Source organism: Pseudomonas sp. S2_C03, assembly GCF_054668405.1.
The window spans coordinates 5,001-466,373 of the sequence record NZ_CP162766.1 but is presented as its reverse complement, the minus strand read 5'-3'; the positions used below and the strand labels follow the sequence as shown (position 1 = coordinate 466,373).

The window sequence follows — 461,373 nt, the reverse complement described above, 5'->3', positions numbered from 1 at the left end:
GGCGGCAGCGATGTTCCAGTCACGACCGGCACGGTTCGGGTCCATGTAGGTGGTGATCTTTTTCAGCTCGGTGAACGCCTTGGTCATGTCGGCGCTGGCGAGGGTTTTCTGGTCGAGGTCCACCAGGGCTTTTTTGTAACCGTCGGCGCCCATGACCGAGAGCACCACGTCTTCGAACACGGTGCTGTCTTGCCATGGCTGGCCACCGTGGGCGAGCGCGATGAAACCGGCGGCCTTGAGTTTGTCACCGGCGGCGTAGAATTCTTCGAGGGTGGTCGGAGCTTTGTCGATCCCGGCTTTCTTGAAGACTTCGGGGTTGATCCACAGCCAGTTGACGCGATGGATGTTCACCGGCACGGCCACGTAATCGCCTTCGTATTTGACGGTGTCGGAGACCTTCTTCGACAGCAGGCCATCCCAGTTTTCCGCCTTGGCGACGTCTTTCAGGGTGTCGGTGGCCAGCAGACCGGTGCTGCCCCATTCCTGGATGTCCGGGCCTTTGATCTGGGCGACGCCCGGCGGGTTACCGGCCACGGCGCGGCTTTTCAGAACGGTCATGGCCGTAGAACCGCCACCACCGGCAACAGCGCCGTCCTTCCAGGTGAAACCGTCTTTTTCGACTTGGGCCTTGAGCACATCCACCGCTGCCTTTTCACCGCCGGACGTCCACCAGTGAACGACTTCCACAGAACCTTTGGAAGCGTCGGCAAGTGCACTTAACGGGAACAGGGAGGCGATAGAAATGACAGTAGCGAGGCGAGAAATCGCATTCATCTAGAAGTACCTTTCTTGTTGTTATGCATTGCAAGTCTGGTGCTTGCGCTGCATGGGATTTTAAACAGGGGCAAACCCTTCGCAGGTAACGAAGGGACGCGTGAATGTCACCGTATGGTTACATGGAAATGCTCTGGGACAACCCTGTCAGAGCAGTCGCCATGCTCGGCGCCAGAGGCAGACGCGGGATCAGCACGGCTTGCCAGGCGTGGTAGAGATCAGGTTTGCCGCCCCAGATATCGGCACTCGGGCGGTTCAGCGGATCGAGTTCGTGGTGCCAGCTGCCATCACAACGATCAATGAAATGCTGCTCACAAAATTCCCAGAACCGGCGGTACCACGTCTCGTATTGCCCCTCGCCCGTGCGTTTAAGCAGCGCGCTGGCGGCGGCACTTGCTTCGCAATGGGTCCAGTGCAGGCGATGGCGAACCACCGCGCGATTGTCCCAGTCGAGCGTGTAGACGATCCCCGGCAGGCCGTCGACGTCCCAGCCGTGCTGGCAGTTTTTTTCGAAAAGTTTTTGCGCGTCGGTCAACAGCCAGCCCGGCGTCAGCATGCCGGCCTGCACCCGGGCCGCTTCCAGGTGCAGCACCAACCGCGCCCATTCAAAACCGTGTCCGGGCGTGGTGCCATAAGGTCGAAAACCATCGGCGGGATTGTCGTGGTTGTAGTCGCGCAACGGCTGCCAGTCACGATCGAAATGTTCGATCACCCGATAATCGTTGGCCGCAGCATGACCATGAATCAGCCGCTCGACGATGCGTTGCGCGCGGTTCAACCAGCGGTTGTCGCCGGTGACATCGGCCAGGGCGAGGAAGGCTTCGGTGGCGTGCATGTTGCTGTTCGCACCGCGATACGCTTCCTCCTCCTGCCAGTCGCGACTGAAGGATTCGCGCATGGCACCCTCCCCTTCGCTCCAGAAATGGCGGTCGATGACGGCGATCGCGTCGTCGAGCAAAGCCTGGGCGCCAGGGCGTTGTGCGACCACGGCCGAACTGGCGGCCAGCGCCACAAAAGCATGCAGGTAAGCGGCCTTGCCGGTGTTGCCATCCATGTGATGGGTACTGGCGAACCAGCCACCGTGCTCGGCGTCTTTCAGCGGGCCGCACAGGGCCTGCACGCCGTGGTCCACCAGCTCGGCAAATCCTGGCAGCCCCTGGATGTGTGCCATGGCGAAGCTGTGGGTCATGCGCGCGGTGTTCATGGTTTCAGCGTGGGCGTCGGCCGGCAACTGGCCTTTTTCATCCAGGTTGCCGAAACCGTCGGGAAGCTTTGATGCCTTGGCGAAGGCCAGCAGGCGCAGCCCTTCGGCGGCGAGCCATTGCTGGTGGGCCGCAGCATTCAGCCAGCTACCGGCGACAGAGTGGGAAGAGTCCATGGGCAGCCTTTTTTGTTGTTTTGATTGCGGGCAGTCTAAACAACGGGCGCGGGCGGGCTTGTAACGAAGGGGGTGGGGAATGTCACCGTTCCGTGACATTGGCTGTTGAAGGATGTATTGAATGGGCTGACGTCTTCGCGAGCAAGCCCGCTCCCACATTAGATCGCATTCCCCTGAACAACTCGGTCAACTGTGGGAGCGGGCTTGCTCCGGGCGGCGATCCGACGATGAACGATAACGCGGTCTATCTAGTCAGCACTGCGGGGCAACTGCAACGTCACCCGCAACCCACCCTCACGCAAATTCTGCAAACTGACCTCACCGCCATGGCTATGGGCAATGTTGCGGGCGATGCCCAGCCCCAATCCATAACCCTGTTGCTGCCCGGCCAAGCGGAAGTGCGGCTCGAAAACTTGCTCCAGCCGCTGCTCAGGCACACCCGGCCCTTCGTCATCGACGTGCAGCACAAAGGCGTTCTCGTCGTCGTCGATCTGCAGGTGCGCGTTCTGGCCGTACTTCAAGGCGTTGTCGATCAAGTTACCGATGCAGCGCTTGAGCGCCAGCGGTTTACCGGGATATGCCGCCAAGGCCCGGCCATCCTGGGTGACGCGCCCGTTACCCTGCGGCGCGAGGTAAGGCTCTACCAAGCAGTCGAGCACATGGTTGAGATCGACCGGCTCGATGTTTTCGTGGATGTCGGTGTCTTTCACGCATTGCAGCGCGCCTTTGACCAGCAGCTCCAGTTCATCGAGGTCGCGGCCGAACTTGGCTTGCAGCTTCTCGTCTTCGAGCAGTTCCACACGCAGGCGCAAGCGCGTGATCGGCGTGCGCAGGTCGTGGGAAATCGCGCTGAACAACTGGGCGCGTTCGGTCAGGTAACGGCTGATCCGTTCGCGCATGGCATTGAACGCACGCCCCACTTCCACCACTTCGCTGCCGCCGCCCTGCGCCACCGGCTCGACGTCCGCCCCCAGCGACATTTCCCTGGCCGCCCGCGCCAGGCGTTTGAGCGGCCTGCTTTGCCAGTGCACCAGCAGGCCGATGAACAGCAGCAGGAAACCACTGGTGAGGAGGATGAACCACACCTGCTGCGCCGGCAGGCCCTGTTCTTCCAGGCTGGTGTAAGGCTCGGGTAACAGCGAGGCGATGTACAGCCATTCACCCGGCGCCATCTGGATCTGCGTCACCAGCACGGGGGGGTTCACCGGCTCCAGGGTCAGCGCGTAATGCGCCCAGGAGCGGGGCAGTTCGTCGAGCTTGAGGCCGCCGTTGAAAATCCGCAGGTCCTGAGGACTGACAAACGACACCGAAATGTCCGTGTCCTGACCGAGGGATTGGCGCAACACCTCGTCCACGGCTTTCATCACCGCCAGCTTGCGCGGAGTGGTTGGCAACACTTCCATGCCCAGGGGTTTGTCATTGAGCGTCACGACAAATCGCGTACCGCCCATGCTGCGCAACTGGTCGAGCACCAGCGGACGATAAGCCACCGGTAGTGAGCGCAGGTAACTGACACTGGCCGTCATCGAATGCGCCAGGCTGCGGGCACTGGTGACCAGGCCTTCAAGTTGCGTGGCCCGCAATTGCGAGACCCAGATCACGCTCGACAACGCCTGGGCGAACAACACCGCCAGCAATGTCAGCAGCAGCATGCGCCCAAGCAGTGAGCGCGGCACCGGCACCCGGCTTGCGAGCCTGCGAAAAAACTCAGTGGCCATTGCTGGCAACCACATTGGCCGCCAACTGGTAGCCGCTGCCGCGCACGGTGCGGATCAGTCGAGGCGGCTTTTCGGTATCGCGCAGGCGCTGGCGCAAACGGCTGACCGCCATGTCGACGATGCGATCCAGCGGCATCAGGTCGCGGCCACGGGTGGCGTTGCCGATGGTGTCGCGATCGAGGATTTCCTGGGGGTGATCGAGGAACAGTTTCAGCAAGGCGAAATCGGCACCGGAAAGGATCACTTCCTCGCCATCGGTGTGGAACAGTCGATGGCTGACCATGTCCAGCCGCCAGTCATCAAAGGCCAGTACTTCGCCGCCGGAACGCTCCTGGCCGAACTGCGCGCGACGCAGCAACGCCTTGATGCGCGCCTGCAACTCGCGAGGGCTGAAGGGTTTTCCCAAGTAGTCATCGGCACCCAGTTCCAGGCCAATGACCCGGTCGGCCTCGTCGGAACTGGCGGTGAGCATGATGATGGGCACCTGAGCCTGACGTGGGTGCTGGCGAATCCAGCGACACAGGCTGAAACCGTCCTCGTCAGGCAGCATCACATCGAGGATCACCAGATCACTCGGCGCGTCGTTCAGGGCCTGGCGAAAACCGGCACCGTCGGGCGTGGTCCGCACCTGGAAACCCGCGCGGGTCAGGTAGGTGTCCAGCAACTCGCGTATCTCTTGGTCGTCATCGACCAACAATATCGACCGGGCTGAGCTCACGGGGCGGCGTCCTTGTTGTTTGAATTGGGGCGGATTATGCCTTAAGCGCTGACCTTGCAAACACTGCACAACACATGACCACACAACACGACTCCACCCTGTAGGAGCGAGCTTGCTCGCGATGGCGGTGTGCCAGATAAACAGATGGCGACTGACATACCGCCATCGCGAGCAAGCTCGCTCCTACAGGGTGGGGGGATCTGATCAGGCTTGTTCGAGGGCCACGCCCGCACCCACCAACCCCGAATACGGCGCCGTCACCAGCCACACCGGGATGCCCTTGAAGTAATCGCTCATGCAACCCTTGTCTGCAAAGCACCGGGCGAAACCGCTTTCAAGAAAGAAATCGGCAAAGCGCGGTATCACGCCACCCACGATGTACACCCCACCGCGTCCGCCGCAGGTGAGTACGTTGTTGCCAGCCACGCGGCCGAGCCAGCAGCAGAACTGCTCCAGCACTTCTAGGGCAATCGGGTCGCCGGCCAGGCCCGCCGCCGTGATGGCTTCCGGGGTTTCGAGGACCGGCTCGTGCCCATCCACCGCGCAGATTGCCCGGTAAACACGCGGCAAACCGCCGCCGCTCAACGCCGTTTCCGCGCTGACGTGACCGATCTCGTTGAAGATGTGCTGCCACAGTTGGGTTTCCCGTGGGCTGCTCAAGGGCAGATCGACATGACCGCCCTCCCCCGGCAACGCGGCAAAACGCCCCGCCCCCAGATCCAGCAAGGTGCCAACCCCCAGACCGGTACCTGGGCCGATCACCACCGCCGGGCGCAAGGGCTCGGGGGCCCCCTCGCAGACCACGCGGAATTCGCCCGGCTGCAAGCGGGTCATGCCCAGGGCCATCGCCGAAAAGTCATTGACCAGCAACAGCTGGTCCACTTGCAAGGCCTTGCAGAACGCCTTGCGACTCAGGCGCCAGTGGTTGTTGGTGAACTTGAACTCGTCACCACTCACCGGCCCCGCCACCGACAGACACACCGAACCAATCGAGCCCAATGCCAGCCCGAGCCCGCTCAGGTAGAGGGCGATGGCCTCTTCCGGGCTGGCATGATCGGCCGTCGCCAGGACCTGGACCGATTCGAGTTGCTGATTTTTCCACAACGCGAAACGTGCGTTGGTCCCACCGATGTCACCGACCAAAGCCAGTTTCAATTAAGCGTCTCCAGGGCAGCAGTAAAGGCGCTGGCGCCCTGCTCTGCGGAGCTGAACGCCATGCGCATGAAACCAAACAACTCGCGACCGGTGCCGATGTTGTTGCCCAGCAACCCCTTGGCCGGTGTGCGCGCTGCGAATTCTTCGGCGTCTACCTTAAGCTCCAGAGTGCCCTTGACGCCATCGACGCGGATGATATCGCCCTCCTGCACGCGCGCCAAAGCACCACCTACGTAGGCTTCGGGGCTGACATGAATGGCCGCCGGAATTTTCCCCGAGGCGCCGGACATGCGCCCATCGGTGACCAACGCAACCTTGAAGCCACGGTCCTGCAGCACGCCGAGGAACGGCGTCATCTTGTGCAGTTCCGGCATGCCGTTGGAACGCGGCCCCTGAAAGCGCATGACCGCAACGAAATCCTTCTCCAGCAAACCGGCCTTGAAGGCGTCGGCCAGATCCTGTTGATCCTGGAACACCATGGCCGGCGCTTCGACGATCTGGTTTTCCAGCGCCACGGCGGAGACTTTCATGACCCCGCGACCGAGGTTGCCTTCCATCACGCGCAAGCCGCCTTCGGCGGAGAACGCACGGGCCACCGGGCGCAGGATGGTTTCATCAAGACTTTCGATGACACCTTCGCGCCAGACCAGCTCGCCGTTATCCAGGAAAGGCTCCTGGGTGTAGCGGCTCAGGCCATGGCCCAGCACAGTGTTGACGTTCTCGTGCAGCAGGCCGGCTTCCAGCAGTTCACGGATCAGGAACGACATGCCACCCGCCGCCTGGAAGTGGTTGATGTCCGCTTTGCCGTTCGGGTAGACGTGGCTCAGGGTCGGCACGACTTCGGAGAGGTCGGCCATGTCCTGCCAGGTCAGTTGAATGCCTGCAGCCATGGCGATGGCCGGCATGTGCAGGGTGTGGTTGGTCGAACCGCCGGTAGCGTGCAAGGCCACGATGGAGTTGACCAGCGAGCGCTCGTCGACGATTTCGCCAATCGGCATGAAGCTGCCGTTCTGTTTGGTGAGGCGCGTAACCTGGTGCGCCGCCTCGCGAGTCAGGGCGTCGCGCAGCGGTGTGTTCGGGTTGACGAACGAGGCGCCCGGCAAGTGCAGGCCCATGACTTCCATCAGCAACTGGTTGGTGTTGGCGGTGCCGTAGAAGGTGCAAGTGCCGGGGCTGTGGTAGGAGTTCATTTCCGATTCCAGCAACTCTTCCCGCGTGGCCTTGCCTTCGGCGTAACGCTGGCGCACATCGGCTTTCTGCTTGTTGGAAATCCCCGAAACCATCGGCCCGCCCGGCACAAAGATCATCGGCAGGTGACCGAAGCGCAGCGCGCCCATCATCAGGCCCGGGACGATCTTGTCGCAGATGCCGAGCATCAGCGCGCCGTCAAACATGTTGTGCGACAGCGCCACGGCGGTCGACAGCGCGATCACCTCACGGCTCGGCAGGCTCAGTTCCATGCCCGGCTCGCCCTGGGTCACGCCATCGCACATGGCCGGGGTACCACCGGCGAACTGGCCGACCGAGCCGATTTCGCGCAGCGCCTTCTTGATCAGTTCCGGAAACACTTCGTACGGCTGGTGCGCCGACAGCATGTCGTTATATGACGAAACAATTGCGATGTTGGCGGAGTTCATCATCCGCAGGCTGTGCTTGTCCTCGCTGCCGCAACCCGCCACGCCGTGGGCGAAGTTGGCGCATTGCAGCTTGCCGCGCATCGGACCGTCGCTGGCGGCACCGCGAATGAGCGCAAGGTAAGCCTCACGGGTGGCACGACTGCGAGCGATAAGCCGTTCGGTGACCTCAAGGACGCGGGGATGCATGTGTAGAACTCCAGGCTAACGGATGTGGCGACCTGATTGTCTATGCTGACCAAGTAGCTGACCAAGTCCCCGGGCAGATGGGATGACGGACGGCGTTGTTGATCATTCGGACCAGTTGATTCAGGTCACTCGTTGTAGATTGAATAAAATATTGCCACTAAAAAGGCTTGTTTTCTATTTTTTTGCGAATAATCTTGTAATTCCAACAACAAATCGACGGCGGCCCAGTTAATGACTCTTCGAATCGCAATCAATGGTTTTGGCCGTATCGGCCGCAATGTACTGCGTGCACTGTATACCCAGGGCTACCGTCAGGATTTGCAGATCGTCGCCATCAACGATCTGGGCGACAGCGCAATCAACGCTCATCTGCTCAAATACGACACGGTTCACGGCACGTTCGACGCCGATGTCGAGCACGATCAGGAAAGCCTTACCGTCAACGGTGACCGTATTGCGGTCAGCGCTATCCGCAACCCGGCCGACCTGCCCTGGGCGGCGGAAAAAATCGACGTGGTGTTCGAATGCACCGGTCTGTTCACCGATCGGGCCAAGGCTGCCGCGCATATCACTGCCGGGGCGCGCAAGGTGATCATCTCTGCGCCGGCCAAGGGCGCCGATGCCACCGTCGTCTACGGGGTCAACCACGACATCCTGCGCCAGTCGCATCAGGTCATTTCCAACGCTTCGTGCACCACCAACTGCCTGGCCCCGGTGGCCCAGGTGCTGCACCGCGAGCTGGGCATCGAAAGTGGCCTGATGACCACGATCCACGCCTACACCAACGACCAGAACCTGACCGACGTCTACCACACCGACCCTTACCGTGCGCGTTCGGCCACCCAGAACATGATCCCGAGCAAGACCGGCGCCGCCGAAGCGGTCGGCCTGGTGCTGCCGGAACTGGCGGGCAAGCTGACCGGGATGGCCGTGCGTGTACCGGTGATCAACGTGTCACTGGTGGACCTGACCGTGCAACTGAAAAAAGAAGCCACGGCCGAGGAAGTCAACGAACTGCTCAAGCACGCCAGCCAGCACTCGAAGATCCTGGGCTACAACACCTTGCCGCTGGTCTCCAGCGACTTCAACCACAACCCGCTGTCGTCGATCTTCGACGCCAACCACACCAAGGCCAACGGCAAACTGCTCAAGGTACTGGCCTGGTACGACAACGAGTGGGGCTTCTCCAACCGCATGCTCGATAACTGCCTGGCGCTGTGTAACGCCGAGTAAAAAACCAGCCCACCCCCCCCCCTGTAGGAGCGAGCATGTCGAGGCGTCGAACCGTCGCGATGGAGGCGCAGACACCGCGGGGTGTCAGGCTGCCAACGTCATCGTTGACGACCATCGCGACGGTTCGACAAGCTCGCTCCTACATTGTTTATACAAATCCCCACTTGACCGATTCAGCGGATGATAAGCATTATCATTTGATTGAAAAGGATCAGGTCTTCCCGTGAGTCAATCGCGCTTCAATCACGTCTTCATGGCCCAGCGGGTATCGCTGCTGCGCACATTGGAGCGAATGGTCAACAACCACAGCACCGCCGAAGACCTGTTGCAGGAGACCTACCTGCGCGTGACACGGGCACTCAGCGAGCGCCCCATCGACCATCTGGAACCCTTTGTGTTCCAGACCGCCCGCAACCTCGCACTGGACCACCTGCGCGCGCGACGCATCCAGTCGCGCACGATGCTCGATGATGTGCCACCGCAGGTAGTCGAAAGCGTCGCCGCGCCGATCAGCAGTGCCGAGGACGCCGCCCATGCCAAACAATTGCTGGAGCGTTTGAACGTGAGCCTCAGTCAACTCAGCAGCCGTCAGCAACAGATCTTCATCCTCAGCCGCCTGCATGGGCACAGTTACCTGGAAATTGCCGAGAAGCTCGACGTGTCGCTGAGCACCGTGCAGAAGGAGCTGAAGCTGATCATGGCCATCTGTGTGGATGTAGCGCAGAGGCAGCGGTAGGTTTCAAGCTTCAAGCTTCAAGCTTCAAGCTTCAAGCTTCAAGCTCAAATCTACAGCTCGACTCGCCTCTGCTTGCAGCTTGCAGCTTGCAGCTTGCAGCTTGCAGCTGGAAACTGCTCTTCTGAGCCCCTACGAGAAAACACCGTGACGGACATCCACCACACTTCTGCGCCACCTCCCGCGCAGGACCCCGCAAGCGCGATGGACCAGGCCCTGGACTGGTTGATCGTGATGGAGCGTCCGAGCGCGCAACAAAGCGAGCAGTTCAGCCAATGGCTGGCCGCCTCGCCCCTGCACGCCGAGGCCTACGCCAAAGCCCAGACGGTGTGGAACGGCCCGCAAGTGGTGGAATGTGCGCAGACCCTCGCAACAAGGCCACCGAAGGTCAGCGTGCTGGCGCGCCTGCGCCCGCACTGGAAACCCCTGGCGACAGCCGCCGTGCTGATCCTCGGCCTGTTCAGCTTCAGCAACTTGCCGATGCGCCTGCAGGCCGATCACCTGACCGTGGTCGGTGAGCGCCAGCGTGTGCAGCTGGAGGACGGTTCTAACGTCCTGCTCAATACCAATTCGGCGTTCTCCAGCACCATCAACGAGCACCAGCGCGTGGCTCGCCTGTATCAGGGCGAGGCGTTTTTCGAGGTGCCGCCGCATCTCGGCCAGCCGCTGGAAATCGACGCGGGCCCTGTGAAAGCCAGCGTCCACGACACCGCGTTCGCCGTGCGCTACCTCGATGGCGTGGCGCAGGTCCGAGTGCAGCGCGGTGACGTGGATTTGCGCGCTACCCGCGATGACGCGCGGATTCGCCTGTCCGCCGGCGAAAGCATCCGCATCGGCCCCAATGGCTTCGACCGCCCGGCCAAGCTCGACGCCGCCACCGAGCTGGCCTGGGTCCAGGGTCGCCTGGTGTTCGAGAACTGCCCGCTCAGCGAGGTGCTGGCGGAACTGCGTCGCTACTATCCGGGCTGGATCATCAACACCAACGAGCAACTGGCCGACGTTTCGGTCACCGGCAACTACCGCCTCGACCAGCCGCTGGACGTGGTTCGATCGCTGGCGCATATCACCTCGGCGCGGCTAAAGGAATTCCCGGCGCTGGTCATCCTGAACTGAATGAGAATTATTTTTACTCGATAGCTGAGCTCCGTTCGTCTCGTTATAGCCAATGCAATTGATTCGCATCCTCGGATGCCTTTCTGCACCTATAACAACTCGTGCGACACGGAGCACCCTCGATGTCCTCTCGCCTTACTTGCGCCTCACCCTCCCGCGTGCTTTCACTGTTGACCGTCGCCATGCTGATGGCCGGCAGCGCCCCCCTGCTGGCAGCCACCGCCGAACAGCCCGCACGCAGCATGGGCGACTACAGCTTCGCCATCGCGCAACAGCCACTGGTCTCGGCACTCAATGCCTTCACCAGCGTGACCGGCTGGCAAGTCGGCTTTTCCGCTGAACTGGCGCAAGGCGTAGCGTCGCCGGGCGTACGCGGCTCCCTGCCGCCGGAGAAAGCCCTGGAGCAATTGTTGTTGGGGACTAACCTGAGCTACCGCAAACTGGGCAGCAACAACATCGTGCTCGAACGCCGCAACAACAGCGGCGCCTTGAACCTGCAACAGGTGACCATCAGCGCCACGCGTAACGAGCAGAGCGTCAACAGTGTGCCGAGCACCGTCTCGGTCCACACCCGCGAAGAGCTGGACCGCAACAACGTCAACACCATCAAGGACCTGGTGCGTTACGAACCGGGCGTCTCGGTGGGCGGCACCGGCACCCGTGGCGGCATCAGCGGCTATAACATTCGCGGGATCGACGGTAACCGGATCCTGACCCAGGTCGACGGCGTGGAAATTCCCAACGGCTTTTTCAACGGCCCCTACGCCAAGAGCCAGCGCAACTACGTCGACCCCGAAATCGTCAAACGCGTCGAAATTCTCCGTGGCCCGGCCTCGGTGCTGTACGGCAGCAACGCCATCGGCGGCGCCGTCAGCTATTTCACCCTCGACCCGGACGACATCATCAAGCCCGGCCAGGACGTTGGTGCTCGCCTGAAGACAGGCTACAGCTCGGCCGATGATAGCTGGCTCAAGTCCGCCACCGTCGCCGGCCGCGCCGAGCAGTTCGACGGCCTGCTGCATTACAGCCAGCGCGACGGCCATGAAACCGAATCCTACGGCAGCAACAACAGCAATGGCCTGAGCCGTACCGAAGCCAACCCGGAAGATGCGCGCACCTATAACGTGCTGGCCAAGCTTGGCTGGAACTACAACGAAGATTCGCGCCTGGGCCTGGTCTACGAAAAGTACAAGGATGATCGCGACACCGATCTGAAAAGTGCTTATGGCGGCCCGTACAATGCCGGCGCACCGACCATCCCGAACAGTGTATTGCCCGGTGGTATGTACCAGTGGCGCACCGGCAACGACACCGTTACCCGCGAGCGTTTCGGCATCGAGCACAACTTCGCCCTCGACAGCCTGCTGGCGGATAACATCAAGTGGAGCCTCAATCACCAGATCGCCAAGACCGATCAGAGCACGGCGGAGTTCTACTTCCCGATCACCCGCCGTGTGATCCGCACCCGCGAGACGCTGTATGAAGAAAAGCAGTGGGTCTTCGACCTGCAACTGGACAAGGCTTTCAGCATCGCCGATACCGAGCACCTGCTGACCTACGGCACCACCCTCAAGCAGCAGAAGGTCACCGGTTCGCGCAGCGGCACCGGCACTTGCCTCGCGGCAGGACTGCGCTGCGCCGGCCCGGGCGCCCCGAGCCAGGACGGTCTGGTGAAGTCCAGCGACTTCCCGGACCCGACCATCAACACCTACAGCCTGTTCGCCCAGGATCAGATCAGTTGGGACAATTGGACCTTCGTGCCGGGCGTGCGCTACGACTACACCGAACTCAAGCCGGACGTCACCCAGGAGTTCCTCAACACTGTGGCCGCCGATGGCCGTGGCACCGTCAGCGAAGACAAGAAGACGTGGAACCGCGTCTCGCCGAAATTCGGTCTGACTTAGGCTTTCAATGACAATTACACCTGGTTCGGCCAGTACTCGGAAGGCTTCCGCACCCCAACCGCCAAAGCACTGTACGGCCGTTATGAAAACACCGCCGCCGGTTACAGCGTGCAACCCAACCCGGACCTCGAGCCGGAAACCAGCAAAGGTGTGGAAACCGGGTTGCGTGGCAATTTTGAATCCGGTTCCTTCGAGATCGCGGTGTTCTACAACAAGTACAAAGACTTCATCGAAGAAGATTCGGTGACGCCTGGCTACACCGAGCTGACCTTCCAAAGTGCCAACATCAAGCGCGCCACCATCAAGGGCACGGAGCTCAAGGGGCGTCTGAACCTCGATGCATTCGGCGCCCCCCAAGGCCTCTACACCCAGGGCGCGGTGAGCTACCTCTATGGTCGCAACAATGACACCGGCGAGCCGATCAACAGCATCAACCCGCTGACCGGCGTGTTCGGCCTGGGGTACGACCAGGACAACTACGGTGGCTTGCTCAGTTGGACCCTGGTGAAGAAGAAGGATCGCGTCGACGACACCCGATTCAAATCGCCGGACGGCACCAGCAGCCAGTTCAAGACGCCGGGTTATGGCGTGCTGGATCTGACCGGCTTCTACAAGGTGACCGACGACGTGACGATCAACGCCGGCTTGTACAACCTGACCGACAAGAAATACTGGCGGTGGGATGACGTGCGCGGTTACGACAGCGTGGGCGAAGCCTCGGTGACGCAACCGGCCAACCTCGATCGCCTGACCCAGCCGGGTCGCAATTTCGCGGTCAACCTGGTCTGGGACATCTGATGCTGCCTACCTCGCTGTGCGATTTTCATCTCTGCACAGCGAGGTTTTTTTACTCTCTGGCGTCTTGTTGTTCGTCTCGTTACCAAGCGCCTCTCTTCTTCAAGGATTTTTCATGACTACCCAGGACAATCCACGCACCGCCCTGCGTTCGCAACGCTTGAATCAGATCACCCACGAACCACACAGCAAACTCGACGCCCTGGTCAAGGCCCACGCACCGTTCGAGACCCAGGCCAACTTCGCCCGTTTCGTGGTGGCGCAATATTTGTTCCAGTCGGAACTGGTGGCGCTGTACAACGATGCCGACCTGGTCGCCATCGTTCCCGACCTGCCGGCACGTTGCCGTGCCGAAGCGGCCAAGGCCGATCTGGCGGACCTCGACACCGAGGTGCCGGCACCGGTCGCGGGCGCCGTGAACAACCCGAGCAAGGCCCAAGCGCTGGGCTGGCTGTTCGTTTCCGAAGGCTCGAAACTGGGTGCCGCGTTCCTGATCAAACGCGCGGTGGGCCTGGGCCTGAGCGAAACCTTCGGCGCCCGCCACCTCGGCGAACCGGCCGGCGGTCGTGCACAGGGTTGGAAAACCTTCGTCAAGACGCTGGACGAGCTGGAACTCAGCGCGACTGAAGAAGCCGAACTGGACAAGGGCGCCATCGACGCGTTCAACCGGTTCACCGTGTTGCTGGAGCAGGCTTACGCCACTGAACTGGCCTGAACCTTGTCCCCCTGTAGGAGCGAGCTTGCTCGCGATGCGGAGTGTCAGTCACATCAATGTCTACTGATCCAACGCATCGCGAGCAAGCTCGCTCCTACAGGGACCGGGAACCGGGGACGACGAAAAAAATATGCCCATGCCTGCACACTCCAGACTCGCCCGCCTCCTCTACGGCGCCCTCGCCTACACCAGCCTCGCCATCGGCCTGGTCGCCATCGTCGTGCCGGGCCTGCCGACCACCGAGTTCATTCTGCTGGCTGCCTGGGCCGCCACGCGCAGTTCGCCGCGCCTGAGTGCCTGGCTGGAAAACCACCGGCTGTTCGGACCGATCCTGCGTAACTGGCGCAACGGCAAAATCATCGCCCGCCGCGCCAAAGTCAGCGCCACCGTCAGCATGGTGCTTTGCGCCGTCTTGATGCTGGTAATGCTTGATCATGGCTGGCCCATTTACCTGGCGATCGTGGGCATGGGCCTGGGCAATCTGTGGATCTGGTCAAGGCCCGAAAACACGCCGAAAACCTGCTGAATCCCACCGTATTTTTTCCTGTTTTCCCACGCTTTGCGGGACTTTCCCCCTCGCAAACGTTCAACCAAGACCGTTCGTCGGCAGCGGTCTCATGCCCCCTCGATGCGCGCCGATGTGCAGGCAATGGCGCTGAACGGATTTGGCGAACCGGGCCGGTCCTGGCCTTCACCTCATTCCTCATCGAGTTCGTCCCATGTTCGACTCCCTCTCCATTCGCCTGAAAATCGTTCTGCTCTCCGGTCTCTGCCTGTTGGGCGTCATCGCCTTGATCGTCAGCATGAACTTCTACCAGACCAATCAGAATGACGAGCTGGTCGGCGCTTCCAGCAGCAAAATGCTCACCGACAGCGTGCAGGAGCTGCTGCAGGCCAAGGCCGCCGAGCAGGCGGTGCGGGTGCAGAAGACCTTCGGCGAAAGCCTGCTGGTGGTGACGGCCCTCGCCGATCAGATCAAGGACATGCGCAACATGGCCGCCAAGCGTTCGCTGGAAGCCGGGGCCGTGCGGGAAGAGTTGAACCAGCGCCTGAAAACCGCGTTCGAGCGCAACACCGCAGTGCTGGGCATCTGGTTGGCGTTCGAACCCAATGGTCTGGATGGCAAGGACAGCGAGTTCGTCAATGACGCCGCCAGGCAGTCCAATGAGGTCGGACGTTTCGCCTCTTACTGGAGCCGTGCCGCCGGCGAAGGGGTCAACACGATCATGGTCGAAGACGACATGACCAAGACCACCCAGAACATCAACGGTACGCCTTACAACAGCTGGTACACCTGCCCCCGCGACAGCAAGCGTACCTGCCTGCTCGACCCGTATGCCGACACGGTCAACGGCAAGGAAATGCTGATGACCACCATTTCCCTGCCGCTGCTGGTGGACGGCCAATCCATCGGTGTCGTCGGGATCGATATCGCCCTGGACGCATTACAAGCCGCAGCGGTCGCGTCTCAGCGTGAGCTGTTCAACAACGCCGGGCACATGCTGATCGTTTCCGGCAGTGGTGTACTCGCAGCTTTTGGCGTCGACGCGAGCAAGGTCGGCAAGAACATTGGCGACACCTTGGGCGCAGAGGGCAAGGAGATCCTGCAACTGCTCGGCGCCGGCACTGCGAAAATCCTCGAACAGGGCGACCTGATCCGTGCGGTTTATCCGGTCAGCCCAATTTCCGACGCCAAGGCCTGGGCCGTGGTGATCGATCTGCCCAAGCAAGTGCTACTGGCCGACTCTGTGAAGTTGCAGGCGGTACTCGATGACGCCCAGCAAAGCGGTACGATCCAGGCGGTGCTGGTGGCCATCGCGGCAGGGTTGCTCGGCCTGTTGCTGATCTGGCTGACGGCTTCGGGCGTGACTCGGCCAATCAACGGCGTGGCGCAAATGCTCAAGGAGATTGCCAGCGGTGACGGCGACCTGACCCAGCGCCTGGATTACAGCAAGCGTGATGAACTGGGCGAACTGGTCAGTTGGTTCAACCGTTTCCTCGACAAGCTGCAGCCGACCATCGCGCAGATCAAGCAGAGCATCACCGACGCCCGGGGCACCGCCGACCAGTCTTCGGACATCGCGCGCCAGACCAGCGAAGGCATGCAGGTGCAGTTCCGCGAGATCGATCAGGTGGCCACCGCCTCGAACGAAATGAGTGCCACCGCCCACGAAGTCGCCAACAGTGCGTCGAATGCCGCCAACGCGGCCAAAGGCGCCGACCAGTCGGCTCGCGACGGCATGTCGATCATTGAGCGCAGCACCCGCGACATCAACCAACTGGCCGATGAAGTCAGCAAGGCCGTGACGGAAGTCGAGGCGCTGGCGGTCAACAGTGAACAGATCGGTTCCGTGCTGGAAGTCATCCGCAGTATCGCCGAGCAGACTAACCTCCTGGCTCTCAACGCCGCGATCGAAGCGGCACGCGCTGGCGAAAGCGGTCGCGGCTTTGCGGTGGTGGCCGATGAGGTGCGCAACCTGGCCAAGCGGACTCAGGATTCGGTGGAGGAGATCCGCCTGGTGATCGAGCGCATCCAGAGCGGCACCCGAGGCGTGGTCGCCACCATGCATTCGAGCCAGACCCAGGCCCACAGCAACGCCGGGCAGATTCAGCAGGCCGTGCAGGCCTTGGGCAAGATCAGCGACGCCGTGACGGTGATCAGTGAAATGAACCTGCAAATCGCCAGCGCGGCCGAGCAACAAAGCGCCGTGGCCGAAGAGGTCAACCGCAACGTCTCGGCAATCCGCGCCGTTACCGAGACCCTGACCGGCCAAGCCACCGAGTCGGCGCAAATCAGCAGCCAGCTCAATGCCCTGACCACCCAGCAGATGAAGTTGATGGATCAGTTCAGGGTTTGACCCCAAATCCAGGAACACCGCCCCCCTGTAGGAGCGAGCATGCTCGCGATGCGGTGGATCAGCCAGTAGAGATGGCGGCTGACACTATGCATCGCGAGCATGCTCGCTCCTACAGAGGGGATCGTGGATTTCATTCAACCGCAGTTTTTTTCAACTATGATCGACCCCTCTCCCGGAGGGCCTTCGATGACTGGTTTACTCACGTCCATTCAAGCCACGCTTGGCTTGCCCAGCACCGCGATTACGCTCACCGCCAGTGGCGCCCTGCCCTCGGCCTTTGCCGTTACCGACCTTGCCAGCGCCAGCATCGCCGCCGCTGGGCAAGCCGTCAGCGAATTGCTGCACCAGCAAACCGGACGCCTGCCCGACGTCGAAGTTGACCGACGCCTGGCTTCGTTCTGGTTCGGCACTTCACTGCGCCCCACCGGCTGGAGTGTGCCACCGCTGTGGGACCCGATTGCCGGCGACTATGCCACCCGAGACGGCTGGATTCGCCTGCACACCAACGCGCCCCATCACCGCGCGGCCGCCGAGAGCGTGCTTGGCGCCTGCGCCGATCGCACCGCGATGACGAGCAAGGTCGCCCAGTGGAATAAAACCGATCTGGAGCAGGCCGTGGTCGCTGCCGGAGGCTGTGCCGCCGAGATGCGTAGTTGGGCGCAATGGCAGGCCCACCCCCAAGGCCAGGCCGTCAACGCCGAGCCGTTGATTGCCTTCGTCGAACACCGCAGCCAAAACGCCAAACCCTGGCAGGGTTCGGTGGCGCGACCGCTGGCCGGGGTCAAGGTGCTGGATTTGACCCGCGTACTCGCAGGTCCGGTGGCCAGTCGTTTCCTCGCGGGCCTCGGTGCCGACGTCCTGCGCATCGACCCGCCAAACTGGAACGAACCGGGCGTGGTGCCGGAAGTCACCCTCGGCAAACGCAGTACGCGCTTGAACCTGCACGACAAGGCTGATCGCCTGCTGTTCGAAAGTCTGCTCAAGGACGCCGATATCCTGCTCCACGGCTACCGAACCGATGCGCTGCAACGCCTGGGTTACGGCCCGGCTGAACGCCAGGCACTTGCCCCCGGCCTGATCGACGTCTGCCTGAATGCCTACGGCTGGAGTGGCCCCTGGCAGAACCGTCGCGGCTTCGACAGCCTGGTTCAGATGAGCAGCGGCATTGCCGAGGCTGGCCAGCGCTGGAAACAAGCCGACAAACCGGTGCCGCTGCCCGTGCAGGCGCTCGATCATGCGACGGGCTATCTGATGGCCGCTGCGGCGATCACTCTGCTGACCAAGCGGTTGAGCGAGGGCCACGGCGGGTTCGCTCGGTTATCCCTGGCACGCACGGCGAAGCTGCTGGTCGAGCATGGCGCCGGCCCCGACGAGGCGTTGCGTGCCGAGGACGAAAACGATCAGGGCCTGGTGACCGAACAGACCGCGTGGGGGCCAGCGCATCGCGTGCAGGTGCCGCTGAAGATCACCGGCACGCCCTTGCAATGGACCCTCCCGGCCTGCGAATTGGGTGCCCATCGCGCACAGTGGTGGTGATCACTCGCCTCAACCAACTGTGGGAGGGTCAGCAGATTACTGGCCTCAGCCTTACAGGCTCAGCAAGCCGCTGTACAAACCGTAAGCCGCCAACCCGGCGCCGATGACCACGCCGGTGAAAATGCCTTTTTCAATGGGGGTGAACAACGGCTCGCCCTGCTCATGTTTGGCCTTGGCAAACAGGATGACCCCCGGCGCGTATAACAGCGCCGACAGGAGCAGGTATTTCACCCCGCCGGCGTACAACAGCCACACCGCGTAACCCAAGGCAATACCGCCGATCATCAAGTCCTTGGTCCGCTCCGCCGAGGCGTGCTCGTAGGTTTCGCCACGCCCGCTCAACAACACCGCATACGCTGCCGACCATAGGTATGGCACCAGGATCATCGAGGACGCAAGGTAGATCAGACTGGTGTAGGTGCCGGCAGAGAACAGCGTGACCAGCAGGAATATCTGGATCATCACGTTGGTCAGCCACAACGCATTGACCGGCACATGGTTGGCGTTTTCCTTTTTCAGGAACGCCGGCATGGTCTTGTCCTTGGCGGTGGCGAAGAGGATTTCGGCGCACAGCAGCGCCCATGACAGCAGCGCACCGAGCAGGGAAATCGCCAGCCCAATACTGATCAACAACGCTCCCCAGGGCCCGACGATGTGTTCCAGCACCGCCGCCAGGGACGGGTTTTGCAGGTTGGCCAGCTCCGGCTGCTTCATGATGCCCAGCGACAGCACATTCACCAGCACCAGCAACGCCAGCACGCCCAGAAAGCCGATCACAGTGGCCCGCCCGACGTCCGAGCGTTTTTCCGCCCGCGCCGAATACACGCTCGCGCCTTCGATGCCGATGAACACGAACACCGTGACCAGCATCATGTTGCGCACCTGCTCCATCACGCCGCCGAGATCCGGGTTGCTACGGCCCCAGATGTCACCCGTGAAAATATCGGCGTTGAAAGCGATCGCAGCGATGACGATGAACATGATCAGCGGCACGATCTTCGCTACGGTGGTGACTTGATTGATGAAGGTCGCCTCCTTGATCCCGCGCATCACCAAAAAATGCACAGCCCACAGCAACGCCGAGGCGCAGCCGATGGCAATGGGCGTATTGCCCTGGCCAAATACCGGGAAGAAGTAACCCAGCGTGCTGAACAGCAGGACGAAATAGCCGACATTGCCCAGCCAGGCGCTGATCCAGTAACCCCACGCCGATGAGAACCCCATGTAATCGCCGAAGCCGGCCTTGGCGTAGGCGTAGACCCCGGAATCCAGTTCGGGCTTGCGATTGGCCAGCGTCTGGAACACGAAGGCGAGGGTCAGCATGCCCACGGCGGTGATCGCCCAACCGATCAGGATCGCTCCGACATCGGCCCTCGCCGCCATGTTCTGCGGCAGGGAAAAAATCCCCCCACCAATCATCGACCCCACCACCAGCGCGATCAGCGCACTCAGGCGAAGCTTTTGCGTCGGTTGCGTCATGCCTGCGTCTCCATTTTTCCGACCGGACCGCGATATAACCACGCCCGTTAACCGTTACACGGTGGGTTTCAATTAATTATTACAGCGTAAGTACGTTTATTGAATAACGCCAAAGTGCCAATGTTGTTTATAGCCAATAATTCTATACGCACCTTTTCAAAGTGCGAATGCGTGTGTCTCTCCACACGAAAAGATTCCACACCAAAAACCAAGCGGAAAAATTTGCGTAACGCCGAAAACAAACTAGCGTAAAAGTTCACAGCAATAGTGCTTATTTCTATTTTATCTGACCGAGGCCTCTGGACAGGGCGTTTACGGCGATATCCTCATGCCTTGGAAGGATCCATAAATGCTTCATAAACAATGGAATGTACCCATGCACTGATCTATGTCAGCCGATTGAATTGCTAACAGAATTAGTCTGTTGTCTCTCTTCTCCTGCACTGGAGTCATGCAATGTCTGAAGCCCCCGGAAAACTAAAACTTGGTGCACTTGTTGCTTTGGTGGTTGGCTCGATGATTGGCGGCGGTATCTTTTCCCTGCCGCAGAACATGGCAGCCAGTGCCGACGTCGGCGCCGTATTGATTGGTTGGGCGATCACTGCCGTCGGGATGCTGACCCTCGCCTTCGTGTTTCAGACGCTCGCCAATCGAAAACCCGATCTGGATGGCGGGGTCTACGCCTACGCCAAGGCTGGGTTCGGCGATTACATGGGTTTCTCCTCGGCCTGGGGGTACTGGATCAGTGCCTGGCTGGGCAACGTCGGCTACTTCGTGCTGTTGTTCAGCACCCTGGGGTATTTCTTCCCGATATTCGGCGAGGGCAACACGGTCGCGGCAGTGATTGGCGCTTCCGTACTGCTGTGGGCCGTGCACTTTCTGGTCCTGCGCGGGATCAAGGAAGCGGCGTTCATCAACCTGGTGACCACCGTCGCCAAGGTTGTGCCGTTGCTGCTGTTTGTCCTGATCGCGATTTTCGCCTTCAAGCTGGACATCTTCACCGCTGACATCTGGGGCGTGAAAAATCCGGACCTGGGCAGTGTGATGAACCAGGTGCGCAACATGATGCTGGTCACCGTCTGGGTATTCATTGGCATTGAAGGCGCAAGTATTTTCTCGGCCCGCGCGGAAAAACGCAGTGACGTCGGTAAAGCCACCGTCATCGGTTTTATCACCGTGCTGCTGTTCCTGGTGCTGGTGAACGTACTGTCTCTGGGCATCATGACCCAACCGGAACTGGCCAAACTGCAAAACCCATCGATGGCGGCGGTGTTGGAGCACGTGGTCGGGCATTGGGGCGCGGTGCTGATCAGCGTCGGCCTGATCATCTCGTTGCTGGGGGCGCTGCTGTCGTGGGTGCTGTTGTGTGCGGAGATCATGTACGCAGCCGCGAAAGACCACACCATGCCGGAGTTCCTGCGCAAGGAAAACGCCAACCACGTGCCGGTAAACGCCTTGTGGCTGACCAACGCCATGGTCCAGCTGTTCCTGATCATCACCCTGTTTTCGGCCAGTACCTACCTGTCGCTGATCTACCTCGCCACCTCAATGATCCTGGTGCCTTACCTCTGGTCGGCGGCTTATGCACTGTTGCTGGCGGTGCGCGGCGAAAGCTACGAGAACGACGCTCGTGATCGTTCCAAGGACCTGTTCATCGGAGCGGTCGCGCTGCTCTATGCGGTCTGGCTGATCTATGCCGGCGGGGTCAAATACCTGCTGTTGTCAGCCCTGCTCTACGCGCCCGGCGCGATTCTGTTCGCCAAGGCGAAGCTTGAACTCAACAAACCGGTTTTCACCAACGTCGAGAAGCTGATTTTCGCTGCGGTTGTCGTGGGCGCCCTGGTGGCGGCTTACGGGCTGTATGACGGCTTCCTGACTCTGTAACGATTGTTCTGTCATCTGGAGGATCACTGAAATGACCACGGAAAAAGTTAAGTACGGCGTGCATTCCGAAGCCGGGAAACTGCGCAAAGTCATGGTTTGCTCCCCAGGCCTGGCCCACCAGCGGCTGACCCCGAACAACTGCGATGAACTGCTTTTCGATGATGTGCTGTGGGTAGCCCAAGCCAAGCGCGACCACTTCGACTTCGTTACCAAGATGCGCGAACGCGGGATAGACGTGCTGGAAATGCACAACCTGCTGACCGACATCGTCGCCATGCCCGAAGCGCTGGAGTGGATTCTGCAGCGCAAGGTGACGGCCGACTCGGTGGGCCTGGGCCTGATCAATGAAGTCAAATCGTGGTTGCAAAGCCTGGAGCCGCGCAAGGTCGCTGAATTCCTCATTGGCGGCGTGTCTGCCGATGACTTGCCGGACACCTTCGGTGGCAAGACCATCCAGATGTTCCGCGACTTCCTCGGCCACTCCAGCTTCATCCTGCCACCGCTGCCCAACACCCAGTTCACCCGCGACACCACGTGCTGGATCTACGGCGGCGTGACCCTGAACCCGATGTACTGGCCAGCGCGACGCCAGGAGACCCTGCTGACCACCGCCATCTACAAATTTCACCCGCAGTTCACCAACGCCGACTTCGAAATCTGGTACGGCGACCCGGATAAGGACCACGGCAGCTCTACCCTCGAAGGCGGCGACGTGATGCCCATTGGCAACGGCGTCGTCCTGATCGGCATGGGCGAACGCTCCTCACGCCAGGCCATTGGCCAACTGGCACTGAACCTGTTCAAAAACAAGGCCGTGGAAAAAGTCATCGTGGCCGGGCTGCCCAAGTCCCGCGCGGCGATGCACCTGGACACCGTGTTCAGCTTCTGCGACCGCGACCTGGTGACGATCTTCCCCGAAGTGGTGAAACAGATCGTCGCCTTCACCTTGCGCCCTGATGACAGCAAACCCGGCAGCATCGATATCCGTCGTGAAGAAACCAGCTTCCTCGACACGGTGGCCAAAGCCCTCAATCTCAAAGCACTTCGTGTCGTGGAAACCGGCGGCAACAGCTTCGCCGCCGAACGCGAACAGTGGGACGACGGCAACAACGTGGTCGCCGTGGAGCCCGGCGTGGTGATCGGCTACGACCGCAACACCTACACCAACACCCTGCTGCGCAAGGCCGGTGTGGAAGTCATCACCATCAGCGCCGGCGAACTGGGCCGTGGCCGTGGCGGCGGCCACTGCATGACCTGCCCAATCGTCCGTGACCCGATCGACTACTAATTTCTGGGAGACTCACCATGGCTTTCAATATCCATAACCGCAATCTGCTGAGCCTGGAACACCACACGCCTCGCGAATTGCGCTACCTGCTCGACCTGTCCCGCGACCTCAAGCGCGCCAAGTACACCGGCACCGAACAGCAGCACCTGAAGGGCAACAACATTGCGCTGATCTTCGAGAAAACCTCGACCCGCACACGTTGCGCGTTCGAAGTCGCGGCCTATGACCAGGGTGCCAACGTCACCTACATCGACCCCAACTCTTCGCAAATCGGCCACAAGGAAAGCATGAAGGACACCGCCCGCGTGCTCGGGCGCATGTATGACGCCATCGAGTACCGTGGTTTCAAGCAGGAAATCGTCGAGGAACTGGCGAAGTTCGCCGGGGTACCGGTGTTCAACGGCCTGACCGACGAATACCACCCGACGCAAATGATCGCCGACGTTCTGACCATGCGTGAGCACGCCGACAAGCCGATCCACGAGATCAGCTACGCCTACCTGGGCGACGCCCGAAACAACATGGGCAACTCGCTGCTGCTGATTGGCGCCAAACTCGGCATGGACGTGCGCATCTGCGCGCCCAAGGCCCTGTGGCCCCATGACGACCTGGTGGAGCGCTGCCACAAGTACGCCGAAGAAAGTGGTGCGCGCATCACCCTGACCGAAGACCCGAAAGCAGCGGTCAAGGGAGTGGACTTCATCCATACCGATGTCTGGGTGTCGATGGGCGAGCCCGTCGAAGCCTGGGCCGAGCGTATCCAGCAACTGCTGCCTTACCAGGTCAACGCCGACCTGATGAAAGCCACCGGCAACCCACGCACCAAGTTCATGCACTGCCTGCCGGCGTTCCACAACAGCGACACCAAGGTCGGCAAGCAGATTGCCGAGCAGTACCCGAACCTCAAAAACGGTATCGAAGTCACCGATGACGTCTTCGAGTCCCCGGCCTGCATCGCCTTCGAGCAAGCGGAAAACCGCATGCACACGATCAAGGCGATTCTGGTGTCGACCCTGGCTGACCTCTAAGGACTCACCCGGCCCCTGTAGGAGCTGGCTTGCCGGCGATGGCAGCACCTCGGTACATCTGAGGCACCGCAGCGATGCCATCGCGGGCAAGCCCGCTCCTACAAGGGGTGGGGTAGGCCGCATATTTCTTTGTTTAGAAGGACTGCATTATGCGTATCGTCGTAGCTCTGGGCGGTAACGCCCTGCTCCGCCGCGGTGAGCCCATGACCGCTGACAACCAGCGTGCCAACATCCGCATCGCCACCGAGCAGATCGCCAAGATCCACCCTGGCAATCAACTGGTCATCGCCCACGGCAACGGCCCTCAGGTCGGCCTGCTGTCGCTGCAGGCGGCCGCCTACACCTCGGTCTCACCGTATCCGCTGGACGTGCTCGGCGCCGAGACCGAAGGCATGATCGGCTACATCATCGAACAGGAACTGGGCAACCTGCTGGACTTCGAAGTGCCCTTCGCCACCTTGCTGACCCAGGTCGAAGTCGACGCCGACGACCCGGCCTTCCAGAACCCGACCAAACCCATCGGCCCGGTGTACGCCAAGGCCGAGGCAGAAAAACTAGCGGCCGAAAAAGGCTGGGCAATTGCCCCGGATGGCGACAAGTTCCGCCGTGTGGTGGCCAGCCCCAGGCCTAAGCGCATCTTTGAAATCCGCCCGATCAAGTGGCTGCTGGAAAAAGGCAGCATCGTCATCTGCGCCGGCGGCGGCGGCATCCCGACCATGTACGGCCCCAATAGCAAGCTGCAGGGCGTGGAAGCGGTGATCGACAAGGACCTGTGCTCGGCGCTGCTGGCCGAACAGCTGGAAAGTGATCTGTTGGTGATCGCCACGGATGTCAACGCGGCCTACATCGACTTCGGCAAACCCACCCAGAAATCCATCAGCTACGCTCATCCGGACGAAATGGAAAAACTGGGCTTCGCCGCCGGCTCCATGGGACCAAAGGTTCAGGCAGCCTGCGAGTTTGCGCGCCATACTGGGAAAACGGCGGTGATCGGTTCACTGGCGGACATCGAAGAAATCGTCAAGGGCACGGCCGGCACGCGCATCAGCACGGCGAAGCCCGGGATAACTTACATATAAGGGGAACCGACAATGGCGAAGTTCGAGCCGGGTCATCTGCACATCGAGCGTCATGCGCTGACGCGTGATGATGTCAGCTACAACCTGCACATTGACTATGAAGTCACGCAGCACCCGAAGGAAGGCAAGGGAATGACGTTCACTTTGCATGGCAGCATGCAGGGCAAGGACATGAAGGAATCGTTTTTTCTGCCCAAGGACCAGGCTTACAACTTTGCCAGCAACGTAACGAAAATTGCCGAGAAGTATGGAATTCCAAAGACCCACAGCAATATCGGCTCGATCCACAAGCACTACGACCAGATGTTCGAAGATGTTCGGCTGCAACTGAACATGAAATCCGGAGACCCGGTGAAACCCGAGCATCTGGAGTAACCCCTCAAAACGACTTTGGTCCCCCTGTAGGAGCGAGCATGCTCGCGATGGTCGTCAACGATGACGCTGGCTGTCATTAACCAGCGTCGTTCCTGAGTCCATCGCGAGCATGCTCGCTCCTACAGGGGGGCTCTCTCTGAAACTCGACAACATTTCACCAATCCCCCGCCCCAAGGCATACTTGCCACCCTTCGCATTGCAGAATCCAGTAGCGCCCCATGCGTATCCACGTCAGTTTCATCGACCGCGTCGGCATCACCCAGGAAGTCCTGGCTCTGCTCGGTGGGCGCAATCTCAACCTGGATGCGGTGGAAATGGTCCCACCCAACGTCTACATCGACGCCCCGACCCTGAGTCCAGAGGTGCTCGAAGAACTGCGTGACGCGCTGCTCAGCGTGCGTGGCGTGCAGGCAATGACGGTGGTCGACATCCTCCCCGGTCAGCGACGCCACTTGCAACTCGATGCCTTGCTGGCCGCGATGACCGATCCGGTGCTGGCGTTGGACAGTGCCGGCAAGGTACTGCTGGCCAACCCTGCGCTGATCGCCCTGTACGGCCGTGAGCCAGCCGGGCTAAGCGTGGCCGAGCTGTTTGCCGATCCCGCGCTGCTCGACACGCTGCTGGAGCAAGGCTTTCGCCTGCCCCTGCGCGAGATCACGCTCAACGGCCAGACGTTGTTGCTGGACGCCACGCCGATCACCGACGCCGGCGCCCTGTTGACGCTCTACCCGCCGAACCGCATCGGCGAACAGCTTTCCGCGCTGCACCACGATCATGCCGAAGGGTTCGATGCACTGATTGGCGAATCCCCGGCGATTCGCACACTCAAGGCTCGCGCCCAACGGGTGGCGGCGCTTGACGCGCCGTTGTTGATCCAGGGCGAAACCGGCACCGGCAAGGAACTGGTGGCGCGCGCCTGTCACGCGATCAGCGCCCGGTACAGTGCGCCTTTCCTCGCATTGAACTGCGCGGCATTGCCGGAGAACCTCGCCGAAAGCGAGCTGTTCGGCTATGCCCCCGGTGCCTTTACCGGCGCGCAACGCGGCGGCAAACCGGGGTTGATGGAACTGGCGAACCAGGGCACGGTGTTTCTCGATGAGATCGGCGAGATGTCGCCGTACTTGCAGGCCAAACTGCTGCGTTTTCTCAATGACGGCAGCTTCCGCCGGGTCGGTGGCGATCGCGAGGTCAAGGTCAATGTGCGCATTCTCAGCGCCACCCACCGCGACCTGGAAAAGATGGTTGCCGAAGGCACCTTCCGCGAAGACCTGTTCTACCGCCTCAATGTGCTGAATGTCGAAGTCCCGCCGTTGCGCGAGCGTGGCCAGGACATTCTGCTGCTGGCCCGTTACTTCATGCAGCAGGCTTGCGCCCAGATCCAGCGCCCGGTGTGCCGTCTGGCGCCGGGCACCTACCCCGCGCTGCTGGGTAATCGCTGGCCGGGCAATGTGCGGCAATTGCAGAACGTGATCTTCCGCGCCGCCGCGATCTGCGAAAGCAGCCTGGTGGACATCGGCGACCTCGACATCGCCGGCACATCCGTGGCCCGCCAGAGCGACAGCGACGTCGAAAGCCTGGAGCAGGCCATGGAAGAATTCGAAAAGTCCCTGCTGGAAAAACTCTACGTCAGCTACCCCTCCACCCGCCAACTCGCCAGCCGCTTGCAAACCTCCCACACGGCCATTGCGCATCGGCTGCGCAAGTATGGGATTCCCAATAAAGCTTGAAGGCATACACCGTGCACTGTAGGAGCGGGCTTGCCCGCGATTGCTGTTTGTCAGGTATAAAAAAATTGCCTGACACACCGTCTTCGCGAGCAAGCCCGCTCTCACAAAGGCCGAGTAAATCCTCAAACCCATACCAAAAACGACCTCCACTGTACTGAAAGCGCTACAGCGGAACGATATCGCTACACACCTCCCTGATCAGCGCCGTGCAAGGCTTTGATCCCCCTCGGCTTTTTTCTACACGTCTGCCTGTAGCGATTTCGCTACACCCCAACACCCCCCGTGCACCAGACCTATATGTAACTTGTTGTTTTTCATAGAAAAAACAACATTGGCCGCGTTTTTGCTAAGTATCACCCTTATTAAAAGCAGGGCTTTAGTCCGAAGCCTTTCCATCGCGTCCACCAGACGAGTCTGGCCCCTAGGAGTTTCCATGAGCGAGTTGCGTTTTACTGAAGATCACGAATGGCTGCGTGCCGAAGCGGATGGCAGCGTCACCGTCGGTATCACGGCTTTCGCCCAGAACGCCTTGGGCGACGTGGTTTTCGTTCAACTGCCCGAACTGCAGGCCTATGAAAAAGGCGCCGAAGCCGCCACCGTGGAATCGGTGAAAGCCGCCAGCGGCGTGTACATGCCACTCGACGGCGAAGTGCTGGAAGTCAACCCGGCGCTGGAAAGCAGCCCGGAACTGGTCAACGAAGATCCACTGGGCGAAGGCTGGTTCTTCCGCTTCCAGCCCGCCGACGCTGCGGCTGTCGACAAACTACTGGATCAGGACGCCTACGACCGCCTGATCAAAGCCAACGCCGAAGCCTGAGGAGCCCGCACATGACTCAAGTAAACCTCAGCACCGCCAACGAATTCATCGCCCGCCATATCGGTCCACGTTCCGGCGATGAGCAGGCCATGCTCAACAGCCTCGGTTTCGACTCGCTCGAAGCCCTGAGCGCCAGCGTGATCCCGGAAAGCATCAAAGGCACCAGCGTGCTCGGCATGGATGATGGCCTCAGCGAAGCCGACGCCCTGGCGATGATCAAGGGCATCGCCGGCAAAAACCAACTGTTCAAGACCTATATCGGCCAGGGTTACTACGGCACCCACACACCGGCGCCGATCCTGCGCAACCTGCTGGAAAACCCGGCCTGGTACACCGCCTACACCCCGTACCAGCCGGAAATTTCCCAGGGCCGTCTCGAAGCACTGCTGAACTTCCAGACCCTGATCAGCGACCTGACCGGCCTGCCGATCGCCAACGCCTCCTTGCTCGACGAAGCCACCGCCGCCGCCGAAGCCATGACCTTCTGCAAGCGCCTGAGCAAGAACAAGGGCAGCCACAAATTCTTCGCCTCTGCCCATTGCCACCCGCAAACCCTCGACGTGCTGCGCACTCGTGCCGAGCCACTGGGCATCGACGTCGTGGTGGGCGATGAGCGTGAACTGAGTGACGTGACGCCCTTCTTCGGCGCGCTGCTGCAATACCCGGCAAGCAACGGTGATGTGTTCGACTACCGCGAACTGACCGAGCGCTTCCACGCCGCCAATGCTCTGGTTGCGGTGGCGGCCGACCTGCTGGCCCTGACCGTACTGACCCCGCCGGGCGAATTCGGCGCCGACGTGGCCATCGGCAGCGCCCAGCGCTTCGGCGTACCGCTGGGCTTCGGTGGCCCGCACGCGGCGTACTTCTCCACCAAGGACGCGTTCAAGCGCGACATGCCGGGCCGTCTGGTCGGTGTTTCCGTGGACCGTTTCGGTAAGCCGGCCCTACGCCTGGCCATGCAGACCCGCGAACAACACATCCGTCGCGAGAAAGCCACCAGCAACATCTGCACCGCACAAGTGCTGCTGGCCAACATCGCCAGCATGTACGCCGTCTACCATGGCCCCAAAGGCCTGACGCAGATTGCCCGTCGCATTCACCAACTGACTGCGATTCTGGCCAAGGGCCTGAAAACCTTGGGCTTGAGCGTCGAGCAGGAACATTTCTTCGATACGCTGACCCTCAAGACCGGCGCGAACACCGCCAAGCTGCACGACAAGGCGCACGCCCAGCAGATCAACCTGCGCGTGGTCGATGCCGAACGCCTGGGCCTGTCCCTGGACGAGACCAGCACCCAGGCCGATGTTGAAGCCCTGTGGGCCCTGCTGGCCGAAGGCAAGGCGCTGCCTGACTTCGCCGCCCTCGCCGCCTCGGTCCAGGGCACTATCCCGGCGACGCTGGTTCGCCAGTCGCCGATCCTCAGCCACCCGGTGTTCAACCGTTATCACTCGGAAACCGAGCTGATGCGCTACCTGCGCAAGCTCGCCGACAAGGACCTGGCCCTGGATCGCACCATGATCCCGTTGGGTTCGTGCACCATGAAACTCAACGCCGCCAGCGAAATGATTCCGGTGACCTGGGCTGAGTTCGGCGCCCTGCACCCGTTCGCCCCGGCCGAGCAAAGCGCCGGTTATCAGCAGTTGACCGATGAGCTGGAAGCGATGCTCTGCGCCGCCACCGGCTACGACTCGATCTCGCTGCAACCCAACGCCGGTTCGCAAGGCGAATACGCCGGCCTCCTGGCGATTCGCGCCTATCATCAGAGCCGTGGCGAAGACCGCCGCGACATCTGCCTGATCCCGTCGTCCGCCCACGGCACCAACCCGGCCACCGCCCAGATGGCCGGCATGCGTGTCGTGGTCACCGCCTGCGATGCGCGCGGCAACGTCGACATCGAAGACTTGCGCGCCAAAGCCATCGAGCACCGCGAACACCTCGCCGCGCTGATGATCACTTACCCGTCGACACACGGCGTGTTCGAAGAAGGCATCCGCGAAATCTGCGGCATCATTCATGACAACGGCGGCCAGGTGTATATCGACGGCGCCAACATGAACGCCATGGTCGGCCTCTGCGCACCGGGCAAGTTCGGCGGTGACGTATCGCACCTGAACCTGCACAAGACTTTCTGCATTCCCCACGGCGGTGGCGGCCCGGGCGTCGGCCCAATTGGCGTGAAATCGCACCTGGCGCCGTTCCTGCCGGGCCACGCCCAGATGGCACGCAAGGAAGGCGCGGTCTGCGCGGCGCCGTTCGGCAGCGCGAGTATCCTGCCGATCACCTGGATGTACATTCGCATGATGGGCGGCGCCGGCCTCAAACGCGCCTCGCAGTTGGCCATCCTCAATGCCAACTACATCTCCCGTCGCCTCGAAGAGCACTACCCGGTGCTGTACACCGGCAGCAACGGCCTGGTGGCGCACGAATGCATCCTCGACCTGCGCCCGCTCAAGGACAGCAGCGGCATCAGCGTCGATGACGTGGCCAAGCGCCTGATCGACTTCGGCTTCCACGCCCCAACCATGTCGTTCCCGGTGGCGGGCACGCTGATGATCGAGCCGACCGAAAGTGAATCCAGGGAAGAACTGGACCGCTTCTGTGACGCCATGATCCGCATCCGTGAAGAAATCCGCGCGGTGGAAAACGGCACGCTGGACAAGGACGACAACCCGCTGAAAAACGCCCCGCATACCGCACAGGAGTTGGTCGGCGAGTGGTCGCATCCGTACAGCCGCGAGCAAGCGGTGTACCCGGTTGCGTCGCTGATCGAAGGCAAATACTGGCCGCCGGTCGGTCGCGTCGACAACGTCTTCGGCGATCGCAACCTGGTGTGCGCTTGCCCGTCGATCGAAAGCTACGCTTGAACAGAAGCAGCTAAGAGCTTCGAGCCCCAAGCTGCAAGCCTTAACAGCAAACTGCTGTGGCTTGCCGCTTGAAGCTCGCCGCTTCCAACTTGAAACAGCTATAAGCTTCAAGCCCCTAGCGGCAAGCCTGAAGCGACAAGTCAAAAGCAAATTGCTCTGGCTTGCCGCTTGAAGCTTGCCGCTTCCAACTGCTCCACGGGAGCCGCCCATGTCTTTAAGCGTGTTCGACCTGTTCAAGATTGGCATCGGTCCTTCCAGTTCCCACACCGTCGGCCCGATGCGTGCCGCTGCCCGCTTCGCTGAAGGCTTGCGCCGTGACGATCTGCTGGCCACCACCACCTGTGTCAAGGTCGAGCTCTACGGCTCACTCGGCGCCACGGGCAAGGGCCACGGCAGTGACAAGGCCGTGTTGCTGGGCCTGGAAGGTGAACACCCGGATACCGTGAACACCGAAACCGTTGCCGCACGCCTCCAGGAGATTCGTGGCAACGGTCGCCTGAACCTGCTCGGCGAACACTCCATCGCCTTCAACGAGAAAGAACACCTGGCGATGATCCGCAAACCATTGGCGTATCACCCCAATGGCATGATTTTTCGCGCCTTCGACGCTGCGGGCCTGCAGATCCGCAGCCGTGAGTACTACTCGGTGGGCGGCGGTTTTGTCGTCGATGAAGACGCCGCCGGCGCCGACCGTATCGTCGAAGATGCCACCGCGCTCACGTTTCCGTTCAAGAGCGCCAAGGATCTGCTGGGACATTGCACCACCTATGGACTGTCGATCAGCCAGGTGATGCTGACCAACGAGAGCGCCTGGCGCCCGGAAGCGGAAACCCGTGCCGGGCTGCTGAAAATCTGGCAGGTCATGCAGGATTGCGTTGACGCGGGTTGCCGCAACGAAGGCATCCTGCAAGGCGGATTGAAGGTCAAACGCCGGGCGGCAGCGCTGCACCGGCAACTGTGCAAGAACCCGGAGTCGTCGTTGCGCGATCCGTTGTCTGTGCTGGACTGGGTCAACCTGTACGCCCTGGCGGTCAACGAAGAAAACGCCAACGGCGGACGCGTCGTGACCGCCCCCACGAATGGTGCGGCGGGTATCGTCCCGGCGGTGCTGCATTACTACATGCGCTTCATCCCCGGTGCCAACGAAGACGGCGTCGTGCGTTTCCTGCTGACGGCGGCTGCCATCGGCATCCTCTACAAGGAAAACGCTTCGATCTCCGGCGCCGAGGTGGGCTGCCAGGGTGAAGTCGGCGTGGCCTGCTCGATGGCGGCCGGAGCGCTTTGCGAAGTGCTCGGCGGCACCGTGCAGCAAGTGGAAAACGCCGCCGAAATCGGCATGGAACACAACCTCGGCCTGACCTGCGACCCCATTGGCGGGTTGGTGCAGGTGCCCTGCATCGAGCGCAACGCCATGGGTTCGGTCAAGGCCATCAACGCGGTACGCATGGCCATGCGCGGCGACGGACAACATTTCGTCTCGCTCGACAAGGTCATCCGCACCATGCGCCAGACTGGCGCCGACATGAAAAGCAAATACAAGGAAACCGCCCGTGGCGGTTTGGCGGTCAACATTATCGAGTGCTGATGCACGCATCCGCACGACTTTCAGGAGCTGGATATGTCCACCGAACAATTGTTGAAAACCCCGTTGCACGCGCTGCACATCGAACTCGGCGCCCGCATGGTGCCGTTCGCTGGCTACGACATGCCAGTGCAGTACCCGCTGGGCGTGATGAAGGAGCATCAGCACACTCGTGATCAGGCTGGGCTGTTCGATGTTTCGCACATGGGTCAGATTCGCCTGACCGGCGCCAATGCCGCCAAGGCCCTGGAAACCCTGGTGCCGGTGGACATCATCGATTTGCCGGTAGGCATGCAGCGTTATGCCATGTTCACCAACGAAACCGGCGGCATTCTCGACGACCTGATGGTTGCCAACCTCGGTAACGACGAGCTCTTCCTGGTGGTCAACGCCGCGTGCAAGGATCAGGACCTGGCGCACCTGCGCAAACATATCGGCGAGCAATGCACCGTCGAACCGCTGTTCGAAGAGCGTGCATTGCTGGCGCTGCAGGGCCCGGCCGCCGTCACCGTGCTCGCACGCCTCGCGCCGGAAGTGGCAAACATGACGTTCATGCAATTCACCCGGGTGAAACTGCTGGGCGTGGACTGCTTTGTCAGCCGTTCGGGTTACACCGGTGAAGACGGTTTCGAAATCTCCGTGCCGGCTGCCAGCGCCGAAGCCTTGGCCCGCGCCCTGCTCGCCGAGCCGGAAGTCGAAGCCATCGGCCTTGGCGCACGCGACTCGTTACGCCTGGAAGCAGGCCTGTGCCTCTACGGCCATGACATGAACACCGACACCAGCCCGATCGAAGCGAGCCTGTTGTGGGCCATCTCCAAGCCACGTCGCGCCGATGGCGCTCGTGCCGGTGGTTTCCCGGGCGCCGATACAATATTTGCGCAACAGCAGTCCGGCGTCAGTCGCAAACGTGTAGGCCTGTTGCCACAGGAACGTACGCCCGTGCGAGAAGGCGCAGAAATCGTCAACGAAGCTGGCGACATCATCGGCCGCGTGTGCAGCGGTGGCTTCGGCCCGACCCTGGGCGCTCCCCTGGCCATGGGTTACCTCGATAGCGCCTACGTCGCCATCGACACGCCCGTCTGGGCAATCGTACGTGGGAAAAAGGTGTCTTTGCTTGTAAGCAAAATGCCATTCGTGCCACAACGCTACTATCGTGGCTGATTGACTGTTTCTATAAGTAACGCGGTTGCGTTAACAGTGCACTAATGTGTAACGCAACCGCCATAAAACAGTGCATTATTCGATTATTACCTTCGTTTATGAACGTTGCTTATAACGATCGAAAACGAGTGAACAACATGATCGAATAAGAATGCTCTAGTGGACCGACTAACGTCATCAACCCGAGCAAATACGGGCCTCTAACAAGGGCTTGTTTTTTCTCCCATAGTTGGCGTAGAGTTTGTTCACTGTGTTTGCATGGGTCGCTTGGAATCGTGACCTGGGCAGTAGCCTACAAGTTAGCTACATCCCGTTCGACGTCTTCTTACTCTCCTGCAACCAGCTCCAGTACTCTTTCATGAGAAGGAGGCTGTCATTAATTTAGCGTCAAAGGAAATAAGAAATGTCCCAACGTCAGAGCGGTACCGTCAAGTGGTTTAACGACGAGAAAGGTTTTGGTTTTATCACTCCAGAAAGCGGTCCGGATCTGTTTGTGCATTTCCGCGCTATTCAGGGCAACGGCTTCAAGAGCCTGAAAGAAGGCCAGAAAGTGACCTTCATCGCCGTGCAAGGCCAGAAAGGCATGCAGGCTGACGAAGTTCAAGCAGAAGCCTGATCTTCGTAACGAAAAAGCCCCTGATGCTGACATCAGGGGCTTTTTTGTGCGCGTAAATCCGTAAAATGGGCTTCTTTTTCTTGAGACCCCTGGCATGTCCAAACACCAGCTCAAACCACAGGGCGAGTTCCCCGCCGCGACCCTGGGTCGCCGCCTGGCAGCGATGTTCTATGACTTCCTGCTGTGCACCGCCCTGCTGATCGTGACCAGCGGCGTCTACAAGATGATCCAGATGGCGATCATCGGCGAAGACCGGATGCGCACTCTCACAGAAGCGGGCGCGCTGGATGGCGATCCACTGCTGTCGACAGTGCTGTTTTTTGTATTGTTCGGCTTCTTCGCCAAGTTCTGGACCATGACCGGCCAGACCCTGGGCATGCAGGTGTGGTGCATCCGCGTACAGAACGCCGACGGCTCGTCCATCAGCCTGTGGCAGGCGCTGCTGCGCTTTATTGTGTCGATCGCATCGTGGCTGTGCGTAGGGCTGGGATTTGTCTGGTCGCTGTTCGACAAGCAGAAGCGCAGCTGGCATGACATCTATTCAGGCACTGAGTTGGTGCGGATTCCGAAGAAGAAAAAGAGTGACCTGTAGGAGCGGGCTTGCCCGCGATGATCGCCAACGATACCGCGTGCGGCCTGGATGCCCGCGGTGTCTGGACTACCATCGCGAGTAAACTCGCTCCTACAGGGGACTGCGCTTCCCTTGCTCGCGAGGCGGTGTCAGGCGTTTCCCGCCAGCTTCATCCGGGCCGCCTGGGTGAAATCGAGCATGCGCTTGAGCGGACGAATCGCCTGGGGAATCAGCGCCGGGTCGACAAAGATCTCGTTGGTGCCTTCCTTCAGGCACTTGAGCGTGCGTTCCAGGGTGTTCATTGCCATCCACGGGCAATGCGCGCAACTGCGGCACGCGGCGCCGTTACCGGCCGTTGGTGCTTCGATAAACACCTTGTCCGGGCACAGCTGCTGCATCTTGTAGAAAATGCCACGATCCGTGGCGACGATCAGCGTCTTGTTCGGCAGGGTTTGCGCCGCTGCGATCAGTTGACTGGTCGAGCCCACGGCGTCCGCCAGCTCGATCACGGAAGTCGGTGATTCGGGGTGCACCAGAATGGCTGCGTCCGGATACAACGCCTTCATGTCTTCAAGTTGCTTGGACTTGAACTCCTCATGAACGATACAGGCACCGTCCCACAACAACATGTCCGCACCGGTCTTGCGTTGGATGTAGGTGCCCAGATGCTTGTCCGGCCCCCAGATGATCGTTTCGCCGTTATCCATCAGGCTTTCGACGATCTCCAGCGCACAGCTGGACGTCACGACCCAATCCGCCCTCGCCTTGACGGCCGCTGAGGTGTTGGCATAAACGACCACGGTGCGTTCCGGGTGCTGATCACAGAACGCCGAGAACTCATCCACCGGGCAACCCAGGTCCAGCGAGCAGGTGGCCTCCAGAGTCGGCATCAGCACGCGCTTCTCGGGGTTGAGGATCTTGGCCGTTTCGCCCATGAACTTCACCCCGGCGACCACGACGGTCTTGGCCGGATGGGCATTGCCGAAGCGCGCCATCTCCAGCGAGTCGGAAACACAGCCGCCGGTTTCTTCAGCCAAGGCCTGAATGATCGGATCACAATAGAAATGGGCCACCAGTACAGCGTCCTGAGCCTTGAGCTCGGCAGCGATGGCGGCACGGTAGTAGGCCTCTTCTTCGGTGCTCAGCGGCTTGGGCTGCTTGGCATCGAGGTGGGCTTGTACCAGAAGGCGTTCGGAAATCTGCGTCATATTCGCAAGACCTGCAGGCGCATTCGCGCGAAAGTCGAGTATACACCCGGCTCCGGACCCTAAAGGGCACCGCCGGGAAAGTGGGTATGCATCAGGCACGGTGAAGCTGGGCAAGGCTACAGAATATCCGGTCGATGCAAAAGGCCCTTCTGACCCGCGTCATGCGGCGCAGTCCCGGAGGGGCAACTCCCTGAATCGCAGGCAAAAAAAAATCCGGAAATCCTCACCTTCGTGGGCCTTCCAGACTTTTAAAACTGCTAAAAATGGTGGGTCGTGTGGGATTCGAACCTACGACCAATTGGTTAAAAGCCAACTGCTCTACCAACTGAGCTAACGACCCGCTGTGTGGTGGCGCGTATAATACTGATTTTTATAGGTTATTCAACACCTTATTTAAAAAAACTTAAAAATAGGGTGTTGGATCGCTGATTCCGGCCGCTGCGAAGCCTTCTGCACGCAGTCGGCAGCTGTCGCATTTACCGCACGCACGCCCACTGTTATCGGCTTGATAGCAGGAAACGGTCAACCCGTAATCCACGCCGAGCTTCACACCCGTCTCGACGATTTGTGCCTTGCTCATGTTCTGCAACGGTGCCTGGATGCGGAAACCATTGCCTTCGACACCGGCCTTGGTCGCCAGGTTGGCCATGCGCTCGAAAGACTCGACGAACTCCGGGCGGCAGTCCGGGTAGCCGGAGTAATCCACGGCGTTCACGCCAATGAAGATGTCACGGGCGCCGAGCACCTCGGCCCAGCCCAGGGCGAGAGACAGAAACACCGTGTTGCGCGCAGGCACGTAGGTCACGGGAATGCCCTCACCTGCCTCTTCCGGGATGTCGATGCTGGTGTCGGTCAACGCCGAGCCGCCCATGCCGTTCAGGTTCAAACCGATGACCTTGTGCTCGATCACGCCCAGGTCGCGAGCGACGCGCTCGGCGGCGTGCAGTTCCGCGTGGGAGCGTTGGCCGTAGTCGAAGCTCATGGTGTAGCACGCGTAGCCCTGTGCCCGGGCCATGGCCACGACCGTTGCCGAGTCGAGTCCGCCGGACAGCAGGATGACCGCACGTTTTTCCGCAGTATTGGTTTGTTCAGTCATCTCAGCGCCCCGGCTCGTCATTCCAAAGATATTTATGCAGCTGCAATTGCAAACGGACCGGCAGGTTGTCTGCAACCACCCAATCAGCCAGGTCCCGTGCATTCAGGTCATGGTGACTTGGCGAAAACAGCACCTCGCCAGCGCGCCGCTCCAGACCGTACTGGATCAGCTTGGACACTGCCCAGTCATAGTCTTCCCGCGAGCAAATGACAAACTTCACCTGGTCGTTGGGTGTAAGCAGTTCGATATTCTCGTAGCGATTGCGGTGTGCTTCCTTCGAATCCGGAGTCTTGAGGTCGACCACGCGACTGACACGAGGATCGACCGCCGAGATGTCCAGTGCGCCACTGGTTTCCAGTGACACCTCGTAACCGGCGTCGCACAACTGCTTGAGCAATGGGATGGCGTTCGGTTGGGCCAAAGGCTCACCACCCGTGACGCACACGTAGCGCGGGCGAAAGCCGGCGACCTGTTCGAGGATGTCGTCGAGGGTGCGCACGGTTCCGCCGGAAAACGCGTAGGCGCTGTCGCAGTACTGGCAACGCAAAGGGCAACCGGTCAGGCGCACGAAAACAGTGGGCAGCCCGGCAGTCCGCGTTTCCCCCTGCAACGAGTAGAAAACTTCGGTGATTCTCAATGTGTCTTGCATAGTCGCCACGGGCGTAACAGCTAAACAGGCTGTCCGCCTCCGTCAGGCACTTCAAGGAACCCCGCCAACGCGCAGATCCCAAAAAGCGTGTTTCATAAAAAGGGCGTGAATTCTAACGAAAAAACCCGCGACAAGCGCGGGTTTCTTCCAATCGGGTCAAGCCGCGTTACATGCGCTGCAAATCACGTTGGGCCAACTGAGCGGCGGAAGTGCCCGGGTATTGAGACACAACCTGTTGCAAAATGCCTTTGACCTTGTCGGGATGACCCAGGCGGCGTTCTACGTCAGCCAGCTTGTACAGCGAGTCAGGCACTTTGTTGTGCTTGGGATAAAGCTGGGAAACCTTGGCGAAAGCCTGACCCGCACCTTGCAGATCACCTTTGGCCAGGTTCACTTCGCCCAACCAGTACTGGGCATTGCCGGCGTACTGGCTGTTGGGGTACTTGCGCAGGAAAGCGCTGAAAGCCTGGCTGGCCTTGTCGAAATCCTTGGCTTTGATCAGGTCGAAGGCTGCATCGTAGTACAGTTTTTCCTTGGCCGGATCAGCGGGTTCGCTGCCTGCTGCCGGGGCTTGAGCGGCAGCCGCTCCCGCACCTGCGCCGGCGGCTGCACCGGTGGCGTTCAAGTCGCCACCGGCTGGAGAATTCTCGGGAGTCGCGGCTGGTGCAACGCCGTTCCCTATGCGCCGATCAAGATCCTGGTATCGCTCCAGGGATTCCTGCTTCATGCGCGAAACCTGATTTTGCAGTTCTTCAATCACGCCTTGCTGACGCGAAATCTGATCCTGCATTTGTTGCAGCTGGTTGAACAGCATGCCCTGTGCCGAGGCAGGAGCCGCAGCCCCTCCCCCGGCATAGGCGCCGTTCGTACCGTAACCGGCTGGCGGAGTACTACTCCCGCTATTGTTATAGCCGGAGTCATTATCGACCACAGGAACCGCAGCCCACACCGCAAGCGGAGCGAGGCTGAGAGCCAATACAGTTACAGCACGAAGGCACGTTCGCATATCGAATTACTTACGCAGTTCGACGCGACGGTTTTGAGCCCAGGACTGCTCGTCGTTGCCGGTAGCAACTGGACGCTCTTCGCCGTAGGAAACCAGTTCCAGCTGAGCTGGGGAAACACCTTGCAGTACCAGGTAGCGCTGAACGGCTTTCGCACGACGCTCGCCCAGTGCCATGTTGTACTCACGAGTACCACGTTCGTCGGTGTTGCCTTCCAGAACAACGCGAGCGCCGTTTGCTTTCAGGTCTTTGGCGTGAACGTCCAGGGAGCGCATGGCTTCTGGCTTCAGGTCCGAGCTGTCGTATTCGAAGTAGAAGGTGGTGATTGCGCGCAGAGCAGCTTCTTCGCTCAGGGAGCCGTCAACAGCACCAGTGTTAGCGCCGTAACCAGCGTTTGGATCAACAGCGCCTTCACCGGCGTTGTCGCCGCCTTTGGACGAGCAACCTACAGCTACAGCCATGGCCAGAGCCAGCGCAGCAAATTTACCAAACTTCAGCATTTCCATCGTGAAACTCCTAATGAACCCCAGTGTGTTAAGTAAAACGTAAAGCGCCGCGTCAGTTCAGGTAAGGGGACCAGGAAGGTTCTCTGACTTCGCCTTGTGCGGTAGGAAGCGGGAGCCTTACGCGTCCATTAATGGACACGAGCATCAAGACTCCCCGGCCCTGCTGGCGGGTGGCGTAGATTACCATGGTGCCGTTGGGCGCAACAGTAGGCGACTCGTCCAGAGTGCTATCAGTGAGGATTTTTACACTTCCTCGCTGCAAATCCTGGGCTGCCACCTTGAAATTGGTGAAACCGTCCTGGCGGTGAATCATCACCAGCGTCTTTTCATCAGCCGACAGTTTAGGGTTGGCGTTGTAGTTACCCACGAAGGTCACACGCTCCGCCCCGCCGCCACCGACGCTGGTTTTGTAGATCTGTGGCTTGCCGCCACGGTCCGAGGTGAAGTAGATGGTCGAACCATCCTTGCCCCAGAACGGTTCGGTATTGATGCCAGGACCATTGGTCACACGAGTGATCTGACGCGAACCCAGGTTCATCACGTAAATGTCCGGGTTACCGTCCTTCGACAGCACGAATGCCAGGCGATTGCCATCCGGCGACCAGGCGGGTGCACCGTTCAGGCCCTCGAAATTGGTCAGTTGCTCACGGCGACCGGTGTCGATGTTCTGCATGAAGATACGTGGACGCTTCTGCTCGAACGACACATAGGCGATACGCTTGCCATCAGGCGCGAAACGCGGCGACAGGATCGGCTCGCGCGATTGCAGCAGGGTCACGGCACGGGCACCGTCGTAGTCCGAGCGTTGCAGCGTGTAGCGGGTGTTCTTCTCGGAGAAACGTTCTGCCGTCACGTACAGCAGGCGAGTCGAGAATGCACCTTTGATACCGGTGAGTTTTTCGAACGACTGGTCGGCAATGTAGTGCGCCATGTCACGCAGTTGATCAACACCACCCGACACGCTGCCGGTCAGCACTTGCTGCTCGGTGGCGACGTTGAACAGCGCGTACTGGACCTGCAGGCGACCACCGGCCGGCGCGATGCTGCCGACCATGATGTACTGGGCACCCAGCGCCTTGAAGTCGCGGTAGATGATTTCGCTGGCCTGACTTGGCTGGCTGATCATGTTTTGCTTCGGAATCGGCGAGTAGTAACCCGAGTTACGCAGGTCGTTACCGATGATTTCAGCCATGTCGTCCGGCAGCACGCTACCGCCCTGGTTACCAAAAGGCACGACGGCAATCGGTGTTGCCCGATCACTGCCGCTGGTGACCAGAATATTTTTCTCATCCGCCATCGCCAGACCTGCCATGCAGCAGATTGCGATCAGCATTCCTCGAAGAAGGTTTCTCACAAGGCTAGATCCTCAGGTGTAAATGTCATCTTGAAGGAACGATACGGAGCGAAATCGCTCGGCTTCATTCCCTGCATTTCTGTCAAACGTCCAATATTCTTCACCGCTGCCACAGCCGATGCGTCAAACGGACCGTCACCACTGGATTTGGCCACGCTGACCGAGGTCACCGTACCGTCCGGCAACATGCCGATCTGCAACACCACCGTCATGCCCTTGCGTGCTGAAGGTGGGCGAGCCCAGCCCTCCGCTGCACGAGCGCGAATCAGGTCATCGAAGCTGCCGGCGACTTCGTCACCCTGCTCGTCCGCCAGGGCCTGCTGACGCTGCGGCGTGTCGGAAAGCAAATCAGCCAGGGCCTGAGCCTTTTTATCCTCGGCGGATTTACGTGCCGCGTCCTGCGATTTCTTCTTCGCAGCATCGGCAGCAGCTTTCTTCTTCGCTTCGTCGGCGACTTTTTTCTTCGCCTCTTCAGCTTCAGCTTTTTTCTTGGCGTCTTCAGCGGCTTTCTTTTTCGCGTCTTCGACGATCTTTTTCTTCGCTTCTTCAGCGGCCGCTTTCTTGGCCTCTTCTTCAGCAGCCTTCTTGGCTTCTTCTTCGGCTTTCTTCTTGGCTATATCAGCCAATTGTTTCTCTTCTGCCTTCTTGGCTTCGGCGGTCTTCTTCGCTTCATCGGCTTTCTTGGCTTCATCAGCCTTTTTCGCCTCTTCGGCTTTCTTCGACTCGTCGGCCTTCTTGGCTTCCTCGGCCTTTTGAGCCGCTTCTTCTTTCTTTTGTTCCGCAGCCTTTATCGCTTCCTGCTCGACCTTCTTCTGTTCCATCTGCTCGACTTCGGTCTGGCGCGCAGCCGACTTCTTCGCTTCACCCGCAATCTTCTGATTGGTCTGGGTGGTGGCCTGACTTTTCGATTTCAGCTGGTACAGGGTGGCCTGGACAATGGGCTTGGCCGGCGGCAACTCAGGCGTAAAGGCGAAACTGACGAACAGCATGCCGAACACCAGCACGTGCAAGCAGATCGCCCAGACACTGGGCCAGAAGTAGCTTTCCGAGGCTGTTGGCTCTCGCTGTTGCTGCATCAGGGCGCCTCGGTAATCAGACCAACGTTACCGACCCCGGCTTTCTGCAACCCACCCATGGCCCCCATGACGGCACCGTAATCGACGGTCTTGTCGCCACGAATGAACACCTGGGTGTGCTTGCCGCCCTCGTTGCCGGCACGAATGATCTTGGTCACCGCATCCGTCATCTGCGGCAGGGTCATGGCGCGATCCTGCTGCTTTTCGGTGTCGACTTCGCTGCCAAGGTTCCAGTAGTAGGTCTTGTCAGCCTTGATCGAAATAGTCAGGACCTGAGTGTTGTTGTCCTGCGGCAAGGCTTCGCTGGAAACCTTGGGCAGATCAACTTTCACGCCCTGATTGAGCATTGGCGCGGTCACCATGAAGATGACCAGCAGTACCAGCATCACGTCGATGTAAGGCACCACGTTCATCTCGGCAACCGGCTTGCGCTTATTGCGGGCTCGAGCGATTAAAGCCATTGGAAATTACCTGCTTAGTCTTCGCTGGTGTGCACTTTGCGGTGCAGGATCGCCTGGAATTCATCGGCGAAGGTGTAGTAGCGGCCAATCAGCGTTTCACTGCGAGCGGCGAAACGGTTGTAGGCGATAACGGCCGGGATGGCGGCGAACAGACCGATCGCGGTGGCGATCAGGGCCTCGGCAATACCCGGGGCTACGGTGGCCAGGGTTGCTTGCTGGGCAGTGGCCAAGCCACGGAAGGAGTTCATGATCCCCCACACCGTACCGAACAGACCGATGTAAGGGCTGACCGAACCGACGGTGGCCAGGAACGGGAGGCTCTGCTCGAGCTTTTCTTCTTCACGGGAGATTGCAACGCGCATGGCACGGGCCACACCTTCCATCACGGCTTCTGGATCAACGCCGGGCTGCTGGCGCAGACGGGAGAACTCCTTGAAACCGGCACGGAAAATCTGCTCGACGCCCGAATCCGGGTCAGGGTTACTGCCCGCCTGGCGGTAGAGTTTGGACAGGTCGATACCCGACCAGAAGCGCTCCTCGAAGCCCTCCAGCGCACGTCGACCGGCGCGCAGCAGGTTGCTGCGCTGAAAAATCATGATCCATGAGGTCACCGATGCGGCTACCAGGGTCAGCATTACCAGTTGCACCACGATACTGGCATTGCTGACCAGGCTCCACATGGAGGAATGGTCGACGACGTTAGCTTCCACGCTTTATCTCCTGCGTTGAGTGTGTACCCGCGCCGCTCACGTCGGCAAAGGCCGCACGTAGAGTTTCGGGAATGGCCCGGGGTTTCAAACTGTTGGTGCGCACACAGGCCACCAGGAACTGCCCTTCGCAGAGCAGCACATCATCCGTTGCCCGCCTGACCTGCTGCTTGAAACGCAGGCTGGCACGGTTCAATTCGATTACTTCAGCGCTTACCAGCAGTTCGTCGTCCAGTCGCGCCGGCGCGTGGTAGCGCGCTTCGCTGGAATGCACGACGAACAACAGGTCCTCCCCTGCCAGCTGGGATTGGGCAAAGCCCAGTTCCCGCAGCCGCTCGGTTCGAGCCCGTTCCATAAACTTGAGGTAATTGACGTAATACACGATGCCGCCGGCATCGGTGTCCTCGTAATAAACGCGACAACGATGTGCGAACGGCCCAAGCCCGTTTTGCGCGCGCATACTCTAGTGCTTACTCCTCGGGTTGCCAATTGGCTTGGCAACTGTTTTTCATGGTTCTGCGGCTTTGCCTGCGAAAGTACGGTCCTAGGACAGCACAATGCCCGAAAAATCAGCACGCAAACGTTAATTAATCATCAGCGTCATCAAGAAACTCGTCTACTACGGGCTTCTCTCCCAATCGTGACGGAATGTTTAAGCCAAAATGCAGGTAGGCATGCCGGGTCACGACCCGTCCCCTCGGGGTGCGCATGATGTAACCCTGTTGAATCAGGTAGGGCTCCAGCACGTCTTCGATGGTGTGGCGCTCCTCACTGATCGCAGCCGCCAGGCTGTCGACCCCAACCGGTCCGCCATCGAATTTCTCGATCATGGTCAGGAGCAGACGACGGTCCTGGTGATCGAAGCCACGCTCGTCAACATCCAGCAGGTTCAGCGCAAGGTCGGCAATCGGCTTGGTAATGTGCCCCTTGCCGCGTACCTCGGCAAAATCGCGCACCCGGCGCAGCAAGCGGTTGGCGATCCGCGGGGTGCCACGGGCTCGACGGGCAATTTCAAAAGCGCCATCCGGATCCAGCGGCAAGCCGAGGATGTTCGCCGAACGGCCGACGATGGTCGCAAGGTCCGCGGTGCTGTAGAACTCCAGGCGCTGAACGATACCGAAGCGGTCACGCAGCGGGTTGGTCAGCATGCCGGCGCGTGTCGTTGCTCCCACCAGCGTGAACGGCGGCAGATCGAGCTTGATCGAGCGGGCGGCCGGGCCTTCACCGATCATGATATCGAGCTGGAAATCTTCCATGGCCGGGTACAACACTTCCTCGACGATCGGCGACAACCGATGGATCTCATCGATGAACAGCACGTCGTGAGGTTCGAGGTTGGTCAACAACGCAGCGAGATCACCTGGACGCTCCAGGACCGGTCCCGAGGTGCTCTTGATCGACACGCCCATTTCCTGGGCGATGATGTTGGCCAGGGTCGTCTTGCCCAGCCCGGGCGGGCCGAAGATCAGCGTATGGTCCAGGGATTCGCTGCGCCCGCGCGCGGCCTGGATGAACAACTCCATTTGCTCGCGAACCGTCGGCTGGCCAATGTACTCCGCCAGGCTGACGGGACGAATCGCCCGGTCCTGGACCTCCTCGCGCTCGCGTGGACCAGGTGTGGCGGTTATCAGTCGATCAGCTTCAATCACTTAGATCATTCCCTTCAGGGCGCGACGAATCATGTCTTCACTGCTCAAGCCTTTCTCCTTGATCGCGGAAACGGCCTTGCTGGCTTCCTGCGGCTTGTAGCCCAGGGAAATCAGCGCGCTCACCGCGTCGGTTTCGGCGCTGGCGACCGGCGCAACGTCCGGCCCGCCCGGCTGGTTGGGAACCAGGGCAAACATCGCCGGCACGGTTTCCCAGGCCTTGAAGCGGTCCTTGAGTTCCACCAGCAGTCGCTCGGCGGTCTTCTTGCCCACCCCTGGCACCTTGGTCAGCGCCGACGTGTCCTGGGATTGCACGCAACGTACCAGCTCATCGACTTCCAGGCTCGACATCAGGGCGAGCGCCAGTTTGGGACCGACACCATTAAGACGGATCAACTCCCGAAAAAAGTCTCGCTCGCGCTTGCTGGCGAACCCATAGAGTAACTGTGCATCTTCACGCACGACCAGATGAGTGTGCAGCGTCAGGGGCTCACCGACCGACGGCAAGCGATACAGCGTGGTCATGGGGACTTCCAGCTCATAGCCCAGACCGTTTACATCCAGAATCAGGTGCGGCGGCTGTTTCTCAGCCAGGGTGCCGCGCAAGCGTCCAATCACGTTACAGATCCTTGAGCGTTGGCCAGGGTGGTTCTGGCGACCGATGGAGTGAGGGCTTCGCGCCGACGACACAGGCGTAAAACCCTCATTCCAGAAAATGGACTGCTGATGCTATCAGAGACGCAGGCGTCCGCCACGACTGCGTGCCGCACCCAGACCATGGGGCAACAGACTGGATCGGGTGTGGGCATGGCAAATGGCAATGGCCAGGGCGTCCGAGGCATCGATTTGCGGTTTACTGGTCAACTTCAACATGTGCATGACCATCATCTGCACCTGCTCCTTGTTGGCCGCACCCGTGCCCACCACCGCCTGCTTGACCTGGGTCGCGGAGTACTCGGCGATTTCCAGGCTTTCTTCAGCCCCCGCCACGATGGCCGCCCCTCGGGCCTGCCCCAGCTTCAGTGCGGAATCGGCGTTGCGCGCCATGAACACCTTTTCGATGCCCATGGTCACCGGGTGGTAGGTCTGGATGATCTCCCGCACGCCGCGATAGACGATCTGCAGGCGCTCATGCAGCTCACCCGCTCCGGTGCGGATGCAGCCCGAGGCCACGTATTCGCAGCCACGCCCGGTGTCGCGGACTACGCCGTAGCCGGTGATGCGCGAGCCGGGGTCGATGCCTAGTATTAGAGTCATAACGCCTTTGAAGTCAGTGAATCAACAATACCCAAGTACAACACAAAACAAATGTGGGAGCGGGCTTGCTCGCGAAGGCGGTGGGTCAGTCTGATCATCGACAACTGACACACCGCAATCGCGAGCAAGCCCGCTCCCACAGGGGACTGGCGGGCAACCTTAACTGAGCTGCGCAGCCACGTCTTCCGGGATGTCCACGTTGGAGTAGACGTTCTGCACATCATCGAGGTCTTCAAGCATGTCGATCAGCTTGAGGACTTTCTCGGCGCCCTCCAGGTCCAGCTCGGCACTGGTGGTCGGCAGCATGACGATTTCCGCGTCGTCACCTTTGAAACCGGCGGCTTCCAGGGCGTTACGCACGGCATAGAAACCGGCGAACGAAGTGAACACATCGATGGAACCGTCTTCGTTGGTCACCACGTCATCAGCATCGGCGTCCATCGCCGCTTCCATCAGTGCGTCTTCGTCGACACCGGCGGCGAAGGAAATCTGCCCCTTGCGCTCGAACAGGTAGGCCACGGAACCATCGGTGCCGAGGTTGCCACCGCATTTGCTGAAGGCATGGCGCACGGCCGCTGCAGTACGGTTGCGGTTGTCGGTCATGCACTCGACCATCACTGCCACACCACCGGGGCCGTAACCTTCGTAGGTCAGTTCGACCATGTCGTCGGTATCAGCCGCACCGGCACCGCGAGCAACGGCGCGATCGATGATGTCGCGACTCATGTTCGCCCCCAGCGCCTTGTCCAGGGCCAGGCGCAGACGCGGGTTGGACCCCGGATCACCACCACCCTGGCGGGCAGCGACGGTCAGTTCACGAATCCACTTGGTGAAAATCTTGCCCTTCTTGGCATCCTGACGTTCTTTGCGGTGCTTGATGTTCGCCCACTTGGAATGACCCGCCATAACTCGCTCCGAATTCTCTTTGAATCATTGCCCGCCACACCCTGGGGCGCCGGCCGGCAAATAAAAATTTCGATCTATCCATAAACAAAGGGCGCATCCGAAGATGCGCCCTTGCGGCCAGTCTTACTCGGCCTTTGGCGTTTCGCGCAGACGAATGTGCAATTCGCGCAACGCCTTGGCATCCACCACACCCGGCGCCTGCGTCATCACGTCGGCAGCACTCTGGGTTTTCGGGAAGGCGATCACTTCACGGATCGACTGGGCGCCAGTCATCAGCATGACCAGACGGTCCAGACCGAAAGCCAGGCCACCGTGCGGTGGTGCGCCGTATTTCAGGGCATCGAGCAGGAAGCCGAACTTCTCTTCCTGTTCCGCTTCGTTGATGCCCAGCAGACGGAACACCGCCTGTTGCATTTCCTTGCGGTGGATACGGATCGAACCGCCACCCAGCTCGGTGCCGTTCAGGACCATGTCGTAGGCACGCGACAGTGCGGTGGCCGGGTTGGCTTCCAGCTCTGCCGGGCTGCACTTGGGTGCAGTGAACGGGTGGTGCAAGGCGCTGAAGCTGCCGTCGTCGTTCTCTTCGAACATCGGGAAGTCGACGACCCACATCGGCGCCCACTCGCAGGTCAGCAGGTTCAGGTCGTGACCCAGCTTGATGCGCAGCGCGCCCAGGGCTTCGCTGACGATCTTGAACTTGTCTGCGCCGAAGAACACGATGTCGCCGTCAACCGCGCCAACGCGATCGAGGATCACATTGAGGTTAGCCTCAGGGATGTTCTTGACGATCGGCGATTGCAGACCTTCGACGCCCTTGGCGCGCTCGTTGACCTTGATGTACGCCAAGCCCTTGGCACCGTAGATGCCGACGAACTTGGTGTAGTCGTCGATCTGCTTGCGCGGCATGCTCGCAGCGCCTGGTACGCGCAGCGCGGTCACGCGGCATTTAGGGTCGTTGGCCGGGCCGCTGAACACCTTGAACTCAACTTCCTTGAGCTGATCGGCCACGTCCACCAGCTCCAGCGGGTTACGCAGGTCCGGCTTGTCCGAGCCGTAGCGACGCATGGCCTCTTCGAAGGTCATGTGCGGGAACTCGCCGAATTCCAGATCCAGGACTTCCTTGAACAGGTTGCGGATCATGCCTTCGGTCAGGCCCATGATGTCTTTTTCGTCGAGGAAGCTGGTCTCGATGTCGATCTGAGTGAACTCAGGCTGACGGTCGGCACGCAGGTCTTCGTCGCGGAAGCACTTGGCGATCTGGTAGTAACGGTCGAAGCCGGCCACCATCAGCAGTTGCTTGAACAGTTGCGGCGATTGCGGCAGGGCGAAGAACGAACCAGCGTGGGTGCGGCTCGGCACCAGGTAGTCGCGTGCGCCTTCCGGGGTGGCGCGGGTCAGGATCGGCGTCTCGACGTCGAGGAAGCCGTTTTCGTCCAGATAGCGACGGATGCTGGTGGTCATGCGCGAACGCAGACGCAGCTTCTCGGCCATTTCCGGGCGACGCAGGTCGAGGAAGCGATAGCGCAGGCGGGTTTCTTCACCCACATCGGAGAACTCGTTGAGCGGGAACGGTGGGGTTTCCGCTTCGTTGAGCACTTCCAGCTCGTAACCCAGCACTTCGATCATGCCCGACGCCATGTTGGCGTTGGTGGCACCGGCCGGACGCAGACGCACCTTGCCGGTGACCTTGACCACGTATTCGCTGCGCACACGGTCGGCAACGGCGAAGGTCTCGGCGCGATCCGGGTCGAAAACCACCTGGGCCAGACCGTCACGATCACGGATATCGAGGAAAATCACCCCACCGTGGTCACGGCGACGGTGAACCCAGCCGCAAAGGGTAATTTCCTGGCCGTCCAGGCTTTCGTTCAGTTGGCCGCAATAATGGCTGCGCATCATGGTCGTGGTTTCACTTCTCGTAATTCGAAATTCGGTTGCAGGCCTTGCGCACTGCAAGGGCTCGCGCGTGTCGTTCAATCGGGTTGCAGACCTTAGTCGGCTTTATCGCCACCGGCCAGATTCTTCTTGGCACCGGTCTTGAAATCGGTTTCGTACCAACCGGCACCGCTGAGGCGGAAACCCGGCATGGACAGCATCTTCTTGAGCTCTGGCGCCTGACAGGCAGGGCAGTCGACCAGCGGTGCTGCGCTGATCTTTTGAATGGCTTCCAACTGATGACCACAGGAAGCACATTGGTAGTCGTACATCGGCATGGGGTTGTCTCGGCGATCAGAATGCTACCGCACACGCTGGGTTTTGCGGCAAAGAGCGGGATTATATCCATTAAATGCGGCCTGTGCAGCCGTAAGACTGCACAGACCGACACTCGATGCATTTCGCCGTCAAGACCTACGCCAGGACGCCGCCGCGCTCTTCATTGCGACTGTGCACGACGCAGACGACCCGCACCAATCCGCTGAAATTCTTCACGCCGCCGTGCCGCAAGTGCACCTCGCGATCGACATGGGACAAGAGGGCGCTGACCGAACAACAGTTGATCTTTGCCATCTCCCCCAGAATGTCCCAGTAAACCTGCTCAAGCCGCAAACAGGTGGCAAAGCCATTCAAACGAACCGAACGGGACAATGGCTGCGCCAGCCCCATATCGAATTCACTGACAAAGGGGTCGATCCTTACATCCTTTAATGGACCCAACCTCCCCTCGTTCAATCTACCGTCATAAACCATACCGCTGACACTCCTTTGCCATTCCTGGTTTCTATCAAAGCCATGTTGCAAGGCTTATAAAAACGCAGGCGCAAAGTTATATCCAGATGACTTTATGACCATCAACGTAGGATAAGCCAACAACGCGAGGCGGACGATGGAGACGGTCCTAGTCTGATTGCTTTCCTACAGTGCAGAGCGCGAAATCCCTCAACCCCGGCGCAAAAAGCACACTGCGCAAGCCCCTTGATCCAGGTCAATCGCGCACTGCAGCCCTGTCAACTCAGCAGCGCGCGCAACATCCATGCAGTTTTCTCGTGAACCTGCATGCGCTGGGTCAGCAGGTCGGCCGTCGGCTCGTCGCTGACCTTGTCCAGCAGGGGGAAAATCCCCCGCGCCGTACGCGTGACCGCTTCCTGCCCCTCGACCAATTGCTTGATCATGTCCTCGGCACTGGGTACACCCGGTTCTTCCTTGATCGAAGAAAGGCGCGCATAAATGGAATAGGCGCCCGGAGCCGGGAAACCCAGCGCACGAATGCGTTCGGCAATCGAGTCCACCGCCAGGGCCAACTCGTTATATTGCTCCTCGAACATCAGGTGCAGGGTCCGAAACATCGGGCCGGTGACATTCCAGTGGAAATTATGGGTTTTCAAATAAAGGACGTAAGTGTCCGACAACAGGCGCGAAAGTCCGTCGACGATGGACTTGCGATCCTCTTCACTGATACCGATATCGATTGCCATGCTATTCCCCTAACGGTGATGAATTCATCCAACAGGTGAACGACCACTCTAGCAAGCCTGCTACGCAATCGCAGCCCGGATTGCTGTGACGCCTGTGACAAATCGACTCGAAACACCGCTGGACACCCTGATTTGAGTAGCTGTGAGCTTTGCTGTTAAATAGACGATGTGTCGTCAACGCCTTCTTTTCCGGGCGCTGCGCATAGGCTGATGCCCGGTGCGTGTCCAACGCCTCTCATTGTTCCGAAGCGAACCGTGCCCTATCAGCTCTTCCTTGTGATCCGCCTGAACGTGAGTTAATCAAAATGTTGAAAATCGTCCACCTCCTAATGGGCGCAGCGGCCTTGCTGCTGTCCTTCATTCCAAGCCTGCGACCCGAAGCCGTTCCTTACCTGCAACAACCCGATGCGTTGTACCTGGCCTTTTTCGGCCTGCTCAACCTCATCCTGGCTCCAGTGATTCCCAACTGGAACAAAGGCCCACGCCACCAACTGCAGAACCTGGTCAGTGCCCTCCTGGTACTGGCTGTCGTCCTGCAAACCCTGACACTGTTCGCGCCAATGCCGGTCATCGCCGGTCAACCGGCCGTTCTGTTCAGCCTGGTGGCTGCCCTGATTGCCGTCGTACTGCACCTGGCCGTCAGCTTCCATAAATCTTCACCCGCTACCGCCGCGCCAAGCTACGACATGAGCAACCGCGATACCGGCACCGTCAAGTGGTTCAACACCTCCAAGGGTTTCGGTTTTATTTCCCGCGACTCCGGCGATGACATCTTCGTGCATTTCCGCGCCATTCGAGGCGAAGGCCATCGCGTCCTGGTCGAAGGCCAGCGTGTGGAGTTCTCCGTGATGAATCGTGACAAGGGCCTGCAAGCCGAAGACGTTATCGCTGCACTGCCGCGACGCTGATTCACGGCCAAAAAAAACCGCGAACAGCTTGGCTGTTCGCGGTTTTTTTGTGCCTGTCTTCCAGCCCTTGGGGTCAGTAATGCGGCGGCGGTGCGTCTTCTTCGAAGACACTGAACTGGCCAGCCATTTCTTCCTGTCGCTTGAGCAAGGCAGCCATTTGCAGTTGCAGTCGCTCCACTGCGCGCTGCTGCGCGGTCAACACATCATTCAGGGCCTGGATAGTGTCGTCCTGAAAGGCCAACTGGGTCTCCAGGTCGGTAACGCGCTCTTCAAGGTTCATGGTTCAACCCTCCAGAAACGTGAAGTCTTCGGTCAGGATCAGGCGCAGCCGCTCGCGGATCGTCGCCACCTGCTCTGCCGAATACGGCTTGGCCGGATGTTTGCCCCACACCGGAGCAGGCCAGGCTGCGTCCCCATGCTTTCGCACGATGACATGCATGTGCAATTGGCTGACAACGTTACCCAAGGCCGCGACATTCAACTTGTCGGCATCGAACGAATCCTTGAGCAATTCAGCCAGCGTGGTCGTTTCCTGCCACAGCTGCTGCTGATCGACGACATCGAGCTGAAATATCTCGCTGATATCCTCGCGACGCGGCACCAGGATGAACCAGGGGTAGTTCGAATCATTGGACAACAGCAAGCGGCTGAGCGGGAAATCGCCAATCGGCAGGGTGTCTTGTTGAAGTCGTGGATCTAAAGCGAACACTGTGCGCACTCCCGGATGTTCATCATTTTCAGCTTAGCGCCCGCCCCCGATAGGCGCAGCGCCAAGCGACAGGACGGCAGCATACCTGCGAACGTCGCTGGCTTCACGACGAAGCGCATCCCCGCCCCGGCCTGGTCGACGAATCAAGAAGCGAGCGCCCCGGCATGAAACATTTCCCTCACATTCGCACCATTACAGAACCGCGGGCCAAATGGGAAAAGCCGAGATGCCTGGTAAACCGGGGCTTGTGCCTTTTCAGCACAGGTCTCACTGTATGAATTCAGTACAGCAAATAAAAATTTTTGCACCAAAACCGCACATCGTGTCTACGCTCAATGCGTCGGGCATCCGCCAATTACTCACTGATGGGGTGAACCGGTAACGTTTTTCGTTGTCGAGCCGCCAAACCGCAAGTCGCAACACGATGCCAGGCAAAGCGTCAAGCCCCTTCAAAAGGTGCGTGTAACCCCCGGTTTTATGAGGTTTTTAAGAAATCAGGCAGGCGTTCAGAAAAAAAACAGCGAAACCGCAATTTGTGCACGCTTGTTGCATTCACACCCACATCGCCTTCGGAGCCGCCACGGGAAGTGGATCGTCTGAAGGCAATAAAAACAGTGGCAGGGTTGCCCGATGGAGATTCAAGTGCTTCACCAAGGACTCTTTTAACCGATGCTCAAGCTCTGGAAAACAGCGCTGAAGTTGCCATTCCTATTGCATTGGGGCTGTAAATTTGCGACATCTACCCAGCCATTTGCGACAGGGTCGTAAAGAAGCTGAAAGGTTGGATGCGCAAGTATCGCCAATAGGGTCGGCGTGATATAAGTTTGCGCCGACACAAAAAGAAAGAGCCGCCCAGATAAAAAAACAGGTGGGACGGCAGTACTCTTCAAAACCAAAGGAGCAAATCACGATGCGCGTGATGAAGTGGAGCATGATCGCACTGGCAGTTGCAGCAGCCGCCAGTACTCAAGTGGCAACAGCGGCACCGTTCGTAAGTGACCAGGCAGAAGCCAAAGGTTTTGTTGAAGATGCAAAAGCAGACATCCTGCTGCGCAACTACTACTTCAACCGTAACAACAAAGACGGCGGCAACGACCAGAAAGACTGGACCCAAGGTTTCTGGGGTAACTTCAGCTCCGGTTACACCCAAGGTACTGTAGGCGTCGGCGTTGATGCGTTCGGTTACCTGGCCATCAAACTGGACGGTGGCGACGGTACCGGCGGTACCGGCAACATGCCAGTTGGCGCCAACGGCGTTCAGGACAGCCAAGGCAAGGCCGGTGGCGCTGTTAAATTCCGCGTATCGAAAACCGAGCTGAAAGTCGGCGACATGCAGCCAAGCACTGCTCCAGTGTTCGCTGTCGGCGGTTCCCGTATCCTTCCTCAAACTGCCAGCGGTTTCCAACTGCAGAGCAGTGAAGTCAAAGACCTTGACCTCGAAGCCGGTCACTTCTACTCGTCGACCAGCCAGGACCGCAACTCGCGCGATGGCGGCCTGTGGGCCAACTACGCTGGCGTTGAAGCCAACACCGTCGACTACTTCGGCGGCAAATACGGCATCACCGACGCGCTGAGCGTTTCCCTGTACGGCGCCAAGCTGGAAGACATCTGGAACCAGTACTACGCCAACGCCAACTACACCATCCCGATGGGTGGTGATCAGTCGTTGAACCTGGACGGTAACATCTACCGCACCACTGATACCGGCGACAAAGAAGCTGGCGACATCAGCAACACCACGTTCTCCCTGGCTGCTGCTTTCTCGTTCCTGAAAGCACACACCCTCACCGTGGCCTTCCAGAAGGTCAACGGCGACACGCCGTTCGACTACGTCGGTGTGGGTAAAAACAACCGTGGTGGCGACTCGATCTTCCTCGCCAACTCCATCCAATACTCTGACTTCAACGGTCCTAACGAGAAATCTGCCCAGATCCGCTACGACCTGAAAATGGCTGAGTACGGCGTTCCTGGTCTGAGCTTCATGACCCGCTACGTAAAAGGCTGGGACATCGACGGTACCGGTCTGGCTGACAACAGCGTTTACCGTAAATCCAACGGTGACCCACTGTACGGCGCTGACGGCAAACACAACGAAACCAACTTCGAAGCCAAGTACGTTGTACAGACTGGCCCGGCTAAAGATCTCTCCTTCCGCATTCGTCAAGCATGGCACCAAGCTAACGCTGACCAAGGCGAAGGCGACATCAAAGAGTTCCGTCTGATCGTCGACTACCCGCTGTCGCTGTTGTAATCGCATCCAGTTAGTTTGCGATAACAAATAAAAAGGCCCATCTTCGGATGGGCCTTTTTTTGTTACAAGCTTGTTACTTACTGCACGGCAGATTCCTGCACCACGCGAATCACTCGCTGTGGAAAGGGAATATCAATGCCCGCCGCTTTCAGGCGATCGCGGGATTGTTCATTAAACATGAACATCACATCCCAATAATCCGCTGTTTTTACCCAAACCCGCAAAGAAACGGTAATGGAACTGTCACCCAAGGTAGAAATGACAGCCTGTGGTGCCGGCTCAGCCAGGATGCGCTCATCCTTGGCAAGGTCCAGTAACACCTGGCGGGCCTTCTGCAAGTCAGCTTCATAATCCACACCCACATCGAACACCACCTTGCGGGTAGGCTGACGGTTGGTGTTGGTGATGATGCCGTTGGAGAGATTGCCGTTGGGAACGATGATGGTCTTGTTGTCACCAGTGCGCAGCACCGTGTGGAAGATCTGAATGCTGTCGACCGTACCCGCCACACCCTGGGCTTCGATCCAGTCACCAATGCGAAACGGGCGGAACAGCAAAATCAATACCCCACCCGCGAAGTTCGCCAGGCTGCCTTGCAACGCCAGACCAATGGCCAGACCGGCAGCACCGATCGCAGCAACAAAGGACGTGGTTTCCACACCGATCATCGAGGCCACGCTGACGATCAGCAGCACCTTGAGGATGATGTTCGCCAGACTGCTGATGAAACCTTGCAGCGCCAGGTCGGCATTGCGCAAGGCCAGCAGGCCGCCGAGCTTGTGCGTGACCTTATTGATCAGCCACCAGCCGATGGCCAGGGTGATGACGGCCAGTAACACACGACTGCCGTACTCCATGATCATCGGGATCCAGGCTTGGGACGCCTTGACCAGGTTGTCCACTTCAGCGTTCAAGTCCATCTAGGTTCTCCTGATTGGCGGCCATACGGCACACAAAAAAATCAGGGGCAAAAATGCCCCTTGGGTTTACACACGACTTTCCCTGTAGGAGCGAGCTTGCTCCTACACATAAAGGCATCAATCGCGGAAGTTGTTGAACTGCAGCGGCATGTCGAACGTCGCGGCGCGCAGGGCCGCGATGGCCTCCTGCAAATCGTCACGTTTCTTGCCGGTCACGCGCACCTGCTCACCCTGGATGGCCGCTTGCACCTTGAGCTTGGCATCCTTGATGTGAGCGACGATCTTCTTCGCCAGCTCCTTGTCGATGCCTTCCTTGAGGACCGCTTCCTGCTTCATCAGCTTGCCCGATGCATAGGCATCCTTGACTTCCAGGCACTGCACGTCGATTTTGCGCTTGACCAGTGCCAGCTTGAGGATCTCAATCATCGCTTCAAGCTGGAAATCGGCTTCAGCGGTCAGGTTGACGGTCAGGTCCTTTTCCTTGAACTCGAAGCTGCCTTTGCCCTTCAGGTCATAGCGACGATCGAGTTCCTTGACGGCGTTCTCGACGGCGTTGGTGACTTCGTGTTTGTCCAGTTCGGATACCACGTCGAACGACGGCATGTAATTTCTCCAATAAAGGGCGCACTCGAAAACGATGGAGCACGCCTGGCTTGCGGTTAAAATCCGCGCTGATTATAACGGGTCTTTCCGATCATTCACTGCGAGCCCGCGATGCTGGCCTCAAACAGAGCGAAAAGCTGATGTCTACACCCTGGCATGTTCTGGGCGCCGGCAGCCTTGGCACCTTGTGGGCAACGCGCCTGGCGCGGGCCGGTAAAACGGTCAGGTTGATCGTGCGCGATGAGGCCAGGCTCACGGCTTATCAGGCGGCGGGCGGCTTGACGCTGGTGGAACATGGACAAGCGCAAACCTTTAACATTCCCGGTGAAACCGCAAAAAGCGCAGCACCAATCCACCGCTTGCTGGTGGCCTGCAAGGCCTACGATGCTGAGCAGGCGGTGGCCCAACTCGCGTCGCGACTGGCCCCCGACGCCGAGTTGATCCTGCTGCAAAACGGCCTCGGCAGTCAGGACGCGGTGGCCGCGCGGGTGCCTCAGGCGCGCTGCATCAGTGCATCAAGCACCGAGGGCGCCTTCCGCGATGGCGACTGGCGCGTGGTGTTTGCCGGCCATGGCTACACCTGGCTGGGTGACGCGGGGCATCCAGTGGCGCCGATCTGGCTGGAGGATCTGGTTGACGCCGGCATCCCCCACGCCTGGAGCGCCGACATCCTGACCCGGCTGTGGCGCAAGCTGGCGCTCAACTGTGCGATCAACCCGCTGACGGTCCTGCATGATTGCCGCAACGGCGGACTGCAGGATCACCGTTGCGAAGTCGCCACCCTCTGCGGCGAACTGACCGAATTGCTGCAACGTTGCGGCCAGCCGGCCGCCGCCGAGGATCTGCAGCAGGAGGTCGAACGGGTCATCCACGCCACTGCCGCCAATTTTTCCTCGATGTACCAGGACGTCGCGCATCAGCGCCGCACCGAAATCAGCTACCTGCTGGGCTATGCCTGCAAGGTGGCTGCACGGCATCAACTGAACCTGCCACACCTCAACCAGTTGCAGCAGCGGCTGATTGCCCATCTGCACAGCCTCGGATTGCCCAGCGACTGAGCAGCGGCTACGCTGGCCACTTGTTCCTTGTGTAGCGATCACACTGATGCCATTGCGCCAGCGCCTTGAAAACCTTCCGGTCGGCCAGAAACTGCTGGCCGCCCTGCTGGTGTTGTTGACCACCGTCCTGCTGGTCGCCAACCTGACCTTCATCAGTGCCGCGTACTACATTTCCCAGGAGAGCATGGCACCCCAGGCCTTGCAGACCATCGGCCGGCTGGTGTCCAACCCGAGCCTGGTCTCCGAAGCCCTGCAATCGCCGCAAAGCGCCGAACGCCTGCTCAACGAACTCAACAGTTACTCACCGTTGCGTGCCGCCGCCTTGTATGACGGCAAGGGCGAACGCCTAGCCCAATTGCAGCATGGCGACAAACTGAAGTTGCCCGAGCGCTATCGCCACATCGAAGCCTGGCAAGCCACCGAGTTTCGCAGCAACCAACTGATCACCCTGCCCCGTCCCGGCACCGCACCCGGCCATTTGCTGCTGGTGGCCAGCAGCGAATTGCCGGTGGCTTTCTACACCGGGACCCTGACCGCCAGCCTCGGCATTTTGATCTTCAGCGTGCTGTTGTGGCTGATGATCGCCCGGCAGATCAAGCGCCTGATCACCCGGCCGATCCATCAGCTCGAAGAGTTGTCGCGCCAGGTGACCCGCGAAGAGAACTACTCCTTGCGCGCCTCGCGTGGCAACCATGACGAAATCGGCAGCCTGGCCGAGGCGTTCAACACCATGCTCTCGCGTATCGAAGCGCGGGAGCAGCAGCTCAAACGCGCGCGGGACGACTCCCAGGCCGCCTATGACCAGGCCCAGGGGCTGGCCGAGGAAACCCGCCACACCAACCGCAAGCTGGAACTGGAAGTCCAGGTGCGCAGCAAGATCGAGAAGAAACTCACCGGTTTCCAGAACTACCTCAACAGCATCATCGACTCCATGCCCTCGGCGCTGATTGCTCTCGACGAACAGCTCTACGTGACCCAGTGGAACCAGGAAGCGAGTGCGCTCTCCGGCACCCGCCTGGACGAAGCGCTGAACCAGCCCATTTTCCTTGCCTTCGAACCGCTCAAGCCGTTCCTGCCGCAGATCAAACAGACCGTCGAGCAACACACGGTGGCGAAGATCGAACGCGTGACCTGGTTCAAGGACGAGGAACCCAAGCATTACGCCCTGACTTTTTACCCGCTGATGGGCGGCGCCGGACGTGGTGTGGTGATCCGTATCGACGACATCACCCAGCGCCTGTCGCTGGAAGAAATGATGGTGCAATCGGAAAAAATGCTGTCGGTCGGTGGCCTCGCCGCCGGCATGGCCCACGAAATCAATAACCCGCTGGGGGCGATCCTGCATAACGTGCAGAACATTCGCCGGCGCCTGTCTACCGAACTGCCAAAGAACCTCGAGCAGGCCGAGCAGGTCGGTATTGAGCTCGACACCGTCAACCAGTACTTGCAAGCCCGGGAAGTACCGCAATTGCTCGACGGTATCCAACAAGCGGGGGCCCGGGCCGCGAAGATCGTCACCCACATGCTCAGCTTCAGCCGTCGCAGCACCCGGCAGATGGCGCCGTGCGACCTGCCGGCGCTGATCGACCAGGCCGTGGAAATTGCCGGCAACGACTTCGACCTGGCGATCGGTTTCGATTTCAAGGGCCAGGCGATCATCCGTCAGTTCGACCCCGCACTGGGCCCGGTTCCAGGCACCGCCAACGAACTCGAGCAGGTGCTGCTGAATCTATTGAAGAACGCCGCCCAAGCCATTCACCAGCGCGAGGATGATCGCGAGCCAGGGCGAATCATCCTGCGCACCCGGCTTAACCCGCCCTGGGCGGAAATACAGGTCGAGGACAACGGCATCGGCATGAGCGAGAACGTGCGCAAACGCACCTTCGAGCCGTTTTTCACCACCAAGGAAATCGGCCAGGGCACCGGCCTGGGCCTCTCGGTCTCGTATTTCATCATCACCAACAACCACAAGGGCCAGATGGAAGTGCAGTCGACTTTGGGCCAAGGCACCTGCTTTACCTTGCGCCTGCCGCTGACCAGCACACCGCCTGCCTCTCAAGAACTCAATCAGCTATCGAGGTAACCCATGGGTTTTCGCTTGTCGAAGATTTACACCCGCACTGGCGACAAAGGCGAAACCGGACTGGGCGACGGTCGGCGCGTCCCCAAGGACCACCCGCGCATCGAGGCGATTGGCGAGGTGGACAGCTTGAACAGCCAGTTGGGCGTGTTGCTGGCCGGGCTGGCGACCGAGCCGGCTTTGAACGAGGTGATCGAAGTGCTGGCGCCCTGTCAGCATCGCTTGTTCGACCTTGGGGGCGAACTGGCAATGCCGGAGTATCAGGCACTGAACATGGCGGAAATCGATCGCCTGGAATCGGCAATTGATCTGTGGAATGAAGAACTGGGGCCGCTGGAGAATTTCATTTTGCCGGGTGGTTCGGCGTTGATCGCCCAGGCACACGTATGCCGCAGCCTGGCGCGCACTGCTGAACGGCGCTGCCAGCAGTTGAATGCGCTGGAGCCGTTGGCTGGGGTGGGGCTGGCCTACATCAATCGGTTGTCGGATTTGCTGTTTGTGGTGGCGCGGGTGATTGCGCGGCGGCAGGGGGTGGCGGAGATTTTGTGGAAGGCGGCGGTCAAGCCTGAGGTTTAAGTGGCGTCTGTGAAGACGCCTTCGCGAGCAAGCCCGCTCCCACAGTGACCGTGTCGAACACGAAACCTGCAGGAGCGAGCTTGCTCGCGATGAGGCCAGCAGCTACACCACGGAATCAGGCCAAAATGCCCGAATCCCCGCCACACCCTGCGCCCCTGCTTCCCAGGCCTTCTGCTGCTCAGCCGGCCCGACGCCACCGAGCAGAAACACCGGCTTGCTGAAACCTGCGATCAAGCTCGACGCCTGTTCCCAGCCCAGCGGTTGGGCATCCGGATGGGTCAAGGTCGGCTGCACGGGCGACAGGGTCACGAAGTCCACGCCCATCTGTTCAGCCAACGCCAGTTCTTCGGCATTGTGGCAGGACGCCGCCAGCCAGCGCGAGGCCGGCAGCGGGCGCCCAGCCGCTGCATATTTGCGCAACTGGGCGGCGGTGATATGCCAACCGGCCGAGGGGAAATCCCCCAGCCACTCGAAAGGCCCCTTGAGCATCAACTGAGCCTTCCCGGCGCACAGCCCCGCCGCGTCGACTGCCAGATCGCGGTACTTGGGGTCGTAGCCGCTGGGTGCCCGTAGCTGGATCAGCTTGATGCCGCCGGCAATGGCTTTTTGCATGCCACGCAGCAGCGCCGGGGTCTCAAGGTCTTCAGGGGTGATCAGGTACTGTGAAGGCAACCGCGCAGCGGCCACGATCGGTTGATTGGCCGCCGGAAACTCGTAGCTCGAAAGATCACGGGGTGCCACCCATTGCAGCGGCTGGCCTTCGGCGCCGTGGGGCTCGCCGGTGAAGTCCGAGACTTCCCAGACATCCAGCAGCACGTGCTTGTCCGGGTAGTCGTGATGGATCTTGATCAACGGACGGGCCGTGACCACCACAATTCCCAACTCCTCGTGAAGCTCGCGTGCCAGGGCGCGCTCAACGGACTCATCCGCCTCGACCTTGCCACCGGGAAATTCCCACAGGCCACCCTGGTGCTGGGTGTCTGCACGGCGTGCAATCAGAATCTTGCCGCTTGGGTCACGAATGACCGCTGCGGCGACATGAACTCGCTTCACTGCCCAATCTCCTCCAGACCTGCCCGTTGCCACGCCTTGAAAGCCGGCCATTGGTAGATCGTTTCAACATAGGCCTCATCCGCCGCCGGCAACTTCACCTGATACGTGCGCAGGCGCACGGCAATCGGGGCGAAAAACGCATCGGCGAGGGTCGCACCACCAAACAGAAACGGACCGACTTCGGTCGCTGCGGCGCGACATTCGGCCCACAGCGCCAGCATGCGTTCGACATCGGCCTGTACATCAACCGGGACCGGCGACAGCGGTGCATCGCGGCTCAGGTCGAAGGGCATATTGGCACGCATCGCGAAGAAACCGGCGTGCATCTGCGCACAGGCCGAACGGGCCTGGGCGCGCGCGGCGATGTCCTTGGGCCAGAGCGCGGCATCGGGGAACTGCTCGGCCAGGTACTCGGCAATCGCCAGGGAGTCGGCGATGGTGCCGTGTTCGGTTTTCAGCAGAGGGACCTTGCCGGTTGGCGAGTGTTTGAGGATGCGTTCGCGGGTGTCCGGCTGGTTCAGCTTGATCAGCTCTTCGGTGTACGGGGCACCGGCCAGCTCGAGGGCCAGGGCGCCGCGCAGGGACCAGGAGGAATACAGTTTGTCGCCGATGATCAGGTGCAGGCTCATGGTCGGGACCTTTTGATGGGGTAAGCAGGCCAGTTACTCATTGACTGGCAAGCCGCCATCGCGAGCAAGCTCGCTCCTACAGGGCCAACGCAGATCTCTGTAGGAGCGGGCTTGCCCGCGATGGGGTCGACGCGATCTTAAGTACGGTACTCAGCGTTGATTTTCACGTACTCGTGGGACAGGTCGGTCGTCCAGATGGTTTCGCTGCAATCACCACGGCCCAGTTCGATGCGGATGGTGATTTCTTCCTGCTGCATCACCGCCGCGCCCTGGGCTTCGGTGTAGGTGGCGGCGCGGGCGCCACGGCTGGCGATGCAGACGTCGCCCAGGAACACGTCGATCTTGCTCACGTCCAGGTCCGGCACGCCGGCACGGCCAACCGCAGCGAGGATACGCCCCCAGTTCGGGTCGGAGGCGAACAGCGCCGTCTTGATCAGCGGCGAATGCGCCACGGTGTAACCGACATCCAGGCACTCCTGGTGATTGCCGCCACCGTTGACTTCGACAGTGACGAACTTGGTCGCGCCTTCGCCGTCACGAACGATGGCCTGGGCGACATCCATGCACACATCGAACACCGCTTGCTTGAGCTTGGCGAACAGCTCGCCTTCGGCGCGGGTGATTTCCGGCAAAGCGGCCTGACCGGTGGCAATCAGCATGCAGCAGTCGTTGGTCGAGGTATCACCATCGATGGTGATGCGGTTGAACGACTTGTTGGCACCGTCCAGCATCAGATTTTGCAGCACGTCACGAGCCACTTTGGCGTCGGTGGCGATATAGCCGAGCATGGTGGCCATGTTCGGGCGGATCATGCCCGCGCCCTTGCTGATGCCGGTGACGGTGATGGTCACGCCGTCGTGCTGGAACTGGCGGCTCGCACCTTTGGGCAGGGTGTCGGTGGTCATGATACCGGTGGCGGCGGCTTCCCAGTTGTTGACCGAGAGGTCGTCGAGGGCCGCTTGCAAGGCACCTTCGATCTTCTCGACCGGCAGCGGCTCACCGATCACACCCGTGGAGTACGGCAGCACCATGCTGGCGTCGACACCGGTCAGTTCAGCCAGTTTTGCGCAGGTGCGCTCGGCGGCGGCCAGGCCTGGCTCACCGGTACCGGCGTTGGCATTGCCGGTGTTGGTCAGCAAGTAACGCACCGGGCCTTGCACGCGTTGCTTGGCCAGGATCACCGGCGCCGCGCAAAAAGCGTTGAGTGTGAACACACCGGCAACCGTCGAACCTTCGGCACAGCGCATGACCACGACATCCTTGCGCCCGGGACGCTTGATGCCGGCCGAGGCAATACCGAGTTCAAAACCGGCAACCGGGTGCAACGTAGGCAAAGGACCAAGACCAACAGCCATGAATGCGCTCCTCACTAGATGATGTCTGCACCGCTCAACGAGAGCGGTGGTGTAAATGGCAAAACGCCGCGACGGCAAGAGCCGGTCGCGGCGCGGGTATTTCAGCGTATGTAACGGGTTTTACTGGATCTGCCCGTGGCAATGCTTGTATTTCTTGCCCGAACCGCAGTAGCACAGCTCGTTGCGGCCCAGCTTCTGCTCGTTGCGAACCGGTGCGGTGGCGAGGGCAACATCGACCTCTTCACCCAACTGCTCGACTTGTTCCAGGCCGGGCGCTTCGTCGTGCTGGAACTGCATGCGTGCAGCCAGTGCCTCGGCTTCCTGGCGCAGACGCGCCTCTTCCTCGGCCGGATCTTCGCGACGCACCTGAACGTGCGACAGCACGCGGATCGAGTCGCGCTTGATCGAATCCAGAAGCTCGGAGAACAGCGTGAACGACTCGCGCTTGTATTCCTGCTTCGGGTTCTTCTGTGCATAACCACGCAAGTGGATACCGTGACGCAGGTGATCCATGGTCGACAGGTGGTCTTTCCACAGGTCGTCCAGTACACGCAGAACGATTTGTTTCTCGAAAGTGCGCAGCGCTTCGGCGCCGGCCTGGTCTTCTTTCTCGTTGTACGCCGCCATCAACTCCTGCATCAGCTTCTCGCGCAGGGTTTCTTCATACAGGTGATCGTCTTCGTCGAGCCACTGCTGGATCGGCAGTGCCACACCGAAATCGCTCTGAATGGAGGCTTCCAAACCTGCGACGTCCCACTGTTCGGGCAGCGACTGCGGCGGGATGTGCGCGCTTACGGTGGCATTGAGCACGTCCTGGCGGAAATCGGCGATGGTTTCACCGATGTTGTCGGCGGCCAGCAACGTATTACGCATGTGATAGATCACTTTACGCTGTTCGTTGTTGACGTCATCGAACTCCAGCAGTTGCTTGCGGATGTCGAAGTTACGACCTTCCACCTTGCGCTGGGCTTTCTCGATGGCGTTCGTCACCATGCGGTGCTCGATCGCTTCACCAGGCTGCATGCCCAATGCCTTCATGAAGTTCTTCACCCGATCCGAGGCGAAGATACGCATCAGGCTGTCTTCCAGCGACAGGTAGAAACGGCTGGAACCGGCGTCGCCCTGACGACCGGCACGACCGCGCAGCTGGTTGTCGATACGACGCGATTCGTGACGTTCGGACGCGATCACCTGCAAGCCGCCCGACTCGAGCACTTGCTGATGACGCTTCTGCCAGTCGGCCTTGATCTGGGCAATCTGCTCAGGCGTTGGATCTTCCAGCGACGCGACTTCCACTTCCCAGTTGCCGCCCAACAGGATGTCGGTACCACGACCGGCCATGTTGGTGGCGATGGTCAGGGCGCCTGGGCGACCGGCCTGGGCGATGATCTCGGCTTCCTTTTCGTGGAATTTGGCGTTCAGAACCTTGTGTTCGATGCCTTCTTTCACGAGCAGACTGGACATGTGCTCAGACGTCTCGATGGTGGCGGTACCCACCAGCACCGGGCGACCAGCGGCCATGCTTTCCTTGATGTCATTGACGATTGCCGCGTATTTCTCCTCGGCCGTCAGGAACACCAGGTCGTTGTAGTCTTTACGGGCCAGCGGTTTGTTCGTCGGGATGACGATCACCGGCAAGCCGTAGATCTGATGGAACTCGAACGCTTCGGTGTCGGCCGTACCGGTCATGCCGGACAGCTTGTCGTAAAGACGGAAGTAGTTCTGGAACGTGGTCGAAGCCAGGGTCTGGCTCTCGGGTTGGATATTGAGGTTTTCCTTGGCTTCGATGGCCTGGTGCAGACCTTCGGACAGGCGACGCCCGGGCATGGTACGACCGGTGTGTTCGTCGACCAGCACGACCTGGCCTTCCTGCACGATGTACTCGACGTTGCGATGGAACAGCTTGTGTGCACGCAGGCCAGAGTAAACGTGGGTCAGCAGGCTCAGGTTGTGCGCCGAATACAGGCTCTCCCCTTCAGCGAGCAGGCCAAGACGGGTCAGCGCCTCCTCGACGAACTGGTGACCGGCTTCGTTGAGCTCGACCTGGCGGGTCTTCTCATCGACGGTGTAGTGGCCAGCCTTGGTGACTTCGCCTTCGACCTCCTCGACGTGCAATTCCAGCTGTGGGATCAGTTTGTTGATCTCCATGTACAGCTTGGAGCTGTCCTCGGCCTGACCGGAAATGATCAGCGGAGTACGGGCTTCGTCGATGAGGATGGAGTCGACTTCGTCGATCACGGCAAAATTGAGTTCGCGCTGGAATTTTTCTTCCATGCTGAACGCCATGTTGTCGCGCAGGTAGTCAAAACCGAATTCGTTGTTGGTGCCGTAGGTGATGTCGGCGGCGTAGGCAGCGCGCTTTTCTTCCGGTGGCTGGAACGGCGTGACAACGCCGACCGTCAGACCGAGGAATTCATAGAGCGGACGCATCCAGTTGGCGTCACGGCGAGCCAGGTAGTCGTTGACCGTGACCACGTGCACGCCCTTGCCGGACAGTGCGTTGAGGTAAACGCCCAGTGTACCCACCAGGGTCTTGCCTTCACCGGTCCGCATTTCAGCAATGCGACCTTCATGCAAGGTCATGCCGCCGATCAACTGGACGTCGAAGTGGCGCATGCCCATGACACGCTTGCCGGCTTCACGGGCAACCGCAAAGGCTTCTGGCAACAGTGCATCGAGGGTTTCCCCTTTGGCGATGCGGGCCTTGAACTCTTCAGTCTTGGCGCGCAATTGATCGTCCGAAAGGGCCACCATTTGCTCTTCGAAGGCATTGACGACTTGTACCGTCTTGAGCATGCGCTTGACTTCACGCTCGTTCTTGCTTCCAAAAAGTTTCTTTAACAAAGGCGCAAACATATCGGCAGGATCTTCCACACTAAAGGGATGGAGGGCGGCCCCGTGAGTCGCCCGTGCAGCCCTCATGGCCGCATGCGAACGAGCATTCTACCCGGAAACGATGGTGAGGATAGTGGCGTTATTCCACGATGCATGCACTGCGCTGTAACGGGGCTCACTTAAAATAAGGGCTTTTTGCTGAACTTCAACCCGCTGAGGGCAGAAGTTACCTGTTGATTTAATGAGTAAAGCGCACGCAAAGCAATGGGGCAGGTGCTTGCGGTGCTTTCTGCTACCATGGCGGCTCTGTTACTTCAGGTGTCGGATCATGGCATTTCGCCCTCTCACGGCCAGAGCACCCGCCGTTCTGCTTCGCGAAGCCAAGCCGCTCAAAGCCATTCTCGGTCACGCTCAGCGCCTGAGCCATTTACAGCGCCTGCTCGACAGCCAGTTGCAGCCTGCCGCCCGTGAGCATTGCCATGTAGCGTCCTGGCGCGAAGGCAGTTTGTTGCTGATTGTCACCGATGGTCATTGGGCGACCCGCCTGCGCTATCAGCAAAAACGCCTGCAACGCCAGCTACAGATGTTCGAGGAATTCGCCAATCTCAACCGGATCCTGTTCAAGGTGCAGCCACCCACCGTACAACGAGGCGTGATCGGTCATACGGCAGATTTGTCCACCGATGCCGCCGCAACCATTCAGGCCACCGCCGACGGCATCACCGATCCCAACCTGCGCGCCGCGCTGGAACGACTGGCGGCGCACGCCAAGCCAAAAGCCTGAAGGTTGCCGGCTAGCGGCGTTTGCTGCCGCCCAACAGCGAGCCCATCAAACCGCGCACCAACTGCCTGCCCAACTGATTGGCCGCCTGTCGCATCGCCGATTTCAGGGCCTGCCCGGCGGCGGTCCCCAGGAACTCCCCGGCCTGCTCGGTGAAGCTCGGCTCCTGCGCCTCTGGCGGTTGCGCTTCAGGTTTTGGCGCCAGGTCCTTGCGCCCCATCAGCACTTCATAGGCGGATTCGCGATCGATCGGTTTGTCATACCGCCCCTTGAACGGCGAACCGGCGATCAGCAGGGTGCGTTCGGTCTCGCTCAATGGCCCGATCCGTGATTGCGGCGGCGCGACCAGGACCCGCTGGACCATTTCCGGCGTGCCTTTGTCCTGCAAGGTGCCCACCAGTGCTTCGCCAATGCCCAACTCGGTCAACACCGACAGGGCCTCGAACGCCGGGTTCGGGCGGAAACCGTCGGCCACGGCGCGCAGGGACTTCTGCTCCTTGGCGGTGAATGCGCGCAAGCCATGCTGGACGCGCAAGCCAAGCTGCGCCAGCACGTCATCCGGCAAGTCGCCGGGCGACTGGGTAACGAAATACACCCCCACGCCTTTGGAGCGTATCAGCCGAACCACCTGTTCCAGACGCTCCTGCAACGCCTTGGGCGTATCGGTGAACAGCAAATGCGCCTCGTCGAAGAACAGCGCCAGCAAGGGTTTGTCGGCATCGCCGCGCTCTGGCAGTTGTTCGAACAACTCGGCCAACAACCAGAGCAGGAAGGTCGCGTAGACCTTCGGCGCCTCATGCACCAGGCGGCTGGCATCGAGCAGGTGAATACGACCGCGGCCATCGGCCGCCGGTTGCAGCATGTCTTCGAGTTGCAGCGCCGGTTCACCGAACAACGCGTCGGCACCCTGCTGTTCGAGCACCGCCAGGCGCCGCAGCAGTGCCTGACTCGAACCTGTGGTCATCAACGCCGCGTCGTCGCCGAGCAATTCGGGGTGATCACGCAGGTGATTGAGCAGCGCCTTCAAATCCTTCAAATCCAGCAGCAACAAACCTTCACGGTCCGCGACCTTGAAGGCGGCGTAGAGCGCCGACTGTTGGCTGTCGGTCAACTCCAGCAGCGCACCGATCAGTAACGGGCCCATTTCGCTCAGGGTGGTGCGCAAGGGGTGGCCGGTTTGACCATGAATGTCCCACAGCGCCACCGGATAAGCCTGGGGCGTGTGATTGAGCCAAGGCATGCCCGCAATTCGCTCGGCCACCTTGCCCTGCGGGTTGCCCGCCGCACCGAGACCGCACAGATCACCCTTGATATCGGTGGCAAAGACCGCCACACCGGCATCGCTGAATGCCTCGGCCAGGCGTTGCAGGGTGACGGTCTTGCCGGTTCCGGTGGCGCCTGCGACCAGCCCGTGGCGGTTCGCCAGGCGCATGGCCTGGGCAATCGGCTGTCCTGAAGGGTCGGCGCCGATAATGAGTTGCGATGAATCGTGCATTTTGCCCACCTTGGTTAAACATTGAACGATCACAGTCGATACAAGGGTCGTTGGTAATCCCCTAAGGCGAAGACGGAACCATCAACGTGACTTCACCCGTCGCCCATGCGCGTGCCTGTTATAAAAGCACGCCGTGGGTCCAAAGACCTTATCGGGACATCGATCCATGAATAAAAATATGCGCTTTGGCCATAAGATCCTGCTTGTGGCCGCCCTCATCGTCACTCTCGCCTTCACTGCCTTTACGTTCTACAACGACTATAAGCAACGAAATGCGATCCGCAATGACCTGAACGACCACCTGCATGAAATGGGCAGTGTGACGGCCAACAACATCCAGACCTGGTTGAACGGTCGCAGCCTGCTGGTGGAAAACCTCGCACAAAACATCGCACTGAACGCAGACCAGGGCAATATCAGCCGGTTGCTGGAACAGAACGCGATCACCACGGCCTTCGTCGCCGGTTTCATGGGCACCCAGGACGGGCACTTCGTCATCCGCCCGGACAACACAATGCCGGAGGGTTTCGACCCGCGTGTGCGGGATTGGTACCTGGACGCGCAGAACCGTCGCGGGCCGGTACTCACCGAACCCTACACCGATGTGTCCACCGGCAAACAGGTGATTTCCATCGTCCAGCGTGTGTCCAGGGGCGAGCGCCAGGTCGGTGTGGTCGGCGGCGACCTGAGCCTGCAAATGATCATCGACAGTCTCAATGCCCTGAACTTCAACGGCATGGGTTTCGCGTTCCTGGTCAACGCTGAGGGCAAGATCCTGGTGCACCCGGACAAGTCGCTGGTGATGAAATCCCTGTCCCTGGCCTACCCGGACGGCACGCCGCGGATCAATAACGATGTCAGTGAGCTACAGGTCGACGGCAAGACCCGCATTGTCACGTTCACCCCGATCAAAGGCCTGTCGTCGGTGAACTGGTACATCGGTCTGTCGGTGGATAAGGAACAGGCCTACTCGATGCTCAATGCCTTTCGCACCTCGGCAGTGGTGGCTACCGTCATTGCCGTGGTCTCTATCATCGCCCTGCTGGGCATGTTGATCCGCCTGCTGATCCAGCCGCTGCACATCATGACCCGCGCACTGATCGACATTGCCGACGGCGAGGGTGACCTGACCCGGCGCCTGACCATCCAGAACAACGACGAGTTCGGCCAGCTCGGTATCGCGTTCAACCGCTTCGTGGAGCGCATTCACGGGTCCATCCGTGAAGTGTGCTCGGCCACCGTGCAGGTCAATGAGGTGGCGCTGCGGGTGGTAGCGGCCTCCAACTCGTCGATGACCAACTGCGACCAGCAAGCCTCACGCACCAGCAGCGTCGTCGCCGCGATCAACCAGCTTGGCGCCACCGCTCAAGACATCGCACGCAACGCCGCCCAGGCATCGAGCCAGGCCAGCGAAGCCCGCAGCCTGGCCGAAGAAGGCCAGCAGGTGGTCGATCGCAACATCGTCTCCATGAATCAACTGTCGAGGATGCTCAGCGCCTCAAGCACCCATATCGAGTCGCTGAACGACAAAACCGTGAACATCGGGCACATTCTCGAAGTCATCAGCAGCATCTCCCAGCAAACCAACCTGCTGGCGCTCAATGCCGCCATCGAGGCCGCCCGCGCCGGTGAAGCCGGCCGCGGTTTTGCCGTGGTGGCCGATGAAGTGCGCAACCTGGCGCACCGCACGCAGGAATCGGCGGAACAGGTGCAGGGCATGATCGAGCAATTGCAGGTCGGCGCGCGCGAATCGGTCAGCACCATGAGCGACAGCCACCGCCAAAGCCAGGACAGCGTGAAGATCGCCAACCAGGCCGGCGAGCGGCTCGACCGCGTCACCGCACGCATTGGCGACATCGACGGGATGAACCAGTCGGTGGCCACGGCGACAGAGGAGCAGACGGCGGTGGTGGAGGCCATCAATGTCGACATCAACGAGATCGACACGCTGAACCAGCAAGGGGTGCAAAACCTGCAGGCGACGCTGCGGGCCTGCGCCGACCTTGAGCGGCAGGCGGCGCGGTTGCAGCAGCTGGTCGGCAGTTTCCGCATCTAGGGTGTCACTCACGGCCTCATCGTCGGAGCGCCGACCGACGATGAGGCCGGTGAAACCATCCCGAAACCCCAACCGAACATCTATTCTTCATTAAGGTCAACCAAGGGAGAGACCAGGTCGGAGGGACGCTCATCGTGCATATCGCTGACATCACCATGTTCTACGCCCCTGCCAGCGGTGGCGTTCGAACCTATCTGGATGCCAAACATCGTCGCCTGGGGATCAAGTCAGGCATTCGCCACAGCTTGCTGATTCCCGGTTCGCATCTGAGTGAAGCCGATGGTGTCTACACCGTACCGGCTCCCGCCCTGCCCTTTGGCAAGGGTTATCGATTCCCCCTTCGCCTGGCGCCCTGGCGCAATGTCCTCCAGGATCTGCAACCCGACCTGATTGAAGTCGGCGACCCCTACCTCACGGCCTGGGCCGCGCTGGATGCCCGTCGCCAGCTCGATGTACCCGTGATCGGTTTCTACCATTCGGACCTGCCATTGCTGGTCAGCAACCGAATGGGCAACTGGGTCACCAATAATGTCGAGGCCTATGTCAGCAAGCTGTACGGCAACTTCGACCGGGTACTGGCGCCGAGCCAGATCATGGCTGACAAACTCATCGGCCTGGGCGTACAGAATGTATTCGTCCAGCCCCTGGGCGTCGACTTGCACACCTTTCACCCCGACGCACGCGATCCCGACCTGCGCGCGCAGTTGGGCATCGACGAACAGACTCACTTGCTGATTTTCGCCGGGCGCGGTTCCAAGGAAAAAAATCTGCCGGTGCTGCTCGACTGCATGACGCACCTGGGGCGGCGCTATCACTTGCTGCTGGTGGGGTCGTCCATGCCGGCGGCTGTACCGGGCAACGTGACGGTGATCGATGACTTCCTTCCGGCATCCCAGGTGGCGAGGCTCATGGCCAGTGCCGATGCGCTGTTGCATGCCGGCGATCAGGAAACCTTCGGCCTGGTGACCCTCGAGGCCATGGCCTGTGGCATTGCGGTAGTGGCCGTGGCCGCCGGCGCTTTTTCGGAAATCATTACCCCTGACTGCGGCCTGTTGTGCGAACCGAACGACGCCTCGGCAATGGCCAATACGGTACGGGAGTTGTTCGCCTCGGGCAGCGTCGACCTGGGTCGGCAGGCTCGTCGCCATGTCGAGCAACATTACTGCTGGGACACCGTGGTTCAGAGTCTGTTGGGGCACTATCACGCTGTCCTGGGCAACCAATGGCCGCTGATCGCCAATGGCTGACCTCGTGAACACGCCAAGCCTGCTACTGGTGCTGCACGACGTTGCGCCGCAAACCTGGGCCGATTACCAGCCGTTTGTCGAAGCTGTCGATGCCCTGGGCGATATACCGATGACCTGGCTGGTGGTGCCGGACTTTCACCGGCACAACCCCCTGGAAGCTCATCCGGGGTTTCGTCACCTGCTCGACGATCGTGTCGCCCGAGGTGACGAACTGGCGTTGCATGGCTATTTTCATTGTGACGAAGGCCCGCCGCCCATCACACCACGAGACTGGTTCATGCGCCGCATCTATACCCATGAAGGCGAGTTCTACAGCCTGTCCCGCGATGCAGCGTTCGCCCGGTTGTGCGCGGGCATCGAGGTGTTCGATCGATACCGATGGCCGCTGCACGGATTTGTTGCTCCGGCCTGGCTGATGAGCGAAGGCACCCGCCAGGCCTTGAGCCAGTTGCCGCTGCGCTACACCAGCGACGCGCAGCACCTGTATCGCCTGCCGGACTTCGCGCGGATCCAGGCGCCGGGGTTGGTGTGGAGCGCCCGCAGCGCCTGGCGGCGCGGTGTATCCAGGCTGCTGAGCGATCAGCGCGAGCAACGCTGGCGTCAGGCACCGGTGATTCGCCTGGGCGTGCATCCGGTGGACATGCGTCATGGCTTCTCGCGGGACTACTGGCTGGTCACCCTCAGGCGTTTGCTGGACGAGGGGCGAGTGCCGTTGACCAAGGCCCATTGGCTGGAGCAGCACAGCCAAAGCCTGGGTCGCGCCGCATGAGCCGGGGCATCCTGCTGTTTGTCGCGCTGCTCGCGGCCATCCTGATTCCCCTGCTGCTCGGCGGCAACCAGACCTGGGCGCGCTTGCAGGCGTTTCCCCTGAGCGTGCTGTTGATCATGTTCACCATGATTGTGCTGTGCTGGCTCGTGAACACACAGCGCCTGCGCCTGTTGCTGGGAGATCAACGGGGCAAGGTCAGCCCGGTGAAAAGCCTGGGCGTGGTGATGGCGGCGGAATTTGCCTATTGCGCCACGCCGGGCGGCAGCGGTGGACCGTTAACGATCATGGCACTGCTGGCGCGCAACGGCGTACGGCCGGCGCGGGGCAGCGCCGTGTTTGCCATGGATCAACTGAGCGACCTGCTGTTTTTCCTCTGCGCGCTGGTGGGCATCCTGATTTATGCGTTGTTCCAGCACCTCAGCGAGCGCATGGAATGGCTGTTGATGGTCAGCGCCGTTTCGATGTTTGGCGGCTTGCTCAGTTGTGTGGTCATCGCACGCTACCACCGCCGGCTGATTCGCCTCAGTGGGCGCCTGCTGATGCGCCTCAATGTGAAAGGCGCCACTCGAATGCGTTGGGCGCGCAAACTCCTGCATTTTCTGGCGGCCTTCACCGACACACTGAAGTTGCCCTTCAACACCCTGATCACGGTATTTGCACTGACCTGCGTGCATTGGCTGCTGCGTTACAGCGTGTTGTACCTGGCGGTGCGCGGTCTCGGCGCCGACCTGCAATGGGCGTGGAGTTTCCTGATTCAGATGCTCTCGCTCAGCGCGGGGCAATTCAGCCTGTTGCCCGGCGGTGCTGGGGCTGCGGAACTGACCTCGGCTGCGCTGCTGACGCCCATGGTCGGCAAATCCACCGCTGCGGCAGCGATCCTGATCTGGCGCGCGGTGACCTATTACTTTTATCTGGTGGTGGGCGGGCCGGTGTTTTTGCTGATGCTGGGGCGGCCGTTGCTGAAAAAACTGATGCGACCCAAACACGTGTAAACCGCCATCGCGAACCGCGGCCCTTGCCTACGTGTCGTGCGCAAATCTACTGTGGGAGATTCTATGTTGCCCGACAAGCTTGAATTCTCAAGCTGACAGGTATTCGCTCTGATTTTTCATCAGGGCGAATGCCACTCGGCAGAGCTTTCGGGCCAAAGCTACCAAGGCCTGGGTTTTCGAGAAGCCTCTGACCAGATATGCCTCGTAAAACGGCTTCCATTTGGCCGAGCGACACGCCGCCATTGCCGCGTTGTAAGCCAAACGACGCACCTCCGGATCCCCTTTTTTGGTCAGGGATCGCAGCCCATTTTTCTTGCCGGAGTCATCGACCGCCAAGTCCATCCCTAGAAACGCGATGAATGCATCGCCGTTCGCAAAATCTCCCCGTATATAGGTCGCCGCCAACCCCGTTGCAGTTAGCTCTCCAACGCCTTCTATGGCTTTGCAGCGCTCGATATTTTCCTCAATTCCTGCCTCCTTACTGACCTTGCGCAGCAGTTTCTGGATAGCCTGATCTGCCTGCTTGAATGCCTTCTGTTGAGCGGTTTGTAGCTTTTTCAACAGAGGTTCACTGGTCCAACTCAACATCAGCCCAGTATGGTTCTTGATCAGCGTTGCCCGCCTGTGAAGAAGGCTCTTCAGTGTGCTGTAGGCTTTGGGCGGCGGGGTCCAGATCCGCAATTTGCTTTGTTCGCTCTCCAGGTAACGCGCCAGCAAGCGTGCATCGCAGGGATCATTCTTGGCTCTTTGACCGACTCCACGGCGGTAATGGCTCACACGATAAGCATCCACTACGTAGACCTGGTGGCCCATTTCGTGAGCCAGCTCGACCGTGTCCAAGTGGTAAATGTTGGTGGCTTCAAGTGCTATGGCACTTTGAGCTGGCAGCGTTTTAAGCCAACGTTTGAGGGCTGCTCGCTCGTTTTTAATGGATTCAAGGGTTTGCTGATCAGCGCGGTAGACAACGATCTCGGCCTTGGCGACATCGATACCGACAACCGTTTGCGAAGTAAGGATTGTCATAACAAATCCTCGGAGCTAGGGTTTAGGTGCTTGTTGGGGTCTACCGTTGCGCTGGCTTGTCTCTATCGTCGGTTAACCGATGAATTCCTTATCGGCGCTTTGGGTAGAAGGGGTGGGAGGAGAAGTCTCCCACGGTCTGTACTGGTCAGAGTCAGAATCGAGTCTGTAGTCCCACCCCACCCCTTCAAGTCTAAACATACAAGCGAGCCTGATCGCGATGATGGCTCGACCAACGCTGGGTGTCAGGCTGCCCGCGTTATCGTTAACGACCATCGCGGACAAGTCCGCTCCTGCAGGAAAACAAGGCGGTGCCAGTCAGTCGGATTTCGCCGGCACTTCGTCGGCTTCTTTGTTCAACTGCTCCCATAGCGCCTGCGCGTCCGGAAACTCAGTGCCATCGTCGGGGCTCAGGTCATCGGGGTCGTAGCGGCTCAAACACCCTTCCCCCAGTGTTGCAGGTGCGCGAGATGTCGCTTTGTCGAGCGGGTCAGCCATGATCATTTCCTCGATGCAGAAACGGCGAAGGGCCTGGAGCGATTGAACGCCCAGGCCCTTCGAATTTCAACCCTGCGAGGGTGTTATCAGAACACCACAGTCTTGTTGCCGTGTACCAGCACGCGGTCTTCCAGGTGATAACGCAGGCCACGGGCCAATACCATTTTCTCGACGTCACGGCCGAAACGCACCATGTCTTCGATGCTGTCGCTGTGGCTGACGCGCACCACGTCCTGCTCGATGATCGGACCGGCGTCCAGCTCCTCGGTCACGTAGTGGCAGGTCGCGCCGATCAATTTAACCCCACGCAGAGAGGCTTGGTGATACGGCTTGGCACCCACGAACGAGGGCAGGAAGCTGTGGTGAATGTTGATGACCTTGTGCGCATACTCGCTGCACAACGCTGGCGGCAGGATCTGCATGTAGCGGGCAAGGACCACCACTTCGGCATCATGCTGCTTGACCAGGCGCGAGACTTCGGCGAAAGCCGGCTCTTTGTCCTGTGGGTTGACCGGCACATGGTAATAAGGAATGCCGTGCCACTCGACCATGCTGCGCAAATCATCATGGTTGGAAATCACGCAGGAAATTTCGCAGTCCAGTTCATCGCTATGCCAGCGGTGCAGCAGGTCGGCCAGGCAATGGGATTCGCGGCTGGCCATCAATACCACGCGTTTTTTCTGCGCGGTATCGGTAATGCGCCAGTCCATCGCGAACTCTTCGGCAATCGGTGCGAACGCCTCGCGAAAGGCTTCGATACCAAAAGGCAGCGAATCGGCCCGAATTTCGTGACGCATGAAGAACCAGCCACTGAGATTGTCCGAGTGGTGGCTCGCTTCGGTGATCCAGCCATTATGGGACGCCAGAAAGTTACTGACTTTAGCAACGATACCGACGCGGTCCGGGCAAGAAATCACCAACCGAAAGGTGCGCATGGGGGGAAACTCCAGAACTTCGCAAAGGCCGCCATTCTAGCGGCTGTGCAGCAAAACTGCAGTATTGATGACACCTTGTGTTGCTGGCGGCATCGAGTACCGGGATGCAAAGCACCCGCTCGTGCATATCCGCCTGTCTGTGACTGCACTCTTTTGGTCCAACTATATGCATCATTATTTAACTGCGTTGCCAATTGATCGCCTATTCATCACAACTAATACAAATAAAGCCCTGCTTAATGTTTACTTGATGAAACAGCCTGACTATTATTGCCGCACTGTCCCCTGACACTCTGCGTCACAACATAAGGTAGTCCCCATGTCCTTGATCAACGAATATCGCGCCACCGAAGAAGCCATCAAAGAGCTGCAAGCCCGTTTGAAGAACCTGTCCCAAGACGACAAACTGCAAACCGAGCTGGAATTCGAAGGCAAACTGCGCGCGCTGATGGCCGAATATTCCAAGTCGCTGCGTGACATCATTGCGCTGCTGGACCCGGAATCGAAAACCAAGGCACCCCGTGGTGGCGTCGTCAAAACTACCGGTACCAAGCGTGCTCGCAAAGTTAAACAATACAAAAACCCGCACAACGGCGAAGTCATCGAAACCAAGGGTGGCAACCACAAGACCCTGAAAGAGTGGAAAGCCAAGTGGGGCGGTGACGTGGTTGAAGGCTGGTCGACCTTGCTGGGCTAAGCGCCCGCGCAATCTGCTGCACAAAAACGCCAGCAACCTGCTGGCGTTTTTTTATGCCCGCTATTTGAGGGCCGGCATTTTCATTTTCAAAGCTTCAATCGTTCGCGTAATGCCTGCACATAATTATCCCATTCGCCAAGCACCTGTTGCTGAAACGGCGTAGCGGTATTCTTCAACTGGGCTGCGGCCTCTACGAAAGTTTCAAGGGTATTGGGCGCACCCATTTCACGTTCTGACAAACGTCGCCGACAGAATATTCTCCAACGCTCCTGCTCTTCGAAACTCAAGGTATCGAAAAAGTTACGTGCTCGATATCGAAAAAGTAATTCAGGTAGACGCTCATCATCGAACATCCACGGTTCCCGAGCTAATTGTGCCGGGTCTGCCGCTCGCACTTGCTCGCAAAGACGTCGATCCCGATCACCCAAAAAACCGTCGTACAACTGCTGCTCCGGATCCTGACTCTGCGTGAAGTCTTCGCGGGCATAAATGGCCTGGACTTTATCTTGCCAAACTTGCCGTGCGTCATTTAGTCGCAACGCCCGCGCCTGATAGAGCGCCATGTCGAGCCCCAGCCGCTGCTGATCATCAGCGCGCAGCACCGACATCGGCGCCACCACCGGGCATTTGTTGATGTGGATAAGTTTGAGTGGCACCGGCAACTCGCCCTCGGCCAGATCCTCTCGGCGGGTATACAGGCGCTGACGCAGGGTCTCGGCATCCAGATCGAGCAAGCCCTGAGGGTCCAGGTGCAGGTCGCAAACGATCAAGGCGTTCTTGTTGCGCGGATGCCAGGCCAGTGGCAACACCACACCGACATAACTGCGCGCAGCCGAGAAGCGACCGGAAATGTGGACCATCGGCTGCAACAGTCGAATCTGATCCATCACCTTCTGCTTGCTGCGCAACTGGAACAGCCAGTCGTATAACTTCGGCTGTTTCTCACGGATCAACCGGGCCAGCGCGATGGTGGCGCGCACGTCGGACAGCGCTTCATGGGCATGACCATGATCGATGCCATTAGCGGCGGTGAGGCGTTCGAGCTTGAGGGTGACCCGCCCGTCTTCATCCTGGGGCCAGACCAGTCCATCGGGACGCAGGGCATACGCCGCGCGAACCACATCGATCAGATCCCAGCGACTGTTACCTCCCTGCCACTCACGCGCATAGGGGTCGAAAAAGTTACGGTACAGGCTGTAGCGGGTCATCTCATCGTCGAACCGCAAGGTGTTGTAGCCCGCGCCACAGGTGCCAGGCGCCGCCAGTTCGGCATGCACCCGGGTCATGAAGTCGGCCTCGCTTAAACCGTGCTCGTCCAATTGCCCCGGCGTGATACCGGTGATCGCGCACGCTGCCGGGTGGGGCAGGATGTCATCACTGGGCTGGCAATAGAGGTTGACCGGTTCATCTATGACATTGAGATCGAAGTCGGTACGCAGCCCTGCCACTTGCAGAGGACGGTCGCAACGGGGGTTGATGCCAGTGGTTTCATAGTCGTACCAGAAGATGGAGGTCACGGGCTGTTCCTGAACTGAAGATCAGCGAAGTCTAGGCGTTTGCATCCCGCCCCGGCCAGCGTTGTTGCAGTCAATCACGGCTGGCGTTGCTGCGTGCAATACATAGTTATGTCGTTTTCCCCCCAGAGACTGCTAGCATCGGGTGGACACAGAATCCCGACCAGGCCTCAACATCAGGTTGCCCATGCTCGAGACCGCAGCACAGCCAAGGAAAGCGACGCTGTCCCCGCCACTGGATACGCGGCATCAGGTTGAAACGCCCGAAGGCATCGACCTGCCCTTGCGCCCGGCCGGGCTGATGGTGCGCGCTCTCGCCTTTGCCATCGACCTGGGTTTGCGCGCGTTGATCGTGGGCGTGTTGTTCATGGTCCTGGCGTTCTTCGGCAAGCTCGGTGCCGGGCTCGGCGCGATCCTGATGTTCGCGGTGAACTGGTGGTACATGGTGCTGTTCGAAGTGCTCAACCAGGGAAGCTCACCGGGCAAGCACTGGATGGGCCTGCGTGTGGTTCAGGATGACGGCACACCCATTGGCTGGTCCGCCTCGCTGCTGCGCAACCTGCTGCGCTTCGTCGACCTGCTGCCGTTCGGCTACTTCCTCGGCGCCATCAGTTGCCTGCAACACCCCAACTTCAAGCGCCTGGGCGACCTGGCGGCCGGCACGCTGGTGGTCTATCGAGAACAGCCGGTCACCCGGCCACAACTGCCCGACGTCGACCCCCTGCGTGCGCCCTTTACCCTGACGCTGGTCGAACAACGCGCCGTCCTTGGTTTTGCCGAGCGCCAGGGCGAACTGTCTGCCGCACGTGTCACCGAGCTGGCCACCCTCCTCGCCCAACCCTTGCACGTGCCCGCCCCACAGGCGCTGGCACAACTCAATGGCGTCGCCCGTGGTTTGCTGGGGCCGGCATGAAGCAAAGCCTCTTCGAGAACCGCCACAAGGCCGAATGGGCGCAGTTTTCCCTGATGCTGGATCGACTGGAGCGAAACAAGGACGCCTCGCGGGTCGCCAGTTTTGCCAAGGACTATCGCAGGCTCTGCCAGCACCTGGCCCTGGCGCAGGAGCGTGGCTACAGCAGTTTCCTGGTCGATTCGTTGCAACAGCAGGTGCTGCGCGGGCATCAACAGTTGTACCGCCACCGCAGCCACCTGGGTGCCAATATCATCGCTTTCATCCTCGCGGACTTTCCGCGACTGGTGCGCGAGCAGTGGCGCTTCGTACTGGTCGCCAGCCTGATGTTCTTTGGCAGCCTGATCGGCTTTGCGCTGCTGGTTTACCTGTTCCCGGACCTGGTCTACAACCTGATTCCTTTCGAACAGGTCAGCGAAATGCAAGGCATGTACGACCCGGTTGCCGGTCACCTGGGGCGCTCGGAGGAACGGGCCGCCAGTGAAGACTGGGTGATGTTCGGGTTCTACATCATGCACAACATCGGCATCGCTTTTCAGACGTTCGCCAGCGGTTTGCTGTTCGGCCTGGGCAGCGCGTTTTTCCTTTTCTTCAATGGTTTGATGATCGGCGCGGTGGCCGGGCACCTGACGCAGATCGGTTATGGGCAGACCTTCTGGTCGTTCGTGATCGGCCACGGCGCCTTCGAACTCAGTGCCATCGCCCTGGCGGGTGCCGCCGGGTTGAAACTGGGCTGGGCACTGATCGCACCGGGACGCCTGCCCCGCGCCGAAGCGTTACGCCTGGCGGCGCGCAAAAGTGTGCTGCTGATTTGTGGGGTGATGCTGTTTCTGTTGATTGCCGCGTTTATCGAAGCCTACTGGTCGTCGATGACCGGACCTGCGCCGCGGACCAAATACATGGTCGGCGCGGCGCTCTGGGCATTGGTGGCGATGTACCTGCTGTTTGCCGGGCGGACGCGCCATGCGCCTGAGTGACGCAAGCGTGGTGATCCGCCCGCGCAGCACCTGGGAAGCCATGGACCTGGGTGTGCTGCTGAGCCAGCGACACCGCCGTCTGCTGATGAGCAGTTGGGCAATCATCACCCTCCCGGTCTTTGCCCTGCTGACCCTGTTGCTGTGGGATTCGCCAAGCCTGGCCGTGCTGATTTTCTGGTGGCTGAAACCGGCGTTCGAGCGACTGCCGCTGTACATCCTGTCCAAGGCCTTGTTCGGCGAAACGCCAACCTTGCAGCAGGCACTGCGCCAATGGCCACGGTTGCTCAGGCCACAGCTGCTGGCGAGCCTGACCTGGCGGCGCCTGAGCCTGAGTCGCAGTTTCCTGATGCCGGTGGTGCAGCTCGAAGGCCTGGCTGGGCTGGAGCGGCAACAGCGCTTGCAGGTGCTCACGCAACGCGACGGCGGCGCGGCGCGCTGGCTGACGATCATCGGGGTGCACCTGGAAACGGCGTTGTGGGTCGGGCTGATGGTGCTGTTTTACCTGCTGCTGCCGCAACAGGTTGAAATCGACTGGGGCTGGCAGACGCTGCTGTCCGCCGCCACCCAGGACTGGCGTTGGCTGGAACACCTGACCAATGCTTTCTACGTGCTGGTACTGGTGGTCTGGGAGCCGATCTACGTGGCGTGTGGTTTCAGCCTGTATTTGAACCGTCGCACGGTGCTGGAGGCCTGGGACATCGAGCTGGTGTTCCGCCGCCTGCGCCAACGCCTGAACGGCACCGCCGTGCTTCTGCTGCTGGCCGCGCTTCTTCTGGTGCAGGGAACGCCCAACGTATGGGCCGAAGAACCGGCCACCGGCCCCGACAGCCCGCGCCTGCTCAACCAACCCCTGACCAGCCAGGCTTCACGTGACAACATCCGGGCAATCCTCGACCAGCCACCGTTCAAGAACCGGGAGACCGTGACCCGCTACCGCTTCGGCGATGACAAATCGGCGGGCGAAACTCGGGACGACGGTCACTCCCCCGCTTGGTTGAAGTTGCTGCAAAAATGGCTGAACAGCGAGCATCTCGGCACGCTGGCAAGCGTGATCGAAGTGCTGCTGTGGAGCTTCGTCATCGGCGCGATCGCATGGTTGACCTGGCGTTACCGTGACTGGTTGCGGGCGTTCGTCAGCGGGCGTGCGAAGGTACGGGGCCACAAGGCGTCACGAACGTTGCCGCAACAGGCGTTCGGCCTCGATCTTGACCGCGAGACCTTGCCCGCAGACATCGCCACCAGCGCTGAAAACCTGTGGCAATCCAACCCCCGGGAGGCGCTCGGTTTGCTTTACCGCGCGCTGCTCAGCCACATGCTGCACGAATATGACCTGGCATTGACGCCCGCCGATACCGAAGGCCAGGTGCTGACGCGCATCGAACGCCTGCAACGCCCCGAGTTACTGGCCTTCAGCCAAAACCTTACCCACCATTGGCAAAACATGGCCTACGGGCATCGCGTGCCCGCCCCGTCCGTGCAACAGGCGTTGTGCGAGGGCTGGCGCCGCCTCTTTGGTGCGGGGGCACAACCTTGAATCGGCGCCTTGGGCAGGTCGCCGGCATGGTCATTGCGCTGCTGTTGGTTGCGCTGAGCGTCTACCTGTATGCCAGGGCGACGCCCTATCAGGAGGAAGTCGACCACGGCCCTTCACCCGAGGCTGCGGCCAACCCTTACCTGGCCGCCGAAGCCTTTTTGCGCAAACAGGGCTTGAGTGTCAGCCATGCCAATGGACTCGACGTCTTGCCGACCCTGGAACCGCGCGAGCAGAGCCTGCTGTTGCTCGGCGATCGCTCCAGCATGACCCCGCGCCAGATTGAGCAAGTGCTGAACTGGACCCGCGCTGGCGGGCGACTGCTCTTTATCGCCGAGTCGATCTGGGATGAAAAACTGGGTCGCAGCCACGACCCGCTGCTCGACCGCGTGCAGCTTCACCAGTTGCTCAGCGACGACCTGAAGGACGCGCCACCGCAGGCCGAGCAGGACCCCTACCCGAAACTGACCAAGCTCTATCTTGAGGACGAGGACGCCCCCGCCTACGCGAGCTTTCGCACCACTTTCCACCTCGAAGACCCGCACAACCTGGCGCAAGCCTGGGCGAACAGCGCCAAGGCCACCCACATGATGCAACTGAACCACGGGCTCGGTTCGATCACCGTCGTCACCGATGCCGACCTCTGGAAAAACAACGCCATCGAGCGATACGACAACGCGTGGCTGCTCTGGTACCTGACCGCCAATACCCGCGTGACCCTGATGTTCAACACTGATCACGACGGTCTGCTGACCCTGTTGCTGCGGTACTTCCCCCAAGCACTGGTGGCCCTCGCCGCCCTGATCGTCATGGGCCTGTGGCGCGTCGGCGTGCGCCACGGGCCCTTGATCGAGCCCGCACCACGGGCCCGCCGGCAACTTCACGAACACCTGCGCGCCAGCGCCGATTTCATGTGGCGGCGCGGCGCGCAAGCCAACCTGTTGCAAGCCTTGCAGCACGACATCCTGCGACGGGTACGCCGACGTCATCCCGGTTTTGAAAAACTGGGCGTCGCCGAACAATGGCTGGTACTGGCACGCCTGACCGGCCAGCCCACCCGCGCCATCAGCCAGGCCATGGGCCCGCGAGGCAAACAACGGCTGTCCAGCGTTGAATTCAGCCGCCAGGTCGCCCACTTGCAAACCTTGAGGAACGCCTTATGAGTGAACAGACCCAGCCCGGTACGCCGAGCCACGCCGAGCAGCAACGCCTGCGTGCCATTCAATTGGCCCAGGCAATCAGGGCGGAGCTGCAAAAAGTGGTCATCGGCCAGGACACGGTGATCGACGACGTCCTCTGCGCCCTGATCGCTGGCGGCCATGTGCTGCTCGAAGGCGTGCCCGGGCTGGGCAAGACTCTGCTGGTGCGCGCACTCGCACGCTGCTTTGGTGGCGAATTCGCGCGCATCCAGTTCACCCCGGACCTGATGCCCAGCGACGTCACCGGGCACGCGGTGTATGACTTGCAGACCGAGCAATTCAAGCTGCGCAAGGGGCCGCTGTTCACCCATTTGCTGCTGGCCGACGAGATCAACCGTGCCCCGGCGAAAACCCAGGCGGCGCTGCTCGAGGCCATGCAGGAACGCCAGGTCACCCTGGAAGGCCGCGCCCTGCCCATCGCCCAACCGTTCATGGTGCTCGCCACGCAAAACCCCATCGAACAGGAAGGCACGTACCCACTGCCGGAAGCCGAGCTGGATCGTTTCATGCTCAAGGTGCGCATGGACTACCCCGACGCCGAGCAGGAATTGCAGATGGTCCGCCAGGTCAGCCGTTCGACCCGCGCCGACATGCTCGACGTTCAGCCGCTGCGCACGGTGTTGCAGGCCAAGGACGTGCTGGCCTTGCAGCGCATCGCCAGCGATCTGCCCCTGGACGATCAGGTCCTCGATTACGCCGTGCGCCTGGCTCGCACCACTCGCCACTGGCCGGGCCTGAACCTGGGTGCCGGCCCTCGGGCCTCCATCGCCCTGGTGCGCTGCGCACGGGCGCGGGCCTTGCTGCGCGGCGGTGAATTCGTGATTCCGGATGACGTTAAAGGGTGTGCGCTGGCCGTGTTGCGCCATCGCGTGCGCATTGCCCCGGAGCTGGACATCGAAGGGTTGGAGGTCGATCAGGTGTTGCGTCAGTTGCTCGATCAAGTGCCGGCACCGCGCCTGTGAAACCTTCGCGCCTGCTGTTGGGCTGGCTGGCGCTGTTGCTCGCCATTGCCATTGTGCTGGGCGCATTGCGGGCACTGGAGGTCGGCGTTCCCGGAACGCTGCTGTCGATCAACTGGGGGTTGCTGCTGGCTTTGCTGGCCCTGGCGTTGATCGATGCATGGCGGGTCAGACGCCTGCCATCGCCGCACATCAAACGACAACTGCCCGGCAGCCTGGCGCTGGGTCGCTGGGGCGAGGTACGGCTGGAGGTCGAACATGACTTTACCCAACCGCTGACTGTCGAGCTGTTCGATCATCTGCCCGGTGGCCTGAGTTTCGAGAACCTGCCGCTGTCGGTCGAACTGCAACCGGGTCAGCATACTCAGGCGGGTTATCGCCTGCGCCCGCTCAATCGCGGGCACTTCACCTTCGAGCGCTGTGAAATCAACCTGCCGAGCCCTCTGGGCCTGTGGACCGACAAACGCTTGCCCAGCGTGCCTGGCAGCACTCGCGTCTACCCGGATTTTGCTCGCCTTTACGGCGGCCAATTGCTGGCGGTGGACAACTGGCTCAGCCAACTGGGCGTGCGTCAGCGGCAACGGCGCGGGTTGGGTTTGGAGTTTCATCAGCTGCGCGAATTTCGCGAAGGCGACAGCCTGCGCCAGATCGACTGGAAAGCCACGGCACGGCAACGCACGCCGATTGCCCGCGAGTATGAGGACGAGCGCGACCAGCAAATCGTGTTCCTGCTCGATTGCGGCCGCCGCATGCGCAGCCAGGATGGTGAGCTGACGCATTTCGATCATGCCCTCAATGCCTGCCTGTTGCTCAGCTATGTAGCCTTGCGCCAGGGCGACGCGGTGGGCCTGAGTACCTTCGCCACCGAGCAATTGCGCTACCTGGCGCCGGTCAAGGGTGCCGGGCAGCTCAATGTGCTGCTCAACACCGTCTATGACCTCGACAGCAGCCAACGCAGCGCCGACTACCAGGCGGCGGTGACGCAACTGCTGGCCCGGCAAAAACGCCGCTCGCTGGTGGTGCTCGTGACCAACCTGCGCGACGAAGACGATGACGAACTGCTCACGGCGGTGCAGCGTTTGGGAAAACAGCATCGGGTGCTGGTCACCAGCCTTCGCGAAGAGCTGCTCGACAGCCTGCGTCAGACATCGGTGCAAACCTTGTCGCAAGCGTTGACCTATTGCGGGACGGTGGACCTGCTCAATGCGCGGGCCGACGTACATGAGCGGCTAAACGCCCATGGGGTGCCAGTGCTGGATGCCACCCCCCGTGAACTGGGTGCGGCGCTGGTGACGCGGTATCTGGAATGGAAAAAGGCCGGGGTGTTCTGAAGGACGCCGATCTCTGTAGGAGCGAGCATGTCGAGGCGTCGAACCGTCGCGATGGTCGTTAATGATGACGCAGGTTGTCTGGAAGCCCGTGGTGTCTGGGCCTCCATCGCCAGCATGCTGGCTCCTACAGGACGGCGCCGATCTCTGTAGGAGCGAGCATGTCGAGGCGTCGAACCGTCGCGATGGTCGTCAACGATGACGTGGGCTGTCTGGATGCCCGCGGTGTCTGGGCCTCCATCGCCAGCATGCTGGCTCCTACAGGTACAGGGCTCAGGGGTTGTACTCTTTGTTGTCGAGCTTGAGTTGTTTGACCCGAAGCGGCGGGATCAGCACGTCGCAGGTGATCGCGGTGAGCCGTAGCCCGCCCGAGCCGCCGATGCTCGGGCCGTGCAGGGTGATGTCGAGGCTCTCGTCCTCTTGTGCCATTTTCTCCAGATGCCGCAGTGGATATTCGTTCCACTCGGCCTTCCCGGGGAGGCCGCTCAGGCCGATGATGGTTTCCAGGCCCAAGCTGGTGGTGACGACGATTCTGGACTCTTTGCCGTTGGCCACGTTTTCGTACTGACATCCCAGGCGAAATTGCACCTCCGGCCACTGGTTCAAGGTAAAACGCGGCACCATCACCTTCTGGAGTACCTGCGCGCTGGCATTGAGGTGTATGTAGTATCCATACGTCTCGTCTATGAATACACCGGCAAAGCCGACGCCATCATGTTTCCAGTCTGCCTCCCAGTTCGGTTCGAACTGGCTGGATTCCACCAGATTACGGCCCGGGATTTCTTCATCGCTCATGATGTGTTCACCTCGAATGGTCAAACGTTCCCGAGACGCCGGCGGCGTCCTCGGCATTCTGAATGAGCCGCCCCGATTTCCATCGGGCGGCAGTCATCAACCTTCAAGTTTTTCCAGCACCGCCGCTTTGTATGCCGGCCCACCCACCTTCGCGGTATAGCGCAGGTGCATGATCACGTCCGTCATGCTGTTAATGATCTTCTGTTGTTCCTGCGTATTCGAGCGCGGAAATTCCAGGCGCCATGTGCTGTCTGCACCCGTGCCTTCGAAGGCGAAGTAACGCCCGTCATCAGACATCGACATCTGATGCATACCGGCATCATCCACGCCGGTGCTGATCGCAATCTGCTGGTTATTACGCAGGTTCAACACGACGTCCGGCGGCGGCAGTTCGTGACCTTCCTCGCGATACAGATAAGGCAGACTGTCGGGATTGGGCTCCAGGGCCGTGACGCTGCGCAGTTGGGTCAGCGTCGCTTTCAAGTCGTCATAAGGACCGAGCACTACCGGCACCGACAGTGAAGCCGTGACGACCGTTCGGCAGTAATGACCCGGGTAATCCTCGTCGAAGAGCCGTTGCGGCAACTCAAAATCGACTTTTCCTGCGATGAGCGCAGCAATGACATCAGGCCATTGCGTTTCCGGCCCGAACACGCCCCGTTCGAACAACTGGCGCAGGGAGATGGTCTTGGTCAGCTCCAGCCGCCGCTCATTACGCTCCAGGTACCGCCGCTCCATACGGGCCAGATCGCCCTGCAGAATTTCCCCCGAACCCAGGCCATGCAGCTTGTCGCTCCACGCGCCCCCCTGCACGAACTGCGACTGGTAATCGCCCAGCTCGTATTGCCAAGCGGACTCCGCCATCTTGCACATCGCAAAAACATTGTCGTAGGCCTGGAAGAACAGGGTGGACATCTGCCCGAGCAAATAACGGTAGAGCTCGCGATTGGTCGAGCGGGTCTTGTAAAAGCTCAGCACCGCTTCCGCCTGGGCATGCGCCCTGCGGGTCTGCGCCAGGCTGGCCGTGGCGCCGGTGAGCGAGTGCTGCATGGCGAGGATCTGCTGGTCGAGTACTTGCATTTCGCTCCTGGCCTGTCTCGACGCGAATTTCCACTCCTGTGACCGACGCAAGTAATAAGCGCTCTTGTGCAGAGACTCGGCATCAATGGAAAACCCCGTGGAGAAAAGGCCCGCGACCGCGCCGACTGCACGGAGTGCGGCACCCAGCCTCATGCCACCACTAACCAAACCGAACATGTTCGGTACGCTGTCCGCAACGCCTTCTGCAGTTTGCGCCGCTTGCACCGCGAACAGCGTGTATTTGGCATCCAGAACCTTATCGTCCGCCTTGATTTCTGCAGCGACCAGCCTGCTTTCATCAAGGTTCTGGTAATGCTGCGCACGCTCCTCCACCACCTTCTTGCTTTCTTCCAAACCCTTCAACGACGCCTTGATCTGGTCGATCGACTGTTCCTGAATGTCGATGGCATAGGCTGACAGCTCTGCGCCATGCATCTGGATCATTTCTTCCTGTTCTGCCCGATCACCGGCCTCCATCAGCAGCCGGACTTCCCGGCCATAGCCGATCAGCATCTGCACCGCATTTTGGGCGATGGCCAGCAACGGCCGGAACCGGTAGTGCGGAATGCTCTTCCAGCCGCCGGCATTGCGTATCGCGCCCCATGAACCACCGGCCTGCGCCATCATCAACTGAGTAGGATGGGTCGGATTTTCATACAAGGCCAGATTCATTTCCTTGCCGTCGATCGTCAGGTTGTGCCGCATGTTGAACAGGCACTCTTTGATGTACTTCCAAAGGTTCAGCACCTCTGGGTTGGCAAAGGGGCGGAAGACATCCAGTTCCAGAATCGTGTAATCCGCCGTGCCTGCGATCCGCGGCGGCAGATCCCCGATGTTGACCGAGAGCGCGGCGGCATAGGTTTCCAGGGAGGAGAGACCCTGGGCCTTGGTCTCGAGAATCTCGTTGGCCGACCGTGGCACCCAATGGTCAATGGCCTTCGCGGTGGGCTCCGGGCCCATCAGTGCCAGGGCGCGCATGTATTGCAGTTTTGCCGCCGTCAGACTGTCGCGGGTCAACTGTCGATACAGCGAGTCGGCATGGGCGAGGATGCAACGCACGTAGTGGATGAAAACCGCCTTGCGGTAGTGGATACGGTCGGCGAAGGCGATGGCATCCGGGTTAACCAGGCCCTTGGATTCAAAATCCGGAAGGCCCTCTTCCAGCAAGACCCGGCACTGCCAGTATTGGGCCAGTGGTACGGTCTCGCCGGGCCGTGGGGTACGGATGTGCGGGTTGAAGATGTAGTGAAACCAGCGCTGCGACTCCAGGTATTTGCCCTCGTCGCGCAACCGGCAGGCGATGAGGAACACCATGTGAAAAAACAGCTCCCAATAGAAGGTACCGTGGGCGCTGTTGAAGTCGATGGGCACCCCTTCGGTGGGTGCACCCGGTTTGGGTTCAAGGGTGTTCTGGGTGGCCAGGGACAGGAGTTCGTCTATGGAGATGGCGGCTTTTGCCACCAGTTCCGTCCCGAACAGGGAGTTGAGGCGTACCTCTTTGACACCTTCAATTTTCAACAGCGTGAGATCGAGAAATTGAGCACCGGATGCCTCTTCCCTGATGGTGGGAGTTTTGGCAACGACCGTGGCATTGGCCACGTTGTATTGCAACGTTTCCGGCGCAGCAAAGTCCCCTTTGAGTAGTTCATTGAGCAGCACTTTTTCAGGTGTCACCGGTTTGAACAGCTTGTCGATAGCGGCATAGAAGCGTTGCGGTGTATCACCATTGCCCAATACGCTCGGGGCAAAACAGACTTGCAATGTGGGTTCAGGCTTTACCTGGGTCCCAACGAACTGCGTGACCACCAACTGCACAGGTGCGCCACGCTCGTGTTTGAACCGTCCCTGGCTAAGGGTCATCGGAACTTTCCATTCGCCACTCATGTCGCGATAGCTGACCTGTATTTTGTATGTCCACCCTCCGAGAATCCTGACAATCAGATCACCGAGAAAGTGCTCCTGATCCTCGAGCTCTTCGGCTTCGACCCACACCACCATCAGAAGAGGGCCAACCATTACAGGGCGCAAGCCGAGCATGTGCTGGGAGGTGGGAATTTTTACTTCCTTCCACTCATCCCAGGCGGCCGGCGAGAGAAAAGTACTCTGCTCATTCAATTCGACCTCGGCCTTGCGCCAGTAATAGGAGAAAGGCTGGACCCGTTTCTGGCCAATCAGGTAGTAATCCGCGTACTTGAAGTTGTTGCCCTTGCCGGGGTCGGTGCCGTTGACGCTGTCGATATACCCTGAAACCATCGCCAGGTTGCACAACTCACTGAATTTCGTCAGATGGCCAGACAATGCCTTCTGGACGAACGTTTCTTCGAGCCCACCCTGGGCCATGTTGTTTTCCAGCTCCTTGAAGGACTCGGACTTGTTCAGCCGCAACGTCGGGTCTATATAGATCTCCGGATCCTGTTTCAGCATTTCAAAACCGGCCCAGTTGGCTATGTTGCTGCGACTGATGCGCCAGGTATCCAGCTCATCCTTGCTGAAGTCATGGGTATGACCAGGTTCCATGCTGTGGTAGATCGCATTCAGATACTGTTGCACCGCCGCGATCGCTTCGGCCAGGGCCGATGATTCCGGTTGCTGGCCGATTTGCGTGTCCAGCAGCAGGTAGGCGTACAGGTCCTCGACCGAGGAAAGCTCCAGAGGCTTGGTCACCTCCATGTTCGGCGCCATCTGCCCCAGAAAGTAATCGGCGAGGGCGCAGCAACGCAGTTCCTGCAATGTACCAATGACGGTTGTGTTCACTTTGATAACCCCTGGAATGCGGTGTGCATCCGGCAGTGACTCGAGACGAACGGCAGACGCCTGGATTGACTGGCGTGGCGAAATGGCCAGATCGATCAGGCTATTTCACCCTGTGTTCATGATTGGCTTCTGGCGATAAGCGTTATCTTGTAGGCCGGATTCATCCACCCCGACACCTGCGTGTCGTTGATGTAAAACGCGCCATTGCAGTTGTATACGGCTGGTCCGAACTCTGGCTTGAACTGGATTCGCCAACGACCATCCGCATTGACCGTACCTTGCGCATAGATCGTTTTATCGTCCCCCGCCTTCACTATCCTGATCTCCACCCCAGGCATGCCCAAACCTGTAAGCCAGGATTGAACAGGAACCACACTGTTCGAGAGTGGCGACAGGACTTGCACAGGAAGGGCATAGCCAGCCACCACCGTCACCTGCACAGGCGCCGCCGAAGATTCGGTCGCATCAATGTTGCGCTGCGTCACCACGAACGTATGCGGCCCCGGTGACAGCTTCTCGGCAAACCTCACGGCCCACTTGCCATCGGCGTCCACGCTGGTCCTGGCCAATACCGCGCCGGCGCCACCGTAGATGATGATCTGCGCCGAGCGGGTGCCCGTGCCGTGCAGCAAGGGTTGAACCTCGACTTTCGGGGCACCATTGACCGGGGACAGCAGCACCGGCGCCGGCGTCCCCAGGCGGGCGTCCAGCGCCAGGTGCTGGCTGAACCGGTCGCAGGAAAAGATCAGCCTGAACGTGCCATTACGCAGGTCCCGACAGTTGATGCGCCACTGCAGGCTGGTCTGCGCGCCGATGGCGACGACGGCCCCTTCCCGTGGTTCGATGTCCATGCCCAAGGCCTTCGCCGACAGCGCCCCCTCGAACGCCAGCATGCCGAGCGCGCCATTGAGGTCCATGCCCGTGGGCATCTTGATGGTGAGGATGTAATCCCGGCCACGGATAAACTCCAGCGGTGCGCTGGCAGAGGTCTGGGCGACCACGGCCCCGGCAGGTGCTTCGACCATTTCCCATTCCCAGGCAATGGCCGGGACCACCTTGACGTTGAACGTGCGCTTTTCCGCCGCGACGGTCTTGCGATCGGCCGTCACCACGTAATCACCGGCGACCTCGCCCACAAACGCATAGGTGGATTGCCCGTCACTGCCGGTCGGGATATTGACCGGCGTCGAGGCCGGGCCGGGCCCCGTGTAACTCCACTCCACGTCACAATTGGGCACCGGCGGCGACTGGTTGTTGTTCGCCTGCCGGACCGTGACGAACAACAGGTGGGGAGTGCCCACCCCGGGAAATTCGGGCCGCGCCGATTCCCCATGGATCACCGCCGTCGGTGCGACGTCGACCTCGATCTGCTGCTCGTCCATGCTGACCTTGGCAGTGTAGGCCTGCTTACCGGCGGCCGGCGCCGCTACGGTGAACTCGGCGATGCCATCCGGGTTGGTGGTGGCCGTACCGATCGGGGTCGTACCCGCCCCGGCATACAGCTTGACCTCCACACCCGGCGCCGGCGTTTTGTCCAGGCGCACTACATGGCAGTGAAGCAGCATCGGTTGCCCGACCAGCGCGACCGAAGCCACCTCCAGGCGGGTGATCGAGGGGCTGTCGATAAAGTCGATGTTGGTGATGACCCTGGCGTCCTTGCTGGCGTAAGTGGCCACCAGGATCGCGTCGCTGATGGGCACCATACTGGTGACGAGGGTGCTGGCAATGCCCTTTTCATCGGTTGTCGTGCTGGGCGGTGTGGCGGTGAGCCCATCGCCGGTAAAGGTCACGGTGCGTCCGATACCAGGGTTCTCGTAGTGGTCCATCAGAATCACATGGACCGGGAAGCTTTCCTTGCCACCGGCAAGGAATTGTTCGTCGGGGCGAGGGTTCGGCGTGCCTCCGGGGGTGAAGCCCAAGGTCAGTTCATCGCTTGCGACAAAGATCGTCGGCCCAACAGCTTTCATATCCAGACCATAGCGGGCCGTGACCAGCACCTCGCCCTGCCATTTGGAAACCTCGGGCTGGAAGTGCACCACGGCACGTCCGTCGTTGTCGGTGGTGGACCGTTGTTGCAGCAAGCCGGGACGGTTCGCTTCCCAGGTGATGGTAATGTTCGACATGGGGTTGCCCGCCAGGTCGCGTATCCACACCTCGATCAGGGCCACCTGGCCTTTCATGTTGGCGATCAGGGTGTCGTTGATGCACCTGATTTCGTGGGTCACGCTCTGGCCGACCTCGCCGACCTCCTGGATTTGCCCCTCGAACGCGGCGCCGGACAGCACTTCCATGACACGCTCCGCGGCGGTGCGGTAAGCATCCTTGTCACTGTTGTGGGTAAGCAGGCCCAGTTGAATCAGGGCCTTGGCATCCAGCTTGGTGCGGGTGGCCAACTCGCGGATGCGCAGCAGCGTGTCGATATCGTCGGTATCGCGGATCACCAACTTGCCCAGGTAGAGAATGCACTCGATGACTTCCCGCACGCCCCAGTTCAGCACTTGCGCCAGTTGCGTCGCGGCGGAGTCGCGGATCAGCCGTTCATCCTCGGGCGTGAGGGCCAGCGGCAGGCTGTTGACCATTCTCAGGTAGTTGAGGAGTTTTTCCGCCGGCTGCCCGGTGTGCTTCACTGCCCGCTGAAACTGGGTCAGTTTGTACAGCGTTGCCAGATTGAGGTTCTGCGCATCCTGCAGGCCGAACCATTCGAAGTTCCTCGCGGTGGTCAGGGTCGCCAGCATGGCCGACGTCAACGCCAGTTTGCTCGCCACCTCGGCGCGCCGGGTCAGGTGCCCGAGCAGGTTGAGCACACGGTCGCCGAGGTTGATCCTGTCGGTGGGCAGGTTCACTTCCTCGAGGGCGCGCACGGTTTCCTTGAGCAGCACATAGACGCCGCCGGTGTCGACCCATTTGAGCAGCGGCAGCACCTGGTCCTGGGCGCACTTCAACATCGTCGCCAGGCTTTCCACGACCACGGCGATTTGCGCATCACGCGCCTGCAACACCGCCGCGACCAGGACTGTACGTACCCGCTCCTCATCGCTGGGGGAAATACCGGCCTGCTCCATCGCCGCTTCAACTTCGGCGACCACCCGTGTGTAATCACTCTCGTCGTTGGTCAGGCTCGATATCAGGCCCTTTTCATCGACCAATTGACCGAGCAAGGCCATCCATTCGGTCGTTTCGGCGTCATCGCTCAGCCCGATGCCCGCTGCGCGGAAAACGCTTTCCGACAACAGGGTTGGCTGCACTCGGGTGTACATCTCCTGGATCAGGGTGATTTCTCCATCCGTCGCGATGGGCGGCGTCACGACCTCTTTCACCTGCGCGACCAGCCAGGGCACGCTCAGGTTATTGTCCTTGAGCCACTGGGCACAGGACTGCGCCGCGTGCATCACGCTCAATACATCGCCCACGCCGCTGGTACCGCTGATCAACAGGCGCGACTCGCCAAGAATACGTTGCAGCACCTCGCTGGCCCCTCGCTCACTCAAAAGTTCGAGCAAGGCTGCCAGTTCGATCGGGTTGAGCCGGAAAAAGGAAGCGAGCAGGGCCAGGCGGTAAAACGACGACAGCACTGGCAGACTGCACGGCAGTTCGTCGGTGAAGTTGTAGCTCTTGGCGACGAAACGCGAGAGGTAGCGCCAGACCTCCAGGTTGAAGCCCAGAGGCCGGCAAATCTGATCGACTATGCGTATATCGTCGCGGGTTTTCGGTTCGATGAAGAAAAAACGCCCATCGGCCTTCAGCGGGGTATCGAACAGGCCTTCCTGGTTGAAGATCTGGTCGAACTGCGGTGGTGCGTCACCTATGCCAAAGGGAAGAATTTCGTCGATCAGCACGACGAACTGATCAATCGTGCAACGGAACAGCAACTGAAACTCGCGGAACAGGCCGAGCGCACGCAGGGTGTTGTTGGTGATTTTGATCGGCTTTTCCGCCATTGCCTTGGCCCGGGCTGCGGGGTCGACCGTTTCGCCGCGGATCTCGGCATGGTGACAGGCCCAAAGAAAGCGATCGACTTCGTAGGGCGGCAAGTCCAGCCAACGGCTCAAGCGCAGCATCCGGTTGATCCGGTCCATGCCGGTGAGCGTAATGTTGAGGAACTGACGGGTCGAACCCTCGACAGGCGCGGACAAGTCGATCGACTTGGTGTTGCCGGAGTTGATGTAGGTCGAGCCAAACTCACTGGGGGTCGGTGCTGCGACCGGAACGTTGGGGGATCGGGTCGGCGCGAAAGTTTCAATCGACAGCAACTGGGTCAACCTCAGCGCGTCGATATCGGCCTTGGCGCAGAAATACACCGAGTCGAGCAGTTTGGCCGCCGTGGAATTGAAGTTATCCAGGTAGAATTTCGCTTCGTTACCGGCGACCACGAAGCGCTCGGTCAACAATTGCTGCTGTTGCGGCCCGAGTTTGCACGACAACTGCAGCGCATTATCCGACAACGCCCCGCGCACGCCAGGCTGCTTGAAGTACGGTGCGGGAGGGTCGATGGCGCGAACGACATGGCCCAGCAATATCCGGTTCTGGTCCAGCACCCGGGTATATTGCTCCTTGTACCACTCGAACGGCATCGACCGGGGGGAAAGCGCGTCACCCGGAGCACGTCATCGACCACCTGATTGTTGTCTTCAAGCGCGGGCGCCAGGTAGGCCTCGATGATGTTTTCCAGTATTTCGTTGAACAGCTTGACCGTCGGTTTTACCTGGAAAGTGGCCTTGGCGTCGATGACCATGTTGGCCAGATCGGGGCGTCGCGTGTCCAGCGTGACCAGTCCGGCGCCACCCGCCGCCCGCGCCTCCAGGTCCCGTGCCAGCGTGATCAGATGCACGAAATAGGCAACCGCGAAGTTGTTCGCACTCATGGTGTTCGGCGGGCTGGCCCCCTCCCACTTCGGTCCGAACAGATCATTGAAATTGGGCATTTCCATCACCGCCCTGGCGCCGGAGCGGTGCAGCGGGTTTTCCGGCCCCTGCCTCACCAGCCGCTGTTCACGAAACTGCCGGGCGGCGTACAGCGCCAGGCTCGCGGCTTTGTCGCGCAGGGCCTGCACGTCATCACCGGCCACCCCGAAGGTCTCTTCCAGGCTCTGGTGATCCATCTTCAGGATGCCGAACACCGAGCCGCCCTTCTCGATGTATTCGCTGCATTTCGCGCGAGTCCTGGCGCCTCGTTTCGTGGGCACGGAGTCGAGCAGTTGCTGCAGCGATGGGTTGGTGATCGCCTTTCTCACTGTCGTTCTCCTGCCAGGGGCGGCGCCGGTAAAGGCGAAGGGTTTTGGTACGCACGACCTTTGTACGCCGGGCATTGAAAACGCCACACCTGTGAGAACTGACAGTGCCGACGGGCGGTAGGTGTTACCGGGGACAGAAAACAGGCATGAGAACGAGGGGGAAGCCCCGTGGCGCAGGGCCGGGGAACGCGTTCGATACGCGGGGGACGGCGGGCAAGAAAAAACTGTTCAGCCAGGAATTCGTCGCGTCGAACGATGAACGCGACGTCAGTCACTGCGAGAACGTCTGGGGCGGAATCAGGTCACGCAGAAGCCGACAGCGGCTGAAAACTGAAATAGCGCCTCAACGCCTGCACCAGATCCGCGAACTCCGGCGCGGCCCACTGCAAGCGGAACCCGGCGTCGTAATGCAGGGGGGTGGCGTCTTCATGGCACCATAGGCAACAGGCGCCAAGGTCAACCACCTGCAAACGACCATCAGGCAAGGGGATCTTCAAGCGCAACTCAAAATCGGCGCCAATCATCATCGGCAACTGGCTGATGAGCATCAGCCCGTCTTCAGAGACGTTGCCCAGAAATCCGATCGGCTTGTCGGTAACGCTGTTGAACACTCTGAGAAAATACGGCAGTTGATGCCGCTCGATCCGGCGGTCAGAGGACATGTTGGGTTCGCCATGCAAGGCCCCCGAGAGAGGCCGCACTATCACTTCGGAACGGGCCTGCCTTTGAAGGCATTGGCGCGCTCTCCCCGGTCACGGTGCGACAGTCGATACGGCGCTGTCGCTTACTCCTGCCGATCACAGGTGTTGCCTCGGTCCGCAAGCCACGCTTGAGAGCCGGATAATTGGACTATAGCTCACCCTTGCCGGTGAGCCAGCTTTGAATGACAAGCCCAATCAGAACCGCGTCGGACGCACCACGGCGGCACTTCGCAACGGGAAATGTCCCAGCGATTGCAAGGTATCCAGCCGCGCCTGGGCACGGTAGGCGTATTCGCTCTGCGGGTACGAAGCGATGATGAACTGGTAAGTCTGCCCCGCGTCCACGAACAGTTTTTGTCGCTCCAGACACAAACCGCGCAGCATCGACACTTCCGGCCACACGTATGACCGCGCGCGGCTGGCACGATCAACTTTGGACAATTCGAGTGTCACCTGTTCGCAATTGCCACGCTCGTAGGCGCTGTAGGCGTTATTCAAATGATGGTTCATCGACCAACGGGTGCAGCCCGTAACGCTGACTACGGCGAGGGCAAGGGCGGCTATGGGCATGAATCGCATGGGGGTTCTCCTGTCTTGAGCTCTGTATCGACCCGTCGACGGAAATCTTCAGGCTGCCGGTCATCTAATGTACCCGGTTCAATCAACAAACGAATAAGTAGTGCACATGAACAATGACTACACCCCAAGAGCATAGTAGCCTCACTCAGCGCTTGAACTCAGGAGTCTTTGCATGTCCGTCCGTCGTACCAAAATCGTCGCTACCCTTGGCCCGGCCAGTAACTCGCCGGAAGTACTGGAACAGCTGATCCTGGCTGGCCTGGACGTCGCCCGCCTGAACTTTTCCCACGGCACGCCCGACGAGCACAAGGCTCGCGCGAAGCTGGTGCGGGACCTGGCGGCCAAACACGGTCGCTTCGTCGCCCTGCTGGGTGACCTGCAAGGTCCGAAAATCCGTATCGCCAAATTCGCCAACAAGAAGATCGAGCTGAAGATCGGTGACAAGTTCACCTTCTCCACCAGCCATCCTTTGACTGAAGGCAACCAGCAGGTCGTCGGCATCGACTACCCGGACCTGGTCAAGGATTGCGGCGTGGGCGACGAGCTGCTGCTCGACGACGGCCGCGTAGTGATGCGCGTCGAAACCGCCACCGCCACCGAACTCCATTGCGTCGTGACCATTGGCGGTCCGCTGTCGGACCACAAGGGCATCAACCGTCGTGGTGGCGGCCTGACTGCCCCTGCCCTGACCGAGAAGGACAAGGCCGACATCAAGCTCGCCGCCGAGATGGAAGTCGACTACCTCGCCGTGTCCTTCCCGCGTGACGCAGCCGACATGGAATACGCCCGCCAACTGCGCGACGAAGCCGGCGGCACCGCCTGGCTGGTCGCGAAGATCGAACGCGCCGAAGCCGTGGCCGACGACGAAACCCTCGACGGCCTGATCAAGGCTTCCGACGCCGTGATGGTGGCCCGTGGTGACCTGGGCGTGGAAATCGGCGACGCCGAGCTGGTGGGCATCCAGAAAAAGATCATCCTGCACGCCCGTCGTCACAACAAGGCCGTGATCGTGGCGACCCAGATGATGGAGTCGATGATCCAGAACCCGATGCCGACGCGCGCCGAAGTGTCCGACGTAGCCAACGCCGTGCTCGACTACACCGACGCCGTGATGCTCTCGGCCGAGAGTGCCGCTGGCCAGTACCCGCTGGAAGCCGTGCAGGCCATGGCGCGCATCTGCGTCGGTGCCGAAAAGCACCCAACCGGCAAGACCTCCAGCCACCGCATCGGCAAGACCTTCGAGCGCTGCGACGAAAGCATCGCCCTGGCGACCATGTACACCGCCAACCACTTCCCGGGCGTGAAAGCGATCATCGCACTGACCGAAAGCGCCTACACCCCGCTGATCATGTCGCGTATCCGCTCCTCGGTGCCCATCTATGCGTTCACCCCGCATCGTGAAGCCCAGGCCCGTCCGGCCTTGTTCCGCGGCGTGTACACCATTCCGTTCGACCCTGCCTCCCTGCCACCAAGCCAGGTCAGCCAGGCGGCCATCGACGAGCTGCTCAAGCGCGGTGTGGTGGAGCAAGGCGACTGGGTCATCCTGACCAAGGGCGACAGCTACAACACCATTGGTGGCACCAACGGCATGAAGATCCTGCACGTTGGCGACCCGATGGTCTGAGTGACCGGTTGCTGAAAAAACAAAGCCCCGCCATGTGAATGGCGGGGCTTTTTGTTTTATGGTTCTGATGATGTGTTGGCCTCATCGCGAGCAGGCTCCCACATGAGATTTGTGAACGACGCGACTCCTGTAGGAGCGAATATGTCGAGGCGTCGAACCGTCGCGATGGAGGCACAGGCACCGAGTGGTGTCAGGCGGCCAGCGTTATCGTTGACGACCATCGCGAGTGAACTCGCTCCTACAGGAACAGGGGCCCCAGCCGACGAGGATTCAGCGCTTGTTGATAAACCCCGACAACGCCGCCACCGCCTCCGGCGAGCGCAACCGTTGAATAAAGAGCGCGCCCTCCTCTTCTATTGCCTTGCGCAGAGGCTCGCGGTCCAGCGCCTTCATCAGTTGTTTGCTGATGCGCACCGCGTCCGGCGGCAAGGACTCGAATCGCAGGGCCATCTCCCGCGCCCGGGCCAATGCTTCTTCGCCACTGCCCAGGGCTTCGGACGCGATGCCCCAAGCCGCCGCCTGCTCACCATTAAAACCTTCGCCGAGCAACAACAACTCAGCCGCCTTGGCGTGCCCAAGCAGGCGCGGCAGGATCAGGCTGGAACCGAACTCCGGGCACAAACCGAGGTTGACGAACGGCATGCGCAGTCGCGCGTCCCGGCTGACATACACCAGGTCGCAATGCAGCAACAGCGTCGTGCCGATGCCCACGGCGGCCCCGGCCACTGCCGCGACCACCGGTTTGCGGCATTCGAGCAGCGCCAGCATGAAGCGGAACACCGGGCTGTCGAGGCTGCTTGGCGGTTCCTGGAGGAAGTCGGCGATGTCGTTGCCGGCGGTGAAGCACTCACTGGAGCCGCTGATCAGAACGGCATTGATGTCCGAGTCGGCATCCGCCTGCCTCAACGCCTCGCCCAATTGGCTGTACATGGCGCGGGTCAGGGCGTTCTTTTTATCGGGCCGGTTCAGGCGCAGGGTCAGCAGGCCGCGTTCGCGTTCGATCTGGATGGCATCGGTCATGGAAGGTCTCGCGTCTGAAAGGTCAGCGCTCAACCGCGAGGCAGGAAGACGTCGGCCAGCAGTTGGTTGCGCGGCAGTCCCGCCAGATACAGGCGCCGGGCGAAGGCGTCGACGCTGTCGGGGGACCCGCAGAGTAAGGCCAGGGTTTGCCGGGAAACAAGCCGCAGTTGCGCCAAAGCCGCCGGCAACTCGGTCGACGTCCACAGCTCGACACTGAGGTTCGGGCGACTGGCGGCCATGGCCTGCAAGGGTTTGGCCAGATAATGCCCTTGCGCATCATGGGCCAGGTGAATCACGCGGATGTCGCCCTGGTGATCCTGGCGCAAGGCTTCGCGCAACACGCCGAACAACGGCCCAAGGCCGGTGCCGGCCGCCAACAACCAAAGCGGCCGAGTGTCCCAGTCGGGGTCGTAATGCAAGGCGCCACCGCGCAGCTCGCCCAGGCGCAGGCTGTCGCCGACGCTGAACTGACGTGCGGCGTCACTGAATTGGCCGCTCTGGCGGCAATCGAGGTGGAACTCCAGAAAGCGATCTTCTTGCGGCAGGCTGGCCAGCGAATAAGGGCGCGCCACCTGTCCCGCCCACAGCACCAGATGCTGGCCGGCGCTATAGCGCAAGGGCTGTTGTGGGGTCAGACGCAGGCGCAATACGTCGCGGCTCAGCCAATCGACGGCAGCGACTTCGGCCGGACGTCCGTCCTGCAGAGGATCGAAGGCGTGCACCTGCAAATCCTCGATCACCTGACATTGACACGCCAGGCGCCAGCCTTGCTGGCGTTGCTCGACGCTCAATGCATCGGGCCGGTTGTCGCTGGGCAACCCTTGGCTGCATTGCACCAGGCACGCATGGCAACTGCCGGCGCGGCAGCTGTAGGGCACGGCCACGCCGTTTTGATTCAAGGCATCGAGCAGGTTGCTGCCCGGTGCCACCGACCAACTGCGATCGCCGACCCGCAACTCAGGCATCGACATTCTCCCAGGCCGCGGCACAACGATTGCGCCCGTCGCGTTTGGCCCGATAGAGCGCCTGGTCGGCACGCTGCAAGGCGTCATCGAGGTCGTCACCCGGCTCCAGCAGGGTCATGCCGCCCGACAGGCTGAGGTTACCCACCTTCAAGCCGATCAACTGGACATCGGTAAACGCGATACGCAGTCGCTCGCAACAGGCCGTCAGGCGTTCCGGGCTGCAATCGGGCAGCAGCACCACGAACTCCTCGCCACCATAACGGGCCAGCACATCGCCATCGCGCAAGCAGGCACTGGCCACACCGGCAAAGGCTTGCAGCACCTGATCGCCCGCAGCGTGACCGTGCACGTCGTTGATGCGCTTGAAATGGTCAAGGTCAATCAGCGCCAGACCATGGGCGACACCCGGTTCCATGGTGTCGAGCTCCCGCGAAGCCAGGCGCAGGAAGTGCCGGCGGTTGAACAATCCGGTCAGTTCGTCGGTGGCGACCAGGTCTTCGAGCTGACGCATCATCCCCCGCAGGGTGTCCTGATGCGCTTGCAAGGCGAACCGGCGCTGGCGCATCCGTTGCCGCGACGCCTGGACGTACCGCGCATAGAGTTCCAGCCAGACCAGCACGATCAACAGCACGCATGCCTGCAAGGCCGCCAATGCCGGATCCGCCAGCTGGAAGTTGTAGCCTTCCCACAAGGTGATCGCGCTGAAACTGAAAAACACCAGCAGCGCACACCGGGCAAAGGCGCGGCGAGACAGGTGGAACAGGCCGAACAACAGAATCAGCACGTAGAACACCAGGAACGCGCCACGGGCTTCATCCAGATTGGCGATCAGCCAGGATTGCCAGCCCAGCCCCAGCAATACCTGGGCTTCGGTCAGGCTGGGATCGCTGAAGCGCAGGTTCCAGCCGCTGTAGAACACCGCGAACAAGGCCGCCTGGCTGATGAACGCCAGCGCACTGCCGACAGCGACGTTCGTCAGGGACTGATGGTAATGCCCGGTAAAAAACGCCAGCCACAGCAACATCAGGGCCAGGGCATAGGTGCCGGCTGCGAGGGCAAATCGTTTGAGCAACAGGCGCTGGATGGCGTTATGGGTCAATCGTTGACTCACCGTGCTAAAGGAGGCTGATCGAGTGTCCTGCTCTACAGACCGATCGCCACTTTAGTGGCGAGGCGGATAAATGACCATTCAATTTTTGGTCCACCGGCCGTCCAGCCCCACCCGCCCGTTATGCGACCAACGAATAACCCTTGGCACGTGTGCCGGCTACCTGGGCGCGGTATACTGCCGCGCCGTTTTAGCCAGAAGAGCGGCTGCAAGCTTTCAGCTTCAAGCAGCAAGCTCAGAGCAGTATGCCGACAGCTTCATCGTGCCGCTTGATGCTGAAAGCTCATAGCTGCCTTAAGAATCGAGGAACGCGACTCATGACCGTGATCAAGCAAGACGACCTGATTCAGAGCGTTGCCGACGCCCTGCAGTTCATTTCTTATTACCATCCCGTGGACTTCATCCAGGCGATGCACGAGGCCTACCTGCGCGAAGAGTCGCCGGCAGCCCGTGATTCGATGGCACAAATCCTGATCAACTCGCGCATGTGCGCCACTGGCCACCGCCCGATCTGCCAGGACACCGGCATCGTCACCGTATTCGTGCGCGTGGGCATGGATGTGCGCTGGGATGGCGCCACCATGGGCCTGGACGACATGATCAACGAAGGCGTGCGTCGCGCCTACAACCTGCCGGAAAACGTCCTGCGTGCTTCGATCCTCGCCGACCCGGCGGGCGCTCGCAAGAACACCAAGGACAACACCCCGGCGGTGATCCACTACTCCATCGTTCCGGGTAATACCGTGGAAGTGGACGTGGCGGCCAAGGGCGGCGGTTCCGAGAACAAGTCGAAGATGGCCATGCTCAACCCGTCCGACTCGATCGTCGACTGGGTACTCAAGACCGTTCCGACCATGGGCGCCGGCTGGTGCCCACCGGGCATGCTCGGCATCGGTATCGGCGGCACCGCCGAAAAAGCCGCGGTCATGGCCAAGGAAGTGTTGATGGAGTCCATCGACATTCATGAGCTCAAGGCCCGTGGCCCGCAGAACCGTATCGAAGAAATGCGCCTGGAGCTGTTCGAGAAGGTCAACCAACTGGGCATCGGCGCCCAGGGCCTGGGCGGCCTGACCACCGTGCTCGACGTGAAGATCATGGATTACCCGACCCATGCCGCGTCCCTGCCGGTGTGCATGATCCCCAACTGCGCCGCCACCCGTCACGCGCACTTCGTACTCGACGGTTCCGGCCCGGCTTCGCTGGAAGCGCCGCCGCTGGATGCTTACCCGGAAATCGTCTGGGAAGCCGGCCCGTCGGCTCGTCGTGTCAATCTCGACACCCTGACCCCGGAAGAAGTGCAGAGCTGGAAGCCGGGCGAAACCGTCCTGCTCAACGGCAAGATGCTCACCGGTCGCGACGCCGCGCACAAGCGCATGGTCGAGATGCTGAACCGAGGCGAAAGCCTGCCGGTGGACCTCAAGGGTCGTTTCATTTATTACGTCGGCCCGGTCGATCCGGTGCGCGAAGAAGTGGTTGGCCCGGCGGGCCCGACCACCGCAACGCGGATGGACAAGTTCACTCGCCAGATCCTCGAGCAGACGGGTCTGTTGGGCATGATCGGCAAATCCGAGCGCGGCCCGACCGCCATCGAGGCGATCAAGGACCACAAGGCCGTTTACCTGATGGCAGTGGGCGGTGCAGCTTACCTGGTGGCGCAAGCCATCAAGAAATCCCACGTGGTGGCCTTCGCCGAGCTGGGCATGGAAGCGATCTACGAGTTTGAGGTCAAGGACATGCCGGTCACCGTTGCTGTGGACAGCAAGGGTGAGTCGGTGCATATCACCGGTCCTGCCATCTGGCAGAAAAAGATCAGTGAGAGCCTGGCGGTGGAAGTGCAGTAAGTTGCACTGAAACGCTCGAAAACCGGCCCGCCAGCGATGACGGGCCGGTTTTTTTTCGCCTGCGCAACGGCGATTTTCCTCCTTTATGGGGCCGACCTGTCAGATGTGACAGGTCACAGCCCGCGAATCCGCTGATAAGTTGAGTGCACAGGTGCGTCCTTGTCAGGTGGAAATGCAAATGGCCACAGAAGACCCTAAAGGCACGATCAACATTGCCGTCCCCGCCCAGCCGAAAATGGGCGGCGCCATTGCCAGTTTCGGCAGCTGGTCGCCTGCGGGGCCCAACGGTTCTGCCGAGATGTCCTTGCCGCTGCCGATTTCCGCCGCCCCCAATCGAAGCCTGGTGCCGCAAATCGGCCTGAGCTACAGCAGCCAGGTGGGCAGTGGTCATTTCGGTACGGGCTGGCACGCAGACGTCAATGCCCTCACTGTGCGCACCAGCAAAGGCGTGCCGGTGTACGAAAAAAACAACGACGTGATCGTCGGCCCCGGCGGTGAAGTGCTGATGCCGGAGCTGGGGGCGGACGGCGAGATCGTCGTCAGCACCGACAAGATCGGTACCACCGCTTACCAGGTGCTGCGCTATCAAGCGCGCGATGAAGGTGCCTTCGCCAAGGTCGAGCGCTGGTTCAATGACGAGGATGTTGGCGGGTTCTTCAAGATCCAGAGTGCCGATGGCAGCACCCGTATCTATGGCAAGTCACTGAACGCGCGCCGGGCCGAGCCCCGGGACGATGGCCAGCCAACGGCAGTCGATCGCACCGGAGTGTGGATGTTCGAGGAGCAGAGGGACGTATACGGTCAGCACATTGTCTGCGAGTACAAAGCGGACACCGGTGGCCCCGAAGACAACCAGGGACGTGACTTCCGCTCCCAGCGCTACCTGCATCGGGTGCTGTACGGCAACGCCAAGGCCGAACCGGAACTGTATTCGTTGAAGCCCGAGGGCTGGGCCGATGTGCATTTCCTGTTTCACCTGCTGTTCGACTACGGCGAACGCGAACACGACCTGACGAAACAACCGGTTTATGGCCCTCCCTATTCGCAGCCGGGGGATCAATATGGCGAGTGGACAGTGCGCGCCGATCCGTTCACACACTATGACTATGGTTTTGAGTTGCACACCCGCCGTCTTTGCCGTCAGGTATTGATGTTCCACCATTTTCCAGAGGTACAGGCTCATCCGTTTCTGGTGAGACGGCTATTCCTGTCGCACCAGGAGACCGACCTCGACTACAGCCAACTGGTGGCCGCCCATTTCCAGGCGTACGACAGCTTCGGCAACGTGGAAAGCCGGCCGCCCATGGAATTTCGTTACGCCCCCTTCGAGGCCAACCCGGATCGCCAGCCCGGTTGGCAGGCTTTTCCCGAGATGCCGGGGCTCAACGACGGTCAGCGCTATCAGTTGGTCGATTTGTACAACAAGGGCATACCGGGTGTTCTGTACCGCGACGACAAGGCCTGGCATTTCAGCGAGCCCCTCCGGAAAGAAGCCGGCAGTGATGAGGTGCGGTACGGCGACTTCAAGGCGCTGCCCTCGATCCCGGTGGGAGACAGCCGTAAACCCATCAGGCAGACACTCAGCGATCTGAACGGTGATGGCAGCCTGGAGTTTGGCTATAACTCCCCGAGCATGAACGGTTTTATCTCCATGACCCCGGAGCGGGAATGGTCCCAGTTCGTGCCCTATAAATCCTTCCCTGCCGAGTTCTTCCATCCCAAGGCACAGATGGTCGACCTGGTCGGTGATGGCCGCACGCACGTGGCGATGATCGGCAACAACAGCGTGCGCCTGTACACCAACCTGGGCCAGGACAAAGGGTTTACCAGCGCCCGGGATGTGCCGCACCAGGGCGACCTTGCACTGCCGCAACCTGGCGACAACTGGGAAACGGAGGTGGTGGGGTTTGGTGATTTATTGGGCAGCGGCAAACAGCACCTGTTTCGCCTGCGGTGCAACTCGCTGCAATGCTGGCCCAACCTCGGGCATGGGCGCTTCGGCCAACCGGTTGTGCTGCAATCACCCACATTTGATTACAACGCGTTCAATGCCTCGCGTGTGCTGATCGCGGACGTGGATGGCTCAGGGGCCGCTGACCTGATCTACCTGGAATCCGGCTGCATGCGCGTGTTCATGAACCACGCCGGCAAGGGCTTTGCCACCGAGTCCGTTGATATCCCCTGGCCGGAAGGCGTCCGTTACGACCGCTTCTGCCAGGTGACTACCGCTGATTTGCTCGGGTTGGGGTGCACCAGCATCGTCCTGACCGTCCCGCACATGTCGCCACGCCACTGGCGTTATGACTTTGTCCGCGCCAAGCCGTACCTCATCAATCGCAGCAATAACAACATGGGGGCTGCCAGCACGATCCGCTATCGCAGTTCAGCGCAGGAACAACTGGACGATGAATTCGAGCAGCATCAAGTCGACCCGAAAAAAATCGTCATTTCCAAATTGCCCTTCGCCCTGCACCTGGTCAAACAACAGACCCAACTCGATGAAATCACTGGCACTCAATTGTCGCAGGTCTTGAGCTATCGCCACGGTTACTACGACCCCATCGAGCGCGAATTCCGTGGCTTTGGCCTGGTGCTACAGACCGACACCGAAGGGACCCCGGCGCAACGGGCGGCCGAAGGCTTCACCGCGCCGGTCCTGAGCAAGACCTGGTATCACACGGGCGAGTTCATCGACCCACCAAGGGACGGCTATTACTGCGGCGACGGCAAAGCCGTGGACCTCAAACCCACTCGGTTGGAGCGCTACCACACCCGCGACCGGGCGGCGGAACCCTTCGAGCCGGACGAGGAAACGGCCCGCGAAATTGCCCGCACGCTCAGCGGCTCGGTCCGACGCACGGAAGTGTTCGCGGCTGACCATCCACGGGTGCCCTATGGGGTCACGGAAAACCGTTTGCAAGTGCGCCTGCTGCGCGCAAAAGGTGAACACAATCCTTATTCAGTGGTGCAAGCGATGGGGCTGGAGTCGATCAGCTACCAGTACGAACCCGAACTGCCGGATGACCCCCGCTGTGAGCATCAACTGAATCTGGGATGGGACCCGTACGGCAACGTACTGCACGCTTGCGTGGTGTATTACGCGCGCCGCACAACCCCGGAAAATCCGCCTTTCGCCGACGAGCATGAAAACCGCTATTGGCGCGACGCTCACGATGAAGCTCAGCAGTACCATTACCTAACCGAAACCAAAGCCGAACTCATCCACGTGTATGACGAGGCGAACTGGAAATCGGGAATGCCCTATCGGCTGGCTCTGCACTTTCGCGAGCGCGTGAATGCCCTGGTACTCGAAAAGGCTGAGTTGATCCCCGAAAACATCCACCACGAGCATTTCGTCTCACAGACCGACGAAAACGGCGACTGGGCGAGGCGAGCGGAACTGGCGGGTATGTCCATGCAATTTTACGTCGACCCGGCGACCAATGAGACGCTGCCCAAGGGCGTGGCGACTGTCGAGGCGCTGCCCGGGTACGTGGAGATTGCCGAGCTGGACAGAAAAGCCCTCGGCGCCTACGACAAACTCAAGGATGAAAACGGCAACATGCCGTTCAACCTCAAGGAGAAGCTCGAATCCCGCGAAGTGGGCTACCACATCATGGACCCGTTCCTGCCCGAGGTTGACCAACCGCCGCCGGAGGACCCGAGCGACGCGAAGAACTACCTGTGGTCAATCCACCGGGGGTTCATGCATTACCTCGACAAGGGGCGTTTCCACAACGTCGACTATTTCCAGCAGACCCGGAGCCACGGCATTACCAAGGTCACGCAAGACGCTTACGACTGCGTGCACGAGTCGGTCGAGTTGCCCGACGGTTGCATCACCCGGATCAAAGACGTCGACTACTACACCTTTCTGCCCAAAACCATCATCGATCCCAATCAGAACGCCCAGCAAGCAAGCTACAACGCCTTTGGTGATGTAAAGGTCACCAGTTTTTTCGGCACCGAACTGGGTCAACCCGTGGGCTTCGATCCACTGGAAGACTATGTACCGCCAGAAGATCAAAGCCCGGCGCACGCCATCGAAAACCCCGACGAGGCCATCGGCAACTATGCCTCGGCGCTGTTCACCGATCTGTTCGCCTGGATGGGCCGTGTTCCGGAGACCCAGCCGCTGCAAGGACCATGGTTCGACTGGGCGTTGGCCGCCGGCTTCATTCTGCCCAGCGGGCACCTGTGTGATCGGGCCCGTCAGCATGTGTTGGAGCTGGAAACGCCGAGCGCCCACGAACAGTTGCTCAAGCAGTATGTCGACACTGCCACGCGCCAACCCAGGCACGGGGCAGTGTTCCTGGCCGATCGTTACCCAAAGGATCCTGACAAGCAGGTGCGCATAACGATCACCCATCACGACGGTTTTGATCGCGAACTGCAGACCAAGCAGGAAGTAGAACCCGGCAAAGCCTGGGTGGTACTCCCCGACGGCACCTTGAAACTCAAGGCCGACGGTACGCCAGAAGAGGCCGAAGCGGCCCGGCGCTTTCGGGTCAGCGCGCGCCAGGAGTTCAACAACAAGGGTTTGCCGGTGCGGATCTACCGCCCCTATTTCGCCGACAGTTCCCGCTGGGTCAAGGACGTATCGTTACGCGAGGTCCAGTATCACGACAGACAGTTCTACGACCCCCTCGGACGGCCAACGGAGACCATCCTGGCAAAAAAAATGCCCCAGGGCCCGAATGCCGAGCTCAAACCCTTGCGGCGTGAAATGTGCTATCGCACCTGGTACACCGCCGCGTTCGATGAGAACGACAACTTCGATCCACCACCGGCGGAAAAAGGAAAAACCCCTGGACGTTGCATTGATCCAGACGGGAGCGGTCTGAACGCTCGACCCGGACGATGATCAATGGCGCCCGATAGCCCGCATGCTATCTTGCGCCTCCCATCAACCGGCTCGACTCGCGTCCCATGATCCCGATTAACCGTGCCCTGCGTTTGACGCTCTATACCTTGCTGATCATCGCCGGCACCATCCTCGCCGCCACCCTCGCCATGCGCCAGGCCGAACGTGCGGCGCTGGTCGAGGACGCCGCGCGCGCCAATCAGCAGCTGGGCCTGTACGCCAACTCCCTGCACACCCTGATCGAACGCTATCGCACCCTGCCCGCAGTTTTGGCGCTCGACCCGGAACTGCGCTCGGCGCTCAGGGGGCCGGTGACGCCTCAATTGCAGGACGCGCTGAACCGTAAACTGGAGCAGATCAACGGCGCGGCGCAATCCTCGACCCTGGAACTGCTGGACCACACCGGGCTGGCCGTGGCGGCGAGCAACTGGCGCCTGCCGAGCAGTTACGTCGGCCACAACTACGGCTTTCGCCCCTATTTCATGCAGACCCGCACCCAGGGCACCGGGCGGTTTTATGCGGTGGGGGTGACCAGTGGCATTCCCGGTTATTTCCTGTCCAGTGCCGTCACCGATGACGATGGCCGGTTCCTCGGGGCGATGGTGGTCAAGCTGGAGTTTCCCGAACTGGAGCGTGAATGGCGCCAGGGCACCGACACGCTGCTGGTCAGCGACGCGCGCGGGATCGTATTCATCGCCAACCAGCCGGGCTGGCGCTATCGCCTGCTGAAGCCGCTGAGCGACAGCGACCAGGCCGAACTCAAGAGCACTCGCCAGTACGACAAGCAGCCGCTGACCCAGTTGGACTATCACACCCTGCGCCATTTCGACGACAACAGTGTGCTGGCGCAGGTGCAGGGTCCGAACGGCAAGGCCGACTACTTGTGGGAGTCCCTGCCGTTGAGCGCGGAGGGCTGGACCCTGCACCTGCTGCGGCGCCCGCAGGTGGCCTTCGAAGACACGCGCAACGCCGCGCTGGCCGCTGCCGGCCTGTGGCTGACGCTGGTATTTCTGCTGTTGTTCCTCTATCAACGCTGGCGCCTGGCCAAAATGCGCCAGCGCAGTCGCGAGGAACTCGAGCGTCTGGTGGAAGAACGCACTCGCGACCTGCGTACCGCTCAGGACGGCCTGGTGCAATCGGCCAAGCTGGCGGCGCTGGGGCAGATGTCGGCGGCGCTGGCCCATGAAATCAATCAGCCGCTGACCGCGCAACGCATGCAATTGGCGACCTTGCGCCTGCTGCTCGACCACGGCCGCGTCGATGACGCCTACAAGGCGTTAAAACCCGTGGATGACATGCTCACGCGCATGGCCGCCCTCACGGGTCATTTGAAGACCTTCGCCCGCAAAAGCCCCAGCGGCTTGCGCGAACGTCTGGACCTGGCGGCAGTGGTCGACCAGTCGCTGCACCTGCTCGACACCCGCCTGCGCGATGAACAGGTCAGCACCGTGCTGCACCTGACCCGGCCGGCATGGGTGCGCGGCGATGCGATCCGCCTGGAACAGGTGTTGATCAACCTGCTGCGCAATGCCCTGGACGCGATGCACGATACCCCCTGCAAACGCCTGGAAATCCGCCTCGAAGCCGACGAGCAGTTATGGTGCCTGAGCGTCATCGACAACGGCAGCGGCATCGCCGAGGAAAACCTGGTCAAGGTCTTCGACCCCTTCTTCACCACCAAGCCGGTGGGCGATGGCCTGGGCATCGGTCTGGCCGTATCCTTCGCTATCGTTCATGAATCGGGCGGACGCCTGAGTGCGGCCAATCACGCCAACGGCGCGGTCTTCACCGTCACCCTGCCCATCGATCCGGAGGCCCCAGGCGCATGTTGAATTCAGTGATGGTGGTCGACGACGAAGGCAGCATTCGCAGTGCCGTCGAACAATGGCTGAGCCTTTCCGGCTTCGAGGTGCAACTGTTCAGCCGCGCCGAAGATTGCCTGGCACAACTGCCGCGGCATTTTCCCGGAGTGATCCTCAGCGACGTGCGCATGCCCGGCATGAGCGGCCTGGAACTGCTGGCCGAACTCCAGCGTCGCGATGCCGACCTGCCGGTGATCCTGCTGACTGGCCACGGCGACGTGCCGATGGCGGTCGATGCCATGCGCGATGGCGCCTACGACTTCCTGGAGAAACCCTTCAGCCCGGAAACCCTGCTCGGTAGCCTGCGCCGCGCTCTGGATAAGCGCCGGCTGGTTCTGGAAAACCGTGCATTGCACGAGCAGGCGGACAACCGGGCCAAACTCGATGCAACGTTGCTGGGCGTGTCCCGTGGTTTGCAGACCCTGCGCCAGCAAGTGCTGGACCTGGCGACGCTGCCGGTGAACGTGTTGATCCGGGGTGAGACCGGTAGCGGCAAGGAACTGGTCGCCCGCTGCCTGCATGACTTCGGGCCACGCGCCGAGCGGCCGTTCGTGGCGCTCAATTGTGCGGCGATCCCCGAGCAATTGTTCGAGGCCGAGTTGTTCGGCCATGAAAGCGGCGCCTTTACCGGCGCCCAGGGCAAGCGCATCGGCAAGCTCGAATATGCCGATGGAGGCACCTTGTTCCTCGACGAAATCGAAAGCATGCCGCTGGCCCAGCAGGTGAAATTGTTGCGGGTGTTGCAGGAGCAGAAGCTCGAACGCCTGGGCTCGAACCAGAGCATTCGCGTGGACCTGCGCATCATCGCCGCCACCAAGCCCGATCTGCTGGAGGAGGCGCGAGCCGGGCGATTCCGCGAAGACCTGGCCTATCGACTGAACGTTGCCGAGTTGCGCCTGCCCCCCTTGCGTGATCGCCGTGAGGACATTCCCCTGCTGTACGAGTCCTTCGCGCGCCATGCCGCCGAGCGGCTCGGGCGCAGCGTTGCGCCCTTGAGCGGGCCGCAACTGAGCCGCCTGCTGAGCCACGACTGGCCAGGTAACGTACGCGAACTGGCGAATGTCGCCGAGCGTCAGGTGCTGGGGTTGGGCGAACCGGAGCCGGTGGGTATCGAGGCCGGCCAATCGCTGGCGGCGCAGCAGGAGGCGTTCGAGGCGCAATGCCTGCGTGCCGCGCTGACCCGGCACAAGGGCGATGTGAAAGCAGTACTGGAAGAACTGCAACTGCCGCGTCGGACCTTCAATGAAAAGATGCAGCGGCATGGATTGAGCCGGGAGATGTTTTTGTAGCGACTATAACGGCCTCATCGCGGGCAAGCCCGCGAAGAGGCCAGTACAAACAACGGCAAACCTCCAGGCATAAGCAATATTCCGCTCACCTCATCTCTCCCATAAGCGGATTTCCGCTCACTCCATTCCCGCGCCCCTTCTAAACCGGGCCTCCACCCCTTGGCACACCTCCTGCTATAGCCCTCCCAGGCTGCGTTTAAACACGCCTCTCTAAAAACAATTAAACGAAGGATCCTTCAATGGATAACTCCAACACCCTGCCCCTTGGGTCGGCTGCCGTGGCCGCTCCCAAAACGACTGCCAGCCGGATCAAATCGATCTTCAGCGGCTCGGTCGGCAACATGGTCGAGTGGTACGACTGGTACGTCTATGCCGCCTTCTCGCTGTACTTCGCCAAGACCTTCTTCCCCAAGGGCGACACCACCGCACAACTGCTCAACACCGCCGCGATCTTCGCCGTGGGCTTTTTGATGCGTCCAATCGGTGGCTGGCTGATGGGCCTCTACGCCGACCGCGCCGGACGTAAACGCGCACTGATGGCCTCGGTTTACCTGATGTGCTTCGGTTCTCTGCTGATCGCCCTGAGCCCGGGTTATGAAACCATCGGCATCGGCGCGCCGATCCTGCTGGTCTTCGCCCGTCTGTTGCAGGGCCTGTCGGTCGGTGGCGAGTACGGCACCTCCGCAACGTACCTGAGCGAAATGGCGACCAAGGAGCGTCGCGGATTCTTCTCCAGCTTCCAGTACGTGACGCTGATCTCCGGCCAGCTCATCGCTTTGGCCGTACTGATCGTGCTGCAGAACTTCCTGACCACCGAAGAGCTGTACGCCTGGGGCTGGCGTATCCCGTTCGCCATCGGCGCGCTGTGTGCCGTGGTTGCGCTGTACCTGCGTCGTGGCATGGAAGAGACCGAGTCCTTCGTCAAGAAAGACAAGGCCAAGGAAAGCGCGATGCGCACCTTGATGCGTCACCCCAAGGAACTGCTGACCGTGGTCGGCCTGACCATGGGCGGTACGCTGGCGTTCTACACCTACACCACCTACATGCAGAAATACCTGGTGAACACCGTCGGCATGAGCATTTCCGACTCCACCACCATTTCTGCCGCGACCCTGTTTCTGTTCATGTGCCTGCAACCGATCATCGGCGGCCTGTCGGACAAGATCGGTCGTCGCCCGATCCTGATCGCCTTCGGCGTACTGGGCACGATCTTCACCGTACCGATCCTGATGACCCTGCACACCATCCAGACCTGGTGGGGCGCGTTCTTCCTGATCATGGCGGCGCTGATCATCGTCAGCGGCTACACCTCGATCAACGCCGTGGTGAAGGCCGAACTGTTCCCGACCGAAATCCGCGCCCTGGGCGTCGGCCTGCCGTACGCACTGACCGTATCGATCTTCGGCGGCACCGCTGAATACGTCGCGCTGTGGTTCAAGAGCATCGGCATGGAAACCGGCTACTACTGGTACGTGACCGCGTGTATTGCCGTGTCGTTGTTGGTGTACATCACCATGAAAGACACCCGCAAGCATTCGCGGATTGTGACGGACTGATAGACCCTCCTCGCGAGCAAGCTCGCTCCTACAGTTTGATCGGCGTACCTGTAGGAGCGAGCTTGCTCGCGATAAATGGTCAGGACAACTCGGCAACCTGCTGCCGGCCATAGCGTTTTTGCGCCATCGAAGCACCCGCAATCATCACCACCAAAATCCCCGCCAATACCAGCGACGAACCGATGGTGCCGAAATCCAGGCCACCCTTTTCATGGGGCTTGGTCAGGAAATCGCCCAAGGTCGCACCAAACGGTCGGGTCAGCACGAACGCCACCCAGAACAACAGCACCGACGAAATCTTCGTGAAGTACTTGAGCAGCACCACCAGCGCAATGGTGGAGCCGATCAACAGTGCGCCACCGGCAAAACCCAGGCCCGAATCGTCAGCCAGGTAATCACCGAGCGCCGTGCCCAAGGTGTTGGAAAACAGAATCGCCATCCAGTAGAACATTTCCCCGCGAAAGGTCTGGACTTTGTTGACGTTCAGCGAATCGCCGCTCAAACGCCACGCCGCAAAAATCCCGATCAGGATCGCGATGAGAATCATCGACCCCGTGGCATAACCCAGGCCGAGGGTGCGGTCCATGAAGTCGGACATCGTGGTGCCCGCCGTGCTGGTCGACAGAATCACCATCCAGTACAGCACTGGCTTGTAGGTCTTCGACAGCAGTTGCGTGACCAGCGTGAGCACGAACACGCTGATGAGGATGAGCGAACTCATGGCATAGCCGACGTCGAGGGTCATCGACAGCAAGTCACCTGCCGTTTCACCCAGGGTAGTCGCGCAGATCTTCATCACCCAGAACGCCAGGGTGATTTGCGGAAGTTTATTCATCGGGACGGGGCTCCATGGGTCAGATCAGCCGCTGCTTGGGCTTGGTGGTGCGCAGAGTGGAGACCACAGGGTGAAAAACCGGTGAGGAGTTTATGAAAAAACTGTCACGCAGGCCGATATGGCGAATAAGTCGCCACACTGGAAATTGCCGCCCGGCCCTTGCACTATGGCCCTCCCCACCCGCAACAGCACTCAGGAACCCTCGCCATGGCTGACGACATCCACTTCTATGAACCCGCCAACGGCCACGGCCTGCCCCACGATCCGTTCAACGCCATCGTCGGCCCACGCCCCATTGGCTGGATCTCCTCGCAAGATGCCCAAGGCCGCCTGAACCTGGCGCCCTATAGTTTTTTCAACGCCTTCAACTACATCCCGCCGATCATTGGATTCTCCAGTGTCGGACGCAAAGACAGCCTGAACAACATCGAGCAGACCGGCGAGTTTGCCTGGAACCTGGCCACGCGGCCGCTGGCCGAGCAGATGAACCAGAGCTGCGCCATGGTCGGACCCGAGGTCGATGAGTTCGCGTTGTCCGGGCTGACACCCGTGGCATCGAAAGTCATCCAGGTGCCACGGGTGGCCGAAAGCCCGGTGTCGTTTGAGTGCAAGGTCACACAGATCATCCAATTGCGACGGGCTGACGGCAACGTCGTGCCGAGCTGGCTGATCCTTGGCGAAGTGGTGGCCGTGCACATTGCCAAGTGGCTGTTGAAAGAGGGGGTGTACGATACCGCCGCCGCAGAGCCGATTCTGCGCGGGGGCGGGCCGGCGGATTACTTCCAGTTGGGGCCTGAGGCTTTGTTCAAGATGTACCGCCCTGGCGCGACCAGGTAACTACCAGATCAATTCGCCTTCTTCACCTACGCCTTTAAGGCGCATCAACTCCAGGGCCGCTGCTTCGTCGGCTTCCATGGCGGTCTTGAAGCTCTGATCTTCCAGCAGTTTGTTGAAGCGCGGTGCTCCGGCGCCACCGATCTGTTTGGTGGCGATCGCCGCGTAGTAACCACCGCCTTCACGGGGGACTACGGCAGATACCGCTTCAAAGGTTTCAAAGGCTTTACGTGCCATGTCGGGGTCCTGACGGGTGGGAAGTTGCGCCATTAAACCTTCAACCCGCCATTTTGTGTACCCAGGACCGAGTTTGCCCCGATGCCTGAATGGCGGTCACGTCCTTGAAGGTATGAAAGTCCAGATTATCGACCACCAACTCCTGGACCAGTTCGGCAAAAATCTGCATGCCCGGCGTATTGAAGTAAGTCGTCATGGCTGACTGATGCGTCCAGAAACCGCAGACCAGCCACAAATCCGGATCGCACTGCGAATGCTGCAATGAAAAACTCAGGCAACCCGGCGCGCTGCGGGTCGGATGGATCAGGGCGCTGAGCCGCGCACCCAGCTCTGTCGAGCGTCCGGCGCGAGCGCGCGCCAGAACCATATGACTGACGGGATTCTGTGTGGACATGTTCAACCCTCCCAGGTACTCGGGTGGCAGCCGTGGGACGGGCTGCGACAGGATCAAAGGTTAATCGCGCACGGGCCGTCGCGTTAGTCGATTCCTGCCGGCTTTTTGCACATTCCTGCGAAGGTGTTTCCGGCACCTGTAACAATGTGTAAAAGCGTGTAGCCGGAGTGCCGCACTGTTTTCTGTAGGAGCGAGCATGCTCGCGAGGGTGGTCAACGACGACGCTGGACACCTGACACCCCGCGATGTCCGGGCCTCCATCGCGAGCATGCTCGCTCCTACAGGGGCTTCGTGTATGCCGTGACGTTGCAGGATCAGGCAAGCATTTCGCAGAATGTATCTACCGCTTCGCCTTGCACGAATCTATTCTCAGCTGACTTTCAACGCGCTGCGAGGATGCCCGGCATGACATCGTTCGATCACCTTCAAGCCCCGCTGGACGCCGACATGGAAAAACAGCGCGCGGAATTGGCCGATATCATCCGTCGCATCACCACCGATGATGGCAACTACGCGACTGCGGTCGATTCGCTGTTCATGTCCCGGTACAGCAAGTCCCACGATTTCGCCTCGGTGCTGGCGCAACCGGCGCTGTGCATCATGGCCCAAGGGCGCAAGGAGGTGCGGCTGTCGGATGAGATTTTCAACTACGACCCGCTGAATTACCTGGTGGTGTCGGTTTCGATGCCGTTGAGCGGACGGGTGGTAAACGTCACCTCGGAGGAACCGATCCTGGCCATTCGTCTGGACATCGACCCCGCCGAGATCACCGCGCTGATCGCCGACGCCGGCCCCATGGGTGTACCCACCCGCCCTACCGGCCGTGGCCTGTATGTGGAGCGGATCGACACAGCGATGCTCGACGCCGTGCTGCGCCTGGCGCGGTTGCTGGAAACGCCCAAGGACATCGCCATGCTCGCGCCGCTCATCCGCCGGGAGATCCTCTATCGTCTACTGCGCAGCCCACAGGGCCATCGGCTGTACGAAATCGCCATCGCGAACAGTCAGAGCCACCGCATCAGCCAGGCGATCAAATGGCTCAACGGCAACTACGAACAGCCTCTGCGCATCGATGACCTGGCCAGGGAAGTGAACCTGAGCGTGTCGACGCTGCATCACCGCTTCAAGGCGATGACGGCAATGAGTCCGCTGCAATATCAGAAGCAACTGCGCTTGCAGGAAGCGCGCCGGTTGATGCTGGCCGAAGGGCTTGAGGCTTCGGCGGCAGGGTATCGCGTGGGATATGAAAGCCCCTCGCAGTTCAGCCGCGAGTACAGCCGGTTGTTCGGGGCGCCGCCATTACGGGATTTGGCGCGGTTGCGGTTGTCGGTTTGATCCGGCTTTTGCATTAGGGCTGATGGCCTCATCGCGGGCAAGCCCGCTCCTACAGGAGAACGCATTCCAACTGTGGGAGCGGGCTTGCCCGCGATGAGGCCAGCAAGACCTACATCAAATCCAGTTCAAGCCCCAAGCACCCGACACGCCTCAACCGGCAACGTCACCGACACCGGATGCCCGACGCTCAAGCCAATGCCCTGGCATGGCGTGCTCAACGCCGTGAACGACACCCCGGAGCACTCCACCGTGGTCTCGATCGTCGCACCGATATCCCGCACGAACGTCACTTTGCCGAGCAAGCGGTTACCTGCCGTTGCCTGGGGCGCGGACAGTTGCAAGTCTTCAGGGCGAATCAGCATCTTGACCTTCTGCCCCACCACGATGCTGCTGCAGATCGGCACGTGCAGTGCATCGCCTCCCGGCAGGCTCACTTTGCCGTCACCCAGCGCCGTGGCCGCAAAAATGTTGCCCGAACCAATGAAGTCTGCGACGAACTCGTTGGCCGGATGGCGATAGATCTCGATGGGCGTCCCCACCTGCTGCACCCGATGCTCGCCCAGCACGACGACAATATCGGCCATGGTCATGGCCTCGCGCTGGTCGTGGGTCACCATGATGGTGGTGATGTTCAGGCGTTGTTGCAGTTGGCGGATTTCCACCTGCATGGATTCGCGCAGCTTGGCGTCCAGTGCCGACAATGGCTCATCGAGCAGGAGGATTTTGGGATGCGAGGCAATTGCCCGGGCAATCGCCACGCGCTGGCGTTGTCCGCCGGACAGTTTGGCCACCGGACGGTTGATCATCGGTTGCAGCTGGATCAGTTCCAGCAACTCCACCACCCGCGCCTGCTGTTCAGCCTTGGCGACGCCGCGCAGCTTGAGCGGGTAAGCGATGTTCTCGCCCACGGTCATGTGCGGGAACAGCGCCAGGGACTGAAAGACCATGCCGAAGTTGCGCAAGTGGGCCGGGGTGTGGCCGATGTCTTCGCCATCCAGGCGAATCTCGCCACCAGTCAGGGTTTCCAACCCGGCGATCATGCGCAGCAAGGTGGTCTTGCCGCAGCCAGAAGGGCCGAGGAAGCACACCAACTTGCCCTCGGGCAGATGCAGGTTCACATCGGTGACCGCGCAGGCCGAACCGTAGTGCTTCTCGACGTTTTGCAGAATCAGACCAGACATAAGCACTCCCTCAACAATCAAAACGAAACGCCACCTTCACCGACCAGTTTTTCGAGCGCCCAGATCAGGACAAAGTCGATCAACACGATCAGCACGGCAAACGAGAACACGGTTGGGTCCAGCGAAGACACGGTGCGGCTGTACATCCAGATGGGCACGGTCATCACGTCGATGGTGTAGAGGAAATAGGTGACGGTGAACTCGTTGAACGAGACGATGAACGCCAGCAGCATGCCCGCCAGGATCCCCGACTTCATCAGCGGCACCACCACGTCGATAATTGCCCGCAGCGGTGAGGCGCCGAGCATTTGCGCCGCCTCCTCGATTTCGCTGCCGATGGACAACATGGCGGCGGTGCAGTTTTTCACCACGAATGGCAGCGCGAGGATCACGTGGGCAATCACCAGCCGCGAGGTGGTCATGTGAAACGGCAGACTGTCGAATACCAGCAGCAACGCCAGCCCCAGCACCACCATGGGAAACACCAGCGGCAATGACATCAATTGCAGCGCCACGGCCTTGCCGCGAAACTCACAACGGGTTAGCGCGTACGCCGCCGGCACCGCGATCAGCGTGGCGAAGATCATGGTCAGGCACGAAACCAACAGGCTGGTGGCCATGGCCTGACCGAGGCTCAGCACATCGCTGGCGTCCGGCGAGACGAAGGTGCGCCAGGCTGCCTTGTACCATTGCAGGCTGTAGCTGCTGGGCGGAAAGTCGAGGTTCGACGCACCGCTGAAAGACATGACGATCATGGTCAGGATCGGCAGCACTGCCAGCAGCAGGATGAAGCCTGAGAGGATCCCGGCGAACTTGCCGGTATCGCCCGGCAACAGCGATTGACGCTTTTTGATCAGGGCACTCATTGAGATGCCTCCAGCAGGCGGCGGCGACGGCCAGTGATGAACTCGGACAGGGTCATGATCGCCAGGGTCGTGACGATCAGCACCACGCCAGCGGCGGACGCGGCAGGCCAGTTCATAAGCGGGGCGATCTGGTCATGCACCATCACGGCCAGCATCGGAACGCGCCGGCCACCGAGCAGCAACGGCACCACGAAGCTGCTCGCGTTGTAAGCGAACACCAGGGTCGCACCCGTGATGATCCCCGGCAGACTCATCGGCAACACGACCTGGCGGAACACTTGCCAGCGACTGGCGCCGAGGGTGGCGGCGGCTTCTTCGTAACTGCGGGCGACACCCCGCATGGCACTGGCAATCGGCAACACCGCCAGCGGGAACGCAGTCTGCACCAGGCCCATCAACACGCCATTCTGGTTGTACAGCAGCATGATCGGCCGCTTGATCAGGCCCAGGCCCATCAGCGTCTGGTTGAGCATCCCGCCCGGCCCCAGGATCACTAGCCAGCCATAGCTTTGCAGCAGCAGATTGACCAATAACGGCAACAGCACCGCCGCGAGGAAGATGCGCCGCACAAACGGCGAAGTCAGGCGCGACATGGTGTAGGCCACCGGGATCGCCAGCACCACGGCGATCACTGCACTGATCAGCGCCAGGCGCAGGGTCAGCAGCAGGGACTTGAGGTAATACGGCTCCAGCAATTGCGCGTAACTGGCCAGGCTGAACCCGGACCATTCGGCGCCCTTGGTGCCGACGCTCATGCGCAGCACCAAAAGGCTCGCGGCAATCAGCACACCCAGAAACAGCATCGACGGCGACAGGAAAAACCAGGCACGGGCCGTCGGCGAAACCCGCCGTTTGGTGCGCACGGGGGCAGCACTTACCGGGTGGGTCAGAGGTTGATGTTCCATAGCTAGGGTCTCGTCAATGGAAAGCAATTGGCGAACGCAGGTCCCGTGGGTACATCACCCATTCGGTGGGAGCGAGCCTGCTCGCGATAGCAATCTGCCAGGCGACATTGATGTTGAATGTCAGCCTGCAATCGCGAGCAGGCTCGCTCCCACAAGGGATCATCCACAGTGGAACCTCAGTGACTCGAGGACCTGCGTTCACCACCCGATCAGGAAGAAAAGATTTCCGTGTAACGACGAATCCATTGGTCATGCACGGAGGCCAGGAAGGCGTTGTCATGCATGATCGCCTTCTCGGCGATCTGCTCCGGCGTGAGGATGTACGGGCTCTTGCGCGCCTCGGCGGAGATGATCGCCTTGGCATTGACCGGGCCGTTGTAGATGTCTTCGGCCATCTTGCCCTGCACCAAAGGGTCGAGGGAGTGGTTGATGAAGGCGTAGGCCACGTCGGTATCGCCCGGACGATTTTTCGGCATGACCGAAAGCATCAGGTCGGTGTAGAAACCTTCCTTCATGCCGAAGGTGGCGCCCAGCCCATAGTTCGGGTCGCGGATCTGTTTGGGGAAGAACGCCGGAGCGTAGAGCCCCCCCATGTCCAGGGAGCCGGTACGGAACAGTTCGGCGATCTGGTTGGGGTTTTCGCCCAGGGTCACCACGCGGTCCTTGAGCTCGGCGAGTTTCTTGAAGCCCGGCTCGATGTTGTGCTCGTCACCACCGGCCAATTTGGCGGCGATGATGATCAGGTCCATGGCTTCGGTCCAGTTCGGCGGCGGCAGGAAAATGTTGGGCGACAACTCGGCGTCCCACAGGGCAGCGTAACTGTCCGGTGCGTCCTTGATGGTGCGAGTGCTGTAGACCAGGCTGTTGCACCACAGCAGGTAGCCGATGCCGTGGCCGTTGGCGCCGGTGCGGTATTTCTCCGGCACGTCGACCAGGTTGGGAATGCGGTTGAGGTCGGGTTTTTCCAGGAGGTCGGCAGCGGCCAGCCCCTCGGCACCGACGCCGGCCAGGGTGATGATGTCGTATTGCGGACGATCACCGCCGGCCTTGAGTTTGGCGACCATTTCCGAGGTACTGCCGGTACGGTCGGCGATGACTTTGCAGCCGTACTTGTCTTCGAAGGTCGCGGCGATGTTGCGCAGCGCGGCCAGACCAGTGTCATCGGACCAGGTCAGCAGACGCAGGGTCTTGCCCTGGAAACGGGTGTCGCTGGCGCTGGCCTTGATGAAGGGCATACTCATGGCCGCCGCCGCGACGGAGGCCACACCCACGGTTTTGATGAATTGACGTCTGTTCAGATCGTGCTCGCCCATTACGGACTCCCATTTATTGTTGTTGGAATGAGATTGGTAGCAACCGTTGCATCTGCGCCCCTGGCCCGCCTGAGCCCCTGTATTGGGGGCGATGACTGAGCCGACGGGTTCATCCTGAGGTTGTGCAAAACACCTGACTATCGATAAAAACTCATTGAAGCCATGACGCCATTGCATGCCTGAGTTCCTGTGGGAGCGGGCTTGCCCGCGATGGTCGCAAGGTCGACGCGGACTGCCTGATGCTCCGCGTGATCGTTGACGTCCATCGCTGTAGGAGCGGGCTTGCCCGCGAAGGGGCCAGGGAGCCCACCACGCAACCATGCCCCTTACACAGCGCGAATCACGTGCTTGATCTCCTGGAACGCCTGCAACCCCCACGGCCCCAGTTCGCGGCCGATACTGCTCTGCTTGTAGCCACCCCAGGCGGTCTGCGGGAAGATCACCTGCGGCGCGTTGATCCACACCAGGCCGGCCTGCAAGGCATTGGCGACACGATCCGCCGCCTCGGCATCACGGGTGACGACACTGGCGACCAAGCCGAATTGGCTGTCATTGGCAAGGGCAATCGCCTCGGCCTCGGCACTGAAGCGACGCACGCAGATCACCGGGCCAAAAATCTCCTCAGCCCACAACGCACTGTCCAGCGGCACGTCAGTGAACACCGTCGGTTGCAGGAAATAGCCACGCGACAGGTGCGCCGGTCGATTACCGCCGCAGACCAACCGCGCTCCGGCGTTCAAGCCGCGATCAATGTGCCCGAGCACCCGCTGGTACTGCGCCTGATTGACCAACGCGCCCATTTCCACGTTGGGGTCGAACGGGTCAGCCACGCGAATGGCTTCGGCACGAGCCCTCAAGCGCGCGAGGAACTCATCGAACAATGGGTCGGCGACCAGCACGCGACTGGTGGCGGAACACATTTGCCCGGCATTGAAGAAACCGCCGCCGCAGGCCACTTCTACAGCCAGTTCCAGATCGGCATCGGCCAGCACCAGCAACGAAGATTTACCACCCAGTTCCAGGCTCACGCCTTTGACGGTTTCGGCGGCGCGCTGCATGACCTGCACGCCCACCGCATTGCTGCCCGTGAAAGAGATCTTGGCGATGCGCGGGTCCGCTGTCAGCGGCGCGCCCACGGCCAGGCCGGTGCCGCAAACCACGTTGAGCACGCCCTTGGGCAGCCCGGCCTCGGCGATGATCGCAGCCAGTTCCAGTTCCGGCAGCGGCGTGACTTCGGAGGGTTTGAGTACCACACAGCAGCCGGCCGCCAAGGCGGGGGCAAGCTTCCAGGCGGTGGTGACCATCGGGAAATTCCACGGCACGATCAGTCCCACCACACCGCAGGGCTCGCGACGCAGGCGTGCGCTGAACTCGTCGGTCGGCAGTTCGACAGTGGTGTCCTGCCGGGCGTCCAGCCCTTCGGCCAGACCTGCGTAGTACTCGAAGGTGGCGATCACGTCATCGACGTCGATGGCCGCTTCGAACTGCGGCTTGCCGTTGTTGCTCGACTGCAAGTGCATCAATTGCTCACGACCGCCCGCCACGCCGGCCGCGATCCGGCGCAGGATGGCGCCGCGCTCGGCACCGGTGGTCTGCGACCAGGTTTTAAAGGCTTCGGTGGCGGCTCTCACCGCGTGGTCGACCGCCTGGGCATCACCGCCATTGACCGTGGTCAGCAGCGCCTCGGTGGCCGGGTTGATCACCCGCAGGTGTTCGTTGCCGGCGAACCATTGGCCATCGATGTACAGGCCATCGAGTGTGGTCGGGAAGCTCATTTCGACACCGCCTTCATCCACTGCGCCTGATCGATTTCAATCAGGGTCGGCCCCTGGCGATCGGCGGCGGCACGCAGGGCGATGCGCAGTTTCTCGACATCGTTGACTGCCTCGGCGGAGCATCCCAGCGCCTTGGCCACGCCGATGAAATCAGGGGTGTAGATGTCCACGCCTACCGGTTCGATGGCGCGGTTGACCATGTATTTCTTGATCTCTTCGTAGCCCTGGTTATTCCACAGCAGCACGATCACCGGGGTGCGTGCTTCCACGGCGCTGGCCAGTTCAGGCAGGGTGAATTGCAGGCCGCCGTCGCCAATCAGGCACACCACCGGTGGCCGTGCACCGCCCTCAATACGGCCACCGAGCCAGGCGCCAATCGCTGCCGGCAACGCATAACCAAGGGTGCCGTAACCGGTGGACGAGTTGAACCAGCGGCGCGGTCGCTCGGGGTTGAAGGTCAGGTTGCCGGTGTACACCGGCTGCGTGGAATCGCCGACGAACACGGCCTGCGGCAACTCATGCATCACGGTTTCCAGGAAGCGCGTCTGGGCCAGGGTCGGCGCGTCCCAGTTGGCCGCCAGCTCTTCGCGCAAACGGGCGGCGCGCACTTGACCCCAATCGTTGCGGCGCTCGGCCAGGGATTTGTGCGACAGCGCACTGAGCAAGGCCCGCGCTGCGTTCCGCGAATCGGCAACCAGGGCCAGGTGCGGCGGGTAATTGCGCACGGTTTGGTCGGGGTCAATATCGACACGCAGCAGCTTGCCGGGAATTTCGAAGCCACCGGCGAACGTCACGTCGTAATCGGTCTCGGCCAGCTCGGTGCCGATGGCCAGCACCACATCGGCTTCGGCCACCAGGGCGCGGGTCGCCACCAGACTCTGTGTCGAACCGATCAGCAACGGATGCGCGGATTCGAGCATGCCCTTGGCGTTGATCGTCAGCGCAACCGGCGCGTCCAGCAGTTCAGCCAGTTCGGTCAACTCGGCAGCGGCCTCGATGGCCCCGCCGCCGGCCAGGATCAACGGGCGTTTGGCACCGGCCAGCAGGTCGGTCATGCGGCTGATCGCGCAGGGCGACGCGCCGGCACGGTCGATGTGCACCGGCAAACTGGCGAGCAGTTCATCGGCGTCCTCGACCAGCACGTCCAGCGGGATTTCAATGTGCACCGGACGTGGCCGGCCGGCCTGGAACAGGGCGAAGGCACGGGCCAGCACCCCGGGCAATTCCGACGCCGACATCAGGGTGTGGGAGAACGCGGCGACACCGCCACACAACGCGCTTTGGTTCGGCAACTCGTGAAGCTTGCCGCGACCGCCGCCCAACTGGTTGCGCGTCTGCACGCTGGAGATCACCAGCATCGGGATCGAATCGGCGTACGCCTGGCCCATCGCGGTGGTGATGTTGGTCATGCCGGGGCCGGTGATGATGAAGCACACACCCGGCTTGCCACTGGTGCGGGCGTAGCCGTCGGCCATGAACCCGGCGCCCTGCTCATGACGCGGCGTGACATGATGGATGCTCGAACGGGCCAGCCCCCGATACAACTCGACGGTGTGCACACCAGGAATGCCGAATACCTGCTCGACCCCGTAGCCCTCGAGTAACTTGACCAATACTTCGCCGCACGTCGCCATGTCTTTGCCCTTGTTGTTCGTTTGAGACGCCGGGCCTGCGCTGTGTTTATGATGAGTGAGCAGGTCCAGGGATGGCCTCATTGGAACGGTCGACACGTTGCCGCAACAATGGATAAAAAATCATGCCAGCCATGTCCTTACGTCATACCTTGGATCCCGATGAAACGATTGCCTCCCCTGCCGGCGCTGTACACTTTTCTGATTACCGCGCAGTGCTGCAACTTCACCCGCGCCGCCGAACAGCTGTTCATCACCCAGGGCGCGGTGAGTCGGCAAATTGCCGGGCTGGAAGCGCATTTGGGTTATGAGTTGTTCATCCGCCAGGCGAGGGGCCTGGAGCTGACGAGCGAAGGCCGGGAGTGGCTGCCACGGGTACAACAGATTTTCGGCCTGATCGATGAGGCCGTGGAGCAGATCGGCGAGAAGCGTGAAACCCTGCAACTCAAGGCGCCGACCTGTGTCATGCGCTGGCTGTTGCCGCGATTGTTGCAGTGGCAAAAGGAGCGTCCGGATGTGCCCGTGGCGCTGACCACGACGGTCAAGCACGGCGTGGACTTCCAGCGCGAGCAGTTCGATGCCGCGGTGATGTATGGGGCCCGACCGGACAGCATGCTGAACGCCTGCCTGCTGTTCGACGAGCAACTGACGCCGGTCTGTTCGCCACAGACGGCACTGCAGGCGCCAGCGGATTTGCATCAGCACCTGCTGCTGCACCCGACCCGCGATGAACGCGACTGGAATGCCTGGTTACAGGCCGCCAACCTCAAGTTGAGCCATGCTCGTGGCCAGCATTTCGAAACCTTGGATCTGGCAATGTCGACGGCGTCCCAGGGCATGGGCGTGGCGATCGGCGACTGGTCGCTGATCGGGGATGACCTGAGCGCAGGGCGGCTGGTCATGCCGTTTGACTTGAAGGTGAAGACCGGATTGGCGTACTACCTGGTGTTCCCGGAGAAGACCGCGCCGTCGGCGCCTTTGCGCGAGTTGATGGCCTGGTTGGTGGAGCAGGCGCGCAGCCGCTGAAAATGCGGCCCCTGTGGGAGCGGGCTTGCCCGCGATGGTGGTCCAGACGACAAAGGGCAACCTGATTCCCCGCGTCATCGTTAACGACCATCGCGGGCAAGCCCGCTCCCACAGGGGGGAGTGTGATCACCTGCTCGCGAGCCTCTCAGCTTCTATCAATACCCGACGGTGAAACGCTGACGAGCGTGTTTCGGCGCCTCCACCTCATCGATCATCGCAATCGCATAATCGGCAAAGGTAATCCAGCTTCGACCGGCACTGCTGACCAGCAAATCATCCTTGCCGATGCGAAACGCGCCAGTGCGCTCACCCTCGACGAACTCCGCCGAAGGCGACACGAACGTCCAGTCCAGTTGCTGCTCACGGCGCAGGTCATCGAGGAACGCCGCACCGGCACTCGCCTCGGCCTTGTACTCTGCAGGAAAGCCTTCGCTGTCGATCACCCGGGTGCCACCGGGCAGCAACAGCGAACCGGCACCACCCACCACTAGCAGGCGTTTAACTCCGGCTTTTTTCACCGGTTCGATCACGGCGGCGCTGGGAACCGTGGCGAAATGTGCAGCGCTGATCACCACGTCATGCCCTGCCACTGCCGCTTGCAGTGCCTGGGTATCCAGTACGTCGACATTCTTGCTGACCACCCCGTCTCGCTCGCCGATCTTGGCCGTATTACGGGCGATGGCCGTCACGTGATGACCACGACGCAGGGCTTCTTCCAAAAGTTGGCTGCCGGCACGGCCGGTGGCACCGATGATTGCGATTTTGCTCATGACGTACTCCAGTTGGCTTGAATAGGCTCTTTGTGATCAAGGGTGGCGGGTTACCACTGCATCTCGCCCATGGCGACTTTGGCGCTCAGTTCCAGCGAGCTGTCTTCGCCCAGGTTCGGAAAGCGTTTTTTCATGGCGGCGACCAGTGCAGGGCTGTCCTTGGCCTTCACGGTCTCTTCGTCGAAAGCCCGAATGTAATCGGCCGTGAAGTGCACCGCCGCCAGGGAGCGGGCACTTTTGCCCAGGTAATGGCCCGGCACGACGGTGTTCGGCTTGAGGCTTTCGATAGCGTGCAGCGTAGCCAACCAATCAGCATGGGACTGTGCGGTTTGGGTATCGGCCATCCACACGTGGATGTTTTCGGCGACTACCACGCCACCAACCACTGCCTTGATCGAAGGGATCCAGACGAAGCTACGATCCGGCTGCGGGCCTTCAAGGCCCACCACCTGCAACTTCTGCCCTTCGAGCATCAGACTGTCGCCCTTCAGTACGCTCGGCACCAGGGTTTTGGCAGGGGCATCGGCGCCCATCTTCGGCCCCCAATAGGCCATCTTGCCCTGGACGGTCTGCTTGATGTGATCCACGGTTGGCTGCGAGGCGAGCACCCGGGCTTCGGGGAATGCGGCCGTCAGGGTGTCCAGGCCGAAGTAGTAATCAGGGTCACCGTGGCTGATGTAGATGGTGGTCAGGCGCTTGCCGCTGGCGCGGATTTTCTCCACTACCTGGGCGGCCTGCTCGCGACCGAATTGTGCGTCCACCAGGATCGCATCCTTCTCGCCGCTGACCAGCACCGAGGTCACGGGGAAGATCGCCTTCTCGCCGGGGTTGTAGACGTCCAGGGTCAAGCTGGCAGCGCTGGCGTGAGCGGCGAAGGCGAAAGCGGCGGTTGCCAGGAGGATGCGTTTGAACAACATGTGAAGCTCCGTCTGTGTGAAGGCCCCCGCCCCCCTGTAGGAGCGAGCTTGCTCGCGATGGCGGTGTATCAGCCCCCATCATTGTCGACTGACACAGCGCTATCGCGAGCAAGCTCGCTCCTACAGGGGGCAGTGTCGCCAAGAATGGAACAGAGCATAGTTGTCAAACTCAGTACAAAAAATGCGATGCTGGAACATAGTTTGTTTCTAAAATCGGGCAAATCATGGATCGTCTACAAGCAATACGGGTGTTCGTCACAGTGGTCGACCTCGGCAGCCAGTCAGCCGCCGCCGATCATCTGGAGCTGTCACGGCCAGTGGTCTCGCGCTATCTGGCAGAGTTGGAAGATTGGGTGGGCGCCCGTTTGATGCACCGCACCACGCGCAAACTGAGCCTGACCGCCGCCGGTAGCGAAATCCTGCCCCGGTGCCGGCAGATGCTTGAACTGTCCACAGACATGCAGACCATCCTCAGCGAACCCGACGAGACACCTCGAGGTCTTTTGCGCATCAGCGTCAGTACATCATTTGGACAGGCACAACTGGCCGATGCGATGGCGGCTTACGTCAAGCGTTACCCCGGTGTGCGCATCGAATTGCAGATGCTCGACCGAACGGTGAACCTGGTGGACGAGCGTATCGACCTGGCGATTCGCACCAGCAATGACCTGGATCCGAACCTTATCGCCCGGCGACTGACGGTCTGTCGCTCGGTGATCTGCGCGGCACCTGCTTACCTGCAAACACATCCCGCGCCACGGCGGGTCGAAGACCTCAGCCAGCACAACTGCCTGACCCATTCCTATTTCGGCAAGAACCTGTGGCATTTTGAGCAGGACGGCGAACCGGTGTCGATGCCGGTGCAGGGCAATATCAGCGCCAACGAGGCCAGCACCCTGTTGCGCGCGACCATTGCGGGTGCGGGGGTGGCGATGCTCCCTACTTATCAGGCCTACGTACATATCCACAGCGGCGAACTGGTGCGCCTGCTGCCCCACGCCGAACCCCGGCAGATGAACATCTACGCGGTGTACGCCTCGCGCAAGCACATGCCGGCGGCGCTGCGCAGCCTGCTGGATTTTCTGGTGGAGAGGTTTCCACAAGAGCCTGAGTGGGACAAAGGCCTGTAGTCACCACCAATCTACTGTGGGAGCGGCGGTGCCCTGAATACCGCATCACATACAAACCCGCATCACTGGCAACCCACCACCACTGACCTATGCTCAAGTTAGTACCCATGGGTATTCGTTCAGAGGTCAACGCCATGAACATCAAAACAAGAAGATACCTCGCGATTTTCCTGACCTGCGCCGCCACACTGGCGCTGTATGGCACGGCGGCCTGGCGCGTCGAGCAATTGCGGCAACTGCCCCGCGATTACGCCAGCTGCAATTTCGAGCGCTGCATACCTCACAATGCAACGCTCAACGCCCTGCGGTAAAGACGGCTCAGGACCCGTTACCCCGTTCGGCCTTCAAACGGTCGCGGAACGCCTTGGGTGAGATCCCCACCCGGCGGCGAAACAGGCGCGTGAAGTTGGTGGGATCGGAAAATCCCAACACCTCGGACATCTCATAGATGGTCATGCTGGTGTAGGTCAGCAAGCGCTTGGCCTCCAGCAACTGCCGCTCGTGCATGATCTGCAGGGCGGGTTGCCCCGCCAGTTCCCGACAGGTGCCGTTGAGGTGGGACACGGATATACCCAGGCGATGCGCCAGGTCCTCCACCTTGACGTGCTGGCGATAGGTCTCTTCCACCAGTTGGATGAACCCGTTCAGGTACTCCCGCGCGCGTTGCGGACGCTGGCTGGCGTTGCGACGCTGCAACGCCTGGCGGCCGACCCACACCAGGATCACGCTGACCAGCGAATGCATGAGCATTTCCCGGGCGGGTTGATGACCGGTGTATTCGGTTTGCAAGGCAAGGAACAGGCTATTGAGGTAGTCACTGTCCACACCCGACGGGTAACTGTCCGCCTGGCCCAGGGCATTGACCGAGTGCCCCAACTGCGCCTGCAAGTGGGCGACCAACGGCGCCGCCAGGGTCACGACAAACCCTTCGACATCCTCGGAAAAACGATAACCATGAACGGACAGCGGCGGCAGGACCAGCACGGCCGGCTCGCTCAACTGTGTTCGATTGCCTTCGATTTCGAGTTCGGCCTGACCTTTGAACACGAAGAGCAACTGGCATAAATCAGCGTGACGATGGGGTTTGATCTCCCATTGGTGTTCGCGACTGCGTTTGGAAATGGTTTCGCAATGCAGCAAGTCCGGCGTCGGCCAATCCAGGCTTTCACCGTAAAGCTTGAACACCGGTATCGAAGGCAGGTCAGGCTTGTTCATCACTTCAATCCAGGCCTCGGAGGTGGCGGGTAGTTTTACACCCATGGACGGAATGTACAGATGGCGGCCCAGTTTTCACCCTCAATCGGCAGACCCGCAAGTGAAAATTGCGTCGGCCATTCGTACGCGGCTATCGAATAGCTTGCTACCGACTTACACTGAAGGGCATTACCGACTGCCTTGCGTCTACCCCAAGCCCACTCCCCCCGCAGGTTTCCCGTGACCCACCTGAATCACCCCGACACGCCCAGGCCAGCCATTCGCAATGTGCTGATTGCGTTGATGCTGGCGATCTTTCTCGGTGCGCTGGACCAGACCATCGTTGCCGTGTCGATGCCGGCCATTTCCGCACAGTTCAAGGACGTCAGCCTGCTGGCCTGGGTGATTTCCGGCTACATGGTGGCGATGACCGTGGCCGTCCCGATCTACGGCAAATTGGGCGACTTGTACGGGCGGCGTCGGTTGATGCTGTTCGGCATGGGCTTATTCACCCTCGCCTCGCTGTTCTGTGGCATGGCCCAGAGCATGGAGCAACTGGTGCTTGCACGGATCTTCCAGGGCATCGGCGCCGGCGGGATGATTTCGGTCAGCCAGGCGATCATCGGCGACATCGTGCCGCCCCGCGAACGCGGCCGCTACCAAGGCTATTTCAGCAGCATGTACGCCGTGGCCAGCGTCGCCGGCCCGGTACTCGGCGGCTACATGACCGAATACCTGTCGTGGCGCTGGGTGTTCCTGATCAATCTGCCGCTGGGGCTCGGGGCATACTGGGTCGCCCACCGCAACCTGATGGGCCTGCCAATTCCCCAGCGCAAACCGGTCATCGACTACCTCGGCACACTGTTGATGATCATCGGCCTGACCGCCCTGCTCCTTGGCATCACCCAGATCGGGCAAGGCCACTCCTGGCGCAGCAACGAAGTGCTCGGGCTGTTCACGGCGGCGGTATTGATACTGGCCGTGTTCGTCTGGCATGAGGGCCGTGCGCGGGAGCCGCTTCTGCCCATGCACCTGTTCGCCAACCGCAATGCCCTGCTGTGCTGGTGCACGATTTTCTTCACCAGTTTCCAGGCGATTTCGTTGATCGTGCTAATGCCTTTGCGCTTCCAGAGCGTCACAGGTGCCGGGGCCGACAGCGCCGCCTTGCATTTGCTGCCACTGGCAATGGGGTTGCCGATTGGCGCCTATTTCGCAGGTCGTCGAACCTCGGTCACCGGTCGCTACAAACCGCAGATCCTGGCCGGAGCGATCCTGATGCCGATCTCGATCCTGGGCATGGCGCTCAGTGCGCCCCAGGCCTTTGTGCTCAGTAGCCTGTTCATGTTGCTCAGCGGGATCGCCGGCGGCATGCAATTTCCCACTTCGCTGGTGGGCACGCAAAACGCCGTCGACCAGCGCGACATCGGCGTCGCCACGAGCACCACCAACCTGTTCCGCTCACTGGGCGGCGCGGTGGGCGTAGCGCTGATGTCGGCCTTGCTCCTGACGTTGTTGCAGGATTCGAGCTTTTCGCAACTGGCGGGTTCGACACTGCTGGCAGAGGGGCATTCCGGTAACGTCCTGCTGGACGGACTGAATGCCGCACCGGGCGATACGCAGGATGCCTTGCGTGCAGAATTGCTGTTGACGTTCAGGCACTTGTTGATGGTCAGCGCCGCGGTGTCACTGCTGGGTCTGGCAGCAGCGGTTGCCATGCCAAACCGGTTGTTGCGCGGGCGTGAGGATAAGGTCAGGTAGACCGCGGTTGCTGTTGTGGGAGCGGGCTTGCTCGCGAAGAGGCCAGCAATATCAATATCATCGGCGACTGACACTCCGCCTTCGCGAGCAAGCCCGCAGGCCCCGGTTTCAAGGGCTGTAATACCCCACCGCCACCAGAAAATGCCCGACCTTCTTCAGGTAGGCATGCTTGTCTTCGACCTTGCCGGTGACCGGGTTTTTCCACTTATAGGCGTATTCACCGTGGTCCTGCTGTGCGATCAACGCCAGGATCGGCTCACCCACAGGTTTGCCTTCCGGGTCCTTGATCTTGCTGAAGTCGGTATTGAGCAGGCGCAGGTTGGTGCCATGGGCGACGTACCGCTGGGTGTCCAGGTCGACGACAAACACGTACAGGTCATCCTGCAAATAACCTCCCTTGAGGGAGTTGATGGCCTTGAGCGTGCCCTTTTCGTCCTTGGCCAGATCGACCGCCGCCTTGTTCAGCAGCGCCATGGCCTGTTCCGCCGACGCCCTGGGCAGGTAGTAACCCACCGCGAGGATGCGCTGGCCAATTCGCTGGTAGTACACGTGTTTACGCTCGATCTTGCCGTCGGCCCAGTTCTGCCAGCGATATTCGGCCTCCTGAATGCCATTGCCCTCCGGCACATTCAGGGCGTTCTTGAACGCTTTCTGCAAATCAGGCCCGAGCACCTCGGACACGTCACGCCCAATCAACGCCGAAGAGGGCCCACCGCTGGCCAGCATCACGCCCTTGGTGTCGACCACGAACACGTAGCGGTCCTTGTCGACGAACTCACCCTGGCGACTGAACGCCGCAAACGCCTTGTCACCATGATCGTGGTAATAGGCCAGGGCCTTTTCCAGCAGGGCAATGGCCGCCTTGCTGTCATCCTTTTGCGTCGCAGCCGCCTGCGCCTGCCCCAACAACAGCAGCAACATGCCGCCCACCAACGCCAACCTGTGCAAAAACCCCATTGCCCATCCCTCGCTCTGTCAGTGTTTCAAGAGCGTAGACGGCAATGGGGCATGTATGGATATTCAGCAAACCGCAGTAACAGCTTGATGCTTATGGCTTGGCGCGCAACTGCTGTTGCAGGTTCTGGATCTGCGCCTGAAGGGTGTTGATGTTGCGGGTGACCTGGCCACGGAACGCGTCGAACTCGGCAGTGCTGGATGCACCGGGCGCGGCGGCCGGGCGATTGTCCTGCTCGCTTTTGAGCACGATCATGTCCTGTTCCAGGCGCTCGATGGCGGCGCTTGGGTTGCCCTGTTTTTTCAGCGCGGCGATATCGGCGCCGAGGCTCTTGAGTTGGGCATCGATTTTGTCGGTGTCCGCTGGCGTGCTTTTCAGCGTGGCCAGCTCGCTGCCGAGGGCTTTGACCTGGGCCTGCAATTGCGAATTGGCAGCCTGTTGCTCGGTGTTCTGGGCAGTGGCTTGAGCCAGGCGCTTGTCCAGCTCGGCGGTTTGCGCGGTCATTTGCGCCAGCCGCTTGTCCAGGTCCGAGGCCTGGCCGGCAACGCCCTGTTGTTGCTTGCCCTGATCCTGAAGGCGGCTTTCCAACTGCTTGATCTGCAGCTTCAGCGCTTCGCTGTCCGAGGTCACGTTGGTCTGGCTGGCGACCACCTTGCCGGAAATGTCCTGCAAGCGCCCCGCCGCATCCTCACTGATGCGTGCGAAACTTTCCTGGGTCGCCACCAGTTGCTGCTCCATCAGCGAGATCTGCTGGAAACTCCACCAGGCCAGGCCCGCGAAAGCGAAGAACAGCGCGCCGACCAGGGCCCACAACGGGCCGGTGCTCGCCGCCCTGACCTTGACCACCGGCGGCGTGCGCGAGTGCACCGTGGTGCGCGCAGGCGTTGGAAAATCATCGTCGTCGAGGACATCGGCCCGCAGGCTCGGCACATCGTCGAAGTCGTCGTTGGCATCGTTACGCATGGACATTGAGTCAACCTTTGTGAAACGCGGTGATGGCATTATGGGCGTGAGTATAAACCCGTGAGCCGCATGGATTGACCCTCAATGCCCCGGCTCGGTTCACTATCGGCAACGTCTGTGTTTCAGCGAATGTCCTGGGCTTTCCACCAGTTGCAGAATTCATCCAGGGCAGTCCAGAGACTGACCTTCGGATCGTAATCCAGATAATGACGCGCGCGACTGATGTCCAGGGTGAAACTTTTGTTCATCACCTGCATGCCCAGCCGCGACAGGGTCGGCTCGGGGCGCCCTGGCCAGAGCTTGCACGCGCCTTCGTTGAGCGCCGCCACCGCGTAGGCAAGGCCGTAGGAACGGTAGCGAGTCACCTGTGGGACATCCATCTGGCGCATCACGTAATTGACCACGTCCCACAAGGGAATTGGCGCTCCGTTACTGATGTTGTAGGCCTTGCCCAGCGCCGAACCGGCGGCCAGCAAGCTGCTGAGCATTGCTTCGTTGAGGTTTTGCACGCTGGTGAAGTCGACCTTGTTCAAGCCGTTGCCGACGATGGCCAGGCGACCTTTGCGCTGCATCTTCAACAAACGCGGAAAAATGCTCATGTCTCCGGCACCGGTGACGAAACGCGGGCGAAGCGCCAGGGTTTCGAGACCGAATTCCTGTGCCCCGAACACCTTTTGCTCGGCCAGGTATTTGGTCGCGGCATAGGGATGTTTGAAGCGTTTTGGCACCTGTTCTTCGGTCAGTCCAAGGTGATCACGACCATCGAAATAGATCGAGGGCGACGACAGATGCACCAGGCGCCGCACGCGCTGCTTGAGGCAGGCTTCGACCACGTTTTCGGTAACCTGCACGTTGCCTTGATGGAAATCCTGATAACGCCCCCACACGCCGACTGCGCCCGCGCAATGCACCACGGCCTCGACATCACGACACAGCGCTCGCGCCAGTTCCGGGTCGCTCAAGTCTCCCGGGACGAACTCGGCACCACGGCGCACCAGGTGTTCGACGCTTTCGGCCCGGCGACCGTTGACCCGTACATCCAGGCCCTGCTCCAGGGCGAAACGCGCAAAGCGTCCGCCAATGAAGCCGCTTGCGCCGGTGACCAGAATCTTCATGAGGTTTCCTTCGGAAACAGCTCCAAGCTGCAAGCTTCAAGCTGATAGTTAAAACAGTTCGCAAGCGCTTCACTTGCCGCTTGCAGCTTGACGCTCATGGCTGGCCCAGAGGCACCAACCAATGCTTCGACGCACGCACCAATTGCTCCGTCAGCAACCCGAGCAACTGCCCACCATTGCGCCAATGATGCCAGTACAACGGCACATCGATGGGCTTATCTGGCAGCAGTTCGCGTAAAACTCCGCGCGCCAGCTGGTCACGAACCTGCAGTTCGGGCACCAGTCCCCAGCCGAGACCGGCCTCGGCCAGGCGCAGGAACCCCTCGGATGACGGGCATAGATGATGTTCGAATCCGCCATCGACACCCAGGGACGCGAGGTAGCGATGCTGGAGGAAATCGTCCGGGCCGAACACCAGCGCCGGCGTTTTCGCCAACCGCTCGGCACGCACGCCGTCCGGAAAATGCCGGACAATGAACTCAGGGCTGGCCATCGCCCGGTAACGCATGGCCCCCAGCAGCACGCTACGCCCGCCGGCTACCGGACGTTCACTGGCGCACAGACATGCGGCCACTTCGCCGGCCTTCATGCGTTTGAGGCCGACGGTCTGGTCTTCCACTACCAGGTCGAGCAGCAGATGCTGCTCCGCGCAAAAATCGCCGACCGCTCCCGCCCACCAGGTGGCGAGGCTGTCGGCATTGAGGGCGATGCGCAGGCGCTCCGGCAGGCCTTCTTCATCCAGCGCCGGGACCAGGCTTTGCAGGTCGCGCTCGAGCAGGCGCACCTGCTGCACATGGTTGAGCAGGCGCCGGCCGATGTCAGTGGGCGCCGGTGGCGTGGCGCGCACCAGCACCGGCTGGCCGACCCGCGCCTCGAGCAACTTGATGCGCTGCGAAATGGCCGATTGCGACAGGCCGAGCACCTGGGCGGCGCGTTCGAAACCGGCCTGTTCGATCACCGCCGCCAGGGCCGAAAGCAGTTTGTAGTCGAACATCAGTTTTCCTAATGAGCGATCAGTAAGATTGGTTTTTCTTATACAGCCTTGGGAAGGACAATAGCCAGCAAGAACTCTTGGACAAGGATCACCCCGATGGCTGGCGAAACCTCCCTGGCAACCCTGCTGCGCAGCATGAGCCCGCAGCTCAATGACGGCGAATACGTGTTCTGCACGTTGCCCGATGGTCAGTTGCCCCACGGCCTGGACATCGTCGGCAGCTTTCGCGAACAGGAAGGCCTGACCGTGATCCTGCCACGCGCCCACGCGCAGCAGGCCGGCTTGAGCTTCGACTACGTCGCGGCCTGGATCACCCTCAACGTGCACTCGGCATTGCAAGCCGTTGGCCTGACCGCCGCCTTCGCCACGGCACTGGGCCAGGCCGGCATCAGCTGCAATGTGATCGCCGGCTACTACCACGACCATTTGTTCGTCGGCCAGGCCGACGCCGAACGCGCCATGCAAGTGCTGCGCGACCTGGCAGCGAACGCGGAGTAACGACCCATGTGGCAAAGTTATGTGAACGGCCTGTTGGTGGCCGCGGGGCTGATCATGGCGATCGGCACCCAGAACGCTTTCGTCCTGGCCCAGAGCCTGCGGCGCGAACATCACCTGCCGGTAGCGGCACTGTGTGTGACCTGCGATGCGTTGCTGGTGGCCGCCGGTGTCTTCGGCCTGGCGACTGTGCTGGCGCAAAACCCGACCTTGCTGGCCATCGCCCGCTGGGGTGGTGCGGCGTTCCTGCTGTGGTACGGCAGCCTCGCGCTGCGTCGTGCCTGCTCCCGGCAGAGCCTGCAACAAGGGGAAAACCAGACGGTACGATCACTGCGTGCGGTCATGCTCAGTGCCCTGGCGGTGACGTTGCTCAACCCGCACGTCTACCTGGACACGGTGCTGCTGATCGGCTCGCTGGGCGCCCAACAGACCGAGCCCGGTGCCTATGTCGTCGGCGCGGCCAGTGCGTCGCTGCTGTGGTTCTTTACCCTGGCGTTGGGCGCCGCCTGGCTGGCCCCTTGGCTGGCACGCCCCAGCACCTGGCGAATCCTCGACTTGCTGGTGGCGGTGATGATGTTCACCGTGGCAGCGCAGTTGATCACCAGCGCCTGATTTATTCCAAAAGGCTCTGGAACCTCTATTCCACACAGTTGTTGCGTGGTTATGCCGCCACCCCGGTGCTATGATCCGGTTCGATGCGCCGCAAAGAGTACAAACTCCTCGGCGCTTTGTCTGGCCGCCCGTGATCGGCCTTGCGCCCACCGCAAACTGACCTGATTAGGAGAATGATCATGGCTTTCGAATTGCCGCCGCTGCCTTACGCCCACGATGCCCTGCAGCCGCACATTTCCAAGGAAACCCTGGAATACCACCACGACAAGCACCACAACACCTACGTCGTGAACCTGAACAATCTGGTGCCTGGCACCGAGTTCGAAGGCAAGACCCTGGAAGAAATCGTCAAGTCTTCCTCGGGCGGCATCTTCAACAACGCCGCTCAAGTCTGGAACCACACTTTCTACTGGAACTGCCTGGCGCCAAACGCCGGTGGTCAACCAACCGGCGCACTGGCTGAAGCCATCAACGCGGCCTTCGGTTCGTTCGACAAGTTCAAGGAAGAGTTCAGCAAAACCTCCATCGGCACCTTCGGTTCCGGCTGGGGCTGGCTGGTGAAAAAAGCTGACGGTTCCCTGGCCCTGGCCAGCACCATCGGCGCCGGCAACCCGCTGACCAACGGCGACACCCCGCTGCTGACCTGCGACGTCTGGGAACACGCCTACTACATCGACTACCGCAACGTTCGTCCGAAGTACGTCGAAGCGTTCTGGAACTTGGTCAACTGGAAATTCGTAGCTGAGCAATTCGAAGGCAAGACCTTCAAAGCTTAAGCTCGATGCCAGACAAAAAACCCGGCCTTGACCGGGTTTTTTTATGCCCTGGCCATCCCCCATCCCTGTAGGAGCGAGCTTGTCGAGGCGTCGAACCGTCGCGATGGTAGCCCAGGCACCGCGGGCATCCAGGCCGCCCGCGTCATCGTTGACGACCATCGCGAGTAAACTCGCTCTTACAGGGATGATGTACACCGGTAGGAATGGGTTGGCTGCATGAACACCATCGCGGGCAAGCCCGCTCCCACACGGGCAAGCATCCAGCCGCAAAAATGAAACCCACCTCACTCCCCTTGTCCCCACGCCAGACCCGTCTACCATCAACCTGAAGGAATTTTCTCCCCGCCCCCTCAAGTTGAAGGACTCGACTACCGAAACAGTACGAATAAGCGCGAATACTCCAGATAGCAGCATTTCGGCCAACCCACAGGTAAATCTTCCTGTGTTCGATTGTCCCTTTGACTGCCATCACGGGATTGCCAATACTCATGGCTACTTGATGCTACCCGCACGGAACAAGGAATGACTCTTTGAAGCTGGAACTCAAGAACAGCTTGTCGGTAAAGTTGCTCCGGGTCGTGCTGTTGTCGGCATTGATCGTTGGCGTGGTCTTGAGCTGCGCGCAGATCGTTTTCGATGCCTATAAGACGAACCAGGCCGTGGCCAGCGATGCGCAGCGCATCCTCGACATGTTTCGCGACCCCTCAACCCAGGCCGTTTACAGCCTGGACCGGGAAATGGGCATGCAGGTCATCGAAGGCCTGTTCCAGGACGATGCCGTGCGCCAGGCGTCCATCGGTCACCCCAATGAAGCGATGCTCGCGCAGAAGTCCCGCGATCTGCAGGCGTCCAACAGCCGCTGGCTGACCGACCTTATTCTCGGCAAGGAACGCACATTCACCACACAATTGGTCGGCCGTGGCCCTTACAGCGAGTATTACGGCGACCTCAGCATCACCCTCGACACGGCCACTTATGGCCAGGGTTTTATCGTCAGTTCGGTGATCATCTTCATTTCGGGGGTCCTGCGTGCCCTGGCCATGGGGCTGGTCTTGTACCTGGTCTATCACTGGCTGCTGACCAAACCACTGTCCCGCATCATCGAGCACCTGACCGAAATCAACCCGGACCGCCCCAGCGAACACAAGATCCCGCAGCTCAAGGGGCACGAAAAGAACGAATTGGGGATCTGGATCAGCACCGCCAATCAGTTGCTCGAATCCATCGAGCGCAACACCCATCTGCGCCATGAAGCGGAAAACAGCCTGCTGCGCATGGCCCAGTACGACTTTCTCACCGGCCTGCCGAACCGCCAGCAACTGCAGACGCAACTGGACAAAATCCTGGTTGACGCCGGCAAGTTGCAGCGTCGGGTCGCGGTGTTGTGTGTCGGCCTCGACGACTTCAAAGGCATCAACGAACAGTTCAGCTACCAGACCGGCGACCAGTTGCTGCTGGCCCTGGCCGACCGCCTGCGTGCCCACAGCGGTCGCCTGGGGGCTCTGGCCCGCCTGGGCGGCGACCAATTCGCCCTGGTGCAGGCCGACATCGAACAACCCTACGAGGCGGCGGAACTGGCACAGAACATTCTCGATGACCTGGAGGCGCCCTTCGCCCTCGATCACCAGGAAATTCGCCTGCGAGCCACGATCGGTATCACCCTGTTTCCCGAAGATGGCGACAGCACCGAGAAGCTGCTGCAAAAGGCCGAGCAGACCATGACGCTGGCCAAGACCCGTTCACGCAACCGTTATCAGTTCTACATCGCCAGCGTCGATACCGAGATGCGCCGTCGTCGTGAGCTGGAAAAAGACCTGCGCGATGCCCTGACCCGAGATCAGTTCTACCTGGTTTATCAACCCCAGATCAGCTACCGCGATCAGCGCGTGGTGGGCGTTGAGGCGTTGATTCGCTGGCAGCACCCCGAGCACGGGCTGGTGCCGCCGGATCTGTTCATCCCTCTGGCGGAGCAGAACGGCACCATCATCGCCATCGGCGAGTGGGTGCTGGACCATGCGTGCAAGCAACTGCGCGATTGGCATGACCAGGGTTTCACCGAACTGCGCATGGCGGTGAACCTGTCGACCGTGCAACTGCACCACGCCGAACTGCCGCGAGTGGTCAACAACCTGCTGCAGATGTACCGCCTGCCGCCGCGCAGCCTGGAGCTGGAAGTCACCGAAACCGGCCTGATGGAAGACATCAGCACCGCAGCCCAGCACTTGCTTAGCCTGCGCCGCTCCGGCGCGCTGATCGCCATCGACGACTTCGGCACCGGATATTCATCGCTGAGCTACTTGAAGAGCTTGCCGCTGGACAAGATCAAGATCGACAAGAGCTTCGTGCAGGACCTGCTCGATGACGATGACGACGCCACCATCGTTCGCGCCATCATTCAACTGGGCAAGAGCCTGGGCATGCAGGTCATCGCCGAAGGTGTGGAAACTGCCGAGCAAGAGGCCTACATCATTTCCGAAGGCTGCCATGAAGGTCAGGGCTACTTCTACAGCAAACCGCTGCCGGCGCGGGAGCTGGGCGCCTACATGAAGCAGGCTCAGCGCACCAACGCGGCAATCCTCTGATGTTGAAATCCTGTAGGAGCGAGCATGCTCGCGATGGAGGTCAACGATAACGCGGGAAGTCTGACACCCCGCGGCGTTCATCAGTCCATCGCGAGCATGCTCGCTCCTACAGGGGGTAGCGCCCCTCCCGAATAAGAAATATTTCCAACAACAACCCTTTACACATAATGCGAAAGATTTGCATTATGTGGCAGTTTTGCGCGCCGGGCGCGTCTCCACCCCCTCTCGAAGCAGGATGTTCGCCATGATTCGTATGCCTCTGGCTACCGCCAGTCTGTTGGCCATCGCTATTTCCCTCGCCGGTTGCGGCGAAGGCAAAGACAAAGAAAAAGCCGCCGCACCTGCGCCGGCCGCCAGCACCGCTGCGGCCCCGGCTGCTCCAGCCGCCGCGCCTGCCGCTGCCGGTAAAGTCGATGAAGCCGCCGCCAAGGCCGTTGTCGCTCACTACGCCGACATCGTTTACGCCGTTTACAGCGATGCCGAATCCACTGCAAAAACCCTGCAGACTGCCGTCGACGCCTTCCTCGCCAAGCCGAACGCCGAGACCCTCAAAGCTGCCAAGGCCGCCTGGGTTGCGTCCCGCGTACCTTACCTGCAGAGCGAAGCGTTCCGCTTCGGCAACACCATCATCGACGACTGGGAAGGTCAGGTGAACGCCTGGCCATTGGACGAAGGCCTGATCGACTACGTCGACAAATCCTACGAGCACGCTTTGGGTAACCCAGGCGCTACGGCCAACATCATCGCCAACACCGAGATCCAGGTTGGCGAAGACAAGATCGACGTCAAGGACATCACTCCGGAAAAACTCGCCAGCCTCAACGAGCTGGGCGGTTCCGAAGCCAACGTCGCGACCGGCTACCACGCCATCGAATTCCTGCTCTGGGGCCAGGACCTGAACGGCACCGGCCCTGGTGCCGGCAACCGTCCGGCTTCGGACTACCTCGAAGGCACCGGCGCCACCGGCGGTCACAACGACCGTCGTCGTGCTTACCTGAAAGCGGTGACCCAGTTGCTGGTCAGCGACCTGGAAGAAATGGTCGGTAACTGGAAACCAAATGTAGCCGACAACTATCGCGCCACCCTGGAAGCGGAACCGGGTGACGTCGGCCTGCGTAAAATGCTGTTCGGCATGGGCAGCCTGTCCCTGGGCGAACTGGCTGGCGAGCGCATGAAGGTTTCGCTGGAAGCCAACTCCCCTGAAGACGAACACGATTGCTTCAGCGACAACACCCACTACTCGCAGTTCTACGATGCCAAGGGCATTCGTAACGTGTACCTGGGCGAATACACTCGCGTCGACGGCACCAAGATGACCGGGGCCAGCCTGTCGTCCCTGGTGGCCAAGGCCGACGCCGCCGCGGATACCGCGCTTAAAGCTGACCTTGCCGCCACCGAAGCGAAAATGCAGGTCATCGTCGATCACGCCCTCAAGGGTGAGCACTACGACCAACTGATCGCGGCGGGCAACACCGCCGGCAACCAGATCGTGCGCGACGCCATCGCCGCCCTGGTCAAGCAGACCGGTTCGATCGAAGCCGCCGCTGGCAAGCTGGGCATCACCGACCTCAACCCGGACAACGCTGATCACGAGTTCTGATCGACGCTCGTTGCCGGAAGAAAGCCCCGACTCGTCGGGGCTTTTTTATGCTTCCCGCTCCCTGTAGGAGCGAGCATGCTCGCGATGGACGCAAGAACACCGCGGGGTATCAGGTAACCAGCGTCATCGTTAACGACCATCGCGAGCATGCTCGCTCCTACAGGTGAAGGGGTAGACGGGCAATCAAACGATAATTCCTCTTATTCAAACTCCCCCGCCCTGTTAGACTTTGCGCCCTTGTTTTGCTCGTCTCGCAGGATGTCTGATGCCCTCGCTGCTTCTTCGCTTGTCCGCACTGGTTCTGGCCCTGGGCCTGAGTGCCTGCGATGACGCCCCGCGTTTTACCAAAGCGGAGCCCGGCGAAGCCCGTTCCGGTGGCCAGGCAACCGTGCGCAAGACCGACCAGAACGCCTTTTCCCTGCCGTCTGCCAACCTGCCGCCGTCCAGGCGCGTGGATTTCAGCGTTGGCAACAGCTTCTTCCGCAACCCCTGGGTGATCGCCCCCTCGACCACAACCGCCCGCGATGGCCTCGGCCCGTTGTTCAACACCAACGCTTGCCAGAACTGCCACATCAAGGACGGGCGCGGCCATCCGCCGGCGCCCGATGCCTCCAACTCCGTGTCGATGCTGGTGCGCCTGTCGATTCCCGATACGCCAGCCTATGCCAAACTCATCGAGCAGAACGGCGTGGTTCCGGAACCCGTCTACGGCGGACAATTCCAGGACATGTCCATTCCAGGCGTAGTCCCGGAAGGCAAGGTGCGGGTCGACTACACGCCCGTGTCGGTGCGCTTCAAGGACGGCACCGAGGTCGAGCTGCGTAAGCCGAGCCTGAACATCACCCAGTTGGGCTATGGCCCGATGCACCCCGACACGCGGTTTTCTGCGCGGGTGGCGCCGCCGATGATTGGGCTGGGTTTGCTCGAAGCCATTCCCGACGAGGCGGTCCTGGCCAACGCCAAGGCTCAAGAGAAAGAAAACAACGGCATCGCCGGGCGTCCGAACCTGGTGTGGGATGACGCCCAGCAGAAAACAGTCCTCGGCCGCTTTGGCTGGAAGGCCGGGCAACCGAACCTCAATCAACAAAATGTTCATGCGTTTTCGGGTGACATGGGCCTCACCACCCGCCTGAGACCGTTTGATGACTGCACCGACACGCAAACCGCGTGCAAACAGGCGCCCAACGGTAATGGCGCGGATGGCGAGCCGGAAGTCAGCGACAACATCCTGCGCCTGGTGCTGTTTTACAGTCGCAACCTCGCCGTACCGGCGCGCCGCGATGTGGGCTCGCCGCAAGTGCTGGCGGGCAAGAACCTGTTTTTCCAGGCCGGTTGCCAGTCCTGCCACACGCCGAAATACACCACTGCCGCCAACGCTGCTGAACCTGAACTGGCCAATCAAGTGATTCGCCCTTACAGCGACCTGCTGTTGCACGACATGGGCGACGGCCTGGCCGACAATCGCACTGAATTCAAGGCCGGTGGCCGCGACTGGCGCACTCCGCCGTTGTGGGGCATCGGCCTGACCGAGGCCGTCAGCGGCCACACCCAATTCCTGCATGACGGCCGCGCCCGCAACCTGCTCGAAGCCGTGCTCTGGCATGGCGGCGAAGCGAAAGCGGCGCAGCAACAGGTGTTGTCTTTTAATGCCGAGCAGCGCGCCGCGTTGCTGGCCTTTTTGAACTCTCTATAAATCCAGAATCGGGAGCCCGACATGTTCCGCCCCAAACTGTTGTTCACCAGCCTAGCGGCTATCGCCCTCGGCGCCTGCTCGCCGCAGGACCCACAGGCTGTGACCTCGGCCGCCATCGCCAAGTCGGTGATCCTGCCGACCTACACCCGCTGGGTCGAGGCTGACCGCCAGTTGGCCGTGAGCGCGCTCGCCTACTGCGAAGGCAAGGAAACCCTGGACACCGCCCGGGCCGACTTCCTGCACGCGCAGAAGGCGTGGGCCGAGCTGCAACCGTTGCTGATCGGCCCGTTGGCTGAGGGCAACCGCGCCTGGCAGGTGCAATTCTGGCCGGACAAAAAGAACCTCGTCGGCCGTCAGGTCGAGCAACTGATCGTTGCCCAGCCGCAGATCGATGCCGCTGCGTTGGCCAAGTCCAGCGTAGTGGTCCAGGGCCTCTCCGCCTACGAGTACATCCTGTTCGACAGCAAGCCCGATGTGGCCAACGCCGAGCAGAAAGCCAAGTACTGCCCGCTGTTGATCGCCATCGGCGAGCGCCAGAAGCAATTGGCCGAGGACATCCTCAAAGGCTGGAACAATACCGACGGTATGCTCGCGCAGATGAGCAAGTTTCCGAACCAGCGCTATGCCGATTCCCACGAAGCCATCGCTGATCTCTTGCGTGTGCAGGTCACTGCGCTCGACAGCCTGAAGAAAAAACTCGGCACCCCGATGGGCCGTCAGACCAAGGGCGTTCCGCAACCGTTCCAAGCCGATGCCTGGCGCAGCCAGTCGTCGCTGACGGGGCTGGAAGCCAGCCTCGCGGCCGCCAAAACCGTGTGGGAAGGCGTTGATAACAAAGGTCTGCGCGGCCTGCTGCCGAGCGAACAGAAACCCCTGGCCGACAAGATCGATGCCGCCTATGCAGCGTCCTTGAAGCTGTTCGCCAGCAATCAGCGCTCGCTGACCGAAATGCTCGGCGACGATGCCGGTCGCCAGCAGCTCAACGATCTTTACGACAGCCTCAACGTTGTCCATCGCCTGCACGAAGGCGAGCTGGCCAAGGCGCTGGGCATCCAACTGGGCTTCAACGCCAACGACGGTGACTGATGAGGGCAAGTGCCATGCTGCGACGACAGGCTCTGACGTTAGGTAGTTTGCTGCTGGGAGCAGTGACGCTGGGCGGCTGGAAGCTGTTCAAGCAAAAGGACCAGAGCCCGTTGCTGCTGTCGGCGCGGGACGATGGCGACGGCAAGCATTATGCCGTCGGTTATCGACTGGACGGCACCCGGGTGTTCGCCACCCAGGTCGGCCAGCGCTGCCACGACATCATCAATCACCCGACGCTGCCGATCGCCCTGTTCGTCGCACGGCGCCCTGGCACCGAAAGCTACCTGGTCGACCTGCGCGACGGCACATTGCTGCAGACGGTGGTCTCGCAACCGAACCGGCATTTTTATGGGCACGCGGTCATCCACAAAAGCGGCGACTGGCTGTACGCCACCGAAAACGACACGTCCGACCCGGGCCGCGGCCTGCTCGGCGTGTACAAGTTCGAGGGTGAACGCCTGGTGCACAGCGGCGAGATCTCCACCCACGGCATCGGCCCGCATCAGGTGTCGTGGCTACCCGATGGCGAAACCCTGGTGGTGGCCAACGGCGGCATTCGCACCGAAGCCGAAAGCCGGGTCGAGATGAACCTCGATGCCATGGAGCCGAGCCTGGTGCTGATGCAACGCGACGGCACCCTGCTGAGCAAGGAAACCCTCGCGCAGCAGATGAACAGCGTGCGCCACCTTGGCATTGCCAGCGACGGCACCATCGTCGCCGGCCAGCAATTCATGGGGCCGTCCCACGAGTCCTCGGAGTTGCTGGCGATCAAGCGTCCCGGCCAGCCGTTCGTGGCGTTCCCGGTGCCCGAGCACCAATTGCAGGCCATGGGGCACTACACCGCCAGCGTCGCCGTGCACAGCGACTTGCGCCTGGTGGCGTTGACTGCACCGAGGGGCAATCGCTTTTTCATCTGGGACCTGGACAGCGGTGAAGTGCGCCTGGATGCGCCGCTGCCCGATTGCGCCGGGGTCGGTGCCGTGGCCGACGGTTTTGTCGTGACGTCGGGACAAGGTCGCTGCCGTTATTACGATTGCCGCCAGACAAACCTTGTAGCAAAACCGCTGGAGCTGCCGGCGGGGCTCTGGGACAACCATCTGCACTTGATGGCGTAACACACCTGTAGCCACCGGCGTGCCTGTGCCGGTGGCTACGGTGACCCCTGTGATTTCTATCAGTTGGAATCCCCTTCCCAGTCGCGGTAATGTGCCGGTCTGTCTCGCCTGATTTCTCCAAGGAACTGGAAATATGCTGCGTCGCCGCATGCTGATCATGTTGGGTGTTGTTCTGTTGATCGTGCTGATCCTGGCCGGTTACAAGGCCTGGTCCATCTACACGATGATTCAGACCTTCTCCGCGCCAAAACCACCGATCAGTGTCGCCGTGGCCACGGCCAGCGAGCAGCCATGGCAGGCGCGTCTGCCCAGTGTTGGCACGCTGAAGGCCTTGCAGGGTGTGGACCTGAGCCTGGAGACCGACGGCACCGTGATCGACCTGCAGTTCGAATCCGGGCAGAAGGTCAAGGTCGGCCAGCCGCTGCTGCGCCTCGACAGCAAGGTCGAATCAGCCTTGCTCGAAACCGCCGAGGCCGACCTTGGGCTGGCCCAGCTCGATTATGGTCGCGGTAGCCAACTGGTCGGCAGCCAGGCCATTTCCAAAGGTGAATTCGACCGACTGTCGGCCGTGCTGAAAAAGAGCAAAGCCACGGTCAATCAGCTCAAGGCGGCCCTTGGCAAGAAGAGCATCGCCGCACCGTTCACTGGCACCATCGGTATTCGCCAGGTGGACGTTGGCGATTACCTGGCGAGCGGCGCCGTGATCGCTACGCTTCAAGACCTCAGCAGCCTCTATGTCGACTTCTTCGTGCCCGAGCAGTCGGTGCCGAAGATTGCCCTCGGCCAGCCCGTCGATATCCTGGTCGCGGCGTACCCCTCCCAGACCTTCCCCGGCAGGATCAGCGCGATCAATCCGAAACTCGAGAACAGCACGCGCAACATGCAGGTGCGTGCGACCCTGGCTAACCCGGACGGCAAGTTGTTGCCGGGCATGTTTGCCAACCTGCAGGTGATGCTGCCCGATCCGAAACCAAGCATCGTCGTGCCGGAAAGCGCCATCACCTACACGCTGTACGGCAACTCGCTGTATATCGTCGCGCAGAAAAAGACCGAGAGCGGCGAGGTGGAAAAAAACGACAAGGGTGAGCCGATCCTGATCGCCGAACGTCGTTTCATTGAAACCGGCGAACGCCGCGAAGGTGTGGTGGTGATTACCAAAGGCGTGCAAAACGGCGAGAAAGTGGTCACGGCCGGCCAGATCAAACTGGACAATGGTGCACGCATTGCCATCAGCGACGACAAAACCCTAGGCGAGAAGAACAGCCCGCCGCGTGCGGACTGATCAAGGAATTCCCATGGCTTTTACCGACCCGTTCATCCGCCGCCCGGTGCTCGCCTGCGTGGTCAGCCTGTTGATTGTGCTGCTGGGTTTCCAGGCCTGGAGCAAGCTGCCGCTGCGCCAGTATCCGCAAATGGAAAACGCCCTGATCACGGTCACCACCGCGTACCCCGGTGCCAATGCCGAAACCATCCAGGGCTACATCACCCAGCCGATGCAACAGAGCCTGGCGAGCGCCGAGGGGATTGATTACATGACCTCGGTCAGTCGTCAGAACTTCTCGATCATTTCCATCTACGCACGCATCGGCTCCAACAGCGACCGTTTGTTCACGGAGTTGCTGGCCAAGGCCAACGAGGTGAAAAACCAACTGCCCCAGGACGCCGAAGACCCGGTGCTGAGCAAGGAAGCGGCGGACGCCTCGGCGCTGATGTACATCAGTTTCTTCAGCAAGGAACTGAGCAACCCGCAGATCACCGATTACCTGTCGCGAGTCATCCAGCCCAAACTGGCGACGCTGCCGGGCATGGCCGAAGCCGAGATTCTCGGTAACCAGGTGTTCGCCATGCGCCTGTGGCTGGACCCGGTCAAGCTCGCAGGTTTTGGCCTGAGCGCCAGCGACGTGACCAACGCGGTGCGCCAGTACAACTTCCTCTCCGCCGCTGGCGAAGTGAAAGGCGAGTACGTGGTCACCAGCATCAATGCCAACACCGAACTGAAATCCGCCGAGGCTTTCGCGGCGATCCCGCTCAAGGTCGAAGGCGACAGCCGAGTGCTGCTGCGCGATGTCGCACGGGTGGAAATGGGCGCGGAAAACTACGACAGCATCAGTTCCTTCGGTGGCACGCCGTCGGTGTACATCGGCATCAAGGCCACGCCCGGCGCCAACCCACTGGACGTGATCAAGGAAGTGCGCAAGATCATGCCGGACCTTGAGGCCCAGTTGCCGCCCAACCTCAAGGGCGAGATTGCCTACGACGCCACGCTGTTTATCCAGGCCTCCATCGATGAGGTGGTGAAGACCCTGTTCGAAGCCGTGCTGATCGTGATTGTCGTGGTGTTTCTGTTCCTCGGCGCCCTGCGTTCGGTCGTGATCCCGGTGGTCACCATTCCGCTGTCGATGATCGGCGTGATGTTCTTCATGCAAATGATGGGCTATTCGATCAACTTGCTGACCTTGCTGGCCATGGTGCTGGCTATCGGCCTGGTGGTGGACGACGCCATCGTGGTAGTGGAAAACATCCACCGGCATATCGAGGAAGGCAAGACGCCGTTGGACGCCGCCATCGAAGGTGCCCGGGAAATCGCCATGCCGGTGGTCTCGATGACCATCACCCTGGCGGCGGTGTATGCGCCCATCGGCTTCCTCACCGGCCTCACCGGCGCGTTGTTCAAGGAGTTCGCCCTGACGCTGGCCGGCGCCGTGGTGATCTCCGGCATCGTCGCCCTGACCCTGTCACCGATGATGTGCGCCGTATTGTTGCGCCACGACGAAAACCCGACGGGCCTGGCACATCGTCTGGACTTGATCTTCGAAAGTCTCAAGCGCCGCTACCAGCGTCTGCTCCACGGCACGCTGAATACACGTCCGGTGGTATTGGTGTTTGCCGTCATCGTGCTGTGCCTGATCCCGGCCCTGCTGATGTTCACCAAATCGGAACTGGCACCTGACGAGGACCAGGGCATCGTCTTCATGATCTCGAATGCGCCGCAGCCAACCAACCTCGACTACCTGAACACCTACACCAACGAATTCATCGATATCTTCAAGGCGTTTCCGGAGTACTACTCGTCATTCCAGATCAACGGCTTCAACGGTGTGCAGTCGGGTGTCGGCGGCTTTCTGCTCAAGCCGTGGAACGAACGTGACCGCACGCAGATGCAAATTCTGCCCGAGGTCCAGAGCAAGCTCGACAGCATCGCCGGCTTGCAGGTATTCGGTTTCAACCTGCCTTCCCTCCCGGGCACCGGCGAGGGTCTGCCGTTTCAGTTCGTGATCAACACCGCCAGCGATTACGACTCGTTGCTGCAGGTGATGGACCGGGTGAAAAAGCGCGCGATGGAGTCCGGCAAGTTCGCTTTCGTCGACGTCGACCTGGCGTTCGACAAGCCCGAAGTCGTGGTCGATATCGATCGCGCCAAGGCTGCGCAGATGGGCGTGTCCATGCAGGACCTGGGTGGCACGCTGGCGACATTGCTGGGCGAAGCGGAAATCAACCGCTTCACCATTGAAGGCCGCAGCTACAAGGTCATCGCTCAGGTCGAACGACCGTTCCGCGACAACCCCGACTGGCTGAACAACTATTACGTGAAGAACACCAAGGGCGAACTGCTGGCCCTGTCGACCCTGATCACCGTCACCGACCGCGCACGACCACGCCAGTTGAACCAGTTCCAACAGCTCAATTCGGCCATCCTCTCTGGCGTGCCGCTGGTGAGCATGGGCGAGGCCCTCGACGTGGTGCGCCAGATCGCTCGGGAAGAAGCACCAGCCGGCTTTGCCATCGACTATGCCGGGGCCTCGCGACAATACATTCAGGAAGGCACTGCGCTGTGGGTGACGTTTGCCCTGGCGCTGGCAATCATTTTCCTGGTGCTGGCGGCTCAGTTCGAGAGCTTCCGCGACCCGCTGGTGATTCTGGTGACGGTGCCGCTGTCGATCTGCGGGGCGTTGCTGCCGTTGTTCCTGGGCTGGTCCAGCATGAACATCTACACCCAGGTCGGATTGGTGACGCTGATCGGATTGATCAGCAAACACGGGATCCTGATCGTCGAATTCGCCAACCAGTTACGCAAGGACAAGGGGCTGACACCCCGGGAAGCCGTCGAGGAAGCCGCCTCCATCCGCCTGCGTCCGGTGTTGATGACCACTGCAGCCATGGTCTTCGGCATGGTCCCGCTGATCATCGCCACGGGAGCAGGTGCCGTCAGCCGCTTCGACATCGGGACGGTCATTGCCACGGGGATGTCGATCGGCACGCTGTTCACCCTGTTCGTCTTGCCGTGCGTATACACCGTGCTGGCGAAGCCCGACCGCTCCCTGTAGGAGCGAGCTTGCTCCTACAGGGACAGGGGCAAAAAAAAGGCCTCGCATCTGGCGAGGCCTTTTCCGGGGGTTTGAATGGGTCAACTTTGCGGCCTCAGTCCTTGAGAAAGACCGAACATGAACAGCAACAAGTCATGATCGGGTTGTGTTGTGGCCGACACCTTGGCAACCCGCGGCATGGGGCAACGAGCGTCCCCGTTCGCTGAACCGAGAACCTGTGTGCGCGGCTGCTCCCAAGCCGCTACCGCCAATGAAGCAACTGCCAAGGCTCCTACCAGGAACAAACCTCGTGCAATTTCTAGTTTCATCGCTATAAACCCTTGATAGCGCTGCCAAACGCTGTCTCATAAAAATAGACGAGTTTTTTCCACTCCGTGTCGCTGAACGACGAATGGCGGCGCAGTTGTTTCAGGTCATGGGAAGCGGCGCGATAGGCGGTCAAGCGCTGCCGGCATTTCTCCAGATCGATCACGGCGGATTCCACCTTGGCGGACTCGCCTTCGCCGGTGACCCGGACAAAGACGTGCTTCATGTAGAGGCAACTGTGCTGCCAACGCCCCAAGTGCATCAACGCCAGGTTCTCGGCGACACTCTTCAGTACACGGTCCTGCACGGCCTCGCTGAAGTGCTCGCGCCCTCCGCCGGCGTACCAATGGGCAATTTCCTCAAACCCATCCAGTGACTTGGTCACCAGCAAGGCGCGCCATTGGTGGGCGGGGTCGCGTTGCGCGCCGCAGAAGACGATCTCAGGCGCTCGCACACCTAAACGCTGTACACCGATCAGCGCATCACGTTCACGCAACACCGTCGGGCGACCGAACGGGTGCAGCCAACTGCGGTAAATGTGCCCGGTCTGACGCTTGGCGTAGAGCAACTGACCATCGTCACCCTTGACACGCTGGACGCCACTTTCGCCACCGCGACGAACGTTTGGTTCTTCGACCCATTCGCCGCGTTGATTCCAGTAGAAGTCGAAACGATCTTCCAGAGTATTGTTCGTTTCCGCCGCACACTGCGCTGCCATTGAGTTACCTCTTGCGTAATACATAAACTCGCCACATGGCGAAGAACGGTAGAAAGTCCAGTCGTTCCTGAATTCGAAAACCCGCTTGTTCGAATTCCTTTTCGACCGTAGCTACCGGTAACACAAATCGGTTTTGGTAACCTTCCTGCCCACGTTTAAGCTCTGAACGCTGACGCTTCCACGCCTTGAAATTGCCGTCGACCCAGAGAGAAAGGACGACGCTGTCGCGGGTGACGCGTTCGAATTCACGTAGAATCGCCAGTCGATGCTCGGCTTCACCAATGTGGTGCAGCAGGCGCATGCAAAAAATGCTGTCGACGGCGTTATCAGGCAAGGCGATGTCGAACGCAGAAGTGTGCAAAGGTTGTACCCGTTTCACGACTTCGGCAGGTTGCGCAGCCATTGCGACCTTGATCATTGACTCGGAGTTGTCCGCGCCAATGATCACGCGATTGTGTTTTTCCGCCAGCAATGGCCAAAAACGCCCGGCACCACAAGGCAAATCCAGTACCAGTCCGGGTTCACCGGCCAGGGTCAATGCTTTGCGCGCCAACTGCTCGTCACGCCAGTGAGACAATCGGCGCGAAAAACCGTTCTTGTGTTTGCGCAAATATTTTTCGGCGTGTGTGTCGTCGTACTTTTCGGAAAAATCGAGTTTAATCGGGCCGGCCATCACCAAGCACTCCTGATCGTCTGATGACAATCACGTTAAGGAGCGACGTGTCAGCGGCAGGTCATGCGTTTGTGAAAAAAATGTCATGTAAAACCTCAAAGCATTACAAGGTTTTACATGATTCGTCTGGACGGGCGATGGCGAACACGGATTCAACCGGCGGGACGAGCGCCCAGTTCAACTTCAAAACGGCAGCCATTGGGCTCCATGTGCGTCAGGTTCACGCTCCATCCCTGGTTTTCGCAGATGCGTTGCACCAGCGAGAGCCCCAGACCCAACCCGTCTCCACGCTTTTCGTCACCTCGCACGAAGGGTTCGAACATCGCCTGGCGTTTCTCCTCGGGAATTCCCACGCCACTGTCCTCCACCCGGAACCCGGTCGCCGTCAAGGTCAAGCGGATGAAACCTCGTTCGGTGTAATGCAACGCATTGCGCAACAAGTTGCCCATTACCGCGTGCAGCAACGTGGAGTTGTAGCGGGTGCTGGTGGGATTCCCAGGCTCGACGATCAACGATAATCCCTTGTTCTCGATCGGCTCGCGCCAGAGGCCGAGCAGGTCGTCGGCAACCTGGTCAACCGTCTGTTGCGGCGACATGCTGGCATCTTCACGCTGGGCCCTGGCCAGCATCAGGAAGGTTTGCACCAGTTCGCGCATCTCCTCACTGGCACGGGCGATACGCTCGACCTGCGCCCGACCACGCTGGTCGATGCCGGGGTTTTCCAACAGCAATTCACAGGACGTGGCCAGCACCATCAGTGGCGTGCGCAATTCATGGCTGACATCACTGGTAAACAAGCGCTCGCGGGTCAATGCCTGGCGCAAGCGACCCAGCGTGACGTCGAACGCCACGGCAAGCTCCCCCACTTCGTCGGCGGCGTAGTCCGGCGCCAGCGGAGGCGCCAGGCCCAACAACTGATCACGGTGGCGTACCTGGCGCGCCAGGCGTACCACGGGGGCCATCACCTTGCGCGCCAGTATCCAGCCAAGGAACACGGCCAGCGCCAGACTCAGTACAAAACCGACCAACACGACCGCGAACAGCACGCGCTCGCGTTCCTCGAAATCACTCTGATCCTGGAGCAAAACGTAACGCCGGCCATCGACCACCTCGACCATGGCGTGATACGACAATTGCTCGCGAAACACCTCATGAAACCCTGGATCGAGATGGCGCAGGTCCTTGGGCAGCTCGAAGTCTCCCGGTCCGCCGCTGAAATAGAACAACTGGTCCGGTTCCGGGCGATGGCTCCAGTCCGAAACGCTGTCCATCAACAACAGACGTTGCAAGTCACCGCCCAGTCCTGCCGAAATCAGTTTTTCTTCCACCAGGTGCACGGTCGCGACAATGCCCATGGCGAAGGCCCCGGCGACCAGCGCGCTCATCAGCGCAAAGGCAATGATGATCCGCTGGGCAAGGCTTTGCTTAAACTCCATCACGGCCCTCGGCCAAGCGATATCCCACACCATGCACGGTGTGCAGAAGCGGTTTGGCAAATGGCTTGTCAATCACCTGACGCAATTGATGGACGTGACTGCGCAGACTGTCACTGTCCGGGCAATCATCCCCCCACAGGGCCTCTTCGAGAATTTCCCGACGCAGCACATGGGGGCTTTTCTGCATCAGCACGGCCAGCAACTTGAGGCCAACCGGGTTCAGCTTCAGCAAGCGACCTTCGCGGGTGACCTCCAGCGTGTCGAGGTCATAGCTGAGGTCACCAACCTCCAGGGCGCGACGGCCGCCGCCCTGCGTGCGACGCATGACGGCTTCGATCCGCGCGGCCAGCTCAGACAGGGCGAAAGGCTTGATCAGATAGTCATCGGCGCCGGACTTGAAGCCCTGCAGACGGTCGTCCAACTGATCACGGGCGGTGAGCATGATCACTGGCGTATCGCGGCGGGCATCCTCCCGCAGGCGTTTGCACAGGGTGTAGCCGTCGATCCCGGGCAGCATGATGTCGAGCACGATCAGGTCGTAATGCTCGGTGGCTGCCAGGTGAAGGCCCGACAAACCGTCCTGAGCGCAATCGACGGTATAGCCTTTGAGCCCCAGGTAATCGGCCAGATTGGCCAGGATATCGCGGTTGTCTTCAACCAATAGAATTCGCATGGGCACCTCCTGCGTACACGGTAACGGCCGTCTTGGCTCGCGCAGCTTAAGGCCAAGTGTGGCTCAGGACCAGAATCTCTTGCAGTTGTATTTGCGGCTTTTCAAGCCTGCAAGTGCTTAACGACTTTTTCACCCTCGATTCACAAACAGACGACACCCCTCTGCCCACACTCCGCGCGGCTGCACTTTCAAGTATTTTTAACCGATCAAGGAACTGCCATGGTTTCCACCACCGTCCGCCCGGCATCGCGCGCGCTCAATTGGCGTTTGTACCTGGGTGTTCCCGCCATTGCGGCAATTGTTTTGATGCTGCTCGAACTGACATCGCTGGACATGGACTTGGCCACGCTGTTCTATGACCCGGTGGCGCAAGATTTCATCGGGCGCCACAGTTACTTCCTTGAAGACATCCTGCATGACCGCGCCAAGCAAATGGTTATCGCGTTTTCAGTGTTCGCCATACTCGGCTTCATCGGGGCGTTTTTCATCCACCGGCTTAAACCGTTCAAACGCGAACTCGGTTGCCTGGTGCTGTCCCTGGGGCTGGCAACCTCCTTCGTCACGCCGGTCAAGGCGGTGACGGCAGTGCAGTGTCCATGGAGCCTGGAGCAATTCGGCGGCCACGAGACCTACAGCAAACTGCTCAGCCCTCGCCCGCCCACCAACAAACCCGGCCGCTGCTGGCCCGGGGGACACGCCGCGACCGGTTTCACCCTGTTCGCACTGTTTTTTGTGCTGCGTGATCGGCGGCCACGACTGGCGCGCGCCGCGTTTGTCTTTGCCTTCGCCCTGGGCACGGTGTTTTCCGTGGGACGGATGTTGCAGGGGGCGCACTTTTTCTCGCACAACGTATGGACGGCCATTTTCTGCTGGCTGATTTGTTTGGGATCGTATTACTGGATCCTGTATCGGCCGGCCGGAAAAGATGAGCGCGTGAGCAAGGCACAACCGGCCAGCGCCTGACACTACCCCTGCCCCCTGTCGGAGCGAGCATGCTCGCTCCTACAGGGTTTGGTGTAGGTCGAAAATGACAGGCAATAAAAAACCCCGCCGGCTTTCGCCGGCGGGGTTTTTCGTTACAGGGGTAAGGCTGGCTTACATCATGCCGCCCATGCCGCCCATACCGCCCATGTCTGGCATGCCGCCGCCAACTGGAGCGTCTTTCTTCGGTGCATCAGCGATCGCCACTTCGGTGGTCAGCAGCAGACCGGCAATGGAGCTGGCCGATTGCAGAGCCGAACGGGTCACCTTGGTTGGGTCCAGGATGCCCATTTCGATCATGTCGCCGTATTCGCCACTCGCAGCGTTGTAACCGTAGTTACCCTTGCCGTTCTTGACTTCGTTGACCACAACGCTTGGCTCGTCACCGCTGTTGGCGGCGATCTGACGCAGCGGAGCTTCGATGGCACGCTTGAGAACCGAGATACCCACGTCCTGATCAGCGTTGTCGCCTTTCAGTTCGGAAATGGCTTGCAGCGAACGGATCAGCGCTACACCACCGCCAGGTACCACGCCTTCTTCAACGGCTGCACGGGTAGCGTGCAGGGCGTCTTCAACGCGGGCTTTCTTCTCTTTCATTTCAACTTCGGAACCAGCGCCAACCTTGATCACTGCAACGCCGCCGGACAGCTTGGCCAGACGCTCTTGCAGTTTTTCACGGTCGTAGTCCGAGGAAGTTTCGGCAACCTGGGCACGGATCTGAGCGATACGGCCTTCGATGTCGCCCTGAACGCCAGCACCGTCAACGATGATGGTGTTTTCCTTGGACAGGGTTACGCGCTTGGCGTTGCCCAGATGCTCCAGGGTGGTGCTTTCCAGGCTCAGGCCGATCTCTTCGGAGATCACGGTGCCGCCGGTCAGGACGGCGATGTCCTGCAGCATGGCCTTGCGACGGTCGCCGAAGCCTGGTGCCTTGACGGCAGCAACTTTGACGATGCCACGCATGTTGTTCACAACCAGAGTCGCCAGGGCTTCGCCTTCAACGTCTTCGGCAATGATCAGCAGTGGACGACCGGCTTTGGCAACGGCTTCCAGCACTGGCAGCATTTCGCGGATGTTCGAGATCTTTTTGTCGACCAGCAGGATCAGCGGGCCGTCGAGCTCGGCAACCATGGTGTCCGGCTTGTTGACGAAGTACGGGGACAGGTAGCCACGGTCGAACTGCATGCCTTCTACAACCGACAGTTCGTTTTCCAGGCCCGAGCCTTCTTCAACGGTGATCACGCCTTCTTTACCGACTTTTTCCATGGCTTCGGCAATGATGTCGCCGATGGAGTTGTCGGAGTTGGCGGAGATGGTGCCCACCTGAGCGATAGCCTTGGTGTCAGCGCATGGCTTGGACAGAGCCTTGAGCTCTTTGACGACCGCGATGGCCGCTTTGTCGATACCGCGCTTGAGGTCCATCGGGTTCATGCCGGCAGCGACGGCTTTCAGGCCTTCGTTGACGATGGCTTGAGCCAGAACGGTAGCGGTGGTGGTGCCGTCGCCGGCGTCATCGTTGGCACGGGAGGCAACGTCTTTGACCAGCTGCGCGCCCATGTTTTCAAAACGGTCGTCCAGCTCGATTTCCTTGGCTACGGAAACGCCGTCCTTGGTGATGGTCGGAGCGCCGAAGCTCTTCTCGATGATCACGTTACGGCCTTTCGGGCCCAGGGTCGCTTTTACCGCGTCAGCCAGGACGTTGACACCGGTAAGCATTTTCTTGCGGGCGGAATCGCCGAATTTAACGTCTTTAGCAGCCATGATCGATATTCCTTAAATACTTTGTAGTAACGGGAAAATGAGCGGGGAATCAGCCTTCGATAACAGCGAGAATCTCGTTCTCAGCCATTACCAGCAGGTCTTCGCCGTCGACTTTCACAGTGTTGCTGCCGGAGTAAGGACCGAACACAACCTTGTCGCCCACTTTTACGGACAGTGCACGCACTTCACCGTTGTCCAGTACGCGGCCGGTGCCTACAGCGAGGATTTCGCCGTTGTTGGCTTTTTCGGAAGCCGAACCTGGCAGGACGATACCGCCAGCGGTGGTTTTCAGCTCTTCGCTGCGACGAATAACGACGCGGTCATGCAGAGGACGAAGCTTCATTGTCGATCTCTCCTAATTGTGGTTTTCATCGGCCGGTGTAATCCCGGCGGGTTTAACAAAGTCCGGCGGTGCCGGGTGCGGCTCGACAAGCGAACCGCTGAAGTCTGTCTGGCGTGATCGCCAGAAACCTTGCGGTGACCGTTACATAGGGGCGCATAAGCTTATTACAAGGGCGGAGCACGAAATTTTTTAATCGATCTGCCGAAAACGAACACGGCACCCGAGGGTGCCGTGCAGGTGAAACGACTTTACTTGTTGTCGCGGTGTTCGAACTCGCCTTCGATCACGTCGGGCTCACGGCCCAATGGTTCGCGCGGCGCGGGACCGCCACGTGGCTGAAGGTCGTCGGCGAAAGCTCGCTGACGCATCGCGGCCTCTTCGGCACGCTGGCGCATTTTATTGGCCAGCAGTCGACGGGAGAACGGCAGCAGCAGTATCAGGCCAAGCACATCCGTGACGAAGCCCGGCAGGATCAACAGACCACCCGCCAGAGCCAGCATCAGGCCTTCGAGCATGGTCTGCGCTGGCATTTCGCCACGATTCAGGCTTTCACGCGCACGCAGCGCAGTGGCCAGCCCGGCGATGCGCAACACGAACACGCCGAACATCGAGCCGAGAATGACCAGCAGCAGGGCGGGGAAGAAGCCTATCGCTCCGCTGACCTTGACGAATACGAACAGCTCCAACACCGGAAACAGTACAAAGAGCAGCAAAAAAGGGCGCATCAAATGGTTCCTCAACGCAAGAATGCCTTGCCAGTGTTCCTTAGATGACGTCGCGGGTTCGTGAATTCAAGCACTGGCCTCTGTATTTTTCGGCCATCGCTCGGCGTGAGCCAGGAAAACCAAGGCCTCGCGCACTTGTGTCGGCGTGTTACATGGCGATTGAAACGGCAACCAGAAGAGCCCCTGCCCGATGCGCAAGTGCATGCCTTCGGTGTCGATCCCGGCCAGTTGTGCCGGCTCGCTCTTCGGCAAGCCGGCGAGTTCGACGTAATGGGCGATGGCCTTGGCGTGATCGGCGTTCATGTGCTCGACCATGCTGATTTCCGCCTTGCCGGCGAAGGGGTTGGCCAGGGTCAACTGGTCGACCCAGTGAATCGCGCCGAAACCGCCGATGTAGCGATGGCGTACAGGCTTGAGCACCCAGAAATCGAAGTCATGGGCCTTGTGGTAGTTCTGTGAATCCGGGAAATAGCGGTAGTAACGCTCGGCAGCGGCGTCGATCTGCGCGACCTCGTGCAATTGCTGCGCCTCGGCGAGATAGGTCAGGCGCCCGACCGCCTGTACATCTTCGGCACCGCGCTCGCCGACGAATAGCGAGCATTTCGGGTCTTTCTGCAGGTTATGCGTGTGCTGGGCGATGCGGCTGATCAGAATCAGCGGGCGGCCCTGCTCGTCCAGGCAATAAGGCACCACGGAGCCGAACGGGAAACCGGGCATGGCCTTGGAGTGGGTGGAAAGCACCCCACGGTATTCCTTGAGAAGTAATTCTCGGGCATTCTTGGCCGCTTCAACGCTCAATTTATGACTCCTAACTAAGAATCCGTCGAAAAAACGGACAGGCGACTGAAGAAAGTTTCAGCCCGCCATCGGGGCAATTCTCATGTGCAGCCAGGCGACGTCGGGCGCAGAGAGAGGAGGCTCACGAACAGTAAGACCACTCCATCTGCTACCGGGGCATACTCATGCAACTTAAAGACAAAGTAATCATTATCACTGGCGGTTGCCAGGGTTTGGGCCGCTCCATGGCCGAGTATTTCGCCGACAAGGGCGCCCGGCTGGCGCTGGTCGACCTGAACCAGGAAAAGCTCGACGATGCGGTGGCTGTGTGCAAGGCCAAGGGCGTCGAGGCCCGCGCCTACCTGTGCAATGTCGCCAACGAAGAGCAGGTGACGCACATGGTCGCCCAGGTGGCCGAGGACTTCGGCGCGATCTACGGCCTGATCAACAACGCCGGGATCCTGCGCGACGGCCTCCTGCTCAAGGTCAAGGATGGCGAGATGACCAAAATGAGCCTCGCCCAATGGCAGGCCGTCATCGACGTCAACCTGACCGGCGTGTTCCTTTGCACCCGTGAAGTCGCGGCGAAAATGGTCGAGCTGAACAACAGCGGCGCGATCATCAACATTTCGTCGATTTCCCGCGCGGGCAACATCGGCCAGACCAACTACTCCGCCGCCAAGGCAGGTGTCGCCGCGGCGACCGTGACCTGGGCCAAGGAACTGGCGCGCTACAACATTCGTGTGGCCGGCATTGCACCGGGCTTCATCGAAACCGAGATGACCTTGGGCATGCGCCCCGAAGCGCTGGAGAAGATGACCGCCGGGATTCCCCTCAAGCGCATGGGCAAGCCGGAAGAAATCGCCCATTCGGCGGCGTACATCTTCGAGAACGACTACTACACCGGGCGGATTCTGGAGATGGATGGCGGGTTGCGTATTTAAGCCCACCACAAACAAGTGTGGGAGCGAGCAAGTCGAATCGTCGCACCGCCGCTCCCACTTTTGGACCGCGTTCGAATCAATCGTCGCTGATGCTGATGTTCGGCATCGCCGGCGTTGCAGCCTCCTGCAACACAATCCGCGCGCCGACGTGGCGGGCCAGTTCCTGGTACACCATCGCAATCTGGCTGTCCGGCTCGGCGATCACGGTCGGCTTGCCGCCGTCGGCCTGCTCGCGGATGACCATCGACAGCGGCAACGACGCCAGCAGTTCGACCCCGTATTGTTCGGCCAGCTTCACCCCGCCGCCTTCACCGAACAGGTGCTCGGCATGCCCGCAGTTGGAGCAGATGTGCACGGCCATGTTTTCCACCACGCCCAGCACCGGAATGTTGACCTTGCGGAACATCTCCACGCCCTTGCGGGCGTCCAGCAACGCCAGGTCCTGCGGGGTGGTGACGATCACGGCGCCAGCCACCGGGACTTTTTGCGCCAGGGTCAACTGAATGTCACCGGTGCCTGGCGGCATGTCGATGACCAGATAATCCAGATCGCCCCAGGCGGTCTGCGTCACCAATTGCAACAGCGCGCCGGAGACCATGGGGCCGCGCCAGACCATGGGCGTGTTGTCATCGGTCAGGAAGGCCATGGACATCACTTCAACGCCATGGGACTCGATGGGCACGAACCATTTCTGGTCCTTGACCTTGGGGCGCGTGCCTTCGGCAATGCCGAACATGATGCCCTGGCTCGGACCGTAGATGTCCGCATCCAGAATCCCCACCTTGGCCCCTTCACGGGCCAGGGCCAGCGCGAGGTTGGCGGCCGTGGTGGACTTGCCGACGCCGCCCTTGCCGGACGCCACGGCGACCACATTCTTGACGTTGGCCAGGCCAGGAATCTGCGCCTGGGCCTTGTGCGCGGCGATCTGGCTGGTGATCTCTACACGGGCACTGGCCACGCCGTCCAGGCCTTCGATTGCCATTTGCAGCATCTGCGACCAGCCGCTCTTGAACAGGCCAGCGGCGTAGCCCAACACCAGTTGCACGCTGACGCGGTCGCCCTGAATGTCGATGTTTCGCACGCACCCGGCGCTGACCGGGTCCTGGTTCAGATAAGGGTCGGTGTATTGACGAAGGACGGCTTCCACCGCTGCGCGATTGACGGCGCTCATGGGCAACTCCAATAGCAAGACTGGAAAATCAGGCGGCTATCCTACCTGTTCTGACGGCCTGGCGGCACGCTTTCAGAATGTGACAACCACCGGCTACCAGTCCCCGGAGTCCGGCGCCGGGGGTGAAAAATATGCGCCGGCGCTTTATAGTGGCCGACCTCCGTTTCATCAAGTAGCCGAGCCCCATGTCCGAGCCACGCCAGATCCTCGTCACCAGCGCCCTGCCCTACGCCAATGGTTCGATCCATCTTGGCCATATGCTGGAATACATCCAGACAGATATGTGGGTGCGCTTCCAGAAGCACCGCGGCAATCAATGCATTTATGTCTGCGCCGACGACGCCCACGGTTCGGCGATCATGCTGCGCGCAGAGAAGGAAGGCATCACCCCCGAACAACTCATCGCCAACGTCCAGGCCGAACACAGCGCCGACTTTGCCGACTTCCTGGTGGACTTCGATAATTTCCACTCCACTCACGCCGAAGAAAACCGTGAGCTGTCGAGCCAGATCTACCTGAAACTGCGTGACGCTGGGCACATTGCCACGCGCTCGATCACGCAATACTTCGACCCCGAAAAGAAAATGTTCCTGGCCGACCGCTTCATCAAGGGCACCTGCCCGAAATGTGGCACCGAAGACCAGTACGGCGACAATTGTGAAAAATGCGGCGCGACCTATGCGCCGACCGACCTGAAGGATCCGAAGTCGGCCATCTCCGGTGCCACTCCGGTGCTCAAGGATTCCCAGCACTTCTTCTTCAAGTTGCCGGACTTCCAGGCCATGCTCCAGACCTGGACCCGCAGCGGCACCCTGCAAGACGCCGTGGCCAACAAGATCGCCGAGTGGCTGGATGCCGGCCTGCAACAGTGGGACATCTCCCGGGATGCGCCGTATTTCGGTTTCGAGATCCCGGACGAGCCAGGCAAGTACTTCTATGTCTGGCTGGACGCGCCGATCGGCTACATGGCCAGCTTCAAGAACCTGTGCAACCGCACACCGGAGCTGGACTTCGACGCGTTCTGGGGCAAGGACTCCACCGCCGAGCTTTACCACTTCATCGGCAAGGACATCGTCAACTTCCACGCCCTGTTCTGGCCGGCGATGCTCGAAGGCGCGGGCTACCGCAAGCCGACCGGCATCAACGTGCACGGCTACCTGACCGTCAACGGCCAGAAAATGTCCAAGTCCCGTGGCACCTTCATCAAGGCCCGGACCTATCTCGACCATCTGTCGCCGGAGTACCTACGTTACTACTACGCCGCCAAGCTCAGCCGTGGCGTCGATGACCTGGACCTGAACCTCGAAGACTTCGTGCAGAAGGTCAACTCCGACCTGGTCGGCAAAGTCGTCAACATCGCCAGCCGTTGCGCCGGTTTCATCCACAAAGGCAATGCCGGCCTGATGGTCGACAACAACGCCGCACCGGAGCTGACCGAAGCGTTCCTGGCCGCCGCGCCGAGCATCGCCGACGCCTACGAGGCGCGTGACTTTGCCCGTGCCATGCGCGAAATCATGGCCCTGGCCGACCGCGCCAACGCCTGGATCGCCGACAAGGCTCCGTGGTCGTTGAACAAACAGGAAGGCAAGCAGGATGAAGTCCAGGCCATCTGCGCCACTGGCGTCAACCTGTTCCGCCAACTGGTGATCTTCCTCAAGCCGGTGCTGCCTTTGCTGGCCGCCGATGCCGAGGCATTCCTGAATGTCGCGCCTCTGACCTGGAACGACCACGCGACCCTGCTCGGCAACCATCAGTTGAACGAGTTCAAGCCGCTGATGACCCGAATCGATCCAGTGAAAGTGCAAGCCATGACCGACGCCTCGAAAGAAGACCTGACAGCCAGCCAGACCGACACGGGCGAAGCGGCACCGGCCGGCAATGGCGAACTGGCCAAGGACCCGCTGTCGCCGGAAATCGACTTCGACACCTTTGCCGCGGTTGACCTGCGCGTTGCCCTGATCGTCAAGGCCGAAGCCGTGGAAGGCGCCGACAAACTGTTGCGCCTGACCCTCGACATCGGCGATGAGCAGCGCAACGTATTCTCGGGCATCAAGAGCGCTTACCCGGACCCGTCCAAGCTCGACGGCCGCCTGACCATGATGATCGCCAACCTCAAGCCTCGTAAAATGAAGTTCGGCGTGTCTGAAGGCATGGTGATGGCGGCGGGCCCTGGCGGTGAAGAAATTTATCTGCTCAGCCCCGACAGCGGCGCCAAGCCTGGCCAGCGCATCAAGTAAATCATTGCGCTGGACCGATCCCACAGTCGTGCCGGGCGCGCCTGTGGGATTTTCATATCTGGTGTCCCTTGCCGGATAATGCCTAAGCTCAATAAGAGCCAGCGTTGAAAGCCCTCTTTTTCCGGCACGACCATGACCGAGCTTGTTCTTGTTCTCATCAGCACCGCCCTGATCAACAACTTCGTGTTGCATTGGCCGTTGGGCGTCGATCCGCTGTTGACCACCGCGCGTCATCAGGTTCATGCGCTGGGTATCGCGACAACGTGCCTGATGCTGATCGTCGGCGTGCTCGGTCATGTGCTCTATTACTGGCTGCTGGTGCCACTGGGATTGAGTTCGCTGCGACTGTTCGTGTTTCTCCCTCTTAGCGTGTTGTTGATCGCCCCCCTGCTTAAGCGGCTGACGAAAGTGTTTTCAACCCTGGCGTTCGAGGGTTTGTGGCCACTGTTGCTCGGCAATGCCGGCGTGTTGGGAATGCTCCTGGCCGATACCGCACACGACCACGGTTTTTTATACGCCACGGCATTGAGCATCGGCGCCGGGCTCGGTTTCTGGCTGGTACTGAGCCTTTTCTGCGACTTGCGCCAGCGCACCCTCGATAATGATGTTCCCCTGCCCTTTCGAGGCCTGCCGATCGACCTGATCGGCGCCGGATTGATCGCAGTGGCCTTTCTCGGATTCACCGGACTGATCAAAACATGAGTCTGATTCAACGCATCGACGCCCTGCTGCCGCAGACCCAGTGCGGCAAGTGTGGCCACGCAGGATGCAAACCCTACGCCGAGGGCATTGCCGCAGGCGAGCCGATCAACAAGTGCCCGCCCGGTGGCAGCGAAACCATCTCGGCACTGGCACACCTTCTGAACGTCCCGGTGCTGGAACTGGATATGGGTCGCGGCGCCGCTCCGGCGCAGGTCGCCTATATCCGCGAAGCCGAATGCATCGGCTGCACCAAATGCATCCAGGCGTGCCCGGTCGACGCTATCGTCGGCGCGGCAAAATGGATGCACACGGTCATCGTCGACGAATGCACCGGTTGCGACCTGTGCGTGGCGCCCTGCCCGGTGGATTGCATTGAAATGCGCCCCCTGCCGGCGACCACGACACCGATCATCGGTGGTCTGGCTTCCAGCCTGCTGGCCCAACAGGCACGTGCCGTTAAACGCAATCACGCGCGTCAGCGCTTCGAACGGCGCAACGCCCGGTTGCACCGCGAGGAAGAGCAAAAGCTGGCCGAGCGTCAGGCCCGGGCCAATCGTGCTGCCCTGCAACAGAGCGACGCGCCGGCGCTCGATCCGATTCAGGCCGCGCTGGAAAGGGTTCGCGCGCAGAAAGCAGCGAGCGCCGATGCGGCGTTGAAGAAAGCCAAAGTCGACCTGGCCATGAGCCGTGCGCAGCTCAACAAATCGCTCAAGGCGTTCGGCCATCCACCGACATTCGAGCAGCAGTCGCAACTGATCATCCTGCAACAGCAATTCGAGGCGGCTGAGCACGCCTTGCTGCAGTTGGAAAACACCCTGCCAACCGCGCCAGCATCCGTATCCACACCCAAGGACGCCGATCTTAAACGGGCGAAAATCCAACTGGCCACTCGCCGCGCCGAACTGAAGAAAGCGCAAGCCAGTGAGGCACCGTCCGAACAGATCAAAGCCCTCGAGCGCGCGCTTGCCGATGCCGAAAAACACCTGCATGCGACGGAAGACGCCAGCGAGCAACCCTTGCCTGACCTGGTGCGCGTCGAAAAGCGCCCCATCGACAGCCAGCTTCGGCAACTGAAAACCGAATTGGCCTACGCCCGCGCGGACGTCAGCAAACTTGAGCGACGCAGCGACACTTCCACCGAGCAGCTGGACAAGGCACGAGCTCGCCTGCAGGAAGCCGAACGCCAGGTACAAGCCCATGCAGCCCCTTGAGCCGGTCGACGATCGCCTTCAGCAGGCAATGAAGCTGGTATTGCTGGCCACCGTGCCGGGAATACTGGCGTCGTTCTGGTGGTATGGCTGGGGTGTCTTGATCAATCTGGTACTGGCAGGCTCGACTGCACTGGCCGTTGAAGCGGCGATAGTGAAACTGCGCGGCTGGGAACTACGGCCTGTCTTGAGCGATGGCAGTGCCCTCGTCACCGCGACGCTGCTGGGCCTGGCCTTGCCGCCGTATTGTCCGTGGTGGCTGAACGTCTGCGCCGTTTCATTCGCGCTGCTCGGCAAGCAATTGTATGGCGGCGTCGGCAAAAACCCTTTCAATCCGGCCATGCTCGGTTTGGCTCTGGTGCTGGTGACATTTCCACTGCAAATGAGCCATTGGCCGACGTTCCATGGCATCAACCTGCTCGATGGCTTACAGCGAGTCTTTGGCGTCAGCCTTGGCCCCATGCCGGATGCCTGGGTTCAGGCCACGGCGCTGGACGCTCTGCGCATCAACAAAAGCCTGACCATCGACGAGCTTTACGCCAGCAGCCCGGCATTCGGTCACTGGGGTGCACGCGGCGTGGGGTGGATCAACCTGGCGTTTCTGGCCGGTGGCCTGTTTCTTCTACAACGACGGGTGTTCAGTTGGCAGGCACCGGTCGGCATGCTGGCTAGTCTGTTTGTGATCAGCCTGTTGTGCTGGAACGGTTCGGGCTCCGACTCCCATGGCTCGCCACTGTTTCACCTGCTAAGCGGTGCAAGCATGCTCGGGGCATTCTTTATCGTCACGGAGCCGGTGTCCGGCGCTAAAAGTCCGGGCGCCCGCCTGTTGTTCGGCGCCGGTGTGGGGTTACTGACGTATCTGATCAGAACCTGGGGTGGATACCCGGACGGCGTGGCATTCGCGGTGCTGTTGATGAACCTCTGCGTGCCCGCGCTGGAACGGTTTGCTGTGTCACGGCGGGTTGCGCCATGAATCGAGTGTCGAGCGTGGTGATTGTCGCACTGCTGGCAGGCCTGGGTGTTGGTGCGACCTACCTCGTCCAACAGGGCAGCGCATCACGCATTGCCGAGCAACAACGCGAGAACGACAGCCGCCACTTCCTGGACCTGCTGCCCGCCAACAGCTACGACAATCACCCGCTTGAACACACTCTGCCCCTGGCCGTTGCCACCCTTGGCGACAGCACATTGCAGGGTGGTTTCTTGGCGACCAGGAGTGGCCAACCCAGCGCAGTGTTGCTGCGCAGCCAGGCAGTCGGCTACGTGGGCAGTATCGATTTGTTGATCGCCATCGACGTAAACGGCAAGTTGCTCGGGGTCAAGACACTGAGGCAATCAGAGACCCCAGGACTGGGCGCCCGGATCGCCGATTGGCCCAATGCGTGGCTCACGATCTTTGTCGGCAAATCGATGAACGACCCCGACGATAAGCGTTGGGCGCTGAAAAAGGACCAAGGTCAGTTCGATCAGGTCGCAGGCGCGACCATCACTTCCAGAGCTGTGCTCAACGCCATCCACGATGCCTTGCGTTACTTCGATGAACACCGGCAACAGCTGCTCGGGGAGAACCTGCATGAGTAAATCGTCGGCACTCCAGAACTCGCTGGTGCTCGCGCCGTTGATCGGGGCGACCCAGTCATGGATGACCGCGCTGGGCGTATGGCTGATGGTTATCGTGGTGGCGAGTGCTTATGGTTTCGCCATGGCGCCCTTGCGCCCGCGGCTCATACCGAGGGCCCACTTGATCGCCAGCCTGGTGCTGGCCGTCACCCTGACCAGTTGTGCAGAAACGATGGCGCAGGCCTGGTCACTTCAGTGGCATCAACACGCCGGCATCTACGCCGGGTTGATCGCCCTGCAATGCGTCGTTCTGGACCATACAGGTTTCTTCCAACAAGCATGGCGTGATCGCCTGTTCCTGGGCGGCCTGTTCGGTGCGTTGATGCTGGGCCTGAGCGTGTTGCGCGAGATGCTCGACTACAGCGGCCTGCACCTGGCAGCGCTAGTGCCCGGTGGCTTCATTCTGCTGGGATTGCTGATCGCTGCCTGGCAGGCGTGGTCCCGTCCCGCCCCCAAACACTAAGCATTTTCGAGGAAACTCACTGCCCATGAATGCTGCAAAACGTCTGGAAATTTTCCGCAGGCTGCATGAAGACAACCCCGAACCCAAGACCGAACTGGCCTACTCCACGCCGTTCGAATTGCTGATCTCGGTCATTCTCTCGGCGCAATCGACGGATGTCGGTGTGAACAAGGCAACGGCCAAGCTGTATCCGGTGGCCAATACCCCGGCGGCCATTCATGCGCTGGGGGTGGAGGGACTGTCGGAATACATCAAGACTATCGGCCTGTTCAACAGCAAGGCAAAAAATGTCATCGAGACCTGCCGACTGCTGATGGAACGCCATGGCAGCGAAGTCCCGCAGACTCGCGAAGAACTGGAAGCACTGCCCGGCGTCGGCCGAAAGACCGCCAACGTTGTACTCAATACGGCGTTCCGCCAACTGACCATGGCCGTGGATACACACATTTTTCGCGTCAGCAACCGTACCGGCATTGCGCCCGGCAAGAATGTCGTCGAGGTGGAAAACAAGCTGATGAAGTTTGTGCCAAAAGAATATCTGCTCGATTCCCATCACTGGCTGATCCTTCACGGGCGTTACGTCTGCCTGGCCCGCAAACCCCGCTGTGGCAGCTGCCGCATCGAGGACCTGTGCGAATACAAGCACAAGACGTCGGACGATTGAGTTGCTATTAGGTTTGCTTATTGATCGATTGAAAAAATCTTTTTTACCCGGAATGAGTTTGTCGATATAAGGAGCGCCAAAGGCAGTCTTAGCCTGGAGCTAACCTAATGAGCACTGGTAAAGAGCAATTGGACGTAGAAGAGGACTTCACAGCCGTTGAAGCCGATGACGCAGAGCCGGTGGTGGAAGTGGCGAAGACCAACCTGAGCAAACGCCGCACGATCGACAACTTGCTGGAGGAGCGCCGACTGCAAAAGCAATTGGCCGATTATGATTTTGATCTATAACACCTGAAAGCCTCCCTGAACGGAGGCTTTTCTTTGTGTGTGACACAGTGGAGTCGCTCGCCCCGCCACGAGCGCAATCACACCAGTCCATTACGTTGCGCCAGCTCAATCAAGTCCACCAGGGACCGCGCGTTGAGTTTCAATAACAGGCGAGTTTTATAAGTGCTGACGGTTTTATTGCTGAGAAACATTCCGTCAGCAATTTCCTTATTGGTCTTGCCGCGAGCCAATTGTTGCAACACCATCATTTCTCGACCAGACAAACGATCGACCATATCGGCTTCACTGGCGTTCCCCAGACTGGAGCGCACAGTGTGCAACGCCTGGTTGGGAAAATAACTGTAGCCCGACAGTACCGCTTTTATTGCACTGAGCAACTCAGTGAGGTCCTGTTGTTTGCAAACATATCCGGCTGCCCCTGACTGCATGCAACGCATCGAAAAATGCCCCGGAGCCTGGGAAGTCAATATCAACACTTTCATTGGCATGGCCGCCGAAACCAGGCGCGCGATGACTTCCAGTCCATCGAGTTTCGGTATTCCTATATCCAGAATAACAATGTCCGGCATATGTTCACGCGCCAGTTGCAATGCATCCACGCCATTGTCTGTTTCGGCAACGACTTCATAGCCATGACGCTCCATTAGCATACGTACCGCAAGCCGAATGACGGGGTGATCATCCACGATCAGCACTTTATTCATGGGCAGGTCCAATTTTCGCTGTTCGAATTTTTAGAGCCCGCACAATAGCCTAGTCGTTTCGCCCATGGCATGCCGCCCCCCCAGCCACGGGCAGCGAGAGACATTCCCTACAAACAACATGGATTTTTCTTACAGGAAATCTGCAAAAACTGAGTGATGCAAACTTTACTTGCCTTACGCCGATCCACCTTAAGAAAAATATGTATCAATCTAATAAAAAACATAATTCCGTCACAATCCCCTTCGTGCTGCAACACCCGCTGACGGTGAGCTAAGCTGGATGATCACCGGGCGAGCGAAAATTGAAGTGAACCGCATCGCTTTTCATCCACACGAATGCTTACCAAATGATTTTCAATAACACGGACGAATTAAAATAGGGTTATAGGACAATCTAAACTTCACCGCTAATATGAAGACCGGCAAAACATAATTAACCAACCCAACGAGAAAAGATAAACTTCCATGAGTACAATACATGATGAATCTAAAACAAAAAATCACCAACCCCATGACAGTAATCGCCATATTCGCAACACTGTCTGAAACATCGGCAGCCCTCTCTCTCCCTTTCCTCGACCATAAGGAACGAGAAGTCTATATCTGGTTTCTGATCAGCTTTCCGTTTTACTTGTTAATGCTGTTTTTCGCCACCTTGAACTTCAACTATCGATCGTTATATGCGCCGTCCGATTACGAGAAGGGAGAACACTTCATCGATGCCCTGGACACGACCGAACGTCCGGATACAGCAAAGGGGCCGCCAGACCTTACGCTGACAAAATCTTCAACGTCGCATCACATCGAGTTGCCTGCCCGGGTGAAGGGTTTGCACATCGTCGATGCTCGGTGCATAAACGGGAGGACACAGTGGCGCGAGCTCCTGGGCAGGACCGCCAAATCAGATTCGGCACACGTCGTCGTGTTCCTCATCACGGCCGAATCGCAGAGTCTGTTTAAAGAAAGCGCAGTCGATTTTTTCAGGCAGGTGAAGAAACGCAGCAGCTTGCCATTTTGCGTCGTTTACAACTTGAGTTCCCACACCGTAACGCTCATTGATCAAACTGGCACATCGGGCGCACAACGGCCAGTCGCTTTCTAGCGACAGGGAGGAGGAAGAAGGAGGGAGTTGTTCCTAAAAACGATACGTCGCAATGTCCGAAAGAAAAAATCCTATTCTCAAATTGGTGGCCTTGTCGAACACAAGGCCACAAATTCCAGGTCACGCGCCTCAGAACAACTTGCGACCCTTATTGGCTGCGATCCGCATGCGCAAGGCGTTGAGCTTGATGAAGCCCGCCGCGTCAGCCTGGTTGTAGGCGCCGCCATCTTCCTCGAAGGTCGCGATATTGGCGTCGAACAACGAGTCGTCGGACTTGCGGCCAGTGACGATCACATTGCCCTTGTAGAGCTTCAGGCGCACGACGCCGTTCACATTGACCTGGGACGCGTCGATCATCTGTTGCAGCATCAGACGCTCAGGGCTCCACCAGTAGCCGGTGTAGATCAGGCTGGCGTATTTAGGCATCAGCTCATCCTTGAGGTGAGCCACTTCGCGGTCCAGGGTGATCGATTCGATCGCACGGTGGGCGCGCAGCATGATGGTGCCGCCAGGGGTTTCGTAGCAGCCACGGGACTTCATGCCCACGTAACGGTTTTCGACGATGTCGAGACGACCGATGCCGTGTTCACCACCGATACGGTTCAGGGTCGCCAGCACGGTGGCCGGGGTCATTTCGACGCCGTCCAACGCCACGATGTCGCCATTGCGGTAGGTCAGTTCCAGGTATTGCGCCTTGTCGGGTGCCTTCTCTGGCGACACGGTCCAACGCCACATGTCTTCTTCGTGCTCGGTCCAGGTGTCTTCCAGCACGCCGCCTTCATAGGAGATGTGCAGCAGGTTGGCATCCATCGAGTAAGGAGATTTTTTCTTGCCGTGGCGCTCGATCGGGATCGCGTGCTTTTCCGCGTAATCCATCAGCTTTTCACGGGACAGCAGGTCCCATTCACGCCAAGGTGCAATCACTTTCACACCGGGCTTCAGGGCGTAGGCGCCGAGCTCGAAACGAACCTGGTCGTTACCCTTGCCGGTGGCGCCGTGGGAAATGGCGTCAGCGCCGGTTTCGTTGGCGATTTCGATCAGGCGTTTGGCGATCAACGGACGAGCGATGGAAGTACCCAGCAGGTACTCGCCTTCGTAAACAGTGTTGGCGCGGAACATCGGGAACACGAAATCTCGCACGAACTCTTCGCGCAGATCGTCGATGTAGATTTCTTTTACGCCCATGGCCTGCGCCTTGGCGCGAGCAGGTTCGACCTCTTCACCCTGACCCAGGTCAGCGGTAAAGGTCACCACTTCACAGTTATAAGTATCCTGCAGCCACTTGAGGATCACCGAAGTGTCCAGGCCGCCGGAATACGCCAGAACGACCTTGTTTACGTCCGCCATGCCATCACTCCACGGGGTTTACGGAAAGCCGTCAAGTCTACCGGTCATGCAGAATAATTTACAGTGGCGCGACAGCTTATGACGACGAAGCGACAGATTATGTCGAGCGCGCGACGAACAGTCGCGGCTCAGGAAGTCTTCGCTGCGCTCGCCGATGCCGTGGTCTGGGGCGTCGGCGTCTCGACGGGGGCGACGCGAGCGAGGTGGACATTCACCCGGCGGTTCTTCGCCCGGTTGGCGGACGAGGTGTTGGGGACCAGCGGATAACGCTCGCCATGGAAACGCACGGTTATCTGCGATTCCTGCACCCCGTTGGCCTTGAAATACTCCATGACCGCCAGCGCCCGGCGACGCGACAGCTCACGATTGGCCAGGCGATTGCCGCTGTTGTCCGAGTGACCGTCGAGCTCGATGTGGTTAACCGTAGGATCGGCCTTCATGAAGTCCAGCATCACCTGCAACTGCGCCTTGGCCTGCGTATCGAGTTCCATACCCTCGCCCGGGAAGGCGATTTGCGATTGTTTGACCTGTTCGAAGTTTTTGGGCAGCAGCTTCGCCACGCAACCCTGATAATCGTTGAACGCCTTGCTGAACTTGACGGGCAGCAGGCGAACTTCCGAGACGCGGCCATCGCCGGAGAAATGCCGGACGACCGGGCTGCGTCCGTCCATCAAACCACTGATCAGACGGCCAGCCTGGACTTGGGAGCTGTTGAACAGAACGTTGCCACTGCCGATCCTGACCGAGCCGAGATTGATGTCGCCCCGCCCCGGCTGCCACGGTGCGGCCGCCGCCAACAAGGTCGCCGAACCGCCACCGACCATCGAGTTGTAGGCTTTCAGACGAAACGTCGCCTGCTCCCCAGCGCGGCGCACGAACTCACCCGAACCGAAATCGGTAATCGGTTGAGTCAGGCGACACTCGAATTTGTCCCCTTCGACCGTCCACTCGATGCTCTCCAGACGGGTCTGGAAAGTGAGCGCCATCGCGGGAAGGCTGGCAAACACACTGAGCAAGGCTAAATAACGCTGGCGCACGGGAGGCTCCATTGGCTTCTACAACAAAAGACCGATACATATTTACGGCATACCTGTTGGATATCGGTAGCTTGTCGCAAAACTTGATAGCGGGTGCCTGAGAGAGTCTTTTCCGGTAGCATTCCCCAGAGTTTGCCCCGCCTGGAATCCCCTCATGTCCGACCGCCTGACCCTGCTGCGTCCCGACGACTGGCATATACATCTTCGTGATGGTGCCGTGTTGACCAATACTGTTGCGGATGTCGCGCGCACCTTTGGTCGCGCCATCATCATGCCCAACCTGGTACCGCCGGTGCGCAACGCCGCTGAAGCCGACGGTTATCGCCAGCGCATTCTCGCTGCACGTCCGGCCGGTAGCCGTTTTGAACCGCTGATGGTGCTGTACCTCACCGACCGCACCCAGCCCGAAGAAATTCGTCAGGCCAAGGCCAGCGGTTTCGTGCATGCCGCCAAATTGTACCCGGCCGGTGCGACCACCAACTCGGACTCTGGCGTCACCAGCATCGACAAAATCTTCCCTGCGCTCGAGGCCATGGCCGAAGTCGGTATGCCCTTGCTGATTCACGGTGAAGTCACCCGTGGCGACGTCGACGTGTTCGACCGCGAGAAAATCTTCATCGACGAGCACATGCGTCGTGTGGTGGAGCGTTTCCCGACACTCAAGGTGGTGTTCGAGCACATCACGACTGGCGATGCCGTGCAGTTCGTCAACGAGGCTTCGGCCAACGTCGGCGCGACCATTACCGCTCATCACTTGTTGTACAACCGCAACCACATGCTGGTTGGCGGGATTCGGCCGCACTTCTATTGCCTGCCGATCCTCAAGCGCAATACCCACCAGGAAGCCCTGCTCGACGCCGCCACCAGCGGCAGCGAAAAGTTCTTCCTCGGCACTGACTCGGCACCGCATGCCCAGCATGCCAAGGAAGCCGCCTGCGGTTGCGCCGGTTGCTACACCGCTTATGCCGCGATCGAGTTGTATGCCGAAGCGTTCGAACAGCGCAACGCGCTGGCCAGGCTCGAAGCTTTCGCCAGCCTCAATGGCCCGCGCTTCTATGGCCTGCCCGTGAATACTGATCGCATCACCCTGGTTCGCGACGAGTGGACCGCACCAACCAGCCTGCCATTTGGCGAGCTGACCGTTATCCCGCTGCGCGCCGGTGAAAAACTGCGCTGGCGCCTGCTGGAGGAACACGCGTGAGTGAAGACCATTTCGACGACGAACAGGACGGTTCGAGCGCAGGTGGTTCACGCCATCCGATGGCTGCCAGGTTCCGTGGTTACCTGCCCGTGGTCGTCGACGTAGAAACCGGTGGTTTCAACTCGGCCACCGACGCCCTGCTGGAAATCGCGGCGACCACCATCGCCATGGATGAAAAGGGCTTCGTTTACCCTGATCACACGTACTTCTTCCGCGTCGAGCCTTTCGAAGGCGCGAACATCGAAGCAGCGGCCCTGGAGTTCACCGGGATCAAGCTCGATCACCCGTTGCGCATGGCCGTGAGTGAAGAGACAGCCCTGAACGACATCTTCCGTGGGATACGCAAGGCGCTGAAGGCCAACGGCTGCAAGCGGGCGATTCTGGTCGGCCACAACAGCAGCTTCGACCTGGGCTTCCTGAATGCCGCCGTCGCACGCCTGGACATGAAGCGCAACCCGTTTCACCCCTTCTCCAGCTTCGACACTGCTACCCTGGCTGGCTTGGCCTACGGGCAAACGGTACTGGCGAAGGCCTGTCAGGCAGCCGATATCGACTTCGATGGTCGCGAGGCCCACTCGGCTCGCTACGACACCGAGAAGACGGCCGAACTGTTCTGCGGCATCGTCAATCGCTGGAAACAGATGGGTGGGTGGGAAGATTTCGACGATTGATCAGTCGCGACCCTGCGCATAAAAAAACCGGCCATGATGGCCGGTTTTTTTGTGCCTCGAACGCGCCTTACAGGGCAGCTGCGTGCTCGGTCAGGTAAGCCGCAACGCCTTCTGGCGAAGCGTTCATGCCTTTGTCGCCTTTCTTCCAGTTCGCAGGGCAGACTTCACCGTGCTCTTCGTGGAATTGCAGAGCGTCGACCAGACGAATCAGCTCTTCCATGTTACGGCCCAGCGGCAGGTCGTTGATGATCTGCGAACGAACGACACCCTTGTCGTCGATCAGGAACGCGCCACGGAAAGCCACGCCGCCTTCGGACTCAACGTCGTAGGCCTTGGCGATTTCGTGCTTCATGTCGGCAGCCATGGTGTAACGGACTTCGCCGATACCGCCGTTGTTGACCGGGGTGTTGCGCCAGGCGTTATGGGTGAAGTGCGAGTCGATCGAAACGGCGATCACTTCAACGTTGCGCGCCTTGAAATCAGCCATGCGATTGTCCAGAGCGATCAGCTCGGACGGGCATACGAAGGTGAAGTCCAGCGGATAGAAGAACACCAGGCCGTATTTGCCTTTGATGGCCGACGACAGGGTGAAGCTGTCGACGATTTCGCCATTGCCCAGAACGGCCGGTACGGTGAAGTCAGGGGCTTGCTTGCCTACGAGTACGCTCATTGAATATCTCCTGGTGTAAAAACGTGAAGTTCCCGGGTTTGCGCCAGCCTGTCACCCTCAGGCGACAGCCCTGTGACACCCACCCCTTCATAAGGACCGGTCATCATACACTGCGTTTTTATGCTGTCCTCAACGGATTTTCACCAGAGCGCCGAATGGCCGCCCAAAAGGGCTAATGGCAGATGGCTGCAAAAAACCGTTCGTCAGTCTTGTTGCTATATCGGGCAAAGCTGTCAGAAACCACTTTGACAATCATTCTCGTTAACATTAAGATCCATCGCAATTGAGTCACAACCAGCGACGGTTTTTACTTATGTATGTCTGCCTCTGCACTGGCGTTACCGACGGTCAAATCCGCGATGCAATCTATGAAGGATGCTGCAGCTATAAGGAAGTCCGTCAGGCTACCGGCGTAGCCAGCCAATGCGGCAAGTGCGCCTGCCTCGCCAAGGAAGTGGTGCGCGATACCCTGACCCAAGTACAAACTGCCCAGGCCGCGATTCCTTTCCCGGTAGAATTTAATGCTGCGTGAATACCCCTTTTAAAGAACCGGACTTAATGTCCGGTTTTTTTATGCCTGAAAATCAACTGGTTACGCGCTAGACGCGGAACACAAACATTCTTATTCCGATTAATTTTCATTTATTATTCAATAACTTAGGTTTGACACCCCTAAGTATGCGGCTCAAACTCTGCCTCATAGACAGCTAACATAGGGCAGGACCCCATCATGAAAGGCGACATTACAGTCATCCAGCATCTCAACAAGATCCTTGCCAATGAGCTGGTCGCGATCAATCAATATTTCCTGCATGCCCGCATGTATGAAGATTGGGGCCTGAACAAGCTGGGCAAGCATGAATACCACGAGTCCATCGATGAGATGAAACACGCGGACAAGCTGATCAAGCGCATCCTGTTTCTGGAAGGCCTGCCAAACGTGCAGGATCTGGGCAAGCTGCACATCGGCGAGCACACCAAGGAAATGCTTGAGTGCGACCTGCGCATCGAGAAGACCGGTCATGCGGACCTGAAAGTCGCGATCGCCCATTGCGAAACCGTTGGCGATTTCGGCAGCCGTGAACTGCTCGAGGACATTCTTGAGTCCGAAGAAGAACACATCGATTGGCTGGAAACCCAACTGGGCCTGATCGACAAGATCGGTCTTGAGAACTACCTGCAATCGCAGATGGGCGACGACGAGTAATATTTCCGACGCCAAAAAAAGCCCCGCGCTCTCTCAGACGCGGGGCATTTTTGTATGTGCGATACCCCACCCTGTAGGAGCGAGCTTGCTCGCGATGTTGGACCAGACAACGCGGATAGTCTGATGACCCGTGTTTTAGTTGATCTCCATCGCGAGCAAGCTCGCTCCTACAGGGGATCTGCGCATAAAAAAGCCCCGCTCTCTCAAGAGGCGGGGCTTTTTGTGCCTGCGCTAGCGGCAATCACGCCTTCGCAGCAGCCGCTTCAACAGCCGACTTGATGGTGGTTTGCAACGAACCGTCTGCAGCCATCTCGGTCATGATATCGCTACCGCCGACCAGCTCACCCGCCACCCACAGTTGCGGGAAAGTCGGCCAGTTGGCGTATTTTGGCAGGTTGGCACGGATCTCCGGGTTCTGCAGGATATCCACGTACGCAAACTTCTCACCACACGCCATTACGGCCTGCGCAGCTTTTGCGGAGAAGCCGCACTGCGGGGCATTCGGCGAGCCTTTCATGTAAAGCAGAACGGTGTTGTTCGCAATCTGCTCTTTAATCGTTTCGATGATATCCATGAAGCACCTCGACTGAACTTTCCGACTCAGGGGTCGGCACGGTGGCGCATTGTAACGGAAACCCCGTCGTGATGCTCGGTCTCCCCGACAGACCCGCTCAAGCCGCTGCCACCGTGACCGGCACGCCATTCAACGCCGCGTTACCCGACAGTTCGTCGAGCTGACATTCATCCGTCAGGTCATTGGCACTGGAACCTGGCTGGCTGCTGGCAATGGTCATCTGCACGCCGGGCCGCGCATGCCCCCAACCGTGAGGCAGGCTGACCACGCCTTTCATCATTTCCAGGCTGCCCAGTACTTCCACTTCAATCACACCCACACGGGAGCTGACTCGCACCCGCTGCCCATCACTGAGCCCGCGGCTGGCCAGATCATCCGGATGCATGAGCAACTGATGACGGGGTTTGCCTTTCACCAGCCGGTGGTAATTGTGCATCCAGGAATTATTGCTGCGCACATGACGACGCCCGATCATCAACAACTGATCGACTGCCGGCGCCTGCAACGTGGCGAAGCGAGCCAGGTCGGCAAGCATCACCTCGGGAGCCGCCTGGATGCGTTGTCCGGCCGTTTTCAAACGCTTCGCCAGGTTGGACTTCAGGGCGCCCAGGTCGATGCCGTGCGGATGATCCAAAAGCGTAGCCAGTGACAACTTGTGCTCCGAGGCATCGCCGTAGGCGCCCATCCGCAAACCCATGTCGATCATTTTCGCCGGCGGCATTGTCGGTTTGAGTTCCTTGCCGGTCTTCTCGGCGAAGGCCTTGGCCAGCCCGACGAAAATCTCCCAGTCGTGCAACGCACCTTCCGGCTTGGCCAGGATGGCGCGGTTGAAGCGCGTAACGTTACGCACCGCAAACAGGTTGAACGTAGTGTCGTAGTGATCGTTTTCCAGGGCCGATGTCGACGGCAGGATCAGGTCGGCGTAACGCGTGGTTTCGTTAATGTACAAGTCAACACTGACCATGAACTCCAGCCCGTCCAGCGCCTGCTCCAGTTTCCGGCCATTGGGCGTCGACAATACCGGGTTGCCGGCCACGGTGATTAATGCCCGCACTTGCCCTTCCCCACCCGTGAGCATCTCTTCGGCCATGGCCGACACCGGCAACTCGCCCGCGTATTCCGGGCGCCCGGAAACGCGACTCTGCCACAGGTTGAAATGTCCGCCCGAGGTGGTGGCCACCAGATCCACAGCGGGCTCGGTGCACAACGCGCCGCCCACGCGATCGAGGTTGCCCGTCACCAGGTTGATCAGTTGGACCAGCCAATGGCAGAGGGTGCCGAACGCCTGGGTCGAAACGCCCATACGCCCATAACAGACCGCGGTCGGTGCCGCGGCGAAGTCTCGTGCCAGTTGCCGGATCTGCTCGGCAGGGACCGCACACAGCGGGCTCATGGCCTCGGCATTGAAACCTGCGATGGCTTCACGCACTTGATCCAGGCCGTCCACCGGCAAATGGCTTTCACGGGTCAGACCTTCGGTAAAAAGGGTATTGAGCAAGCCGAACAACAGTGCCGCATCGCCCCCCGGACGTACAAACAAATGCTGATCGGCAATCGCCGCCGTTTCACTGCGACGCGGATCGACAACCACCACTTTGCCACCCCGGGCCTGGATCGCCTTCAGACGCTTTTCCACATCCGGTACAGTCATGATGCTGCCGTTGGAGGCCAACGGATTGCCGCCCAGGATCAACATGAAATCGGTGTGGTCGATGTCCGGGATCGGCAACAGCAAGCCATGGCCGTACATCAGGTGGCTGGTCAGGTGGTGCGGCAACTGGTCAACGGAGGTGGCGGAAAACCGGTTGCGGGTTTTCAGCAAGCCCAGGAAGTAATTACTGTGGGTCATCAGCCCGTAGTTGTGAACGCTCGGGTTGCCCTGATACACCGCCACCGCATTCTGCCCGTGGCGAGCCTGGATCCCGGCCAGACGTTCGGCAACCAGCTTGAAGGCGTCCTCCCACTCGATGGGTTGCCAATCGTTGCCAACCCGCAGCATCGGCTGATGCAGGCGATCCGGATCGTTCTGGATGTCCTGGAGCGCCACAGCCTTGGGGCAAATGTGCCCACGACTGAAGGTATCCTGGGCATCGCCCTTGATCGAGGTGATTTGCACGTTGCCGTCGGCTTCGGTGGTCTCGATGGTCAGGCCGCAGATGGCTTCACACAGGTGGCAGGCACGGTGATGGAGAGTCTTGGTCATGGCCAGTCTCTTTTTTGTACGGGGGCCGGCACTTTCGGCCGCGGGATCAAAACTATGCCCCCCGCACAAGCGCGGCGCCAGCGACGTCTGTCTTGTGAATCGCCCCCCATCAGCCCAGCCGATTGCCACCAGCCATCAGTTGGAAGGCAACCTCGACGGCGCCTGCATCTGGATTTCCTGAATGGTTTCGATCTGCTCGTGGGCGAGGTGGACGCCGGTAAGCTCGCCAATGATGCGCCAGTGCTCATCGAGCCCTGTGCTGATGGTAGCCATGCGATCGATCATGCGTCGACCGGCAGCCTTGGTCACCTCGTCCTGGCTGCGCATCAGCTCGAAGGACATCGATGTCACCGAGGCTGTGAGGTGTGTCAATGCGCGGGCGGTCAAGCCAAGCAATTCCATGAGTTGCTGTTCTTTCGAATCCATTCAAGAAGCTTCCTGCATCAATTGTGACTTAGTTATAACCCAGCCCATTCCATTAGCAAGTGTTTCAGACGCAGCACATTGCCATTAACGACGACTGGCACCGGCTCGGAAACCGACCGCCATCGCTCCATCCCCGCCCCGCTTGATTGCCAAGCCCCGCGAGCCCGGTGTACAAATGACGGGCTGCTGTCAGGAATAAAACTTCAAACGCGCTATCGCGGTCTCCCCGTAGCCCCTCTGAAATCCGCCAACACCGTAGCCTATTGGAAAAACGCGACATTTAATGTCAAGATCGCGCCTTCCCTATTTCGTCGCCCCGTGCGGCTTACGCCGCAGGTCTCGCCCGTTGTTCCGAAAAACAAGGCTTTGAGTATCTGCGGTCTGTTGCAAAAAGGTAGTTAATGATGAGCGCTAGGCACTTTCTCTCCCTGATGGACTGCACGCCCGACGAACTGGTCAGCGTGATCCGTCGAGGCGTGGAGCTCAAAGACCTGCGTAACCGCGGCGTACTGTTCGAGCCACTGAAAAACCGCGTGCTCGGGATGATTTTCGAGAAGTCCTCGACCCGCACCCGTATTTCGTTCGAAGCCGGCATGATCCAGCTCGGCGGCCAGGCGATCTTCCTGTCGCCGCGCGATACCCAACTGGGTCGTGGCGAGCCGATCGGCGACGCCGCCATCGTCATGTCGAGCATGCTCGACGCGGTGATGATCCGTACTTTCGCTCACAGCACCCTGACCGAGTTTGCCGCCAACTCGCGCGTACCGGTCATCAACGGCCTGTCCGACGATCTGCACCCCTGCCAATTGCTGGCCGACATGCAAACCTTCCTGGAGCATCGCGGCCCGATCCAGGGCAAGACCGTCGCCTGGATCGGTGACGGCAACAATATGTGCAACAGCTATATAGAAGCGGCGATCCAGTTCGACTTCCAGTTGCGCGTTGCCTGCCCGGAAGGCTACGAACCCAACCCTGTATTCGTTGCCAAGGCCGGCAATCGCGTGACCATCGTCCGCGACCCGCAGGAGGCCGTGCGCGGTGCCCACCTGGTGAGCACCGACGTCTGGACCTCCATGGGTCAGGAAGAAGAAACCGCCAAACGCCTGAAGCTGTTCGCGCCATTCCAGGTCAATCGTGCGTTGCTGGACCTGGCCGCCGAGGACGTGCTGTTCATGCATTGCCTGCCCGCCCACCGTGGCGAGGAAATCAGCCTCGACCTGCTCGATGACCCGCGCTCCGTGGCCTGGGATCAGGCAGAAAACCGTCTCCACGCACAAAAGGCCCTGCTCGAGTTTCTCGTCGAGCCGGCGTACCACCACGCATGAGCCAGCCACTACTGCTAAACCTGCGCAACCTCGCCTGCGGCTATCAAGACCAGCGTGTGGTGCAGAACCTCAACCTGCATTTGAATGCCGGTGACATCGGTTGCCTGCTCGGCTCCTCGGGCTGCGGCAAAACCACGACGCTTCGGGCAATTGCCGGCTTCGAACCGGTTCACGAGGGTGAAATCAGCCTGGCCGGCGAGACGATCTCCAGCGCTGGGTTCACCCTGGCTCCGGAGAAACGCCGGATCGGCATGGTGTTCCAGGACTACGCCCTGTTTCCGCATTTGAGCGTGGCCGAGAACATCGCCTTCGGTATTCGCAAGCATCCGCATAAAGACCGGGTCACTGAAGAGCTGCTGGAACTGGTCAACCTGAAGAACCTCGGCAAACGCTTCCCCCACGAACTGTCCGGAGGCCAGCAACAACGTGTGGCCCTGGCCCGTGCCCTAGCGCCGGAACCGCAGTTGCTGTTGCTCGACGAGCCCTTTTCCAACCTCGACGGCGAATTGCGACGCAAGCTCAGTCACGAAGTGCGCGACATCCTGAAGGCCCGTGGCACCAGTGCAATCCTGGTGACCCACGACCAGGAGGAAGCCTTCGCGGTCAGCGATCACATCGGCGTGTTCAAGGAGGGCCGTCTGGAACAGTGGGATACGCCCTACAACCTCTATCACGAACCGCAGACGCCTTACGTCGCGAGCTTCATCGGCCAGGGTTATTTCATTCGTGGCCAGCTCAGCAGCCCGGACTCGGTGCAGACCGAGCTTGGAGAACTGCGCGGCAACCGCGCCTACACCTGGCCCACCGGTGGTGCCGTGGACGTGTTGCTGCGTCCGGACGACATCATTTATGCACCGGACAGCGCATTGAAGGGGCGGATTGTCGGCAAGTCGTTCCAGGGTGCCTCCACCCTGTACCGCCTGCAATTGCCGACCGGCGCCCAGCTGGAATCGATTTTCCCTAGCCATGTCGATCATCAGGTCGGCGCGGATGTCGGGATCCGGGTCGCCGCTGATCATCTGGTGCTGTTCCAGGCGTCCGGCAGCACGGCCGCGCAGATTCCGATGGTTGAATCAGGTGTGCGGCGGTACAGCACTGCGGGCTGAAACACACCCCCGACTGTACAAAATCCATAGTGGGAGCGAGCCTTCTCGCGATAGCGGTGTGTCAGCCAAGAGGTAATGACTGACACACCGCTATCGCGAGCAAGCTCGCTCCCACAGGTTTTTTGAGGGGCTAACCCAGCATCAGGGTGCCGCTGGCCACCAGCGCCGCATTCCCGCCGATCTTCACCCGGTCCCCTTCCAGCCGGCAGAACAATTCACCGCCGCGTTTCGAGCATTGATAGGCGCTCAGGCTCGATTTGCCCAGGCGCTTGGACCAGTAGGGGATCAGGCTGCAATGAGTCGAGCCGGTCACCGGGTCTTCATTGATGCCAATGGCCGGGGCAAAGTAGCGCGAGACGAAATCGTGCTTGCCACCCCTGGCAGTGACAATGGCGCCCAGCCACGGCAACTTGGCCAATGCGACCATGTCAGGCTGGCAATCGAGCACGGCCTGTTCGGACTCCAGCACCACGAACAGCTCATTGGAACCTCGCACATCAACCGCCTCGACACCCAGTGCGCGCTCGACATCCACGGTCACGCCCACTTCCGACGTCTCGATGGCCGGGAAGTCCAGCCACAGGCGTTCACCTTCGCGACTCACGCTCAGCGGGCCGGACTTGCAGATGAAATCCAGGCGTTCTGCGGTTTCCTTGTAGATGTCAAACAAGACAAAGGCGCTGGCCAGCGTGGCATGTCCGCATAACGGCACCTCGGTGGTCGGGGTGAACCAGCGAATGCGCCAGCTTTGCCCTTCACGCACAACAAAAGCGGTTTCGGCGAGGTTGTGCTCGCCCGCGATCTTCTGCATCAGCTCGTCGGCGAGCCAGGCATCGAGCCGGTAGACCATCGCCGGGTTGCCACCGAAGGGACGGTCACTGAACGCATCGACCTGGTAAAACTCAAGCTGCATATATCTTCTCCCTGATTCAGGCGCGGCCGATATCGGCGAACGTGGCCTGAGTATGTTCGGCCAGCACCGTTGGTGCCAATTCAACTTCCAGACCACGCCGCCCCGCACTGACAAAAATGCTGGCGAAAGGCAGGGCCGAATTATCGATGAATGTGCGCAATCGTTTTTTCTGCCCCAGAGGGCTGATGCCACCCAGCAAATATCCGGTGGAGCGTTGCGCAGCCGCCGGGTCAGCCATTTCCACCTTCTTGACCTTGGCCGCGTGTGCCAGGCCCTTCAAGTCCAGACTGCCGGCCACCGGCACCACGGCCACCAGTAACTCCCCTTTCTCGCTCGCCGCCAGCAAGGTTTTGAACACCTGAGCCGGGGCCAGACCGAGCTTTTCCGCCGCCTCGAGTCCGTAGGACGCTGCCTTCGGATCATGTTCGTAACTGTGTATCTGATGTTCGGCACGAACCTTTTTCAACAAATCCAATGCGGGGGTCATGACAGCTCCAGACTGGGCAGCGGAGAAAAATAGTGCGTCCGATTCTAGGTCATTGTTTGGCAAAAGGCTCTATCACGGCAGCGCTTACAGGACCCAACACATAAACCCACCGTTCGTCAGTGCATATCAAGGATGACAAACAAAATGATCATTCACCTGACTAATAGTTCGGATGTGACCAATGGTTCACTTTCGATCTTTGACAGACATGATCCTTGTCTATATTTTTTCGTTTACGAATACCGTATAACGCGACAGCGCAGGACCCAGCAGTAAACCGGGGCTCAGGGTGGGGACCCTCCCGGTGAAAATCGCGCTTTGATCAAGATCAAAAAAGAGCGCCAGAGAAAAAAACAAAGAGGTTTTCAATGACAACTGCTTTACGACAACCGTCACTCTACAGCCAATGCCTGGCGGAATTTCTGGGCACTGCACTGCTGATCTTTTTTGGTACCGGTTGCGTTGCCGCGCTCAAGGTCGCGGGTGCCAGCTTCGGCTTGTGGGAAATCAGCATCATCTGGGGCGTGGGCGTCAGCATGGCGATCTATTTGACGGCCGGTGTGTCAGGGGCTCACCTCAACCCCGCCGTCAGCATCGCGCTGTGTATTTTTACCGGCTTCGAAAAGCGCAAACTGCCGCCCTATATTCTGGCCCAATTGGCCGGCGCCTTCTGCGGCGCCTTGTTGGTTTACACGCTGTACAGCAATCTATTCTTCGATTACGAACAAACCCACCATATGGTTCGCGGCACCCAGGCCAGCCTCGAACTGGCGTCGGTGTTCTCCACTTTCCCCAACCCGGCGCTCTCCACCGCACAGGCGTTCCTGGTCGAAGTGGTCATCACCGCGATCCTCATGGGTGTGATCATGTCCCTGACCGACGACAACAACGGTTTACCGAACGGCCCCATGGCACCGCTGCTGATCGGCCTGCTGATTGCGGTGATCGGCAGCTCGATGGGCCCGCTGACCGGCTTCGCGATGAACCCGGCGCGGGATTTCGGCCCCAAGCTGATGACTTTTTTCGCAGGCTGGGGTGAAATTTCCCTTACCGGCGCACGTGAGATCCCGTACTTCCTGATCCCGATTTTTGCACCGATTGTCGGTGCCTGCCTCGGTGCCGCGGCTTATCGCGGGCTGATCGCCCGCCATCTGCCAGCCACCGAACCTGCTCCTGCAACACCGGCCATTGACGGCAAACCAAGAACTTCCTGATACCGTTGGCGCGATGCGCCTGACCTCACCCCTTTATCTCGTCCAAGGCAATCGACATGACCGACATTCAGAATAAGAACTACATCATTGCCCTCGATCAGGGTACGACCAGTTCTCGCGCCATCATTTTCGACCGTGACGCGAACGTGGTCTGCACCGCCCAGCGTGAATTCGCCCAGCATTACCCGCAAGCGGGCTGGGTCGAGCACGACCCGATGGAAATCTTCGCCACCCAAAGCGCCGTGATGGTCGAAGCCCTGGCTCAAGCCGGCCTGCATCACGACCAGGTCGCCGCCATCGGCATCACCAATCAGCGTGAAACCACGGTGGTCTGGGACAAGACCACCGGCCGCCCGATCTACAACGCGATCGTCTGGCAATGCCGTCGCAGCACCGAGATCTGCCAGCAGCTCAAGCGTGACGGTCACGAGCAGTACATCAGCGAAACGACTGGCCTGGTGACCGACCCGTATTTCTCCGGCACCAAACTGAAGTGGATCCTCGACAACGTCGAAGGCAGCCATGAACGCGCGCGCAACGGCGAGCTGCTGTTCGGCACCGTCGACAGCTGGCTGATCTGGAAATTTACTGGTGGCAAGGTGCACGTCACCGATTACACCAATGCCTCGCGCACCCTGCTGTTCAACATCCACACCCTGGAGTGGGATGCGAAGATGCTCGAGCTGCTGGACATCCCGCGTGAGATGCTGCCGCCGGTGAAGTCCTCCTCGGAAATCTACGGCCACACCAAAAGCGGTATCGCCATCGGCGGCATCGCCGGCGACCAGCAGGCCGCTCTGTTCGGCCAGATGTGCGTCGAGCCTGGCCAGGCGAAAAACACCTACGGCACCGGCTGTTTCCTGTTGATGAACACGGGTAATAAGGCCGTGAAATCCCAACACGGCATGCTGACGACCATCGCCTGCGGCCCGCGGGGCGAAGTCGCCTATGCACTGGAAGGTGCGGTGTTCAACGGCGGCTCGACCGTGCAGTGGCTGCGCGATGAGCTGAAGATCATCAACGATGCCCACGACACCGAATACTTCGCCAGCAAGGTCAAGGACAGCAACGGTGTGTACCTGGTCCCGGCCTTCACCGGACTTGGTGCCCCCTACTGGGACCCATACGCCCGTGGCGCTCTGTTCGGCCTGACACGCGGTGTACGCGTAGACCACATCATCCGTGCCGCCCTGGAGTCGATTGCCTACCAGACCCGCGACGTACTCGACGCCATGCAACAGGATTCCGGCGAGCGCCTCAAAGCGCTGCGCGTGGACGGCGGCGCGGTGGCGAACAATTTCCTCATGCAGTTCCAGGCCGACATCCTCGGCACTCAGGTTGAGCGTCCGAAAATGCGCGAGACCACAGCATTGGGCGCGGCTTACCTGGCCGGGTTGGCGTGCGGTTTCTGGGGCAGCCTTGAGGAATTGCGCGACAAGGCGGTGATCGAGCGCGAATTCGAACCGACGCTGGACGAAGTCGCCAAGGAAAAACTCTACGCCGGCTGGAAAAAAGCGGTCAGTCGCACGCGCGACTGGGAGCCACAGGAAGGCGCTGAATAAGCCAAGCTGTCTCCTGCTTCAGCATGTAACTGGCAGGGAGCAGATTCCTGCGGCATCATGGGCAAATTTTGCACGGCAGCCCAAAGGACGCCCCATGAATCTGCCTCCCCGCCAGCAGCAAATCCTCGAACTGGTTCGCGAACGCGGCTACGTCAGCATCGAGGAAATGGCCTCGCTGTTCGTCGTGACGCCCCAGACCATCCGCCGCGATATCAACCAGCTCGCGGAAGCCAATCTGCTGCGTCGCTACCACGGCGGCGCTGCCTATGACTCCAGCGTCGAAAACACCGCCTACGCCATGCGCGCCGATCAGATGCGCGATGAAAAGCAGCGCATCGGCGAAGCCGTTGCCGCGCAGATCCCCGACCACGCTTCGTTGTTCATCAATATTGGCACCACCACCGAATCGATTGCACGGGCGTTGCTCAACCACAACCACCTGAAGATCATCACCAACAATCTGCACGTAGCTTCCATGCTCAGCGCCAAGGACGATTTTGACGTTCTGCTGACCGGCGGCAATGTGCGGCGCGATGGTGGGGTGGTCGGTCAGGCCAGCGTCGATTTCATCAACCAGTTCAAGGTCGATTTCGCGCTGGTGGGCATCAGTGGTATCGATGAAGACGGCAGCCTGCTGGACTTCGACTACCAGGAAGTGCGCGTTTCACAGGCGATCATTGCCAATGCCCGTCAGGTGATCCTGGCCGCAGACTCCAGCAAATTCGGGCGCAACGCCATGATTCGCCTGGGGCCGATCAGTCTGGTCGATTGCCTGGTGACCGACCAGCAGCCGGTGCCAGCGCTGGCGCAGTTGCTGAGTCAGCACAAGGTTCGGTTGGAAGTGGTTTAGGTATTTTGTAGCCTGTTCCGGCCCCATCGCGAGCCAGCTCGCTCCTACAGGGGATTGGAGGTGTACACAAAATCTGTGTACGAATCGTTCCCTGTAGGAGCGAGCTTGCTCGCGATGATGCCGGCACCGGCAACACATCTTTCGCGCTAAAACGCGCGCCAACATGTTCGAAAATTTTCCTTTCCCCGCCTTTCGATCAGTTTTTTCAATCGAAGTTAACTGGCTGCGCGCTTCTTTATGGGCTACCATTTTCGCAAATGAACATTTATGTTCGAATATCGAAAATCAAAAAATGCCCGAGGCCATGCGATGCCCACTTCTACCTTGCCCACGCCCCCTATCGCTGAGGTCTACGACATTGCCGTCATCGGTGGCGGGATCAATGGCGTGGGGATCGCAGCAGATGCTGCCGGTCGCGGCCTTTCGGTGTTCCTTTGCGAAAAGGATGACCTGGCCAGCCACACCTCGTCGGCCAGCAGCAAGCTGATCCACGGCGGCCTGCGCTACCTCGAACATTATGAATTCCGCCTGGTGCGAGAAGCCCTCGCCGAACGCGAAGTGTTGCTGGCCAAGGCGCCGCACATCGTCAAACAGATGCGTTTCGTGCTGCCGCACCGTCCGCACCTGCGTCCGGCGTGGATGATCCGCGCCGGCCTTTTCCTTTATGACAACCTCGGCAAACGGGAAAAACTGCAAGGCTCGAACAGCCTCAAGTTTGGCCCCGACAGTCCGTTGAAAAGCGAAATCACAAAGGGTTTCGAGTACTCCGATTGCTGGGTGGACGACGCCCGCCTCGTGGTACTGAACGCCATGGCCGCTCGCGAAAAAGGCGCACACATTCACACGCAAACACGCTGCGTCAGCGCCCGTCGTACCAAGGGCCTGTGGCATCTGCATCTGGAGCGTGCCGACGGCAGCCTGTTCTCGATTCGTAGCAAGGCTTTGGTAAACGCTGCCGGCCCATGGGTCGCCAAATTCATTCGTGATGACCTGAAAATGGAATCGCCCTACGGCATCCGCCTGATTCAGGGCAGCCACCTGATCGTGCCAAAGCTGTACGAGGGCGATCATGCACACATTCTGCAGAACGAAGATCAGCGCATCGTCTTTACCATTCCCTACTTGAATGAGTTCACCCTGATCGGCACGACTGACCGCGAGTACACCGGTGACCCGGCCAAGGTGGCGATCACCGACGGTGAGACCGATTATCTGCTGCAAGTGGTCAACGCCCACTTCAAGAAGCAGATCAGCCGCGACGACATCCTGCACAGCTATTCCGGGGTGCGCCCACTGTGCAACGACGAATCCGACAACCCGTCAGCTGTCACCCGCGACTACACCCTGGCACTGTCGGGCTCGGGCGAAGAGGCGCCGTTGCTGTCAGTGTTCGGCGGCAAGCTGACCACCTACCGCAAACTGGCCGAATCGGCCCTGGCCCAACTGGCGCCGTATTTCTCGCACATCAAGCCCAGCTGGACGGCCGCCGAAACCCTGCCGGGCGGCGAAGACATGACCACCCCGCAAGCCCTCGCCTCACGGATTCGCGACCAGTACGACTGGGTGCCGACCGAAATCGCCCGTCGCTGGTCCACTGCCTACGGCAGTCGTACCTGGCGCATGCTGGAAGGCGTGCAGGATCTCGCGGACCTCGGCGAGCACATCGGTGGCGGTCTTTACACACGCGAAGTCGATTACCTGTGCAGCGAAGAGTGGGTGACCACCGCGCAGGACATCCTGTGGCGGCGCAGCAAGCTGGGCTTGTTCACCACGGCGGCTGAACAGCAGACGCTGGTGGATTACCTGAGCAAGGTGGAGCAGAGCCGTCGCAAGATCGAAGCGGCCTGATTGGCGGCCGGCTGGCCCAGAAGCCCCTGGATCGATGATTCAGGGGCTTTTTGCATTTTGTCGCACAATTCATCCCCCGCTCCCACAGGGGCGCCCAAAGGCCTGAAATCGCATTCGGTTTTCCGAACACAACCCACCGCCCTATTCGGATTCCCGGATGATCTGATATCAAAAAAACATCAGAAATATTTAATAATCCTTATAAATCAACAAACTACTACATGAGACCTGGCCTGGCACGACTCATGCTCTACACTTTTCGACGAATGCTTTGCTGCGCGCAACCGTGGAAGCCAGCAAACGCTCGAAGCTCAAAAGGGCCGATCAACCGGCTCCATAAAAAAAACAATGTCGAGGACAATTTGATGCGTATCGTTCCCCATATCCTGGGCGCAGCCATCGCTGCCGCTCTGATCAGCACTCCAGTTTTCGCCGCCGAGCTCACCGGCACCCTGAAGAAGATCAAAGAATCCGGCACGATTACCCTCGGCCACCGTGACGCTTCCATTCCTTTTTCCTACATCGTGGATGCTTCCGGCAAACCGGTCGGCTATTCCCACGACCTGCAGCTGAAAGTCGTTGATGCACTGAAAAAAGAGCTGGACCTGCCCAACCTGCAAGTCAAATACAACCTGGTGACCTCGCAAACCCGTATCCCGCTGGTGCAGAACGGCACCGTGGACCTGGAATGCGGCTCCACCACCAACAACGTCGAACGTCAGCAACAGGTTGATTTCTCCGTGGGCATCTTCGAAGTCGGCACCCGCCTGCTGTCCAAGAAAGATTCGGCCTACAAGGATTTCGACGACCTCAAAGGCAAGAACGTCGTCACCACCGCTGGCACCACGTCCGAGCGCATCCTCAAGGCCATGAACGCCGACAAGCAGATGGGTATGAACGTCATCTCCGCCAAAGACCACGGCGAGTCCTTCCAGATGCTGGAAAGCGGCCGCGCCGTCGCCTTCATGATGGACGACGTGCTGCTGGCCGGCGAAATGGCCAAGGCCAAAAAGCCTGCTGACTGGGCTGTAACCGGCACGCCGCAATCCTACGAAATCTACGGTTGCATGGTGCGCAAGGGCGACGAGCCATTCAAGAAGGTCGTGGATGACGCCATCAAGGCTACCTACGCATCGGGCGAGATCAACAAGATCTACGACAAGTGGTTCCTGCAGCCAGTCCCGCCAAAAGGCGTGAACCTGCAATTCCCGATGAGCAACGAGCTCAAGGCTTTGATCGCCACGCCAACCGATAAAGCGGCTGACGACAAGAAATCCTGATTTCTGTCTAACCTTAACTCCTGACAGGGCCATTGCCCTTTCAGGAGCTACTCCCTGCTGGCGTCAATCTGGAAACACTCGAACCGGTGGTTTGTCGAGCCGCTCGTGTGTGCCCGACCTTCAAGGTCGGGGTGGGAACGGAGCGTCCCCAAGCGGGCATTAGTACATCGATAAAATCCGAGGGGAGACCCTGATGAATTACAACTGGGACTGGGGCGTGTTCTTCAAGTCCACCGGCGTGGGCAGCGAGACGTATCTCGACTGGTTCATTTCCGGTCTGGGCTGGACCATCGCCATTGCCGTCGTGGCCTGGATCATCGCCCTGATACTGGGCTCGATCCTGGGCGTCATGCGCACCGTACCGAATCGCATCGTATCGGGCATCGCCACCTGCTACGTCGAAGTTTTCCGTAACGTGCCTCTGCTGGTACAGCTGTTCATCTGGTACTTCCTGGTGCCTGATTTGCTGCCGGCTGACCTGCAGGAATGGTACAAACAGGACCTGAACCCGACGACCTCGGCGTTCCTCAGCGTCATCGTGTGCCTGGGTCTGTTCACCGCCGCGCGGGTTTGCGAACAGGTGCGCACCGGTATCCAGGCGCTGCCCAAGGGCCAGGAAGCTGCCGCTCGCGCCATGGGTTTCAAGCTGCCGCAGATCTACTGGAACGTGCTGCTGCCCCAGGCCTACCGGATCATCATTCCGCCGCTCACGTCGGAATTTCTCAACGTCTTCAAGAACTCGTCCGTGGCATCCTTGATCGGCCTGATGGAGCTGCTCGCGCAGACCAAGCAGACCGCCGAGTTCTCGGCCAACCTGTTCGAAGCGTTCACCCTGGCCACGCTGATCTACTTCACCCTGAACATGAGCCTGATGCTGCTGATGCGCATGGTCGAGAAGAAAGTCGCCGTACCAGGCCTGATTTCCGCAGGGGGTAAGTGATGGAATTCGACTTCTCGGGCATCGTCCCGGCAATTCCAGGCCTGTGGAACGGCATGGTCATGACCCTCAAACTGATGATCATGGGTGTCATCGGCGGGCTCATCCTTGGCACCGTTCTCGCGCTGATGCGCCTGTCCCACAGCAAACTGCTGTCCAACCTGGCTGGCGCCTACGTTAACTACTTCCGTTCGATCCCGCTGCTGCTGGTCATCACCTGGTTCTACCTGGCGGTGCCATTCGTACTGCGCTGGATCACCGGCGAAGACACCCCGATCGGCGCATTCGCCTCGTGCATCGTGGCGTTCATGATGTTCGAAGCCGCCTACTTCTGTGAAATCGTGCGCGCCGGCGTGCAGTCGATTCCCAAGGGGCAGATGGGTGCCGCGCAGGCGCTGGGCATGACTTACGGCCAGATGATGCGGTTGATCATCCTGCCGCAGGCGTTCCGCAAGATGACCCCGCTGTTGCTGCAGCAAAGCATCATCCTGTTCCAGGACACCTCGTTGGTCTACGCCGTCGGCCTGGTGGATTTCCTCAATGCTTCGCGCGCCAGCGGCGACATCATCGGTCGCTCCAATGAGTTCCTGATCTTCGCAGGTCTCGTTTACTTCATCATCAGCTTTGCCGCCTCGCAGCTGGTCAAGCGTCTGCAAAAAAGGTTCGCCGTATGATCTCTATCAAGAACATCAACAAGTGGTATGGGGACTTCCAGGTGCTGACCGATTGCAGCACCGAGGTCAAGAAAGGCGAAGTGATCGTGGTGTGCGGGCCGTCAGGTTCCGGCAAGTCGACCCTGATCAAGTGCGTCAACGCCCTGGAGCCGTTCCAGAAAGGTGACATCGTGGTCGATGGGACCTCCATCGCCAACCCGAAAACCGACCTGCCAAAGTTGCGTTCACGCGTCGGCATGGTGTTCCAGCATTTCGAGCTGTTCCCGCACCTGACCATCACCGAAAACCTGACCATCGCGCAGATCAAGGTGCTGGGCCGCAGCAAGGAAGAAGCCACCAAGAAAGGCCTGCAACTGCTGGAGCGCGTCGGTCTCTCGGCGCACGCCCACAAGCATCCTGGGCAACTGTCCGGTGGCCAGCAACAGCGTGTGGCGATTGCCCGTGCGCTGGCGATGGACCCTATCGTCATGCTCTTCGACGAACCGACCTCGGCACTCGACCCGGAGATGGTCAACGAAGTGCTCGACGTGATGGTGCAATTGGCCCACGAAGGCATGACCATGATGTGTGTGACCCACGAAATGGGCTTCGCCCGCAAAGTGGCCGACCGCGTGATCTTCATGGACGCCGGCAAGATCATCGAGGACTGCCCGAAAGAGGAGTTCTTCGGTGACATCAGCCACCGTGCCGAACGCACCCAGCACTTCCTCAACAAGATCTTGCAGCACTAAAAAGCGCGCTCCCTCCCTCTCTGTAGGAGCGAGCACGCTCGCGATGGTCGTCAACGATAACGTTGGCTGCCTGATACCCCGTGGTGTCTGGTCCACCATCGCGAGCAAGCTCGCTCCTACAGGGGAAGGGGCGTGCAAGCGCTGGTTGACCCAAGGCATCTGTGATGAAATGCGACCCCACTCTTTATCGCGCCGCGCCGCCATCACTCGCCGTGAAACCCCGTCAGATCCGCCATTTGCTCCTGCCGCCGCTGATCATCGCGCTGATGATCGGACTGGGCTACCTCGGCTTCTGGCTCAGCGAACATTACGGCATCCGCAGCCTCAGCGAGAACGGCCAGCGCCAGCTTGAACTGCACGCCCGCGCCGTCGAGAGCGAGATCAGCAAATACACCTACCTGCCCAGTCTGCTGGAGCTCGAATCGAGCGTTTCCCGGCTGCTGGCCGAGCCAACGCCGGAACACCGGCAAGTCGTCAACGATTACCTCGAAGGCCTGAACCGCCGCAGCCGCAGTCGGGCCATCTATGTGATGGACACCACCGGTCGCGTCATGGCCACCAGCAACTGGCGTGACGTCGACAGTTACCTGGGTGAAGACCTCTCCTTCCGCGCCTACTTCCAGAATGCCGTTCGTGGCCAGCCTGGCCGGTTCTATGGCATCGGCAGCACCAACGGCGAGCCGGGTTACTACCTGGCCCACGGCCTGGAAGAACACGGCAAGATCATCGGCGTAGCGGTGGTCAAGGTTCGTCTCGAAGCCATGGAAGAACGCTGGCAACGGGCGCGACTGGAAGCCTTTGTCAGCGACGAGAACGGCATCATCATTCTCTCGAGCGACCCCTCGCGGCGCCTGAAATCAGTGGTGCCACTGAGCGAAGACACCAAGGAAAAACTCGCCCGAAGCCTTCAGTACTACTGGTTCCCGCTGAACGAGCTGCAACCGCTGGCCCGGGAAAAACTGGCCGAGGGCGAGGAAAAGCTGACCTTCCCCGCCAACAGCGAAGTGGAGTCCGACGACGAGGACATCAGCTACCTTTCGCAAACCCGCCAATTGAGCGACACGCCGTGGAATTTCACCTTGCTCACGCCGTTGCAGGATCTGCGTCGCCAGGCCATTAACCAGGGTATTCTGGTGGCCGTGGCGTTTGCCCTCGTGGCGTTTCTGCTAATCGCCTGGAACGAGCGGCGCAAGGTCATTGCCACCCGTCTCGCCGCCCGCGAAGCCCTGCAGGAAGCCAACAATCAGCTCGAGCGTCGGATTACCGAACGCACCTCCGATCTACGCGCCAGCAACGAACGACTCAAGGGCCAGATTCGCGAACGCCGCCATGCCGAAGAAACGCTGCGCCGCGCCCAGGATGAACTGGTGCAGGCCGGTAAACTCGCAGCCATCGGCCAGATGTCCACCAGCATCGCCCACGAACTGAACCAGCCACTGGCGGCGCTGCGGACCTTGTCCGGCAATACCGTGCGCTTCATGGAGCGTGGCCAACTGGACGTCGCGAGCACCAACCTCAAGACCATCAACGACCTGATCGACCGCATGGGGCGCATCACCGCCAGCCTGCGCTCGTTCGCCCGGCGCGGTGACGACCAAGGCCAGGCCTGCCTCGGCAAAGGCGTGGATGCGGCGTTGCAGTTGCTGGGTACCCGCGTCGAAAGCGCTCACCTGCAAGTGCATCGGCACTTTGAAGACGTACAGGTGCAGATCGACCAGACCCGCCTGGAGCAGATCCTGGTCAACCTGATCGGCAACGCCCTCGACGCCATGCTGGCCCAGCCGCTGCCGGAGCTGTGGCTGGAAGGTGAAGCGCTGGAAGGCAAATATCGCCTGCGTGTGCGCGACAACGGTCACGGCATCGACATCGATGCACGCAAGCACCTGTTCGAACCTTTTTTCACCACCAAACCCGGCGAACAGGGCCTCGGGCTTGGCCTGACCCTGTCCGCCAGCCTGGCAGCTGCCACCGGCGGGCACCTGGATGTCGAGCATCCGGCCAGTGGTGGCACCAGTTTCGTCCTCAGTTTACCGTTGGTAAGCCCTACTCCTGCCGAGCCAATATGAACAACGACCTTAGTGTGCTGATCGTCGAAGACGACCCCCATGTGCTGCTCGGCTGCCAGCAGGCGCTGAGCCTGGAGGACATTCCCTGCATCGGCGTGACCTGCGCCGAGGACGCCCTGGAGCGGGTCGGCGAAAACTTTGCCGGCATCGTCATCAGTGACATTCGCCTGCCGGGCATCGATGGCCTCGAACTGCTGACCCGCCTCAAGGCGCGTGACCGAAGCTTGCCCGTGGTACTGATTACCGGCCACGGCGACATCTCCATGGCCGTCGGCGCGATGCAAAAAGGCGCCTACGATTTCATGGAGAAGCCCTTTTCCCCGGAACGCCTGGTGGACGTGGCCCGCCGCGCCCTGGAGCAACGCAGCCTGGCACGGGAGGTGTCGTCACTGCGTCGGCAATTGGCGGAGCGCGACTCGCTCGAAGGTCGGATCATCGGCCGCTCGCCCGCCATGCAGAACCTGCGGGAGCTGATCGCCAACGTCGCCGACACCTCGGCCAACGTGCTCATCGAAGGCGAGACCGGCACCGGCAAGGAACTGGTCGCCCGTTGCCTGCATGACTTCAGTCGCCGACACACCCGGCAATTCGTCGCCTTGAACTGTGGCGGGCTGCCGGAGAACCTGTTCGAAAGCGAAATTTTCGGCCACGAAGCCAATGCCTTCACCGGCGCCGGCAAACGACGCATCGGCAAGATCGAACACGCCGATGGCGGCACGCTGTTCCTCGACGAAGTGGAAAGCATGCCGCTGCCCTTGCAGATCAAACTGCTGCGAGTATTGCAGGAGCGCACACTGGAACGCCTCGGCTCGAACCAGAGCGTAGCGGTGGATTGCCGGGTAATTGCGGCCACCAAGTGCGACCTCGACGACTTGAGCCGCGCTGGCGATTTTCGTAGCGACCTGTATTACCGCCTCAACGTGGTCACCCTGGAACTGCCACCGCTGCGCGAGCGCCGCGAAGACATCCTGCAACTGTTCGAGCATTTCCTGCAGCAGTCCTCCCTGCGCTTCGATCGCGCCGCACCGGAACTGGACAACCAGACCCTGTCGCACCTGATGAGCCACGACTGGCCAGGCAACGTGCGTGAGCTGCGCAACGTCGCCGAACGGTTCGCCCTCGGCCTGCCCGCCTTCAAGAAGGCCGGCCCCAGCGGCAGCACCCAGGGCCTGGCCTTCGCCGAGGCGGTGGAAGCCTTCGAGCGCAATCTGTTGGGCGAGGCCCTTCAACGCAGTGGCGGCAACCTGACCCAGGCCAGCCTGGAACTGGGCATGGCCAAGACCACTTTGTTCGACAAAGTGAAAAAGTACGGACTGAGCCACTGATGGACCTGATTCTCAAAGCGACCCTGGGCGCAGCGGTGGTGGTGATCCTCGCCACCCTGGCCAAGACCCGAAACTACTACATCGCGGGCCTGGTACCGCTGTTCCCGACCTTCGCGCTGATCGCACACTACATCGTCGGCAAGGGCCGTTCGGTGGACGACCTGAAGATCACCATCGTGTTTGGCATGTGGTCGATCATTCCGTACTTCATCTACCTGGCGACGTTGTACGTGATGGTCGACCGCATGCGCCTGGAAGCGTCGCTGGCGGTGGCAGCTGTGGCGTGGTTGATGGCGGCGACGTTGCTGGTCAGCGTGTGGGTTCGGGTGCACGCCTGACACAAACGCTGGCCCGCCCCTTGCATTTACCCCGAAAAACCCGCCCGGCCGGCCCTCATGATGGATGAGGCCGGTGTCTGGATGGGTCTGCCAGGGTAATCACAACCTTGAACATTCTAGATCTCGACCATAGCCTGACCACCCAGGCGCCGATCGCGCGACTGCTCGAAAGCGGTCGCGCCAGGCGTCTGGACCTGCTCGACCTCGGCCCGAAACTGCGGCTCTGGTCCAGCGAACGCACTTGGCGCCGCTTCGCCGAACGCTTGCAACAACGGCCCCGGCACATCGGCCCGGCCCCGGAAATTTTCTTCATCGGCTCCGGTGACTATCACCACTTGACCCCGGCGTTCCTGAGCGACCTGCCCGAGCCAATCAGCCTTATTCATTTCGACAATCACCCCGACTGGGTGAGGTTTGCGCCGCGCCGCCATTGCGGCTCGTGGGTCAATCAGGCCCTCAAGCTGCCGAACGTCCGCCGGATCGTCACCCTGGGCCCATGCAGCGATGACCTGCAAAACCCGCAATGCAAGGGAGGCAACCTCGGCGCGCTCAAGCGCGGTACCCTGCAATTGTTCCCCTGGCAGCATCCGCCTTCGAAGGTCTGGGGACGGATCGGCGACGGTGCCGGGCACCGGCAGCAGGAAAACATGCTGCACTGGCGCAACCTGTCGACACTGGATTGGTCACGATTCCTCGACGCCCTGATCGCCGACCTGCCGACCGCAGCGGTGTGGATCACCATCGACAAGGACGTGCTCGCCAGCGAAGACGCCGCCACCAACTGGGATCAGGGCAGCATGCGCCTGTACCATATGCTGCAGGCCCTGCGCGCGCTGGCGGCGAGCAAACGCATCCTGGGCATCGACATCTGCGGGGAATATGCCCGCCCCGCTTTCAGCAACATGTTCAAACGCTGGGAAGCCAAGACCGATCAACCTCCGGCCGAGCGCTGGAGCGAGTCCGATATCCTGCGCAACTCGAGCACCAACCAGGCTTTGATCGAACTGTTCGAGGAGCTGTTTTCATGACCTTGACGGTGATTGCACTGGTGGCCCTGTCCATTGTTCTGGACGTCATTGGCCAGCTCTTTTTCAAACTCGGCCTGGACCGGATGCCGCAGCTGGAAGGCGGTTTTCGCCTGCGGCTGTTCTGGGGCCAGGTACTCAGCGCACCGATGCTATGGGGCGGGATCGGCGCCTACTTCATCGAATTTTTCGTCTGGCTGGCCGCCCTGTCGCGAGCGCCCCTGAGCCTGCTGTTCCCCGCCGCGGCATTGGCCTATTGCGGCGTGGTGCTGGCGGGCAAGCTGGTATTGGGCGAAACCGTCAGCCGCCGGCGTTGGCTGGGGACGCTGGTGATAACGGCGGGCGTCATGCTCGTGTGTGCCGGCCATGTCTGAGGCGCGCATGATGCAACAACCCTCCAATGCCCTGCACTGGCTGCATGGGCGCCTGGGCACCCTGGTGTTGTGGGCATTGCTGATCTTGCTCGAAAGCGGCGGGCAGATCGCCTCCAAGGTCGGCGGCGACCAACTGGGACAAATGGATTTCACCCTGCAATGGCTGCAGGACATCCTCCTGACCCCCGGCGTATGGGTCGCGGTCGGCTGCTACGTCGGCGCGTTTTTCGTCTGGATGCTGATATTGCGCCGAAGCAGCCTGTCGCTGGCCTTTCCCTTGAGTTCGCTGGTATTCATCGGCGTCTTGCTGGGGTCGTGGCTGGGATTGGGTGAACAGATCAGCGCGCTGCACTGGATGGGCGTGGCGGTGATCATGGGAGGCATCGCCCTGCTGGCCGAGGGGGAGGATAACTGAGACCTGACCGCCCCCCTGCGTAGGAGCGAGCTTACTCGCGATGCAGCCCCCGATACCGCGGGCGTCCATCGCGAGCAAGCTCGCTCGTACAATTGCAATCAGGCGTCGTGATGGTTGATGAGGAAACCCAGCCCATGGGCCAGCGGGATGTCTTTAACGCCCGCCTCGCGTTGTTCCCGGGCAATTTGCCGGTGGAAGGCCTTGACCTTCGTCCAGTGCATTTTCGGCCGGTAATGGTGTTCTGCGTGATAACCGTTGTTCATCCACAATAGGTTGTAGAGCGGACTATAGGCGCTGACACCCCAGGCGATGGGCAAATCGGGGTTGCCGCCAAAATGCTCGTAGTACCCATTGAGCGATGACAGCGCCTGCCCCAGATACCAGAACGGCAGCAACACCAGCACCGCCTGCCAGTCGTACGCCGCCAGCAGCAGGTAGAACAACACCGTCACGTAGATTTCCACCTTCACCCAACGGGCATTCTGCGGGTGTTTGCGGCGCATCTCGGTGAAAATGGGTTTGGGGTCGTCACGGAAAAAACTGAGGAAGGTGTACGCCCAGGGATTCTCGGGTTGCCCGTGCTTGCCGCGCTGGTAAATCGACAGCGGGTCCACGGTTTTACCCGAGGCATCAGGCCGGTCGGAGTTGCCTCGGTGATGCCGGTTGTGGATATCGCGATAAAGCGTCTGGGAAAAGCCGATGGTCACCGACAACAGCAGGTCAAAGGCACGGTTCATCCAGGCGCGAGTGAAGTAGGCATTGTGGATCTGGTTGTGCGAAATGCTGTTGATGCTCCACGACAGGCTGACGGCATAACCCAGTGCCAGCGGCACCAAGGCCCACCACGCCAGTGCAGGAAAGGCGGCAACCAGCCACAGGACGAAGGCGAAATGGGCAAGGCCCAAGGCTATGGGAATCAGATCCCACAGCGAATGGGCAAGCAGGCGATAAGCGGGACGAGCCATGAAGAACATCCTGGAGAAGTAAGGTCGACAGGGATGTTTGCAAACGCCAGACCAATTCACCGCCCCACACAATCAGTCGAATTTGTAGGCAATCGCAGCCTGTACCTGACCCTGGTTGGCATCGCCCACAGTCTTGACGATGGTGCTGTCTGCCGCCGAGCGGGTCAGGTGTATCCAGCTGGCACTGGTCAATAGCGACCAATGGGCGGCCAGCGGGAATTCGAAGCTCTGGGTCAGGGCCACATTCTGCAAGCCGCCCGAGGCGTTGTAAGCGCGAATGCCCGAGGCCTGTGCCTCGCCGTCACTGACTCCGAAGAACGTCTGGGTGCCCTGAGCGTCGGCAAAATGCGCAGTCAGGTTGGTGCTGCCAATCACGCCAGCGCCCAGCGGGTAACCGATCTCGCCGCCCACCCGGCCGAACACTCCGCCCTGGCCGCTGCCACCGCCGACGGCCTGGCCGAGCGATGCGAACACCCGCCAGAAGTCGGCCGGGGCGTATTGCACGAACCCGCCTGCCTCGGCCATGTCCGGCACATCGCGCAGACCGCGCAACTCATGGTTCGCGGTACGCCCCGGCAGGTAATTGAGGTATGGCCCGGCGCTGAGTCCGCTGCTGTTCACGGCGTTCCAGGTCAGGCCATCGTCGGTGCTCAGGCTGACATCGCCGAAGCCCAGATCGAGGTAAGGCACAGGCCGCGTTTCGTAGCGGCTACCGGTCGGGTCATGGGGCTGATACCCCAGGCCCAGGCCCGCCTCACCGGTGATGCCGCCTGCGCGGGCGCCCCCGGCCAGGCAACTGAGCGCGATCAACAATGCTCGCATTTTGTTCGACATCACGTCATTCCTCTTCCGAACCTGCGCGCATCAATCCCCCGACAGCCCCGTTCGCGCAAGCACTCATGTTGTTTGTAGCAAGCTACAAAATTTGTAGCTGCGCCTCACCCAAACACAGCTCAGCCTCCGCCATTACTGGGTCTGGTGCACTTGGCACAGTCCCTGCTCCCTCCCCTGCCAAGCGCAGACAGCGCATCCCACAACTGCCATGACCAACAGGTAAATGCAGATGATTGACTGGCATATCGTGTGTGACTTCGACGGCACCATCACCCCCACCGACGTGATCGACAGCATCCTGGGGCGCTTCGCCGACCCCAGCTGGGAAACGATCGAAAACGAATGGCTGCAAGGCACTATCGGTTCACGGGAATGCCTCAGCCGCCAGCTTGCGCTGATCAAGGCCACGCCGGCGCAATTGCTCGAGTTCTTTGACAGCGTCGAGATCGACCCGGATTTTCCCGACTTCGTCGACCACGTGATCGGCCTGGGCGCCACCGTGGAAGTGGTAAGCGACGGCATCGAGCAGGGCATCGCGCGGATCCTGTCGCGCAACTACGTCACGCTCCTGCCGATACTCGCCAACCGCCTGCGCCAGGTAGAGCACAACCAGTGGCGCATCGATTTCCCTTATGCCAGCGATGCCTGCCGCGCCGCCTCCGGCAACTGCAAATGCAAATCCACGCCCCGGAGCAAACGCGTGTTGGTGATCGGCGATGGCCAGTCCGACATGTGCGTAGCAGCCACCGCCGACTTCGTCTTCGCCAAGGGCCGCTTGGTCGAGTACTGCGAGCGCAACGGCATCGCCCACGCACGTTTCGACCGCTTTGCCGAGCTGCCGCAATTGCTTGCCCGGTTGCCAGTGGCGCGCTCGGCCAACGCCCTTTCGTTCAACACCGACACCCTTTCTGAAACACAGGAAACCCTACACCATGTCTGATACCCGCATCGCCACCGCCGAAGACCAGATCCTCCTGGAAAAGGAAGCCAGGTACTGCTCCTATGGCGACACCGTCCACTATATCGAGCCGCCGCGCATTTTCAGTCGCTGCGAAGGCTCCTATGTCTGGGACACCGAAGACCAGGCCTACCTGGACCTGCAGATGTGGTATTCGGCGGTCAACTTCGGTTACGCCAACCCACGCCTGAACAACGCGTTGAAACAGCAGATCGACACCCTGCCGCAAATCGCCAGCCAGTACCTGCACAAGGGCAAGATCGAGCTGTCGGAAATGATCGCGGTGGACGCCAAAAAGAAATTCGGCCTGGACGGTCGCGTGCACTTCAACGTCGGAGGTTCGCAGTCAATCGAGGATTCGCTCAAGGTGGTACGCAACGCCAGCAATGGCAAAAGCCTGATGTTCGCCTTCGAAGGCGGCTACCACGGGCGTACGCTCGGTGCCTCGTCGATCACCTCCAGCTACCGCTACCGTCGCCGCTACGGTCACTTTGGCGAGCGCGCACAATTCATCCCGTTCCCCTATCACTTCCGTGGACCCAAGGGCATGACCAAGGAAGAGTACGGCAGCCACTGCGTGCAGCAATTCGCTCGCCTGTTCGAGACCGAATACAACGGTGTCTGGGACCCGAAGGTCGGCGCCAGCGAATACGCGGCGTTCTATGTCGAACCGATCCAGGGCACCGGTGGCTACGTGATCCCGCCGATGAACTTCTACAGCGAACTCAAGCACGTGCTCGACCAGCACGGTATCCTGCTGGTGGTCGATGAAATCCAGATGGGCTTCTACCGCACCGGCAAGCTGTGGTCGATCGAGCACTTCGACGTCAAGCCCGACGTGATCGTCTTCGGCAAGGCGCTGACCAACGGCCTCAACCCCCTGGGCGGCATCTGGGCCAAGGAAGAGTTGATCAACCCGAAAGTCTTCCCGCCTGGCTCGACCCACTCGACCTTCGCTTCCAACCCCCTGGGCACCGCCGTGGGCCTGGAAATGTTCAAGATGACCAGCGAAGTGGACTACGGTGCGATGGTCATGAACAAGGGCCGGTATTTCCTCGAAGGCCTGCAGGACCTGAAGAAGCGCTACCCGATCATCGGTGATGTCGATGGCCTGGGCCTCGCGCTGCGTTGCGAGATCTGCGCGCCGGATGGCTTTACACCGGACAAGGCCACCCTGGACTTCATGGTCGAGGAAGGCATGAAGGGCGACATCGAGATCGACGGCCGGCGCCTGGGTCTGATTCTCGACGTGGGTGGCTACTACAAGAACGTCATCACCCTGGCCCCATCCCTGGAAATCAGCTACCCGGAAATCGACCTGGGCATCGCCCTGCTCGACCGCCTGCTGGCACGAGCGATGAAACGATGAACGAACACGGGATCGACATGGGCGAAGGCAACGCCGGTTTCGTTCTCGGCTCGGGTGAGGTCGCGGTGCTGTTGATCCACGGCCTCACCGGCACCCCGACGGAGTTGCGTCGGGTGGCCGCGGGCCTGGCCAAGGCCGGGTGCACAGTCTACGTGCCGACCCTGGCCGGGCACTGTGGGAACAATGCCGATTTGCAGGCCACCGGCTGGCGCGACTGGTATGAGGGCGTGCGCCGCACCTTCGTCGGCATCCGCGCGCGTCACCGCAAAGTGTTCGTCGGCGGCCTGTCAATGGGGGCGGTGATGTCCATGTACGTGGCCGCCGAGCATCCCGGACAAGTCGCCGGGCTGCTGATGTATTCCACGACACTCAAGTACGACGGCTGGAGCATTCACAAGCTGGCGTTCCTGACGCCCCTGCTGATGAAAATTCCGTTCGGTGTGCACATCTGCCGCTTCGAGGAGAAACCGCCTTACGGCATCAAGAATGAACGCTTGCGCGCCATCGTCGAACGGCAGATGAAAGAGGGTGAAAGCAGCCAGGCCGGCCTGTTGACCATGGAGGGTGTGACCGTGCGCGAATTGCACCGCATGAACGCCGTAGTGAAAAAACGCATGCCGTCCATCAAGACCCCGGCGCTGGTCCTGCACTCAATCGAAGACGACATCACCAGCCGCTGGAATGCCGACTACGTGGAACGCAAGCTGGGTGGCGAAGTGGTAAAGATCCTCCTGGACGATTGCTACCACATGATCACCGTTGACCTGCAATACCGCCGCGTCGTAGAGCTGAGTGTCGACTTCATCGACCACCATCGCGCCCTTCAGCCCTCCCTACCCCAATGCATGCCAGCCCAGCCATTGCGGCAACTGGCGTGATCCAACGGCAAAACGGCAAGCCTGGCCTACTAAGGAAGCGACGTGACCACCGCGCAAATTCTGTCATCCATCGAGGCGATTGATCGCGCCGCCTGGAATGCCTGCTTTCCCGATGAGCTCGAAGACTGGGCTTATTATCGAGCCGTGGAGCAAGCCGGCATTGAAGGCTTTCAATGGCGTTACCTGGCACTGTTCGAAGAGGGTCGACTGATTGCGGCGACGGTGGCGTTCACGACGGCCTACTCCCTGGACACCACGGTGCAGGGCCCGGCCAAGCGTTTGACTGAACGGCTGCAGCGATGGTGGCCCGGATTGTTCGACGTGCATCTGTATGCGCTGGGCTCCCCGGTGGCCGAGCGATGCCATGTCGGTATCGCCCCAGACATTGTTGCGGGGCGATGGCCTTCCCTGTTCGCTCGCCTGCTGGACCTCGCTCGTGAAGATGCCAACCGCGCCGGGATCGGCCTGCTCGCGGTCAAGGATGCCTCCCAGCTCCACCCACAGTGGCTCGCGGCATGCCGTGCGGCCGGCCTGCAAGGCATGCCCGGTTTACCCGGTGCCGAGCTGCCGATCACATTTGGCTCGGTAGACGCGTACCTGGGCAGCCTTGGCAAATCCACCCGCAAGGATCTGCGCCGCATCTTGCGCAAACAGGGCCCGCGCATCGAATGGCGCCGCTCTGTACATGACCTGCTTCCGCGCATGATGCCGCTGTACGAAGCGACCCTGGCCCGCAGCGACCTGAGCTTCGAGCGCCTGCCCGACGGCTACTTCCAGCAGGTGCTGGAACACTTGGGTGAGCGGGCTGCGTGCGCGCTTTACTGGGTCGACGATGAACTGGTGGCGTTCAACCTTGTCCTGCTGGATCAACAGCGCATGATCGACAAGTTCTTCGCCCATGACCTGGATCGCACCCGCGATCACCAGCTTTACATGCGTACCTGGTTGACCAATGTCAGCTACTGTATTGAGCACGGTATGACGCTCTACGCGTGCGGTCAGGCAGGCTATGCCAGTAAGCTGCGTCTGGGTTGTTCGTTCGTCGGCAACACCCTGTTCTTCCGTCATCGCAACCCGGTGCTCGATCACTTTCTGCGCCTGGTCAAACCCTTCATCCGCCCGGACCGTACCGACCCGGCCATGGCGGCTGCGATAAGTGAGCTGCAATAAGTCAACATGACCATTAAAGACCGCCGCGCCACCACCCGACCCTTCGCCCTTTCCGGTTGGAGCCTGCAACGCAAACTGGTGTTGGCATTCTGGCTGGTCAGCGTCATTCCGACCATGATCGCTGCCGAACTCGCGGCGACAACGCTGTCGCAAATATTCGAGAGCAACGTGCGCATATGGTTGCAGGAGTCGACCAAGATCGTCGAGGACGAGATCAGCGAAATCCTGCGGGACAACGCCAGGGTCGCGCAGTTGTTCCTGCGCTACACCCGCCCGTCCACGGATCGGGTGTCGGTGCGCCACGACAAGCTCAGTACCGACATTGCCGGGGCAATGGGCATCGACGTGGTGGCACTGATACGCAACAGCGATCGCAAAGTGATGTTCAGCAACGCCGCGGACGACATCGTGCGGCAGATCAGCACGGCACCCAAGGCCGTGCTGCAGACACTGCAAGTGGGGGGCGTGGCCACCGGCACCGTGATCTCGACCTTCGAAACGGAACAGGACAACGTCGACTACAAGCTGATCATCGGCACCTACCTGGACGACAGTTTCCTGACCAGCGTTGCCGATGTGCATTCCCTGGACCTGCGCCTGTACCTGGCCAGGGGTGATGAGCTGTCGGAAATTTTTTCCACCCAGCGCTTCGAGGATCACCCGGCCAGCGTGCCCAAGGGTATCGAACAATTGCTGCGTAGCAGCAAGCAACCCATTGAACAATCCACCAGCCGCTACAGCGGCATCTACCGGCCGATTCTCAATGAAAACGGTGAGCTGCAGGGCGTGGTCTTCAGCGGCCTGCTGCGCCACTCCACCCTGGTCGGGCTGGTGAACCAAAGCAACCTGTTCATCCTGATTTTCCTGCTCAGCACAGCGGCCTCGCTGGCGGTGGGCTGGCTGGTCTCGCAGCGCCTGACCAAGCCGTTGCGTGGGCTATCCAAGGGCGTACAGGCGGTCATTGCCGGGGACTATCGCCAGCGCCTGCCCGTCAGCGGTGGCGATGAACTGGCGGAATTGAGCAGTACCTTCAACCACATGAGCGAACGCCTCGGCGAGTTGCAACACCTGGAATCGCAGTTACGGCGACGCGACCGCCTGCACGCGCTGGGCGAAGTCGCGATGGGCCTGGCCCATGAAATCCGTAACCCGCTGGGCATCATCAAGACCGCGACGCAACTGCTGCACCGGCGGGCCGACCTGCCGCAGACCGACAAACGACACCTGGAATACGTGGTCAGCGAAGTCAGTCGTATCAACGACCTGATCACCGACTTTCTCGACTTCGCCAAACCCAGCGCACCCATGCGCTCCACGCAACTGGCACGGCCACTGATGGATGAGCTGGCCGGGTTCTGCGCCCCGGAACTGGCCAGCCACAACATCGCCGTGCAGATCGACGACAGGGCCCCTGGCGCGACCCTGTATGCCGACCTTCGGCAAATCAAGCAGGCCGGCCTGAACCTGATCGTCAACGCCATCGACGCCATGCCCGAGGGCGGCCGCCTGACCCTGGGTATCAGTAGCGACCAGCACTACACTGTCATCAGCATCAGCGACACCGGCCAGGGCATCGAGGCCGACATGCTCGAACGGATGTTCACCCCGTTCGTTACGACCAAGGCCTCCGGCACCGGACTCGGACTGGCCAAGGTGTATTCGATCATGGAAAACCATGACGGGCACATCGAATGCGTCAGCGAAAAAGATGCCGGCGCCACCTTCAGCCTGTACATTCCGGCCAATAGTGAAGCATTCGACGAGGGTCGTGATGACGCATAACGTACTGGTGGTCGACGACGAGCCCAAGCTGTGCGACCTGCTGGCCTCGGCCCTGGGCCAGGGTGAGATCACGGTATTCACCGCGGGCAACGGTCTGCACGCCCTCAAGGTACTGGAGAGCGAGGACATCGACCTCGTAATCAGCGACTGGCGCATGCCCGGCATGGATGGCCCGCAACTGCTGGCGGAAATCAAGACTCGCTACCCGCAGTTACCGGTGATCGTCATGACCGCCTACAGCACGGTGAAGAATGCTGTGCAGTCAATGCGCAACGGCGCCTTCGACTACATCGCCAAACCGTTCGACATCGATGAACTGGACATCACGGTCAGCAAGGCCCTGCAATTCCGCGACATACTCAAAGACAACCAGCGCATGCGCGCCGAACTCGACGAACATCAGCAGATCGACAGCCTGGTGGGCGACAGCCCGAGTTTTCGCCGGGTGCGCCAAGCGATCGACTCGGTGCGCGAAAGCAGCGCGACCATCCTGCTGACCGGCGAAAGCGGGACCGGCAAGGAAATGGTCGCCCGGGCCATCCACAAACACGGGAGTCGCGCCGACAAACCCTTCGTCGCAGTAAACTGTGCGGCAATCCCCGATGGGCTACTGGAAAGCGAAATGTTCGGCCACCGCAAAGGCGCCTTCACCGGCGCCGTGGCGGACCGCGTCGGGCGCTTCCAGCAAGCCGACAAGGGCACCCTGTTTCTCGATGAAATCGGCGAAATGCCACTAGCTCTGCAAGCGAAAATCCTGCGTGCCTTGCAAGAGCGGATCATCGAACCGGTGGGCGACCCCCGCGAACGCAAGGTGGATGTGCGGGTTATTGCTGCCACCAATAAAAACCTGCTGGACGCCGTGGCCAACAAGGAGTTTCGCGAGGACCTGTATTACCGTCTCAACGTCTTCCCCATCCCGTTGCCAGCCCTGCGTGAAAGGGTCGAGGACATTGCCTCGCTGGCCCGGCACTTTGCCAATACCCTGGGCGCCGCCGCGGGCAAACGTTTCACTGGCTTCAGCGCAGAGGCGTTGCAGGCCATGGCCAATTATTCGTGGCCGGGCAATATCCGCGAGCTGCAAAACTGCGTGGAGCGCGCCACCATCGTTGCGTCCGGTGCGGTAATCGAAGAACACGACCTGCCGGCCTATCTGTTCGCCACACAAACGCTGGGCAACAGCGCGCCGCTTGCCGACGCCAACGGCGTGCCAGCCGACCTCGACACGGCCCTGGCGGAAGTGGAAAAGGCCTATATTCTCGCGGCGTTGCAACAGAGCAACGGCGTGCAGGCTGCCGCTGCGCAATTGATCGGGATCACCGAGCGCAGTTTCTGGTATCGCTTGAAAAAACTTGGCATTCATGTGGACAAGATCGTGCGCTGACAGCGAGGGCCGTTTCCAGGCTCGACCTGGAAACGGCCCGGATTACCGCCCGTACACCTTCTGCAACTGCGCCTGGGTCAGTGCATCTTCAAAGGGGACCGGCACCGACTTCACCGCGCCATACAGGTTGCGGTAGCGCCAATAACTGCCCTGGTTGGCCAATTGATAACCGCGCTCGACCACCCGCTGACCATCCAGCACATAGCGCAGGGTTTCCTGGGCGGCCTCCGGTGGCGCCGGCAGCATCAGATCGGCGGCCAGAACGCGCATGGACTCGTCGATGCACTCATCGAGCACCGCCGTGACCTTGGCCAGTTCCAGGCTGCCGTCGTCGATGCATTGCTTGCCGCAACGACGGATCGGCTGGCTGGCCACTTCGATGCGCATGCGGTACAGCGCGGAACCTGCGATGTCCTGGACCTGCACCTGATTGACCAATATGAAACTGCCACGGTCCGGGGTCAGCATCAGCTTGGGCTCAATCAGCAGCCGCGCGGTGACGGCGCCCTCGCCCTGCTTCAACCCGGCCACTTGCGATGCCTGTTGATAACGCTGTTGCAAGCGCTCCTGCAATGGCACGCCGGCCAGCAGATCGGCCATCGGCCGCGCTTCCTTCAACGCCACATTTTCTGCATCGCGCTGCAAGCTGCCGCTGCCCATCTGGGTGTTGATCAGGCTCGCCACAAGCAGCCCGGCCAACCCGGCAGTGTTGCCGGAGTTGGCGATCAGGTTGTGGCTCGAAGACGCGGCATCCTGTGCCACCTTGGCATCGATCACCGTGCTGGCCCCGACAAATGCCTGTGGCAGTTGCAGGTCCACTTTCAGCCCGTGGGCCTGGACATAGGGCGCTGCACCCTGGGAGCGGAAACCGGCTTCAGGGGCCGGTTTCTGCGCACACCCGGCCAGCATCAACAGCAGCGATGCCGCCACTACGCGCAACGAACCGTTCATTGTTCGAACGGCGTGATCATTTGCTGACGGCTGGTATCCATGGCCTGGTAGAAGGCGTTGGACAGGTTGGTATAGGTCGGCTCGTCCCACTCGCCCTGGGCGGCTTGCACCACGGCAAAAGGTTTGAACCACAGCAGCTTGTTGTCCGCCAGATCGACCACCATGCCCTGCCCGGTCACTTGGGCCATCGGTACGCTGGTCGGCACAAAGCCGTAGTAGCTGCGGGTGGCGCCAGTGGCAAAGACGTTTACCAGCAACAACCGATCAACGCCGTAGGTGGCCTTGAGCGGGGTCAGGTCGCGCACGGTATAACCTTCACGGAAACTGATTTTCTTGTAGGACTCCAGGTTGACTGGCTCGTTGATGCGTTTGACCTTGTAGCCCTTGGCCTCGAGCTTGGCGACGATGACATCGGGCAACGTGTTGAGGTCGCGCACCTGCCATTTTTCGACGTTGTCACTGAGCTTGCTGTTCACGCCCTTGTTGATGGCGTAATCGAGAATCCCCTGGTTGCCGGTCAGGGCCAGCACTGGCGGTGGCACTACCGTGATGGCCACACCGACGGTCGGCTCCTTGGCATCCCAGAATTGTTGATCCAGTGGCACTGGGGGTTGAATGTTGGCGCAACCGGTGAGGGTCAGGCAGGCGAGCAAAGTGAGCGCCGCCCACGTACGAAAAGCGTGAAAGGTCATGAATCAAATCCCTATGAATTGAAAACGTCGCTGTCTGTATCGGCAGCGACGGCATCCCTCAATAGTGGCACATTGACATATTTTCTTTCAACCTCTCGGGATCAGCGGTCGGCGTTCGTCTGCGCTTCACTGATGATCTGACGAATCGCCCCGACGAACGTCTCCACTGGCTGCCCACCCGTAACCGCGTATTGGCCGTTGAACACCACCGTCGGCACCGAACTCACCCCTCGGGACAACCACAGTTGTTCTTCTTCGCGGACCTCGCCCGCGTACTCATCCGAAGCCAGGATAGCTTCGGCCCGTTGCGCGTCGAGGCCGACACTTTGCGCGATCAGAGCCAACTGGCCGTGGTCGGACGGATTGCCGCCGTCGCTGAAATACGCCTTGAACAACGCTTCCTTCAAATTGAACTGCAACCCTTCCAGCCCGGCCCAGTAGAGCAAGCGGTGCGCGTCGAAGGTGTTGTAGATGCGGCTGTTGCCATCCGTGCGAAAGGCAAACCCGACCTCGGCGCCACGGGCACGGATCATTTCGCGATTCTTCTGCGATTGTTCGGGCGTGGAGCCATATTTTTCACTGATGTGTTCGGTAATGTTCTGCCCTTCGGCGCCCATCTTCGGATTGAGTTCGAACGGCTGGAAGCGGATCTCGGCCTGCACTTCATCGCCCAGCTCTTCCAGGGCCCGGGTCAGGCCGTACAGGCCGACGACGCACCAGGGGCAGGACACGTCGCTGACGAAATCGATTTTCAGGGGAGTGCTCATCACGGACCTCGCAGGGGGCAAAGTCCAAACATACACCCGGCTCCCCTGTAGGAGCGAGCTTGCTCGCGATGGCGGTGTGTCAGTGGGCATTAGTGTTTCTGACACACCGCATCGCGAGCAAGCTCGCTCCTACAGAGACAGTGGCTGCGTTGCGGTAATCTGCGCCCAATGCGAGGTGTCCTCGCGATGCGCCTGCAAGTACGGCAACACTGCCGCCAACAGCGGCGCCTTGAAGGCTTCCTGGAAGCGATGGGCCAGACCGGGGATCAGGCGCAACTGGCTGCCCTGGATATGCGCGGCCAGATGCACCCCGTGCATGACCGGCAGCAACGGATCGGCCGTGCCATGCACCACCAGCGTCGGCACGCGCAACTGATTGAGCAGCGCCACCCGACTCGGTTCGGCGAGAATCGCCATGATCTGGCGTTTCACGCCTTCGGGGTTGAAGGCACGGTCATAGGCCACGGCCGCCTGCTGCAACAAGGCCTGGCGATCATCGCTCACCGTCGGGCTGCCCAGTGCCGCAAGCAAATCGGCCTGTTGCTCCAGCGCGACCTGGCGATTCGGTGCGCCACGACGCGACAGCAATTGCACCAGCGCTGCACTCGGTGCCGGCAGGCCTTCGGCGCCGGAGGTGGTCATGATCAAGGTCAGGCTTTCCACCCGCTGCGGCGCCATGGCCGCCATGTGCTGGGCGATCATCCCACCCATGCTCGCACCCAACACGTGGAACTGTTCGATGTGCAGGGCATCCATAAGGCCCAGCGCATCGTCGGCCATGTCCGTCAGCGAATACGGTGCCGCCACCGGCAGGCCCAGTTTGTAGCGAAGCACTTCAAAGGTCAGGTTGGCGTCGATGGGCGCCTGACGCCAGGTCGAGAGCCCGACATCGCGATTGTCGTATCGAATCACCCGAAACCCCTGCTGGCACAGCGCAACCACCACCTCATCCGGCCAGTGAATCAACTGTCCACCCAGGCCCATCACCAGCAGCAACGCGGGGTCCGAGGCACGACCGATGCTCTGGTACGCCAGGCTCACCTGCGCCAGATCGACCCGTTCGGTCGCAACGTTGACATCGCATCGAGACGCCGCCAGAGATGGCAGGCCGAACAACAACGCGGCCACAAAAACCGCGGTGGAAAAAAAACGTGCACACATGAAAAAACACCGAAACGCAGAACCCCAGTAGAGCGCGAGTCTGATGAAGTTCGTTCAAGCGCGCTGCCACAGTTGCGTGACAGTTTGATGAAAATTGCCCAGCGGTCGTCTGCGCGTCTGCGCCTGCCGTCATAACTATGTAGTGCCAACGCCCGCCAGAGGTTTTCTTAAATGGCTCGCTCACGGCGGATATCCCGCCCCCACCGAGCCAAGCCCCATGATTGATAGACGCCTGCCCAATCTACCCACTCCCGAACTGCTCGCCCTCCCGACGCCCTCACCCCTGCCCCGGCATCATGACGAACGCTTGATGCTCAGCGCTCTAAGGCGCTGGCGTGACAGCGCCGAGGGCTTGGGAGAACTGGCCGCCAGCGTACCGACCAGCCACGACATAAACGCGCGCGTGCTCACACAACCAAAGACCGACCCACAGCAGGTCCTCAACGAATGCTGGCGCGACTTCTGGAGTGCTCGCGCTGCGGGCACAGCGGTCTCGCGGCAATCACGGGCGATCGAGCTCTACCGTCAGCATGTCGAGGCGGCTGCCGATTGGTCCTTCGCCCACAGAACCATCAGCGCGCAGCAGCACCAGACGCTGCTGTCGATCATCGATTCCGGCGAATCCACACCCAACCCCCAACCCATTCGGGCTGAACAACTGGCACTGGTGCTCAGCAATCAAAGCCGCATCAAACTCACCGGCGCCTGGGTCATCAGCCTCGAGCAATCGACGGATGGCGGCCTGTTGCTGTATCTGCCCAGCCGGCCCATTGCGATTGCGAGCTTCGAACAGCGCAGCGCCCTGGAGCAATGGCTGGCTCGCCAGGCACTGGTGCCGCAGGGCCTGCCCAGCGGTAACCTGCGCATCGAATACACCGCACACCTCGACCCGATGAGCGTTGGCGCCAGCGACCTGTTCGCCCACTATCAACAGGCGCAGGTCAACGCATTGCGCAACGGCACCCTGGCCCTGTCTGACGAGGCATACCCCAAGCGCCGCAACAGCCCCGTCATCGCCTCACCGCCCCGGCTCGAAACCTCGCAATCGCAGGGCGACGAACAGCCGCTATTCGGCAGCCTGTACGCCGACATCCCGTGGTCCGTGCGCGAGACCGCATTAAACCGGCAACGCAATGCGCTCGACGCCTTGATCCAGGCGATGGGCGATGGTGCGGACCTGCAACCGTTGCACGATGCGCAGCAAACCCTGGAGAAGGCCGAGCTGGATGCGGACGCGGCTGCGGCAGCCTTGCTTCAGCATCCGCGCCCCGCCAACTTCGACCGCACGTTCACGGCGCTGCTCGATGCGCACAGGGCCGGGCTGAAGGCCGAAGCCTCCCTGCAACGGGCGCTCAAACAACTCGATGAAGATGAATACAGGCAACTGCTGGCCGTGCTCGACGCTGCCGACACCGGTTGGGTATCCGCCAGCCTGAGCGTGGCAAAAGTGACGGACGAGCAAACGACTCATGCCCTGCACGGTGCATTCATCGTCACCGTGGCTGCCGCGCTCGCCGATGCCGATTCGCCCCACAGCGTGTTGCTTTACTGGCCCGGAGCCGGCGGCGGTCTGCAACGTTTCGCCAATCGTCGCGAGCTGGAGCGCGTGATGTTCAAGATCGCGCCACAGGACAAGGTTGCCGCCTTGCACGTACACCCCCTCAGCGGCGACGCGCTGGAACACGGCCTGAAACAACTGACCAGCGACTTCGAAACAGGGGCCAGGGCCATCGCCGACGATGCACCGCAGCGTGCCGAACAACTGCAATCACTGCGCGCCAACGCCCTGGCAGCCTTGCAGGTGCCCGTGGACGCGGCCCGAAACCTGGTGTGGGCGCATCGGCTTGAACAGGATCGCAGCGTCGCGCTCGCCGCCCATTTGCCCGACTGGCTCGACAAGCTGTCGATGGCTGATCGCGGTGAACTCAAAGCCCTGATCGAGGCCTACCTGCCGGCGATGGCCCACAGCCACGAGCTGCTGACGATCGCTCTGGAACCGCGCAACCAGTTCACCCGTAAACACCTGCAAGCCCGTTTGCGCAAAGACTTCTCGCTCAAGGGCGCTTTTGATGTGCAACTGGATATCCCCGATGCCGTCACCTGGGAGACACGCTACAGCGCAGGCCCCACCGGACCGGTGCCGACCTCCGTCATGGTCGCCAGCCCCCAGCGCAGCAGGATGTCGCTCGAAGCGTTGGCGCAACTCAATATCGACAGCAAGCAGTCGGTGCAACAGGATCCCTTGTCACAGCGCATGGTGCTGATGCACCGGCAAATCACCGCCGACGATGACAAGGAACGCGTGCGCCTGCTCAACGGTTTAACGCCCACTTACCTGCGCAAAGTCATCCCCGAGCTGGACCTGCCCAACGCCTACGAACGACGGATCATCGAAGCTTTCAGGGGCTCGGCCAGTGAAACATCGTTCGTACGCGAGCACCGCCGCGAATGCCTGATCGAACCCTGGCGATTGATGCTCAAGTTGCAGGGCGAATGCGCGCGGCTGCAGAAACAGATCAATCGTGACGATCTCACCATTCTGGGCATTGCCATCGACGCCAGCACCCCGGCGGACTGGCGCGTCGATGACCGACGTATTGTCCTGCTGCCAGCGCGCCTGACGGTGGGCGGCAAGGACACACCCGATGAAGGTCCGGTGACCTTGTCTGGCGTAACGTTTATTCAGGAACAGGTCAGCGGCACGACGTTACTGTACTTGCCTGACAGTCCCGATGGTCAATTCCTGCGCCGCTATGACAACCTGGAAATTGCGCGCAAGGCTTTGTTCAACCTGTGCCTGCAAGACAGGATGCTTGAGTACCTCGCCGGCCGCGCATTGCAGGGCGATGTCCGGGCGCATGAAAGCCGCATCAATGAAGCGTCGCTCAGGCACTTCGATGCAATGATCGGCATCGGAACGCCCTGGCCGGCATCCACCTCGTTAGCTGCACATTTGCTCGATGCCCATATGGGACGGCTGATCATCGCCCATCGCGACACGTCTCGCTCCAACGCCACCCTGCAACTGGAGCGTTATGCGCTGGAAGGCCCGCGCGCCTTCAACTACATAAAAATGGCCTTGGGCATGTTGCCTTTCGTCGGCACCGCCATTGCCCTCTACGACGCCTGGACGGCGGCAAACCAGGCAACAGTCGCGTTTCTGCGCGGTGAGGTCGGTGACGGTGTCGCGCAGTTGCGCACGGTGCTGCTTTGCCTGATCGACGCCGCCATGGACCTGCTTCCGGGCGAGGCAGCCGTGTCTTCGCTCGCGCCGGCGGCCCGGCAACTGACCCGTGCTCGCCAGTTGCGGGCACTGACTGCTGGAAAAGCCGCATGGTCCGCACCATCAACGCGCCACGAGCGCCATCTGGCGGCCCGCTTCGCCGGCTACGAATACGAACGCCCGATCTCGTTGTGGCCAGTGCAACCGGCTACCCACGGCCTCTACCGCCATGTCTATCGGCACGCCGACGGCGATTTCATCGTGCGTCAGGGCCGCATTTTCCAGGTGCAACTGAGCAACCACTCGCGTCAGTGGCGTCTGCTCGGCAACAGTCGAAAAACCTACCAACAGCCGATTGCCCTGGATGAATCGGGGCGCTGGGACACCTGGTTCGGGGTCTACGGCACGACCTTCGAGGGTGGCGGCCGGGGCGGCGGAAACCTGCCCGGGCACCTGGCCAGCGCGCTGGACCCGTTATGGCCTGAAGCGATTCGCCAACGGCTGCCGCGCTGGTGGGTCGACCGGACGTTCCGTCGCCACCATGAGTTGACCGAGACCGCCGACTCCATCGCCCTGAAAATCGATGCCCAGGTCAAACACACGGATGCCAGGCTGGCGGCATACGACGCCAGCCCGGAGCGTGTTCCGGCCTTGATGGACGCTGCCGAAGCGGCCTGCATCGCCGATATTGAACTGGGCAACAGGTACTATCAGACACTCGCCGAACTGCTGCCTCTCACTCACGGCAACAAGCGCCGGGTGCTGGTGGAGTTTCAGAGCAACGGCGCACTGCTGCTGACCGACCGCTACAGGCGCCGTCTGATTTTCGACAATCATCGGGTGCAACCGCTGCTGGACCGCGCCGACGACCTGACGGAAACGCTGGATGCGACACCGGTGGAAGCGCTCACGAAGCGGCTGGTGCTGCTGGAGGACATCAGGAAACTGCGCCTGGATATCCTCAAGTCGTTCGATACGATCGAGGCCCGCCGGGGCGATCTTAATCATTGGTATCAACGCATCACCCTGGGCAGCGACAGGGCGCAGATGACCGCGCAAGTCAACGAACTGAACACGCGTTTGAGCGAGTCGAACATTTTGTACCTGCGAACCGGACATCTGCTGGAAAGCGTGACCCGTTACGACAGCACCAGCGATCTGTCGTGGTTCCTCCTGCAAAACCAGACCCAACTCAAACGCGCCCGGGTCGACCGGGCCTTGTTCACGCAGTTCAGCCTGCCGGAGGTGACCGCCACTCGGGCGCAGCGCAACCAAATCCTGCTGGACTGCATCGAACAGTACCGTCAGTTCCGCCGCGACATGAAAGCCTGGACTGCCAGTTATCCGCAGCACTTCCATCTGGAAGCCGTCTCCCCCCTGCTGGATGCCCTGGAAAAAATGACCGAGCGCGCACGAAAGGGCCTCGACCTATCACCGCCCGCCGCGCCATCCGGCCAGCGCACGAAAAAGGTGTTTTTGACCGAAAACGATCAATGGTTGATCGGTACCGAGCGCACGGAACCGGCAACGGGTCAGCGCCAGTACACCCTCACCGGGCAGGACGGCCGCGTGGAAATCTGGGAGCCGGCCTCCGACGGTAAATCCCGCCTTTTGAACCCGCAACCACAACTGGCTTCACCCGCACCCAGGAGCCTGGAATCGCTAGTGACAGAGGCGCGCAAACGCCTCAACGCACAACCCGCCTACGAAACACGTGTGCAGTCCTACGCGTCCCAGGACATGCTGCCGGTCGACCTGGAACACATGATGCTCAGCGAAGCCAACGAACTGACCCTGCGCGCCCGCAGCATCGAAGAGCTGGCGCCGCAAAACGCTCTCATCGCCCAGCTCAGGGATAAGGCCGCTGAATTGACCGCCACCGGGCGCGCACTGCGAACCCGCCAGTCGTTGAAGACCCGAGCCCCTACTGACGGCATGCTTGAAGATCTGATCGGCCAGGGCGTGGTCGAAGTGCGCAAGGTGAGCCCAATGAAAAACCTCGGCAAACGTCGCGATGGTCGCACCGATCATATGCAGGAGTACGAAATCTGGGACCTGTCGCAAACGCCTGAAAAAGTGGTGTGGTATGCACATTTTCACTACGCCAAGGCTTCGGCGGCGTTCAGTGCCTTCGAGAAAGCTCATTTGAAACTGCCGGAACACCGCTTCCTGACCCACGCCCACAATGCCGACTTGCCATACGCCGACATCGGCAAGAAGTCGGCGGTGTTGCCGTATTTTGAAACGCTGTGACCCTGCCCTTGTAGGAGCGACGTCGCTCCTACAAGGTGAAGTGCATCGTCGGAGAAATTCGACAGACCCACCCAACATGAGACAAACTCAACATGTCCGCACTGACATCAAGTTTTGTTCATGGAGCCCCCGGTGCTTGAAATCCGTCACCTGAAAACCTTGCACGCCCTACGCGAAGCCGACAGCCTGGTCGATGCGGCTGACCGCCTGCACCTGACGCAATCGGCGCTGTCCCATCAGTTCAAGGAACTGGAAGAACGCCTGGGCATGCCCCTGTTCGTGCGCAAGACCAAACCCGTGCGGTTCACCAGCGCCGGGTTGCGCCTGCTGCAACTGGCTGACGCGACCCTGCCGTTGCTGCGCGGCGCCGAGCGCGACATCGCGCGGCTGGCCGGTGGCACCGCAGGACGTCTGCACATGGCGATCGAATGCCACAGCTGCTTTCAGTGGCTGATGCCAACCATCGACCAGTTCCGCGACGCCTGGCCAGAAGTCGAACTGGACCTGGCATCGGGCTTCTCTTTTGCCCCCCTGCCCGCCCTCGCCCGTGGCGACCTGGACCTGGTGGTCACGTCCGATCCGCTGGAGATCGCCGGCATTACCTATGTGCCGCTGTTCACTTATGAAGCCATGCTGGCGGTCGCCAACCAGCATCGCCTGGCGAGCAAGGGGTACATCGTCCCTGAAGACCTGCTCACGGAGACCTTGATCACCTACCCGGTGGAGCGTGATCGGCTGGACATCTTCACCCGCTTCCTGGAACCGGCCGACATCGAGCCGGCGCAGGTGCGCACCTCGGAACTGACGGTGATGATGATGCAATTGGTCGCCAGCGGCCGTGGCGTGTGCGGCATGCCGCACTGGGCGCTGCATGAATACAGTGCGCGAGGCTACGTGAAGGCCAAGCGCCTGGGCGAGAAGGGATTGTTTGCCACGTTGTACGCGGCGGTGCGCACTGACATGCTGGATGCGCCGTACATGCGCGATTTCCTGCTGACAGCCAAGGACACTTCGTTCTCGACCCTGGACGGTGTCAGTGCCGTCAAATGACCGCGTGAACGCTGTTGATCACGCGGCCTTGCGCTGCTCCAGCATCAACCGCACCGCCAGCCCGGACAGCACGAACCCCATGAAGTAACGCTGCACCGATAGCCAGGTCGGGTTATTGACGAACCAGGACGCGATGCCCGCGGCGAACAACGCGATCAACAGGTTGACGCTGAAACTGACGCCGATCTGGGTCAGGCCCAGCAGGATGCTCTGGGTGAACACCGAGCCATGCTCTGGCGAGATGAACTGCGGGAACACCGACAGGTAGAACACCGCGATCTTCGGGTTCAGCGCACTGGTCAGAAACCCCATGCTGATCAGCTTGCGCGCAGAGTCGGGCGGCAACTGCTGCGCCTCGAACGGCGAGCGCGCGCCCGGCTTGACGGCCTGCCATGCCAGCCACAACAGGTAGAGCGCACCGGCCCACTTCAACACTTCATAGGCCATCGGCACGGCGAGAAAGACCGCCGTCAAACCCGCTGCGGCAGCGAACAGGTGCACGAAAAACCCGGCCACCACACCGAGCAGGGACGTGACCCCAGCCTTGCGACCCTGGCAGATCGACCGTGAGATCAGGTAGATCATGTTCGGCCCCGGCGTCAGCACCATCAGCAGCGCGGCAGCGGCGAAGATCAGCAAATCGTGAAGCGGGATCATGGGAACGGTCCTTGGTCCGTGAGTGATCAGGCGATCAGTGAGGCTCGATAAAACGGCAGGATCCAGTCGCGTGTCAATGGCGCCAATGTCAGTCCGCTCTCGGTGGCCGGGTCGATCCAGCACACCTCTTCGATTTCCGCCGCCGGTGTCACGTCGGCGTCAATCGACAGTTGAAAGAGTTCAGCCTGCACGACAAAACCCGGCTCGTTGGCCGCAGGCGCCGAGAACTGTCCCAGGAAAGCGGCCTGCGCCGGATCGACGATCAAGCCCAGTTCTTCTTCCAGCTCACGGGCCAGGGCCTGTACCGGTTGTTCATGGGCCTCGATCTTGCCGCCCGGTTGCATGAACGCCAGAGTACCGCGCTTGCGCACAAGGAGGGTGCGACCGTCGGGACCGATCAACAGGGCGGCGGCAATGCGGATAGTGCGCGCGGAGAGAGTCATGGGGAGTGCGACCTTGGAAAAGCCGCAAGCATCGCATGAGTCCACCGCATCGTCATCCTGCCCACGCCCCTGTAGGAGCGAGCATGTCGAGGCGTCGAACCGTCGCGATGGACTCAGGGACGCCGCGGGCACTCAGACAGCCAGCGTGATCGTTGACGACCATCGCGACGGTTCGACGCCTCGACATGCTCGCTCCTACAGGGAACAGGGTTGAATCGGGGGAGCGGTTACGCCGCTTCCTGAAAATCCATCTCCGGTGGCTGGCGACGGAAACCGCCGGTCAACACGGCCAGGTAGACCACGCCAACCGCCAGCCAGCTCAACCCCAGGTAGATCGCCAGGTGATCGAGGCTGACCATCAGCCACAGGTCCGCCGCCAGGCCGATGAAGGGGAAGAGCAGAAACAGGACGAACTCGCGCAGGCCTTTTGTCTCGCCGCCGATCCAATAATGAAAGATCACCGACAAGTTGACCAGGCTGAAGGCCAGGAACGCGCCGAAGTTGATGAACGAGGTCGAGGTGGTGACGTCAAGCTTCAGCGCCAGCAACGCGACCACGGCGCACAGCAGGATGCTGTTGATCGGCGTGCCGAAGCGTTCGTGCAGGGTGCCGAAGAAGGATTTGGGGAGCACGCCGTCGCGGCCCATGGCGAACAACAGGCGCGAGCCGCTGGCCTGGGCCGACAGCCCCGAGGCGAACTGGCCGACGATCAGGCCGATCAGGAAGATCGAGACGAACAGGTCGCCGCCGATGTTGCGGGCAATTTCATAGGCCGCCGAGTCGACGCTGTCGAACTGGAACGAGGGGTGCGCGATCTGCACGAAGTAGGACACGCCGACGAAGATCAGGCCGCCGATCAGGGTGATCAACATGATCGCCCTTGGGATGGTGCCGCGCGGGTCGCGGGTTTCTTCCGTCAGGGTGCTGACCGCGTCGAACCCCAGGAACGAGTAACAGGCAATGGCCGCACCGCTCATGATCAGCGGCATCTGCATGTCACCATTGAAGAACGGTTTCACCGACCACAGCGGCGTGCTTGCATCGCCCGCCACGTAATGCACGCACAGCGCGACGAAGGCAATCAGCACCAGGAACTGCACCAGCATCAGCAGGGCGTTGACACCGTTGGCCAGTTTCAGGCCGACGATGTTGATCGCACTGGTGATGCCGATGAATGCCAGCACCCAGATCCATTGCGGCACCGCCGGGAACGCGGAGTACAGGTACGCCGCACCGATCAGCCAGATGGCCATTGGCAAAAACAGGTAATCGAGCAACACCGCCCAACCGGCAATGAAGCCGAGCTTGGGGCTGATGGCCTTGCGCACGTAGCTGTAGGCCGAGCCGGCCACGGGAAATGCCGAGGCCATGCGCCCATAACTCATGGCGGTGAAGAACATCGCCACCAGTGCCGCCAGGTACGCCGCCGGCACCATGCCTTGGGTGGATTGAGCGAGGATGCCGAACGTGCCGAGCACGATGATCGGCGTCATGTAGGCGATGCCAAACAGCACCACCGACCCCAGAGAAAGGGTGCGTTGCAAACGAGCCATGAGCGACTACTCCGCGATTATTAGATTTATGGCAGAACCGAGTTCGGCGTAGGTATTTTTGGTGTTGCGTTGTTGTTATTGGATGAAGGGTCAAACAGTCTTGTTGGCTGTGCGGGCCTCATCGCGGGCAAGCCCACTCCCACAGGGATCTTTGGCGTTCACAGAATCTGTGGGAGCGGGCTTGCCCGCGATGGCGCCAGCCCGAACACCCCAAAATCCGGATCAGCCCTTGGGAATCATCAACTCCCGCAATCCATCAGCATGTTCTACCAACTCCCCCGGCAACTTCAGTCGCTGGTCATCGAGGTAGCGATAGTCCTGGCGGGCCGCCGTCAGCTGATTCAGGTCCAGTTCCACCGCGAACTGCCCCTCATCCCGACCGGCTTCGAACAACAGCGTGCCCAGTGGATCGACCAGCGCACTGCCGCCGGCAAACAGCAAGCCGCCATCGCCCTCTTCCACCCGGTTGACCATGACGGCGAACGCCTGGTTTTCCTGGGCTCGGGCCATGATCGCGGTGCGGTGCGTCGGGCCGTAAGGGTCCATGTTGCCGTTGGTGACGATCAGCAGTTCGGCGCCCAGTTGCGCCAGGGCACGGGCGCTTTCCGGGAACTCGATGTCGTAGCAGATCAGCAGCCCGACTCGCACGCCGTTCCACAGGCAGGTGGCGTAGCGGTCGCCCGCCTCGTAGACGCCACGATCCGAGGCCCACAGGTGGGTCTTGCGGTATTTGAGCGCGATGCCTTCAGGCGTGATCAGCAAGGTGGTGTTGAAGAAACGACCGTTGTCGTGCTCGGCCGTACCGATCACCACGGCGATGTGGCGCTCACGGGCGGCGGCGACAATGGCGCTGACGGTCGGGCCGTCCAGCGGCTCGGCGACGCTGGCCACGGTGTCGGCCGACGGGAAGCCCATCAGGTGGCTTTCCGGGAACATGATCAATTGCGTATCGGCGGCGCAGGCGGCAATCGCGGCCAATGCACGTTCGAGGTTGTAAGCCGTGTCGTTGTCACGGCCAGCCAATTGGGCGAGTTCGACCTTCATCGGTATTCCTTGTTCTGGTGGCCGGGCAGCAGAAAGATTGCCCGGCCTGTGTCTGTGCGCCAGTATGCGCAGCAAGTAATCGGTCAGGGAATCACGCGGCCGGGGTAACACCATAGGGGTACAGCCATGACACTCTCGCTGGACGACATCGCCTGGCACCGCTCGGTGGGACAACTGATCGACGCCCTGGACAAGCCCAACTTCTGGACGCAACTGGTGCGCCTGCTCGATCAGTACGTGCCTTGCGACAGCTGGGTGGCGCTGCTGTTCAGCGCCGACCAGCACCCGCAGGTGTTTGCCGAATGCCCGGGCGTTGATGGTGGCCCGGATCAATTGTTCCAGGACTACTTGCGCGGGCTGTACCTGCTGGACCCGTTCTACATCGCCTGTCGCGAGCAATCCCGTACCGGTCTTTACCGTCTGTCGGAGGTGGCGCCGGAGCACTTCGAACTCACCGAGTACTACCAACGATACTTTCGCGTGAACGTCGTGGCCGACGAAATCCAGTTTAATTGCCAGCTCGAAGGCGAGCGCACGCTGTGCCTTTCACTGGGCAGCAAACAGCCCTTCAACGCCCAACAGATCGCCCTGCTATCGTTGATCCAGCCGTGGGTGCTCGGCCTGTTGCGCCAGCGACTGCCCTATGAAATCAACGAGGTGGTGGCCCTTGCACCCGCGCCGATGCGAGGTGACTGGCGCGTGCAGCTCGAAGCCTCCGTGCAGCAAATCAAGGGCGCGCAACTGACCGCCAGGGAGCTCGATGTCGGGCGCCTGATGCTCAGCGGCTGCTCGAGCAAAGAGATTGCCCGCAAGCTGGAAATCTCCATCGAAACTGTAAAGGTCCACAAGAAACACATGTACAGCAAACTGGGGATCAAATCGCAGTCCGAGCTGTTCTCGATTTTCCTGCAGGCCCAAAGCGCCTGACGCTCCCCGTGCCTGGCGACCGTTGATCGAAAACCACAAAAACCTGTTATTTATGACAGTAGCAACCGCCCGCCCACTCATGAACACTCACCTCAGGTGATTGAATCGGCTCATGGGCCGAGGGCGCAGCAGCAATGCCGACTGTCAATCCAGCGCGGTTAAATCCATGGCCAATCAAGGCTCGCCGACTCATGGTTGGCACCGCAGTGGCGACGGTCTTCGGGTTGGCGGCAGAGGCCCTTCCAGCCGCCAGTGAAACTGTCAGCAATGATCGGGTCGACAACCTGCTCATGCGCATGACCCTTGAAGAAAAACTGGGCCAACTCTCCCAACTCGTCCGCTACAACCGGGCCGACTCCCGGGAGAACATAGAGGGTGAAGAAGGCTATGTGCCCCCGGAAACGGGCTCGGTCATCGGGTTCTACGGCGCTGATGCCACGCGACGACTGCAAGAAAAGGTCATGAAGGAATCGCGCCTGCATATTCCGCTGCTGTTTTCCTACGATGTAATGCATGGCTTTCGCACTGTTTTCCCCACGCCACTCGCCGAAGCCGCGAGCTGGGACGTCCAACTGGCGCAACGCACAACCCGAGCCACCGCCGTGGAAGCCACCGCCAGTGGCGTACGCTGGACCCTGGCCCCCATGGTCGATATTGCGCGGGACCCACGCTGGGGACGGGTAACCGAAGGTGCGGGCGAAGACCCCTTTCTCGCTTCGGCGCTGGCAGCGGCCCGCATCCGTGGCTTGCACGGAGCCGTTGGCAATGGCCCCGTTCCAACACACCCCCATGAACAGCGTTCGCAGATGATGCTCGCCACGGCCAAGCATTTTGTCGCCTATGGCGCTGCCGAGGGAGGGCGCGATTACAACACCGCCGATCTCTCGCAACGCACTCTGCACGAAACCTACCTGCCGCCCTTTCGGGCCGCCGTGGCATCCGGCGTCGATGCGATCATGCCGGGGCTCAACGAGATTGCCGGTACACCGATGCACGCCAGTCAATCGCTGCTCAAGGAGACGCTTCGGTGCCAATGGGGTTTCACCGGAATAGTCATCAGCGACTACGACGGCGTGGAGGAACTGATGGACCATGGCACTGCGGATCTGCCCGCGACGGCGGTCCAACAGGCCATGAACGCGACGGTGGACGTGGACCTGGCCAGTGGCATCTACTCCAGGAGCCTGCCGACGCTGGTCAAGAGCGGCCAGGTGTCCCAGCGCGCGTTGGACGATGCAGTGCGCCGGGTGCTTCTGGCCAAAGACAAACTGGGACTGTTCGATGACCCTTATCGCTACATCGACCCAGCCCGCGAACGAGCGCCTGCCAGCGTTGAGCATCGCGCACTGGCGCGCGAAGCCGCGCAGAAATCCATTGTGTTGCTGAAAAACGAAAATCAGCTATTACCCCTGAACAAAAATATTCGCCGGCTGGTGGTCGTGGGGGCGCTGGCTGATGATTCGACTGGCGCGTTGGGCCCCTACCCAGGTATTGCCCGCCTCGATGAGACGGTCAGCGTGCTTGAAGGAATCAAACGCGCAATTTCCCCCGCCAGCCAGCTGGTTTACGTCGCCGGGGCCTCCCCTCACAGCGATGAACGTTCGGGCATCGACAAGGCGATGATCGCCGCCCTGGGTGCGGACGTCGTGATCGCCGTGCTTGGCGAAAGTTCGTCCATGAGCGGCGAAGCGAACAGTCGCGCATTCCTTGGGCTGAACGCCGCTCAAGAAGCCCTCCTGGAACGTCTGGTTGAAACGCGCAAACCCCTGGTCGTCATTCTCATGAATGGCCGTCCTCTGACAGTCTCCCGCCTGGACGCGCAAGTCCCGGCCATCCTCGAGGCCTGGTTCCTGGGCTCGGAAATGGGCAACGGCGTGGCCGACATCCTGTTTGGCGACGTCAATCCAAGCGGCAAGCTGCCTATCACGTTTCCCCGGTCGGTGGGTCAGGTGCCCATTTACTACGGGCACAAAAGTACCGGGCGAGCCCCTCGGCAGCATTTGATTTATACCTCCAAGTACATCGATCATCCCTGGACGCCGCTTTATCCATTCGGCCATGGTTTGAGCTACACAACCTTCGCCTACGATCCACCGCAGCTCGATAAAACCGTGCTCTCGCCCGATGAGGCCCTGACGGTGGAAGTCACAATGCATAACACCGGCGAACGTGAGGGTGAGGAAGTTGTGCAGTTGTACTTGCGCGACGACGTGGCCAGCGTGACTCGCCCCGTGCGCAGCCTGCGCGGTTTCACGCGGGTCAGGCTCCTGCCTGGCGAAGCGGGCAAGGTTCGGTTCAGGTTGGATCAGGACGACTTTGCCCTGCTCAATCAGGACTTTGTACGAGTCGTGGAGCCCGGAACGTTCACGGTTTTTGTCGGAGGCAGTTCCACCACCCTTAACCAGGCAAGCTTCCAGGTCATCAGGGGCTCGCAGTTGCAGGGTCTGGGTTCAGCGATACCGCGCCTGCCCCTGCCGTTTCTGCCGATGAACAAAAGGCTCGCGTCTGGCGAGAACTGAGATCTTGCCTTGTTCACGGTTTACCGACGGGCGCAAAATGCAGGCTGCCCGTCCGAACCCAGGGAAACCGTATGAGCCTGTCACTCCTGAGCCGTTATGCCTTCTTCGCCGCGTGCGTGATCTTCACCCTCGCCAGCCTGCCCTTCCTCGAGCATGACTGGCTCTGGCCGTTCACCGCCGTGACGTTGGTGCTGAGCTTGATCGGCCTGTTCGACCTGCTGCAAAGCCCGCACGCGGTGCGGCGCAATTACCCGGTCCTGGGTAACATCCGTTATCTGGTAGAGGGCATTCGCCCGGAAATCCGCCAGTACCTGCTGGAGTCCGATAGCGATGCCCTGCCCTTCTCCCGAGCGCAACGCTCACTGGTGTACTCGCGCGCGAAAAATGAAACCGCCGACAAACCCTTCGGCACCCTGATCGATGTGTATCAATCCGGCTTCGAATTCATCGGCCACTCGATGCGCCCGGCGCCATTGAGCGACCCGAGCAGTTTTCGCGTTACGGTCGGTGGCCCGCAATGCACGCAGCCGTATTCCGCGTCGGTGTTCAACATCTCGGCCATGAGCTTCGGCTCGCTCAGCGCCAACGCCATTCGTGCGCTGAACCAGGGCGCCAAGCTGGGTAACTTCGCCCACGATACTGGCGAAGGCAGCATCAGCGCCTATCACCGGGAAAACGGCGGCGACCTGACCTGGGAGCTGGGCAGTGGTTATTTTGGTTGCCGAACGCCTGAGGGGCGCTTCGATCCGGAACGCTTCGCCGCCCAGGCGCAAACACCGCAAGTGCGGATGATCGAAATCAAGATGTCTCAAGGCGCCAAACCCGGCCACGGCGGGATTCTGCCCAAACACAAGGTCACCCGGGAAATCGCCGAGACCCGCGGCATCCTGATGGGCGAGGATTGCATCTCGCCCTCACGGCACAGCGCGTTTTCCACACCGATCGAACTGATGCAGTTCATCCAGCAACTGCGTGAACTGTCGGGCGGCAAACCGGTGGGCTTCAAGCTTTGCCTGGGCCACCCCTGGGAATTCATGGGCATCGCCAAGGCGATGCTGGAAACCGGCATCCTGCCGGACTTCATTGTCATTGACGGCAAGGAAGGCGGCACCGGCGCCGCGCCGGTGGAGTTCACCGATCACATCGGCGTGCCGATGCGCGAGGGCCTGCTGTTCGTGCACAACACCCTGGTGGGCCTGAACCTGCGGGACAAGATCAAGCTGGGCGCCAGCGGCAAGATCGTCAGCGCGTTCGACATCGCCAGCGTCCTGGCCATCGGTGCCGACTGGGCCAACTCGGCGCGTGGCTTCATGTTTGCCATCGGTTGCATCCAGTCGCAAAGCTGCCACACCAACAAATGCCCGACCGGTGTCGCCACCCAGGACACCCTGCGCCAGCGCGCCCTGGTCGTGCCGGACAAGGCTCAGCGCGTCTACAACTTCCACCGCAACACCCTCAAGGGTCTGGCGGAAATGCTCGCCGCCGCCGGCCTCGAACATCCATCGCAGTTGTCAGCCAAACACCTGGTGCGTCGCATGTCGGCCACCGAAATCAAGCTGTTCTCTCAGTTGCATGTGTTTTTGAAGCCGGGTGAATTGCTCACCGGGGAAGTCAACGGCGAGTTCTATTCGCGCATGTGGCAGATGGCACGCGCAGACAGTTTTGAGCCCAATGATGTCGTCGCGGCGTAAACATCGGAGAACAGCTTGGCCGGTCAAACACACGGGGAGGTTTGAGACATCCAGTAATACCGGGGATTTTGCAATTGTCAGCAAATAAGTCCACCCTGCGCGCCGCCGATGTGCGGCGCGCAACCTTTGATGCCGCCGGCCACTCCTTATCTCAATACCCGTTCCCGAGACCGCTGTCATGACGTCCGAACGCGATCACCGAATCGACTTTTTCCGAGGCCTGGCCCTGATCTTCATCTTCTGGGATCACGTGCCGCATAACCCGCTCGGTCAAATTACCCCACGCAACTTCGGTTTCAGCGATGCCGCCGAGATATTCGTGTTTCTCGCCGGTTATGCCGCCGTCCTGGCCTACGGGAAAATCCTCAAGCGCGATGGCTACCTGTTCGCCTGCCTGAAGATCCTGCGCCGCGCCTGGGTGCTCTATGTGGTGCATATTTTCTTGCTGGCGATGCTGATGGGCATCGTGTTTTTCGCCAACAGCCATGTGGAAACCCGCGACCTGGTGGAAGAAATGGGCATGCACCATTTCATCACCGACCCGCAACAGGCACTGACGGACGAACTGCTGCTGCGTTTCAAACCCAACCTGATGGACCCATTGCCGCTGTACATCGTGCTGCTGGCCGGTTTGCCGCTGGCGCTGCCACTGCTGGTACACAGGGCGTGGATGGCGGTGGCGATTTCGCTGACGGTGTATCTGCTGGCGCCGTGGTTCGGCTGGAATCTGGCGGCCATCAAGGACGGTGTCTGGTACTTCAACCCGGTGGTCTGGCAACTGCTGTTTGTCCTGGGCGGCGCCGCCGCGAGCCTTGGCCAGCGAGCACGCGTAGCCGATCACCGACCCTTGGTTCACCAGCCTTTGTTTGTCAGTGCCGCGTTGTATGTGGTCATCACCGGCGTGATCACCCTCTCCTGGCGCTGGCCGGACATTCACGACGCCGTGATGCCCGCGTGGTTGAGTGATGTGCTCTACCCGATCAGCAAGACCGACCTGTCGCCCGTGCGCCTGCTGCATTTCCTGGCGATGGCGTATGTCACGGCGAAGCTGCTGCCGGACACCGGCTGGACACAAAACTGGTGGGCGCAACAGTCCTGTCGCATGGGGCGTTACTCCCTGGAAATTTTCTGCCTCGGCGTACTGCTGGCACCACTGGCCGACATGATCAACGCCATGACCAACGATGCCTTCGCCATGCAGATCTTCACCGCACTGGTGGGCGCCGGGTTGATGGCGCTGCTGGCAGCGTGGCTGGAGTTCAACAAACAACTGAATCGAGCTCACGCCGTACCTGCCTGAACATCCCCCTGTAGGAGCGAGCATGCTCGCGATAGCGCAGTGTCAGTCGACATCAATGGCGCTTGATTCACCGCTATCGCGAGCAAGCCCGCTCCCACATGGGTAACCGCATACCTATTGAATCAATCGCGCAAATCCGACTCATGAATCGGCTGATCACGGTGGGTCGCGCGCTGGTACTGCGCTGGCCAAGTGGCCTTGCGCCCACCCAGATCGTCATCGGCGTGCAACGGCCAGTACGGATCACGCAGCAGCTCCCGGGCGAGGAAGATGATGTCGGCCTGGCAGGTACGCAGGATGTGCTCGGCCTGCGCCGGTTCAGTGATCATGCCCACTGTGCCGGTGGCCATGCCGGACTCCTTGCGCACGCGCTCGGCAAAACGGGTCTGGTAACCGGGGCCGGTGGGAATCTCGGCGTTGGCCGCCGTCCCCCCGGAGGACACGTCGATCAGGTCCACACCCAGGTCCTTCAGGCGTCGCGCCAACTCGACAGTTTCATCCGGGTTCCAACCGTCCTCCACCCAATCGGTGGCCGATACCCGTACAAACACCGGCAACTCTTCAGGCCACACCGCGCGCACCGCTTCGGTGACCTGCAATACCAGGCGGATGCGATTTTCGAACGAACCGCCATATTGGTCGCGCCGCTGATTGCTCAGCGGTGACAGAAACTGATGCAGCAGATAGCCGTGGGCGGCGTGAACTTCCACCACTTTGAATCCGGCGGTCAGCGCGCGCTTGGCCGAAGCCACGAATGCCTGGATCACCTCGGCGATCTCGCCTTCATCCAGCTGCTTGGGTTGGGTGTGTTGCGGGTCGAAGGCGATCGGCGAAGGGCCGACAGGTGTCCAGCCACCGTCTTCGGGTTTGACGCTTCCGTGTTTACCAATCCACGGCCGGTGGGTGCTGGCCTTGCGCCCGGCGTGGGCCAGTTGAATGCCCGCCACAGCCCCCTGGGCGGCGATGAAACGCGTGATGCGTTGCAAGGGTTCGATCTGTTGGTCATCCCACAAACCGAGGTCCTGCGCGGTGATACGTCCATCGGCCGTGATGGCCGTGGCTTCGGTAAAAATCAGCCCGGCGCCTCCGATGGCGCGGCTGCCAAGGTGCACCAGGTGCCAGTCATTGGCCAGGCCATCGACGCTGGAATACTGGCACATGGGCGACACCGCAATGCGGTTGGGCAGGGTCAGTTGGCGAAGGGTATAGGGTTCAAGCAGCAGACTCATGGGGCACCTCTCAATCAGTGGTCAGGCTCCAGGGTTCTGTTTGACAAGTCGACGAGTGACATGAACAAGGTGCAACACCCGCCCCCGCGGGCAAAAGATTCGACAAGACGTCACAAGGCCAATCAAGCAGTGCTTAGAGCCTAGTCGACATCAGAGAGGATTGCGGGGTTCCTGCCGGTTTGGCCTCTCCCTTTCCCTGTAGGAGCGAGCATGCTCGCGATGGTAGTCCAGACACTGCGGGCTGTCTGGATGCCAGCGGTGTCTGGGCTAACATCGCGAGCGTGCTCGCTCCTACAGAAGAAAGGCTGTGGGCTAACGTGGTTCGATGTGCGCAATCATCAACTGCACGGTTTCCACGCCACGAAACTCGTTGAGGTCCAGCTTGTAGGCCAGTTCAACCCATTTGATCGTCGGGTTCGGCCAGATGTCGCGGTCGATGCCGAAGGCGATGCCGTCCAGTTTCACCGAACCGCATTCGCTTTTCAGCACCACCTTGAGGTGCCGCTCGCCGACGACGCGCTGCTCCACCAACTGAAACACCCCGTGAAACACCGGCTCCGGGAAGTGCTGGCCCCATGGGCCGGCGTGGCGAAGGGCCCGGGCCAATTCGAGGTGAAACTCCTCGACCGCGAGGGTGCCGTCTGACAACAGGCGCCCGGTCAGGTCTTCTTCACGCAGTTGCCGACGCACTTCGGCATCGAAGGCCTGTGCGAACAAGGGGTAATTCGCTTCCGGCAGCGTCAGGCCCGCCGCCATGGCGTGACCGCCGTACTTGCTGATCAGGTTGGGATGCTGCGCCGCGACCACACTCAAGGCGTCACGGATGTGAAAGCCCTGGACCGAACGCCCCGAGCCCTTGAGCAGGCCATCGCCGGCATCGGCAAAGGCGATGGTCGGGCGGAAATAACGCTCTTTCATCCGCGATGCCAGAATGCCGATAACTCCCTGGTGCCACTCGGGGTCGAACAGGCAGAGGCCGAAGGGCATCGATTCCATCGGCAGGTCCTTGAGCTGGGCCATCGCCTCGCGCTGCATGCCCTGTTCGATGGATTTGCGGTCCTGGTTCATGCCGTCGAGCTGGAGGGCCATTTCCCGGGCCAGGTCGGTGCTGTCGGTGAGCAGGCACTCGATGCCCAGGCTCATGTCGTCCAGGCGCCCCGCCGCATTCAGACGCGGGCCCACGATAAAGCCCAGGTCCGTGGACGTGATGCGTGTGTGATCACGCTTGGCCACCTCAAGGATCGCCTTGATGCCTGGCCGCGCACGCCCGGCGCGAATCCGCTCGAGGCCCTGGTGCACCAGAATCCGGTTGTTGGCGTCCAGCGGAACCACGTCGGCAACGCTGCCCAGCGCCACAAGATCAAGCAACTCACCGATGTTCGGCTGTGGTTTGTTGTCGTACCAACCGAGGCTGCGCAAGCGCGCACGCAGGGCCATCAGCACATAGAAAATCACCCCGACGCCGGCCAGTGCCTTGCTCGCAAAGCTGCACCCTGGCTGGTTCGGGTTGACGATCGCATCGGCGAGCGGCAGCTCATCGCCCGGCAAGTGGTGATCGGTGACCAGTACCTTGAGACCCGCCTTCTTCGCCGCCGCCACGCCTTCGACGCTGGAGATGCCGTTGTCCACCGTGATCAGCAGCTGTGGCGAGCGGGTCAGTGCCACGTCGACGATTTCCGGGGTCAGGCCGTAGCCGTACTCGAAGCGATTCGGCACCAAGTAGTCGACATGTGCCGCACCCAGCAGGCGCAAGCCCAGCGTGCCCACGGTGCTGGCGGTGGCGCCGTCCGCGTCGAAGTCACCGACGATCAGAATCCGCTGGCGCTGCTCAAGCGCCGTCACCAACAAATCCACGGCCGCGTCGATCCCCTTGAGCTGCGCAAACGGAATCAACCGCGCCAGGCTCTTGTCCAGTTCAGCCTCGCTCTGCACGCCCCTCGCCGCGTACAGGCGCGTCAGCAATGGCGGCAGATCGCCGAGGAATGGCAGGGTTTCAGGCAACAGGCGAGGTTCGATGCGCATGGGGTAACGGGTGCTTCTCTTGAATACGGAGGATAAAACCGGTCGATACGCTGAAAAATCAGCCGCGTTCGCCACTCAGCCACTGCAATTGGACTTCGTGCTGGCCGCGGTCGTCGGTCACGAAAACCGTGCCGTCACTGATCATCACGTCCCACTTGATGACGCGCGGCATGTCCTGGGCCAGGGTTTCCAGCACGTCCTGGGGTACCGCAGCGATGTGCACGTTTTTCAGGTTCTTGATCGCCGGAATCACCTTGCCCTCCCAGACCCGCAGGCTACCGTAGGCCAGCAGGCTGGTACGTTCGGTACGGCGCGAGCACCAGGTCAGGCGATCGACGTCCGGCTGGCCGACTTCGATCCAGTGCAGGACGCGGTCGTCCAGGCTCTTTTCCCACAGGGCGGGCTCATCAACGTCAGACAGACCACGGCCAAACGACAGTTGCTCGTTGTACCAAAGGGCGTAGGCCAGCAGGCGAACAGCCATGCGCTCTTCGGTTTCCGACGGGTGACGGGCGATGGTCTGCTTTACCGACTCGTAGATGTTGCGGTCGAGGTCGGTAAGGTTCAGTTCAAACTTGTAGGTCGTGGACGGCTGGGCCATGAACGGGCTTCTTGATACGTGGAAAGGCGGCAAGTTTAACCGATGCGACGAGCAATCAACCAATTGCTGATCATCAACCTTGCGCGCCGGACGGCTGGCTGTGCTAAAACGCTCTTTCAGCCAGCCTAGCCCTACAGGATCTTGCATGTCGTTCTCTACCCAACCGCTCTCCGGCTTGAAAGTCATCGAACTGGGGACATTGATCGCCGGGCCGTTTGCCTCGCGCATCTGCGGCGAGTTTGGTGCTGAAGTGATCAAGATCGAATCCCCCGATGGCGGCGATCCGTTGCGCAAATGGCGCAAACTGTATGAAGGCACTTCGCTCTGGTGGTTCGTCCAGGCGCGTAACAAGAAGTCCGTGACCCTGAACCTCAAACACCCGGACGGCCTGGCGATCCTGAAAAAACTGCTGGGTGAAGCGGACATCCTGATCGAAAACTTTCGGCCCGGGGTCCTGGAAAAACTCGGCCTGGGTTGGGAGGTTTTGCACGCGCTGAACCCGAAACTGGTCATGGTGCGCCTGTCGGGTTTCGGCCAGACCGGCCCGATGAAGGATCAACCGGGTTTCGGCGCCGTCGGTGAATCCATGGGTGGACTGCGCTACATCACCGGTTTCGACGACCGACCACCGGTGCGCACCGGGATCTCCATCGGCGACTCGATTGCCGCGCTGTGGGGCGTGATCGGCGCGTTGATGGCCCTGCGTCATCGCGAGGTCAACGGCGGCCAGGGCCAGGTCGTGGACGTGGCCCTGTACGAAGCCATCTTTGCCATGATGGAAAGCATGGTCCCGGAATTCGACGTGTTTGGCTTTATCCGCGAGCGTACCGGCAACATCATGCCCGGCATCACGCCTTCGTCGATCCACACGAGCGCCGACGGCAAACACGTGCAGATCGGTGCCAACGGCGATGCGATCTTCAAGCGTTTCATGCTGATCATCGGCCGCGAGGATCTGGCCAATGATCCGACACTGGCCAGCAACGACGGACGCGACAGCCGCCGGGACGAGCTGTACGGGGTGATCGATCGCTGGGTCAACTCGCTGCCGCTCCAGACGGTCATGGAGCGGTTGAATCAGGCCGAAGTTCCTGCCAGCCGGATCTTCAGCGCCGAGGACATGTTCAAGGATCCGCAGTACCTGGCGCGGGAGATGTTCCTCCAGGCGAAACTGCCTGATGGCAAAGATTTCAAGATGCCGGGAATCGTGCCGAAACTCTCTGATACACCTGGCACTTCGCAATGGGTCGGGCCGCAGTTGGGCGAACACAACGTGCAGGTACTCAACGATCTTGGCTACGACAAGGAACAGATCGAACAACTGCGTAAAGACGGGGCTATCTAGGCTGAGGCGTCCGCTTGCCCTTTTCACCCCGCACGCCGTTACGCGCGGGGTAAAAGTCGTATGCGCCTGGACAGTGGTGTTCCTGCTCGCGAGCCCGGTTGCGTCGACCATGGCCCAACCCAGGGAAACCATGATCTGGCTGTTGCGCGACCTGCCGCCGCTGATGATTTTCGAAGGCCCCAAAAAGGGCCAGGGCGTCATCGATCAACTGTTGCCCCTTTTGACCACTGACATGCCGCAGTACCGGCATGTATTGATGCGGGTCAATCGCGCCCGTGCCTTGCAAATGCTCCACGAACCGTCCCTGACGTGCGATGCGGCCCTTAACTGGAGCAAGGAGCGCGAGCGCTGGATTGCGTTTTCCCTCCCGGTGTTTCGCGCCATGAGCAACGGCCTGGCGGTACGCCGGGTTGACCATGAAATCATTGCGCCGTACATCCAGAACGGCGAGGTCGATCTGGCGGCGTTGTTGAGCAGTAGCGGCGAACAACTGGGCGTCATTGGCGAACGTAACTACGGCGTGTTTCTCGATGCCCTGCTCAAACAGGCACCCGCCCGATCACTCACCGCACACTACGGCAACGATGCCTTGGGCAGCCTTCTGCAAATGCAGCGCCTGGGCCGCTTGCGCTTCCTGTTGGGCTACCGCCCGGAAATCCGCTATCAGGCCGAGCAACAGGGAATCAGCGAGGACGAATTGCAGTTCTACCCGATTCTCGGCGCCGAGAAGTACCTGTCGGGCTACATTGGCTGCACCGACACGCCGAAAGGTCGGCAGGCCATCGTCGAGATCAACCAGTTATTGCGCAAACTGCCTCACAAGACGGTCACCGACGCCTACGCTGCCTGGCTGGACCCGGAAAGTCGCGGCACTTACCTGGAGGAGTCCAGGCGATACTTCGAAGAACAAGGCCGGCCGTGACAAATCGCAGGCAAAAGAAACCCCGAGAAGTGGGGAGACGACTCGGGGTTAAACGTGGTCTGTATCAAGACCAGTAGCAGCAAGCGCCAAGCACCGGAGCACAATGCTTGATCCTGCTGCTACATGCTCTGACTGACCCTGGGCCGGGAAGGTTCCCGTGAAATAAAATTCACTTACAGGTGGGCCGCCAGCTTGCCCTGCGCGGCATTGCGCAAGGCCGCAATCACGCAGGGTTCCAGGCGCCCTTCGGCAATCATCAGGTCACGGTGCAAGCCGTCGACCACATCGGTGAGAAGACGCTTGTCGGTCAATTGGGCCTGATTGAATTCCCGTTCAACCACGATGGCGCCGCTCGTGCCCTTCAATGTCACCAGGCATTCGCCATGGGCACCGGACGGGGTCAACGTCACTTGATACGGGCTCAGCGCCTCACCGAGCAATAGGCAGATACTTTCCATCTCGATCACCACTCAATAGTCCGAAAACGAAGTGCCAGGGGCGTGTCTAAAGTTAATGACCGCCGGCACGAGAAGAAAGTTCGGGATGCAGAGCGCGGGGGCGTCTCTGGTCTATGGAGGATGCATGGCGAAGATGACAGGGAAAAAACAGCGGGGGGGCGTTGGTCGGGAGAATCGCGGCGCTGCACCCTCCCTGTAGGAGCGAGCATGCTCGCGATGAACGTCAACGATAACGCGGGGCGTCAGGGTCCCCGCGTCGTCCTTGCCTTCATCGCGAGCGTGCTCGCTCCTACAGGGACGGGGTTGTGTTACAGAGGCTTGCCGCGATTACCGTGTTGGCTGACGAAGTTCTGTACAGCCTTCAGGTCGTTCGGCAGCACCGTGCAACGCTCATCGCGCTCGAACAGGTCGGTCAGGTGCGCCGGCAGTGCCAAAGCCTTGCCAACGCCGGCCTTCTCCACTGCATCGGGGAATTTGACCGGGTGGGCGGTGCCCAGGATCACCATCGGGATGTCCAGGCTGCGGCGGCATTCGCGGGCTGCCCTGACACCGATGGCGGTGTGCGGGTCCAGCACTTCGCCGGTCTGCTCGAACACCTGCGCAATGGTTTCGCAGGTTTGTGCGTCATCCACGGCCAGCGAGTCGAACAGCTTGCGGGCTTCGGTCCAGCGCTCTTGCTCGACGGAGAAACCACCGCCCTGCTTGAAACTGTCCATCAAACCGGCAATGGCCGCGCCATTGCGACCGTGCAGGTCGAACAGCAGGCGTTCGAAGTTCGACGACACCATGATGTCCATCGACGGCGACAGCGTGGCGTGCAGGGTTTCCTTGACGTACTGGTTGCCGCTCATGAAGCGGTGCAGGATGTCGTTGCGGTTGGTGGCGACGATCAACTGGTTGATCGGCAGGCCCATGTTGCGGGCCAGGTAACCGGCGAAGATGTCACCGAAGTTGCCGGTCGGCACCGAGAACGACACTGAACGCGCCGGGCCACCCAACTGCAGGGAGGCGTGGAAGTAGTAGACGATCTGGGCCATGATCCGCGCCCAGTTGATCGAGTTTACAGCCACCAGGCGAGTGCCCTTGAGGAAACTCTGGTCTGCGAAGCTGGCCTTGACCATTTCCTGGCAGTCGTCGAAGTTGCCTTCGATGGCGATGTTGTGGATGTTCTCGCCGAAAATCGTGGTCATCTGCCGACGTTGCACTTCCGATACGCGGTTGTGCGGATGCAGGATGAAGATGTCCACGTTTTCGCAGTGCTTGCAGCCTTCGATGGCGGCCGAACCGGTGTCGCCGGATGTCGCACCCACGATTACCACGCGCTCACCGCGCTTTTCCAGCACGTAGTCAAGCAGGCGGCCAAGCAGTTGCAGGGCGAAGTCCTTGAACGCCAGGGTCGGGCCGTGGAACAGCTCAAGCACCCACTCGTTGCCGTTCAACTGACGAAGCGGCGCAACGGCGTTGTGGGCGAAGACGCCGTAGGTTTCTTCGAGGATTTTCTTGAAATCGGCGTCCGGGATGCTGCCGGTGACAAACGGGCGCATGATCCGGAAGGCCAGCTCGTGATAAGGCAGGCCGGCCCAGGAAGCGATTTCCTCCTGGGTGAAACGTGGCAGGTTTTCCGGGACGTACAGACCGCCGTCGGTGGCCAGGCCAGCCAGCAGGACGTCTTCGAAATTCAGGGCCGGTGCCTGGCCGCGGGTACTGATGTAGCGCATGGGGGCAAACCTTTGGTTTGAGCTGTGAGCTGAAAGTTACAAGCTGCAAGTAAAAAGCGATCCTGCTCTTACTTGTAGCTTGCCGCTTGCAGCTCGCCGCTGCTGTATTAATTCAAATGTTCGACACGAATCCGGACCACCGGCCCAACCACGCCCTGAAGCGCTTCCAGTGCCTGGATGGCATCGTTGATGTGCTGCTCCAACACGCGGTGGGTCAGCAGGATCATCGGCACCAGGCCGTCATGCTCTTCGACTTCCTTCTGCATGATCGATTCGATGTTGATACCACGCTCCGACAGGATGCTCGCCACCTGGGCCAATACGCCCGGGTGATCCTTGGCCTGAATGCGCAGGTAGTAGGCGCTTTCGCAGGCTTCGATCGGCAGGATCGGGTGGGCCGACAGCGAATCCGGCTGGAAAGCCAGGTGCGGCACACGGTTTTCCGGATCGGAGGTCATGGCGCGAACCACGTCCACCAGGTCCGCAATCACCGACGAAGCGGTCGGCTCCATACCGGCGCCAGCGCCGTAGAACAGGGTCGACCCGGCAGCGTCACCGTTGACCATCACCGCGTTCATCACGCCGTTGACGTTGGCGATCAAACGATCAGCCGGGATCAACGTCGGGTGCACACGCAGCTCGATACCGGCCGCGGTGCTGCGCGCCACACCCAGGTGCTTGATGCGATAGCCCAGCGCTTCGGCGTAGTTCACGTCGGCGGTGGTCAGCTTGGTGATGCCTTCGGTGTAGGCCTTGTCGAATTGCAGCGGGATACCGAACGCGATGGATGCCAGGATCGTCAGTTTGTGCGCCGCATCGATACCTTCCACGTCGAAGGTCGGATCCGCTTCGGCGTAACCCAATGCCTGGGCCTCGACCAGCACGTCTTCGAAGGTACGACCCTTCTCGCGCATTTCCGTCAGGATGAAGTTACCGGTGCCGTTGATGATGCCCGCCACCCAGTTGATGCGGTTGGCGGACAGGCCCTCACGGATCGCCTTGATCACCGGAATACCACCGGCCACGGCGGCTTCGAACGCAACGATCACGCCCTTTTCACGCGCCTTGGCAAAAATCTCATTACCGTGAACAGCGATAAGCGCCTTGTTCGCGGTGACCACATGCTTGCCATTCTCGATGGCCTTGAGTACCAGCTCGCGGGCAACGGTATAGCCGCCCATCAGCTCTATGACGATGTCGATCTCTGGGTTCGTGGCCACATCGAAGACATCGGTGGTAATCGCAATACCGGTCGTTTGGAACTGAGGCTTTGGCGTGCGAATGGCAATTTGTGCCACTTCGATCCCACGCCCGGCACGGCGAGCAATTTCCTCGGCGTTGCGCTGAAGTACGTTGAAGGTTCCGCCACCGACGGTCCCTAACCCACAGATGCCTACTTTGACCGGTTTCACTGTGAACTCCCCATAAAACGGCCGACACGAGGCCGGCCGTGAAAACAGCCGCAGGTTCGCGGCTCTCTATTGATGGCCCGGCAATGCTGCCGCCGGGCCATGATCGCCAGGGCTTGCCCTGACGATGCGAAATTACTTCGCGCCCAGCGCCAGTTTGGCAACTTGGGGCGCAGGCTGGTAGCCCGGAATGACCTGACCGTCGGCCAAAACGATGGCCGGCGTGCCGTTCACACCAATCGACTGGCCGAGGGCGAACTGCTTGGAAACCGGGTTATCGCACTTGGCGGCCTTGATTTCCTTGCCATCGACCATTTTGTCCATGGCCGCTTTTTTGTCTTTCGAACACCAGACCGCTTGCAACTGCTCGTCACCTGGCGAACCCAGGCCCTGGCGCGGGAACGCGACGTAGCGCACTTCGATGCCGCGCTTGTTCAGCTCAGGCACTTCGGCATGCAGTTTATGGCAGTACGGACAGGTGGTGTCGGTGAACACGGTGATGTGCGATTTGGTTTCGCCAATGGCCGGGTAGACCACGGTTTCAGCCACCGGAATGTCGTTGATCAGCTTGGAGATGCCCACGCGCTCGGCCTTCTCGGTCAGGTTGACCGGCTTGCCGCCCTTGAGATCGAACATGTAGCCCTGCACCACGTATTGGCCGTCGGCGCTGGCGTAGAGCACGCGACTGCCCTTGAGCTTGACTTCGTACAGGCCGGGCAACGGGCTGGCGGAGATGCTTTCTACCGGCACCTCAAGTTGAAGATTTTCGAGACTTTTACGGATGGCTTTGTCAGCCGCGTCATCGGCGACGGCAAAGGTGCTGACCAACGCAATGGCTGCGGCGGCGATAATCTGGGTCAGACGCATGAGAACTCCTGAGGGCGGACAAATGGGACGATCAGAACGCCCGTGCCGAAACACCGGGTCATAATCGCCCATCGTGCAAACCGGCAAAGCCTACCACAGTAAGGCTCGTGGGGCCGAATGCCGGTGATGCAAGGTGTTGGTGCGCGAGGGTACGGGTGGGACTGCCGACTGTGGGAGCAAGCCCGCTCCCACAGGGGATCAGCGCTCACCCGCGCGGATGGTGCTTGGCATGCAAATCCTGCAACCGCGCCCGGGCGACGTGGGTGTAGATCTGCGTGGTCGACAGGTCGCTGTGACCCAATAGCATCTGCACCACCCGCAGGTCCGCGCCGTGGTTGAGCAAATGCGTGGCGAAGGCATGACGCAAGGTGTGCGGTGACAGCGATTTGCCGATCCCGGCGACCTTGGCCTGATGCTTGATGCGGTGCCAGAACGTCTGCCGGGTCATCTGCTCGCCGCGCTGGCTGGGAAACAGCACGTCGCTGGGACGCCCGCCGAGCAACTCGCCACGGCCATCGCGCATGTAACGCTCGACCCAGACAATCGCTTCCTCGCCCATGGGCACCAGTCGTTCCTTGCTACCTTTGCCCATGACTCGCAGCACGCCCTGGCGCAGGTTGACCTGCTCCAGCGTCAGGCTGATCAGCTCTGTCACCCGCAAACCACAGGCGTAAAGCACTTCGAGCATGGCGCGATCACGCTGGCCGATGGCTTCGCTCAGGTCCGGCGCCTTTAATAGCGCTTCAACGTCCGCTTCCGAGAGGGACTTGGGCAACGGTCTGCCCAACTGTGGCATATCCACGCGCAGGGTTGGATCGACGGCGATCAACTTTTCCCGCAGCAAATAGCGATAGAAACCCCGCAAACCGGAGAGAAAGCGGGCGGTAGAGCGCGGCTTATAGTTTTGTTCAAGGCGCCAGGCCAGGTGATCGAGGATCAACTCACGACCGGCATTGATCAACTCAAGGTCCCTGTCCTGCAACCAGCCATTGAACAGCGCCAGATCGCTGCGATAGGCGTCACGGGTGTTGTCGGAAAGACCTTTCTCCAGCCACAACGCATCGAGAAACTGGTCTATCAGTGGATGATCGATGGCTGGCATAAAAACTCGGCGGCAGGTCGGCCTGAAAAGATAAATCGCGGGCAACAAAAAAGCAGCCCGTAGGCTGCTTTTTTCTGCATCGGAAGCTGGACTTAAGCCAGTTTTTCCTTGATGCGAGCTGCTTTACCCGACAGGTCGCGCAGGTAGTACAGCTTGGCTTTACGTACGTCACCGCGACGCTTGACAGCCATGCTGTCGATCTGCGGGCTGTAGGTCTGGAAAGTACGCTCTACGCCAACACCGTTGGAGATTTTACGAACGGTGAATGCACTGTTGACGCCGCGGTTACGCTTGGCGATAACAACACCTTCGAACGCTTGCAGACGCGAACGGTCGCCTTCCTTTACTTTTACCTGAACGACAATGGTGTCGCCCGGGGCAAAGGTAGGGATCTCTTTGGTCATCTGCTCTGCTTCGAGTGCAAGGATGATTTTGTTAGTCATGCTGTGCTCCTAAGGTAAATCGTCGGATTTACCATCGATACGTTGTTAACTATCGTCCCGCTCGCGGAGATATTCCTCGAGCAGCTTCTTCTCTTCTCCAGAAAGCGAGCGGCTTTCCAGAAGATCGGCGCGTCGTTCATAGGTCCGACCAAGGGACTGCTGTAAACGCCAACGCCGGATGTGCGCGTGATTGCCACTTAGCAACACGTCGGGAACACGCTGATCCGCATACACCTCAGGTCGGGTGTAGTGCGGGCAATCCAGCAAACCATCCGTAAAGGAATCTTCCTCGGCGGAGTCCGCATGCCCTAAAGCTCCAGGCAGCAGTCGTGTAACCGCATCGATCAGGACCATCGCCGGCAGCTCGCCGCCAGACAGTACATAGTCGCCAATCGACCACTCTTCATCGACATGAGCCTCAATAAAACGCTCGTCGATGCCTTCATAGCGACCGGCAATCAGGATCAATCCATCCAGATTCGCCAACTCGCGGACCGCCGACTGAGTCAGTTGACGGCCTTGGGGGGACAGGTAAATCACCTTCGCCGCCTCCCCGGCCGCTGCCTTGGCCTGAACCAGAGCATCTTCCAGGGGCTTGATCTTCATCACCATGCCCGGACCACCGCCAAATGGGCGATCATCCACAGTGTGATGTCGATCCGTCGTGTAGTCCCGCGGATTCCAACAGGTGAGCTGCAAGAGCCCCTGTTTCACCGCCCGACTGGTGATGCCGTACTCGCTGATGGCGGAAAACATCTCGGGAAACAAACTGATCACTTCTACGCGCAAGTTAGCCACGCTTAGAAATCCGCATCCCATTCCACCTTCATCTCGCCTGCACCCAGGTCGATGGCCAACACGCATTGCTCGGTATACGGCAACAGGCGTTCGCGATCATCCAGGCTGCCAGCGCAAGGCTTGACCACCATTACATCATTGGCGCCGGTTTCCAGAAGATGATCGACCTTACCGAGCAATTGCCCCAGTTGATCGATGACCTTCAGACCTTCCAGCTGGTACCAGTAGTACTCGCCGTCGGTCAATTCAGGGAACAGGTTACGCGGCACGCAGATCTCATAACCGGCCAGAAGACGTGCTTCTTCTCGATCATCAAGGCCCTTGAGCTTCGCGACCAGGAACTTGTCGTTCCCGCGTCCACTGACCAGCTCTACCTGTTTCACACTGCCTTCGCGCTTGAGCGTCCAGGTTTTGTACTGCAACAGGTTTTCTGTTGGATCAGTAAAGGAATACACCTTCACTTCGCCGCGAACGCCGTGAACAGAATAAATCTTGCCGATAACGATCAAATCATCAGCAATGGCTGGCGTCGCGTTCATATTGCTCAGGCCGCAGCCTTAGCAGCGTCCTTCAGCAACTGAGCAACACGCTCAGAAGGTTGTGCACCAACGCTCAGCCAGTAGGCAACGCGCTCTTGGTTCACGGACAGACGGACTTCCTGACCACGAGCAACAGGGTTGAAGAAACCAACCTGTTCCTTGTGCGAACCGTCGCGCGGGTTGCGGCTGTCGGTTACGGTCAGGTGGTAAAACGGGCGCTTTTTGGAGCCGCCAAGGGCAAGACGGATTGTTAGCATGTGAACATCGTTCCTGTAGTCGGTGCTGCAAATCTAAAGGCACAGCGGGCATGGGTGCCCGAAAGGCCGCATATTCTAAGGAATATCCGGACTTTTGCAAATGACTTTTTCCGGCGGCCTATCGGACGCCATGCAGATTTGCTATAGAGCCGTCGTTGAAAACGGCCTGTCGGCTCCCGCCAAGTGCGGGTTTACCGTTTGTCCCACATTTCTGTGGATCAGCGCCGACATGACTGCCGGCGCGAATTCTTTACATTTTTGGCATGCCGCCGCCGGGCAACATGCCGCCCATGCCGCGCATCATCTTGGCCATCCCACCTTTTGCAGAAAACTTCTTCATCATCTTCTGCATCTGCTTGTGCTGCTTGATCAAGCGACCGATGTCCTGCACCTGAGTGCCGGAACCCATGGCGATGCGGCGCTTGCGCGAACCGCTGATCAGCTCGGGGTCGCGGCGCTCGGCCGGGGTCATGGAGTTGATGATGGCTTCCATCTGCTTGAATTGCTTCTCGGCCGCCGTCTGGGCGTTGCCCATCTGCGCCAGGTTGACGCCACCGATGCTGGGCAGTTTGTCCATGAGGCCGCCGAGGCCGCCCATGTTCTTCATCTGTTGCAGCTGATCGCGGAAGTCTTCGAGGTCGAAGCCCTTGCCCTTCTTCAGTTTCTTGGCCAGTTTGTCGGCCTTGTCCTTGTCGAGAGTGGCTTCCGCCTGCTCGATCAGACTGAGCACGTCCCCCATGCCGAGGATGCGCGACGCGATACGCTCAGGGTGGAACGGCTCGAGCGCTTCGCTCTTCTCGCCCATACCGATGAACTTGATCGGCTTGCCGGTGATGGAGCGCACCGACAGCGCCGCACCGCCACGGGCATCGCCGTCGACCTTGGTCAGGATCACACCGGTCAGCGGCAATGCATCGCCGAAGGCCTTGGCCGTGTTGGCGGCATCCTGGCCAGTCATCGCGTCGACCACGAACAGGGTCTCGACCGGATTGACCGCCGCATGCAGGGCCTTGATCTCGCCCATCATCTCTTCGTCGATGTGCAGGCGACCGGCGGTATCGACGATGACCACGTCGATGAATTTCAGCTTGGCTTCTTTAATAGCAGCCTGGGCGATTTCGACTGGCTTCTGGCTCAGGTCTGACGGGAAGAACGTCACGCCGATGTCGTTGGCCAGGGTTTCCAGTTGCTTGATTGCCGCCGGACGGTAAACGTCCGCGGATACCACCATCACCGACTTTTTCTTGCGCTCTTTGAGGAAGCGCGCGAGTTTGCCGGCCGTTGTGGTTTTACCGGCACCCTGCAAACCAGCCATTAATACGATGGCAGGCGGGACGGCACTCAGGTTGAGGTCTTCGTTGGCCGCGCCCATCAGGCTTTCGAGTTCGGCCTGGACGATCTTCACGAAGGCCTGGCCCGGCGTCAGGCTGCGCGACACCTCGGTGCCGACAGCACGCTCCTTGACCGAATTGACGAAGTCCTTCACCACCGGCAAGGCAACGTCGGCTTCGAGCAACGCCATGCGCACTTCGCGCAGGGTGTCTTTAATGTTGTCCTCGGTCAGCTTGGCCTTGCCGGTGACATGGCGCAGCGTCTGCGAGAGACGGTCAGTTAGGTTTTCAAACATTGCGCGATCCTTTCAGGCCCTGTACAGACCGGGATAATGGCGGCCCAGAGCGGGAAAAACAGGTGCTCGATGAGCCTGCGGCGTGGGCAGGTCGCGGATTATAGCGAAGACTGCGTCTGGCGCACACCTCGCACTTTCGTGCCGTAGGGGTTCTATGCCAAACTCAGCGCCTTTCGGGCTTGCCTAACAGGACTTATGCTCCCCTTGTCACCCAGTTTGCTCACTACACTCGCCGCCGCCTGCTTGTATGCCGCTGCGACTATCTATCAGGGCACTCGCCTGGCCTCCGGCGCCAAGGCGAACAAGCGGCTGCTGGTCACGCTCGGCGTGCTGGCGGTCCTGGCTCACAGCGCCAGCCTGTTCACTCACCTGTTGACGCCAATCGGCCTGGGCCTGGACTTTTTCAGCGCCGCGAGCCTGATCGCAGCCGCCGTCATTGCCTTGACCCTGCTGGCATGCTCACGCATTCCGGTGGAAAACCTGCTGATATTGCTGTTCCCCCTGGGCGCAGCGACGGTGCTGCTCGCGCAGTTCGCTCCCGCCGGCACGGTACAAATCATCGACGAAGAGCCAGGCATTCTCGCGCACATCCTGTTGTCGATCCTGGCCTACGGCATGTTCACCATCGCGGTGTTCCAAGCCTTGCTGCTGCTGGTTCAGGACCATCAGCTCAAGCACAAGCATCCGTCCGGGTTGATCAAGAATTTCCCACCGCTGCAAACCATGGAAAGCCTGCTGTTCGGCTTCCTGTGGGCCGGCTGGACCTTGTTATCGCTGTCGCTGATTTCGGGGTGGCTGTTCGTCGAGAACCTGTTCGCCCAACACCTGGTGCACAAAACCCTGCTGGCGTGCCTGGCCTGGGTCGTGTTCAGCGTGCTGCTCTGGGGTCGCAATCGCCTCGGCTGGCGCGGGCACAAGGCGATTCGCTGGACCCTGGCCGGCTTCTGCCTGCTGATGCTGGCGTATTTCGGCAGCAAGCTGGTCCGTGAATACATCCTGCACATCTGACAGGCGGCATTAATGGACGACTTGCCCATAGGACCGATGCTCGCCGTAGTGGCCCTGCTGATTTTATGGTCGGGCCTCTTTACCGCCATCGAAGCCGCGCAACAGCATCTGCTGGCCCAGCGAACCGCATCGCGCTCCAGCGACAAGCCGGTGGCGAAACTGAGTTTCCCGCTGCCCAGCCTGATCCTCTGCAACACCCTGTGCCGGGCGCTGGTGGTGGTCATCAGCACCCTGCTGGCGATTTTCACCTGGGCCGAAAACGGCCCATGGGCCGCCTGCCTCGCCGCGACCGCGGTCCTGCTGGTATTCGCCGACTACCTGCCTCGCACCCTTGCGGCGCGCTATCCGGACGCGATCCTTTCCGTGGGCAATACCCTGCTGGGTGTACCTCTGAAAATCATCTACCCTTCTGCCTGGCTGCTCAATGGCCTCAGTCAGTTGCTGACGCGACCGTTCGCGCGCAAAGCCAAGGTGGTGCAGCAGAGCGACGACGAAACACCGCAAGATCGCCACGATGACCAGGAAAGCCCGGTATGTCGCCCGCACCCGCTGCCGGGTATCCATGCACTGGACAATATTACGGTCAACGACATTCTGGTGCCACGCAGTGATGTCGACGGCATCAACCTGGACGACTCCATCGAAGAAATCATCGAGCAGCTGCGCGCCAACCGGCGCACGCGCCTGCCTGTGTTCCACAGTGACATCAATCAGGTCGAGGCAGTCCTTAACACCCGGCAGATCCGCCACCTGCTGCCCGAAGGCAATCTGACCCGCGAAGCACTGCTGGCGGCCTGTCACGAGCCCTACTTCGTCCCCGAGAGCACGCCACTGCAGCTGCAATTGCTGAATTTCCACAAGCAGCAACGGCGCCTGGGCATGGTGGTGGACGAGTACGGCGAAGTGCTCGGCATCGTCACCCTGGAAGACATTCTCGAAGAAATCGTCGGCGAGTTCGAAAGCCAGCACAGCCTGGATAACCCGCACATCCACCCCCAAGCCGACGGGCGCCTGGTGGTTGATGGCGCCGCGTCGATCCGTGAGCTGAACAAAAGCCTCGGCTGGCACCTGCCCAGCGACGGCCCAAAGACACTCAACGGTCTGGTCACCGAAGCGCTGGAGACCATCCCGGACAGCCCAGTGTGTCTGAAAATCGGGCGTTATCGCCTGGAGATCCTTGAAACAGAAGACAACCGCGTGACCCGCGTCCTGATCTGGCACACCAGCGCCGCTCCCGTCACTCTGTAACCCTCGCAGAATCCGACCTTTCCCACGCCGGTTTGTCCTTGTTCAATCGTTAGCCGACTTCCTATAATCGAGCCACGCTTACCCAAGCCCCGCCTTACCCGTGCTACCCGCACCCTGTTGCAAACCCACATCCCTGGGTGTTCGAACATAATAATTCGCTCCACTGGAGCACATGACTGTCAGGGACTTCTGCATGACGACCAGCACGACTTTTAGCGAAACCACGCCTGAACAATCGGCAAACTCCGCCACCCGCGTGGCCACTGCCAGCTTCATTGGCACCGCCATCGAGTTCTATGATTTCTATGTGTATGCCACGGCCGCCGCGCTTGTGATCGGTCCGGTATTCTTCCCGCAGACCTCCGGCACCGCACAGATGCTCTCGGCGTTCCTGACCTTTGGCATCGCGTTCCTGGCGCGTCCGTTGGGTTCGGCGCTGTTTGGGCACTTTGGTGACCGCATCGGGCGCAAGTCGACGCTCGTCGCCTCGCTGCTGCTGATGGGCGTCTGTACCACGCTGATCGGCGTGCTGCCCGGTTACGACAGCATTGGTGCGTGGGCGCCGATCCTGCTGTGTGTGCTGCGTTTTGGCCAAGGGCTGGGACTGGGCGGCGAATGGGGCGGTGCCGCGCTGCTGGCGACAGAAAATGCTCCCAAGGGCAAACGCGCCTGGTTCGGCATGTTTCCGCAACTGGGGCCTTCGATTGGCTTCCTGGCTGCCAACGGCCTGTTCCTGACGTTGGCGATGGTTCTGAATGACGAGCAATTCCGTTCGTGGGGCTGGCGCATTCCATTCCTCCTCAGCGCCGCGCTGGTGATGGTCGGCCTGTACGTACGCCTGAAACTGCACGAAACCCCGGTGTTCGCCAATGCCATGGCGCGCCAGGAGCGAGTGAAGATGCCAGTGATCGAGCTGTTCAGCCAGTACTGGGTGCCCGTATTGCTCGGGGCCGGTGCGATGGTGGTGTGCTACGCGCTGTTCTACATCTCAACCGTGTTTTCCCTGAGTTACGGCGTATCGACGCTGGGCTACACCCGCGAAACCTTCCTCGGCCTGCTGTGCTTTGCCGTACTGTTCATGGCCGCCGCCACCCCGCTGTCGGCCTGGGCCAGCGACCGTTATGGGCGCAAGCCGAGCCTGATCCTCGGCGGTGTGCTGGCGATCCTCTCGGGCTTTTTGATGGAGCCGCTGCTGACCCAGGGCTCGACCTGGGGCGTGGCACTGTTCCTTTGCATTGAGCTGTTTCTGATGGGCGTCACGTTCGCCCCAATGGGCGCGCTGCTGCCGGAACTGTTTCCAACCCACGTGCGCTACACCGGCGCATCAGCGGCCTACAACCTGGGCGGCATCGTCGGCGCCTCGGCGGCACCGTTCTTCGCACAGAAGCTGGTGGCGATGGGCGGTCTGAGTTATGTCGGCGGATACGTGTCAGGTGCAGCGGTGCTAAGCCTGCTGGCGGTGCTGTGCCTTAAGGAGACACGGCATAACGATTTGAATCGGGTGGACTGAAGTACCCGCCATCGCGGTGTACACAAAACCTCTGTAGGAGCGAGCTTGCTCGCGATGCGGTATGTCAGTCGACATCAACTTTTCTGACACACCGCATCGCGAGCAAGCTCGCTCCTACAGGTTTAGCGGTTAGAGCTCTACTTTGACGGCCTGGGACGCACGGGTCGCCTTGGCGCGTGCCGCTTCGATCGACTCATCCCGCGCCAGGGTCACGCCCATGCGGCGCTGGCCATTCACTTCAGGCTTGCCGAACAGACGCAGCGCCGTGTCCGGTTCGCTCAAGGCCGCGCCGAGGTTGGCGAAAGCGGTCTGGGTCGACTGGCCTTCCACCAGGATCACCGCCGAAGCCGACGAGCCGAACTGACGGATCAACGGAATCGGCAGGCCCAGAATGGCGCGCGCGTGCAGGGCAAACTGCGACAGGTCCTGGGAAATCAGGGTCACCAGACCGGTGTCGTGTGGACGCGGCGACACTTCGCTGAACCACACCTGATCGCCTTTGATGAACAGCTCGACGCCAAACATGCCGCGACCGCCCAGGGCTTCGGTGACAGCTTTGGCAACGCGTTCGGATTCGGCCAGGGCCACCGGGCTCATGGCCTGTGGCTGCCAGGATTCCTGATAATCGCCCTTCTCCTGACGGTGACCGACTGGCGCGCAGAACGTGGTGCCACCGACGTGACGCACGGTCAGCAACGTAATTTCGTAGTCGAAATCGATGAAGCCTTCGATGATTACCCGGCCTTTACCGGCGCGACCGCCTTCCTGCGCATAATCCCAGGCAGCCTTGACGTCAGCGGTGCTGCGCAACAGGCTCTGGCCCTTGCCCGAGGAGCTCATGACCGGCTTGACCACGCAGGGGAAACCCAGGTCTTCGACGGCCTTGCTGTAGTCCTCGAAGGTGTCGGCAAAGTGATACGGCGAGGTCGGCAGGTCCAGTTCCTCGGCGGCCAGGCGACGGATACCTTCGCGGTTCATGGTCAGTTGCGCCGCGCGTGCGGTCGGGACCACGGTGAAACCTTCGGCCTCCAGTTCGACCAGGGTCGCAGTGGCAATGGCTTCGATTTCCGGCACGATGAAGTGCGGTTTCTCGGCTTCGATCACTGCACGCAGGGCCGCACCGTCGAGCATGTTGATCACGTGGCTGCGATGGGCAACCTGCATGGCCGGGGCGTCGGCATAGCGATCCACGGCAATCACTTCAACGCCCAGGCGTTGCAGCTCGATCACCACTTCCTTGCCCAACTCACCACAGCCACACATCAATACGCGGGTCGCGGTTGGCGACAATGGAGTTCCGATACGGGTCATCTCAGGTCCTCAAAGAAGCGGATCATCGAAGAAGGCGCCAGTTGCGCTTTCCAAGGGAAGAAAGCGCGGCATTTTACATGAACCGCAGGGTTTGGCTTCAGCCGGCGACAGCCTGTTTGCGCATGCGCCAGGCCATGATCAGCCAGACCACCGTCACACCGGCGAACTTCGAACCCATGGCAGTCAGGATCACGGGGGCGGTGAAGGCGTCGATCATGCCGAAGAAGATGAACGTATCGAGGGGAATGCTCAGCGCCGAACTTATCCACAGGCGGTCGTGCAGCGGGCGTTTGGTGATGGTGAACACCAGCCAGTCGATGCACTCCGAGACGGCGAACGCCGTGGCGCTGGCCAGGGCAATGGCGGGGTCGGAGGTGACATAGGACAGCACCAGCGCCACCAGCATGGCCAGGATCGCGCCATGACCAAAGCGGATCTGCACCATGTCACGCAGCACGAACACCAGCCCGCCCCAGGCAGACCAGATGATGTCCAGGTGCGGCGCCGACGAGAAGGCGCAGTTGATCAGCACGACGCTGCTGATGTAGGCGATCAGGAAGAGCATTTGAGGTTGGGGTATCGGGAACGGGTTGTGCAGGTTACTTGAGAGCGGGGGTTGGGGCCAAGTGATGGAGTGGCAGTGAGGGCCTCATCGTCGGAACGCCGCCCGGAGCCAGCCCGCTCCCACAGTGGATCGGGTTGAAACAGATTTTGTGTGCAGCCAAAGACCTTGTGGGAGCGGGCTTGCCCGCGATAGGGCCGCATATCCACCATTGAAGTCGACTGGCATACCACTCAAGCAGCAGCTACTTGGCCTTGTTGCCCACCATCCACAGCACCCCGCTCGCCTTCGCTCGCTCATGACACAACCCCAATACTCGGCGCCGCTCGTCGTTTTCCATGCGGCTCCAGCCGGTAATTTCCTGCACCGTGCGCTGGCAGCCGATGCAGATGTCATCGTCGTCCAGCGCACAGATGCTCACGCAGGGCGACAGCACCGGGCGTTCAGGGGTGGTCATTGTTCCTGCTCGACCAGGTCACGGGCATAGCGCTGGGCGTTATGCACGTAGTGGGCAGCGCTGGCTTCGAGCATTTTTTTCTGCGCTTCTGTCAGTTCGCGCACGACCTTGCCCGGCGACCCCATGACCAGCGAGCCATCGGGGATTTCCTTGCCTTCGCCAATCAGCGAGTTGGCGCCGATGATGCAGTTCTTGCCGATCTTCGCGCCGTTGAGAATCACCGCGTTGATGCCGATCAGGCTGTAATCGCCGACCGTGCAACCGTGCAGCATGGCGTTATGGCCGACGGTGACCCCCGTGCCCAAGGTCAGCGGGTAGCCCATGTCGGTGTGCATCACCGTGCCGTCCTGGACGTTGCTGTTTTTGCCGATCAGGATCAATTCGTTGTCGCCACGCAGCACCGCGTTGAACCAGACGTTGGCCCCCTCTTCCAGCTTGACCTTGCCCACCAGCACGGCATTGGGGGCAACCCAGCTCTGTGGATGGGTTTCGACGCGGGCGTCGCCCAGGCGGTATTTCATGGTGATGTCCTCAGGGCGCTGACTGGCCATACGAGCGTGGCTTCAGGTATTGATGAAACTCTTGGGCGGACGATGCAGGCTGATACGGGCGTCGTAGAGCAGGTTGATCAATTCGACGATCATGATCGCCGTCAAACCCCAGATCTTGTATTCGCCGTAGCGATAGCTCGGCACATACCAACTGCGCCCCTGGTAATCGATGCGATGGGTATGTTCACGGGGGTCCGCGCGAAAAAACTCCAGGGGCACGCTGAACACGGCAGCAATCTCGGCATCGTTGGCCTGGTACTCGACGAAATCCGGGATCACGCCCACATAAGGCGTGACCTTGATGCCGTGCAACGAGATCAATGGGCTCAACGGGCCGATCACCTCAACCAGCCCCGGTGGCAAGCCGATCTCTTCTTCAGCCTCGCGCAGGGCGGTGAAAACCAGGTCCGGGTCTTCGGGGTCGCGTCTTCCGCCGGGAAAGGCCACTTCGCCACCATGGGTCGAGAGCCCGCTGGCACGCAGGGTCAACACCAGTTCCGGCTCATCGCTGCGAGTGATGGGCACCAGGACTGCAGCCTCGGGGAAACGCTTGTCGGTTTCCAGTGTTCGGGGCGTGTGATTGCTTACTCGATGCAGTAGCTCGTCCAGCATGAGTCTTCTCGATTCGTTCTCTGCCTTGCATGATGCACCAATCGCATCGACCGCCCAACCCCCGGACGGTCGCGTGTCGCTAAACGACAACTTGCCGACAGCCACCGACGCACGCCAAGATGCACGGCACGATGCCCAACCCAATAGCCGCGGCCCCAGGAACCCCAGCATGAAATTTTGCAGTCAGTGCGGCAACCCGGTCACCCAGCGCATTCCCGAAGGCGACTCACGCCTGCGGTATGTCTGCGACAGCTGCCAGACCATCCACTACCAGAACCCCAATATCGTTGCCGGCTGCGTGCCGACCTGGGGTTCCAAAGTGTTGTTGTGCCGGCGTGCGATCGAGCCACGCCTGGGCTACTGGACCCTGCCCGCCGGTTTCATGGAGAACGGGGAGACCATCGAGCAGGCGGCCATTCGCGAAACCGCCGAAGAAGCCTGCGCGCGCGTGCGCAACCTGAGCATCTATACCTTGATCGATGTGCCGCACATCAGCCAGGTGCACGTATTCTTCCGCGCAGAGCTCGTCGACCTGGATTTTGCCGCCGGCCCCGAAAGCCTGGAAGTGGCACTTTTCGACGAAGCCGAGATTCCGTGGTCGGAGCTGGCTTTCCGCACGGTGGGCCGTACCTTAGAATGCTTCTTCGCTGACCGGCGGACCGAGGTGTACCCCGTACGGTCGGAATCGATCCCGCCGCTGGCCCAGCCTGCGATTACCTGAAAACAGTCATCACTAAAATATCTGCGTCACTTCTGGGGAATTGTTTCAATGCGTTGGTTGCTTGCTGTGTTCTGTCTGTCGCTCGCTGCGGTGACCCAGGCTTCCGCCGTGGGCACCTACAACGGCAAAGTCATCGAGAAAGTTCTGGTTCTCAAATCCGCCCACCAGTTGCAATTGATCAACGACGGCAAGCCGCTCAAGACCTATCGCATTTCCCTGGGCAAGGGGGCAAAAAAAGGCCCCAAATTGATCGAAGGCGACAAACGCACGCCAGAAGGTTTCTATTGGCTGGACTGGCGCAAGACCAGCGACAAGTTTTACCTGTCGATGCACATTTCCTACCCCAACATCACCGACTCGGCCCGCGCCCGGCGTGAAGGCGTAGAACCCGGCGGGATGATCATGATCCACGGCACGCCGGATTCGGAAGATAACCCGGAACAGCTGTTCCACACTCTGGACTGGACCGACGGCTGTATCGCCTTGCGCAACGTCGACATGCGCGAAGTGTGGAACCTGGTGCCGGACGGCACGATGATCGAGATCCGCCCGTAAATTTCCAGTTTTATGGGGTGAATGTTTTGACGCCATCGCGGGCAAGCCCGCGATGGCGGCGCAACAGACAACAAAACAACAACTATCTACCACCAACCCCCTCCCCCCCCGTCACACTCATTCGATAACTATCCCAATTTTTTAAAAAGGATTTTGATCATGAATGACGTGACTGGTCGCGACGGCCCCGCCGCCTCGTCGCTGCGCAAAACCAGATTGCCGGCACTGAGCCCGGGGTTTGTCACCGAAGAAGATGCCGCACGCTGGGTTCAACAACGGATCCCGGCCGACTCGGACCGCGAGCACGGCAGTGTGATCCTGCGCCAGCCGGATGGCAGTTTTGTGGCCACCGAACCTGTACCCGGTGAAGCGAACCGCTTTGACCTGCGAACCCTCATCGACGTCGACTCCCAGGGCAGTTACGTCCACCCACCGGGTTACACCTGTGTGGCAAACGTCCACTCCCACCCGCCAGCCCACGACAAAGTTCGCGAGGCCAACCCGGGGCAGGATGAACTGACCCTCCGGTTGTTTCTCGGTTTTTTCTCCGAGATTGATTTCGTTGCCGACGTCTCGGAACGTACCTTTTTTGGCAGCGCGTATCTCTGCGGGCCCGACGGGTCGCTGTTGAAATATTCGCCCAGCGGTTCGAAGGAAGAGTTCAGCTACTACCTGTGGCTCAAGGCCGGCGCGCCCCGCAATAACCCGGTGGGCGTCTACGGGGTAGCGAATGTCATCCGCAAAATCGCCTCGCTGGGTGAGCTGTCGGTCATTGTGTCAAACAAGGACTGGGGCGATTCGGTCGGCAAGGTCCCCACGGACTGGAAGCCCGCCAGAGCCTTCTCCAAGGGCGTGATTACTCAAATGCCAGCCATGAGGCGCCTGTGCATCAGCGCCGAACATGCCGTCCTGGCGGCATTGAAGATCAAAAGTGCGCAGTCCTGGGGCCTGGTGCTTAAAGACGCTTCACGCCAAGCGTACGTCGCCACACAGGCGCGCCCCGCCGGTCGTGCAGCCTGGACCCCCGCCGCCTTTTTCCCCGCAGGCGAGGACGCAAGCTTGCAACTGCCCGCCGGTTACCTGCTGGAAGGCTTCTACTATGCATCCAGGCCCGATCCCGCCGAGGCCCCGCATCACGAGCCGTGGCTGTACGAGAATTTTTTCACGCCAGCGGATCTGGCCCTCGCCATCGCTTGCTACCGGAACAACCGAGTGGATCGGGGCAATGCCCTGTCGCTCTATATGCAAGCCGGCGATATGTCCCTGTTGAAATACAGCTTCAGTGGCTCGGCGCTGGAGGCGGCACTGAGCACGGACAATCCCGATGGCTCCGTGGGCGATGGGGGCCGGCAAGCCGGCCTGCGCGCCGGGACGCTCAAGCCCAGCGAGTTCGTCACCGCCGTGGCACAGGCCGGGCAGCTTGAAGTCGTGCGCGCCAGCGCCTTATGGGCCAGGCCCGGTATCGTGGGCCCTGAGTGGACAGCCTTTGCCGGGTTCTCATGGCCGATTCTCAGTCCACTGTTTCTATCAGCCGATGACGCGGCCCGTTACCTGCATCGCCAGATCGGCCATCGCAGGGATCGTCAGTTTGCGGGCTACATCTTTGAACGCAGCGACCACCGGTTCGTCGCCACGTTGGCACTCGAGGGCGGGATCGAGTCCCTTCGCGACGGCCAGTTCTACCCTCGCGACAATGCAGCCCGGTCGATTTTTCCTCAAGGCTTGGCCCTGCACAGTCGTTATGTGTCCCATAAGGCCCTGTCACAGCTCGACCCTGACAAGGTGCAAAGGCTCAAATGGTCCCGGCAAGAGGCCGCCCTGAGCCTGCAAATGTTCAGCGTCGAGGAAATGCGACAGGTCTTGCTCGATCAACTGCCGCTGTATCTCTCCGGCTCCGCCAAAAGTCTGTTGCGCTTCGACCCTGTCGAGACCGGCACCACCCGGGCATTCGAAAAGCGCCTGGGCACGCCCAAATACCCGGGCCCCGTCGTTGCGGAACTGGAAACCGGCGTGACCCTGCCCAATGCATTCATCAAGGAGCAGGCCGCAGCCGGTCGCCTGACCGTGGTGGTGAACAGCGAGATGTGGGGCCCCCGAGGCCCCGTCACGCCCGCCTGGTCGGCGGCCTACGCGCCATGGAAATGGAAACGCCCCGAGCAGGTCGCGTTTGGCGCGGTGTTCTATTCCGCGGATGCTGCCGCTGAAGACCAATATGCCCGCGACGTGCGCCTGCATGATCAGGAAAAAGCCTGGTTTGGTTTCATCCTCAAGCACACCGAGCGCGATGAGTACGTCGCCAGCGAGTTGATCCCGGTCAGCGATGCCAGAAATGATGTATTCCAGCCGCAAAGCCTGTTCGGTGTCACCAAAACTCCACCCTGGTACACCTATCCGCAAGGTTTCCAGCGCCATGCGTTCTTTTACTCGCGCCAGCGCTTGAAACATTCGCAGGAACAGCCTTCCGCCTGGCTCTCACAGTACTTCATTGCGCCCAACGATCTTTATTCTGCCGTCTATTACTCACGACGCCGGCCGGTTACGGAGTCAGCCGACGCCATCGCCCTGTACATTTCCACACAGGATGGCGCCCTGCTCAAATTCGACAATCGAAAGGGCAACCGACTCTTCGACAATGACGTGCCGGGCCTGGGCCTCGACGACTTCAACAGCCTGCTGAGCAGTGGGAAAATGCAGCCTGAAGATTATGTGCGCGCGACCATCAAACACGGTGGGCTGCACGTTATGCGCACCAGCCCGTGCTGGGACCAACCTGGGCCGCTGGATTCGGATTGGCGCCCATTCATGAATCTGCAAAGGCGCTGGTTGAGTCCCGCGTTCAAGAACATCGATGACGCCGCACTTTACGCCCGCGCCCTGTTGCCCGATGAACCGCGACTCTTTGGCGGTCTGCTGCTGATCCGCGCGGATGGGTTGTACCTTTGCACGCAACCTGTGGAAGTGGCCAATGATGACTTCGATATCAACGCGATCTACCCCGCGCAAAGCGTTCTGAGCGGATTGTTTCCCGGACACTGCAAAGTCGCCGGTCGCTACCGCTCCCGAGTGGCGCGCGAGCCGTCGATCGTGCTGTCGCACCTGCAAAAGCAGACTTACTTGAATATGCTGTCGGTCGACACCCTGTTCACAGCCTTTGACCGCAGGACAATCCCGACCCCCCAGGCAACCCCGGGGCGCGACGAGTACCTGTTTGGCCCGCAGGGCGCAATCATTCGCTATCGCAGCGGTTTGTTGGCCGATCTGCAGGCGCAGTTGAAGCAGGCTGTACAAGGCGTCACGGTCGATGATTCGAACCTGAACCGCGACGGCGTCAAGCAACTGCTCTACAGCGGCGCTCTCACGCCCGGCAACTGGGTCAACTGCCTGGCCAGCGCCGGCGAGTTACAGGTCGTGACCGGCAGCCGCTTCTGGGGAACACGCCGCAAGGTGAGCCAATGGCAACCCTACCCCGTCGCCGCAACGATCGAAACCAGGGCCGTGGCCGCCCCCCTGTGCGGTCCGGTGTTCGTCCAGGACAACGCGGCAGCGCGCCATGTTCATGAAACCGCCGGCGAGCGAAGCAATGCAACATTCGGCCTGATTTTATCGAGCGCTCGAGACGGTTTGTTCCACGCCAGCCTCCCGCTGGAAATCCAGCCTTCAGCGATCACGACTGACCGTATCCTGCCACGGGGCGTGCCGCCCGCTCACCACGTCGTGCACGCGCTTTACTTATGCGCCCGACGCCCGCTGGCGAGCGAGAAGGAGCAGGATTGCCGACGCTTCCTGTTCTCGCCACTCGACGTGCATCAAATTTGTTCAGCGGCGTACACCCCGCAAGGGTACAGGTCGATCTACTTCTCCTGCGCCGACGGTGCGCTGTTGCGTTTCGCGATGAGCGATTTCGAGCCAGGCAATTTCCTTGATGCCTTTGGCCAGATCGAGCTGCGCAAAAACCAGTTCGCGACCTGGGAACAAGCCACGCAGGATGAAGATGACCTTGCGCGAGACCGATTTAATCTGCCCGACTACATAGGTCGCATGGCCCGGGCCGGCCATCTCGACGTCATCGTCACCAGCGATTACTGGTCACGTCATGGCCGGGTGGACGGAACCTGGCAACCGCGCATGGCGGATGTGTTGACTCAGCAACGCTGGCAGGACAACCCGGAGCCTGCGCTGGGCCCCGTCTTCGATCATTGCGACGATGCCGCCCGCTACATCCAGCAGCGGGCCGGCAACGCCCACAACGTCGACTCGACTGTCGATAGCGCCATTCTTGCCCGCATGGCATCGCAGCCCGACACCGCTGAGCGTTTCGTCCCGATGGAACCGCAGGTCAACAACGCCAGCGGGGAGAACTCGGTCAATCGTATTTTCCGCCCGCGGCATGATCCTTCCAGGTCTGTGGTTGACCACTACCCGACCTATCCCCTGGGGTACGAACCCGTGGCATCGCATCAGTTGCATTTTTCCGGTGACACCCATCACCCCGCCAAAACTGATCAGGTGTACGCCAACTTCGCTTCACCGGCCATGGTTCGTGAACGTACCCATGACCTGAAAAACAAGGGTTTCGACCTCCGCTACTATTACTGCTCCACCCCCCACGGGGTGCTGCTCAGGTACACCCCCGAGTACACCAGCGCCGAGAAAACACTGCTATCGACGATGCCAGTGGTGTTCGAAGGCGGCAGGTGGGTCACGAAGCTCACGCCGGAAGATTTCATTAGCCGCCTGATCGAGCTCGGGGATTTTCGAGTACTGATCGCTGGGCACTACTGGCGACAGTCCGGGCGAATGGGCAAGCAGTGGCGGGAGCAGCGCCAGCAGTCGCCGAATGTGGGTGTCGTTCACCCCGTGACGAATTGTAGAGTGGTTGAGGCATTAAAAAACCCGCTGGCCATACAGGCCCAGCGGGTTTTTATCGCCAGCACAAAAGATCAGAAATCTTCCAGCTGCCAGACTTCATAAGCCGGTGTCTCGTAGGGGTGACTGAGTTTCAACGCCGCCACGGCCGCCTTGATCAACTCATCCGCCACCACCAGCTCAACCTTCCACTCTTGCACCACTTCGACCTGGCCGATCTGCCCAATGGACGGCTGACTGCCATCCAACGCGCGAAACTGGCCCTGGCCCAGCACTTGCCAGGCACAGTGGTCATAGTCGCCGATGCGCCCGCCGCCCGCTTCGAAGACAGCGGTTTTAACCGTCTCGACGTGACTGTCGGGCACAAAGAAGGCGAGCTTGTACACCGTCTCAGTTCACCCAGACGCGGGCGTTGCGGAACATGCGCATCCACGGCGCGTCTTCGTTCCAGTCATCGGAACGCCACGAGTTCTGCACGGCGCGGAACACGCGCTCCGGGTGCGGCATCATGATGGTGACGCGACCGTCGCGGCTGGTCAGACCGGTGATCCCCCGCGGCGAACCGTTCGGGTTGGCCGGGTAGGTCTCGGTGACCTTGCCGTGGTTGTCGACGAAACGCAGGGCCACACACCCGGACAGATCGGCTTCCAGCAGCGCCTCTTCGCTCTCGAACTCGGCATGGCCTTCGCCGTGGGCAATGGCGATCGGCATGCGCGAACCGGCCATGCCCTGCAGGAAGATCGAGTTCGACTCCTGGACCTGAACCATCGCCACGCGCGCTTCGAACTGCTCGGAACGGTTGCGGACGAAGTGCGGCCAGAACTCGCTGCCTGGAATCAGCTCGTGCAGGTTGGACATCATCTGGCAACCGTTGCACACGCCGAGGGTGAAGCTGTCGTTACGTTCGAAGAAGCCCTGGAAGGCATCGCGGGCGCGGCTGTTGAACAGGGCCGATTTGGCCCAGCCTTCACCGGCACCCAGTACGTCACCGTAGGAGAAGCCACCGCAAGCAACCAGACCCTTGAACTCGTTCAGGTCAACACGGCCTGCGAGGATGTCGCTCATGTGCACGTCGATCGCGTTGAAACCGGCGCGGTCGAATGCGGCTGCCATTTCCACCTGGCCATTGACGCCCTGCTCACGCAGTACGGCGACCTGTGGGCGGATGCCTTTTTTGATGTAGGGCGCGGCAACGTTTTCGTTGACGTCGTAGCTGAGTTTGAAGTTCAGGCCCGGATTGTCTTCTTCCAGCAGCACGTCGAATTCCTGCTCGGCGCAGTCGGCATTATCGCGCAGACGCTGGATCTGGTAGCTGGTCTCGGCCCACTGACGTTGCAGCAGACGACGCTGGCCTTCGAAAACGGTATCGCCGTTGAAAGTAATGTTGATCTGGCCGTTGTTGATCGGCTGGCCAACTACCGATACACAGTCGCCCAGGCCCGCCGCGCTGAATTGCGCAAGGATGTCCGGGGTCGCGTCCTGGCGAACCTGGATCACCGCGCCCAGTTCTTCGTTGAACAGGATGGCGGCGATATCCGCAGCGCTGTCCGCCAGGCTGTCGAGATTCAGGCTCAGGCCGCAGTGACCGGCAAAGGCCATTTCCACGACGCTGGTCAGCAAACCACCATCGGAACGGTCGTGATACGCCAGCAGGTGACCATCGGCGTTCAAGCCCTGGATCACCGCGAAGAAAGCTTTCAGGTCTTCGGCGTCGTCAACGTCCGGTGCCTGTTTACCAAGCTTGCCGTGAACCTGGGCCAGGATCGAGGCGCCCATGCGGTTCTGGCCGCGTCCCAGGTCGATCAGGATCAGGTCGGTGGTGCCCTTGTCCATGCGCAGTTGCGGCGTCAGGGTTTGACGGATGTCAGCCACAGGCGCGAAACCGGTCACGATCAGCGACATGGGCGAAGTGACGGTCTTGTCTTCGCCGTTGTCATTCCAGCGCGTGGCCATGGACATCGAGTCCTTGCCCACCGGAATGGTGATACCCAGCTCAGGGCACAGCTCCATGCCGACGGCCTTAACGGTGTCGTACAGACGTGCATCTTCACCCGGGTGGCCGGCAGCGGACATCCAGTTCGCCGACAGTTTGATGTCGGAGAGCTTGTTGATGCGCGAGGCGGCGATGTTGGTCAGGGTTTCGCCAATCGCCATGCGACCCGAGGCCGGAGCATCCAGCAGCGCCAGCGGAGTACGCTCGCCCATGGCCATGGCTTCACCGGTGTAGACGTCGAAGCTGGTGGCGGTGACGGCAACGTCGGCCACCGGCACCTGCCATGGACCAACCATCTGGTCACGTGCCACAAGGCCGGTGATGGTGCGGTCGCCAATGGTGATCAGGAAGCTCTTGCTGGCGACGGCCGGGTGATGCAGGACGCGCTCGACACTGTCGGCGATGTCCAGGGTCGACGGATCGAAATCGTCACCCAGTTCATTTTCACGGACCACCGAACGGTGCATGCGCGGGGCCTTGCCCAGCAGCACTTCCAGGGGCATGTCCACCGGGCTGTTGCCGAAGTGGCTGTCAGTGACGGTCAGTTGGGGCTCGGCAGTGGCTTCACCGACCACCGCGAACGGGCAACGCTCGCGTTCGCAGATCGCCTGGAAGCGCTCGAAGTCGGCCGGACCGACCGCCAGGACGTAACGCTCCTGGGATTCGTTGCTCCAGATTTCGTGCGGGGCCATGCCCGGCTCGTCGTTTGGAATGTTGCGCAGTTCGAAACGGCCACCACGGTCGCCATCGTTGACCAGTTCCGGGAAGGCGTTGGACAGGCCGCCCGCACCCACGTCGTGGATGAAGCTGATCGGGTTCTTGTCACCCAACTGCCAGCAACGGTCGATGACTTCCTGGCAGCGACGTTCCATTTCCGGGTTTTCGCGCTGTACCGAAGCGAAGTCCAGGTCCGCCGAGCTGGTGCCGGTGGCCATGGAGGAAGCAGCGCCGCCGCCCAGACCGATCAGCATGGCCGGGCCGCCCAGCACGATCAGCTTGGAACCAACGACGATCTCGCCTTTCTTGACGTGTTCTTCACGAATGTTGCCCATGCCGCCGGCCAGCATGATCGGCTTGTGGTAACCGCGAACTTCGTCGCCATGGGGCGTGGAGATCGACTGCTCGAAAGTGCGGAAGTAGCCGGTCAATGCCGGACGACCGAATTCGTTGTTGAATGCAGCGCCGCCCAGTGGGCCTTCGATCATGATGTCCAGCGCGGTGACGATGCGCTCCGGCTTGCCGTACGGCACTTCCCACGGCTGTTCGAAGCCCGGGATCTGCAGGTTGGACACGGTGAAGCCGGTCAGTCCGGCCTTTGGCTTGGCGCCACGGCCGGTTGCGCCTTCGTCGCGGATCTCGCCACCGGAACCGGTGGACGCGCCCGGGAATGGGGCAATCGCGGTCGGGTGGTTGTGGGTCTCGACTTTCATCAGGATGTGCACCGGTTCCTGCACCGCGCCGTACTGGCGGGTTTCAGGGTCCGGGAAGAACCGGCCAGCGACGTTACCGACGATCACCGAAGCGTTGTCCTTGTAAGCGGACAGGACGCCTTCGCTGTGCATCTGGTAAGTGTTCTTGATCATGCCGAACAGGCTTTTTTCCTGGCTCTGGCCGTCGATGTCCCAACTGGCGTTGAAGATCTTGTGACGGCAGTGCTCGGAGTTCGCCTGGGCGAACATCATCAGTTCGATGTCATGCGGGTTGCGCTTCAAGCCGACGAAAGCATTGACCAGGTAGTCAATTTCGTCTTCCGCCAGGGCCAGGCCCAGTTCGGTGTTGGCTTTTTCCAGCGCGGCGCGACCGCCGCCCAGCACGTCGATGGCCGTCAGCGGCTTGGGTTCGGCGTGGCTGAACAGACCGGCAGCCTGCTCCAGGTTACCGAGGACGATCTGGGTCATGCGGTCGTGCAGCGCATCCGAGATCGACTGGGCGTCGGCGTCGCTGAACTGGCCGGCAACATAGAACGCGATACCGCGCTCCAGGCGCTGGATCTTGCTCAGGCCGCAGTTGCGGGCGATATCGCTGGCCTTGCTGGACCACGGCGAGATGGTGCCGAAACGCGGCAACACCAGGAACAGACGGCCGGTGGGCTCTTGTACCGGAACGCTGGGGCCGTACTTCAGAAGGCGCGCGAGCACCTGCTGTTCGTCGCCGGTCAGGACGCCGGTAACTTCGGCGAAGTGAGCGAATTCAGCATACAGGCCACTGACAGCCGGAACCTTCTGGCTCAGTTGCTCAAGAAGTTTGCTGTGGCGAAAGGCAGAAAGGGCAGGAGCGCCGCGCAGGATCAACATCTTCGGGACAGCCTCGGGAAGGGGTGTGCTTTGAGGCCGTGCATTCTAGCCTAAACCGCCCGCGACATCACCCGAAACGGTACACACGGTCGTCCCCGGCCGCCAAGCCGTTTTTTTGCACGTGAAACAACGGCTCGCCAAGGGATATTTTTACTGCCACAAATTGTCATCAGAGCCCATTCCTGCGGGCTCCAGAGGGGTTTGCCAGGTTCTAGCAGACAAGGCCCTCGCTGTCGATATATGGCGCTCGTGGTCCTTTGCGTATACTGCGCAGATGTTTTCCCCAACGGCTTTGCGTCCGCGATTCGGCAAATGGCTGATCGCAACCGGACTCTTCCTGATGCTCAGTGGCTGTGTTGATAAACCCAACACCCTCGAGCGCGTAAAGGAGGATGGTGTGCTGCGGGTGGTTACCCGAAACAGCCCCGCTACCTACTTTCAGGATCGCAACGGTGAAACCGGCTTCGAATACGAGCTGGTGAAGCGCTTCGCCGACGATCTGGGGGTCGAACTCAAGATCGAGACCGCCGACAACCTCGACGACCTGTTCAGCCAGGTGGGCAAGCCCAATGGTCCGGTGATCGCGGCGGCCGGCCTGGTCAGCAGCGAGCAGCGCAAGAAGCAAGTGCGCTTTTCCCACTCCTACCTCGAAGTCACCCCGCAGGTCATCTATCGCAACGGTCAGTCGCGACCGACCGAGGCCAAGGATCTGATCGGCAAGAAGATCATGGTGCTCAAGGGCAGCACCCACGCCGGACAACTGGCCGAGTTGAAACAGCAGTTTCCCGGTATCGAATACGAAGAGTCCGACGCGGTTGAAGTGGTCGACCTGCTGCGCATGGTGGATGAAGGCCAGATCGACCTGACACTGGTCGATTCCAACGAAGTGGCGATGAACCAGGTCTACTTCACCAATATCCGCGTTGCGTTCGACCTGGGCGATGCCAGCGAACAGAGTTGGGCAGTGGCAGCCGGCGAGGACAACAGCCTGCTCAACGAGATTAACGCCTACCTCGACAAAGTGAAGAAGAACGGCACCCTGCAACGCCTCAAGGACCGTTACTACGGGCATGTCGATGTACTCGGCTACATGGGCGCCACCACCTTTGCCCAACACTTGCAGCAGCGCCTGCCCAAGTATGAGCAGCACTTCAAGAACTTCGCAAAAAAGGAAAAGGTCGACTGGCGCCTGCTGGCGGCCATTGGCTACCAGGAATCGCTATGGCAGCCGACCGTCACCTCGAAGACCGGCGTGCGCGGCCTGATGATGCTGACCCAGAACACCGCGCAGGCCATGGGCGTGTCCAATCGCCTGGACCCCAAGCAAAGCATCATGGGTGGCGCCAAGTACCTGGCCTACATGAAGGATCAACTGGACGAATCGATCCAGGAGCCGGATCGTACCTGGTTTGCCCTGGCGGCCTACAACGTCGGCAGCGGCCACCTGGATGACGCACGCAAGCTGGCGGCCAAGGAAGGGCTGAACCCCGACAAGTGGCTGGACGTGAAAAAGATACTGCCACGCCTGTCGCAGAAGCAGTGGTACAGCAAGACCCGCTACGGCTACGCCCGCGGCGGAGAGCCTGTGCATTTCGTGGCGAACATCCGCCGCTACTACGACATCCTTACCTGGGTGACCCAACCGCAGCTTGAAGGCAACCAGGTCGCCGAAGGCAACCTGCATGTGCCAGCGATCGACAAGAGCAAGCCGGCCCAGGAAACGCCGCCGCTCTGATCCACGATACCCACTTTACTGTAGGAGCGAGCACGCTCGCGATGGTCGTCAACGATCATGTTGGCGACCTGACACCCCGCGGTGACAGTACGACCATCGCGAGCATGCTCGCTCCTACAGGATGGGGTTCGTTTTGATCGTTCCCACGATCATGCCGCTGGTCAGGCCTTGGCCGCCGCCAGGATCAGCGCTTTCATCTCGGCGACGGCGGACTTGAAGCCGACGAACAACGCATGCGCCACCAGCGCATGGCCGATGTTCAATTCGTTGATGCCCTTGATCGCCGCGACGGCTTCGACGTTGTGGTAGTGCAAACCGTGACCTGCGTTGACGATCAGCCCCTGGGCCAGGCCAAACGCCACGCCGTCGGCGACGCGCTTGAGCTCTTCAGCCACTTCGGCCGGCGTCTGGGCATCGGCGTAACGGCCGGTGTGCAACTCGATGGCCGGCGCACCGACGCGGCGCGAGGCTTCGATCTGCCGCTCGTCGGCATCGATGAACAGAGATACTTCAGAACCGAGCTTCGACAGGCGCTCCACGGCCGCCTTGATCCGCGCCTCTTGACCCGCTACGTCGAGGCCGCCTTCGGTGGTCAGTTCCTGGCGGGTTTCCGGGACCAGGCAAATGTGCGCCGGACGGATGCGCTCGGCGAACGCCATCATTTCTTCGGTGACGCCCATTTCGAAGTTCATACGGGTTTGCAGCACATCCTTGAGTAGCAACACGTCGCGCTCCTGAATGTGCCGACGGTCTTCACGAAGGTGTACGGTAATGCCGTCAGCGCCCGCCTCTTCCGCGTCCAGTGCCGCCTTGACCGGGTCCGGGTAGCGAGTGCCCCGGGCCTGACGCAGGGTGGCAACGTGGTCGATGTTCACGCCAAGAAGAATGCGGGTGCTGGTGGTCACGGAAATGCTCCAGTAGAAGAGAAAGTTCGGTGCACAGCATACACGCTGAATTTATGGCTTTCGAAACAACTCTCGAGATACGAGCGGCCGACCGCCCAAATGCACAGCCAGGGCCTGACGCATCAAGCGCTTGGCCGCCGATAACGCACCGGGGGCCGACCAGTCGGCTTCGGCCATGGCCAGAAGCTCGGTGCCGTTGAAGAGGCCGGGTTGCAACAGATAGACCTGCTCCAGACCGGCGTCGACTTGCAGCCGGTAGAGCCCCGACGGGTCGATGGGCGCGCCATGGATGTCCGCAGACAGTGCAAAACCGTATCCGAGATCGTCGAGCAGGCGCCATTCGAAGGAGCGCAGCAACGGCTCCAGCGGCCGCCCTTCGGCCAAGACCAGCAGCGTTGCGGCGTAGTGATCGAACACAGCGGGATGAGGGTCTTCAGCGGGCAGCAGACGAATCAACAGCTCGTTGAGATAGAGGCCACTGAACAGCGCTTCGCCATGCAGCCAGGTGGAGACCCCGGCACTTTCCATGCGCCCGACGTTTTTCAACTCGCCCCGCCCGCGAAACTCCACTTCCAACGGCACGAACGGCCGCGCCAGGGTCCCCGCCTTGCCCCGCGCACTCCGCAACACCGCCCGCAACCGCCCTTGCGGCGTGATGAAATCCACCAACGCACTGTTTTCCCGGTAGGCGCGGGAGTGGAGGACGTAGGCGGGTTGGCCTGAAGCTGGGGGTTGCGACATGGAAGCCTGGGTTCTGGCGATAGGAATGCAATCTTACAAACAACAGAAAGCAATGTGGGAGCGAGCAAGCCCGCTCCCACAGAGGTATCGGCGTTCAGGAGCCGGTTTTTACAGGTCGCCGTAACCCAGTGAACGCAATGCGCGCTCATCGTCGGACCAGCCGCCTTTGACCTTCACCCAGAGGTTGAGCATGATCTTGGAGTCGAACAGCAGCTCCATATCCTTGCGCGCCTCGGTGCCAATGCGTTTGATACGCTCACCCTTGTCGCCAATGATGATCTTCTTCTGGCCATCACGCTCGACGAGGATCAAGGCATGAATGTGCAGGGTCTTGCCCTGCTGCTTGAACTCTTCGATTTCCACGGTGATCTGGTACGGCAGCTCGGCACCCATCTGGCGCATGATCTTCTCGCGCACCAGTTCGGCGGCAAGGAAGCGGCTGCTGCGGTCGGTGATCTGGTCTTCGGGGAAGAAGTGATCGTTCTCCGGCAAGTGCTCGGCAATCACGCGCTCCAGCGCATCGAGGTTGTGCCCGTGCTGCGCCGAAATCGGGATGATCTGCGCGTTGGGCAGTTGTTCCTGCAGCCAGGACAGGTGCGGCATCAGCTCGGCCTTGTCCTCGATGCGGTCAGTCTTGTTCAGCGCCACGATCAGCGGACCGGTCACGTACTGGACGCGCTCGAGCACCATCTGGTCCTCTTCGGTCCATTTGGTGCGATCCACCACGAAGATCACCACGTCGACGTCTTTCAACGCCGCCGAAGCAGTCTTGTTCATATAGCGGTTCAACGCCTTTTCGCCACCCTTGTGCATGCCTGGGGTGTCGACGTAGATCGCCTGCACGTTGCCTTCGGTCTTGATGCCCAGCATGTTGTGGCGAGTGGTCTGGGGCTTGCGCGAAGTGATGGCGAGTTTCTGGCCGAGGATGTGATTGAGCAGCGTGGACTTGCCCACGTTGGGACGGCCGACGATGGCAACATAGCCACAGCGAGTTGCGTTTGAATCAGTCATTGCCATTCTCCACACCCAGGGCAATCAGTGCTGCGGCGGCCGCTACCTGTTCGGCAATACGACGGCTCACACCTTGACCCCGGCTTTTTTCATTCAGTAAGACAACTTCGCATTCGACGAAAAACGTTCGGCAATGCGGTTCACCCTGGATATCCACCACTTCGTAACGCGGCAGCTCACAACCACGCGACTGCAGGAATTCCTGCAGGCGGGTTTTCGGGTCCTTGTTGGTGTCGACCAGCGTCAGCCCCTCGAACTCGCCAGCCAACCAGGCCAGCACGCGTTCACGTGCCACTTCGATGCCAGCGTCCAGGTAGATCGCGCCGATCAATGCTTCCAGGGCATCGGCAAGAATCGACTCGCGACGGAAACCGCCGCTTTTCAACTCGCCGGAGCCTAGGCGCAGGTAGTCACCCAGATCAAAACCACGGGCCAGTACCGCCAGGGTCTCACCTTTGACCAAACGTGCGCGCAATCGCGACAACTGGCCTTCGCGGGCAAGCGGGAAGCGATCGAACAGCGCCTCGCCAGCAACGAAGTTGAGGATGGCATCACCGAGGAATTCCAGGCGCTCATTGTTGCGCCCGGCGAAACTGCGGTGAGTCAGGGCAAGGACCATCAATTCCTGGTCCTTGAAGGTGTAACCGAGCTGACGCTCTAGACGGCTTAAGGAGACGCTCACGGTTTACCCACGCTGAGTTCGTGGCTGGATGCCAGCGCGAGGGTGCGGCGCAGGCTTGGGACAATTAACGCTGTGTTCAAAAATTACGTCCTGAATATCATGGTCTGCATGCACCTGGCGCCGCTTGTGGCTACTCCAGAAATGCATTCGGCGCTGTGTTCAACAGCGCCGTGTGTGATTACTTGATCAAGCCAACCCGCGAAAAGTTCGGCAGATGACTGAGTTTGGGTTCCGGCCAGCTCATCCAGACGGCGAAGGCCTTGCCGACGATATTCTTGTCGGGAACCATGCCCAGCAGATCCTTGGGAATGGTTGGATCATCCCAGTAACGACTGTCGTTGGAGTTGTCGCGGTTGTCGCCCATCATGAAGTAGTGCCCGGCAGGCACGGTCCAGGTATGGTCGGGAGCGGCGCGATAACGGCTCATCTCCTTTCGGATCAGGTGCTCGGCGGCTCCGAGTTTTTCCTTGTACAGCTCGGCGCTGCCCAGGGTACCCGGCTCGGCACCGACCAGTTGCTCGGCAATCGACTCACCATTGACGAACAGGCGCTTGTCCGCGGTGTAGCGCACCTGATCGCCCGGCAGGCCAACCACACGCTTGATGTAGTTGACGTTCGGGTCGCTCGGGTAGCGGAACACCATCACATCACCGCGCTGCGGATCACCTACTTCGATGACCTTTTTGTCGATCACCGGCAAGCGAATCCCGTAGGAAAACTTGTTCACCAGGATGAAGTCACCCACGTCCAGGGTCGGTTTCATCGACCCGGAAGGAATCTGGAACGGTTCCACCAGGAACGAGCGCAGCACCAGCACGATGAACAGCACCGGAAAGAACGACTTGCCGTACTCGACCAGCAGCGGCTCCTTGTTCAGTTTCTCGACCACCATCCCGTCAGGCTGGCTGACGCTGCCCTGATAGGAAGCAATGGCGGCACGCCGGCGCGGCGCCAGGAATACCAGATCGAGCAACGCCAGGAGGCCGCAGACGAAAACAGCGATGACCAGCAACAGCGGGAAATTTAGCGACATAGGACCTAACTATCCAACCTGAGCACGGCGAGGAAGGCTTCTTGTGGAATTTCCACGTTGCCGACCTGTTTCATGCGTTTCTTACCGGCCTTTTGCTTCTCAAGCAGTTTTTTCTTACGGCTGACGTCACCGCCGTAGCATTTGGCCAATACGTTCTTTCTGAGTGCCTTGACGGTTGTACGCGCCACGATCTGACCGCCAATGGCCGCCTGGATCGCCACGTCGAACATCTGCCGCGGAATCAGTTCTTTCATCTTCTCGGTCAACTGGCGCCCTTTGTAGTGCGCGTTGTCCTTGTGCACGATCAGCGCCAGGGCATCGACCTTGTCGCCGTTGATCAACACATCCAGTTTCACCAGATTAGCCGATTGATAACGATCGAAATGGTAATCCAGCGAAGCATAGCCGCGGCTGGTGGATTTCAGACGATCGAAGAAGTCCAGCACCACTTCGTTCATCGGCAGATCGTAGGTCACCTGCACCTGATTGCCGAGGAACAGCATGTCGTGCTGCACGCCACGCTTCTCGATGCACAGGGTGATGACGTTGCCCAGGTGTTCCTGTGGCACAAGAATATTGGCCCGAACGATGGGTTCGCGCATGTCTTCGAGGGAAGACACGTCCGGCAATTTCGACGGGTTATCGACGTAGATCGTCTCGCCGGTCTTGAGCACCAGTTCGAAGATTACCGTCGGTGCAGTGGTGATCAGGTCCAGGTCGTATTCGCGCTCCAGGCGCTCCTGGATAATCTCCATGTGCAGCATGCCGAGGAAGCCGCAACGGAAGCCGAAGCCCAGGGCGTCGGAGCTTTCCGGGGTGTATTGCAGCGACGAATCGTTCAGGGTGAGCTTTTGCAGGGCGTCACGGAAGTCTTCGAAATCGTCGGAGCTGACCGGGAACAGGCCGGCGTAGACCTGCGGCTGAATGCGCTTGAAGCCGGGCAGCACGTCGACATCAGGCGTGCTGCTCAGGGTCAGGGTATCGCCCACTGGCGCACCGTGAATGTCCTTGATACCGGCGATGATGAAGCCCACTTCACCGGCCTTCAGGTCAGTTGTGGCGGTATGTTTGGGGTTGAACACGCCGACGCTGTCCACCAGGTGGACCTTGCCGGTGGACTTGACCAGGATCTTGTCGCCCTTCTTCACCCGGCCATGGCGTACACGCACCAGGGACACAACCCCCAGGTAGTTGTCAAACCAGGAGTCGATGATCAACGCTTGCAGCGGATCTTCGATGTTACCGGTGGGCGCCGGAATGGTTGCAACCAGGCGTTCAAGCACTTCATCGACACCCAGGCCGGTCTTGGCACTGCAAGTGACCGCGTCGGTGGCATCGATGCCAATGATTTTCTCGATTTCGTCCTTCACGCGATCAGGATCGGCCTGTGGCAAGTCGATCTTGTTCAGCACAGGCATCACTTCCAGGCCCTGCTCGATCGCCGTGTAGCAGTTGGCTACGGACTGCGCTTCCACGCCCTGACCGGCATCCACCACCAGCAGTGCGCCTTCACAGGCCGCCAGGGATCGGCTGACTTCGTAGGTGAAGTCAACGTGGCCGGGGGTATCAATGAAGTTCAGCTGGTAGTTGATACCATCTTTGGCTTTGTAATAAAGGGTAACGCTGTGCGCCTTGATGGTGATCCCGCGCTCGCGTTCAAGGTCCATGGAGTCCAGCACCTGGGCTTCCATTTCACGCTCGGCCAGGCCGCCACACATCTGGATGAAGCGATCGGCCAGCGTCGACTTGCCATGGTCAATGTGGGCGATGATGGAGAAATTGCGGATATGACTCAAATCACTCACGGATCAACACTCAAAAAGGCTGCAGGCATGGCCCGCCGAAAAATAGCCGGGAATTGTACCTGATCCACGGTGCTAGCGTCACGTTCGCAGGTCAGACGGCGCCTACAAAAACGCCCCGGTCTTGCGACAGGGGCGTTTTTGTAGGCGGTGAAGGCAGCAAATCGCCGGGATCAACCCGCGCGGCGTAGCAGCCAGACACCAGCCAGAGCACAGATTCCCGCCGGCACCAGCACCGCAAACAGCGGGGAGAAGCCAAACACCAGGCTTGAAGGACCGAGCAGATCCTGAACAATACGGAAGGTGAACCCCACCAGCACGCCGGTAAACACCCGCTGACCGAGTGTCACCGAACGCAGCGGGCCGAAAATGAAGGAGATCGCCATCAACACCAGCGCGGCGGTGACCAGCGGCTGCAACACCTTGACCCAAAATGCCAGCCAATAACGGCCATTGCTAAGGCCCTGATCGGCCAGGTAGTGGATGTAGCCCCACAGACCCGTGATCGACAGCGACTCTGGCGCCATGACCACGGTACTCAGCAATTGCGGGCTCAGGGCCACGTTCCAACGCTCGACCGGGGTGTTCACCACTTCCGTGCTGCGCTCATGGAACAGCGTGGTGGTCACGTCACTGAGCTGCCAGTGATCCTGGTCGAACTCGGCACGTTTGGCGAAGCTTGCCGACAGCATGTGCCGCTCTTTATCGAAGTGATAACGGGTCACGCCGTAGAGAATGCCGTTGGGTTGGACCGAGTTGACATGGATGAACTCGTCGCCCTGGCGGTGCCACATGCCGTGCTTGGCGCTTTGCGCATCGCCGCTGCCCTGGGCCAACGAACGATTGGCCTGGGCGGTGCTTTCGGTTGCCGGTGCGATGTATTCGCCAATCAGCACACCGACCAGCATCAGGACCAGCATCGGTTTCATGACCGCCCAGACGATTCGACCGATCGACACGCCGGCGGCGCGCATGATGGTCAGTTCGCTGTTGCTGGCCAGGCTGCCGAGACCGATGAGGCAACCGATCAGTGCCGCCATTGGCAGCATGTCGTACAAACGACGCGGTGCGGTCAACAGGACGTAGCTCAGGACATCCAGCAACGTATAGGTATCGCTGACATCGCTCATTTCGTCGATGAAGGCGAAGAGCGTGGCCAGGCCAAGAATAATGCCCAGTACCGCCAGGATCGCCATGAACACGCTGCTACCGATGTAGCGGTCGAGCTTAACCACGGGCCACCTCCAACGCGCTGCGACGGCTGGCCATCTTCAAGCGCAGGGGCTCCCAGTAGAGCAGGCCCAGACCAATGATCAGGAATACACCGTGGACCCACCACAACCCCAGTGCAGGCGGGATTTTGCCCTTTTCGAGGGCACCGCGAGCGGCAATCAGGATGGTGAGGTAAGCCATATAAAGAAGAATCGCCGGCAGCAGCTTGAGGAAGCGGCCCTGACGCGGATTCACCCGCGACAGCGGCACCGCCATCAGGGTCACGATGAACACGAGCAATGGCAGGGATAGACGCCATTGCAGCTCGGTGCGCGAACGGATGTCGTCGCTACCGAACAGGGACGCGGTGGTCATGGCATCGCGGTCGGTCACTTCATCGCTGACATCCGGCTTGGGCAGCAATACACCATATTCGTCGTACTTGATCGCCCGATAATCGGCCTGCCCCGGGCTGCCGTCGTAACGGTAGCCATTGTCGAGGATCAGGTAGCGATTGCCGTCAGGACGGATTTCCTGGCGACCTTTCTCGGCCACCAGCACGGAAATCCCACGATCCTTGTTATCGGAACCCAGGTTCTTTTGCGAAATGAAAACACCGGCCAGGTTGACGCGATCGTCGGTCAGTTGCTCGGTGTAAGTCACTCGCGTGCCGTCACGCAGTGCTTGGAAACGGCCTGGCTCAAGGGTATCGAACTCGGTCAGTGCGTCCTGCTTGTTGAGCAGCAACTGGAATTGATTGGCACCCTGGGGCGCCAGGCTCAGGCTCAACCATGCAACGACCAGCGCCACGATGGCGGCCGGGAACAGGGTCATGCGCAGCAGGCGCTGCTGGCTCATGCCAGTGGCCGAAAGCACGGTCATTTCACTTTCGAGGTAAAGACGACCGTAGGACAGCAGGATCCCCAGAAACAGGCCCAGCGGCAGGATCAGTTGCAAGAAGCCCGGCAGTCGAAAGCCCATGATCAGGAACAACGAACTCGGGTCGAGCTGGCCAGAGGCTGCTTGTGCGAGATACTTGATGAAGCGTCCGCTCATGATGATGACCAGCAGCACCGCACTGACGGCACTCAAGGTCAACAGGACTTCGCGGGATAAATAACGGAAGACGATCAAACCAGACACTCCAGGGTTGTCAGGCTAAGGCGGCCAAACAGGCAAACGTATCGACAGCCCGCAAGACAGAGCCGTCGAAAAAAGTTGGCGCATTATCCTGTGATTGGGTGCGCCTGTCACTGCGCAATGCATCCCCTGGCCTGCCCTGCACGTGAATCTGTAGGAGCGAGCTTGTCGAGGCGTCGAACCGTCGCGATGGTCGTCAACGATGACGTGGGCTTCCTGAATGTCCGCACTGCCTGGACCTCCATCGCGAGCAAGCTCGCTCCTACACAGAATCACGGTCCAGGGTTGTCAGGCTGAGGTGGCGAGGTTCAAACTGCGGCTCTTTTTTATAAGCAGGCTCGATCGACCGTCATCGAGCCCTTGCGTGTTGACCCATCACTTCAGGGAACCGGACATGGAACTGGCTGTAAAAAGCGTCAACCCCGAAACGTTGAAAACCGCCACCCTGGTAGTCGCCGTCGGCGAAGGCCGCAAGCTCGGTGCCGCCGCTACTCAACTCGACGCCTTGAGCGGCGGTGCGATCAGCGCCGTGCTCAAGCGTGGTGACCTGGCCGGCAAGGTTGGGCAGAGCCTGTTGCTGCACAGCCTGCCGAACCTCAAGGCCGAGCGCGTTTTGCTGGTCGGGGTGGGCAAGGAGGCGGAGCTGGGTGATCGTCCGTTCCGCAAAATCGTCGCTGGCATCCTCAATACCCTCAAAGGCCTGGGTGGCAGCGACGCCACACTGGCCCTGGACGAAGTCGTGATCAAGGGTCGGGACAGCTATGGCAAGACCCGCCTGCTGGCCGAAACCCTGATGGATGGCGAATACGCTTTCGATCAGTTCAAGAGCCAGAAAGCCGAGCCGCGCGCCCTGAAGAAGATCACCCTGGTGACCATCAAGGCCGCGCAGGCCGAAGTCGAGCGCGCCGTGGCCCACGCCAGCGCCATCGCCAGCGGCATGGCGTTCACCCGCAACCTGGGTAACCTGCCGCCGAACATCTGCCACCCGACATTCCTTGGCGAACAGGCCAAGAGCCTCGGCAAGGAATTCAAGAGCCTGAAAGTCGAAGTCCTCGATGAAAAGAAAATCAAGGAACTGGGCATGGGTTCGTTCTACGCGGTCGGCCAGGGCAGCGCCCAGCCACCGCGCCTGATCGTCATGCAGTACAACGGCGGCAAGAAATCCGAGAAGCCGTACGCGCTGGTTGGCAAGGGCATCACGTTCGACACCGGCGGCATCAGCCTGAAGCCGGGTGCCGGCATGGATGAAATGAAGTACGACATGGGCGGTGCCGCCAGCGTCTTCGGCACCCTGCGCGCCGTGCTCGAACTGAAACTGCCGATCAACCTGGTGTGCATCCTGGCCTGCGCCGAGAACATGCCAAGCGGCAACGCCTCACGCCCGGGCGACATCGTCACCACCATGAGCGGCCAAACCGTGGAAATCCTCAACACCGACGCCGAAGGCCGCCTGGTGCTGTGCGACGCCCTGACCTACTCCGAGCGCTTCAAGCCGCAAGCGGTGATCGACATCGCCACCCTGACCGGCGCCTGCGTCGTGGCACTGGGGGCGCACACCTCGGGCCTTCTGGGCAACAACGACGAGTTGATCGAGCAATTGCTGAGCGCCGGCAAGGCGGCCGACGACCGCGCCTGGCAACTGCCGCTGTTCGACGAATACCAGGAGCAACTGGACAGCCCGTTCGCCGACATCGCCAACATCGGTGGCCCGAAAGCCGGCACCATCACCGCCGCCTGCTTCCTGTCGCGCTTCACCAAGAACCTGAACTGGGCGCACCTGGACATCGCGGGCACCGCCTGGACCAGCGGCGGCAAGGACAAGGGCGCCACTGGCCGTCCGGTGCCATTGCTGACCCAATACCTGCTGGACCGCGCCAAGGCCTGAAACCGATGACCCCGGGCGGCGCTACTTCCCGGTAGCGCCGTTCCGGGCTCAGGAACCGCAATGACCAAAGTCGACTTCTATATCCTGCCAAGCGCCGATCCCTCGGCACGCCTGGATTTTGCCTGCAAGCTCACCGAGAAAGCCTGGCGCATGGGACACCGCATCTACCTGCACTGCAGCGATGCTGCCCAGCGCGATGACCTGGATGCGCGCCTGTGGGCCTTCAAGGGCGAAAGCTTCGTGCCCCACGGCCCCGCTGACAGCGAGCCGGACGGTTTGATTGTGTTGGGATTGGGCAGCGACTGCGGGCAACACCAGGATCTGCTGGTCAATCTGGACCTGAAAGTCCCGACCTTTGCTCACCAATTTGCCCGTGTGGCGGAAGTGGTGGTGGAAGATCCGACGATTCGTGCCGCTGCGCGAGAGAGTTTCCGTTTCTACCGCGAACAGGGCTATCCTCTGCAAGATCACCGTTTACAGCGACTCTGAGCATGGCGATGGACACTTCAAAACCGCTGCAAAAATCCGCGCACCTGCTGGATGACCTCGAGTCGATCCGCGAGCTGCTCGGTGATGACAACCTGCAACCCCCGCTGCTGACCGACACGGTCGAGGCCGGTGAACAGGAACAGATTCCCATGTTGTTCGACACGGTCAGCGCCAGCCAGCCGACCGTCGAACCGGCCGCTCCAGCGCCCACCGAGAGCAAGGGCCCCGACGCGCTGCTTCATCTGGACAGCGAACTGCGCGCCGCCGCGCAATTGATCATGCAGGACGTGATCGACGATTTTGCCCCGCACATCGAGACCGAGATCAAACGCCGCCTCGATGCACGCATGGAGCGGCTGCTCGCCGCAGCTACGAGCTCCAAGCTGTAAGCTGCAAGAAAAAGCTGACCTCGTCCGCTTGTGGCTTGTGGCTTGTGGCTTGTGCCTTGTAGCTTGTAGCTTGTAGCTTGTAGCTTGTAGCTTGTAGCTTGTAGCTTGTAGCTTGTAGCTGCCATTGTGGCTTGTAGCTGCCCCCCTCCGCTATACTCGTCGGCTTTTCCTGAATTGATGCCAATAGGGTCCCGCCGCGCATGGATAAGACCTACCAGCCGCACGCCATTGAAACTTCCTGGTACAACACCTGGGAGTCCGAGAATTACTTCGCCCCGCAAGGCGCGGGCGAGTCCTACACCATCATGATCCCGCCGCCGAACGTCACCGGCAGCCTGCACATGGGTCACGGCTTCAACAACGCGATCATGGACGCCCTGATCCGTTTCCGCCGCATGCAAGGCCGCAACACCTTGTGGCAACCGGGCACCGACCACGCCGGTATCGCCACACAGATGCTGGTAGAGCGCCAACTCGAAGCCCAGGGCCAGAACCGCCACGACCTGGGCCGGGATAAATTCCTCGAAAAAGTCTGGGAGTGGAAGGATCAGTCCGGTGGCAACATCAGCCGCCAGATCCGCCGCCTTGGCTCGTCCGTGGACTGGAGCCGCGAGCGTTTCACCATGGACGACGGCCTGTCGGAAGCGGTCAAGGAAGCGTTCGTGCGCCTGCACGAAGACGGCCTGATCTACCGCGGCAAGCGCCTGGTCAACTGGGACACCAAGCTGCACACGGCTATTTCCGACCTCGAAGTGGAAAACCACGACGAGAAAGGCTTCCTGTGGAACCTCAAGTACCCGCTGGCCGATGGCGCCAAAACCGCTGAAGGCAAGGATTACCTGATCGTCGCGACCACGCGTCCGGAAACCATGCTCGGCGACTCCGCCGTCGCGGTGAACCCGAACGACGATCGCTACAAAGCCCTGATCGGCCAGTTCGTCGAGCTGCCACTGGTTGGCCGTCGCATCCCGATCATTGCCGACGATTACTGCGACCCTGAATTCGGCACCGGCTGCGTGAAAATCACCCCGGCCCACGATTTCAACGACTACGAAGTCGGCAAGCGCCACAACCTGCCGCTGCTGAACATCTTCGACAAGAACGCCCACGTTCTGCCGGCCGCCCAGGCATTCAACCTGGACGGCACCCTGAACGAAACCATTGATGGCAAGATCCCGGCCGAGTACGCCGGCCTTGACCGTTTCGAAGCGCGCAAGCAGATCGTGGCCGCCTTCGATGCGGCTGGCCTGCTGGTCAGCGTCGACGACCACAACCTGAAAGTGCCGAAAGGCGACCGTTCGGGCACCGTGATCGAGCCGTGGCTGACCGACCAGTGGTACGTGTCGACCAAGCCGCTGGCAGAGCCTGCGATTGCCGCCGTGGAAGACGGCCGCATCCAGTTCGTGCCCAAGCAGTACGAAAACATGTACTTCTCGTGGATGCGCGACATCCAGGACTGGTGCATCAGCCGTCAGCTGTGGTGGGGTCATCGGATTCCGGCCTGGTACGACGAGTCGGGCAAGGTCTACGTCGGTCGCGACGAAGCCGAAGTGCGCGCCAAGCACAACCTCGGTGCCGATGTTGCGCTGCAACAGGACAACGACGTACTCGACACCTGGTTCAGTTCCGGGCTGTGGACGTTCTCCACCCTGGGCTGGCCGGAGAAAACCGAGTTCCTGAAGAAATTCCACTCCACCGACGTGCTGGTGACGGGTTTCGACATCATTTTCTTCTGGGTCGCCCGGATGATCATGCTGACCATGCACCTGATCAAGAACGAGGACGGCACGCCGCAGGTTCCGTTCAAGACCGTCTACGTGCACGGCCTGGTGCGTGATGGCCAGGGCCAGAAGATGTCCAAGTCCAAGGGCAACGTCCTTGACCCGCTGGACATCATCGACGGCATCGAACTGGAGACCCTGGTGCAAAAACGCACCTCTGGCCTCATGCAGCCCAAACTGGCGAAGAAGATCGAGAAAGCCACCCGCGACGAGTTCGCCGACGGCATCGCCAGCTACGGCACCGACGCCCTGCGCTTCACCTTCTGCTCGCTGGCGTCCACCGGTCGTGACATCAAGTTCGACATGGGACGCGTGGAAGGCTACCGCAACTTCTGCAACAAGATCTGGAACGCCGCTCGCTACGTGCTGGACAAGGGCGAAGACTGCGGCCAGAACGGCGAAGCCTACGAGTTGTCGCTGGCCGATCGCTGGATCATCTCGCAGTTGCAGCGCACCGAAGCCGAAGTGACCCGCCAGCTTGACCAGTTCCGTTTTGACCTGGCGGCACAAGCGCTGTATGAGTTCATCTGGAACCAGTACTGCGACTGGTACCTGGAACTGTCCAAGCCGGTGCTGTGGGACGAGAACGCACCGGTTGAACGCCAGCGTGGCACCCGTCGCACGCTGGTTCGCGTACTGGAAGTGGCCCTGCGCCTGGCGCATCCGTTCATGCCGTTCATTACCGAGGAAATCTGGCAACGCATCGCGCCGCTGGCCGGTATCGAAGGCAAGACGATCATGCTGCAGCCCTGGCCGGTGGCCAACGAGGAACGCATCGACCCTGCCGCCGAAGACGACATCGAATGGCTCAAGGGCCTGATGCTCGGTGTGCGCAACATCCGTGGCGAAATGAACATCGGCCCGGGCAAACCGCTGCCGCTGTTCCTGAAAAACGTCGGCGCGCAAGACCAGCGTCGCCTCACCGAGAACGAAGCACTGCTCAAGAAGCTGGCTCGCCTGGAATCGATCACCGTCCTGGCCGCTGGCGAAGAAGCACCGCTGTCCGCCACCGCACTGGTGGGCGAGATGGAAGTGCTGGTGCCGATGGCAGGCTTGATCGACAAGGGCGCGGAACTGGCACGCCTGGACAAGGAAATCCAGCGTTTGCAGGGTGAAGTCCAGCGCGTGGGTGGCAAGCTGTCCAACGCGGGTTTCGTTGACAAGGCCCCCGCCGAAGTCATCGAGAAGGAACGCGCCAAATTGGCCGAAGCCGAACAGGCTCTGGGCAAACTGGCCGAGCAACACGCGCGGATTGCCAGCCTGTAACGGCAAATCGCGATAAAAAAGGGAGGCCGGCAACGGCCTCCCTTTTTTGTACCTACTACACCGCTCCTACAGGTTCGGTGTATCGGCCATCAATGTGGGACAATGCCCGCCACTTTCAGCCATACCCGAATTGACCACTGCCATGACCGCCCCTCGTACACCCAAACCTGCGCGCAAGAAGCCTGCCCCGGCGAACCTGGCCAAAACCGTGGAGCCCCGGGAAAAGGCCAGCCTGCATCCGCGCAATCGCCACCAGGGTCGCTACGACTTTCCGGCGCTGATCAAAAGCACCCCGGAACTGGCCAAATTCGTGATCATCAATCCGTATGGCAAGGAAAGCATCGATTTCGCCAGCCCGGACGCCGTGCGGGTGTTCAACCGGGCGCTGCTCAAGGCGTTCTATGGCATTACCCATTGGGACATTCCCGCCGACTACCTGTGCCCGCCGGTCCCTGGGCGCGCCGACTACGTGCACTTTCTCGCCGACCTCCTGGCCAAAGGCAACAACGGCGAGGTCCCCCGTGGCGCTGCGGTGAAGGTGCTGGACGTGGGCACTGGCGCCAACTGCGTGTATCCGTTGATTGGCCACAGTGACTACCGCTGGCAATTTGTCGGCTCGGACATCGATGCCATCGCCATCGCCTCGGCGAAAACCATTGTGGCGGCCAATGGACTGAACAAAGCCATCCAGATTCGCCAACAAGCCGACCGCAAGCACATTCTGCTGGGTCTGCTAGAGAATGACGAACGGTTCGATCTGACCATGTGCAATCCCCCGTTCCACGCCTCCCTGGAAGAAGCCACTCGTGGCAGCAGCCGAAAATGGCGGGCGCTGGGCAAGGCTGATCCGAAACGCAAACTGCCAGTGCTGAACTTCGGCGGGCAGGCAGCGGAGTTGTGGTGCGAAGGTGGCGAGGCGCGTTTTGTCACGCAGTTGATCAGCGAGAGCGCGCAGGCAGGCCAGCAGGTGTTGTGGTTCAGCACCCTGGTGTCGAAAGCCTCGAACCTGCCGGTGATCCAGACGGCGCTGAAAAAGGCCGGCGCACTGGAGAGCCAGGTGGTGGAGATGTCCCAGGGGCAGAAGCAGAGCCGCTTCGTCGCGTGGACCTTCCAGACACCGGCGCAGCAGCAGGCCTGGCGGCAGCGGTGGGCGTCCGAGACGTAATCACCGACCCTGTAGGAGCGAGCATGCTCGCTCCTACAGGGTAAAAATCCCAGACACAAAAAAGCCGTGCCCGGATCGCTCCGGTGCACGGCTTTTTTACTGCTTCTTACTTGTTGATCGCGTCGGTCAGGCCTTTGGCCACAACCAGCTTGATCACTTTCTTGGCAGCGATTTCGATGGCAGCGCCAGTCGAAGGGTTACGGCCGGTACGGGCAGGACGCTCGGTCACTTTCAGTTTGCCGATACCTGGCAGAGTGATTTCGCCGCCGTTTTCCAGCTGATCAGCAACGATTTGGCCCAGTTGGTCCAGAGCGTTACGCGCGGTGGTTTTTGGCGCGTCGATAGCTTCAGCGATGTCGGCGATCAGTTGGTCTTTAGTAAGAGCCATGTAGTGTTCCTTCCCTATCAAATTCATATGGATTGCAGAGTGCAGTGTCAGCCATCGAGCCCGATCTTCTGGATCTGGCACCCTCGGCCAATAACCGCGGGATCGGGGTTATAGATACCGAAATCAGGGTTTGGTTCGACCTGACATTTGCTGACTGCACGCTTAACGCAGTGACTTCGCGTAAGACCGGGCAAAACTAGCACAGAGACAAGGAAATATCCGCCTCTGCCTACCCATTTGGTCAGCTTTATTGCTCTAAATTGATAAAAAACTGCATAAGGGCCGTCGATGACCCGTGAATTGCCCTTCGCACCGCGCCAAAACCAGTGGTTGCGGTACACTTGGCAACTTTTGGGGGAGCACGCCCTCCTCTCTTCAATCAGCCGAGAAGCCCATGCCGATCCGTCATTGCATCGTCCACCTGATCGAGAAAAAACCCGACGGTACGCCCGCTGTTCTCCACGCTCGCGACTCCGAACTGGCCGAGTCCGCCGCCATCGAGAACATGCTCGCCGACCTCAACGAGAGCTATAACGCCAAACAAGGCAAAGCGTGGGGGTTCTTCCATGCCGAGTCGGGGGCGCATCCATTCAGCGGCTGGCTGAAGGAGTATTTCGAGGGGGGCAAGGACTTCACTGCGTTCAGCCGAGTGGCGGTAGAGCATCTGCAAAAGCTGATGGAAGAATCGAACCTGTCCACCGGTGGCCATGTGCTGTTTGCCCACTATCAACAGGGCATGACCGATTACCTGGCCATCGCGCTGCTGCACCATAGTGAAGGCGTGGCGGTGACCGAAGAGCTGGACGTCACGCCGTCGCGCCATCTCGACCTGGGCCAATTGCACCTGGCCGCACGGATCAACGTCTCCGAGTGGCAGAACAACAAACAGTCCAAGCAGTACATTTCCTTCATCAAGGGCAAGAATGGCAAGAAGGTCTCGGAGTATTTCCGTGACTTCATCGGCTGCCAGGAAGGTGTCGATGGCCCGGGCGAAACCCGCACGCTTCTCAAGGCGTTCAGCGACTTCGTCGAGAGCGAAGACTTGCCCGAAGACTCCGCCCGGGAGAAAACCAAGGCCCTGGTGGATTACGCCAGCAGCCAGGCGAAAATGGGCGAGCCCATGGGCCTGGAAGAGCTTTCGGAACTGATCGACGAAGAGCGTCCGAAAGCGTTCTACGATCACATTCGCAACAAGGACTACGGCCTGTCGCCAGAGATCCCGGCGGACAAACGCACCCTCAACCAATTCCGCCGCTTCACCGGCCGTGCCGAAGGCCTGTCGATCAGTTTCGAGGCCCACCTGCTGGGCTCCAAGATCGAGTACGACGAAGAAGCCGGCACGTTGATCATCAAGGGGCTGCCGACCTCACTCACCGACCAGCTCAAGCGCCGTAACTGATGCTGGGCAGCGTGCTGAAAAAATGCCTGCTGATCCTGCTGGTGGTCGTGGTCTATCAGAACTGGGGCAAAATCGAGCGGGTGTTCAATCCTTCGCAGGTGGTTTCGCAACAGATTCAGGCCAGCGCCAATGTCGTGCTTTACAGCACCGAATGGTGTGGCTACTGCAAACTGAGTCGGCGTTTCCTCGATCAGAAGGGCATTCCCTACAAGGAATTCGACATCGAGAAAGACGCGCACGCCCGCAAGGCCTATGAAGCGTTGGGGGGTGGCGGCATTCCGTTCATCGAGGTGAACGGGACTCAGATTCGCGGCTATGACCCGGATGCGATCATGGCGGCGTTGAAATAGCCCTGGTGGACACTGATTACCCCTGTGGGAGCGGCGGTGCGACGATTCGACTTGCTCGCTCCCACAGTTGTTTGTCAGCGTTTTTCAATACGAAAACCAAAGCGCGGAAAGTGCACATGCACCACCCCGGCACGCTCGTCTTCGCGGCGCAAAATCAGCTCCTCGCGCCCGGCAAACAGCAGCTCCCCGGCCACCGGGTCAACGCCGTAGTCGGTCGCGGCGATGATCACCTGCTGACCCGCCTCAAACCCATTCGGCTCATCGAACATTTCATCCGGCAACGCCGCTGGCTTGGCATTGCGCGCCACTTCCAGCGCTTGTTCCGACGTCATCTCGCTGGACGCACCATGACCGAAACCCAAAACCCTTGCATGCCACGCGGCCACCGCCGGATATGCATCCACCAGCGGCGCGGTCACCGGCGTCGCCTTCAGGAACCACAGGCAATGAGCCAGAGCGAAGTCGGCAATCGACGGTGCACCGAACAGGAAATCACCCTGCTCGCGTCGCAACTGCTGCTCCAGCCTCGCCATGATCGTCGGCCATTGATGCCGTGCCTGCTCCGATGACAACTTGCTGGCACTGCCACCACTGAACAGCGCCGCGCGATCAGCGAGAAAGCCTTTGATCGCTTCCGGCGACAAGCTGCCAAAACGTACAGCGATTGATTCCGGCTGAAACACCAGGCTGACCGCATGCTGGAACACCACAGAATCGGCCCACGCCGCGAAGGTCGCTGCGATCATTTCCTGACCTTCCGGGAAGAATGCCGGCAAGGCTTTCTCCTGCTCCAGTCGCCGGGCAATCAACGAAGTGTCGCAGTAAACGTCCGCGCCGACTTGCAGCACCGGGGTTTTGCGATAGCCGCCGGTCAGTGCGATCAGATCAGGTTTGGGCATCACTGGCGATATCTTGACCGAGCGCCAGGACAAGCCTTTGAAGCCCAGCAGCAGGCGGGCCTTTTCGGCGAATGGGGACGTCGGGTAATGATGAAGAATCAACTCGGACATGCTCGGCTCCGCCGCTCGAATAGGAATCCGCAGCTTAGCGCGCAATCCGTGAGCGGCCTACCGATCTGCCTGATGGGAACCCATCAGTCAGATTGATAAGCCTGCAGCAAAGGTCGCCACCAGGCATTCCTTGGCGCTTTTCCTGAGCTTCTTGATCAGCCGTTCCTGACGCAACGCTTCGCTTTTGTCACGGCAGGCTTCGGTGTACACCAGTGCCATGGCGGGGCTCGATAGAAAGAAGCGTGCACCTTTGCCGCTCTGGTGCTTGGCGAATCGGCGAATGGGATCGTCGCTGATCCCACAATACAGCGACCCATTGGCCGCCCGTACAAGGTAGACAAACCAGGGTTTGCTGGCCGGCACCTGTTCGGCGGCGACAACAGAGAATTCGCTGGGAGCGTTCACGTGACGGTCAAGGCTTCAAGGAAACAGGCCGCAATCTTATCAGCGACTGGCCTGAAATGCCCTCAGCCCCTTGAGCGCCTGGGCACGAACGGCGTTGCGCACCAGAGGCGTCCAGCCCAGCAGCAGGCCCTTGAAGCCCAGGGCCTGACGCGACCAGGCCCACAGGTCAAAGTTGTCGTGGTGCTCGCAAATCCTGCCATCGCGAAACACGAAGCGTGCCTGAATGTCGTTGACCACGGTGTTGCCCGTCTGGCTGAACAGGTAGGTCGCCACCCAGTGGGCACCGCCGCTGCGTTCGTCGCTGCGCACACCGTCGAAGGTCAGGGAAAAGTCCTTGGCCCGGGTGGTGAGCATCCGCCACATGTCACCCGCATCGCGGCCGCGCAGTTCGCCGAACGCGGGGTCGCTGAACACCACGTCGTCGGTGTAACAGGCGCACATGGCGTCGGCATCCAGACGCTGGAAGGCCTGATAGAACCGGGTGATCAAGGCGTTGTGGTCATCACTCATGGTCGGCGTCCTTCGAAAATGGTCAATTGGCCAGCACGATAATCCGTGAGGGCGGGAAAAACCATGGTCATTCACCATGAAAATGGTGGCACCTGCCGCGTCGCCTAGAGGTAGACGATGTCCAGGGTTGCGCTGCCGTCCAACGAGACCTCAGCTGCCAGGTTCCTCAACTGGGCGATGGTCGTTGCGACGACCATATCGGCTTCAAAGGTCTGCATGGCGACAGGAGCATAATCCGGACCTGATGCGTTGGCGGTCCTCATCCATGTGGGCTGCCACGCCTGACCTTCGGAAACCGGGAACCAGGTGGTGCTGTCGACCGATTCAACCAGACGCGCCACCGCACCGTCAGCCAAGGCATTTTCCATTGTGAGGTTGTACATGCCCAGCTTGTGATCGTTCACACCCAGCCCCAGGCCGAAAGCCGAAGAACTGTTGTTGTGTGCAGTGCCTGACCGGTTATCGGTGCTTTTTATCGCAAAAAAAGTGGCCGCGTCACAGTTCACGGACAACTGCAGCCGTTGCACCGGCATGACCTTGTCCCACCTCAAGTCCTTGACTGAAACTTTCCCGTAATCAATCAAACCGCTACTTGAAAGCTGTGGCACGCAGGCACTTGGGGTAATGCTCCCCGTCACTCTAAGGTCGACACTGGACGCCGCATAGACATTGGACGACGCGATAAGGAAGAGCCCTATCGCCATACAACCGAAACGCTTGTTCATACTTATCAACTCCAGGAATAGACTTTATTTACTTGCACTTACAGCGCATAAAAATATAAGCGAAGGCCTGGCGTCAAAAAATACAATTAATACGATTCTTAAATGTAAAATAACTTACAGCCGCATCTGATGCACCATGCCACTGTCACGCGCATAGGCAAATAGATCCACATCCGTGGAGATACCCAACCTTTGCATGGCCATGTTTTTTTGTTTGCTGATGGTCGACACGCTGCGTTTGAAATGCTCGGCAATTTCACTGACGGTCATGCCGCTGGCGAGCATCCTGACCACCTCGTGCTCTTTGGCTGACAGAGAGGGACTACTCGACTGGGCTTCCGCATCGGCTTGCAGCAGTACCGCATGAAGGGCCTGACTGATGAATCGCCGGCCTTCGCTCACTGCACGGATTGCCATCGGCAGCTCCTTGGCCGAAGCATCCTTGGCGACGATCGCCACGACGCCTTGACCCAGCGCAGCTCTCAGAGTCGTAACGTTGGCGAACATGGTCACCAGGATGATCGAGGTCGTCGGATGGCGACGACGCACCCTGCTGAGCATCCGCAAGCCATCGGCCTGCACATTGCCAGGCATGCAGAAATCGGTGATCAACAGCTCGCAGGAAGTGGTTGAAAGCAGATTGAACAGGCTGTCCGGCCCCTCGGCTTCTCCCACAATCACACAAGTGCCGCTCAGGTCGGTGAGCATTCGCATGCCGATCCGAACGACAGGATGGTCGTCAGCAATGATTACGCGCATTGTCAGATTTATCCTGTTAGATGACTGGAATATCTGAAAAATAGCGCCGTCCCGTTCTCATCACAACGATCAAAATTCAACCAAATCTCGCCTGACCCAGCATAGGCGGGCGACAGGACTTTGTCCTATGGAAGATAAGGAACCGCCCTACAATTCCTGGCTATTTGGACCACACACAAAGCCTACAGACAGCTCCCCGAGACAATACAAATTGTAAATTGCAGATCATTTTGCACCTCCACTGCTCTGAACTTTCACTAAACATTCTCAATTCCTCTCTCGCATTAGTTTCAATTCACCCGCCAAACCAGGCCGATAAATTACTCCCGCGCACAGGGAAACCCCGTCACTTCCAAGAAAACAACAATCGTTTAGTGCTCATGGTCGCCCATTAAGGCAACAAATATCTTCCAATCACTGAGGCACCGCCAAGGAACCTTTCAGTCCGCGAACCGTAACTTTTCGTATTAGTTGCATTTCACCTTGTTTCCGCGACCGTTAGATTGCGCGCTGCCCACACTGGGCACTCACAACGTCGAACTTCAAGGAGAACTGAACACATGTACAAGCGTTTATCCCGGCTGACAGCTGCGTTGCGAAACAGACCTCTGTAAATCCGTCTCCTCCAACCGGTCATGCCCATAAACGGCATGCCCCTTACACACAAGGAAGACCCATCATGGACAGATGTTCTTTTGCAATCTCCACGACCCTGTTGCTGGCGTTCGCCCCCGCCGTACTGGCGGCCGGCACCACGGAGCTGAGTGTCAGCGGCACCATCACACCCAGTTCCTGCACACCCTCGCTGTCGGGCGGCGGCATCATCGATCACGGCAAACTGACCTCGAAAAACCTCGATCAGCAGCTTCCGACCCGTTTGCCCCCCGGGGATCTACAACTCCAGGTCGACTGTGAAGGCCCCACGCTCTTCACCCTGACAACGATCGACAACCGCGCCGGTACTTCGGCCGTCATTGCGGCTTACCACGGTCTGGGAACGGTCAACGATGATCAAAACCTCGGCAGCGTCGGCTTCGGCATATTCGAACCGCAGGCCGACAGCAACCCGGTGGTGACCATCATGTCGCGTAACAACGGCGCCAGTTGGGGGCCCTCCTCCTATCTGGGCCACGCCGCCCTGACCGCGTTTGCCACCCCGGGCGATCCGCACACGCCCATTGCCTTGCAACATCTGAGTGCTCGCCTGCGGGCCAACACCATTATCGCGCCTGCGACTGACCTGACCCTGCTCGATGAACTGCCCATCGACGGTCACGTCACGATGCAAATCACTTACTGATATTCCTGGAGGCTCACAATGAAAAAGACACTCAATACCCTGCTCGTCGCCATGTTGCTCACCGCCAGCGCCAGCACTTTCGCCGCCTCGAGCGTCGACCTGACCGTAACCGGCATCATTACCCCGAGTGCCTGCGAGCCGACCTTGTCCCAAGGGGGGCTGGTGGATTACGGCAAGATTTCGGCGAAGGATTTGAATGCGGATAAGGCGACATACCTCGATACCAAAACATTACAGCTGGCTCTGACTTGCGACGCCGCTACCCTGGCAGCAGTTGAAGCCAAGGACAACCGCGCCGGCTCGTCCTACATCCCTAATGATTCGTTGGAGTTCGGCCTGGGACTCATCAACGGCAACGAAAAGCTGGGAGCCATGAGCATGAGATTGGTGGCGCCGATTGCCGATGGTGCAACAGTGAGAACGATCGAGTCCTACGATAGCGGCTCGACCTGGGGTCTTGCTCGTGATCTTGCCACTGACAACATCCTGACGGTGACCGACACCGCTACCGTGGCGCCGATTCCTTTCCAGACGTGGACTTCCGACCTCTACATCTCGCCGCGAATCGCTCCCACCAACTCACTCACCCTGACCAACGAAGTCGCCATCGATGGCTCCGTCACCCTGACCGTGCGCTACCTGTAACCCACCGACGGATCGAGAGCGGCTCAGTCCCCTGGCCGCTCTTCTCTGCATCGAGCTGACAAGGATTTCAGACCGTTATGAAACATGCGATTTCACACCTGTTCGCCGTCTTCTGCCTGCTGGGTTTCAGGCCAGAGGCGATTGCCGCGTCCGAGGTTGAACTGAACGTCGTGGGCCACATCACGCCCAATGCCTGCGACGTCCTGTTGTCGGACGGCGGTATTGTCGACCACGGCATGGTGCCGGCGCGCAGCCTGAATCAATACGAGCTGAGCCCCTTGCCCAGCCGCCAGCTGGAGCTTCACGTGAGTTGCAACGAAGCCCTGCTGTTTGTGCTGGTGGGCCGCGATAACCGCGAAGACTCATCACTGGGACCGGGGTTTTATTACGGCCTGGGATGGAACGTCCATGCCCCCGACGAACGTCTGGGCGCGGTGAGTCTGGCGCTGCGCAATGCGGTGGCTGACGGAGGTCCGGCACTGGTGCTCGCGTCGAGCAATCAGGGCTTGACCTGGTTCCCGGAAACCAATGTCTACCCAAACAACTACATGGGCTTCGCCAGGCCCGGCACGCTGGTACCGGAACCCCATCGCCTACTGACGGCCACGCTGCACATCAACACTTCCATCAACGCCGCGAGCTTCCTGACCCTGAATCAGGAGGTGCCGCTGGACGGCGCCATCGTGCTCGACCTCAGGTACCTCTAGCCATGCCAACTCTTGTTTTGCGTCCCTCTCTCATACAGGGTTTGACCATGAAATTATCCAAGGGCATTTCGAGCCTTAAACGGTGTATCAGCACCCTCGCCTTCCTGTTCTGCGGCCATGTTCTGGCGGATGGCATGGTGCCCGACACGTCTGTGGTCATCGTGAACGAAGCCGATGGCGAAGCCTCCGTCTCGGTGACCAATACCGACGCAACGCTGGCCTTGTTGCATGTCACACTCGAAGACATCCCCGAGGATAAGGAGTCGCTGCTGTTCGTCACGCCGCCATTGGCCCGGGTCGAGCCAGCCAAGAGTCAACTGGTGCGATTCATCCTGCAATCGTCGGCGCCATTGACGACCCAACGCCTCAAGCGGGTGATTTTCGAAGGCATGCCCCAGGACCGCCCCCCTGCCGAGGCGGGACACGCGCGGGTGGGTGTGACCGTGCGACAGAACCTGCCAGTGATCTTGCACCCAAAGGGCCTGGCCCCCAATCGCACACCTTGGACGGGGCTGGCCTGGCGCCTGAAAAACGATCAGCTCAGCGTGCATAACCCAACACCCTACGTCGTGCGCCTGGCTCAGGAGCTGACGCTGCTGCCCGGCAATGGATCAGCGCTGCTCCCGCGCACTTATGTGCTGCCGGGTGAAACGCTGAGTGTGGCCATCGATGGTGCCGGTGGAAACCGCGTGCGGATACAGCCGGCCACGGTCTACGGTTTTGCCGTACCGCACTTCGAGGCCCCACTCGAATCCTGAAACCCACTGACTGCGCGAAGAAGGAACGAAGAGCGCCGAAGTGTCCTGGCGACGGCCCTGAGCCGTTGCCACTCGCGTGCCTGACCTCAGCGTAAGAGGCAGGCCGGCATAACCCAAGTGAATCCCATGAACACAGTATCTGTATGCCGTGATGGCGAAGCCGTGCCCGTCGTTCGCCACACTCGCCCTATTTTGTCCGCGCTCAGGGCTGCCGCGGCCGTGTTGGTGGTCAATGCGCTGATGATGCTCGACGCCCGCGGTGATGACCTGTTGCTGGCATCGTTCGACACCAACACCTTGCGCCAACGCGGCATCGATCCAGCCTTGGCGACCTTGCTGATGCAGGCGCCCCGTTTCGCCGCAGGTCGGCATTCGGTGACCCTCAGCGTCAATGGGCAGCGCCAGGGGCGGGTTGACATTACGTTCGACCGCCAGGGCGCACTGTGCTTCGATCGCCCCCTGCTCGACAAGGCCAACCTGAATGTGCCCGAGCGCACCCTCGACGACGGCCGCTGCTATGACTTTCTAGGCACCTCACCGCAGACTGCCATCGAACAGGACCCGGCTAATCTGGCGTTGGCCCTGATCGTTCCCACCGACGCCATTCGCCCTGTCGTCCTTGACGTATCCGGCTACCAGACCGGTGGCTTCGCGGCCTTGCTCAACTATGACGTGACCGGCCAACACAGCCGCTATGGCGACGACTCCAGTCGCTACGCCTCGGCCAATACCGAAGTGGGTTTCAATGCCGGCGACTGGATCGTACGCAGCCGTCAGGTACAAACCTGGCAGGACGATGTGTCGCGCACCACCCACATCGCCGCCTACGCACAACGAACTTTCGCCAGCCATCAGGCGGTGTTTCAGGCAGGCCAGATCAATCTCTACAACCCGATCCTGACAGGCGCGCAGATCACCGGCCTGCAAGTGCTTAACGAGCAAGCCTTGCAAGTCGAGGGGCAAGGCGGGGTAATCCAGGGGATAGCCAATAGTCAGGCGCAGGTCGAAGTGCGGCAGAACGGTGCGCTGATCTACTCCACCGTGGTGCCCGCCGGCCCGTTTGCACTGGACAACGTCCGGCGGCTCAACAGCCGCTCCGACGTGGAAGTCACCGTCAAGGAGATCGACGGCAGCGAACGAAGTTTTATCGTGCCAGCGGCGATGCTCGGTGTTGGATTACCTGCGCCCGGATTTTCGCTGGCGGCGGGACAGGTGCGCCGAGTGGGGAACGAAAAAGGCGAGGAACCCTGGGTCATCAGCGGTGGCTGGAGCGGTGCGTTGCATTCGCAGGTGCAGATCAGCGGTGGCCTGACCGGTGCAGCCGACTACCGCGCGGCGGGTGCCGGCCTGGGGCTGCTGGTCTCCCCGCAAACCCACGTCCAAGCCACGCTGGTCAGTGCCGACGCAACCGGCAAGGATTCCGGCCAAGGCGTCCAGGCCGACTTGATGGCCTCGCACCGTCTAAGTGATCGCTGGTCGCTCAACGCGGGCAGTTCTTATCGCACCTTGGGTTATCGGGAACTGGAAGAGGCGGTGTTCGATACCACCCCCGACGACCGGAACTCGCGCTATCGCGACCGGCAGAACATTTCTCTTTCGTGGGCGCACCCCTGGCTGGGCGCATTCAGTGGCGGCTTCAGCCAGTCGAACTCGTTCGACGGCCAGGGCACCAGTCGCGCCCTCGCGTCCTGGGGCACCACCCTCGCTGGCGTCTCGGTCTCGGCGACCGCCGAATGGCAAGTCAGCGGCGCTGACCGCAACGACGACAGCGTCTACGTGAACCTCAGCATCCCCCTGGGTGAAAACCGGCGAGCACGGACCTGGGTGCGAAGTTCGGGGGTGAATACCGCAGCGGCGTCGGTTTGAGTGAACAAGTCAACGATCAACTGGCCTATCGCGTCGGCGTCGAACACGACTCCCGTGACAGGCAAGTCCAGTCCACTGCCGGAGTCTCGCTCCTGCCGCGCTATACCCAACTGGACGTCAACTACACGCGCAGCGATGCCGAGCGTACCAGCTATCAGGCCAGTGCTCGCGGCGGCGCCGTGGTCCATGGCGGCGGCGTGACACTGTCGCCCTATTCGATCAGCGACACCTTTGCGCTGCTCTCGGTCGCCGACATGGGCGCCATCAAAGTGTCGACCCCCAGCGGGCCGGTGTGGACCGACTGGCAGGGCCAGGCCGTGATCCCGCAAGTCTCGGCCTATGGCAAGAGCCCGGTAGAAGTCGACACCAAGACGCTGCCGCGCAACGCCGACATCAACAACGGTTTGGCGGTGATTTCCGCCGGGCGCGGCGCTGTCGACAGGGTCGAGTTCGGCGTAACCCTCACCCGCCGTGCCCTGCTCAAGGTCACCACCGTCAACGGTGCCCCCTTGCCTCGCGGCGCCTCCGTGAACAACCAGGAGGGAGAATTCGTGACGCTGGTGCAGGAGGGTGGCCTGGTGTTCCTGCCCAACGTCCTCGACACCCGCACGCTGTTTATCAAGGCGCCGGGGCTGGAACCGTGCGAGTTGCAGTTCGAGCTTCCAGAGCACGCCGACACCAATGCGTACTACGAAACCGCCCCTGCCAAGTGCCGAGCACTTTGAGGATGACTGCATGAACCTGTCCCGCTCCCTACTCGTCCTGCTTGCCCCCTTGGCATTGAGCGGGTTCACGCCTCTGGCCTCGGCGTCGGCCGAGAACTGTCAACTCACCCTCAGCCAGCCGGTGCTCGATTACGGCCTGATGAACCGAGCGATTCGCCCTGGCATCGCACAGGAGCGCCACCTGGGCGACCGTCGATTGAGCCTGACCCTCAATTGTCCAGCGCCCGTCGACATGAGCCTGTTTTACCGGGCCATGGCGGCCACCAACCAGCGTTTCCATTTCGCCGACCGGGGCAGTTATCAGATCCGGATTCGCGATGGGGTGTTGGACGGTCAGTCAGTTGAACTCGGATTGATTGCCGGTGCCGGCCAACCACCCGCGCAAACCGCCTCGCAACTGATCTGGCGACCCGATCATGGGGTTGTTCCGCTGCTGTCTGGCGTACCGGCGCGGGGGAGCACCTTCTCGGCCCAACTCGAGCTATCCGCCTGGGTGCAGGAACACGGTATGCAGGTCCGTGATGCACTGGCCTGGGAGACGACCGGCGTGTTTGACGCGATCGCCGCCGGGACCAGCCGCGAGGCGACATTGCGTGCGCGCTTCGCGCCGGCCGCGTGCGAGCCGGCGCTGTCCAATGGTGGCGTGGTCGACTTCGGCAACCTGACCATCAATGACCTGAATGCCACCCAGCCCACGCTCCTGGCACCTCGCTCGTTACTGTTGCGCGTGGGTTGCGATGCGCCCACGGCCTTTGCCTTGATCATGCACGACAACCGTGCCGGTTCGGCAACCGTCGACGGCGACGCGTCCTACGGCCTCGGCCTTGATACGCGCAACAACAGGATCGGCCATTACTCAGTCAACATCGACCCGGCCAACGCCGCCGCCGACAGCTTCGCTCGTCTGTATCGCACCGACTCCAACAGTGCCGGTGTGGCATGGAGCAGCGCCAGTGCAAACCCGATTGCCCTGGCCAAAAACACTTACCTGAGCTTCTCCGACACCGCCGGTCGCAGCACGGGGCCGGCGATGATCCAGAACCTGAGCACCCGCGTGACCGTCAACGCCGTGATCGCGCCTACCGACAGCCTGGACCTGAGCCACGTCATCGATCTGGATGGCGCGGGAACGATCGAGATCATTTACCTGTAGCACCAGCCCCCAACCTGCCAAACCCAGGGTAAAAGGCCTTGGGCACGTCGGGAAAACAACCTGAAAAGAGAGAGATAAAGATGAAGAAATACCTTGCAGCCCTGTCCGCTTTCGCCTTTGCCAGTATCGTGCCCCTTGCCCTGGCAGTCTCAAGCACCGACCTGGCGGTCACTGGCACCATCACACCCAATGCCTGCTCGCCGAGCCTGTCCGGGAGCGGCAATGTCGACTACGGCAAGATTTCGGCCAAAGACCTGAACCCGACCACCAGCACGAACCTTGAGCCACGCACTGTAAACCTGAGTGTCAATTGCGACGCCGCTACCCGTTTCGCTCTCCAAGGCATCGACAACCGCGCAGGCTCCAGCGATCTGAGCACGGCATTCGGCCTCGGGAAAATCAACGACACCCAGAACATTGGACGGTACTTGCTGGGCATGTCCAGCGCGGTCGCTGACGGCCAGTCGGTACAGGCGATCAAATCAGAGGATGGCCAGGCGGGCTGGGTCGGTCATTTGTTCTGGACCCCAGGTTATTACGTATCGGTCGCCGACAAAGCAGATTTAAGCCAACCGATCCTCGTTAAAGACCTGGACATGGAATTGGTCATCGGTGCGTCCATCTCGCCTGCGAACAACCTCGACCTGAGCAATGAAGTCAGCATCGACGGGGCGGCCACGCTGGAAATGAAATACCTCTGACCCAACCGAGTTGGCCCTGGGCACTGACACCCGGCCAACGAAAAGGACAACATGAACATGACACGCCATCTCGCCGCACTCTGGGCCACATTGCTCCTGATTAACATCCCTGAGGCCCTCGCCGCCTCCACCGTAGACCTGAGCGTCAAGGGCCGGATAACGCCCATCGCGTGCACGCCAGGCCTTTCAAACAACGGCCTCGTTGATTACGGAAAGATTTCATACAAGGACCTGAGCGTCGACAAGCGAACGCAGCTGCGCGACAAGACCCTCGAATTCACCCTCCAGTGCAATGGTCCGGCACGCTTTGCCCTGGTGATGCGCGACAATCGCGACGGCTCCGCCATCGTCAACAGCGAGATTTACTATGGGCTGAGTCACGACATCAGCGGCAACAAGATTGGCCTGTACTCGCTGAACTTCGATCCAACCCAGACCGTAGCAGATGAACTGGCGCAGGTCTTTCGCACCGACTCCACCACCGGCGGCATGGCCTGGAGCACGTCGAGCAGCCGACCAATACCGGTGGGCGCCAGAAGTTACCTCGGGTTCACAGACGTGGCCGGTAGCAGCGCCGGACCGATTGCGATTCAGAACCTGAGCAGCCGGGTGACCGTCGAAACCGTCATTTCCCCGACGTCCGAACTGGACGTGAGCGCCGACATCCAGCTCGACGGTTCGGCGACGCTGGATGTGGTCTACCTGTGAGTCAGACTTTTTCGCTGGTCACCTGGACGTACAGCGAACGCCCGGCCCCGAGGCCCGCGACGATTGCACCAAGGCCGATCACGCCAAAGATCCAACCGACGGCGCTCCAGCCGCCGGTCCAGTCGTGGACGATGCCGACCGCGAACGGGCCCAGGGACGCCAGGGTATAACCGAAGCCCTGGGCCATGCTCGACAGGTTCGCCGCCACATGGGAATCACGCGAGCGCAGCACGATCAGCGTCAGCGCCAGGCTGAAGGTCGCACCCTGCCCCAGACCCAGCAGAATCGCCCAACCCCACAGGCCTTCGATCGGCGCGTAAAGGCAACCGAACAAACCGCCGAGCGTCATCAGCATGACGATCACGATAGCCGGGCGTTGATCCCTGCCACGAGTGGCCAACCAAGGGGCCGTCAGGGAGCTGATCAGCTGAATGATGACCGAGCCCGACAGCACCAGGCCCGCCTGGGTCGGGGTCAGGCCGCGACCCATCAGGATCGACGGCAGCCACCCGAACACAATGTACGCCAGGGACGATTGCAGCCCCATGTAAGCCGTAACCTGCCAGGCCAGTCGATCGCGCAACAAACCGCGCACTCGATAAGCAACGTTGTGGGCGCCCTGTCTCTGACCGACTTGCGGCAACCAGAACAAACCGGCCACCAGCGCCGGGACCACCCAGAAGCCCAGGCCAAGGGCCCAGCTTTTATCGAAGTGCTCGCTCAACGGGACGGTCGCGCCCGCCGCCATGGCCGCGCCCAGGCACAGGGCCATGGTGTAGACGCCGGTCATGGTCCCGGCCTGCTTCGGGAAGTCGCGCTTGACGATGCCCGGCAGCAGCACACCAATGATGCCGATACTGGCACCGGCCAGCACGCTGCCGCTGAACAGGCCGATGGCCCCGAAGGAACTGCGCAGCACGATCCCGCCCGCCAGCGTCAGGAGAATGCCCAGCACGACACGCTCCGCACCAAAGCGGCGCGCCAGCACCGGTGCCAGCGGCGCGAACAAACCCAGGCAGAGAACCGGCAACGTGGTCAGCAGACCGGCCTGCGCCGCGGACAACCCCAGGGACTTCGACACGTCGCTGAGCATCGGCGCCATGCTCGACAGCGCCGGACGCAAGTTCAACGCCACCAGAATCAGGCCCAGCAGCAACAGCCACGGACGACGCAGCAGCGGATGGCTCTGTTGGACCTGCTCATCATCGGCCTCGGCGTCGATCAGTAATTCATCGAGCTCGGCCGAGCGTTTGGCTTCGGTGCCTTGGGTGTTGCGGCTGGACATGGTTTTCTCGGTTTCAAGGTTCATTGATCAACTGCCTCGACAGCGCTTTTGCCCGTTCCGGGTCACGTTGTTCCACGGCATCGAGCAGTTCGATGTGCAGGTCGAACACTTCCTGGCGGCGCGGGGAGATGTTCAGGCAGTGGCGCAATTGCGCGCCGACGACACTGGAAAAATAACGGTACAACTCGCTAAGGGTCGGGTTATGCGCGGCGTCCACCAGGAGGCGATGGAACACCAGGTCACAGGCGATGTAGGTGTCGAGATCGCCGTGGTAGTGACTGCCGCTCACGCCCAGCGCCTCGCGCAACGCCAACAGGTCTGCGTCGGTGCGACGCAAGGCCGCCAGGCCGATCGCTTCCACTTCAAGGATGTGCCGGGTCTCGCGTGCCTGCTCCTGGGAGCAGCGCGACAAGGCTTTCACGGTGTCCAATGGATCGACCACTGCCCGCAGGTAGCTGCCGTCACCCTGGCGAATCTCGATCAACCCAGAAAACGCGAGCACCCGCATGGCTTCGCGCACGGTGTTACGGCTGACGCCCAGTTCGGCGGACAGCTCAGGCTCGGTAGGCAGGCGCTGGCCCACGGTCCACACGCCCTCGGTTATGCGCAGCCGCAGTCGCTCCAGGGCTTGGTCGACGAGGGAGCGTTTGATTATCGGAAGAATTTCAGACATGGAAAGTTTGCTTTCGTCCAATCATAGGATGAATTTTTTGACATGCTAGTCAGCTTCTGACATCGCGGCAACTCCTTTTCGCCTCGCTCAGAGGCCGTTTCCCACCCACCCGAGGAGCGACGACCTACATCCCCCCCGGTAGAGCGGCGGCAGACTTCGGACTTCGGAACGGGTGACATGGCTCGCTCCCCCGACAACGGATGGAAGAAACCGATGGAAGAAGTCAATTTCGGCACAAAGAACAGCCGTTCGTTTTTTCTCGAAAAGGACCGGCAACTGCTGGCTGTGCGCGCTGAGGCTGGGGTTACTCTGGCTTCAACACTGTGCCGTGAAGCCGCCCACCATGCGTTGGCTGGCAGTGAGCTGCTGTTCGACGTGGAAGATGCGCAGGTGCAGGTTTACAAATTACCGGATCAGGCCGATGCCACCCTGCGCAAAGCCATGCTGCGCGAGTTGCCCGACGTACGTTTCGCCGGCAGCGTACTGGTGAACCCTCTCACCCGGGAACCGATTCTCTACACCGAAAACATGTTCCTGAAGTTCATCGATGAGCTGGCGCCCGCGCGATGCCTGGAAATCCTCGCGGCACTGAATCTGCAGATCAAACACGTGGCGCCCTACGCGACAAACGCTTTCTTCGTTCATCATCAGGACAATCATGGCACGCAAGTGTGCTCGTTCTCTCGACAATTGCTCGAGCGCCGGGACGTCGAGTATTGCCACCCGGAAATGCTGCGTCAGGGCCAACGACGGGCGATCCATCACAACCAGTGGCATTTGAAAAAAACCGTCGTCAGTTACCAATTCGAGATCGATGCCAGCGCCAATGTCGAGGCTGCCCATGCATTGGCTCAAGGTGAAGGCGTCGTCATCGCGATCATTGACGATGCCTTCGACATTGACCATCCCGAGTTCGCCGGCACAGCCAAGATCGTCGGCGCACGAAACTTCGACCGACGTAATGCCGCGTCAGGCCCGAGGCCGAAAAACGCCCTCGAACGCCACGGATCTGTCCGGCGAATTCGCCGATACCACCCACCCAGCCTTCATCGAAACGTTCAGTGGCACCTCCAGTGCCTGCCCAGGCGCGGCCGGTGTGGCGGCCCTGATACTGAGCGCCAACCCGGCGCTGGATCGCGAGTCGGTTCGCCGGATTCTCGCCGAATGCTGCGACAAAATCGGCCACGCCGACGATGGCCCCCTGGGTCAATACGATCAGGACGGTCACAGCCACTACTACGGCCATGGCCGTCTTAATGCCTTGCGCGCCGTGCAGATCGCGATCAAGCGCAAGCAGGAACAGGTTGGCTGAACATTTCCGACAGGGCTCTGGGCGTCGCGCCCTATCAGTCGAGCAATCGCCTGACGGGGTAATCAGCTTCGCGTAGGAAGGCAAACACCTAGGGTCACAAGGAGGCAAAACGAGCGGTATTTTCGATTAGTCAAAATTACCCTTTGAGGGTAGTTTCAAGGACAGGGTTTACGTTTCTTATGGAAAAGAACACACCCCATTACGACTTGGATGTGATCAAGGCGGATGTCAGGCGGCTTGGAAGGAACGGGTTTACCAGGGCAGCGCATGAGAGCGCTGAGGACCTGGGCTTTACGCTCAGCGAGATGCAGCAAACCGTTTTCGATCTGGACCGCAGCATGTTGTACAAGTCGATGACTACCTATGCAGATCACCGAACCTGGCAGGACGTCTATCACACCCATTCTGGTGGAATGGAGATCTACGTAAAGGTTACCTATCGTTCAAACGGTAAGGCTCCGGTGATCTCCTTCAAGGAGAAAAACACATGAAAACAGAGCAATGCTATTCCTGCGGAGCGCCTGAGGGGATGACACGCTTCGAGGGCCGCACAATCATCAAGAGCGTCAAAGGCATGGAGCGTCGGCTCGACAACCTTTGTGGTTGGGAATGCCAGAAATGCGGGGATGCCATCTTCGATAGCGACTCCGCTGAGCGCTATTCGATTGCAGGTGATGAACTGATCATCGCCGGCCGCCAGATGATCGGCGAGGAGATGAAGCGTATCCGCCGCAAACTCAACCTGACGCAAAAGCAAGCGGTGGAACTGCTTTCCGGGGGCGGGCACAACGCGTTTTCCCGCTATGAGCGCGGCGAGATCACCGCCCCCAGGACGTTGATACTGCTGATGCGGCTGCTCGATCGCTACCCGCATTTGCTCAGCGATGCGAAAGTGTTGGCCGAGGGTGCGGACTTTCGCGGTTTCAAACGTGTTACGCATGAAGCGCACGAAATCCTGGCGGATTCCTGAAACCCCGTATCTGTACTGTAGGAGCGAGCATGCTCGCGATGGTAGCCCGGCCACCGCTGGAATACAGACAGCCCACGTTATCGTTGACGAACATCGCGACGGTTCGACGCCTCGACATGCTCGCTCCTACAGGGAGAACAAAAAACCCGGAACAAGTCCGGGTTCATTTCAGTGCCTGAAGCCAATCAATGCAGGATCTGGCTCAGGAACAGTTTGGTGCGGTCGTTCTGCGGGTTGTCGAAGAAGTCGTTCGGCGCGGCCTGTTCGACGATTTCGCCCTTGTCCATGAAGATCACGCGGTTGGCCACGGTGCGGGCAAAGCCCATTTCGTGGGTCACGCAGAGCATGGTCATGCCGTCTTCAGCCAGGCCGATCATGGTGTCCAGTACTTCTTTCACCATTTCCGGGTCGAGGGCCGAGGTCGGTTCGTCGAACAGCATGATTTTCGGCTTCATGCACAGCGCACGAGCGATCGCCACACGCTGCTGCTGACCACCGGACAGTTGCCCCGGATACTTGTGCGCCTGCTCCGGAATGCGTACGCGCTCCAGGTAGTGCATGGCGATTTCCTCGGCCTTGCGCTTGGGCATCTTGCGGACCCACATCGGCGCCAGGGTGCAGTTCTGCAAAATGGTCAGGTGCGGGAACAGGTTGAAGTGCTGGAACACCATGCCGACTTCACGGCGGATCGCTTCGATCTGCTTGAGGTCATTGGTCAATTCCACGCCATCAACGACGATGCGGCCCTGCTGGTGCTCTTCCAGACGGTTGAGGCAGCGGATGGTGGTGGACTTGCCCGAACCCGAAGGGCCGCACAGGACGATACGCTCGCCCTGCTTGACGTTCAGGTTGATGTCTTTCAACACGTGGAACTGACCGTACCACTTGTTGACGCCCTGCATCTGAATAATGCCTTCAGGGCTCACAGGCTGTTTGATTGCTTCGCTCATCAGAAAACTTCCTAAATAGGTAGCGACTTAGCGCTTGTGGCCTGTGTCGAGCTTGCGTTCCAGATGCATGGAATAGCGCGACATACCAAAACAGAAAATCCAGAACACCAGAGCGGCGAACACGTAGCCTTCAGTGGCCATGCCCAGCCATTTCGGATCGGCGGCGGCTTGCTTGACACTGTTGAGCAGGTCGAACAGGCCGATGATGATCACCAGGCTTGTGTCCTTGAACAGTGCAATGAAGGTGTTGACGATGCCGGGGATCACCAGCTTCAGGGCTTGCGGCAGAATCACCAGGCCCATGCTGCGCCAGTAACCCAGGCCCATCGCCGCAGCCGCTTCGTACTGCCCCTTGGGAATCGCTTGCAGGCCCCCGCGCACCACTTCGGCCACATAGGCCGACTGGAACAGGATCACGCCGATCAATGCCCGCAGCAGTTTGTCGAAGTTCATGCCTTCGGGCAGGAACAACGGCAGCATCACCGAGGACATGAACAGCACCGTGATCAACGGCACGCCACGCCAGAACTCGATGAAGGTCACGCAGACCACACGAATGGCCGGCATGTTGGAACGTCGCCCCAGCGCCAGGACAATCCCCAGCGGCAACGCACCGGCGATACCCACCGTGGCGATGACCAGGGTCAGCATCAGGCCGCCCCACTGGCTCGTTGCCACTTGTTGCAGGCCAAACACGCCACCATGCAGCAGGCACCAGGCGATGATCGGGTACAGCACCAGGAAGCACAGGCCGTACACCGCTTTGCGCGGGAAGCGCGAGATGAACAGCGGTGCTGCGCCGAGGACCGCCAACCATACGGTCAGGTCCACGCGCCAGCGCAGTTCCGGCGGGTAGTAGCCGTACATGAACTGGCCAATACGCTGCTGGATGAACACCCAGCAGGCGCCCTCCTTGGTGCAGTCCGCACGAGTGGTGCCGACCCAGTTGGCGTCGATGATCGCCCACTGCAGGATCGGTGGAACCACAAGGTATATGAGGTAGAACGCGAACAGGGTCAGCAGGGTATTGAGCCAACTGGAGAACATGTTCGCGCGCATCCACGCCACGATACCGATGCTACTGCTCGGTGGTGGCATGTCAGGTTTGAAAGTATGAGTACTCATGCGCTTTTCCTTACCGCTCGATCAGCGCAATGCGCTTGTTGTACCAGTTCATCAGCAGGGAAATGCTGATGCTGATCGCCAGGTAGACGCTCATGGTGATGGCAATCACTTCGATCGCCTGACCGGTCTGGTTCAGCACGGTGCCGGCGAACAGCGACACCATTTCCGGATAACCGATACCGGCGGCCAACGACGAGTTCTTCACCAGGTTCAAGTACTGGCTGGTCAGCGGTGGAATGATCACGCGCAGGGCTTGCGGGATGATCACCTTGCGCAGGGTCGGGCCGTTGCGCAGGCCGAGCGAGTGAGCCGCTTCGGTCTGGCCATGGCTGACCGACTTGATGCCCGAGCGCACGATTTCGGCGATGAACGCCGCGGTGTACACGGTCAGTGCAAGGGTCAGTGCCAGCAGTTCCGGGATCAACACCCACCCGCCGACGAAGTTGAAGCCCTTGAGTACAGGCATCTCCCAATGCACAGGTGCGCCAAAAACCAGGGTGCACAAGGCCGGGATCACCAGGAACAACGCCAGGCCGACCCAGAACTTGTGGAATGGCTCACCGGTTTCATTGAACCGTTTGTTGGCCCAGCGGCTCATCAGCACGATGGCGACGATCGCGACCACGATGCTTGCCAGGAACGGCCATAAACCGTCAGCGACCACAGCGCCCGGCATGTTCAGGCCACGGCTGCTGACAAAGAAGGTGTCGCCGAAATTGTGGCTGTTACGCGGGCCTGGCATGGTCAGGAAAACCGCGAAATACCAAAACAGGATTTGCAACAGCGGCGGGATGTTACGGAAGATCTCGACGTAGACGGTCGCCAGCTTGGCGATGATCCAGTTCTTGGAAAGGCGCGCCACGCCGATGATGAAGCCGAGAATAGTGGCCAGCACCACGCCGATGAAGCTCACCAGCAAGGTATTGAGCAGGCCGATGACAAACACCCGGGCATAGCTGTCCGCTTCGGTGTAGTCGATCAGGTGCTGGGCGATGCCGAAACCGGCACTGCGCTCCAGAAAGTCAAAACCGGAGGTGATGCCCCGGTGCTGAAGGTTGGTCTGGGTGTTGTCGAACAGGTACCAGCCCATCGAGACCACCGCGACAATGGTGATGATCTGGAAGAGCCACGCACGCACTTTTGGATCGCTGAGGCTGAGCCTCTGCTTTGGTGCGCCGATTGAATTTTGCATGAAGTGCCCCGCAAAGAATGGAACAGAACATCACCCGGCAGTTGGCCTGCCGGGTGATAGAACCATTAGCGCACTGGTGGTGCGTACTGAATGCCGCCAGCGTTCCACAAGGCGTTCAGCCCGCGGTCGATTTCCAGCGGAGTGCTCTTGCCGAGGTTTTTCTCGAACACTTCACCGTAGTTACCGACTTGCTTGACGATCTGCACGACCCAGTCTTTCTTCACTTTCAGGTCTTTGCCGTATTCACCGTCAGCACCCAGCAGACGAGCGACGTCCGGGTTCTTGGTGGACTTGGCTTCAGCTTCAACGTTTTTCGAGGTGACGCCTGCCTCTTCAGCGTTGAGCATGGCGTAGCCAACCCAGCGCACGATGGCCAGCCACTCGTCGTCGCCATTACGCACGACCGGGCCCAGCGGCTCCTTGGAAATGGTTTCCGGCAGAACCACGTAGTCCTTCGGCGCAGCCAGCTTGCTGCGTTGAGCGAACAGCTGGGACTTGTCGGAGGTCAGCACGTCGCAACGACCGGATTCCAGCGACTTGGCGCTTTCATCGGAGGTGTCGAAAGTGATCGGGGTGTACTTCAGGCCGTTGGCGCGGAAGTAGTCGGAAACGTTCAGCTCGGTCGTGGTACCGGCCTGGATGCAGACGGTCGCGCCATCCAGTTCCTTGGCACTTTTCACGCCCAGTTTCTGGTTGGCCAGGAAGCCGATGCCATCGTAGTAGGTAATGAAGCCCGGGAATTTCAGGCCCATGCCCGCGTCGCGGGAGCTGGTCATGGTGGTGTTGCGCGACAGGATGTCGATTTCGCCCGATTGCAGCGCGGTGAAGCGCTCCTTGGCGTTCAACTGGCTGAACTTGACCTTGGTCGCATCGCCAAATACAGCTGCGGCCACGGCGCGGCAGACGTCAGCGTCGATACCAACGATCTTGCCGGTGGAATCAGGAACCGAGAAGCCTGGCAGACCATCGCTGACGCCACACTGCACGAAACCTTTCTTCTGCACTGCATCCAGGGTTGCACCCGCCTGAGCGAACCCGCTGACGCCAAGCACTGCGGCTGCAGTCACGACGGCCAGGGTGGATTTCAACATCTTCATTCAAACCTCCAGTTTTGCTCTTGTTGTGTCGGAGCGTGATTCCTGTCGCACCCTTTTGAGGCGTTGTTGACCCGTGTTGGCTTCTTTTGGGATCAACCGACGTAGAGACCGCGCTATGAGTCTAGTAGGAGAAAATCCACCGAATGGATCACTCACTTCTCACCAGTCGGCCGAACGGGCTGTAGCCCTTTCACGTTCGCTAAGCCCGAGTCGGCCACTGGCGAACATCCATCACCGGATTTATTGCTATCCCACCAGGAACAATGGCCTGATAGTGTTACCGACAGGCGTGGGATTAATCTTACGAACAACCTCTTAGCAAACGCCGTACCAGACCGCTCGTCGGGGCACTTCACCGACAGGTCAATAGCGAAACTTTCAGCCTTGCGACATCTTCGTAACTGATCAACCCGGTACGCACTCAGATCACGCACTCATTAAGAGCGCACGCACACAATTGGAGCAGCCATGAGCGAGCCGTTGATACTTGAACCCGTCAGGACCCCGGACGCCTGCGTCATCTGGCTGCACGGCCTGGGGGCCGACCGCTTCGACTTCCTGCCGGTGGCCGAAGCCTTGCAGGAAAGCCTGCTGAGCACACGTTTCGTTCTGCCACAGGCCCCCACCCGCGCTGTCACCATCAACGGTGGCTACGAGATGCCGAGCTGGTACGACATCCTGGCCATGAGCCCGGCGCGAGCCATCAGCCGTGAGCAACTGGAAGCCTCGGCGGATCGGGTTATCGAGCTGATCGAGACACAGCGTGCCAGCGGAATAGACGCCTCTCGGATCTTCCTGGCAGGTTTTTCCCAGGGTGGCGCCGTGGTGTTACACACCGCGTTTCTGAAATGGCAGGGCCCCTTGGGGGGCGTACTTGCCCTCTCCACCTATGCACCCACGTTCAGTGACGAACTGCAGCTCTGCGCGAGCCAACAGCGTATCCCGGTGATCTGCCTGCACGGCCAGTACGATGACGTGGTGCAAAACGCCATGGGGCGCAGCGCCTACGAATATTTGAAGCAGCATGGTGTCACCGTGACATGGCAGGAATACCCAATGGGGCACGAAGTGTTACCCGAGGAGATTCGCGACGTCGGTGTCTGGCTGGCCGAGCGCCTGCGTTAACGGCGGCCTCACACGGCCCATTGATCCCTCCCACTACGCCGCGCCCGTTTCTTGCATTACACTGGCCGGCACTTAACCTATTGATGAGATGACCGTGCTCAAAGCACTCAAGAAAATGTTCGGTAAAAGCGAGGCTGAGCAGCTCGCCCCCACCTCCAGCGCCGCGCCCCACGCCACTGCACAGCGCAGCGAAGGTCAGCAGCCTGAACGGGACGTCGCCGAAGCGACCGCAAAACGCGCACCAAAGTCCGCGCCGGCCATCGCCACCGCCGAAACCACTCACGCCAAGGCACCGCACAGCGAACCCGCGAAGCCTGCAAAACCACGCCGCGAGCCCAAGCCCAAGGCGCCGGTCATTCCCTGGAAGCTCGAGGACTTCGTCGTCGAGCCTCAGGAAGGCAAAACCCGCTTCCACGATTTCAAGCTCGCGCCGGAGCTGATGCACGCCATCCAGGATCTCGGTTTCCCCTACTGCACGCCTATCCAGGCGCAGGTCCTGGGTTTCACCCTGGCAGGTAAAGACGCCATCGGCCGCGCCCAGACGGGTACAGGTAAAACGGCAGCGTTCCTGATTTCGATCATCACCCAGTTGCTGCAAACCCCGCCGCCGAAAGAGCGCTACATGGGCGAGCCGCGGGCACTGATCATCGCGCCCACCCGCGAACTGGTGGTGCAGATTGCCAAGGACGCCGCGGACCTGACCAAGTACACCGGCCTCAACGTCATGACGTTCGTGGGCGGCATGGATTTCGACAAGCAACTCAAGCACCTCGAAGCCCGCCACTGCGACATCCTCGTGGCCACCCCGGGCCGCCTGCTGGACTTCAACCAGCGCGGCGATGTGCACCTGGACATGGTCGAAGTCATGGTGCTGGACGAAGCCGACCGCATGCTCGACATGGGTTTCATTCCGCAAGTGCGCCAGATCATTCGCCAGACGCCTCCGAAATCCGAACGCCAGACCCTGCTGTTCTCGGCGACCTTCACCGATGACGTGATGAACCTGGCCAAGCAATGGACCACCGACCCGGCGATCGTCGAAATCGAAGTCACCAACGTGGCCAATGAAAACGTCGAACAGCACATCTATGCGGTGGCGGGTGCCGATAAATACAAACTGCTTTACAACCTGGTCAACGACAACGGTTGGGAACGGGTCATCGTGTTTGCCAACCGCAAGGACGAAGTCCGTCGCATTGAAGAACGCCTGGTACGCGATGGCATCAACGCGGCGCAACTGTCCGGCGATGTGCCGCAGCACAAGCGCATCAAAACCCTGGAAGGCTTTCGCGAAGGCAAGATTCGCGTATTGGTCGCAACCGATGTTGCCGGTCGCGGCATTCACATCGATGGCATCAGCCACGTGATCAACTTCACCCTGCCGGAAGTCCCGGACGATTACGTGCACCGCATCGGCCGTACGGGTCGCGCCGGCGCTGACGGCGTGTCGATCAGCTTTGCCGGCGAAGACGATTCGTACCAGCTACCGTCCATCGAAGCGCTGCTGGGTAAAAAGATCAGCTGTGAAACACCGCCGACCCATCTGTTACGTGCGGTCGAGCGCAAACGTCCTTAACGGATGGTGTGCAAGAGAAGGCGCAGCCGGAGACGGACTGCGCTTTTTTTTCGCCCGGACATTGCGAGACATATTTAAAAGTCCATAATAGACAAATTAGTTTATTCGCACCCGGAGCCGCCCATGTCCAGCACCCCCTACGTGATCAACCAACCTCAGGCTCGCGAACTGTTGGCGCAAATCGATGTGCCACAGATCCTGCGCAAACTGTTCCGTGACCTGGCTGCCGGGCAGGCTGTGCAACCAGCGCAGCAACTGGTGGAGTTTCCAAAGGGTGCCGGCGACTTCATCAACTATTTAGGCGTGCTGGCCGAGGATGGCGTCTATGGGGTGAAAACCTCGCCCTACATCGTGCGTGAGCAGGGCGCACTGGTAACGGCCTGGACGTTGCTGATGTCGATGCGGACCGGCCAACCGCTGTTGCTGTGCGATGCTGGCGAACTGACCACAGCGCGCACCGCCGCGACCACGGCCGTGGCCGTCGAAGCGCTTGCCGCGTCGAATGCGCAACGCCTGGCGATCATCGGCAGCGGCAAGGTGGCCCAGGCTCACGTGCACTATGTCAAAGGCCTGCGCGACTGGAGGGACATCCGCATCTATTCGCCGGGCTTGAACGACTGCACCAGAGAGGAGCTGGCGCTTATAAAGGGTCTTGACCCACGCCTGACCCTGGCCGACAGCCGCGAAGCGGCCATCGACGACGCCGACGTGATCCTGTTGTGCACCTCATCAGCGGGTCCTGTCATCGACCCGTCAACCTTGAGCAAGCCGGCGCTGATCACCTCCATCAGCACCAACGCACCGCGCGCCCATGAAGTACCGCCGCAAAGCCTGAATGACATGCAGGTGTTCTGTGACTATCGCCTGACCACGCCGGGTTCAGCCGGGGAGATGTTGATTGCGGGCGAACGACATGGCTGGGATTCGGCGCGGATCGTGGGTGATCTGCCGGACTTGCTCAGCGGCAAGGTCCCGCGCCCCGATTACCAGCGCCCTGTGTTTTTCCGCTCGATCGGGTTGGGCCTGGAAGACATTGCGCTGGCCAATGCCCTGTACCAACTCCAGCAACAACACTGATCCCCAACTGTGGGAGCGGGCTCGCTCGCGATGGCGGTGTTTCAGCCACCAATGGGGGTATCTGACACACCGCCATCGCGAGCAAGCTCGCTCCTACAGAGGTTCGGTTCACAGACATTCATGGCATTGCGGCCCATTCAGGAGACCCACATGAGCCACGCAGACTTCATCATCATCGGCGGCGGGATTGCCGGTGCTTCCACCGGTTTCTGGCTGTCGCAGCACGGACGCGTGATTGTGCTCGAACGCGAATCCCATCCGGCCTATCACTCCACCGGACGTTCCGCCGCGTTGTTCACCGCTGCCTATGGCACCCCGCAGGTGCGGGCGTTGACCCTGGCCAGTCGTGATTTCTTCGACGCCCCACCTGCCGGCTTCTGCGAGCACCCGCTATTGACTCCGCGCGGCGAGATGACCGTGGACTTCACCGGCGATCCGGCCGAGCTGAACAATCAGTACCTGAGCGCCAGGGCCACCGTGCCTGAGATGCAGTTGCTCAGCGCCGAAGAAGCCTGCGCCCGCCTGCCCATCCTGCGCCGGGAGAAAGTCCACGGCGCAATCTACGACCCAACCGCCAGCGACATCGACACCGATGCCCTGCATCAGGGCTATCTGCGCGGTATTCGGCGCAACCAGGGCCAAGTGCATATCGACATGGAAGTCCTGGACCTGGCCCGCGATGCCGAAGGCATGTGGCAGGTACACACCGGCAACCAGACCTTCAGCGCGCCCATCATCATCAATGCCGCCGGTGCCTGGGCCGACAAGATCGGTAAACTGGCGGGCGCCCACCCCCTGGGCCTCCAACCCAAGCGCCGCGCGGCCTTCATCTTTGCCGGCCCCGAAGGCGTGGACAGCCACCATTGGCCGATGCTGGTCAGCCTCGACGAATCGTTCTACATGAAGCCCGATGCCGGGATGTTCCTCGGCTCCCCGGCCAACGCCGACCCGGTGGAGCCGCACGACGTGCAGCCCGAAGAGCTGGACATCGCCATGGGCATCTACCAGATCGAAGAAGCCACCACCCTGACCATTCGCCGCCCGACCCGCACCTGGGCCGGCCTGCGCAGCTTCGTCGCCGACGGCGATCTGGTCTCGGGTTTCGACCCCGAGGTGCCAGGGCTGTTCTGGGTCGCAGCGCAAGGTGGTTACGGCATCCAGACTTCACCCGCCATGGGCCAGGCCAGCGCGGCCCTGGTGCGCGGCGAGGCGTTACCGCAGACGCTCACGCGGTTCGGCCTGGAGGCCGGGATGCTCTCGCCCGCTCGCCTGGGCTGATCGGCGTTCGCCGTGACGTGCCGACCTGATTGCGGCAAACTTCCAGCGTCCTGTGTTGCAGGGCGCTGACCGCTGCCTGGAGCTACCTCGTATGAATGCACCTGTTAAAGACCCGGCCCTGGATAACTTTCGCGCGATTGCCGATGCCATCGCCACGTTGTTCTTTCCCCATGCCGAGGTGGTGCTGCACGACCTGCGCACGCAAAAGATCGATTACATCGCCAACAACCTGTCCAAGCGTGAAGTCGGCGACGATGCGGCGCTGGAAGACATGCTCGGCGATGACATCAGCGAGCGAAACATCGGGCCGTACGAAAAATTGAACTGGGACGGTCAGAAGATCCGCAGCTTGAGCAGCGTTCTGCGCGACAGCAACGGTCATCCGCTGGCCGTGCTGTGCATCAACCTGAATATTTCGTTGTTTGAAAACGCCAAGGCGGCGCTGGACCTGTTCCTGTCGCCAAGCAAGCTGATTCCGCAACCGGACTCCCTGTTCCGTGATGACTGGCAGGAGCGAATCAACACCTTCCTGCACGGCTGGCTGCGCGAACGCCAGCTCAGCCTGAACCTGCTGACACGCGACCACAAACGCGAATTGGTGCTGGCGCTGCATGCCGAAGGCGCCTTCAAGGGCAAAAGCGCCTCCAACTACGTCGCCAACGTCCTGAACATGGGGCGGGCGACGGTGTACAAGCACCTCAAGGAACTCAAGGGCTGATTAAAAAATGTGGGAGCGGGCTTGCCCGCGATAGCGGATTAACACCCAACAGATGTGCTGAATGTTAAATCCTCATCGCGGGCAAGCCCGCTCCCACCGTGGATCTTTGTCTAACCCGTAAGGGTTATTCCAACGCCGAAGCCGGGCCAAAGAACTCGTAGCGGCTCTGTTCCTCCGGCACGCCCAATGCCTTCAGGTGACGCTTGACCACCGCCATGAAGCTTTTGGGCCCAAGGAAGTAGGCATCCACATCACGATGCTCCGGCATCCACTCAGCCAGTTGCTCCTGGCTCAACAAACCCACCTTGTGCGCTGCCGGGCTGACGCCGTCATCTTCGGCGTAGCAGTAGAAGCGCTGCAACTGCGGATGACGCTCGGCCAGGTCATCGATCCAGTCGCGGAAGGCGTGAACCGTGCCATTGCGCGCGCAGTGGATGAAGTGCACCGGCCGCTCGGTTTGCAGGGCCGCTTCAAGCATGGCCAGGGTCGGGGTAATCCCGACGCCGCCACTGATCAGTACCAGCGGTTTGTCGCTGTCGGTGAGGGTAAATTCGCCCGATGGCGGAAACAGTTGAATGCTGTCGCCCACATGCAGCTCATCGTGCAGGTGATTGGACGCGCGACCACCGGCCTCGCGCTTGACGCTGATGCGGTAATGCTTGTCGTTGCTCAGGGACGACAGCGAGTAGTTACGACGGATTTCTTCGCCATCGAGGAACAGTTGCATGCCGATGTACTGGCCAGGTTCGGAAGCGAGGATCGGCCCCTTGTCTGCCGGCTCGAAGTAGAACGAGATGATCTCCGAGCTTTCCTCGACCTTGGCCGCGACGATGAACTCACGCGCGCCGCGCCAGCCGCCCCTTGCCTGTTCTTTCTGGTCGTAGATGCTGTTTTCGGCGCCGATCAGGATGTCGGCCAACTGGCCATAAGCCGCCGCCCAGGCGCTCATGACCTGCGCGGTGGCAATCTCCTCACCCAGCACTTCGGAAATCGCACGCAGCAGGCAAGTGCCAACGATCGGGTAGTGTTCCGGCAGGATTTGCAGGGCCACGTGCTTGTTGATGATCTTGGCCACCAGATCACCCAGTTGATCGAGCTGATCAATGTGACGGGCGTACATCAGCACGCCGTTCGCCAGGGCGCGGGGTTGGTCGCCGCTGGCCTGGTGAGCCTGGTTGAACAGAGGGCGCACCTCGGGATACTCGGAAAGCATCATGCGGTAGAAATGAGTGATCAACGCCTCGCCGCCACTTTCCAGCAACGGCACGGTGGATTTGACGATTGCACGGTCTTGAACGCTAAGCATAAGGTGACTCCTGCGCCACTTGGGTTTCTAATGTGTTTGCCCTAGCTTTATCAGTTTCCGTGCCAGTTAATTATTCCTTATAAATCAATACGTTGATAACTTTATAGTCATATCGACAGCGCCTGGCTTATAGTCATCCGGACTACATGGAGTCACTATGACTGCAAAATCTCTGCTCACCACCTTGCTTCCGCTGGTCGCCGATCTGTCCCGCGAACTGCCCGAGGGCGAGCGTTATCGGCGCCTGCTCGAAGCCATGCGCGCGCTGCTTCCGTGCGATGCTGCCGCGTTGCTGCGCCTGGATGGCGAATGGCTGGTGCCGCTGGCGGTCGATGGTTTGAGCACCGACACCCTGGGGCGACGCTTCAAGGTCAGCGAACACCCACGCTTCGAAGCGCTGCTCAGCAGCCACGGGCCGACCCGCTTCGCCGCGAACAGTGAGTTGCCCGACCCCTACGACGGGTTGGTCGACGGCCTGGACGACCATCTGGAGGTCCACGACTGCATGGGCTGCCCGCTGTTTATCGATGAACGTCCATGGGGGCTGCTGACCCTCGATGCCCTGGACCCGCAAAGTCGCGAACCGGTCGAACTGGACGCCCTGGAGGCCTTCGCCAGCCTGGCTGCTGCCACGGTCAACGCCGCCGAACGTATCGAGCGTCTGGCCAATCGCGCCGAAGACGAGCATCAGCGCGCCGAGTTGTACCGCCAGGCCAGCGGTCAGCAGAATCGCGAACTGATCGGCCAGAGCAAGGCGCACAAACGGCTGGTGGAAGAAATCAATCTGGTCGGCGGCAGCGACCTGACCGTGTTGATCACCGGCGAGACCGGGGTCGGCAAGGAACTGGTGGCCCAGGCGATTCACGCCGCCTCGCCCCGCGCCGACAAGCCGATCATCAGCCTTAACTGCGCGGCGTTGCCGGACACCCTGGTGGAAAGCGAACTGTTCGGCCACGTGCGCGGCGCCTTCACCGGCGCCACCAGCGACCGACGCGGAAAGTTCGAACTGGCCAACGGCGGTACGCTGTTTCTCGACGAAGTCGGTGAGCTGTCGCTGACCGTCCAGGCCAAATTGCTGCGTGTGCTGCAAAGCGGCCAGTTGCAGCGCCTGGGCTCCGATAAGGAGCATCAGGTCGATGTACGCCTCATCGCCGCCACCAACCGTGACCTTGCCGAAGAAGTGCGCAGCGGCCGCTATCGCGCCGACTTCTACCATCGCCTGAGCGTCTACCCGCTGCTGGTGCCGGCGCTGCGCGATCGCGGTCGTGACGTGTTGCTGCTCAGCGGTTTCTTCCTCGAACAGAACCGTTCGCGCATGGGCCTCAACAACCTGCGCCTGACCAGCGAAGCACAGACCGCATTGCTGGCCTACGATTGGCCAGGCAACGTGCGGGAACTCGAGCACTTGATTGGTCGCAGTGCGCTCAAGGCCCTGGGCAACTGCCGGGAGCGACCGAAGATCCTCAGCCTGGGGGTGGAGAATCTGGACTTGCCCAGCGCCAGCGTCGAAGTGGCGGACGAGCCGGCCGCCGTCATTCCGGCCGCGGTGGTGACCGGTGATTTGCGCGAGGCGACTGAACGCTATCAGCGCCAGTTGATCAACGCCTGCCTGGAGCGCCACCACAACAACTGGGCGAGCGCGGCGCGAGAGTTGGGGCTGGACCGGGCAAACCTGGGCCGGATGGCGAAGCGGTTGGGGATCAAGTGAAACCGCTATCGTCGGAGCGCCGCCCGGAGCAAGCTCGCTCCTACAGGGTTCTGTGTTGCTCACAAATCCCCTGTAGGAGCGAGCTTGCTCCGGGCGGCGTTCCGACGATTGGGCCCCACCATTCAGCCAATTTCCTAAAGCCTGCCCCCTTCAAGTCGATAACCCGGCATTGATAGCTGTCGGCGAACCTTGAAATCGCCCATCACCTTTTTCCACAGAAGGTTTTTATGTCCTCCATCAAAGCTCGCGCAGACTCACTTTCGCTTCTGCTGTTCACCTTGCGCAGCGGCAAGTTGATGGCGATCAACCTGCTCAAGGTCAGTGAGATCATTCCCTGCCCACCGCTGACCAAATTGCCGGAGTCGCACCCACATGTTCAGGGCATTGCCACCCTGCGCGGCGCGTCGCTGTCGGTGATCGACCTCAGTCGGGCGATTGGCGAGCGGCCGCTGGAAGACCCGAACGGCGGCTGCCTGATCGTCACCGACATCAGCCGCTCCAAACAGGGCCTGCACGTCCAGGCCGTGAGCAAGATCGTCCATTGCCTGACCACCGACATCCGTCCCCCGCCCTTCGGTTCCGGCGGTGTGCGTTCGTACATCACCGGCGTAACCTCGGTCGACGGCACGCTGGTGCAAGTCCTGGACATCGAAAAGGTCATCCATGGCATCGCCCCCGCGCAGATCGAAGTAGCGCCGACCGAGCTGAGCATGGAAGACGCCGAACTGTTGGGCAATGCGCGCATTCTGGTGGTCGACGACAGCCAGGTGGCGCTGCAGCAATCGGTGCACACCCTGCGCAACCTCGGCCTGCAATGCCACACCGCGCGCAGCGCCAAGGAGGCCATCGACTGCCTGCTGGACTTGCAAGGCACGGCGCAGCAGATCAACCTGATCGTCTCTGACATTGAAATGTCGGAAATGGATGGTTACGCCCTCACCCGCACCCTGCGCGAGACCCCGGATTTTGCCCACCTTTACGTGCTGTTGCACACCTCGCTGGACAGCGCGATGAACAGCGAAAAAGCACGGCTGGCGGGCGCCAATGCGGTGCTGACCAAGTTCTCCTCGCCAGACCTGACCAAATGCCTGATCGAAGCGGCCAGGACGATCGCCGAACAAGGCCATTGATGTGACCGAGGCCTTTTGCTTGCTGATGCGGCGCAACCTTGCCGAGGTTGTGCCGGCGAGCAACTGGCCCTCTGGCATTGAAGTCCAGGTCTACCGCCCCGAACTCGCGCCCGCCGTGCATCGACTGATGCAACTGGGCTACCAGCACGGCGGCGGCCGCGTGCCGGCATTGGAGATCTGGCAGCAGCGGTTCGAGACCGATGCCGAATACGATCGCGATCTGTGCTTCGTTGCCCTTGAGGCCGATGCGATCGTTGGCGTCTGTCAGTGCTGGACCAGTGCCTACATCAAGAATCTGGTGGTGCACCCCGATGCCCAGGGCCGGGGATTGGGCCGTGCCCTGCTGCTGCATGCGTTTCAGGCGTTCGCGCAACGTCGCGAAGGCTTTGTGGATTTGAAGGTGCTAGAAGACAACCGGCGGGCGCAGCGGTTGTATCAAGGTGTCGGGATGGTCGTGGTTCGGCGGGAAAGGGTGCCGGACTGATAGACCGCAATCGCGGGCAAGCCCGCTCCTGCAAGAGGCATCGAAGATCAACTGTAGGAGCGGACTTGCCCGCGATGGGGTCGACTCCACAACATCAGGCATACTCAGTCCAAATTCCCAAAAGGATGCCTGCCCATGAAAGCCACCACCCTGACCCTCCTTTGCCTCACCGCCCTGGCCAGCCAGGCCCACGCCTCGAGCGACGAAGCCTGGGCCGCCTATGACAAAACCGTGCTCGCCAGTTGCACCAAGGCCAGCGGCCTGAAAAATGTGGCGCCGGTGGGCAATATCGCCCAGTTTGACGACCGAGTCGGTTACACCGCCGTACTGCTGCAAGGTCGCTACCCGCAAAAACACATGAAGAACCAGCAGGGTACCGAGTTGTGCCTGTACAGCAAGAAAGACAAAACCGCCTACGTCACCGAATGGGACTCCATCCGCGCGCCCGCCAAGTCAAAGTGAATGGCGCATAACTTGCTTCAGCACAGTTTTTTGCGGCGGCATTCTGTCGCTGCTTCAAGCCGATGACAGCGACTGATCTTTCGATGAACACGACGTTTTCCTGCGTAGGCTGCGGCAAATGCTGCACTGACCATCACGTGCCTCTCACCCTGTCCGAAGCCCGCATGTGGGCGGACGATGGCGGTCAGGTCATCGTGCTGGTGGAGGCTTTCCTGGCCAATGGCCTTGGCCTGCCGACGCAGCAACGCGAACATGCTCAGCGGCGTTCGGTGTTAGTCAGCAGCGGCTCGGCGCAGGCCCACGTGGCAATCACCTTCGCCGCTTACAATGCCGGCCGTTGCCGGAATCTTGACGACGATAACCTCTGCCGCATCTACGAACGCCGTCCGTTGGTGTGCCGTATCTATCCGATGGAAATCAATCCGCACATTTCCCTCAACCCAGCCATCAAGGAATGCCCGCCCGAATCGTGGGAAAAAGGCCCGGACCTGATCCTCGGCGGTGAGTTGGTCGACCGTGAACTGGCGACGCTGATCCAGCGTTCGCGTCAGGCCGATCGCGAAGAAATTCGCACCAAGGATGCGATTTGCGCCTCGCTGGGGATTCGCACGACGGCGCTCAAGGGTGACGGGTTCACGGCTTACCTGCCGGACATGACGGCGTTTGCCAGAGTCGTCGACCGGATGACTGATCAATCGCCGGCGGGCTCGGGCAGTGCGTGGCAGTTCCACGTATCAGGCGACGATATCGCCAGCCAGGTTCGGGCGAGCGGTGCGCAGGTGACCACTGAAACCCCGCTCAATTACGCGTTCATTTCACTGCGCGCGGCTTAACGGCGCACTCGCCAGAATTCCTGTGCCAATCGCCGCAAGTCGCCCGCCAGCCCGGCAACATCCGCAGAATTCGCCTGGCTGCGCTGCCCTTCGCTGACCGTGACTTCGCAGGCGCGGCGGATGCTGCTGATGTTGCGGTTGATGTCTTCGCTGACGGTACTCTGCTCCTCCACCGCCGAGGCGATCTGCAGGTTCATCTCGCTGATCTGGTTGACCCGCCGACTGATACCGTCCAGCGCCTCGGCAGCACGTCGAGCCTGCTCGACGCTGCATTGCACTTGCTCACCACTGTGTTGCATCGCCAGCACCGCATCGCGCGTGCCGTTTTGCAACGTGTTGATCATGCGCTCGATCTCGTTGGTCGACTGCTGGGTGCGCTGGGCCAGGCCGCGGACTTCATCGGCAACCACCGCAAACCCGCGTCCGGCGTCTCCGGCGCGCGCCGCCTCGATGGCAGCATTGAGTGCCAGCAGATTGGTCTGCTCGGCGATGCTGCGAATCACCTCCAGCACCCCGGTGATCTCGCTGCTGTGCCCTTCCAGTTGATGAATGACCGCAGTGGCGTGCGTCAGCTCATCGGCCAGGCGCAACACAACCTGACGGCTTTCACTGACCAACTGATGGCCCTCGAACGTCTCGCTGCCCGCCATATCGGCGGCCACGGCGGCCTGCTGCGCATGACTGGCGACCTGGGCGACGCTGGAGGACATCTGGTTGATCGCCGCAGCCACGTGATCGGTTTCCGCCTGCTGGTCCAGTGTGCTGCTGTGACTGCCCTGCAAATGGTCCACCAGCTCCGCCGCATGCCCCGCCAAGCGCTGCGAGGCATCGCCGATGCGACCCACCACCGCACCGATCTGAGCTTCGAGCATCTGCAAGGCGAACTCGATCTGCCCGAACTCATCCCGGCGACCGGTGTAAATGCCTTGGCTCAACGGGTTATCGACAATCTGCCGGGCGCGCTCGCTCAGGGCCATCAGCGGACGCAACATCCGCCAGGTGCCGGCGGCCACCAGCGTGCTGCCGCCGATCAGGGCCACTAAACCGTACATCAACGATGAAGGATTGAGCCAAACCTGCAAACCAATGACACTGGCCAGGATCGCGCTGAACAGCAATGTCAGCTTCAGGCCTGGCCCGAGCACAGGCAGGCGTTGCATCAATGGCGTGCGCTCATTGCGAAGTTGCGTATAGGCCTTTTCTGCAGCCTCGATCTGCTGTTCCGTCGGGCGGGTGCGCACCGATTGGTACTCCACCGCCTGCCCGTTTTGCGTCATCGGCGTGGCGAAGGCACTCACCCAATAGTGGTCGCCATTCTGGCAGCGATTTTTCACCATCCCCATCCACGAGCGGCCACTCTTGAGGGTCTGCCACATGTGGGCGAACGCGGCCTGGGGCATGTCCGGATGACGCAGCAGGTTGTGCTTGGCGCCCAGCAATTGCTCGCGACTGTAACCGCAGATCTTGATGAAATCGTCGTTGGCGTAGGTGATTGCGCTCGTCAGATCGGTGGTCGAAAGGATGTTCGCATCAGCCGCAACATCGACTTGACGGCCCGTCACCGGGAGGTTGATCTTCATGGAAAGCGCGCTCGCTGGTGGGTAAGAGTCGGCGAAGTTGCTGACTCTAAGCGCACTGATTACACAAACCTTGATCTGGCTCAGGTTATGAGCACATAGCCACTAGCGCGACAAAAGAACTCAGCGCTTGCCCATCGAACGACGCGTGCCGGGAGGCGCGGCACCTGGAACCTTGGTGTGACCGTTCTTGGCGCCGTTCTTGTACCACGGCTGATTGGAGGTTTTCGCAGCGGCCAGTTCGCCCGGCTTGAACGGGAACTTGAATGGCGCAATCGCAGGCGTGGTTTCGCTGTCTGCCAGTTCGTCGCCAGGGGCGTCGGCAACCGGTGGTTGAGTCGGGGAAGTCATGAGTGCTCCGGGTGGTGCAATAAAGTCGGCAGTATACCCAAACTGACAGCGCCGTCAGTTAGCAGTCACCTTCCTGACCGGCGAACGGGTTTATAAAGGTATTGATCCTGCGAACGATATCTTTATCTGAACCCGTCCCACCCCACCCGGCGCCCCACTTGCATGCAAATTTCGAAAAAAACCGCCTTGATTGCAGGCCTGTTGATTGTCCTGGCCGCGCTGGGCACCTGGTATCTGACCAAACCTGCCAAGACCCGACTCGCCGCCTCCAGCGCGATCCCGGTGCGAGTGGTAAATGTTGCCGAAAAGGATGTGCCGCGCTACGTCAGCGGCATCGGCTCGGTCCTGTCTCTGCACAGCGTGGTGGTTCGTCCGCAAATCGACGGCATTCTGACCAAAATCCTGGTCAAGGAAGGCCAACTGGTCAGCAAGGGCGATTTACTCGCCAGCATCGATGACCGCTCGATCCGCGCCAGCCTCGACCAGGCCCGCGCGCAACTCGGCGAAAGCCAGGCGCAACTGCAAGTGGCGCTGGTCAATCTCAAACGCTACAAACTGCTGAGCGTCGACGACGGCGTGTCCAAGCAGACTTACGACCAGCAACAAGCGCTGGTCAACCAACTCAAGGCCACCGCCCAGGGCAACCAGGCTTCGATTGATGCGGCTCAGGTACAACTTTCCTACACGCAGATTCGCTCGCCAGTCAGCGGCCGCGTTGGGATTCGCACGGTGGACGAAGGCAACTTCCTGCGTATGAGCGACACCCAAGGTCTGTTCACCGTGACCCAAATCGACCCGATCGCCGTGGAGTTCTCCCTGCCGCAACAGATGCTGCCCACCTTGCAAGGTCTGATCAACGATCCGCAACACGCCCGGGTCAAGGCCTACATCGGCGCCGACACCGACGGCGAGACCGGAAACCTGCTGGGTGAAGGCCACTTGACCCTGATCGACAATCAAATCAACGCCAACACCGGGACCATCCGCGCCAAGGCCGAATTCGACAACGCCGCACAGAAGCTCTGGCCGGGCCTGCTGGTGACCGTAAAAATTCAGACAGCGCTCGACAAGGATGCGCTCGTTGTGCCGCCCACTGTCGTACAACGCGGCCTGGATCAGCCCTTCGTCTACCGCGTCCAGGGCGACAAGGTCCAAACCGTGCCGGTGCAGATCGTGTATCAGGGCAGCGGCCAGAACATCATCAAGGGCGTAAAGCCGGGTGACGTGCTGGTCAGCGACGGGCAATCACGGCTCAAACCCGGATCGACCGTGCAGGTGCTCACCGAACCTGCACAAGTGGTGCAATCGCAGGCCGCCCAATGAAAGGCCAGGGCGGAGTGTCCGCCTGGTGCATCGATCACCCGGTGGCGACGGTCCTGCTGACCTTCGCCCTGGTGCTGCTGGGCGCCATCGCCTTCCCGCGCCTGCCGGTAGCCCCGTTGCCCGAAGCAGAATTCCCGACCATCCAGGTGGCCGCACAATTGCCCGGCGCCAGCCCTGAGACCATGGCGTCGTCGGTCGCCACGCCGCTTGAGGTGCAGTTCAGCGCCATCCCCGGCGTGACGCAGATGACGTCGAGCAGCGCCCTGGGCTCGACCAACCTGACGTTGCAATTCACCCTCGACAAGAGCATCGACACCGCCGCCCAGGAAGTGCAGGCGGCGATCAACACCGCCGCCGGCAAACTGCCAAAGGACATGCCCAACCTGCCGACCTGGCGCAAGGTCAACCCGGCCGACAGCCCGGTGTTGATCCTCAGCGTCAACTCATCGCTGATGCCCGGCCCCGAACTCAGCGACCTGACGGAAACGCTGTTGTCCCGCCAGATCAGCCAGATCGACGGTGTAGGCCAGGTCGCCATCACCGGTCAGCAACGTCCGGCGATTCGTGTACAGGTCTCGGCGGACAAACTGGCGGCCATTGGACTGACCCTGGCGGATATTCGCCTGGCGATCCAGCAGACCAGCCTCAACCTGGCCAAGGGTGCGCTGTACGGAGAGTCGAGCATTTCCACCCTGTCCACCAACGATCAACTGTTCCACCCCGAGGACTACAGCCAGTTGATCGTTTCCTACAAGGACGGTGCACCGGTTCACCTTCGGGACGTGGCCAAAGTCGTTAACGGTTCGGAAGATGCCTACGTCCAGGCCTGGGCGGGCACGCAACCGGGGGTCAACCTGGTGATCTTCCGCCAGCCGGGAGCCAACATCGTCGAGACGGTGGACCGCATCCAGGCCGCCCTGCCGGAATTGGAAGCGATGCTGCCGGCCTCGGTACAGGTCAAGACGCTCATCGACCGCACACAGACCATCCGCGCCTCGCTGCATGAAGTGGAAATCACCCTGCTGATCGCGATCCTGCTGGTGGTGGCGGTGATGGCCCTGTTCCTGCGCCAACTGTCGGCAACGCTGATCGTCTCGGCCGTGCTCGGTGTGTCGTTGATCGCCAGTTTCGCCCTGATGTACGTCATGGGCTTCAGCCTCAACAACCTGACGCTGGTGGCCATCGTGGTCGCCGTGGGGTTCGTGGTGGACGATGCGATCGTGGTGGTGGAGAACATTCACCGGCATCTGGAGGCCGGGGACGGCATGCGCGAGGCCGCCATCAAGGGTGCAGGGGAGATCGGCTTCACCGTGGTCTCGATCAGTTTCTCGCTGGTGGCGGCGTTCATTCCGCTGCTGTTCATGGGCGGCGTGGTCGGGCGCCTGTTCAAGGAATTCGCCCTGACCGCCACCTCCACCATTCTCATTTCGGTCGTCGTGTCACTGACCCTGGCGCCGACCCTCGCGGCGCTGTTCATGCGCGCCCCGGTGCATCATGCCGATGGTAAAAAGGGCTTCGGCGAGCGCCTGCTCGACCTGTACGAAAAAGGCCTGCGTCGCGCCCTCGCCCATCAGAAACTGATGATTGGCATCTTCGGACTCTCGGTTGCACTGGCCGTCGGTGGCTATGTGTTCATTCCCAAGGGCTTTTTCCCAGTGCAGGACACCGGATTCGTGCTCGGCACCACCGAAGCGGCTGCGGATATTTCCTACGGCGACATGGCGAAAAAACATCTGGCCATGGCCGAGATCGTCGCGGCTGACCCAGCGGTCGAAACCTTCTCCCATTCGGTCGGCGTCTCGGGCAGCAACCAGACTATCGCCAATGGCCGTTTCTGGATCACCCTGAAAAAACGCAGCGACCGCGATGTGTCCGCCAGTGAGTTCATCGACCGCATTCGCCCGCAGTTGATGAAAGTCCCGGGCATCGTCCTGTACCTGCGCGCCGGCCAGGACATCAACCTCAGTTCCGGCCCGAGTCGCGCCCAGTATCAATACGTACTCAAGAGCAACGACGGCGCGGTGCTAAGCACCTGGACCCAGCGCCTCACGGATAAACTGCGCAGCATCCCCGCCTTTCGCGATGTGTCCAACGACTTGCAATTGGGCGGCAGCATCACCCACATCAGCATCGATCGCAGCGCGGCTGCGCGCTTCGGCCTGACCGCCAGCGATGTGGACGAAGCGCTGTACGACGCCTTCGGTCAACGCCAGATCAATGAGTTCCAGACCCAGGTCAACCAGTACAACGTGATCCTGGAACTGGACACCCGACAACGCGGCAAGGCCGAAAGCCTGAATTACTTCTACCTGCGCTCCCCCTTGAGCGGTGAGATGGTGCCGCTGTCGGCCCTCGCCCGCTTCGATCCACCCACGGTGGGCCCGCTGTCGATTGCCCATGACGGGATGTTCCCGGCCGCCAACCTGTCATTCAACCTCGCCCCTGGCGTGGCACTGGGCGATGCGGTGATCCTGCTCAACCAGGCCAAGGCCGACATCGGCATGCCGGTGGCGATCAGCGGCAATTTCCAGGGCGCCGCCCAGGCGTTCCAGAGTTCGCTGGCCAGCCAACCCTGGCTGATCCTTGCGGCACTGGTGGCGGTGTACATCATTCTCGGCGTGCTCTATGAAAGTTTCGTGCACCCGCTGACCATCATCTCGACCTTGCCGGCGGCGGGCCTGGGGGCGGTGATCATGTTGTGGCTCTGCGGCCAGGACTTTTCGATCATGGCCCTGATCGGCCTGGTGCTGCTGATCGGTATCGTCAAGAAAAACGGCATCCTGATGATCGATTTCGCCCTCGAAGCCCAGCGCAAGGGTGGCCTGCCCCCTGAAGAGGCGATCTTCCAGGCCTGCATCACACGGTTCCGGCCGATCATCATGACCACCCTCGCCGCCCTGCTCGGTGCCCTGCCGCTGATGCTCGGCTACGGCACCGGTGCCGAGTTGCGCCAACCGTTGGGGATTGCCGTGGTGGGTGGTTTGCTGGTCAGCCAGGTGCTGACGCTGTTTACCACGCCGGTCATATACTTGTGGCTTGAGCGGATCTTTCATAGACCCAAACCCGTGCCGACGCCGGCACTGGCCACCACAGACTGAGGCGGGGTCATGCGTGTCCTGATTATCGAAGACGAAGAAAAAACCGCGGACTATCTACACCGCGGCTTGACGGAACAGGGCTACACCGTGGACCTGGCGCGCGATGGTGTGGAAGGCCTGCACCTGGCACTGGAAAGCGACTACGCCGTGATCGTCCTCGACGTGATGTTGCCGGGCCTCGATGGCTTTGGCGTGCTGCGCGCGTTGCGTGCGCGCAAGCAAACCCCGGTGATCATGCTCACCGCCCGCGAACGGGTGGAAGATCGCATCAAGGGCCTGCGCGACGGCGCCGACGACTACCTGGGCAAACCGTTTTCCTTCCTCGAACTGGTGGCGCGCCTGCAAGCACTGACCCGGCGCAGCGGTGGCCATGAACCGGTCCAGGTGAGCATTGCCGACCTGTGGATCGACCTCATCAGCCGCAAGGCGACCCGCGCCGGCACGCGCCTGGACCTGACTGCCAAGGAGTTCTCACTGCTCAGTGTGCTGGCCCGTCGCCAGGGTGAAATCCTCTCCAAAACGGCGATTGCCGAAATGGTCTGGGACATCAATTTCGACAGCGACGCCAACGTCGTCGAAGTGGCGATCAAACGCCTGCGCGCCAAGATCGACGGGCCGTTCGACGAAAAACTGCTACACACCATTCGGGGCATGGGTTATGTGCTGGAGAGCCGTGATGATCGCCCCTCGTAACTCCATCGCCCTGCGCCTGAGCGGCATGTTCACGCTGGTCGCGCTATTGGTGTTCCTGCTGATCGGCGGCGCGTTGTATCAGCAGGTCGACAAAGGCCTGGGCCTGCTGCCCGAAGCCGAGCTCGATGCGCGTTACAGCGTGCTCGAGTCAGCCATCGGTCGCTACGGCACGCCGGAACATTGGGTGAAGATCAACAACAAGCTCAAGTTGCTGAGCGAAGAAGACAAGCGCATCAGTTTTTGGGTCGTCAGTGGCGATCCGCACTACGAATATGGCAACCCGACGTCACAAATCCGGACCTTGGCCGAAGGGCCGTTGGGCATGCGCGACCTGCAATTGCCCGACCAGCCCTACCCGCTGAAAGTGCTGGTCAGCCAGTTCCCGGCCAAGGACCAGCGTCCGCCGCTTCGTTTCATGATCGCGGTCGATACCGAGACGTTTTCCCAGACCCAGCACCATCTGCTGGTAGCCCTGATCAGCCTGGCCATTATCGGTGTGCTGCTGGCGTCCGTGCTGGGTTACTGGGTCGCGCGGATCGGCCTCAAGCCTTTGATCGAATTGTCCCATGAAGCCCGACGCCTGGCACCGCCGCTACGCTCCGGGCGCTTGCGCCTGTCGTCGCTGCCGCCAGAGCTTGATCAGTTCGTCAGCTCCTTCAACGCCACCCTGGAGCGGGTCGAGCAGGCGTACTCGCGGCTTGAGTCGTTCAACGCCGATGTCGCCCACGAACTGCGCTCGCCGTTGACCAACCTGATTGGCCAAACCCAGGTGGCGCTGACCCGTGGCCGCTCGGCGGAACATTATTTCGAGGTACTGCAATCCAACCTCGAAGAGCTGGAGCGCCTGCGCTCGATCATCAACGACATGTTGTTCCTCGCCAGCGCCGATCAGGGCAGCAAGGCGACCAAATTGACCAGCACGTCGCTGGCGGACGAAGTGGCGACCACCCTGGAGTATCTGGATTTCATCCTTGAAGATGCACAGGTCCAGGTACAGGTTCGGGGGGATGCGCAGGTTCGGATCGAAATTGCACACCTTCGTCGGGCGCTGATCAACCTGCTGAGCAACGCGGTGCAACACACCGATCCCGGCCAGGTGATCGAGGTGCGCATCGACGTCGAAGAGCATCAAGTCAGCATTGGTGTGGCAAACCCTGGCTCGCCGATTGCCAGCGAACACTTGCCACGGCTGTTCGAGCGTTTTTACCGGGTCGATGCGTCCCGCAGTAACAGCGGCAACAACCACGGCCTGGGCCTGGCGATCGTCAAGGCGATTGCGCTGATGCACGGTGGTGATGTGTTTGTACGCAGCGATCACGGCATGAACACGTTCGGTATTCACCTCCCCGTCTGACCCCTTGTCATTGCGCGACTGTTGCTTATGGAGCAACAGTCCTTTCATGAATCCGCTCTTTTTCCCCGCCTCGATGCCCCTTATCTTTGCCCGCACCAAACAGCACTTGCCAAGCAAGAAGGTTTTAAAGATGTCCAACAGTATGGGTATTGCCAGCGCGTTCGTTTTGTCTTCCCTGTTCGTCTCTCCGTTCGCCATGGCTGAAGAGTCGCAGACCTTCGCCGCGCACAATGCCGCACGCACAGCGGCGTTCGAACAACACCAGAGCGAAATGACAGCCAAAGCAGCGGGCGCTACGCAAACCCCTCAAGCATCGAGTGTCCAGGCCCAGCCACAGGTTGAGAAAGACAGCTGATCGCGACGTTTCCCTCGACACTTTTCCTCGGCTCTTCCCTGGGAAAAGTTGTCTTCAAAGCCGCTGCCTGTCAGCGGCTTTTTTTGGCCTTTATTACACCATTCGCAAAGAACGCCACCTCCCCTGTAGGAGCGAGCACGCTCGCGATGGTCGTCAACGATGACGCTGGCAGTCTGACACCCCGCGGTGGCCTTGCGTCCATCGCGAGCATGCTCGCTCCTACAGGTTTCGGGGGATCGGGCTACGCTTAATCTGTCACTCCAGCAGACAAGCCAGCCCAATGACCACCAGTCGTACTCACATTCCATCACGCAGTACCGGACGCCCCGAGATCCTGGCAATACTAGGCAGTTCACTGACCGTCATCGCCATCATCGCCATCGTCACTTTTCTGCTGATCCGCGAACGCGCCGGTGCCCAGCAAGCAGCCACACGCACCGCAACCACCATTGCCCAACTGATCGATGCCGACGTACTGCGCACCGTCGAACTCTATGACCTGAGCCTGCAAGGCCTGATTGCCGCCTCGCAAAGGGATGACCTGAAACAGGTGTCTGCGCAGATCCGTCATCTGGCGCTGTTCGACCGGTCCACCAGCGCTCGCTTCAAGGGTGTCATCCTGTTGCTGGCCCCCAACGGCGAGGTGCTGGCAGATTCGTCACGGATCGATCCCAAACCGGGTAACTTTTCCGATCGCGATTACTTCCTGGCGCATGCCGCCAGCCCTGACAGGGAAATGTTCATCAGCCGGCCGAGCGAGGACGATGACAGCTGGCGGATCCATTTCAGCCGGCGTATTTCCTCGACCACAGGGGAATTTCTCGGCGTCGCCGTCGCGTCGATGCGGCTGAGCTATTTCGATCAACTGTTCAAAAGTCTGGACATCGGCGAAGGCGGCATCCTGTCGATCATCAGCGACGACGGTATCCTGCTCGCACAAAAGCCCCATCTCGAGAATGATCCGATCGGCAGAAGTTTCGCCGACCGCCCCAACGTCCAGCGCATCCTGCGCGAGCGCAACGGCAGCTTCGATAGCGTGTCGAGCATCGACGGCCGGCAACGTCTGTACACCTTTTCCAGGGTCGGCAACCTGCCGTTAACCGTGATCGTTGCGCTCTCCGGCAACGATGTGTTCGCCGCCTGGCGACGCACCGCCCTGGTGATCAGCGGCGCCACGGGGGTGTTGTGCATTGGCCTGCTGTGGCTGACCGTCCTACTGTGCCGAGAGCTGCGCCTGCGCCACATGGCGGAGCAGGAACTGGCGCAGTTGGCTGCCACTGACGCGCTGACCGGCGTTGCCAACCGTCGGATGTTGGACCAGACGCTACGCCATGAGTGGTTTCGTGCACAGCGCTCAGGCAAGCCTCTGTCCTTATTGATGATCGATGCCGATCATTTCAAGGCGTTCAATGATCAACATGGCCATCAGGCCGGTGATGAAGCGTTGCGCGCGCTGGCCAAGGTGATCGGTGACAATGTGCGACGACCGGCCGATTTGGTGGCGCGCTATGGTGGAGAAGAGTTTTCCGTGGTGCTGGCGGAAACGGACGGTGCGGGCGCGAAATTGATTGCCGAACACATCCGGCTGGCCGTGGAACAGCTGCCATTCGTGGCGGGGGTCGAGTCGCCGATTACGGTCAGTATCGGCATCAGCACCTGGACCACCGCCTCCCATTACAGCCTGGAGCAACTGCTCATCGCGGCGGACAGGGCTTTGTATCAGGCCAAGGATGGAGGGCGGAATCGGGTGGTCAGTGCAACCTGAATACACGCCACCTCCCTGTAGGAGCGAGCATGTCGAGGCGTCGAACCGTCGCGATGGTCGTTAACGATAACACTGGTGGCCTGACACCCCTCGGAGCCTGACCCTCCATCGCGAGCATGCTCGCTCCTACAGAGGATCGGGCCCATCCACAAAATCGCAGGCATAAAAAAAGGCCACCCGAAGGCAGCCTTTAAAAAACTAGAGAGGTTTTTTACTTACACAGCCGCAACAGGACGCATGTAAGAGATTGGTGCGGTGCTGGCGTCTTCAAAGGTCACGACTTCCCAGGCATCTGTCTGCTCAATCAACTTGCGCAGCAGCTGGTTGTTCAGTGCGTGGCCGGACTTGAAGCCCTTGAACTCACCAATCAGGCTATTGCCCAGCAGGTAGAGGTCACCAATTGCATCGAGAATCTTGTGCTTCACGAATTCGTCTTCATAACGAAGGCCGTCTTCGTTCAGTACACCATCGGAATCGACCACGATCGCGTTTTCAACGCTGCCGCCGAGTGCGAGGTTGTGCTTGCGCAGGTACTCGATGTCACTCATGAAACCAAAGGTACGGGCGCGGCTGACTTCTTTTACGAACGAAGTGCTGGAAAAATCCACGCTTGCACTCTGGGTGCGGTCACGGAAAACCGGATGATCGAAATCGATCTCGAAACTCACCTTGAAACCTTCGAAAGGGACGAAAGTGGCGCGCTTGTCGCCGTCTTCCACTGTCACTTCCCGCAGGATACGGATGAATTTCTTGGCAGCATCCTGTTCTTCCAGGCCTGCCGATTGAATCAGAAATACGAAGGGTCCAGCGCTGCCATCCATGATCGGGACTTCGGACGCGGAGAGCTCGACGTAGGCGTTATCGATGCCCAGGCCAGCCATGGCCGAAAGCAAGTGCTCAACCGTATCCACTTTCACGTCACCGTTGACCAGCGTCGTCGACATGGTTGTCTCGCCGACGTTGGCGGCACGAGCCGGGATCTCGACCACAGGATCGAGGTCGGCACGGCGAAAGACGATGCCGGTGTCAATCGGTGCAGGCTTGAGGGTCAGGTAGACCTTCTCGCCGGAGTGCAGACCAACACCTGTGGCACGGATAATATTTTTCAGTGTGCGTTGTTTAATCATGGCTTGGGCCGCTTCAGCGCAAATTGCGAACTGGTATCAACAAAGGCTGGCGATAATAGCAGACCATGCCTTTGCTGAACACCAATCACCTTCATAGCCCTGATACATTCCATCAATCGGCCTGACGACGCAGGAAAGCCGGGATGTCCAGGTAGTCCAGATCATCTTGCGGATTCATCTTCGCAGCAGTCGCAGCACCGGCCTGGGCCTGGTTGCGCATGACGGTCGGACGGTCCAGGTCACGGTAATTCACCGCTGGCGCTTCCTGACGAGCGGGCGCCGCAGTTTGCGGTTGTGCTGCCATGGAGGTGTGAACGGTGTTGTCGATGACCTTCACAGGCTTCTCGATTTTTGCACCCAGACCGGTGGCAACCACGGTTACGTGGAGTTCGTCGCGCATGTCCGGATCGATAACGGTACCGACCTTGACCATCGCATGCTCGGAAGCGAAGGCTTCGATGATGCTACCCACGTCGGAGTATTCACCCAGGGACAGGTCTGGACCTGCGGTGATATTCACCAGGATGCCGCGTGCACCTTGCAGGTTCACGTCTTCGAGCAACGGGTTGCGGATGGCCGCTTCGGTAGCTTCGCGTGCACGGTTCGGACCGCTGGCGCAGCCAGTGCCCATCATCGCCATGCCCATTTCACTCATCACGGTACGTACGTCGGCAAAGTCGACGTTGATCATGCCCGGACGCTTGATGATGTCGGAGATACCGCGAACAGCACCGGCCAGTACATCGTCAGCCTTGGCGAAAGCCGACAGCAGGCTGGCGTCCTTACCGAGGATAGTCAGCAGCTTCTCGTTGGGAATGGTGATCAACGAGTCGACGCTTTCGGACAGCAGACGAATGCCTTCGTCGGCCAGTTGCATGCGCTTGCGGCCTTCGAACGGGAACGGACGGGTCACCACCGCAACGGTGAGGATACCCATTTCCTTGGCGACTTCGGCAATGATCGGCGCAGCACCCGTACCGGTACCACCGCCCATGCCAGTGGTGATGAACACCATGTTGGTGCCCTGCAGGACTTCGGCGATGCGCTCACGATCTTCGAGAGCGGCCTGACGGCCCACTTCAGGGTTGGCACCGGCGCCCAGACCTTTGGTCACGCCAGTACCCAGTTGCAGGATGGTCCGCGCGCTGATGCTTTTCAGCGCCTGGGCATCAGTGTTGGCGCAGATGAACTCAACGCCTTCAATGTTGCTCTTGACCATGTGATTGACGGCGTTGCCGCCGCCTCCGCCAACACCGATGACCTTGATGACCGGGCTTGCGGGGACGTTGTCTACGAGTTCGAACATTTTCCCTCTCCTTTACGTTCTCTAGTTTTTTTCGCCTACTGCGTTACTGCGTGTTGCTGCTTGCTCTGTCTTGCAGCTTCAAGCTTGAAGCTTGCTGCTGCTTCTTTAAAAGTTGCCTTGTACCCAGCTCTTGATGCGATCGAGCAGGGCACCTTTGGGTTCTTCATTGCTGTAGCTGTCACGGCTGCCGATGCCCGAGAACGAAACCCCGTCGGACTGCTTTTGCAGGCCGTACATCAACAAACCAACGCCTGTGGAATAGATCGGGTTGCGCACCACGTCATCCAGGCCTTTCACGCCGTGGGGCACGCCCAGGCGTACCGGCATGTGGAAGATCTCTTCGGCCAGCTCGGTGGCGCCTTCCATTTTCGACGTACCACCGGTCAGCACGATGCCGGCCGGGATCAGGTCTTCGTACCCGCTGCGTCGCAGCTCGGCCTGGATCAGCGTGAACAGCTCGTCGTAACGCGGCTCGACCACTTCGGCCAGGGCCTGGCGGGACAACTCACGCGGTGGACGGTCGCCTACGCTTGGCACCTTGATGGTCTCACCGGCACCGGCCAGCTTGGCCAGCGCGCAGGCATAGCGGATCTTGATTTCTTCGGCGTACTGGGTCGGTGTGCGCAACGCCATTGCGATGTCGTTGGTCACCTGATCGCCAGCAATCGGGATCACGGCGGTGTGACGGATCGCGCCTTCGGTGAAGATCGCGATGTCAGTGGTGCCGCCACCGATGTCCACCAGGCAGACGCCCAGCTCTTTTTCGTCGTCGGTCAGTACCGAATACGCGGACGCCAGTTGCTCAAGGATGATGTCGTCGATTTCCAGGCCACAGCGGCGCACGCACTTCTCGATGTTCTGCGCGGCGTTGACGGCGCAGGTGACCACGTGGACCTTGGCCTCCAGGCGCACGCCGGACATGCCCAGCGGCTCGCGCACGCCTTCCTGGTTATCGATCACATAATCCTGCGGCAGGGTGTGCAGCACGCGCTGATCCGCCGGGATCGCCACGGCCTGGGCGGCGTCAAGCACGCGCTCCAGGTCGGCGGTACTGACCTCACGATCGCGAATGGCGACGATGCCATGGGAGTTGAGGCTGCGGATGTGATTGCCCGCCACGCCGACGAACGCCGAGTGAATTCGGCAACCGGCCATCAGCTGCGCTTCTTCAATCGCGCGCTGGATCGACTGCACGGTGGATTCGATGTTCACCACCACGCCCTTCTTCAGGCCGCGGGACGGATGAGTGCCGATCCCGACGATATCCAGCGTGCCGTCGTCCCCGACCTCACCGACCAGCGCCACCACCTTGGAGGTGCCGATATCGAGACCGACGATCATTTTGCCGCTTTGCACGTTTGCCATGGGTCCTGCCTCTCTTAATTCTTCGCGACAGCGGGTTGGGCTGTCGTGGGCGCTACCGGTTCCCGCCAGCCAACAGCCAGGCCGTTGGCGTAACGCAGATCGATACTCGCAATGTTCGTAATCTGTTCTTTAAGCGTCTTGTCATAGATGGCAATAAAACGGCGCATCTTCTCTACCTGGTTGCCGCGGCCCAGCAGCAGCTCGATCCCCGGGCCCGAACTGCCGGCACCGGTGGTCAGGAACCAACTACCCCGTTCACGCAACTCCAGGCGCGCAATCGAGAAGCCCAGCGGCCGGAGCATCTGGCTCAGCACCTGGTATTGCTGCATCACTTGCTGCTGGGCCCGTTGTGGGCCAAACAACTGTGGCAGGTGTTCGTAGTTCGCCAGCTCACGCGGGGTGAACGCCTGGCCCTGGTTGTTCAACAGGGACTCATCGCCCCACCGGGCAACCGGCAGTTGTTCTTCCAGGCGGATCACGACCTGATCCGGCCACACCCGACGCACTTCGGCGTGGGCGATCCATGGCATCTGCTCAAGCTCGGTGCGCATGCTCGCCAGGTCGATGGTGAAGAAGCTCGACGCCACGTAGGGGGCGATCCGCTGCTGCACCGCTTGCTGGCTGATGTAGCTGAGGTCGCCCTGTACCGCGACCTTGGTGATCGGCCGGTCCGCATACGGCAGCAACCTTTGCGCGCCCTCGTAGGTGCCGAACCCCAGCCCGACCAGCAATACCGGCCAGGCCAAGGCTTTGAGAAAGCCAAAATTGGCTTTGGGCAGGCGTGCGGACATCGGCTCCTTGGCCACCATTCGGCTTGCACCCCGTGGCACCGGCTTGCGGCCGGGTGCGGGTGGGGGCTGATGTCGCAGCTGAGCGCCTCGCATGGACTTACCCTCGCGGCTCTTCGTTGTCGGCAATGCTTGCCGCCAGGATTGCCAGCACCAGTTGCTGGAAATTCAGGCCGGCGGCACGTGCCGCCATCGGCACCAGGCTGTGATCGGTCATGCCCGGTGCGGTGTTGACTTCAAGGAACCAGAATTGACCGTCAGCATCCTGCATCACGTCTGCCCTGCCCCAACCGGCGATACCCAACGCCTCACACGCCTTGGCCGTGAGGTCCATCAGTTCCTGTTCCTTGGTGCTGTCCAGCCCGCATGGAATGCGGTACTGGGTATCGTTGGCGATGTACTTGGCGTCGTAGTCGTAGAAACTGTGTGTCGTGCCCAGGGCGATCGGAGGCAACACCTGGTCACGCAGCGTGGCGATGGTGAACTCGGGACCTTGAATCCATTGCTCGACCAACACTTGCGAATCGTAGGTACTGGCCGCTTTCCAGGCGTCGATCAAGGCGTCGCAGGAAGTCACTTTGGCCATACCGATACTTGAACCTTCATGGGCCGGTTTGACGATCAAAGGAAAGCCCAGTTCCGTCGCTGCCGAAATACAATCGGCCTCGCAAGTCAACACGGCGTGACGCGGCGTCGGGATGCCGAGGCTGTGCCAGACCTGCTTGGTCCGTAGCTTGTCCATGGCCAACGCCGACGCGAGGATGCCGCTGCCGGTGTACGGAATGCCCAGGCACTCCAACAGCCCCTGCATGCTGCCGTCCTCACCGCCACGACCGTGGAGAATGATGAAGGCCCGGTCGATTTTCTCGCTCAGCAGCCGCTGCAACAGATCGTCTCCGACGTCGAGGCCGAATGCGTCAACGCCAGCGTCTTGCAGCGCCTGGAGGACCGCGTTGCCCGACTTCAGGGACACCTCACGTTCGGCACTCTTGCCGCCGAACAGCACGGCGACGCGACCGAAGTCCTTCGGCGCGACAGTGGAGACGAGGTTCGCGTATGCAGCAGTCATTTCAATTTCCCCACGGCCGGTGCCGCCACGGCGCCGGTGAACAACGGACTTTTCAACAGATTCGGAGCGAGGCCGCCCACATCACCGGCGCCCTGGCACAGCAGGATGTCGCCGGCACGCAGCAGCGGCTTGACCACGGGCGCGAGGTCGACACCGCGCTCGATGTAGATCGGGTCGAGCTGGCCGCGCTGACGGATGCTGTTGCACAGCTTGCGGCTGTCAGCGCCCGGGATCGGCTCTTCGCCTGCCGGGTACACTTCCATCAGCAACAGGACGTTGGCGTCGGCCAGCACCTGGACGAAATCGTCGTACAGGTCACGGGTCCGGCTGTAGCGGTGCGGCTGATAAACCATCACCAACCGGCGCTCCGGCCAGCCACCGCGTACGGCCTTGATCACGGCGGCGACCTCGGTCGGGTGGTGACCGTAATCGTCGACCAGCATCACGTTGCCGCCTTCGACCGGCAGTTCGCCGTAGACCTGGAAGCGTCGACCCACGCCCTGGAACCCGGACAGCCCCTGGACAATGGCTTCGTCACTGACGCCTTCGTCGGTGGCAATGCAGATGGTCGCCAGTGCGTTGAGCACGTTGTGATTGCCCGGCATGTTCACCGAGACGTCCAGTGGCTCACGGTCAGGACGCAGTACGGTGAAGAACGTCTGCATACCCTGCTGGCGTACATTGATCGCACGCACGTCGCAGTCGTCGCCGAAGCCATAGGTCACGGTCGGACGTTTGACCTGAGGCAGGATTTCACGCACGACTGGATCATCGAGACATACCACGGCCAGGCCGTAGAACGGCAGGTTGTGGAGGAACTCGACAAAGGTTTTCTTCAGTTTGTTGAAGTCACCGTCGTAGGTCGCCATGTGGTCGGCGTCAATATTGGTCACCACGGCCACCAGCGGTTGCAGGTGCAGGAAGCTGGCGTCACTTTCATCGGCTTCCGCGATCAGGTAACGACTGGTACCGAGTTGTGCATTGGTGCCCGCGGCGTTCAGGCGGCCACCGATGACGAAGGTCGGGTCCAGGCCACCGGCGGCAAACACCGAGGCAATCAGGCTGGTGGTGGTGGTTTTGCCGTGGGTACCGGCAACGGCAATGCCGTGGCGATAGCGCATCAGCTCGGCCAGCATTTCGGCGCGCGGCACCACGGGAATGCGACGCTCCAGCGCGGTGGCAACTTCCGGGTTGGAGGTGTTCACCGCGCTCGACACCACCAGCACGTCAGCGGCAGCGGCGTTTTCGGCGCGGTGACCAATGAAAATCTGCGCACCAAAGGTTTCCAGGCGCTCAGTCACCGGCGACGCTTTGAGGTCGGAGCCGGACACTTCATAACCCAGGTTCAGCAACACTTCGGCGATGCCGCACATGCCCACGCCGCCGATACCCACGAAGTGGATGTGACGGATGCGGCGCATTTCCGGTTGTGGCATGGCTTTCTGATTCTCAACCATGGGCCACCTCCAGGCAGGTATCGACCACGTTACGGGTGGCATCGGGTTTGGCCAGGCGACGGGCAGCGGCCGCCATGTCAGTGAGTCGTTGTGGTTGCATCAAAACCTCTGTCAGGCGAGCGGCAAGATCCGCTGCACCAGTCGTTCTTTGCGGCATCAGGAAGGCAGCACCTTCGCGGGCCAAATAATCGGCGTTGCGGGTCTGGTGGTCGTCGATCGCGTGGGGCAAAGGCACCAGCATCGAGGGCAGACCGGCGGCGGCCAGTTCACTGATGGTCAATGCGCCTGCACGGCACACCACCAGGTCAGCCCAGCCATAGGCTTGGGCCATGTCTTTGATGAAAGGCTGCACTTGCGCCTCGACGCCAGCGGCGCGATAGCGCTCTGCAGTCACTTCATCGTGTTTTTTGCCAGCCTGATGGAACACTTCCGGGCGCAGGTCGGGAGCGACTTGCGCCAGGGCTTCTGGCAGCAACTTGTTCAACGGTTCTGCGCCCAGGCTTCCGCCCAGGATCAGCAAACGCGCCTTGCGACCTGCCAGGGCAGGTCGCGGGGTGTCGAGGAACAGCTCGGAGCGCACTGGATTACCCGTGGTCCGTCGGCTGTCCGACAGGGTAAAGGTGTCGGGGAACGCTTCACAGACTCGGGCGGCCAACGGCACCAGCAACCGATTGGCGGTACCGGCCACAGCGTTCTGTTCGTGAACGATCACCGGCACACCGGCCAGTTTGGCCGCAACACCACCAGGACCGGTCACATAACCGCCAAATCCGACGACACATGCCGGGCGCAACTGACGAATGATCGTGCGCGCCTGCCAGATCGACTTGAGCAACATGAACGGCGCCTTGAGCAGGGACAACTTGCCCTTGCCACGCAGGCCACTGGCGTTGATTCGATGCAACTCGATACCGGCCATCGGCACCAGGTCGTTTTCGATGCCGCGCGGCGTCCCCAGCCAATGCACCGTGTAGCCGCGCATCTGGAATTCGCGGGCACAGGCCAGCGCCGGGAACACGTGGCCACCGGTGCCGCCGGCCATGATCAGGACGTTAGCGCCCATGTCTTGGCTCCTCGGCAAAGTCGCTCTCATGGAACTCCATTTCCTCGCTGCCCAGGTGGGTCCGACTCTCCCACTCGATACGCAGCAGCAAACCCAGACAGGCGCAGCAGATCACCAACGAGCTGCCGCCGTAGCTGAGGAACGGCAAGGTCAGGCCCTTGGTTGGCAGCAGGCCGACGTTCACCCCGATATTGATCAGGAATTGACCAATCCAAAGGAAAGACAAGCCATAGGCGATATAGGCGGCGAAGAACTGCTTGGACTTCTCGGCCCAATAACCGATGTACATGCCGCGCACACAAACGAAAACGAATAGCGCCACGGTCAACAACGACCCCACGGCACCCAGTTCTTCGGCCAGAACCGAGAATACGAAGTCAGTGTGGGCTTCGGGCAGGTAGAACTGCTTCTGCACGCTATTGCCCAAGCCAACGCCGAGCCATTCGCCACGACCAAACGCGATCAGCGCCTGGGACAACTGATAGCCGGCACCGAACTGGTCGGCCCACGGGTCAGCGAAGTTGGTCAGGCGCGCCATCCGATACGGCTGCACTTGAATCAACAACACCACCGCCGCGACGGCCAGGACCACCATCAGCGAGAAACGGAACAGTCCGACCCCACCGAGGAAGAGCATCGCCGCTGCGGCCCCCATCATGACGACGGTGGCGCCGAAGTCCGGCTCCATCAGCAGCAGGCCGGCCATCGGCAACAGCACGATGAACGGCTTGAAGAAACCCATCCAGCTCTCGCGCACTTCTTTCTGGCGACGCACCAGGTAACCGGCGAGATAGATCACCACGAAGACCTTGGCGATCTCGGACGGCTGGACGTTGAAGAAGCTGAAGCCGATCCAGCGCATCGAGCCGTTCACTTCGCGGCCGATCCCGGGGATGATCACCATCACCAGCAAGCCAAACGCACCAATGAGCATCATCCAGCCCAGGCGTTGCCAGGTGGCGATCGGGACCATCATCGTGACAATGCAGGCACCCAGACCCAGCGCCACGTAGATCAGGTGGCGAATCATGTAATACAGCGCGCTGCCCGATTGCACCGCCGCTACTTCGGTCGATGCCGAGGCAATCATCACCAGCCCCAGCCCCAGCAGCGCCAGGCAGCCGGCCAGCATCGGGAAGTCGAGGTCGATACCACGCCCGGTGATGATCGGCGACGGATACGGCTTGATGATGTTCAAAAGGCTCATGCCAGATCCTCCACTGCATGGACGAACTGGTGACCACGGTCTTCGTAGTTCTTGAACATGTCGAAACTGGCGCAGGCTGGCGACAGCAGCACCGCGTCACCGGCTTGCGCAACGGTGCGGCATTGCTCCACCGCTTCGACCAGCGACGCGACACGGATCAGTTGCACACCATCGCCAATGGCCGCGCCGATCTTGTCCGAGTCACGACCCATCAGGATCACGGCACGGCAGTTGGCAGCCACCGGATCGCGCAGGTCCTTGAATTCGGCACCCTTGCCATCGCCACCGGCGATCAGCACCAGCTTGCCGTCAATGTCGGCCCCCAGGCCTTCGATGGCGGCCAGTGCAGCGCCCACATTGGTGGCCTTGGAGTCGTTGTAGTAACTCACGCCGTCCAGGTCTCGGACCCATTGGCAGCGGTGCTCGAGGCCCGCGAAGGTGCGCAGGCTCGAGAGCATGGCATCGAACGGCAGGCCGACCGCATGCCCCAGCGCCAAGGCCGCGAGGGCGTTGGACTGGTTATGGGCACCGCGAATTTTCAACTCGCGCACCGGCATCAGGTTCTGGAATTCGAAGGCCAGATATTTCTCGCCGTTCTCTTCGCGGATACCAAAGGCCTTGAAATCGGGTTTACCCAGGCCGAAGGTCCAGCAAGGTTGACCTTCGCCCATCAACGGACGGGTCAGGGCGTCCTGCCGGTTGACCACAAACTGCCGGGCACCGCGGAAGATCCGGTGCTTGGCCAGGTGATAGGCCGGCAGGCCGCTGTAGCGGTCCATGTGGTCTTCGCTGATGTTGAGCACGGTCGCCACTTCGGCGTTGAGCTGGTCGGTGGTTTCCAATTGGAAACTCGACAGCTCCATGACGTACAGCTCGATGTCGTCATCCAGCAGGTCCAGCGCCGGCGTGCCCAGGTTGCCACCCACGGCGACGCGCTTGCCTGCGGCTGCAGCCATTTCGCCCACCAGGGTGGTCACGGTGCTTTTCGCGTTGGAACCGCTGATGGCCACGATCGGTGCCTTCGCGTGACGCGCGAACAGCTCGATGTCGCCGGACAACTTCACGCCACGGGCCGCGGCCGCCTGCAGGGCCGGGGTCGCCAATGCCAGGCCGGGGCTCACGTAGAGCTCATCGGCACGGCACAGGAATTCGACGTCCAGCTCGCCACAACGCACTTCCACGTGCGGATAGTCACGCTTGAGCGTGGCCAGTTCCGGCGGGTTTTCGCGCGTATCGGCCACGGCAAACGACGTGCCCCGGCTCGCCAGGAAGCGAACCAGGGACATGCCGCTCTTGCCGAGGCCGACAACGATGCGGAAGTGGTCAGAAGCGATCAGAGACACTCGTTCTACCTCAGCTTCAGGGTGGCAAGGCCGATCAGCACGAGAATCACGGTGATGATCCAGAAACGGACGATCACGCGTGGCTCGGGCCAGCCCTTGAGTTCAAAGTGGTGGTGTATCGGCGCCATGCGGAACACACGGCGACCGGTCAATTTGAAGGAGGCCACCTGGATGACCACCGACAGGGTTTCCATCACGAACACGCCGCCCATGATGAACAGCACGATTTCCTGGCGAACGATCACCGCGATGGTGCCCAGGGCTGCGCCGAGCGCCAGTGCGCCGACGTCGCCCATGAAGACTTGGGCCGGATAGGTGTTGAACCAGAGGAACCCCAGGCCCGCACCGATCAGCGCGCCGCAGAACACGATCAGCTCGCCCGCGCCCGGTACATAAGGAATGAGAAGGTATTCGGCGAACTTCACGTTACCCGACAGGTAGCAGAAGATCCCCAGGCCACCGCCGACCATCACGGTCGGCATGATTGCCAGGCCGTCGAGGCCATCGGTCAGGTTGACCGCGTTGCTCGAGCCGACAATCACGAAATAGGTCAGGACGATGAAGCCCGCGCCCAGCGCGATGCTGTGGTCCTTGAGCATCGGCAGGATCAGCGTGGTCTCGACCGGCGTTGCTGCGGTCTTGTACAGGAAGATCGCCGCCGCGAGGCCGAACACCGACTGCCAGAAATACTTCCAGCGGCTTGGCAGGCCACGGGAGTTCTTCTCGATGACCTTGCGGTAGTCATCCACCCAGCCGATGGCGCCGAACAGCAGGGTGACCAGCAAGACCACCCAGACATAACGGTTGCTCAGGTCAGCCCACAGCAGCGTGCTGACGCCGATCGAAGACAGGATCAGTGCGCCGCCCATGGTGGGCGTACCCGACTTGGACAGGTGCGATTGCGGACCATCGTTGCGAACGGACTGGCCGATCTGACGGTTCTGCAGGGTGCGGATCATCCAGGGGCCATAGCACAACGACAAGACCAGCGCGGTCAACACACCCAGAATCCCGCGCAGGGTCAGATACTGGAAGACCGCGAAGCCTTTGTAGAACTGTTGCAGATACTCCGCTAGCAGCAGCAGCATTAATGTTTCTCCGGACTGGACCCGCACAAGGCCGCGACGATGTTTTCCATCGCCGCGCTGCGCGAACCCTTGATCAAAATGGTGGTGTTTGTGTCTTGCTCGGCGCCAAGGGCCTCGATCAGCGCTGCCTGGGTGGCAAAGTGATAAGCCTGATCGCCAAAAGCGTTCACGGCGTGAGTCATCATCGGACCCACGGCATACAGAGCCGAGACCTTGCCACGGGCGTACTCGCCCACGTCGTGGTGCCCCTGCTGCGCCCAGTCGCCCAATTCGCCGATGTCCCCGAGCACCAGGACGGTGCGGCCGGGAAAGCCGGCGAGAATATCAACGGCTGCGCACATGGAAGTGGGGTTCGCATTATAGGTGTCATCGATCACGCGCATGCCATTGCTGGCCAGCTGCGCCACGGTGCGGCCCTTGACCGGCTGCACCGCGCCAAGGCCGGTGGCGATACCGAACAACGACACGCCCAGGGCATACGCTGCCGCAGCAGCGGCCATGGCGTTGGCCACGTTATGGGTGCCGAGCAGGTTCAGTTGAACGTGCTCCACACCTTCGGGGCTGTGCAGTTTGAACGACGGGCAACCACGAGCATCGGTGGACAGGTCGCTGGCATGGAAGTCCGCCTGGCTGTTGGTCAGGGCGAATGTCAGCACCCTGCGACCGGCGGCGCGGGTTTTCCAGATGTCGAATGCCTTGTCGTCAAGATTGAGCACGGCGACGCCATCGGCGGCCAGCCCTTCGATGATCTCGCCCTTGGCTTCGACGATCTTGTCCGGGCCGCCAAACTCGCCAACGTGGGCAGTCCCGGCGTTGTTGAGGATGGCGACGTGGGGCTTGGTCATAGCGACGGTGTAGGCAATCTCGCCGAGGCGCGACGCGCCCAGTTCGATGACGGCGGCGCTGTGCTCCGGCGCGAGCTCGAGCAGGGTCAGCGGTACGCCGAGGTCGTTATTCAGATTGCCACGGGTGGCGTGCACAGGCCCGCGCGTGCGCAGGATGCTGGCGAGCATTTCCTTGACCGTGGTCTTGCCGCTGGAACCGGTCACGGCGGCGACGGGCTTGTCGAAGGCTGCACGGTTCAACGCACCGAGTTGCCCCAGCGCCTGACGGGTATCGCCGACCAGCAGTTGCGGCAAGGTGCTGTCAGAAACTTCCCGTTCGACCAGCGCGCCAACGGCGCCTTTGGTCGCGACCTCATTCAGATAGTCATGACCATCAAAACGCGGACCGGTCAGCGCGATGAACAACTGGCCCGGTTGGATGGCCCGGCTGTCGATGCTGACGCCGTTGAAAGTGGCGTCCTTGCTGACCAGGCGGCCGCTGAGGGCGGTGGTCAGTTCACTGAGTTTCAAAGCTTTAAGCATGGGCCACCTCCCACGCGGTCAGGGCGCGATCGGCCTCGACCAGGTCCGAAAAATCATGGCGCTCGCCGTTGATTTCCTGGTAGTCCTCGTGCCCCTTGCCGGCCAGAACGATCACATCGTCCGCCGAAGCTCTGGCGATCAACTGGGCGATGGCCTGGCCGCGACCCGCCACGAAGGTGACGTTATCCACATTCGAGAAACCGGCGCGGATGTCATCGAAAATCACCGAGGGATCTTCGGTACGCGGGTTGTCATCGGTGACCAGGACGCCATCGGCCAAACGCTCGACCACTTCGGCCATCAGCGGACGCTTGCCGCGATCGCGATCACCGCCGCAACCGAACAGGCAGAGCAATCGGCCCTTGGCGTGGGGACGCAGCGCCGTCAGTACTTTTTCCAACGCATCCGGGGTGTGGGCGTAGTCGACCACCACCAGCGGCTGAGTGCCGCCACCCAGGCGCTGCATGCGCCCTGCCGGGCCTTCGAGCTCGGGCAGGACCTTGAGAATTTCATCCAGTGCGTAATCCAGACCGAGCAAGGCGCCAATGGCGGCCAACACGTTGCTCAGGTTGAACCGGCCGAGCAAGGTACTGCGCAAATGGTGCTCGCCTTGCGGCGTGACCAGCGTGGCGCGTACGCCTTCGTCGTCGAATTGCGCATCGCGGCAGAACAGGTAGGCGCTGCGGTCGAGCAAGCTGTAGGTAATCAGCCGCGACTCACGTTTTTCACTGGCCAGTTGCTTGCCGAAATCGTCATCGAGGTTAACCACCCGGCATTTCAGGTCGTTCCAGGCGAACAGCTTGGCCTTGGCTTCGCCGTAGGCCTGCATGGTGCCGTGGTAATCCAGGTGATCGCGGGACAGGTTGGTCATCACCGCCACGTCGAACGCCAATGCGCTTACCCGGCCCTGGTCCAGTCCGTGGGATGACACTTCCATGGCGACAGCCTTGGCGCCGGCCTTTTTCAAGTCGGCCAGGGTCGCCTGCACCGCAATCGGGTTCGGCGTGGTGTGCAGGCCGCTTTGCAGCGCGCCGTAGAAACCGGTGCCCAATGTTCCAACGATGCCGCAGTGCTGGCCGAGCAGGTCCAGAGCCTGGGCCACCAATTGGGTCACACTGGTTTTGCCGTTGGTGCCGGTAACGCCCACCAGGTTCAGGTGACGGCTCGGCTCACCGTAAAAACGTCCGGCGATGTCCGACAGTTGCGCCGCGAGCCCCTTGACCGGAATCAGCGGAACGTCGGTGATCGGCAACACGGTGGCGCCTTCGACTTCATAAGCCACCGCCGCCGCACCGCGCTGCAAGGCATCGCCAATGTGCGCGCGGCCATCGAAGCGTCCGCCCGGCACGGCCAGGAACAGGTCGCCGGCGCGCACATTGCGGCTGTCGATCGTCAACTCACGGATCAGCAGATCGCGGCCAGCGTGGGCGAAAATCTTGTTCAGGCTTAGAGACATCAGCCGCGCCCTCCATTGGCTTTCAGTGGAATGGCCGGAACCGCGTTGGCCTGTTGGACAGGCGGCAAGTTGTCCGGCGTGATATTCATCAGACGCAAGGTCCCGGACATCACTTTGCTGAATACGGGCGCAGAGACCAGGCCACCGAAGTAGCCGGCCTTGGTGGGCTCATCGATGACAACGACGATGGCGTAGCGAGGGTCGCTCATCGGCCCGAAACCGGCGAACAGCGAGCGATAAGAGTTTTCGGCATAGCCTTTGGTGCCGACCGAGGTTTTACGTGCAGTACCGGACTTGCCGCCCACGTGATACGCCGGCACTTGGGCACGGAATACACCGCGCGGTGCTTCGATCACTTGCTGCAGCATGGTCTGCATGGTTTTCGCGACGTTTTCCGGCAGCACTTGCGTGGTTTGCGGTGCCTTGTCGGTCTTGATCAGGGTCAGTGGTGCCAGGCGGCCGTTGTTGGCCAAGGCCGAGAAGGCATGGACCAACTGGATTGCAGTCACGGAAATACCGTAGCCGTAGGACAACGTCGCCGTTTCGGCCTTACGCCATTCGCGGTAGTTGGGCAGGTTGCCCACACGCTCACCCGGGAAGCCCAGACCGGTGTCCTGGCCGAGGCCGAGCTTCTGCGCCAGACGGAAGATGGTTTCGCCACCGATGTCGAAGGCCACCTTACTCATACCGACGTTACTGGAGTTGATCAGGATGCCGGTCATGTCCAGCACCGGACCTTCGGTCTTGGACACGTCCTTGATGGTGTATTTGCCGATCTGCAGCGTGCCCGGGTAAACCTCGACGCTGTCGGTTGGTTTCCAGCGTCCGGTTTCGATGGCGGCACTCATGGAGATCGCCTTCATGGTCGAGCCTGGCTCGAACACGTCGATCATCGCGCGGTTACGCATCATTGCCGGCTGCAGGTTGCGACGGTTGTTCGGGTTGTAGGTCGGCTGGTTGACCATGGCGAGGATCTCGCCGCTCTTCACGTCCATGATCACCAGGCTGCCGGCCTTGGCACCGTTCTCGATGATCGCGTTACGCAACTCGCGGTTGGCCAGGTATTGCAGGCGCAGGTCAATGGACAACGCCAAGGGCTTGCCGGCCTTGGCGTTTTTTGTCACCTGAACATCTTTGATAAGTCGCCCGCGCCGGTCCTTGATGACCTGTCGCTTGCCGGGCACCCCGGCGAGCCACTCATCGTAGGCCAGCTCGACGCCTTCACGCCCGTGATCATCGATGTCGGTGAAGCCGACCATGTGCGCGGTCACCTCACCAGCAGGATAGAAGCGGCGGAACTCTTCGATGCCGTAGACGCCCGGTACTTTGAGGTCGAGCACGGACTGGCCCTGCTCGGGGGTCAACCCACGAACCAGGTAAATGAATTCCTTGTTGGCTTGCGCCTCAAGGCGCTCGGCCAGGGCTTTCGGATCCTGACCCAAGGCAGCCGCCAGTGCTGGCCACTTCTCTTTGGCCAGTTGCATTTCCTTGGCATTGGCCCACAGCGTGGTGACCGGCGTACTGACGGCCAGCGGCTCGCCGTTACGGTCGGTGATCAGGCCACGGTGTGCCGGAATCGGGATATGGCGAACACTGCGCGCGTCGCCTTGGCCTTTGAGGAAGGCACGGTCAACCACTTGCAGGTCGATGATGCGCCAGCAAATGGCCGCGACCATGACGCCGAGCAGGCCCAGCACCAGGCGAAACCGCCACGGGAACAGTGCGCCTTCAAGCTTCATCATGGCGCCACCATCTGCACGTCAGCGGCGCCAGGAATGTGCATCTTCAGTTGTTCGGTGGCCAGCACTTCGATACGGCTGTGGGCGGTCCAGGTGCTCTGCTCGAGAATCAACCGCCCCCACTCGGCCTGCGCCTTGTCGCGCACGCTCAACTCGTTGTACAGCGTGTTCAATAACTGACGGTTCCAGTGGGCGCTGTAGGACACGCCGATGGCCGACACGAGCACGCCAACAAACAGCAGCAACATGAAGAAGCTGCCGCCTGGCAGGGGTTTGGCGAAAAGCTTGCTCACCGCAACTTCTCCGCAACGCGCATGACGGCGCTGCGAGCACGTGGATTGGCTTTGAGTTCGGCCTCGGAGGCGGACTGCGCTTTGCCATGGACTTTGATTTTGGGTTCGAAAGCCACGTGACGAACCGGCAGGTTGCGCGGCAGGTTGTCGGATTCGCCTTTTACCAGCTTGCGCATGAACAGTTTGACGATGCGGTCTTCCAACGAGTGAAAGCTGATCACCACCAGGCGACCACCGACTTCCAGGCATTCCAGTGCGGCTTCGAGGCCGGCTTCCAGATCACCCAATTCGTTGTTGACGTGAATACGCAGGCCCTGGAACGCGCGGGTCGCCGGGTTCTTGCCCTTCTCCCATGCCGGGTTGGCGACTTTCAGCACTTCAGCCAGGTCGCCCGTGCGCTCGAATGGCGTGATGTCGCGACGCTCGACCACGGCACGGGCCATGCGTCCGGAGAATCGCTCTTCACCGTATTCCTTGAACACGCGGGCAATTTCTTCCACTGGCGCGGTATTGACGAACTCGGCCGCGCTGATGCCGCGGGACGGGTCCATGCGCATGTCCAGCGGACCATCGTTGAGGAAGCTGAAACCGCGCTCAGGGTCATCGAGCTGTGGCGAGGATACGCCCAGGTCGAGCAAAACGCCGCTCACCTTGCCGGCCAGACCACGTTCGGTCACTTCCGACCCAAGCTCGGCAAAGCTGCGCTGCACAACGACAAAGCGGCCGTCTTCGGCCGCTAGCGTCTGCCCGGTGGCAATCGCTTGAGGATCCTTGTCGAATCCGAGCAACCGGCCATCGGGACCGAGCTTGCTGAGAATCAACCGACTGTGCCCTCCGCGCCCGAACGTGCCATCCAGATAGCAGCCATCAGCACGCACGGCGAGAGCCTCGACAGCCTCGTCAAGCAGTACGGTGATGTGGTTAAAGCCGCTATCAATAGTCACAAGATCAAATCACGCAGTTCATCAGGCATGGCGCCCGGTTGTTGAATAGCAGCAAGGTCGGCGGCAGAAACCGCGTTCCAGGCATCTTCGTCCCACAATTGGAACTTGTTCAGTTGGCCCACCAACATCGCGCGTTTATCCAACCTGGCATATTCACGAAGACGCGGCGGTACCAGAAAACGACCACTGCCATCGAGCTCGAGGTCGACGGCATTACCAATCAGCAAACGTTGCAGACGACGGTTCTCTTCGCGAAGCGAAGGCAGTGCGCGCAGCTTGGTTTCAATAATTTCCCACTCATCGAGGGGGTAAACACACAAACATGGATCAACGGCATCAATGGTGACGATCAACTGTCCAGAACTACGCGAAACGAGCTCGTCACGGTACCGGCTCGGCATGGCGAGACGGCCCTTTGCGTCGAGACTGATAGCGTTAGCTCCGCGAAACACGTCAGCGTTTCTCCAAATATTAGCGTTTTGCTCTCAAAAAACCCACTTCATGCCACTTTCCGCCACTTGCGCACACTATAGGAACGCGCCCACTGCACCGTCAAGGCGCGGATTAAAGGAAAACCCTTACAGAACTGAGATTTAGGAGCACATCAGGAGGGGTAACGAGAATCTGGAGGTGGAATCTGCCCAACAATTCGAATGAACACAGAAAGCTGCGTTCACAAGTTAAAGTAATTTATTAAGAGTAAGATTTTTTCGGTATTACAAGGTGGGTTCTGCGAATCATTTACAAGGAGGGAAATTGCCATTACGCGCACCCTGCTCATGACTATAAACAGGGAGGAAGGAAAAGGTGGAGAGTCGATCTGTAAGCCGGGTTCTGTCTTGAACAGTCATTCGTCTACGATGGCCATCACTGGACATCTTTAGCAACCTACCCGGTCCCAGCGCGGGCCACGCCTTGGGACCCTATTTGGTCTTGCTCCAAGTGGGGTTTACCTAGCCACGAACTGTTGCCAGACGTGCGGTGCGCTCTTACCGCACCTTTTCACCCTTACCGGTGCCGAAGCACTTAGGCGGTTATTTTCTGTGGCACTTTCCGTAGGCTCACGCCTCCCAGGCATTACCTGGCACTTCGCCCTATGGAGCCCGGACTTTCCTCCCCCCTAATTTTCATAGAGGGCAGCGACTGTCCGATCGACTCTCCGCCGCAAAGGTTAACGGCAGAGCGCCCGAAGAACAAGCGCTAAACGCCTCCAGGCGCGTCGCGCGTCGGCTTTCACTCGCCTTTCTGTTTCTCCAGGGCGACCTGATAAAGAACGTTCTTGCGCTCGCCGGTAATTTGCGCCGCCAAGGCTGCGGCCCGCTTGAGCGGCATCTCCTCGAGCAACAGGTCGAGAATGCGCATGGCTTCACTGCTCACGGCATCCTCGGTCTCGGGGGCGGACCAGCCAGCGACCAGCACAACGCACTCCCCGCGCTGCTGGTTGCTGTCCGACTCGACGAACTCGCGCAGCTCGGCCAGGGGCAAGCCCTTGAGCGTTTCAAAGGTCTTGGTCAGCTCGCGGGCCAGCAACGCCGGGCGCTCGGGTCCGAATACAAGTTCCATGTCCTGCAGGCACTCAAGAATGCGATGCGGCGCCTCATAAAAAATCAGCGTGCGCGGCTCTTCCCTGACCTGCTCCAGGCGGGAACGTCGACCGACAGTCTTGGCTGGCAAAAAGCCTTCGAAAATGAACCGATCCGACGGCAGGCCCGCTGCGGATAGCGCAGCGATCAAGGCGCAAGCCCCCGGCACCGGCACCACATTGACGCCCGCCGCTCGAGCCTGGCGAACCAGGTGATAACCAGGATCGGATATCAGCGGCGTTCCGGCATCGGAGATCAGCGCCACGTCATCGCCCGCCAGCAAACGGGCGATGAAGCGGTTACCTTCGTCGCGCTCGTTGTGCTCATGGCAGGCAGCCAGCGGCGTGGAAATACCAAAATGCTGCATCAATCGCTGGGAATGACGCGTGTCTTCGGCGGCGATCAATGCCACCTCCCGCAGGATTTTCAGCGCACGCGCACTGATGTCGTCCAGGTTGCCGATGGGCGTCGCCACCACATAAAGCGAGCCAACAGCGGAATTCAAAGCACCTGGGGCAGTCAAAGCGCACACCTCATGAACGGTAAAAGCCGCCATTGTAACCCTTGGCGACGCTTTCGACAGGCACTGACAAACGCGGTTTTTTCGAGGTTTCATGCCGGCCTGCGACGATTGCATGAGCTAAATTGATCGATTCACGCCAGTAACATCGCGCCCCGGCCAGTGCTTGGGTACAATTCCACGCTAATTTGATCGAGTATCAGGAACACTACATGATCGCTTGCCTGCGGCTGTTTACTGCCCTCTGCCTCGCTGCCCTACTGGCGGCCTGCGCCAGCTCGCCGTCCTCCAGCCTTGACGAAATCCCACGGACCGCGGATGCCAGCATCGAGCAACTGCTCGATCAGGCTGCGAAAAGCAAAACGCCGGAACAAGCGGCACTGTATCGCTTGAGTGCAGCCGACCTGGCCTATCGCCAGGGCAATGCCGGCCAGTCCGCGCAAATCCTGCAACAGGTACCGGTCGAGCAACTCAAACCGGGCCAACAGGTGTTCGCCAACACCCTGGCGGCTGAACTCGCCATGACTCGCAACCAGCCAAAAGCCGCGCTAACGGCCCTGAACCACCCGAGCCTGCAACAACTGGCCGAACTGCCGGTCGAGCAACAGGTTCGGACCGGCACGGTGCGCGCTCGCGCCCTGGAAGCCGACGGTCAGACCCTTGCGGCCGCTCGTGAGCGCATCTTCATTGCTCCGATGCTCAGCGGCGAAGCAGCCAGTAAAAACCACGAAGCGATCTGGACACTGATCGCTTCGCTGCCGACCGACCAATTGCAACCGTCGAGCAACGACGACCTCGGCGGCTGGCTTGCCCTGGCGCTGGCGGTGAAAACCGCCGGCACGCTGGAACAACAGCAAGCGGCCATCGACCAGTGGCGCGCCCAGAACCCGAAACACCCGGCCGCCATCCAGTTGCCACAAGCGCTGACCAACCTCAAGGAACTGGCCAGCCAGCCCCTGAGCAAGATCGCCCTGCTGCTGCCACAAGACGGCCCGTTGGGCTCGGTGGGCAAAGCCCTTCGCGACGGTTTCATGGCCGCTCACTACCAGGCTCAACAGGCCGGCCAAAAGCCGCCAGCCATTGCCTTCTATGACAGCTCGCGCCTGACGTCGCTCGACGAGTTCTACCGCAAGGCGCAAGCCGACGGTGTGCAACTGGTGGTCGGCCCCCTGGAAAAGCCGCTGGTCAAACAACTCAGCACTCGCCCCCAATTGCCGATCACCACCCTGGCACTGAACTACAGCGAGGGCACGCAGGGTCCGGCGCAGTTGTTCCAGTTCGGCCTGGCTGCCGAGGACGAAGCTCGCGAAGTGTCTCGCCGCGCTCGCGCCGACGGCCTGCATCGCGCTGCGATCATGGTGCCGAAAGGCGAATGGGGCGATCGCGTGCTGCGCGCATTCAGCCAGGACTGGCAAGCCAATGGCGGCAGCATCGTGGCCACCGAGCGAGTCGATCAGCCGGTGCAACTGGCCCAGCAGATTGCCGACATGTTCCAGCTGCGCCAGAGCGAAGGTCGCGCCAAGAGCCTGCAAAGCACCGTTGGCTCGCAGGTGGCTGCCCAGCCTTCGCGTCGTCAGGACATCGAGTTCATCTTCCTGGCCGCCACGCCTCAACAGGCTCAGCAGATCAAACCAACCCTGAACTTCCAGTACGCCGGTGACGTACCGGTCTACGCCACCTCTCACGTGTTCAGTGCCAGCGGCGACGTCAACCAGTACAACGACATGAACGGCATTCGCTTCTGCGAAACCCCGTGGTTGCTGGAAGCCAACGACCCGCTGCGCCAACAAGTCACCGCGCAATGGCCACAAGCGGCAGGCAGCCTCGGTCGCCTGTATGCGATGGGGGTCGATGCCTATCGCCTGGCCCCGCGCCTGGGTCAACTCAAAGCCCTGCCAGACAGTCAGATCGAAGGTCAATCCGGCAGCCTGAGCATGACGCAGAACCAACGCGTCGTTCGTCAGTTGCCCTGGGCCGAGTTCGTCAACGGCCAGGTTAAACGCCTGCCGAACACCCCGCGCTGATGCCCGAGAGGTCACGCCAGCAACGCGGCAAGGATGCCGAGCGCCATGCGCTCGAGCATCTGCAACAACAGGGTCTGCGCCTCCTGGCGCAGAACTGGTTGTGTAAACGGGGTGAGCTTGATCTGGTCATGCTGGAGGGCGATACAGTAGTATTCGTTGAAGTTCGCTACAGAAAAAACACTCAATGGGGTGGCGCACTCGATAGCATCGATAAGCGCAAACAGCAGAAACTGATCCTTGCCGCGCAGTATTTTCTTCAGCGCGAGCCGCGTTGGGCCAATTCCCCTTGCCGTTTCGACGTGGTCGCCATCGACAGCGATCACGATGAGTTGAATTGGCTGCAGAATGCCTTCGACAGCTGATCACCTGCCCCGGACACCTACACCCAAATTTTGCTCTTTGCTTTGCGGGCTGCACATTCATGTGGGCCGCGCCAATTAAGGTCACACAGATGGACATGCAATCCCGAATTCGCCAGCTTTTTCAGGCCAGTATCGATACCAAGCAAATGGCGATGGACGTACTTGCACCGCACATCGAGCAAGCCAGCCAGGTCATGGTCAACGCCCTGCTCAACGAGGGCAAGATGCTGTCCTGCGGCAACGGCGGGTCTGCCGGCGACGCCCAGCACTTCTCGTCCGAGCTGCTCAACCGTTTCGAGCGCGAACGCCCGAGCCTGCCGGCCATCGCCCTGACCACCGATAGCTCGACGATCACCTCGATCGCCAACGACTACAGCTACAACGAGGTCTTCTCCAAGCAGATCCGCGCGCTTGGCCAGCCGGGCGATGTGTTATTGGCGATTTCCACCAGCGGCAACTCCGCCAACATAATTCAAGCGATCCAGGCCGCACATGATCGCGAAATGATTGTCGTAGCATTGACGGGACGTGACGGTGGCGGCATGGCGTCGCTGCTGTTGCCCGAGGACGTGGAAATTCGCGTACCGGCCAACGTCACCGCACGTATCCAGGAAGTCCACCTGCTGGCGATCCATTGCCTTTGCGACTTGATCGACAGCCAACTGTTCGGGAGTGAAGAATGACCCCTAATCGCCTTGGCCTTCTGGCCTTGACCCTGTGCCTTGGCATCAGCGGCTGCACCTCGGTGGTTAACGCCAGCCGGGAAGCACCTATCGATGACGACCGCGGCACACGTACCCTGGGCAGCAAGATCGACGATTCCCTGATCGACACCAAGGTCGGCGTGAACGTGCGCAAGGCCGACCCGGCCCTGGACAACGAATCGCACATCGTCGTCACCAGCTACAACGGCATTGTGCTGCTCGCCGGGCAAACCCCGCGCGAAGACCTCAAGGCCAAGGCCGAACAGGCCGCCGCCGCAGTGCAGCGCGTCAAAAAGGTCCACAACGAACTGCAAGTACTGCCACCGTCAGGCTTCCTGGCCCGCCAGAACGACACCTGGCTGACCTCGAAGATCAAGACGCAGATGCTCACCGACCCCAACATCCCGGGCTCTCGCATCAAGGTGGTCACCGAGAACGGCATCGTCTACCTGCTGGGCCTGCTGACCAAGCAGGAAGCAGCCCAGGCGACCAATCTGGTGCAGAGCGTTTCCGGCGTGCAGAAGATTGTGAAGTTGTTCGAATACATCGACTGATAGCTGTATTCCCATCCCTGTAGGAGCGAGCACGCTCGCGATGATAGCCCAGACACCGCGGGCCTTCAGACAGCCCGCGTCATCGCTAACGACCATCGCGGGCAAGCTCGCTCCTACGGGGGACTCGGGCACAAAAAAGGCGATCCATCTGGATCGCCTTTTTTTTATTTCACCACTTTCAAACTTGGACGACCGCTGGGACGCGGCGGTTCATCGTCCGGTGGAGGCAGGTCATCATCCGGCTCGATCTCGTCCTCGCCTTCCATAGGCGATTCCAGATCGAAGACCATGCCCTGGCCGTTCTCACGGGCGTAAATGCCCAGAATCGACGCGATAGGCACGTACAGGGTGTGAGGCACCCCACCGAAGCGCCCTTCGAAACTGACGGCTTCGTTGTCCATGTGCAAATGACGCACAGCAGCCGGCGATACGTTGAGTACGATCTGGCCGTCACTGGCGAAACCTTGAGGCACCTGTACCGACGGATACTCGGAATTGACCAGCATGTGCGGGGTGCAATCGTTATCCACAATCCACTCGTAGAGCGCGCGGACCAGATAAGGTCGACTGGAGTTCATAGCGGCTCCTTAAGCCTTAGCGCATATCGCGCTCGACACCAGACAGACTCGCCTGGAAAGTCTCACGCGCAAACTGGCGCTCCATGTAATCAAGCAGCGGCTTGGCAGGCCGCGGCAGTTCGATACCCAGAATCGGCAATCGCCAGAGTATTGGCAATAGGCAGCAATCCACCAGACTTTGTTCCTCACTGAGGAAAAACGGCTTGTCGGCAAACAGCGGCGACACGCCAGTCAGGCTTTCACGCAGTTCCTTGCGAGCGACAACGCGAGCAGCTTCCTTGGTTCGCGAATCCAGGATCAGATCTACCAGGCCACACCAGTCACGCTGGATACGATGAATCAGCAAACGACTGTTGGCACGCGCCACGGGATAAACCGGCAGCAAAGGCGGGTGCGGGTAACGCTCATCCAGATATTCCATCACCACGGTCGACTCCCACAATGCCAGGTCACGATCGACCAGGGTGGGCAGGCTTCCATAGGGGTTCACCTCAATCAGTTTAGGCGGCTGGCGGCCAGCTTCCACGTAAATGATCTCGGCGCTGACACCCTTCTCTGCCAGTACGATGCGCACCCGGTGGGAATAGTGGTCGGCGGGGTCGGAGTAACAGGCCAACCGATTGGTCACGCCCATGGCGGTCCTCCTCGCTTGTAGAATTTATCGAAAGCGGAAAAACGAGCGCGCCCAGAGGGCGCCTCCCGTAACGCCTGGATGACCAGGATCGTTACACTTTCAGAGGCGCCCTTGGGCGCGCGCGATTAACAGCAATTGCTTGAAACGTTATCAGTGCACGTCTTTCCAGTATTCGCGCTTGAGCAGGTAAGCGAATACAAAGAAGAACGCCAGGTACAGCAAGACATAAGTACCAATGCGCTGATGTTGCAACTTAACCGGGTTAGCCGAATAAGCCAGGAAGGTTACCAGATTCTTCACCTTCTCATCGAACTGCTCTTCGGTCAGAGCACCGCTCTTCGGCACGATGGTCAGCTGGTCGCACGCTTCATGAGTCAATGCGGTACCGGTCAGCGGATCATATTGCTTCTTGCCGTCTTCGACGATCTGCACTTGTTTGCAACCTACGACCTGGCGACCTTGCAGGCCCACCAGTACGTTAGGCATACCCACGTTCGGGAACACCTTGTTGTTCACACCCCAAGGACGCGCTGGATCTTCGTAGAACGACTTCAGGTAACCGTAGAGCCAGTCAGTACCACGAACGCGAGCCACCAGGGTCAGGTCAGGTGGCGCAGCACCGAACCAGGTCTTGGCGTCCGCCGGCTGCATGCCGATATTCATGTGGTCGCCGATCTTGGCGCCCGTAAGCACCAGGTTCGACAACATCAGATCATGGGGAATGCCCAGGTCGTCGGCAACACGTTCATAGCGCTGGAACTTGGCGCTGTGGCAGCCCATGCAGTAGTTGGCGAATGTACGTGCGCCATCCTGCATGGCGGCCTTGTCGGAAACGTCGATATCGACCTTTTCCAGCTCCGGACCACCATGTTCAGCCGCGAAGGACAGTACAGGCAAAGCAGCAAGAATCAGTACAGCAAATAGCTTTTTCATCAGCCAGTCACCCTATCCGGAACCGGTTTGGTCTTCTCGAGCCTGGTGTAGAACGGCATCAAAATGAAGTAGGCGAAGTACAGGAAGGTGCAGACCTGCGACAGCAACGTACGGCCAGGGTTTGGCGCCAGTACGCCCAGCACGCCCAGGATCACGAACGAAATGCAGAACACCCACAGCCAGATCTTGCTCAGCCAGCCTTTGTAGCGCATCGACTTGACCGGACTACGGTCCAGCCACGGCAGGACGAACAGGACCGCGATGGCCGCGCCCATGGCAATAACACCGAGCAGCTTGTCCGGAACCGCGCGCAAGATCGCGTAGAACGGCGTGAAGTACCAGACCGGAGCGATGTGCTCTGGGGTCTTGAAGGCGTTCGCCACTTCGAAGTTAGGCTTCTCGAGGAAATAACCACCCATTTCCGGGAAGAAGAACACGATCGAGCAGAAGACAAACAGGAACACCACGACACCGACGATATCTTTCACGGTGTAGTACGGATGGAACGGAATACCGTCCAGCGGGATGCCGTTTTCGTCTTTGTGTTTTTTGATATCCACGCCGTCCGGGTTGTTCGAACCGACCTCGTGCAGGGCCAGGATGTGCAACACCACCAGACCGAGAATCACGATCGGCAGGGCGACCACATGGAGGGCGAAGAAGCGGTTCAGGGTGATGCCGGAAATCAGGTAGTCACCACGGATCCACTGGGTCAGGTCGTCACCGATGACCGGGATCGCACCGAACAGCGAGATGATCACCTGGGCACCCCAGTAGGACATCTGGCCCCATGGCAGCAGGTAGCCCATGAAGGCTTCCGCCATCAGCGCCAGGTAGATCAGCATGCCGAAGACCCACACCAACTCACGCGGCTTCTGGTACGAACCGTAGAGCAGGCCACGGAACATGTGCAGGTAAACCACGATGAAGAACGCCGAAGCGCCGGTGGAGTGAAGCAGACGCAGGATCGAGCCGTACTCGACGTCGCGCATGATGTATTCAACGGAAGCGAAAGCCTCTTCCGCCGATGGGGTGTAGCTCATGGTCAGCCAGACACCGGTGACGATCTGGTTGACCAGAACGAGCAGTGCCAGGGAGCCAAAGAAGTAGAAGAAGTTGAAGTTCTTCGGGGCGTAATACTTGCTGAGATGGTCTTCCCACATTTTGGTCGCGGGAAAGCGCGCATCAACCCAATCCATGAACTTGCTCATCACGCTTTCTCCGTATCGACGCCAACGACAATGATCTCGTCGGACTCATAGGAATGCGGGGGTACTGGCAGGTTCAAAGGCGCAGGTTGCGACTTGTAGACACGGCCAGCCAGATCGTAGTGGGAACCGTGGCAAGGGCAGAAATAGCCACCTACCCAGTCTTTACCCAGATCCGCGGGCGCCACTTCCGGACGGAAGGTTGGCGAGCAACCCAGGTGCGTGCAGATGCCGATCAGCAGCAGAATCTCGGGCTTGATCGAACGCACTTCCGGATCGACATAAGTCGGTTGAACAGAGTTCTTGGAGGTCGGGTCAGAGAGCTGGCCCTCGATCTTTTTCAGATTCCCCAGGATTTCCTCAGTACGGCGGACGATGAACACCGGCTGACCGCGCCACTCAGCAACCATCTGCTGGCCTGGCTCGATTTTGCTGACATTCACTTTCACCGGTGCACCTGCAGCTTTCGCCTTGGCACTGGGAAACCATGACCCCACGAACGGGACCGCAGCCCCCACCGCTCCTGCAGCACCCACCACGGATGTGGCTGCTACCAAGAAGCGACGCCGGCCTGCATTCACGCCGTCATTGCTCATTCAGTCCTCTCCCATCAGCTTTGTGGCCTGTTAAATCAGGCATCTACTAAATAAAACTATGTACTTATAAAAATTTTGCCGAATGGTAATGAAAAGCCCCAATCCTGACAAGGTAATTACCGAAGGGCTCCAGTGCCAAGCCTTGCAGTATAGGGGCTCTACGGATGTGGCACGTTGTCACAGAGCAATTCTTTGTTAAATCGCGCACATAAAAAAACGCCCAGCTCCGTAAGGGGCTGGGCGTTCTTTTTGAACGAGAAAGCGAATTAACGCTTCGAGTACTGCGGACGCTTACGCGCTTTACGCAGACCGACTTTCTTACGTTCAACTTCACGGGCGTCGCGGGTAACGAAGCCAGCTTTGCGCAGAGCGCTACGCAGGGTTTCGTCGTAGTCCATCAGAGCGCGAGTGATACCGTGGCGGATTGCGCCAGCTTGACCACTTACACCACCGCCGATCACGGTGACGTAGATGTCGAACTTCTCGACAGTCTCGGTCAGCTCCAGCGGCTGACGAACTACCATGCGGGCAGTTTCGCGACCGAAGAAGGTTTCCAGCGAACGGTTGTTGATGGAGATGTTACCAGTACCCGGACGCAGGAAAACGCGTGCGGTTGCGGTCTTGCGACGGCCAGTGCCGTAATTTTGAGTCGCCGACATAATGAACTATTCCGTTAAATCTTCAGTTCTTGGGGCTGCTGAGCAGTATGAGGGTGTGCAGCGCCCGCATAGACTTTCAGCTTACGGTACATGTCGCGACCCAGCGGGTTCTTAGGCAGCATGCCTTTGACCGCGGTCTCGATCACGCGCTCAGGGGCCTTGGCGATCAGCTTTTCAAAGTTGATCGACTTGATGCCGCCCGGGAAACCGGAGTGGGAGTAGTACATTTTGTCAGTGGTTTTAGCACCGGTAACACGGATCTGCTCGGCATTGATAACGACGATGTAGTCGCCGGTGTCAACGTGAGGAGTGTACTCAGGCTTGTGCTTGCCACGCAGACGGCTCGCGATTTCGGTGGCCAGACGACCCAGGGTCTGACCAGCAGCGTCGACGACAAACCAGTCGCGCTTTACTGTTTCCGGTTTAGCAGTAAAAGTTTTCATTCTTTATAGCCTCAGGGGCCGCCCTGTAAATTAGACGGCGGATCTTACTGAATAGTGCGTACTTTGACAAGTCAAAGGCAGCCGGATACAGACGCTTTCGGGGGCTCGGGTCGGCGCGTCCGTTCAACGGCAAGATTCTTCGGCGGCGGCGCATCACTTCCACTGCAGAAAGAGGTGCGCAATTATGCAGATTGCGAAAAATATTTCAACCTGCTTTTATGATTGTTTTGCCCAAGGAGCACCCGATGGACTATCGCCAGCTAGGCCGTACCGATCTGAACGTCAGCGCCCTCTGTCTCGGAACCATGACCTGGGGTGAGCAAAACAGCGAAGCCGAGGCCTTCGCCCAGATCGAGCGGGCCAAGGGCGCCGGTATCAACTTCATCGACACCGCCGAGATGTACCCGGTGCCGCCCAAGGCCGAGACCTACGCCACCACCGAGCGCTACATCGGCAACTACTTCAAGAGCCGCGGCGACCGTGCCGACTGGATTCTGGCCAGCAAAATTGCAGGCCCCGGCAACACCATCGACTACATTCGCGATAAAAACCTGCGCCACAACCGCCAGCACATCACCGAGGCGGTGGACGCCAGCCTCAAGCGCCTGCAGACCGATTACATCGACCTCTATCAGTTGCACTGGCCGGAACGCAGCACCAACTTCTTCGGCCAATTGGGCTACAAGCACAAGATCGAAGCTAACCTGACACCGCTGGAAGACACCCTCGAAGCACTGGACGAACAGGTCAGGGCCGGCAAGATCCGCCACATCGGTCTTTCCAACGAAACGCCCTGGGGCACCATGCGTTTCCTGGCGCTGGCCGAAGCCCGTGGCTGGCCGCGTGCGGTTTCGATCCAGAATCCGTACAACCTGCTCAACCGCAGCTTTGAAGTCGGCCTGGCGGAAATCGCCATTCGCGAACAATGCGGCCTGCTCGCCTATTCACCGCTGGCGTTCGGCTTCCTCTCGGGCAAGTACGAAGGGGGCGCCCGCCCGCCGAAAGGTCGCCTGAGCCTCTACAGCCGCTTCAGTCGCTACTTCAATCCACAGTCCGAAGCGGCGTGCAGCCGTTATGTCGCCCTGGCCCGTGAACACGGCCTGGACCCGGCGCAAATGGCCCTCGCCTTCGTGACCCAGCAGCCATTCGTGACCAGCAACATCATCGGCGCCACGACCCTGGAGCAACTGGACAGCAACATCGCCAGTTTCGACCTGAAGCTGTCGGATGAGGTGTTGGCGGGGATCGAGGCGATTCACAAGGATCATCCGAATCCAGCGCCGTAACGGGCCTTTAGCTCCTATCGCGAGCAAGCTCGCTCCTACAGGTTTTCGGGTGAAACACAGATAGCGTGAACACCAAAAAACCTGTGGGAGCGGCGGTGCGACGATTCCACAGGGCCAGGAAAATAGATCAAAGCGCCCGAGCAATGATCTCCTTCATGATTTCATTGGTCCCCGCATAAATGCGCTGCACCCGCGCATCCGCCCACGCCCGCGCGATTGGGTATTCCCACATGAAACCGTAGCCGCCATGCAACTGCACGCATTCGTCGAGCACCTTGCATTGCAGGTCGGTCCCCCAGTACTTGGCCATCGCCGCCGTCGGCACATCGAGTTTGCCCTGCAAGTGCAACTCCAGGCAGCGGTCGACGAAGACCCGGCCAATCTGGATTTCGGTGGCCATTTCCGCCAGTTTGAATCGAGTATTCTGGAAATCGGCAATCGACTTGCCGAACGCCTTGCGATCGCGGGTGTAGTCCAGCGTCCACTGCAACGCCGCTTCAGCTGAAGCCAGGCCACCGATCGCCACGGTCAGGCGTTCCTGTGGCAACTCCTGCATCAGGTAGGCAAAGCCCATCCCCGCCTGCCCCAACAGGTTTTCCTTGGGCACGCGCACGTCCTGAAAGAACAGCTCCGAGGTGTCCTGCGCCTTCATCCCGACCTTTTCCAGGCGCTTGCCCTTGTCGAAGCCTGGCGTTCCGGCCTCGACCAGGAACAGGCTGGTGCCCTTCGCGCCGGCCTTCGGATCGGTCTTGGCGACGACGATCACCAGGTCCGCCAGATAGCCATTGGTGATGAAGGTTTTCGAGCCATTGATCACATATTCGTCGCCATCGAGCACGGCGGTGGTCTTCACCCCTTGCAGATCGGACCCTGCGCCCGGCTCGGTCATGGCAATCGCCGTGACCATTTCTCCAGAAACCAGTTTGGGCAAGTACTTGTGCTTCAGCGCTTCACTGCCGTAGTGCAGGATGTAGGGTGCGACGATGTCCGAATGCAGGGAAAAACCGATGCCGGTCAAACCGAGCCGTCCCACTTCCTCGATCACCACCGCACTGTAGAGAAAATCTGCGCCCAGCCCGCCGTAAGCCTCCGGCAAGTGCGAACAGAGCATCCCCGCCTCCCCCGCCTTGTTCCAGAGTTGACGGTCGATATGCCCCTGCTTTTCCCATTGTCCGTGGAACGGCACGGCCTCTTTTTCGAGGAAGGTGCGCACGCTGTCGCGAAACAGTTCGTGCTCGGGACTGAACAAGGTTCTGGGGATCATGGGGCACCTGTCGTTATTGTTAGAGGATTGATTTCCAGAGACTAAGGCGCAGGACCGATACAGGACACTGGACACATCCGACAAAAAATAAGACGATCCAGCCGTCTGGTGACCACTTTCCCCTATAAGAATAAGTTTGAATTATGTCTAACCAAGCCTCCACGCCCTTGCGGCGCGTCAGCATCCTGGCCATCGACCGGGTTTTCGCTACCACCCTCATGCAAGCCAAGGATTTTTTCCACCTGGCCAGCCTGCGCTATGGCAAACAACTGGGCCAGGGACTGGTACCGGCGTTCGAAACACGCCTGGTCAGCCCCGACGGCAAGCCGGTGAACAGTTTCAGCGACGTGATCATGCCCGTTGATGGCAGTCTCGAAGACGCCGACGTGATCATCCTCCCGGCGTTTTGGGACGACTTCGAAACCCTGTGCCAACGTTATCCACAGGTGCTGCCCTGGTTGCGCCAGCAACATGCGCGTGGTGCGGTGCTATGCGGCGAAGCCACCGGTGTGTTCTGGCTGGCCGAGGCAGGCTTGCTCAATGGCAAGGAAGCGACCACCTACTGGCGCTTCTTCAACGCCTTCGCCGAGCGTTACCCCAGGGTTCACCTCAACCAGGACAAACACCTGACCGACGCCGACAACCTGTACTGCGCAGGCGGCACCACCTCGGCGTGCGATCTCTACATCTACCTGATCGAACGCTTCTGCGGCGCCAACATCGCCCAGGCCGTGGCTCGCGACATTCTCTATGAAGTACAGCGCAGCTATTCCCCGGGCCGCATCGGCTTTGGCGGGCAGAAGCTGCATCAGGACGTGATCATCCTGCAGATCCAGCACTGGCTCGAAGAGCATTTCGCCGACAAGTTCCGTTTCGAAGACGTCGCCCGTGAACACGGCATGAGCATCCGCAACTTCATGCGTCGCTTCCAGACGGCCACGGGCGACAAGCCGCTGCATTACCTGCAACGACTGCGCATCGAAACCGCCAAGGGCCTGCTGTCCGGCAGTCGCAAGAGCATCAAGACCATCAGCTACGAAGTCGGCTACGACGACGCGAGCTTCTTCGCCCGCTTGTTCCGCCAGCACACGGAACTGTCGCCCAACCAATACCGCCAGCAGTTCCAGCAGGCGGCGTAACCAGACGGGGCCGGACGACTGTTTTCCCACAAAAAAAGGGAATGCGCGACGGCACGGCCACCGACTTTACTCACAGACAACGGCCTCTGAAAGCACCAGCATCTTCCGGGTATTCACCCTCAAGGAAGATCGCCAGTGACCATTGGATCAAGTTACGAATACCCCGCGTCCGTCAGCCGCGACACCACCCGCAGCAAACGTACCCCGCCCTCCAAATGGGCCGGGCGCTTTCCCAATCCGCCTGACCTGTGCTTCGACTATCGCGCCCTAGTCGAGCAGGAACACGGCATTGCCCAGGCCACCGACCCGCAACACAGCATTTGCATCATCGGCGCCGGTATCACTGGGCTGACCGCCGCCAGGGAGCTGTATCGCTCAGGCTTCAGGCGGATTTCGCTCATCGAGCAATCCCGGCGCATCGGCGGAAGACACCGCACGGTGCCAGGCAGCCCGCATTCCACGCGAAGCCACACCCCTTTCGAGATGGGCGCCATGCGCATGCCCTTTTTCAACCGTACCGACGAGCCACCGACCCAGGGCCGCTCGTTGATGGCCTACTACACCCAGTTGTTTGACCTGGCGTTTTCAGACTTTGCCAACCCCGGCAGCCCCGGGGTCCGTTCGACCGGCATCTACATCCGGGAGGGCAGTGTGGGCAACGGCCCGGCGCCGCAGATGTTGATCTGGAAGAATCCGGACGGCCAAACCCCGCCGCCCGGCGACGAGCTGCAAAGGGTCTACGGCAAATGGAAAGCCTTTGCCGACCGTCTGACCCGCCACGTTGCCCAGGTGTATGGCCACCCGGAATGGGAGGCGATGTGGGCGGCCATCGTCGCGCAATACGAGCGGGTGTCGTTTCGCGATCTGGTCAGTCGGCCAGCCCTGACCCACTGGGATCAGCGCTCACCGGGGGACTTTGGCGGGATGGGCATGTCCGCCGAAGAGTCAGCGATTTTCTACGCCATTGGCATCGGTGACGGCAGTTGGGGCGCCTTTTACGACGTCTGCTGCCTCTATCCCCTGCGCACGGCGATCTTCGGGTTCAGCAGCCAGCTGCAACTGATCCACGGGCGAGTTGACGCCAAGGGAGATCCCCTGGAGGCACCCTACCTCCAGGGGAACCCCGTGGTGGATTCCCGAGGACTGACTTTTGTGCGGCCTCGCTATATCGGTCTCGCCGCGCTGAGCGAATGCCTGATGTTCATGAAGATCGCCGAAACCGGGAAGTCCGTCCATGAACACAGCCTTGAATCAATGAACGGTCTGCTGACAGACAGCTCCGTGACCCGACTCAAGAAACTCGCCAACGGCAAGACCCGCGTTTATTTCAATTGGCAGCACAGTCAGCCCGACCAGAGCCGGCAGCTCTTCGATGACTTTGATTCGGTGATCATGACCCTGCCGTCCTGGTTGATCGAAACCCGCATCCAACTGGAAGGTTTCACCCCCCAGATGCTGCCATTCGAAACGATCAATGCCTATAAAACCGCACACTGGGAAACCAGCTGCAAAGTGTTTGCGCCATTGAAGAAAACCTTCCTGTCGAAAAACACCCTCATCCCCCAGGCCATCGTTACCGACAGTTTCATCCACGACGTCTACACCTACCGCTATAACGAGCACTACAGCTACGACTGCATCCTGTTGAGTTACACCTGGGAGGACGACGCCACCAAGCTCGCCGCCTTCGGCGACAAGGAGCTGGTTGCCCGCTGTGTCACCGAACTGGACCGCATCCTCATGAATGCCAGCAATATCCAGGAAAAAATCTCGCCCTACATCGGCCTCGACCAGGCCGTAGTGCAACGCTGGATGACCGATCGCAATGCCTTGGGATGCGCCAAGCTGTATCGCCCTGGCGCCTATCAGGACGCCGTGCGCCTGATGAGATACAACCGGGATTTCGGCCACGTTTCCGGCCTGTATCTGTGCGGCGAATCGTTTTCCGTGGATGCCGGCTGGACCGAGCCGTGCTTTCGGGGCGCCGTGGATGCGGTGATCCACATCTGCCACAAGACCGCCGCGACCTTCAACGGCGGCTTTTCCATCAACGACCTGCCCCACTACCAGCTCAAAGCCTGACGACCCCGTCCCAGAGCCACTCACGCCAGTGTGCTGGCTCTGCCCCACACCCTCGGTACCCCCCCGGTTAAAAATTCCCCATACATATTCGGATTGGGCCTACAACCCTCGCGGAATCCGCCGACTGTTTCTCGCTCGCCATTTCAACACCTAATAAACGCGCTGTTAAACAACGTGAATAACAATAAAAAGAGGTCATCGGAATGAGCGAGCCAGCAAGCCCTGTTCGTGTAGCAGTCGTGCAATTCGATCCACAAGTTGGCGTCGGCAATCGCCAGGACAATCTGCATCGCAGCCTGGAGCTGGCCGAAGAGGCGGTAAAAGGTGGCGCCAATCTTATCGTCCTGCCTGAGCTGACCAGCACGGGCTATTTTTTCAGCAACCGCCAGGATGCGTTTGCGCATTCCGAAGGCGTACCGGACGGTCCAAGCGTCCGCCTATGGATAGAGTTCGCCCGCCAGCACCGCATCTACCTGGTCGCCGGCCTGGCCGAACGTGACGGCATGCAGCTGTTCAACACCGGCGTGCTGGTCGGGCCTGACGGTTTCATCGGCAAGTACCGCAAAGCCCATCTGTGGAATCTGGAAAAGCTCTGGTTCACCCCCGGCAATCTGGGCTTTCCGGTGTTCGATACCCCAATCGGGCGCATCGGATTATTGATCTGCTGGGACATCTGGTTTCCGGAGGTACCGCGTCTGCTGAGTCAGCAAGGTGCAGACATCATCTGCAGTCTGAACAACTGGGTCTGGACGCCACCGCCGCTGTTCGATGACGCAGGCAAGTGCATGGCCTCGTACCTGACGATGACCGCCGCACACGTAAACAACGTGTTTATCGCCGCCGCCAGCCGTATCGGCGAGGAGCGAGGGGCGCGTTACCTGGGTTGCTCCCTCATTGCCGGGACCCATGGCTGGCCGATTGGCGCGGTGGCCTCGGCGGACCAGCAGGAAATCCTGTTCGCCGACATCGACTTGACCAGCGCCCGCAGTGCGCCGATCTGGAACAGCCTTAACGACCTGCATCGCGACCGCCGTGCCGATCTCTACGATCCGATGCTCGGTTATCGCCTGCATCCGTGCCTGCCGCGCTGACCGGAGGGACGACTGATGCATACCTCAACCGAAAACAACCGTCTGGCGCGACGCTCGCTATTCGATATGGCAGTCATCCTGCTACTGATCGTCTTGTCGCTGCTGGTGATCTGGCTATCACTGACTCACCGAATGCACGGGTCGGCTCACTGGCCCGGGTACAGCGATCTGCTGAAGGGTTTTCCCGCACCCAGCGCCTGGCTGCGCTGGGTGCTCGGCGACATCAGCGAAGTGGCCTTCTACAAACACGAGCTGGCGTCCATCGGCCTGTTGGCCGGCGCCTACCTGGCCTATTGGGCGAACCGCACGCGCCAGCGCTGGCAAGGCTTTGCCATCTGCTACGGCAGCGGTCTGTGGCCCTGGCTGGTCACCAGTTCGCTGCTCGGGTTGCTGCTGAGCAACCTGTTGTGGGGCTGGACAGTGACCGCCACGAGCTGGCAACCGACCTTTGCCGCGTTCGTTTCACTGCCGGCGGCGATGGTGCTGATGTTTGGTGGCGGCTGGAAGGTCACGATCAACGGCGCCATCATGGGCGCGGTGCTGGTGACGCCGATGTGCCTGCTGATGGTCAATTACGTGTGCAACCCGCTGGCGTTGCCGGTGGTGATCGGCAACGTTACGGGGATGGCGGTCGCCAGTGTGGTGGCCTTCCTGCTCTGTCGGTACCTGCCCGGCCTCGTCAGTTCGGCGCATGTGAGCGAGCCGCCGGCCGCGCCCGTGCCCTTGCAGACGCCGGACTACGGGATGATCTGGAGCTTGCGCCGGGTTCTCGCCGACTTTTCCGAAGCACCGTTCTACGGCAATGAGTGGGCCAGCCTCGGCCTGATCCTGGGCGCGTTGCTGGCGTTTACATTGAACCCGGCGAGTCCGGTCTACGGTTCGATGCTGCTGCCGCAACTGATCGGTGCCCAGGCGCTGACCTCGGCGATAGGCGTGGTGATCTGGCGGCGCAACTGGATGGAACACGGCTGGTACCCCACTTACATCCCGCTGGTGTCCGTGGTGCCGGCTGCGCTGCTCACCTACGGCGGCAGCTGGCAGGTGATCGTCATGAGCGCGCTGCTGGGCGCCCTGATCGCGCCGCCGCTGGCCTGCGAAATATCAAGGCGCCTGCCGGGCTATATGCATGGGTACATTGGCAATGTGCTGTCGATGGCGATCAGTACGTTGTTGATCATTCCGTTTGTTGGCTTCCTGATCACCCACTGAAATGCCGCCCCTGTAGGAGCGAGCTTGCTCGCGATGGCGGTGTATCAGTCACCATTGATATCGACTGACACACCGCATCGCGAGCAAGCTCGCTCCTACAGGGGAGATGAAACCGCCTACGGCTTGTGCGCCCGCGACAGGAATTCGTGGGACTGCATTTCCAGCAGGCGGCTGAGGGTGCGCTGGAACTCGAAGTTCAGGCGACCGCCGGTGTACAGGTCCTTCAGCTCGACCTCGGCCGAAATGATCAACTTGACGTTACGGTCGTAGAATTCGTCGACCATGTTGATGAAACGTCGGGCGATGTCGTCGGTGGTCACGCTCATCTGCTCGACGCCGCTGAGCAACACGGCGTGGAAGATCTTGCCCAGTTCGATGTAGTCGTTCTGGCTGCGTGGACCGTCGCACAGTTCGCGGAAATCGAACCAGGCCACGTCATCGCAGGTGCGCAAGGCGCGGATTTCGCGGTTCTCGATGATCAGCACATCGTTCTCGACCGCCGCCGTGCATTCCGGGGTCAGCGCGCGGAAGCTCTTGCGCAGGCTTTCGTGGGACGCCTCGTCCAGCGGGAAGTGGAACAATTCCGCCTGTTCGAGGTGGCGCAGACGATAATCGACGCCGCTGTCGACGTTGACGATCTCGGTATTTTGCTTGATCAGCGCGATGGCCGGCAGGAATCGGGCGCGTTGCAGCCCGTCCTTGTACAGACCGTCCGGCACGATGTTCGAGGTGGCGACCAGGGTCACGCCATTCTTGAACAACTCTTCCATCAGCGTACCGAGGATCATCGCGTCGGTGATGTCGGAAACGAAGAACTCATCGAAGCAGATCACCCGCGATTCGGCGGCGAAGCGCTTGGCAATGATGGTCAGCGGGTTTTTCTCCCCGCCCAGGGTCTTCATTTCTTCATGCACGCGCTTCATGAAGCGGTGGAAGTGGGTACGGGTCTTTTCCTTGAACGGCAGTGCTTCAAAGAAAGTGTCGACCAGATAAGTCTTGCCGCGCCCTACGCCGCCCCAGAAATACAGGCCCTTGACCGGGTTCTGATCTTTCTTGCCAAACAGTTTGCTCAACAGGCCTGGCTTGTTCTGATCGGCTGCGATCAGATCGTCGTACAGGCGCTGCAAATGACGCACAGCCGTTTCCTGCGCAGCGTCATGGAAGAACTCCGGGCGTTTCAGATCAGCTTGATATCGTTCTAGGGGCGTCATAATTCGTTAGCAAGGCAACAAAAACGGGCCGTCACTGTAGCGATGGCCCGGGAGAATGGCAATCAGCCCTTGGTTTGGCCGTGCCGTCGTTTATTCCTGAACCGGTGTCAGGGCGACCCGCAATGCGTCAATTGCGCTATCACGAGCGGCACTGTCGGCGAAGGTCGGACTGTCGGCGACGCACTCGCCTTCCAGCCAGACACTGAAGCTCAGCGCATCGCTGCGCACGTCCAGAGGCTGCCCCGCTTGCAACTGCTTGCTCACCTGGCCGGCCGCTTTGCCGTCGGCGAAGTTGCGCGAGAGCAGCAGTTGCTCGCCATCGGCCGCCAGCAGACGGAAACGGAAACTGCCATCGTCTTCACGGAAGCTGACAAAACGCGCCGCTTTCGCGGCTTTCTTCCTGGTGGTCGCCGCGACTTGCGCCTGCGCCACGAAAGAACGCAAGCCCACCGCTTCACGCAGTTCGTTGAGGAACGGCGTCGCCACTGCACGAGCCTTTTTCGCACCGTGTTGCAGAATGTCTTCCAGGTCCGCCGGGCGCTCGATCAGCTGTTGATAACGCTCACGGGACTCGCCCAATTCGTTGTCCAGCAGTTGGAACAAACGGTTTTTCGCCTCGCCCCAACCCAGGCCCTGCAGCAGTTCGCTGCGGAACTCGTCGGCCTGCGCCGGGGTGGCGAAGGCCTGGAACAGGGTGAACAGATGCGAATTGTCCGGATCTTTCGCTTCGCCCGGGGCGCGGGAGTCGGTGACGATCCGCGAAATCGCGTCTTTCATGTCCTTGGCGCTGCTGAACAACGGAATGGTGTTGTCGTAGCTTTTCGACATCTTCCGACCGTCGAGGCCTGGCAACGTGGCCACGCTCTCCTCGATCAGCGCCTCGGGCATGGTGAAGAATTCCTTGCCCTGGCCAAACAGGTGGTTGAAGCGCTGGCCGATGTCGCGGGCCATTTCCACGTGCTGGATCTGGTCACGACCGACCGGGACCTTGTGGGCGTTGAACATCAGGATGTCCGCTGCCATCAATACCGGATAGCTGTACAAGCCCATGGTGATACCGGCATCCGGGTCTTCGCCGGTCTCGACGTTCTTGTCCACCGAGGCCTTGTAGGCGTGGGCGCGGTTGAGCAGGCCCTTGGCGGCGACGCAGGTCAGCAGCCAGGTCAGCTCGGGGATTTCCGGGATGTCGGACTGGCGATAGAACGTCACGCGCTCGACATCCAGGCCACCGGCCAGCCAGGTCGCAGCGATTTCCAGGCGCGAGCGCTGGATGCGCAACGGGTCATCGCACTTGATCAGGGCGTGATAGTCGGCCAGGAAATAGAACGAATCGGCATTGGCGTCACGGCTGGCGACGATCGCCGGGCGGATGGCGCCAGCGTAGTTGCCCAGGTGCGGCGTGCCGGTGGTGGTGATGCCGGTGAGGATACGGGTACGAGTCGTCATGGGTAATCGCTTGTCAGACTGCAATCAATTCGAAAGACGCGGCAGGATAAGATCCTTGAGATCGGTCAGCTTGCCATGAAAAAAGTGTCCGCATTCTGCCACTTTCAGCAGCTCATGGGGGCGCTGGAGTTGCGCGGACCAGTCGTAAACGACTTGCGGCTCGATGACTTCGTCGGTTTCCGGCTGGATCAGGGTCAGCTCGCCGTGCTGCGGCAGTTGATCCTGATCGCCCAGGCGCATGACCGCCGGCGCCACCATGAACAGATGCTTGAGCTGCTCGCCGCTGGCTTCCAGACGCCCGCCGAGGCTGGCGGCGACAAAACCGCCAAAGGAAAAGCCGAACAGGGTCAGGGGCAGGGCCGGGTGTTTTGCCCGCAGCCAGGCCGCCACCGCCTGGGCATCATCGACCTCGCCGGTGCCCATGTCGTGGCTGCCGGCGCTGGCACCGACGCCTCGGTAATTGAAACGCAAGGTAATCAAACCGGCATCGCGTGCGGTGCGCTGCAGGGTCGACACGACTTTATTGAGCATGGTGCCGCCCTGCACCGGGTTAGGATGGCAGATCAACGCCACACCGCGAGGGGCCTCGACTTCCAGGTAGAGGGCTTCCAGTTGACCCACCGGGCCATCAATCACTACAGGGGTTTCGCGCATAAGCAAGAAAGGAACTCCGTGACCTTGATTCCGGTCGACTCGTCTAGCAAATTGTCTGTGCCAGTGTATTGCGAGTGAATCGCGGTATACAGCGCAGGTTCGAGCCGTTAACGTAAAGCAAAGCCGTTTATAGAGGAAGGACTCGTGGAACACTCGCTCTTAGTTTGGTTGTTGCCGACTCTTGCCCTGGTTGTGGGTGTCGCCGTTGGTTTCCTGATCGCTCGCCTGGTGCCCAATGCAGCGCCGAGCAGCACACAACGTCAGCTGGATGACATTCAGGAACGTTTCGACAGTTATCAGAACGAGGTGGTCACCCACTTCAACAGCACCGCATCACTGGTCAAGAAACTGACTCAGAGCTACCAGGAAGTGCAGGATCATCTCGCCGAGGGCGCCAACCGCCTCGCCCTGGACGAGCAGACCCGCCAACGCCTGCTCGCCTCGTTGCATTCCGAAGCGACGGTGGCAGCCCCACGTGAACGCCTGACGCCACCACGCGACCAGGAGCCGCCTCGCGACTACGCGCCGAAAGCCCCGAACGCACCGGGCATGCTGGATGAGCATTATGGCTTGAAGAAGTAATCAACCTTCGCGCCAATGAAAAGCCCCCGGACAGGTGATGTCCGGGGGCTTTTTTGTGTCTGGTGGTTTGAGGGTGAATGTTCTGGCCCTATCGCGAGCAAGCTCGCTCCTACAGGGGCCTGCGGTGCTCTTGTAGGAGCGGGCTTGCCCGCGATGAGGCCATAAGTATCAACACAAAAACCCTCAGCCCAACACCTCCTGCGCCACCTGATCAATCGCCTGCTTGGCAATGCCCACAATCAGGTCCGCCTCCGCCTCGGTCAGTACCAAAGGTGGTGCAAACCCCAGGATGTCGCCATGAGGCATCGCTCGAGCAACCATTCCGTGTTCCAGGCAAGCCGCCGAGACCTTCGGACCCACCTTCAAAGCCGCATCGAATGGCGTACGCAGCTCGTGACCGGCCATGAACTCGACGGCGGCCAGCATGCCGTCCCCGCGCACTTCGCCCACCAGCGGATGGCCTTCGAGGGTTTCGCGCAGCCGCCGATTGAGATAGGCGCCCACCTTGTCGGCATTGTCCGTGAGGTTTTCCCGCTCGAGGATGTCGAGGTTGGCCAGTGCCGCCGCCGCACAGATCGGATGCCCGGAGTAGGTCCAGCCATGGCCCATGGGGCCTTGGGATTCAGAAGCTTTTTCGATCACGTCCCACACCTTTTCGCCGACGATCACCGCTGACAACGGCGCGTAGGCACTGGTCAACCCTTTGGCGGTGGTGATCAGGTCCGGGCGCATGCCGTACCGCTGACTGCCCATTTTCGAACCCAGGCGACCAAAGGCGCAGACCACCTCGTCGGCAATCAACAACACGTCATATTTGCTGAGGACGGCCTGGATCGCGTCCCAATACCCGGCTGGCGGTACGATGATGCCGCCGGTGCCCATCAGCGGTTCACCGATGAACGCGGCCACGGTGTCCGGGCCCTCGGCCAGAATCATCTTTTCCAGTTCGTCGGCGCAATAACGCACGAACGCCGCCTCATCCATGCCGATTGGCGCCTTGCGATACCAGTGTGGGCAAACGGTGTGCTTGATGCCTTCGGCTGGCAGGTCGAAATGCTGGTGGAAACTGGGCAGGCCGGTCAGGCTGCCAGTCATGATGCCCGAGCCGTGGTAGCCACGGTCGCGGGAGATGATTTTCTTCTTCTGCGGCCGCCCCAGGACGTTGTTGTAATAACGCACCAACTTGATCTGGGTTTCGTTGGCATCGGAACCCGACAGACCGTAATAGACCTTTTTCATACCGTCGGGCGCCCAGTCGATGATGCGGCTCGACAGTTCGATGATGGCTTCGGTCGAATGGCCGACGTAGGTGTGGTAATACGCCAGTTCCTTGGCCTGCTTGTAGATGGCGTCCGCCACTTCGGTACGGCCATAACCGATGTTCACGCAATACAGCCCGGCGAAGGCGTCAATCAGCTCCCGGCCTTCGTGGTCACGGATGCGGATGCCCGACGCGCTCTTGATGATGCGTCCCTTGAGCGCACCACTGGCATGGTCGTGGGCGTGGGTCGACGGGTGCATGAAGTGGGCACGGTCTTGTGCGAACAGCGAGTCGAATTCTTGGTTCATGGCAATCTCCTGAGTACGGGCCTTAGAACTGGCCTTGATGGTGCAAGCAAAAGTATTTGGTTTCGACAAAGGCTTCGAACCCTTCCGTGCCGCCTTCCCGGCCCAGCCCCGACGCTTTCATGCCACCGAAGGGGATTGGATGGCCGGTGAACTTGACGCCGTTGACCGCGACCATCGCATGGTCGAGGCGGCGGATCAGCGGGTAGATCAGGTCCAGGCGATTGGAGCAAATGTAGGCCGCCAGACCGTATTCGGTGTCGTTAGCCATATCGATGGCCTGGTCGAGGGTGTCGAACGGCATCACCCCGGCAATCGGCGCGAAGTTCTCTTCGCGGTAAATGCGCATCTGAGGGGTGACATCGGCCAGGACCGTAGGCTGGTAGAACAGACCGCCGAGGGCATGGGCTTCGCCTCCGACCAGCCGCTGCGCCCCCTGCTGCAAGGCATCGGCCACCCGCTCGGCGGTCACGTCAAAAGCGGCCTGATGCATCAACGGGCCGATCTCGACCTGCTGCTCGCGATCGCCGAGCATGGCCGGGCCAACACGTAGCTCACGTACCGCGGCAGCAAAGCGCTGGAGAAATTGCGAATAGATCGATCGCTCGACCATGATCCGGTTGGCTGCGCAGCAATCCTGACCGGAGGTCTGGAACTTGGCTTGCACCGCGACTTTCACTGCCAGCGCCAGATCGGCGTCGGCGCAGACAATGAACGGCGCGTTGCCGCCCAGTTCCAGCGCGACTTTTTTCACGTCCTGGGCAGCGGCCTGCAGCACCAGTTGGCCGACACGAGTCGAGCCCGTGAAACTCACCGAACGTACGCGCTTGTCCTGCACCAGGGTTTGCATGGCCATCTGCGGCTCGCCCAGTACCACGTTGAACACCCCGGCCGGAAAACCGGCTTCTTCGGCCAGTTGCGCGAGGGCGAAGGCCGAGTACGGGGTTTCGTGGGCCGGTTTGATAACCACCGTACAACCGGCAGCCAGGGCGGCAGCGGCCTTGCGGGTGATCATCGCCGAAGGGAAATTCCACGGCGTCAACAATGCGCAGACACCGACCGGTTCCTTGACTGTGCCCAGGTGAGCACCGGGAATGTGGCTGGGAATGTTCTGCCCATAGAGGCGTCGGGCTTCTTCGGCGAACCACGGGATGAAACTCGCGGCGTAGGCGATTTCACCGCGCGACTCGGCCAGGGACTTGCCCTGCTCCAGACTGAGAATCCGCGCCAGATCTTCCTGGTGCTCGAGGATCAACGCCGCCCAACGCCGCAGAATCACCCCGCGCGCATCGAGGCTCTGTTCGCGCCAATCGTTAAACGCCCGGTGCGCGGCATCGACAGCCGCGACGATTTGCGGCTGATCGAGCATTGGCACATGGCCAATCAAGGTCTGGTCAGCCGGGTTGTGCACGGCGATGCTGTGGCCACTGTCGCTGTGCACCCAATGGCCATCGACGTAGCAAAGCGCTTTGAACAGCAGGGGATGTTTGTAGGTCATGGCGTGAACTCCGAACCGTGTGCGTGGAGTCCATGCTAGGGCAGCAGAAGGTCGGACAATTGCGGTTTGGAGGGGGGTGGGCAGGTGGTTTTTTCTGATTGAGCAGTACCAGACAGCAGATTTCCGTGGTGATTGGAAAATCAGGATTCCTGAGACAACTCAGCCGGCAACGCCCCAGCCGTCTTGATGGTCTTGGTGACGATGTAGGTGAAGTAGCGCTCGATGCCCAGGTCATCGAGCAGCAGTTGGTCGATGAAGCGCTGGTAATGGTCGATGTCCGGCGTCTGGATCATCGCCATGTAATCGACACCACCGCCGGTGGCGTAACAGAAGGCCACTTCGGGCGCGTCGTTCATCCGTTGCTCGAAGCGCCGCATGTCCTGCGCGGTGTGCCGGGCGAGAGTGATTTCCACCAGCACCTGCTGGCTCTTGAACACCGCGCCCCAGTCGATCTGCGCCCAATACCCCTTGATCAGGCCGAGGGCTTCCAGCTTGCGCACGCGCTCCCACGCCGGGGTGACCGACAGGTTGATCGCCTCGGCCAGGCTCGATTTGGTGATACGCCCGTCGTCAGCGAGGATTCGCAGGATTTTCAGGTCGTAGCGATCGAGTTTGTGCATGGGCAAAGAGCTCCTGGAAAATAAAGCCCCCTGTAGGAGCGAGCTCGCTCCTAAAGGGGGTACATGGTGTCAGTCCAGTATGTCCGCAATCACCGCAATGGTATCGCCACACTGCACCAACCCTGGAAAATGCCTCGCGGCCAGCAGGCCGCTGCGGGCCGCGCGATACTCCACCGGGGCCACACCGCTGCGGGTCGCGTCGTAGACCCGGGCGATGACTTCGCCCTGATTCACGGTGTCACCCAGGTCGCGACACATTTCCAGCAGGCCTTCGTGCTCACTGGCGATAAAACAATCACTGCCGGGCATGTCGAGCATGACCGATGGCCCCGTTTGGACTTCACCTTCAAGAATCCCGGCATGCACCAGCAGGTTACGCACGCCCCGCTCGGCGATCGCCACACTGCGTGCGGTGGACGAGCCGCCGCCACCCAATTCCGTGGTGACGAACACTTTGCCCTGCGACTCGGCAGCCGTGTCGTACATCGCCTCGGCATCCAGCTCCAGCATGCGCATGCTGTAAGGCGCGTTGAATGCACGCATACCGGCCTCGCAGCGGGCCTGCTGTTGTTTGTCCGGCAACACATGGCACGCGGCGAATGGCAGGAAGTCCAGGGTGCGCCCGCCGGAGTGGATGTCCAGCACGATGTCGGCCAGGGGCAACAAGGTGCGGGTGAAGTAGTCGGCGATCTTCTCGGTGACCGTACCGTCCGGTTTGCCGGGAAAACTTCGGTTGAGGTTGCCCCTGTCGATGGGCGACGTACGCCGCCCGGCATGGAACGCCGGGGTGTTCATGAACGGAATGATGATCACCCGTCCGCTCACCTCGGCGGCCGTCAGTTCTTGAGCCAGTTTGCTCAGGGCCACCGGTCCTTCGTATTCGTCGCCATGGTTGCCGCCGGTGAGGAGCGCGGTCGGCCCTTCACCGCGCGCGATCACCGTGACTGGAATCATCACCGCACCCCAGGCCGAATCGTCCCGGGAATACGGCAGTTTGAGAAACCCGTGTTGCACGCCTTCACGGTTGAAATCCAGCGTGGTACTGATCGGGTTGGCAGGCAGATCGCTCATGGGCTCAATCCTTCACGAACAGTTGGCGCGGCACGTTGCACAGTGTTTCGACACCCGTCTCTGTGATCAAAATGCTCTCGGTGATTTCCAGCCCCCAGTCGTCCATCCACAGACCGGGCATGAAATGGAACGTCATGCCCGGTTGCAACACGCTGGTGTCGCCGGGACGCAGGCTCATGGTGCGCTCGCCCCAGTCCGGCGGGTAGCTGATACCGATCGGGTAGCCACAGCGGCTGTCCTTGTGAATGCCGAACTTCTCCAGCACCTTGAAAAAGGCCACGGCGATGTCACCGGTGGTGTTGCCTGGTTTGGCCGCTTCCAGGCCGGCGGCGATGCCTTCGACCACGGCTTTTTCGCCCTCGAGGAAATGCTGGGGCGGCTTGCCCAGAAACACCGTGCGCGACAACGGGCAGTGATAGCGCTTGTAGCAACCGGCGATTTCAAAAAAAGTGCCGGCGCCTTTTTCGAACGGCGAATCGTCCCAGGTCAGGTGCGGCGCGCTGGCATCGGCACCGGTCGGCAACAACGGCACGATGGCCGGGTAATCACCGCCATGGCCGTCGGCGCCCTGGATGCCGCTGCTGTAGATCTCCGCCACCAGATCGTTCTTGCGCATGCCCGGTTCGATCCGTTCGAGGATCCGCCCATGCATGTTTTCGACGATACGTGCAGCGATGCGCATGTAGGCGATTTCCTGTGGCGACTTGACCGCCCGCTGCCAGTTCACCAGCCCGACTGCATCGATCAGCCTGGCCTTGGGCAGGTTTTTCTGCAGCGACAGGTAGGCGGCGGCGCTGAAATAGTAGTTATCCATCTCGACGCCGATGGTCAGCGCATCCCAGCCACGGGCAGCGATCACTTCCCGCGACAGGTAGTCCATGGGATGGCGCTCGCGGGACTGCACATAGATGTCCGGGTAACCGACGATGTTTTCCTGCTGCATGAACACCGTGCGCTTGGCGCCGTTGGCGTCCTGGCCACGACCAAACCACACCGGCTCGCCATCCAGGGCCAGCAGCACGCATTGGTGAACATAAAATGACCAACCGTCATAGCCAGTCAGCCAGGCCATGTTCGACGGATCGGTGACCAGTAACAGCTCGATGCCCTGGGCCTGCATGGCCACTCGCACCTTGGCCAGCCGCTGGGCGTATTCCTCCCGGGTGAACGGGAGATTGACGACTATCTGAGACATGCACCTGCCCTCTTGAAGATGAAGCGGGATAAATGACGCGCGGATAAAAAAGCGGATTAGCTGCCGAACTGAAAACCCTTGCCCGCCGAGCGCGCGCGTTCGAACGCCAGGTTGGCCATCGCCGTGTCCTGGGCGCCAGTGCCGGTGAGGTCGCACAAGGTGACCTGCGAGGCCTGCGTGCGACCGGGCCGCTGGCCAGCCAGCACCTGCCCCAATTCGGCAAAGCTCGACGCGTCGCTGACAGCACCCGCCGCGAGGGCGTGATGCAACTCGCCGAGGATGCGGGTCTGGCTCAAACGATCGGCCACGTAGCAGTCGACCTGCGCCAGCGCTTGCGGGGCAATTTCGTTTTTATGCTCGGCGTCCGAGCCCATGGCGGTGATGTGCAGACCGGGATGCAAATGGCGCACATCGATCAACGGCTCACGACTGGGCGTGCAGGTGACGGCGATATCGACGTCGGCCATGGCCTCGTCGATGCTCGTGCAGGGTTTGACGTCCAGGCCACTGTCACGGGCCAATTCGACGCTGAAGGCTTGGGCCTTGGCCCAATCCCGCGCCCATACCCGCACGCTGTCGATGGGCCGCACAAGCCGCAGGGCCTGCAACTGCAAGGCCGCCTGCTCCCCGGCACCCATCAGCGCCACGCTGCGGCTGTCGGCCCGCGACAATGCCCGCGCCGCCACCGCCCCCGCTGCCGCCGTGCGCACCGCCGTGAGATAGCCGTTGTCCAGCAGCAAAGCATCGAGCAGGCCAGTGCGTGCCGACAGCAACATCATCATGCCGTTGAGGCTGGGCAGGCCGAGTTTCGGATTGTCGAAAAAACCCGGGCTGACCTTGATCGCAAAGCGCTCCAGCCCCGGCAGGTAGGCAGTCTTCACATCCACCTCGCCATTGTGCTCGGGGATGTCCAGCCGCAGGATCGGCGGCATCGCGACCGCCGCGGTAGCCAACAGCACGAAGGCTTGCTGGATGGCTTCGATACTGGCCAGATCCAGCGCCACACAGGCGCGCAGATCGGCTTCGCTCAACAGGGTGATTTCACTCATCAACGGGCGCTCCCAGGGAGTCGTTATTGTTGGTTTTCATGCCTCGGCACCCGCGAGCACACGCAGATGCTGATCGGTATCGACGTTGCGCCCACTGACCACCACGACGACCGGGCCGCGAGGTTCGATCAGGCCATCGAGCAGCGCAGCGATGCCCACGACCGCCGCCCCTTCAAGCACCAGGCGTTCTTCGCGATAGGCATGACGCAGGGCATTGGCGATGGAGCCTTCGCTGAGCAGATGCACGTGATCGCAGGTGTCGCGGGTCATGTTGAAGGTGTAACGGTTGTCCAGGCCGATACCACCGCCGAGGGAGTCGGCCAGGGTCGGCAGCTCTTCGACCTCCACCGGGCGCCCGGCAGCGAGACTGGCGTGCATTGCCGCGCCGCGCTGCATGCAGATGCCGTGGGTGATGATCTGCGGGTTGGCACTTTTCAGCGCCAGCGCCACGCCGGCGAACAGGCCACCGCCGGACAGCGGCACCAGCACCTGGGCGACGCCCGGTTGCTGTTCGAGAATTTCCAGCCCCAACGTGCCCTGCCCTGCAATGATCGCCGGGTGATCGAACGGCGGCAGCAGCGTGGCGCCCTGTTCGGCGGCAATCCGCTCGGCTTCACGCTGGGCGTCGTCCTGGGAATGGCCGACGATGCACACGTGCGCACCGAGATCACGTATGGCCTGGACCTTGTTGTCCGGCACCAGTCGCGACAGACAGATCGTGGCCTTCACGCCTAGTCGAGATGCGGCGTAAGCCAACGCCCGTCCATGGTTGCCAGTGGATGCGGCGACCACGCCTCGGGTTTTCTGTTCGGCGCTGAGCTGTGCCACGGCATTGCTTGCACCACGCAACTTGAAGCTGCCGGTGACCTGCTGGGATTCGAGCTTGAGATAGACCGGCGCACCCAACAGCCGGGACAGGCTGGGCGAATGCTCCATGGGCGTACACCGCACCAGCGCTTCGATACGCTGACGCGCGAGGTAAACATCGTTGAGCTGTAGCACTGACATGACCGCGTCCCGATGAGGTGTTGGGCGCAGTCTAAGAGGGCAGGATTGTCACACTGAATGTACTAGGGCAATTTAGCCGACAAATTTTTATTGTTCAAAAATCATGGATCCGAGGGTATTGGCCGAAGATTTCGCGCATGTTGATCAAGGCTTCGCGTGCTTCTTCGTCGCTGCATTCCGCGCCCACACACACGCGAACCGCACGGGCCTTGGGCGTGCCACGCACGGTGAACGGGTCCGGTGAGGTCACGGCGATATGCCGATGACGCAGGGCACGCACCAGGCTGTCGACCTCCCAGTGCGGCGGAATACCGATCCAGGCATTCAGCGCATGTGCGTGTTGGCCCAGCACGTACTCCCCCAGGTACTCGGTGACCATCGCCTGGCGCACCGACAGCATTTTTCGTTGCAGGCGCAGCAGCGTGTCGGCACGCCCATCGCGAATCCAGCGCGTGGCGATTTCCGAGACCATCGGCGTGCCCATCCAGCTGTTGACCCGCAGGATGCTCTCGGTGCGCAGGGCCAGTCGTTTGGGCATCACCAGAAACCCCACGCGCAATCCGGTCAGCACCGATTTGGTCATGCTGGTGCAGTAGAAGGACAGTTCCGGCAGATAGTGGCTGATCGGCGGGGCGTGCCGTTCTTCGAGCAACGGGCCATACACGTCATCCTCGATGATGTGCACGCCGAAGCGCCGGGCGATCTCGGCGATTTCCCGGCGGCGACTGTCCGGCATCAGCGTGGTGGTCGGGTTGTTGAGGTTCGGCGTGCACACCAGCGCAGTGATGCGTTCATTGCTGCACATGTCCTCGAAGTGTTCCGGATCAATGCCAAAGCGGTCCATCTCCAGGCCTTTGAGGGTGAACCCCAACACCTGGGAATTGCCGATTACCCCATGGTCGGTGCTGCCTTCACACAGCACCACATCGTCGGGCCCGGCGAGCGACGCCAGGGCGAGAAATATGCCGTGGGCGGCGCCGTTGGTGATCAGGATATCGTCGCGTTCGACCTTGAGACCCTGGCGCCCGATCCAGTGCATCGCCGCTTCGCGGTGCGATTCGAAACCGGCAATCGGGCGAAACGCGTGGATCCACGGTTGATCTTCTTCGGTGCTGAGTTCCCGGCAGGTGTCGCGCCAGAACTGGTCGTGCTCGCGGGTGTGCAGGATGCGCGCAATGGAAAAGTCCACCAGCGCCCGCTCGGGGCTGTCGAGGATGTAAGTGGCCACCCGGTCGCTCATGCGCCGGGATACAAAACTGCCGCGCCCGACTTCGCAGCGCACCAGGCCCTGGCGCTCCAGCTCCTTGTAGGCGTTGGTCACCGTCTGCACGCTGATGCCCATGGCATCGGCCACATTGCGCTGCGGCGGCAGCCGCTGATCGTTGGCCAACACGCCCTGCTCTATATCGGCGGCGATGGCCTGCACCAGGATCTTGTATTTGGATTCGCCGCTGCGGGCGACATCCAGGGCTGCTTTCCACTTATTCATCAACGCTGAAACCCGCGTGATTGACCGTGTCGACAGCATCTCCCGAGAATCTGTGCAAAGCAATTGTCCTAGTGCAATGCAATGTGGTGCAGGGCTTTTGTATGCTCGGTCCAAGGTCGATGCACGGGCTTGTCAGCAGGTCCGCAAAATAAAACCAATCGACCTGTACCGGCGCGGTGTCCAAACCCTGGCATCGACGCTCGTACGCTTTGCTCTTGTCACACTGCCTCCTAACACAGAGCCGTCAACGACGGGTCCACAAGAAACAGGAGATTTTATCGATGAGCAATTCCCTTTCCCGCAACTCCCATGCTTTACGCCGCCTGTTCGTGGCCTGCGCACTGTTTGGCCTGGCCGCGGGCGCCCATGCCGCGACGACCCTGGAAAACATCACCAAGAACAGCAGTATCCGCATCGGTTACGCCAATGAAACGCCCTTTGCCTTTACCGAGACCGATGGCCGGGTAACCGGAGAATCTCCGGAAATCGCCAAAGTCATCTTCGCCAAGATGGGCATCAAGCAGGTCAACGGCGTGTTGACCGAGTGGGGTTCATTGATTCCGGGTCTGCGCGCCGGTCGTTTCGACGTGATCGCCGCCGGCATGTACATCACGCCGGAGCGCTGCAAACAGGTGATCTTCACCGACCCTCAATACCAGTTGCCCGACGCCCTGCTGACCGCCAAAGGCAATCCGAAGAACCTGCACAGCTATGAGGACATTGCCAAAAATCCGGACGTGAAACTGGCGATCATGGCCGGCACGGTCAACCTCAAATACGCGCGGGACTCTGGCGTGAAAGATGCGCAGATCCTCCAGGTGCCCGACACCACCGCCCAGTTGCAGGCCGTGCGCGCCGGCCGCGCTGACGCAGCAGTGGGCACCCAACTGACCATGAAAGGCCTGGCGGCCAAGGGCGGCGAAAAAGTCGAAGCGGTCACCGAGTTCAAGGACGACCCGTCGCACACCGGCTACGGTGCGCTGGCCTTCCGCCCCGAAGACAAGGACTTGCGCGATGCGGTCAACGCTGAGCTGAAAAAATGGCTGGGCTCCGAAGAACACCTCAAGACGGTCGCGCCCTTTGGCTTCGACAAATCCAACGTGACAAGCAAAACGGCTGCCGAGCTCTGCGCTCAATAGCCGAAACAGGCATGGCGCTGCGGCGCGATGCCTATTTCCCTGCTTAATCGGGATGTTGAACCATGGGTGAATTACTTCCGCTATTGATACAAGGCGCCTGGGTCACGCTCCAGGTGACCTTCTTCGGTTCGGTGCTGGCGATTGTCGCCGCCATTCTGGCCGCGCTCGGGCGCATGTCCTCGTGGCGACTGCTGAGCTGGTTTTCGGTGGCCTACATCGAAGTGTTCCGCGGTACTTCGTTGCTGGTGCAACTGTTCTGGTTGTTCTTCGTGTTGCCATTGCCACCGTTCAACATCGAACTGAGCCCTTATGCCGTGGCGATCGTTGGACTGGGCCTGCACATTGGCGCCTATGGCGCGGAGGTGATGCGCGGTGCGATCAGTTCCGTGGCCAAGGGTCAGTACGAAGCGGCCACTGCGCTGAACTTCAGTGGTTACAAGCGCTTTCGCCGAATCATTCTGCCCCAGGCATTGCTGGCTGCGATCCCTCCCGGCACCAACCTGTTGATCGAACTGCTGAAGAACACTTCACTGGTGTCGCTGATCACCCTGTCCGACCTGAGCTTTCGCGCTCGGCAACTGGATCAGGCCACCTTCCAGACCCTGGAAATCTTCAGCCTGGCGCTGGTGATGTATTTCATCCTCGCCCAGGCCATCAACCTCGGCATGCGCGCCATTGAGCGTCGTCTGGCTCGCGGCCGGATGCGTGGAGGTCTGTCATGACCCTGTTCGACTGGACCTACGCCTGGCAGATTCTTCCCGACCTGCTGCGCGCCTCGCTCAACACCGTGGGCATTACCCTGATCGGCTTTCTGATCGCCATCGTGCTGGGGCTGTTTCTCGCCATCGGCCGGCGCAGCCGCCTGTACTGGGTATCGTGGCCGATTGCCGGGATCATCGAGTTCATCCGCAGCACGCCGCTGCTCATCCAGGTGTATTTCCTCTACTACGTGCTGCCCAATTACGGGGTGAGCCTGTCGGCCATGCAAGTGGGGATCATCGGTATCGGTGTGCATTACGCCTGCTATATCGCCGAGGTCTATCGCGGTGGGCTGGATGCCGTTCCACGGGCGCAATGGGAAGCTGTCACGGCGCTGAACATCGCGCCGTACAGTGCCTACCGCAACATCATCCTGCCCCAGGCGTTGCGGCCGATCCTGCCACCGCTGGGCAACTACCTGGTGGCGATGCTCAAGGACACGCCAGTGCTGTCGGCCATCACCGTGGTCGAAATCATGCAGCAGGCCAAGAACATCGGCTCAGAGAACTTCCGTTACCTGGAACCGATCACCATGGTCGGCCTGTTTTTCCTCGCCCTGAGCATCGCCCTGGCTTATCTGGTACGGCGCCTCGAACTGCGCCTGGAGCTACGCTAATGACTTCTCCACTCTCGACTTCCCACGACCTTTCCCGGCGCGGCAACCTGACACCGCTGCATCCGCAGGAGGCCACGGCCATGCATCAACCGCAAGCGGTCAAGCCGATTGTCAGCTTCCAGGACGTCACCAAGAGTTACGGCAACTTCACCGTACTCGACCACTTGAACCTGGATGTCACGCCGGGTGAAAAAGTCGCGATCATCGGCCCCAGCGGTTCGGGCAAGTCCACGCTGTTGCGGGTGCTCATGACCCTCGAGGGCATCGATGACGGGGTGATCCGCGTCGAAGACGACCTTCTGACCCACATGCCCAATCGCAATGGGGTGCTGGTGCCCGCCAATGACCGGCACATACGCCGGGTACGCGGCAAAATCGGCATGGTGTTCCAGAGCTTCAACCTGTTCCCGCACATGACCGCGTTACAAAACGTGATCGAGGCACCCGTGCAGGTGCTGGGCATGAAGTCGGCTGAAGCACGCGAGCGTGCGGCGGACTTGCTCGAGCTGGTGGGACTGGGCAGTAAGCTGGGCCATTACCCCTCACAGCTTTCCGGCGGCCAGCAGCAACGGGTCGCCATTGCCCGGGCACTGGCGATGCGGCCCAAAGTCATGCTGTTTGACGAAGTGACCTCGGCGCTGGACCCGGAACTGTGTGGCGAAGTGCTCAACGTGATCCGCAAGCTCGGCGCCGAACACAACCTGACGATGCTGATGGTCACCCACCAGATGGGCTTCGCCCGCGAGTTCGCTGACCGGGTGTGCTTTTTCTACAAGGGGCAGATCCACGAACAGGGCACCCCGGCGCAGATCTTCGAGCATCCGCAGCAGGAAAGGACCTGTGCGTTTCTGAGTGCGGTGAAGGAGGCTAATTAAGCGGTTGGCCGACGATGGGGCCGTCAAATTTCACACAAAAAAAAGCCCGATCATCAGATCGGGCTTTTTCATTGAGCCAGGTATTACGGGTACTGCTGAACATTCCCCTGTTGCTGACCACCATACTGCTGACCCGGAATCGCCTTGAGATTGACCTCCACACGACGGTTCTGCGCGCGGCCATTGACGTCGGCGTTGCTGGCCACCGGGTTATCCGGGCCAGCACCACGGGCGCTCAGGTTTGCACCACTGACGCCTTGCGAGGTCAGGTAGGTCGCGACGCTCTGGGCGCGGCGCTGGGACAGGTCCATGTTGTGCTGGCGGCTGCCGGTGCTGTCGGTGTAGCCGACGATTTCGATCTGGTTCTGGTTGAACTCTTTCAGCGAGCCCGCCAGGTTGTTCAGCGGCTGGTAGAAGCTGGGCGCAATGTTCGCCGAATCGGTGGCGAAGGTAATGTTGCCCGGCATGATCAGCTTGATCTGGTCGCCCTGACGCTGCACTTCAACCCCGGTGTTGGCCATGCTGGCGCGCAGTTTTTTCTCCTGCTGGTCGGCGTAGTAACCGTAACCGGCAGCGGAAGCCCCCACCACGGCGGCGCCGATCAGCGCACCCTTGCCACGGTTGTTGTGATCGATAGCAGCGCCTGCGAGTGCACCGGCCAGTGCGCCGAGGCCGCCGTATTTCGCGGTTTTGCTCATGCCTGCGGAGCCGCCGTCAGCCTGACCCTGGTTGTCGTACGGGTTGGGCGAGGCGCAGCCAGACAGCAAGGCCACAGCGGTAGCGACGATAATCAAACGCTGTTTGGTGAACATGGAAAGCTCCTGGATTTGGCATTCTGTGGTGCAAACGGACATCGGCCTTTGCGGGCGTTGGATCATTTTGCCAGCAGAAAATTCCGTAGCAGCCCCTTATGCGCGCACAAAAGGGTTGTCGCGCATTTCATCACCCAGTCGTGTGTCCGGACCGTGGCCGGTGACCACCGTCGCGTCTTCGTTCAGGGTGTACAAACGCTGTTTGATCGAACGCACGATGGTCGCCTGGTCGCCGCCCCACAAATCCGTGCGGCCGACACCACGACGGAACAACGTATCACCGGCAATCAGCAGTTTAGCCTCTGAAAACCAGAAACTCATGGACCCCGGCGTATGGCCCGGGGTGTGCAGTGCCACGCCGCAGCCGCAGGCAAGCTCTTCGTCATCGGCCAGCCAGCGGTCGGGCGAAGGCACCGGGGTGTAGGGCACACCGAACATCTGGCATTGCATTTCCAGATTATCCCAGAGGAACTGATCCTCTTTGTGCAGGTGCAGGGTCGCGCCGGTCTTTTCCTTCAATTGCCCGGAGGCCAGGAAATGATCAAGGTGCGCGTGGGTGTGGATGATGCTCACCACTTTCAGGCCCAGGGCATCGAGTCGCGCGAGGATCAACTCATGATTGCCCCCCGGATCGACCACAATGGCCTTTTTCGTCACCGGATCGCCGATGATCGTGCAGTTGCACTGCAACGGGCCGACGGGGAAGGTTTCTCGGATAAGCGTTTGCTTTGGGGCGTCCATGGGTCTTCCTGAAAAACTGGCTCGGGCGTGACAGCCACCATGCTTGCTTCAAATGCAGGCAGTACACGAAGACAAGGCGTTTGCTGCCACTGTCGAGAGGGCACGCCAAGCTTACCTCAACGGGCTGAAAATGCGCTTCGGATTACCGTTCGGTCCTCCTGCTAGAGAATCTGAAGCTGAAGGTGTTCTTCACGCTCGCCACGGCCACCGCCTGGCCATTCATTGTTTTGGGTTGATAACGAAAGGTCTTGGCCGCCGCCATTGAAGGTTTGACGAGCAGCGGATGGCATTCGACCAGTACGCCACGGTGCATTCACCTTCGAGTCGCCAGCAAGCCCCCCGATCGAAAAGAGCCTTGCGGGAAATGAAAAAGAATCTAAACTTGAATTACTATCAAACGTATTTGATAGTCATTCAATAAATGGAGTTTTACATGGACGCAAACTTTACCGACCCGCTTTCTGAGGCTTTCACTCAAGCTCGTAATGGGGTCACCTTCAGTGATGCCCTCCCCAAGTCACTGCTCAAGAAGCTGTACGCCGCTCTTGCAGCAGGGTGTGTACCTATTAACCCGCTCCGTCCTCCATGTGGCTGGAACTGGTAAATCGGCAAGTACAAGGCCCTCCTGAAAAAGGGGGCTTCTACGTTAAGGACAACGTATGCATATATGGTCGATCAACGAGCCAGTTCCGACCCATTCGCCAAGATTTGTAAGCGCCAGCTGCGACGGCGTGATGCCCTATCTGCGGATTTTCCTGACTGCGCCGCACCCTCACAGAAAAGGCGTGATGTGCCCCTTCATGCCCAAGGCACTGACGGACAACAATATACATCTCACCTATTTCGAGACTCATAACTCGGATGGTCAATTGCTTGAGCTGATTCGCAGCTGCGTGGCCTTCTACAAGCAGCGGAGTAACCCGTCGTTTGGAGCAGTGATCATACTTTTGGAAAGAGAATTTGATATCGCTCGATTGCTGCGTATCCATGTTTCCGCCAAACCTGACTGCATCAGAGAAGAGTTGATGATCGGTGCCTTATACAAAGACAGCCAAGCTCCGAGCCTCCACGCCAATAACTACTTCCCGCTCCGCACACCGAGTCCGACTTTGGTCATCCGGGACCTGACCGCCCAAGACCTCCAGTTTCTGACACCGGGTCACTATGGGATTTTCTCTAAACTGAATTTCCTGAATTCATTCATTAATAAATTCTCGGGGGCACAGTTGAAGGGCTATGCCAAAGTGAAGGTTACTGAAGCGGTGCTAATTCGTCGGCGCTATCGACTGTTACTAGGAGTCGGTGGGACCCTGTTCATATTGCTCGCTTCGCTGTGTAGCGTGTTCTGGATTTAAGTGGGGACTGTCATGCTTGGTGATTGGCGGATGGTCGCTGCATTTGGGTTTACCGTTACGCAACAGGTGCTGCTCGCGCTTTCAACGTACTGCATTGCCCAGGCGGGTCTTGCCTTGGGTGAGGGACGTGTGGAACAGGTACTGTCCTTTGTTAGTCTGTTCTTCCTGTTGGCATTGCTGGGGTATGTGGCCAGCTCAGTAGCTAGCCTGTTTGCCAATCTCGCATCGAATGCTGCTTGGCATCGATATGTGTTTTCCACACTGGTAAAGTCAACCGAAGGACTGCGCTACGCCAGTGAAAAAAATCGGAAAGCAATCTCCCAGTGGCTCGGTGGCGAAGCGCTATCAACCCTTGGCTATGCGTGTGAGTTCTATCTAGGCTATGTTTCAGTGAGCCTGAACGTGGCACTGACTCTGCTGGTCTTTTATCTCTCCATAGGTTGGCAGATCGCCCTCGTCATGGCGGCCTCATTGGCCGTTTCTCTGTTTTTCGTAATTTTGTTGCGCCATCGAATCGAACGGTCGGCAGGGGAAATGCAACATCGAAAGCTAGACGCACTCCTTACGGTCGAGTGGACTTGGGCCCTGGCGATATTCGGCAATCGAGCAATGCGTCAACAGGGTTTCACTGAGCTGGACGGCAGAACCAACGGGTATTTTGCCGAGGTCAACCGATACGTGGCGATGGAGCAAGCTGTCGCCTGTCTTCCAATCATTATCGCCACCGTATCAGTACTGCTTCTGCTTGAATATTCGAGCCTTTTTACGGTGGCCTCAATCGGTGCGCTGGTGGCTGTGCTCCCTCGCAGCTTGCAAGTCTTTGGAAGCGTTCATTCATTGAGCATCTATTTGAGCCAGTTCTATCTGGTGCAGGCGAAGCTGCGTAACCTCAAGGGATTCACGAGCACGCTGGATGCCTACGATATGGATCTAACTTCCCTTCCAGGCGTCAATGTCCATGAGACTCAAACTGCCAGGAATATTCTGCCAGCAGCGCTCAGCCAGAGACTGTCCAGTGCCGAATTCAGTGTGGGTAGGTATACCGTAACGGGCAAGAACGGCTCGGGCAAATCGACCTTTCTGAAGCTCATCAAACAAGGCATGCCTGATGCATTGCTGATGACGCCAGAGACCAGGTTTTCAAGCCAGGAGGAGGGCTTGTCGACGGGACAGTTACGGCTTCGAGAGATCGAAATCGCACTGGCGTCATCTGCCCCACTCCTTCTACTGGATGAGTGGGACGCCAACCTGGATAACGAAAACTGCGACGCAATCGATTCCCTGCTTGATAGAGCCGCAAAACGAATCATCATCGTGGAAGTGCGTCACGTTCGGCAAAGTCGGGCAGTGCCGCACTCTTGAACGATTTTCGCATCCCCAAGTTTCAGTGGATTCAGTAGACGCTTAATCCAACACCCCCAACTCCTTGGCCCGTGCCACGGCCTGGGTGCGCCGCTCGACCCCCAGCTTGCTGTTGATGTGGCTGGCGTGGGTTTTCACCGTGTGCAGGGAAATGAACAACTGATCGCTGATCTCCTGGTTCGAGCAACCCTGGGCGATGAGTTTGAGCACCGCCAGTTCACGTGAGCTGAGCTGTTCGCAGGGGGCATCCACACAATGCCGGGGGACGGCGGCAGGCAGTTGCGCCAACAGGCCTGGCGAAACTTTGGCGGTCGCGCTGTGCTGTAGCTGGTCGCGCAGCCAGTCAGGGTGTTTTTTCAACAAACTGTCGAAAGGTTGCAACGCCCCACCGTTGGCCGCCTCAAGCGCCTGGACGAACGCTTGTCGGGCTTGAGGTTCGCGGCCGGTATCGAGCAGCAATTCGATGTGTTGTGTCAGCGCCAGGGTGCTGAGTAATTGGTGACCGGTTTGCTCGCCACGCTCAAGCAGGGCGTGTAAACGACCCTCGGCGAGCATTGGCTGCCCCTGGATGACCTCCAGCAAAGCCTGCTGCAATTCGATGTGCAGCGGCAGTTGTGGATGAAACTCCGGCGGCGCCGCCGGCTGTTCGCCGTTGTAGGTCTGACCCAGGCGGGCGAGCCAGGCTTCGGCCAGATCGGTACGCCCCTGCGCCAGCCAGAGCTCGCATTTGACCAGGGTGATCATCGCCAGGTAGTAGATCGGCGGCACGTCCCAGATGTGCATCAGACGCTCGGCTTCGGCCAATTCGGCGAAAGCCTTGGCGAATTCACCGCTGCGGCCTTCGATCCGGGCAATTACGCAGTGGCCGATCAACACGCTGATGTCGCGACAGGCACGGGCTTCGCTCAAGCCCGCCTGCAAACGCTGGCGCGCGGCTTGGGGTTGCAGGCGCAGCGCCAGTAGAAACCCTTCGTACAACGTCAGTCGCGCCCTGACTGCATACAACCGCTGCGGCGACAGACCTTGCAGGCGTTGCAGCCCCTGGCGGACTTCTTCCAGCGAACGCAGGATTTCGCCCCGGGCCTGCAACACTCGGGCGCGGTCGTAATGGGCCAAGGCTTCGAACAGCGGATTGCCGACCCGCTGCGCCAGTTCCAGCGATTCGCGGTTCAGGCCGCGAGCGCGCCACAGGTCACTGTCGGCTATCGCCAGGTTGGACAGGGTCGACAGACACATCAGGCGCTGGCCATAACGCTTGGCGGGAAGACTCTCCAACGCCTCCGTGCAGTAGAGCAACGTCAACTCCCGGTTGCCGCGTCCACGGGCGATGATCCCGCTCAAGGCCAACCATTGCGCAAGCATGGATTTCTGCGCGGTGGCCGACGGCGCTGGCAGGAAACGGCTCAGGTGGCTGGCCAGCTCTTCGGCCGCGTCCAGTTGACAGGCCAGCCCCAACGCCCAGCTGTAGAGCACGATCAGCCGTGGCGTGCTGATCAGCAGGCTGTCGGGCAAGTCCATTTTCCAGCGCAGCAACATGCCGACATTCTGCTCGGCCAACAGTTGTTCTTCGGAAAGGTTTTGCACAAGGTTCGCCGCGACGTCCAGGTGACCGGCACGCAAGGCCTGCTCCACGGCTTCATCGAGCAACCCCTGGGCGTTGAACCAGCGACAGGCCCGCAAGTGCAGGCTGGCCGCCGGAACAATGGCCTGTCGGGTCGGACGGGTGCGCAGCAGGTCGGAGAACAGGTGGTGATAGCGGAACCAGTGACCGTGTTCGTCCAGTGGCACCAGGAACACCTGGTGAGCGAGCAGAAAACGCAGGATTTCGGCGCTGTCATGGGCTTCGCGAATGGCGTCGCACAGTTCGCTGCAAAAACGCTCCTGGGGCGCCGTGTCGTACAGAAATGCCTGGACCTCGGCGGGCAGGCAGTCGATGACTTCTTCGAGCAGGTAATCGCGAATCAGCCCTTCCCCGCCATTCAGCGATTGCGGCAACGCACCTTCGGAGCCGGCCTCGGAAGCCGCCAGCAACCAGAACCGCAAGCCGGCGACCCAGCCTTCGCTGCGCTGGATCAGGTTCTCCAGCGCTTCGCCGCGCAGGGAGGTGCTGTGTCGATCGAGCAACGTAGAGGCTTCGTCGTATGTCAGGCGCAGGTCTTGCTCGTGCAGTTCAAGTAACTGGCGGGACAGGCGCAGGCGCGCCAGATGCCAGTCCGGACGCTGGCGGCTGGTGACCATGACCAGCAGGCCGTCGGGAAGATGATTGAGGAAAAACTGCAGGCAGCGATCGAGCACCGGACCCTGGACCAGATGGTAGTCGTCAAGGACCAGCAGCAGCGGCGCGGTGGGCAGCAGGTGCATCGCCAACTCGTCCAGCAGGCCATCCAGCCATTCCTCGAAGGCGAAGGGTTGGTGGCGCTGGCGCATTTTCAACAGGCCGAGGGACTGGCGACCCAACTGCGGAAAAAAGTCCTGCAGGCCTTCGAGCAATCGTTCAAGAAACCGGCCCGGGTCGTTGTCCCGTGGGCTCAACCCCAGCCACAGGCTTTGCCAGTGCTCGGGCAACCCCTGGCAGAACTCCACGGCCAGCGAACTCTTGCCAAACCCCGCCGGCGCAGACACCAGCAACAACCTGCCACCGAGCCCGGCGCTTAAACGCTCGCATAAACGCGGCCGCAGGACGTAGCCGTCAGGCAACGGCGGGCGGAAAAAGCGTCCGTCCAACGTCGCGACGGAAACGCTGGCAGGGCCCGGGATGGGGGACAGATCAGTCATGGCCGGCTCTTGTTTGGATTGCGGGTGGCGGCGTTGCAGATTTTTGCAGACTAGCGGTAAACGCGCAGGGAATGAAGGTTATTGCTACAAATGGCTACAAAAAGTCTACGAAGGCGGGATGAAGTTTCTTTGAACCTGTAGGAGCGAGCACGCTCGCGATGGTAGTCCAAACAACGCGGGGAATCAGTTAGCCAGCGTTATCGTTGACGACCATCGCGAGCGTGCTCGCTCCTACAGAGGAATGGTGTAAGCAAAAAAAAACCCGAACAAGTCGGGTTTTTTTTCGAGGATGCGGCCTCTTCAGTGAAGGTTAGCGAACCCCTTCCTGACGCAATGCAGCGGGGGTGAAGTCGCTGGTATTGGCGGTGAAACCGAAGTCATACGCCTGCTTCTCTTCGTTTTTCATGCCCAGAGCCAGGTAACGGCCCGATTGCAGGTCGTACAGGGTTTCCAGGGCGTACCACGGCACTTGCTTGTCGTAGTAGTTCTCGGCATGCGCCTCGGCTACGCGCCACAGTTGGCCACGACCGTCGTAGTGGTCAATGACCGCCGCTTGCCAGGTGTCTTCATCGATGTAGAAGTCACGCTTGGCGTAGATGTGGCGCTGGCCGTCCTTCAGGGTGGCGACCACATGCCAGACACGGCGCAGCTCGTAACGCGCCAGGTCCTGGTTGATGTGCCCGGCCTTGAGGATGTCCGCATACTTCAATGTCGGATCGTCGAGTTTGTAGCTGTCGGAGGCGATGTACATCTCTTTCTTGCCTTCGAGCTTCCAGTCGTAACGATCCGGTGCACCGTTGTACATGTCCAGGTTGTCGGAGGTGCGCAAGCCATCGGCAGCGGTACCCGGCCCGTCATAGGACACTTGCGGTGCCCGGCGCACACGACGTTGCCCGGCGTTGTAAACCCAGGCCGCCCGCGGCTCCTTCACCTGGTCGAGGGTTTCGTGAACCAGCAGTACACCACCGGCCAGACGTGCAGGCGCCGTCACTTTCTGCTTGAAGTAGAACAGGATGTTGCCCGGGTTGGCTGGATCGTAGTCCTTCATCTTGTCACGGAACACGAACTGATCCTGGAAGTACACCAGGCTGAAGGAACCATTCGCCTGAGGCGTGGCCTGGGTGACCAGTCGAGTCACGCTGCCGCCACGGTAGCGGGTGATGTGGTTCCAGATCACCTCGACACCGCTCTGCGGAATCGGGAACGGCACAGCGGTCTCGAAGTTTTCCAGACCGTTGCCGCCACCGACCAGCTTGGTATTGGTGGCGTTTTTCTTGATGGCGGCGAACACGTCATCCGGCACCGTGGCACCGCGATGGGACGTATACACCGGCATCTTGAAGCTGTCCGGGTAACGCTTGAACATCGCGTACTGACCCGGTGCCAGCTTGTCCTTGTACTGATCGACGTTCTGCGCGGTGATGGTGAACAGCGGTTTTTCACTGGCGAACGGGTTGGACAGGAAACCTTTGCTGTCGACGCTGCCAGCGTTCTTCGCCATTGGCTTCCAGGCCGGGATCGAACCGTCGGCATTACCCGCCATTTCGGCGCCCATCGGCGTCAGGCTCTTGCCCAGCTTGTCCGCTTCGGCCGCCGGGACCGCAGCCATCACGCTGGAGGCCAGCAGTGTCAGCCCCAGAACACCAACGTGGAACAGACTCTTTGTTGTTTTCATAAGTGTGTTCGTCCTGAAAATGCAGTGCTTAGAAGTTCACGCCGAAGCTGAGCGCAACGAAGTCGCGGTCGTCCACGGTGGTGTACTTGCCGTCGAAGAAGTTGGTGTAGGCCAACGACGCGGTGTAGGTGTTCTGATACTCGGCGTCCAGACCCAGGCTGACCGCCTTGCGGCCTTCCTCGAAGTTGCCGCCAGGGCCAGGCGAGTAACCGTCGACGTCATGCTGCCAGGCGATGTTTGGCTTGAGGTTCACACCGGCAAACACGTCGTTGTATTCCCAGATGGCCCGTGCACGGTAGCCCCAGGAATCCGTCGTGGTGAAACCGTCGTTTTCGCAGTAACGGCTGACGTTGTTTTGCGGGCCACCGGCCAGGGTAGACGCGTTCAACGCCTGGCACTGACCGCCTGGCAATGGACCAGGGCCGTAGCTCGGGTCACGACCGTAACGGGCTTTGGAGGTGCTTTCCAGGCCACCGACGTGAGTCCAGCCCACCTCGCCCACCAATGTCAGGCGCTCGGCGCCCATCACTTGGTCGAAGAAGTGGGTGAAGGTGGTTTGCAGCTGGCTGACTTCCTTGCGGCGATAGCCGTGCTGATCCGTATTCGGGCGGCCTTGCAGTACGGACACGCGCGGGTCCAGCGGGGTCAGGCCGGAATACAGGATGTCGGTGGTGTTGAGCTGCACCGGCGCGTTCGGACGGTAGCTGAACTCACCGCTCCACGCGGTGCCGGTAGGCAAGGTGGTGGAGAAGCTCAGGCCGTACAGGCGGATGTCTTCCGGATACTCGACGAAGTAGCTGGAGTTGCCCGCTACCTGCAATGGCAGCAACGATGGAGCCAACGCAGTTGCGGTACCAAGGGGAATACCTGAACCGACCAATGCGCCAACCAGTCCCGCGCCGTTATAGGCACTCGCCGGCGCTCCTTTGCCGCTGAAAATCGGCGCGCGGCTGTGGTAGTTCATGAAATAGGCACCGAACTCGGTGTCCAGCGGCTCGAACATGTACTTGAAGGACACGCCGAACTGGCCGCTATCGCGGGCATCCCGGTCCGGGCCACGGCGAACGATCGCGCCTTCATCCGGGCTGCCCCAGTTCACGCCGCGAGCCGCGAGCGTGTTGAGCACGGCGTTACGCGCGCCAGCTGGCAAACCCGCAGCCGCCAGCGAACTGTTGACACCGTTGCGGGTACGCAGCACAGCCAGGTTATTGTCGCACCCGTCGGCAATCACGTCCGGCTGCGAGAAGAACGTGCCGCAGTTGTCGGCGACGGTCTGGTCCCATTCGAGCTGATAGAACGCCTCGGTCGACAGGTTCTCGGTCAGGCTCTGGGACACGTAGAACATGTTGACCGGGATCAGGCCTTCCTTGATCTCGGCACCCGGGCGACGGAACGCGGACACGTCGATCGGGTTGATCGAGTTGATGCCGCCGCCGATGAAGGTACTTTCACCCCAACTGACCACTTGCTTGCCCAGACGCACGGAGCCCGGCTGATCGGCAATCGCGTAGTTGTGATAGACGAATGCGTCGAGGATCTGGCCGCCGGAGGACTTGGCGCCCTCCTTGCGGTTGCTGTCGCTGATGTCCTTGAACGGACGGCTCTCATCCTTGAGTTCAAAGTCATACCAGTATTTGCCACGGACGAAGATACCGGTGTCGCCGTATTTCAACTCAAGGTCATGGATACCCTTGAAGATCTTCGAGAAGGTGTCACCGCTCTTGAAGTTCAGGTGACCGTCGTCGGAGGTCTGCGACAGGCCACGACCACCGTTGTTGACGCCGATGAGGTTCTTGTTGGCGCTCTCGGTCGACCAACTGGCACCAATCGACAGCGACGAGTCGAACTGACCTTCGATTTCACCGATGTTGAAACTGACGCCGAATGCGGGCCCGGCGAGCGTGGAGGCAAGACTGACAGCCAGAGGCAGTTTCGCCCGGCGCCAGAACTGGTTTGCTGATGTCATCGACGCTACTCCATGTGCATTATTGTTATGGCAGTGAGTACTTTTAAAAACGCCTGGTTGACCGGGCGCCAAAGGCCTCCCGAAGTCACTCCAAAGTTGCATCGCCCCGTCTTGTGCGTGTGCCCCGTTCTTAAAAATCCTTGAGCGGACTATAGCCAGCAGGTAGTAGAGCTTGATCCCTCTAAAGTGTGATTTGAGCTGCCAGCCACTCTGGAACAGTCCTTTCGCCAGGCCGACCCCTGTCGGCAGGGGAAGGATGGCTGAAAATTCGGATTTGACAAGCCAAGCGCTTGCTTGGTGGGGCTGGCGCGCCCTTTCGGGCACGCCAAGGGAGGGTTAAAGCGTCGAGAGGAAGGTGCTGTTGTTCGCCTGCCATTCGGTGATGTCGAGGCGGATGCGCTTCTTGTCCAGCTTGCCGACACTGGTCTTGGGAATTTCAGTAACAAGGGCGATCTGGCTCGGGATGGCCCACTTGCTCAGGTGCCCCAGCTCGACGAAGGGCTTGAGGTGTTCCTTGAGCTCTTTGGCCCCGATGGCATGGCCGTCGCGGATCACCAGCAAGGCAAACGGACGCTCACCCCACTGCGGGTCGGCGATGCCCACCACTGCTACTTCGCGTACCGCTGCGTGGCGACTGATCAAGTCTTCGAGGTCCAGGGAGGAGATCCACTCGCCACCAGTCTTGATCACGTCCTTGATCCGGTCGCGGATGTCGATCACGCCCATGCTGTCCAGCGTCGCCACGTCTCCGGTATGCAACCAGCCCCCGGACCAGAGCTCGGCGCCCTTCTGTGGCTCGTTGAAGTAGCCTTCGGTGAGCCAAGGGGCTCGCAGGACCAATTCACCCTGGGTTTCACCATCGGCGGGCAGGAAATGGCCGTCGCAATCCACGATTGCCGCCTCCACCAGGGGGCCTGGCACACCGGCCTTGATTCGATAGGTGGTGCGTTCGTCTTCGGTGCCCGCCATCAGTTCGTCATTGAGGTGTGCGCACGACACCAGCGGCCCGGTTTCCGACATGCCATACGCGGCAGTCAATTGAATGCCCCTGGCCTTCGCCGCTTCATACAGCGCGCGATTCAACGCGCTGCCGCCAATGACGATTTTCCAGCCCGCGAAATCCGTGCCCTGCGCCGCCTTGGCATTCAGAAGCATTTGCAGGATGGTGGGCACGCAGTGGGAAAAGGTGACCTTTTCCTTGCGCCACAGCTCCACCAGGTATTCAGGATCATAGCGGCCGGGATACACCTGCTTGAGGCCGAGCATCGTCGCGACATACGGCAAGCCCCAGGCATGCACATGGAACATCGGGGTGATCGGCATGTACACGTCGTTGGTACCCAGCAGGCGAACGCTGTCGATGGCGCCCATGATGGTCGACACGCCAATGGTGTGCAGCACCAGTTGCCGATGGGTGAAATACACGCCCTTGGGATTGCCGGTGGTGCCGGTGGTGTAGAAGGTGGTGGCCACCGAGTTTTCGTCGAAATCCTCGAAGTCGTAGCGCGTGCTCGCAGCCGCCAGCAACTGCTCGTACTCACCCACCAGGTTCGGCAGGTCGGCAGTCTTTTCCGGCAGGTCGGTCAGCAGGACGGTTTTCTCGACCGTGGTCAGGTGCCCGGCCACGGCATTGTAGAGCCCCACGAACTCGCTGTTGACCAGCACGAAGCGGTCCTCGGCATGGTTCATGGTGTAGAGAATCTGCTCCGGCGACAGGCGCACGTTGATGGTGTGTATGACCGCGCCGATCATCGGGATGGCGAACATGCACTCCAGGTAACGATGGCTGTCCCAGTCCATCACCGCCACGGTATCACCCGCCTTCACACCCGCCTCGGTCAGCACGTTGGCCAGGCGTGCGACACGTTCGATCAGAGTTGGATAGGTGTAGCGCAGCTGGTCGCGGTAAATGATCTCGCGGGTTTTCTCGTAGCGAGCCCCGGACATCAGCAGCCGTTTGATCAGCAATGGATACTGGTAAGCGCCTTCGGCTGGGGGGATAACGCGAGTCTGCAACATAAGAATCCCTTTTCTGACTGCACGGTCGTGGCTGAAAGCTAGCACTCTAGTGCCCTTGCACGCCGGCCAAATCAGCCAAAGGAATGATTTGCAGAGCCGCCTAAATGCTAGCTTTGCGCCAGCATTCAACGACTTGAACACCCATCCTGTAGGAGCGTCGACCGGCTGCTCCTACAGGGAAGAGGCGGTGGGTCAGTGCATTTCGGTGAACGCCAGTTTTACGCCAATGGCGATCAGCACGGCGCCCATGGTGCGGTCGAACCAGTGACCCATGCGGGCGAAACCGGCGCGCACGCGCTGCTGGCTGAACAGCATGGCCACCAGGCAGAACCAGCTCGCCGTGGCGACGGCAAGGTAAACCCCATAACCGGCCTGCACCGACAGCGGCGTGTGCGGGTTGATGACCACGGTGAACAATGACAGGAAAAACAGGGTGGCCTTCGGGTTCAGGCCGTTGGTCACGAAGCCCGAAGTAAAGGCGCCACGGGCAGTGCGCTCACCCGCTTCCTTGTGCAGATCATCCGCCACGGGTTTGGCCGGTTGCGCCCGCAAGGCCTTGAAGCCGATGTACAGCAAGTAGGCGGCGGCGGCCCATTTCAAGGCGTTGAAGAGCACGATCGACTGGGACACGATCAGACCGATCCCGAGCAAAGAATAACCAACGTGCAGGAAAATCGCCGTACCCACGCCCAGTGCGGTCCAGGTGCCGGCGCGTCGGCCGTGGGTCACGCTTTCGCGCACCACAACGGCAAAGTCCGGGCCGGGGCTGGCAACGGCCAGCAGATGGATAAGGGCGACGGTCAGGAATTCTGTCCAGTACAAGGGAATACCTCGAGGTGATCGGTCGAAAAAACTATGACCCCTGTAGGAGCGGGCTTGCCCGCGATGTCGGTGGGCCAGGCGATATTTTCGTTAACTGACACAACGCTATCGCGAGCAAGCTCGCTCCTACAATGTAGGTCGGCAGGGAGTAACCATTTGTTTCTATCTGGTAGGCTCGGCAGATTACGCCTTCAGTTCAATGCACAAAAGGTACAGTTGATGACGAACTTTTGCCGCGCCGTTTTCCTTGACCATCCATCGCTCGACCTCGGTGACCTGGACCTCTCCCCCTTGCGCGATTGTTTCGACGAACTGGAGCTCTTCGCGCAGACCGCGCCGGAACAGGTCGCCGAACGCCTCAAGGGCGCGACCGTCGCCATCAGCAACAAGATCCTGATCGACGCCGCCGCCATTGCTGCCAGCCCCGACCTGAAGCTGATCCTGATTACCGCCACTGGCACCAACAACGTCGACCTCGCGGCCGCCCGCGCCCATGGCGTGACCGTCTGCAACTGCCAGGGCTACGGCACGCCGTCGGTGGCGCAGCACACGATCATGTTGCTGCTCAACCTGGCCACGCGCCTGGCCGACTACCAGAAGGCCGTCGGTGAAGGTCGTTGGCAACAAGCCAGGCAGTTTTGCCTGCTCGACTACCCGATCGTCGAACTGGAGGGCAAAACCCTCGGCCTGCTCGGACACGGCGAACTCGGTGGCGCCGTTGCCCGATTGGCCGAGGCGTTCGGCATGCGTGTGCTGCTCGGCCAGATTCCAGGTCGCCCTGCTCGCCCGGATCGCTTGCCGTTGGACCAACTGCTGCCGCAGGTCGATGCACTGACCTTGCACTGCCCGCTCAATGAACACACCCGCCACTTCATCGGTGCCCGCGAGCTGGCATCGATGAAGCCGGGCGCGTTCGTGGTCAATACCGCGCGCGGTGGCTTGATCGATGAACAGGCACTGGCCGACGCCTTGCGCGACGGCCACCTCGGCGGTGCGGCCACGGACGTGCTCAGCGTCGAGCCGCCAGCCGCGGGCAATCCGTTGCTGGCCGCCGATATCCCGAGGCTGATCGTCACCCCGCACAACGCCTGGGGCAGTCGCGAAGCGCGCCAGCGCATCGTTGGACAACTGACCGAAAACGCCTTGGGGTACTTCAGCGGTAAGGCACTGCGGGTCGTCAGTTGATAAACTGCCGCACTTTTTTCAGGGAGCAGAATATGGATCCGCGCAGTGAAGTACTGCTTCGTCAGGCCGAGTTATTCCAGGGTGCTGTATTGCTGGCGGGTTTGCCCGCCGACGATTTGCTCGGGCGCCTGCCCGACGCTCACGGCTGGTGCTGGCATGCCGGCGATCAGGCCGCTCTGGAGGCCCGCTTCCCCGGGCGCAGCCATTTCGGCGTAAGCGCCCCGGAACGTGAGTTCGATGCTGCCGTGCTGTTTCTGCCCAAGGCCCGGGACCTGACCGACTATCTGCTCAACGCCCTCGCCTCGCGTCTGGCCGGGAAAGAGCTGTTTCTTGTGGGTGAAAAGCGCAGCGGCATCGAAGGTGCAGCCAAGCAACTGAACCCGTTCGGCAAGCCGCGCAAGCTCGACAGTGCGCGGCATTGCCAACTCTGGCAGGTCACGGTGGCGAACGCGCCTGCGGCCAAGTCCCTGGAAAGCCTGGCGCAAACCTACGAACTGCCATTGGATGAAGGCCCGCTGACCGTCGTCAGCCTGCCGGGTGTATTCAGTCACGGCCGACTGGATCGCGGCAGCGCGATGCTGCTGGAGCACCTTGATAAGTTACCGAGCGGCCATTTACTGGACTTCGGTTGCGGCGCCGGTGTGCTGGGCGCTGCGATCAAGCGTCGCTACCCGGACAACCAGGTGACCTTGCTGGACGTCGATGCATTTGCCACGGCCAGCAGTCGCCTGACCCTGGCGGCCAACGGCCTCGACGCCGAGGTGATTACCGGTGACGGTATCGATGCGGCCCCCATGGGCCTGAGTGCGATTCTGAGCAATCCACCGTTCCATGTCGGGGTGCACACCAACTATCACGCTACCGAGAACTTGCTGAGAAAAGCAGCGAAACACCTGAAATACGGCGGCGAACTCCGCTTGGTTGCCAACAGCTTCCTCAAGTACCAGCCACTGATCGAAGAGCACCTGGGCGTGTGTGCGATCAAAGCCGAAGGACAGGGTTTCCGCATCTACCGGGCCAAGCGCAGCTGACGCGTCTTTAAAAAAAGGGGCTTGCCCAATCGGATTTGCCTAGGCAGAATCCGCTCCGTCCTAGGGGAGTAGTCTCCCACGAGCGCCACGCTCGTCCGGCATGCGTCAACATACTTGGTCCTCAGACCATGGCGCATGCGACCCAAGCCTCCGCATCAGACGGAGCGCAGGGTTTGACAAGACCTATGACACGCACACCTTACCCGGGGCGGGAAGGCTGTACGTGTCATAGCCGTGTCGACCCGCCCCTTAGGAAAACCCTGATGCTGGATTCACTTCTCGTTCCCACCGCAATCGTTGCCTTGGCCGAAATCGGCGACAAGACGCAACTGCTCGCGCTGATTCTGGCTGCCCGGTTCCGTAAACCGTGGCCCATCATCGCCGGCATCGTCGCCGCTACCCTGGCCAACCACGCAGCCGCCGGTGCAGTCGGGGCCTGGTTCGGCAGCTTCTTCTCGGATGCAATGCTGCACTGGATTCTCGCCGCCAGCTTCGCCGCGACCGCGCTCTGGACCTTGGTGCCAGACAAGATGGACGACGACGAAGCCAGCACCACGCGCAAGTTCGGGCCATTCCTGACGACGCTGATTGCGTTCTTCCTGGCGGAGATCGGCGACAAGACGCAAATCGCGACGGTCATGCTCGCTGCGCAATACCCGGAATTGTGGCTGGTGATCATCGGTACCACCGTGGGCATGCTGATTGCCAACGTGCCGGTGGTATTGGCGGGTAACTTTGCTGCCGAGAAACTGCCGTTGACCCTGATCCGTCGTTTGGCGGCCTCGGCGTTCTTCATCCTGGCGGTGGTCGCGGTATATAAGGCGATGCAAAGTAGCGGGTGGGTTTGACGCGCTAGAGCGATAAATGCGCGTTACTTCGGTGACCCCATCGCGGGCAAGCCCGCTCCCACAGGGTTCACGGGCGTCTGCGCAATTCGTGTTTCACACCGCAACCTGTGGGAGCGGGCTTGCCCGCGATTGCGGTGGATCAGGCGACATTGTCGTTAATTGAAACACCTCTATCGCGAGCAAGCTCCCTCCTACAGGGGATCCATCAAGACTTCGGCGCCTTCTCGTACAACGGCATCACCTTCGGAATCGCCGCTTGCAGGGACGCGATCCGGCTGCTGGAGTTCGGGTGAGTGCTCATGAACTCTGGTGGAGACCCTTCCGAAGCCTTGCTCATCTTGTTCCACAAGGTGATCGCCGCATTCGGGTTGTAGCCGGCGCGAGCCGCCAGTTCCAGGCCGATCAGATCCGCTTCGTTTTCATTGGCGCGGCTGTTCGGCAGTGTCATGCCGTAGTTCGCGACGGTGTCGGCCAGAGCCAGGCTGTCCTGGCCCAGACCGAGCAAGGCACCCGCGCCCTGCTTGGCCATTTCGATACCGTAAGCCTTGGACATGGCTTCACGACCGTGCTCGCGCAGGGCGTGGGCGATTTCATGCCCCATGACCGCGGCGATTTCATCGTCGGTCAGCTTCAGGCTGTCGATCAACCCGGTGTAGAAAATGATCTTGCCGCCAGGCCCGCAGTTGGCGTTGAGCTCGTCACTCTTGATCAGGTTGACCTCCCATTTCCACTGCGCCGAATCCGGACGGAAAACCGGTGCCTGGGCAATGAGTCGATTGGCTATCGCCTGGACACGCTTGGCTTCGGCACTGGTCTTGTCCAGCACGCCCTGACTGCTCGCCTCGCCCACGGTCTTCTGGTAAGACTGGGCATACATCTGGTTGACCTCGTCCGTGGACAACATGCTGAACATGTACTGCTTGCGCTCGACACCCACGGCACCGCCGCTGGTGGTGTTGACCGACTGACACCCGGCGAGCAACAGGCCCGCACTCAGAGCACACACAACCAATGTTTTGTTCATCAACACACTCCTTGAAAACTTGCCGGCTATCCTAGGCGCCCATTTGTATTGGCGCCAGATACAACAGACACACAAGCAAACATTTCAGATGAAGCCTGTGCCGTAGGAAAAAATTCACACTCCTACCATCGCCACACCCAGCAATGATTCAAATACGACACTGATCCATCAGAAAGAGTCATTTCGTCGCTCCCCGCTTATGGCGCTTCAAGTCCAGGCCGATACATCACCGCAGACGTCCTCTTGCGGGTGGAGCCCTCATGAAATTCAAGTCGATCCAGTTTTCCGTGGCAGCGCTCGCCGGTGCCATCGTTCTCAGCGTAGTCGCCGCGCTGGTGCTGTATACGCTGTTTTCCGGTGCCCGCACCCAGGTCATGGTCCAGGAGCGAACCCAGGCGCAATTCGAGCAAGTCATCGAGCAGCGCTTGACGTCCCTCGTGCAAACCCAGGTCTCCCAGATCCAGCGTGAACTCGAGGCGCCCTTGCTGATCGCCGGCGGGCTGGTGCGAGTCAACGCCCTGATCGGCACGCCAGGCACCGACGGTCAGCCGCAACTGAGCCTGAACCGTGAGCAACTGATCAGCCTCATCAGGGAAAACGTCGCAAAAAATCCGAAAATTCTCGGCACCTACATTGCCTGGGAACAAAACGTACTGGACCGCAATGATGCGGCCTACGTCGGCACGCAGGTGGTGGGCATCGACCCCGCCAACGGTCGTTTCCTGCCATGGTGGTACCGCAACGCCGATGGCAGCCTGGGGCTGGACAAGCTGGTGGACGTGGACGACCAGAAAACCCTGTCCACAGGGGTGCGCGCCAGCGAGTACTACCTGTGCTCGAAAGAAACCAAAAAGCCCTGCGTGATTGATCCGGCCCCCTACAAGGTCGGCGACAAAATCGTCATGCTTGCGTCCTTCATTGAACCCATCATGCTCAATGGTGCCTTCCAGGGCATCGTCGGCGCCGACCTGTCGGTGAACTTCATCCAGGACATGCTCCTGGGCGCCAACCAGAAGTTGTACAACGGTTCCGGCGTAATGGCACTGATCGGCGGCAATGGCCGGATCGTTGCCTATACCAAGGACCCGAGCAAGTTCGGCGAAAAAGTCAGCGACATCCTCGACAGCCAGCAGGTGGCCAACATGGCCAATCTCAAACGCGGCGAGGTGACTTACAGTGTCGACAAGACTCAGGGCCGGATCGAGTTATACCTGCCGTTCGGCATTGGCCAGACCGATGCTCGCTGGACGCTGATGCTGCAACTGCCGCTGGACGCGGTCATGGCCGACCTGCAAAAACTGCAGGCCGACCTCAATGCTCAACGCAAATCCGACACCTTTGGCATGGCCATGGTTGGCCTGCTGGTTGCGGGCATCGGCCTGCTGGTGATCTGGCTCGTGGGCCACGGCATTGCACGCCCACTCAAACAAATGGTGGCCATGCTCGACGACATCGCCAAGGGTGAAGGTGACCTGACCCGCCGCCTGACCAGTGATCGCGCCGATGAACTGGGCTCGATTGCCAACGGCTTCAACACGTTCCTCGCCAAATTGCAGGCGATGATCACCCAGGTCGTCAGTTCGGTGCAGAGTGTCAGCGACTCCTCGGAACACACCGCCGACATTGCCATCCGCACCAACATCGGCGTGCAGAAGCAGATGGTCGAGATCGATCAGGTGGCTACCGCGGTGCATGAAATGACCGCCACGGCCCAGGATGTGGCGCGCAACGCCACCCAGGCAGCGCAAGCCGCCAGTCATGCCGACCAGTCGGCGGCCCAGGGCAAGCAGATCGTGCAGGACACGTCGAACTCGATCGGCGTGCTGGCGGTGGAAATCGGCAAGGCGGTGAACGTTGTACAAGCGCTGGCCAAGGACAGCGAGAACATCAACGCCATCCTCACCGCCATCCGTGGCATCGCCGAACAGACCAACCTGCTGGCGTTGAATGCCGCCATCGAAGCGGCGCGAGCCGGGGAACAGGGCCGCGGCTTTGCCGTGGTAGCCGATGAGGTGCGCAATCTGGCGCAGAAAACCCAGAAGGCCACCGAAGAAATCCAGACCATGATCCAGCAACTGCAACAGGGCACGCGGGACGTGGTGCGCGTGATGGAAGACAGCCAGAGCCGCACCGACGAAAGCGTGCAACAGGCGGCCAAGGCAGCCGAAGCGCTGGATGCGATTACCCAGGCCGTGTCAGTGATCAATGACATGAACACACAGATCGCCAGCGCCGCCGAGGAACAGAGTGCGGTGGCCGATGACATCAACCGCAACGTGATCAACATCGGCCAGGTGGCCGGTGAAGTGGCGGGCGGAGCCGATGAATCGAGCGCGGCGAGTGCGGGCTTGACCAAATTGGCTGAGCAGCAGCGGCGGTTGATCAATCAGTTCAAGGTTTGATTCAAGGGCCCCATCGCGGGCAAGCCCGCTCTCACAGGTTGTGTGTCGTAGCCAAATTCTCCAGCTGATACAAAAACCCTGTGGGAGCGAGCTTGCTCGCGATGGAGGCCGGACCTGACACCCCATCAAGCCGGGGTCAGGCACTCCGGGCCATTGAGCTTCGGATCATTCACCAGGTTGGCCAGCACCCGCTCGCGCAATGGAACCGGCTCGCTGGCCAACAACCCTTGCAACACATGCAGGGGCGTCTCTGGATCCAGCCAGGCCTGCTGCCCCGCCGCATCGAGAATCAACGGACGACGCTGGCTCGCCGCCGGCTGGGTGATCACCGCCGTGCTCAACCACACCTGTTCCTGGACGGGATAGGCTTCCCAGACCGCAGCAAAAAACAGTGAAGAACCCTCCCCAGGCGTCAGCCAATACGGGCGTTTGCGAGTGCCACCGCGCCATTCGTAAAAGCCGTTGGCCGGTAACAGACAGCGGCGTTCACGCAGGGCCTGGCGAAACATCGGTTGCTCGGCCACGGTTTCAGCGCGGGCGTGGGCCGGAGTGCGCGACAGGTCGGTCAACCACGGCGGCGTCAGCCCCCAGCGCGCGCGCGCCAGCTCGCGCTGACCGTCCGCACCGGCACGCAGCATCAATACCGAATCATTGGGGGAAATGTTCCACTGGGCCTGCTGATCGGCAGGGAAGCCAGGCAGGGCCGCGAAAGCGGGATTCCAGCGGAACAGGGCATAACGTCCACACATGGGGTAACAGGACTCTTGAGAAAACGCTCGCCAGCCTAACAGACCAGCGTGCCGGGAAAACTGTCCGGTTCATCGCCGGGCAGCGGCAGGGCCGCATTGTACGCAGCGATCAACGCTCGGGCATTGTCCGCCTGATCATCCTCGACCGATAACCCCAACAGACCGAAGATCGGCAGTTCGCCGCTGCCACCGAGCAAATCCCGCCCGGCCAGATGCGCCTCGATGCCTTCACTGGCGAGCATGCTCTTGAGCAGCTCGCCCTCCATCAGGTTTTCAGGCTCATAGATTCGCCGCATGGAGCGCCCCTTCATTCGTTTTCGCTGTGAACTTCAAGCATCCATTCGTGGCCATCGGTCTGCAGCACAAAGGTGATGGGCCTGCAGCACACCGGGCAATCCTCGATGTAGGTCTGATCGCCGCCGGACAAATCCAGCACCGCTTCGGCTTCTTCTCCACAATACGGGCATTCGTAGCGTTCGGTTTCCAGCATCGCGGTCTCCAGGGTGACTTGTGCGTATAATCGCCGGTCTATTTGCAGGGCTATTGGTGTCTGACTACTTTTTCAGACCGTGCCCCGCCGGTTTTCGATCAAAACCTTTACTTACACTAGCCGTTTCCAACAAGAGAGCATGATGGGCGAATTCGATGCCATCCGACCTTACGACGATAGCGAAGTACCAGCGGTGCTGGCACGTTTGCTCAGCGACAAGGCGTTTCTAGATATCCTCACCCACTTCCGCTTTCCGCGTTTTGCCGGCGCGCTGGGCTGGATGCTCAAACCGCTTATCGCCCGCCGCCTGCGCCGTGAGTTCGCGGGCGTCAATTCGGTGGCCACCCTGCAAGACAAGGTCGAGTATTACGTCGACCACACCATCGACCGCGCCACGGATGGAGTGACCTACACCGGCGTCGAGCAGTTCAAGTCCGGCAGTGCCTACCTGTTCATTGCCAACCACCGCGACATCGTGATGGATCCGGCCTTCGTCAACTACGCCGTGTACCACGCCGGCCTGCCGACACCGCGCATTGCCATTGGCGACAACCTGCTGCAAAAACCTTTCGTCAGCGACCTGATGCGCCTGAACAAGAGCTTCATCGTGCATCGCTCGATTACCGGGCGCCGGGAAAAAATGGCGGCTTACCAATTGTTGTCCGCCTATATCAACCACTCGATCCGCAACGATTGCGCTTCGATCTGGATCGCCCAGGCCGAAGGGCGGGCCAAGGACGGCGATGACCGTACCGAGTCGGCGATCCTCAAGATGTTCCATATGAGCCGCAAAGACGAGCCGTTCGGCGAAGTCATCCGCTCGCTGAACCTGACCCCGGTGTCGATCAGCTACGAATACGACCCGTGCGACCAGGCCAAGGCCCGTGAGTTGTATATCCGCGCCACGACCGGCAGCTACACCAAGGCGCCTGGCGAGGACGATGTGAGCATCGCCAAGGGCATCACCGGCTACAAGGGCCGGGTGCACGTCAACTTCGCGGCGCCCATCACCGAGTTGTTCGAAGACACCAAGCAATTGGCAGTCGAAATGGACAAACAAATCCTCGGCGGTTATCGCCTGTTCCCGGTGCATTACCTGGCTTACGAGCAATGGCAGGACGCCGACCCGCAGTTGCAGGTGCCGAGCGCTTCCCAGGTATTTGCCGCCGATGAGCTGGCCAAGGCCCAGGCACAATGGCAAGAGCGCCTTGACGCTTGTCCCGAAGAGCACCGTCCGTTTTTGGTCCTGCAATACGCGACGCCCGTGCGCAATCAGTACCGGGTGAAAGCCGGCTTACCGTTGTAGGGGGCTGGACATGAAAAACGGCGCTCTCGGGCGCCGTTTTTCATGGGGGTTACCTGGATCAGACCATCAGACCCGCGTGCTGATCCACGACACCAGCAACGCCAAGCCCAGGCAGGCAAAACCGAAGCGGTAGAAAAACCGGTTCATGCGCAAGGTCGCCCAATCCATGATTGGCTCTTCACTTGGACGGCTCTGACGCTGCGCCACCAGACTGGCCTGCGCGCGCAGTTCACGACGACGGGTGGCGTGCAGCAGCCAGCTGCCGGGGCAGGCAAACAGCAAGGCCAGAAGGTTGATCAGTTTGGCGGGATGGGCGGTTAACAGCGTCATCAAGTGAAGCGACATCACGAACCTCGGACAAAACAAGCGTGGCAGGCGTCGGATCGACGGTTGCGGCGCGAATTCTACCGAAAGACGTGCGTGCTGCCGAAGTTTTACGACAAATAACGCACCATTTGGCAGATTCCTGCCCTGCGTCACGGCTTCGTCATCTGAATGCGCCAACCTTTCGCCCGACCAAAACCGACACGGACATTGTCATGTTGCACGCCGAAAATCAGGATCGTCTCTACCTCGTCGCCCAAAGTGACGAACAACAAACGCTGGTGGGCAGCCTCGCCTTCAACGTTCAGGATCGCCATTGGCTGGTGTACTGCGCACTGGGTGGGCATCAACATGCGGACTTGCCCGAGACGGACTTGCTCACTGGCGTGAGCGTGCTGGATTTTTACTGCGAGGCGGCTTGAACTGAGTGGCGGCTATAAACCGCCATCGCGGGCAACTACCCCTAATGAAAAAGCCCGGGACCATCACTGGCACCGGGCTTTTTTGCATCAGGCAAGCAATTACTCGCCGAGGATCTGCCCCACGGTCGGGTCCTTGAACAGGCGCGTCAACGCATCGCTCAATACGTCGCTGACCAGCTTGGTGTTGGTTTCCTGGTTCGGCGCCATGCCAAAGCGCTGATCCAGTGAAGCGCCGTAACGACCGCTGTAGCGGCGGTTGGCGTTCTGTACGTCGGAGCGGAAGGTCGCGCCGATGGTCGCCTCGGTCACGTACATGCCTTCCTTCGGCGACTGGTACTTCAGCTCGGCCAGGGTCACGGTCAGTTGTGGGGCGTTCAGCGCGTTGGACGTCGGAGTGAAGCCCAACAGGCGCACGGCCGCTTCGGCCTGGGCCTGCAACTTCGGCAGAATCTGTGCCCCCTGCACGGTGATCGCGCTGGTTTCAGGGTACAGGCCGCCGCGGGTGCCCAGGGTCGGCGACGGACGACCGTCCACCACGCGCACCACCACTGGCTGGCCATGGCCGACCGGTGCCAGCTGAGCGGTCAGCTTCGGCTCCGGATTGAGTTGTTGCGGGCTGTGGGCGCAGCCAGCCAGCGTCAAGCTGGTTACAGTGATCAAACCGAACAACAAGCGTTGCAACATGCTCTTCTCTCCAGAATCAGGCACAAACAGGTCGGCAGTATAGCGGTGCGCCAGCGCGGCGAACCAGCGCAACAATCACTGAAAAGTCCGACAAGGCCTTCGGATTCGGCGCCTGTCACACAGATTTCACCCTTCATACACTTGCACGTCACGTTTTTTGGACAATCTCCACAGCAATCCACCTCAAGGTACATGGCCATGCGTTTCCTGACTTCATTGTTCGCACGCCGCCCGCTGCCTCGCTGCTTCGCCCTGCTCGACCGCAACGGCCACTGCCAGGCGTTCAAACAGTGCAATCTGCAGCCACTGGGTGAAGGCTGGGTCGAAATCGAGGAAATCCGCCTCAATTGGTTGCACCAGCCCCTGCCCGTCAGCGCCCGCGTCAGCCAGCGCCAACCGCGTGCCCGCACGCAGCCACTGTTGGCCATCTGACCAGACGCCTAATAAAAGTCATTAAACACGCCCATTTCCCTGCGTTTCTTAGATACAATCTCCCCCCGATTATAAGGACGTCTCCTGATCGGGCCTCGCAGCATCGTCAACGCCTCCGGCATTGGCACCCCGCACCGCCCCACAGAGAGCCGCCCACACAGATCGAGTGAAGCTGGCGCGCTTGCTGTTCCTTGGCAATCCCTTCTTTTCGCGAATCTGCAGAGCTGTCATTACGCTCGGTCACTGAGCTGTTTGCCCGTTTTGTCCGTCGTGCCTGGCACGACGGCCATCCATCCGGGCGCGGTGCCAGGCTGGGACAGCCCTTTTTTGAGGTTCACGTCTTCAAAAGAGCGTGAAAAAAACGGGTTTTCACAACTTCACAAGAGTGTGGCGAGCAAATGAATAGTTTTGCGTCTGAATATGCACCATTAGCGTCTGGAACAGCCCAACGACACAGGACCGAGTACGCCTCGAACACCGGAGCCTGAAGCCTGTCCGCTACGGATTTGGTTGCACAAACGGATGTCTCGACCATAAGTCGAATTGCCAGTCGCGCGTCGAAATGAGTTCATAGACCTCATTGACCCGGCCGGTAGCGTCCGTCGAAGTTGCGATAAATTGCGAAGATTCGGACATGGCGATACTGCCATGGGTACCTTGGGGCATCATTGACACGCCCCGTCACTCCTGGCAGCCATGCCGACAATTTGGTGCTGCAGATTTTGGAGACGCGTTAAATGGCGCATAACGAAGCAGTCGACGTAGTACTTGTTGGGGCCGGCATCATGAGTGCCACCCTGGCCGTACTGCTCAAAGAGCTCGACCCCGCGATCAAGCTGGAAGTCGTCGAGCTGATGGATTCCGGTGCCGCGGAGAGCTCCAACCCGTGGAACAACGCCGGTACCGGTCACGCCGGGCTGTGTGAGCTCAACTACACGCCACAGGGCGCTGACGGCGTCGTTGACATCAAGAAAGCCGTGCACATCAACACCCAGTTCGAAGTGTCGAAGCAGTTCTGGTCCTATCTGACCAAAAAAGGCACCTTCGGCTCGTGCAAATCCTTTATCAGTCCGGTTCCGCACCTGAGCTTCGTCCAGGGCGACAGCGGCGTGTCGTTCCTCAAGGAACGCTTCAAGGTGCTGAGCAAGCATCACGCTTTCGCCGACATGGAGTACACCGAAGACAAGGCCATGATGGCCGAATGGATGCCATTGATGATGCCTGGCCGCGACAAGGACGAAGTCCTCGCCGCCACCCGCGTCATCAATGGCACCGACGTCAACTTCGGCGCACTGACCAACCAGTTGCTCAAGCACCTGACCAGCGCGCCCGATGCCCAGGTCAAGTACTGCAAGCGCGTCACCGGCCTGAAGCGCAACAATGGCGGTTGGACCGTCAGCATCAAGGACGTCAACAGCGGCAACACCCGTGAAGTCGACGCCAAATTCGTGTTCCTCGGCGCGGGCGGCGCGGCTCTGCCGCTGCTGCAGGCATCGGGCATCGAGGAAAGCAAAGGCTTCGGTGGCTTCCCGATCAGTGGCCAGTGGCTGCGTTGCGACAACCCGGAAGTGGTCAAGCACCACCAGGCCAAGGTGTACAGCCAAGCCGCCGTGGGTTCGCCGCCGATGTCCGTGCCGCACCTGGACACTCGCGTGGTCGACGGCAAGAAATCCCTGCTGTTCGGACCGTACGCCGGTTTCACCACCAAGTTCCTCAAGCACGGTTCGTTCATGGACCTGCCCATGTCGGTTCGGGCCGGCAACATCGGCCCGATGCTCGCCGTGGCGAAAAACAACATGGACCTGACCAAGTACCTGGTCAGTGAAGTGATGCAATCGATGGAGCAGCGCCTGGAATCCCTGCGTCGCTTCTACCCCGAAGCCAAAGCCGAAGACTGGCGCCTGGAAGTGGCCGGCCAACGGGTGCAGATCATCAAGAAGGACCCGAAAAAAGGCGGCATCCTGCAGTTCGGCACCGAACTGGTCGCCGCCAAAGACGGTTCCCTGGCGGCACTGCTCGGCGCTTCGCCGGGTGCTTCGGTGACGGTTTCGATCATGTTGGAGCTGATTGAAAAATGCTTCCCGGGCAAGGCCTCCGGCGAGTGGGCTGCCAAACTGGCGGAAATCTTCCCGGCCCGTGAAAAAGTCCTGGAAACCGACGCTGCGCTGTATCGCAAGATCAACGCGCAGAACAACGTCGCGCTGGAACTGGTTGAAGAAAGCAGCGAAACCCCAAGCTTCGCTTGATTCAGCCCCATAAAAAACGCCCCGCTCTCGTTGAGAGCGGGGCGTTTTTTTATGCCTGAATACAATCTCCGATACCTGTAGGAGCCAGCATGCTCGCGATGAACGCCAGAACACTGCGGGGCATCAGGCTCCCCGCGTCATCGTTGCCCTCCATCGCGAGCATGCTCGCTCCTACAGGGGATCAGCCGCGGGCAGCGTTGATCAATTCGATGTACTCAGCGGCGTTACGCTGATCCTTGATCAACGCGACAAAATCATTGCCGTGCTCGTCCTTGCCATCGAAGTCCAGGCCTTCGGCCTTGAAGAACACCAGGAAACGTTCGAAGTCGTCGATGCGCAGGCCACGATAGGCCTTGATCAGTTTGTGCAGAGACGGCGAAGTGGCATCGACCGGTTCGAAATCGAGAAACAACTTGATCTGCTCGTCGCCGATCTCGTCACCAATCACTTGCTTCTTATCTTTACGCATTGCCGACTCCAGCTCGCAGACATTTCACGGGGACGGCAGTTTACCCCTCACTGGCCGCCCGGCTCAACGCGGACGCACGGCGCCGGTGTGCAAATCAGCCCACACGTGTCCATTGGCGTAGCTCAGGAACTGGCAATACACGGTTTCATTGCGCAACAGGTCGACGACCACACGGTACTGCGCCAGCGGGTAGAACAGCGTCAGGGTTTTGCTCTTGTCGTCGTAGATCGGCTTTTTCAGGCTTTTGCTTTCGCCATCGAAGTTGACCAGCACCTGGGTGATGGTCGCGCCCTTGTTCAGGGATTTGCCCTTGAGGCGAATCAACAACGGCGAGGTGACCGGAATCGGTTGCTGATTGGACTGGCGCTGGCTGCCGACCACCACCGAATACTCGGTGACCTGCAACAGTTGTTGCTGTTCCGGCTCGGCGTCGCGCAAGGTCAGATCATCGGGGGGCAGGAACTGCGCGTGCATCGGCGCCGGCGCCGCCGCCAGGGGCAGGCTGAGGGTCAGCAACAGGGCGGTGCAGCAGCGGATCAAAGGGCTCATGACGGGCTCCAAAAGTAAACGCATCCCCCCTGTAGAAGCGAGCTTGCTCGCGACGGACGTCAACGGTAACGCGGGAAACCTGATGCTCCGCGGTGTTCTTGCGTCCATCGCGAGCAAGCTCGCTCCTACAGGGAAAGGGGGGATCAATCGAACTGCGTGCGCATCCAGGCCTGGTACTCCGCCACGCCCGGCTCGCCTTCTCGCGGCGCCCAAGGTGCGAGTTCGCCTTCGCCAACAGGGCGATAAGGCCCGGCCTTGCACTCGAACATCAGGCTGTCGGCTTCCAGCACCACGAGGCCGTGGAACACACCGATCGGCAAATCCACACCCACACATTCACCACCAGCCTGAAGAACCTGCTTTCGCACCACCCTACCGGACTCGTCGAAAATCAGCAGGCCAAGACGCCCTTTGAGTACCAGCAAGGTTTCGGCCTTGTTTTCCCCCAGGTGACGGTGAGGCGGAATGTAGGTGGTGGGTTGCAGGCCCACCGCCATTCGGTGACAGGCCTCATCCATCTCATGGAAATTGTGATGCTGGCGGCCACGCGGGTTGGCCCCGGCTTTCTCGGCAAGGTCGGTGAACAGGGTCTGGTCAAGAAAGCGCGGCGTTCCCATGGCTTACATCCCTTTAACGGCAAAAATCCCGTTGGCGTTGCGCCAGTAGCCCTTGTAGTCCATGCCGTAACCAAAGATGTAGCGGTCGATGCACGGCAGGCCAACGAAATCGGCTTTCAGGTCCGGGCGTGCCTTGCGGTCGTGATCCTTGTCGATCAACACGGCGGTGTGCACTTTGCGCGCGCCGGCATGTTTGCAGAAATCGATGATCGCACCCAGGGTGTGACCTTCGTCGAGGATGTCGTCGATGATCAGCACGTCACGGTCGATGAACGACACTTCCGGCTTGGCTTTCCAGAACAGCTCGCCGCCACTGGTTTCGTTGCGGTAGCGAGTGGCGTGCAGGTAGGACGCTTCCAGCGGGAATTGCAGATGGGTGAGCAGCTTGCCGGCGAAAATCAGGCCGCCGTTCATGACGCAGAACACCACCGGGTTGGTATCCGCCAGTTGTTCGTTGATGTGTGCACCGACACGGGCGATGGCCGCCTCGACCTCCGCTTCGGTGTACAGGCAGTCAGCCTCTCGCATGATTTGACGGATATGCTCGAGATCAGCGGACATGGTGCTCTCCAGGGGTGCAAGTTGGGAAAAGCGGGCAAAGGTACGCATCCGGCCCGGTCAGATCAAGCGTTTGTGGACTAACGTACTCTAATGTCTATAGGGCAACACCCTCGGATAGATTAATCTAGGCCGGTTTTTTTGCCCGCCGCCGGAGCCTTTCCCATGCCCATCCTCGAGATCCGCCATCCGCTGATCCGTCATAAACTTGGCCTGATGCGCCGCGCAGACATCAGCACCAAGAATTTTCGTGAACTCGCCCAGGAAGTCGGCGCCCTGCTGACCTACGAAGCCACCAAAGACCTGCCGCTGGAAACCTACGATATCGAAGGTTGGTGCGGCACCGTGTCGGTGGAAAAAATCGCCGGCAAGAAAATCACCGTCGTGCCAATCCTGCGCGCCGGTATCGGCATGCTCGAAGGCGTGCTGAGCCTGATCCCGGGCGCCAAGGTCAGCGCCGTGGGCGTGGCCCGCAACGAAGAAACCCTTCAGGCCCACACCTACCTGGAAAAACTGGTGCCTGAGATCGACGAACGTCTGGCGATGATCATCGACCCGATGCTCGCCACCGGCAGCTCCATGGTCGCCACCATCGACCTGCTGAAAAAGGCCGGTTGCCGCGACATCCGCGCCATGGTGCTGGTTGCCGCCCCCGAAGGCATCGCCGCCGTCGAGAAGGCTCATCCGGACGTGACCATCTACACCGCGTCCATCGACCAGAAACTCAATGAACACGGTTACATCATCCCAGGCCTGGGCGATGCCGGTGACAAGATCTTCGGCACCAAGCAGAAGGACGCGTAACCATGCAGCAAGAGTTCAACGATCCGCTTTGGCGCACGGTGCTGTCCGGCGCGCAGATGCTGTTCGTGGCGTTCGGCGCGTTGGTGTTGATGCCGTTGATTACCGGCCTCGACCCTAACGTCGCGCTGTTCACTGCGGGTCTGGGCACGATCCTGTTCCAGATCGTCACCGGACGTCAGGTGCCGGTGTTTTTGGCATCGAGCTTCGCCTTCATCACCCCGATCATTCTCGCCAAGGGCCAGTTCGGCCTCGCGGCGACCATGGGCGGTGTGATGGCGGCCGGTTTCGTCTACACGTTCCTCGGCCTGGCCGTAAAGATCAAAGGCACCGGGTTCATTGATCGCCTGCTGCCGCCGGTGGTGATCGGTCCGGTGATCATCTCGATCGGCCTGGCCATGGCCCCGATCGCCGCCAACATGGCGATGGGCAAGGCCGGTGACGGCTCCGAGCTGATCCACTACCAGACCGCCATGATGATCTCGATGCCAGCGTTGCTGACCACCCTGATCGTCGCCGTGTTCGGTAAGGGCATCTTCCGCCTGGTGCCGATCATCTCCGGCGTGCTGGTGGGTTTTGCCATGTCGTTCTATTTCGGCGTGGTCGATACCGCCAAGATCGCCGCCGCTCCCTGGTTCGCGATTCCGGCCTTTACCGCGCCGGAATTCAACTGGCAGGCCATTCTGTTCATCGTTCCGGTGGCGCTGGCCCCGGCCATCGAGCACATCGGCGGTGTGATTGCCGTGGGCAGTGTGACCGGCCGTGACTACCTGAAAAAACCCGGCTTGCATCGCACGCTGTTCGGCGATGGCATTGCCACCACCGCAGCCGGGTTGTTCGGCGGTCCGCCCAACACCACCTACGCCGAAGTGACGGGCGCGGTGATGCTGACCAAGAACTACAACCCGAAAATCATGACCTGGGCGGCGATCTTCGCCATCAGCCTGGCGTTCATCGGCAAGTTCGGCGCGCTGCTGCAAAGCATCCCAGTGCCGGTCATGGGTGGGATCCTGTGCCTGCTGTTCGGCTCGATTGCCGCAGTGGGGATGAACACGCTGATTCGCCACAAGATCGACCTGGGCGAAGCGCGCAACCTGGTGATCGTCTCGGTCACGCTGGTGTTCGGGATTGGCGGCGTGCTGGTGGGCACCGGCACAGGTCCGGACGACTTTGGCCTGAAAGGCATCGCGCTGTGCGCGGTGGTGGCGATTGCGCTGAACCTGATTTTGCCGGGCAATGATGGCTGGAAGAACAAAAAGGCGGATGAGCCTTTGTTGTAAGCCTTGCCGATATGGTTGTTGGCGCGGGCAAGCCCGCTCCTACAGGAAGCAGCGCTGTACCTGTAGGAGCTGGCTTGCCCGCGATGCCTTTAAAGGGCCAACGGCGCTCTTTCACACAAGGCATTCAGCGCATGCGCCCACTGCGGGTCATCGTTGAGACAAGGCACCAGCACCAGCTCCTCCCCTCCCGCCTCGCGGAACTGCTCCTTGCCACGATCGCCGATCTCTTCAAGTGTCTCGATGCAATCGGCCACGAATGCCGGGCACATCACCAGCAACTTCTTCACGCCGCTTTTGGCCAGCTCATCCAAACGGGCTTCCGTGTAAGGTTCGATCCATTTCGCCCGGCCCAGTCGCGACTGGAACGATACGGACCACTTGCCATCAGGCAAGCCCATACGCTCGGCAAATACTGCCGCACTGCGCAGGCACTGTGCGCGGTAACACGTGGCGAGCACCTGAGGCGAGGCCTTGGCGCAGCAGTCAGCATCACCAAGGCAGTGCCCTGGGTTGAGCTTTTTCAGATGACGCTCCGGCAAGCCGTGGAAGCTGAGCAACAAGTGATCGAATTCCTGCTCCAGATGCGGCCTGGCACTGGCCACCAGGGCATCGATGTATTCCGGCTGGTCGTAGAACGGTTCGAGGATCGAGAACTGCAGGTCGAGTTTTCGCTCGCGCACAACGCGCTTGGCTTCTTCGATCACCGTGGTCGTGGTGCTGTCGGCGAACTGAGGATAAAGCGGTGCCAGGGTGACGCGTTTATGCCCCTGGGCGGCGAGCTGCACCAGTTTCGACTCAATCGACGGCTCGCCATAACGCATCGCCAACTCCACCGGACCGTGCCGCCACTGAGTGGTCATGGCCTGTTGCAGGCGACGGCTGAGCACCACCAGAGGCGAACCCTCCTCCCACCAGATCGAGGCGTAGGCATGCGCCGACTGTTCGGGGCGCTTGATCAGGATCAGCGAGACGAGCAAACGACGTAACGGCCAAGGCAGGTCGATCACATACGGGTCCATCAGAAATTGATTGAGGTAGCTGCGCACATCCGCCATCGACGTGGAGGCGGGAGAACCCAGGTTGACCAGAAGCAACGCGTGATCGGTCATGCAACATCCTATTTCAAAGGCGGCGGGACACGTCGTCCAGCGCCGCGCGCAAATCAGTGAACCGGAAGGTGTAGCCCGCTTCCAGCAAGCGAGCCGGCATAGCCTTCTGGCCGCCCAGCAACAACGATGACAATTCCCCAAGGCCAACTTTCAGGGCCAGCGCCGGCATCGGCATGAAGGCCGGTCGGTGCAGCACGCTGCCCAGCGTCTTGGCGAACTCGCGATTGCGCACCGGTTTGGGCGCGCAGGCATTATAAGGACCACTGGCGCTTTTCTGATGCAGAAGAAAATCAATCAGGGCGATTTCATCCTCGATATGAATCCATGGCATCCATTGCCGACCATTGCCCAAAGGCCCACCCAGTCCCAGTTTGAACGGCAGCAATAGCCGCGACAAAAAGCCGCCCTCGGCGGACAACACCAGCCCGGTGCGGATGAAGATAACCCGAATGCCCAGCGCCTCGGCTCGTTGCGCGGTTTCCTCCCAGGCAATGCACAGCTGACTGGCAAAGTCGTCGATGACCGGTGCCGAGTCCTCGGTCAATTCCCGCTCACCACCGTCGCCATACCAGCCAATCGCCGAACCCGAAATCAAGACCTGTGGTTTGTGCTCCCGCGTTTCCAGCCAGGACAGCAGGCTTTCAGTGAGGGTAATTCGGCTGCTCCAGAGGAGCGCCTTGCGCCGCGATGTCCAGGGGCGATCGGCAATCGGGGCACCCGCCAGATTGATAACCGCATCGACGGACTCCTGCCCAAGGTCCTCGAACGACGCGACACCGCGCACGCCTTCGCCACAGATTTCGCTGACCTTTGCAGGCGAGCGGCTCACCACGGTCAGTTGATGCCCTTGGCTCAGCCAGTGCCGGCAAAGTTGACGTCCTATCAAACCAGTACCGCCGGTCAGCAATATGTGCATGACTTCTTCCTCGCGTGGCGTTTTAGCCTGATCACTAGTCTATTTTTATAAGCAGGGAATCTTTGATATCGGACAGGCTCTGTGTTTAACAATAGGCCAAGCTGTCAGAACGAGAACACCAAAAGTTATACCAAAAAATAATTATGTACAGGTTTAATCTGCGGCGTAGTCTGTACAGAAAGGCAAACGAGGCCCCTATGACTGTACCTATCGCAATCATCGGCACCGGCATCGCCGGACTCTCAGCGGCCCAGGCCCTCACCGAGGCAGGGCATGTCGTTCAACTTTTCGATAAAAGCCGCGGCAGCGGCGGACGCATGTCGAGCAAACGCAGCGATGCGGGCGCCCTGGACATGGGCGCACAATATTTCACTGCGCGCGACCGCCGCTTCGTCACCGAGGTCCAGCGCTGGCAAACCAAGGGTTGGGTCGCCGAATGGGCGCCGCAGCTCTACACCTACCACGGCGGGCAACTGAATCTCTCGCCCGACGAGCAGACACGCTGGGTCGGCACGCCGCACATGAGTGCCATCACCCGAGGGCTGCTCGGTGACTTGCAGGTGCAGTTTGGCTGCCGCATCACCGAGGTCTATCGCGGTGAAGAGCACTGGCATCTACAGGACGCCGAAGGCTTTACCCACGGCCCGTTCAGCCACGTGATCATCGCCACGCCAGCCCCTCAGGCCACGGCGCTGCTGGCTTCTGCGCCTAAGCTCGCCGGAGCGGCAGCGGGGGTCAAAATGGAGCCGACCTGGGCGGTCGCCCTGGCCTTCGAAACGCCGCTGGACACGCCCATGGAAGGTTGCTTCGTGCAGGACAGTCCGCTCGACTGGCTAGCCCGCAACCGCAGCAAACCAGGACGAGACAACACCCTCGACACCTGGGTACTGCACGCAACCAGCGCGTGGAGCCGACAACACATCGACCTGCCCAAGGAGGCGGTGATCGAACAATTGCACGGTGCATTCGCCGAATTGCTGCACAGCAGCATGCCCGCCCCCACCTTCAGCGTGGCCCATCGCTGGCTCTATGCCCGACCTGCCAGCAGCCATGAATGGGGCACCCTGGCCGACGCCGACCTGGGCCTTTATGCCTGTGGCGACTGGTGCCTGTCAGGGCGGGTAGAAGGGGCCTGGCTCAGTGGCCAGGAAGCTGCACGGCGCTTGCACGAACACCTGCAATGAACCCGATCAATCCGAGCAAACTGCTGCTGTCGAAATGGACAGCAGTCCATCCGCAAAACCGCGAAAAACACTTTCTGGTGACCGACCTCTACCGCGATGATGCGGGCACCGTACTGGACGTTGAACTGCAGGCGGTGCTGACCAGGCGCAGTGAACGTCTCGATTGGAAGGCCCTGAGAAACGGCGAAGCCTGGATGCCGGGCTGGAAGTGACCCAGCACCGCGAGACGGCACAACTTATACAAACAGTTTGACTTGTATACCTTTGAATCTATGATGAACTCATGTTGTACAGAATTATTAGTCTGTACAGGTTTAGATTCGAGGTGCGCCAATGCCCGATACCCGCGTGAAACCGAAAATAGCCATCAGTGCCTGCCTGATGGGCGCCGAGGTGCGCTTCAACGGCGGACACAAGCAATCGGCCCTCTGCAGCCTCACCCTTGCCGAGTATTTCGATTTCATCGAGGTCTGCCCGGAAGTCGCGATCGGCCTGGGCATTCCCCGGCAACCGATTCGCCTGGTCGGCAATCCGGACCATCCCGAAGCCGTCGGCACCGTTGACGCCGAACTGAACGTCACTCGGCCATTGGCTGATTTCGGCGAGCAAATGGCCGGCGAACTGAGCGATATCTGTGGCTACATCTTCATGCAAAAGTCGCCGTCGTGCGGCCTGGAGCGGGTCAAGGTCTATCACCCCAACGGTGCGCCGGTCGATGGCGGAGGTCGTGGCGTCTACGCCCAGGCTTTTTGTGCGCAGCATCCGAACTTGCCAGTGGAAGAAGCAGGTCGGCTCAACGACCCGGTGCTGCGCGAGAACTTCCTCACCCGCGTGTTTGCCTACAGCGACTGGCAATGCGTGCTGCAAGAAGGCCTGACCCGTCGCGCGCTCACCGATTTCCACTCGCGCTACAAATACCTGCTGATGGCCCACCACCCGGTGCAGTACAAGACCCTCGGCAATTTGCTGGGCAACATGGGCGATACCGATCCTCGCGAACTGGGCCCGCGCTATTTCAGCGAACTGATGGCGGCATTGAAACAATGCGCCACGCGTCGCACCCACACCAATGTCTTGCAGCATCTGAGCGGCTACCTCAAGCGCTGCATCAGTGCCGAAGACAAACAGGAGGTGCAGCACGTTATTGGCCAATACCGACACGGAATCGTGCCGCTGGTGGTGCCGCTGACGCTGCTCAAACACCATTTTCGCCAACACCCGGATCCGTACATTGCGCAGCAGGTCTACCTGCAACCGCACCCGGAAAACCTCAGCCTGCGAAATGCGATCTGATGAAAAGCGCAATTGACAGCAGTGCCGGCGAAGACCTTGGCGCCGACTTCAAGAAGGCCCTCGATGACGGCTGGCTGCCGATCCGCGAGGTGGCTCGGCAGACCGGCGTCAACGCGATCACCCTGCGTGCCTGGGAGCGTCGCTACGGCCTGATCGTGCCGCAGCGCACGCCAAAGGGGCATCGGTTGTTCAGTGCCGAGCACGTGCAACGCATCCTGACGATCCTGACCTGGCTCAATCGCGGTGTGGCTGTCAGCCAGGTCAAGCAGCTGCTCGATACACCGCAGCCACACAGCGCCGCAGTAGAAAACGACTGGCACGTCCTGCGCAGCGCCTTGCTGCAAGCGGTCACGCTGTTGAATGAGCGCAGCCTGGATGACACCGTCAACCAGGCCATCGCGCTGTATCCGCCGCAAACCCTGTGCGAACACCTGCTGATGCCGTTGCTGGCCGAGCTCGAGCAACGCTGGCAAGGTCAGTTTGGCGCACAGATGGAGCGCGTCTTTTTCCACTCCTGGCTGCGCAGCAAGTTCGGTGCCCGCATTTACCACAACAACCGCCAATTGCGCGGCTCGCCGCTGCTGCTGATCAATCATTCGGACCGGCCACTGGAACCTTACTTGTGGCTGACCGCCTGGCTGATCAGCAGCGCCGACTGCCCGGTGGAGGTGTTCGACTGGCCACTGCCGACAGGCGAACTTGCATTGGCCATCGATCACCTGCAAGCGCGTGGCGTACTGCTCTACTCCAGCACAGCCATCAACTTGGCGCAGTTGCCAAAGCTGTTGAATGGCGTCAGTTGCCCAAAAATGATCGCTGGACCGACCGTGTGCATCCACCACGCCGAGTTGACGCTGAAAACCTCCGAGATCGCTGATTTGTCCCTGGCCGAAGATCCGTTATCGGCGCATCGGCAATGGGCTCAGCGCGGGCTTTATTAAGATGAGTGCCAATAACAGCATGCAATTGATCTGGCTGCGCAGTGACTTGCGCCTACATGACAACACCGCCCTCTCGGCTGCAGCAGCGTGCGGACCGTGTGTCGCGGTCTATCTGCTCAGTCCTGGACAATGGCAAGCGCATGATGACGCGCCCTGCAAGGTGGATTTCTGGCTGCGCAACCTCGGCGAGTTGAGCAAGGCACTGGGCGAACTGCACATTCCCTTGATGATTCGTACGGCCAACCATTGGGATGAAGCGCCCAAGGTCCTGCTCGACCTTTGCCGTCAATTGAACATTGAAGCGGTGCATGCCAACGAGGAATACGGCATCCATGAAAGTCGTCGTGACACGGCCGTGGCCGACCTGCTGAACCGGCACGACATCACTTTTCACAGTTACCTGGACCAATTGCTGTTCAAGCCCGGGACCGTGCTGACCAAAACCGGCACTTACTTCCAGGTGTTCAGCCAGTTCCGCAAGGTGTGTTACGAGCGCCTGCACCGTTCGCTGCCAAGCCGGGTGAAAGCACCGTCAGCGCAAGCGAAGCTCGACATCGCCAGCGACGAGATCCCCTCGCAGATCGAGGGCTTCGAGCCTTGCGGCGAAGCCCTGCGCAGTCTCTGGCCGGCGGGTGAAGCTGAAGCGCAACGGCGCCTCGAGTCGTTCACCGATGTGCAGATCGACTACTACCAGAGCGAGCGTGACTTCCCTGCCAAACCCGGCACCAGCCAGCTCTCGGCGTACCTCGCTGCCGGTGTCATTTCCCCGCGCCAATGCCTGCATGCGGCCTTGCAGAGCAATCAGGGCGAGTTCGAAAGCGGCAAGGTCGGCGCGGTCACCTGGATCAACGAACTGCTGTGGCGCGAGTTTTATAAACACATTCTGGTGGGTTACCCCCGGGTCTCCCGACACCGCGCCTTCCGCCCGGAAACCGAAGCCTTGGCCTGGCGCAAGGCGCCCAAGGAGCTCCAGGCCTGGCAGCAAGCACGCACCGGCCTGCCAATCATCGACGCGGCGATTCGCCAATTGCTGGAAACCGGCTGGATGCATAACCGCCTGCGCATGATCGTGGCGATGTTCCTGACAAAAAACCTGCTGATCGACTGGCGCGAAGGCGAGCGGTTCTTCATGCGTCATCTGATCGACGGCGACCTTGCGGCCAACAACGGCGGCTGGCAGTGGAGCGCGTCCACCGGCACCGACTCGGCACCCTATTTCCGGATATTCAATCCGATCAGCCAGTCGGAAAAATTCGACCGCGAAGGCGTGTTCATCAAGCACTGGCTGCCGGAGCTGGCCGACCTGAACAAGAAGGATGTACACAACCCTGCCCACCTCGGTGGCCTGTTCGGGGTAGCGGATTATCCCTCGCCCATCGTCAATCTGAGCACCTCGCGTGCGCGTGCATTGGCCGCGTTCAAGGACTTGCCATCACGACAACCTGCCGGAGAGGATCATGAGTGATTTCCTGCGTGGTTTTGCGCGGCAGTTTGCCAAGCTGGACAAAGACAATCTTCAGCACTTGGACGCGCTGTACACCGCCGACGTGCACTTTACCGATCCGCTGCATGACGTACAGGGACTGGAAACACTGCGTCGCTATTTCACGGCGCTCTACGCCAATGTCAGTGAGCTGCGCTTCGACTTTCATGGCTTTGACCAGATTGCCGAGGGCGAAGGCTACCTGCGCTGGGTCATGAGTTATCGCCATCCGCGCCTGGCCGGCGGTCGGCTGATTCGCGTTGACGGATGTTCGTACCTGCGCTGGCGCGACAAGGTGTATCGCCACCGGGATTACTTCGATGCTGGCGCGCTGCTTTATGAACATGTGCCCGTGCTGGGCCGGGCGATTGCCTGGTTGAAAAGGAGGATGGGATGAGTCGTACACCTGCAAGACGGTATTGGCTGACCGGCGCCAGTAGCGGCATTGGCGCCGCACTGGCCGAAGAAATATTGAAAACCGGCGCGCAACTGGCTGTCAGTGCCCGCTCGGTCGCGCCCTTGAAAATCCTCTCCAAACGCTATCCGGGGCAAGTGCTGGTGGTGGCGGGTGATCTGACCGACAGCCAGACCGTACGTGAAATCGGCGAACAAATAGCCGACTTCTGGGGCGCACTGGATACGGTGATCTTGAACGCTGGAACCTGCGAATACGTCGACGCTCGCCAGTTCGATGCCTCGATCATCGAGCACGTGGTGCGCACCAACCTGCTGGCCAGCAGTTACTGTATCGAGGCCGCCTTACCCCTGTTGCGCAAGGGTGTCGCTCCCCATCTGGTGGGCGTTGCCAGCTCCGTGACCTACCTGCCGCTGCCACGAGCCGAAGCCTATGGCGCGTCAAAAGCGGGGTTGCGGTATCTGTTCGAATCCTTGCGCCTGGACCTGGCGCCGGACGGCATTGAAGTCACCGTGGTCAGCCCGGGTTTCGTCGAGACACCCCTGACCGCAAAAAACGATTTCCCCATGCCTCTGAGTTGGCCAGTGGGCAAAGCCGCACGTCACATCTTCGCCAAACTCAAGGATCGCCCCCTGGAAATCGCATTCCCGGCGCTGTTCATGGCGGCGCTCTGGCCCCTGTCGAAAATGCCCAACGGCGTGAAGTTCGCCATCGGCAAACGCATGGTGCGCAGCAATCCACCGATCAAGGATGAGACGTGAACATCGCAATTATCGGTAGCGGCATCTCGGGGCTGACCAGCGCTTACCTGCTCAATCGCAACCACGAGATCACCCTGTTTGAAGCCGATGATCGCGTCGGTGGCCACACCCACAGCGTGGACGTGAGCGTCGAGGGTCACCGCTATGTCGTGGACACCGGCTTCATTGTGTTCAACGACTGGACCTATCCCAATTTCATTCGTCTGCTGGAGCAGATTGGCGTGAGCTTCAAGCCGACGCAGATGAGTTTCTCGGTCATGGACCCCGACAGTGGCCTGGAATATAACGGCAACAACCTCAACAGCCTCTTCGCTCAGCGCCGCAATCTGCTGTCGCCCGGGTTCTGGGGAATGCTGCGAGACATTCTGCGTTTCAACAAACAAGCACCACGCGACCTCGCCGAGGGCCGCATCGCCGCCGATACCAAGCTCGGGGATTACCTGGCGGCGAACGGCTACGGCGAGCGCTTCACCCTGCATTACATCGTGCCGATGGGCGCCGCCATTTGGTCCATGTCCATGGCCGACATGCTCGGTTTTCCATTGCAGTTCTTCGTCCGCTTTTTCAAGAACCACGGCTTGCTGTCGGTGCGCAATCGACCTCAATGGTGTGTGATCGAGGGCGGATCAAGTGCCTATGTCGAACCGCTGACCGCGTCGTTCAAACATCGGATACGCCTTGGGTGCCCGGTGACACGGGTCGAGCGCACGACCGAAGGCGTGGTTATCCACAGCGCCGCCGGCAGTCAACGCTTCGACAAAGTGGTGTTTGCCTGCCACAGCGTCGAAGCGCTGAACCTGTTGGCCGACCCCAGTGCCGCCGAACAGTCGATCCTCGGTGCCCTGCCCTACGCCAACAACGAAGTGGTGCTGCACACCGACACACGGCTGCTGCCCACCCGTAAATCGGCCTGGGCCAGCTGGAATTACCGCCTCGGTGGCAGCGGCCACACCCGAGCCGCCGTGACGTACAACATGAACATTTTGCAGGGCATTGAGAGCGACACCACGTTCTGCGTCAGCCTCAACCAGAGCGCCGGCATCAGCCCATCGAAAGTGCTCGGCAAATTTACCTACGCCCATCCGCAATACAGCGTGACGGCGATAGCGGCACAGCAACGTTGGGAAGAACTGAACGGCGCGCAGCACACCTTCTATTGCGGCGCCTACTGGGCCAACGGTTTTCATGAAGATGGCGTGGTCAGCGCATTGCGCGTGGCCCGGTCATTTGGGCTCACACTGTGAACAGCGCCCTCTACAGCGGCTGGATACGCCACCGCCGATTTTCCCCAAAGCAGCATGAGTTCCGTTACCGGATCGGCCTGCTGTACCTCGATCTGGATGAGCAGGACGCCGTACTGGGCTTGTCGCCGCTGTCGGGCAATCAGCGTTTCTCGGCTTTTTCGTTTCGTGAAAGCGATTACCTCAAGGCCTATACCGGCAACGGCATGCGCTTGAGCGATGCGGTGCGCGAACACGTCGGCCAGGCGATTGGTCATGTGCCGCAAGGCTCGATCTGCTTGCTGACCCAGCCGCGCAGCTGGGGGTTGTCGTTCAACCCGGTGAGCTTTTTCTACTGCTACGAACTTGACGGTCAATTAGCGGCGATTCTCGCCGAGGTCACCAACACGCCCTGGCGCGAGCGCTATCACTATGTATTGCCGGCCAGGACGCCCGATGACCTGCACGACTTTCATCAGCATTTTCGCGTGGCCAAGGCCTTCCATGTGTCGCCCTTCCTGCCGCGCGATCTTGAGCACCGCATGAGCTTCAGCCCCGCCGCTACGAGGCTGGGGATACACATGGCCGATTGGCAGGGCAATCGCAAGCTGTTCGATGCCACGCTCAACCTCGAACGCGAAGCGCTGGATCGCACCAGCCTTCATCGTTACTTGCGGCGTTTCCCGTGGATGACCGCAAAAACCTGCCTGGGAATTTACTGGCAAGCCCTGCGCCTGCTGCTCAAACGCCTGCCGATCTTTGCCCATCAGGCGGCCGATGGCAGCTCCCGAACCGCGACCATTGCGCCCAAGGACCACCGTCATGAAATCCATTAGCGTCTCGGGCAGAACCCACCTGCTTGCCATCAACGGCCTCAGCGGATCGCTGCTGCGCCGTGGCGTCCTCAGGCAACTGGCACGCCTCAAAAAGGGCCAACTGGTGATTATCGAAGAGGGCGAGCGCCTGGTATTCGGCAGCGCCGGCAGCGCTTTGCAAGCGGAGATCCAGGTCCTCGATGCTGCCGCGTGGGGATTGGTGGCGAGCAATGGTTCAATCGGAGCCGGCGAAGCCTTTATCCATGGCTACTGGAGTTCGCCGGATTTGACCGCCGTGGTCCGGGTGTTTGTCAGCAACCTTGAGGTGCTGGACGCAATGGAAGGCGGCCTGGCCAAACTGGGCCGGCCAGTCGTTCAAGCGCTCCACTGGCTTAACCGTAATACGCGCAAAGGCTCACGCCAAAACATTGCCGCTCATTACGACCTGGGCAATGACCTGTTCGAACAATTTCTCGATCCGACCATGATGTACTCCGCCGCCCAGTTCCGCAGCCCCGACGACAGCCTGGAACAGGCGCAGTTGAACAAGCTGGAGCGCATCTGCCGCAAACTCGACCTGAAACCGAGCGATCACCTGCTGGAAATCGGCACCGGCTGGGGCAGCATGGCGCTGTACGCAGCACAAAACTATGGTTGCACGGTGACCACCACCACGCTGTCCAGGGAACAGTACGCCTTCACCGCACGGCGCATCGAAGCCCTGGGGCTGCAAGAACGGGTGACGTTGCTGCTCACGGACTATCGCGATCTCACCGGGCAATACGACAAATTGGTGTCGATCGAGATGATCGAAGCGGTGGGGCACCGCTTTCTGCCCACTTACTTCAAGCAATGTGCACACCTGCTCAAGAGCAACGGCTTGATGCTGTTGCAAGCGATCACCATCCGCGAACAGCGTTACGAACAGGCCAGGAACAGTGTCGACTTCATTCAGCGCTATATCTTTCCCGGGGGCGCCCTGCCCTGCGTGCAGAAGATGCTGGAAATCGTCAGCCGCGACACCGACATGAACTTGCTGCACATGGAAGATTTTGGTTTGCACTACGCGCGAACCCTGCGCCTGTGGCATGAGAATTTTCGCCGTGCCCAGGGACGCTTGAGCGAGCTGGGCTACGACGAGTGCTTCCTGCGGCTGTGGGAGTTCTACCTGTGTTATTGCGAGGGGGGCTTTCTGGAGCGCACCATCGGCACTGCACAATTGCTGCTGGCCAAGCCTGCGGCGATGCCGGCACCGTTGCTTGGCCAATTCGATGCCTGAACGGCTGATCAACGCGCTGTTGTTTCAGATCGGATGGCTGGCTTGCGTAATGGGTGGCAACAGCCTGTGGTTGTTGGTGGCCATGGGAGTGCTGGTGTTCCATCTGCTGTGGATAAGTCGCTGGGCGGACGAAGGCCGATTGATCCTCAGCGTGGTCCTGCTGGGCACCACTGTCGACAGTTCATTGCGCTGGCTGGGGGTGTTCGACTTCAACGATATCGCACCGCTGATTCCTCTGTGGCTGATGCTGATGTGGGCACTGCTGGCCACAACGTTGCGCCATAGCCTGCAATGGACGGCCAGCCCCTGGTGGCTGGCAAGCCTGCTTGGGGCCGTGGCGGGCCCATTGTCGTATTACGCCGGAGGACAACTGGCCGGGGTGCAATTTCCCTACGGCCAGTGGCCAACCCTGATCGGCCTCGGCGTACTCTGGTCGCTAGTGTTACCGACGCTGCATTTCATGGCCAGGCGGCTGGCGAACTGCGACCCTCGACCCTAAGCGTCCGTCAGACCTTTCACACAGCGGCGATCAGCTGACTTACACTGCGCGCCATGAAAACCATCGCCCACACGCAAATCGTCGAGCCTGCAGTCACTTGCTCGACTTGCGCAGCCTGCTGCTGTCAGCTCGAAGTCATGTTGATCACCGACACGGGTGTGCCCGAGCGGTTTATCGACACGGATGATTGGGGCGGCGAAGTCATGCTGCGCCTGGACGATGGTTGGTGTGCCGCGCTGGATCGCAACACCATGATGTGCACGATCTATGAGAAGCGTCCGCTGATTTGCCGGGAGTTCGAGATGGGCGCACCGGAGTGCATCGAGGAGCGTCGGGGGATTGCTACGGCGTATCGGTAATGGCGTGTTGGGCTGACGCCATCGCGGGCAAGCCCGCTCCTACAAGAGCGCTGAACCTGCTCGCGATGGGTGTACCAGTCGATAGTGATGTTGACTGATGCACCGCATCGCGAGCGGGCTTGCTCCCACAGTTCATTTAAACAACAGGAATTACAACGGCATCGTGTAGTGCAATGCGTAACTTTCTACACCGTCGTTCGGGCTGCTGATCCCGGCGTTGGAGTAATGCGTTGCGCGAATGCCGACTTCATGCCCGCCCGCAAAACGCAGGCCGAATCCCAGACGGTCTTCGAACTGGAAGGAGCCGCCCAACTTGTTGTCTTCAAGCTCGGTGTTGGAAAACAACGCCACGCCGACCCCAAGTTCAACGTAGGGCTTCACGTTTTGACCGGCAAATTCATAAACGAACACCGGCGAGAACGACAGGCTGTTGTTGCTGGAAGTCTTGTCGCCTTCCCAGTAAGTATAGGCGCCGCTCCAGTAACCGGTCAGGCGACCAACGTCACTTTGGAGCCAGCTTTTGTCCCAATCGAAATTCATCCCCAATCGATAGGTCATGGTCGAATCGCTGGTCTGGCCGACCGCGAACTCCACGCCTGCCGCTTGGGCGGTAAAACTATTCCCCATCAACGCAGCCGCAATCGCGGCCAAACAAAACAGTCGTTTCATCAGAAACATCCTTTTGCGAACCATCACGTAAGATTTTTTCGTTATTGAGCAGAACCAGCCTATAGAAATCGGCGTTTAATCAGAAGTTCATTCTGATTAGCCATCCCCCCATAAATTGTTTATCGGTCCAAACGACTTACAACACCAGAAGACTTCCACAGTATCGGCAGAATGTGACTGAAGTGAACCGGATCGGCACTTGTCCAAAACTGTGCTTCACGCGCCGGGCCATCAGCGAGCAGATTGCGCTGCGACAAAAGCCGCTGCAATTGACGCGCCACCGCCGCGCCGGTGTCGATCAGGCTGATGTCCTCGGGGATCATCTGCCGCAGCAGCGGCTTGAGGAAAGGGTAATGGGTGCAGCCCAGGATGATGGTGTCGCAACCGGCCGCGAGCAACGGCCCAACGTAGCTGGCCAGTAGCGTGCGCAAGGCCGGACTGTGCAGGTCACCGTTTTCAATCAGTTCCACCAGGCCTGGGCAGGGCTGGGTGATCACTTGTACGTCGGTGGCGAAGCGGTCGAGCAAGGCGGCGAACTTGGCGCTTTGCAAGGTGCCGGTGGTCGCGAGGACACCGACCACGCCGCTGCGCGTCGCTGCTGCGGCGGGTTTGACCGCCGGCTCCATGCCCACGATGGGCCACTGGGGATAATCACGACGCAGGTCGGCCACCCCGGCGACTGTCGCCGTGTTGCAGGCGAGCACCAGGGCCTTGGCGCCTTGCGCCTGGAAAAAGTCGGCCATCACGCTGCATCGCAGGCGAATGAACTCCGGGGTTTTCTCGCCGTAAGGGATGTTCCCGCAGTCTGCCACGTACAGCAGCGTTTCATTGGGCAACAACCGCTGGATCTCAGCTAGCACCGACAGCCCACCGACGCCGGAATCGAACACGCCGATGGGCGCTTCACGCATGTGTTGGCCCACAAACGCGACAGCCTGGGTCACGCTTGACCCTCAGCTCACGAAAGCGTGAACCCAGAGCGTCGATCAACAAAAGGCGCCCCACCAGTGGCTCGCCGAAACCGGCCAGCATTTTCAAGGCTTCCAGCGCTTGCAGGCTGCCGACCAGGCCCACCAGCGGCCCGATCACCCCCGCTTCGCTGCAGGTCAGGTCGGCTTCGCTGCCGTGCCCGTATAAACAGTGGTAGCACGGACTGTCCGCCCGCCGGGGGTCGAACACCGACAATTGCCCTTCAAGGCGAATCGCCGCCCCGCTGACCAAAGGTTTGCCGGCGGCGACACACGCGACATTGACCGCTTCGCGGGTGGAAAAGTTATCGGAGCAATCCAGCACCAGGTCCACTGCCGCCACTGCGGCGGCCAGGGAATCCTCATCCAGCGCCGTGCGATGGGCGATCAGTTGGACCTCGGGGTTGATCGCGCTCAGTCGGCGCATCGCCGAGTCGACCTTGGTCTGGCCAACGCTGTCGGTATCGTGAATGATCTGGCGTTGCAGGTTGGTCAGGTCGACGGTGTCGAAATCCGCCAGGTGCAACTCGCCCACACCGGCTGCCGCCAGGTACAGCGCGACGGGTGATCCAAGGCCACCCAGGCCGACGATCAATACGCGGCTCTGTTTCAGGCGCGCCTGACCGTCGATGTCGACGTGTTGCAGCAAAATCTGCCGACTGTAGCGCAACAATTCCTGATCATTCAGCACGGCAGGCACCCCAGGCTGATCCGTTGGTGGCCGCCCAGATCGGTGCGGCTGTGAACCTCGGCAAACCCGTGAGTCTGCAACAGATCACGCACGGCCTCTGCCTGATCATAACCGTGTTCGAGCATCAGCCAGCCCCCCGATTCCAGGTGCTGCGGTGCCTGCGCGACGATCAGGCGCAGATCGTCCAGCCCGTCCACACCGGCAACCAACGCACTGGCCGGCTCGAAACGCACATCGCCTTTTGCCAGATGCGGATCAGTTGCTGCGATGTAAGGCGGGTTGCTGATGATCAATTGAAAACGTTGGCCGGCCAAGGCGCTGAACCAATGACTGTTCAGCACCGTGGCGTTGGCCAGTTGCAGACGCTGGCGGTTACGTTCGGCCAGGGCCACGGCTTCGATCACGCGATCCACCGCCGTGACTTTCCACGCCGGGCGCTCGCTGGCCAGGGCCAGGGCGATGGCGCCGCTACCGGTGCCCAGATCGAGCACGGTGGCCGGAGTCGCGGGCAACAGCTCCAGCGCCGCTTCCACCAGCAACTCGGTGTCAGGACGCGGTATCAGTGTGTGCGGCGCAACCTCAAGGTCAAGCTTCCAGAAACCTTGCTGACCCAGAATGTAGGCCACCGGCTCACCGCCACGACGGCGTTGCAGGTACTCGGCAAACTGCAACGCGGCTTCGCCCGGGACGATGCGCTCCGGCCAGGTGTGCAGGAAACTGCGGGACTTGCCCAATGCCGCCGCCAGCAACATCTCGGCATCCAGACGCGCCGTGGGCGAGTCGGGCAGATCGGCAGCGCGCAACAGACTGGCGATGATCGTCATTCGATGGCCGCCAGTTGATCAGCCTGGTACTCGGCCAGCAAAGGCTCGATGACCGCATCGACGCCACCGGCGAGGATTTCGTCAAGCGAATACAGGGTCAGGTTGATGCGGTGATCAGTCACCCGACCCTGGGCATAGTTATAGGTGCGGATGCGCTCGGAACGATCCCCCGAACCCACCAGCAGTTTACGCTCGCTGGCGATGGCGTTCGCTGCAGCGCTGGTCTGCTGGTCGTTGAGTTTGGCGGACAGCCAGGCCATCGCACGGGCACGGTTCTTGTGCTGGGAACGTTCTTCCTGGCACTCCACGACAATGCCCGACGGCAAGTGAGTGATGCGGATTGCCGAGTCGGTCTTGTTGACGTGCTGACCGCCCGCGCCGGAAGAACGGTACGTGTCGACACGCAGGTCCGCCGGGTTGATCTCGATCGCTTCCTGTTCGTCCGGCTCGGGCAGCACCGCCACGGTGCACGCCGATGTATGGATGCGGCCCTGGGATTCGGTGGCCGGAACCCGTTGCACACGATGCGCGCCGGATTCGAATTTCAGCTTGCCGTAAACATTCTCGCCTTCGACCCGGGCAATGACTTCTTTATAGCCGCCGTGTTCGCCTTCGTTCTCGGAGAGGATTTCCACTCGCCAGCCACGCCGCTCGGCGTAACGCGAGTACATGCGGAATAAGTCACCGGAGAAAATCGCCGCCTCGTCGCCGCCGGTGCCAGCACGGATTTCAAGGAACACGTTGCGGCCATCGTTCGGATCCTTGGGCAGCAACTGGCGCTGCAAGAGGGCTTCGATCTCGACCAGTTGCTCCTTGGCTTCACGGACTTCTTCCACGGCCATCTCGCGCATGTCGGCGTCACTGTCCTTGAGCAAAGCCTGGGCACCTTCGAGGTCGGCCTGGACCTTGAGCAGCTGCTTATAAGTCGCCACGATCGGCTCGACTTCCGCGTACTCCTTGGAATAGGCGCGGAATTTGGTCTGGTCGCTGATGACTTCGCCGTCGCCAAGCAAGGCGGTCAGTTCTTCAAAACGATCCTGGAGCACGTCCAGCTTGTTGAGCAGTGACGCTTTCATTGCGGTTTTTTATCCGAAAAGCTGTTCGATGAGCCCTCACCGAGGGCAAAGAGTTCCTGGGCCATGGCCAGCGCATCGAGGCGACCTTCGGCAGAGAGCTTTTTCAATTGAACGCTTGGCGCGTGCAAGAGTTTATTGGTCAGGCCGCGCGCCAGTTGCACCAGCACCTCTTCGGCGCTGCCACCGTTGGCCAGCAACCGCTGGGCTTTTTGCAGTTCTTCGTCGCGCAGGCGCTCGCTCTGTTGACGATAGGCCTTGAGCACATCCACCGCCGCCAGCTCGCGCAGGCGCACCATGAAATCCTCGGCGCCCACCGAGACCATTTCCTCGGCCGCTTGTGCAGCGCCCTGGCGACTTTTGAGGTTTTCGGCGACCACTTCATGGAGATCGTCGACGCTATAAAGGTAAACATCGTCCAACTCGCCGACTTCCGGCTCGATGTCCCGTGGAACGGCGATGTCCACCATGAAGATCGGCTTGTGCTTGCGCAGCTTCAGGGCACTTTCCACCGCGCCTTTGCCAAGGATCGGCAACTGGCTGGCCGTGGAACTGATGACGATGTCGCTGCGTACCAGCTCTGCCGGAATATCCGAGAGCAGCACGGCATGGGCGCCGAACTGCTCGGCCAGAATGCTCGCGCGCTCCAGCGTCCGATTGGCGACGACGATGCGCTTGACCCCGAGGTCATGCAGATGGCGGGCGACCAGGGTGATGGTCTCGCCCGCTCCGATCAGCAGGGCCTGGCTGCGTTGCAAGTCGCTGAAAATCTGCTTGGCCAGGCTGACGGCGGCAAAGGCCACAGACACCGGGTTTTCACCAATGGCGGTGTCGGTGCGCACTTGTTTGGCGGCGTTGAACGTGGCCTGGAACAGACGACCGAGCAGCGGACCGACAGTACCGGCCTCCCTCGCGACCGCATAGGCCGATTTCATCTGGCCCAGAATCTGCGGTTCACCCAGCACCAGCGAATCGAGCCCGGAGGCGACCCGCATCATGTGACGAACTGCCGCATCATCTTCATGCACATAACTGCTGGCGCGCAGCTCGTCGAGGCTCAGATGGTGATAATCCGCCAGCCAGCGCAGCACGATGTCAGCCGAAAGCTGATCCTGTTCTATATAGAGTTCACTGCGATTGCAGGTGGAGAGGATCGCAGCTTCGCGACTGTCGGTGAGTCGGCAGAGCTGCTGCAAGGCCTCAACCAGTTGCTCAGGGGTAAAGGCCACGCGCTCGCGGACGTCTACTGAAGCAGTCTTGTGGTTAATACCGAGTGCAAGGAAGGCCATTCAAAGTCGCTGATGGTGACGTGAAGCCGGCAATTGTCCTACTTCGACACACCGAGAACAACTACCCGATTTCTATTGACCCGGTAGGCGCGACCCCGGCTTGCGAGCGCTTCTCGTTTACACCTCATTCTCACCCGCCATGACGAGGGCAAACGGGAAAATGGTCGGGCGGTTATGTTTGCAAGATGGCTTGTGTCATGATGGCCCGACCGCAGGTTAGTCGTCCTCTTCCTATATGAATAGATCTTCCGCGTTGCTCCTAGCTTTTGTCTTCCTCAGCGGCTGCCAGGCCATGGCACCCGTTTCGTCGGACGGTACGCCGCCGGTCGAAGACAGCACTCCGGCCCCTGAAAAACCCAAGGTCTACAGCTCATTCAGCGAAGAAACCGTCTTCAGCCTGCTGAGCGCCGAACTGGCTGGCCAGCGCAATCGTTTCGACATTGCCCTGGACAACTATGTGACCCAGGCCATCAATACCCAGGACCCGGGCATCTCCGAGCGTGCCTTTCGCATCGCCGAGTACCTGGGCGCCGACCAGGCAGCTCTGGACACCGCTTTGATCTGGGCGAAAAACGCGCCGGACGATCTTGAGGCCCAACGGGCTGCCGCCGTGCAACTGGCGCGCGCAGGACGCTATGACGACTCCATGGTCTATATGGAGAAAGTCCTGCAAGGCAAGGGCGATACGCATTTCGACTTCCTTGCCCTGTCTGCGGCGGATACCGATCAGGAAACCCGCAACGGCCTGATGAAAAGTTTCGACCGATTGTTGCAGCGTCATCCGAACAACAGCCAACTGATTTTTGGCAAGGCACTGCTGATGCAGCAGGACGGCGACAATAAGGGTGCATTGACCCTGCTGGAAGATAACCCGCCGGAAGAAGGTGAGATCGCGCCGATCCTCTTGCGCGCACGCTTGTTGCAAGTCCTCGGTCGCGGTGATGAAGCGCTGCCCCTGCTCAGAAAAAGCATCAAGCAGTACCCGGACGACAAACGCCTGCGCCTGACTTATGCGCGCATGCTGGTCGAACAGGATCGCATGGACGACGCCAAGGTCGAGTTCTCGAGCCTGGTCCAGCAATACCCGGAAGACGACGAACTGCGTTACTCCCTTGCGCTGGTCTGCCTGGAAGCCAAGGCATGGGACGAGGCCAAGGGTTACCTGGAAGACCTGATTGCCCGGGAAAGCCACGTCGACTCGGCGCACCTGAACCTTGGCCGTATCGCTGAAGAGCGTAACGACCCCCAGGGCGCACTGATCGAGTACGCCCAGGTTGGCCCGGGCAACGATTACCTGCCGGCGCAACTGCGTCAGGCCGACATCATGATGAACAACGGCAAGACCGCCGAAGCGCAAAGACGGCTAGCGGCCGAACGAGATGAACAGCCGGATTACGCGATCCAGCTTTACCTGATCGAAGCCGAGACCCTGTCCGCCAATAAACAGGAAGACAAGGCCTGGGGTGTGCTGGCCAAGGCGTTGCAGCAATACCCGGACGATCCGAACTTGCTGTACACCCGCGCCATGCAGGCGGAAAAACGCAATGACCTGGCGCAGATGGAGAAAGACCTGCGCCTGATAATCAAGCGCGACCCGGACAACGCGATGGCACTGAACGCCCTCGGCTACACCTTGTCCGATCGTACGACACGTTATGTCGAAGCCAAGGCGCTGATCGAGCAGGCACACCAGATCAATCCGGAAGACCCGGCGGTACTCGACAGCCTCGGCTGGGTGAATTTCCGCATGGGCAACCTCGACGAAGCCGAAGCCTTGTTGCGCAAGGCGCTGGAGCGCTTCCCCGACCAGGAAGTCGCCGCTCACCTGGGTGAAGTCCTGTGGGCCAACGGCAAGCAGCGAGAAGCCCGGCAAATCTGGAGCAAGTTCCTTACCGAACAACCCGACAGCCCCATCCTGCGCGACACCATCAAGCGCCTGACCGGATCAGAGACTCTTTAAGATTATGTTTTTGCGCCACCTCATCGTATTCAGCTTCATCGCCCTGCTCGCCGGTTGCGCGGGCTTCGGCGCCCGTGAATCGGTCCAGGGCCAGGGCGACCAGGCCCAATGGCGCGAGCACAAGGCGCAATTGGCCGGCATCGATGGCTGGCAGATCAACGGCAAGATCGGCATTCGCGCGCCGAAGGATTCGGGTAGCGGCACGTTGTTCTGGCTGCAACGCCAGGATTACTACGATATCCGCCTGTCCGGCCCACTGGGTCGCGGCGCAGCGCGCTTGACCGGCTCGCCGGGCAAGGTTTCGCTGGAGGTCGCCAACCAGGGGCGCTATGAAGCGCCGACCCCGGAAGTGCTGCTCGAAGAACAACTGGGTTGGAACCTGCCGGTGTCACACTTGAACTGGTGGGTACGCGGGCTTCCGGCACCGGACAGCAAGAGTCGCCTGACGCTGGACACCGACAGCCGCCTGGCCAAGCTGGATCAGGATGGCTGGCAGGTCGAATACCTTAGCTATAGCGAACAGAACGGCTACTGGCTGCCCGAGCGGATCAAACTGCACGGCGCCGACCTTGATGTCACATTGGTGATCAAGGAATGGCAACCTCGCAAGCTGGGACAGTGAAATCATGACGGTCCCACGCCTGACCCTGCCCTCCCCGGCCAAGCTCAACCTGATGTTGCATATCCTCGGCCGTCGTGAAGACGGCTATCACGAGTTGCAGACGATTTTTCAGTTTCTCGATTACGGCGATGAAATCACCTTTGCCGTACGCGACGACGGCGTGATTCAACTGCACACCGAATTCGAAGGCGTACCTCACGACAGCAACCTGATCGTTCGGGCGGCGAAAAAACTCCAGGAGCAATCCGGCTGCACTCTGGGGATCGACATCTGGATCGAAAAAATCCTGCCCATGGGCGGCGGTATTGGTGGCGGCAGTTCAAACGCCGCGACGACTTTGCTGGGTCTCAATCACCTCTGGCAACTGGGGTGGGATGAAGATCGCCTGGCCGCACTGGGCCTGTCGCTGGGGGCTGACGTCCCGGTTTTCGTGCGTGGCCACGCGGCTTTCGCCGAGGGCGTGGGCGAGAAACTCACCCCGGTAGACCCCGAGGAACCGTGGTATCTCGTGCTTGTGCCGCAAGTATCTGTAAGTACAGCAGAAATTTTTTCAGATCCACTGTTGACACGTAACTCTCCTCCCATTAAAGTGCGCCCCGTTCCCAAGGGAAACAGTCGAAATGACTGCTTACCGGTGGTAGCAAGGCGTTATCCAGATGTTCGTAACGCATTGAATTTGTTAGGTAAATTTACCGAAGCAAAACTCACCGGAACTGGAAGTTGTGTGTTTGGGGGCTTCCCAAGCAAAGCTGAAGCTGATAAAGTCTCGGCCCTTCTTACAGAGACCCTTACAGGGTTTGTAGCAAAAGGAAGCAACGTTTCGATGTTGCATCGCAAGCTGCAAAGTCTGCTCTAAAGGAACCGAGTACTGGGTACTCGTTGCAACAGATACAGGGGCGTCGCCAAGCGGTAAGGCAGCAGGTTTTGATCCTGCCATGCGTTGGTTCGAATCCAGCCGCCCCTGCCATTTTCCTATACTCATCCAGGTATACCCTCAGCCTTCAGGTACTGCGCGTGTCCAAGATGATGGTCTTTACGGGGAACGCTAACCCCGATCTGGCTCGGCGTGTCGTACGTCAGCTGCATATCCCTCTCGGTGACATCTCTGTCGGTAAGTTTTCCGACGGTGAAATTACTGCCGAGATCAATGAAAATGTCCGCGGTAAAGACGTCTTCATTATTCAGCCGACCTGCGCTCCGACCAACGATAACCTGATGGAACTGGTCGTGATGGCTGATGCCTTCCGCCGCTCCTCGGCTACTCGTATCACTGCTGTTATTCCTTACTTTGGTTATGCCCGTCAGGATCGCCGTCCGCGTTCCGCACGTGTGGCTATCAGCGCGAAAGTCGTGGCTGACATGCTGACCGTCGTTGGCATCGACCGTGTTCTCACGGTTGACCTGCACGCTGACCAGATCCAGGGTTTCTTCGATATTCCGGTAGATAACATCTACGGCTCCCCGGTACTGGTGGATGACATTGAAGATCAGCGCTTCGAAAACCTGATGATCGTGTCCCCGGACATTGGTGGCGTCGTGCGTGCACGTGCCGTTGCCAAATCCCTGGGCGTGGATCTCGGGATCATCGACAAACGCCGTGAGAAAGCCAATCACTCCGAAGTGATGCATATCATCGGTGATGTCGAAGGGCGTACCTGCATCCTGGTCGATGACATGGTCGACACCGCCGGCACCCTGTGCCATGCGGCCAAGGCTTTGAAAGAGCATGGCGCTGCCAAGGTTTTCGCCTATTGCACGCACCCTGTGCTGTCGGGTCGGGCGATCGAGAACATTGAAAATTCCGTGCTGGACGAACTGGTGGTGACCAACACCATCCCGTTGTCCGCAGCTGCACAAGCCTGTGCGCGTATCCGCCAACTGGATATCGCACCGGTTGTTGCCGAAGCGGTCCGCCGCATCAGCAATGAAGAATCGATCAGCGCGATGTTCCGCTAAGGGCCCTGCCCTTCTCGAACACCCTGTTGACGAAAAGCGCCCCGCCCCGGCATCACCTGCCGGGGCGGGGCTTTTTTGCCCATACCGTGTCTGGCGCTGGTCGCAAACGCCAACCGGTGATGGCTATTTTGGAGATACAAAATGACTGACTTTACTCTGAACGCTCAAGCGCGTACTGACCTGGGGAAAGGTGCGAGCCGCCGCCTGCGTCACGCTCTGAACATCCCGGCCGTTGTATACGGTGGTGACAAGCCTGCTGAATCCCTGACCATCGTGGCCAAGGAAATGGCCAAGCTGTTCGAAAACGAAGCGGCCTACAGCCACGTTATCGAGCTGAACGTTGACGGCAAAAAGCAAAACGTCATCGTTAAAGCCATGCAACGTCATCCAGCCAAGCAATTCATCATGCACGCTGACTTCGTGCGCGTTGTTGCTGGCCAGAAACTGACTGCAAAAGTACCGGTTCACTTCATCAACGAAGAAGCTCCGGTCAAGAAAGGCGGCGAAATCTCTCACGTTCTGAACGAGATCGAAGTTTCCTGCGAAGCCAAGGACCTGCCTGAATTCATCGAAGTCGACCTGGCTAAGGCCGAAGTCGGTTCGATCATTCACCTGTCCGACCTCAAAGCCCCTAAAGGCGTTGAGTTCGTTGCTCTGGCACACGGCGATGACAAGGCTGTTGCCAACGTCCACGCTCCACGTGTTGCTCCAGAAGCTACCGAAGAAGGCGCTGCAGAGTAATTTCACTCTGTACGCCGGAGTGACGGAAACATCGCGGACTGGAACGTAGCGAGAAAGCGGGCGGGAACGCGGAGTTTACATTCATGGTAAATGAGCATTTTTCGTCCGCCACTTGCACCGGCGGCGATGTTATCCACCACTTCAAGGAAGGGCCCCTATCGTGACTGCCATCAAACTGATCGTTGGCCTGGGAAATCCAGGCGCTGAATACGAACAGACCCGGCATAACGCAGGGGCCCTTTTTGTTGAGCGCATCGCGAACGCACAAGGTGTCAACCTTGTCGCCGATCGCAAATATTTCGGCCTGACCGGGCGCTATTCGCACCAGGGTCAGGATGTTCGTCTGCTGATTCCCACCACCTACATGAACCGCAGCGGCCAGGCCGTGGCGGCACTCGCCGGTTTCTTCCGCATCAAGCCCGAAGAAATCCTGGTGGCGCATGACGAACTCGACCTGCCTCCGGGCGTTGCCAAGCTTAAACAGGGCGGCGGTCACGGCGGTCACAACGGGTTGCGCGACATCATTGCGCAATTGGGTAATCAGAATACCTTCTACCGCTTGCGGCTTGGCATTGGCCACCCGGGCGTAGCCAGTATGGTTTCAAATTTCGTCCTGGGTCGCGCGCCTCGCGCCGAACAGGAAAAACTCGATGCCAGCATCGACTTTGCCCTCGGCGTGCTGCCGGATATCCTCGCCGGTGAATGGAACCGCGCGATGAAAAACCTGCACAGCCAGAAGGCCTGACTCTAATCCGAGGGGAAACACCATGGGATTCAATTGCGGCATCGTCGGCCTGCCTAACGTCGGCAAGTCCACCCTGTTCAACGCGCTGACCAAATCCGGGATCGCGGCCGAGAACTTCCCCTTCTGCACCATCGAACCGAACAGCGGTATCGTGCCGATGCCGGATCCGCGTCTGGACGCCCTGGCCGCCATCGTCAACCCAAAACGCATCCTGCCGACCACCATGGAATTCGTCGACATTGCAGGCCTGGTGGCCGGCGCGTCGAAAGGTGAAGGCCTGGGCAACAAGTTCCTGGCCAACATCCGTGAAACCGATGCCATCGCCCACGTGGTCCGCTGCTTCGAAGACGAGAACGTGATTCACGTCTCCAACAGCGTCGACCCGAAACGCGACATCGAGATCATCGACCTGGAACTGATCTTCGCCGACCTCGACAGCTGCGAGAAGCAACTGCAGAAAGTCGCGCGCAATGCCAAGGGTGGCGACAAGGACGCCGTGGTCCAGAAAGGTCTGCTGGAGCAATTGATCGCTCACTTCACCGAAGGCAAGCCGGCGCGCAGCCTGATGAAGAACATGGGCAGCGACGAGAAGCTGGTGATCAAGGGCTTCCACCTGCTGACCACCAAGCCGGTGATGTACATCGCCAACGTTGCTGAAGACGGCTTCGAAAACAACCCGCACCTGGACGTGGTCAAGGCCATTGCCGAAGAAGAAGGCGCCGTGGTTGTTCCGGTCTGCAACAAGATCGAAGCGGAAATCGCCGAGCTCGACGACGGCGAAGAGAAAGACATGTTCCTCGAAGCCCTGGGCCTTGAAGAACCGGGCCTGAACCGCGTGATCCGCGCCGGCTACGAAATGCTCCACCTGCAGACTTACTTCACCGCCGGTGTCGAAGAAGTCCGCGCCTGGACCGTGCGCGTTGGTGCCACCGCACCACAAGCCGCTGGCGTGATCCACACCGACTTCGAAAAAGGCTTCATCCGTGCCGAAGTGATCGCCTACAACGACTTCATCCAGTTCAAGGGTGAAGCCGGTGCCAAGGAAGCCGGCAAATGGCGCCTGGAAGGCAAGGATTACATCGTGAAGGACGGCGACGTGATGCACTTCCGTTTCAACGTGTAAGTCGCTTTCTTACACGGCGGACAGACAAAACCCCCTGGGACTCAACCTCCCAGGGGGTTTTTCTTTGGCCCGCAATTGGTGTGCAGGTGTCGACCCACCACGATGGTTGTGGACGATGACGCTCCGCAACCCTGTAGGAGCGAGCACGTCGAGGCGTCGAACCGTCGCGATGGTCGTCAACGATACGCTGGACACCTGATGCCCCGCGGTGTTCTTGCGTCCATCGCGAGCAAGCTCGCTCCTACAGAAAAGGTCGCGTTTTCAGATACTCGTATGGATCTGGAAACTTCCTACGGATCTCACGCTGTAACATTTGGACGCTTCCTACACGACCATCAGAAGCATCCTATTTCAACTATTTTCCATCCCTTGAACACTGTCCCGCATCCACCGCGGGTAGATAAACAACCTCCCGCGCCAACCAGGCCAGGGAGGCTTGAGCATGAACGCACCCCCGATCTTCTTCGACCACAGCCGCCATAACCGCTGGGCGCGCGACCGTAAGCCGATCCCTGTTGCGCGCCTAATTGCGTACAGGGAGGCCCAGGCATGACGTCGAGCATCAGTGATACCTGGCTCGAACAACTGAAATCGTCCTGCGCCGAGGCCTCCATCACCTGCCTGGACATCATCATCGACCAGGCGGGCGGTGCACCGATGTTGTCCAGTGTCCTCAGCGTCGAGCCCGCGCTGCCTTGGCAATCGTTGTTCACTGGGCTGCCCGAGGCGAGTGCCGAGGATCTGGCGCCTTTGTTGGTGCGGGTCGATCTTGCGCAGCCGCTTCAGCGGCAATGGCTGAAGGGACTGATCCAATTCCTGAACAATCGATCGCAATTGTTGGTGCTGGCGTCCTGCTGGCCGTTTGAAGTGCTGGCCGAAAATCTGGGTCAATGCCTGGAAGCCCGCCATGCGGGGCGATTGGGGCTGTTGCGCTACTACGATCCGCGGATATTTCCATTGCTGTTCAGCCATGTGCTGCAAGTCGACCAGCAGCAAGTGTTGTTACGCCCGGCGTTGTTCTGGAGCTGGCTGGATATCGATGGTGAACCTCGGTGGTTGATGGGCAACCCTGACAGGCCGCCGAGCCCACACAACTTCACTCACATCGAACTCAGTGACGTGCAGTTGCAAGCGTTTGCTTGTATCTGCGACGCCCTGCAAGCGACGGAAGATCTTCATGAAGCGCTGCCGAGCGACTGGAGTGCCCAGCAGCGATTTGACGCGTGCTGCCTGGCCTTGTTCGAAGCACTCCAGAACGGACTGTCGCTCACTTCGGAACGTGATAGTTACCTCCTCGGCAGGTTGCTGGGTGCTGGCGTTAGCTCCTCCAGCGACATGAGGAAATGAACCCCATGCCGACATTTTCAAGCGGCGGTTATCGCGCCGTCCTATTCGGTGCTCTGGTGTCAATTGTAACTCCTCCAAAAGCCTCGGCGGGAACCCTCGAAGCGATCAATCACACCCATTGGGCGATCAATCAATTCGCGGTCAATGGTCGATCGGGGTTGGACATTATTGGTCCGTATCAGGGTGGCGGTGGAGGGTGTTGTTACATCGCCCCTTCTCAGTGGAAGCCGGGTATGACGGTGCGTATTGAGTGGGAGACTGGAGTTGGCAGTTCGAAAGGTTTCCCCGGTTTCGGTGACGAAGCTAAATACGATGCCTGGCTTGACAGCATTGATGCCCAAAAACGCCAACACAGCAAATACGTTCCCATCCCCGACTACTCCGGCCAAAAAGTCTGCGGACTCACCGTGCACTTCCTGCCCTGCGATGAACTTCAAGTCACCACCTCCTGCGACGCCTACGGCAGCCCCGAATATCCAATCAAAACCCCGTTGAACCTGCCGGAGCCGCAATCATGTCCGCAGTGAATCATCCCAGCGTTTGGTATCCACCTGCCTTTCCCGTGCAGGTCCGTCTGCCGCGTCGAGAGGGACACGCCCGTCAAAACCTTGCGCGTCATGAGGGAATGAACTCTAAGGCGATATTTTCAAGCGGCAGTTGTCGCGCCGTTCTGTTCGGGGCTCTGGTGTCGGTTTTAACCGCCCAAAACACCTCGGCGGGAACCCTCGAAGCGATCAACCACACTCACTGGGCGATCAATCAATTCGCGGTCAATGGTCGCTCGGGGTTGGACATTATTGGTCCCTATCAGGGGGGCGGTGGAGGGTGTTGTTACATCGCGTCTTCGCGGTGGAAGCCGGGGATGACGGTGCGTGTTGAGTGGGAAACCGGAGTTGCATACTCCGACGATTTCCCAGGTTTTGGTGACTGGCCAAAGTATCTTGAATGGGTAGAGCGGATCGACGCACAAAAACGTCGGCACAGCCAAGTGGTACCTGTTCCCGACTATTCTGGCCAAAAAGTCTGCGGACTCACCGTGCACTTCCTGCCCTGCGATGAACTTCAAGTCACCACCTCCTGCTACGGCTATGGCAGCCCCGAATATCCCATCAAAACCCCGTTGAACCTGCCGGAGCCACAATCATGTCCGCAGTAAACCATGTCAGCGTTTGGTATCCCTCACCCTATCCCGTGCAAGGCCGTCTGCCCCGCCGAGAGGGGCAAGTTCGCCAGAACCTGCGGCGCCAGGCCGAATGGGAAGTTGGTCACCATGATGCTCTCAGCGTAGCGGCTGGCCACAGGGTCTTGCCACCCTGCTGCAAGACGCTGCACATCAGTCTGTGCTTCGACGGCACTGGCAACAACCTCAACAACGATCTCTACCTGTCGACGCCTCCGAACCCGACCAATATCGCCAGGATGTTCCGCGCCAGCATTGGCACCGGCCACGCGGGCGGCACCGGGCACGCCAGCAGCAAGGCGAGGGGACTGATTGATTTCACAAGCGCGGGCAACAACCAGTATTTCAAATACTACATGCCCGGTGTCGGCACACCTTTTGCCGAAGTGGGTGACCTGGATTACACCCAACTGGGCATGGCTACCGGGTGGTATGGCGAGGAACGCATCAACTGGGCGTTGTTGATGATCATCGATGCGCTCAGGCGCAGCCTGGATTTACCCCGAATGGATAACGCTGCGCTGCTCGGCTCCGTCAAAGCCATGGGTACGTTGGTGGGGATGGAGTCCGGCGGGGAGACCAATCGAGCTAACGTGTTTGATAAACAGCTGGCAGCCCTTGAACAGCCCCTACGCACAGCGCTGGAAGACAATTTGCCGGCGCGCCCGAAACTGTTGGGCATCAAGCTCTATGTGTATGGATTTTCCCGCGGTGCGGCAGCGGCCAGAGCCTTCGTCAACTGGCTCAACCAGTTGCTGGACAGCAGTGCCACGACGCCCTCGCTGAATTTCAAGGACTTGACCCTCCCCGTCAGCGTCGAGTACCTGGGGTTGCTGGACACCGTGGCGTCGGTGGGTCTCGCCGATATTGCGTTTGGGGCAGACGGGCATATGGGCTGGGCCGATAGCAGCCAGGAAATACCAGACCGGTTGGTCAAGCGCTGCCTGCATCTGGTGGCCAGTCATGAGCAGCGGTTGTGTTTTCCATCGGAGTCGATTCGTCGGGCGAGCGGTGGGTATCCGGTTAATTCCATGGAGGTGATTTATCCGGGGGTGCATTCGGATGTGGGTGGAGGGTACCCGCCGGGAGATCAGGGGAAAGCTTTGAGTTCTGTTTCCTGGGAGGGAGATGGATTGCTGCTTTCGCAGATCGCGCTAAATGATTTGTACGCTGACGCTTTCGCACATGGTGCGCCACTGAAAGTACCAAAGCACTCTTTACCCGTCGGATTGTCAACCGAGCACTGGCGCGCAATGGAGGACGACTTGGTAAAGGCTTTTGGTGTTTCGCCAGTGCTGGCTGAACGCTTCAACGCTTGGCGCGAAATAACTCTGAATTTGCTCCCAGTTCGCCAGCCATTAAGCCCCGAGCAAACGGACTACTACGAACCCCTCTCAGCCTCCACCATTTTGGAAGAGGCCATGCGCAACCAACTGGGCTGGATCACTGCCTGGCGCATCGACCGTTACGGTTTTTCCAGCCTCCGACAAACAGCGTTTTACCAACAAGCAAGCGACACGCAAGTCGATCCTTATGTGCAGCAAAAAGCCGAGGCAGCGCGAGAAGCAAAACAGAACGCCATCAAAAACATCCGAAAAGAACAGCTGATCAACGAACGTGTCCCGGGCACCGAAAAGAAACCCATGGAGCCCGGCGTCAAGGACTTCGACGCTGACATGGCGCAGACCCAACTGCGCGAGGCCGCTCAGGAGTTCAGCCTGGACTACCGCAACATCGACAACATTGAAACCATAGTGCTCTGGTTGGCAGCCCTGACGCTCCTCCCGGCAATCATGCTCAATCAAATGACTGTGAAAGTGCGAGCCGAGCGCGCGGCGATCAAGGCCCTGGGCATGAAGCGCGTCAGCCAGCTGTTCCCACCGCCCAAATTCGAGCGCAACCACGTCGATGAAAAAACGCGCCACAACGTGGATGAAAGCCGTAATGCGCAAGAAGCCACCGGATTACTGCGTGCCTTGTTCGACGATCAGGTTCACGACTCGCGCGCCTGGTTCCTCTACGCCAAAGGCCGTGAGCGTGGGGGCACCTATTTCAGTGAGCGGATGGTGTTCTTCGGCGAAGCCAACCGACGGGAGTTGGTGCTGCTCAAGGAGGTCAACGGCGTGATGGTGGCCGACAGCCGTCACTCCCAACCGCGACCGACGCCGACTTCGATCTTTGATGCCGAAACTCTCGCTGATATGCAAAGAAGGCTCAGCGCACGCTGGGAAACTTTCGAGGCGCAAGCCAAGGAGGCCCGCGATGGTGTGGTTTGATCAAGCGGCCTGAGCATCGCGCAAACCATCGCCAGGGCCCATGGCGATCACCTGTCGCTGTACAACCGCGAGCAGGGTGGGCTGGATGCGACGATCAGGCTCAAGGCGGATGGTTGAACTGACCACAATCTGAAACTGTGGAAGCAATCCCTGTGGGAGCGGCGGTGCGACGATTCGACTTGCCCGCGATGGCGGAGTGTCAGTCTCATCTTCGCTCGATGACACACCCTAATCGCGGGCAAGCCCGCTCCCACAGGTCCTGTTCCCACAGGGATTTTTCACAGGCCGGATTTATCAGGCCTTCCTGGTCCTCGGCAGGAAAATCGCCAGCACCCCGAACAACGGCAGGAACGAGCACAGGAAGTACACATACTCGATACCGTGGATGTCCGCCAGGTGCCCCAGCAAGGCCGCGCCGATCCCGCCGAAGCCGAACATCAGGCCGAAGAACACTCCAGCGATCATACCGACGTTACCCGGCACCAGCTCCTGCGCGTACACCACGATGGCCGAGAATGCCGAGGCGAGGATGAAGCCGATCACCACGCTGAGCACGCTGGTCCAGAACAGGTCGACGTGCGGCATGATCAGGGTGAACGGTGCCACGCCGAGGATCGAGAACCAGATCACCGCCTTGCGGCCGATCTTGTCGCCGATCGGCCCACCGAAGAAGGTGCCCGCCGCCACTGCGCCGAGGAACAGGAACAGGTGCAGTTGCGAGCTGGCCACCGACAGGTCGAACTTCTCGATCAGGTAGAAGGTGAAATAGCTGGTGAGGCTGGCCATGTAGAAATACTTGGAGAACACCAGCAGGCCCAGCACCACCAGGGCACTGATCACCCTGTTCTTCGACAGGCCGTGGGTGGCCGCATGGCCCTGCTTGAGCTTGAACAGGCTCAGGTGGTTGGCGTACCAACGACTGATGCGGTAGAGCACGAACAGCGCAAACACCGCGAACAGGCCGAACCACGCCACATGGCCCTGGCCGAACGGAATGATGATCGCAGCCGCCAGCAGCGGGCCGAACGCGGAACCTGCGTTACCGCCGACCTGGAAGGTCGACTGCGCCAGGCCGAAGCGTCCGCCCGAAGCCAGGCGCGCGATGCGCGAGGCTTCCGGGTGGAAGGTCGACGAACCGATACCGATCAACCCGGCCGCCAGCAGGATCAGCGGGAAGCTGCCAACCACCGACATCATCAGGATGCCGATCAGCGTGCACACCGTGCCGGCCGGCAACAGCCAGGGCTTGGGATGGCGATCGGTGTGGTAACCGACCCAGGGCTGCAACAGCGAGGCGGTCAACTGGAACGTCAGGGTAATCAGGCCGACCTGGGTGAAGCTCAGGCCGTAGTTTTCCTTGAGCATCGGGTAGATCGACGGCAGCACTGACTGGATCAGGTCGTTGATCAAATGCGCCAGCGCCACGGCGCCGATGATGGACATGACCAGGGGACTGCTTTGTGGGGTCGCGGACGCCGGCGTCGTGCCGGTCTGGGCATTGCTGATAGCCATGGGAATTTCCGTACAACAGATGGGTGCACACGGGCAGGTGCGTCAATGTGCCATTTTTCGGTGCAGATGCGCCATCCCCTTAGGCAGCTAACGAACGGAACATGTTGACCTGTAGGAGCGAGCTTGCTCGCGATGGACGTCAAAACGCCGCGGTGTGCCAGGCGTCCAGCGTCATCGTTAACGACCATCGCGACGGTTCGACGCTTCGACATGCTCGCTCCTACAGGGGGTACAGGTCGGCATCCATGGGTAATAGCCCATCGCCATGGTCTGAATCTTGCCTTGTTATTGGCTTCAACGCGGCGTTCTTACAAAGGACGTCGAGAATGGGAAGTTTCGCTACAGAATCGGCCTACAGAGCTGACCAGGGTGAACTTCCGAGGCCTTTAAAAGGGGCACGAGTCGCGGTCGCAATGACTTCGACGCACGCCAATGGTGCGTGGTGCCCACAGGAGTCGTGGGGCATGCAGGCTTTTTTATCGCCGGGTATCTCGTTGTTGGGCCGTTTTGGCTTTGCCCGCAAATTTCAGTTGTTGTTCCTGCTATTTATCCTGCCACTTGCAGGCAGCCTGCTAATGATCGGCCAGGACTATCGGGCCAAGTTGAGCCTGATCTCGGGCGAACGCGCCGGCGTGCGCCAACTGTTGGCACTCGACGCACTGGATAACCTGCTGTCCGCCCAGCGTGACCGCGCCGCCCGCTGGCGCGCCACCGAGACCAATCGCCAGCCGACGCCTGCGACCCTCGCCGCCGTGTCGGCATTCGACGCCGTGCAGCCCGCCCTCACCCAGGCCACCACCGACCTGGCTGGTACGCTACAAACAGAAGGTGCCGACACCCAGACCCTGGGCCGCTTTCAGGCCCTGCAAACCGCGCTCGACGGCCTCGATTCAAAAAGCCTGAGCAGCGTGGGCTGGTGGCCCGACGGTTATGATCGATTCACGAACGCCTTGAGTGCCCTGCAAGCGCTGCGCGAACAGATCGCCATGGACAATCGCCTGACCCTGGCGCCATGGCTGGAAACCTACCTGCTGACTCAAATTTCCACCCAGCACGCGCCTGACCTGATCGAGCGCGTCGGCCGGCTGGCGAGTGTCGGTCAGGCCTCGGTGGTCTCCGGGCAATTCACCCTGCAGAGCCGCCTGCAACTACGCGACCTGCGCAGCCGCATCGGCGATGCCCGCGAACAGCTTGTAAAAACTGCGAGCTTGCTGGAGGCGCGTCTGCCCAGCAACCTGCAAAGTTGGGCCGGGCACTACCACGACAGCCTGAAAAACCTCGACGCCGAACTGAAAGTGCTGGACGACGGCGTGTTCGGCGGCAGCATCCAGCTCAAGCCCGAGGAATTCGAGCGCGGTCTCGACGCCCTGCTCGGTGACCTCGCCACATTGCGTCAGCAGTCGTTGGTGTCGCTGGATCAGCGCCTGGATGATTACCAGGGTTCGGCAATCCGCCAGTTCATTGTGGTGGCGGCTGTCTTTGGCTGCCTGTTGTTGGCAGCGCTGTACCTGTTCATCTGTTTGCAGGCCTCGATCCGCCGCAGCGCCAGCGGCATTACGCTGCTGGCCGAAGCCCTGCGCGACGGCAACCTGAGCCTGCAAGTCGCGGTTGAGGGGCGCGATGAATTGGCGGCAATCAGCACGGCGCTCAATGTTGCCGTGGTGCAACTGCGCACGAGCCTGCTGGGAGTCGATCACGAGACCCTGCAATTGAGTCATGCGGTGCGCACGCTCAATCAGCATTCCAGCGGCGCCCTGAATGAAGTCGAAGCGCAGCAATTGCAGATCAGCCAGATCGCCGCCGCCGCCACGCAATTGGCTGCCACCTCGCAAGGCGTGGCCCAGAGCTGTGAACAGGCCTCCGGCAGCGCCCAGCACACCCAGCGCATCGCCGCTGATAGCAGCCGCGACAGCCAACGCACCACCGCGAGCATCCAGCAGCTCAACCAGCGCTTGAATGAAACGGCGGCGGCGCTTGGGCGCGTCAGTGAACAAGGCCAGCAGATTCAACTGGTGGTCGACACCATTCGCGGCGTCGCCGAACAGACCAATCTGCTGGCGCTCAACGCCGCCATCGAAGCCGCCCGTGCCGGTGAACAGGGCCGTGGTTTCGCCGTGGTCGCCGATGAGGTGCGCAGCCTGTCACAACGCACCCAGACTTCCACGGCGCAGATCGCCGGCACCGTCGACAGCCTGCGCAATACCGTCGATGAAGCCGTGAGCCTGATGGAGGCCGCGTGTGGTCAAGCGCAGTCAGACGCCCAAGCCGTCACCGGCCTGGGCGAGCGCCTGGGGGAAATCGCCAGCGCCGTGCAAAGCGTTACCGACACCCTGACGCAGATCGCCACGGCGGTCGACGAGCAGGCCAGCACCGCCGATGAAGTCAGCAGCAACATCCAGCAGGTCGATCAGGCGGCGGTGCGCTTGCTCGAAGGCGCACGGGCGGTGAACCTGGCGGCGGACACGTTGAGCCACGGCAGCAAGGCATTGAGTACTAATACCGGGAGATTTCAGCTCGGATGATCGCGGCAGGAAGGGGTTTTTCACCCTTTGCGGATAAGCGGTTGAAACTGTGGAGAAATATTTTGTTTTTACGCTTGACGCTTCTGCATTAGCGGTGAATAATGCGCGCCACTTGGCTACATAGCTCAGTTGGTTAGAGCATAGCATTCATAATGCTGGGGTCCGGGGTTCAAGTCCCTGTGTAGCCACCAAGTACTAAAAACGGCTTACCGCAAGGTAGGCCGTTTTTTTATGCCTGAAGAAAATGCCTGCAGGTTTGCGTCACTTACCGTCCGCCGATAAAGTCCACTGACCTTTCCCACGGACGGAGTGCCCTCGCGTGATCTCAGCCCTTGCCCTGAATCGTTTCCGCCTGTCAGCCCTGTCGCTGGTCGTTGTCGCCCTCACCGCATGCCATGCTCCGCCCGCCTCGACGTTGCCCACCGCGCCGGAGGCCGCGTCGGGCTTTCGTACCGACCTGCAAACGCGCCACGCCTCCCGGCACATGGCTGCCGCCGCAAACCCGCTCGCAGCCGAAGCAGGGCGCGCGATGCTGCGCCAGGGTGGCTCGGCGATTGATGCGGCCATTGCCATGCAGGCGGTGCTGACACTGGTTGAACCGCAGTCATCGGGCATCGGTGGCGGCGCCTTCATCGTGTTCTGGGATGGCAAACAGGTGCGCACGTTCGACGGTCGCGAAACCGCGCCGGCCGGCGCCACCGAGAAGCTGTTCCTGCAAGCCGATGGGCAACCGATGGGGTTCACCCAGGCACAGATTGGCGGTCGTTCCGTGGGCACGCCAGGTGTGCTGCGGGCGCTGGAGATGGCTCATCGACAATACGGGCGCCTGCCGTGGACGCAACTGTTCGAGCCTGCGATCAAGCTTGCCGACCACGGCTTCCCCATCTCGCCACGCCTGCATCAGTTGATCGCGGCCGACTCGTCGATGGCGCGCTCGCCCGAGATGATGGCGTACTTTCGCAACACCGACGGTAGCCCGAAAGCGATCGGCACACTGTTGAAAAACCCGGCGCTCGCCGCAGTATTCAAGCGCATCGCCAAAGAAGGCGCCGACGCGCTCTACACCGGCGCCATCGCCGAGGAAATCGTTGCCAAGGTGCAGGGCCACGCTAATCCAGGCAGTCTGTCGCTGAGCGATCTCACAGGTTATTCCGCCAAGGAACGCGCGCCGCTGTGCACCGATTACAAACGCTGGCAGGTCTGCGGCATGGTGCCACCGTCGTCGGGCGGTATCGCCGTGGCGCAGACACTCGGCACCCTGCAAGCGCTGGAAGCCCGTGACTCGCGCTACGCCCTGGCGCCACTGAAACCGATAAAGAGTGTACAACCCGCCCGCCTTGAACCCACTCCGCAAGCCGTGCACCTTATTGCCGAAGCCGAACGCCTGGCCTACGCCGACCGTGCGCAGTATGTCGCCGACAGTGATTTCGTACCGGTCCCGGTCAAAGGCCTGGTCGACCCCGCCTATCTGGCCAGCCGCGCCGCCCTGATCGGCGAACGCAGCATGGGGACCGCCAAACCCGGCAACCCGCCCGGCACTCAGGTGGCCTACGCCCCCGACCGGTCTCCCCTGCGCATTTCCACCTCGCAAGTGGTGGCGGTAGATGACCAGGGCGGTGCGGTGTCGATGACCACCACGGTAGAGTCCGCATTCGGCTCTCACTTGATGGTCCAGGGCTTCATGCTCAACAACCAGATGACTGACTTCTCGTTCATCCCCGAAGAAAACGGGAAAAAAGTTGCCAACCGCGTAGAACCCGGCAAGCGTCCCCGCTCCTCCATGGCGCCGACCCTGATCTTCGATCGCCAGAGCGGCGAGTTCCTCGCCACCCTCGGCTCCCCCGGCGGTTCACAAATTATCGAATACGTTGCCAAATCCACCATCGGCCTGCTCGACTGGCAGCTCGACGCACAAACTGCCATCAACCTCCCCAACTTCGGCAGCCGTAACGGCCCGACCGAACTGGAACAGGGGCAGTTCAGCGCTAGCTTGATTCAGGCATTGAAAGACAAGGGCCACAGCGTGACCGAGATCGACATGACCAGCGGCACCCAGGCGATTGTTCGGGTCAGGGATGCACAGGGTAATGCAGCACTGGCTGGTGGCGCGGATCCACGGCGGGAGGGAGAGGCGTTGGGGGATTGAGTTTTACATTCTCAAAAGCCGCAGAGTCGTGTTCAACATCAAGGGAAATGACTTGCGGTTGGTCGTCGCTGTTGCCTATCGCTTCGGGGCCGTTTACATAAAATTTGTCGGCACTCACGAGCAGTACGACGCAATCGAGGCCAACACCGTCGAGATGGACCTCACAAGCCCCCTGCGTTAACCCTCGTAGCTGAAATGGGCGCCGCCACCTAGACGCCCTTCAGCGATTGGCTACCAGATGCGCACCGAAAAGCAGGTAACAACTTCCGGCAAAACGATCCAGCCATTTGCGCGAACGCTCGTAACCCTTCGCCATTCGGCGACTGGAAAACAACAACGCCACGCTGCAATACCAACTGAACGACAAGGTTGCCATCGTCAGAACGGCCAGCGCCAATAATGTCGCAGGCACCGTTGCCGGCATGGCCGTCGCAAAAATGGTCGCGACAAACAGTGCGGCTTTGGGATTGGTCATGTTGCCGAGAAACCCTTGGCCATACACGGATAACAACGTACGGCTTGCACCGTCCCTCAGGCCGGTATCACTGACAGCCATCGGCGGTTTGCGCTTGAACTGTTTCAGCCCGAGGTAGATCAAGTAACAACCACCCGCGATCTTGAAGCTCAGGTACAGCATCGGTGCTGCGCTGAACAGCGACTTGATACCTAAACCACCCGCCAACCCCCACAACACGGTGCCAGTCGCCACGCCGAGCGAGGCTACGACACCGTGGCGCTTGGACTGACTGGCCGCCAGTTGCGCGACGTTGAAAAAGTTGGGCCCCGGCGTCACCACCGCGACGGTCCAGAGCAGCGCCAAAGACAGCAACGGCGCTGCGTAGCTCGAGACTTCCATGCTCCGTCATCCCTTTCGTTGTTCAAGAAGAGGCTCAACACAATGCGCCATCTGCTCTCCATTTTCTACTGAATAAAGCGACTGCCCCACCGGAAGACAATCGACTGATCATTGAGTTAACGTATTACCTGTCTCGTCCAGAAACGGCGTCTTCATGGCCAGCCCTTCCCTTCGCAACGACTGGTTCCACCGCGCCCCCGACGTCGGCGGCATGCAGCGCTTCGAGGCGTTTTTCGCAGGCCATGGTTACGAGATGCATCGCCACGACACCTACGCCATCGGTCATACCCTGTCCGGCGTGCAGCGTTTCCAATACCACGGTGGCTGGCGCCATAGCCTGCCCGGCGGGACGATCGTGTTGCACCCGGATGAAGCCCACGACGGCGAAGCCGGGACCGAGAACGGCTTTCAATACAGGATGATGTACATAGAGCCGGCGTTGATCCAGCAAATGCTCGACGGCAAACCCCTGCCTTTCATCAAGGATGGGATATCGAACGACCCTCGCCTATTTGCCGCCAGCGCCGCATTGCTGCACAGCCTCGATTGCCCAATGGAACCCCTGCAAGCGCAGGACGCGCTGTTTGATCTGGCGCAAGCCTTGAACACTGTCAGCGGCAGCGCTGCCAAACATCACAACTTCGACTACGTGGCGGCAGAGCGTGCCCGGGAATACATGCACAGCGCACTGGATCGCACAGTGACGCTGGAAGAGCTCGCGCACCACAGCGGTCGGGATCGCTGGAGCCTGTCGCGCGATTTTCGCCTGCTGTTCGGCACCAGCCCTTATCGCTACCTGACCATGCGCCGACTGGACCTGGTTCGCTCGCTGCTGATGCAGGGCCAGCCGCTGGTCAATGCGGCGCTGATCGCTGGCTTTACCGACCAGAGCCACATGACCCGTCAGTTCAGCAAAACCTTCGGCATGTCGCCGGCGCGCTGGATAAAGATGCACCGGCGCTGACCCACGCACAATCGTTCAAGAATCAACCCGACGCTCTGACTATCGTGGTTGCACGAATAACCACGAGAGCCGTGTCATGAACGCCTATAAAAGCCTGAACTTCGCTGAAAAAATTTCCCGGATCGGCCCGCACTGGAGCCCGCGGGTCATCGCCGAAATGAACGACTACCAGTTCAAGGTGGTGAAGCTGCTGGGAGACTTCATCTGGCATGACCACCTCGACACCGACGAGACGTTCATTGTCCTGGACGGCCAGTTGCGCATCGACTTTCGCGATGGTCACGTGCTGGTGAATGCCGGTGAAATGTACGTCGTCCCCAAAGGTGTCGAGCACAAACCCTGCGCCGAGCAGGAAGTGAAACTGCTGCTGATCGAACCCCGAGGCGTATTGAATACGGGCAACGAAGGCGGCGAACGGACGGCGCAGAACGACGTCTGGATCTGACGCAAAGGCGTTACGGCGCCAGCGTCTTTCCATCCACCGGATCACCGATGGTCAGGAAGACGCCAGCGTCTTTCCATCCACCGGATCACCGATGGTCAGGAAGTGTCCGCCGGCCACGTGGTGCAAGGTGCGCAACGCATCGTGTCCCTCGAAATGCCAACGGCCGTCGCTGAACACGCGCTCATCCGCATGGGCGGCGATCACTTCAGCCAGGAACAGATCATAGCGTTCATGGTTGCCGGGCTCGGGCAGTAGCCGGCATTCGAGCCAGGCTACACAGCCTTCGAGCAGCGGCGCGTCGATCAACTCGCCGTTGAACGCCTGCAGGTCATAAGCCTGGAACTTGTCTCGGCCTTGGTCTCGGTTCAGCTCCAGGCCCGAGATCGAGCCGACGGTCTGCACGATGTTGGCCTACACAGCGCAAGGCACGTTCAGGGCGAACGCGCCCGACGCTTCCAGCAATTGCCGGGTCCAGGTGGATTTATCGAGTACCACGGCAATTTTGGGGGGCTCGAAATCCAGCGGCATGGCCCAGGCCGCCGCCATGATGTTGCGCTGCCCGCCGTGGGCCGCGCTGACCAGCACGGTCGGCCCGTGGTTGAGCAGGCGGTAGGCCTTGGCCAAGGGAACCGGGCGACGATGGGAAGCGCTCATGGACATCTGCTCCAGGGAAAAGAGCCGATTGTAGCGACTTGCGCCCGGTTCGCAGGGATCAAGTCGACAGTTGATTGGCGAACTGCCCGACGGCATTCACCACTTTCTGCGCACCGTCCTGAATCTCGACAATCACCGTACCGGCCTCTGCCGCGAGTGCCAGGCCCTGCTCCGCCTGGAGTTTGCCGTCGGTCATCAGCGACACGGCGTTACGCGCCATGTCCTGGTTCTGACGAACAACGAGGACAATTTCATCCGTGGCCTGGCTGGTACGCGACGCCAGTTGTCGGACCTCGTCCGCCACCACCGCAAAACCGCGCCCCTGCTCACCGGCCCGTGCCGCTTCGATGGCGGCGTTGAGCGCCAGCAGGTTGGTCTGTTCAGCGATGCCGCTGATGGTCTTGACGATGGTGCCAATCACCAGCGATTGCTCGTTCAGTGCTTCGATGCCGTCGCCGGCGGTTTGCATATGCCTGGCCAGATCGCGCATCACATTGACCGCCTGGGTGACCACGGTGGTACCGCGCTGCGCACTTTGATCGGTCAGTTGCGAAGTACCGTAGGCGATGTTGGCGGCTTCGGCGACAGCCAACTCCTGGTTGACCTGATCGGTAATCACAGTGGCGAATTTCACCACTTTGTAGAGTTTGTTATTGGCATCGATCACCGGGTTGTAGGAGGCTTCCAGCCACACATCACGTCCGTGACTGTCGATACGCTTGAAGCGCCCCGCCACGAACTCGCCGGCGTTCAAGCGACGCCAGAACTCCTGGTATTGGGAGCTGTTGTATTCCTGCGCGTCACAGAACGTGCGGTGATGTTTGCCTTTGATCTGCGCCAGGTTGTAGCCCATGGCGTTCAGAAAGCGGTCATTGGCCGTGAGCACATTGCCCTGCAGGTCGAACTCGATCACGGCGGTCGAACGCACCAGCGCACCGATCAGGTTCTCATGCTCACGGGAGGCTTCGATGGTGCGGGTGAGATCGCTGGAGAAAATCGAAAAACTCCTGATCTTTCCGTCCGAAGAGCGCACAGGCTGCAGGATCGACCGCAACCAGGCTTCCTGTCCGTTACCACGGAGCAGGCGCACTGCACCGGCGAAATGTTCCCCACGGCTTAGCGCTTGCTTGAAACGCTGGTGGAACTCATTGGACTTGACGTGAGCCGGGACAAAGTCGTCGAGTTGATGACCAACAAGGTCACTTTCCTTGTAGAGCATCTCGGTGAGGAAGTTCGGATTGACCGACTGAATCCGTGCATCGGCATCGAGAGTGAAGACAAGCATTTCGCTTTCCAGGCTTTCCTTGACTTGCTTGAGGCAGGAAAGCTCCTCGCGAAGGTCCGACAGTTCTTGCTTCAAGCGTTTGTTGAACATGGGAAAGCACCGATGGCAGGATAAATAGCGGCTTACAGCTTAGCCATCGGCCTACACGGTAGTTTCTGAAGCGTCTTTGAGGATTGTCCTACATAAATATTGTCACAGCGCGCAATCAGATGGCCTCAGCCGCTGGGCACGCTTCGGTTTTCGGTATACGCGTCCCAAAATACATCGCGCTGCTGACCCCCACAGCTCCCATTACGGCGCAGAAAATCACGCAGATCCACGGGCTCCACGGCATCAGTCCGATCAACAATAGCGGTGTGATACTCGCCCAGGCGGCGTAGGCAATGTTGTAGGTGAAGGAAATCCCGGAGACACGAATGCGCGCCGGGAACAGGTTCACCATCACTGACGGCACCGCGCCCACCACGCCGCAGCACAGGCCGGCAATCGCGTACGCCAGACCCAGCCAGCTCCCCCCGGTGATCAGGCAGGTGTAAAGCAGGCCGATACCCAGTGGCAGCAGCAGGCTGTAGAGCAACACCGTGCGCCAGGCACCCATGCGGTCGACGAGCAACCCGGCCAGCACGCAACCCATATTGAGGAAAACGATGCCCAAAGCGCTCAACGCAAAGGTGTGGCCGGCGGTCATGCCGAAGGTTTTCTGCATCATGGTCGGGGTAATGACCACGAACACCACCACCGCCGAGGTCAGCACGCAGGTGAGGATCATGGCGGGCAGGATCGCCAGGCGATGCTCTCGCAATACCGTGCGCAGCGGCAATTCGACCGCGGCCTCGCGCTTGGCCTGCATCGCAATGAATACCGGCGTTTCACTGAGCCAGCGGCGCAACCAGACACCTATTACGCCAAATACGCCGCCCAGCAGGAACGGGTAGCGCCAGGCGTAATCGAGGATTTGCTCCGGGGTGAACGCCTGCGCCAGAAAGGTCGCCGTCAGCGCTCCGATCAAATAACCAAAGGTCAGCCCTGCCTGCAAAAAACCCAAGGCGTAACCACGATGGCCGACTGGCGCGTGCTCGGCCACGAACACCCAGGCGCTTGGCACCTCGCCGCCCACCGCAGCCCCTTGCAGAATCCGCAGGGCCAATAGCAGCAGCGGGGCGAAATAGCCGATCTGGGCGTAAGTCGGCATGATCCCGATCAGCAGGCACGGCAGCGCCATCATCAGGATGCTCAGGCTGAACACCTTCTTGCGCCCCAGACGATCGGCGAAATGCGCCATCAGGATCCCGCCCAGCGGCCTGGCCAGATAGCCGGTGACGAAAATCCCGAAACTTTGCAGCAGCCGCAGCCATTCAGGCATTTCCGGCGGGAAGAACAGCTGGCTGAGGGTCAGGGCGAAAAACACGAATATAATGAAATCGTAGATTTCCAGCGCACCGCCCAGAGCCGCAAGGCCAAGGGTCTTGTAGTCCGAGCGGCTGAAGGGGGCCGGGCGCGATTCGTTAGGGGCAGTCATCAAAAAAAACTCTGGCGTAGGCAAAAACCAAGGCGCACATGGTCTACGCAAATGCGCCAGCGAACAACCCGTTAGACCATAGTCCTGAAAGGCAGAAACGTTGTCACAAAACGTGACCGATTGTTTTACTGTGGGCATCTGTCCAGACGGGCCTTTGCAGCCCCGAAGACCATAACAAACATAAAATAGAGGTACTCCTGTGGCCGCTGATATCGAAGATACCCGCTCCGCCCGCTTTGCCCTGCGCTGTTCAAACTTTGCCGAACGCTGGTTTCCCGACTCCTGGGTGTTCGCCGCCCTGGCGGTGATCATCGTCGCCGTGGCGACCTTGTTCATGGGGGCCAAGCCCACCGACGCCGCCATGGCCTTCGGTGACGGATTCTGGAGCCTGATCCCATTCACCATGCAGATGGCGTTCGTGGTGATTGGAGGTTATGTGGTGGCCAGTTCGCCACCCGCCGTGAAACTGATCGACCGCCTCGCACGCATCCCAGGCAACGGCCGTTCCGCCGTTGCCTGGGTTGCCCTGATTTCCATGGTCGCATCCCTGTTGAACTGGGGTCTGTCGCTGGTGTTCGGCGGCTTGCTGGTACGCGCACTCGCCCGCCGTACCGACCTGAAAATGGATTATCGCGCAGCCGGCGCGGCCGCCTATCTGGGGCTTGGCGCTGTGTGGGCCCTGGGCCTGTCGTCGTCTGCCGCGCAATTACAGGCCAACCCGGCCAGCCTCCCGCCGTCCATTCTGTCGATCACCGGGGTGATTCCTTTCACCGAGACGATCTTTCTCTGGCAGTCCGGCGTGATGCTGCTGGCGCTGATCGTGATCTCGCTGATCATTGCCTACGCCACCGCGCCGGGTCCCAAGTCGGCCCGTGATGCCCAGGCCTGCGGCGTCGACCCGAGCTTCAACCTGCCACCGCTGCAACCGCGCACCCGTCCGGGCGAATGGCTGGAGCACAGCCCACTGCTGACGATCGTGCTGGTGCTGCTGGCCGCCGGTTGGCTGTTCCACGAATTCTCGACCAAACCTGCAATTACGGCGATTTCGGGGCTGAACACTTACAACTTCCTGTTCATCATGGTGGGCGCACTGCTGCACTGGCGTCCGCGCAGCTTCCTTGATGCGGTGGCGCGCGCGGTGCCGACCACCACCGGTGTGCTGATCCAGTTTCCGTTGTATGGCTCGATCGCCGCATTGATGACCACTGTCAAGGGCACCGATGCGCAGACCCTGGCCCACCATATCTCGACCTTTTTCGTACAGATCGCCTCGCACGATACTTACGCGCTGTTGATGGGTGTGTACTCGGCGATCCTCGGTTTCTTCATTCCGTCCGGCGGCGGCAAATGGATCATCGAAGCGCCGTATGTCATGCAGGTGGCGACCGACCTCAACTATCACCTGGGTTGGGCCGTGCAGATCTATAACGCGGCCGAGGCGCTGCCGAACCTGATCAACCCGTTCTATATGCTGCCGTTGCTCGGCGTGTTGGGCTTGAAGGCGCGGGACCTGATCGGTTTCTCCTTCGTGCAACTGCTGGTGCACACACCACTCGTGCTGTTTTTGCTGTGGGCATTGGGGACGACGCTGGCGTACACGCCTCCAGTCATGCCATAAAGAAACAGGGCCGATCGTGCTATCGGCCCTGTTTTTCGCGGGTCTGTTTCTGTTCGCCTCTCTATCGGGACCACACGCTGACAAGGATCTGAGCATGTTAAAACTCGCTGGACTCACCCTCGCCGCCCTCACCCTCAGCACCGCTGCCCATGCGGATGTCGGCCTGAAGCTGGGCAGTACCGAGCGCGTCACCCGCCTGTTCGCCTACCCCAACAACTGCAACGTGATCTGCTTTCGCAACTGGACGCTGGAGCAGACCGTGGAACACTACCTGACACAAAGCGTGCAGCGCGATGGCTACAGCGATGCGAAGGTGCAGGTCAAAAACGATAACGGCCAGCTACACGCCGAAATCCTCGGCGTGCCGCCCCGTTATGAAAAGCCGCTGACCGCGCTGCTCGATGCGGGCGATCTGGCCTACACCGGCGCCAGCAAGCTCAATGCCGACGGCAAGTGGGCGTACAACTGGTACTTGTTCCTGCCGCTGGGCATGGCCCTGGAAAACCGCAGAAGCGTCGAACTGCTGCACTTCCCGCCGGATTACTCGCTGACCCAGGCGCAGGATTATCTGAAATCGGCCACAACCGACCGCTGGGCCTCGCTGTTGACGATCAACGGCGTCGCCGCCGAGCAGACACCGGCTTACCAGACCATCATCGACATTGCTCCAATTGCCGCGCCCTCCAACGCCGGCAAGGACCTGGAAGGGGTTTATGACTACTTCAAGGACTACCAGACCACCATGGTCAAGCAACTGAGCCAGACCTCCAGCGGCACGGCATTGCCAATGGTGGCCTTTGGCTCGCCCGTACGGACCTGGATCAAGCAGCAATACGGGCCCACCGTGAATGTACTGGGCCTGGTCAGCATCAACCCGACCGGCACGCTGAAAGTGCCGGTACTGGGTGCCAACCACCCCAGTTATATCTGGTATGCGGCGGACCCGGACAGCTACACCGGCAAGGATGCACAGGCACAGGCCGATGCGGCGGGCCTCAAAGTCATGGGCCAGGATCTGGCCGCGTCGTGCTGGCAAGCCACCATGGGCCGCGAACCCGACAGCAATCCGGACATCGAGCTACGAACCTGCACCCAGACCTGGCAAGTCGCTCAGGCAGAGAAGACCTGTCAACTGTTCTACACCTCGATTCGCGACTTGACGCCTGCGCAGGCCGCTGCCAAATGCACATCAGCACCGATCAAGGCGCAACTCAAGCAACTCAAGGTTCCGACACCCGCGACCGCGGCACCGGATGCCGCTCACCTGTAAAAAACGCGCATTCGCATGTAAGCCCAGGCGGACATGCAAATGCGCGCTTTTCTCCTGTCAGATGTGACAGTAGACCAACCCGCCTATTTGCGAGAGGCTTGCGCCACACCCATGTGCCGCAGAGTTGACAGGATGTCAGCTGCCGGAGGTCGCAGCACCCAGACAACAGGGACCGTTATGACTGCCCAGACAAAACAGCCGGTTACCCAATCATCAACCGACGGCGGCATCTACGCGTCCAGCAGGTTGCCGGTCCACCGTGGTTTCCCCTCCCGTCACGATTTTGAAATCGTCACCAACGCCAAGGGTGTTGCAGTGGCGGTCACGGCCTTGCGTGATTTCCTGCGACTTGGCCGGGTTTGCCGGGTATCCGGCCAACTCTTGCCTTATCGCAGCCTGCACACCCGCCAGCTCGCGCCGGGGATCCACGTCTTCGACCCCCTCTTCTGCAGCCTGCTCAACCACAGCTGTGACCCCAACGTGTTTCTCGATATGAGTGAGTTGTGGTTATGGGCGTTGAAGGACATCAAAAAGGGAGATCGCTTGACGATGGACCTCGCCATGACCGAAGACAAACTGCAGCGGCAGTTTGCCTGCCGCTGTGGTTCACCGGGATGCCGGGGCTGGATTACCGGCTACGACGAAATGCCGAATGCCAATGGCCAGCTGTTCTTTCGCAAACGGCGCAGCCCCGGTCCGGGTTGACGGTTGTTACGGGGCGTCGATCGGGCGCAGTCGGTATTGCGGCGGCAACTGCTCGAAACCACTGATGGTGGCATTGAGGCTTTTCCAGCGACCGTCCTTGATGCCGTAGATGCAACCGTGAATCGACAGTTTCTGTCCGCGATGCCAGGCATTTTGCACAATGCTGGTGTGGCCGACGTTGGCCACCTGCTGGATCACATTGAGTTCGCACAAGCGGTCGACCCGCTCTTCCTCGGTGGCGAAAGTGGCCAGTTCTTCACGCTTTTCGTAGTACAAATCACGAATTGAGCGCAGCCAACCGTCGATCAGGCCAAACTGACGGTCCTGCATCGAGGCCCGCACACCACCACAGCCATAGTGGCCGGTGACGAGGATGTGTTTGACCTTGAGCACGTCAACGGCGTACTGGATCACCGACAGGCAATTGAGGTCGGTGTGCAGCACCACGTTGGCGACGTTACGGTGGACGAACAGGTCGCCAGGCAGCATGCCAACAATCTCGTTCGCCGGCACACGAGCGTCGGAGCAGCCGATCCACAGGTATTCCGGGGTTTGCTGACGGGCCAGTTTGGCGAAGAAATCAGGATCTTCCTGTTTGATCGCGTCAGCCCAACGCGCGTTGTTATCAATCAGATCTTGTAATTCGTTCATGCATGAAGCCTCGATAATGATGCGCTGGTTTGACAGACAACCGTCCGTCGAGGTCACGCATCAGATGCAGATTGCCGTAGATGCATATTACCGGTGTTCCATGCCGGCGGAATTCTGGGCAGCCCAGTGGGTCCACCCAAGTAAGGACCACAGTATGAGGAATTGCCATGACTGATTCACGACGTCCATTTGACGCAGCGCAACCAGAGCCCATTGATGACAACGAAGATCGCATGGGATCGATGCATGAGCTGGATTTCGACGAGCAAGAGCCCAGCGCGAAAATCGGCGATGAACTGCCGGAAAAGGAGCGCAAGCAGCTGATGCCTGAGGAGCGCGTACGAGAAGCCGGAATGACCGGCGCATCGACCGCTGACCACGAAGCCACCGACGATGACCTGAGCCCCGAGACTCTCATCCGCGAGGACGGTGCTCGGGATGCCCGTGAGGCAGGGGGTGACGGTCAAGCCGATTGGGATTTGAGCGTGGTCGACGAGAATGAAATCGGCGGCGGTGACGGGCTGGATGAGGCTGAACTGGCGCGGCGCAGGCCTTTGGATGGCAAGCCCTGACAGGATCGTTATCGTCGGAACGCCCCCCGGAGCGAGCTTTCTCGGGGCGGGGTTCCGACGATGCTTTCAGGCGTTCACTCCACCAAGGTGCAGGCCATCACCACCGCATCCTCACGCCCACCCACCGCCGGGTAGTAATCCCGACGTCGGCCAATCTCGTTGAACCCATACCGCTCATAAAGCCTGAACGCCGAAGTATTACTGTCGCGAACCTCGAGGAAACACTCCCGGGCCTCGGCCTTATAGGCAATCGACATCAAATGCTCCAGTAGCGTCAACCCGAGGCCGCGGCCCTGGTTTTCCGGTTTAACCGTGATGTTCAGCAGGTGCGCTTCATCGAGGATGATTTGCACCACCCCGTGGCCCACCTGTTGCGAACCTTCGAACATCAGCCATATCTGGTATTTGCCCAGCCCGTCGAGAAAAATCCCGCGTGTCCATGGGTGGCTATACGCTGCGTATTCAATCTTCAGCACAGCCTCTAGGTCCGCCTCGGTCATCGGGCGGAACGATACAGCGTCAGTCATTCGATTCTTTCCAGCGCGCCATCAGCCGACGCATGGCTTGCCAGACATCAGCCTTACGCTGTGGCTCTTCCATTAACAATTCCAGGCCCGGCAGGGCCCAAACCGAACCCAGGCCGTCGACCTGGAGTTCTCGGTTGAATGATTCAGCGTTGCTCTCACCGGCAAAACGCACCGCTGGCAGGCCGATCAGCCACACGCAAACGCACGGCGCGTCCTCCAGCCGGGCCGAGAGAAAACCCTGCACGAAGTCGCGGGCTGCTTCCGGGCCCTGATCCATGGTGCCCCGGGCCAGCAGCGGCCAGCGCACCGGGTCGCCGACAATCTGCGGGCTGTCCGGCAGACCGGCGGCGCGCAGCATGTCCTTGAGCAACAAATACGCCGGATCGCGGCTCTGGAAGCGCTCGCCTGTGGGTAACTCCACCAGCAGCAGGCAACGGCCAGCACGCAGCAATTGCAGCGCGAACCGCGGCGGCGGCACGGGCGTCGGCTTGACGACCGCTGGAGCCTCCTCCTCCACCGGGGGTGTGGCGACGCGTGTGCTCGGCGAGGACGGCCTCGGCACTTCGATCTTCACTCGCTCGACAGGCCTGGCCACCGGTTGGGCAGGCGCATCCGCCACGACCACGGGCGCCAAGGGGGCCTCGACCAGCGGCGAAGGCATCTCCAGCAACTCGGGCCGCGAGGGGGCGGCGAAGGGCAATTCGGTACGCGGCAGCCAGTTGACCACCTGCATGGCGGTCAAATAAGCGCGGCGACGGGACTCGATAAGCAAAGGTCGGCCACTTGTGGATAACTAAAGTGCGCTGATTCTACCGCCGTTCGCTCAAGATCGCCCGCGCTGATGATCGATAGACCTCACCGCCAGCCTTTGCACCAGGGAAAAATGGCGACAGCCCGTCCCCAGAGTGAATCGACAGGGCTGCGATGCAGTACAATCGCGGCTTTTAATTGCCAACCAGCCGGCCATTCCGATGATCGAACCCAAGCGCGTCTTGCGCGCCCTCGCTGAACACTGGGCACTTCTGGAGCCACTGTGCGAGCACTTCGACCAAGGCACACTGAGCCTCAACGAACTGCGCACGCAGCTGGCGACCCAGCAACTGGACAGTACGCCGCAGGACATCACCAACCTGCTGGACGTGTGGATCCGCCTCGACATCCTGGTGCCCGTGGCCAAAAGCCCGAACCGTTTCGAGCTCAATGCGCAGATCCATGACTTCCTGGCGTATCTACGTCGTGAGCACCGCCTGGGCCTGTGCCTGGAAATCGAAGCTTACCTGCGCCACCTCGAGCGTCTGGCCGGTTACATCCAGGACGCCTTCGACGTGCGCGACGGCCACGACCTGGCGCGCCAGTTGCGCCTGCTCGACATGCGCGTACGCGATGTATTGAAAAAACTCGCCAACGACGAACAAGCCCTGGTGGCCGTGGCCGAACGGGCCAAGACCAGCGACCGCCAGATTCCGCTACGCCAGCGTTACGCCGAAGTGCTGGCGACCTGGGACGAATACGTCGAGCCGATGATCCAACTGGTGAACGCCGACGGTGCCTTCGAACAAGGCGTACGCAAGGTCGAAACCGTGTTGTTGAAAATGCTCACCGAGCAGCAACGACTTGGGCACCTGGTCGACGACGACATGCTGCTGCGCACCCACGCGCGCATCCTCGAAATGCAGACGAGCGCCCAATTGACGCTGCGTCATGCCCGCGAGCTGCTGTTGCCGCTGCGTGAAGAGGCTCGACGCCACAATGCCGTGACCCGTGGCGCGGCCCTGGCCCTGGCGGCCATCCGGCGAAAGGGCATCGACGCGGTGCCGCAAGCGGCGATGCCAATGTTCACCCGGCCGCAGAGCACGTTCCTCGGCAGTGCCAGCCAGGTTGAAGCCTATGTTTACGCCCTGGCCCGTTTCGAGCCAAAACCGGCGCGTTTCCCCAAGGCCCACAAAACCCACAGCGGCGTGGGTGCCCCGCGCGCGCCGCGCACCGTTCGGGAGATGCTCGATCGCTGCGAAGACGCCCTGCCCATGCCGGACTTGATGACCTGGCTGCTGGAGCAGGAGCCGGACGGCGCCACCGACGAATTGCTCTACTGGTTCTCGCGCCTCTCGCGGGAGAAACGCTTCAAGCGCGAGCGTCTGGAACGTCGCGACTACTTCACACATGAGCACCAGGTCAGCCTGCGCTCCTTCGCCCTGCTCTCGGCCGCCGCCGATGCCACCGAGAATTCTGCGAGCAAACCACATGCATCTTGATCTATCCGAACTGTCCCAACTGGCACCGATCTTTCGCGAGCTGTTCAAGGGCTATCACGTCAGCCGCCGCGATCCGGAGCTGTACGCGCAATTGTCCAACTTCCAGGACCAGTACCGCACGCTGTTCAAGGCCCTGGGCTTTGAACTGGTGTGCGACACCCGGGGCTTCTACTACTTCGTGCCGGACCTCGCTGCGGCAGCGGTCAACAAGACCGCGCAACGCCTGGCGCTGTTCACCTTCATCCTGGTCGAGCACCTGGCTGACCAGGGCCGTGACCCGATCGCCGTGCTGGACGGCGGCAGCCTTGGTCGCGACGAACTGCCGTCGCTGCTGGAAAAGTACCGCGATCTGTTCATCCAGGCCGAAGTACAGACCCAGGAGGAGCTTGAAGAAAAAATCATGCGCCGCATGACCCAGCTCGGTTTCGCCAGCGAAGACAACGGCGTTTACCGCTTCCTGCCGCCGATGCACCGCTTCCTCGACGTCTGCCTGTCGGTCCAGCAAGACCGCGACCTGGCCGCCAGCCTGCACAGTGTGCTGCCGTTGCCGGCACCGGTGCTGATCGACGAAGACAGCGACGAAAAACTGCTGCAAACCGATGATCCGCTGGATTTGAGCGAATTTGAAGGAGAGGGTGTCGAGGAAAGCGAAGAAGACGCCCTCGCCCGCGCCATTGCCGAAGAACAGGAGACCGACGCATGAGCAAGGAACGCTACGGCATCCGCCGCTTCGCCCTTTTGAACACCGCCGGCTACAGCCTTGGTTTGTTCCCGCTGGAAGAGCCGCTGTCGGTCTACGGCGCGAACAACCTCGGCAAGTCCGCGTCGATCAACGCCCTCCAGTTTCCCATCCTGGCGCGCATGTCGGACATGAGTTTCGGCAAATACAGCCTGGAACAATCCCGTCGTTTCTACTTCGCCTCGGACACCAGCTACATCCTGGTAGAAGTGGCACTGCCTCACGGCCCGCACGTGATTGGCGTGGTCGGCCGCGGTCCTGGCGGTGGTTTCGGTCACCAGTTCTTCGCCTACGCCGGCAAGCTCGATCTGGCGCACTACCAGAAGAACGACACCTGCCTGCGCCAGAAAGAGCTGTTCACCAACCTGGAGCGCGAAGGCCTCAAAGCCTACGAGCTGAAGCCTGACGAACTGCGGCGCCTGCTGGTAGGCGGTCACACCTCGATTCCGCTGGACCTGACGCTGATCCCGCTGCGCTCCACCAGTGAACAGAGCCTGAAAACCTTCCGGGCCTTGTTCATCAACCTGCTGCACATGCGCGAAATTACCGCCGCCAAGCTCAAGCAGCTGTTCCTCGATGCGTTCGAGCACAGTCTGCGTTCCGGTAGCGTCGATTACATCGCCGCGTGCGAAGAAGCCTTCCGCGACGTACGTCGCATGGAGCAGGACTACAACTCCCTGGTCACCGCCGGCCCGTTGGTCGAAGCCCTGTCCGCAGGCGTCACCCAGCGCAACATCCTGCGCGGCAAGCTGCACCGCATTTCGCCTGTGCTCGACTCGTTGCTCGGTACCTGGTCGGATTACGCCAGTGCGCGCAAGGAAGAGCTGACCATCCAGGCCGAGCACTATCGCAACGAGCAGGACGCCCTGCAAAACGATCAGCGTAGCGGCACCCAGGAGCTGATGCGCCTGGAACGGGAAATCACCGGCATCCAGCGCTGGCTCGGCGAACTCTCGGCACTGAAGAACCGCTTCGCGCTGGTCGACGACGTCAAAGTGTTGGAGCAACAACTGCTCGCCGCCAAGGATGCCCACGATGAACTGGCCGGTGCATTGGCGCAGTCGCGGCAGTTCTCCGCCGAGGATCTGGATGAACGTCTGCGCGACCTGGAAAAACGCCTGAAGTCGGTCAAGCAGCAACTCGATCACGCCGACAACAACAGCTATGCACGCCTGCGCGAAGAGTTTTCGCAACAGGACGTCGAGCGCCTGATGCGTCTGTTCAACAGCGCGCTGTTCAGCCTGCCGCTGGGCGAACACGGGATTGCACTGGACGAGGACGGCCAGTGGGTCAAATCCATGGAGCTGATCCTCGATGGCTTCAAGGGCGAGCGCTTTGAGGTGCCAGGCCTGAGCATCGACCTCTCGCACATCGAGCCTCCGGCGCTACAAGCCCTGGCAGACCGAGCGGCGTTGCGCGATCAGAAAGAGCGCCTGGAAAAAGAACTCAAGCAGCTGAAAACACAGCAAGCCGTGGCGGCCGACCGCGCGGCGAGCAAGACCCAGACCGAAGCGCTGTACCAGCAAGTGCTGGATGCACAGAAAGCCCTGGAGGACTTCCGCCGCGCGCAAACCCTGAGCGCCGAAGAAGGTGACAAGCTCGAACAATTGGCGCAGATGGAAGCCGCACAGGACGAGTTGAAGCGCTCCAGCGACGCGTTCACCGAACGCGTCCAGCAACTATCGGCCAAGCTGCAATTGGTCGGCCGGCAGATCGGCGACATGGAAGCCAAGCAGCGCACCCTCGACGACGCCCTGCGTCGCCGTCAATTGCTGCCGGCAGACTTGCCATTCGGCACGCCGTTCATGGACCCGATCGACGACTCCATGGACAACCTGCTGCCGCTGCTCAATGACTACCAGGACAGTTGGCAAGGCCTGCAACGCAGCGACGGTCAGATCGAGGCGCTGTACGCCCAGGTGCGTCTCAAGGGCGTGGCCAAGTTCGACAGCGAAGACGATATGGAACGTCGCCTGCAACTGTTGATCAACGCTTATGCGCACCGCACCGACGAAGCCCTCACCCTGGGCAAGGCTCGTCGCGCCGCCGTGACCGACATCGCCCGGACCCTGCGCAATATCCGCAGCGACTACGACAGCCTCGAACATCAACTGGCGTTGTTCAACCGCGAGATCAACAAGCGGCAGGTGTCCAACCTGCAAAGCTTCCGCATCGTGCTCGCACCGAACAAGGAAGCGCTCAAGCACATCGATCAGATCATCCACAGCGCCGGCCAATACGAGGAAGGCGAAACCCTCTCCGTATTCGACTTGAGTCAAAGCGCCGAGCAGGACAACAAGAACGAGGAAGCCAAGGAATACCTGGCGCGCCTGGTGGCGGCGAACCACAACCAGCTCGGGCTCAAGGACCTGTTCGAGTTGGCGTTCGAAATCACCAAGGTCAACGGCCAGCCGGTGATCCACACCGACATCGATGGCGCCGCGTCCAATGGCACCACAATGACCATCAAGGCGCTGACCAACATGTACCTGTTGCTGCATTTGATGGACCGCGACCAGGCCGGCCGCGTGCGTTTGCCGTACTACCTCGACGAGGCAGCGGACATCGACGAACGCAACCAGGCGGCATTGCTGGAAACCAGCCTGCAATTGGGCTTCGTGCCGATCCTGGCCAGTGTGAAACCGCAGGTCTGCGCCAGTGTGGCAATCGACCTGGAAGGTGGCAGTGGGCCAAACGGCATCTACATCGACGAGGCGGACTGGAAGTACATCCGTCGTCACGATCAGGTGAAGGCCGTGGTCAATGTCGAGTCGGATGAGCCGGAGCTGGATGCGGTCTGATCCTGCGCAATAAATGAAAAGGGCCGCGATCCATTGGATGGCGGCCCTTTTTTTGTCTGGGGGTTTTGGGTTGCCTGTGCCGGCCCCTTCGCGAGCAAGCCCGCTCCCACAGTGATTTTGGGTGTGGCTCGCGATAGGGCCTTACTTGCCGAGCGAGATCTTCGGCGCCCAGGTCAACCACTCATCCTCGAACTTGTCGAACAACGGGAACGTCTGCTCCGGTCGCGCCGGCGCGCCCATGCGATCACCTTCCGGTGTTGCGAAGGCGATACCGCCCTGCAGCAGCGTCTCCAGCGATTCGGTCCGGACCGTCGCACCCTTGAACAATCCGTAATCGAAACCAAAACCGCTGGTGTTCCAGAAGCGCGTACCACTGCGTACCAACGGCGCATATTTCGGTTCGATCAGGATGTGCACCAATACGCGATCCGCCGTCTGGCCCAACTCATACCCCGTCACCTTGCCCACCGTCACTTCGCGATAGGTGACCGGCACGCCGATTTTCAGCGATCCACGGCGAGCGGCGCTCAGTACGAGGCTAAGACCGTCTTCCGATTTGACAATTTCCGGAGGTGTGGTCAACGCAACGAAATTCTTCTGCGGCGCCGCGCTCTTCGCCGCTGGCTGCACTTCGATGTACTGACCGGTCACCAGGGTTTCCAGGTTCTGCGTCTTGATCAGGCCCAGCTCAGGCTTGACCACCCAGAATCGACTGCCGGCACGGGCGATGCGCTCCGGTACTTCGGTAATCCGCGCGGTAAGCAGCACCGACTGCAGGTCATCGCTCAAGTCGACATCTTCGACCTTGCCCACATCCAGGCCTTTGAAACGTATCGGCGTGCCGCTGCGCAGACCGTCGGCGCGATCCACTTTGATGGTGATGACTTCACCTTTCTGATTGGCTTCGTCGTGGCTGGCAAACAGGCGGAAGCGCGGGATGCGCTTCTGCAGGGGCGCTTTCGCCAGTGGCGTTTCGAAAGCGATACCGCCAGCCATCAGGCTTTGCAGCGACTCACTCTTGACCTGAATGCCGCCGGTCAATCCGCCGGTGAGGGTAACGCCGCTGGCGTTCCAGAAACGGGTGGAGGCGTTCACCAATCCTTCGTATTCCTTCTCGATGTGCACGCCGATCACCAGTTGCTTCTTGGTGCGCGAGAACTGATAGCTCTGAACCGAACCGACCTTGACCTGTTTGTAAAGAATCGGGCTGCCCACCTCCAGCGATCCCAGATTGTCGGTGAATAACACCAAGTGCAGGCCGGGTGAGCGCAAGTCCAACGGCGGCGCCTTGGCCCGAGCGATAAATTCACGCTGTGGAGTAGCGCCCTTGTCACCAGGACGCACTGCGATGTAATTGCCTTTGACCAGCGCTTCGAGGCCGGTGATACCTGCCAGGGAGATCGATGGTTTGACCACCCAGAACTGCGTGCCTTCGACCAGGTAATCTTCGGCCAGCGGGTCCAGGGTCAACTCGGCGGAAGCACCGGACAGGTCCGGATCGATTTTCAGCGTTTTCAAGTTACCGACTTGAATGCCCTTGTACATGACTGGCGTCCGTCCGGCCTGAAGGCCTTCAAAATCGCTGAGTTTGACCTTGACCTTGATCCCGGCGGCAGCGGCATCATAATCCTCGTACAGGCGAAACGGCAGGCTCGGATCGGTGGGAGGGCTGTCCTTGCGGTTTTCCGGGGTGGCGAACGCGATACCGCCGGCGACGATGCTGGCCAAGGATTCGCTGCGCACCTTCACGCCGGACAGGTTGGCATCGATACTGATGCCGCTGGCATTCCAGAAACGCGTGTGTTTACGCACGAGCTTGGCGTAGGTTGGTTCGATGAACACCTTGAGCTCGACCGTACTTTGATCTTCTGACAGCACGTAGCTTTTGATCTGACCGACCCGGATTTGTTTGTAGAACACCGGGCTTCCCCGGTTCAGCGAGCCGAGGCGGTCAGCCTTTATGGTCAAGTGCAGGCCCGGTTGTGCATCTGACAGCGGCGGCTCTTCGGCCAACGCCTTGAACTTGCGCGCGGGCTCACCCTCCCCCGGACTGATGGCGACATAGTTGCCGGAGACCAATGTCTCCAAACCAGAAATACCGGCCAGGGTTACGCTCGGCTTGACCAGCCAGAAGCGTGTGCTGGTACGCAGGTATTGCTCGACGTCCTTGTTCATCTCGACCGTGGCAATCACCGCTTTGGAGGCGCCTTCGTCATCGAGCTTGAGGGTTTTCACCTTGCCGACCGGCATGCCTTTGTAGACCACTTCGGTCTTGTTGGCCTGAATGCCTTCACCACTCTCGAAACGCACCTGAATCTCGATGCCTGTTTCGTTGTAGGCGCGCCAACCGAGCCAACCACCAATGATCAGGGCGATCAGGGGCAACACCCAGATGGCGGACCAGTTGGAGGCCGGTCGGGTTTTCGCTGTAGGCAAATCAGTCATGGTCGTCGTCCGACTCCGTGTTATCCCAAATCAGTCGGGGATCAAATGTTACTGCGGCAAGCATTGTCAGAATCACCACACTGGCGAAAGCGATCGCGCCAAGATTGGCTTCGACACTGGCAAGCCGTCCGAAATTCACCACCGCAACAAGGATGGCAATCACAAATATGTCGAGCATCGACCAACGACCAATGAACTCGATGAAACGGTACATCCAGATGCGCTGGCGAGCCGACAGCGGCTGGTGGCGCTGAACTGAAAACAACAGCAACGCGATACCAACCAGCTTGAAGGTCGGCACTAGAATACTGGCGATGAACACCACGGCAGCGATGGGAATCATGCCGTGCTGAACCAACTGGATGACGCCGGACATGATGGTACTGGGGTCGCCCTGGCCAAGTGAGCGGACCGTCATGATCGGCAGGACGTTGGCCGGTATGTAGAGAATGGCAGCGGTGATCAGCAACGCCCAGGTACGGACGATGCTGTTCGGGCGCCGCGAGTGGACCAGCGCCCCACAACGGGTACAGGCCTGCTCATCAGTGCCGGCTTCCTGCCGGTTCAACTCGTGGCATTCAGCACAAATCAGAATGCCTGCATCAATCGCCCGCATGGGCATCCTCTCCTGATAGTGCCTGCCAGACCTGATGAGGCGACATCACCACCTCCAACCAGACCTGGACCAACAACAAACCGATAAAGCATGCCAGACCAAGGCCGACAGTGAGCGCTGCCATATCTGCCAGCTTTACGATCGCCACCAGCACGCCCATGAGGTAGACCTCGAGCATCCCCCAATCGCGCAAGTGGTGATAAATCCGGTAGAGCAGCAGCCCGTAACTACGGCCGACATCAAATCGAATGCTCAACAATACGGCCAATTGGCACAGCAGCTTGAGTAACGGGATGGCCATGCTGCATAGGAAGACGATCACCGAAACACCTTGCATTCCGGTGTCGAACAAGCCGACAACGCCTGTCCAGACAGTGTCTTGCGACTCCTGCCCGAGTAGATTGAGCTGCATGATGGGTAAAAAGTTCGCCGGGATGTACAACAACAGCGCGGCGATCACCAGGGCGAGGCTGCGCTGCACCACATTGTGTCGATGGGCGTAGAGTTCGTAACCACAGCGAGGGCACAAGGCTTTCTCGCCATGGGCAAGTGTGGGCTTGCGCATCAGCAAGTCGCACTCATGGCACCCCACCAGGTCGTCCAGCGGTAATTCTGACAGCCCTGAGGTGTCAACCGGATCTGGCATAAAGGCTCTGACTCCGAAAATGATCGACCTATTCTAGTGCCGCGAGTTGAAAATAACTGTGCAAATTTGTGAGGGTGTGCAGCGCTGTTTTGTTCCGCGCAAAAACAAAACCCCAACTGCTTTCGCAATTGGGGTTTCGGAATTTAATCTTGACGATGACCTACTCTCACATGGGGAAACCCCACACTACCATCGGCGATGCATCGTTTCACTGCTGAGTTCGGGATGGGATCAGGTGGTTCCAATGCTCTATGGTCGTCAAGAAATTCTTGAGCTGACGTGTCTTTCGACATTCCAGCGAATCGGGTATGTGATGTCTTTCGGCTTTGTGAGTCGCAAACTTTCGGTTCGTTTCGTCTTCACAACACCGCAATCTGGCCTTTCGACTCAAATTGCTTGGGTGTTATATGGTCAAGCCTCACGGGCAATTAGTATTGGTTAGCTCAACGCCTCACAGCGCTTACACACCCAACCTATCAACGTCGTAGTCTTCGACGGCCCTTCAGGGAACTCAAGGTTCCAGTGAGATCTCATCTTGAGGCAAGTTTCCCGCTTAGATGCTTTCAGCGGTTATCTTTCCCGAACATAGCTACCCGGCAATGCCACTGGCGTGACAACCGGAACACCAGAGGTTCGTCCACTCCGGTCCTCTCGTACTAGGAGCAGCCCCTCTCAAATCTCAAACGTCCACGGCAGATAGGGACCGAACTGTCTCACGACGTTCTAAACCCAGCTCGCGTACCACTTTAAATGGCGAACAGCCATACCCTTGGGACCGGCTTCAGCCCCAGGATGTGATGAGCCGACATCGAGGTGCCAAACACCGCCGTCGATATGAACTCTTGGGCGGTATCAGCCT

409 protein-coding genes, 3 tRNA genes, 2 rRNA genes, 1 other RNA gene, 10 pseudogenes and 1 riboswitch (2 of these 426 running past the window's edge) are annotated in these 461,373 nt (G+C 60.4%); of the genes and pseudogenes, 211 read left to right on the top strand and 214 right to left on the bottom strand.

Annotated elements, in window-relative coordinates:
• From AB4N64_RS02145 to edd, 6 genes are all read right to left on the bottom strand, one after another.
• Positions 1-774 carry the 5' portion of an ABC transporter substrate-binding protein gene (locus AB4N64_RS02145; RefSeq protein ID WP_460121593.1) on the bottom strand. 519 nt of this gene lie to the left of the window's left edge, so only the first 774 of its 1,293 coding nucleotides appear in the window; its start codon is at positions 772-774; its stop codon lies beyond the left edge, outside the window.
• Between the two features lie 118 nt (positions 775-892).
• Positions 893-2,152: a D-mannose isomerase gene (locus AB4N64_RS02140; RefSeq protein WP_460121591.1), complete on the bottom strand. Its 1,260-nt coding sequence runs from the start codon at positions 2,150-2,152 to the stop codon at positions 893-895.
• Positions 2,153-2,400: 248 nt separating this feature from the next.
• The gene (locus AB4N64_RS02135; RefSeq protein ID WP_460121589.1) at positions 2,401-3,870 is read right to left on the bottom strand and encodes an ATP-binding protein; all 1,470 of its coding nucleotides are present in this window, start codon (positions 3,868-3,870) and stop codon (positions 2,401-2,403) included.
• The gene (locus tag AB4N64_RS02130) at positions 3,860-4,588 is read right to left on the bottom strand and encodes a response regulator (protein ID WP_368554872.1); all 729 of its coding nucleotides are present in this window, start codon (positions 4,586-4,588) and stop codon (positions 3,860-3,862) included. The genes AB4N64_RS02135 and AB4N64_RS02130 overlap by 11 nt, the downstream gene beginning before the upstream one ends.
• 204 nt (positions 4,589-4,792) lie before the next feature.
• Positions 4,793-5,743 (bottom strand): glucokinase, encoded by a 951-nt coding sequence (locus tag AB4N64_RS02125; RefSeq protein WP_460121587.1) that lies wholly within the window; start codon positions 5,741-5,743, stop codon positions 4,793-4,795.
• On the bottom strand, positions 5,740-7,566 hold the full coding sequence (gene edd, locus AB4N64_RS02120; protein ID WP_460121585.1) for a phosphogluconate dehydratase: 1,827 nt from the start codon (positions 7,564-7,566) through the stop codon (positions 5,740-5,742). Before edd ends, AB4N64_RS02125 begins: the two co-directional genes overlap by 4 nt.
• 231 nt (positions 7,567-7,797) lie before the next feature.
• Between edd and gap the strand changes: the two genes are divergently transcribed.
• From gap to AB4N64_RS02075, 9 genes and pseudogenes are all read left to right on the top strand, one after another.
• Positions 7,798-8,799: a type I glyceraldehyde-3-phosphate dehydrogenase gene (gene gap, locus AB4N64_RS02115; protein WP_460121583.1), complete on the top strand. Its 1,002-nt coding sequence runs from the start codon at positions 7,798-7,800 to the stop codon at positions 8,797-8,799.
• 223 nt (positions 8,800-9,022) lie between these two features.
• Positions 9,023-9,535: an RNA polymerase sigma factor gene (locus AB4N64_RS02110; RefSeq protein ID WP_460121581.1), complete on the top strand. Its 513-nt coding sequence runs from the start codon at positions 9,023-9,025 to the stop codon at positions 9,533-9,535.
• 201 nt (positions 9,536-9,736) lie between these two features.
• Complete coding sequence (locus AB4N64_RS02105) at positions 9,737-10,645, top strand: FecR family protein (protein WP_460121579.1); 909 nt, start codon at positions 9,737-9,739, stop codon at positions 10,643-10,645.
• Between the two features lie 122 nt (positions 10,646-10,767).
• Positions 10,768-13,347, top strand: a pseudogene (locus tag AB4N64_RS02100) (TonB-dependent receptor).
• Between the two features lie 112 nt (positions 13,348-13,459).
• A complete protein-coding gene (locus tag AB4N64_RS02095) occupies positions 13,460-14,059 on the top strand; it encodes a biliverdin-producing heme oxygenase (protein ID WP_460121577.1) in 600 nt (199 codons plus the stop codon).
• Positions 14,060-14,189: 130 nt separating this feature from the next.
• A complete protein-coding gene (locus tag AB4N64_RS02090) occupies positions 14,190-14,585 on the top strand; it encodes a YbaN family protein (protein WP_460121575.1) in 396 nt (131 codons plus the stop codon).
• A 193-nt stretch (positions 14,586-14,778) separates the two neighbouring features.
• Positions 14,779-16,059: pseudogene (locus tag AB4N64_RS02085) on the top strand (methyl-accepting chemotaxis protein); the annotation flags it as partial.
• Positions 16,060-16,161: 102 nt separating this feature from the next.
• On the top strand, positions 16,162-16,917 hold the full coding sequence (locus AB4N64_RS02080) for a methyl-accepting chemotaxis protein (protein ID WP_460126566.1): 756 nt from the start codon (positions 16,162-16,164) through the stop codon (positions 16,915-16,917).
• A 186-nt stretch (positions 16,918-17,103) separates the two neighbouring features.
• Entirely contained in the window at positions 17,104-18,453 is a 1,350-nt protein-coding gene (locus AB4N64_RS02075; RefSeq protein WP_460121573.1) for a CoA transferase, read from the top strand.
• A 51-nt stretch (positions 18,454-18,504) separates the two neighbouring features.
• Here the strand turns inward: AB4N64_RS02075 and arcD (AB4N64_RS02070) are convergent, their stop codons facing one another.
• Positions 18,505-19,932, bottom strand: coding sequence for an arginine-ornithine antiporter (gene arcD / locus AB4N64_RS02070; protein WP_460121571.1), 1,428 nt, complete (start codon positions 19,930-19,932; stop codon positions 18,505-18,507).
• A gap of 456 nt (positions 19,933-20,388) precedes the next feature.
• Between arcD (AB4N64_RS02070) and arcD (AB4N64_RS02065) the strand changes: the two genes are divergently transcribed.
• From arcD (AB4N64_RS02065) to AB4N64_RS02010, 12 genes are all read left to right on the top strand, one after another.
• Positions 20,389-21,816 carry an arginine-ornithine antiporter gene (arcD, locus tag AB4N64_RS02065; RefSeq protein WP_460121569.1) on the top strand — a complete coding sequence of 476 codons (1,428 nt, stop codon included), beginning with the start codon at positions 20,389-20,391 and terminating at the stop codon, positions 21,814-21,816.
• 31 nt (positions 21,817-21,847) lie between these two features.
• Entirely contained in the window at positions 21,848-23,104 is a 1,257-nt protein-coding gene (gene arcA / locus AB4N64_RS02060) for an arginine deiminase (RefSeq protein ID WP_460121567.1), read from the top strand.
• Between the two features lie 17 nt (positions 23,105-23,121).
• Entirely contained in the window at positions 23,122-24,132 is a 1,011-nt protein-coding gene (locus tag AB4N64_RS02055; protein WP_460121565.1) for an ornithine carbamoyltransferase, read from the top strand.
• Positions 24,133-24,281: 149 nt separating this feature from the next.
• Positions 24,282-25,211 carry a carbamate kinase gene (gene arcC, locus AB4N64_RS02050; RefSeq protein ID WP_460121563.1) on the top strand — a complete coding sequence of 310 codons (930 nt, stop codon included), beginning with the start codon at positions 24,282-24,284 and terminating at the stop codon, positions 25,209-25,211.
• Between the two features lie 12 nt (positions 25,212-25,223).
• Positions 25,224-25,586, top strand: coding sequence for a DUF5064 family protein (locus AB4N64_RS02045; RefSeq protein WP_460121561.1), 363 nt, complete (start codon positions 25,224-25,226; stop codon positions 25,584-25,586).
• 218 nt (positions 25,587-25,804) lie between these two features.
• Positions 25,805-27,313: a sigma-54-dependent transcriptional regulator gene (locus AB4N64_RS02040; protein ID WP_460121559.1), complete on the top strand. Its 1,509-nt coding sequence runs from the start codon at positions 25,805-25,807 to the stop codon at positions 27,311-27,313.
• Between the two features lie 433 nt (positions 27,314-27,746).
• Positions 27,747-28,130, top strand: coding sequence for a glycine cleavage system protein GcvH (gene gcvH, locus AB4N64_RS02035; RefSeq protein ID WP_460121558.1), 384 nt, complete (start codon positions 27,747-27,749; stop codon positions 28,128-28,130).
• 11 nt (positions 28,131-28,141) lie between these two features.
• Complete coding sequence (gene gcvP / locus AB4N64_RS02030) at positions 28,142-30,994, top strand: aminomethyl-transferring glycine dehydrogenase (RefSeq protein WP_460121556.1); 2,853 nt, start codon at positions 28,142-28,144, stop codon at positions 30,992-30,994.
• 208 nt (positions 30,995-31,202) lie between these two features.
• On the top strand, positions 31,203-32,579 hold the full coding sequence (locus AB4N64_RS02025; protein WP_460121554.1) for an L-serine ammonia-lyase: 1,377 nt from the start codon (positions 31,203-31,205) through the stop codon (positions 32,577-32,579).
• A gap of 33 nt (positions 32,580-32,612) precedes the next feature.
• Complete coding sequence (gene gcvT / locus AB4N64_RS02020; RefSeq protein WP_460121553.1) at positions 32,613-33,737, top strand: glycine cleavage system aminomethyltransferase GcvT; 1,125 nt, start codon at positions 32,613-32,615, stop codon at positions 33,735-33,737.
• Positions 33,738-34,140: 403 nt separating this feature from the next.
• A complete protein-coding gene (locus AB4N64_RS02015; protein ID WP_007977299.1) occupies positions 34,141-34,353 on the top strand; it encodes a cold-shock protein in 213 nt (70 codons plus the stop codon).
• 94 nt (positions 34,354-34,447) lie between these two features.
• Positions 34,448-34,945, top strand: a complete 498-nt coding sequence (locus tag AB4N64_RS02010; RefSeq protein ID WP_460121551.1) for an RDD family protein — start codon at positions 34,448-34,450, stop codon at positions 34,943-34,945.
• 128 nt (positions 34,946-35,073) lie between these two features.
• Here the strand turns inward: AB4N64_RS02010 and nadA are convergent, their stop codons facing one another.
• The 19 genes from nadA to AB4N64_RS01915 form a co-directional block, all read right to left on the bottom strand.
• On the bottom strand, positions 35,074-36,132 hold the full coding sequence (nadA, locus tag AB4N64_RS02005; RefSeq protein ID WP_460121549.1) for a quinolinate synthase NadA: 1,059 nt from the start codon (positions 36,130-36,132) through the stop codon (positions 35,074-35,076).
• A gap of 264 nt (positions 36,133-36,396) precedes the next feature.
• Positions 36,397-36,472 (bottom strand) — tRNA-Lys (locus AB4N64_RS02000).
• Between the two features lie 63 nt (positions 36,473-36,535).
• Positions 36,536-37,228, bottom strand: coding sequence for a 7-cyano-7-deazaguanine synthase QueC (gene queC / locus AB4N64_RS01995; RefSeq protein WP_460121547.1), 693 nt, complete (start codon positions 37,226-37,228; stop codon positions 36,536-36,538).
• Between the two features lies 1 nt (position 37,229).
• Entirely contained in the window at positions 37,230-37,877 is a 648-nt protein-coding gene (gene queE, locus AB4N64_RS01990; RefSeq protein WP_192305571.1) for a 7-carboxy-7-deazaguanine synthase QueE, read from the bottom strand.
• A gap of 166 nt (positions 37,878-38,043) precedes the next feature.
• Complete coding sequence (gene ybgF / locus AB4N64_RS01985; RefSeq protein ID WP_460121545.1) at positions 38,044-38,883, bottom strand: tol-pal system protein YbgF; 840 nt, start codon at positions 38,881-38,883, stop codon at positions 38,044-38,046.
• A gap of 6 nt (positions 38,884-38,889) precedes the next feature.
• A complete protein-coding gene (pal, locus tag AB4N64_RS01980; RefSeq protein ID WP_150772357.1) occupies positions 38,890-39,387 on the bottom strand; it encodes a peptidoglycan-associated lipoprotein Pal in 498 nt (165 codons plus the stop codon).
• 52 nt (positions 39,388-39,439) lie between these two features.
• Positions 39,440-40,720, bottom strand: a complete 1,281-nt coding sequence (gene tolB, locus AB4N64_RS01975; protein WP_460126565.1) for a Tol-Pal system beta propeller repeat protein TolB — start codon at positions 40,718-40,720, stop codon at positions 39,440-39,442.
• Between the two features lie 17 nt (positions 40,721-40,737).
• Positions 40,738-41,817, bottom strand: a complete 1,080-nt coding sequence (tolA, locus tag AB4N64_RS01970) for a cell envelope integrity protein TolA (protein ID WP_460121542.1) — start codon at positions 41,815-41,817, stop codon at positions 40,738-40,740.
• Positions 41,817-42,269: a protein TolR gene (tolR, locus tag AB4N64_RS01965; RefSeq protein WP_192306394.1), complete on the bottom strand. Its 453-nt coding sequence runs from the start codon at positions 42,267-42,269 to the stop codon at positions 41,817-41,819. Before tolR ends, tolA begins: the two co-directional genes overlap by 1 nt.
• Before the next feature lie 23 nt (positions 42,270-42,292).
• The gene (gene tolQ / locus AB4N64_RS01960; protein ID WP_460121540.1) at positions 42,293-42,988 is read right to left on the bottom strand and encodes a protein TolQ; all 696 of its coding nucleotides are present in this window, start codon (positions 42,986-42,988) and stop codon (positions 42,293-42,295) included.
• Positions 42,978-43,445: a tol-pal system-associated acyl-CoA thioesterase gene (gene ybgC / locus AB4N64_RS01955; protein ID WP_460121538.1), complete on the bottom strand. Its 468-nt coding sequence runs from the start codon at positions 43,443-43,445 to the stop codon at positions 42,978-42,980. Before ybgC ends, tolQ begins: the two co-directional genes overlap by 11 nt.
• A 127-nt stretch (positions 43,446-43,572) precedes the next feature.
• Positions 43,573-44,634, bottom strand: coding sequence for a Holliday junction branch migration DNA helicase RuvB (gene ruvB, locus AB4N64_RS01950; protein ID WP_460121536.1), 1,062 nt, complete (start codon positions 44,632-44,634; stop codon positions 43,573-43,575).
• Positions 44,635-45,249 (bottom strand): Holliday junction branch migration protein RuvA, encoded by a 615-nt coding sequence (ruvA, locus tag AB4N64_RS01945; RefSeq protein WP_192305559.1) that lies wholly within the window; start codon positions 45,247-45,249, stop codon positions 44,635-44,637.
• A 114-nt stretch (positions 45,250-45,363) separates the two neighbouring features.
• Positions 45,364-45,888 carry a crossover junction endodeoxyribonuclease RuvC gene (gene ruvC / locus AB4N64_RS01940; protein ID WP_192305557.1) on the bottom strand — a complete coding sequence of 175 codons (525 nt, stop codon included), beginning with the start codon at positions 45,886-45,888 and terminating at the stop codon, positions 45,364-45,366.
• Between the two features lie 159 nt (positions 45,889-46,047).
• Entirely contained in the window at positions 46,048-46,794 is a 747-nt protein-coding gene (locus AB4N64_RS01935; protein ID WP_460121533.1) for a YebC/PmpR family DNA-binding transcriptional regulator, read from the bottom strand.
• A 123-nt stretch (positions 46,795-46,917) separates the two neighbouring features.
• On the bottom strand, positions 46,918-48,693 hold the full coding sequence (gene aspS / locus AB4N64_RS01930; protein WP_460121532.1) for an aspartate--tRNA ligase: 1,776 nt from the start codon (positions 48,691-48,693) through the stop codon (positions 46,918-46,920).
• A 92-nt stretch (positions 48,694-48,785) separates the two neighbouring features.
• Complete coding sequence (locus AB4N64_RS01925) at positions 48,786-49,007, bottom strand: FmdB family zinc ribbon protein (RefSeq protein ID WP_460121530.1); 222 nt, start codon at positions 49,005-49,007, stop codon at positions 48,786-48,788.
• Between the two features lie 136 nt (positions 49,008-49,143).
• Positions 49,144-49,482 carry a ribbon-helix-helix domain-containing protein gene (locus AB4N64_RS01920; protein WP_192305551.1) on the bottom strand — a complete coding sequence of 113 codons (339 nt, stop codon included), beginning with the start codon at positions 49,480-49,482 and terminating at the stop codon, positions 49,144-49,146.
• 257 nt (positions 49,483-49,739) lie between these two features.
• Positions 49,740-50,207: a Dps family protein gene (locus AB4N64_RS01915; protein ID WP_460121528.1), complete on the bottom strand. Its 468-nt coding sequence runs from the start codon at positions 50,205-50,207 to the stop codon at positions 49,740-49,742.
• 305 nt (positions 50,208-50,512) lie between these two features.
• Between AB4N64_RS01915 and AB4N64_RS01910 the strand changes: the two genes are divergently transcribed.
• Positions 50,513-51,115 carry a cold-shock protein gene (locus AB4N64_RS01910; protein WP_460121526.1) on the top strand — a complete coding sequence of 201 codons (603 nt, stop codon included), beginning with the start codon at positions 50,513-50,515 and terminating at the stop codon, positions 51,113-51,115.
• A gap of 73 nt (positions 51,116-51,188) precedes the next feature.
• Here the strand turns inward: AB4N64_RS01910 and AB4N64_RS01905 are convergent, their stop codons facing one another.
• Both AB4N64_RS01905 and AB4N64_RS01900 read right to left on the bottom strand, forming a co-directional pair.
• Positions 51,189-51,395 (bottom strand): SlyX family protein, encoded by a 207-nt coding sequence (locus AB4N64_RS01905; RefSeq protein ID WP_460121524.1) that lies wholly within the window; start codon positions 51,393-51,395, stop codon positions 51,189-51,191.
• A gap of 3 nt (positions 51,396-51,398) precedes the next feature.
• On the bottom strand, positions 51,399-51,824 hold the full coding sequence (locus AB4N64_RS01900) for an HIT domain-containing protein (protein WP_460121522.1): 426 nt from the start codon (positions 51,822-51,824) through the stop codon (positions 51,399-51,401).
• Positions 51,825-52,734: 910 nt separating this feature from the next.
• Between AB4N64_RS01900 and AB4N64_RS01895 the strand changes: the two genes are divergently transcribed.
• Entirely contained in the window at positions 52,735-54,075 is a 1,341-nt protein-coding gene (locus tag AB4N64_RS01895) for an OprD family porin (RefSeq protein ID WP_460121520.1), read from the top strand.
• Positions 54,076-54,152: 77 nt separating this feature from the next.
• Here AB4N64_RS01895 and AB4N64_RS01890 read toward each other — a convergent pair whose 3' ends face one another.
• Positions 54,153-54,995 carry a mechanosensitive ion channel family protein gene (locus AB4N64_RS01890; RefSeq protein WP_460121518.1) on the bottom strand — a complete coding sequence of 281 codons (843 nt, stop codon included), beginning with the start codon at positions 54,993-54,995 and terminating at the stop codon, positions 54,153-54,155.
• A gap of 117 nt (positions 54,996-55,112) precedes the next feature.
• Entirely contained in the window at positions 55,113-55,598 is a 486-nt protein-coding gene (locus AB4N64_RS01885; RefSeq protein WP_368554943.1) for a YajQ family cyclic di-GMP-binding protein, read from the bottom strand.
• Between the two features lie 140 nt (positions 55,599-55,738).
• On the opposite strand from AB4N64_RS01885, the gene AB4N64_RS01880 reads away from it, so the two are divergent.
• From AB4N64_RS01880 to AB4N64_RS01870, 3 genes are read left to right on the top strand one after another with little or no spacing between them, the layout of a single operon-like run.
• Positions 55,739-56,656, top strand: a complete 918-nt coding sequence (locus tag AB4N64_RS01880; RefSeq protein ID WP_460121516.1) for a putative 2-dehydropantoate 2-reductase — start codon at positions 55,739-55,741, stop codon at positions 56,654-56,656.
• Between the two features lie 46 nt (positions 56,657-56,702).
• Positions 56,703-58,739 (top strand): sensor histidine kinase, encoded by a 2,037-nt coding sequence (locus AB4N64_RS01875; protein ID WP_460121514.1) that lies wholly within the window; start codon positions 56,703-56,705, stop codon positions 58,737-58,739.
• Positions 58,740-58,742: 3 nt separating this feature from the next.
• Complete coding sequence (locus AB4N64_RS01870; protein ID WP_460121512.1) at positions 58,743-59,312, top strand: cob(I)yrinic acid a,c-diamide adenosyltransferase; 570 nt, start codon at positions 58,743-58,745, stop codon at positions 59,310-59,312.
• Between the two features lie 102 nt (positions 59,313-59,414).
• Here the strand turns inward: AB4N64_RS01870 and AB4N64_RS01865 are convergent, their stop codons facing one another.
• From AB4N64_RS01865 to secA, 4 genes are all read right to left on the bottom strand, one after another.
• On the bottom strand, positions 59,415-60,365 hold the full coding sequence (locus AB4N64_RS01865; protein ID WP_460121510.1) for a Nudix family hydrolase: 951 nt from the start codon (positions 60,363-60,365) through the stop codon (positions 59,415-59,417).
• A complete protein-coding gene (locus AB4N64_RS01860) occupies positions 60,362-60,994 on the bottom strand; it encodes a glutathione S-transferase family protein (protein ID WP_460121508.1) in 633 nt (210 codons plus the stop codon). The genes AB4N64_RS01865 and AB4N64_RS01860 overlap by 4 nt, the downstream gene beginning before the upstream one ends.
• A gap of 137 nt (positions 60,995-61,131) precedes the next feature.
• Positions 61,132-62,349, bottom strand: coding sequence for a bifunctional glutamate N-acetyltransferase/amino-acid acetyltransferase ArgJ (gene argJ / locus AB4N64_RS01855; protein WP_460121506.1), 1,218 nt, complete (start codon positions 62,347-62,349; stop codon positions 61,132-61,134).
• 120 nt (positions 62,350-62,469) lie between these two features.
• Positions 62,470-65,205 (bottom strand): preprotein translocase subunit SecA, encoded by a 2,736-nt coding sequence (gene secA, locus AB4N64_RS01850; RefSeq protein ID WP_460121504.1) that lies wholly within the window; start codon positions 65,203-65,205, stop codon positions 62,470-62,472.
• Between the two features lie 307 nt (positions 65,206-65,512).
• On the opposite strand from secA, the gene AB4N64_RS01845 reads away from it, so the two are divergent.
• Positions 65,513-65,968 (top strand): DUF721 domain-containing protein, encoded by a 456-nt coding sequence (locus AB4N64_RS01845; protein ID WP_460121503.1) that lies wholly within the window; start codon positions 65,513-65,515, stop codon positions 65,966-65,968.
• A gap of 10 nt (positions 65,969-65,978) precedes the next feature.
• Here AB4N64_RS01845 and AB4N64_RS01840 read toward each other — a convergent pair whose 3' ends face one another.
• Positions 65,979-67,460, bottom strand: a complete 1,482-nt coding sequence (locus AB4N64_RS01840) for a helicase HerA-like domain-containing protein (RefSeq protein ID WP_460121501.1) — start codon at positions 67,458-67,460, stop codon at positions 65,979-65,981.
• Between the two features lie 166 nt (positions 67,461-67,626).
• On the opposite strand from AB4N64_RS01840, the pseudogene AB4N64_RS01835 reads away from it, so the two are divergent.
• The 5 genes and pseudogenes from AB4N64_RS01835 to AB4N64_RS01815 all read left to right on the top strand — a co-directional run.
• Positions 67,627-68,658 (top strand): annotated as a pseudogene (locus AB4N64_RS01835) (HAMP domain-containing protein); the annotation flags it as partial.
• Between the two features lie 93 nt (positions 68,659-68,751).
• The gene (locus AB4N64_RS01830) at positions 68,752-69,516 is read left to right on the top strand and encodes a methyl-accepting chemotaxis protein (protein ID WP_460126564.1); all 765 of its coding nucleotides are present in this window, start codon (positions 68,752-68,754) and stop codon (positions 69,514-69,516) included.
• Between the two features lie 134 nt (positions 69,517-69,650).
• On the top strand, positions 69,651-70,763 hold the full coding sequence (locus AB4N64_RS01825) for a glycosyltransferase family 4 protein (RefSeq protein ID WP_460121499.1): 1,113 nt from the start codon (positions 69,651-69,653) through the stop codon (positions 70,761-70,763).
• Positions 70,756-71,532: a DUF2334 domain-containing protein gene (locus AB4N64_RS01820; protein ID WP_460121497.1), complete on the top strand. Its 777-nt coding sequence runs from the start codon at positions 70,756-70,758 to the stop codon at positions 71,530-71,532. Before AB4N64_RS01825 ends, AB4N64_RS01820 begins: the two co-directional genes overlap by 8 nt.
• Positions 71,529-72,524, top strand: coding sequence for a lysylphosphatidylglycerol synthase transmembrane domain-containing protein (locus AB4N64_RS01815; protein ID WP_460121495.1), 996 nt, complete (start codon positions 71,529-71,531; stop codon positions 72,522-72,524). Before AB4N64_RS01820 ends, AB4N64_RS01815 begins: the two co-directional genes overlap by 4 nt.
• An 87-nt stretch (positions 72,525-72,611) precedes the next feature.
• Here the strand turns inward: AB4N64_RS01815 and AB4N64_RS01810 are convergent, their stop codons facing one another.
• The 3 genes from AB4N64_RS01810 to purU form a co-directional block, all read right to left on the bottom strand.
• On the bottom strand, positions 72,612-73,547 hold the full coding sequence (locus tag AB4N64_RS01810; RefSeq protein WP_460121494.1) for an IS110 family transposase: 936 nt from the start codon (positions 73,545-73,547) through the stop codon (positions 72,612-72,614).
• Between the two features lie 315 nt (positions 73,548-73,862).
• The gene (locus tag AB4N64_RS01805; RefSeq protein ID WP_460121492.1) at positions 73,863-74,042 is read right to left on the bottom strand and encodes a hypothetical protein; all 180 of its coding nucleotides are present in this window, start codon (positions 74,040-74,042) and stop codon (positions 73,863-73,865) included.
• 86 nt (positions 74,043-74,128) lie between these two features.
• Positions 74,129-74,977 (bottom strand): formyltetrahydrofolate deformylase, encoded by an 849-nt coding sequence (purU, locus tag AB4N64_RS01800; protein ID WP_460121490.1) that lies wholly within the window; start codon positions 74,975-74,977, stop codon positions 74,129-74,131.
• Positions 74,978-75,296: 319 nt separating this feature from the next.
• Here purU and mvaT point away from each other — a divergent pair, with 319 nt between their 5' ends.
• Positions 75,297-75,674: a histone-like nucleoid-structuring protein MvaT gene (gene mvaT, locus AB4N64_RS01795; RefSeq protein WP_460121488.1), complete on the top strand. Its 378-nt coding sequence runs from the start codon at positions 75,297-75,299 to the stop codon at positions 75,672-75,674.
• Between the two features lie 86 nt (positions 75,675-75,760).
• On the opposite strand, the gene sbcB is transcribed toward mvaT, so the two are convergent.
• Positions 75,761-77,191, bottom strand: a complete 1,431-nt coding sequence (gene sbcB, locus AB4N64_RS01790; RefSeq protein ID WP_460121486.1) for an exodeoxyribonuclease I — start codon at positions 77,189-77,191, stop codon at positions 75,761-75,763.
• 184 nt (positions 77,192-77,375) lie between these two features.
• On the opposite strand from sbcB, the gene AB4N64_RS01785 reads away from it, so the two are divergent.
• The 6 genes from AB4N64_RS01785 to AB4N64_RS01760 are packed head-to-tail and all read left to right on the top strand — an operon-like array spanning position 77,376 to position 84,095.
• The gene (locus AB4N64_RS01785) at positions 77,376-78,101 is read left to right on the top strand and encodes an RDD family protein (protein WP_460121484.1); all 726 of its coding nucleotides are present in this window, start codon (positions 77,376-77,378) and stop codon (positions 78,099-78,101) included.
• Positions 78,098-79,075, top strand: a complete 978-nt coding sequence (locus tag AB4N64_RS01780; RefSeq protein WP_460121482.1) for a stage II sporulation protein M — start codon at positions 78,098-78,100, stop codon at positions 79,073-79,075. Before AB4N64_RS01785 ends, AB4N64_RS01780 begins: the two co-directional genes overlap by 4 nt.
• Positions 79,062-80,609: a DUF4129 domain-containing protein gene (locus tag AB4N64_RS01775; protein ID WP_460121480.1), complete on the top strand. Its 1,548-nt coding sequence runs from the start codon at positions 79,062-79,064 to the stop codon at positions 80,607-80,609. Before AB4N64_RS01780 ends, AB4N64_RS01775 begins: the two co-directional genes overlap by 14 nt.
• Complete coding sequence (locus AB4N64_RS01770) at positions 80,606-81,769, top strand: DUF4350 domain-containing protein (RefSeq protein WP_460121478.1); 1,164 nt, start codon at positions 80,606-80,608, stop codon at positions 81,767-81,769. Before AB4N64_RS01775 ends, AB4N64_RS01770 begins: the two co-directional genes overlap by 4 nt.
• Positions 81,766-82,767 (top strand): AAA family ATPase, encoded by a 1,002-nt coding sequence (locus AB4N64_RS01765; RefSeq protein WP_460121476.1) that lies wholly within the window; start codon positions 81,766-81,768, stop codon positions 82,765-82,767. The genes AB4N64_RS01770 and AB4N64_RS01765 overlap by 4 nt, the downstream gene beginning before the upstream one ends.
• Positions 82,764-84,095 (top strand): DUF58 domain-containing protein, encoded by a 1,332-nt coding sequence (locus AB4N64_RS01760; RefSeq protein ID WP_460121474.1) that lies wholly within the window; start codon positions 82,764-82,766, stop codon positions 84,093-84,095. Before AB4N64_RS01765 ends, AB4N64_RS01760 begins: the two co-directional genes overlap by 4 nt.
• Positions 84,096-84,365: 270 nt before the next feature.
• Here AB4N64_RS01760 and AB4N64_RS01755 read toward each other — a convergent pair whose 3' ends face one another.
• The 5 genes from AB4N64_RS01755 to AB4N64_RS01735 all read right to left on the bottom strand — a co-directional run bounded on the left by AB4N64_RS01755 (position 84,366) and on the right by AB4N64_RS01735 (position 95,231).
• A complete protein-coding gene (locus tag AB4N64_RS01755) occupies positions 84,366-84,887 on the bottom strand; it encodes a hypothetical protein (RefSeq protein ID WP_460121472.1) in 522 nt (173 codons plus the stop codon).
• Between the two features lie 96 nt (positions 84,888-84,983).
• A complete protein-coding gene (locus tag AB4N64_RS01750) occupies positions 84,984-88,721 on the bottom strand; it encodes a Tc toxin subunit A-related protein (protein ID WP_460121470.1) in 3,738 nt (1,245 codons plus the stop codon).
• A 4,381-nt stretch (positions 88,722-93,102) separates the two neighbouring features.
• Positions 93,103-93,951, bottom strand: a complete 849-nt coding sequence (locus AB4N64_RS01745; RefSeq protein WP_460121468.1) for a Tc toxin subunit A — start codon at positions 93,949-93,951, stop codon at positions 93,103-93,105.
• Between the two features lie 302 nt (positions 93,952-94,253).
• The gene (locus tag AB4N64_RS01740; protein WP_460121466.1) at positions 94,254-94,613 is read right to left on the bottom strand and encodes a PilZ domain-containing protein; all 360 of its coding nucleotides are present in this window, start codon (positions 94,611-94,613) and stop codon (positions 94,254-94,256) included.
• Positions 94,614-94,847: 234 nt separating this feature from the next.
• Positions 94,848-95,231 carry a tetratricopeptide repeat protein gene (locus AB4N64_RS01735; protein WP_460121464.1) on the bottom strand — a complete coding sequence of 128 codons (384 nt, stop codon included), beginning with the start codon at positions 95,229-95,231 and terminating at the stop codon, positions 94,848-94,850.
• Between the two features lie 172 nt (positions 95,232-95,403).
• Here AB4N64_RS01735 and pyk point away from each other — a divergent pair, with 172 nt between their 5' ends.
• Positions 95,404-96,855, top strand: coding sequence for a pyruvate kinase (gene pyk / locus AB4N64_RS01730; RefSeq protein WP_460121463.1), 1,452 nt, complete (start codon positions 95,404-95,406; stop codon positions 96,853-96,855).
• A gap of 270 nt (positions 96,856-97,125) precedes the next feature.
• On the opposite strand, the gene AB4N64_RS01725 is transcribed toward pyk, so the two are convergent.
• From AB4N64_RS01725 to AB4N64_RS01715, 3 genes are read right to left on the bottom strand one after another with little or no spacing between them, the layout of a single operon-like run.
• Positions 97,126-97,875 carry an enoyl-CoA hydratase-related protein gene (locus AB4N64_RS01725; RefSeq protein ID WP_460121461.1) on the bottom strand — a complete coding sequence of 250 codons (750 nt, stop codon included), beginning with the start codon at positions 97,873-97,875 and terminating at the stop codon, positions 97,126-97,128.
• A 29-nt stretch (positions 97,876-97,904) separates the two neighbouring features.
• Complete coding sequence (locus tag AB4N64_RS01720) at positions 97,905-98,840, bottom strand: iron-sulfur-binding ferredoxin reductase (protein WP_460121459.1); 936 nt, start codon at positions 98,838-98,840, stop codon at positions 97,905-97,907.
• Complete coding sequence (locus AB4N64_RS01715; RefSeq protein ID WP_460121457.1) at positions 98,833-99,939, bottom strand: GGDEF domain-containing protein; 1,107 nt, start codon at positions 99,937-99,939, stop codon at positions 98,833-98,835. The genes AB4N64_RS01720 and AB4N64_RS01715 overlap by 8 nt, the downstream gene beginning before the upstream one ends.
• A 326-nt stretch (positions 99,940-100,265) precedes the next feature.
• Here AB4N64_RS01715 and AB4N64_RS01710 point away from each other — a divergent pair, with 326 nt between their 5' ends.
• From AB4N64_RS01710 to AB4N64_RS01690, 5 genes are all read left to right on the top strand, one after another.
• Complete coding sequence (locus AB4N64_RS01710; RefSeq protein ID WP_460121456.1) at positions 100,266-101,789, top strand: fumarate hydratase; 1,524 nt, start codon at positions 100,266-100,268, stop codon at positions 101,787-101,789.
• A gap of 178 nt (positions 101,790-101,967) precedes the next feature.
• Complete coding sequence (locus AB4N64_RS01705; protein ID WP_460121454.1) at positions 101,968-106,653, top strand: SpvB/TcaC N-terminal domain-containing protein; 4,686 nt, start codon at positions 101,968-101,970, stop codon at positions 106,651-106,653.
• 65 nt (positions 106,654-106,718) lie between these two features.
• Positions 106,719-108,485 (top strand): ATP-binding protein, encoded by a 1,767-nt coding sequence (locus AB4N64_RS01700; protein WP_460121452.1) that lies wholly within the window; start codon positions 106,719-106,721, stop codon positions 108,483-108,485.
• Positions 108,479-109,804: a sigma-54-dependent transcriptional regulator gene (locus tag AB4N64_RS01695; RefSeq protein ID WP_460121450.1), complete on the top strand. Its 1,326-nt coding sequence runs from the start codon at positions 108,479-108,481 to the stop codon at positions 109,802-109,804. Before AB4N64_RS01700 ends, AB4N64_RS01695 begins: the two co-directional genes overlap by 7 nt.
• A 239-nt stretch (positions 109,805-110,043) precedes the next feature.
• Positions 110,044-111,360 carry an MFS transporter gene (locus tag AB4N64_RS01690; protein WP_460121448.1) on the top strand — a complete coding sequence of 439 codons (1,317 nt, stop codon included), beginning with the start codon at positions 110,044-110,046 and terminating at the stop codon, positions 111,358-111,360.
• Positions 111,361-111,439: 79 nt separating this feature from the next.
• Here AB4N64_RS01690 and AB4N64_RS01685 read toward each other — a convergent pair whose 3' ends face one another.
• Complete coding sequence (locus tag AB4N64_RS01685; RefSeq protein ID WP_460121446.1) at positions 111,440-112,195, bottom strand: COG4705 family protein; 756 nt, start codon at positions 112,193-112,195, stop codon at positions 111,440-111,442.
• A 207-nt stretch (positions 112,196-112,402) separates the two neighbouring features.
• Here AB4N64_RS01685 and AB4N64_RS01680 point away from each other — a divergent pair, with 207 nt between their 5' ends.
• Positions 112,403-113,032, top strand: a complete 630-nt coding sequence (locus tag AB4N64_RS01680) for a flavin reductase family protein (protein ID WP_460121444.1) — start codon at positions 112,403-112,405, stop codon at positions 113,030-113,032.
• Here AB4N64_RS01680 and AB4N64_RS01675 read toward each other — a convergent pair whose 3' ends face one another.
• Both AB4N64_RS01675 and AB4N64_RS01670 read right to left on the bottom strand, forming a co-directional pair.
• On the bottom strand, positions 113,033-113,266 hold the full coding sequence (locus AB4N64_RS01675) for a hypothetical protein (protein WP_460121442.1): 234 nt from the start codon (positions 113,264-113,266) through the stop codon (positions 113,033-113,035).
• A gap of 40 nt (positions 113,267-113,306) precedes the next feature.
• Positions 113,307-113,660 (bottom strand): putative quinol monooxygenase, encoded by a 354-nt coding sequence (locus AB4N64_RS01670; RefSeq protein ID WP_460121440.1) that lies wholly within the window; start codon positions 113,658-113,660, stop codon positions 113,307-113,309.
• 405 nt (positions 113,661-114,065) lie between these two features.
• Between AB4N64_RS01670 and AB4N64_RS01665 the strand changes: the two genes are divergently transcribed.
• The gene (locus AB4N64_RS01665) at positions 114,066-114,995 is read left to right on the top strand and encodes an AraC family transcriptional regulator (RefSeq protein ID WP_460121439.1); all 930 of its coding nucleotides are present in this window, start codon (positions 114,066-114,068) and stop codon (positions 114,993-114,995) included.
• A gap of 125 nt (positions 114,996-115,120) precedes the next feature.
• Here AB4N64_RS01665 and AB4N64_RS01660 read toward each other — a convergent pair whose 3' ends face one another.
• From AB4N64_RS01660 to AB4N64_RS01635, 6 genes are all read right to left on the bottom strand, one after another.
• Positions 115,121-116,176: an ABC transporter ATP-binding protein gene (locus AB4N64_RS01660; protein WP_460121437.1), complete on the bottom strand. Its 1,056-nt coding sequence runs from the start codon at positions 116,174-116,176 to the stop codon at positions 115,121-115,123.
• A gap of 17 nt (positions 116,177-116,193) precedes the next feature.
• Complete coding sequence (locus AB4N64_RS01655) at positions 116,194-117,042, bottom strand: ABC transporter permease (protein ID WP_460121436.1); 849 nt, start codon at positions 117,040-117,042, stop codon at positions 116,194-116,196.
• Positions 117,039-117,947, bottom strand: coding sequence for an ABC transporter permease (locus AB4N64_RS01650; RefSeq protein ID WP_460121434.1), 909 nt, complete (start codon positions 117,945-117,947; stop codon positions 117,039-117,041). Before AB4N64_RS01650 ends, AB4N64_RS01655 begins: the two co-directional genes overlap by 4 nt.
• 209 nt (positions 117,948-118,156) lie before the next feature.
• Positions 118,157-119,260 (bottom strand): extracellular solute-binding protein, encoded by a 1,104-nt coding sequence (locus tag AB4N64_RS01645; protein WP_460121432.1) that lies wholly within the window; start codon positions 119,258-119,260, stop codon positions 118,157-118,159.
• A gap of 326 nt (positions 119,261-119,586) precedes the next feature.
• On the bottom strand, positions 119,587-121,035 hold the full coding sequence (locus AB4N64_RS01640; RefSeq protein ID WP_460121430.1) for an aldehyde dehydrogenase family protein: 1,449 nt from the start codon (positions 121,033-121,035) through the stop codon (positions 119,587-119,589).
• Positions 121,032-122,669, bottom strand: coding sequence for a 5-guanidino-2-oxopentanoate decarboxylase (locus AB4N64_RS01635; protein WP_460121428.1), 1,638 nt, complete (start codon positions 122,667-122,669; stop codon positions 121,032-121,034). Before AB4N64_RS01635 ends, AB4N64_RS01640 begins: the two co-directional genes overlap by 4 nt.
• A 159-nt stretch (positions 122,670-122,828) precedes the next feature.
• Here AB4N64_RS01635 and AB4N64_RS01630 point away from each other — a divergent pair, with 159 nt between their 5' ends.
• A complete protein-coding gene (locus tag AB4N64_RS01630) occupies positions 122,829-123,692 on the top strand; it encodes a LysR substrate-binding domain-containing protein (protein ID WP_460121426.1) in 864 nt (287 codons plus the stop codon).
• A gap of 155 nt (positions 123,693-123,847) precedes the next feature.
• Here AB4N64_RS01630 and AB4N64_RS01625 read toward each other — a convergent pair whose 3' ends face one another.
• Complete coding sequence (locus AB4N64_RS01625) at positions 123,848-124,462, bottom strand: NAD(P)-dependent oxidoreductase (RefSeq protein ID WP_460121424.1); 615 nt, start codon at positions 124,460-124,462, stop codon at positions 123,848-123,850.
• 50 nt (positions 124,463-124,512) lie between these two features.
• The gene (locus tag AB4N64_RS01620; protein ID WP_460121422.1) at positions 124,513-125,379 is read right to left on the bottom strand and encodes an MBL fold metallo-hydrolase; all 867 of its coding nucleotides are present in this window, start codon (positions 125,377-125,379) and stop codon (positions 124,513-124,515) included.
• 224 nt (positions 125,380-125,603) lie between these two features.
• On the opposite strand from AB4N64_RS01620, the gene AB4N64_RS01615 reads away from it, so the two are divergent.
• Together AB4N64_RS01615 and AB4N64_RS01610 are read left to right on the top strand one after the other, a co-directional pair.
• A complete protein-coding gene (locus AB4N64_RS01615; protein WP_460121420.1) occupies positions 125,604-126,509 on the top strand; it encodes a LysR family transcriptional regulator in 906 nt (301 codons plus the stop codon).
• Positions 126,510-126,643: 134 nt separating this feature from the next.
• Positions 126,644-126,820 (top strand): hypothetical protein, encoded by a 177-nt coding sequence (locus AB4N64_RS01610; protein ID WP_165557521.1) that lies wholly within the window; start codon positions 126,644-126,646, stop codon positions 126,818-126,820.
• Positions 126,821-126,827: 7 nt separating this feature from the next.
• On the opposite strand, the gene AB4N64_RS01605 is transcribed toward AB4N64_RS01610, so the two are convergent.
• Entirely contained in the window at positions 126,828-127,724 is an 897-nt protein-coding gene (locus AB4N64_RS01605) for a helix-turn-helix domain-containing protein (RefSeq protein ID WP_460121418.1), read from the bottom strand.
• A 219-nt stretch (positions 127,725-127,943) separates the two neighbouring features.
• Between AB4N64_RS01605 and AB4N64_RS01600 the strand changes: the two genes are divergently transcribed.
• Positions 127,944-129,461 (top strand): MDR family MFS transporter, encoded by a 1,518-nt coding sequence (locus AB4N64_RS01600; protein ID WP_460121416.1) that lies wholly within the window; start codon positions 127,944-127,946, stop codon positions 129,459-129,461.
• A gap of 108 nt (positions 129,462-129,569) precedes the next feature.
• Here the strand turns inward: AB4N64_RS01600 and AB4N64_RS01595 are convergent, their stop codons facing one another.
• From AB4N64_RS01595 to AB4N64_RS01580, 4 genes are all read right to left on the bottom strand, one after another.
• Positions 129,570-130,418, bottom strand: a complete 849-nt coding sequence (locus AB4N64_RS01595) for a cache domain-containing protein (protein ID WP_460121414.1) — start codon at positions 130,416-130,418, stop codon at positions 129,570-129,572.
• Positions 130,419-130,509: 91 nt separating this feature from the next.
• The gene (locus tag AB4N64_RS01590) at positions 130,510-131,385 is read right to left on the bottom strand and encodes an ATPase (protein ID WP_460121412.1); all 876 of its coding nucleotides are present in this window, start codon (positions 131,383-131,385) and stop codon (positions 130,510-130,512) included.
• Between the two features lie 116 nt (positions 131,386-131,501).
• On the bottom strand, positions 131,502-132,494 hold the full coding sequence (locus tag AB4N64_RS01585) for an NAD-dependent epimerase/dehydratase family protein (protein WP_460121410.1): 993 nt from the start codon (positions 132,492-132,494) through the stop codon (positions 131,502-131,504).
• Positions 132,495-132,588: 94 nt separating this feature from the next.
• Positions 132,589-133,488 carry a LysR family transcriptional regulator ArgP gene (locus tag AB4N64_RS01580; protein ID WP_460121408.1) on the bottom strand — a complete coding sequence of 300 codons (900 nt, stop codon included), beginning with the start codon at positions 133,486-133,488 and terminating at the stop codon, positions 132,589-132,591.
• Between the two features lie 96 nt (positions 133,489-133,584).
• Here AB4N64_RS01580 and AB4N64_RS01575 point away from each other — a divergent pair, with 96 nt between their 5' ends.
• The 10 genes from AB4N64_RS01575 (at position 133,585) to AB4N64_RS01530 (ending at position 147,772) form a co-directional block, all read left to right on the top strand.
• Positions 133,585-133,986: an ACT domain-containing protein gene (locus AB4N64_RS01575; RefSeq protein ID WP_460121406.1), complete on the top strand. Its 402-nt coding sequence runs from the start codon at positions 133,585-133,587 to the stop codon at positions 133,984-133,986.
• 6 nt (positions 133,987-133,992) lie between these two features.
• Positions 133,993-134,595 (top strand): LysE/ArgO family amino acid transporter, encoded by a 603-nt coding sequence (locus tag AB4N64_RS01570; RefSeq protein ID WP_460121404.1) that lies wholly within the window; start codon positions 133,993-133,995, stop codon positions 134,593-134,595.
• 179 nt (positions 134,596-134,774) lie between these two features.
• On the top strand, positions 134,775-135,371 hold the full coding sequence (locus AB4N64_RS01565; protein ID WP_460121402.1) for a superoxide dismutase: 597 nt from the start codon (positions 134,775-134,777) through the stop codon (positions 135,369-135,371).
• Between the two features lie 530 nt (positions 135,372-135,901).
• Complete coding sequence (locus AB4N64_RS01560; protein ID WP_460121400.1) at positions 135,902-137,953, top strand: putative bifunctional diguanylate cyclase/phosphodiesterase; 2,052 nt, start codon at positions 135,902-135,904, stop codon at positions 137,951-137,953.
• A gap of 244 nt (positions 137,954-138,197) precedes the next feature.
• Positions 138,198-139,553 (top strand): imelysin family protein, encoded by a 1,356-nt coding sequence (locus AB4N64_RS01555; protein ID WP_460121397.1) that lies wholly within the window; start codon positions 138,198-138,200, stop codon positions 139,551-139,553.
• A 265-nt stretch (positions 139,554-139,818) separates the two neighbouring features.
• Positions 139,819-141,246 (top strand): di-heme oxidoreductase family protein, encoded by a 1,428-nt coding sequence (locus AB4N64_RS01550; protein WP_460121395.1) that lies wholly within the window; start codon positions 139,819-139,821, stop codon positions 141,244-141,246.
• A gap of 21 nt (positions 141,247-141,267) precedes the next feature.
• Positions 141,268-142,332, top strand: a complete 1,065-nt coding sequence (locus AB4N64_RS01545) for an imelysin family protein (protein WP_460121392.1) — start codon at positions 141,268-141,270, stop codon at positions 142,330-142,332.
• Positions 142,333-142,346: 14 nt separating this feature from the next.
• A complete protein-coding gene (locus tag AB4N64_RS01540) occupies positions 142,347-143,447 on the top strand; it encodes a DUF1513 domain-containing protein (protein ID WP_460121390.1) in 1,101 nt (366 codons plus the stop codon).
• 133 nt (positions 143,448-143,580) lie between these two features.
• Positions 143,581-144,729, top strand: coding sequence for an efflux RND transporter periplasmic adaptor subunit (locus AB4N64_RS01535; RefSeq protein ID WP_460121389.1), 1,149 nt, complete (start codon positions 143,581-143,583; stop codon positions 144,727-144,729).
• Between the two features lie 13 nt (positions 144,730-144,742).
• On the top strand, positions 144,743-147,772 hold the full coding sequence (locus AB4N64_RS01530; RefSeq protein WP_460121387.1) for a multidrug efflux RND transporter permease subunit: 3,030 nt from the start codon (positions 144,743-144,745) through the stop codon (positions 147,770-147,772).
• Between the two features lie 80 nt (positions 147,773-147,852).
• Here the strand turns inward: AB4N64_RS01530 and AB4N64_RS01525 are convergent, their stop codons facing one another.
• The 5 genes from AB4N64_RS01525 to colR form a co-directional block, all read right to left on the bottom strand.
• Positions 147,853-148,080 (bottom strand): hypothetical protein, encoded by a 228-nt coding sequence (locus AB4N64_RS01525; protein WP_460121386.1) that lies wholly within the window; start codon positions 148,078-148,080, stop codon positions 147,853-147,855.
• 2 nt (positions 148,081-148,082) lie between these two features.
• A complete protein-coding gene (locus tag AB4N64_RS01520) occupies positions 148,083-148,796 on the bottom strand; it encodes a lipopolysaccharide kinase InaA family protein (RefSeq protein WP_460121384.1) in 714 nt (237 codons plus the stop codon).
• A gap of 4 nt (positions 148,797-148,800) precedes the next feature.
• On the bottom strand, positions 148,801-149,469 hold the full coding sequence (locus AB4N64_RS01515) for a class I SAM-dependent methyltransferase (RefSeq protein WP_460121383.1): 669 nt from the start codon (positions 149,467-149,469) through the stop codon (positions 148,801-148,803).
• A 152-nt stretch (positions 149,470-149,621) separates the two neighbouring features.
• Positions 149,622-150,905: a sensor histidine kinase gene (locus AB4N64_RS01510; protein WP_460121380.1), complete on the bottom strand. Its 1,284-nt coding sequence runs from the start codon at positions 150,903-150,905 to the stop codon at positions 149,622-149,624.
• A complete protein-coding gene (gene colR, locus AB4N64_RS01505; protein WP_460121378.1) occupies positions 150,895-151,578 on the bottom strand; it encodes a two-component system response regulator ColR in 684 nt (227 codons plus the stop codon). The genes AB4N64_RS01510 and colR overlap by 11 nt, the downstream gene beginning before the upstream one ends.
• A 219-nt stretch (positions 151,579-151,797) precedes the next feature.
• Here colR and AB4N64_RS01500 point away from each other — a divergent pair, with 219 nt between their 5' ends.
• A complete protein-coding gene (locus AB4N64_RS01500; protein WP_460121376.1) occupies positions 151,798-152,541 on the top strand; it encodes a phosphatase PAP2 family protein in 744 nt (247 codons plus the stop codon).
• Between the two features lie 132 nt (positions 152,542-152,673).
• Here the strand turns inward: AB4N64_RS01500 and groL are convergent, their stop codons facing one another.
• From groL to AB4N64_RS01480, 4 genes are all read right to left on the bottom strand, one after another.
• The gene (gene groL, locus AB4N64_RS01495) at positions 152,674-154,320 is read right to left on the bottom strand and encodes a chaperonin GroEL (protein ID WP_460121374.1); all 1,647 of its coding nucleotides are present in this window, start codon (positions 154,318-154,320) and stop codon (positions 152,674-152,676) included.
• A 49-nt stretch (positions 154,321-154,369) separates the two neighbouring features.
• On the bottom strand, positions 154,370-154,663 hold the full coding sequence (locus AB4N64_RS01490; protein WP_460121372.1) for a co-chaperone GroES: 294 nt from the start codon (positions 154,661-154,663) through the stop codon (positions 154,370-154,372).
• A 248-nt stretch (positions 154,664-154,911) separates the two neighbouring features.
• Positions 154,912-155,388, bottom strand: a complete 477-nt coding sequence (locus AB4N64_RS01485; RefSeq protein ID WP_460121369.1) for an FxsA family protein — start codon at positions 155,386-155,388, stop codon at positions 154,912-154,914.
• Between the two features lie 66 nt (positions 155,389-155,454).
• Entirely contained in the window at positions 155,455-156,186 is a 732-nt protein-coding gene (locus AB4N64_RS01480; RefSeq protein WP_460121367.1) for a HugZ family pyridoxamine 5'-phosphate oxidase, read from the bottom strand.
• A 164-nt stretch (positions 156,187-156,350) separates the two neighbouring features.
• Here AB4N64_RS01480 and AB4N64_RS01475 point away from each other — a divergent pair, with 164 nt between their 5' ends.
• Positions 156,351-157,109, top strand: coding sequence for an SDR family oxidoreductase (locus AB4N64_RS01475; protein WP_460121365.1), 759 nt, complete (start codon positions 156,351-156,353; stop codon positions 157,107-157,109).
• Positions 157,110-157,185: 76 nt separating this feature from the next.
• On the opposite strand, the gene apbC is transcribed toward AB4N64_RS01475, so the two are convergent.
• Positions 157,186-158,280 carry an iron-sulfur cluster carrier protein ApbC gene (apbC, locus tag AB4N64_RS01470; RefSeq protein ID WP_460121363.1) on the bottom strand — a complete coding sequence of 365 codons (1,095 nt, stop codon included), beginning with the start codon at positions 158,278-158,280 and terminating at the stop codon, positions 157,186-157,188.
• Positions 158,281-158,465: 185 nt separating this feature from the next.
• Here apbC and metG point away from each other — a divergent pair, with 185 nt between their 5' ends.
• The 8 genes from metG to AB4N64_RS01430 all read left to right on the top strand — a co-directional run bounded on the left by metG (position 158,466) and on the right by AB4N64_RS01430 (position 165,461).
• On the top strand, positions 158,466-160,517 hold the full coding sequence (gene metG, locus AB4N64_RS01465; RefSeq protein WP_460121361.1) for a methionine--tRNA ligase: 2,052 nt from the start codon (positions 158,466-158,468) through the stop codon (positions 160,515-160,517).
• 132 nt (positions 160,518-160,649) lie between these two features.
• Positions 160,650-161,219, top strand: a complete 570-nt coding sequence (locus AB4N64_RS01460) for an Rnf-Nqr domain containing protein (protein ID WP_460121359.1) — start codon at positions 160,650-160,652, stop codon at positions 161,217-161,219.
• Positions 161,216-162,430 (top strand): electron transport complex subunit RsxB, encoded by a 1,215-nt coding sequence (gene rsxB / locus AB4N64_RS01455; protein ID WP_460121357.1) that lies wholly within the window; start codon positions 161,216-161,218, stop codon positions 162,428-162,430. The genes AB4N64_RS01460 and rsxB overlap by 4 nt, the downstream gene beginning before the upstream one ends.
• Positions 162,417-163,400, top strand: coding sequence for an RnfABCDGE type electron transport complex subunit D (locus AB4N64_RS01450; protein ID WP_460121355.1), 984 nt, complete (start codon positions 162,417-162,419; stop codon positions 163,398-163,400). The genes rsxB and AB4N64_RS01450 overlap by 14 nt, the downstream gene beginning before the upstream one ends.
• Positions 163,397-164,008, top strand: a complete 612-nt coding sequence (locus tag AB4N64_RS01445; RefSeq protein WP_460121353.1) for an RnfABCDGE type electron transport complex subunit G — start codon at positions 163,397-163,399, stop codon at positions 164,006-164,008. The genes AB4N64_RS01450 and AB4N64_RS01445 overlap by 4 nt, the downstream gene beginning before the upstream one ends.
• The gene (locus AB4N64_RS01440) at positions 164,001-164,510 is read left to right on the top strand and encodes an Rnf-Nqr domain containing protein (RefSeq protein ID WP_460121351.1); all 510 of its coding nucleotides are present in this window, start codon (positions 164,001-164,003) and stop codon (positions 164,508-164,510) included. Before AB4N64_RS01445 ends, AB4N64_RS01440 begins: the two co-directional genes overlap by 8 nt.
• A 25-nt stretch (positions 164,511-164,535) precedes the next feature.
• Positions 164,536-165,174 (top strand): endonuclease III, encoded by a 639-nt coding sequence (nth, locus tag AB4N64_RS01435; protein WP_460121349.1) that lies wholly within the window; start codon positions 164,536-164,538, stop codon positions 165,172-165,174.
• Between the two features lie 107 nt (positions 165,175-165,281).
• Complete coding sequence (locus AB4N64_RS01430; RefSeq protein ID WP_460121347.1) at positions 165,282-165,461, top strand: PA3496 family putative envelope integrity protein; 180 nt, start codon at positions 165,282-165,284, stop codon at positions 165,459-165,461.
• 77 nt (positions 165,462-165,538) lie between these two features.
• On the opposite strand, the gene AB4N64_RS01425 is transcribed toward AB4N64_RS01430, so the two are convergent.
• Positions 165,539-166,165 (bottom strand): response regulator transcription factor, encoded by a 627-nt coding sequence (locus tag AB4N64_RS01425; protein ID WP_150709826.1) that lies wholly within the window; start codon positions 166,163-166,165, stop codon positions 165,539-165,541.
• A gap of 478 nt (positions 166,166-166,643) precedes the next feature.
• Between AB4N64_RS01425 and AB4N64_RS01420 the strand changes: the two genes are divergently transcribed.
• Positions 166,644-167,267: a hypothetical protein gene (locus AB4N64_RS01420; protein WP_460121345.1), complete on the top strand. Its 624-nt coding sequence runs from the start codon at positions 166,644-166,646 to the stop codon at positions 167,265-167,267.
• A gap of 129 nt (positions 167,268-167,396) precedes the next feature.
• Here the strand turns inward: AB4N64_RS01420 and AB4N64_RS01415 are convergent, their stop codons facing one another.
• Both AB4N64_RS01415 and AB4N64_RS01410 read right to left on the bottom strand, forming a co-directional pair.
• Positions 167,397-168,614 (bottom strand): argininosuccinate synthase, encoded by a 1,218-nt coding sequence (locus tag AB4N64_RS01415; protein ID WP_460121342.1) that lies wholly within the window; start codon positions 168,612-168,614, stop codon positions 167,397-167,399.
• Positions 168,615-168,742: 128 nt separating this feature from the next.
• Positions 168,743-169,651, bottom strand: coding sequence for a flagellar protein MotY (locus AB4N64_RS01410; protein WP_460121340.1), 909 nt, complete (start codon positions 169,649-169,651; stop codon positions 168,743-168,745).
• Positions 169,652-169,805: 154 nt separating this feature from the next.
• Between AB4N64_RS01410 and pyrC the strand changes: the two genes are divergently transcribed.
• Together pyrC and rnt are read left to right on the top strand one after the other, a co-directional pair.
• On the top strand, positions 169,806-170,852 hold the full coding sequence (gene pyrC, locus AB4N64_RS01405; RefSeq protein WP_460121338.1) for a dihydroorotase: 1,047 nt from the start codon (positions 169,806-169,808) through the stop codon (positions 170,850-170,852).
• On the top strand, positions 170,849-171,523 hold the full coding sequence (rnt, locus tag AB4N64_RS01400; RefSeq protein WP_460121336.1) for a ribonuclease T: 675 nt from the start codon (positions 170,849-170,851) through the stop codon (positions 171,521-171,523). The genes pyrC and rnt overlap by 4 nt, the downstream gene beginning before the upstream one ends.
• A gap of 67 nt (positions 171,524-171,590) precedes the next feature.
• Here rnt and AB4N64_RS01395 read toward each other — a convergent pair whose 3' ends face one another.
• On the bottom strand, positions 171,591-172,193 hold the full coding sequence (locus tag AB4N64_RS01395) for a peroxiredoxin C (RefSeq protein WP_460121334.1): 603 nt from the start codon (positions 172,191-172,193) through the stop codon (positions 171,591-171,593).
• Positions 172,194-172,506: 313 nt separating this feature from the next.
• On the opposite strand from AB4N64_RS01395, the gene AB4N64_RS01390 reads away from it, so the two are divergent.
• Both AB4N64_RS01390 and bfr read left to right on the top strand, forming a co-directional pair.
• The gene (locus tag AB4N64_RS01390; protein ID WP_460121333.1) at positions 172,507-172,725 is read left to right on the top strand and encodes a bacterioferritin-associated ferredoxin; all 219 of its coding nucleotides are present in this window, start codon (positions 172,507-172,509) and stop codon (positions 172,723-172,725) included.
• A 198-nt stretch (positions 172,726-172,923) separates the two neighbouring features.
• Positions 172,924-173,400: a bacterioferritin gene (gene bfr, locus AB4N64_RS01385; protein WP_460121331.1), complete on the top strand. Its 477-nt coding sequence runs from the start codon at positions 172,924-172,926 to the stop codon at positions 173,398-173,400.
• Between the two features lie 241 nt (positions 173,401-173,641).
• Here bfr and grxD read toward each other — a convergent pair whose 3' ends face one another.
• From grxD to AB4N64_RS01370, 3 genes are all read right to left on the bottom strand, one after another.
• Positions 173,642-173,974 carry a Grx4 family monothiol glutaredoxin gene (gene grxD / locus AB4N64_RS01380; protein WP_192305341.1) on the bottom strand — a complete coding sequence of 111 codons (333 nt, stop codon included), beginning with the start codon at positions 173,972-173,974 and terminating at the stop codon, positions 173,642-173,644.
• Positions 173,975-174,071: 97 nt separating this feature from the next.
• Positions 174,072-176,177 carry a molybdopterin oxidoreductase family protein gene (locus AB4N64_RS01375; RefSeq protein WP_460121329.1) on the bottom strand — a complete coding sequence of 702 codons (2,106 nt, stop codon included), beginning with the start codon at positions 176,175-176,177 and terminating at the stop codon, positions 174,072-174,074.
• Positions 176,178-176,312: 135 nt separating this feature from the next.
• Entirely contained in the window at positions 176,313-176,603 is a 291-nt protein-coding gene (locus AB4N64_RS01370; RefSeq protein WP_460121327.1) for a hypothetical protein, read from the bottom strand.
• Positions 176,604-177,007: 404 nt separating this feature from the next.
• Between AB4N64_RS01370 and argF the strand changes: the two genes are divergently transcribed.
• Both argF and AB4N64_RS01360 read left to right on the top strand, forming a co-directional pair.
• The gene (gene argF, locus AB4N64_RS01365; RefSeq protein WP_460121325.1) at positions 177,008-177,928 is read left to right on the top strand and encodes an ornithine carbamoyltransferase; all 921 of its coding nucleotides are present in this window, start codon (positions 177,008-177,010) and stop codon (positions 177,926-177,928) included.
• Positions 177,925-179,034, top strand: coding sequence for an ABC transporter ATP-binding protein (locus AB4N64_RS01360; RefSeq protein WP_460121323.1), 1,110 nt, complete (start codon positions 177,925-177,927; stop codon positions 179,032-179,034). Before argF ends, AB4N64_RS01360 begins: the two co-directional genes overlap by 4 nt.
• A gap of 130 nt (positions 179,035-179,164) precedes the next feature.
• On the opposite strand, the gene AB4N64_RS01355 is transcribed toward AB4N64_RS01360, so the two are convergent.
• Together AB4N64_RS01355 and ybaK are read right to left on the bottom strand one after the other, a co-directional pair.
• Positions 179,165-179,947: a PhzF family phenazine biosynthesis protein gene (locus tag AB4N64_RS01355; protein WP_460121321.1), complete on the bottom strand. Its 783-nt coding sequence runs from the start codon at positions 179,945-179,947 to the stop codon at positions 179,165-179,167.
• 16 nt (positions 179,948-179,963) lie between these two features.
• Entirely contained in the window at positions 179,964-180,434 is a 471-nt protein-coding gene (ybaK, locus tag AB4N64_RS01350) for a Cys-tRNA(Pro) deacylase (protein WP_460121319.1), read from the bottom strand.
• A 368-nt stretch (positions 180,435-180,802) separates the two neighbouring features.
• Here ybaK and AB4N64_RS01345 point away from each other — a divergent pair, with 368 nt between their 5' ends.
• The 14 genes from AB4N64_RS01345 to AB4N64_RS01280 all read left to right on the top strand — a co-directional run bounded on the left by AB4N64_RS01345 (position 180,803) and on the right by AB4N64_RS01280 (position 195,073).
• The gene (locus tag AB4N64_RS01345) at positions 180,803-181,648 is read left to right on the top strand and encodes an MIP/aquaporin family protein (RefSeq protein WP_460121317.1); all 846 of its coding nucleotides are present in this window, start codon (positions 180,803-180,805) and stop codon (positions 181,646-181,648) included.
• Positions 181,649-181,704: 56 nt separating this feature from the next.
• Positions 181,705-183,210 carry a glycerol kinase GlpK gene (glpK, locus tag AB4N64_RS01340; protein ID WP_460121315.1) on the top strand — a complete coding sequence of 502 codons (1,506 nt, stop codon included), beginning with the start codon at positions 181,705-181,707 and terminating at the stop codon, positions 183,208-183,210.
• Positions 183,211-183,304: 94 nt separating this feature from the next.
• Positions 183,305-184,060: a DeoR/GlpR family transcriptional regulator gene (locus AB4N64_RS01335; protein ID WP_460121313.1), complete on the top strand. Its 756-nt coding sequence runs from the start codon at positions 183,305-183,307 to the stop codon at positions 184,058-184,060.
• A gap of 309 nt (positions 184,061-184,369) precedes the next feature.
• Positions 184,370-185,908 (top strand): glycerol-3-phosphate dehydrogenase, encoded by a 1,539-nt coding sequence (glpD, locus tag AB4N64_RS01330; protein WP_460121311.1) that lies wholly within the window; start codon positions 184,370-184,372, stop codon positions 185,906-185,908.
• Between the two features lie 365 nt (positions 185,909-186,273).
• Positions 186,274-187,188, top strand: coding sequence for a glutamate/aspartate ABC transporter substrate-binding protein (locus AB4N64_RS01325; RefSeq protein ID WP_460121309.1), 915 nt, complete (start codon positions 186,274-186,276; stop codon positions 187,186-187,188).
• Positions 187,189-187,381: 193 nt separating this feature from the next.
• Positions 187,382-188,128 (top strand): amino acid ABC transporter permease, encoded by a 747-nt coding sequence (locus tag AB4N64_RS01320; protein ID WP_460121307.1) that lies wholly within the window; start codon positions 187,382-187,384, stop codon positions 188,126-188,128.
• The gene (locus AB4N64_RS01315; protein WP_460121305.1) at positions 188,128-188,799 is read left to right on the top strand and encodes an amino acid ABC transporter permease; all 672 of its coding nucleotides are present in this window, start codon (positions 188,128-188,130) and stop codon (positions 188,797-188,799) included. The genes AB4N64_RS01320 and AB4N64_RS01315 overlap by 1 nt, the downstream gene beginning before the upstream one ends.
• A complete protein-coding gene (locus tag AB4N64_RS01310) occupies positions 188,796-189,530 on the top strand; it encodes an amino acid ABC transporter ATP-binding protein (RefSeq protein WP_460121303.1) in 735 nt (244 codons plus the stop codon). The genes AB4N64_RS01315 and AB4N64_RS01310 overlap by 4 nt, the downstream gene beginning before the upstream one ends.
• A gap of 164 nt (positions 189,531-189,694) precedes the next feature.
• Complete coding sequence (gene aauS / locus AB4N64_RS01305; protein WP_460121302.1) at positions 189,695-191,596, top strand: two-component sensor histidine kinase AauS; 1,902 nt, start codon at positions 189,695-189,697, stop codon at positions 191,594-191,596.
• The gene (aauR, locus tag AB4N64_RS01300; protein ID WP_460121300.1) at positions 191,593-192,921 is read left to right on the top strand and encodes a two-component response regulator AauR; all 1,329 of its coding nucleotides are present in this window, start codon (positions 191,593-191,595) and stop codon (positions 192,919-192,921) included. The genes aauS and aauR overlap by 4 nt, the downstream gene beginning before the upstream one ends.
• 8 nt (positions 192,922-192,929) lie before the next feature.
• The gene (locus tag AB4N64_RS01295) at positions 192,930-193,259 is read left to right on the top strand and encodes a GlpM family protein (protein WP_460126563.1); all 330 of its coding nucleotides are present in this window, start codon (positions 192,930-192,932) and stop codon (positions 193,257-193,259) included.
• A gap of 107 nt (positions 193,260-193,366) precedes the next feature.
• Positions 193,367-194,287 (top strand): arginase family protein, encoded by a 921-nt coding sequence (locus tag AB4N64_RS01290; RefSeq protein ID WP_460121298.1) that lies wholly within the window; start codon positions 193,367-193,369, stop codon positions 194,285-194,287.
• Complete coding sequence (locus AB4N64_RS01285) at positions 194,284-194,658, top strand: DMT family transporter (protein ID WP_460121296.1); 375 nt, start codon at positions 194,284-194,286, stop codon at positions 194,656-194,658. The genes AB4N64_RS01290 and AB4N64_RS01285 overlap by 4 nt, the downstream gene beginning before the upstream one ends.
• 10 nt (positions 194,659-194,668) lie before the next feature.
• Entirely contained in the window at positions 194,669-195,073 is a 405-nt protein-coding gene (locus tag AB4N64_RS01280) for a DMT family transporter (RefSeq protein ID WP_460126562.1), read from the top strand.
• A 98-nt stretch (positions 195,074-195,171) separates the two neighbouring features.
• Here the strand turns inward: AB4N64_RS01280 and AB4N64_RS01275 are convergent, their stop codons facing one another.
• Complete coding sequence (locus AB4N64_RS01275; RefSeq protein WP_460121294.1) at positions 195,172-196,038, bottom strand: fatty acid desaturase family protein; 867 nt, start codon at positions 196,036-196,038, stop codon at positions 195,172-195,174.
• Positions 196,039-196,110: 72 nt separating this feature from the next.
• A complete protein-coding gene (locus AB4N64_RS01270; RefSeq protein ID WP_460121293.1) occupies positions 196,111-196,872 on the bottom strand; it encodes a MipA/OmpV family protein in 762 nt (253 codons plus the stop codon).
• 229 nt (positions 196,873-197,101) lie between these two features.
• Between AB4N64_RS01270 and AB4N64_RS01265 the strand changes: the two genes are divergently transcribed.
• The 6 genes from AB4N64_RS01265 to AB4N64_RS01240 are packed head-to-tail and all read left to right on the top strand — an operon-like array spanning position 197,102 to position 204,410.
• Positions 197,102-197,812, top strand: a complete 711-nt coding sequence (locus AB4N64_RS01265) for an HAD-IB family phosphatase (protein ID WP_460121291.1) — start codon at positions 197,102-197,104, stop codon at positions 197,810-197,812.
• Positions 197,805-199,199: an aspartate aminotransferase family protein gene (locus AB4N64_RS01260; protein WP_460121290.1), complete on the top strand. Its 1,395-nt coding sequence runs from the start codon at positions 197,805-197,807 to the stop codon at positions 199,197-199,199. Before AB4N64_RS01265 ends, AB4N64_RS01260 begins: the two co-directional genes overlap by 8 nt.
• Entirely contained in the window at positions 199,196-200,077 is an 882-nt protein-coding gene (locus AB4N64_RS01255; RefSeq protein ID WP_460121288.1) for an alpha/beta hydrolase, read from the top strand. The genes AB4N64_RS01260 and AB4N64_RS01255 overlap by 4 nt, the downstream gene beginning before the upstream one ends.
• Positions 200,078-200,119: 42 nt before the next feature.
• The gene (locus tag AB4N64_RS01250) at positions 200,120-201,247 is read left to right on the top strand and encodes a GNAT family N-acetyltransferase (RefSeq protein ID WP_460121286.1); all 1,128 of its coding nucleotides are present in this window, start codon (positions 200,120-200,122) and stop codon (positions 201,245-201,247) included.
• A gap of 6 nt (positions 201,248-201,253) precedes the next feature.
• On the top strand, positions 201,254-203,029 hold the full coding sequence (locus tag AB4N64_RS01245) for a sensor histidine kinase (protein WP_460121284.1): 1,776 nt from the start codon (positions 201,254-201,256) through the stop codon (positions 203,027-203,029).
• Positions 203,019-204,410: a sigma-54-dependent transcriptional regulator gene (locus AB4N64_RS01240; protein WP_460121282.1), complete on the top strand. Its 1,392-nt coding sequence runs from the start codon at positions 203,019-203,021 to the stop codon at positions 204,408-204,410. Before AB4N64_RS01245 ends, AB4N64_RS01240 begins: the two co-directional genes overlap by 11 nt.
• Positions 204,411-204,452: 42 nt before the next feature.
• Here AB4N64_RS01240 and AB4N64_RS01235 read toward each other — a convergent pair whose 3' ends face one another.
• The 4 genes from AB4N64_RS01235 to AB4N64_RS01220 all read right to left on the bottom strand — a co-directional run bounded on the left by AB4N64_RS01235 (position 204,453) and on the right by AB4N64_RS01220 (position 207,981).
• On the bottom strand, positions 204,453-205,361 hold the full coding sequence (locus tag AB4N64_RS01235; protein WP_460121281.1) for a hypothetical protein: 909 nt from the start codon (positions 205,359-205,361) through the stop codon (positions 204,453-204,455).
• Complete coding sequence (locus tag AB4N64_RS01230) at positions 205,358-206,053, bottom strand: hypothetical protein (protein ID WP_460121279.1); 696 nt, start codon at positions 206,051-206,053, stop codon at positions 205,358-205,360. Before AB4N64_RS01230 ends, AB4N64_RS01235 begins: the two co-directional genes overlap by 4 nt.
• 101 nt (positions 206,054-206,154) lie before the next feature.
• Entirely contained in the window at positions 206,155-206,820 is a 666-nt protein-coding gene (locus tag AB4N64_RS01225) for a DsbA family oxidoreductase (protein ID WP_460121277.1), read from the bottom strand.
• Between the two features lie 129 nt (positions 206,821-206,949).
• Entirely contained in the window at positions 206,950-207,981 is a 1,032-nt protein-coding gene (locus AB4N64_RS01220) for an alpha/beta fold hydrolase (RefSeq protein ID WP_460121275.1), read from the bottom strand.
• A gap of 217 nt (positions 207,982-208,198) precedes the next feature.
• Between AB4N64_RS01220 and AB4N64_RS01215 the strand changes: the two genes are divergently transcribed.
• Together AB4N64_RS01215 and metR are read left to right on the top strand one after the other, a co-directional pair.
• Positions 208,199-213,457, top strand: a complete 5,259-nt coding sequence (locus tag AB4N64_RS01215) for a dermonecrotic toxin domain-containing protein (RefSeq protein ID WP_460121273.1) — start codon at positions 208,199-208,201, stop codon at positions 213,455-213,457.
• A 132-nt stretch (positions 213,458-213,589) separates the two neighbouring features.
• Positions 213,590-214,507 carry a transcriptional regulator MetR gene (gene metR, locus AB4N64_RS01210; protein ID WP_460121272.1) on the top strand — a complete coding sequence of 306 codons (918 nt, stop codon included), beginning with the start codon at positions 213,590-213,592 and terminating at the stop codon, positions 214,505-214,507.
• Positions 214,508-214,525: 18 nt separating this feature from the next.
• Here metR and AB4N64_RS01205 read toward each other — a convergent pair whose 3' ends face one another.
• The 4 genes from AB4N64_RS01205 to AB4N64_RS01190 form a co-directional block, all read right to left on the bottom strand.
• Positions 214,526-215,164, bottom strand: a complete 639-nt coding sequence (locus tag AB4N64_RS01205; RefSeq protein ID WP_460121270.1) for a LysE family translocator — start codon at positions 215,162-215,164, stop codon at positions 214,526-214,528.
• A gap of 26 nt (positions 215,165-215,190) precedes the next feature.
• Positions 215,191-215,607, bottom strand: coding sequence for an NUDIX hydrolase (locus AB4N64_RS01200; RefSeq protein WP_460121268.1), 417 nt, complete (start codon positions 215,605-215,607; stop codon positions 215,191-215,193).
• 227 nt (positions 215,608-215,834) lie between these two features.
• The gene (locus AB4N64_RS01195; RefSeq protein WP_460121267.1) at positions 215,835-217,160 is read right to left on the bottom strand and encodes an APC family permease; all 1,326 of its coding nucleotides are present in this window, start codon (positions 217,158-217,160) and stop codon (positions 215,835-215,837) included.
• 222 nt (positions 217,161-217,382) lie between these two features.
• On the bottom strand, positions 217,383-218,204 hold the full coding sequence (locus tag AB4N64_RS01190) for a carbon-nitrogen hydrolase family protein (RefSeq protein WP_460121265.1): 822 nt from the start codon (positions 218,202-218,204) through the stop codon (positions 217,383-217,385).
• A 126-nt stretch (positions 218,205-218,330) separates the two neighbouring features.
• On the opposite strand from AB4N64_RS01190, the gene AB4N64_RS01185 reads away from it, so the two are divergent.
• The 4 genes from AB4N64_RS01185 (at position 218,331) to AB4N64_RS01170 (ending at position 224,641) form a co-directional block, all read left to right on the top strand.
• Positions 218,331-219,131: a helix-turn-helix transcriptional regulator gene (locus tag AB4N64_RS01185; protein WP_460121264.1), complete on the top strand. Its 801-nt coding sequence runs from the start codon at positions 218,331-218,333 to the stop codon at positions 219,129-219,131.
• A 191-nt stretch (positions 219,132-219,322) separates the two neighbouring features.
• Complete coding sequence (bglX, locus tag AB4N64_RS01180; RefSeq protein ID WP_460121261.1) at positions 219,323-221,650, top strand: beta-glucosidase BglX; 2,328 nt, start codon at positions 219,323-219,325, stop codon at positions 221,648-221,650.
• Positions 221,651-221,721: 71 nt separating this feature from the next.
• Complete coding sequence (locus AB4N64_RS01175; protein ID WP_460121259.1) at positions 221,722-223,341, top strand: FMN-binding glutamate synthase family protein; 1,620 nt, start codon at positions 221,722-221,724, stop codon at positions 223,339-223,341.
• A gap of 178 nt (positions 223,342-223,519) precedes the next feature.
• A complete protein-coding gene (locus AB4N64_RS01170) occupies positions 223,520-224,641 on the top strand; it encodes an OpgC family protein (RefSeq protein WP_460121257.1) in 1,122 nt (373 codons plus the stop codon).
• A 122-nt stretch (positions 224,642-224,763) separates the two neighbouring features.
• Here the strand turns inward: AB4N64_RS01170 and AB4N64_RS01165 are convergent, their stop codons facing one another.
• From AB4N64_RS01165 to AB4N64_RS01155, 3 genes are all read right to left on the bottom strand, one after another.
• Positions 224,764-225,870 (bottom strand): NADH:flavin oxidoreductase/NADH oxidase, encoded by a 1,107-nt coding sequence (locus AB4N64_RS01165; RefSeq protein WP_460121255.1) that lies wholly within the window; start codon positions 225,868-225,870, stop codon positions 224,764-224,766.
• A 312-nt stretch (positions 225,871-226,182) separates the two neighbouring features.
• Positions 226,183-227,892, bottom strand: a complete 1,710-nt coding sequence (gene recJ, locus AB4N64_RS01160) for a single-stranded-DNA-specific exonuclease RecJ (protein WP_460121253.1) — start codon at positions 227,890-227,892, stop codon at positions 226,183-226,185.
• A 58-nt stretch (positions 227,893-227,950) separates the two neighbouring features.
• Positions 227,951-228,493 (bottom strand): YaeQ family protein, encoded by a 543-nt coding sequence (locus AB4N64_RS01155; protein ID WP_460121251.1) that lies wholly within the window; start codon positions 228,491-228,493, stop codon positions 227,951-227,953.
• Between the two features lie 145 nt (positions 228,494-228,638).
• Between AB4N64_RS01155 and AB4N64_RS01150 the strand changes: the two genes are divergently transcribed.
• Together AB4N64_RS01150 and AB4N64_RS01145 are read left to right on the top strand one after the other, a co-directional pair.
• On the top strand, positions 228,639-229,838 hold the full coding sequence (locus tag AB4N64_RS01150; RefSeq protein WP_460121249.1) for a CaiB/BaiF CoA transferase family protein: 1,200 nt from the start codon (positions 228,639-228,641) through the stop codon (positions 229,836-229,838).
• 73 nt (positions 229,839-229,911) lie between these two features.
• Positions 229,912-230,760 (top strand): TIGR02285 family protein, encoded by an 849-nt coding sequence (locus tag AB4N64_RS01145; RefSeq protein WP_460121247.1) that lies wholly within the window; start codon positions 229,912-229,914, stop codon positions 230,758-230,760.
• 173 nt (positions 230,761-230,933) lie between these two features.
• Here AB4N64_RS01145 and AB4N64_RS01140 read toward each other — a convergent pair whose 3' ends face one another.
• The 10 genes from AB4N64_RS01140 to ffh form a co-directional block, all read right to left on the bottom strand.
• Entirely contained in the window at positions 230,934-231,218 is a 285-nt protein-coding gene (locus tag AB4N64_RS01140; protein WP_460121246.1) for a DUF3509 domain-containing protein, read from the bottom strand.
• A 308-nt stretch (positions 231,219-231,526) separates the two neighbouring features.
• A complete protein-coding gene (gene thrC, locus AB4N64_RS01135) occupies positions 231,527-232,936 on the bottom strand; it encodes a threonine synthase (RefSeq protein WP_460121244.1) in 1,410 nt (469 codons plus the stop codon).
• Positions 232,937-233,043: 107 nt separating this feature from the next.
• Positions 233,044-234,348, bottom strand: a complete 1,305-nt coding sequence (locus AB4N64_RS01130; RefSeq protein ID WP_460121242.1) for a homoserine dehydrogenase — start codon at positions 234,346-234,348, stop codon at positions 233,044-233,046.
• A 132-nt stretch (positions 234,349-234,480) separates the two neighbouring features.
• Entirely contained in the window at positions 234,481-235,212 is a 732-nt protein-coding gene (dsbC, locus tag AB4N64_RS01125; protein ID WP_460121240.1) for a bifunctional protein-disulfide isomerase/oxidoreductase DsbC, read from the bottom strand.
• Positions 235,213-235,417: 205 nt separating this feature from the next.
• Positions 235,418-236,314, bottom strand: a complete 897-nt coding sequence (gene xerD, locus AB4N64_RS01120) for a site-specific tyrosine recombinase XerD (protein ID WP_460121238.1) — start codon at positions 236,312-236,314, stop codon at positions 235,418-235,420.
• Positions 236,315-236,406: 92 nt separating this feature from the next.
• Positions 236,407-236,757, bottom strand: a complete 351-nt coding sequence (gene rplS, locus AB4N64_RS01115; protein WP_003175895.1) for a 50S ribosomal protein L19 — start codon at positions 236,755-236,757, stop codon at positions 236,407-236,409.
• Positions 236,758-236,802: 45 nt separating this feature from the next.
• Positions 236,803-237,576, bottom strand: coding sequence for a tRNA (guanosine(37)-N1)-methyltransferase TrmD (gene trmD, locus AB4N64_RS01110; RefSeq protein WP_460121236.1), 774 nt, complete (start codon positions 237,574-237,576; stop codon positions 236,803-236,805).
• Positions 237,558-238,094 (bottom strand): ribosome maturation factor RimM, encoded by a 537-nt coding sequence (rimM, locus tag AB4N64_RS01105; RefSeq protein WP_460121234.1) that lies wholly within the window; start codon positions 238,092-238,094, stop codon positions 237,558-237,560. Before rimM ends, trmD begins: the two co-directional genes overlap by 19 nt.
• Positions 238,095-238,099: 5 nt before the next feature.
• Complete coding sequence (gene rpsP / locus AB4N64_RS01100) at positions 238,100-238,351, bottom strand: 30S ribosomal protein S16 (RefSeq protein ID WP_007944872.1); 252 nt, start codon at positions 238,349-238,351, stop codon at positions 238,100-238,102.
• Positions 238,352-238,601: 250 nt separating this feature from the next.
• Entirely contained in the window at positions 238,602-239,978 is a 1,377-nt protein-coding gene (ffh, locus tag AB4N64_RS01095; RefSeq protein ID WP_460121232.1) for a signal recognition particle protein, read from the bottom strand.
• Positions 239,979-240,173: 195 nt separating this feature from the next.
• On the opposite strand from ffh, the gene AB4N64_RS01090 reads away from it, so the two are divergent.
• The 3 genes from AB4N64_RS01090 to AB4N64_RS01080 all read left to right on the top strand — a co-directional run bounded on the left by AB4N64_RS01090 (position 240,174) and on the right by AB4N64_RS01080 (position 243,744).
• A complete protein-coding gene (locus tag AB4N64_RS01090; RefSeq protein WP_460121230.1) occupies positions 240,174-240,986 on the top strand; it encodes a cytochrome C assembly family protein in 813 nt (270 codons plus the stop codon).
• A 12-nt stretch (positions 240,987-240,998) separates the two neighbouring features.
• Entirely contained in the window at positions 240,999-242,234 is a 1,236-nt protein-coding gene (locus AB4N64_RS01085; RefSeq protein WP_460121228.1) for an HlyC/CorC family transporter, read from the top strand.
• 193 nt (positions 242,235-242,427) lie between these two features.
• A complete protein-coding gene (locus AB4N64_RS01080) occupies positions 242,428-243,744 on the top strand; it encodes an MFS transporter (protein WP_460121226.1) in 1,317 nt (438 codons plus the stop codon).
• A 129-nt stretch (positions 243,745-243,873) separates the two neighbouring features.
• Here AB4N64_RS01080 and purT read toward each other — a convergent pair whose 3' ends face one another.
• The 5 genes from purT to AB4N64_RS01055 all read right to left on the bottom strand — a co-directional run bounded on the left by purT (position 243,874) and on the right by AB4N64_RS01055 (position 247,237).
• Entirely contained in the window at positions 243,874-245,055 is a 1,182-nt protein-coding gene (gene purT / locus AB4N64_RS01075; protein ID WP_460121224.1) for a formate-dependent phosphoribosylglycinamide formyltransferase, read from the bottom strand.
• Between the two features lie 97 nt (positions 245,056-245,152).
• Complete coding sequence (locus AB4N64_RS01070; protein WP_460121223.1) at positions 245,153-245,620, bottom strand: preQ0 transporter; 468 nt, start codon at positions 245,618-245,620, stop codon at positions 245,153-245,155.
• A gap of 241 nt (positions 245,621-245,861) precedes the next feature.
• Positions 245,862-246,074: a DUF1289 domain-containing protein gene (locus AB4N64_RS01065; protein ID WP_460121221.1), complete on the bottom strand. Its 213-nt coding sequence runs from the start codon at positions 246,072-246,074 to the stop codon at positions 245,862-245,864.
• Positions 246,071-246,595 (bottom strand): gamma carbonic anhydrase family protein, encoded by a 525-nt coding sequence (locus AB4N64_RS01060; protein ID WP_460121219.1) that lies wholly within the window; start codon positions 246,593-246,595, stop codon positions 246,071-246,073. Before AB4N64_RS01060 ends, AB4N64_RS01065 begins: the two co-directional genes overlap by 4 nt.
• 42 nt (positions 246,596-246,637) lie before the next feature.
• A complete protein-coding gene (locus tag AB4N64_RS01055) occupies positions 246,638-247,237 on the bottom strand; it encodes a CoA pyrophosphatase (RefSeq protein WP_460121217.1) in 600 nt (199 codons plus the stop codon).
• Between the two features lie 169 nt (positions 247,238-247,406).
• Here AB4N64_RS01055 and AB4N64_RS01050 point away from each other — a divergent pair, with 169 nt between their 5' ends.
• The 3 genes from AB4N64_RS01050 (at position 247,407) to AB4N64_RS01040 (ending at position 253,484) form a co-directional block, all read left to right on the top strand.
• Positions 247,407-247,958, top strand: a complete 552-nt coding sequence (locus AB4N64_RS01050) for an NUDIX hydrolase (RefSeq protein WP_460121215.1) — start codon at positions 247,407-247,409, stop codon at positions 247,956-247,958.
• Between the two features lie 48 nt (positions 247,959-248,006).
• A complete protein-coding gene (locus tag AB4N64_RS01045) occupies positions 248,007-248,513 on the top strand; it encodes a L,D-transpeptidase family protein (RefSeq protein WP_460121213.1) in 507 nt (168 codons plus the stop codon).
• 159 nt (positions 248,514-248,672) lie between these two features.
• Positions 248,673-253,484, top strand: a complete 4,812-nt coding sequence (locus AB4N64_RS01040; protein ID WP_460121211.1) for a DUF4329 domain-containing protein — start codon at positions 248,673-248,675, stop codon at positions 253,482-253,484.
• On the opposite strand, the gene AB4N64_RS01035 is transcribed toward AB4N64_RS01040, so the two are convergent.
• On the bottom strand, positions 253,454-253,765 hold the full coding sequence (locus AB4N64_RS01035) for an NGG1p interacting factor NIF3 (protein WP_460121209.1): 312 nt from the start codon (positions 253,763-253,765) through the stop codon (positions 253,454-253,456). The genes AB4N64_RS01040 and AB4N64_RS01035 overlap by 31 nt on opposite strands.
• A gap of 4 nt (positions 253,766-253,769) precedes the next feature.
• The gene (gene purL, locus AB4N64_RS01030) at positions 253,770-257,666 is read right to left on the bottom strand and encodes a phosphoribosylformylglycinamidine synthase (protein WP_460121207.1); all 3,897 of its coding nucleotides are present in this window, start codon (positions 257,664-257,666) and stop codon (positions 253,770-253,772) included.
• 274 nt (positions 257,667-257,940) lie between these two features.
• On the opposite strand from purL, the gene mltF reads away from it, so the two are divergent.
• On the top strand, positions 257,941-259,401 hold the full coding sequence (gene mltF / locus AB4N64_RS01025; protein ID WP_460121205.1) for a membrane-bound lytic murein transglycosylase MltF: 1,461 nt from the start codon (positions 257,941-257,943) through the stop codon (positions 259,399-259,401).
• A 161-nt stretch (positions 259,402-259,562) separates the two neighbouring features.
• Here the strand turns inward: mltF and pdxJ are convergent, their stop codons facing one another.
• From pdxJ to lptF, 8 genes are all read right to left on the bottom strand, one after another.
• Positions 259,563-260,306, bottom strand: a complete 744-nt coding sequence (pdxJ, locus tag AB4N64_RS01020) for a pyridoxine 5'-phosphate synthase (protein WP_460121203.1) — start codon at positions 260,304-260,306, stop codon at positions 259,563-259,565.
• Positions 260,307-260,357: 51 nt separating this feature from the next.
• On the bottom strand, positions 260,358-261,047 hold the full coding sequence (gene recO / locus AB4N64_RS01015) for a DNA repair protein RecO (RefSeq protein WP_460121201.1): 690 nt from the start codon (positions 261,045-261,047) through the stop codon (positions 260,358-260,360).
• 108 nt (positions 261,048-261,155) lie between these two features.
• On the bottom strand, positions 261,156-262,058 hold the full coding sequence (era, locus tag AB4N64_RS01010; protein ID WP_460121199.1) for a GTPase Era: 903 nt from the start codon (positions 262,056-262,058) through the stop codon (positions 261,156-261,158).
• Positions 262,051-262,740, bottom strand: a complete 690-nt coding sequence (rnc, locus tag AB4N64_RS01005) for a ribonuclease III (RefSeq protein WP_460121197.1) — start codon at positions 262,738-262,740, stop codon at positions 262,051-262,053. Before rnc ends, era begins: the two co-directional genes overlap by 8 nt.
• 178 nt (positions 262,741-262,918) lie before the next feature.
• Positions 262,919-263,773 (bottom strand): signal peptidase I, encoded by an 855-nt coding sequence (gene lepB, locus AB4N64_RS01000; protein WP_460121195.1) that lies wholly within the window; start codon positions 263,771-263,773, stop codon positions 262,919-262,921.
• Positions 263,774-263,778: 5 nt separating this feature from the next.
• Positions 263,779-265,578 carry a translation elongation factor 4 gene (gene lepA, locus AB4N64_RS00995; RefSeq protein ID WP_460121193.1) on the bottom strand — a complete coding sequence of 600 codons (1,800 nt, stop codon included), beginning with the start codon at positions 265,576-265,578 and terminating at the stop codon, positions 263,779-263,781.
• Between the two features lie 170 nt (positions 265,579-265,748).
• Positions 265,749-266,810 (bottom strand): LPS export ABC transporter permease LptG, encoded by a 1,062-nt coding sequence (gene lptG / locus AB4N64_RS00990; RefSeq protein WP_460121191.1) that lies wholly within the window; start codon positions 266,808-266,810, stop codon positions 265,749-265,751.
• Positions 266,803-267,921 (bottom strand): LPS export ABC transporter permease LptF, encoded by a 1,119-nt coding sequence (lptF, locus tag AB4N64_RS00985; protein ID WP_460121189.1) that lies wholly within the window; start codon positions 267,919-267,921, stop codon positions 266,803-266,805. Before lptF ends, lptG begins: the two co-directional genes overlap by 8 nt.
• A 400-nt stretch (positions 267,922-268,321) precedes the next feature.
• Here lptF and AB4N64_RS00980 point away from each other — a divergent pair, with 400 nt between their 5' ends.
• From AB4N64_RS00980 to rlmF, 5 genes are all read left to right on the top strand, one after another.
• Complete coding sequence (locus AB4N64_RS00980; RefSeq protein ID WP_460121187.1) at positions 268,322-269,812, top strand: leucyl aminopeptidase; 1,491 nt, start codon at positions 268,322-268,324, stop codon at positions 269,810-269,812.
• Between the two features lie 60 nt (positions 269,813-269,872).
• Positions 269,873-270,301, top strand: a complete 429-nt coding sequence (locus AB4N64_RS00975) for a DNA polymerase III subunit chi (RefSeq protein ID WP_460121185.1) — start codon at positions 269,873-269,875, stop codon at positions 270,299-270,301.
• 8 nt (positions 270,302-270,309) lie between these two features.
• On the top strand, positions 270,310-270,690 hold the full coding sequence (locus AB4N64_RS00970) for a DNA polymerase III subunit chi (protein WP_460121183.1): 381 nt from the start codon (positions 270,310-270,312) through the stop codon (positions 270,688-270,690).
• A gap of 200 nt (positions 270,691-270,890) precedes the next feature.
• Positions 270,891-273,737 (top strand): valine--tRNA ligase, encoded by a 2,847-nt coding sequence (locus AB4N64_RS00965; RefSeq protein ID WP_460121181.1) that lies wholly within the window; start codon positions 270,891-270,893, stop codon positions 273,735-273,737.
• A 142-nt stretch (positions 273,738-273,879) separates the two neighbouring features.
• Positions 273,880-274,902, top strand: a complete 1,023-nt coding sequence (rlmF, locus tag AB4N64_RS00960; protein WP_460121179.1) for a 23S rRNA (adenine(1618)-N(6))-methyltransferase RlmF — start codon at positions 273,880-273,882, stop codon at positions 274,900-274,902.
• A 106-nt stretch (positions 274,903-275,008) separates the two neighbouring features.
• Here rlmF and AB4N64_RS00955 read toward each other — a convergent pair whose 3' ends face one another.
• Positions 275,009-275,290, bottom strand: coding sequence for an HU family DNA-binding protein (locus AB4N64_RS00955; RefSeq protein WP_192305202.1), 282 nt, complete (start codon positions 275,288-275,290; stop codon positions 275,009-275,011).
• 394 nt (positions 275,291-275,684) lie between these two features.
• On the opposite strand from AB4N64_RS00955, the gene yejK reads away from it, so the two are divergent.
• Together yejK and AB4N64_RS00945 are read left to right on the top strand one after the other, a co-directional pair.
• Complete coding sequence (yejK, locus tag AB4N64_RS00950; RefSeq protein WP_460121176.1) at positions 275,685-276,689, top strand: nucleoid-associated protein YejK; 1,005 nt, start codon at positions 275,685-275,687, stop codon at positions 276,687-276,689.
• Positions 276,689-277,039, top strand: a complete 351-nt coding sequence (locus AB4N64_RS00945; protein WP_460121174.1) for a glutaredoxin family protein — start codon at positions 276,689-276,691, stop codon at positions 277,037-277,039. The genes yejK and AB4N64_RS00945 overlap by 1 nt, the downstream gene beginning before the upstream one ends.
• 74 nt (positions 277,040-277,113) lie before the next feature.
• On the opposite strand, the gene AB4N64_RS00940 is transcribed toward AB4N64_RS00945, so the two are convergent.
• From AB4N64_RS00940 to AB4N64_RS00920, 5 genes are all read right to left on the bottom strand, one after another.
• A complete protein-coding gene (locus AB4N64_RS00940) occupies positions 277,114-278,049 on the bottom strand; it encodes a glutathione S-transferase family protein (protein ID WP_460121172.1) in 936 nt (311 codons plus the stop codon).
• A gap of 87 nt (positions 278,050-278,136) precedes the next feature.
• Positions 278,137-278,454, bottom strand: coding sequence for a GIY-YIG nuclease family protein (locus AB4N64_RS00935; protein WP_460121170.1), 318 nt, complete (start codon positions 278,452-278,454; stop codon positions 278,137-278,139).
• A gap of 39 nt (positions 278,455-278,493) precedes the next feature.
• A complete protein-coding gene (locus AB4N64_RS00930) occupies positions 278,494-278,964 on the bottom strand; it encodes a nuclear transport factor 2 family protein (protein WP_460121169.1) in 471 nt (156 codons plus the stop codon).
• Positions 278,965-279,068: 104 nt separating this feature from the next.
• The gene (locus tag AB4N64_RS00925; protein WP_460121167.1) at positions 279,069-279,689 is read right to left on the bottom strand and encodes a DUF1120 domain-containing protein; all 621 of its coding nucleotides are present in this window, start codon (positions 279,687-279,689) and stop codon (positions 279,069-279,071) included.
• Between the two features lie 114 nt (positions 279,690-279,803).
• On the bottom strand, positions 279,804-280,448 hold the full coding sequence (locus tag AB4N64_RS00920; protein WP_460121165.1) for a response regulator: 645 nt from the start codon (positions 280,446-280,448) through the stop codon (positions 279,804-279,806).
• A 679-nt stretch (positions 280,449-281,127) separates the two neighbouring features.
• Here AB4N64_RS00920 and AB4N64_RS00915 point away from each other — a divergent pair.
• From AB4N64_RS00915 to AB4N64_RS00880, 8 genes and pseudogenes are all read left to right on the top strand, one after another.
• Positions 281,128-281,748 (top strand): DUF1120 domain-containing protein, encoded by a 621-nt coding sequence (locus AB4N64_RS00915; RefSeq protein WP_460121163.1) that lies wholly within the window; start codon positions 281,128-281,130, stop codon positions 281,746-281,748.
• Between the two features lie 18 nt (positions 281,749-281,766).
• Positions 281,767-282,393, top strand: coding sequence for a DUF1120 domain-containing protein (locus AB4N64_RS00910; protein ID WP_460121161.1), 627 nt, complete (start codon positions 281,767-281,769; stop codon positions 282,391-282,393).
• Between the two features lie 77 nt (positions 282,394-282,470).
• Positions 282,471-283,100: a DUF1120 domain-containing protein gene (locus tag AB4N64_RS00905; RefSeq protein WP_460121159.1), complete on the top strand. Its 630-nt coding sequence runs from the start codon at positions 282,471-282,473 to the stop codon at positions 283,098-283,100.
• 47 nt (positions 283,101-283,147) lie between these two features.
• The gene (locus AB4N64_RS00900; protein ID WP_460121157.1) at positions 283,148-283,858 is read left to right on the top strand and encodes a fimbria/pilus chaperone family protein; all 711 of its coding nucleotides are present in this window, start codon (positions 283,148-283,150) and stop codon (positions 283,856-283,858) included.
• A 126-nt stretch (positions 283,859-283,984) separates the two neighbouring features.
• Positions 283,985-286,449 (top strand): annotated as a pseudogene (locus AB4N64_RS00895) (fimbria/pilus outer membrane usher protein).
• Positions 286,450-286,459: 10 nt separating this feature from the next.
• Entirely contained in the window at positions 286,460-287,602 is a 1,143-nt protein-coding gene (locus AB4N64_RS00890; protein WP_460121156.1) for a DUF1120 domain-containing protein, read from the top strand.
• A gap of 80 nt (positions 287,603-287,682) precedes the next feature.
• Positions 287,683-288,303, top strand: a complete 621-nt coding sequence (locus AB4N64_RS00885; protein WP_460121154.1) for a DUF1120 domain-containing protein — start codon at positions 287,683-287,685, stop codon at positions 288,301-288,303.
• 57 nt (positions 288,304-288,360) lie between these two features.
• On the top strand, positions 288,361-289,011 hold the full coding sequence (locus AB4N64_RS00880) for a DUF1120 domain-containing protein (protein WP_460121152.1): 651 nt from the start codon (positions 288,361-288,363) through the stop codon (positions 289,009-289,011).
• Between the two features lies 1 nt (position 289,012).
• Here AB4N64_RS00880 and AB4N64_RS00875 read toward each other — a convergent pair whose 3' ends face one another.
• The 3 genes from AB4N64_RS00875 to AB4N64_RS00865 all read right to left on the bottom strand — a co-directional run bounded on the left by AB4N64_RS00875 (position 289,013) and on the right by AB4N64_RS00865 (position 291,875).
• Positions 289,013-290,320 (bottom strand): CynX/NimT family MFS transporter, encoded by a 1,308-nt coding sequence (locus AB4N64_RS00875; RefSeq protein WP_460121151.1) that lies wholly within the window; start codon positions 290,318-290,320, stop codon positions 289,013-289,015.
• Positions 290,310-290,969: a FadR/GntR family transcriptional regulator gene (locus AB4N64_RS00870; RefSeq protein WP_460121149.1), complete on the bottom strand. Its 660-nt coding sequence runs from the start codon at positions 290,967-290,969 to the stop codon at positions 290,310-290,312. The genes AB4N64_RS00875 and AB4N64_RS00870 overlap by 11 nt, the downstream gene beginning before the upstream one ends.
• A 405-nt stretch (positions 290,970-291,374) precedes the next feature.
• Complete coding sequence (locus AB4N64_RS00865) at positions 291,375-291,875, bottom strand: hypothetical protein (RefSeq protein WP_460121147.1); 501 nt, start codon at positions 291,873-291,875, stop codon at positions 291,375-291,377.
• Between the two features lie 55 nt (positions 291,876-291,930).
• Between AB4N64_RS00865 and AB4N64_RS00860 the strand changes: the two genes are divergently transcribed.
• The 3 genes from AB4N64_RS00860 to AB4N64_RS00850 all read left to right on the top strand — a co-directional run bounded on the left by AB4N64_RS00860 (position 291,931) and on the right by AB4N64_RS00850 (position 293,251).
• Positions 291,931-292,281, top strand: coding sequence for a S8 family serine peptidase (locus AB4N64_RS00860; RefSeq protein WP_460121145.1), 351 nt, complete (start codon positions 291,931-291,933; stop codon positions 292,279-292,281).
• A gap of 179 nt (positions 292,282-292,460) precedes the next feature.
• On the top strand, positions 292,461-292,772 hold the full coding sequence (locus tag AB4N64_RS00855; protein WP_460121143.1) for a type II toxin-antitoxin system MqsR family toxin: 312 nt from the start codon (positions 292,461-292,463) through the stop codon (positions 292,770-292,772).
• On the top strand, positions 292,769-293,251 hold the full coding sequence (locus tag AB4N64_RS00850) for a type II toxin-antitoxin system MqsA family antitoxin (RefSeq protein WP_460121141.1): 483 nt from the start codon (positions 292,769-292,771) through the stop codon (positions 293,249-293,251). Before AB4N64_RS00855 ends, AB4N64_RS00850 begins: the two co-directional genes overlap by 4 nt.
• Positions 293,252-293,436: 185 nt before the next feature.
• Here AB4N64_RS00850 and AB4N64_RS00845 read toward each other — a convergent pair whose 3' ends face one another.
• The 4 genes from AB4N64_RS00845 to AB4N64_RS00830 all read right to left on the bottom strand — a co-directional run bounded on the left by AB4N64_RS00845 (position 293,437) and on the right by AB4N64_RS00830 (position 297,615).
• Positions 293,437-294,201 (bottom strand): amino acid ABC transporter ATP-binding protein, encoded by a 765-nt coding sequence (locus AB4N64_RS00845; RefSeq protein WP_003178331.1) that lies wholly within the window; start codon positions 294,199-294,201, stop codon positions 293,437-293,439.
• A 27-nt stretch (positions 294,202-294,228) separates the two neighbouring features.
• Positions 294,229-295,326: an amino acid ABC transporter permease gene (locus tag AB4N64_RS00840; RefSeq protein WP_460121138.1), complete on the bottom strand. Its 1,098-nt coding sequence runs from the start codon at positions 295,324-295,326 to the stop codon at positions 294,229-294,231.
• 10 nt (positions 295,327-295,336) lie between these two features.
• Positions 295,337-296,518, bottom strand: coding sequence for an amino acid ABC transporter permease (locus tag AB4N64_RS00835; protein WP_460121136.1), 1,182 nt, complete (start codon positions 296,516-296,518; stop codon positions 295,337-295,339).
• Between the two features lie 65 nt (positions 296,519-296,583).
• Positions 296,584-297,615 (bottom strand): amino acid ABC transporter substrate-binding protein, encoded by a 1,032-nt coding sequence (locus tag AB4N64_RS00830; RefSeq protein ID WP_460121133.1) that lies wholly within the window; start codon positions 297,613-297,615, stop codon positions 296,584-296,586.
• A 468-nt stretch (positions 297,616-298,083) separates the two neighbouring features.
• Here AB4N64_RS00830 and AB4N64_RS00825 point away from each other — a divergent pair, with 468 nt between their 5' ends.
• The 5 genes from AB4N64_RS00825 to AB4N64_RS00805 all read left to right on the top strand — a co-directional run bounded on the left by AB4N64_RS00825 (position 298,084) and on the right by AB4N64_RS00805 (position 303,389).
• Complete coding sequence (locus AB4N64_RS00825; protein ID WP_460121131.1) at positions 298,084-298,740, top strand: alpha/beta hydrolase; 657 nt, start codon at positions 298,084-298,086, stop codon at positions 298,738-298,740.
• Between the two features lie 88 nt (positions 298,741-298,828).
• On the top strand, positions 298,829-300,316 hold the full coding sequence (gene rhlB, locus AB4N64_RS00820; protein ID WP_460121129.1) for an ATP-dependent RNA helicase RhlB: 1,488 nt from the start codon (positions 298,829-298,831) through the stop codon (positions 300,314-300,316).
• A gap of 123 nt (positions 300,317-300,439) precedes the next feature.
• Entirely contained in the window at positions 300,440-301,393 is a 954-nt protein-coding gene (locus AB4N64_RS00815; protein WP_460121126.1) for an ornithine cyclodeaminase family protein, read from the top strand.
• Positions 301,394-301,543: 150 nt separating this feature from the next.
• On the top strand, positions 301,544-302,671 hold the full coding sequence (locus AB4N64_RS00810) for an NAD(P)/FAD-dependent oxidoreductase (protein WP_460121124.1): 1,128 nt from the start codon (positions 301,544-301,546) through the stop codon (positions 302,669-302,671).
• A 91-nt stretch (positions 302,672-302,762) separates the two neighbouring features.
• Positions 302,763-303,389, top strand: coding sequence for a helix-turn-helix transcriptional regulator (locus tag AB4N64_RS00805; RefSeq protein ID WP_460121122.1), 627 nt, complete (start codon positions 302,763-302,765; stop codon positions 303,387-303,389).
• Between the two features lie 124 nt (positions 303,390-303,513).
• Here AB4N64_RS00805 and hmpA read toward each other — a convergent pair whose 3' ends face one another.
• The gene (hmpA, locus tag AB4N64_RS00800; RefSeq protein ID WP_460121120.1) at positions 303,514-304,695 is read right to left on the bottom strand and encodes an NO-inducible flavohemoprotein; all 1,182 of its coding nucleotides are present in this window, start codon (positions 304,693-304,695) and stop codon (positions 303,514-303,516) included.
• Positions 304,696-304,852: 157 nt separating this feature from the next.
• Here hmpA and norR point away from each other — a divergent pair, with 157 nt between their 5' ends.
• The 5 genes from norR to AB4N64_RS00775 all read left to right on the top strand — a co-directional run bounded on the left by norR (position 304,853) and on the right by AB4N64_RS00775 (position 309,312).
• A complete protein-coding gene (gene norR / locus AB4N64_RS00795) occupies positions 304,853-306,403 on the top strand; it encodes a nitric oxide reductase transcriptional regulator NorR (protein WP_460121118.1) in 1,551 nt (516 codons plus the stop codon).
• A gap of 227 nt (positions 306,404-306,630) precedes the next feature.
• Positions 306,631-307,533 (top strand): chemotaxis protein CheW, encoded by a 903-nt coding sequence (locus tag AB4N64_RS00790; RefSeq protein WP_460121115.1) that lies wholly within the window; start codon positions 306,631-306,633, stop codon positions 307,531-307,533.
• Positions 307,534-307,558: 25 nt separating this feature from the next.
• Positions 307,559-308,017, top strand: a complete 459-nt coding sequence (locus AB4N64_RS00785) for a GNAT family N-acetyltransferase (RefSeq protein ID WP_460121112.1) — start codon at positions 307,559-307,561, stop codon at positions 308,015-308,017.
• Between the two features lie 135 nt (positions 308,018-308,152).
• Positions 308,153-308,479, top strand: coding sequence for a hypothetical protein (locus AB4N64_RS00780; RefSeq protein ID WP_460121109.1), 327 nt, complete (start codon positions 308,153-308,155; stop codon positions 308,477-308,479).
• A gap of 83 nt (positions 308,480-308,562) precedes the next feature.
• The gene (locus tag AB4N64_RS00775; RefSeq protein ID WP_460121107.1) at positions 308,563-309,312 is read left to right on the top strand and encodes a YkgJ family cysteine cluster protein; all 750 of its coding nucleotides are present in this window, start codon (positions 308,563-308,565) and stop codon (positions 309,310-309,312) included.
• Here the strand turns inward: AB4N64_RS00775 and AB4N64_RS00770 are convergent.
• The 3 genes and pseudogenes from AB4N64_RS00770 to AB4N64_RS00760 form a co-directional block, all read right to left on the bottom strand.
• Entirely contained in the window at positions 309,309-310,364 is a 1,056-nt protein-coding gene (locus AB4N64_RS00770) for a methyl-accepting chemotaxis protein (RefSeq protein WP_460126560.1), read from the bottom strand. The two genes, AB4N64_RS00775 and AB4N64_RS00770, sit on opposite strands and share 4 nt — an antisense overlap.
• A 246-nt stretch (positions 310,365-310,610) precedes the next feature.
• A pseudogene (locus AB4N64_RS00765) lies at positions 310,611-310,892 on the bottom strand (PAS domain-containing protein); the annotation flags it as partial.
• A 120-nt stretch (positions 310,893-311,012) separates the two neighbouring features.
• Positions 311,013-311,240, bottom strand: coding sequence for a hypothetical protein (locus AB4N64_RS00760; protein ID WP_460121104.1), 228 nt, complete (start codon positions 311,238-311,240; stop codon positions 311,013-311,015).
• 162 nt (positions 311,241-311,402) lie between these two features.
• Here AB4N64_RS00760 and AB4N64_RS00755 point away from each other — a divergent pair, with 162 nt between their 5' ends.
• The 6 genes from AB4N64_RS00755 to AB4N64_RS00730 all read left to right on the top strand — a co-directional run bounded on the left by AB4N64_RS00755 (position 311,403) and on the right by AB4N64_RS00730 (position 319,828).
• Positions 311,403-312,563, top strand: a complete 1,161-nt coding sequence (locus tag AB4N64_RS00755; protein ID WP_460121101.1) for an efflux RND transporter periplasmic adaptor subunit — start codon at positions 311,403-311,405, stop codon at positions 312,561-312,563.
• Entirely contained in the window at positions 312,560-315,661 is a 3,102-nt protein-coding gene (locus tag AB4N64_RS00750) for a multidrug efflux RND transporter permease subunit (protein ID WP_460121098.1), read from the top strand. Before AB4N64_RS00755 ends, AB4N64_RS00750 begins: the two co-directional genes overlap by 4 nt.
• A 9-nt stretch (positions 315,662-315,670) precedes the next feature.
• Positions 315,671-316,354: a heavy metal response regulator transcription factor gene (locus tag AB4N64_RS00745; protein ID WP_460121096.1), complete on the top strand. Its 684-nt coding sequence runs from the start codon at positions 315,671-315,673 to the stop codon at positions 316,352-316,354.
• A complete protein-coding gene (locus tag AB4N64_RS00740; RefSeq protein ID WP_460121093.1) occupies positions 316,338-317,708 on the top strand; it encodes a heavy metal sensor histidine kinase in 1,371 nt (456 codons plus the stop codon). The genes AB4N64_RS00745 and AB4N64_RS00740 overlap by 17 nt, the downstream gene beginning before the upstream one ends.
• 130 nt (positions 317,709-317,838) lie before the next feature.
• Positions 317,839-318,063: a hypothetical protein gene (locus tag AB4N64_RS00735; protein WP_460126559.1), complete on the top strand. Its 225-nt coding sequence runs from the start codon at positions 317,839-317,841 to the stop codon at positions 318,061-318,063.
• A gap of 280 nt (positions 318,064-318,343) precedes the next feature.
• Entirely contained in the window at positions 318,344-319,828 is a 1,485-nt protein-coding gene (locus AB4N64_RS00730; RefSeq protein WP_460121091.1) for a GGDEF domain-containing protein, read from the top strand.
• 215 nt (positions 319,829-320,043) lie between these two features.
• Here AB4N64_RS00730 and lpxC read toward each other — a convergent pair whose 3' ends face one another.
• The 18 genes from lpxC to rsmI all read right to left on the bottom strand — a co-directional run bounded on the left by lpxC (position 320,044) and on the right by rsmI (position 339,579).
• Complete coding sequence (lpxC, locus tag AB4N64_RS00725) at positions 320,044-320,955, bottom strand: UDP-3-O-acyl-N-acetylglucosamine deacetylase (protein ID WP_460121089.1); 912 nt, start codon at positions 320,953-320,955, stop codon at positions 320,044-320,046.
• 112 nt (positions 320,956-321,067) lie between these two features.
• Positions 321,068-322,261: a cell division protein FtsZ gene (ftsZ, locus tag AB4N64_RS00720; RefSeq protein WP_460121087.1), complete on the bottom strand. Its 1,194-nt coding sequence runs from the start codon at positions 322,259-322,261 to the stop codon at positions 321,068-321,070.
• A gap of 105 nt (positions 322,262-322,366) precedes the next feature.
• Positions 322,367-323,626, bottom strand: coding sequence for a cell division protein FtsA (gene ftsA, locus AB4N64_RS00715; RefSeq protein ID WP_460121085.1), 1,260 nt, complete (start codon positions 323,624-323,626; stop codon positions 322,367-322,369).
• Between the two features lie 14 nt (positions 323,627-323,640).
• Positions 323,641-324,510 carry a cell division protein FtsQ/DivIB gene (locus AB4N64_RS00710; RefSeq protein ID WP_460121083.1) on the bottom strand — a complete coding sequence of 290 codons (870 nt, stop codon included), beginning with the start codon at positions 324,508-324,510 and terminating at the stop codon, positions 323,641-323,643.
• A gap of 4 nt (positions 324,511-324,514) precedes the next feature.
• On the bottom strand, positions 324,515-325,483 hold the full coding sequence (locus AB4N64_RS00705) for a D-alanine--D-alanine ligase (protein ID WP_460121081.1): 969 nt from the start codon (positions 325,481-325,483) through the stop codon (positions 324,515-324,517).
• The gene (gene murC / locus AB4N64_RS00700) at positions 325,480-326,940 is read right to left on the bottom strand and encodes a UDP-N-acetylmuramate--L-alanine ligase (RefSeq protein WP_460121080.1); all 1,461 of its coding nucleotides are present in this window, start codon (positions 326,938-326,940) and stop codon (positions 325,480-325,482) included. The genes AB4N64_RS00705 and murC overlap by 4 nt, the downstream gene beginning before the upstream one ends.
• Positions 326,933-328,003 carry an undecaprenyldiphospho-muramoylpentapeptide beta-N-acetylglucosaminyltransferase gene (murG, locus tag AB4N64_RS00695; RefSeq protein WP_460121078.1) on the bottom strand — a complete coding sequence of 357 codons (1,071 nt, stop codon included), beginning with the start codon at positions 328,001-328,003 and terminating at the stop codon, positions 326,933-326,935. The genes murC and murG overlap by 8 nt, the downstream gene beginning before the upstream one ends.
• A complete protein-coding gene (ftsW, locus tag AB4N64_RS00690) occupies positions 327,993-329,210 on the bottom strand; it encodes a putative lipid II flippase FtsW (RefSeq protein ID WP_460121076.1) in 1,218 nt (405 codons plus the stop codon). The genes murG and ftsW overlap by 11 nt, the downstream gene beginning before the upstream one ends.
• Positions 329,207-330,553 carry a UDP-N-acetylmuramoyl-L-alanine--D-glutamate ligase gene (gene murD, locus AB4N64_RS00685; protein ID WP_460121074.1) on the bottom strand — a complete coding sequence of 449 codons (1,347 nt, stop codon included), beginning with the start codon at positions 330,551-330,553 and terminating at the stop codon, positions 329,207-329,209. Before murD ends, ftsW begins: the two co-directional genes overlap by 4 nt.
• A gap of 5 nt (positions 330,554-330,558) precedes the next feature.
• On the bottom strand, positions 330,559-331,641 hold the full coding sequence (mraY, locus tag AB4N64_RS00680; protein ID WP_460121072.1) for a phospho-N-acetylmuramoyl-pentapeptide-transferase: 1,083 nt from the start codon (positions 331,639-331,641) through the stop codon (positions 330,559-330,561).
• On the bottom strand, positions 331,641-333,008 hold the full coding sequence (locus tag AB4N64_RS00675) for a UDP-N-acetylmuramoyl-tripeptide--D-alanyl-D-alanine ligase (RefSeq protein WP_460121070.1): 1,368 nt from the start codon (positions 333,006-333,008) through the stop codon (positions 331,641-331,643). The genes mraY and AB4N64_RS00675 overlap by 1 nt, the downstream gene beginning before the upstream one ends.
• A complete protein-coding gene (locus tag AB4N64_RS00670; RefSeq protein WP_460121068.1) occupies positions 333,001-334,464 on the bottom strand; it encodes a UDP-N-acetylmuramoyl-L-alanyl-D-glutamate--2,6-diaminopimelate ligase in 1,464 nt (487 codons plus the stop codon). The genes AB4N64_RS00675 and AB4N64_RS00670 overlap by 8 nt, the downstream gene beginning before the upstream one ends.
• The gene (locus AB4N64_RS00665) at positions 334,464-336,203 is read right to left on the bottom strand and encodes a peptidoglycan D,D-transpeptidase FtsI family protein (RefSeq protein ID WP_460126557.1); all 1,740 of its coding nucleotides are present in this window, start codon (positions 336,201-336,203) and stop codon (positions 334,464-334,466) included. The genes AB4N64_RS00670 and AB4N64_RS00665 overlap by 1 nt, the downstream gene beginning before the upstream one ends.
• On the bottom strand, positions 336,203-336,496 hold the full coding sequence (gene ftsL / locus AB4N64_RS00660; RefSeq protein WP_368555240.1) for a cell division protein FtsL: 294 nt from the start codon (positions 336,494-336,496) through the stop codon (positions 336,203-336,205). The genes AB4N64_RS00665 and ftsL overlap by 1 nt, the downstream gene beginning before the upstream one ends.
• The gene (gene rsmH, locus AB4N64_RS00655) at positions 336,493-337,440 is read right to left on the bottom strand and encodes a 16S rRNA (cytosine(1402)-N(4))-methyltransferase RsmH (RefSeq protein ID WP_460121066.1); all 948 of its coding nucleotides are present in this window, start codon (positions 337,438-337,440) and stop codon (positions 336,493-336,495) included. Before rsmH ends, ftsL begins: the two co-directional genes overlap by 4 nt.
• Positions 337,437-337,892: a division/cell wall cluster transcriptional repressor MraZ gene (gene mraZ, locus AB4N64_RS00650; RefSeq protein ID WP_186530428.1), complete on the bottom strand. Its 456-nt coding sequence runs from the start codon at positions 337,890-337,892 to the stop codon at positions 337,437-337,439. The genes rsmH and mraZ overlap by 4 nt, the downstream gene beginning before the upstream one ends.
• A 355-nt stretch (positions 337,893-338,247) precedes the next feature.
• Positions 338,248-338,599, bottom strand: an RNA gene (rnpB, locus tag AB4N64_RS00645) — RNase P RNA component class A.
• A 74-nt stretch (positions 338,600-338,673) separates the two neighbouring features.
• Positions 338,674-339,579, bottom strand: a complete 906-nt coding sequence (gene rsmI, locus AB4N64_RS00640) for a 16S rRNA (cytidine(1402)-2'-O)-methyltransferase (RefSeq protein ID WP_460121063.1) — start codon at positions 339,577-339,579, stop codon at positions 338,674-338,676.
• Positions 339,580-339,755: 176 nt separating this feature from the next.
• On the opposite strand from rsmI, the gene AB4N64_RS00635 reads away from it, so the two are divergent.
• The 4 genes from AB4N64_RS00635 (at position 339,756) to AB4N64_RS00620 (ending at position 343,187) form a co-directional block, all read left to right on the top strand.
• On the top strand, positions 339,756-341,567 hold the full coding sequence (locus AB4N64_RS00635; RefSeq protein ID WP_460121061.1) for a penicillin-binding protein activator: 1,812 nt from the start codon (positions 339,756-339,758) through the stop codon (positions 341,565-341,567).
• On the top strand, positions 341,567-341,929 hold the full coding sequence (locus tag AB4N64_RS00630; RefSeq protein ID WP_460121058.1) for a YraN family protein: 363 nt from the start codon (positions 341,567-341,569) through the stop codon (positions 341,927-341,929). Before AB4N64_RS00635 ends, AB4N64_RS00630 begins: the two co-directional genes overlap by 1 nt.
• Before the next feature lie 89 nt (positions 341,930-342,018).
• Complete coding sequence (locus tag AB4N64_RS00625; RefSeq protein WP_368555245.1) at positions 342,019-342,612, top strand: phosphoheptose isomerase; 594 nt, start codon at positions 342,019-342,021, stop codon at positions 342,610-342,612.
• Positions 342,609-343,187 carry a BON domain-containing protein gene (locus AB4N64_RS00620; RefSeq protein ID WP_460121056.1) on the top strand — a complete coding sequence of 193 codons (579 nt, stop codon included), beginning with the start codon at positions 342,609-342,611 and terminating at the stop codon, positions 343,185-343,187. Before AB4N64_RS00625 ends, AB4N64_RS00620 begins: the two co-directional genes overlap by 4 nt.
• 164 nt (positions 343,188-343,351) lie before the next feature.
• Here the strand turns inward: AB4N64_RS00620 and AB4N64_RS00615 are convergent, their stop codons facing one another.
• The 7 genes from AB4N64_RS00615 to rplM all read right to left on the bottom strand — a co-directional run bounded on the left by AB4N64_RS00615 (position 343,352) and on the right by rplM (position 348,238).
• Positions 343,352-343,765, bottom strand: a complete 414-nt coding sequence (locus tag AB4N64_RS00615) for a ClpXP protease specificity-enhancing factor (RefSeq protein ID WP_460121054.1) — start codon at positions 343,763-343,765, stop codon at positions 343,352-343,354.
• Positions 343,766-343,781: 16 nt separating this feature from the next.
• Positions 343,782-344,399, bottom strand: a complete 618-nt coding sequence (locus AB4N64_RS00610) for a glutathione S-transferase N-terminal domain-containing protein (protein WP_460121052.1) — start codon at positions 344,397-344,399, stop codon at positions 343,782-343,784.
• A 150-nt stretch (positions 344,400-344,549) separates the two neighbouring features.
• The gene (locus AB4N64_RS00605; protein WP_460121050.1) at positions 344,550-345,332 is read right to left on the bottom strand and encodes a cytochrome c1; all 783 of its coding nucleotides are present in this window, start codon (positions 345,330-345,332) and stop codon (positions 344,550-344,552) included.
• The gene (locus AB4N64_RS00600) at positions 345,332-346,543 is read right to left on the bottom strand and encodes a cytochrome b (protein ID WP_460121048.1); all 1,212 of its coding nucleotides are present in this window, start codon (positions 346,541-346,543) and stop codon (positions 345,332-345,334) included. The genes AB4N64_RS00605 and AB4N64_RS00600 overlap by 1 nt, the downstream gene beginning before the upstream one ends.
• On the bottom strand, positions 346,543-347,136 hold the full coding sequence (petA, locus tag AB4N64_RS00595) for a ubiquinol-cytochrome c reductase iron-sulfur subunit (protein ID WP_368555251.1): 594 nt from the start codon (positions 347,134-347,136) through the stop codon (positions 346,543-346,545). The genes AB4N64_RS00600 and petA overlap by 1 nt, the downstream gene beginning before the upstream one ends.
• Positions 347,137-347,402: 266 nt before the next feature.
• On the bottom strand, positions 347,403-347,795 hold the full coding sequence (gene rpsI / locus AB4N64_RS00590; RefSeq protein ID WP_119427677.1) for a 30S ribosomal protein S9: 393 nt from the start codon (positions 347,793-347,795) through the stop codon (positions 347,403-347,405).
• 14 nt (positions 347,796-347,809) lie between these two features.
• Positions 347,810-348,238, bottom strand: a complete 429-nt coding sequence (gene rplM / locus AB4N64_RS00585) for a 50S ribosomal protein L13 (RefSeq protein WP_003228062.1) — start codon at positions 348,236-348,238, stop codon at positions 347,810-347,812.
• Between the two features lie 245 nt (positions 348,239-348,483).
• Here rplM and AB4N64_RS00580 point away from each other — a divergent pair, with 245 nt between their 5' ends.
• Entirely contained in the window at positions 348,484-349,524 is a 1,041-nt protein-coding gene (locus AB4N64_RS00580) for an NADP(H)-dependent aldo-keto reductase (protein WP_460121045.1), read from the top strand.
• A gap of 127 nt (positions 349,525-349,651) precedes the next feature.
• On the opposite strand, the gene AB4N64_RS00575 is transcribed toward AB4N64_RS00580, so the two are convergent.
• Positions 349,652-350,788 (bottom strand): acyl-CoA dehydrogenase family protein, encoded by a 1,137-nt coding sequence (locus tag AB4N64_RS00575; RefSeq protein WP_460121043.1) that lies wholly within the window; start codon positions 350,786-350,788, stop codon positions 349,652-349,654.
• A gap of 242 nt (positions 350,789-351,030) precedes the next feature.
• Here AB4N64_RS00575 and AB4N64_RS00570 point away from each other — a divergent pair, with 242 nt between their 5' ends.
• From AB4N64_RS00570 to AB4N64_RS00555, 4 genes are all read left to right on the top strand, one after another.
• On the top strand, positions 351,031-351,927 hold the full coding sequence (locus tag AB4N64_RS00570; protein WP_460126556.1) for a GlxA family transcriptional regulator: 897 nt from the start codon (positions 351,031-351,033) through the stop codon (positions 351,925-351,927).
• A gap of 135 nt (positions 351,928-352,062) precedes the next feature.
• Positions 352,063-354,009 carry a flavin monoamine oxidase family protein gene (locus AB4N64_RS00565; RefSeq protein ID WP_460121041.1) on the top strand — a complete coding sequence of 649 codons (1,947 nt, stop codon included), beginning with the start codon at positions 352,063-352,065 and terminating at the stop codon, positions 354,007-354,009.
• A gap of 203 nt (positions 354,010-354,212) precedes the next feature.
• A complete protein-coding gene (locus AB4N64_RS00560) occupies positions 354,213-355,100 on the top strand; it encodes a nitrilase family protein (protein WP_460121039.1) in 888 nt (295 codons plus the stop codon).
• Positions 355,101-355,115: 15 nt separating this feature from the next.
• Positions 355,116-356,309 carry a hypothetical protein gene (locus AB4N64_RS00555; RefSeq protein WP_460121038.1) on the top strand — a complete coding sequence of 398 codons (1,194 nt, stop codon included), beginning with the start codon at positions 355,116-355,118 and terminating at the stop codon, positions 356,307-356,309.
• Positions 356,310-356,425: 116 nt separating this feature from the next.
• Here AB4N64_RS00555 and zapE read toward each other — a convergent pair whose 3' ends face one another.
• The 3 genes from zapE to AB4N64_RS00540 form a co-directional block, all read right to left on the bottom strand.
• The gene (gene zapE / locus AB4N64_RS00550) at positions 356,426-357,520 is read right to left on the bottom strand and encodes a cell division protein ZapE (RefSeq protein ID WP_460121035.1); all 1,095 of its coding nucleotides are present in this window, start codon (positions 357,518-357,520) and stop codon (positions 356,426-356,428) included.
• 90 nt (positions 357,521-357,610) lie between these two features.
• On the bottom strand, positions 357,611-358,966 hold the full coding sequence (locus tag AB4N64_RS00545; RefSeq protein WP_460121033.1) for a tryptophan--tRNA ligase: 1,356 nt from the start codon (positions 358,964-358,966) through the stop codon (positions 357,611-357,613).
• A gap of 24 nt (positions 358,967-358,990) precedes the next feature.
• The gene (locus tag AB4N64_RS00540) at positions 358,991-359,620 is read right to left on the bottom strand and encodes an alpha/beta hydrolase (RefSeq protein ID WP_460121031.1); all 630 of its coding nucleotides are present in this window, start codon (positions 359,618-359,620) and stop codon (positions 358,991-358,993) included.
• Positions 359,621-359,764: 144 nt separating this feature from the next.
• On the opposite strand from AB4N64_RS00540, the gene AB4N64_RS00535 reads away from it, so the two are divergent.
• Positions 359,765-360,202 (top strand): Z-ring associated ZapG family protein, encoded by a 438-nt coding sequence (locus tag AB4N64_RS00535; RefSeq protein ID WP_460121029.1) that lies wholly within the window; start codon positions 359,765-359,767, stop codon positions 360,200-360,202.
• A 183-nt stretch (positions 360,203-360,385) separates the two neighbouring features.
• On the opposite strand, the gene AB4N64_RS00530 is transcribed toward AB4N64_RS00535, so the two are convergent.
• The 8 genes from AB4N64_RS00530 to ehuR form a co-directional block, all read right to left on the bottom strand.
• Positions 360,386-361,771 (bottom strand): aminotransferase, encoded by a 1,386-nt coding sequence (locus AB4N64_RS00530; RefSeq protein WP_460121027.1) that lies wholly within the window; start codon positions 361,769-361,771, stop codon positions 360,386-360,388.
• A 22-nt stretch (positions 361,772-361,793) separates the two neighbouring features.
• Positions 361,794-363,266: an NAD-dependent succinate-semialdehyde dehydrogenase gene (locus AB4N64_RS00525; protein ID WP_460121025.1), complete on the bottom strand. Its 1,473-nt coding sequence runs from the start codon at positions 363,264-363,266 to the stop codon at positions 361,794-361,796.
• A gap of 140 nt (positions 363,267-363,406) precedes the next feature.
• Positions 363,407-363,886 (bottom strand): Lrp/AsnC family transcriptional regulator, encoded by a 480-nt coding sequence (locus tag AB4N64_RS00520; RefSeq protein WP_460121023.1) that lies wholly within the window; start codon positions 363,884-363,886, stop codon positions 363,407-363,409.
• A gap of 69 nt (positions 363,887-363,955) precedes the next feature.
• The gene (doeB, locus tag AB4N64_RS00515; RefSeq protein ID WP_460121021.1) at positions 363,956-364,957 is read right to left on the bottom strand and encodes a N(2)-acetyl-L-2,4-diaminobutanoate deacetylase DoeB; all 1,002 of its coding nucleotides are present in this window, start codon (positions 364,955-364,957) and stop codon (positions 363,956-363,958) included.
• Between the two features lie 4 nt (positions 364,958-364,961).
• Positions 364,962-366,152 (bottom strand): ectoine hydrolase DoeA, encoded by a 1,191-nt coding sequence (gene doeA / locus AB4N64_RS00510; RefSeq protein WP_460121019.1) that lies wholly within the window; start codon positions 366,150-366,152, stop codon positions 364,962-364,964.
• A gap of 56 nt (positions 366,153-366,208) precedes the next feature.
• Complete coding sequence (gene eutC, locus AB4N64_RS00505; RefSeq protein ID WP_460121017.1) at positions 366,209-367,201, bottom strand: ectoine utilization protein EutC; 993 nt, start codon at positions 367,199-367,201, stop codon at positions 366,209-366,211.
• A gap of 36 nt (positions 367,202-367,237) precedes the next feature.
• Positions 367,238-368,209 (bottom strand): hydroxyectoine utilization dehydratase EutB, encoded by a 972-nt coding sequence (eutB, locus tag AB4N64_RS00500; RefSeq protein WP_460121015.1) that lies wholly within the window; start codon positions 368,207-368,209, stop codon positions 367,238-367,240.
• Positions 368,210-368,303: 94 nt separating this feature from the next.
• Entirely contained in the window at positions 368,304-369,698 is a 1,395-nt protein-coding gene (ehuR, locus tag AB4N64_RS00495) for a MocR-like ectoine utilization transcription factor EhuR (RefSeq protein ID WP_460121013.1), read from the bottom strand.
• 281 nt (positions 369,699-369,979) lie between these two features.
• On the opposite strand from ehuR, the gene ehuB reads away from it, so the two are divergent.
• The 4 genes from ehuB (at position 369,980) to ehuA (ending at position 373,087) form a co-directional block, all read left to right on the top strand.
• Positions 369,980-370,837, top strand: coding sequence for an ectoine/hydroxyectoine ABC transporter substrate-binding protein EhuB (gene ehuB / locus AB4N64_RS00490; RefSeq protein ID WP_460121011.1), 858 nt, complete (start codon positions 369,980-369,982; stop codon positions 370,835-370,837).
• Positions 370,838-370,899: 62 nt separating this feature from the next.
• Positions 370,900-371,559: an ectoine/hydroxyectoine ABC transporter permease subunit EhuC gene (gene ehuC / locus AB4N64_RS00485; protein ID WP_460121009.1), complete on the top strand. Its 660-nt coding sequence runs from the start codon at positions 370,900-370,902 to the stop codon at positions 371,557-371,559.
• On the top strand, positions 371,556-372,212 hold the full coding sequence (ehuD, locus tag AB4N64_RS00480; RefSeq protein WP_460121007.1) for an ectoine/hydroxyectoine ABC transporter permease subunit EhuD: 657 nt from the start codon (positions 371,556-371,558) through the stop codon (positions 372,210-372,212). The genes ehuC and ehuD overlap by 4 nt, the downstream gene beginning before the upstream one ends.
• 80 nt (positions 372,213-372,292) lie before the next feature.
• Positions 372,293-373,087: an ectoine/hydroxyectoine ABC transporter ATP-binding protein EhuA gene (gene ehuA / locus AB4N64_RS00475; protein WP_460126554.1), complete on the top strand. Its 795-nt coding sequence runs from the start codon at positions 372,293-372,295 to the stop codon at positions 373,085-373,087.
• Between the two features lie 83 nt (positions 373,088-373,170).
• On the opposite strand, the gene AB4N64_RS00470 is transcribed toward ehuA, so the two are convergent.
• From AB4N64_RS00470 to AB4N64_RS00460, 3 genes are all read right to left on the bottom strand, one after another.
• Positions 373,171-373,899 (bottom strand): OmpA family protein, encoded by a 729-nt coding sequence (locus AB4N64_RS00470; RefSeq protein ID WP_460121005.1) that lies wholly within the window; start codon positions 373,897-373,899, stop codon positions 373,171-373,173.
• 96 nt (positions 373,900-373,995) lie between these two features.
• Positions 373,996-374,640: an MBL fold metallo-hydrolase gene (locus AB4N64_RS00465; protein WP_460121003.1), complete on the bottom strand. Its 645-nt coding sequence runs from the start codon at positions 374,638-374,640 to the stop codon at positions 373,996-373,998.
• Between the two features lie 142 nt (positions 374,641-374,782).
• Positions 374,783-374,953 (bottom strand): energy transducer TonB, encoded by a 171-nt coding sequence (locus AB4N64_RS00460; RefSeq protein WP_460121002.1) that lies wholly within the window; start codon positions 374,951-374,953, stop codon positions 374,783-374,785.
• Positions 374,954-375,299: 346 nt separating this feature from the next.
• Here AB4N64_RS00460 and AB4N64_RS00455 point away from each other — a divergent pair, with 346 nt between their 5' ends.
• Complete coding sequence (locus tag AB4N64_RS00455) at positions 375,300-375,995, top strand: DUF6875 domain-containing protein (protein WP_460121000.1); 696 nt, start codon at positions 375,300-375,302, stop codon at positions 375,993-375,995.
• A gap of 12 nt (positions 375,996-376,007) precedes the next feature.
• Positions 376,008-377,357 (top strand): ABC transporter ATP-binding protein, encoded by a 1,350-nt coding sequence (locus tag AB4N64_RS00450; protein WP_460120998.1) that lies wholly within the window; start codon positions 376,008-376,010, stop codon positions 377,355-377,357.
• A 42-nt stretch (positions 377,358-377,399) separates the two neighbouring features.
• Here the strand turns inward: AB4N64_RS00450 and AB4N64_RS00445 are convergent, their stop codons facing one another.
• From AB4N64_RS00445 to AB4N64_RS00425, 5 genes are all read right to left on the bottom strand, one after another.
• The gene (locus AB4N64_RS00445) at positions 377,400-380,132 is read right to left on the bottom strand and encodes a LuxR C-terminal-related transcriptional regulator (RefSeq protein ID WP_460120996.1); all 2,733 of its coding nucleotides are present in this window, start codon (positions 380,130-380,132) and stop codon (positions 377,400-377,402) included.
• A gap of 310 nt (positions 380,133-380,442) precedes the next feature.
• Positions 380,443-381,807: a DUF1329 domain-containing protein gene (locus tag AB4N64_RS00440; protein ID WP_460120994.1), complete on the bottom strand. Its 1,365-nt coding sequence runs from the start codon at positions 381,805-381,807 to the stop codon at positions 380,443-380,445.
• A gap of 28 nt (positions 381,808-381,835) precedes the next feature.
• Positions 381,836-383,773 carry a DUF1302 domain-containing protein gene (locus AB4N64_RS00435; RefSeq protein ID WP_460120993.1) on the bottom strand — a complete coding sequence of 646 codons (1,938 nt, stop codon included), beginning with the start codon at positions 383,771-383,773 and terminating at the stop codon, positions 381,836-381,838.
• Positions 383,774-384,109: 336 nt separating this feature from the next.
• Complete coding sequence (locus AB4N64_RS00430; protein ID WP_460120990.1) at positions 384,110-385,792, bottom strand: fatty acid--CoA ligase; 1,683 nt, start codon at positions 385,790-385,792, stop codon at positions 384,110-384,112.
• A 192-nt stretch (positions 385,793-385,984) separates the two neighbouring features.
• Positions 385,985-386,614: a LysE family translocator gene (locus AB4N64_RS00425; RefSeq protein ID WP_460120988.1), complete on the bottom strand. Its 630-nt coding sequence runs from the start codon at positions 386,612-386,614 to the stop codon at positions 385,985-385,987.
• Between the two features lie 219 nt (positions 386,615-386,833).
• Here AB4N64_RS00425 and AB4N64_RS00420 point away from each other — a divergent pair, with 219 nt between their 5' ends.
• From AB4N64_RS00420 to AB4N64_RS00410, 3 genes are all read left to right on the top strand, one after another.
• The gene (locus tag AB4N64_RS00420) at positions 386,834-387,799 is read left to right on the top strand and encodes a 2-hydroxyacid dehydrogenase (protein WP_460120985.1); all 966 of its coding nucleotides are present in this window, start codon (positions 386,834-386,836) and stop codon (positions 387,797-387,799) included.
• 32 nt (positions 387,800-387,831) lie between these two features.
• Positions 387,832-388,830 (top strand): methyltransferase, encoded by a 999-nt coding sequence (locus tag AB4N64_RS00415; protein ID WP_460120983.1) that lies wholly within the window; start codon positions 387,832-387,834, stop codon positions 388,828-388,830.
• A gap of 50 nt (positions 388,831-388,880) precedes the next feature.
• Positions 388,881-389,005, top strand: a riboswitch (yybP-ykoY riboswitch).
• A gap of 88 nt (positions 389,006-389,093) precedes the next feature.
• A complete protein-coding gene (locus AB4N64_RS00410; RefSeq protein ID WP_460120981.1) occupies positions 389,094-389,678 on the top strand; it encodes a TMEM165/GDT1 family protein in 585 nt (194 codons plus the stop codon).
• Between the two features lie 205 nt (positions 389,679-389,883).
• Here the strand turns inward: AB4N64_RS00410 and AB4N64_RS00405 are convergent, their stop codons facing one another.
• A complete protein-coding gene (locus AB4N64_RS00405; RefSeq protein WP_460120980.1) occupies positions 389,884-390,702 on the bottom strand; it encodes a M48 family metallopeptidase in 819 nt (272 codons plus the stop codon).
• Between the two features lie 260 nt (positions 390,703-390,962).
• Between AB4N64_RS00405 and AB4N64_RS00400 the strand changes: the two are divergent.
• Together AB4N64_RS00400 and AB4N64_RS00395 are read left to right on the top strand one after the other, a co-directional pair.
• Positions 390,963-392,249 (top strand): annotated as a pseudogene (locus AB4N64_RS00400) (methyl-accepting chemotaxis protein); the annotation flags it as partial.
• A gap of 12 nt (positions 392,250-392,261) precedes the next feature.
• Positions 392,262-393,104, top strand: coding sequence for a methyl-accepting chemotaxis protein (locus AB4N64_RS00395; RefSeq protein ID WP_460126552.1), 843 nt, complete (start codon positions 392,262-392,264; stop codon positions 393,102-393,104).
• A gap of 125 nt (positions 393,105-393,229) precedes the next feature.
• On the opposite strand, the gene AB4N64_RS00390 is transcribed toward AB4N64_RS00395, so the two are convergent.
• From AB4N64_RS00390 to AB4N64_RS00380, 3 genes are read right to left on the bottom strand one after another with little or no spacing between them, the layout of a single operon-like run.
• Positions 393,230-393,853, bottom strand: a complete 624-nt coding sequence (locus tag AB4N64_RS00390; RefSeq protein WP_460120978.1) for an SOS response-associated peptidase — start codon at positions 393,851-393,853, stop codon at positions 393,230-393,232.
• 35 nt (positions 393,854-393,888) lie between these two features.
• Entirely contained in the window at positions 393,889-394,149 is a 261-nt protein-coding gene (locus AB4N64_RS00385) for a putative signal transducing protein (RefSeq protein WP_460120976.1), read from the bottom strand.
• Positions 394,150-394,160: 11 nt separating this feature from the next.
• A complete protein-coding gene (locus AB4N64_RS00380) occupies positions 394,161-394,343 on the bottom strand; it encodes a CPXCG motif-containing cysteine-rich protein (protein ID WP_460120974.1) in 183 nt (60 codons plus the stop codon).
• A gap of 142 nt (positions 394,344-394,485) precedes the next feature.
• Here AB4N64_RS00380 and AB4N64_RS00375 point away from each other — a divergent pair, with 142 nt between their 5' ends.
• Positions 394,486-395,649, top strand: coding sequence for a 1-acyl-sn-glycerol-3-phosphate acyltransferase (locus AB4N64_RS00375; RefSeq protein ID WP_460120972.1), 1,164 nt, complete (start codon positions 394,486-394,488; stop codon positions 395,647-395,649).
• 66 nt (positions 395,650-395,715) lie between these two features.
• On the opposite strand, the gene AB4N64_RS00370 is transcribed toward AB4N64_RS00375, so the two are convergent.
• Complete coding sequence (locus AB4N64_RS00370; RefSeq protein WP_460120970.1) at positions 395,716-395,994, bottom strand: hypothetical protein; 279 nt, start codon at positions 395,992-395,994, stop codon at positions 395,716-395,718.
• A gap of 194 nt (positions 395,995-396,188) precedes the next feature.
• Here AB4N64_RS00370 and AB4N64_RS00365 point away from each other — a divergent pair, with 194 nt between their 5' ends.
• Positions 396,189-396,395: a hypothetical protein gene (locus AB4N64_RS00365; protein WP_460120968.1), complete on the top strand. Its 207-nt coding sequence runs from the start codon at positions 396,189-396,191 to the stop codon at positions 396,393-396,395.
• A gap of 99 nt (positions 396,396-396,494) precedes the next feature.
• Here AB4N64_RS00365 and AB4N64_RS00360 read toward each other — a convergent pair whose 3' ends face one another.
• Positions 396,495-397,079, bottom strand: coding sequence for a YajG family lipoprotein (locus AB4N64_RS00360; protein ID WP_460120966.1), 585 nt, complete (start codon positions 397,077-397,079; stop codon positions 396,495-396,497).
• Positions 397,080-397,277: 198 nt separating this feature from the next.
• On the opposite strand from AB4N64_RS00360, the gene AB4N64_RS00355 reads away from it, so the two are divergent.
• Complete coding sequence (locus AB4N64_RS00355; protein ID WP_460120964.1) at positions 397,278-397,511, top strand: hypothetical protein; 234 nt, start codon at positions 397,278-397,280, stop codon at positions 397,509-397,511.
• A gap of 737 nt (positions 397,512-398,248) precedes the next feature.
• Positions 398,249-399,757: a malate dehydrogenase (quinone) gene (mqo, locus tag AB4N64_RS00350; RefSeq protein WP_460120962.1), complete on the top strand. Its 1,509-nt coding sequence runs from the start codon at positions 398,249-398,251 to the stop codon at positions 399,755-399,757.
• A 181-nt stretch (positions 399,758-399,938) separates the two neighbouring features.
• Here mqo and AB4N64_RS00345 read toward each other — a convergent pair whose 3' ends face one another.
• The 4 genes from AB4N64_RS00345 to AB4N64_RS00330 form a co-directional block, all read right to left on the bottom strand.
• Positions 399,939-400,226: a PA4642 family protein gene (locus tag AB4N64_RS00345; RefSeq protein WP_460120960.1), complete on the bottom strand. Its 288-nt coding sequence runs from the start codon at positions 400,224-400,226 to the stop codon at positions 399,939-399,941.
• Positions 400,227-400,289: 63 nt separating this feature from the next.
• Positions 400,290-400,775: a hypothetical protein gene (locus tag AB4N64_RS00340; protein ID WP_460120959.1), complete on the bottom strand. Its 486-nt coding sequence runs from the start codon at positions 400,773-400,775 to the stop codon at positions 400,290-400,292.
• Positions 400,776-400,918: 143 nt separating this feature from the next.
• On the bottom strand, positions 400,919-401,392 hold the full coding sequence (locus AB4N64_RS00335) for a WbuC family cupin fold metalloprotein (protein ID WP_460120957.1): 474 nt from the start codon (positions 401,390-401,392) through the stop codon (positions 400,919-400,921).
• 3 nt (positions 401,393-401,395) lie between these two features.
• Positions 401,396-401,953: a hypoxanthine-guanine phosphoribosyltransferase gene (locus AB4N64_RS00330; RefSeq protein WP_046030190.1), complete on the bottom strand. Its 558-nt coding sequence runs from the start codon at positions 401,951-401,953 to the stop codon at positions 401,396-401,398.
• Between the two features lie 162 nt (positions 401,954-402,115).
• Here AB4N64_RS00330 and upp point away from each other — a divergent pair, with 162 nt between their 5' ends.
• Positions 402,116-402,754: a uracil phosphoribosyltransferase gene (gene upp / locus AB4N64_RS00325; protein WP_460120956.1), complete on the top strand. Its 639-nt coding sequence runs from the start codon at positions 402,116-402,118 to the stop codon at positions 402,752-402,754.
• Between the two features lie 2 nt (positions 402,755-402,756).
• A complete protein-coding gene (locus AB4N64_RS00320) occupies positions 402,757-404,031 on the top strand; it encodes a uracil-xanthine permease family protein (RefSeq protein ID WP_460120954.1) in 1,275 nt (424 codons plus the stop codon).
• Positions 404,032-404,120: 89 nt separating this feature from the next.
• Here AB4N64_RS00320 and hemH read toward each other — a convergent pair whose 3' ends face one another.
• Both hemH and AB4N64_RS00310 read right to left on the bottom strand, forming a co-directional pair.
• Positions 404,121-405,140: a ferrochelatase gene (gene hemH, locus AB4N64_RS00315; RefSeq protein ID WP_460120952.1), complete on the bottom strand. Its 1,020-nt coding sequence runs from the start codon at positions 405,138-405,140 to the stop codon at positions 404,121-404,123.
• 13 nt (positions 405,141-405,153) lie between these two features.
• Entirely contained in the window at positions 405,154-406,056 is a 903-nt protein-coding gene (locus AB4N64_RS00310) for a TIGR01777 family oxidoreductase (protein ID WP_460120950.1), read from the bottom strand.
• Between the two features lie 197 nt (positions 406,057-406,253).
• Between AB4N64_RS00310 and AB4N64_RS00305 the strand changes: the two genes are divergently transcribed.
• The 12 genes from AB4N64_RS00305 to AB4N64_RS00250 all read left to right on the top strand — a co-directional run bounded on the left by AB4N64_RS00305 (position 406,254) and on the right by AB4N64_RS00250 (position 416,305).
• Positions 406,254-407,240 carry an NAD(P)/FAD-dependent oxidoreductase gene (locus AB4N64_RS00305; protein WP_460120947.1) on the top strand — a complete coding sequence of 329 codons (987 nt, stop codon included), beginning with the start codon at positions 406,254-406,256 and terminating at the stop codon, positions 407,238-407,240.
• On the top strand, positions 407,237-407,452 hold the full coding sequence (locus tag AB4N64_RS00300; RefSeq protein ID WP_460120945.1) for a TIGR02450 family Trp-rich protein: 216 nt from the start codon (positions 407,237-407,239) through the stop codon (positions 407,450-407,452). Before AB4N64_RS00305 ends, AB4N64_RS00300 begins: the two co-directional genes overlap by 4 nt.
• 121 nt (positions 407,453-407,573) lie before the next feature.
• The gene (locus tag AB4N64_RS00295; RefSeq protein ID WP_460120943.1) at positions 407,574-408,533 is read left to right on the top strand and encodes a YbgA family protein; all 960 of its coding nucleotides are present in this window, start codon (positions 407,574-407,576) and stop codon (positions 408,531-408,533) included.
• A complete protein-coding gene (locus AB4N64_RS00290) occupies positions 408,533-409,474 on the top strand; it encodes a MerR family transcriptional regulator (RefSeq protein ID WP_460120940.1) in 942 nt (313 codons plus the stop codon). The genes AB4N64_RS00295 and AB4N64_RS00290 overlap by 1 nt, the downstream gene beginning before the upstream one ends.
• 19 nt (positions 409,475-409,493) lie before the next feature.
• The gene (gene phrB / locus AB4N64_RS00285) at positions 409,494-410,939 is read left to right on the top strand and encodes a deoxyribodipyrimidine photo-lyase (RefSeq protein WP_460126550.1); all 1,446 of its coding nucleotides are present in this window, start codon (positions 409,494-409,496) and stop codon (positions 410,937-410,939) included.
• Positions 410,932-411,354 carry a nuclear transport factor 2 family protein gene (locus tag AB4N64_RS00280; protein ID WP_460120937.1) on the top strand — a complete coding sequence of 141 codons (423 nt, stop codon included), beginning with the start codon at positions 410,932-410,934 and terminating at the stop codon, positions 411,352-411,354. Before phrB ends, AB4N64_RS00280 begins: the two co-directional genes overlap by 8 nt.
• The gene (locus tag AB4N64_RS00275; protein ID WP_460120934.1) at positions 411,351-412,133 is read left to right on the top strand and encodes an SDR family NAD(P)-dependent oxidoreductase; all 783 of its coding nucleotides are present in this window, start codon (positions 411,351-411,353) and stop codon (positions 412,131-412,133) included. Before AB4N64_RS00280 ends, AB4N64_RS00275 begins: the two co-directional genes overlap by 4 nt.
• Positions 412,130-413,377, top strand: coding sequence for an NAD(P)/FAD-dependent oxidoreductase (locus AB4N64_RS00270; RefSeq protein WP_460120933.1), 1,248 nt, complete (start codon positions 412,130-412,132; stop codon positions 413,375-413,377). Before AB4N64_RS00275 ends, AB4N64_RS00270 begins: the two co-directional genes overlap by 4 nt.
• On the top strand, positions 413,374-414,189 hold the full coding sequence (locus AB4N64_RS00265) for a DUF1365 domain-containing protein (RefSeq protein WP_460120932.1): 816 nt from the start codon (positions 413,374-413,376) through the stop codon (positions 414,187-414,189). The genes AB4N64_RS00270 and AB4N64_RS00265 overlap by 4 nt, the downstream gene beginning before the upstream one ends.
• Positions 414,176-415,447, top strand: a complete 1,272-nt coding sequence (locus tag AB4N64_RS00260) for a class I SAM-dependent methyltransferase (RefSeq protein WP_460120930.1) — start codon at positions 414,176-414,178, stop codon at positions 415,445-415,447. Before AB4N64_RS00265 ends, AB4N64_RS00260 begins: the two co-directional genes overlap by 14 nt.
• Complete coding sequence (locus AB4N64_RS00255) at positions 415,440-415,946, top strand: DUF2878 domain-containing protein (protein WP_460120928.1); 507 nt, start codon at positions 415,440-415,442, stop codon at positions 415,944-415,946. Before AB4N64_RS00260 ends, AB4N64_RS00255 begins: the two co-directional genes overlap by 8 nt.
• A 53-nt stretch (positions 415,947-415,999) precedes the next feature.
• On the top strand, positions 416,000-416,305 hold the full coding sequence (locus tag AB4N64_RS00250; RefSeq protein WP_460120927.1) for a YkgJ family cysteine cluster protein: 306 nt from the start codon (positions 416,000-416,002) through the stop codon (positions 416,303-416,305).
• 150 nt (positions 416,306-416,455) lie between these two features.
• Here the strand turns inward: AB4N64_RS00250 and AB4N64_RS00245 are convergent, their stop codons facing one another.
• The 6 genes from AB4N64_RS00245 to hemA all read right to left on the bottom strand — a co-directional run bounded on the left by AB4N64_RS00245 (position 416,456) and on the right by hemA (position 421,819).
• Positions 416,456-416,974, bottom strand: a complete 519-nt coding sequence (locus AB4N64_RS00245; protein ID WP_460120925.1) for an acyloxyacyl hydrolase — start codon at positions 416,972-416,974, stop codon at positions 416,456-416,458.
• Positions 416,975-417,093: 119 nt separating this feature from the next.
• The gene (murI, locus tag AB4N64_RS00240; protein ID WP_460120923.1) at positions 417,094-417,885 is read right to left on the bottom strand and encodes a glutamate racemase; all 792 of its coding nucleotides are present in this window, start codon (positions 417,883-417,885) and stop codon (positions 417,094-417,096) included.
• Positions 417,878-418,633, bottom strand: coding sequence for a molybdopterin-synthase adenylyltransferase MoeB (locus AB4N64_RS00235; protein WP_460120921.1), 756 nt, complete (start codon positions 418,631-418,633; stop codon positions 417,878-417,880). The genes murI and AB4N64_RS00235 overlap by 8 nt, the downstream gene beginning before the upstream one ends.
• Positions 418,627-419,457, bottom strand: a complete 831-nt coding sequence (gene prmC, locus AB4N64_RS00230; RefSeq protein WP_460120919.1) for a peptide chain release factor N(5)-glutamine methyltransferase — start codon at positions 419,455-419,457, stop codon at positions 418,627-418,629. The genes AB4N64_RS00235 and prmC overlap by 7 nt, the downstream gene beginning before the upstream one ends.
• On the bottom strand, positions 419,454-420,533 hold the full coding sequence (gene prfA / locus AB4N64_RS00225) for a peptide chain release factor 1 (RefSeq protein WP_460120918.1): 1,080 nt from the start codon (positions 420,531-420,533) through the stop codon (positions 419,454-419,456). The genes prmC and prfA overlap by 4 nt, the downstream gene beginning before the upstream one ends.
• A complete protein-coding gene (hemA, locus tag AB4N64_RS00220) occupies positions 420,530-421,819 on the bottom strand; it encodes a glutamyl-tRNA reductase (protein ID WP_460120916.1) in 1,290 nt (429 codons plus the stop codon). Before hemA ends, prfA begins: the two co-directional genes overlap by 4 nt.
• A gap of 235 nt (positions 421,820-422,054) precedes the next feature.
• On the opposite strand from hemA, the gene AB4N64_RS00215 reads away from it, so the two are divergent.
• From AB4N64_RS00215 to AB4N64_RS00160, 12 genes are all read left to right on the top strand, one after another.
• Positions 422,055-423,779, top strand: a complete 1,725-nt coding sequence (locus tag AB4N64_RS00215) for a tetratricopeptide repeat protein (protein ID WP_460120914.1) — start codon at positions 422,055-422,057, stop codon at positions 423,777-423,779.
• A gap of 4 nt (positions 423,780-423,783) precedes the next feature.
• Positions 423,784-424,401: a lipoprotein insertase outer membrane protein LolB gene (gene lolB / locus AB4N64_RS00210; RefSeq protein ID WP_460120912.1), complete on the top strand. Its 618-nt coding sequence runs from the start codon at positions 423,784-423,786 to the stop codon at positions 424,399-424,401.
• 4 nt (positions 424,402-424,405) lie between these two features.
• The gene (gene ispE, locus AB4N64_RS00205; RefSeq protein WP_460120910.1) at positions 424,406-425,257 is read left to right on the top strand and encodes a 4-(cytidine 5'-diphospho)-2-C-methyl-D-erythritol kinase; all 852 of its coding nucleotides are present in this window, start codon (positions 424,406-424,408) and stop codon (positions 425,255-425,257) included.
• A gap of 36 nt (positions 425,258-425,293) precedes the next feature.
• A tRNA-Gln gene (locus tag AB4N64_RS00200) sits at positions 425,294-425,368 on the top strand.
• A gap of 47 nt (positions 425,369-425,415) precedes the next feature.
• Positions 425,416-426,357 (top strand): ribose-phosphate pyrophosphokinase, encoded by a 942-nt coding sequence (locus tag AB4N64_RS00195; protein ID WP_003171603.1) that lies wholly within the window; start codon positions 425,416-425,418, stop codon positions 426,355-426,357.
• A gap of 141 nt (positions 426,358-426,498) precedes the next feature.
• Positions 426,499-427,098: a 50S ribosomal protein L25/general stress protein Ctc gene (locus tag AB4N64_RS00190; RefSeq protein WP_460120907.1), complete on the top strand. Its 600-nt coding sequence runs from the start codon at positions 426,499-426,501 to the stop codon at positions 427,096-427,098.
• A 160-nt stretch (positions 427,099-427,258) separates the two neighbouring features.
• Positions 427,259-427,843, top strand: a complete 585-nt coding sequence (gene pth / locus AB4N64_RS00185) for an aminoacyl-tRNA hydrolase (protein ID WP_008037207.1) — start codon at positions 427,259-427,261, stop codon at positions 427,841-427,843.
• Positions 427,844-427,865: 22 nt separating this feature from the next.
• Positions 427,866-428,966, top strand: a complete 1,101-nt coding sequence (gene ychF / locus AB4N64_RS00180; RefSeq protein WP_460120904.1) for a redox-regulated ATPase YchF — start codon at positions 427,866-427,868, stop codon at positions 428,964-428,966.
• 549 nt (positions 428,967-429,515) lie between these two features.
• A complete protein-coding gene (locus AB4N64_RS00175; protein ID WP_460120902.1) occupies positions 429,516-430,313 on the top strand; it encodes a DUF4123 domain-containing protein in 798 nt (265 codons plus the stop codon).
• Positions 430,310-430,840 carry a DUF3304 domain-containing protein gene (locus AB4N64_RS00170; protein ID WP_460120900.1) on the top strand — a complete coding sequence of 177 codons (531 nt, stop codon included), beginning with the start codon at positions 430,310-430,312 and terminating at the stop codon, positions 430,838-430,840. The genes AB4N64_RS00175 and AB4N64_RS00170 overlap by 4 nt, the downstream gene beginning before the upstream one ends.
• Positions 430,841-430,938: 98 nt before the next feature.
• On the top strand, positions 430,939-431,469 hold the full coding sequence (locus tag AB4N64_RS00165; protein ID WP_460126548.1) for a DUF3304 domain-containing protein: 531 nt from the start codon (positions 430,939-430,941) through the stop codon (positions 431,467-431,469).
• A complete protein-coding gene (locus AB4N64_RS00160; protein WP_460120898.1) occupies positions 431,457-433,769 on the top strand; it encodes a T6SS phospholipase effector Tle1-like catalytic domain-containing protein in 2,313 nt (770 codons plus the stop codon). The genes AB4N64_RS00165 and AB4N64_RS00160 overlap by 13 nt, the downstream gene beginning before the upstream one ends.
• 294 nt (positions 433,770-434,063) lie before the next feature.
• On the opposite strand, the gene AB4N64_RS00155 is transcribed toward AB4N64_RS00160, so the two are convergent.
• Entirely contained in the window at positions 434,064-435,281 is a 1,218-nt protein-coding gene (locus AB4N64_RS00155; RefSeq protein ID WP_460120896.1) for an MFS transporter, read from the bottom strand.
• Positions 435,282-435,382: 101 nt separating this feature from the next.
• On the opposite strand from AB4N64_RS00155, the gene AB4N64_RS00150 reads away from it, so the two are divergent.
• The 4 genes and pseudogenes from AB4N64_RS00150 to AB4N64_RS00135 form a co-directional block, all read left to right on the top strand.
• Entirely contained in the window at positions 435,383-437,803 is a 2,421-nt protein-coding gene (locus tag AB4N64_RS00150) for a methyl-accepting chemotaxis protein (protein ID WP_460120894.1), read from the top strand.
• A 114-nt stretch (positions 437,804-437,917) separates the two neighbouring features.
• A tRNA-Met gene (locus tag AB4N64_RS00145) sits at positions 437,918-437,994 on the top strand.
• A gap of 128 nt (positions 437,995-438,122) precedes the next feature.
• Positions 438,123-439,949, top strand: a complete 1,827-nt coding sequence (ggt, locus tag AB4N64_RS00140; protein ID WP_460120892.1) for a gamma-glutamyltransferase — start codon at positions 438,123-438,125, stop codon at positions 439,947-439,949.
• Positions 439,950-439,956: 7 nt separating this feature from the next.
• Positions 439,957-440,130, top strand: a pseudogene (locus AB4N64_RS00135) (type II toxin-antitoxin system HigB family toxin); the annotation flags it as partial.
• A 39-nt stretch (positions 440,131-440,169) separates the two neighbouring features.
• Here the strand turns inward: AB4N64_RS00135 and AB4N64_RS00130 are convergent.
• Complete coding sequence (locus AB4N64_RS00130) at positions 440,170-440,805, bottom strand: LysE family translocator (protein WP_460120890.1); 636 nt, start codon at positions 440,803-440,805, stop codon at positions 440,170-440,172.
• A 154-nt stretch (positions 440,806-440,959) separates the two neighbouring features.
• Here AB4N64_RS00130 and AB4N64_RS00125 point away from each other — a divergent pair, with 154 nt between their 5' ends.
• Together AB4N64_RS00125 and AB4N64_RS00120 are read left to right on the top strand one after the other, a co-directional pair.
• Positions 440,960-441,769: an AraC family transcriptional regulator gene (locus AB4N64_RS00125; RefSeq protein ID WP_460120889.1), complete on the top strand. Its 810-nt coding sequence runs from the start codon at positions 440,960-440,962 to the stop codon at positions 441,767-441,769.
• Positions 441,770-441,845: 76 nt separating this feature from the next.
• Complete coding sequence (locus tag AB4N64_RS00120) at positions 441,846-442,214, top strand: cupin domain-containing protein (protein WP_460120888.1); 369 nt, start codon at positions 441,846-441,848, stop codon at positions 442,212-442,214.
• 51 nt (positions 442,215-442,265) lie between these two features.
• Here AB4N64_RS00120 and AB4N64_RS00115 read toward each other — a convergent pair.
• The 4 genes and pseudogenes from AB4N64_RS00115 to AB4N64_RS00100 all read right to left on the bottom strand — a co-directional run bounded on the left by AB4N64_RS00115 (position 442,266) and on the right by AB4N64_RS00100 (position 445,672).
• Positions 442,266-442,868: pseudogene (locus AB4N64_RS00115) on the bottom strand (flavin reductase family protein).
• Between the two features lie 58 nt (positions 442,869-442,926).
• A pseudogene (locus AB4N64_RS00110) lies at positions 442,927-443,361 on the bottom strand (methyl-accepting chemotaxis protein); the annotation flags it as partial.
• 111 nt (positions 443,362-443,472) lie between these two features.
• A pseudogene (locus AB4N64_RS00105) lies at positions 443,473-444,153 on the bottom strand (PAS domain-containing protein); the annotation flags it as partial.
• 205 nt (positions 444,154-444,358) lie between these two features.
• Entirely contained in the window at positions 444,359-445,672 is a 1,314-nt protein-coding gene (locus AB4N64_RS00100; protein WP_460120886.1) for an MFS transporter, read from the bottom strand.
• Between the two features lie 199 nt (positions 445,673-445,871).
• On the opposite strand from AB4N64_RS00100, the gene AB4N64_RS00095 reads away from it, so the two are divergent.
• The 3 genes from AB4N64_RS00095 (at position 445,872) to AB4N64_RS00085 (ending at position 449,265) form a co-directional block, all read left to right on the top strand.
• Positions 445,872-447,290 carry a short-chain fatty acid transporter gene (locus AB4N64_RS00095; protein ID WP_460120884.1) on the top strand — a complete coding sequence of 473 codons (1,419 nt, stop codon included), beginning with the start codon at positions 445,872-445,874 and terminating at the stop codon, positions 447,288-447,290.
• A gap of 94 nt (positions 447,291-447,384) precedes the next feature.
• The gene (locus tag AB4N64_RS00090) at positions 447,385-448,560 is read left to right on the top strand and encodes a hypothetical protein (protein ID WP_460120882.1); all 1,176 of its coding nucleotides are present in this window, start codon (positions 447,385-447,387) and stop codon (positions 448,558-448,560) included.
• A gap of 177 nt (positions 448,561-448,737) precedes the next feature.
• On the top strand, positions 448,738-449,265 hold the full coding sequence (locus tag AB4N64_RS00085) for an SET domain-containing protein-lysine N-methyltransferase (protein WP_460120880.1): 528 nt from the start codon (positions 448,738-448,740) through the stop codon (positions 449,263-449,265).
• Positions 449,266-449,271: 6 nt separating this feature from the next.
• Here AB4N64_RS00085 and can read toward each other — a convergent pair whose 3' ends face one another.
• The gene (gene can / locus AB4N64_RS00080; protein WP_460120879.1) at positions 449,272-449,916 is read right to left on the bottom strand and encodes a carbonate dehydratase; all 645 of its coding nucleotides are present in this window, start codon (positions 449,914-449,916) and stop codon (positions 449,272-449,274) included.
• A 167-nt stretch (positions 449,917-450,083) separates the two neighbouring features.
• Here can and AB4N64_RS00075 point away from each other — a divergent pair, with 167 nt between their 5' ends.
• Positions 450,084-450,488: a serine kinase/phosphatase gene (locus AB4N64_RS00075; protein WP_460120877.1), complete on the top strand. Its 405-nt coding sequence runs from the start codon at positions 450,084-450,086 to the stop codon at positions 450,486-450,488.
• Between the two features lie 74 nt (positions 450,489-450,562).
• Here AB4N64_RS00075 and rimI read toward each other — a convergent pair whose 3' ends face one another.
• Together rimI and AB4N64_RS00065 are read right to left on the bottom strand one after the other, a co-directional pair.
• Positions 450,563-451,015, bottom strand: coding sequence for a ribosomal protein S18-alanine N-acetyltransferase (rimI, locus tag AB4N64_RS00070; RefSeq protein WP_460120875.1), 453 nt, complete (start codon positions 451,013-451,015; stop codon positions 450,563-450,565).
• A complete protein-coding gene (locus AB4N64_RS00065) occupies positions 451,008-451,748 on the bottom strand; it encodes an energy transducer TonB (RefSeq protein WP_460126547.1) in 741 nt (246 codons plus the stop codon). Before AB4N64_RS00065 ends, rimI begins: the two co-directional genes overlap by 8 nt.
• Before the next feature lie 238 nt (positions 451,749-451,986).
• Between AB4N64_RS00065 and mksB the strand changes: the two genes are divergently transcribed.
• The 3 genes from mksB to mksF are packed head-to-tail and all read left to right on the top strand — an operon-like array spanning position 451,987 to position 456,807.
• A complete protein-coding gene (gene mksB / locus AB4N64_RS00060) occupies positions 451,987-453,267 on the top strand; it encodes an Mks condensin complex protein MksB (RefSeq protein ID WP_460120873.1) in 1,281 nt (426 codons plus the stop codon).
• Positions 453,257-453,970, top strand: coding sequence for an Mks condensin complex protein MksE (gene mksE, locus AB4N64_RS00055; protein ID WP_460120871.1), 714 nt, complete (start codon positions 453,257-453,259; stop codon positions 453,968-453,970). The genes mksB and mksE overlap by 11 nt, the downstream gene beginning before the upstream one ends.
• Positions 453,967-456,807 carry an Mks condensin complex protein MksF gene (gene mksF, locus AB4N64_RS00050; protein WP_460120869.1) on the top strand — a complete coding sequence of 947 codons (2,841 nt, stop codon included), beginning with the start codon at positions 453,967-453,969 and terminating at the stop codon, positions 456,805-456,807. The genes mksE and mksF overlap by 4 nt, the downstream gene beginning before the upstream one ends.
• A gap of 141 nt (positions 456,808-456,948) precedes the next feature.
• Here the strand turns inward: mksF and AB4N64_RS00045 are convergent, their stop codons facing one another.
• The 5 genes from AB4N64_RS00045 to AB4N64_RS00025 all read right to left on the bottom strand — a co-directional run.
• Complete coding sequence (locus AB4N64_RS00045; RefSeq protein ID WP_460120867.1) at positions 456,949-459,252, bottom strand: PqiB family protein; 2,304 nt, start codon at positions 459,250-459,252, stop codon at positions 456,949-456,951.
• The gene (locus AB4N64_RS00040; RefSeq protein ID WP_460120865.1) at positions 459,245-459,868 is read right to left on the bottom strand and encodes a paraquat-inducible protein A; all 624 of its coding nucleotides are present in this window, start codon (positions 459,866-459,868) and stop codon (positions 459,245-459,247) included. The genes AB4N64_RS00045 and AB4N64_RS00040 overlap by 8 nt, the downstream gene beginning before the upstream one ends.
• Entirely contained in the window at positions 459,855-460,514 is a 660-nt protein-coding gene (locus AB4N64_RS00035; protein WP_460120864.1) for a paraquat-inducible protein A, read from the bottom strand. The genes AB4N64_RS00040 and AB4N64_RS00035 overlap by 14 nt, the downstream gene beginning before the upstream one ends.
• Before the next feature lie 147 nt (positions 460,515-460,661).
• Positions 460,662-460,777, bottom strand: a 5S ribosomal RNA gene (rrf, locus tag AB4N64_RS00030).
• 144 nt (positions 460,778-460,921) lie between these two features.
• Positions 460,922-461,373: ribosomal RNA gene (locus AB4N64_RS00025) — 23S ribosomal RNA — on the bottom strand; it runs 2,442 nt beyond the window's last position.

Coding starts and splice junctions, on each gene's coding strand:
- tolB (WP_460126565.1), bottom strand. CDS start 40,720: ATGCTGATCGCAATCTGCTGCATGGCAGGTCTGGCGATGGCGGATGAG.
- AB4N64_RS00380 (WP_460120974.1), bottom strand. CDS start 394,343: ATGCTGGAAACCGAACGCTACGAATGCCCGTATTGTGGAGAAGAAGCC.
- AB4N64_RS01580 (WP_460121408.1), bottom strand. CDS start 133,488: ATGTTCGACTACAAACTGCTTTCGGCCCTGGCGGCGGTGATCGAACAG.
- AB4N64_RS00100 (WP_460120886.1), bottom strand. CDS start 445,672: ATGACTGCCCCTAACGAATCGCGCCCGGCCCCCTTCAGCCGCTCGGAC.
- AB4N64_RS00170 (WP_460120900.1), top strand. CDS start 430,310: ATGAACCCCATGCCGACATTTTCAAGCGGCGGTTATCGCGCCGTCCTA.
- AB4N64_RS01755 (WP_460121472.1), bottom strand. CDS start 84,887: ATGAGCGATGAAGAAATCCCGGGCCGTAATCTGGTGGAATCCAGCCAG.
- phrB (WP_460126550.1), top strand. CDS start 409,494: ATGCAATTGATCTGGCTGCGCAGTGACTTGCGCCTACATGACAACACC.
- AB4N64_RS00075 (WP_460120877.1), top strand. CDS start 450,084: ATGACTGATTCACGACGTCCATTTGACGCAGCGCAACCAGAGCCCATT.
- ybgC (WP_460121538.1), bottom strand. CDS start 43,445: ATGCGCGCGCAAAACGGGCTTGGGCCGTTCGCACATCGTTGTCGCGTT.
- AB4N64_RS01375 (WP_460121329.1), bottom strand. CDS start 176,177: ATGACCAAGACTCTCCATCACCGTGCCTGCCACCTGTGTGAAGCCATC.
- AB4N64_RS00045 (WP_460120867.1), bottom strand. CDS start 459,252: ATGACTGATTTGCCTACAGCGAAAACCCGACCGGCCTCCAACTGGTCC.
- AB4N64_RS01935 (WP_460121533.1), bottom strand. CDS start 46,794: ATGGCGGGTCATTCCAAGTGGGCGAACATCAAGCACCGCAAAGAACGT.
- AB4N64_RS01195 (WP_460121267.1), bottom strand. CDS start 217,160: ATGGCTCGTTTGCAACGCACCCTTTCTCTGGGGTCGGTGGTGCTGTTT.
- AB4N64_RS00940 (WP_460121172.1), bottom strand. CDS start 278,049: ATGTCCGAGTTGATTCTTCATCATTACCCGACGTCCCCATTCGCCGAA.
- AB4N64_RS01280 (WP_460126562.1), top strand. CDS start 194,669: ATGCAACAACCCTCCAATGCCCTGCACTGGCTGCATGGGCGCCTGGGC.
- trmD (WP_460121236.1), bottom strand. CDS start 237,576: ATGGGATGCGGATTTCTAAGCGTGGCTAACTTGCGCGTAGAAGTGATC.
- AB4N64_RS01255 (WP_460121288.1), top strand. CDS start 199,196: ATGAACGAACACGGGATCGACATGGGCGAAGGCAACGCCGGTTTCGTT.
- aauR (WP_460121300.1), top strand. CDS start 191,593: ATGAACAACGACCTTAGTGTGCTGATCGTCGAAGACGACCCCCATGTG.
- AB4N64_RS01215 (WP_460121273.1), top strand. CDS start 208,199: ATGATTGATAGACGCCTGCCCAATCTACCCACTCCCGAACTGCTCGCC.
- AB4N64_RS01905 (WP_460121524.1), bottom strand. CDS start 51,395: ATGAACCTTGAAGAGCGCGTTACCGACCTGGAGACCCAGTTGGCCTTT.
- AB4N64_RS00915 (WP_460121163.1), top strand. CDS start 281,128: ATGGACAGATGTTCTTTTGCAATCTCCACGACCCTGTTGCTGGCGTTC.
- AB4N64_RS00520 (WP_460121023.1), bottom strand. CDS start 363,886: ATGCACAAACTCGATCGCTACGACCTGAAAATCCTGCGAATCCTCGCT.
- AB4N64_RS02010 (WP_460121551.1), top strand. CDS start 34,448: ATGTCCAAACACCAGCTCAAACCACAGGGCGAGTTCCCCGCCGCGACC.
- aspS (WP_460121532.1), bottom strand. CDS start 48,693: ATGATGCGCAGCCATTATTGCGGCCAACTGAACGAAAGCCTGGACGGC.
- AB4N64_RS00120 (WP_460120888.1), top strand. CDS start 441,846: ATGAACGCCTATAAAAGCCTGAACTTCGCTGAAAAAATTTCCCGGATC.
- AB4N64_RS00310 (WP_460120950.1), bottom strand. CDS start 406,056: ATGCACATATTGCTGACCGGCGGTACTGGTTTGATAGGACGTCAACTT.
- ychF (WP_460120904.1), top strand. CDS start 427,866: ATGGGATTCAATTGCGGCATCGTCGGCCTGCCTAACGTCGGCAAGTCC.
- AB4N64_RS00805 (WP_460121122.1), top strand. CDS start 302,763: ATGAATGCACCTGTTAAAGACCCGGCCCTGGATAACTTTCGCGCGATT.
- ruvC (WP_192305557.1), bottom strand. CDS start 45,888: ATGACTCTAATACTAGGCATCGACCCCGGCTCGCGCATCACCGGCTAC.
- AB4N64_RS00760 (WP_460121104.1), bottom strand. CDS start 311,240: ATGACTTCCCCGACTCAACCACCGGTTGCCGACGCCCCTGGCGACGAA.
- AB4N64_RS01225 (WP_460121277.1), bottom strand. CDS start 206,820: ATGAGCACTCCCCTGAAAATCGATTTCGTCAGCGACGTGTCCTGCCCC.
- AB4N64_RS00635 (WP_460121061.1), top strand. CDS start 339,756: ATGATCGCTTGCCTGCGGCTGTTTACTGCCCTCTGCCTCGCTGCCCTA.
- colR (WP_460121378.1), bottom strand. CDS start 151,578: ATGCGAATTCTATTGGTTGAAGACAACCGCGATATCCTGGCCAATCTG.
- murC (WP_460121080.1), bottom strand. CDS start 326,940: ATGGTTGAGAATCAGAAAGCCATGCCACAACCGGAAATGCGCCGCATC.
- AB4N64_RS00395 (WP_460126552.1), top strand. CDS start 392,262: ATGATCACCCAGGTCGTCAGTTCGGTGCAGAGTGTCAGCGACTCCTCG.
- AB4N64_RS00040 (WP_460120865.1), bottom strand. CDS start 459,868: ATGCGGGCGATTGATGCAGGCATTCTGATTTGTGCTGAATGCCACGAG.
- AB4N64_RS00390 (WP_460120978.1), bottom strand. CDS start 393,853: ATGTGTGGACGTTATGCCCTGTTCCGCTGGAATCCCGCTTTCGCGGCC.
- AB4N64_RS01810 (WP_460121494.1), bottom strand. CDS start 73,547: ATGACAATCCTTACTTCGCAAACGGTTGTCGGTATCGATGTCGCCAAG.
- grxD (WP_192305341.1), bottom strand. CDS start 173,974: ATGGATATCATCGAAACGATTAAAGAGCAGATTGCGAACAACACCGTT.
- AB4N64_RS00840 (WP_460121138.1), bottom strand. CDS start 295,326: ATGAGTACTCATACTTTCAAACCTGACATGCCACCACCGAGCAGTAGC.
- AB4N64_RS00445 (WP_460120996.1), bottom strand. CDS start 380,132: ATGACTGATCTGTCCCCCATCCCGGGCCCTGCCAGCGTTTCCGTCGCG.
- AB4N64_RS00165 (WP_460126548.1), top strand. CDS start 430,939: ATGAACTCTAAGGCGATATTTTCAAGCGGCAGTTGTCGCGCCGTTCTG.
- AB4N64_RS02080 (WP_460126566.1), top strand. CDS start 16,162: ATGCAGGTGCAGTTCCGCGAGATCGATCAGGTGGCCACCGCCTCGAAC.
- AB4N64_RS00865 (WP_460121147.1), bottom strand. CDS start 291,875: ATGGTCAATGTCGAAGGCATCGTCAATGATCGCGATGACGACGCCTTC.
- AB4N64_RS00430 (WP_460120990.1), bottom strand. CDS start 385,792: ATGTTGCAGACTCGCGTTATCCCCCCAGCCGAAGGCGCTTACCAGTAT.
- ybgF (WP_460121545.1), bottom strand. CDS start 38,883: ATGCGAACGTGCCTTCGTGCTGTAACTGTATTGGCTCTCAGCCTCGCT.
- AB4N64_RS01040 (WP_460121211.1), top strand. CDS start 248,673: ATGAATGACGTGACTGGTCGCGACGGCCCCGCCGCCTCGTCGCTGCGC.
- AB4N64_RS01840 (WP_460121501.1), bottom strand. CDS start 67,460: ATGCACGATTCATCGCAACTCATTATCGGCGCCGACCCTTCAGGACAG.
- AB4N64_RS01155 (WP_460121251.1), bottom strand. CDS start 228,493: ATGGCCCAGCCGTCCACGACCTACAAGTTTGAACTGAACCTTACCGAC.
- AB4N64_RS00980 (WP_460121187.1), top strand. CDS start 268,322: ATGGAACTGGCTGTAAAAAGCGTCAACCCCGAAACGTTGAAAACCGCC.
- AB4N64_RS00190 (WP_460120907.1), top strand. CDS start 426,499: ATGACTGACTTTACTCTGAACGCTCAAGCGCGTACTGACCTGGGGAAA.
- AB4N64_RS01485 (WP_460121369.1), bottom strand. CDS start 155,388: ATGCGCCCTTTTTTGCTGCTCTTTGTACTGTTTCCGGTGTTGGAGCTG.
- glpK (WP_460121315.1), top strand. CDS start 181,705: ATGACCGACATTCAGAATAAGAACTACATCATTGCCCTCGATCAGGGT.
- groL (WP_460121374.1), bottom strand. CDS start 154,320: ATGGCTGCTAAAGACGTTAAATTCGGCGATTCCGCCCGCAAGAAAATG.
- dsbC (WP_460121240.1), bottom strand. CDS start 235,212: ATGCGTCTGACCCAGATTATCGCCGCCGCAGCCATTGCGTTGGTCAGC.
- AB4N64_RS00540 (WP_460121031.1), bottom strand. CDS start 359,620: ATGCGCGAAACCCCTGTAGTGATTGATGGCCCGGTGGGTCAACTGGAA.
- AB4N64_RS01200 (WP_460121268.1), bottom strand. CDS start 215,607: ATGACTCTCTCCGCGCGCACTATCCGCATTGCCGCCGCCCTGTTGATC.
- AB4N64_RS01500 (WP_460121376.1), top strand. CDS start 151,798: ATGGTTTCCACCACCGTCCGCCCGGCATCGCGCGCGCTCAATTGGCGT.
- pal (WP_150772357.1), bottom strand. CDS start 39,387: ATGGAAATGCTGAAGTTTGGTAAATTTGCTGCGCTGGCTCTGGCCATG.
- AB4N64_RS00250 (WP_460120927.1), top strand. CDS start 416,000: ATGAAAACCATCGCCCACACGCAAATCGTCGAGCCTGCAGTCACTTGC.
- AB4N64_RS01585 (WP_460121410.1), bottom strand. CDS start 132,494: ATGAAGATTCTGGTCACCGGCGCAAGCGGCTTCATTGGCGGACGCTTT.
- apbC (WP_460121363.1), bottom strand. CDS start 158,280: ATGAGCGCCGTCAATCGCGCAGCGGTGGAAGCCGTCCTTCGTCAATAC.
- AB4N64_RS01150 (WP_460121249.1), top strand. CDS start 228,639: ATGTCGTTCTCTACCCAACCGCTCTCCGGCTTGAAAGTCATCGAACTG.
- AB4N64_RS00295 (WP_460120943.1), top strand. CDS start 407,574: ATGCCCGATACCCGCGTGAAACCGAAAATAGCCATCAGTGCCTGCCTG.
- AB4N64_RS00125 (WP_460120889.1), top strand. CDS start 440,960: ATGGCCAGCCCTTCCCTTCGCAACGACTGGTTCCACCGCGCCCCCGAC.
- AB4N64_RS01085 (WP_460121228.1), top strand. CDS start 240,999: ATGGACGACTTGCCCATAGGACCGATGCTCGCCGTAGTGGCCCTGCTG.
- AB4N64_RS01915 (WP_460121528.1), bottom strand. CDS start 50,207: ATGGCAATCGATATCGGTATCAGTGAAGAGGATCGCAAGTCCATCGTC.
- AB4N64_RS01045 (WP_460121213.1), top strand. CDS start 248,007: ATGCGTTGGTTGCTTGCTGTGTTCTGTCTGTCGCTCGCTGCGGTGACC.
- argF (WP_460121325.1), top strand. CDS start 177,008: ATGAGCGCTAGGCACTTTCTCTCCCTGATGGACTGCACGCCCGACGAA.
- AB4N64_RS01240 (WP_460121282.1), top strand. CDS start 203,019: ATGACGCATAACGTACTGGTGGTCGACGACGAGCCCAAGCTGTGCGAC.
- AB4N64_RS00255 (WP_460120928.1), top strand. CDS start 415,440: ATGCCTGAACGGCTGATCAACGCGCTGTTGTTTCAGATCGGATGGCTG.
- rpsP (WP_007944872.1), bottom strand. CDS start 238,351: ATGCTAACAATCCGTCTTGCCCTTGGCGGCTCCAAAAAGCGCCCGTTT.
- doeB (WP_460121021.1), bottom strand. CDS start 364,957: ATGAGCGATCTGCCTGCCAACCCGATCAGTACCACGCTGGATTTCAAC.
- AB4N64_RS00305 (WP_460120947.1), top strand. CDS start 406,254: ATGACTGTACCTATCGCAATCATCGGCACCGGCATCGCCGGACTCTCA.
- lolB (WP_460120912.1), top strand. CDS start 423,784: ATGTTTTTGCGCCACCTCATCGTATTCAGCTTCATCGCCCTGCTCGCC.
- ybaK (WP_460121319.1), bottom strand. CDS start 180,434: ATGACCCCCGCATTGGATTTGTTGAAAAAGGTTCGTGCCGAACATCAG.
- AB4N64_RS00925 (WP_460121167.1), bottom strand. CDS start 279,689: ATGAACAAGCGTTTCGGTTGTATGGCGATAGGGCTCTTCCTTATCGCG.
- nadA (WP_460121549.1), bottom strand. CDS start 36,132: ATGACGCAGATTTCCGAACGCCTTCTGGTACAAGCCCACCTCGATGCC.
- arcA (WP_460121567.1), top strand. CDS start 21,848: ATGACCACGGAAAAAGTTAAGTACGGCGTGCATTCCGAAGCCGGGAAA.
- AB4N64_RS01260 (WP_460121290.1), top strand. CDS start 197,805: ATGTCTGATACCCGCATCGCCACCGCCGAAGACCAGATCCTCCTGGAA.
- AB4N64_RS01620 (WP_460121422.1), bottom strand. CDS start 125,379: ATGTTGTTCAAACGCATCCTCCTGGCAACCGCCGCTTTCGCCTTCGCC.
- bfr (WP_460121331.1), top strand. CDS start 172,924: ATGAAAGGCGACATTACAGTCATCCAGCATCTCAACAAGATCCTTGCC.
- AB4N64_RS02040 (WP_460121559.1), top strand. CDS start 25,805: ATGCGTATCCACGTCAGTTTCATCGACCGCGTCGGCATCACCCAGGAA.
- AB4N64_RS00965 (WP_460121181.1), top strand. CDS start 270,891: ATGGATAAGACCTACCAGCCGCACGCCATTGAAACTTCCTGGTACAAC.
- AB4N64_RS01140 (WP_460121246.1), bottom strand. CDS start 231,218: ATGGAAAGTATCTGCCTATTGCTCGGTGAGGCGCTGAGCCCGTATCAA.
- prfA (WP_460120918.1), bottom strand. CDS start 420,533: ATGAAAGCGTCACTGCTCAACAAGCTGGACGTGCTCCAGGATCGTTTT.
- AB4N64_RS00465 (WP_460121003.1), bottom strand. CDS start 374,640: ATGGACGCCCCAAAGCAAACGCTTATCCGAGAAACCTTCCCCGTCGGC.
- AB4N64_RS00175 (WP_460120902.1), top strand. CDS start 429,516: ATGACGTCGAGCATCAGTGATACCTGGCTCGAACAACTGAAATCGTCC.
- AB4N64_RS00530 (WP_460121027.1), bottom strand. CDS start 361,771: ATGAACCAAGAATTCGACTCGCTGTTCGCACAAGACCGTGCCCACTTC.
- AB4N64_RS01440 (WP_460121351.1), top strand. CDS start 164,001: ATGAGTAAATCGTCGGCACTCCAGAACTCGCTGGTGCTCGCGCCGTTG.
- AB4N64_RS02025 (WP_460121554.1), top strand. CDS start 31,203: ATGTCTTTAAGCGTGTTCGACCTGTTCAAGATTGGCATCGGTCCTTCC.
- AB4N64_RS00665 (WP_460126557.1), bottom strand. CDS start 336,203: ATGAAGCTTGAAGGCGCACTGTTCCCGTGGCGGTTTCGCCTGGTGCTG.
- mksF (WP_460120869.1), top strand. CDS start 453,967: ATGAGCAAGGAACGCTACGGCATCCGCCGCTTCGCCCTTTTGAACACC.
- AB4N64_RS01165 (WP_460121255.1), bottom strand. CDS start 225,870: ATGAGTCTGCTGCTTGAACCCTATACCCTTCGCCAACTGACCCTGCCC.
- AB4N64_RS00065 (WP_460126547.1), bottom strand. CDS start 451,748: ATGCAGGTGGTCAACTGGCTGCCGCGTACCGAATTGCCCTTCGCCGCC.
- AB4N64_RS00290 (WP_460120940.1), top strand. CDS start 408,533: ATGAAAAGCGCAATTGACAGCAGTGCCGGCGAAGACCTTGGCGCCGAC.
- AB4N64_RS00705 (WP_460121081.1), bottom strand. CDS start 325,483: ATGACTGCTGCATACGCGAACCTCGTCTCCACTGTCGCGCCGAAGGAC.
- AB4N64_RS00280 (WP_460120937.1), top strand. CDS start 410,932: ATGAGTGATTTCCTGCGTGGTTTTGCGCGGCAGTTTGCCAAGCTGGAC.
- arcC (WP_460121563.1), top strand. CDS start 24,282: ATGCGTATCGTCGTAGCTCTGGGCGGTAACGCCCTGCTCCGCCGCGGT.
- AB4N64_RS01415 (WP_460121342.1), bottom strand. CDS start 168,614: ATGGCGGACGTAAACAAGGTCGTTCTGGCGTATTCCGGCGGCCTGGAC.
- AB4N64_RS01650 (WP_460121434.1), bottom strand. CDS start 117,947: ATGGAACATCAACCTCTGACCCACCCGGTAAGTGCTGCCCCCGTGCGC.
- AB4N64_RS00455 (WP_460121000.1), top strand. CDS start 375,300: ATGCATATATGGTCGATCAACGAGCCAGTTCCGACCCATTCGCCAAGA.
- AB4N64_RS00860 (WP_460121145.1), top strand. CDS start 291,931: ATGCCGCGTCAGGCCCGAGGCCGAAAAACGCCCTCGAACGCCACGGAT.
- AB4N64_RS01870 (WP_460121512.1), top strand. CDS start 58,743: ATGGGTTTTCGCTTGTCGAAGATTTACACCCGCACTGGCGACAAAGGC.
- AB4N64_RS00155 (WP_460120896.1), bottom strand. CDS start 435,281: ATGGCTATCAGCAATGCCCAGACCGGCACGACGCCGGCGTCCGCGACC.
- queC (WP_460121547.1), bottom strand. CDS start 37,228: ATGACTGAACAAACCAATACTGCGGAAAAACGTGCGGTCATCCTGCTG.
- AB4N64_RS01565 (WP_460121402.1), top strand. CDS start 134,775: ATGGCTTTCGAATTGCCGCCGCTGCCTTACGCCCACGATGCCCTGCAG.
- AB4N64_RS02075 (WP_460121573.1), top strand. CDS start 17,104: ATGACTGGTTTACTCACGTCCATTCAAGCCACGCTTGGCTTGCCCAGC.
- queE (WP_192305571.1), bottom strand. CDS start 37,877: ATGCAAGACACATTGAGAATCACCGAAGTTTTCTACTCGTTGCAGGGG.
- ffh (WP_460121232.1), bottom strand. CDS start 239,978: ATGTTTGAAAACCTAACTGACCGTCTCTCGCAGACGCTGCGCCATGTC.
- AB4N64_RS01670 (WP_460121440.1), bottom strand. CDS start 113,660: ATGTCCACACAGAATCCCGTCAGTCATATGGTTCTGGCGCGCGCTCGC.
- AB4N64_RS00875 (WP_460121151.1), bottom strand. CDS start 290,320: ATGAACCTTGAAACCGAGAAAACCATGTCCAGCCGCAACACCCAAGGC.
- ehuB (WP_460121011.1), top strand. CDS start 369,980: ATGAGCAATTCCCTTTCCCGCAACTCCCATGCTTTACGCCGCCTGTTC.
- ftsW (WP_460121076.1), bottom strand. CDS start 329,210: ATGAGCCTTTTGAACATCATCAAGCCGTATCCGTCGCCGATCATCACC.
- AB4N64_RS00775 (WP_460121107.1), top strand. CDS start 308,563: ATGAACACGACGTTTTCCTGCGTAGGCTGCGGCAAATGCTGCACTGAC.
- AB4N64_RS00770 (WP_460126560.1), bottom strand. CDS start 310,364: ATGTACGGTTTAGTGGCCCTGATCGGCGGCAGCACGCTGGTGGCCGCC.
- AB4N64_RS01645 (WP_460121432.1), bottom strand. CDS start 119,260: ATGGGCGAGCACGATCTGAACAGACGTCAATTCATCAAAACCGTGGGT.
- thrC (WP_460121244.1), bottom strand. CDS start 232,936: ATGCGCTACATCAGTACCCGCGGCCAGGCACCGGCCCTGAATTTCGAA.
- AB4N64_RS01605 (WP_460121418.1), bottom strand. CDS start 127,724: ATGAACAAGCCTGACCTGCCTTCGATACCGGTGTTCAAGCTTTACGGT.
- AB4N64_RS02015 (WP_007977299.1), top strand. CDS start 34,141: ATGTCCCAACGTCAGAGCGGTACCGTCAAGTGGTTTAACGACGAGAAA.
- AB4N64_RS01920 (WP_192305551.1), bottom strand. CDS start 49,482: ATGGTTTATGACGGTAGATTGAACGAGGGGAGGTTGGGTCCATTAAAG.
- AB4N64_RS02140 (WP_460121591.1), bottom strand. CDS start 2,152: ATGGACTCTTCCCACTCTGTCGCCGGTAGCTGGCTGAATGCTGCGGCC.
- AB4N64_RS01875 (WP_460121514.1), top strand. CDS start 56,703: ATGCCATTGCGCCAGCGCCTTGAAAACCTTCCGGTCGGCCAGAAACTG.
- AB4N64_RS00900 (WP_460121157.1), top strand. CDS start 283,148: ATGAAATTATCCAAGGGCATTTCGAGCCTTAAACGGTGTATCAGCACC.
- AB4N64_RS00560 (WP_460121039.1), top strand. CDS start 354,213: ATGAGCGAGCCAGCAAGCCCTGTTCGTGTAGCAGTCGTGCAATTCGAT.
- argJ (WP_460121506.1), bottom strand. CDS start 62,349: ATGGCTGTTGGTCTTGGTCCTTTGCCTACGTTGCACCCGGTTGCCGGT.
- AB4N64_RS01765 (WP_460121476.1), top strand. CDS start 81,766: ATGAGTGAACAGACCCAGCCCGGTACGCCGAGCCACGCCGAGCAGCAA.
- AB4N64_RS00610 (WP_460121052.1), bottom strand. CDS start 344,399: ATGGGCGTGACCAATCGGTTGGCCTGTTACTCCGACCCCGCCGACCAC.
- AB4N64_RS01080 (WP_460121226.1), top strand. CDS start 242,428: ATGACGACCAGCACGACTTTTAGCGAAACCACGCCTGAACAATCGGCA.
- AB4N64_RS00365 (WP_460120968.1), top strand. CDS start 396,189: ATGTTGCACGCCGAAAATCAGGATCGTCTCTACCTCGTCGCCCAAAGT.
- AB4N64_RS01460 (WP_460121359.1), top strand. CDS start 160,650: ATGACCGAGCTTGTTCTTGTTCTCATCAGCACCGCCCTGATCAACAAC.
- AB4N64_RS01785 (WP_460121484.1), top strand. CDS start 77,376: ATGCTCGAGACCGCAGCACAGCCAAGGAAAGCGACGCTGTCCCCGCCA.
- AB4N64_RS01695 (WP_460121450.1), top strand. CDS start 108,479: ATGTTGAATTCAGTGATGGTGGTCGACGACGAAGGCAGCATTCGCAGT.
- AB4N64_RS01845 (WP_460121503.1), top strand. CDS start 65,513: ATGGCATTTCGCCCTCTCACGGCCAGAGCACCCGCCGTTCTGCTTCGC.
- AB4N64_RS00755 (WP_460121101.1), top strand. CDS start 311,403: ATGCAAATTTCGAAAAAAACCGCCTTGATTGCAGGCCTGTTGATTGTC.
- AB4N64_RS00910 (WP_460121161.1), top strand. CDS start 281,767: ATGAAAAAGACACTCAATACCCTGCTCGTCGCCATGTTGCTCACCGCC.
- AB4N64_RS00245 (WP_460120925.1), bottom strand. CDS start 416,974: ATGAAACGACTGTTTTGTTTGGCCGCGATTGCGGCTGCGTTGATGGGG.
- AB4N64_RS01490 (WP_460121372.1), bottom strand. CDS start 154,663: ATGAAGCTTCGTCCTCTGCATGACCGCGTCGTTATTCGTCGCAGCGAA.
- AB4N64_RS01820 (WP_460121497.1), top strand. CDS start 70,756: ATGGCTGACCTCGTGAACACGCCAAGCCTGCTACTGGTGCTGCACGAC.
- AB4N64_RS01805 (WP_460121492.1), bottom strand. CDS start 74,042: ATGGCTGACCCGCTCGACAAAGCGACATCTCGCGCACCTGCAACACTG.
- AB4N64_RS00630 (WP_460121058.1), top strand. CDS start 341,567: ATGCCCGAGAGGTCACGCCAGCAACGCGGCAAGGATGCCGAGCGCCAT.
- AB4N64_RS00880 (WP_460121152.1), top strand. CDS start 288,361: ATGACACGCCATCTCGCCGCACTCTGGGCCACATTGCTCCTGATTAAC.
- mqo (WP_460120962.1), top strand. CDS start 398,249: ATGGCGCATAACGAAGCAGTCGACGTAGTACTTGTTGGGGCCGGCATC.
- AB4N64_RS00275 (WP_460120934.1), top strand. CDS start 411,351: ATGAGTCGTACACCTGCAAGACGGTATTGGCTGACCGGCGCCAGTAGC.
- pyrC (WP_460121338.1), top strand. CDS start 169,806: ATGTCCGACCGCCTGACCCTGCTGCGTCCCGACGACTGGCATATACAT.
- AB4N64_RS01525 (WP_460121386.1), bottom strand. CDS start 148,080: ATGAAACTAGAAATTGCACGAGGTTTGTTCCTGGTAGGAGCCTTGGCA.
- AB4N64_RS01235 (WP_460121281.1), bottom strand. CDS start 205,361: ATGAACGGTTCGTTGCGCGTAGTGGCGGCATCGCTGCTGTTGATGCTG.
- AB4N64_RS00360 (WP_460120966.1), bottom strand. CDS start 397,079: ATGTTGCAACGCTTGTTGTTCGGTTTGATCACTGTAACCAGCTTGACG.
- AB4N64_RS01590 (WP_460121412.1), bottom strand. CDS start 131,385: ATGTCCATGCGTAACGATGCCAACGACGACTTCGACGATGTGCCGAGC.
- purT (WP_460121224.1), bottom strand. CDS start 245,055: ATGACCCGTATCGGAACTCCATTGTCGCCAACCGCGACCCGCGTATTG.
- AB4N64_RS01815 (WP_460121495.1), top strand. CDS start 71,529: ATGAGCCGGGGCATCCTGCTGTTTGTCGCGCTGCTCGCGGCCATCCTG.
- mraY (WP_460121072.1), bottom strand. CDS start 331,641: ATGCTGCTGCTGCTAGCGGAGTATCTGCAACAGTTCTACAAAGGCTTC.
- arcD (WP_460121569.1), top strand. CDS start 20,389: ATGTCTGAAGCCCCCGGAAAACTAAAACTTGGTGCACTTGTTGCTTTG.
- AB4N64_RS00675 (WP_460121070.1), bottom strand. CDS start 333,008: ATGCTTAAAGCTTTGAAACTCAGTGAACTGACCACCGCCCTCAGCGGC.
- mvaT (WP_460121488.1), top strand. CDS start 75,297: ATGTCCTTGATCAACGAATATCGCGCCACCGAAGAAGCCATCAAAGAG.
- AB4N64_RS01570 (WP_460121404.1), top strand. CDS start 133,993: ATGTGGCAAAGTTATGTGAACGGCCTGTTGGTGGCCGCGGGGCTGATC.
- AB4N64_RS00810 (WP_460121124.1), top strand. CDS start 301,544: ATGAGCCACGCAGACTTCATCATCATCGGCGGCGGGATTGCCGGTGCT.
- AB4N64_RS00975 (WP_460121185.1), top strand. CDS start 269,873: ATGACCAAAGTCGACTTCTATATCCTGCCAAGCGCCGATCCCTCGGCA.
- AB4N64_RS00920 (WP_460121165.1), bottom strand. CDS start 280,448: ATGCGCGTAATCATTGCTGACGACCATCCTGTCGTTCGGATCGGCATG.
- zapE (WP_460121035.1), bottom strand. CDS start 357,520: ATGACGCCCCTAGAACGATATCAAGCTGATCTGAAACGCCCGGAGTTC.
- AB4N64_RS01910 (WP_460121526.1), top strand. CDS start 50,513: ATGTTGAAAATCGTCCACCTCCTAATGGGCGCAGCGGCCTTGCTGCTG.
- AB4N64_RS01690 (WP_460121448.1), top strand. CDS start 110,044: ATGGATAACTCCAACACCCTGCCCCTTGGGTCGGCTGCCGTGGCCGCT.
- gcvT (WP_460121553.1), top strand. CDS start 32,613: ATGTCCACCGAACAATTGTTGAAAACCCCGTTGCACGCGCTGCACATC.
- eutC (WP_460121017.1), bottom strand. CDS start 367,201: ATGAGTGAAATCACCCTGTTGAGCGAAGCCGATCTGCGCGCCTGTGTG.
- AB4N64_RS00215 (WP_460120914.1), top strand. CDS start 422,055: ATGAATAGATCTTCCGCGTTGCTCCTAGCTTTTGTCTTCCTCAGCGGC.
- petA (WP_368555251.1), bottom strand. CDS start 347,136: ATGAGCAATGACGGCGTGAATGCAGGCCGGCGTCGCTTCTTGGTAGCA.
- AB4N64_RS01740 (WP_460121466.1), bottom strand. CDS start 94,613: ATGTCCTCTGACCGCCGGATCGAGCGGCATCAACTGCCGTATTTTCTC.
- AB4N64_RS01065 (WP_460121221.1), bottom strand. CDS start 246,074: ATGACCACCCCTGAACGCCCGGTGCTGTCGCCCTGCGTGAGCATCTGT.
- murI (WP_460120923.1), bottom strand. CDS start 417,885: ATGCGTGAAGCGCCCATCGGCGTGTTCGATTCCGGCGTCGGTGGGCTG.
- AB4N64_RS01885 (WP_368554943.1), bottom strand. CDS start 55,598: ATGCCGTCGTTCGACGTGGTATCCGAACTGGACAAACACGAAGTCACC.
- AB4N64_RS01390 (WP_460121333.1), top strand. CDS start 172,507: ATGTATGTCTGCCTCTGCACTGGCGTTACCGACGGTCAAATCCGCGAT.
- AB4N64_RS00710 (WP_460121083.1), bottom strand. CDS start 324,510: ATGCGAGGCGCTCAGCTGCGACATCAGCCCCCACCCGCACCCGGCCGC.
- ftsZ (WP_460121087.1), bottom strand. CDS start 322,261: ATGTTCGAACTCGTAGACAACGTCCCCGCAAGCCCGGTCATCAAGGTC.
- rplM (WP_003228062.1), bottom strand. CDS start 348,238: ATGAAAACTTTTACTGCTAAACCGGAAACAGTAAAGCGCGACTGGTTT.
- AB4N64_RS00615 (WP_460121054.1), bottom strand. CDS start 343,765: ATGAACTCCAGTCGACCTTATCTGGTCCGCGCGCTCTACGAGTGGATT.
- AB4N64_RS00735 (WP_460126559.1), top strand. CDS start 317,839: ATGTCCAACAGTATGGGTATTGCCAGCGCGTTCGTTTTGTCTTCCCTG.
- edd (WP_460121585.1), bottom strand. CDS start 7,566: ATGCATCCCCGCGTCCTTGAGGTCACCGAACGGCTTATCGCTCGCAGT.
- AB4N64_RS00385 (WP_460120976.1), bottom strand. CDS start 394,149: ATGCGGCGAATCTATGAGCCTGAAAACCTGATGGAGGGCGAGCTGCTC.
- AB4N64_RS00785 (WP_460121112.1), top strand. CDS start 307,559: ATGCGGCGCAACCTTGCCGAGGTTGTGCCGGCGAGCAACTGGCCCTCT.
- AB4N64_RS01720 (WP_460121459.1), bottom strand. CDS start 98,840: ATGCCTGAGTTGCGGGTCGGCGATCGCAGTTGGTCGGTGGCACCGGGC.
- bglX (WP_460121261.1), top strand. CDS start 219,323: ATGGTTGGCACCGCAGTGGCGACGGTCTTCGGGTTGGCGGCAGAGGCC.
- AB4N64_RS01725 (WP_460121461.1), bottom strand. CDS start 97,875: ATGACCGATGCCATCCAGATCGAACGCGAACGCGGCCTGCTGACCCTG.
- AB4N64_RS00330 (WP_046030190.1), bottom strand. CDS start 401,953: ATGTCCGCTGATCTCGAGCATATCCGTCAAATCATGCGAGAGGCTGAC.
- yejK (WP_460121176.1), top strand. CDS start 275,685: ATGCCGATCCGTCATTGCATCGTCCACCTGATCGAGAAAAAACCCGAC.
- hmpA (WP_460121120.1), bottom strand. CDS start 304,695: ATGCTTAGCGTTCAAGACCGTGCAATCGTCAAATCCACCGTGCCGTTG.
- AB4N64_RS01535 (WP_460121389.1), top strand. CDS start 143,581: ATGCTGCGTCGCCGCATGCTGATCATGTTGGGTGTTGTTCTGTTGATC.
- AB4N64_RS00420 (WP_460120985.1), top strand. CDS start 386,834: ATGACGAACTTTTGCCGCGCCGTTTTCCTTGACCATCCATCGCTCGAC.
- ftsA (WP_460121085.1), bottom strand. CDS start 323,626: ATGGCAAACGTGCAAAGCGGCAAAATGATCGTCGGTCTCGATATCGGC.
- xerD (WP_460121238.1), bottom strand. CDS start 236,314: ATGCCAGCCATCGATCATCCACTGATAGACCAGTTTCTCGATGCGTTG.
- secA (WP_460121504.1), bottom strand. CDS start 65,205: ATGTTTGCGCCTTTGTTAAAGAAACTTTTTGGAAGCAAGAACGAGCGT.
- AB4N64_RS00345 (WP_460120960.1), bottom strand. CDS start 400,226: ATGCGTAAAGATAAGAAGCAAGTGATTGGTGACGAGATCGGCGACGAG.
- AB4N64_RS01475 (WP_460121365.1), top strand. CDS start 156,351: ATGCAACTTAAAGACAAAGTAATCATTATCACTGGCGGTTGCCAGGGT.
- AB4N64_RS02095 (WP_460121577.1), top strand. CDS start 13,460: ATGACTACCCAGGACAATCCACGCACCGCCCTGCGTTCGCAACGCTTG.
- AB4N64_RS01360 (WP_460121323.1), top strand. CDS start 177,925: ATGAGCCAGCCACTACTGCTAAACCTGCGCAACCTCGCCTGCGGCTAT.
- AB4N64_RS00555 (WP_460121038.1), top strand. CDS start 355,116: ATGCATACCTCAACCGAAAACAACCGTCTGGCGCGACGCTCGCTATTC.
- AB4N64_RS00955 (WP_192305202.1), bottom strand. CDS start 275,290: ATGGCTCTTACTAAAGACCAACTGATCGCCGACATCGCTGAAGCTATC.
- AB4N64_RS00450 (WP_460120998.1), top strand. CDS start 376,008: ATGCTTGGTGATTGGCGGATGGTCGCTGCATTTGGGTTTACCGTTACG.
- AB4N64_RS01880 (WP_460121516.1), top strand. CDS start 55,739: ATGTCTACACCCTGGCATGTTCTGGGCGCCGGCAGCCTTGGCACCTTG.
- AB4N64_RS01615 (WP_460121420.1), top strand. CDS start 125,604: ATGGATCGTCTACAAGCAATACGGGTGTTCGTCACAGTGGTCGACCTC.
- gap (WP_460121583.1), top strand. CDS start 7,798: ATGACTCTTCGAATCGCAATCAATGGTTTTGGCCGTATCGGCCGCAAT.
- AB4N64_RS00625 (WP_368555245.1), top strand. CDS start 342,019: ATGGACATGCAATCCCGAATTCGCCAGCTTTTTCAGGCCAGTATCGAT.
- AB4N64_RS00750 (WP_460121098.1), top strand. CDS start 312,560: ATGAAAGGCCAGGGCGGAGTGTCCGCCTGGTGCATCGATCACCCGGTG.
- eutB (WP_460121015.1), bottom strand. CDS start 368,209: ATGTCAGTGCTACAGCTCAACGATGTTTACCTCGCGCGTCAGCGTATC.
- AB4N64_RS01700 (WP_460121452.1), top strand. CDS start 106,719: ATGATCCCGATTAACCGTGCCCTGCGTTTGACGCTCTATACCTTGCTG.
- AB4N64_RS01515 (WP_460121383.1), bottom strand. CDS start 149,469: ATGGCCGGCCCGATTAAACTCGATTTTTCCGAAAAGTACGACGACACA.
- AB4N64_RS00130 (WP_460120890.1), bottom strand. CDS start 440,805: ATGGAAGTCTCGAGCTACGCAGCGCCGTTGCTGTCTTTGGCGCTGCTC.
- AB4N64_RS01830 (WP_460126564.1), top strand. CDS start 68,752: ATGACCAACTGCGACCAGCAAGCCTCACGCACCAGCAGCGTCGTCGCC.
- AB4N64_RS01625 (WP_460121424.1), bottom strand. CDS start 124,462: ATGAGCAAAATCGCAATCATCGGTGCCACCGGCCGTGCCGGCAGCCAA.
- mksB (WP_460120873.1), top strand. CDS start 451,987: ATGATCGAACCCAAGCGCGTCTTGCGCGCCCTCGCTGAACACTGGGCA.
- AB4N64_RS02055 (WP_460121565.1), top strand. CDS start 23,122: ATGGCTTTCAATATCCATAACCGCAATCTGCTGAGCCTGGAACACCAC.
- AB4N64_RS00525 (WP_460121025.1), bottom strand. CDS start 363,266: ATGACCTACAAACATCCCCTGCTGTTCAAAGCGCTTTGCTACGTCGAT.
- AB4N64_RS01640 (WP_460121430.1), bottom strand. CDS start 121,035: ATGAGCTTCCCGACCACACTCGATGGCCTGTACATCGATGGCCAATGG.
- ehuD (WP_460121007.1), top strand. CDS start 371,556: ATGACCCTGTTCGACTGGACCTACGCCTGGCAGATTCTTCCCGACCTG.
- AB4N64_RS00815 (WP_460121126.1), top strand. CDS start 300,440: ATGTCCAGCACCCCCTACGTGATCAACCAACCTCAGGCTCGCGAACTG.
- rlmF (WP_460121179.1), top strand. CDS start 273,880: ATGACCGCCCCTCGTACACCCAAACCTGCGCGCAAGAAGCCTGCCCCG.
- mltF (WP_460121205.1), top strand. CDS start 257,941: ATGTTTTCCCCAACGGCTTTGCGTCCGCGATTCGGCAAATGGCTGATC.
- AB4N64_RS01610 (WP_165557521.1), top strand. CDS start 126,644: ATGAACATCAAAACAAGAAGATACCTCGCGATTTTCCTGACCTGCGCC.
- AB4N64_RS00260 (WP_460120930.1), top strand. CDS start 414,176: ATGAAATCCATTAGCGTCTCGGGCAGAACCCACCTGCTTGCCATCAAC.
- recO (WP_460121201.1), bottom strand. CDS start 261,047: ATGTCGCAACCCCCAGCTTCAGGCCAACCCGCCTACGTCCTCCACTCC.
- rsmI (WP_460121063.1), bottom strand. CDS start 339,579: ATGGCGGCTTTTACCGTTCATGAGGTGTGCGCTTTGACTGCCCCAGGT.
- AB4N64_RS01735 (WP_460121464.1), bottom strand. CDS start 95,231: ATGCGATTCATGCCCATAGCCGCCCTTGCCCTCGCCGTAGTCAGCGTT.
- AB4N64_RS02135 (WP_460121589.1), bottom strand. CDS start 3,870: ATGGCCACTGAGTTTTTTCGCAGGCTCGCAAGCCGGGTGCCGGTGCCG.
- AB4N64_RS00600 (WP_460121048.1), bottom strand. CDS start 346,543: ATGAGCAAGTTCATGGATTGGGTTGATGCGCGCTTTCCCGCGACCAAA.
- AB4N64_RS00335 (WP_460120957.1), bottom strand. CDS start 401,392: ATGGGAACGCCGCGCTTTCTTGACCAGACCCTGTTCACCGACCTTGCC.
- AB4N64_RS01420 (WP_460121345.1), top strand. CDS start 166,644: ATGATGAATCTAAAACAAAAAATCACCAACCCCATGACAGTAATCGCC.
- AB4N64_RS00435 (WP_460120993.1), bottom strand. CDS start 383,773: ATGACATCAGCAAACCAGTTCTGGCGCCGGGCGAAACTGCCTCTGGCT.
- AB4N64_RS00460 (WP_460121002.1), bottom strand. CDS start 374,953: ATGCACCGTGGCGTACTGGTCGAATGCCATCCGCTGCTCGTCAAACCT.
- AB4N64_RS00355 (WP_460120964.1), top strand. CDS start 397,278: ATGCGTTTCCTGACTTCATTGTTCGCACGCCGCCCGCTGCCTCGCTGC.
- AB4N64_RS01860 (WP_460121508.1), bottom strand. CDS start 60,994: ATGAGCCTGCACCTGATCATCGGCGACAAACTGTATTCCTCCTGGTCC.
- AB4N64_RS01320 (WP_460121307.1), top strand. CDS start 187,382: ATGAATTACAACTGGGACTGGGGCGTGTTCTTCAAGTCCACCGGCGTG.
- ispE (WP_460120910.1), top strand. CDS start 424,406: ATGACGGTCCCACGCCTGACCCTGCCCTCCCCGGCCAAGCTCAACCTG.
- AB4N64_RS01665 (WP_460121439.1), top strand. CDS start 114,066: ATGACATCGTTCGATCACCTTCAAGCCCCGCTGGACGCCGACATGGAA.
- AB4N64_RS01355 (WP_460121321.1), bottom strand. CDS start 179,947: ATGCAGCTTGAGTTTTACCAGGTCGATGCGTTCAGTGACCGTCCCTTC.
- rimI (WP_460120875.1), bottom strand. CDS start 451,015: ATGACTGACGCTGTATCGTTCCGCCCGATGACCGAGGCGGACCTAGAG.
- AB4N64_RS00160 (WP_460120898.1), top strand. CDS start 431,457: ATGTCCGCAGTAAACCATGTCAGCGTTTGGTATCCCTCACCCTATCCC.
- norR (WP_460121118.1), top strand. CDS start 304,853: ATGACTGCAAAATCTCTGCTCACCACCTTGCTTCCGCTGGTCGCCGAT.
- AB4N64_RS01395 (WP_460121334.1), bottom strand. CDS start 172,193: ATGAGCGTACTCGTAGGCAAGCAAGCCCCTGACTTCACCGTACCGGCC.
- gcvH (WP_460121558.1), top strand. CDS start 27,747: ATGAGCGAGTTGCGTTTTACTGAAGATCACGAATGGCTGCGTGCCGAA.
- nth (WP_460121349.1), top strand. CDS start 164,536: ATGAATGCTGCAAAACGTCTGGAAATTTTCCGCAGGCTGCATGAAGAC.
- mksE (WP_460120871.1), top strand. CDS start 453,257: ATGCATCTTGATCTATCCGAACTGTCCCAACTGGCACCGATCTTTCGC.
- rplS (WP_003175895.1), bottom strand. CDS start 236,757: ATGACTAACAAAATCATCCTTGCACTCGAAGCAGAGCAGATGACCAAA.
- AB4N64_RS00575 (WP_460121043.1), bottom strand. CDS start 350,788: ATGATCCCCAGAACCTTGTTCAGTCCCGAGCACGAACTGTTTCGCGAC.
- AB4N64_RS00150 (WP_460120894.1), top strand. CDS start 435,383: ATGTTGACCTGTAGGAGCGAGCTTGCTCGCGATGGACGTCAAAACGCC.
- AB4N64_RS01245 (WP_460121284.1), top strand. CDS start 201,254: ATGACCATTAAAGACCGCCGCGCCACCACCCGACCCTTCGCCCTTTCC.
- glpD (WP_460121311.1), top strand. CDS start 184,370: ATGCCCACTTCTACCTTGCCCACGCCCCCTATCGCTGAGGTCTACGAC.
- AB4N64_RS00410 (WP_460120981.1), top strand. CDS start 389,094: ATGCTGGATTCACTTCTCGTTCCCACCGCAATCGTTGCCTTGGCCGAA.
- AB4N64_RS01060 (WP_460121219.1), bottom strand. CDS start 246,595: ATGAAATACCGCCTGGGCGACGCCCGCGTCGAAACCCATCCACAGAGC.
- AB4N64_RS01050 (WP_460121215.1), top strand. CDS start 247,407: ATGAAATTTTGCAGTCAGTGCGGCAACCCGGTCACCCAGCGCATTCCC.
- AB4N64_RS01430 (WP_460121347.1), top strand. CDS start 165,282: ATGAGCACTGGTAAAGAGCAATTGGACGTAGAAGAGGACTTCACAGCC.
- AB4N64_RS00830 (WP_460121133.1), bottom strand. CDS start 297,615: ATGAAGATGTTGAAATCCACCCTGGCCGTCGTGACTGCAGCCGCAGTG.
- AB4N64_RS00085 (WP_460120880.1), top strand. CDS start 448,738: ATGACTGCCCAGACAAAACAGCCGGTTACCCAATCATCAACCGACGGC.
- AB4N64_RS01370 (WP_460121327.1), bottom strand. CDS start 176,603: ATGGATTCGAAAGAACAGCAACTCATGGAATTGCTTGGCTTGACCGCC.
- AB4N64_RS01270 (WP_460121293.1), bottom strand. CDS start 196,872: ATGTCGAACAAAATGCGAGCATTGTTGATCGCGCTCAGTTGCCTGGCC.
- doeA (WP_460121019.1), bottom strand. CDS start 366,152: ATGTCTCAGATAGTCGTCAATCTCCCGTTCACCCGGGAGGAATACGCC.
- murG (WP_460121078.1), bottom strand. CDS start 328,003: ATGGGCGCTAACGTCCTGATCATGGCCGGCGGCACCGGTGGCCACGTG.
- AB4N64_RS00945 (WP_460121174.1), top strand. CDS start 276,689: ATGCTGGGCAGCGTGCTGAAAAAATGCCTGCTGATCCTGCTGGTGGTC.
- AB4N64_RS01190 (WP_460121265.1), bottom strand. CDS start 218,204: ATGAAGGTCGAACTCGCCCAATTGGCTGGCCGTGACAACGACACGGCT.
- AB4N64_RS00885 (WP_460121154.1), top strand. CDS start 287,683: ATGAAGAAATACCTTGCAGCCCTGTCCGCTTTCGCCTTTGCCAGTATC.
- AB4N64_RS01630 (WP_460121426.1), top strand. CDS start 122,829: ATGAAACGATTGCCTCCCCTGCCGGCGCTGTACACTTTTCTGATTACC.
- AB4N64_RS00835 (WP_460121136.1), bottom strand. CDS start 296,518: ATGCAAAATTCAATCGGCGCACCAAAGCAGAGGCTCAGCCTCAGCGAT.
- AB4N64_RS01545 (WP_460121392.1), top strand. CDS start 141,268: ATGTTCCGCCCCAAACTGTTGTTCACCAGCCTAGCGGCTATCGCCCTC.
- AB4N64_RS01895 (WP_460121520.1), top strand. CDS start 52,735: ATGCGCGTGATGAAGTGGAGCATGATCGCACTGGCAGTTGCAGCAGCC.
- AB4N64_RS01275 (WP_460121294.1), bottom strand. CDS start 196,038: ATGGCTCGTCCCGCTTATCGCCTGCTTGCCCATTCGCTGTGGGATCTG.
- metG (WP_460121361.1), top strand. CDS start 158,466: ATGTCCGAGCCACGCCAGATCCTCGTCACCAGCGCCCTGCCCTACGCC.
- AB4N64_RS01675 (WP_460121442.1), bottom strand. CDS start 113,266: ATGGCACGTAAAGCCTTTGAAACCTTTGAAGCGGTATCTGCCGTAGTC.
- AB4N64_RS01425 (WP_150709826.1), bottom strand. CDS start 166,165: ATGAATAAAGTGCTGATCGTGGATGATCACCCCGTCATTCGGCTTGCG.
- AB4N64_RS00035 (WP_460120864.1), bottom strand. CDS start 460,514: ATGCCAGATCCGGTTGACACCTCAGGGCTGTCAGAATTACCGCTGGAC.
- AB4N64_RS01315 (WP_460121305.1), top strand. CDS start 188,128: ATGGAATTCGACTTCTCGGGCATCGTCCCGGCAATTCCAGGCCTGTGG.
- AB4N64_RS01555 (WP_460121397.1), top strand. CDS start 138,198: ATGATTCGTATGCCTCTGGCTACCGCCAGTCTGTTGGCCATCGCTATT.
- arcD (WP_460121571.1), bottom strand. CDS start 19,932: ATGACGCAACCGACGCAAAAGCTTCGCCTGAGTGCGCTGATCGCGCTG.
- AB4N64_RS00745 (WP_460121096.1), top strand. CDS start 315,671: ATGCGTGTCCTGATTATCGAAGACGAAGAAAAAACCGCGGACTATCTA.
- AB4N64_RS00320 (WP_460120954.1), top strand. CDS start 402,757: ATGCAGCAAGAGTTCAACGATCCGCTTTGGCGCACGGTGCTGTCCGGC.
- AB4N64_RS00850 (WP_460121141.1), top strand. CDS start 292,769: ATGAAAACAGAGCAATGCTATTCCTGCGGAGCGCCTGAGGGGATGACA.
- ehuR (WP_460121013.1), bottom strand. CDS start 369,698: ATGAATAAGTGGAAAGCAGCCCTGGATGTCGCCCGCAGCGGCGAATCC.
- AB4N64_RS01445 (WP_460121353.1), top strand. CDS start 163,397: ATGAATCGAGTGTCGAGCGTGGTGATTGTCGCACTGCTGGCAGGCCTG.
- AB4N64_RS00930 (WP_460121169.1), bottom strand. CDS start 278,964: ATGAGTGATGACCACAACGCCTTGATCACCCGGTTCTATCAGGCCTTC.
- AB4N64_RS01450 (WP_460121355.1), top strand. CDS start 162,417: ATGCAGCCCCTTGAGCCGGTCGACGATCGCCTTCAGCAGGCAATGAAG.
- AB4N64_RS00415 (WP_460120983.1), top strand. CDS start 387,832: ATGGATCCGCGCAGTGAAGTACTGCTTCGTCAGGCCGAGTTATTCCAG.
- AB4N64_RS02045 (WP_460121561.1), top strand. CDS start 25,224: ATGGCGAAGTTCGAGCCGGGTCATCTGCACATCGAGCGTCATGCGCTG.
- AB4N64_RS01710 (WP_460121456.1), top strand. CDS start 100,266: ATGACCGTGATCAAGCAAGACGACCTGATTCAGAGCGTTGCCGACGCC.
- hemA (WP_460120916.1), bottom strand. CDS start 421,819: ATGGCCTTCCTTGCACTCGGTATTAACCACAAGACTGCTTCAGTAGAC.
- AB4N64_RS00370 (WP_460120970.1), bottom strand. CDS start 395,994: ATGTCGCTTCACTTGATGACGCTGTTAACCGCCCATCCCGCCAAACTG.
- AB4N64_RS01265 (WP_460121291.1), top strand. CDS start 197,102: ATGATTGACTGGCATATCGTGTGTGACTTCGACGGCACCATCACCCCC.
- AB4N64_RS01925 (WP_460121530.1), bottom strand. CDS start 49,007: ATGCCGATGTACGACTACCAATGTGCTTCCTGTGGTCATCAGTTGGAA.
- AB4N64_RS01175 (WP_460121259.1), top strand. CDS start 221,722: ATGAGCCTGTCACTCCTGAGCCGTTATGCCTTCTTCGCCGCGTGCGTG.
- purU (WP_460121490.1), bottom strand. CDS start 74,977: ATGCGCACCTTTCGGTTGGTGATTTCTTGCCCGGACCGCGTCGGTATC.
- AB4N64_RS00740 (WP_460121093.1), top strand. CDS start 316,338: ATGATCGCCCCTCGTAACTCCATCGCCCTGCGCCTGAGCGGCATGTTC.
- hemH (WP_460120952.1), bottom strand. CDS start 405,140: ATGACCGATCACGCGTTGCTTCTGGTCAACCTGGGTTCTCCCGCCTCC.
- can (WP_460120879.1), bottom strand. CDS start 449,916: ATGAACGAATTACAAGATCTGATTGATAACAACGCGCGTTGGGCTGAC.
- AB4N64_RS01520 (WP_460121384.1), bottom strand. CDS start 148,796: ATGGCAGCGCAGTGTGCGGCGGAAACGAACAATACTCTGGAAGATCGT.
- AB4N64_RS00340 (WP_460120959.1), bottom strand. CDS start 400,775: ATGAGCCCTTTGATCCGCTGCTGCACCGCCCTGTTGCTGACCCTCAGC.
- AB4N64_RS00890 (WP_460121156.1), top strand. CDS start 286,460: ATGAACCTGTCCCGCTCCCTACTCGTCCTGCTTGCCCCCTTGGCATTG.
- AB4N64_RS01660 (WP_460121437.1), bottom strand. CDS start 116,176: ATGTCTGGTCTGATTCTGCAAAACGTCGAGAAGCACTACGGTTCGGCC.
- AB4N64_RS00670 (WP_460121068.1), bottom strand. CDS start 334,464: ATGTCTCTAAGCCTGAACAAGATTTTCGCCCACGCTGGCCGCGATCTG.
- AB4N64_RS00545 (WP_460121033.1), bottom strand. CDS start 358,966: ATGACGACTCGTACCCGTATCCTCACCGGCATCACCACCACCGGCACG.
- AB4N64_RS00855 (WP_460121143.1), top strand. CDS start 292,461: ATGGAAAAGAACACACCCCATTACGACTTGGATGTGATCAAGGCGGAT.
- AB4N64_RS00845 (WP_003178331.1), bottom strand. CDS start 294,201: ATGAGCGAAGCAATCAAACAGCCTGTGAGCCCTGAAGGCATTATTCAG.
- ehuC (WP_460121009.1), top strand. CDS start 370,900: ATGGGTGAATTACTTCCGCTATTGATACAAGGCGCCTGGGTCACGCTC.
- AB4N64_RS01230 (WP_460121279.1), bottom strand. CDS start 206,053: ATGACCTTTCACGCTTTTCGTACGTGGGCGGCGCTCACTTTGCTCGCC.
- AB4N64_RS01655 (WP_460121436.1), bottom strand. CDS start 117,042: ATGAGTGCCCTGATCAAAAAGCGTCAATCGCTGTTGCCGGGCGATACC.
- purL (WP_460121207.1), bottom strand. CDS start 257,666: ATGTTGATCCTGCGCGGCGCTCCTGCCCTTTCTGCCTTTCGCCACAGC.
- AB4N64_RS01685 (WP_460121446.1), bottom strand. CDS start 112,195: ATGAATAAACTTCCGCAAATCACCCTGGCGTTCTGGGTGATGAAGATC.
- AB4N64_RS00620 (WP_460121056.1), top strand. CDS start 342,609: ATGACCCCTAATCGCCTTGGCCTTCTGGCCTTGACCCTGTGCCTTGGC.
- lpxC (WP_460121089.1), bottom strand. CDS start 320,955: ATGATTAAACAACGCACACTGAAAAATATTATCCGTGCCACAGGTGTT.
- ehuA (WP_460126554.1), top strand. CDS start 372,293: ATGCATCAACCGCAAGCGGTCAAGCCGATTGTCAGCTTCCAGGACGTC.
- AB4N64_RS00825 (WP_460121131.1), top strand. CDS start 298,084: ATGAGCGAGCCGTTGATACTTGAACCCGTCAGGACCCCGGACGCCTGC.
- era (WP_460121199.1), bottom strand. CDS start 262,058: ATGACTGATTCAAACGCAACTCGCTGTGGCTATGTTGCCATCGTCGGC.
- rsxB (WP_460121357.1), top strand. CDS start 161,216: ATGAGTCTGATTCAACGCATCGACGCCCTGCTGCCGCAGACCCAGTGC.
- AB4N64_RS01185 (WP_460121264.1), top strand. CDS start 218,331: ATGACACTCTCGCTGGACGACATCGCCTGGCACCGCTCGGTGGGACAA.
- AB4N64_RS00090 (WP_460120882.1), top strand. CDS start 447,385: ATGTTAAAACTCGCTGGACTCACCCTCGCCGCCCTCACCCTCAGCACC.
- AB4N64_RS01345 (WP_460121317.1), top strand. CDS start 180,803: ATGACAACTGCTTTACGACAACCGTCACTCTACAGCCAATGCCTGGCG.
- prmC (WP_460120919.1), bottom strand. CDS start 419,457: ATGACGATCATCGCCAGTCTGTTGCGCGCTGCCGATCTGCCCGACTCG.
- upp (WP_460120956.1), top strand. CDS start 402,116: ATGCCCATCCTCGAGATCCGCCATCCGCTGATCCGTCATAAACTTGGC.
- AB4N64_RS01595 (WP_460121414.1), bottom strand. CDS start 130,418: ATGGGGTTTTTGCACAGGTTGGCGTTGGTGGGCGGCATGTTGCTGCTG.
- AB4N64_RS01530 (WP_460121387.1), top strand. CDS start 144,743: ATGGCTTTTACCGACCCGTTCATCCGCCGCCCGGTGCTCGCCTGCGTG.
- rpsI (WP_119427677.1), bottom strand. CDS start 347,795: ATGTCGGCGACTCAAAATTACGGCACTGGCCGTCGCAAGACCGCAACC.
- AB4N64_RS00905 (WP_460121159.1), top strand. CDS start 282,471: ATGAAACATGCGATTTCACACCTGTTCGCCGTCTTCTGCCTGCTGGGT.
- AB4N64_RS01205 (WP_460121270.1), bottom strand. CDS start 215,164: ATGATCCCGCTTCACGATTTGCTGATCTTCGCCGCTGCCGCGCTGCTG.
- AB4N64_RS01550 (WP_460121395.1), top strand. CDS start 139,819: ATGCCCTCGCTGCTTCTTCGCTTGTCCGCACTGGTTCTGGCCCTGGGC.
- AB4N64_RS00470 (WP_460121005.1), bottom strand. CDS start 373,899: ATGTTCACCAAACAGCGTTTGATTATCGTCGCTACCGCTGTGGCCTTG.
- gcvP (WP_460121556.1), top strand. CDS start 28,142: ATGACTCAAGTAAACCTCAGCACCGCCAACGAATTCATCGCCCGCCAT.
- aauS (WP_460121302.1), top strand. CDS start 189,695: ATGAAATGCGACCCCACTCTTTATCGCGCCGCGCCGCCATCACTCGCC.
- rhlB (WP_460121129.1), top strand. CDS start 298,829: ATGACCGTGCTCAAAGCACTCAAGAAAATGTTCGGTAAAAGCGAGGCT.
- AB4N64_RS02105 (WP_460121579.1), top strand. CDS start 9,737: ATGGACCAGGCCCTGGACTGGTTGATCGTGATGGAGCGTCCGAGCGCG.
- AB4N64_RS01780 (WP_460121482.1), top strand. CDS start 78,098: ATGAAGCAAAGCCTCTTCGAGAACCGCCACAAGGCCGAATGGGCGCAG.
- AB4N64_RS01680 (WP_460121444.1), top strand. CDS start 112,403: ATGGCTGACGACATCCACTTCTATGAACCCGCCAACGGCCACGGCCTG.
- AB4N64_RS01575 (WP_460121406.1), top strand. CDS start 133,585: ATGGCTGGCGAAACCTCCCTGGCAACCCTGCTGCGCAGCATGAGCCCG.
- AB4N64_RS01335 (WP_460121313.1), top strand. CDS start 183,305: ATGAATCTGCCTCCCCGCCAGCAGCAAATCCTCGAACTGGTTCGCGAA.
- AB4N64_RS01510 (WP_460121380.1), bottom strand. CDS start 150,905: ATGGAGTTTAAGCAAAGCCTTGCCCAGCGGATCATCATTGCCTTTGCG.
- AB4N64_RS01310 (WP_460121303.1), top strand. CDS start 188,796: ATGATCTCTATCAAGAACATCAACAAGTGGTATGGGGACTTCCAGGTG.
- lepB (WP_460121195.1), bottom strand. CDS start 263,773: ATGTCGCTAAATTTCCCGCTGTTGCTGGTCATCGCTGTTTTCGTCTGC.
- AB4N64_RS00580 (WP_460121045.1), top strand. CDS start 348,484: ATGGACTATCGCCAGCTAGGCCGTACCGATCTGAACGTCAGCGCCCTC.
- AB4N64_RS01325 (WP_460121309.1), top strand. CDS start 186,274: ATGCGTATCGTTCCCCATATCCTGGGCGCAGCCATCGCTGCCGCTCTG.
- AB4N64_RS00790 (WP_460121115.1), top strand. CDS start 306,631: ATGTCCTCCATCAAAGCTCGCGCAGACTCACTTTCGCTTCTGCTGTTC.
- AB4N64_RS00405 (WP_460120980.1), bottom strand. CDS start 390,702: ATGAACAAAACATTGGTTGTGTGTGCTCTGAGTGCGGGCCTGTTGCTC.
- AB4N64_RS01090 (WP_460121230.1), top strand. CDS start 240,174: ATGCTCCCCTTGTCACCCAGTTTGCTCACTACACTCGCCGCCGCCTGC.
- AB4N64_RS01170 (WP_460121257.1), top strand. CDS start 223,520: ATGACGTCCGAACGCGATCACCGAATCGACTTTTTCCGAGGCCTGGCC.
- AB4N64_RS00375 (WP_460120972.1), top strand. CDS start 394,486: ATGGGCGAATTCGATGCCATCCGACCTTACGACGATAGCGAAGTACCA.
- AB4N64_RS00970 (WP_460121183.1), top strand. CDS start 270,310: ATGGACACTTCAAAACCGCTGCAAAAATCCGCGCACCTGCTGGATGAC.
- AB4N64_RS00605 (WP_460121050.1), bottom strand. CDS start 345,332: ATGAAAAAGCTATTTGCTGTACTGATTCTTGCTGCTTTGCCTGTACTG.
- AB4N64_RS01540 (WP_460121390.1), top strand. CDS start 142,347: ATGCTGCGACGACAGGCTCTGACGTTAGGTAGTTTGCTGCTGGGAGCA.
- AB4N64_RS01635 (WP_460121428.1), bottom strand. CDS start 122,669: ATGGCGACGTGCGGCGAAGTATTGGTCAAGTTACTCGAGGGCTACGGG.
- rimM (WP_460121234.1), bottom strand. CDS start 238,094: ATGAACGCGACGCCAGCCATTGCTGATGATTTGATCGTTATCGGCAAG.
- recJ (WP_460121253.1), bottom strand. CDS start 227,892: ATGCGCATCGAACCTCGCCTGTTGCCTGAAACCCTGCCATTCCTCGGC.
- AB4N64_RS00730 (WP_460121091.1), top strand. CDS start 318,344: ATGACCACCAGTCGTACTCACATTCCATCACGCAGTACCGGACGCCCC.
- AB4N64_RS00440 (WP_460120994.1), bottom strand. CDS start 381,807: ATGAAAACAACAAAGAGTCTGTTCCACGTTGGTGTTCTGGGGCTGACA.
- AB4N64_RS01705 (WP_460121454.1), top strand. CDS start 101,968: ATGGCCACAGAAGACCCTAAAGGCACGATCAACATTGCCGTCCCCGCC.
- pyk (WP_460121463.1), top strand. CDS start 95,404: ATGTCCGTCCGTCGTACCAAAATCGTCGCTACCCTTGGCCCGGCCAGT.
- AB4N64_RS00780 (WP_460121109.1), top strand. CDS start 308,153: ATGAAAGCCACCACCCTGACCCTCCTTTGCCTCACCGCCCTGGCCAGC.
- AB4N64_RS01220 (WP_460121275.1), bottom strand. CDS start 207,981: ATGTGTGCACGTTTTTTTTCCACCGCGGTTTTTGTGGCCGCGTTGTTG.
- AB4N64_RS01285 (WP_460121296.1), top strand. CDS start 194,284: ATGACCTTGACGGTGATTGCACTGGTGGCCCTGTCCATTGTTCTGGAC.
- tolA (WP_460121542.1), bottom strand. CDS start 41,817: ATGCAGCAACAGCGAGAGCCAACAGCCTCGGAAAGCTACTTCTGGCCC.
- AB4N64_RS01055 (WP_460121217.1), bottom strand. CDS start 247,237: ATGCTGGACGAGCTACTGCATCGAGTAAGCAATCACACGCCCCGAACA.
- AB4N64_RS02090 (WP_460121575.1), top strand. CDS start 14,190: ATGCCCATGCCTGCACACTCCAGACTCGCCCGCCTCCTCTACGGCGCC.
- AB4N64_RS01775 (WP_460121480.1), top strand. CDS start 79,062: ATGCGCCTGAGTGACGCAAGCGTGGTGATCCGCCCGCGCAGCACCTGG.
- AB4N64_RS00870 (WP_460121149.1), bottom strand. CDS start 290,969: ATGTCTGAAATTCTTCCGATAATCAAACGCTCCCTCGTCGACCAAGCC.
- AB4N64_RS01070 (WP_460121223.1), bottom strand. CDS start 245,620: ATGCTCTTCCTGATCGCCTACATCAGCAGCGTCGTGCTGATCAACTGC.
- AB4N64_RS01890 (WP_460121518.1), bottom strand. CDS start 54,995: ATGGACTTGAACGCTGAAGTGGACAACCTGGTCAAGGCGTCCCAAGCC.
- AB4N64_RS00300 (WP_460120945.1), top strand. CDS start 407,237: ATGAACCCGATCAATCCGAGCAAACTGCTGCTGTCGAAATGGACAGCA.